General features: G+C 73.6%; 444 protein-coding genes, 1 pseudogene and 1 riboswitch (2 of these 446 running past the window's edge). Of the genes and pseudogenes, 247 read left to right on the top strand and 198 right to left on the bottom strand.

All coding sequences use genetic code 11. The features are described from left to right. Positions 1-661: the 3' portion of a heme o synthase gene (locus L3X23_RS09890; protein ID WP_237197978.1), read on the top strand. It extends 266 nt beyond the left edge of the window; the window shows 661 of its 927 coding nt (coding positions 267-927); its start codon lies off the left edge, out of view; it ends in the stop codon at positions 659-661. A gap of 47 nt (positions 662-708) precedes the next feature. Here the strand turns inward: L3X23_RS09890 and L3X23_RS09885 are convergent, their stop codons facing one another. Further along, entirely contained in the window at positions 709-2,691 is a 1,983-nt protein-coding gene (locus L3X23_RS09885; RefSeq protein WP_237191945.1) for a S9 family peptidase, read from the bottom strand. A gap of 75 nt (positions 2,692-2,766) precedes the next feature. On the opposite strand from L3X23_RS09885, the gene L3X23_RS09880 reads away from it, so the two are divergent. Continuing rightward, entirely contained in the window at positions 2,767-3,957 is a 1,191-nt protein-coding gene (locus tag L3X23_RS09880) for an MFS transporter (RefSeq protein ID WP_237191944.1), read from the top strand. 29 nt (positions 3,958-3,986) lie between these two features. On the opposite strand, the gene L3X23_RS09875 is transcribed toward L3X23_RS09880, so the two are convergent. The 4 genes from L3X23_RS09875 to mptB are packed head-to-tail and all read right to left on the bottom strand — an operon-like array spanning position 3,987 to position 8,318. Next, complete coding sequence (locus L3X23_RS09875) at positions 3,987-4,925, bottom strand: heme A synthase (protein WP_237191943.1); 939 nt, start codon at positions 4,923-4,925, stop codon at positions 3,987-3,989. 47 nt (positions 4,926-4,972) lie between these two features. After that, positions 4,973-5,749: an ABC transporter permease gene (locus tag L3X23_RS09870; RefSeq protein ID WP_093077843.1), complete on the bottom strand. Its 777-nt coding sequence runs from the start codon at positions 5,747-5,749 to the stop codon at positions 4,973-4,975. Beyond that, entirely contained in the window at positions 5,746-6,657 is a 912-nt protein-coding gene (locus tag L3X23_RS09865; RefSeq protein WP_237197977.1) for an ABC transporter ATP-binding protein, read from the bottom strand. Before L3X23_RS09865 ends, L3X23_RS09870 begins: the two co-directional genes overlap by 4 nt. A gap of 20 nt (positions 6,658-6,677) precedes the next feature. Further along, positions 6,678-8,318 carry a polyprenol phosphomannose-dependent alpha 1,6 mannosyltransferase MptB gene (gene mptB / locus L3X23_RS09860; protein WP_237191942.1) on the bottom strand — a complete coding sequence of 547 codons (1,641 nt, stop codon included), beginning with the start codon at positions 8,316-8,318 and terminating at the stop codon, positions 6,678-6,680. A gap of 94 nt (positions 8,319-8,412) precedes the next feature. Here mptB and L3X23_RS09855 point away from each other — a divergent pair, with 94 nt between their 5' ends. Genes L3X23_RS09855 through L3X23_RS09825 form a run of 7 tightly spaced genes read left to right on the top strand, consistent with a single transcriptional unit; the run spans position 8,413 to position 14,647 of the window. Then, positions 8,413-9,168: a metalloregulator ArsR/SmtB family transcription factor gene (locus tag L3X23_RS09855; RefSeq protein WP_237191941.1), complete on the top strand. Its 756-nt coding sequence runs from the start codon at positions 8,413-8,415 to the stop codon at positions 9,166-9,168. Then, a complete protein-coding gene (gene sufB / locus L3X23_RS09850) occupies positions 9,152-10,588 on the top strand; it encodes a Fe-S cluster assembly protein SufB (RefSeq protein ID WP_237191940.1) in 1,437 nt (478 codons plus the stop codon). The genes L3X23_RS09855 and sufB overlap by 17 nt, the downstream gene beginning before the upstream one ends. Next, a complete protein-coding gene (sufD, locus tag L3X23_RS09845) occupies positions 10,585-11,763 on the top strand; it encodes a Fe-S cluster assembly protein SufD (protein WP_093077837.1) in 1,179 nt (392 codons plus the stop codon). The genes sufB and sufD overlap by 4 nt, the downstream gene beginning before the upstream one ends. A 23-nt stretch (positions 11,764-11,786) precedes the next feature. Beyond that, complete coding sequence (sufC, locus tag L3X23_RS09840; RefSeq protein ID WP_237191939.1) at positions 11,787-12,542, top strand: Fe-S cluster assembly ATPase SufC; 756 nt, start codon at positions 11,787-11,789, stop codon at positions 12,540-12,542. Beyond that, complete coding sequence (locus L3X23_RS09835) at positions 12,539-13,822, top strand: cysteine desulfurase (RefSeq protein WP_237191938.1); 1,284 nt, start codon at positions 12,539-12,541, stop codon at positions 13,820-13,822. The genes sufC and L3X23_RS09835 overlap by 4 nt, the downstream gene beginning before the upstream one ends. A gap of 1 nt (position 13,823) precedes the next feature. Next, entirely contained in the window at positions 13,824-14,270 is a 447-nt protein-coding gene (sufU, locus tag L3X23_RS09830) for a Fe-S cluster assembly sulfur transfer protein SufU (RefSeq protein ID WP_093077828.1), read from the top strand. Continuing rightward, positions 14,267-14,647 (top strand): metal-sulfur cluster assembly factor, encoded by a 381-nt coding sequence (locus tag L3X23_RS09825; RefSeq protein ID WP_093077825.1) that lies wholly within the window; start codon positions 14,267-14,269, stop codon positions 14,645-14,647. The genes sufU and L3X23_RS09825 overlap by 4 nt, the downstream gene beginning before the upstream one ends. 70 nt (positions 14,648-14,717) lie before the next feature. Here the strand turns inward: L3X23_RS09825 and L3X23_RS09820 are convergent, their stop codons facing one another. The 4 genes from L3X23_RS09820 to L3X23_RS09805 form a co-directional block, all read right to left on the bottom strand. Then, the gene (locus L3X23_RS09820) at positions 14,718-15,749 is read right to left on the bottom strand and encodes an adenylate/guanylate cyclase domain-containing protein (RefSeq protein WP_237191937.1); all 1,032 of its coding nucleotides are present in this window, start codon (positions 15,747-15,749) and stop codon (positions 14,718-14,720) included. Positions 15,750-15,759: 10 nt separating this feature from the next. Continuing rightward, entirely contained in the window at positions 15,760-16,209 is a 450-nt protein-coding gene (locus L3X23_RS09815; RefSeq protein ID WP_237191936.1) for a universal stress protein, read from the bottom strand. 86 nt (positions 16,210-16,295) lie between these two features. Beyond that, on the bottom strand, positions 16,296-17,432 hold the full coding sequence (locus tag L3X23_RS09810; protein WP_237191935.1) for a lycopene cyclase family protein: 1,137 nt from the start codon (positions 17,430-17,432) through the stop codon (positions 16,296-16,298). Positions 17,433-17,440: 8 nt separating this feature from the next. Continuing rightward, the gene (locus L3X23_RS09805; RefSeq protein ID WP_237191934.1) at positions 17,441-18,208 is read right to left on the bottom strand and encodes an SDR family oxidoreductase; all 768 of its coding nucleotides are present in this window, start codon (positions 18,206-18,208) and stop codon (positions 17,441-17,443) included. Between the two features lie 129 nt (positions 18,209-18,337). Here L3X23_RS09805 and L3X23_RS09800 point away from each other — a divergent pair, with 129 nt between their 5' ends. From L3X23_RS09800 to L3X23_RS09785, 4 genes are all read left to right on the top strand, one after another. Beyond that, on the top strand, positions 18,338-19,960 hold the full coding sequence (locus tag L3X23_RS09800; protein ID WP_308116887.1) for an ABC-F family ATP-binding cassette domain-containing protein: 1,623 nt from the start codon (positions 18,338-18,340) through the stop codon (positions 19,958-19,960). 190 nt (positions 19,961-20,150) lie between these two features. Continuing rightward, on the top strand, positions 20,151-20,360 hold the full coding sequence (locus L3X23_RS09795; RefSeq protein WP_028932228.1) for a helix-turn-helix domain-containing protein: 210 nt from the start codon (positions 20,151-20,153) through the stop codon (positions 20,358-20,360). A 125-nt stretch (positions 20,361-20,485) separates the two neighbouring features. Beyond that, positions 20,486-22,405: an ABC transporter ATP-binding protein gene (locus tag L3X23_RS09790; protein ID WP_237191933.1), complete on the top strand. Its 1,920-nt coding sequence runs from the start codon at positions 20,486-20,488 to the stop codon at positions 22,403-22,405. Positions 22,406-22,428: 23 nt separating this feature from the next. After that, positions 22,429-23,844, top strand: coding sequence for an MFS transporter (locus tag L3X23_RS09785; RefSeq protein WP_237191932.1), 1,416 nt, complete (start codon positions 22,429-22,431; stop codon positions 23,842-23,844). Here L3X23_RS09785 and L3X23_RS09780 read toward each other — a convergent pair. Next, entirely contained in the window at positions 23,834-24,412 is a 579-nt protein-coding gene (locus L3X23_RS09780; protein WP_237191931.1) for a TetR/AcrR family transcriptional regulator, read from the bottom strand. The two genes, L3X23_RS09785 and L3X23_RS09780, sit on opposite strands and share 11 nt — an antisense overlap. Before the next feature lie 154 nt (positions 24,413-24,566). Here L3X23_RS09780 and egtA point away from each other — a divergent pair, with 154 nt between their 5' ends. From egtA to L3X23_RS09730, 10 genes are all read left to right on the top strand, one after another. Further along, complete coding sequence (gene egtA, locus L3X23_RS09775) at positions 24,567-25,907, top strand: ergothioneine biosynthesis glutamate--cysteine ligase EgtA (RefSeq protein ID WP_237191930.1); 1,341 nt, start codon at positions 24,567-24,569, stop codon at positions 25,905-25,907. Then, the gene (gene egtB / locus L3X23_RS09770; protein ID WP_237191929.1) at positions 25,894-27,186 is read left to right on the top strand and encodes an ergothioneine biosynthesis protein EgtB; all 1,293 of its coding nucleotides are present in this window, start codon (positions 25,894-25,896) and stop codon (positions 27,184-27,186) included. The genes egtA and egtB overlap by 14 nt, the downstream gene beginning before the upstream one ends. Then, a complete protein-coding gene (egtC, locus tag L3X23_RS09765; RefSeq protein WP_237191928.1) occupies positions 27,179-27,919 on the top strand; it encodes an ergothioneine biosynthesis protein EgtC in 741 nt (246 codons plus the stop codon). Before egtB ends, egtC begins: the two co-directional genes overlap by 8 nt. Before the next feature lie 92 nt (positions 27,920-28,011). Beyond that, the gene (gene egtD, locus L3X23_RS09760; RefSeq protein ID WP_237191927.1) at positions 28,012-28,992 is read left to right on the top strand and encodes an L-histidine N(alpha)-methyltransferase; all 981 of its coding nucleotides are present in this window, start codon (positions 28,012-28,014) and stop codon (positions 28,990-28,992) included. A 68-nt stretch (positions 28,993-29,060) separates the two neighbouring features. After that, complete coding sequence (locus L3X23_RS09755) at positions 29,061-29,720, top strand: ABC transporter substrate-binding protein (RefSeq protein WP_237191925.1); 660 nt, start codon at positions 29,061-29,063, stop codon at positions 29,718-29,720. Further along, the gene (locus L3X23_RS09750; protein ID WP_237191923.1) at positions 29,717-30,385 is read left to right on the top strand and encodes a hypothetical protein; all 669 of its coding nucleotides are present in this window, start codon (positions 29,717-29,719) and stop codon (positions 30,383-30,385) included. Before L3X23_RS09755 ends, L3X23_RS09750 begins: the two co-directional genes overlap by 4 nt. Continuing rightward, positions 30,375-31,241, top strand: a complete 867-nt coding sequence (locus tag L3X23_RS09745) for a carbohydrate ABC transporter permease (RefSeq protein ID WP_237191922.1) — start codon at positions 30,375-30,377, stop codon at positions 31,239-31,241. Before L3X23_RS09750 ends, L3X23_RS09745 begins: the two co-directional genes overlap by 11 nt. Then, positions 31,238-32,032: a carbohydrate ABC transporter permease gene (locus L3X23_RS09740; protein WP_237191920.1), complete on the top strand. Its 795-nt coding sequence runs from the start codon at positions 31,238-31,240 to the stop codon at positions 32,030-32,032. Before L3X23_RS09745 ends, L3X23_RS09740 begins: the two co-directional genes overlap by 4 nt. A 10-nt stretch (positions 32,033-32,042) precedes the next feature. Continuing rightward, complete coding sequence (locus L3X23_RS09735) at positions 32,043-33,053, top strand: ABC transporter ATP-binding protein (protein ID WP_237191918.1); 1,011 nt, start codon at positions 32,043-32,045, stop codon at positions 33,051-33,053. A gap of 247 nt (positions 33,054-33,300) precedes the next feature. Beyond that, positions 33,301-34,659: a glycogen debranching protein gene (locus tag L3X23_RS09730; RefSeq protein WP_237191916.1), complete on the top strand. Its 1,359-nt coding sequence runs from the start codon at positions 33,301-33,303 to the stop codon at positions 34,657-34,659. Between the two features lie 960 nt (positions 34,660-35,619). Here L3X23_RS09730 and L3X23_RS09725 read toward each other — a convergent pair. Both L3X23_RS09725 and L3X23_RS09720 read right to left on the bottom strand, forming a co-directional pair. Continuing rightward, positions 35,620-36,504 carry a DUF559 domain-containing protein gene (locus L3X23_RS09725; RefSeq protein ID WP_237191914.1) on the bottom strand — a complete coding sequence of 295 codons (885 nt, stop codon included), beginning with the start codon at positions 36,502-36,504 and terminating at the stop codon, positions 35,620-35,622. Between the two features lie 1,007 nt (positions 36,505-37,511). Beyond that, positions 37,512-37,898 carry a VOC family protein gene (locus L3X23_RS09720; protein ID WP_237191913.1) on the bottom strand — a complete coding sequence of 129 codons (387 nt, stop codon included), beginning with the start codon at positions 37,896-37,898 and terminating at the stop codon, positions 37,512-37,514. Between the two features lie 294 nt (positions 37,899-38,192). Between L3X23_RS09720 and L3X23_RS09715 the strand changes: the two genes are divergently transcribed. Continuing rightward, positions 38,193-38,381: a hypothetical protein gene (locus L3X23_RS09715; RefSeq protein ID WP_237191911.1), complete on the top strand. Its 189-nt coding sequence runs from the start codon at positions 38,193-38,195 to the stop codon at positions 38,379-38,381. A 184-nt stretch (positions 38,382-38,565) separates the two neighbouring features. Here the strand turns inward: L3X23_RS09715 and acnA are convergent, their stop codons facing one another. After that, a complete protein-coding gene (gene acnA / locus L3X23_RS09710) occupies positions 38,566-41,367 on the bottom strand; it encodes an aconitate hydratase AcnA (protein WP_237191909.1) in 2,802 nt (933 codons plus the stop codon). Between the two features lie 189 nt (positions 41,368-41,556). Next, on the bottom strand, positions 41,557-43,074 hold the full coding sequence (locus L3X23_RS09705; RefSeq protein ID WP_237191907.1) for a flagellar basal body protein FliL: 1,518 nt from the start codon (positions 43,072-43,074) through the stop codon (positions 41,557-41,559). 256 nt (positions 43,075-43,330) lie between these two features. Between L3X23_RS09705 and L3X23_RS09700 the strand changes: the two genes are divergently transcribed. The 7 genes from L3X23_RS09700 to L3X23_RS09670 all read left to right on the top strand — a co-directional run bounded on the left by L3X23_RS09700 (position 43,331) and on the right by L3X23_RS09670 (position 50,379). Next, positions 43,331-44,635, top strand: a complete 1,305-nt coding sequence (locus tag L3X23_RS09700) for an NlpC/P60 family protein (RefSeq protein ID WP_237191905.1) — start codon at positions 43,331-43,333, stop codon at positions 44,633-44,635. Between the two features lie 97 nt (positions 44,636-44,732). After that, complete coding sequence (locus L3X23_RS09695; protein ID WP_237191902.1) at positions 44,733-45,800, top strand: MoxR family ATPase; 1,068 nt, start codon at positions 44,733-44,735, stop codon at positions 45,798-45,800. Then, on the top strand, positions 45,797-46,735 hold the full coding sequence (locus L3X23_RS09690; protein ID WP_237191900.1) for a DUF58 domain-containing protein: 939 nt from the start codon (positions 45,797-45,799) through the stop codon (positions 46,733-46,735). The genes L3X23_RS09695 and L3X23_RS09690 overlap by 4 nt, the downstream gene beginning before the upstream one ends. 57 nt (positions 46,736-46,792) lie before the next feature. Further along, positions 46,793-47,782 (top strand): VWA domain-containing protein, encoded by a 990-nt coding sequence (locus L3X23_RS09685; RefSeq protein WP_237191898.1) that lies wholly within the window; start codon positions 46,793-46,795, stop codon positions 47,780-47,782. A 69-nt stretch (positions 47,783-47,851) separates the two neighbouring features. After that, positions 47,852-48,562, top strand: a complete 711-nt coding sequence (gene fabG, locus L3X23_RS09680) for a 3-oxoacyl-ACP reductase FabG (protein WP_237191896.1) — start codon at positions 47,852-47,854, stop codon at positions 48,560-48,562. A gap of 24 nt (positions 48,563-48,586) precedes the next feature. Further along, the gene (gene fabI / locus L3X23_RS09675) at positions 48,587-49,363 is read left to right on the top strand and encodes an enoyl-ACP reductase FabI (RefSeq protein WP_093077734.1); all 777 of its coding nucleotides are present in this window, start codon (positions 48,587-48,589) and stop codon (positions 49,361-49,363) included. A gap of 8 nt (positions 49,364-49,371) precedes the next feature. Beyond that, positions 49,372-50,379, top strand: coding sequence for a ferrochelatase (locus tag L3X23_RS09670; protein ID WP_237191894.1), 1,008 nt, complete (start codon positions 49,372-49,374; stop codon positions 50,377-50,379). A 39-nt stretch (positions 50,380-50,418) separates the two neighbouring features. Here L3X23_RS09670 and L3X23_RS36580 read toward each other — a convergent pair whose 3' ends face one another. After that, positions 50,419-51,504: an FAD-binding oxidoreductase gene (locus L3X23_RS36580; RefSeq protein ID WP_374204829.1), complete on the bottom strand. Its 1,086-nt coding sequence runs from the start codon at positions 51,502-51,504 to the stop codon at positions 50,419-50,421. 70 nt (positions 51,505-51,574) lie between these two features. Between L3X23_RS36580 and L3X23_RS09655 the strand changes: the two genes are divergently transcribed. Further along, positions 51,575-52,426 carry a LysR family transcriptional regulator gene (locus L3X23_RS09655; protein WP_237191892.1) on the top strand — a complete coding sequence of 284 codons (852 nt, stop codon included), beginning with the start codon at positions 51,575-51,577 and terminating at the stop codon, positions 52,424-52,426. Positions 52,427-52,526: 100 nt separating this feature from the next. Here L3X23_RS09655 and L3X23_RS09650 read toward each other — a convergent pair whose 3' ends face one another. Further along, positions 52,527-53,312 carry a hypothetical protein gene (locus L3X23_RS09650; protein ID WP_237191890.1) on the bottom strand — a complete coding sequence of 262 codons (786 nt, stop codon included), beginning with the start codon at positions 53,310-53,312 and terminating at the stop codon, positions 52,527-52,529. A 194-nt stretch (positions 53,313-53,506) separates the two neighbouring features. Here L3X23_RS09650 and L3X23_RS09645 point away from each other — a divergent pair, with 194 nt between their 5' ends. From L3X23_RS09645 to L3X23_RS09635, 3 genes are all read left to right on the top strand, one after another. Beyond that, positions 53,507-54,322, top strand: a complete 816-nt coding sequence (locus L3X23_RS09645; RefSeq protein ID WP_093077721.1) for a DUF3097 domain-containing protein — start codon at positions 53,507-53,509, stop codon at positions 54,320-54,322. 79 nt (positions 54,323-54,401) lie between these two features. Next, positions 54,402-54,830 (top strand): NfeD family protein, encoded by a 429-nt coding sequence (locus L3X23_RS09640; RefSeq protein ID WP_093077719.1) that lies wholly within the window; start codon positions 54,402-54,404, stop codon positions 54,828-54,830. 12 nt (positions 54,831-54,842) lie between these two features. Further along, a complete protein-coding gene (locus tag L3X23_RS09635) occupies positions 54,843-56,063 on the top strand; it encodes an SPFH domain-containing protein (protein ID WP_237191887.1) in 1,221 nt (406 codons plus the stop codon). A 54-nt stretch (positions 56,064-56,117) separates the two neighbouring features. On the opposite strand, the gene L3X23_RS09630 is transcribed toward L3X23_RS09635, so the two are convergent. From L3X23_RS09630 to L3X23_RS09610, 5 genes are all read right to left on the bottom strand, one after another. Further along, a complete protein-coding gene (locus L3X23_RS09630) occupies positions 56,118-56,840 on the bottom strand; it encodes an energy-coupling factor ABC transporter ATP-binding protein (protein WP_237197975.1) in 723 nt (240 codons plus the stop codon). Between the two features lie 2 nt (positions 56,841-56,842). Further along, a complete protein-coding gene (gene cbiQ / locus L3X23_RS09625; RefSeq protein ID WP_237191885.1) occupies positions 56,843-57,607 on the bottom strand; it encodes a cobalt ECF transporter T component CbiQ in 765 nt (254 codons plus the stop codon). Continuing rightward, positions 57,604-57,921, bottom strand: a complete 318-nt coding sequence (locus L3X23_RS09620; protein ID WP_237191883.1) for a PDGLE domain-containing protein — start codon at positions 57,919-57,921, stop codon at positions 57,604-57,606. Before L3X23_RS09620 ends, cbiQ begins: the two co-directional genes overlap by 4 nt. Then, entirely contained in the window at positions 57,918-58,592 is a 675-nt protein-coding gene (locus tag L3X23_RS09615) for an energy-coupling factor ABC transporter permease (protein ID WP_237191881.1), read from the bottom strand. Before L3X23_RS09615 ends, L3X23_RS09620 begins: the two co-directional genes overlap by 4 nt. A 216-nt stretch (positions 58,593-58,808) precedes the next feature. Next, positions 58,809-59,711, bottom strand: a complete 903-nt coding sequence (locus L3X23_RS09610; RefSeq protein ID WP_237191879.1) for a glycosyltransferase family A protein — start codon at positions 59,709-59,711, stop codon at positions 58,809-58,811. Positions 59,712-60,073: 362 nt separating this feature from the next. Here L3X23_RS09610 and L3X23_RS09605 point away from each other — a divergent pair, with 362 nt between their 5' ends. From L3X23_RS09605 to L3X23_RS36095, 7 genes are all read left to right on the top strand, one after another. Further along, entirely contained in the window at positions 60,074-61,321 is a 1,248-nt protein-coding gene (locus L3X23_RS09605; RefSeq protein WP_237191877.1) for a glycosyltransferase family 2 protein, read from the top strand. A gap of 160 nt (positions 61,322-61,481) precedes the next feature. After that, the gene (locus L3X23_RS09600) at positions 61,482-61,853 is read left to right on the top strand and encodes a hypothetical protein (protein ID WP_093077706.1); all 372 of its coding nucleotides are present in this window, start codon (positions 61,482-61,484) and stop codon (positions 61,851-61,853) included. After that, the gene (locus L3X23_RS09595; protein ID WP_237191875.1) at positions 61,850-63,844 is read left to right on the top strand and encodes a hypothetical protein; all 1,995 of its coding nucleotides are present in this window, start codon (positions 61,850-61,852) and stop codon (positions 63,842-63,844) included. The genes L3X23_RS09600 and L3X23_RS09595 overlap by 4 nt, the downstream gene beginning before the upstream one ends. Then, positions 63,841-64,221, top strand: coding sequence for a hypothetical protein (locus L3X23_RS09590; protein ID WP_093077700.1), 381 nt, complete (start codon positions 63,841-63,843; stop codon positions 64,219-64,221). Before L3X23_RS09595 ends, L3X23_RS09590 begins: the two co-directional genes overlap by 4 nt. 233 nt (positions 64,222-64,454) lie before the next feature. Then, positions 64,455-66,155, top strand: coding sequence for a choline dehydrogenase (locus tag L3X23_RS09585; RefSeq protein WP_237191867.1), 1,701 nt, complete (start codon positions 64,455-64,457; stop codon positions 66,153-66,155). Between the two features lie 32 nt (positions 66,156-66,187). After that, on the top strand, positions 66,188-67,429 hold the full coding sequence (locus L3X23_RS09580; protein ID WP_237191866.1) for a glycosyltransferase family 2 protein: 1,242 nt from the start codon (positions 66,188-66,190) through the stop codon (positions 67,427-67,429). Then, positions 67,426-68,421: a glycoside hydrolase family 16 protein gene (locus L3X23_RS36095; RefSeq protein ID WP_237191865.1), complete on the top strand. Its 996-nt coding sequence runs from the start codon at positions 67,426-67,428 to the stop codon at positions 68,419-68,421. The genes L3X23_RS09580 and L3X23_RS36095 overlap by 4 nt, the downstream gene beginning before the upstream one ends. A 28-nt stretch (positions 68,422-68,449) precedes the next feature. On the opposite strand, the gene L3X23_RS36090 is transcribed toward L3X23_RS36095, so the two are convergent. Then, a complete protein-coding gene (locus L3X23_RS36090) occupies positions 68,450-69,832 on the bottom strand; it encodes a glycosyltransferase family 4 protein (RefSeq protein WP_093077693.1) in 1,383 nt (460 codons plus the stop codon). Between the two features lie 35 nt (positions 69,833-69,867). Next, a complete protein-coding gene (locus L3X23_RS09565) occupies positions 69,868-71,436 on the bottom strand; it encodes a lipopolysaccharide biosynthesis protein (RefSeq protein WP_237191864.1) in 1,569 nt (522 codons plus the stop codon). Positions 71,437-71,548: 112 nt separating this feature from the next. Between L3X23_RS09565 and L3X23_RS09560 the strand changes: the two genes are divergently transcribed. Next, on the top strand, positions 71,549-72,112 hold the full coding sequence (locus L3X23_RS09560) for an acyltransferase (protein WP_237191863.1): 564 nt from the start codon (positions 71,549-71,551) through the stop codon (positions 72,110-72,112). A 52-nt stretch (positions 72,113-72,164) separates the two neighbouring features. Beyond that, positions 72,165-72,587, top strand: coding sequence for a hypothetical protein (locus tag L3X23_RS09555; protein WP_237191862.1), 423 nt, complete (start codon positions 72,165-72,167; stop codon positions 72,585-72,587). Here L3X23_RS09555 and L3X23_RS09550 read toward each other — a convergent pair. Further along, the gene (locus tag L3X23_RS09550; protein WP_237191860.1) at positions 72,584-73,489 is read right to left on the bottom strand and encodes a hypothetical protein; all 906 of its coding nucleotides are present in this window, start codon (positions 73,487-73,489) and stop codon (positions 72,584-72,586) included. The genes L3X23_RS09555 and L3X23_RS09550 overlap by 4 nt on opposite strands. 78 nt (positions 73,490-73,567) lie before the next feature. On the opposite strand from L3X23_RS09550, the gene L3X23_RS09545 reads away from it, so the two are divergent. Beyond that, positions 73,568-74,413 (top strand): polysaccharide deacetylase family protein, encoded by an 846-nt coding sequence (locus L3X23_RS09545; protein ID WP_237191858.1) that lies wholly within the window; start codon positions 73,568-73,570, stop codon positions 74,411-74,413. 75 nt (positions 74,414-74,488) lie between these two features. On the opposite strand, the gene L3X23_RS09540 is transcribed toward L3X23_RS09545, so the two are convergent. From L3X23_RS09540 to L3X23_RS09520, 5 genes are all read right to left on the bottom strand, one after another. Further along, the gene (locus L3X23_RS09540) at positions 74,489-75,028 is read right to left on the bottom strand and encodes a MarR family winged helix-turn-helix transcriptional regulator (protein ID WP_237191856.1); all 540 of its coding nucleotides are present in this window, start codon (positions 75,026-75,028) and stop codon (positions 74,489-74,491) included. An 803-nt stretch (positions 75,029-75,831) separates the two neighbouring features. Then, entirely contained in the window at positions 75,832-76,941 is a 1,110-nt protein-coding gene (locus L3X23_RS09535; RefSeq protein ID WP_237191854.1) for a DegT/DnrJ/EryC1/StrS aminotransferase family protein, read from the bottom strand. After that, the gene (locus L3X23_RS09530) at positions 76,938-78,053 is read right to left on the bottom strand and encodes a DegT/DnrJ/EryC1/StrS aminotransferase family protein (protein WP_237191851.1); all 1,116 of its coding nucleotides are present in this window, start codon (positions 78,051-78,053) and stop codon (positions 76,938-76,940) included. The genes L3X23_RS09535 and L3X23_RS09530 overlap by 4 nt, the downstream gene beginning before the upstream one ends. Before the next feature lie 11 nt (positions 78,054-78,064). After that, positions 78,065-79,063 carry an NAD-dependent epimerase/dehydratase family protein gene (locus L3X23_RS09525; protein WP_237191849.1) on the bottom strand — a complete coding sequence of 333 codons (999 nt, stop codon included), beginning with the start codon at positions 79,061-79,063 and terminating at the stop codon, positions 78,065-78,067. After that, on the bottom strand, positions 79,060-80,187 hold the full coding sequence (locus L3X23_RS09520) for a Gfo/Idh/MocA family protein (RefSeq protein WP_237191847.1): 1,128 nt from the start codon (positions 80,185-80,187) through the stop codon (positions 79,060-79,062). The genes L3X23_RS09525 and L3X23_RS09520 overlap by 4 nt, the downstream gene beginning before the upstream one ends. Before the next feature lie 178 nt (positions 80,188-80,365). Between L3X23_RS09520 and L3X23_RS09515 the strand changes: the two genes are divergently transcribed. Beyond that, positions 80,366-81,892, top strand: a complete 1,527-nt coding sequence (locus tag L3X23_RS09515) for a lipopolysaccharide biosynthesis protein (RefSeq protein ID WP_237191845.1) — start codon at positions 80,366-80,368, stop codon at positions 81,890-81,892. 81 nt (positions 81,893-81,973) lie between these two features. Here the strand turns inward: L3X23_RS09515 and L3X23_RS09510 are convergent, their stop codons facing one another. Next, positions 81,974-83,446 (bottom strand): NAD-dependent succinate-semialdehyde dehydrogenase, encoded by a 1,473-nt coding sequence (locus tag L3X23_RS09510; protein ID WP_237191843.1) that lies wholly within the window; start codon positions 83,444-83,446, stop codon positions 81,974-81,976. Between the two features lie 96 nt (positions 83,447-83,542). On the opposite strand from L3X23_RS09510, the gene L3X23_RS09505 reads away from it, so the two are divergent. Further along, a complete protein-coding gene (locus L3X23_RS09505) occupies positions 83,543-84,703 on the top strand; it encodes an acyl-CoA dehydrogenase family protein (protein WP_308116886.1) in 1,161 nt (386 codons plus the stop codon). A gap of 19 nt (positions 84,704-84,722) precedes the next feature. Beyond that, positions 84,723-85,697 (top strand): acyl-CoA dehydrogenase family protein, encoded by a 975-nt coding sequence (locus L3X23_RS09500; RefSeq protein ID WP_305080925.1) that lies wholly within the window; start codon positions 84,723-84,725, stop codon positions 85,695-85,697. Between the two features lie 21 nt (positions 85,698-85,718). Here the strand turns inward: L3X23_RS09500 and L3X23_RS09495 are convergent, their stop codons facing one another. Continuing rightward, a complete protein-coding gene (locus tag L3X23_RS09495; protein ID WP_237191841.1) occupies positions 85,719-86,177 on the bottom strand; it encodes a pyridoxamine 5'-phosphate oxidase family protein in 459 nt (152 codons plus the stop codon). Between the two features lie 102 nt (positions 86,178-86,279). Between L3X23_RS09495 and L3X23_RS09490 the strand changes: the two genes are divergently transcribed. Then, a complete protein-coding gene (locus L3X23_RS09490; protein WP_237191839.1) occupies positions 86,280-87,143 on the top strand; it encodes an SGNH/GDSL hydrolase family protein in 864 nt (287 codons plus the stop codon). Here L3X23_RS09490 and L3X23_RS09485 read toward each other — a convergent pair. Next, complete coding sequence (locus tag L3X23_RS09485; RefSeq protein WP_237191837.1) at positions 87,128-88,717, bottom strand: bifunctional 3'-5' exonuclease/DNA polymerase; 1,590 nt, start codon at positions 88,715-88,717, stop codon at positions 87,128-87,130. The two genes, L3X23_RS09490 and L3X23_RS09485, sit on opposite strands and share 16 nt — an antisense overlap. A gap of 7 nt (positions 88,718-88,724) precedes the next feature. Further along, complete coding sequence (locus L3X23_RS09480; protein ID WP_237191835.1) at positions 88,725-90,266, bottom strand: FAD-dependent oxidoreductase; 1,542 nt, start codon at positions 90,264-90,266, stop codon at positions 88,725-88,727. Between the two features lie 65 nt (positions 90,267-90,331). Between L3X23_RS09480 and L3X23_RS09475 the strand changes: the two genes are divergently transcribed. Beyond that, the gene (locus L3X23_RS09475) at positions 90,332-92,476 is read left to right on the top strand and encodes an FUSC family protein (protein WP_237191832.1); all 2,145 of its coding nucleotides are present in this window, start codon (positions 90,332-90,334) and stop codon (positions 92,474-92,476) included. On the opposite strand, the gene L3X23_RS09470 is transcribed toward L3X23_RS09475, so the two are convergent. Beyond that, entirely contained in the window at positions 92,464-93,900 is a 1,437-nt protein-coding gene (locus L3X23_RS09470) for an MFS transporter (RefSeq protein ID WP_237191830.1), read from the bottom strand. The genes L3X23_RS09475 and L3X23_RS09470 overlap by 13 nt on opposite strands. 115 nt (positions 93,901-94,015) lie before the next feature. Here L3X23_RS09470 and L3X23_RS09465 point away from each other — a divergent pair, with 115 nt between their 5' ends. The 6 genes from L3X23_RS09465 (at position 94,016) to L3X23_RS09440 (ending at position 100,209) form a co-directional block, all read left to right on the top strand. Continuing rightward, entirely contained in the window at positions 94,016-94,747 is a 732-nt protein-coding gene (locus L3X23_RS09465; RefSeq protein ID WP_237191828.1) for an enoyl-CoA hydratase, read from the top strand. A gap of 220 nt (positions 94,748-94,967) precedes the next feature. Further along, on the top strand, positions 94,968-95,411 hold the full coding sequence (locus tag L3X23_RS09460) for a L,D-transpeptidase (protein ID WP_237191819.1): 444 nt from the start codon (positions 94,968-94,970) through the stop codon (positions 95,409-95,411). A 54-nt stretch (positions 95,412-95,465) separates the two neighbouring features. Continuing rightward, the gene (locus L3X23_RS09455) at positions 95,466-95,807 is read left to right on the top strand and encodes a BlaI/MecI/CopY family transcriptional regulator (protein WP_093077648.1); all 342 of its coding nucleotides are present in this window, start codon (positions 95,466-95,468) and stop codon (positions 95,805-95,807) included. Positions 95,808-95,836: 29 nt separating this feature from the next. Then, complete coding sequence (locus L3X23_RS09450) at positions 95,837-96,739, top strand: M56 family metallopeptidase (protein ID WP_237191814.1); 903 nt, start codon at positions 95,837-95,839, stop codon at positions 96,737-96,739. Positions 96,740-96,860: 121 nt separating this feature from the next. Next, positions 96,861-98,261 carry an ATP-binding protein gene (locus L3X23_RS09445; RefSeq protein ID WP_237191812.1) on the top strand — a complete coding sequence of 467 codons (1,401 nt, stop codon included), beginning with the start codon at positions 96,861-96,863 and terminating at the stop codon, positions 98,259-98,261. Continuing rightward, positions 98,254-100,209, top strand: coding sequence for a VWA domain-containing protein (locus L3X23_RS09440; RefSeq protein WP_237191810.1), 1,956 nt, complete (start codon positions 98,254-98,256; stop codon positions 100,207-100,209). The genes L3X23_RS09445 and L3X23_RS09440 overlap by 8 nt, the downstream gene beginning before the upstream one ends. Before the next feature lie 55 nt (positions 100,210-100,264). On the opposite strand, the gene L3X23_RS09435 is transcribed toward L3X23_RS09440, so the two are convergent. Then, positions 100,265-101,338: a tyrosine-type recombinase/integrase gene (locus L3X23_RS09435; protein ID WP_237191808.1), complete on the bottom strand. Its 1,074-nt coding sequence runs from the start codon at positions 101,336-101,338 to the stop codon at positions 100,265-100,267. A 752-nt stretch (positions 101,339-102,090) separates the two neighbouring features. Here L3X23_RS09435 and L3X23_RS09430 point away from each other — a divergent pair. Continuing rightward, on the top strand, positions 102,091-103,233 hold the full coding sequence (locus L3X23_RS09430) for a hypothetical protein (protein ID WP_237191803.1): 1,143 nt from the start codon (positions 102,091-102,093) through the stop codon (positions 103,231-103,233). 428 nt (positions 103,234-103,661) lie between these two features. Here L3X23_RS09430 and L3X23_RS09425 read toward each other — a convergent pair whose 3' ends face one another. Continuing rightward, positions 103,662-105,605: a biotin carboxylase N-terminal domain-containing protein gene (locus L3X23_RS09425; protein ID WP_237191801.1), complete on the bottom strand. Its 1,944-nt coding sequence runs from the start codon at positions 105,603-105,605 to the stop codon at positions 103,662-103,664. A gap of 35 nt (positions 105,606-105,640) precedes the next feature. Continuing rightward, positions 105,641-107,203: a carboxyl transferase domain-containing protein gene (locus tag L3X23_RS09420; protein ID WP_237191799.1), complete on the bottom strand. Its 1,563-nt coding sequence runs from the start codon at positions 107,201-107,203 to the stop codon at positions 105,641-105,643. 53 nt (positions 107,204-107,256) lie between these two features. Here L3X23_RS09420 and L3X23_RS09415 point away from each other — a divergent pair, with 53 nt between their 5' ends. Next, positions 107,257-107,904 (top strand): TetR/AcrR family transcriptional regulator, encoded by a 648-nt coding sequence (locus tag L3X23_RS09415; protein WP_237191798.1) that lies wholly within the window; start codon positions 107,257-107,259, stop codon positions 107,902-107,904. A 127-nt stretch (positions 107,905-108,031) separates the two neighbouring features. Here L3X23_RS09415 and L3X23_RS09410 read toward each other — a convergent pair whose 3' ends face one another. Further along, entirely contained in the window at positions 108,032-108,859 is an 828-nt protein-coding gene (locus L3X23_RS09410; RefSeq protein ID WP_237191796.1) for a LysR family transcriptional regulator, read from the bottom strand. 70 nt (positions 108,860-108,929) lie between these two features. On the opposite strand from L3X23_RS09410, the gene L3X23_RS09405 reads away from it, so the two are divergent. Then, positions 108,930-109,892, top strand: a complete 963-nt coding sequence (locus L3X23_RS09405) for a bile acid:sodium symporter family protein (RefSeq protein WP_308116885.1) — start codon at positions 108,930-108,932, stop codon at positions 109,890-109,892. A 7-nt stretch (positions 109,893-109,899) separates the two neighbouring features. Here the strand turns inward: L3X23_RS09405 and L3X23_RS09400 are convergent, their stop codons facing one another. From L3X23_RS09400 to L3X23_RS09385, 4 genes are read right to left on the bottom strand one after another with little or no spacing between them, the layout of a single operon-like run. Then, positions 109,900-111,081 (bottom strand): N-acetylglucosamine-6-phosphate deacetylase, encoded by a 1,182-nt coding sequence (locus L3X23_RS09400; protein WP_237191795.1) that lies wholly within the window; start codon positions 111,079-111,081, stop codon positions 109,900-109,902. After that, positions 111,078-112,070 carry an SIS domain-containing protein gene (locus L3X23_RS09395; protein WP_237197971.1) on the bottom strand — a complete coding sequence of 331 codons (993 nt, stop codon included), beginning with the start codon at positions 112,068-112,070 and terminating at the stop codon, positions 111,078-111,080. The genes L3X23_RS09400 and L3X23_RS09395 overlap by 4 nt, the downstream gene beginning before the upstream one ends. A gap of 26 nt (positions 112,071-112,096) precedes the next feature. Then, on the bottom strand, positions 112,097-113,053 hold the full coding sequence (locus L3X23_RS09390) for a BadF/BadG/BcrA/BcrD ATPase family protein (protein WP_237191793.1): 957 nt from the start codon (positions 113,051-113,053) through the stop codon (positions 112,097-112,099). Then, positions 113,050-114,426, bottom strand: coding sequence for a sugar porter family MFS transporter (locus tag L3X23_RS09385; RefSeq protein WP_237191792.1), 1,377 nt, complete (start codon positions 114,424-114,426; stop codon positions 113,050-113,052). Before L3X23_RS09385 ends, L3X23_RS09390 begins: the two co-directional genes overlap by 4 nt. A gap of 69 nt (positions 114,427-114,495) precedes the next feature. Here L3X23_RS09385 and L3X23_RS09380 point away from each other — a divergent pair, with 69 nt between their 5' ends. Next, entirely contained in the window at positions 114,496-115,185 is a 690-nt protein-coding gene (locus tag L3X23_RS09380; RefSeq protein WP_237191790.1) for a GntR family transcriptional regulator, read from the top strand. A 36-nt stretch (positions 115,186-115,221) separates the two neighbouring features. Continuing rightward, entirely contained in the window at positions 115,222-116,460 is a 1,239-nt protein-coding gene (gene mshC, locus L3X23_RS09375; RefSeq protein WP_237191788.1) for a cysteine--1-D-myo-inosityl 2-amino-2-deoxy-alpha-D-glucopyranoside ligase, read from the top strand. Between the two features lie 39 nt (positions 116,461-116,499). Here mshC and L3X23_RS09370 read toward each other — a convergent pair whose 3' ends face one another. Next, positions 116,500-117,582: an MFS transporter gene (locus L3X23_RS09370; RefSeq protein ID WP_255734514.1), complete on the bottom strand. Its 1,083-nt coding sequence runs from the start codon at positions 117,580-117,582 to the stop codon at positions 116,500-116,502. A 23-nt stretch (positions 117,583-117,605) separates the two neighbouring features. Further along, complete coding sequence (locus L3X23_RS09365) at positions 117,606-118,493, bottom strand: PAC2 family protein (protein WP_237191785.1); 888 nt, start codon at positions 118,491-118,493, stop codon at positions 117,606-117,608. 106 nt (positions 118,494-118,599) lie between these two features. On the opposite strand from L3X23_RS09365, the gene metH reads away from it, so the two are divergent. The 4 genes from metH to hisG all read left to right on the top strand — a co-directional run bounded on the left by metH (position 118,600) and on the right by hisG (position 124,164). Further along, a complete protein-coding gene (gene metH / locus L3X23_RS09360) occupies positions 118,600-122,106 on the top strand; it encodes a methionine synthase (protein WP_255734513.1) in 3,507 nt (1,168 codons plus the stop codon). After that, positions 122,096-122,794 carry an HAD family phosphatase gene (locus L3X23_RS09355; RefSeq protein WP_237191783.1) on the top strand — a complete coding sequence of 233 codons (699 nt, stop codon included), beginning with the start codon at positions 122,096-122,098 and terminating at the stop codon, positions 122,792-122,794. Before metH ends, L3X23_RS09355 begins: the two co-directional genes overlap by 11 nt. A gap of 206 nt (positions 122,795-123,000) precedes the next feature. Continuing rightward, on the top strand, positions 123,001-123,264 hold the full coding sequence (locus tag L3X23_RS09350) for a phosphoribosyl-ATP diphosphatase (protein ID WP_218129716.1): 264 nt from the start codon (positions 123,001-123,003) through the stop codon (positions 123,262-123,264). Between the two features lie 15 nt (positions 123,265-123,279). Then, positions 123,280-124,164, top strand: coding sequence for an ATP phosphoribosyltransferase (gene hisG, locus L3X23_RS09345; RefSeq protein ID WP_093077599.1), 885 nt, complete (start codon positions 123,280-123,282; stop codon positions 124,162-124,164). 62 nt (positions 124,165-124,226) lie between these two features. On the opposite strand, the gene L3X23_RS09340 is transcribed toward hisG, so the two are convergent. Together L3X23_RS09340 and L3X23_RS09335 are read right to left on the bottom strand one after the other, a co-directional pair. Beyond that, positions 124,227-125,030: a thioesterase family protein gene (locus L3X23_RS09340; protein WP_237191780.1), complete on the bottom strand. Its 804-nt coding sequence runs from the start codon at positions 125,028-125,030 to the stop codon at positions 124,227-124,229. After that, a complete protein-coding gene (locus L3X23_RS09335) occupies positions 125,027-125,911 on the bottom strand; it encodes a RecB family exonuclease (RefSeq protein WP_237191778.1) in 885 nt (294 codons plus the stop codon). Before L3X23_RS09335 ends, L3X23_RS09340 begins: the two co-directional genes overlap by 4 nt. Before the next feature lie 108 nt (positions 125,912-126,019). Here L3X23_RS09335 and L3X23_RS09330 point away from each other — a divergent pair, with 108 nt between their 5' ends. The 3 genes from L3X23_RS09330 (at position 126,020) to L3X23_RS09320 (ending at position 129,374) form a co-directional block, all read left to right on the top strand. Continuing rightward, positions 126,020-126,886, top strand: coding sequence for a tRNA (adenine-N1)-methyltransferase (locus L3X23_RS09330; protein WP_093078466.1), 867 nt, complete (start codon positions 126,020-126,022; stop codon positions 126,884-126,886). Positions 126,887-127,074: 188 nt separating this feature from the next. Continuing rightward, the gene (gene arc, locus L3X23_RS09325; RefSeq protein WP_093078463.1) at positions 127,075-128,859 is read left to right on the top strand and encodes a proteasome ATPase; all 1,785 of its coding nucleotides are present in this window, start codon (positions 127,075-127,077) and stop codon (positions 128,857-128,859) included. A gap of 110 nt (positions 128,860-128,969) precedes the next feature. Next, a complete protein-coding gene (locus L3X23_RS09320; RefSeq protein ID WP_237191776.1) occupies positions 128,970-129,374 on the top strand; it encodes a VOC family protein in 405 nt (134 codons plus the stop codon). A gap of 143 nt (positions 129,375-129,517) precedes the next feature. On the opposite strand, the gene L3X23_RS09315 is transcribed toward L3X23_RS09320, so the two are convergent. Both L3X23_RS09315 and L3X23_RS09310 read right to left on the bottom strand, forming a co-directional pair. Beyond that, entirely contained in the window at positions 129,518-130,234 is a 717-nt protein-coding gene (locus L3X23_RS09315; protein WP_237191774.1) for an AraC family transcriptional regulator, read from the bottom strand. 138 nt (positions 130,235-130,372) lie between these two features. Beyond that, positions 130,373-130,930 (bottom strand): YceI family protein, encoded by a 558-nt coding sequence (locus tag L3X23_RS09310; RefSeq protein ID WP_237191772.1) that lies wholly within the window; start codon positions 130,928-130,930, stop codon positions 130,373-130,375. Between the two features lie 86 nt (positions 130,931-131,016). Here L3X23_RS09310 and L3X23_RS09305 point away from each other — a divergent pair, with 86 nt between their 5' ends. Together L3X23_RS09305 and lpdA are read left to right on the top strand one after the other, a co-directional pair. Then, positions 131,017-131,520 carry a MarR family winged helix-turn-helix transcriptional regulator gene (locus L3X23_RS09305; RefSeq protein WP_237191770.1) on the top strand — a complete coding sequence of 168 codons (504 nt, stop codon included), beginning with the start codon at positions 131,017-131,019 and terminating at the stop codon, positions 131,518-131,520. A 59-nt stretch (positions 131,521-131,579) separates the two neighbouring features. Further along, complete coding sequence (gene lpdA, locus L3X23_RS09300; RefSeq protein WP_093077583.1) at positions 131,580-132,992, top strand: dihydrolipoyl dehydrogenase; 1,413 nt, start codon at positions 131,580-131,582, stop codon at positions 132,990-132,992. A gap of 51 nt (positions 132,993-133,043) precedes the next feature. Here the strand turns inward: lpdA and L3X23_RS09295 are convergent, their stop codons facing one another. Further along, positions 133,044-133,562, bottom strand: a complete 519-nt coding sequence (locus L3X23_RS09295) for an NUDIX domain-containing protein (RefSeq protein WP_237191768.1) — start codon at positions 133,560-133,562, stop codon at positions 133,044-133,046. Positions 133,563-133,613: 51 nt separating this feature from the next. Here L3X23_RS09295 and fdhA point away from each other — a divergent pair, with 51 nt between their 5' ends. The 6 genes from fdhA to L3X23_RS09265 all read left to right on the top strand — a co-directional run bounded on the left by fdhA (position 133,614) and on the right by L3X23_RS09265 (position 139,942). Next, positions 133,614-134,828, top strand: coding sequence for a formaldehyde dehydrogenase, glutathione-independent (fdhA, locus tag L3X23_RS09290; protein WP_237191766.1), 1,215 nt, complete (start codon positions 133,614-133,616; stop codon positions 134,826-134,828). Positions 134,829-134,943: 115 nt separating this feature from the next. Continuing rightward, complete coding sequence (dop, locus tag L3X23_RS09285; RefSeq protein WP_237197969.1) at positions 134,944-136,446, top strand: depupylase/deamidase Dop; 1,503 nt, start codon at positions 134,944-134,946, stop codon at positions 136,444-136,446. 140 nt (positions 136,447-136,586) lie between these two features. Continuing rightward, a complete protein-coding gene (locus L3X23_RS09280; protein WP_093077575.1) occupies positions 136,587-136,784 on the top strand; it encodes a ubiquitin-like protein Pup in 198 nt (65 codons plus the stop codon). Positions 136,785-136,870: 86 nt separating this feature from the next. Then, positions 136,871-137,767 carry a proteasome subunit beta gene (gene prcB / locus L3X23_RS09275; protein ID WP_093077572.1) on the top strand — a complete coding sequence of 299 codons (897 nt, stop codon included), beginning with the start codon at positions 136,871-136,873 and terminating at the stop codon, positions 137,765-137,767. Between the two features lie 23 nt (positions 137,768-137,790). Continuing rightward, positions 137,791-138,582, top strand: a complete 792-nt coding sequence (gene prcA, locus L3X23_RS09270) for a proteasome subunit alpha (RefSeq protein ID WP_093077569.1) — start codon at positions 137,791-137,793, stop codon at positions 138,580-138,582. A gap of 7 nt (positions 138,583-138,589) precedes the next feature. Continuing rightward, entirely contained in the window at positions 138,590-139,942 is a 1,353-nt protein-coding gene (locus L3X23_RS09265) for a DUF2252 domain-containing protein (RefSeq protein ID WP_237191764.1), read from the top strand. A 32-nt stretch (positions 139,943-139,974) separates the two neighbouring features. Here L3X23_RS09265 and L3X23_RS09260 read toward each other — a convergent pair whose 3' ends face one another. Beyond that, positions 139,975-140,346: a VOC family protein gene (locus L3X23_RS09260; RefSeq protein ID WP_237191762.1), complete on the bottom strand. Its 372-nt coding sequence runs from the start codon at positions 140,344-140,346 to the stop codon at positions 139,975-139,977. A gap of 17 nt (positions 140,347-140,363) precedes the next feature. Between L3X23_RS09260 and L3X23_RS09255 the strand changes: the two genes are divergently transcribed. After that, positions 140,364-140,963 (top strand): alpha/beta hydrolase, encoded by a 600-nt coding sequence (locus L3X23_RS09255; RefSeq protein ID WP_237191760.1) that lies wholly within the window; start codon positions 140,364-140,366, stop codon positions 140,961-140,963. Here the strand turns inward: L3X23_RS09255 and fdhD are convergent. Further along, positions 140,933-141,754, bottom strand: a complete 822-nt coding sequence (gene fdhD, locus L3X23_RS09250; RefSeq protein WP_237191759.1) for a formate dehydrogenase accessory sulfurtransferase FdhD — start codon at positions 141,752-141,754, stop codon at positions 140,933-140,935. The two genes, L3X23_RS09255 and fdhD, sit on opposite strands and share 31 nt — an antisense overlap. An 81-nt stretch (positions 141,755-141,835) precedes the next feature. Between fdhD and L3X23_RS09245 the strand changes: the two genes are divergently transcribed. Next, the gene (locus L3X23_RS09245; protein ID WP_237191757.1) at positions 141,836-142,843 is read left to right on the top strand and encodes an ABC transporter substrate-binding protein; all 1,008 of its coding nucleotides are present in this window, start codon (positions 141,836-141,838) and stop codon (positions 142,841-142,843) included. Between the two features lie 39 nt (positions 142,844-142,882). On the opposite strand, the gene L3X23_RS09240 is transcribed toward L3X23_RS09245, so the two are convergent. Continuing rightward, a complete protein-coding gene (locus tag L3X23_RS09240; protein WP_237191754.1) occupies positions 142,883-143,821 on the bottom strand; it encodes a LacI family DNA-binding transcriptional regulator in 939 nt (312 codons plus the stop codon). 62 nt (positions 143,822-143,883) lie between these two features. On the opposite strand from L3X23_RS09240, the gene L3X23_RS09235 reads away from it, so the two are divergent. After that, positions 143,884-144,690 (top strand): siderophore-interacting protein, encoded by an 807-nt coding sequence (locus L3X23_RS09235; RefSeq protein ID WP_237191752.1) that lies wholly within the window; start codon positions 143,884-143,886, stop codon positions 144,688-144,690. Positions 144,691-144,741: 51 nt separating this feature from the next. Further along, positions 144,742-145,779 (top strand): LLM class flavin-dependent oxidoreductase, encoded by a 1,038-nt coding sequence (locus L3X23_RS09230; protein WP_374204828.1) that lies wholly within the window; start codon positions 144,742-144,744, stop codon positions 145,777-145,779. A gap of 67 nt (positions 145,780-145,846) precedes the next feature. On the opposite strand, the gene L3X23_RS09225 is transcribed toward L3X23_RS09230, so the two are convergent. Beyond that, entirely contained in the window at positions 145,847-147,382 is a 1,536-nt protein-coding gene (locus L3X23_RS09225) for a phosphatase PAP2 family protein (protein ID WP_237191751.1), read from the bottom strand. 96 nt (positions 147,383-147,478) lie between these two features. Between L3X23_RS09225 and pafA the strand changes: the two genes are divergently transcribed. Then, on the top strand, positions 147,479-148,840 hold the full coding sequence (gene pafA, locus L3X23_RS09220; RefSeq protein WP_093077546.1) for a Pup--protein ligase: 1,362 nt from the start codon (positions 147,479-147,481) through the stop codon (positions 148,838-148,840). 86 nt (positions 148,841-148,926) lie between these two features. Here pafA and L3X23_RS09215 read toward each other — a convergent pair whose 3' ends face one another. Next, entirely contained in the window at positions 148,927-149,166 is a 240-nt protein-coding gene (locus tag L3X23_RS09215; RefSeq protein WP_093077543.1) for a hypothetical protein, read from the bottom strand. 115 nt (positions 149,167-149,281) lie between these two features. Between L3X23_RS09215 and L3X23_RS09210 the strand changes: the two genes are divergently transcribed. The 8 genes from L3X23_RS09210 (at position 149,282) to L3X23_RS09175 (ending at position 158,333) form a co-directional block, all read left to right on the top strand. Beyond that, positions 149,282-150,244: a YafY family protein gene (locus tag L3X23_RS09210; protein WP_237191749.1), complete on the top strand. Its 963-nt coding sequence runs from the start codon at positions 149,282-149,284 to the stop codon at positions 150,242-150,244. Continuing rightward, positions 150,241-151,197, top strand: a complete 957-nt coding sequence (locus L3X23_RS09205; protein WP_237191747.1) for a YafY family protein — start codon at positions 150,241-150,243, stop codon at positions 151,195-151,197. Before L3X23_RS09210 ends, L3X23_RS09205 begins: the two co-directional genes overlap by 4 nt. Next, positions 151,197-151,391, top strand: a complete 195-nt coding sequence (locus L3X23_RS09200; RefSeq protein ID WP_237191745.1) for a hypothetical protein — start codon at positions 151,197-151,199, stop codon at positions 151,389-151,391. The genes L3X23_RS09205 and L3X23_RS09200 overlap by 1 nt, the downstream gene beginning before the upstream one ends. 37 nt (positions 151,392-151,428) lie before the next feature. After that, the gene (gene tatA / locus L3X23_RS09195) at positions 151,429-151,683 is read left to right on the top strand and encodes a Sec-independent protein translocase subunit TatA (RefSeq protein ID WP_093077536.1); all 255 of its coding nucleotides are present in this window, start codon (positions 151,429-151,431) and stop codon (positions 151,681-151,683) included. Positions 151,684-151,737: 54 nt separating this feature from the next. Beyond that, entirely contained in the window at positions 151,738-152,637 is a 900-nt protein-coding gene (tatC, locus tag L3X23_RS09190; protein ID WP_255734500.1) for a twin-arginine translocase subunit TatC, read from the top strand. 43 nt (positions 152,638-152,680) lie between these two features. Beyond that, on the top strand, positions 152,681-155,464 hold the full coding sequence (locus L3X23_RS09185) for an RNA helicase (RefSeq protein WP_237191741.1): 2,784 nt from the start codon (positions 152,681-152,683) through the stop codon (positions 155,462-155,464). Positions 155,465-155,854: 390 nt separating this feature from the next. Then, the gene (locus L3X23_RS09180; protein ID WP_237191740.1) at positions 155,855-156,895 is read left to right on the top strand and encodes a DUF4333 domain-containing protein; all 1,041 of its coding nucleotides are present in this window, start codon (positions 155,855-155,857) and stop codon (positions 156,893-156,895) included. Positions 156,896-157,106: 211 nt separating this feature from the next. Further along, positions 157,107-158,333 carry a GNAT family N-acetyltransferase gene (locus L3X23_RS09175; protein WP_237191738.1) on the top strand — a complete coding sequence of 409 codons (1,227 nt, stop codon included), beginning with the start codon at positions 157,107-157,109 and terminating at the stop codon, positions 158,331-158,333. Positions 158,334-158,343: 10 nt separating this feature from the next. Here the strand turns inward: L3X23_RS09175 and L3X23_RS09170 are convergent, their stop codons facing one another. Beyond that, on the bottom strand, positions 158,344-159,291 hold the full coding sequence (locus L3X23_RS09170; RefSeq protein ID WP_374204982.1) for a 5'-3' exonuclease H3TH domain-containing protein: 948 nt from the start codon (positions 159,289-159,291) through the stop codon (positions 158,344-158,346). 271 nt (positions 159,292-159,562) lie between these two features. Here L3X23_RS09170 and L3X23_RS09165 point away from each other — a divergent pair, with 271 nt between their 5' ends. Next, the gene (locus L3X23_RS09165; RefSeq protein WP_237191736.1) at positions 159,563-160,690 is read left to right on the top strand and encodes a Xaa-Pro peptidase family protein; all 1,128 of its coding nucleotides are present in this window, start codon (positions 159,563-159,565) and stop codon (positions 160,688-160,690) included. A 5-nt stretch (positions 160,691-160,695) separates the two neighbouring features. Here L3X23_RS09165 and L3X23_RS09160 read toward each other — a convergent pair whose 3' ends face one another. Next, entirely contained in the window at positions 160,696-161,772 is a 1,077-nt protein-coding gene (locus L3X23_RS09160; protein WP_237191734.1) for a GDSL-type esterase/lipase family protein, read from the bottom strand. A 192-nt stretch (positions 161,773-161,964) separates the two neighbouring features. Next, positions 161,965-162,675: a YoaK family protein gene (locus L3X23_RS09155; RefSeq protein WP_237191732.1), complete on the bottom strand. Its 711-nt coding sequence runs from the start codon at positions 162,673-162,675 to the stop codon at positions 161,965-161,967. Positions 162,676-162,924: 249 nt separating this feature from the next. On the opposite strand from L3X23_RS09155, the gene L3X23_RS09150 reads away from it, so the two are divergent. The 6 genes from L3X23_RS09150 to L3X23_RS09125 all read left to right on the top strand — a co-directional run bounded on the left by L3X23_RS09150 (position 162,925) and on the right by L3X23_RS09125 (position 167,692). Further along, on the top strand, positions 162,925-163,113 hold the full coding sequence (locus L3X23_RS09150) for a PspC domain-containing protein (RefSeq protein ID WP_237191730.1): 189 nt from the start codon (positions 162,925-162,927) through the stop codon (positions 163,111-163,113). Positions 163,114-163,303: 190 nt separating this feature from the next. Then, positions 163,304-164,116, top strand: coding sequence for a PIG-L deacetylase family protein (locus L3X23_RS09145; protein WP_237191729.1), 813 nt, complete (start codon positions 163,304-163,306; stop codon positions 164,114-164,116). A 2-nt stretch (positions 164,117-164,118) separates the two neighbouring features. Then, positions 164,119-164,664: a maleylpyruvate isomerase family mycothiol-dependent enzyme gene (locus L3X23_RS09140; RefSeq protein ID WP_237191727.1), complete on the top strand. Its 546-nt coding sequence runs from the start codon at positions 164,119-164,121 to the stop codon at positions 164,662-164,664. A 175-nt stretch (positions 164,665-164,839) separates the two neighbouring features. Continuing rightward, positions 164,840-166,432 carry an apolipoprotein N-acyltransferase gene (gene lnt, locus L3X23_RS09135; RefSeq protein ID WP_237191725.1) on the top strand — a complete coding sequence of 531 codons (1,593 nt, stop codon included), beginning with the start codon at positions 164,840-164,842 and terminating at the stop codon, positions 166,430-166,432. After that, positions 166,425-167,195, top strand: coding sequence for a polyprenol monophosphomannose synthase (locus tag L3X23_RS09130; RefSeq protein WP_237191723.1), 771 nt, complete (start codon positions 166,425-166,427; stop codon positions 167,193-167,195). Before lnt ends, L3X23_RS09130 begins: the two co-directional genes overlap by 8 nt. Continuing rightward, on the top strand, positions 167,192-167,692 hold the full coding sequence (locus L3X23_RS09125) for a phosphoribosyltransferase (RefSeq protein WP_237191722.1): 501 nt from the start codon (positions 167,192-167,194) through the stop codon (positions 167,690-167,692). The genes L3X23_RS09130 and L3X23_RS09125 overlap by 4 nt, the downstream gene beginning before the upstream one ends. A 6-nt stretch (positions 167,693-167,698) precedes the next feature. Here the strand turns inward: L3X23_RS09125 and L3X23_RS09120 are convergent, their stop codons facing one another. After that, entirely contained in the window at positions 167,699-168,238 is a 540-nt protein-coding gene (locus L3X23_RS09120; RefSeq protein WP_255734494.1) for a DUF885 domain-containing protein, read from the bottom strand. A gap of 125 nt (positions 168,239-168,363) precedes the next feature. Here L3X23_RS09120 and L3X23_RS09115 point away from each other — a divergent pair, with 125 nt between their 5' ends. From L3X23_RS09115 to L3X23_RS09080, 8 genes are all read left to right on the top strand, one after another. Next, entirely contained in the window at positions 168,364-168,747 is a 384-nt protein-coding gene (locus tag L3X23_RS09115) for a hypothetical protein (protein ID WP_237191718.1), read from the top strand. Continuing rightward, on the top strand, positions 168,744-168,890 hold the full coding sequence (locus L3X23_RS09110; RefSeq protein ID WP_237191716.1) for a hypothetical protein: 147 nt from the start codon (positions 168,744-168,746) through the stop codon (positions 168,888-168,890). The genes L3X23_RS09115 and L3X23_RS09110 overlap by 4 nt, the downstream gene beginning before the upstream one ends. Then, complete coding sequence (locus L3X23_RS09105; RefSeq protein WP_237191714.1) at positions 168,887-169,090, top strand: hypothetical protein; 204 nt, start codon at positions 168,887-168,889, stop codon at positions 169,088-169,090. Before L3X23_RS09110 ends, L3X23_RS09105 begins: the two co-directional genes overlap by 4 nt. Before the next feature lie 185 nt (positions 169,091-169,275). After that, positions 169,276-169,464, top strand: a complete 189-nt coding sequence (locus tag L3X23_RS09100) for a hypothetical protein (RefSeq protein ID WP_237191712.1) — start codon at positions 169,276-169,278, stop codon at positions 169,462-169,464. After that, positions 169,452-169,667, top strand: a complete 216-nt coding sequence (locus L3X23_RS09095; RefSeq protein WP_237191711.1) for a hypothetical protein — start codon at positions 169,452-169,454, stop codon at positions 169,665-169,667. Before L3X23_RS09100 ends, L3X23_RS09095 begins: the two co-directional genes overlap by 13 nt. A gap of 23 nt (positions 169,668-169,690) precedes the next feature. Beyond that, positions 169,691-170,440: a DUF2637 domain-containing protein gene (locus L3X23_RS09090; RefSeq protein ID WP_237191709.1), complete on the top strand. Its 750-nt coding sequence runs from the start codon at positions 169,691-169,693 to the stop codon at positions 170,438-170,440. Further along, positions 170,437-170,721 carry a hypothetical protein gene (locus L3X23_RS09085; protein ID WP_237191707.1) on the top strand — a complete coding sequence of 95 codons (285 nt, stop codon included), beginning with the start codon at positions 170,437-170,439 and terminating at the stop codon, positions 170,719-170,721. Before L3X23_RS09090 ends, L3X23_RS09085 begins: the two co-directional genes overlap by 4 nt. After that, positions 170,718-172,880: a cell division protein FtsK gene (locus L3X23_RS09080; RefSeq protein WP_237191705.1), complete on the top strand. Its 2,163-nt coding sequence runs from the start codon at positions 170,718-170,720 to the stop codon at positions 172,878-172,880. The genes L3X23_RS09085 and L3X23_RS09080 overlap by 4 nt, the downstream gene beginning before the upstream one ends. A 152-nt stretch (positions 172,881-173,032) precedes the next feature. Here L3X23_RS09080 and L3X23_RS09075 read toward each other — a convergent pair whose 3' ends face one another. Beyond that, a complete protein-coding gene (locus L3X23_RS09075) occupies positions 173,033-173,677 on the bottom strand; it encodes a hypothetical protein (RefSeq protein WP_237191703.1) in 645 nt (214 codons plus the stop codon). A gap of 121 nt (positions 173,678-173,798) precedes the next feature. Here L3X23_RS09075 and L3X23_RS09070 point away from each other — a divergent pair, with 121 nt between their 5' ends. From L3X23_RS09070 to L3X23_RS36575, 27 genes are all read left to right on the top strand, one after another. After that, entirely contained in the window at positions 173,799-174,119 is a 321-nt protein-coding gene (locus L3X23_RS09070) for an excisionase family DNA-binding protein (RefSeq protein ID WP_237191700.1), read from the top strand. Further along, positions 174,119-174,283 carry a hypothetical protein gene (locus L3X23_RS09065; RefSeq protein ID WP_237191699.1) on the top strand — a complete coding sequence of 55 codons (165 nt, stop codon included), beginning with the start codon at positions 174,119-174,121 and terminating at the stop codon, positions 174,281-174,283. The genes L3X23_RS09070 and L3X23_RS09065 overlap by 1 nt, the downstream gene beginning before the upstream one ends. 76 nt (positions 174,284-174,359) lie before the next feature. Further along, positions 174,360-174,749: a hypothetical protein gene (locus tag L3X23_RS09060; protein ID WP_237191697.1), complete on the top strand. Its 390-nt coding sequence runs from the start codon at positions 174,360-174,362 to the stop codon at positions 174,747-174,749. After that, complete coding sequence (locus L3X23_RS09055) at positions 174,749-175,063, top strand: hypothetical protein (protein ID WP_237191695.1); 315 nt, start codon at positions 174,749-174,751, stop codon at positions 175,061-175,063. The genes L3X23_RS09060 and L3X23_RS09055 overlap by 1 nt, the downstream gene beginning before the upstream one ends. A gap of 121 nt (positions 175,064-175,184) precedes the next feature. Continuing rightward, a complete protein-coding gene (locus tag L3X23_RS09050) occupies positions 175,185-175,967 on the top strand; it encodes a bifunctional DNA primase/polymerase (protein ID WP_237191690.1) in 783 nt (260 codons plus the stop codon). A gap of 47 nt (positions 175,968-176,014) precedes the next feature. Further along, positions 176,015-177,484 carry a phage/plasmid primase, P4 family gene (locus tag L3X23_RS09045; RefSeq protein ID WP_237191688.1) on the top strand — a complete coding sequence of 490 codons (1,470 nt, stop codon included), beginning with the start codon at positions 176,015-176,017 and terminating at the stop codon, positions 177,482-177,484. A 455-nt stretch (positions 177,485-177,939) separates the two neighbouring features. Then, a complete protein-coding gene (locus tag L3X23_RS09040) occupies positions 177,940-178,527 on the top strand; it encodes a hypothetical protein (protein ID WP_237191686.1) in 588 nt (195 codons plus the stop codon). 414 nt (positions 178,528-178,941) lie between these two features. Further along, the gene (locus tag L3X23_RS09035) at positions 178,942-179,322 is read left to right on the top strand and encodes a hypothetical protein (protein ID WP_237191684.1); all 381 of its coding nucleotides are present in this window, start codon (positions 178,942-178,944) and stop codon (positions 179,320-179,322) included. Next, positions 179,322-179,615, top strand: coding sequence for a hypothetical protein (locus tag L3X23_RS09030; RefSeq protein WP_237191683.1), 294 nt, complete (start codon positions 179,322-179,324; stop codon positions 179,613-179,615). Before L3X23_RS09035 ends, L3X23_RS09030 begins: the two co-directional genes overlap by 1 nt. Next, positions 179,615-181,084: a terminase large subunit gene (locus L3X23_RS09025; protein WP_237191681.1), complete on the top strand. Its 1,470-nt coding sequence runs from the start codon at positions 179,615-179,617 to the stop codon at positions 181,082-181,084. The genes L3X23_RS09030 and L3X23_RS09025 overlap by 1 nt, the downstream gene beginning before the upstream one ends. Before the next feature lie 11 nt (positions 181,085-181,095). Beyond that, positions 181,096-181,269: a hypothetical protein gene (locus tag L3X23_RS09020; RefSeq protein WP_237191679.1), complete on the top strand. Its 174-nt coding sequence runs from the start codon at positions 181,096-181,098 to the stop codon at positions 181,267-181,269. Beyond that, complete coding sequence (locus L3X23_RS09015) at positions 181,269-182,480, top strand: phage portal protein (RefSeq protein ID WP_237191678.1); 1,212 nt, start codon at positions 181,269-181,271, stop codon at positions 182,478-182,480. The genes L3X23_RS09020 and L3X23_RS09015 overlap by 1 nt, the downstream gene beginning before the upstream one ends. Beyond that, a complete protein-coding gene (locus L3X23_RS09010) occupies positions 182,480-183,079 on the top strand; it encodes an HK97 family phage prohead protease (RefSeq protein ID WP_237191675.1) in 600 nt (199 codons plus the stop codon). The genes L3X23_RS09015 and L3X23_RS09010 overlap by 1 nt, the downstream gene beginning before the upstream one ends. 165 nt (positions 183,080-183,244) lie before the next feature. Then, positions 183,245-184,537 (top strand): phage major capsid protein, encoded by a 1,293-nt coding sequence (locus tag L3X23_RS09005; protein ID WP_237191673.1) that lies wholly within the window; start codon positions 183,245-183,247, stop codon positions 184,535-184,537. A gap of 275 nt (positions 184,538-184,812) precedes the next feature. Beyond that, entirely contained in the window at positions 184,813-185,163 is a 351-nt protein-coding gene (locus L3X23_RS09000) for a hypothetical protein (RefSeq protein WP_237191671.1), read from the top strand. Then, the gene (locus L3X23_RS08995; protein WP_237191670.1) at positions 185,160-185,519 is read left to right on the top strand and encodes a hypothetical protein; all 360 of its coding nucleotides are present in this window, start codon (positions 185,160-185,162) and stop codon (positions 185,517-185,519) included. Before L3X23_RS09000 ends, L3X23_RS08995 begins: the two co-directional genes overlap by 4 nt. Positions 185,520-185,532: 13 nt before the next feature. Next, positions 185,533-185,949: a hypothetical protein gene (locus L3X23_RS08990; protein ID WP_237191668.1), complete on the top strand. Its 417-nt coding sequence runs from the start codon at positions 185,533-185,535 to the stop codon at positions 185,947-185,949. After that, positions 185,949-186,293 (top strand): hypothetical protein, encoded by a 345-nt coding sequence (locus L3X23_RS08985; protein WP_237191666.1) that lies wholly within the window; start codon positions 185,949-185,951, stop codon positions 186,291-186,293. Before L3X23_RS08990 ends, L3X23_RS08985 begins: the two co-directional genes overlap by 1 nt. Before the next feature lies 1 nt (position 186,294). Beyond that, positions 186,295-186,570: a hypothetical protein gene (locus L3X23_RS08980; protein WP_237191664.1), complete on the top strand. Its 276-nt coding sequence runs from the start codon at positions 186,295-186,297 to the stop codon at positions 186,568-186,570. A gap of 11 nt (positions 186,571-186,581) precedes the next feature. Continuing rightward, positions 186,582-186,731 (top strand): hypothetical protein, encoded by a 150-nt coding sequence (locus L3X23_RS08975; protein ID WP_237191662.1) that lies wholly within the window; start codon positions 186,582-186,584, stop codon positions 186,729-186,731. Next, entirely contained in the window at positions 186,732-187,193 is a 462-nt protein-coding gene (locus tag L3X23_RS08970; protein WP_237191661.1) for a hypothetical protein, read from the top strand. It abuts the gene before it with no gap. Between the two features lie 260 nt (positions 187,194-187,453). Continuing rightward, entirely contained in the window at positions 187,454-189,706 is a 2,253-nt protein-coding gene (locus L3X23_RS08965) for a hypothetical protein (protein ID WP_237191659.1), read from the top strand. Then, the gene (locus tag L3X23_RS08960) at positions 189,706-190,509 is read left to right on the top strand and encodes a hypothetical protein (protein WP_237191657.1); all 804 of its coding nucleotides are present in this window, start codon (positions 189,706-189,708) and stop codon (positions 190,507-190,509) included. The genes L3X23_RS08965 and L3X23_RS08960 overlap by 1 nt, the downstream gene beginning before the upstream one ends. After that, positions 190,509-191,750: a DUF5047 domain-containing protein gene (locus tag L3X23_RS08955; RefSeq protein ID WP_237191656.1), complete on the top strand. Its 1,242-nt coding sequence runs from the start codon at positions 190,509-190,511 to the stop codon at positions 191,748-191,750. Before L3X23_RS08960 ends, L3X23_RS08955 begins: the two co-directional genes overlap by 1 nt. Beyond that, positions 191,747-192,004 carry a hypothetical protein gene (locus L3X23_RS08950; protein ID WP_237191654.1) on the top strand — a complete coding sequence of 86 codons (258 nt, stop codon included), beginning with the start codon at positions 191,747-191,749 and terminating at the stop codon, positions 192,002-192,004. Before L3X23_RS08955 ends, L3X23_RS08950 begins: the two co-directional genes overlap by 4 nt. A gap of 9 nt (positions 192,005-192,013) precedes the next feature. After that, on the top strand, positions 192,014-192,565 hold the full coding sequence (locus L3X23_RS08945; RefSeq protein ID WP_237191653.1) for a hypothetical protein: 552 nt from the start codon (positions 192,014-192,016) through the stop codon (positions 192,563-192,565). Next, positions 192,544-192,729 carry a helix-turn-helix domain-containing protein gene (locus L3X23_RS36575; RefSeq protein ID WP_374204827.1) on the top strand — a complete coding sequence of 62 codons (186 nt, stop codon included), beginning with the start codon at positions 192,544-192,546 and terminating at the stop codon, positions 192,727-192,729. Before L3X23_RS08945 ends, L3X23_RS36575 begins: the two co-directional genes overlap by 22 nt. Here L3X23_RS36575 and L3X23_RS08940 read toward each other — a convergent pair. Then, complete coding sequence (locus L3X23_RS08940; RefSeq protein WP_237191651.1) at positions 192,683-193,279, bottom strand: tyrosine-type recombinase/integrase; 597 nt, start codon at positions 193,277-193,279, stop codon at positions 192,683-192,685. The two genes, L3X23_RS36575 and L3X23_RS08940, sit on opposite strands and share 47 nt — an antisense overlap. A gap of 115 nt (positions 193,280-193,394) precedes the next feature. Between L3X23_RS08940 and L3X23_RS08935 the strand changes: the two genes are divergently transcribed. Next, entirely contained in the window at positions 193,395-194,660 is a 1,266-nt protein-coding gene (locus L3X23_RS08935) for an IS256 family transposase (protein WP_237191315.1), read from the top strand. Here L3X23_RS08935 and L3X23_RS08930 read toward each other — a convergent pair. After that, positions 194,657-195,079, bottom strand: a complete 423-nt coding sequence (locus L3X23_RS08930; protein ID WP_237191649.1) for a site-specific integrase — start codon at positions 195,077-195,079, stop codon at positions 194,657-194,659. The genes L3X23_RS08935 and L3X23_RS08930 overlap by 4 nt on opposite strands. Positions 195,080-195,121: 42 nt before the next feature. Further along, a complete protein-coding gene (locus L3X23_RS08925) occupies positions 195,122-195,505 on the bottom strand; it encodes a helix-turn-helix domain-containing protein (protein WP_237191648.1) in 384 nt (127 codons plus the stop codon). A 76-nt stretch (positions 195,506-195,581) separates the two neighbouring features. Between L3X23_RS08925 and L3X23_RS08920 the strand changes: the two genes are divergently transcribed. Together L3X23_RS08920 and L3X23_RS08915 are read left to right on the top strand one after the other, a co-directional pair. Next, on the top strand, positions 195,582-196,007 hold the full coding sequence (locus tag L3X23_RS08920; RefSeq protein ID WP_237191645.1) for a hypothetical protein: 426 nt from the start codon (positions 195,582-195,584) through the stop codon (positions 196,005-196,007). Between the two features lie 99 nt (positions 196,008-196,106). Then, positions 196,107-196,304: an excisionase family DNA-binding protein gene (locus L3X23_RS08915; protein ID WP_237191644.1), complete on the top strand. Its 198-nt coding sequence runs from the start codon at positions 196,107-196,109 to the stop codon at positions 196,302-196,304. A 15-nt stretch (positions 196,305-196,319) separates the two neighbouring features. Here the strand turns inward: L3X23_RS08915 and L3X23_RS08910 are convergent, their stop codons facing one another. From L3X23_RS08910 to ligD, 6 genes are all read right to left on the bottom strand, one after another. Continuing rightward, positions 196,320-197,705, bottom strand: coding sequence for a recombinase family protein (locus L3X23_RS08910; protein WP_237191642.1), 1,386 nt, complete (start codon positions 197,703-197,705; stop codon positions 196,320-196,322). Positions 197,706-197,710: 5 nt separating this feature from the next. After that, a complete protein-coding gene (locus L3X23_RS08905; RefSeq protein ID WP_237191640.1) occupies positions 197,711-198,808 on the bottom strand; it encodes a DUF885 domain-containing protein in 1,098 nt (365 codons plus the stop codon). A gap of 121 nt (positions 198,809-198,929) precedes the next feature. Beyond that, on the bottom strand, positions 198,930-199,271 hold the full coding sequence (locus tag L3X23_RS08900; RefSeq protein WP_093074608.1) for an RNA polymerase-binding protein RbpA: 342 nt from the start codon (positions 199,269-199,271) through the stop codon (positions 198,930-198,932). 330 nt (positions 199,272-199,601) lie between these two features. Beyond that, positions 199,602-200,867, bottom strand: coding sequence for an MFS transporter (locus L3X23_RS08895; RefSeq protein ID WP_237191638.1), 1,266 nt, complete (start codon positions 200,865-200,867; stop codon positions 199,602-199,604). Positions 200,868-200,877: 10 nt separating this feature from the next. Next, entirely contained in the window at positions 200,878-201,618 is a 741-nt protein-coding gene (locus tag L3X23_RS08890; RefSeq protein WP_237191636.1) for a glycerophosphodiester phosphodiesterase family protein, read from the bottom strand. Continuing rightward, a complete protein-coding gene (ligD, locus tag L3X23_RS36085; protein WP_308116883.1) occupies positions 201,615-203,507 on the bottom strand; it encodes a non-homologous end-joining DNA ligase in 1,893 nt (630 codons plus the stop codon). Before ligD ends, L3X23_RS08890 begins: the two co-directional genes overlap by 4 nt. An 86-nt stretch (positions 203,508-203,593) precedes the next feature. Between ligD and L3X23_RS08875 the strand changes: the two genes are divergently transcribed. The 6 genes from L3X23_RS08875 (at position 203,594) to L3X23_RS08850 (ending at position 208,885) form a co-directional block, all read left to right on the top strand. Continuing rightward, positions 203,594-203,791 (top strand): bacterioferritin-associated ferredoxin, encoded by a 198-nt coding sequence (locus L3X23_RS08875; RefSeq protein ID WP_237191631.1) that lies wholly within the window; start codon positions 203,594-203,596, stop codon positions 203,789-203,791. Between the two features lie 69 nt (positions 203,792-203,860). Next, entirely contained in the window at positions 203,861-204,346 is a 486-nt protein-coding gene (bfr, locus tag L3X23_RS08870) for a bacterioferritin (RefSeq protein WP_237191629.1), read from the top strand. A gap of 17 nt (positions 204,347-204,363) precedes the next feature. After that, positions 204,364-204,795 carry a helix-turn-helix transcriptional regulator gene (locus L3X23_RS08865; RefSeq protein WP_237191628.1) on the top strand — a complete coding sequence of 144 codons (432 nt, stop codon included), beginning with the start codon at positions 204,364-204,366 and terminating at the stop codon, positions 204,793-204,795. Continuing rightward, on the top strand, positions 204,792-205,220 hold the full coding sequence (locus L3X23_RS08860; RefSeq protein WP_237191626.1) for a VOC family protein: 429 nt from the start codon (positions 204,792-204,794) through the stop codon (positions 205,218-205,220). The genes L3X23_RS08865 and L3X23_RS08860 overlap by 4 nt, the downstream gene beginning before the upstream one ends. A 71-nt stretch (positions 205,221-205,291) precedes the next feature. Continuing rightward, entirely contained in the window at positions 205,292-207,616 is a 2,325-nt protein-coding gene (locus L3X23_RS08855; RefSeq protein WP_237197966.1) for an excinuclease ABC subunit UvrA, read from the top strand. Between the two features lie 69 nt (positions 207,617-207,685). Next, positions 207,686-208,885, top strand: a complete 1,200-nt coding sequence (locus L3X23_RS08850) for a trans-acting enoyl reductase family protein (RefSeq protein ID WP_237191623.1) — start codon at positions 207,686-207,688, stop codon at positions 208,883-208,885. A gap of 86 nt (positions 208,886-208,971) precedes the next feature. Here L3X23_RS08850 and L3X23_RS08845 read toward each other — a convergent pair whose 3' ends face one another. After that, on the bottom strand, positions 208,972-209,535 hold the full coding sequence (locus L3X23_RS08845; RefSeq protein ID WP_237191622.1) for a CGNR zinc finger domain-containing protein: 564 nt from the start codon (positions 209,533-209,535) through the stop codon (positions 208,972-208,974). 71 nt (positions 209,536-209,606) lie between these two features. On the opposite strand from L3X23_RS08845, the gene L3X23_RS08840 reads away from it, so the two are divergent. Continuing rightward, the gene (locus tag L3X23_RS08840) at positions 209,607-210,716 is read left to right on the top strand and encodes an epoxide hydrolase family protein (protein ID WP_237191620.1); all 1,110 of its coding nucleotides are present in this window, start codon (positions 209,607-209,609) and stop codon (positions 210,714-210,716) included. Positions 210,717-211,140: 424 nt separating this feature from the next. Here L3X23_RS08840 and L3X23_RS08835 read toward each other — a convergent pair whose 3' ends face one another. Genes L3X23_RS08835 through L3X23_RS08820 form a run of 4 tightly spaced genes read right to left on the bottom strand, consistent with a single transcriptional unit; the run spans position 211,141 to position 212,847 of the window. Further along, positions 211,141-211,713: a Fic family protein gene (locus L3X23_RS08835; protein WP_237191618.1), complete on the bottom strand. Its 573-nt coding sequence runs from the start codon at positions 211,711-211,713 to the stop codon at positions 211,141-211,143. After that, entirely contained in the window at positions 211,714-211,902 is a 189-nt protein-coding gene (locus tag L3X23_RS08830; protein WP_237191617.1) for an antitoxin VbhA family protein, read from the bottom strand. A 17-nt stretch (positions 211,903-211,919) separates the two neighbouring features. Next, the gene (locus L3X23_RS08825) at positions 211,920-212,501 is read right to left on the bottom strand and encodes an RNase H family protein (protein WP_237197965.1); all 582 of its coding nucleotides are present in this window, start codon (positions 212,499-212,501) and stop codon (positions 211,920-211,922) included. Positions 212,502-212,538: 37 nt separating this feature from the next. Then, complete coding sequence (locus L3X23_RS08820) at positions 212,539-212,847, bottom strand: hypothetical protein (RefSeq protein ID WP_237191615.1); 309 nt, start codon at positions 212,845-212,847, stop codon at positions 212,539-212,541. A 93-nt stretch (positions 212,848-212,940) separates the two neighbouring features. On the opposite strand from L3X23_RS08820, the gene L3X23_RS08815 reads away from it, so the two are divergent. Continuing rightward, positions 212,941-213,561, top strand: a complete 621-nt coding sequence (locus tag L3X23_RS08815) for a malonic semialdehyde reductase (protein ID WP_374204826.1) — start codon at positions 212,941-212,943, stop codon at positions 213,559-213,561. Positions 213,562-213,625: 64 nt separating this feature from the next. Further along, positions 213,626-213,820: a hypothetical protein gene (locus L3X23_RS08810; protein WP_237191611.1), complete on the top strand. Its 195-nt coding sequence runs from the start codon at positions 213,626-213,628 to the stop codon at positions 213,818-213,820. Here the strand turns inward: L3X23_RS08810 and pepE are convergent. The 4 genes from pepE to L3X23_RS08790 form a co-directional block, all read right to left on the bottom strand. Further along, positions 213,795-214,484, bottom strand: coding sequence for a dipeptidase PepE (pepE, locus tag L3X23_RS08805; RefSeq protein WP_237191610.1), 690 nt, complete (start codon positions 214,482-214,484; stop codon positions 213,795-213,797). The two genes, L3X23_RS08810 and pepE, sit on opposite strands and share 26 nt — an antisense overlap. Then, entirely contained in the window at positions 214,481-215,596 is a 1,116-nt protein-coding gene (locus L3X23_RS08800) for a heparan-alpha-glucosaminide N-acetyltransferase domain-containing protein (protein ID WP_237191608.1), read from the bottom strand. The genes pepE and L3X23_RS08800 overlap by 4 nt, the downstream gene beginning before the upstream one ends. Next, entirely contained in the window at positions 215,593-217,539 is a 1,947-nt protein-coding gene (locus tag L3X23_RS35845; RefSeq protein ID WP_308116882.1) for a protein kinase, read from the bottom strand. Before L3X23_RS35845 ends, L3X23_RS08800 begins: the two co-directional genes overlap by 4 nt. Positions 217,540-217,730: 191 nt before the next feature. After that, the gene (locus tag L3X23_RS08790; protein WP_237191606.1) at positions 217,731-218,216 is read right to left on the bottom strand and encodes a MarR family winged helix-turn-helix transcriptional regulator; all 486 of its coding nucleotides are present in this window, start codon (positions 218,214-218,216) and stop codon (positions 217,731-217,733) included. Between the two features lie 122 nt (positions 218,217-218,338). Here L3X23_RS08790 and L3X23_RS08785 point away from each other — a divergent pair, with 122 nt between their 5' ends. Then, positions 218,339-219,130, top strand: coding sequence for a DUF427 domain-containing protein (locus tag L3X23_RS08785; protein WP_237191605.1), 792 nt, complete (start codon positions 218,339-218,341; stop codon positions 219,128-219,130). Between the two features lie 13 nt (positions 219,131-219,143). Here the strand turns inward: L3X23_RS08785 and L3X23_RS08780 are convergent, their stop codons facing one another. Both L3X23_RS08780 and coaA read right to left on the bottom strand, forming a co-directional pair. Beyond that, positions 219,144-219,584, bottom strand: a complete 441-nt coding sequence (locus L3X23_RS08780) for a MarR family winged helix-turn-helix transcriptional regulator (RefSeq protein WP_237191603.1) — start codon at positions 219,582-219,584, stop codon at positions 219,144-219,146. 53 nt (positions 219,585-219,637) lie between these two features. Beyond that, a complete protein-coding gene (gene coaA / locus L3X23_RS08775; RefSeq protein WP_237197963.1) occupies positions 219,638-220,597 on the bottom strand; it encodes a type I pantothenate kinase in 960 nt (319 codons plus the stop codon). Positions 220,598-220,880: 283 nt separating this feature from the next. On the opposite strand from coaA, the gene L3X23_RS08770 reads away from it, so the two are divergent. The 3 genes from L3X23_RS08770 to L3X23_RS08760 are packed head-to-tail and all read left to right on the top strand — an operon-like array spanning position 220,881 to position 224,090. Continuing rightward, positions 220,881-222,188 (top strand): hemolysin family protein, encoded by a 1,308-nt coding sequence (locus tag L3X23_RS08770; protein ID WP_237191602.1) that lies wholly within the window; start codon positions 220,881-220,883, stop codon positions 222,186-222,188. After that, positions 222,181-223,224: a hemolysin family protein gene (locus L3X23_RS08765; RefSeq protein ID WP_237191600.1), complete on the top strand. Its 1,044-nt coding sequence runs from the start codon at positions 222,181-222,183 to the stop codon at positions 223,222-223,224. The genes L3X23_RS08770 and L3X23_RS08765 overlap by 8 nt, the downstream gene beginning before the upstream one ends. Continuing rightward, complete coding sequence (locus tag L3X23_RS08760; protein ID WP_237191599.1) at positions 223,221-224,090, top strand: 3-methyladenine DNA glycosylase; 870 nt, start codon at positions 223,221-223,223, stop codon at positions 224,088-224,090. Before L3X23_RS08765 ends, L3X23_RS08760 begins: the two co-directional genes overlap by 4 nt. 20 nt (positions 224,091-224,110) lie before the next feature. Here L3X23_RS08760 and gcvP read toward each other — a convergent pair whose 3' ends face one another. Further along, entirely contained in the window at positions 224,111-226,948 is a 2,838-nt protein-coding gene (gcvP, locus tag L3X23_RS08755; protein ID WP_237191597.1) for an aminomethyl-transferring glycine dehydrogenase, read from the bottom strand. 139 nt (positions 226,949-227,087) lie between these two features. Beyond that, a riboswitch (glycine riboswitch) is annotated at positions 227,088-227,197 on the bottom strand. Between the two features lie 79 nt (positions 227,198-227,276). Here gcvP and L3X23_RS08750 point away from each other — a divergent pair. Then, positions 227,277-227,570 (top strand): YiaA/YiaB family inner membrane protein, encoded by a 294-nt coding sequence (locus tag L3X23_RS08750; RefSeq protein WP_093074681.1) that lies wholly within the window; start codon positions 227,277-227,279, stop codon positions 227,568-227,570. 114 nt (positions 227,571-227,684) lie between these two features. After that, positions 227,685-228,569 (top strand): endonuclease domain-containing protein, encoded by an 885-nt coding sequence (locus L3X23_RS08745; protein ID WP_237191596.1) that lies wholly within the window; start codon positions 227,685-227,687, stop codon positions 228,567-228,569. 76 nt (positions 228,570-228,645) lie between these two features. On the opposite strand, the gene L3X23_RS08740 is transcribed toward L3X23_RS08745, so the two are convergent. The 5 genes from L3X23_RS08740 to L3X23_RS08720 form a co-directional block, all read right to left on the bottom strand. Then, positions 228,646-229,224, bottom strand: a complete 579-nt coding sequence (locus tag L3X23_RS08740) for a MerR family transcriptional regulator (protein ID WP_093074688.1) — start codon at positions 229,222-229,224, stop codon at positions 228,646-228,648. A gap of 166 nt (positions 229,225-229,390) precedes the next feature. Then, positions 229,391-229,867, bottom strand: a complete 477-nt coding sequence (locus tag L3X23_RS08735) for a bifunctional nuclease family protein (protein WP_093074691.1) — start codon at positions 229,865-229,867, stop codon at positions 229,391-229,393. Positions 229,868-229,985: 118 nt separating this feature from the next. Continuing rightward, positions 229,986-230,438 (bottom strand): glycogen accumulation regulator GarA, encoded by a 453-nt coding sequence (gene garA / locus L3X23_RS08730; protein ID WP_093074695.1) that lies wholly within the window; start codon positions 230,436-230,438, stop codon positions 229,986-229,988. A 79-nt stretch (positions 230,439-230,517) separates the two neighbouring features. Beyond that, positions 230,518-230,916 (bottom strand): glycine cleavage system protein GcvH, encoded by a 399-nt coding sequence (gene gcvH / locus L3X23_RS08725; protein ID WP_237191594.1) that lies wholly within the window; start codon positions 230,914-230,916, stop codon positions 230,518-230,520. Between the two features lie 10 nt (positions 230,917-230,926). Beyond that, a complete protein-coding gene (locus tag L3X23_RS08720; protein WP_093074701.1) occupies positions 230,927-231,505 on the bottom strand; it encodes a CDP-alcohol phosphatidyltransferase family protein in 579 nt (192 codons plus the stop codon). 34 nt (positions 231,506-231,539) lie between these two features. Between L3X23_RS08720 and L3X23_RS08715 the strand changes: the two genes are divergently transcribed. From L3X23_RS08715 to L3X23_RS08695, 5 genes are all read left to right on the top strand, one after another. Continuing rightward, on the top strand, positions 231,540-232,046 hold the full coding sequence (locus L3X23_RS08715) for an OsmC family protein (RefSeq protein WP_237191593.1): 507 nt from the start codon (positions 231,540-231,542) through the stop codon (positions 232,044-232,046). Continuing rightward, the gene (locus tag L3X23_RS08710; protein WP_237191591.1) at positions 232,039-233,628 is read left to right on the top strand and encodes an acetolactate synthase large subunit; all 1,590 of its coding nucleotides are present in this window, start codon (positions 232,039-232,041) and stop codon (positions 233,626-233,628) included. The genes L3X23_RS08715 and L3X23_RS08710 overlap by 8 nt, the downstream gene beginning before the upstream one ends. A gap of 139 nt (positions 233,629-233,767) precedes the next feature. Further along, positions 233,768-234,664, top strand: a complete 897-nt coding sequence (locus tag L3X23_RS08705) for an MEDS domain-containing protein (protein ID WP_237191589.1) — start codon at positions 233,768-233,770, stop codon at positions 234,662-234,664. A gap of 10 nt (positions 234,665-234,674) precedes the next feature. Then, the gene (locus L3X23_RS08700; RefSeq protein WP_237191587.1) at positions 234,675-235,631 is read left to right on the top strand and encodes an ATP-binding protein; all 957 of its coding nucleotides are present in this window, start codon (positions 234,675-234,677) and stop codon (positions 235,629-235,631) included. 213 nt (positions 235,632-235,844) lie between these two features. Continuing rightward, positions 235,845-236,714, top strand: coding sequence for a bacterial transcriptional activator domain-containing protein (locus L3X23_RS08695; RefSeq protein ID WP_237191586.1), 870 nt, complete (start codon positions 235,845-235,847; stop codon positions 236,712-236,714). A 284-nt stretch (positions 236,715-236,998) separates the two neighbouring features. Here L3X23_RS08695 and L3X23_RS08690 read toward each other — a convergent pair whose 3' ends face one another. The 3 genes from L3X23_RS08690 to fgd form a co-directional block, all read right to left on the bottom strand. Then, positions 236,999-237,478, bottom strand: coding sequence for an ATP-binding protein (locus L3X23_RS08690; protein ID WP_237191585.1), 480 nt, complete (start codon positions 237,476-237,478; stop codon positions 236,999-237,001). A 109-nt stretch (positions 237,479-237,587) separates the two neighbouring features. After that, positions 237,588-238,376, bottom strand: a complete 789-nt coding sequence (locus L3X23_RS08685) for an enoyl-CoA hydratase/isomerase family protein (RefSeq protein WP_237191584.1) — start codon at positions 238,374-238,376, stop codon at positions 237,588-237,590. 94 nt (positions 238,377-238,470) lie between these two features. Then, positions 238,471-239,475: a glucose-6-phosphate dehydrogenase (coenzyme-F420) gene (fgd, locus tag L3X23_RS08680; RefSeq protein WP_237191583.1), complete on the bottom strand. Its 1,005-nt coding sequence runs from the start codon at positions 239,473-239,475 to the stop codon at positions 238,471-238,473. A 103-nt stretch (positions 239,476-239,578) separates the two neighbouring features. Between fgd and L3X23_RS08675 the strand changes: the two genes are divergently transcribed. From L3X23_RS08675 to recQ, 3 genes are all read left to right on the top strand, one after another. Then, positions 239,579-241,372: an ABC transporter ATP-binding protein gene (locus tag L3X23_RS08675; protein WP_237191582.1), complete on the top strand. Its 1,794-nt coding sequence runs from the start codon at positions 239,579-239,581 to the stop codon at positions 241,370-241,372. Then, positions 241,369-243,291: an ABC transporter ATP-binding protein gene (locus L3X23_RS08670; RefSeq protein ID WP_237191581.1), complete on the top strand. Its 1,923-nt coding sequence runs from the start codon at positions 241,369-241,371 to the stop codon at positions 243,289-243,291. Before L3X23_RS08675 ends, L3X23_RS08670 begins: the two co-directional genes overlap by 4 nt. 128 nt (positions 243,292-243,419) lie before the next feature. After that, the gene (recQ, locus tag L3X23_RS08665) at positions 243,420-245,375 is read left to right on the top strand and encodes a DNA helicase RecQ (protein ID WP_237191580.1); all 1,956 of its coding nucleotides are present in this window, start codon (positions 243,420-243,422) and stop codon (positions 245,373-245,375) included. Between the two features lie 24 nt (positions 245,376-245,399). Here recQ and L3X23_RS08660 read toward each other — a convergent pair whose 3' ends face one another. From L3X23_RS08660 to L3X23_RS08635, 6 genes are read right to left on the bottom strand one after another with little or no spacing between them, the layout of a single operon-like run. Beyond that, positions 245,400-246,161, bottom strand: coding sequence for a creatininase family protein (locus tag L3X23_RS08660; RefSeq protein WP_237191579.1), 762 nt, complete (start codon positions 246,159-246,161; stop codon positions 245,400-245,402). Then, positions 246,158-247,465 (bottom strand): FAD-binding oxidoreductase, encoded by a 1,308-nt coding sequence (locus tag L3X23_RS08655; RefSeq protein ID WP_237191578.1) that lies wholly within the window; start codon positions 247,463-247,465, stop codon positions 246,158-246,160. Before L3X23_RS08655 ends, L3X23_RS08660 begins: the two co-directional genes overlap by 4 nt. Next, positions 247,462-248,625: a hypothetical protein gene (locus L3X23_RS08650; protein ID WP_093074730.1), complete on the bottom strand. Its 1,164-nt coding sequence runs from the start codon at positions 248,623-248,625 to the stop codon at positions 247,462-247,464. The genes L3X23_RS08655 and L3X23_RS08650 overlap by 4 nt, the downstream gene beginning before the upstream one ends. Positions 248,626-248,639: 14 nt before the next feature. Continuing rightward, positions 248,640-249,494 (bottom strand): ABC transporter permease, encoded by an 855-nt coding sequence (locus tag L3X23_RS08645; RefSeq protein ID WP_237191577.1) that lies wholly within the window; start codon positions 249,492-249,494, stop codon positions 248,640-248,642. Continuing rightward, positions 249,491-250,222, bottom strand: coding sequence for an ABC transporter ATP-binding protein (locus tag L3X23_RS08640; RefSeq protein ID WP_093074738.1), 732 nt, complete (start codon positions 250,220-250,222; stop codon positions 249,491-249,493). Before L3X23_RS08640 ends, L3X23_RS08645 begins: the two co-directional genes overlap by 4 nt. Further along, the gene (locus L3X23_RS08635) at positions 250,219-251,484 is read right to left on the bottom strand and encodes an amidohydrolase family protein (protein ID WP_237191576.1); all 1,266 of its coding nucleotides are present in this window, start codon (positions 251,482-251,484) and stop codon (positions 250,219-250,221) included. Before L3X23_RS08635 ends, L3X23_RS08640 begins: the two co-directional genes overlap by 4 nt. Positions 251,485-251,578: 94 nt before the next feature. Here L3X23_RS08635 and L3X23_RS08630 point away from each other — a divergent pair, with 94 nt between their 5' ends. Next, complete coding sequence (locus tag L3X23_RS08630; protein WP_237191575.1) at positions 251,579-252,136, top strand: helix-turn-helix domain-containing protein; 558 nt, start codon at positions 251,579-251,581, stop codon at positions 252,134-252,136. Continuing rightward, entirely contained in the window at positions 252,129-252,719 is a 591-nt protein-coding gene (locus tag L3X23_RS08625) for a pyridoxamine 5'-phosphate oxidase family protein (RefSeq protein WP_237191574.1), read from the top strand. The genes L3X23_RS08630 and L3X23_RS08625 overlap by 8 nt, the downstream gene beginning before the upstream one ends. A gap of 22 nt (positions 252,720-252,741) precedes the next feature. Here the strand turns inward: L3X23_RS08625 and L3X23_RS08620 are convergent, their stop codons facing one another. After that, positions 252,742-254,031: an amidohydrolase family protein gene (locus tag L3X23_RS08620; protein ID WP_237191573.1), complete on the bottom strand. Its 1,290-nt coding sequence runs from the start codon at positions 254,029-254,031 to the stop codon at positions 252,742-252,744. Beyond that, entirely contained in the window at positions 254,031-256,331 is a 2,301-nt protein-coding gene (locus tag L3X23_RS08615) for an ATP-binding domain-containing protein (protein WP_374204825.1), read from the bottom strand. Before L3X23_RS08615 ends, L3X23_RS08620 begins: the two co-directional genes overlap by 1 nt. A 116-nt stretch (positions 256,332-256,447) precedes the next feature. On the opposite strand from L3X23_RS08615, the gene L3X23_RS08610 reads away from it, so the two are divergent. Beyond that, positions 256,448-257,236 (top strand): RNA polymerase sigma factor SigF, encoded by a 789-nt coding sequence (locus L3X23_RS08610; RefSeq protein WP_093074755.1) that lies wholly within the window; start codon positions 256,448-256,450, stop codon positions 257,234-257,236. A gap of 76 nt (positions 257,237-257,312) precedes the next feature. Here the strand turns inward: L3X23_RS08610 and L3X23_RS08605 are convergent, their stop codons facing one another. The 3 genes from L3X23_RS08605 to L3X23_RS08595 form a co-directional block, all read right to left on the bottom strand. Next, a complete protein-coding gene (locus L3X23_RS08605) occupies positions 257,313-259,673 on the bottom strand; it encodes a glycoside hydrolase family 65 protein (protein WP_093074761.1) in 2,361 nt (786 codons plus the stop codon). After that, on the bottom strand, positions 259,670-260,404 hold the full coding sequence (locus L3X23_RS08600; protein WP_237191572.1) for a beta-phosphoglucomutase family hydrolase: 735 nt from the start codon (positions 260,402-260,404) through the stop codon (positions 259,670-259,672). Before L3X23_RS08600 ends, L3X23_RS08605 begins: the two co-directional genes overlap by 4 nt. Before the next feature lie 74 nt (positions 260,405-260,478). Beyond that, positions 260,479-262,098 (bottom strand): histidine kinase, encoded by a 1,620-nt coding sequence (locus L3X23_RS08595; protein WP_237191571.1) that lies wholly within the window; start codon positions 262,096-262,098, stop codon positions 260,479-260,481. A gap of 112 nt (positions 262,099-262,210) precedes the next feature. Between L3X23_RS08595 and L3X23_RS08590 the strand changes: the two genes are divergently transcribed. From L3X23_RS08590 to L3X23_RS08575, 4 genes are all read left to right on the top strand, one after another. After that, the gene (locus tag L3X23_RS08590; RefSeq protein ID WP_237191570.1) at positions 262,211-264,736 is read left to right on the top strand and encodes an RNA helicase; all 2,526 of its coding nucleotides are present in this window, start codon (positions 262,211-262,213) and stop codon (positions 264,734-264,736) included. An 86-nt stretch (positions 264,737-264,822) separates the two neighbouring features. Further along, positions 264,823-265,986 carry a DUF418 domain-containing protein gene (locus tag L3X23_RS08585; RefSeq protein ID WP_237191569.1) on the top strand — a complete coding sequence of 388 codons (1,164 nt, stop codon included), beginning with the start codon at positions 264,823-264,825 and terminating at the stop codon, positions 265,984-265,986. Next, entirely contained in the window at positions 265,983-267,137 is a 1,155-nt protein-coding gene (locus tag L3X23_RS36080) for a sensor histidine kinase (RefSeq protein ID WP_237191568.1), read from the top strand. The genes L3X23_RS08585 and L3X23_RS36080 overlap by 4 nt, the downstream gene beginning before the upstream one ends. Next, on the top strand, positions 267,134-267,778 hold the full coding sequence (locus L3X23_RS08575) for a response regulator transcription factor (RefSeq protein WP_237191567.1): 645 nt from the start codon (positions 267,134-267,136) through the stop codon (positions 267,776-267,778). Before L3X23_RS36080 ends, L3X23_RS08575 begins: the two co-directional genes overlap by 4 nt. Before the next feature lie 25 nt (positions 267,779-267,803). Here L3X23_RS08575 and L3X23_RS08570 read toward each other — a convergent pair whose 3' ends face one another. Continuing rightward, positions 267,804-269,000, bottom strand: a complete 1,197-nt coding sequence (locus L3X23_RS08570) for an acyl-CoA dehydrogenase family protein (RefSeq protein ID WP_093074780.1) — start codon at positions 268,998-269,000, stop codon at positions 267,804-267,806. Between the two features lie 56 nt (positions 269,001-269,056). After that, the gene (locus L3X23_RS08565; protein WP_237191566.1) at positions 269,057-269,731 is read right to left on the bottom strand and encodes a DUF742 domain-containing protein; all 675 of its coding nucleotides are present in this window, start codon (positions 269,729-269,731) and stop codon (positions 269,057-269,059) included. 258 nt (positions 269,732-269,989) lie between these two features. Between L3X23_RS08565 and L3X23_RS08560 the strand changes: the two genes are divergently transcribed. Genes L3X23_RS08560 through L3X23_RS36075 form a run of 3 tightly spaced genes read left to right on the top strand, consistent with a single transcriptional unit; the run spans position 269,990 to position 271,944 of the window. Next, the gene (locus L3X23_RS08560; protein WP_237191565.1) at positions 269,990-270,646 is read left to right on the top strand and encodes a Pr6Pr family membrane protein; all 657 of its coding nucleotides are present in this window, start codon (positions 269,990-269,992) and stop codon (positions 270,644-270,646) included. Positions 270,647-270,653: 7 nt separating this feature from the next. Next, complete coding sequence (locus L3X23_RS08555; protein ID WP_093074786.1) at positions 270,654-271,259, top strand: sulfite oxidase-like oxidoreductase; 606 nt, start codon at positions 270,654-270,656, stop codon at positions 271,257-271,259. A gap of 1 nt (position 271,260) precedes the next feature. Next, positions 271,261-271,944: a ferredoxin reductase gene (locus L3X23_RS36075; RefSeq protein ID WP_237191564.1), complete on the top strand. Its 684-nt coding sequence runs from the start codon at positions 271,261-271,263 to the stop codon at positions 271,942-271,944. A gap of 42 nt (positions 271,945-271,986) precedes the next feature. Here the strand turns inward: L3X23_RS36075 and L3X23_RS08545 are convergent, their stop codons facing one another. Both L3X23_RS08545 and L3X23_RS08540 read right to left on the bottom strand, forming a co-directional pair. Further along, positions 271,987-272,787, bottom strand: a complete 801-nt coding sequence (locus L3X23_RS08545) for an NAD(P)-dependent oxidoreductase (protein ID WP_237191563.1) — start codon at positions 272,785-272,787, stop codon at positions 271,987-271,989. Positions 272,788-272,794: 7 nt separating this feature from the next. Then, positions 272,795-273,622, bottom strand: coding sequence for a metal-dependent hydrolase (locus L3X23_RS08540; protein WP_237191562.1), 828 nt, complete (start codon positions 273,620-273,622; stop codon positions 272,795-272,797). A 342-nt stretch (positions 273,623-273,964) separates the two neighbouring features. Between L3X23_RS08540 and L3X23_RS08535 the strand changes: the two genes are divergently transcribed. Continuing rightward, the gene (locus L3X23_RS08535; RefSeq protein WP_237191561.1) at positions 273,965-274,660 is read left to right on the top strand and encodes an HpcH/HpaI aldolase/citrate lyase family protein; all 696 of its coding nucleotides are present in this window, start codon (positions 273,965-273,967) and stop codon (positions 274,658-274,660) included. On the opposite strand, the gene L3X23_RS08530 is transcribed toward L3X23_RS08535, so the two are convergent. From L3X23_RS08530 to L3X23_RS08495, 8 genes are all read right to left on the bottom strand, one after another. Then, entirely contained in the window at positions 274,581-276,737 is a 2,157-nt protein-coding gene (locus L3X23_RS08530; RefSeq protein WP_237191560.1) for an FUSC family protein, read from the bottom strand. The two genes, L3X23_RS08535 and L3X23_RS08530, sit on opposite strands and share 80 nt — an antisense overlap. Positions 276,738-276,793: 56 nt before the next feature. Continuing rightward, positions 276,794-277,816 (bottom strand): YihY/virulence factor BrkB family protein, encoded by a 1,023-nt coding sequence (locus L3X23_RS08525; RefSeq protein WP_093074804.1) that lies wholly within the window; start codon positions 277,814-277,816, stop codon positions 276,794-276,796. 108 nt (positions 277,817-277,924) lie between these two features. After that, positions 277,925-278,902, bottom strand: a complete 978-nt coding sequence (gene meaB, locus L3X23_RS08520) for a methylmalonyl Co-A mutase-associated GTPase MeaB (RefSeq protein WP_237191559.1) — start codon at positions 278,900-278,902, stop codon at positions 277,925-277,927. Next, complete coding sequence (scpA, locus tag L3X23_RS08515; RefSeq protein WP_237191558.1) at positions 278,892-281,063, bottom strand: methylmalonyl-CoA mutase; 2,172 nt, start codon at positions 281,061-281,063, stop codon at positions 278,892-278,894. The genes meaB and scpA overlap by 11 nt, the downstream gene beginning before the upstream one ends. Next, positions 281,060-282,928 carry a methylmalonyl-CoA mutase family protein gene (locus L3X23_RS08510; protein ID WP_237191557.1) on the bottom strand — a complete coding sequence of 623 codons (1,869 nt, stop codon included), beginning with the start codon at positions 282,926-282,928 and terminating at the stop codon, positions 281,060-281,062. The genes scpA and L3X23_RS08510 overlap by 4 nt, the downstream gene beginning before the upstream one ends. Before the next feature lie 132 nt (positions 282,929-283,060). Then, positions 283,061-283,519 (bottom strand): Rieske (2Fe-2S) protein, encoded by a 459-nt coding sequence (locus tag L3X23_RS08505; protein WP_237191556.1) that lies wholly within the window; start codon positions 283,517-283,519, stop codon positions 283,061-283,063. An 11-nt stretch (positions 283,520-283,530) separates the two neighbouring features. Further along, on the bottom strand, positions 283,531-284,472 hold the full coding sequence (locus L3X23_RS08500; RefSeq protein WP_237191555.1) for a DUF6529 family protein: 942 nt from the start codon (positions 284,470-284,472) through the stop codon (positions 283,531-283,533). A 17-nt stretch (positions 284,473-284,489) separates the two neighbouring features. Beyond that, entirely contained in the window at positions 284,490-285,062 is a 573-nt protein-coding gene (locus L3X23_RS08495; protein WP_237191554.1) for a hypothetical protein, read from the bottom strand. Between the two features lie 211 nt (positions 285,063-285,273). On the opposite strand from L3X23_RS08495, the gene L3X23_RS08490 reads away from it, so the two are divergent. Then, positions 285,274-285,849 (top strand): sigma-70 family RNA polymerase sigma factor, encoded by a 576-nt coding sequence (locus L3X23_RS08490; protein ID WP_093074825.1) that lies wholly within the window; start codon positions 285,274-285,276, stop codon positions 285,847-285,849. Then, a complete protein-coding gene (locus L3X23_RS08485; protein ID WP_237191553.1) occupies positions 285,846-286,526 on the top strand; it encodes an anti-sigma factor in 681 nt (226 codons plus the stop codon). Before L3X23_RS08490 ends, L3X23_RS08485 begins: the two co-directional genes overlap by 4 nt. Positions 286,527-286,530: 4 nt before the next feature. Here L3X23_RS08485 and L3X23_RS08480 read toward each other — a convergent pair whose 3' ends face one another. After that, positions 286,531-287,313 carry a carbon-nitrogen hydrolase family protein gene (locus L3X23_RS08480; protein WP_237191552.1) on the bottom strand — a complete coding sequence of 261 codons (783 nt, stop codon included), beginning with the start codon at positions 287,311-287,313 and terminating at the stop codon, positions 286,531-286,533. Between the two features lie 47 nt (positions 287,314-287,360). Between L3X23_RS08480 and L3X23_RS08475 the strand changes: the two genes are divergently transcribed. Further along, positions 287,361-287,993 carry a GntR family transcriptional regulator gene (locus tag L3X23_RS08475; protein ID WP_237191551.1) on the top strand — a complete coding sequence of 211 codons (633 nt, stop codon included), beginning with the start codon at positions 287,361-287,363 and terminating at the stop codon, positions 287,991-287,993. Here the strand turns inward: L3X23_RS08475 and L3X23_RS08470 are convergent. Further along, positions 287,965-289,278, bottom strand: coding sequence for an MFS transporter (locus L3X23_RS08470; protein ID WP_237191550.1), 1,314 nt, complete (start codon positions 289,276-289,278; stop codon positions 287,965-287,967). The genes L3X23_RS08475 and L3X23_RS08470 overlap by 29 nt on opposite strands. An 87-nt stretch (positions 289,279-289,365) precedes the next feature. Here L3X23_RS08470 and L3X23_RS08465 point away from each other — a divergent pair, with 87 nt between their 5' ends. After that, a complete protein-coding gene (locus L3X23_RS08465) occupies positions 289,366-290,046 on the top strand; it encodes a DUF2848 domain-containing protein (protein WP_237191549.1) in 681 nt (226 codons plus the stop codon). Then, positions 290,046-290,399, top strand: coding sequence for a cupin domain-containing protein (locus L3X23_RS08460; RefSeq protein WP_237191548.1), 354 nt, complete (start codon positions 290,046-290,048; stop codon positions 290,397-290,399). Before L3X23_RS08465 ends, L3X23_RS08460 begins: the two co-directional genes overlap by 1 nt. Before the next feature lie 42 nt (positions 290,400-290,441). On the opposite strand, the gene L3X23_RS08455 is transcribed toward L3X23_RS08460, so the two are convergent. Further along, entirely contained in the window at positions 290,442-291,059 is a 618-nt protein-coding gene (locus tag L3X23_RS08455; RefSeq protein WP_237191547.1) for a TetR/AcrR family transcriptional regulator, read from the bottom strand. 46 nt (positions 291,060-291,105) lie between these two features. On the opposite strand from L3X23_RS08455, the gene L3X23_RS08450 reads away from it, so the two are divergent. Further along, positions 291,106-292,794 (top strand): acyl-CoA dehydrogenase, encoded by a 1,689-nt coding sequence (locus tag L3X23_RS08450; RefSeq protein WP_237191546.1) that lies wholly within the window; start codon positions 291,106-291,108, stop codon positions 292,792-292,794. A gap of 69 nt (positions 292,795-292,863) precedes the next feature. On the opposite strand, the gene L3X23_RS08445 is transcribed toward L3X23_RS08450, so the two are convergent. The 4 genes from L3X23_RS08445 to L3X23_RS08430 form a co-directional block, all read right to left on the bottom strand. After that, a complete protein-coding gene (locus L3X23_RS08445; RefSeq protein WP_237191545.1) occupies positions 292,864-293,628 on the bottom strand; it encodes an acetoin reductase in 765 nt (254 codons plus the stop codon). After that, the gene (locus L3X23_RS08440) at positions 293,625-294,692 is read right to left on the bottom strand and encodes a 2,3-butanediol dehydrogenase (RefSeq protein ID WP_237191544.1); all 1,068 of its coding nucleotides are present in this window, start codon (positions 294,690-294,692) and stop codon (positions 293,625-293,627) included. The genes L3X23_RS08445 and L3X23_RS08440 overlap by 4 nt, the downstream gene beginning before the upstream one ends. A 133-nt stretch (positions 294,693-294,825) precedes the next feature. Beyond that, positions 294,826-295,839, bottom strand: coding sequence for an LLM class flavin-dependent oxidoreductase (locus L3X23_RS08435; protein WP_237191543.1), 1,014 nt, complete (start codon positions 295,837-295,839; stop codon positions 294,826-294,828). Beyond that, the gene (locus tag L3X23_RS08430; RefSeq protein WP_237191542.1) at positions 295,836-296,339 is read right to left on the bottom strand and encodes an SRPBCC family protein; all 504 of its coding nucleotides are present in this window, start codon (positions 296,337-296,339) and stop codon (positions 295,836-295,838) included. The genes L3X23_RS08435 and L3X23_RS08430 overlap by 4 nt, the downstream gene beginning before the upstream one ends. Positions 296,340-296,487: 148 nt before the next feature. Between L3X23_RS08430 and L3X23_RS08425 the strand changes: the two genes are divergently transcribed. The 8 genes from L3X23_RS08425 (at position 296,488) to L3X23_RS08390 (ending at position 305,477) form a co-directional block, all read left to right on the top strand. Then, entirely contained in the window at positions 296,488-297,468 is a 981-nt protein-coding gene (locus L3X23_RS08425) for a beta-ketoacyl-ACP synthase III (RefSeq protein ID WP_237191541.1), read from the top strand. Positions 297,469-297,521: 53 nt separating this feature from the next. Then, on the top strand, positions 297,522-297,947 hold the full coding sequence (locus tag L3X23_RS36070; RefSeq protein WP_237191540.1) for a dimethylamine monooxygenase subunit DmmA family protein: 426 nt from the start codon (positions 297,522-297,524) through the stop codon (positions 297,945-297,947). Next, positions 297,944-298,825, top strand: coding sequence for a 2Fe-2S iron-sulfur cluster-binding protein (locus L3X23_RS08415; protein WP_237191539.1), 882 nt, complete (start codon positions 297,944-297,946; stop codon positions 298,823-298,825). The genes L3X23_RS36070 and L3X23_RS08415 overlap by 4 nt, the downstream gene beginning before the upstream one ends. Further along, positions 298,822-299,784, top strand: a complete 963-nt coding sequence (locus tag L3X23_RS08410; protein ID WP_237191538.1) for a DUF3445 domain-containing protein — start codon at positions 298,822-298,824, stop codon at positions 299,782-299,784. The genes L3X23_RS08415 and L3X23_RS08410 overlap by 4 nt, the downstream gene beginning before the upstream one ends. A gap of 19 nt (positions 299,785-299,803) precedes the next feature. Next, positions 299,804-300,073 (top strand): hypothetical protein, encoded by a 270-nt coding sequence (locus L3X23_RS08405; RefSeq protein WP_237191537.1) that lies wholly within the window; start codon positions 299,804-299,806, stop codon positions 300,071-300,073. A gap of 80 nt (positions 300,074-300,153) precedes the next feature. Then, positions 300,154-301,431 carry an alpha/beta hydrolase family protein gene (locus L3X23_RS08400; RefSeq protein ID WP_237191536.1) on the top strand — a complete coding sequence of 426 codons (1,278 nt, stop codon included), beginning with the start codon at positions 300,154-300,156 and terminating at the stop codon, positions 301,429-301,431. Continuing rightward, positions 301,428-303,755: a bifunctional lysylphosphatidylglycerol flippase/synthetase MprF gene (locus tag L3X23_RS08395; RefSeq protein WP_237191535.1), complete on the top strand. Its 2,328-nt coding sequence runs from the start codon at positions 301,428-301,430 to the stop codon at positions 303,753-303,755. The genes L3X23_RS08400 and L3X23_RS08395 overlap by 4 nt, the downstream gene beginning before the upstream one ends. A 63-nt stretch (positions 303,756-303,818) precedes the next feature. After that, positions 303,819-305,477: a bifunctional aspartate transaminase/aspartate 4-decarboxylase gene (locus L3X23_RS08390; protein WP_255733924.1), complete on the top strand. Its 1,659-nt coding sequence runs from the start codon at positions 303,819-303,821 to the stop codon at positions 305,475-305,477. 37 nt (positions 305,478-305,514) lie between these two features. Here L3X23_RS08390 and L3X23_RS08385 read toward each other — a convergent pair whose 3' ends face one another. The 5 genes from L3X23_RS08385 to L3X23_RS08365 all read right to left on the bottom strand — a co-directional run bounded on the left by L3X23_RS08385 (position 305,515) and on the right by L3X23_RS08365 (position 310,929). After that, positions 305,515-306,909 carry an alanine--tRNA ligase-related protein gene (locus L3X23_RS08385; RefSeq protein ID WP_237191533.1) on the bottom strand — a complete coding sequence of 465 codons (1,395 nt, stop codon included), beginning with the start codon at positions 306,907-306,909 and terminating at the stop codon, positions 305,515-305,517. A gap of 120 nt (positions 306,910-307,029) precedes the next feature. Then, a complete protein-coding gene (locus L3X23_RS08380) occupies positions 307,030-308,235 on the bottom strand; it encodes an MFS transporter (protein ID WP_237191532.1) in 1,206 nt (401 codons plus the stop codon). Beyond that, complete coding sequence (locus tag L3X23_RS08375; protein WP_237191531.1) at positions 308,232-308,717, bottom strand: MarR family winged helix-turn-helix transcriptional regulator; 486 nt, start codon at positions 308,715-308,717, stop codon at positions 308,232-308,234. Before L3X23_RS08375 ends, L3X23_RS08380 begins: the two co-directional genes overlap by 4 nt. Positions 308,718-308,758: 41 nt before the next feature. Continuing rightward, positions 308,759-309,496 carry an IclR family transcriptional regulator gene (locus L3X23_RS08370; RefSeq protein ID WP_093074896.1) on the bottom strand — a complete coding sequence of 246 codons (738 nt, stop codon included), beginning with the start codon at positions 309,494-309,496 and terminating at the stop codon, positions 308,759-308,761. Further along, positions 309,493-310,929 (bottom strand): APC family permease, encoded by a 1,437-nt coding sequence (locus L3X23_RS08365; RefSeq protein ID WP_237197959.1) that lies wholly within the window; start codon positions 310,927-310,929, stop codon positions 309,493-309,495. Before L3X23_RS08365 ends, L3X23_RS08370 begins: the two co-directional genes overlap by 4 nt. 208 nt (positions 310,930-311,137) lie before the next feature. Between L3X23_RS08365 and L3X23_RS08360 the strand changes: the two genes are divergently transcribed. Next, positions 311,138-312,526, top strand: a complete 1,389-nt coding sequence (locus L3X23_RS08360; RefSeq protein ID WP_237191530.1) for an APC family permease — start codon at positions 311,138-311,140, stop codon at positions 312,524-312,526. 8 nt (positions 312,527-312,534) lie between these two features. Continuing rightward, the gene (locus L3X23_RS08355) at positions 312,535-314,418 is read left to right on the top strand and encodes a primary-amine oxidase (protein ID WP_237191529.1); all 1,884 of its coding nucleotides are present in this window, start codon (positions 312,535-312,537) and stop codon (positions 314,416-314,418) included. Positions 314,419-314,506: 88 nt separating this feature from the next. On the opposite strand, the gene L3X23_RS08350 is transcribed toward L3X23_RS08355, so the two are convergent. Beyond that, complete coding sequence (locus L3X23_RS08350; protein ID WP_237191528.1) at positions 314,507-315,718, bottom strand: MFS transporter; 1,212 nt, start codon at positions 315,716-315,718, stop codon at positions 314,507-314,509. A gap of 100 nt (positions 315,719-315,818) precedes the next feature. Between L3X23_RS08350 and L3X23_RS08345 the strand changes: the two genes are divergently transcribed. From L3X23_RS08345 to L3X23_RS08325, 5 genes are all read left to right on the top strand, one after another. Continuing rightward, positions 315,819-316,376, top strand: a complete 558-nt coding sequence (locus L3X23_RS08345) for a TetR-like C-terminal domain-containing protein (RefSeq protein WP_093074908.1) — start codon at positions 315,819-315,821, stop codon at positions 316,374-316,376. 342 nt (positions 316,377-316,718) lie between these two features. Beyond that, positions 316,719-318,077: an FAD-binding oxidoreductase gene (locus tag L3X23_RS08340; protein ID WP_237191527.1), complete on the top strand. Its 1,359-nt coding sequence runs from the start codon at positions 316,719-316,721 to the stop codon at positions 318,075-318,077. A 66-nt stretch (positions 318,078-318,143) separates the two neighbouring features. Next, positions 318,144-318,434 (top strand): hypothetical protein, encoded by a 291-nt coding sequence (locus L3X23_RS08335; protein ID WP_237191526.1) that lies wholly within the window; start codon positions 318,144-318,146, stop codon positions 318,432-318,434. A 100-nt stretch (positions 318,435-318,534) separates the two neighbouring features. Beyond that, the gene (locus L3X23_RS08330; RefSeq protein ID WP_237191525.1) at positions 318,535-319,656 is read left to right on the top strand and encodes an MFS transporter; all 1,122 of its coding nucleotides are present in this window, start codon (positions 318,535-318,537) and stop codon (positions 319,654-319,656) included. After that, positions 319,653-320,891 (top strand): geranylgeranyl reductase family protein, encoded by a 1,239-nt coding sequence (locus tag L3X23_RS08325; protein WP_237191524.1) that lies wholly within the window; start codon positions 319,653-319,655, stop codon positions 320,889-320,891. The genes L3X23_RS08330 and L3X23_RS08325 overlap by 4 nt, the downstream gene beginning before the upstream one ends. A 90-nt stretch (positions 320,892-320,981) precedes the next feature. Here the strand turns inward: L3X23_RS08325 and L3X23_RS08320 are convergent, their stop codons facing one another. The 4 genes from L3X23_RS08320 to L3X23_RS08305 form a co-directional block, all read right to left on the bottom strand. After that, positions 320,982-321,719 carry a dienelactone hydrolase family protein gene (locus L3X23_RS08320; RefSeq protein WP_237191523.1) on the bottom strand — a complete coding sequence of 246 codons (738 nt, stop codon included), beginning with the start codon at positions 321,717-321,719 and terminating at the stop codon, positions 320,982-320,984. A gap of 32 nt (positions 321,720-321,751) precedes the next feature. Continuing rightward, positions 321,752-322,288, bottom strand: coding sequence for a MarR family winged helix-turn-helix transcriptional regulator (locus L3X23_RS08315; protein ID WP_237191522.1), 537 nt, complete (start codon positions 322,286-322,288; stop codon positions 321,752-321,754). A 689-nt stretch (positions 322,289-322,977) separates the two neighbouring features. Next, a complete protein-coding gene (locus L3X23_RS08310; protein WP_237191521.1) occupies positions 322,978-325,371 on the bottom strand; it encodes an HAD-IC family P-type ATPase in 2,394 nt (797 codons plus the stop codon). A 71-nt stretch (positions 325,372-325,442) separates the two neighbouring features. Further along, entirely contained in the window at positions 325,443-326,822 is a 1,380-nt protein-coding gene (locus L3X23_RS08305; protein ID WP_237191520.1) for an ammonium transporter, read from the bottom strand. Between the two features lie 222 nt (positions 326,823-327,044). Between L3X23_RS08305 and L3X23_RS08300 the strand changes: the two genes are divergently transcribed. Continuing rightward, positions 327,045-327,431 (top strand): VOC family protein, encoded by a 387-nt coding sequence (locus L3X23_RS08300; RefSeq protein WP_237191519.1) that lies wholly within the window; start codon positions 327,045-327,047, stop codon positions 327,429-327,431. 1 nt (position 327,432) lies between these two features. Here the strand turns inward: L3X23_RS08300 and L3X23_RS08295 are convergent, their stop codons facing one another. Further along, a complete protein-coding gene (locus L3X23_RS08295) occupies positions 327,433-328,206 on the bottom strand; it encodes an enoyl-CoA hydratase (RefSeq protein ID WP_237191518.1) in 774 nt (257 codons plus the stop codon). Positions 328,207-328,331: 125 nt separating this feature from the next. Between L3X23_RS08295 and L3X23_RS08290 the strand changes: the two genes are divergently transcribed. Beyond that, positions 328,332-328,970 carry a PaaI family thioesterase gene (locus L3X23_RS08290; protein ID WP_237191517.1) on the top strand — a complete coding sequence of 213 codons (639 nt, stop codon included), beginning with the start codon at positions 328,332-328,334 and terminating at the stop codon, positions 328,968-328,970. Positions 328,971-328,984: 14 nt separating this feature from the next. Here L3X23_RS08290 and L3X23_RS08285 read toward each other — a convergent pair whose 3' ends face one another. After that, positions 328,985-330,466: a class I adenylate-forming enzyme family protein gene (locus L3X23_RS08285; RefSeq protein ID WP_237191516.1), complete on the bottom strand. Its 1,482-nt coding sequence runs from the start codon at positions 330,464-330,466 to the stop codon at positions 328,985-328,987. 12 nt (positions 330,467-330,478) lie between these two features. After that, positions 330,479-330,790 (bottom strand): hypothetical protein, encoded by a 312-nt coding sequence (locus L3X23_RS08280; protein ID WP_237191515.1) that lies wholly within the window; start codon positions 330,788-330,790, stop codon positions 330,479-330,481. Positions 330,791-331,115: 325 nt separating this feature from the next. Here L3X23_RS08280 and L3X23_RS08275 point away from each other — a divergent pair, with 325 nt between their 5' ends. Next, on the top strand, positions 331,116-331,604 hold the full coding sequence (locus tag L3X23_RS08275) for a carbonic anhydrase (protein WP_237191514.1): 489 nt from the start codon (positions 331,116-331,118) through the stop codon (positions 331,602-331,604). 24 nt (positions 331,605-331,628) lie between these two features. Here L3X23_RS08275 and L3X23_RS08270 read toward each other — a convergent pair whose 3' ends face one another. Next, the gene (locus L3X23_RS08270; protein WP_237191513.1) at positions 331,629-331,949 is read right to left on the bottom strand and encodes a DUF4235 domain-containing protein; all 321 of its coding nucleotides are present in this window, start codon (positions 331,947-331,949) and stop codon (positions 331,629-331,631) included. Positions 331,950-332,085: 136 nt separating this feature from the next. Continuing rightward, complete coding sequence (locus tag L3X23_RS08265; protein WP_237191512.1) at positions 332,086-332,487, bottom strand: hypothetical protein; 402 nt, start codon at positions 332,485-332,487, stop codon at positions 332,086-332,088. 84 nt (positions 332,488-332,571) lie between these two features. On the opposite strand from L3X23_RS08265, the gene L3X23_RS08260 reads away from it, so the two are divergent. Then, positions 332,572-333,513 (top strand): DNA polymerase domain-containing protein, encoded by a 942-nt coding sequence (locus tag L3X23_RS08260; protein ID WP_237191511.1) that lies wholly within the window; start codon positions 332,572-332,574, stop codon positions 333,511-333,513. 73 nt (positions 333,514-333,586) lie between these two features. Here the strand turns inward: L3X23_RS08260 and L3X23_RS08255 are convergent, their stop codons facing one another. From L3X23_RS08255 to L3X23_RS36065, 3 genes are all read right to left on the bottom strand, one after another. Continuing rightward, positions 333,587-334,432 carry a choice-of-anchor P family protein gene (locus tag L3X23_RS08255; protein ID WP_093074959.1) on the bottom strand — a complete coding sequence of 282 codons (846 nt, stop codon included), beginning with the start codon at positions 334,430-334,432 and terminating at the stop codon, positions 333,587-333,589. A gap of 13 nt (positions 334,433-334,445) precedes the next feature. Then, positions 334,446-335,321, bottom strand: a complete 876-nt coding sequence (locus L3X23_RS08250) for a L,D-transpeptidase (RefSeq protein WP_237191510.1) — start codon at positions 335,319-335,321, stop codon at positions 334,446-334,448. Positions 335,322-335,622: 301 nt separating this feature from the next. Further along, entirely contained in the window at positions 335,623-336,042 is a 420-nt protein-coding gene (locus L3X23_RS36065) for a DUF1707 domain-containing protein (protein WP_237191509.1), read from the bottom strand. Between the two features lie 187 nt (positions 336,043-336,229). Here L3X23_RS36065 and L3X23_RS08240 point away from each other — a divergent pair, with 187 nt between their 5' ends. Continuing rightward, positions 336,230-337,360: a sensor histidine kinase gene (locus L3X23_RS08240; RefSeq protein WP_237191508.1), complete on the top strand. Its 1,131-nt coding sequence runs from the start codon at positions 336,230-336,232 to the stop codon at positions 337,358-337,360. Next, the gene (locus L3X23_RS08235) at positions 337,357-338,019 is read left to right on the top strand and encodes a response regulator transcription factor (protein ID WP_237191507.1); all 663 of its coding nucleotides are present in this window, start codon (positions 337,357-337,359) and stop codon (positions 338,017-338,019) included. The genes L3X23_RS08240 and L3X23_RS08235 overlap by 4 nt, the downstream gene beginning before the upstream one ends. A 13-nt stretch (positions 338,020-338,032) precedes the next feature. On the opposite strand, the gene L3X23_RS08230 is transcribed toward L3X23_RS08235, so the two are convergent. The 5 genes from L3X23_RS08230 to L3X23_RS08210 form a co-directional block, all read right to left on the bottom strand. Continuing rightward, complete coding sequence (locus L3X23_RS08230) at positions 338,033-338,782, bottom strand: molybdenum storage protein subunit alpha (protein WP_237191506.1); 750 nt, start codon at positions 338,780-338,782, stop codon at positions 338,033-338,035. Then, positions 338,779-339,591, bottom strand: a complete 813-nt coding sequence (locus L3X23_RS08225) for a uridine kinase (protein WP_237191505.1) — start codon at positions 339,589-339,591, stop codon at positions 338,779-338,781. Before L3X23_RS08225 ends, L3X23_RS08230 begins: the two co-directional genes overlap by 4 nt. Positions 339,592-339,818: 227 nt before the next feature. Next, positions 339,819-341,009 carry a cysteine desulfurase-like protein gene (locus tag L3X23_RS08220; RefSeq protein ID WP_237191504.1) on the bottom strand — a complete coding sequence of 397 codons (1,191 nt, stop codon included), beginning with the start codon at positions 341,007-341,009 and terminating at the stop codon, positions 339,819-339,821. A 4-nt stretch (positions 341,010-341,013) separates the two neighbouring features. After that, positions 341,014-342,285 (bottom strand): MFS transporter, encoded by a 1,272-nt coding sequence (locus L3X23_RS08215; protein ID WP_237191503.1) that lies wholly within the window; start codon positions 342,283-342,285, stop codon positions 341,014-341,016. 42 nt (positions 342,286-342,327) lie between these two features. Beyond that, positions 342,328-344,271, bottom strand: a complete 1,944-nt coding sequence (locus L3X23_RS08210) for a chorismate-binding protein (RefSeq protein ID WP_237191502.1) — start codon at positions 344,269-344,271, stop codon at positions 342,328-342,330. A gap of 229 nt (positions 344,272-344,500) precedes the next feature. Here L3X23_RS08210 and L3X23_RS08205 point away from each other — a divergent pair, with 229 nt between their 5' ends. Beyond that, positions 344,501-345,736: an Ig-like domain-containing protein gene (locus L3X23_RS08205; protein WP_237191501.1), complete on the top strand. Its 1,236-nt coding sequence runs from the start codon at positions 344,501-344,503 to the stop codon at positions 345,734-345,736. On the opposite strand, the gene L3X23_RS08200 is transcribed toward L3X23_RS08205, so the two are convergent. Beyond that, positions 345,737-347,299 (bottom strand): AMP-binding protein, encoded by a 1,563-nt coding sequence (locus tag L3X23_RS08200; protein WP_237191500.1) that lies wholly within the window; start codon positions 347,297-347,299, stop codon positions 345,737-345,739. A 10-nt stretch (positions 347,300-347,309) separates the two neighbouring features. Further along, the gene (locus L3X23_RS08195; protein WP_237191499.1) at positions 347,310-347,489 is read right to left on the bottom strand and encodes a hypothetical protein; all 180 of its coding nucleotides are present in this window, start codon (positions 347,487-347,489) and stop codon (positions 347,310-347,312) included. Between the two features lie 18 nt (positions 347,490-347,507). Here L3X23_RS08195 and L3X23_RS08190 point away from each other — a divergent pair, with 18 nt between their 5' ends. Continuing rightward, a complete protein-coding gene (locus L3X23_RS08190; protein ID WP_237191498.1) occupies positions 347,508-348,287 on the top strand; it encodes a hypothetical protein in 780 nt (259 codons plus the stop codon). On the opposite strand, the gene L3X23_RS08185 is transcribed toward L3X23_RS08190, so the two are convergent. Next, entirely contained in the window at positions 348,251-348,733 is a 483-nt protein-coding gene (locus L3X23_RS08185; RefSeq protein WP_237191497.1) for a MarR family winged helix-turn-helix transcriptional regulator, read from the bottom strand. The genes L3X23_RS08190 and L3X23_RS08185 overlap by 37 nt on opposite strands. 10 nt (positions 348,734-348,743) lie before the next feature. Beyond that, the gene (locus tag L3X23_RS08180; RefSeq protein WP_237191496.1) at positions 348,744-349,496 is read right to left on the bottom strand and encodes an enoyl-CoA hydratase-related protein; all 753 of its coding nucleotides are present in this window, start codon (positions 349,494-349,496) and stop codon (positions 348,744-348,746) included. Between the two features lie 22 nt (positions 349,497-349,518). Here L3X23_RS08180 and L3X23_RS08175 point away from each other — a divergent pair, with 22 nt between their 5' ends. The 6 genes from L3X23_RS08175 (at position 349,519) to L3X23_RS08150 (ending at position 357,033) form a co-directional block, all read left to right on the top strand. Continuing rightward, the gene (locus tag L3X23_RS08175) at positions 349,519-350,424 is read left to right on the top strand and encodes an LLM class F420-dependent oxidoreductase (protein ID WP_237191495.1); all 906 of its coding nucleotides are present in this window, start codon (positions 349,519-349,521) and stop codon (positions 350,422-350,424) included. A gap of 117 nt (positions 350,425-350,541) precedes the next feature. Then, a complete protein-coding gene (locus L3X23_RS08170; RefSeq protein WP_237191494.1) occupies positions 350,542-351,648 on the top strand; it encodes an MBL fold metallo-hydrolase in 1,107 nt (368 codons plus the stop codon). Between the two features lie 219 nt (positions 351,649-351,867). Further along, positions 351,868-352,206, top strand: a complete 339-nt coding sequence (locus L3X23_RS08165) for an Lsr2 family protein (protein ID WP_237191493.1) — start codon at positions 351,868-351,870, stop codon at positions 352,204-352,206. Positions 352,207-352,443: 237 nt separating this feature from the next. After that, entirely contained in the window at positions 352,444-353,985 is a 1,542-nt protein-coding gene (locus tag L3X23_RS08160) for an acyl-CoA synthetase (RefSeq protein ID WP_237191492.1), read from the top strand. A gap of 73 nt (positions 353,986-354,058) precedes the next feature. After that, positions 354,059-355,597, top strand: coding sequence for a long-chain-fatty-acid--CoA ligase (locus tag L3X23_RS08155; RefSeq protein ID WP_237191491.1), 1,539 nt, complete (start codon positions 354,059-354,061; stop codon positions 355,595-355,597). 65 nt (positions 355,598-355,662) lie between these two features. Further along, positions 355,663-357,033 carry a pyridoxal-dependent decarboxylase gene (locus L3X23_RS08150; protein ID WP_237197958.1) on the top strand — a complete coding sequence of 457 codons (1,371 nt, stop codon included), beginning with the start codon at positions 355,663-355,665 and terminating at the stop codon, positions 357,031-357,033. 101 nt (positions 357,034-357,134) lie between these two features. On the opposite strand, the gene L3X23_RS08145 is transcribed toward L3X23_RS08150, so the two are convergent. The 5 genes from L3X23_RS08145 to L3X23_RS08125 form a co-directional block, all read right to left on the bottom strand. Continuing rightward, positions 357,135-357,551 carry a hypothetical protein gene (locus tag L3X23_RS08145; protein ID WP_143029906.1) on the bottom strand — a complete coding sequence of 139 codons (417 nt, stop codon included), beginning with the start codon at positions 357,549-357,551 and terminating at the stop codon, positions 357,135-357,137. A gap of 360 nt (positions 357,552-357,911) precedes the next feature. Next, on the bottom strand, positions 357,912-359,063 hold the full coding sequence (locus L3X23_RS08140) for an acyl-CoA dehydrogenase family protein (protein ID WP_237191490.1): 1,152 nt from the start codon (positions 359,061-359,063) through the stop codon (positions 357,912-357,914). 19 nt (positions 359,064-359,082) lie between these two features. Then, the gene (locus L3X23_RS08135) at positions 359,083-359,844 is read right to left on the bottom strand and encodes a 3-hydroxyacyl-CoA dehydrogenase (RefSeq protein ID WP_237191489.1); all 762 of its coding nucleotides are present in this window, start codon (positions 359,842-359,844) and stop codon (positions 359,083-359,085) included. Continuing rightward, positions 359,841-360,971, bottom strand: a complete 1,131-nt coding sequence (locus tag L3X23_RS08130) for an acetyl-CoA C-acyltransferase (protein WP_237191488.1) — start codon at positions 360,969-360,971, stop codon at positions 359,841-359,843. Before L3X23_RS08130 ends, L3X23_RS08135 begins: the two co-directional genes overlap by 4 nt. Before the next feature lie 137 nt (positions 360,972-361,108). Continuing rightward, positions 361,109-361,687 (bottom strand): TetR/AcrR family transcriptional regulator, encoded by a 579-nt coding sequence (locus L3X23_RS08125; RefSeq protein ID WP_237191487.1) that lies wholly within the window; start codon positions 361,685-361,687, stop codon positions 361,109-361,111. 81 nt (positions 361,688-361,768) lie between these two features. Between L3X23_RS08125 and L3X23_RS08120 the strand changes: the two genes are divergently transcribed. Continuing rightward, positions 361,769-362,224, top strand: coding sequence for a hypothetical protein (locus tag L3X23_RS08120; RefSeq protein WP_237191486.1), 456 nt, complete (start codon positions 361,769-361,771; stop codon positions 362,222-362,224). Positions 362,225-362,240: 16 nt separating this feature from the next. Here the strand turns inward: L3X23_RS08120 and L3X23_RS08115 are convergent, their stop codons facing one another. The 3 genes from L3X23_RS08115 to L3X23_RS08105 form a co-directional block, all read right to left on the bottom strand. Next, positions 362,241-362,729, bottom strand: a complete 489-nt coding sequence (locus L3X23_RS08115) for a DUF1059 domain-containing protein (RefSeq protein WP_237191485.1) — start codon at positions 362,727-362,729, stop codon at positions 362,241-362,243. Positions 362,730-362,842: 113 nt separating this feature from the next. Continuing rightward, positions 362,843-364,000, bottom strand: a complete 1,158-nt coding sequence (locus L3X23_RS36060; RefSeq protein ID WP_237191484.1) for an acyl-CoA dehydrogenase family protein — start codon at positions 363,998-364,000, stop codon at positions 362,843-362,845. Then, positions 363,993-365,186 carry an acyl-CoA dehydrogenase family protein gene (locus L3X23_RS08105; RefSeq protein ID WP_237191483.1) on the bottom strand — a complete coding sequence of 398 codons (1,194 nt, stop codon included), beginning with the start codon at positions 365,184-365,186 and terminating at the stop codon, positions 363,993-363,995. The genes L3X23_RS36060 and L3X23_RS08105 overlap by 8 nt, the downstream gene beginning before the upstream one ends. 138 nt (positions 365,187-365,324) lie before the next feature. On the opposite strand from L3X23_RS08105, the gene L3X23_RS08100 reads away from it, so the two are divergent. Beyond that, entirely contained in the window at positions 365,325-365,690 is a 366-nt protein-coding gene (locus L3X23_RS08100; RefSeq protein ID WP_176921116.1) for a DUF3040 domain-containing protein, read from the top strand. 55 nt (positions 365,691-365,745) lie between these two features. Beyond that, positions 365,746-368,439, top strand: coding sequence for an ATP-dependent RNA helicase (locus L3X23_RS08095; protein WP_237191482.1), 2,694 nt, complete (start codon positions 365,746-365,748; stop codon positions 368,437-368,439). Between the two features lie 4 nt (positions 368,440-368,443). Here L3X23_RS08095 and L3X23_RS08090 read toward each other — a convergent pair whose 3' ends face one another. Further along, complete coding sequence (locus L3X23_RS08090) at positions 368,444-368,689, bottom strand: DUF3039 domain-containing protein (protein ID WP_093076037.1); 246 nt, start codon at positions 368,687-368,689, stop codon at positions 368,444-368,446. A gap of 10 nt (positions 368,690-368,699) precedes the next feature. Between L3X23_RS08090 and L3X23_RS08085 the strand changes: the two genes are divergently transcribed. Then, complete coding sequence (locus tag L3X23_RS08085) at positions 368,700-369,626, top strand: pseudouridine-5'-phosphate glycosidase (protein ID WP_237197957.1); 927 nt, start codon at positions 368,700-368,702, stop codon at positions 369,624-369,626. Here the strand turns inward: L3X23_RS08085 and L3X23_RS08080 are convergent. The 3 genes from L3X23_RS08080 to L3X23_RS08070 are packed head-to-tail and all read right to left on the bottom strand — an operon-like array spanning position 369,604 to position 370,990. Next, a complete protein-coding gene (locus L3X23_RS08080) occupies positions 369,604-369,930 on the bottom strand; it encodes a DUF3099 domain-containing protein (RefSeq protein WP_237197956.1) in 327 nt (108 codons plus the stop codon). The two genes, L3X23_RS08085 and L3X23_RS08080, sit on opposite strands and share 23 nt — an antisense overlap. Before the next feature lie 46 nt (positions 369,931-369,976). Then, positions 369,977-370,387, bottom strand: a complete 411-nt coding sequence (locus tag L3X23_RS08075) for a helix-turn-helix transcriptional regulator (protein ID WP_237191481.1) — start codon at positions 370,385-370,387, stop codon at positions 369,977-369,979. Positions 370,388-370,405: 18 nt separating this feature from the next. Next, on the bottom strand, positions 370,406-370,990 hold the full coding sequence (locus tag L3X23_RS08070; RefSeq protein WP_237191480.1) for an HhH-GPD-type base excision DNA repair protein: 585 nt from the start codon (positions 370,988-370,990) through the stop codon (positions 370,406-370,408). A 23-nt stretch (positions 370,991-371,013) separates the two neighbouring features. Here L3X23_RS08070 and L3X23_RS08065 point away from each other — a divergent pair, with 23 nt between their 5' ends. After that, on the top strand, positions 371,014-372,474 hold the full coding sequence (locus L3X23_RS08065) for a methyltransferase (protein ID WP_237191479.1): 1,461 nt from the start codon (positions 371,014-371,016) through the stop codon (positions 372,472-372,474). Continuing rightward, positions 372,471-372,896, top strand: coding sequence for a D-aminoacyl-tRNA deacylase (gene dtd, locus L3X23_RS08060; RefSeq protein WP_093075044.1), 426 nt, complete (start codon positions 372,471-372,473; stop codon positions 372,894-372,896). The genes L3X23_RS08065 and dtd overlap by 4 nt, the downstream gene beginning before the upstream one ends. Here dtd and L3X23_RS08055 read toward each other — a convergent pair whose 3' ends face one another. From L3X23_RS08055 to L3X23_RS08045, 3 genes are all read right to left on the bottom strand, one after another. After that, entirely contained in the window at positions 372,897-373,124 is a 228-nt protein-coding gene (locus tag L3X23_RS08055; RefSeq protein WP_237191478.1) for a hypothetical protein, read from the bottom strand. A 73-nt stretch (positions 373,125-373,197) separates the two neighbouring features. Next, on the bottom strand, positions 373,198-373,596 hold the full coding sequence (locus tag L3X23_RS08050) for a helix-turn-helix domain-containing protein (RefSeq protein ID WP_093075049.1): 399 nt from the start codon (positions 373,594-373,596) through the stop codon (positions 373,198-373,200). Between the two features lie 12 nt (positions 373,597-373,608). After that, positions 373,609-375,360 carry an alpha/beta hydrolase gene (locus L3X23_RS08045; RefSeq protein WP_237191477.1) on the bottom strand — a complete coding sequence of 584 codons (1,752 nt, stop codon included), beginning with the start codon at positions 375,358-375,360 and terminating at the stop codon, positions 373,609-373,611. Between the two features lie 281 nt (positions 375,361-375,641). Between L3X23_RS08045 and L3X23_RS08040 the strand changes: the two genes are divergently transcribed. The 3 genes from L3X23_RS08040 (at position 375,642) to L3X23_RS08030 (ending at position 378,986) form a co-directional block, all read left to right on the top strand. Further along, positions 375,642-376,904, top strand: a complete 1,263-nt coding sequence (locus tag L3X23_RS08040) for an alpha/beta fold hydrolase (RefSeq protein ID WP_237191476.1) — start codon at positions 375,642-375,644, stop codon at positions 376,902-376,904. A 141-nt stretch (positions 376,905-377,045) separates the two neighbouring features. Beyond that, the gene (locus tag L3X23_RS08035; protein ID WP_237191475.1) at positions 377,046-378,215 is read left to right on the top strand and encodes a sigma-70 family RNA polymerase sigma factor; all 1,170 of its coding nucleotides are present in this window, start codon (positions 377,046-377,048) and stop codon (positions 378,213-378,215) included. A 240-nt stretch (positions 378,216-378,455) separates the two neighbouring features. After that, positions 378,456-378,986 (top strand): flavin reductase family protein, encoded by a 531-nt coding sequence (locus tag L3X23_RS08030; protein ID WP_237191474.1) that lies wholly within the window; start codon positions 378,456-378,458, stop codon positions 378,984-378,986. Here L3X23_RS08030 and L3X23_RS08025 read toward each other — a convergent pair. The 4 genes from L3X23_RS08025 to L3X23_RS08010 form a co-directional block, all read right to left on the bottom strand. After that, a complete protein-coding gene (locus tag L3X23_RS08025) occupies positions 378,938-379,666 on the bottom strand; it encodes an HAD family hydrolase (protein ID WP_237191473.1) in 729 nt (242 codons plus the stop codon). The two genes, L3X23_RS08030 and L3X23_RS08025, sit on opposite strands and share 49 nt — an antisense overlap. A gap of 79 nt (positions 379,667-379,745) precedes the next feature. Continuing rightward, positions 379,746-380,477 carry a DUF3152 domain-containing protein gene (locus L3X23_RS08020; RefSeq protein WP_237191472.1) on the bottom strand — a complete coding sequence of 244 codons (732 nt, stop codon included), beginning with the start codon at positions 380,475-380,477 and terminating at the stop codon, positions 379,746-379,748. A gap of 65 nt (positions 380,478-380,542) precedes the next feature. Further along, positions 380,543-381,238 carry a GntR family transcriptional regulator gene (locus L3X23_RS08015; protein WP_237191471.1) on the bottom strand — a complete coding sequence of 232 codons (696 nt, stop codon included), beginning with the start codon at positions 381,236-381,238 and terminating at the stop codon, positions 380,543-380,545. Positions 381,239-381,388: 150 nt separating this feature from the next. Then, on the bottom strand, positions 381,389-382,408 hold the full coding sequence (locus L3X23_RS08010; RefSeq protein ID WP_237191470.1) for a LacI family DNA-binding transcriptional regulator: 1,020 nt from the start codon (positions 382,406-382,408) through the stop codon (positions 381,389-381,391). A gap of 108 nt (positions 382,409-382,516) precedes the next feature. Between L3X23_RS08010 and L3X23_RS08005 the strand changes: the two genes are divergently transcribed. After that, positions 382,517-385,789 carry an AfsR/SARP family transcriptional regulator gene (locus L3X23_RS08005; RefSeq protein ID WP_237191469.1) on the top strand — a complete coding sequence of 1,091 codons (3,273 nt, stop codon included), beginning with the start codon at positions 382,517-382,519 and terminating at the stop codon, positions 385,787-385,789. A 52-nt stretch (positions 385,790-385,841) separates the two neighbouring features. Beyond that, positions 385,842-386,444 (top strand): hypothetical protein, encoded by a 603-nt coding sequence (locus tag L3X23_RS08000; protein WP_237191468.1) that lies wholly within the window; start codon positions 385,842-385,844, stop codon positions 386,442-386,444. Between the two features lie 101 nt (positions 386,445-386,545). Here L3X23_RS08000 and L3X23_RS07995 read toward each other — a convergent pair whose 3' ends face one another. Next, positions 386,546-387,568, bottom strand: coding sequence for a class I SAM-dependent methyltransferase (locus L3X23_RS07995; protein WP_237191467.1), 1,023 nt, complete (start codon positions 387,566-387,568; stop codon positions 386,546-386,548). Between the two features lie 166 nt (positions 387,569-387,734). On the opposite strand from L3X23_RS07995, the gene L3X23_RS07990 reads away from it, so the two are divergent. Beyond that, positions 387,735-389,564 carry an acyltransferase family protein gene (locus L3X23_RS07990; protein ID WP_237191466.1) on the top strand — a complete coding sequence of 610 codons (1,830 nt, stop codon included), beginning with the start codon at positions 387,735-387,737 and terminating at the stop codon, positions 389,562-389,564. A gap of 114 nt (positions 389,565-389,678) precedes the next feature. On the opposite strand, the gene L3X23_RS07985 is transcribed toward L3X23_RS07990, so the two are convergent. Further along, positions 389,679-390,209, bottom strand: a complete 531-nt coding sequence (locus L3X23_RS07985) for a DUF6069 family protein (RefSeq protein WP_237191465.1) — start codon at positions 390,207-390,209, stop codon at positions 389,679-389,681. 116 nt (positions 390,210-390,325) lie between these two features. Here L3X23_RS07985 and L3X23_RS07980 point away from each other — a divergent pair, with 116 nt between their 5' ends. Together L3X23_RS07980 and L3X23_RS07975 are read left to right on the top strand one after the other, a co-directional pair. Further along, positions 390,326-390,703, top strand: coding sequence for a hypothetical protein (locus tag L3X23_RS07980; RefSeq protein ID WP_237191464.1), 378 nt, complete (start codon positions 390,326-390,328; stop codon positions 390,701-390,703). 1 nt (position 390,704) lies between these two features. Continuing rightward, positions 390,705-391,679, top strand: coding sequence for a zinc-dependent alcohol dehydrogenase family protein (locus L3X23_RS07975; RefSeq protein WP_237191463.1), 975 nt, complete (start codon positions 390,705-390,707; stop codon positions 391,677-391,679). A gap of 59 nt (positions 391,680-391,738) precedes the next feature. Here L3X23_RS07975 and L3X23_RS07970 read toward each other — a convergent pair whose 3' ends face one another. Further along, positions 391,739-392,695 (bottom strand): aldo/keto reductase, encoded by a 957-nt coding sequence (locus L3X23_RS07970; RefSeq protein ID WP_308116880.1) that lies wholly within the window; start codon positions 392,693-392,695, stop codon positions 391,739-391,741. Between the two features lie 104 nt (positions 392,696-392,799). On the opposite strand from L3X23_RS07970, the gene L3X23_RS07965 reads away from it, so the two are divergent. Beyond that, positions 392,800-394,617, top strand: a complete 1,818-nt coding sequence (locus L3X23_RS07965; RefSeq protein ID WP_237191462.1) for an NAD(P)/FAD-dependent oxidoreductase — start codon at positions 392,800-392,802, stop codon at positions 394,615-394,617. A 159-nt stretch (positions 394,618-394,776) separates the two neighbouring features. Further along, a complete protein-coding gene (locus L3X23_RS07960) occupies positions 394,777-395,163 on the top strand; it encodes a hypothetical protein (protein WP_237191461.1) in 387 nt (128 codons plus the stop codon). On the opposite strand, the gene zwf (L3X23_RS07955) is transcribed toward L3X23_RS07960, so the two are convergent. The 3 genes from zwf (L3X23_RS07955) to L3X23_RS07945 all read right to left on the bottom strand — a co-directional run bounded on the left by zwf (L3X23_RS07955) (position 395,164) and on the right by L3X23_RS07945 (position 398,727). Further along, on the bottom strand, positions 395,164-396,660 hold the full coding sequence (gene zwf / locus L3X23_RS07955) for a glucose-6-phosphate dehydrogenase (protein ID WP_237191460.1): 1,497 nt from the start codon (positions 396,658-396,660) through the stop codon (positions 395,164-395,166). A 114-nt stretch (positions 396,661-396,774) separates the two neighbouring features. Then, positions 396,775-397,893 carry an LLM class flavin-dependent oxidoreductase gene (locus tag L3X23_RS07950; RefSeq protein WP_237191459.1) on the bottom strand — a complete coding sequence of 373 codons (1,119 nt, stop codon included), beginning with the start codon at positions 397,891-397,893 and terminating at the stop codon, positions 396,775-396,777. Next, the gene (locus L3X23_RS07945; protein ID WP_237191458.1) at positions 397,894-398,727 is read right to left on the bottom strand and encodes an alpha/beta fold hydrolase; all 834 of its coding nucleotides are present in this window, start codon (positions 398,725-398,727) and stop codon (positions 397,894-397,896) included. It lies immediately after the preceding gene. A 189-nt stretch (positions 398,728-398,916) separates the two neighbouring features. Between L3X23_RS07945 and L3X23_RS07940 the strand changes: the two genes are divergently transcribed. From L3X23_RS07940 to L3X23_RS07930, 3 genes are read left to right on the top strand one after another with little or no spacing between them, the layout of a single operon-like run. Further along, a complete protein-coding gene (locus L3X23_RS07940) occupies positions 398,917-400,056 on the top strand; it encodes an LLM class flavin-dependent oxidoreductase (protein ID WP_237191457.1) in 1,140 nt (379 codons plus the stop codon). A 12-nt stretch (positions 400,057-400,068) separates the two neighbouring features. Further along, the gene (locus L3X23_RS07935) at positions 400,069-401,427 is read left to right on the top strand and encodes an NtaA/DmoA family FMN-dependent monooxygenase (RefSeq protein ID WP_237191456.1); all 1,359 of its coding nucleotides are present in this window, start codon (positions 400,069-400,071) and stop codon (positions 401,425-401,427) included. Between the two features lie 18 nt (positions 401,428-401,445). Then, on the top strand, positions 401,446-402,264 hold the full coding sequence (locus tag L3X23_RS07930; protein ID WP_237191455.1) for a CBS domain-containing protein: 819 nt from the start codon (positions 401,446-401,448) through the stop codon (positions 402,262-402,264). Here the strand turns inward: L3X23_RS07930 and L3X23_RS07925 are convergent. Beyond that, the gene (locus L3X23_RS07925; protein WP_237191454.1) at positions 402,261-403,022 is read right to left on the bottom strand and encodes an SDR family NAD(P)-dependent oxidoreductase; all 762 of its coding nucleotides are present in this window, start codon (positions 403,020-403,022) and stop codon (positions 402,261-402,263) included. The genes L3X23_RS07930 and L3X23_RS07925 overlap by 4 nt on opposite strands. Before the next feature lie 74 nt (positions 403,023-403,096). Beyond that, complete coding sequence (deoC, locus tag L3X23_RS07920; protein ID WP_237191453.1) at positions 403,097-403,786, bottom strand: deoxyribose-phosphate aldolase; 690 nt, start codon at positions 403,784-403,786, stop codon at positions 403,097-403,099. Between the two features lie 133 nt (positions 403,787-403,919). Here deoC and L3X23_RS07915 point away from each other — a divergent pair, with 133 nt between their 5' ends. The 9 genes from L3X23_RS07915 to L3X23_RS07875 all read left to right on the top strand — a co-directional run bounded on the left by L3X23_RS07915 (position 403,920) and on the right by L3X23_RS07875 (position 416,662). Beyond that, on the top strand, positions 403,920-405,227 hold the full coding sequence (locus L3X23_RS07915) for a BTAD domain-containing putative transcriptional regulator (RefSeq protein WP_237191452.1): 1,308 nt from the start codon (positions 403,920-403,922) through the stop codon (positions 405,225-405,227). Beyond that, entirely contained in the window at positions 405,227-408,220 is a 2,994-nt protein-coding gene (locus L3X23_RS07910; protein ID WP_237191451.1) for an ATP-binding protein, read from the top strand. Before L3X23_RS07915 ends, L3X23_RS07910 begins: the two co-directional genes overlap by 1 nt. 22 nt (positions 408,221-408,242) lie before the next feature. Beyond that, positions 408,243-409,895, top strand: coding sequence for a cytosine permease (locus tag L3X23_RS07905; RefSeq protein WP_237191450.1), 1,653 nt, complete (start codon positions 408,243-408,245; stop codon positions 409,893-409,895). A 153-nt stretch (positions 409,896-410,048) separates the two neighbouring features. After that, the gene (locus tag L3X23_RS07900) at positions 410,049-410,828 is read left to right on the top strand and encodes an isocitrate lyase/phosphoenolpyruvate mutase family protein (RefSeq protein WP_237191449.1); all 780 of its coding nucleotides are present in this window, start codon (positions 410,049-410,051) and stop codon (positions 410,826-410,828) included. A 101-nt stretch (positions 410,829-410,929) separates the two neighbouring features. Beyond that, positions 410,930-411,946 (top strand): phosphogluconate dehydrogenase (NAD(+)-dependent, decarboxylating), encoded by a 1,017-nt coding sequence (gene gnd, locus L3X23_RS07895; RefSeq protein WP_237191448.1) that lies wholly within the window; start codon positions 410,930-410,932, stop codon positions 411,944-411,946. Then, a complete protein-coding gene (gene zwf / locus L3X23_RS07890) occupies positions 411,943-413,283 on the top strand; it encodes a glucose-6-phosphate dehydrogenase (protein ID WP_237191447.1) in 1,341 nt (446 codons plus the stop codon). The genes gnd and zwf (L3X23_RS07890) overlap by 4 nt, the downstream gene beginning before the upstream one ends. A gap of 49 nt (positions 413,284-413,332) precedes the next feature. Beyond that, positions 413,333-413,905 (top strand): QsdR family transcriptional regulator, encoded by a 573-nt coding sequence (locus L3X23_RS07885; protein ID WP_237191446.1) that lies wholly within the window; start codon positions 413,333-413,335, stop codon positions 413,903-413,905. 40 nt (positions 413,906-413,945) lie between these two features. Beyond that, entirely contained in the window at positions 413,946-415,079 is a 1,134-nt protein-coding gene (locus L3X23_RS07880) for a serine hydrolase (RefSeq protein ID WP_237191445.1), read from the top strand. A 5-nt stretch (positions 415,080-415,084) separates the two neighbouring features. Continuing rightward, positions 415,085-416,662, top strand: coding sequence for an AMP-binding protein (locus L3X23_RS07875; RefSeq protein WP_237197954.1), 1,578 nt, complete (start codon positions 415,085-415,087; stop codon positions 416,660-416,662). Positions 416,663-416,668: 6 nt separating this feature from the next. Here L3X23_RS07875 and L3X23_RS07870 read toward each other — a convergent pair whose 3' ends face one another. Further along, positions 416,669-417,250: a hypothetical protein gene (locus tag L3X23_RS07870; RefSeq protein WP_237191444.1), complete on the bottom strand. Its 582-nt coding sequence runs from the start codon at positions 417,248-417,250 to the stop codon at positions 416,669-416,671. A 241-nt stretch (positions 417,251-417,491) separates the two neighbouring features. Here L3X23_RS07870 and L3X23_RS07865 point away from each other — a divergent pair, with 241 nt between their 5' ends. Next, entirely contained in the window at positions 417,492-417,773 is a 282-nt protein-coding gene (locus L3X23_RS07865) for a hypothetical protein (RefSeq protein ID WP_237191443.1), read from the top strand. Positions 417,774-417,805: 32 nt separating this feature from the next. Here L3X23_RS07865 and L3X23_RS07860 read toward each other — a convergent pair whose 3' ends face one another. From L3X23_RS07860 to L3X23_RS07850, 3 genes are all read right to left on the bottom strand, one after another. After that, positions 417,806-418,981 carry a PP2C family protein-serine/threonine phosphatase gene (locus tag L3X23_RS07860; protein ID WP_237191442.1) on the bottom strand — a complete coding sequence of 392 codons (1,176 nt, stop codon included), beginning with the start codon at positions 418,979-418,981 and terminating at the stop codon, positions 417,806-417,808. A gap of 203 nt (positions 418,982-419,184) precedes the next feature. Beyond that, positions 419,185-420,486, bottom strand: a complete 1,302-nt coding sequence (locus L3X23_RS07855) for an SLC13 family permease (protein ID WP_237191441.1) — start codon at positions 420,484-420,486, stop codon at positions 419,185-419,187. Positions 420,487-420,565: 79 nt separating this feature from the next. Then, the gene (locus L3X23_RS07850) at positions 420,566-421,681 is read right to left on the bottom strand and encodes a PrpF domain-containing protein (protein WP_237191440.1); all 1,116 of its coding nucleotides are present in this window, start codon (positions 421,679-421,681) and stop codon (positions 420,566-420,568) included. 248 nt (positions 421,682-421,929) lie between these two features. Between L3X23_RS07850 and L3X23_RS07845 the strand changes: the two genes are divergently transcribed. Further along, positions 421,930-422,841, top strand: coding sequence for a LysR family transcriptional regulator (locus tag L3X23_RS07845; RefSeq protein WP_237191439.1), 912 nt, complete (start codon positions 421,930-421,932; stop codon positions 422,839-422,841). A gap of 175 nt (positions 422,842-423,016) precedes the next feature. On the opposite strand, the gene L3X23_RS07840 is transcribed toward L3X23_RS07845, so the two are convergent. Then, the gene (locus tag L3X23_RS07840) at positions 423,017-423,490 is read right to left on the bottom strand and encodes a carboxymuconolactone decarboxylase family protein (protein ID WP_237191438.1); all 474 of its coding nucleotides are present in this window, start codon (positions 423,488-423,490) and stop codon (positions 423,017-423,019) included. Positions 423,491-423,634: 144 nt separating this feature from the next. Here L3X23_RS07840 and L3X23_RS07835 point away from each other — a divergent pair, with 144 nt between their 5' ends. After that, a complete protein-coding gene (locus L3X23_RS07835; RefSeq protein ID WP_237191437.1) occupies positions 423,635-424,597 on the top strand; it encodes a DUF5996 family protein in 963 nt (320 codons plus the stop codon). An 86-nt stretch (positions 424,598-424,683) separates the two neighbouring features. On the opposite strand, the gene L3X23_RS07830 is transcribed toward L3X23_RS07835, so the two are convergent. Further along, positions 424,684-425,856 carry an HNH endonuclease signature motif containing protein gene (locus L3X23_RS07830; protein ID WP_237191436.1) on the bottom strand — a complete coding sequence of 391 codons (1,173 nt, stop codon included), beginning with the start codon at positions 425,854-425,856 and terminating at the stop codon, positions 424,684-424,686. A 144-nt stretch (positions 425,857-426,000) separates the two neighbouring features. Between L3X23_RS07830 and L3X23_RS07825 the strand changes: the two genes are divergently transcribed. Beyond that, the gene (locus L3X23_RS07825; RefSeq protein ID WP_237191435.1) at positions 426,001-426,375 is read left to right on the top strand and encodes a DDE-type integrase/transposase/recombinase; all 375 of its coding nucleotides are present in this window, start codon (positions 426,001-426,003) and stop codon (positions 426,373-426,375) included. A 20-nt stretch (positions 426,376-426,395) separates the two neighbouring features. Here L3X23_RS07825 and L3X23_RS07820 read toward each other — a convergent pair whose 3' ends face one another. Beyond that, positions 426,396-427,172, bottom strand: coding sequence for an alpha/beta fold hydrolase (locus tag L3X23_RS07820; protein WP_237191434.1), 777 nt, complete (start codon positions 427,170-427,172; stop codon positions 426,396-426,398). A gap of 64 nt (positions 427,173-427,236) precedes the next feature. Here L3X23_RS07820 and L3X23_RS07815 point away from each other — a divergent pair, with 64 nt between their 5' ends. Then, positions 427,237-427,638: a helix-turn-helix domain-containing protein gene (locus tag L3X23_RS07815; protein ID WP_237191433.1), complete on the top strand. Its 402-nt coding sequence runs from the start codon at positions 427,237-427,239 to the stop codon at positions 427,636-427,638. After that, entirely contained in the window at positions 427,635-428,600 is a 966-nt protein-coding gene (locus L3X23_RS07810) for an amidohydrolase family protein (protein WP_237191432.1), read from the top strand. The genes L3X23_RS07815 and L3X23_RS07810 overlap by 4 nt, the downstream gene beginning before the upstream one ends. Positions 428,601-428,777: 177 nt before the next feature. Here the strand turns inward: L3X23_RS07810 and L3X23_RS07805 are convergent, their stop codons facing one another. From L3X23_RS07805 to L3X23_RS07765, 10 genes and pseudogenes are all read right to left on the bottom strand, one after another. Next, the gene (locus L3X23_RS07805; protein WP_237191431.1) at positions 428,778-429,830 is read right to left on the bottom strand and encodes a TIGR03857 family LLM class F420-dependent oxidoreductase; all 1,053 of its coding nucleotides are present in this window, start codon (positions 429,828-429,830) and stop codon (positions 428,778-428,780) included. A gap of 9 nt (positions 429,831-429,839) precedes the next feature. Next, positions 429,840-430,937 carry a phosphotransferase family protein gene (locus L3X23_RS07800; protein ID WP_237191430.1) on the bottom strand — a complete coding sequence of 366 codons (1,098 nt, stop codon included), beginning with the start codon at positions 430,935-430,937 and terminating at the stop codon, positions 429,840-429,842. A gap of 28 nt (positions 430,938-430,965) precedes the next feature. Beyond that, positions 430,966-431,364, bottom strand: coding sequence for a nuclear transport factor 2 family protein (locus L3X23_RS07795; RefSeq protein WP_237191429.1), 399 nt, complete (start codon positions 431,362-431,364; stop codon positions 430,966-430,968). Positions 431,365-431,426: 62 nt separating this feature from the next. Next, positions 431,427-433,166: a PEP-utilizing enzyme gene (locus L3X23_RS07790; RefSeq protein ID WP_237191428.1), complete on the bottom strand. Its 1,740-nt coding sequence runs from the start codon at positions 433,164-433,166 to the stop codon at positions 431,427-431,429. Positions 433,167-433,425: 259 nt separating this feature from the next. Continuing rightward, positions 433,426-434,127: a TetR/AcrR family transcriptional regulator gene (locus L3X23_RS07785; protein ID WP_237191427.1), complete on the bottom strand. Its 702-nt coding sequence runs from the start codon at positions 434,125-434,127 to the stop codon at positions 433,426-433,428. 77 nt (positions 434,128-434,204) lie between these two features. Next, complete coding sequence (locus L3X23_RS07780) at positions 434,205-435,431, bottom strand: NAD(P)/FAD-dependent oxidoreductase (protein ID WP_237191426.1); 1,227 nt, start codon at positions 435,429-435,431, stop codon at positions 434,205-434,207. Continuing rightward, positions 435,428-435,619, bottom strand: coding sequence for a ferredoxin (locus tag L3X23_RS07775; RefSeq protein ID WP_237191425.1), 192 nt, complete (start codon positions 435,617-435,619; stop codon positions 435,428-435,430). The genes L3X23_RS07780 and L3X23_RS07775 overlap by 4 nt, the downstream gene beginning before the upstream one ends. 43 nt (positions 435,620-435,662) lie before the next feature. Then, positions 435,663-436,145: an aldehyde dehydrogenase family protein gene (locus tag L3X23_RS07770; RefSeq protein WP_237191424.1), complete on the bottom strand. Its 483-nt coding sequence runs from the start codon at positions 436,143-436,145 to the stop codon at positions 435,663-435,665. Then, a pseudogene (locus L3X23_RS36570) lies at positions 436,068-436,231 on the bottom strand (hypothetical protein); the annotation flags it as partial. The gene L3X23_RS07770 and the pseudogene L3X23_RS36570, both read right to left, overlap by 78 nt. After that, entirely contained in the window at positions 436,228-437,457 is a 1,230-nt protein-coding gene (locus L3X23_RS07765) for a cytochrome P450 (protein ID WP_237191423.1), read from the bottom strand. The pseudogene L3X23_RS36570 and the gene L3X23_RS07765, both read right to left, overlap by 4 nt. 172 nt (positions 437,458-437,629) lie before the next feature. On the opposite strand from L3X23_RS07765, the gene L3X23_RS07760 reads away from it, so the two are divergent. From L3X23_RS07760 to L3X23_RS07740, 5 genes are all read left to right on the top strand, one after another. Next, positions 437,630-438,445: an SDR family oxidoreductase gene (locus L3X23_RS07760; protein WP_237191422.1), complete on the top strand. Its 816-nt coding sequence runs from the start codon at positions 437,630-437,632 to the stop codon at positions 438,443-438,445. Positions 438,446-438,501: 56 nt separating this feature from the next. After that, positions 438,502-440,037 (top strand): AMP-binding protein, encoded by a 1,536-nt coding sequence (locus L3X23_RS07755; protein WP_237191421.1) that lies wholly within the window; start codon positions 438,502-438,504, stop codon positions 440,035-440,037. 37 nt (positions 440,038-440,074) lie between these two features. After that, a complete protein-coding gene (locus L3X23_RS07750) occupies positions 440,075-440,740 on the top strand; it encodes a histidine phosphatase family protein (RefSeq protein ID WP_237191420.1) in 666 nt (221 codons plus the stop codon). Between the two features lie 25 nt (positions 440,741-440,765). Beyond that, a complete protein-coding gene (locus L3X23_RS07745; RefSeq protein ID WP_237191419.1) occupies positions 440,766-441,413 on the top strand; it encodes a MarR family transcriptional regulator in 648 nt (215 codons plus the stop codon). Between the two features lie 84 nt (positions 441,414-441,497). Next, complete coding sequence (locus tag L3X23_RS07740) at positions 441,498-443,093, top strand: pyruvate, phosphate dikinase (protein WP_237191418.1); 1,596 nt, start codon at positions 441,498-441,500, stop codon at positions 443,091-443,093. A gap of 118 nt (positions 443,094-443,211) precedes the next feature. Here the strand turns inward: L3X23_RS07740 and L3X23_RS07735 are convergent, their stop codons facing one another. The 4 genes from L3X23_RS07735 to L3X23_RS07720 form a co-directional block, all read right to left on the bottom strand. Then, a complete protein-coding gene (locus tag L3X23_RS07735; RefSeq protein WP_237191417.1) occupies positions 443,212-444,219 on the bottom strand; it encodes an NADP-dependent oxidoreductase in 1,008 nt (335 codons plus the stop codon). Then, positions 444,216-445,154, bottom strand: coding sequence for a polysaccharide deacetylase family protein (locus L3X23_RS07730; RefSeq protein WP_237191416.1), 939 nt, complete (start codon positions 445,152-445,154; stop codon positions 444,216-444,218). Before L3X23_RS07730 ends, L3X23_RS07735 begins: the two co-directional genes overlap by 4 nt. A gap of 61 nt (positions 445,155-445,215) precedes the next feature. Beyond that, positions 445,216-446,148 carry an AraC family transcriptional regulator gene (locus L3X23_RS07725; protein ID WP_237191415.1) on the bottom strand — a complete coding sequence of 311 codons (933 nt, stop codon included), beginning with the start codon at positions 446,146-446,148 and terminating at the stop codon, positions 445,216-445,218. A gap of 5 nt (positions 446,149-446,153) precedes the next feature. Continuing rightward, positions 446,154-446,855, bottom strand: a complete 702-nt coding sequence (locus L3X23_RS07720) for a TetR family transcriptional regulator (protein WP_237191414.1) — start codon at positions 446,853-446,855, stop codon at positions 446,154-446,156. Positions 446,856-446,937: 82 nt separating this feature from the next. Here L3X23_RS07720 and L3X23_RS07715 point away from each other — a divergent pair, with 82 nt between their 5' ends. Then, positions 446,938-447,423: an SRPBCC domain-containing protein gene (locus tag L3X23_RS07715; protein WP_237191413.1), complete on the top strand. Its 486-nt coding sequence runs from the start codon at positions 446,938-446,940 to the stop codon at positions 447,421-447,423. 8 nt (positions 447,424-447,431) lie between these two features. Here L3X23_RS07715 and L3X23_RS07710 read toward each other — a convergent pair whose 3' ends face one another. Continuing rightward, complete coding sequence (locus tag L3X23_RS07710; RefSeq protein WP_237191412.1) at positions 447,432-447,872, bottom strand: MarR family winged helix-turn-helix transcriptional regulator; 441 nt, start codon at positions 447,870-447,872, stop codon at positions 447,432-447,434. Positions 447,873-447,996: 124 nt separating this feature from the next. Here L3X23_RS07710 and L3X23_RS07705 point away from each other — a divergent pair, with 124 nt between their 5' ends. The 3 genes from L3X23_RS07705 to L3X23_RS07695 all read left to right on the top strand — a co-directional run bounded on the left by L3X23_RS07705 (position 447,997) and on the right by L3X23_RS07695 (position 450,982). Continuing rightward, positions 447,997-448,860: an amidohydrolase family protein gene (locus L3X23_RS07705; RefSeq protein WP_237197953.1), complete on the top strand. Its 864-nt coding sequence runs from the start codon at positions 447,997-447,999 to the stop codon at positions 448,858-448,860. Continuing rightward, the gene (locus tag L3X23_RS07700) at positions 448,857-450,404 is read left to right on the top strand and encodes a long-chain fatty acid--CoA ligase (protein ID WP_237191411.1); all 1,548 of its coding nucleotides are present in this window, start codon (positions 448,857-448,859) and stop codon (positions 450,402-450,404) included. The genes L3X23_RS07705 and L3X23_RS07700 overlap by 4 nt, the downstream gene beginning before the upstream one ends. Positions 450,405-450,466: 62 nt before the next feature. Continuing rightward, positions 450,467-450,982 carry a helix-turn-helix domain-containing protein gene (locus tag L3X23_RS07695; protein WP_237191410.1) on the top strand — a complete coding sequence of 172 codons (516 nt, stop codon included), beginning with the start codon at positions 450,467-450,469 and terminating at the stop codon, positions 450,980-450,982. Between the two features lie 47 nt (positions 450,983-451,029). On the opposite strand, the gene L3X23_RS07690 is transcribed toward L3X23_RS07695, so the two are convergent. The 4 genes from L3X23_RS07690 to L3X23_RS07675 all read right to left on the bottom strand — a co-directional run bounded on the left by L3X23_RS07690 (position 451,030) and on the right by L3X23_RS07675 (position 455,393). Further along, positions 451,030-452,664 carry a methane monooxygenase gene (locus L3X23_RS07690; protein WP_176921135.1) on the bottom strand — a complete coding sequence of 545 codons (1,635 nt, stop codon included), beginning with the start codon at positions 452,662-452,664 and terminating at the stop codon, positions 451,030-451,032. A 307-nt stretch (positions 452,665-452,971) separates the two neighbouring features. Beyond that, positions 452,972-453,484, bottom strand: coding sequence for a DUF2231 domain-containing protein (locus tag L3X23_RS07685; RefSeq protein ID WP_237191409.1), 513 nt, complete (start codon positions 453,482-453,484; stop codon positions 452,972-452,974). Between the two features lie 62 nt (positions 453,485-453,546). Next, positions 453,547-454,731 (bottom strand): sensor histidine kinase KdpD, encoded by a 1,185-nt coding sequence (locus L3X23_RS36055; protein ID WP_237191408.1) that lies wholly within the window; start codon positions 454,729-454,731, stop codon positions 453,547-453,549. Then, on the bottom strand, positions 454,728-455,393 hold the full coding sequence (locus L3X23_RS07675; protein WP_237191407.1) for a response regulator transcription factor: 666 nt from the start codon (positions 455,391-455,393) through the stop codon (positions 454,728-454,730). The genes L3X23_RS36055 and L3X23_RS07675 overlap by 4 nt, the downstream gene beginning before the upstream one ends. Positions 455,394-455,458: 65 nt before the next feature. Between L3X23_RS07675 and L3X23_RS07670 the strand changes: the two genes are divergently transcribed. After that, positions 455,459-455,497, top strand: the start of a protein-coding gene (locus L3X23_RS07670) for a hypothetical protein (RefSeq protein WP_237191406.1). 279 nt of this gene lie beyond the right edge of the window; 39 of the gene's 318 nt are visible here — the first part of the coding sequence; it begins with the start codon at positions 455,459-455,461; its stop codon lies off the right edge, out of view.

Raw genomic sequence — 455,497 nt, 5'->3', positions numbered from 1 at the left:
GCGCCGGCCCACGGCGAAGGGCGAGGTGCCGCCGCGGAACGCGCTGATCTTCGGCCTGGCCCTCGGCGTGTTGTCCGCGGCCTGGCTGTGGCTGACCACCAACCTGCTCTCGGCGATCCTGTCGGTCGCCGCGATCGCCTTCTACGTGCTGGTCTACACGCTGCTGCTCAAGCGGCGGACCTCGCAGAACATCGTCTGGGGCGGCGCCGCGGGCTGCATGCCGGTCGTCATCGGCTGGTCGGCGGTCACCGGCACGGTCGAGTGGCCCGCGCTCGTCATGTTCGGGGTGATCTTCTTCTGGACGCCGCCGCACTTCTGGGCGCTGGCCATGAAGTACAAGGACGACTACGCGGCCGCCGAGGTCCCGATGCTGCCGGTCGTGGCCACCCCGCGGCAGGTGTCGGTGCGGATCGTGGCCTACGCCTGGGTGATGGTCGCCTGGACGCTGCTGCTGGCCCCGGTCACGTCCTGGATCTACGTCGGGTTCGCGCTGGCAGGCGGCCTCTACTTCGTCGTCATGGCGCACCGCCTGCACGCCGGGGTGAAGGCGGGCGAGAACGTCTCCCCGATGAGGCTGTTCCACCTGTCGAACATCTACCTCTGCGGCCTCTTCCTGGCCATCGCGGTCGACGCGGCCATCGGCCTGCCCACCGTCCTCTGACCGTGCGCGGCGATGGTCGCTCCAGCGACCATCGCCGCGCACGAGGGTCATCTCAGCAGGTCGGGGACCTGCCACTCCTCGCCCAGGACGTGGGTCGCGAGGAAGGCGTGGACGGTCTCGTACCAGAGCGCCGCGTGCTGCGGCGTCAGGATCCAGTGGTTCTCGCTGGGGAAGTACAGGAAGCGGTGCGGGTTCGCGTCGGGGTCGGCGACCCGTGACTGCAGGTCCCACCACAGCCGCAGCGCCTCGCCGATCGGGACCCGGTAGTCCTTGTCGCCGTGGACGACCAGCATCGGCGTCCGGATGGCGTCGGCGTGCCGGTCGGGGCTGTTGGCCAGGGCCCGCTCCGGGCTCATCTCCACGCGCCAGTAGTAGGAGAGGTCCGTCGTCGGGCCGAACTGGTCGAGCGACCACAGGCTCGCGTGCGTGACGATCGCCCGGAAGCGGTCCGTGTGGCCCGCGATCCAGTTGGCCATGTAGCCGCCGAAGGAGCCGCCCATCGCGGCCGTGCGGGTGGCGTCGATCTCCGGGAGGGCCTCCGCCGCGTCCTGCAGCGCCATCAGGTCGGTGTAGGGCGCCTCGCCCCACGCGCCCCAGCCGCGCTGCACGAAGTCCTGTCCGTAACCCGTGGACAGCGCCGGGTCGGGGAGCAGGACCGCGTATCCGCGGGCGGCCATCAGCCACGGGTTCCAGCGCCACTGCCAGGTGTTCCAGCTGCCCAGCGGACCGCCGTGCACCCACAGCAGGAGCGGCACGGGTCCCTGCCGTTCGGGGAGCACGAGCCACGCCCGCAGCGGGGCGCCGTCCACCGCGGTCGCGGTGACCTCGGTGAGCGTGCCCGGGAGCACGGGGGGTTCGACCGGCCCGGGCAGCAGGGTCGGCTGCTGGTCGGGGGCCTGGGCGTCGAGCCGGACGGGGGTGGGCGGGCAGTCCACGGCGTTGCGCAGCGCGTAGACCGTGCTCCCGTCCGGCGACACGACGGCGTTCGAGTAGGCCCCGTGGTCCCCGGTCAGCCGGGTCACCCGGTCGGACTCGAGGTCGATGCGGAACAACGGGGCCCGGCCCCGGTCGTCGGCGGCGACGACCAGGGCGCGGGAGTCCGGCGTCCACGCGACGTCCGCGGGCCAGCGGTCCCACTCCGGCGCCACCGGGCGCGCCTCCCCACCGGTCAGGGGCAGGAGCACCAGGTCGGTCCGCGGGGCCAGCTCGGTGGTGGTCCGCCGGGTCCGCAGCACGACGACGGCGACGCCGTCCGGGCTGACCCACGCCGGCCCGTAGTCGTGGTCCGGGTCCCCGAGGAGCGTGCGGCGGTCCCCGGTCGCGGTGTCGATCGCCTCGACGACGGTCCGCCGGTCACCACGCGGCAACGCCACGCTCCACGTGGTGAGCACGGTGCGGCCGTCCGGGCTGAGCGTGGCGGCGGCCTCGTCGAGGGCCCGGCCGGGAGCGGGCGTGAGGTCCCGCCAGCCGTCGTCGGTGTGGATCAGCAGGCGGGGCTCGTCCGGCCCGAGGTCGTGGTCCCAGTACCGGATCGGGTAGCCCTCGTGCAGGATCGCCGTGACCGCGCCGTCCTTGCGGGCCTTGCGGCGCGCGGCGTCGTCGGCGTCGGTCACCGCGGCGGGCAGCGTCGGGCTCGTGACCAGCACCGTCCCCGCGTCCCGGGCCACCGCGACGGCCGACACCCCACCCGCCCGGGTGGCCACGCTGCGGGCCTCGCCGCGCGGGGGGAGCGCCCACAGGGAGGACGACTCGGGCGCGTCCTTCGTGTCCGGGTCCTGTCTGCCGGACACGAACAGCAGGTCACCGTCGGGGGTGAAGACCGGCTGCGACTCGCCCTTCTCGCCGCGCGTGAGCCGACGGGCGGGCTCGCGCCCCGCGGGGTCGACCTCCCACAGCGCGGGCCGCCAGGCGGTGCGGTCGGCCGTCAGGGCGGCCGCGGTGGTGACGAGTCGGCGACCGTCCGGGGACAGGGCGAGGCCTGCGACGCGGGGGAGCTCGACGTAGGACTGGAGATCGGTGAAGTCGGGCACGTGACCATGCCTACACCCTCCGTCCGGAGGGGACGGATTCGCCGCGCAACCGTGTTCCGGGAGACCATGGGCATCGTGCGTACCGAGCAGGAGACCGGGGGACGGGTGTCGTGGGTGGCGACCGCCGCCGTCGCCGCCGCCTTCCTCGTCACGATGATCGGCACCACGATGCCGACACCCCTCTACCCGCTCTACGAGCAGCGGTTCGGGTTCGGCAGTCTCGTGGTCACGGTGGTGTTCGCGACGTACGCGGTGGGCGTCGGGACCGCGCTGGTGGTGCTGGGCGGGCTGTCCGACCGCATCGGGCGCCGACCCGTGCTGCTGCTCGGCCTGGTCTTCGCGCTGCTCAGCTCGCTGGTGTTCCTGATCCCGGCCGAGCCCGCGCTGTTCGTCGGGCGGCTGCTCTCCGGGCTGTCCGCGGGGATCTTCACCGGGACCGCCACCGCGACGATCATCGACCTCGCCCCGCCCACGGGCAAGCGCCGCGCGGGCCTGGTCGCCGCGGTGGTCAACATGCTCGGGCTCGGGTTGGGCCCGGTGCTCGCCGGGCTGTTGGCCCAGGTCGCGCCGCTGCCGCTGGTGCTGACCTACGTCGTGCACGCCGTGCTCGTGGTCCTCGCGGCGGCCGCGCTGGCCGTGGTGCCGGAGACCGTGCGGTCGCGGGGCTTCCGGATCGAGCCCCTGCGCGTCGGCGGGATCCCGCCCGAGGTGCGCGGCGTGTTCGGGTCCGCCGCGGTCGGCGGGTTCGCGGGCTTCGCGGTCCTCGGCCTGTTCACGGCGGTCTCGCCCGCGGTGTTGGCGCAGGTCATGGGGGTGTCCGGGCACCTCGCCGTCGGGGCGACGGTGTTCGCGATGCTCGGCGCGTCGGCGCTCGGCCAGCTCTCCTCCGCGCGGGTCCCGCCGCGGGTGGCGCTGCCGGTCGGCTGCGTGGGGTTGGCCGTCGGGGTGCTGCTGATCGGGACGGGTGTGGCGGTGGCGTCGCTCGTCGTGTTCTGCGTGGGCGCCGTCGTGGCGGGCCTGGGGCAGGGGATGAGCTTCCGCGCCGGCCTCGCCGCGGTCGGGGAGGCGGCGCCGCAGGAGGTGCGCGGGGCCGTGGTGGCCACGTTCTTCCTCGTGCTCTACATCGCCATCTCGGTACCGGTGATCGCGGTCGGGGCCGCCACCCAGATCGTCGGTCTGGTCCCGACGACGCTCGTCTTCAGTCTCGTCGTCGCGCTGATGGCCGCGGTGGCGGCCGTCCTGACCCGCCGCGCCGTCCACGACTGACCCCGATCCGGGACTCGCGGGGCCGCGGCTCAGGCGTGGGCGGGGGTGCGGGGTTCGACGGGGGTGGTCTGCGGGGCCGGGGCGCGCTCGCTGGTGGCCGCCCAGACACCCGCGGCGGCCGCGGTGGTCAGGGCCGCGCCGAGGACGTGGAGGGCCACCAGCAGCTCCGGGACGCCCAAGGCGTACTGGATCCCTCCGAGTGCGCCCTGGGCCAAGACGATCGCGACCAGCAGCGCGAACCGGCGCTTGAGCCGTGCGGGGGCGTGCACCGCCCACAGCGCGAAGCCCAGCCCGACGACCAGCCCGAGGTAGGCGAACAGCAGGTCCGCGTGCAGCTGGGCGAGCAGGGTGACCGGGACGTCCAGCCGGGGGGTGTTCGCGTCCCCCGCGTGCGGGCCCGCCGCGGTGACCAGCGTCCCCGCCACGAGCAGACCCCCGAGCACGACGGTGGAGACGGCGCCCAGGGCCCGCACCGGCCGGGGCACGACGCGGGTCACGGCCCCACCCGCACGCGCCTCGTCGACCAGCTCGACGGCCAGCCACACCAGCACCGTCGAGGCCAGGAAGTGCGGCATGACGCTCCACCAGGCCAGCCCGGCGAGCACGGTGAACCCGCCGATCACGGCCTGGGCGACCACGCCCAGCGGCATGGCCAGGGCGAGCAGGGTCAGGCGCGTCCGGCGGGGCCGGGAGTTCAGCGCGGCCAGGAAGGTGATCCCCGCGACGATCACCAGGAAGATCGACAGCAGCCGGTTGCCGAACTCGATCCACTGCACGAGCGGGGCGATCTCGGGGTGCGGCTCCGGGACGAGCGAGCCGGGGAAGCAGTTCGGCCAGGTCGGGCAGCCGAGCCCGGAGCCCGTGACCCGCACGACCGCCCCGGTCACCATGATCCCCGCCTGGCCGATCAGCGACAGGATCGCGAGCCGCCGCATCCACAGCGGCGAGGTGGCGGGGATTCGCGTCATACTACGCATCGTAGAAGCAGGAGCCCACCGGCGACACCGCCGGGTTCCTACCGGAGCTTCACCGCGCGGACCGCCACCCCACCGGCCACGACGGCCCAGGCGAGCAGCACCAGCACGGGGCCCGCCCCGGGGCCGGTGCCGTCGACCAGCGAGCCCCGCAGCCCCTCGGCCAACGCCCCGGACGGCAGCAGGGCGGCGACCGCGGCGAGGCCCGCGGGCAGCTGGGCCAGGGGGATCACGATCCCGCCGCCGAGCAGCAGCACGAACCAGACGAGATTGGCCACCGCCAGCACGATGTCCGCGCGCAGGGTGCCCCCCAGCAGGATCCCCAGCGCCCCGAACGCCGCACAGCCGAGCAGCACCGTGACCAGCGCCCACAGCACCCCGCCGAACGTCGGCGTCCAGCCCAGCAGCGCCGCGATCACGCCGAGGACGACCAGCTGCACCGCGACCACGGCCAGCATCGCCGCGAGCCGCCCGGCGACCAGCAGCCAGCGGGGCAGGGCGGTGGCCGCGAGCCTGCGGATCACGCCGTAGCGGCGGTCGAACCCGAGCGCGATGGCCTGGCTGGTGAACGCCGTGGACATCACGGCGAGCGCCAGGATCGAGGGGACCACGGAGTTCACCCGCGGCTCGGGCAGCGGGAACACCCGCAGCACCGACAGGCCGACGAGCAGCACGATCGGGATCAGCAGGGTGAGCAGCACGTGTTCGCCGTGCCGCAGCGCCATCCGGGTCTCGGTGCCCGCCTGGACGCGGAGCATCCGGCCGAGGGAGCCGCGGCCGGGGGCCGGGGTGAACGTGCCCGCGGGGAACGGGGTCATGAGCGCAGCTCCCGCCCGGTGAGATCGAGGAAGACGTCCTCGAGGCTGCGCCGGGCGACCTGGACGTCGTCGGCGAGGGCGCCCTGGCCCGCGCACCAGCCGGTGATCGCGGAGAGCACGTGGGGGTCGATCCGGCCGCGGACGACGTAGCGGCCCGCGACGGTCTCCGCCGCCCGGTAGCCGGGCGGGAGCGCCGCGGCCAGAGCCGTGACGTCCATCCCGGTGCGGGCCCGGAACCGGAGCTCCTGCTCGTCGCCGGTGGAGGTGGTGAGCTCGGCGGGCGTGCCCGCGGCGACGACCGCGCCGTGGTCGACGATCACGACCTGGTCGGCGAGCGCCTCCGCCTCCTCCATCAGGTGCGTGGTGAGCAGCACCGCCACCCCGTCCCGGCGCAGCGCGGCGACGAGGTCCCACACCAGCCGCCGGGCCTGGGGGTCCATGCCCGCGGTCGGCTCGTCGAGGAACACCAGCTCGGGACGGCCCACCAACGCGCAGGCGAGCGCGAGCCGCTGCTGCTGGCCGCCGGAGAGCCGCTTGTACGGGGTGCGCGCGGCGGAGTCGAGGCCGAGCACGCCGATCAGCCAGTCCGGGTCCAGCGGGTGCGCCGCGCAGGCCGCGACCAGCCGCAGCATCTCGCCCGCCTTCACCCCGGGGTAGGCCCCGCCGCCCTGGGGCATCACGCCGATGCGGGCGCGCAGGCTGTCCGGCCCGCCGGACGGGTCCTCGCCCAGCACCCGGACCTCGCCCGCGTCCGCGTCCTGGAAGCCGGTGCAGATCTCGACGGTGGTGGTCTTGCCCGCGCCGTTGGGCCCGAGCAGGGCGAGCACCGCACCCCGGTCCAGGGTCAGGTCGAGGCCTGCCACGGCGGTGGTGGCGCCGAACCGCTTCACCAGGCCTCGCACCGACAACGCATGCACAACGGGTGAGTCTACGAAGGCGCGCGGATCTCCGCGTCGGGACCCGACTCCCGGCGGACGAGCTCGCGCAGGACCACGAGCGCCACCAGCAACATCACCGCGCCGGCCAGGATGGCGAAGGGCAGCTGGTAGGCGCGGAAGTTGAAGTCCGCGCCGGTCGGCGGGACCATCAGCGCGATCACGGCGGACGCCGCGAGGGCGAACCGGCGGTAGCGCGGCATCCCGCGGGTGGCGGCCAGCGGGATCGCCGCCCACAGCAGGTACCACGGGTGCACCACGGGCCCGAGCAGGACGACCGCGCCCAGCCCCACCCCGACGCCCGTGACCGGCTCCACGCGGCCCTTCAGACACAGCCACAGCAGCCACGCGACGACGGCGGCGATCGCGATCCCGCCGATCCCGCGCGTGATCGCCAGCGTCGTGTCGGTGTGGTCGCCGAGGCCCGCCAGGATCCCGACCTGCCCCGAGAGCTGGCCGAGGTCGGTGGACAGCGACATCCAGCTGCGGATCTCGTTGGCCGTGCCCTGGGTGTGGATCCAGCCGAAGCCCAGCCCCGTGCCGAACCCGATGACCAGGTACACCCCGACGGCGACGGCGCCGAGCAGCCCCGAGGCGCGCGCGACGTCCCGGAACCGGCCGCCCCACTGCCGGGCCAGGTCCATCCCGACGAACCCGAGCGCCAGCAGCGCGGGCAGCTTCACCGACCCGCCCAGCGTGATCAACGCCGCCCCCGCGACCCACCGCGCCCACGGCACCGGCGCATCCCCCGGACCGCTCCGACGGTCGACTCCGCGAGCTCCGTCGCGGGTACGACGGTCGACTCCGCGAGCTCCGTCGCGGGTACGAGGGTCGACTCCGCGAGCTCCGTCTCCGAGCGCCAGATGCAGCCCGGCCAGCAGCAGGCCGATCATCAGGGCCTCGTTGTGGATGCCGCTGACCAGGTGGAACAGCACGAGCGGGTTCGCCGCGCCCAGCCAGAGCGCCAGCCCGGGCTCCATCCCGCAGCGGCGGGCGAGCTTGGGCAGCGCCCACACGATCAGGCCCACGCCGACGAGCGCGAGGGCCCGGTGGGCCAGCACACCGAACACGACGTCGTTGCCGGTGAGCGCGGTGATGCCACGCCCCACCGCGATGAACAGCGGCCCGTACGGCGCCGGCGTGTCCCGCCAGATCGTGGGGATGGTGCGGGTCAGCGGATCGTCGACGCCGAGGGCCTGGGCCGGGCCGAGGACGTACGGGTCCAGGCCGCGGGCCATGATCGCGGACTGCGCGAGGTAGCTGTAGACGTCCTTGGAGAACATCGGCGGCGCCATCGCCAGCGGGATCGCCCACAGGATCCCGGTGCGCCCCAGCGAGACCCGGTCCGGCGCGGGCGGGATCGCGCCGCGCGCGGAGAGCATCCGCCCGATCCAGAGCCACGCCAGCACCAGCATGCCCATGCCCGCGTAGGTCAGCGCGATGGCGAGGGTGGCGTTCCGCGCGGGCAGGCCGATCAGGCGCAGCCCGTTGAGCGGGTTCGGGACCGGGAGCGCGCCCGCCCCCAGCGACCCGACGGCCATGAGCAGCGCCCCGGTCAGCCCCAGCCTGCGGGCGAGCCGGGCGGGATCGCGCCGCGCCGCCACGGCAGGATCCTGCAGGACGGGCGAGGCCATGCCGTGAGCGTACGGAGCCCGGGTCCAGTGAGCCCGCTCACCCCATGGCGGGGGTGCCTTTGCCGTCCGCGCGGATATAAGCAACACTGGTGTTGTGAAAACAGCCGGACCGACCGAGACCGGGGCGCCGCAGGTGCCCGGGCTCGACCTGTCCGGAGGAACCCGGCGCGCGGTCGCGCGCCTGCTCATGGAGCAGGGGCCGATCACCGCGGCCGAGGTCGCCGCCGAGCTGCACCTGTCCGCCCCCGCGGTGCGCAGGCACCTCGACGCGCTGCTGGCGGACGGCGAGGCCGAGGTCCGGGAGGCCCCGCGCCGCGGCCGCCGCACCCGCGGTCGTCCGGCCAAGCACTTCCTGCTGACGGACGCCGGCCGGGTCCGGTTCGGCCACGGCTACGACGATCTCGCCACCTCGGCGCTGCGCTTCCTCGCCCAGCACGCGGGGGAGCAGGCGGTGGGCGAGTTCGCCCGCACCCGGGTGCGGGACCTGCTCGGCGCCGCCGTCGAGGAGATCCACGCCGCGGGCGGACCGGGGGAGCGGGCCGAGGCCCTCGCCCGGGTCCTCAGCTCCCGCGGCTACGCCGCCGCCGCCCGCGAGGCGGGCGCCGGTGTGCAGCTGTGCCAGCACCACTGCCCGGTGGCCCACGTGGCCGCCGAGTTCCCCGAGCTCTGCGAGGCGGAGACCGAGGCGTTCGCCGAGGTCCTGGGCACGCACGTGCAGCGGCTGGCGACGATCGCACGCGGCGACACCGCGTGCACCACCCACGTACCCCTGATCGCACCCGAACGCGGCCAGGGGCGGCAAGTGACCACCACGTCCCCGAGAGGGAGGCAGCATGACGACCACTCCTGAGGCTCAGCAGGCGCTGACACAGGAGGAGACGCTCGCGACGCTCGGCCGGTACGACTTCGGTTGGGCCGACTCGGACGTCGCCGGGTCCACCGCGCGCCGCGGACTCTCCGCGGACGTGGTGGCGGACATCTCCCGCCTGAAGAACGAGCCCCAGTGGATGCTCGACTTCCGGCTCAAGGCCCTGGACCTCTTCGAGCGCAAGCCCATGCCGCGCTGGGGTTCGGACCTGTCGGGCATCGACTTCGACAACATCAAGTACTTCGTGCGGTCCACGGAGAAGCAGGCCTCCAGCTGGGAGGACCTGCCCGAGGACATCAAGAACACCTACGACAAGCTGGGCATCCCGGAGGCCGAGAAGGCCCGCCTGGTCGCCGGTGTCGCCGCGCAGTACGAGTCCGAGGTCGTCTACCACCAGATCCGCGAGGACCTGGAGGAGCAGGGCGTGATCTTCCTGGACACCGACTCGGGGCTGCGCGAGCACCCGGAGCTGTTCCGGGAGTACTTCGGCTCGGTCATCCCGTCCGGGGACAACAAGTTCTCCGCGCTCAACTCGGCCGTGTGGTCGGGCGGCTCGTTCATCTACGTGCCGAAGGGCGTGCACGTGGAGATCCCGCTGCAGGCCTACTTCCGGATCAACACCGAGAACATGGGCCAGTTCGAGCGCACGCTGATCATCGCGGACGAGGGCTCGTACGTGCACTACGTCGAGGGCTGTACCGCGCCGATCTACAAGTCGGACTCGCTGCACTCGGCCGTCGTCGAGATCGTCGTGAAGAAGAACGCCCGGGTGCGGTACACGACCATCCAGAACTGGTCGAACAACGTCTACAACCTGGTCACCAAGCGCGCCAAGGCCGAGGAGGGCGCGACCATGGAGTGGGTCGACGGCAACCTCGGCTCCAAGGTGACCATGAAGTACCCGGCCGTGATGCTGATGGGCGAGCACGCCAAGGGCGAGGTCCTGTCCATCGCGTTCGCGGGCGAGGGGCAGCACCAGGACGCCGGCGCGAAGATGACCCACCTGGCGCCGAACACGTCGTCGACGATCATCTCGAAGTCGGTGGCGCGCGGCGGCGGGCGGACCTCCTACCGCGGCCTGATCCGGGTCAACCCCCGGGCCAAGAACTCGAAGAGCACGGTGAAGTGCGACGCGCTGCTGGTCGACACGATCAGCCGCTCGGACACCTACCCGTACGTCGACATCCGCACGGACGACGTGCAGATGGGCCACGAGGCCACCGTCTCCAAGGTGTCGGACGACCAGCTCTTCTACCTGATGAGCCGCGGGCTCACCGAGGACGAGGCCATGGCGATGGTCGTGCGCGGGTTCGTCGAGCCCATCGCGCGCGAGCTCCCCATGGAGTACGCCCTCGAGCTGAACCGCCTGATCGAGCTGCAGATGGAGGGTTCGGTCGGATGACCTCGCAGGAAGTCGCCGGTCTGGCGCCCGAGCTCAAGGGCGCCAAGAAGGGCCAGGGCGAGACCCCCGTCCTGTCGGCGGGCGAGCGTTTCACCTCCTACGACGTCGAGGCCTTCGAGGTCCCGAGCGGTCGCGAGGAGAACTGGCGGTTCACCCCGCTCAAGCGCCTCAAGGGCCTGCACGACGGCACCGCCGCGCTCGACGGGCGCGCCACGGTCACCGTCACGGGCGCGTCGGCCGAGACCGTGGGCCGGGACGACCCGCGGATCGGCGAGGCGGGCACCCCGGCCGACCGGGTGGCCGCGCAGGCCTGGTCCGCGTTCGCCGAGGCCACGATCGTCACCCTCGACGGCACCCCCGACCCGGTCACGGTCACGGTCGAGGGCCCCGGCGCGGGGTCGACGGCGGCCGCGCACCTGCAGCTGCGCACCACGACCCACGCCGAGGCCACGGTCGTGCTCGAGCACCGCGGGTCCGGCGTGCTGGCGGACAACCTGGAGATCGTCCTGGCCGATGCGTCGCGCCTCACGGTGGTCGTCACCGAGGAGTGGGCGGACGACGCGGTGCACGTCTCGGCGCAGCACCTGTCGATCGGGCGGGACGCCGTGCTCAAGGTCGTCTCGGTCGCGCTGGGCGGCGACCTCGTCCGGGTCAGCCCGACGGTCACCTACCGCGGCCCCGGCGGGGACGTGGACCTGGTCGGCCTGGGCTACGCGGACGCGGGACAGCACCTGGAGCAGCGGCTCCTCGTGGACCACGCGGTGCCGCAGTGCCGCAGCAACGTGCTCTACAAGAACGCCCTGCAGGGCGAGGGCGCGCACACCGTCTGGATCGGGGACGTGCTGATCCAGGCCGCGGCGGAGAACACCGAGACCTACGAGTTCAACCGCAACCTGGTCCTCACCGAGGGCGCGCGGGCGGACTCGGTGCCGAACCTCGAGATCGAGACCGGCGAGATCATCTCCGCCGGGCACGCCTCGGCCACCGGCCGCTTCGACGACGAGCAGCTGTTCTACCTGCAGAGCCGCGGCATCGACCTGGAGTCGGCCCGCAGGCTCGTCGTGCGGGCGTTCTTCGGCGAGATCCTGCTGCGCATCCCGACCACCACCCTCCCCGAGCTGCGGGCGCGGTTGGAGCAGGCCATCGAGGCCGAGCTCGCCGCGACCGGCGTCTAGTCGACCCACCACTGGAGTACGAAGTGTCCACCCTGGAGATCAAGGACCTGCACGCGTCGGTGACCACCGACGAGGGTCCCAAGCCCATCCTCAAGGGCGTCGACCTCACCGTGAAGGCGGGGGAGACCCACGCGATCATGGGGCCGAACGGCTCCGGCAAGTCCACCCTGGCCTACGCGATCGCGGGCCACCCCAAGTACCAGATCACCTCCGGCGAGGTGCTGCTCGACGGCGAGTCCGTACTGGACATGACCGTCGACGAGCGGGCCCGGGCGGGCCTGTTCCTCGCCATGCAGTACCCGGTCGAGGTGCCCGGCGTGTCGATGGCGAACTTCCTGCGCTCGGCGGCCACCGCCGTCCGCGGCGAGGCGCCGAAGCTGCGCACCTGGGTCAAGGAGGTCAAGTCCGCGATGTCCGACCTGGACATCTCGGACGAGTTCGCGGACCGCTCCGTGAACGAGGGCTTCTCCGGCGGGGAGAAGAAGCGCCACGAGGTGCTGCAGCTCGCCCTGCTGAACCCGAAGATCGCGATCCTGGACGAGACCGACTCCGGCCTGGACGTCGACGCCCTGCGCGTCGTCTCCGAGGGCGTGAACCGGTACCGCAACGAGTCCAACGGCGTCCTGCTGATCACGCACTACACGCGGATCCTGCAGCACATCACCCCGGACTTCGTGCACGTCTTCGCCGGTGGCCGGGTCGTCGAGTCCGGCGGCCCGGAGCTGGCGAACGACCTGGAGAAGAACGGCTATGAGCGCTTTGTGAAGGCGCCGGCATGACCGCGGTCCAGGCCCCCTCGGGTCTGGACCTCGCCGCCATCCGCGGCGACTTCCCGATCCTGTCGCGCACCGTCCGCGAGGGTCGTCCGCTCGTCTACCTGGACTCCGGGGCCACCTCCCAGCGGCCCCGGCAGGTGCTCGACGCCGAGCGCACGTTCCTCGAGACGCACAACGCCGCCGTCCACCGCGGCGCCCACCAGCTCGCCGAGGAGGCCACGGACGACTACGAGGCGGCGCGGGCGAAGATCGCGCTGCTCGTGGGGGCCGAGCCCGAGGAGCTGGTGTTCACCAAGAACGCCACCGAGGGCATCAACCTGGTCGCGTACGCGTTCTCCAACGCCTCCATCCGGACCGGCCTGTCGGCGGACTCGGAGCGGTTCGCGCTGGGCCCGGGGGACGAGATCGTCGTCACCGAGCTGGAGCACCACGCCAACCTGGTGCCGTGGCAGGAGCTGTGCCGGCGCACGGGGGCGACCCTGCGCTGGTACGGGATCACCGACGACGGCCGGATCGACCTCGACTCGCTGGAGCTCTCCGAGCGCACGCGGGTCGTGGCGTTCGCGCACCAGTCGAACGTCACCGCCGCGATCGCGCCGGTGGCCGAGCTGGTCCGCCGAGCCCGCGAGGTCGGTGCGCTCGTGGTACTGGACGCCTGCCAGTCCGTACCGCACATGCCGGTGAACCTCACCGAGCTGGGTGTGGACTTCGCGGCGTTCTCCGGGCACAAGATGCTCGGCCCGTCCGGGGTCGGGGTGCTCTACGGGCGCACCGAGCTGCTCGACGCGATGCCCCCGTTCATCACGGGTGGCTCGATGATCGAGATGGTGCGGATGGAGGGTTCGACCTACGCGCCGCCGCCGCAGAAGTTCGAGGCAGGCGTGCCGATGACCTCCCAGGCCGTGGGCCTGGGTGCGGCCGTGGACTATCTGTCGGCGATCGGCATGGACCGGGTCTTCGCGCACGAGCAGGAGCTCGCCCGCGTCGCCCTGGACACGCTGGGGCAGGTCGAGGGCGTGCGCATCGTCGGGCCGACCGACCTGACCGACCGCGGCGGCGCCGTGGCGTTCGTGGTGGACGGGGTGCACGCCCACGACGTCGGGCAGGTGCTGGACGACCGGGGCATCGCCGTGCGGGTGGGCCACCACTGCGCGTGGCCGCTGCACCGGCGGTTCGGAATCGCCGCGACCGTCCGAGCGTCCTTCCACGTGTACACCACGGTGGAGGAGGTGGCCCAGCTCGCCGACGGCGTCCGGGCCGCCCAGAAGTTCTTCGGGGTCTGACATGCAGCTCGAACAGATGTACCAGGAGATCATCCTGGACCACTACCGGCAGCCGCACGGCGCCGGTCTGCGGGACCCGTACGACGCGGAGACCCATCACATCAACCCCACCTGCGGGGACGAGGTGACGCTGCGCGTCAAGCTGGACGGGGACTCCGTGCAGGACGTGTCGTACGAGTCGCTCGGCTGCTCGATCAGCCAGGCGTCCACGTCGGTGCTGACCGACCTGGTCGTCGGCAAGAGCGTCGAGGAGGCGTTCCGGATCCTGGAGTCCTTCCAGGAGATGGCGCAGAGCCGCGGCAAGGTGCCTGGGGACGAGGACGTCATCGGAGACGGGATCGCCTTCGCGGGCGTCTCCAAGTACCCGGCGCGGGTCAAGTGTGCTCTGCTGGGCTGGATGGCGTTCAAGGACGCCGTGGTGCGGGTGAAGGAGGAGGAGACGTCATGACCGAAGAGGTGGTGCGGGGTGCCGCCGGCATGCCGGAGCCCGCTGCGTCGAGCGAGGGTCCCTCGATCGACGACATCGAAGAGGCCATGCGGGACGTCGTTGACCCCGAGCTGGGGATCAACGTCGTCGACCTGGGTCTGGTCTACGGCCTGAAGGTCGAGGACAAGAAGGCGATCATCGACATGACGCTCACGTCCGCGGCCTGCCCGCTGACGGACGTCATCGAGGAGCAGGCCCGCAGCGCCCTCACCGGCCCGAGCAACGGCAGCCTGGTCGAGGACATCGCGATCAACTGGGTCTGGATGCCGCCGTGGGGCCCGGAGAAGATCACCGAGGACGGCCGCGAGCAGCTGCGCGCCCTCGGGTTCCGCGTCTAGCAGCGCAGTGTGGAGCCACCACTGTCGTGCCGGACGCCGACAACGGCAGTGGTGGCTCCCCGCCGCACCGTCAGCGGGGGTTGAGGGCGTACGGCTGGAGGTGGCGGTAGCCCTTGACCTGCAGCGGGCGTAGGCGGCGGACGGTGTAGCGGTGGTCCGCGCGCAGCGCCTCGCGCACCTCGCGGTCGACCAGGATGGTGTCCGGCCGGGCGTGGGTGGTGAGCCGGGCGGCGATGTTGACGGTCTCGCCGTAGACGTCTCCGAAGCGGGTGAGCACCTCGCCCGCGGCGAGCCCGATCCGCAGCGGGGGCAGCACCGGCTCGGCGCGCACCCGCTCGTGCAGGGCGACCGCGATCTCGGCGGCCGCCGCCACCGTGTCGGTCACGAACAGCACCTCGTCGCCGACGGTCTTGACGATCCGCCCGCCGCCCCCACCGATGACGTCGGTGGTCACGGCCTCGAACTGGGCGATCATCTCGGCCAGCTCGGCGGGGGAGCGGCGCCGGGTGGTCCGGGTGAAGCCGACCATGTCGGCGAACCCGACGGTCAGCTCGCGCGTGTCGTTCTCGTCGTCGAGCGGGCCGACGACGAACCGGGACACCGCCGCGGCGACGTGGCGGCGCCAGATGTAGCTCTGGGCCCGTTCGAGCAGCGGGAGCAGGTCGCGGGCGGCCGCCAGTGCGTTCTCGGGCTCGGCGCCCTCGGCCCGGTCCGCCACCATCCGCGCCAGCATCCCGACCTGCCAGTCCGCGAGCCGGGACATGGACTGGGCGATCGCCCGGATCACGGTCTCGCGGACGTCGGTGGGCAGCGCCCGGGCGGCCGGGTCGGTCGCCAGCAGGCTCGCGGCCTCGACGTCCCGGTCGGTGAAGTACACGAGATCGTCCGGCACGTCCGGGAAGCCGAGGGACCGCCACAGCCGCAGGGCCTCGTCCTCGGTGACCCCGGCGCGCGCCACCACCTCGCCGCGGGTGTAGCGGCGCGGCCCGTCCAGCACCCGCTCCTCCAGGGCGGTGACCAGCGCGGACGACTCGTCGAGGCGCCGCCGCTCGCCGCGGGCCGCGGCCTCGAGGAACTCCCCGAAGTCCTGCTCCCAGGTCATGAGCGCTCGGTCAGGTGGTGTGCACGATCAGCACGTCGACCCCGGAGCGGCGGGCCACGTCCGACGGCACCGACCCGAGGATGCGGCCGCTGAGCGTGTTCAGGCCCTTGTTGCCGACGACGAGGAGGTCCGCCCGGTGGTTCTCGACGGCCTTGCGCAGCACGTCGGCCGGGGCCCCGTCCTCGGCGACCTTGGTGATCTTGCGGGCGCCGATCGCGGCGGCCTTGTCCTCCGCGGTGCGGAGCACCTCCTCGGCGGGGGTCCAGCCGCGGACCTGGTAGGCCTCGTCGCCGAGCACGTCCTCGGCGTCCGCGGTGTCCTCCCGGGAGGCGGGGGTGTAGGCCGAGACGATCACGAGCTGGGCCTCCGCGTCCCGGGCGACCGCGGCGGCGCGCTCGACGGCGACGTACGAGGTGGACGATCCGTCGGTGCCGACGACGACGGTGGTGTAGGCGGACATCTGCCCTCCGGGGATCGGGTGTGTCGGCAGGTTACCCGGGGGTAGGCGTCGAGCAGCGTCCGGACCGGCCGTGACCTGCGTGGGGTTCACCCGGTGGGGTGGGCGGCGACCCCCAGCGCGGGGCCGACGAGCCGGGCCCGCAGCGGCCAGCTCGCGTGCCGGTAGAGCGCCCCCATCGCGGCGAGCGTGCCGGGCAGGTCGGCACGCGCGGTGAGGTAGGCCCAGCGGTGGCGCTCGGGGAGCCCGAAGAAGACGTCGAAGAAGCCCGGGACCTGGGCCGGCGGCATCCGCAGCAGGGACTCCAGTCCGCGGCGCCGCAGCGCGTGCACGGCGAGCGCCGGGGCGGGCCAGAGCACCCGCCGGGCGGCCGCGACGGCGTCGGGGCGGGTCAGCGCCTCGGCCAGCCGCGGGGCGAGGGTGAGCGCGGTGGCGACGGAGAACCCGGTGGCGGGGTGGACCAGGGGGGTCGCGGCGCCGAAGGCCGGCTCGGAGGGCCGGGTCGGGCCGACGAGCCGGCGGGGGGACGGGCTGAGCGGGCCGTCGACCGGGAAGCGGACGCGTTCCGTGCGGGCGTCCGCGGGCGCCGCGATCCCGTGGTGGGCGAGCCGCGCGTGCAGTCGCTCCCGCAGCTCGGGCAGGGGGAGCCCCGGCCGGCGGGCCAGGGACGTCTCCTCCAGCAGCACGGCGCCGCCGCCGAGCGGGACGGCGTAGAGGAACGTCGGCCACCCCGGGCGGCCGTGGTCGGGGCGCCAGTCCATGAACAGCGCCTCGCCGGGGGCGACGAACGGTGCGGCGAGGTCCTCGTCCACCACGACGCCGTAGGCCGTCTGCTCCGCGGCGACGCGGCGCGTGGCGGGCCGGTGGCCGGTCGCGTCGATGACGATCCGGGCGCCGAGGCGGGCCTCCACCTCGCCGAGCCGGGCCCGGTGCAGCGCGACGCCCGCGAGGCCCTCGTCGAGCGCGGCCCGCAGCCCCGCCGTGTCCAGGACGGTGTAGTCCCACCCCAGCGCGTGCTCGCGCCCGGCGACCGCCCGGCCGCGGGAGCGGGAGGCGATCGCGGAGTCGGGGAGCGGGGGGAGCTCGCCGGACCAGGCCGCGAACGTGGACCGCCAGGGGCGCTCCGGCGCGGGATCGGCCAGTGCGGTGCGCAGCCCGACCTTCGCGCACGCCCCCGCCAGCGCCCGGCCCGCGGGTCCCCCGCCCGCCACGAGCACGTCGAGCATCGGGTGCCTCAGCGCCCCGACGCCAGTGCTCCGCCGTCGAGCCGGACGGTCTCGCCGGTGATCCAGCCGGACTCGGCGTCGGAGACCAGGAAACCGACCGCCCGCGCCACGTCCTCGGGCCTGCCGAGGCGCTGCATCGGGTAGCGCTTCGCCACGCCCTCCTCGTCGTGGGCGTAGAGGGCCTCGGCGAACCGCGTCCTGACCACCGCCGGGGCCACCGCGTTCACCCGGATCGCGGGCGCCAGCTGCCCGGCCAGCTCCTGGGTCAGCATGATCAGCGCCGCCTTCGACGCGGCGTACGCGCCGATCGCGCCCGTGGCGCGCAGCCCGGCCATGGACGCGACGTTGACGATCGCGCCGCCGGACTCGGCCATCCCCGCCCGGTACGCGAGCTGCGCGAACCCGAGCGCGGCGACCACGTTGACGTCGAACGTCTTGGTCACGGCGGCCAGGTCGGCGTCGATCAGCGACCCGAACTGGGGGTTGATCCCCGCGTTGTTGACCAGGATCGACAGGTCGCCGAACTCGGCCACCGTCCGCTCGACGGCCTCGGCGCGGGAGTCCGGGTCACCCGCGTTGCCTGCGACGGTCAGCACCCGGCCGCCGAGCGCCGCCGCGGCCGCGGCGAGCTCGGGCTCCTTGCGCCCGGTGATCGTGACGGCGGCGCCGCGCCGCAGCAGCTCCTCGGCGATCGCGTAGCCGATCCCGCGGCTCCCGCCGGTGACGAGGGCGGCCCGGCCTGCCAGCTCGGCGCCTGCTCCGGTGACATCGGTCATGACCGGCACCCTACGGCGCAATCCGGTCGCCCCGGCCCGGTAGCCTGGAGGCGTGATCCAGATCGAGTAGGTCAGACGCGCCCCGTCGTGCGTCCCTGCTCGTGTGCCCACCCTCCTTGGAGTACTGCTGTGATCACCGCCTCCGACCTGGAGCTGCGTGCCGGTTCCCGCATCCTGCTGGCCGGCGCGAACCTGCGCGTGCAGCCCGGCGACCGGATCGGTCTCGTCGGGCGCAACGGCGCGGGCAAGACCACCTCGATGCGCGTGCTGGCGGGCGAGGGCGAGCCCTACGGCGGCCGCGTCATGAGCAACGCGCCGATCGGCTACCTCCCGCAGGACCCGCGCGAGGGCGACCTGTCCGTCACCGCGAAGGACCGGGTGCTCTCCGCCCGCGGGCTGGACGAGCTGCTCCGCAAGCTGGAGAAGGTGCAGCTGCGGATGGCCGAGGTCCTCGACGGGCCGGAGAACGACAAGGCCGTCCGCGAGTACGGGCGCCTGGAGGAGCGGTTCTCCTCGCTCGGCGGGTACGCCGCGGAGTCCGAGGCCGCGCGGATCTGCACGAACCTCGGCCTGCCCGAGCGGGTGCTGCACCAGCAGATGCGGACCCTGTCGGGTGGTCAGCGGCGCCGCGTGGAGCTCGCCCGGATCCTGTTCGCGGCCAGCGACGGCGGCTCCCAGTCCGCCACCACGCTGCTGATCGACGAGCCCACCAACCACCTCGACGCCGACTCGATCACGTGGCTGCGCGGTTTCCTCAAGTCCCACGAGGGCGGGCTCGTGGTCATCAGCCACGACACCGACCTGCTGGCGGACGTGGTGAACAAGGTCTGGTTCCTCGACGCCACCCGCGGCGAGGTCGACCAGTACAACATGGACTGGAAGCGCTACCTCGAGGCGCGCGCCACGGACGAGAAGCGCCGCCGCCGCGAGCGGGCCAACGCGGAGAAGAAGGCCTCGGCCCTGCACGCCCAGGCGGCCAAGATGGGCGCCAAGGCCACCAAGGCGGTCGCGGCCAAGAACATGGCCCGCCGCGCGGACGAGCTGCTGGCCGGGCTGGAGCCCGAGCGGCAGGCGGACCGCGTCGCGAAGATCCGCTTCCCCACGCCCGCCCCGTGCGGCCGCACCCCGCTCACGGCGGAGAACCTGTCCAAGGCCTACGGGTCCCTGGAGGTGTTCACCGGCGTCGACCTGGCGATCGACCGCGGCACGAAGGTCGTGGTGCTGGGCCTCAACGGCGCGGGCAAGACCACGCTGCTGCGCATGCTCGCCGGCACCGAGACCTCGGACTCCGGCGAGGTCGTGGCCGGGCACGGGCTGCGCACCGGCTACTTCGCCCAGGAGCACGACACGCTCGACATGAGCGCCAGCGTCTGGGAGAACATCCGGCACGCCTCGCCGGACTCGCCGGAGCAGCAGCTGCGCACCGTGCTCGGCACGTTCATGTTCTCCGGCGAGCAGCTGGAACAGCCCGCGGGCACGCTGTCCGGCGGCGAGCGCACCCGGCTCGCCATGGCGGGTCTGGTGTCCAGTGCCGCCAACGTGCTGCTGCTCGACGAGCCGACGAACAACCTCGACCCGGCCAGCCGCGAGCAGGTGCTGGACGCGCTGCGCCGCTTCGAGGGCGCCGTCGTGCTCGTCACCCACGACCCCGGCGCCGTCGAGGCCCTGGAGCCGGACAAGGTCATCGTGTTGCCGGACGGGACCGAGGACCACTGGTCCGCCGATTATCTCGAGCTCGTCCAATTGGCCTGAATCGTCACGATTCGCACGCCTCGTGCTGTGGTCCAGTTCACGTGGATCACCCGTACGCGTGATCCGTTCGGGGGAACCGCTCACCGATCATGCGTGATGTTGCGCTGGCCACATCCCGGCGGTTGGATCATCATGACCTGCACCGACGAGCCGATGGGCGGCTCCGGTGGGGCCGAGGAGGTCAAGAGTCGTGGCCGACCTGAAGAAGGGCGCCCGGATCACGGGGACCCAGCGTGACAAACTCGCCACCGACCTGAAGAAGAAGTACGAGAAGGGGGCGAGCATCCGCGCACTGGCCGAGCAGACGGGCCGGTCGTACGGATTCGTGCACCGCGTGCTGAGCGAGACCGGGGTGACGCTGCGCGGTCGCGGCGGCGCCACCCGCACCAAGAAGAAGTAGCCCTCCGCCGAGGTGCGCCCGCCGGCGTCAGCAGCGTACGGCGGCGGGCTGCGCTACCCGTACCTCCGCCACGGATTCCCGGTGCCTGTCGCGCCGCGGCGAGCGGGACGGCGCACCATGGTCGAATGGATCGGCCCTTCACCATCATGCGCGCGACGATGCGCGCGGCGGACACCCCGCGGTCCGTGGCCCCCGGGACCGTGCGGCGTATCTGGGGGTTCGCCCGTCCCTACCGCGGTCGGCTGCTGGCGTTCCTGCTGCTCACGACCGGGACCGCGGTCATCGGCGTGGTCACCCCGCTGCTCGCCGGCCGGGTGGTGGACACCATCGTCGGCCGGGCGGACGGGGCCGCCCGCCAGGTCGTCGTCCTCGCGCTGACCATCGCCGCCCTGGCCGTGTGCGAGGCGCTCATCGGGCTCGCCGCGCGCTGGTTCTCCTCCCGGATCGGTGAGGGTCTCATCGTGGACCTGCGCACCGCCGTGTTCGGGCACGTCCAGCGGATGCCGGTCGCCTTCTTCACCCGCACCCGCACCGGTGCGCTGGTCAGCAGGCTCAACAGCGACGTCATCGGGGCCCAGTCGGCGATCACGACGACGCTGGCGAGCGTCCTGTCGAACGTCATCCAGCTGACCCTCGCGCTGGCCGTGATGATCGGGCTCGCCTGGCAGGTCACCGTGCTCGCGCTGGTGCTGCTGCCGATCTTCGTGCTGCCCGCCCGCCGGATGGGCAGGCGGATCGCGGACCTGCGCCGGGAGGCGGCCGACCTCAACGCCGGCATGAGCACCCAGATGACCGAGCGGTTCTCGGCGGCGGGCGCCACGCTGGTCAAGCTGTTCGGCCGCCCGCGCGAGGAGGCGGCGGAGTTCACCGCGCGGGCCGAGCAGGTGCGGGACATCGGGGTCCGGACGGCGATGGTGTCCCGGGTCTTCGTCACGTCGTTGTCGCTGGTCTCGGCCCTGGCGCAGGCGCTGGTCTACGGCCTGGGCGGCTGGCTGGCGGTGACGGGGCGGATCGAGCCCGGCACCGTCGTCACGCTGGCGCTGCTGTTGACCCGGCTCTACACGCCGATGACCGCGCTCGCCAACGCCCGCGTGGACGTGATGTCCGCGCTCGTGGCGTTCGAGCGGGTCTTCGAGGTCCTCGACCTCCCGCCGATGATCACCGAGGGCACCCGGGAGCTGCCGCCGGGCCCGGTGTCCGTGCGGCTGCGGGACGTGCACTTCTCCTACCCCACGGCGGAGCAGGTGTCGCTGGCCTCGCTGGAGGACGTCGCCGTCCTCGACCGCCGGGCGCCCGGCGAGGTGCTGCACGGGATCTCCCTGGAGGCGCCCGCCGGGTCGCTCGTCGCGCTCGTCGGGCCGTCCGGGGCCGGGAAGTCGACGATCGCCGCGCTGCTCCCGCGGCTCTACGACGTCGACTCCGGCGCGGTCGAGCTGGCCGGGACGGACGTGCGGGAGCTGACGTTCGCGTCGCTGCGCCGCACGGTCGGCGTCGTCACCCAGGACGGTCACCTCTTCCACGACACCATCGCCGCCAACCTGCGCTACGCCGCGCCGGAGGCCACGGACGCCGAGCTGCGGGAGGCCGTCGAGCGGGCGCGGCTCGGGGAGGTGCTGGCCCAGCTGCCGGACGGGCTCGACACGGTGGTCGGCGAACGGGGCTACCGGCTCTCCGGCGGGGAGCGCCAGCGGCTGACGATCGCCCGGTTGCTGCTGGCCAGGCCGCCCGTCGTCGTGCTGGACGAGGCGACGGCCCACCTGGACTCGGAGTCCGAGGTCGCCGTCCAGGAGGCCTTGGCGGAGGCCCTCGCCGGTCGCACCGCCATCGTCATCGCCCACCGGCTCTCGACGATCCGGGCGGCTGACCGGATCGCGGTCGTCGAGGCGGGCCGGATCGTGGAGCAGGGGACCCACGAGCAGCTCCTGGCCGCGGGCGGCCGCTACGCCGCCCTCTACCGGACCCAGTTCGCCGCCCCGGTCACCGACGCCTCCTGCGGCCTCCCGGGCTGCGACCACGCTCACACGGTCGGGACGGGGTCGCCCTGACCCGGTCGGCCTACGTTGGGAGCGTGCCCGAACTCGACCGTCGGCACCGCCTCGTCGTCCTGGTGATCTGCTGCTCGAGCCTGTTCGTGGTCAGCATGGACGCCACGATCGTCAACCTGGCGCTGCCCAGCATCCAGACCGACCTCGAGGCGTCGGTGACCGCGCTGCAGTGGACCGTGGACGCCTACACCCTCACGTTGGCTTCGCTGCTGCTGCTCGCGGGCTCGACGGCGGACCGCGTCGGGCGGCGGCGGGTCTTCCGGATCGGGCTGCTGCTCTTCGGCGTGGGCTCGCTGCTCTGCAGCATCGCGCCGACCGCGGGGGCGCTCGTCGCCTTCCGGGTGGTCCAGGCGCTGGGTGGGGCCATGCTCAACCCGGTCGCGATGTCGATCATCGTCACCGTGTTCACCGACCCCCGGGAGCGGGCGCGGGCGATCGGGGCGTGGGCGAGCGTGATCGGGCTCAGCATGGCGCTCGGCCCCCTCGTCGGCGGGGCGCTGGTGGACACGGTCGGCTGGCGCTCGATCTTCTGGCTGAACGTCCCGGTCGTGCTGGCGGCCACGGCGGCCGCGACCCGGTGGGTACCCGAGTCCCGGGCCGCGCACCCGCGCCGCCTGGACCCGGTCGGTCAGCTGCTGGTCACGGTGCTGCTCGGGGGCGCCGTCTTCGCGATCATCGAGGGTCCCGCGCGGGGCTGGACCTCGCCGTGGGTGCTCGGCGCGGCGGTGCTCGCGGCGGCGGCGCTCGGCGCCCTGGTGCCATGGGAGCTGCGGCGTGTCGAGCCGCTGATCGACCCGCGCTTCTTCCGCAGCGTCCCGTTCGCGGGCGCGACCGTCGTGGCCGTCTGCGCGTTCGTCTGCCTGTCGGGGTTCCTGTTCGTCAACGCGCTGTACCTGCAGGTCGCCCGCGGGTACTCGCCACTGCACGCCGGGCTGCTCACGCTCCCGATGGCGGCGATGATGGCCGTGCTGCCGAGCGTGTCCGGGCGGCTGGTCGGCAGCCGCGGGACCCGGATCCCGCTGGTCGTGGGCGGGGCCGCGCTGGCGCTGTCCGGGGCGGTGCTGCTGTTCCTGCGCACGGACTCCCCGCTCTGGCTGCCGATCACCGCGTACGTGGTGTTCGGCGTCGGGTTCGGGATGATCAACCCGCCCATCACCACGACGGCCGTGTCCGGCATGCCCGCCGCGCAGGCCGGGGTGGCCTCGGCGGTCGCGTCGACGAGCCGCCAGGTCGGGGCCGCGCTCGGCGTGGCGGTGATCGGGTCGCTGGTCACCTCGTCCGTGGTGGGCCCGCTGGGGCCGGGGCTCGCCGCGGCGAGCCACGCGGGGTGGGGCGTGGTCATCGGCTGCGGCCTGGCCGTGCTCGCCCTCGGCGTCCTGACGACGGGGGAGTGGGCGCGCGGCACCGCGCGCCGCTCGGCCGAGCTGATCAGCGCCTGACCGACTGCTCCACCACGTCCAGCACCCCGTCGAGCGCGTCCGCGGGCAGTCCCATCGCCAGGTGGCTGACCAGGCCTTCGAGGACCAGCTCGAGGTACTGGGCGACGACGGCGACCGGCACGTCGTCCCGCAGCGTGCCGTTGGCGGCCTGGCGTTCCAGGCGGTCACGGGTGGCGGCGGTCAGCTCCGCCGAGTGCGCCTGCCAGCGCTCGCGGAAGTCCGGGTCGGTGCGCAGCCGCCGCGAGACCTCGAGCCGGGTGCCCAGCCAGCTGGACTCGTCTCCCGGGTCGGGCTTGCGGGCGGTGGCGAGCAGGTCGCGCATGACCTGGACCAGGCCCTGCTCGGCGACGACGTCCGCCATCCGGGCCGCGTCCTGTTCGGCGAGGGCGAGGAACAGCGCGTCCTTGTCACGGAAGTAGTGGAAGATCGCGCCGCGGGACAGCCCGGTGCTCTGCTCGAGCCTGCGCACCGTCGCCCCCTCGTAGCCGTAGGCCGCGAAGCAGCGCCGCGCACCGTCGAGGATGTGCTGGCGCCGGGCGGCGAGCTGGTCGGTACTCACGCGGGGCACGGGGCCAGTATCCCGTACGTACGTCTTGTGGCGCACGACATGCCGACGTGGGGTGCGTCGCGCTCGGGCGGACACCCGTTATGCCCGGTTCGCGCGCCTCCGGTGGCTCTCGGCGACGAGAAATTGTCGGACCCCGCGGGTAGCGTTCTCGGGCGTGGCACCGGAACCGGGTCAGGCGCTCGACGCCGCACTGTCCGCCCAGGGCACCGAGCCGGGAGAGGCGGATCTCCCGCTCCGCACCCGCGCGGAGGCCGAGGCGTTCGTGGCGTCCGTCTGCTTCAAGCACGGGCCCCCGCGGCTCGTCGGCGTCGAGCTCGAGTGGCTGCTGCGCGCCGCAGACCCACCCGAGCTGACCGCGATCCTCGCCGGTCTCGGTCCCCATGCCCCCGCCTCCCTCGCCCCGGGCTCGCCCGCCGCGCCGCTGCCCCACGGCTCGCTCGTCACGGTCGAGCCGGGCGGCCAGGTCGAGCTGGCCAGCCCGCCGCTCGCCTCGCTCCGCGCGTTGACCGCCGCGGTCGAGGAGGACACCCGGTCCCTGCACGCAGGCCTCGCCGCGTACGGGTTGACCCCCGAGCCCCGGGCCGCGGATCCCGACCGTCCCGCCCGGCGCCTGCTCGACCTGCCCCGCTACGCGGCCATGGAGCGCGTGTTCGACCGGCAGGGCCCCTACGGCCGCTCCGGCATGTGCTCGACGTCCGCGGTGCAGGTCGCGCTGGACGCGGGGGAACGCGCCCACATCGCGGCCCGGTGGGCCGCGGTCCACGAGCTCGGGCCGGTGCTGCTCGCCGCGTTCGCCAACTCGCCGGTCCTGCACGGCAGGCGCACCGGGTGGAAGTCGAGCCGGTTCGCGGCGTGGCTGGCGTCGGACCCGGCGCGCACGGCCCCGCCCACCGACCTGGACCGGCCGGACCCGGCGCAGGCCTGGGCGGAGCGCGTGGTCGCGACCCCGCTGCTGTGCGTGCGCGGGGAGGGCGAGTGGATCACACCCGTGGGGGTCACGTTCGCGGACTGGATCGCGGGGGCGCTGCCGGGCACCCCGACCACCGCGGACCTGGAGTACCACGTCTCCACCCTCTTCCCGCCGGTCCGCCCGCGCGGGTTCCTCGAGGTCCGCTACGTCGACGGACAGCAGGGCGCCGACTGGGCGCTGCCCGTGGCGGTGCTCGCGGCGCTGACCGCGCGACCCGCCACGGTCGACCGGGTGCGGGAGCTCTGCGAGCCCGTCCGGGACCGGTGGGTGCAGGCGTGCCGCGTCGGGCTCGAGGACCCCGCGCTCGCCGCGGCGGCGCGCGAGGTGTTCGCGCTGGCCGGGGCCGCCCTGCCCGCGCTCGACCCGCCGCCCGCGCTGGCCGCCCGGCTCGCCGCGGTCACCGAGGGGCGGATCGCCGCGGGCCGGTCCCCGGCGGACGAGCCGCTGCCCGGTGAACCCACCGTGCCCGAACTGGTCGAGATCATCCCGTCCCGGACCGAGGGAGCCCGTCGTGAACCTGCGTGACCGTCTCGTGGCGCAGCTGGAGACCGCCCGCCACCGCAGCACCGTCCTGACCGCGATCGACGACACCGAGCTGGTCGCGCAGCACTCGCCACTGATGTCCCCGCTGGTCTGGGACCTGGCCCACATCGGGAGCCAGGAGGAGCTCTGGCTGGTGCGAGACGTCGGGGGCCGCGAGGCCCTGCGCCCCGAGATCGACGGGCTGTACGACGCGTTCCAGCACTCGCGGGCCAGCCGCGTCGCGCTGCCGCTGCTCACCCCGGAGGAGGCGCGCGCCTACGTCGCGGAGGTGCGGGAGAAGTCGCTGGACGTGCTGGAGCGGCACCCGCTGACCGGGCGCAGGCTGGAGGAGGCGGGCTTCGCCTTCGGCATGATCGTGCAGCACGAGCAGCAGCACGACGAGACCATGCTCGCCACCCACCAGCTGCGCGTCGGCGGCCCGCTGCTGTCCGCCCCGCCGCCGCCCCCGGGCCGGGCGCTGCCCGCGCGCGAGGTGTACGTCCCGGCGGGGGAGTCGGTGCAGGGCACGTCCACCGAGCCGTGGGCGCTGGACAACGAACGCCCCGCCCACACCGTCAGCCTGCCCGCGTACTGGATCGACACCCACCCGGTCACGAACGCCGAGTTCACCGCGTTCGTCGAGGCGGGCGGGTACGGGGACCCGCGCTGGTGGAGCGTCGTCGGTTTCCAGCACGTCCTGGACGAGGGCCTGGTGGCGCCGCGGTTCTGGTCGCGGGACTCGGGGGGCACGTGGTTCCGGCGGCGGTTCGGCGTGGTCGAGCCCGTGCCGGGGGACGAGCCGGTGATGCACGTGAGCTTCCACGAGGCCGAGGCGTACGCCCGCTGGGTCGGCAAGCGCCTGCCCACCGAGGCCGAGTGGGAGAAGGCGGCCCGCTGGGACCCGGAGGCGGGCCGGTCCCGCCGGTTCCCGTGGGGAGACGGCGACCCCACCCCCGAGCACGCCAACCTGGGGCAGCGGCACCTGCAGCCGGCCCCGGTCGGCGCCTACCCGGCCGGGGCGTCGCCACTCGGGGTGGAACAGCTGATCGGAGACGTCTGGGAGTGGTGCTCGTCGGGATGGGAGCCCTACCCGGGGTTCGAGGCCTTCCCGTACCGCGAGTACAGCGAGGTGTTCTTCGGCGGCGACTACAAGGTGCTGCGCGGGGGCTCGTTCGGCACGGACGCCGCGGCCGTCCGCGGCACCTTCCGCAACTGGGACCACCCGATCCGCAGACAGATCTTCTCGGGCTTCCGCTGCGCGCGGGACGCGTCCGGTGTGTAGGCACCACGCGTGGATCGGGCCGCCGCGCCCGGTGTCCGCGCTGGTCCTGGACCCGCCGCACGGGCTGCTGCACCAGTCGTACGCGCCCGCGGACATGCGCGGGGGCGGCACCGTGAACGCGGACGGGTTCGGGGTCGGCTGGTACGCCGAGGCCGCAGGCCCCCCGGTGCGCTACCGCTCGGCGCAGCCGATCTGGTCGGACACGGCGTTCGCCTCGGTCGCGGCGGCGTCCTGCCGGGCGATGCTCGGCGCGGTCCGGTCGGCGACGACCGGCATGCCGGTGACCGACACGGCGGCGGCGCCGTTCGCGGCGGACCGCTGGCTGTTCAGCCACAACGGCGTCGTCCGCGGGTGGCCGGACGCGGTGGCGAAGCTCGCCGAGCGGCTCCCGGTCGTCGACCTGCTCACCCTCGACGCCCCGACGGACGCGGCCCTGCTCTGGGTACTCGTCCGGGATCGGCTGCGCGCGGGGGAGGAGCCCGGCGCGGCGCTCGCGGACACGGTGGCGGGGGTCGCGGCCGCCGCCCCGGGCTCGCGGCTGAACCTGCTGCTCACCGACGGGGAGACGGTCTGGGGCACGGCCTGGGACCACGCCCTGTCGGTGCGCGTCACCGACGAGGAGGCGGAGGTCGCCAGCGAGCCCGTCACCTCCGACGAGCGCTGGCGCCCGGTGCCGGAGGGCCACCTGGTCACCGCAGGCCCCGGCACCCACCACCTCACCCGCATCCGCTGACCGCACCGCACCGCACCGCACCGAGTCGTCCGCCGCGGTGTTCGCCACCACCGGTGCCGTTGGCGCCGGTCGGTCTACGCAAGGAGCACGTGATGAACCGCCTGTCCGCGCAGTCGCCCGTCCTCGACGTCCACCTGACCCCCGACCACGCCGAACGCGCGCTGCGGGAGGACGCCCGTGCGGGGCTCACGGCCAGGCCGAAGGAGCTGCCGCCCAAGTACTTCTACGACGCGCGCGGCAGCGAGCTCTTCGAGCGGATCACCGCCCTGCCGGAGTACTACCCGACCCGCACGGAGCGGGCCCTGCTCGAGGAGTCGGTCGCCGCCATTGCGGAGGCATCCGGGGCGGACACCATCGTCGAGCTCGGGTCGGGGTCGTCGGCCAAGACGCGGCTGCTGCTCGACGCGTTCCGCCCGACCCTGCGCCGCTACGTCCCGCAGGACGTGTCCGAGGCGGCGCTGCGCAGCGCCCTGGACGCGCTCGCGGCCGAGTACCCGGACCTCGAGCTGCACGGCGTCGTCGGCGACTTCACGAAGGACCTCGGGTTCCTGCCCGAGCGCGGCACGCGGCTGATCGCCTTCCTGGGCGGGACCATCGGCAACCTGCGCCCCGCCGAGCGCGCGGCGTTCCTCGCGCACGTCCGGTCGGTCCTCCGGCCGGGCGAGCAGCTGCTGCTGGGCACCGGCCTGGTGATCGACGAGCCCACCCTCGTCGCGGCCTACGACGACGCCGAGGGGGTCACCGCCGAGTTCAACCGGAACGTGCTGCACGTGCTCAACCGCGCGCTGGGTGCGGACTTCGACCCGGACGCGTTCGCCCACGTCGCGCTGTGGGACGCGGAGAACTCCTGGATCGAGATGCGGCTGCGGGCCGAGCGCGCCATGCGGGTGCGCGTTGCGGAGCTGGACCTGGAGGTGGACTTCGCGGAGGGCGAGGAGCTGCGCACGGAGATCTCGGCGAAGTTCGAGCCCGAGACCGTCCGCGCGATGCTCACGGACGCGGGGTTCGACCTGGTCCGCTGGTGGGCGGACGAGGACCGCCGCTTCGCCCTGAGCCTCGCCACCGCGGTCTGACCCGCCACCCGACCCGCCCCGCCGACTCTCGCTCTGCGTGATCCATCCACTCCGGATAGCGTTCGCGCATGGGGGTCTCGCGGCGGGATGCGCTCCGGCTCGGGATCGGCACGGCGGCCCTCGGAGTGCTCTCCGGGTGCGCCCTCGACACCAGCGGGGCACCGGGCGGGACCGGGTCCGGCGCGCTCGTCTTCTACTCGACCCAGCTCTCGACGACCGCGGAGGCCGAGTCCGTCCGCCGTCAGATCCTCACGGGGTTCGACCGGGAGGTGCAGTTCGTCGCCGACTCGTCGGTCACCAAGCTGCTGGACCGGGTCCGGGCCGAGGCGCAGGCCGGGACGTCGAACCTCGGACTGGTCGGCGCGCTGCAGGGCGAGCTCGCGACCCTGCACGCGGAGGGGCTGCTCCGCGACATGACGGACGTCGTGGAGTCCCTCGCCGACCGCGGGTTCACCGCCCGGTACCTCGACCTCGCCCGCGTCGACGGCCGCTACGCCTTCGTCCCGTGGATCTCCGCGAGCTACATCATGGCCGCCCGCCGCGAGGCGCTGCCGTTCCTGCCGCCCGGCGCCGACCTGCAGAACCTCACCTACGACCAGGTCCTGGAGTGGTCGCGCGCGGTGCAGCGGGCCACCGGCTCGCCGCGGTTCGGGCTGCCCGCGGGCGAGAGCGGCCTGCTGAAGCGGTTCCTGCAGGGGTACGCTACCCGAGCTTCACCGGAGGGGTGAACACCACGTTCGCCGGCCCGGACGCCGTCCCGATGTGGGAGTGGCTGCGCGAGATCTGGGCGACCACCAACCCGCAGTCGGTGACCTACGGCTTCATGCAGGAACCGCTGCTCACCGGCGAGGTCTGGATCGCCTGGGACCACGCCGTCCGGCTGGTCGACGCGCTGCAGACCCGGCCGGAGGACATCGTCTCGTTCCCCGCGCCCACCGGCCCGCGCGGCCTCGGCTACCTCCCCGTGCTCGGCGGGCTGGCGATCCCCGCGAGCGTCCCCGACCCGCAGCCGTCGATCGACCTCATCCGGCACCTGACGGACCCGGCCCGCGTCTCGACGACGGTGCGGACCGTCGCCTGGTTCCCGCCGCAGAGCCTGGACTCGATCCCCGGCGGCCTGCCCCCGGGCATCGGGCAGGAGGCGCAGACGCTGCAGCGCATGGTCGAGGCGCCCGGGGCGCTGGCGTCCTCGCTGGCCGTCGGCCTGGGCGGGCAGAGCGGGGCCTACGACAAGGTCTTCACCGACACCTTCCGCGCGATCGCGCTCGACGGCGCCGACATCCGCGACACGCTGGCGAACCAGGCGGTGGCGCTGCAGGGTGTGCTGGACACCGCGGGCGCTGCGTGCTGGGCACCCGACCCGCTCGGCCAGGGGGTCTGCCGTGTCGGTTAGCTCGCCGCGGCCGTCGGCGGCCCTGCCCTACCTGCTGCTCCTGCCGAGCGTCGCGTACCTGGTGATCTTCTTCGCCTCCCCGATGGTGCAGGCGTTCGGGCTGGCCTTCACCAGCACCACGGGGGAGTGGGGCCTCACGTCGCTGTCCGCCATGGTGTCCGACGACCGGTTCTGGCCCGCCGTCTGGACGACCCTGATCCTGCTCGTGGTCCTGCTCCCGATCCAGCTCGCGCTGGCCCTGGCGATGTCGATGATCATCACGGGGCGGCTGCGCGGCCGGGGGTTCTGGCTCTACGTCTTCCTGCTGCCGCTGGGCGTCTCCGAGCTCGGCGCGGGCATCCTGTGGTACTCGATCTTCGTGGAGCAGGGCTGGCTGAACACCGTCCTGCAGGGCGTCGGGCTGATCGACCGGCCGGTGATCTGGCTGGACTACCGGGAGCCGTGGCGGGTGATCGGGACGATCGTGGTCGCGGAGGCCTGGCGGTCGACGTCGTTGCTGGTGATCATCCTCGTCGGCGGGCTCCGGCAGATCCCGAAGGACTACCTGGAGGCCGCGGACGTCTTCCACGCCGGGCCCTGGCAGCGGATGCGCCACGTCGTCCTCCCGCTGCTGCGCCCGACGATCCGCACCGCGCTGATCGTGCGCGTGGTGCTGGCGTTCGAGGTGTTCGCGACCGTGATCGCGTTGGGAGGCACCGCGACCGACACGCTCGCCACCCAGGCCAACCGCGCCTACACCGAGTTCCAGGACGCCCATCTGGCCTCCGCCTACGGGCTCGTCATCCTCGTCGTCTCGCTGGTGGCGGTGGGGCTGGTCCTCGCCGCCCTCCCCGCGCGCAAGGAGCGCGGCGAATGAGGCGGGTGCTCGGGTACGGCGGCGCCACCCTGCTGGCCGGGTGGATCCTGGTGCCGATCTGGTTCGTGGTCGTCGGCGCGTTCTCCACGGCGGACTCGGTCTACACCTATCCGCTCGCGCCCTGGCCGGACTGGTCGCTGGAGTCGATGCGGTTCTTCGTGACGTCCGCCGGGGTGCCGCAGGCACTGCTGTCCAGTGTGGTCGTCGCACTGATCACCGGGATGCTCACGCTGCTCCTGGCCGCGCCCGCCGGATACGCCTTGGCGCGCTTCGTGTTCCCGGGCGCCTCGGCCTACCGCCTGACCGTCCTGGCCACCCGCGCGTTCCCTGTCGTCGTGCTGTCGATCCCGCTCGCGGTGTTCTTCCTGCAGTGGGGGATCTACGACTCGGTGTGGGGCGTCGCGTTCATGCACACCGCGCTGGCGCTGCCGTTCGTGGTGCTGATGGTGGCGGGGGTGTTCGCGGGCGTCCCCGTGGACATCGAGGAGGCCGCGCAGATCTTCGGCTGCTCCCGGTTCGGCGCGTTCCGCCGGGCGGTGGTCCCCAACGCCGCCCCCGGCCTGGCCGCGGCGGGCACGTTCGCGGTACTGCTGTCCTACAACGAGGTGTTCGCCGCCTCGATCCTCACCCTCCAGGAGCCGACGCTGCCGGTGTTCGTCCTCACCGGACTCACCCAGGCGCCGCTGCCGTTCCGCTACGCGGGCGCGCTGTTCCTGCTGGCGCCCGCCTTCCTGTTCATCCTGCTGATCCGCAGGCGCCTCGTCGGCGTCGGCGGACCCACCTTGCGGTAAGGGGAACCCGTTGTCGGACATCAGGATCTCCGGGCTGAGCAAGCGCTATGCGCGCGGCGCCGCACCGGCGGTGAAGGACGTGAGCGTCACCGTCGAGGACGGCGAGTTCTTCGTCCTGCTCGGACCGTCCGGCTGCGGGAAGACCACCCTGCTCCGCGCGATCGCGGGCCTGGAGACCCCGGACGCGGGCACCGTCCACCTCGGGGACCGGGACGTCACGGCGCTGCCGCCGCGCCGCCGCGACCTCGCCATGGTCTTCCAGGGCTACGCCGTGTTCCCGCACCTCACGGTGGCCGAGAACATCGGGTTCGGGCTGCGGATGCGCAAGGAGTCCCGCGCCGACGTCGACGCGGCGGTGCGCCACGCCGCCGGGCTCGTCCAGCTCGGCGACTACCTCGACCGCTACCCGAGCGCCCTGTCCGGCGGGCAGCGCCAACGCGTCGCGGTGGCCAGGGCGGTCGCCGTCCGGCCGTCGGTCCTGCTCATGGACGAGCCGCTGTCCAACCTGGACGCCCTGCTGCGGCTGTCCTTCCGGTCCGAGCTCAAGGCGTTGGCCAAGGAGCTGCACACCACGATCGTCTACGTGACCCACGACCAGGTGGAGGCGCTGTCGCTGGGGGACCGCGTCGCCGTCATGCGGGCGGGGGAGATCGTGCAGTGCGGCACGCCCATGGAGGTCTACGACCGCCCGGTCGACCGCTTCGTCGGCGGCTTCCTCGGCACGCCGCCGATGAACATGCTGCCCGGTGAGGTCTTCGGCGGCCACGGCGTGGCCGGGATCCGGGCCGAGAACATCGAGGCCTCCACGACGGAGCGGGCGGGGGCGCTGGCCGGCCGGGTCCGGCTCGTCGAGCCGCTGGGGTCGCAGCTGCTGGTCACCGTCGCGGCGGGGGAGCAGGACGTGAAGATCCTCACGCCCACGGACTTCCCGGCGGCCGACGGGGCGGACGTGTGGCTGTCCGTCGCGCCCGAGCGGATCCGCTGGTTCGACGCCGACACGGAGCGTGCACTCGCGCGCTGATCTGCGTGATCGCTCTGTCTGCTGTGGAGCGCGGTCGGCCGGGCGGCGGATCCATCCCGCCGTGCCGACCCCGGTCCGGTCGGTCCCGGTCCGTCCGGTGGCTCGGCTGTCCGGCGTAACGGGCCTTCGTCGATCCCGATGAAGCTCGCAGCGGGTGGTTGAGATCGAACTCACTCGTTGTTACTGTGGAGTTAAGTACCTCGTGAACCGATAGGGCGTTGACAAACGTCGGAAGGAAGCGCATCCCGTGAGTACGGAGACCGGCCACCCCACGTCGCACGGAACCACCCTCACGGACACCGCCCTCGGCGACCTCGCCGCGGACGTGTTGCGCGCCAACGACATGGGCGGCTGGACCAAGGCCGCCCCGCTGCTGTACCCGCACCAGTGGAGCTGGGACAGCGCCTTCGTCGCGATCGGGTGGGCGCAGGTCGACGTGCGCCGGGCGATGACCGAGCAGCAGCGGCTGTTCGAGGCCCAGTGGGCGAACGGCATGGTCCCGCAGATCGTGTTCAACCCGCTCGCGGGCCCGGACTCGTACTTCCCGGACCCCGCCCGGTGGGCGGTCGAGGTGTCCCCGGACGCGCCGGTCGGCGTCGCCGAGACCAGCGGGATCTGCCAGCCGCCCGTGCACGCGATCGCCGTGGCGCGGATCTGGGAGGTCGCCGCCGGGACCGAGGCCGAAGCGGACGTCCGCGCGGAGATCCGCACCCTGTTCCCGAAGCTGATGGCCTGGCACCGCTACCTGGCCGAGCACCGCGACCCCTCCGGCTCCGGGCTCGTCACGACCTACCACCCGTGGGAGGGCATCGACAACTCCCCGCGGTGGGACGCGGTGCTGGAGCGGCTCGAGGTCGGGGACGTGCCCGCCTACGTCCGCCGGGACCTGTCCCACGTGGCGGACGCGGGCCAGCGCCCGTCGAACGACGCCTACGACCGCTTCCTCTGGCTGCTCGAACTGCTCAAGCGGCACCGCTACGACGACGCCGCGATCCACCGCTCCTACCCTTTCCTGGTCAAGGACGTGTTCCTGACGTCCGTGCTCGTCATGGCCAACCAGGCGCTGCTCGGGCTGGCGGACGCGGTGGGTGCCACCTCCTCGGCCCGCGCCGAGATCGAGTCCTGGATCGCCCGCGGGCGGGCGGGCATCGCGTCCACCGTGGACACCGAGACCGGCCTGGCCTACGACCTGGACCTGGGCACCGGCACCCCGGTCGAGATCCGCACCTTCGCGGGCCTCTGCCCGCTGCTCGACGCCGAGAGCGGCGACCGCGACCGGGCCCTGAAGAACCTCGACTCCGAGGCCTTCGCCGGCCACCCGGACCTGCGCTGGGCCATGGTCCCGAGCACCAGCCCGCTGGAGGAGTGCTTCGATCCGCGCAACTACTGGCGCGGCCCGATCTGGCCGATCGTCAACTGGCTCTACTGGCGCGGCCTGCGAGACGGCGGCGACCTCGTCCGCGCGGACGCCCTGCGTGAGGCGAGCCTGGACTCGTTGCGGCACGTCGGCTTCGCGGAGTACTTCCACCCCGTCACCGGCGAAGCCCTCGGCTCGGCGATGCAGTCCTGGACCGCCGCCGTGGCCCTCGACTGGCTGGCCTCCTGAACAACGGGCCCGCCTGCAGCGGCTCGCCCGCCGGGTGACGGTTCGCCCGGCAGCAGCTTGCGGGGTGATGGTTTGCCGGGCGGCGGTTTGTCAGGCGGCGGCTTGCCCGGTGACGACTCGTCAGGCGGCGGCTCGCCCGGCGGCGGTTCGCCGGGTGATGGTTTGCCCGGCGGCGGCTTGCCCGACGACGGCTGGTCAGGCGATGGCTTGCCCGGCAGCGGTTCGCCGGCAGAGCACCGCGGGGCCGCTGCGCGACCCGCCCGCAGCTGGTGGCGCTCTCGCCAGGCAGCCGTGTGCCCGGCGAGAGCCTGTCCGGCAACGGTTCGCTCAGCGATGATCCGCGGCTGGGAAGCGAAGCGGTCGGCGCTCGACCGCTCTGCTCCTCGTTCGCGGATCATGCGCGTCGGGGCGGCAGCGAGCTGGCTGGTGATCCACTTGTGGGGAGTGGGGCGGTCGCCGATCGACCTCCTCGCTCCCCGACCATGGATCAGTGAGTGCGCCTGCACAGCCGGGTTTAGTGATCCACTCGTCTGGAGCCGCCCGGTCGCTGACAGACCGCTCGGCTCCTCGATGGTGGATCACGCGCTGGTCGCGGCCTGCGGGGTCGGCAGCCGGTGATGATCCACTCGTGAGGGCTGGGACGGTCATCTACCGACCGCCCTGCTCCCCGGTCACCCATCACCGGGCTGGCCCGCTCGGCCCGACTCCATGATCCACCTGTGAGGAGTGGCGCGGTCGTGTGGCGACCGCTGTGCTCCGGGCTCGCGGATCATGCCTCGGTTCGGCTCCGAGTGCCCGGCAACTGTGATGATCCACTTGTGGGGAGCTGAGCGGTCGCCTGGCGACCTCCCTGCTCCCCGATCATGGATCAGCGGGCGGGTTTGCACGGCCGGGGTTAGGTGATCCACTCTTCGGGAGGAGCGCGGTCGAACCACGACCGCGTTGCGCCCGGACGGTGGGTCATCCAGCGGCCTGCGTGGGGGGTGTGGCGAGGGCACGGCGGATCCGAGCGACGACCATGCCGGGCTCGGTGGTGACGTCCTTCCAGGTGAAGCGCAGGATCCGCCAGCCCGCGTCGACCAGGGCGTTCTGCTTGCGGCGGTCCTCCTGGAAGCGCTCGGGCTCGACGTGCCACGCCCAGCCGTCGGTCTCGATCACGAGCCGCGCCTCGAGGAACGCGATGTCGAGGAACCAGCCGCGGAAGGGGACGTTGCGGGTCCATCCGCCGATGCCCGCCGCACGCATCAGCTGGAACAGCATGCGCTCCAGCCGCGAGTCTGCGCGGTCGGCCGCGGCGACCACGAGCTCGCGCATCCGGGCCGACCCGGTCGACCCCATCGCGCGTCGGTACGCGGAGAGCAGGTCGTCGAAGCGGACCCGACGCCGCAGCGCGCTGTCCAGCAACGTGTCGCCGTCCGGGAGGGCGGTCGCGACCTCCAGCACCGCGAGCGGGACGGCCAGCACGGCCATGCCCCGGCGCCGCGTGACGTCGAGCGGATCGAGGTCCCGGCGCCGCACCCGCACGCCCTCGACCTGGCCGGGGCGACGCCGCCGGGGCACGGTCACGTCGACGAGTGGGCCGGGACGGTCGGCGAGATCGTGGACCCACGCCGCCGCCATTCCGGAGACCACGCCGTCGCTCCAGAGCGAGGCGGTCCGGACACGGACCGCGGGAGCCGAGCGGTCCCCGTGCACGAGATGGACGCGCGGCGCGACCCGGGTCCACACCCCCGCCTCGACGCGCCGTCCGACGGACCGGCGTGACAGCCCGAGCTCGGCCGCCTGCGCGAGGGTGATCAGTCCGTCTTGACGGGCGAGGAGACGGGCGAGTGGGGTGGAGGCCATGTGGGGCAGCCTCGCCGCCCCACCGTCACCCCCGTGCCGTTTCCGCGGATCCCGTTCGCGATCGCGAACTCACGAGATCCGCGAGGGGGAGCACGACGGTCGCATCCCGACCGGGGCCCTCCCGGAGCGTGGATCACGGCACGAGCCTTCTCCGCCCCGCTCCGTGATCCACGGATCGGGAGCGTCCAGGTCGACTGGCGACCCTTCGACTCCCGAACGGCGGATCACGTGGCGGGCGGGTTGGCGATGTCCGCGGAGGGTGATCCACATCTGAGGAGTGGAGCGGCCGGAAGTCGACCGTCCCGCTCCCGAGCGACGGATCATGTGACGGGCGGTCCGCGGCTCGCCCAGCGACCGCGATCCACCACTCAGGAGCGAGACGGTCGACAGTCGCCCGCCGCGCTCCCGGGCAGTGGATCATGCGACGGGCGGGACGGTGCCAGGTCCGCAGAGCATGATCGACGTCGGAGGAGCGGGGCGGTCGGATGTCGACCGTCCCGCTCCCGAGCTGCGGATCATGTGACTGGCGGTCCGCGGCTCGCCCAGCGACCGCGATCCACCACTCAGGAGCGAGACGGACGGCAGTCGCCCGCCGCGCTCCCGGGCAATGGGTCATGTGACGGGCGGGACGGTGCCAGGTCCGCAGAGCATGATCCACGTCTGAGGAGCGGGGCGGTCGGATGTCGACCGCCCTACGCCCGAGTTGTGGATCATGTGGCGGGCGGTCCATGCCGGGCCCGTGGAGGGTGATCCAGGTCTGAGGAGCGGGGCGGTCGGACGTCGACCGTCCCGCTCCCGAGAAGCGGATCATGTGGCGGGCGGGTCAGCGGGACGTCCGCGGAGGGTGATCCACAACTGAGGAGTGAGGCGGCCGGGAGACGACCGCCTTGCTCCCGAGCTGCGGATCACCTGGCCGGCGGGACCGCGGGCATGGGCGTGATCCACGTTCGAGGAGCGGGGCGGTCGGGAGTCGACCGCCTCGCTCCCCGTTCGTGGATCGAGGAGGCTCAGAGGTACGGCGTGGTGATCATCTCGAGGAAGTGGCCCGCCGGGTCGCGGAAGTAGACGCCGCGGCCGCCGTGTCCGGTGTTGGTCTCGCCCGGACGTCGCATCTGCGGGTCCGCCCAGTGCTCGACTCCCTTGTCGCGCAGTCGCCGGTAGGCGCGGTCGAAGAGGGCGTCGTCGACCAGGAAGGCGTAGTGCTGGTTCTGGATCTCGGGGTAGGCCTCGACCGGGAGGTCGGCGAACTGGATCAACACGCCGCCGTCGAGCAGGACGTTGGTGAACGGGCCCCAGGAGGGGGCGCTCGCGGCCTCGAAGATCTCCTGGAAGAAGCGGGCGGACTCGGTGCGGTCGCGCGCGGCGACGATGGTGTGGTTGAACGTGACGGGCATGAGGTGTCCTCTCGGTCGTACCGGGAGGGCGCCCGCGCAGACCGGTGAGCACGTCGAACCGGTGGGCGCGCCCGGGCCTGTTCGGGGTGCTCGGCCCGACGTCACGTCGGTGCCGGCCGGTACAGCCGCTCCTTCCCGATAGGCCCATTGGGGGCGCGAGACCGACTCTAGGACACCAGGTTCACCGGGGACACCGTGTGGTGCGATCCGAGTGCGGATGAGCCGTCCGGGCCTTCGTCGATTACTCCCGCCGGCCCTCCGACGCCGGGGCTCGCCGAGGGACGATCGGGGGAGATGTCCGGGGACGGGGGAGTCATGGCGAACTGTCTGGTGTGCCGCGGGAAGCGGGGGGTCTGTCCGACCTGCCAGGGACGGCGTGACGGGCGGGTCGGCCGCAAGGGCAGCCTGTGGCTGTACGACTGCCCGACCTGCAAGCGGCTCAAGGTGTGTCCCGGCTGCAAGGGCACCGGCAAGGTGAAGTGACGGCCCGGTCCCGGTCCCGGGCGGCGCAGCCGGGCTGGGCGTGCACGAGAGGGCGGCACCGCCTGGTCGGACCGGGTGCCCGCCTCTCCGTGCCGAAGACCGGTATCGCGGGGCCGGGGACCCGCGGGACGGAACGGGCCCCGCACCTCGTCGAGGTGCGGGGCCCGGCCGAGCGGTGTGGGGGTCAGCTCGCGAGCATGCCCCGGAGCACGTACTGGAGGATGCCGCCGTTGCGGTAGTAGTCCGCCTCGCCGGGGGTGTCGATGCGGACGACCGCGTCGAACTCCACCTTCTCGCCGGACTCCTTGGTCGCCGTCACGTGCACCGTGCGGGGGGTCGTGCCCGAGTTGAGCTCGGTGATCCCCGCGATGTCGAAGGTCTCGGTGCCGTCGAGGCCGAGCGAGGCGGCCGACTCACCCTGCGGGAACTGCAGCGGGATGACGCCCATGCCGATCAGGTTGGAGCGGTGGATGCGCTCGAAGGACTCGACGATCACGGCCTTGACGCCCAGCAGCGCGGTGCCCTTGGCCGCCCAGTCGCGCGACGACCCGGAGCCGTACTCCTTGCCGCCCAGCACGACCAGCGGGATGCCCGCGGCCGCGTAGTTCTGCGCGGCGTCGTAGATGAACGCCTGCGGGCCGCCCTCGACGGTGAAGTCACGGGTGTAGCCACCCGAGACGTCGTCCAGCAGCTGGTTGCGCAGCCGGATGTTGGCGAACGTGCCGCGGATCATGACCTCGTGGTTGCCGCGCCGCGAGCCGAAGGAGTTGTAGTCCTTCTTGTCCACCCCGTGCGAGTCCAGGTAGACCGCGGCCGGGGTGCCCGGCTTGATCGCACCGGCGGGGGAGATGTGGTCGGTGGTGACCGAGTCGCCCAGCAGCGCCATCACGCGTGCGCCGGAGATGTCGGTGACCGGCGCGGGCTCCGACGCCATGCCCTCGAAGTACGGGGGCTTGCGCACGTAGGTGGACTGGGGGTCCCACTCGAAGGTCTTGCCCTCCGGGGTGGGCAGCGCGCGCCAGCGCTCGTCGCCGCGGAAGACGTCCGAGTAGGACTTGGCGAACATGTCCTCGTCGATCGCGCCGTCCATGACGGTGTTGATGTCCTCGGTGGAGGGCCAGATGTCGCGCAGGAACACGTCGTTCCCGTCGGTGTCCTTGCCCAGCGGCTGCGACTCGAAGTCGAAGTCCATGGTCCCGGCCAGCGCGTACGCGACGACCAGGGGCGGGGACGCCAGGTAGTTCATCTTGACGTCCGGGTTGATCCGGCCCTCGAAGTTCCGGTTCCCGGACAGCACCGAGACGACCGAGAGGTCGGCCTCGTTCACGGCGGCGGAGATCTCCTCGGGCAGCGGGCCCGAGTTGCCGATGCAGGTCGTGCAGCCGTAGCCGACGAGGTTGTAGCCCAGCTTGTCGAGGTAGGGCCAGAGACCGGCCTTCTCGTAGTAGTCGGTGACGACCTGCGAGCCCGGCGCCATCGACGTCTTGACCCACGGCTTGACCGTGAGGCCCTTCTCGACGGCGTTCTTGGCCAGCAGGGCCGCACCCAGCATGACCGACGGGTTCGAGGTGTTGGTGCAGGAGGTGATCGAGGCGATCACCACGGCGCCGTGGTCCAGCACGAACTCGCCGCGCTCGCCCTTGACCGTGGTGGGCTTCGACGGGCGGCCCGCGCAGCCCTCGGCGGCCGAGAACACGACCGGGGCGGCCTCGTGGCCGTCGGTCGAGGTGGCGGGGGCGTCGCTGGCGGGGAAGGACTCGTCCGAGGACTCGTCGACGCCGCTGAGCTCCTCGGCGACCGCGTCCGTCGTGTAGTTCTGCACCGCGGTGCGGAACGCGGCCTTGGCCGACGCCAGCTCGATGCGGTCCTGCGGGCGCTTCGGGCCGGAGATCGACGGGACGACCGTCGACAGGTCCAGCTCCAGCGTCTCGGAGAAGGTCGGCTCGGCGTCGGGGTCCAGCCACAGCCCCTGCTCCTTGGCGTACGCCTCGACGAGCGCGATCTGCTCGGCGGAACGGCCGGTGAGCTTGAGGTAGCGGACGGTCTCGTCGTCGATCGGGAAGATCGCGGCGGTGGAGCCGAATTCGGGGCTCATGTTGCCGATGGTGGCGCGGTTGGCCAGCGGGACCGCGGACACGCCCGCGCCGTAGAACTCGACGAACTTGCCGACGACGCCCTGCTTGCGCAGCATCTCGGTGATCGTGAGCACCACGTCGGTGGCGGTGACGCCCGCGGGGATCTCGCCGCTGAGCTTGAAGCCCAGGACCTTCGGGATGAGCATCGACACGGGCTGGCCGAGCATGGCCGCCTCGGCCTCGATGCCGCCGACGCCCCAGCCCAGCACGCCCAGGCCGTTGACCATCGTGGTGTGCGAGTCCGTGCCGACGAGGGTGTCGGGGTAGGCCTGGCCGTTGCGGGCCATGACCGTGCGGGCCAGGTGCTCGATGTTGACCTGGTGCACGATGCCGGTGCCCGGCGGGACGACCTTGAACTCGTCGAACGCGCCCTGACCCCAGCGCAGGAACTGGTAGCGCTCCTTGTTGCGGCCGTACTCGAACTCGATGTTCTTCTCGAACGCGTCGCTCGTGCCGAAGAAGTCGATCATCACCGAGTGGTCGATGACCAGCTCGGCGGGGGCGAGCGGGTTGACCTTCGCGGGGTCGCCGCCCATCTCGGTCACGGCCTCGCGCATGGTCGCCAGGTCGACGACGCACGGGACGCCGGTGAAGTCCTGCATGATCACCCGGGCGGGGGTGAACTGGATCTCGGTGTCCGGCTCGGCGGCGGGGTCCCAGTTCGCCAGGGCGCGGACGTGGTCGGCCGTGACGTTGGCGCCGTCCTCCGTGCGCAGCAGGTTCTCGAGCAGGACCTTGAGGCTGTACGGGAGCTTCTCGGCGCCCTCGACGGCGGACAGTCGGAAGATCTCGTACGAGTTGTCACCGACCTCGAGGTTTCCCTTGGCTCCGAAGCTGTCGGTACTGGCCACTTCCGGCTCTCCTCTGCGATCGCTCAAGTGGTGGGCGCGTCGTGCGGGAGTCTCGCGCATCGAGTCGGTCGCGGCATCGTGACCCCCGTCCTGACTCAAACAGTACGCCTGTCCTATTTCGGGGTCCAGGCGACCCCCGACACAGCGGAACGGCCGGTCGCGGGGTGCGACCGGCCGTTCCGTCCCTCGTCAGTTGCCTGCGGCGATGAGCGCGTCGATGTCACCGGGCTGCAGGGCGCCCAGGACGTCGGCGTAGAGCTGCACGACGGTCTGGCCGGGGGAGACGTACCACTGGCCGTCGACCTCGGTGGTCAGCACCTTGACGTTGAGCAGGGCGGTGACCAGGCGCGGGGCCAGGTCGTTCAGGGCGGGGGAGTTCCCGACCTCCGACAGGCCCGCGGCGGCGAGGTCGGCCGTGCAGAGCCGCTGCTGGCCGCCGCCCTGGGGGGACGACATCAGGAGGCAGTCGCCGTCCCGCTTGACGTCGAGCCGGACGCCGTCGGGCGTCTGGATGCTGACGCTCGCGAGCGAGAGGCCGGTGTGGCCGCGGACGTCCGTCTCGGTCGTCTGGAGGTCGAGCAGCTTCGCCCCGGACGGCTGCGACCCGGCGGCGGCCGCGACGAGCGCGGGGCCCGCGTCGTGCAGGGCGCCCATCTCCTCGGGGTCGGTCAGCGCGATCACCCGCTGGACGTCCGAGTCCAGCGCCGCGGTGATCACGTCCTTCAGCGCGTCCTGCGCGGTGGGGGCGCCCGCGGCGGGCACCGACGTCGTCGGCCAGGGCTCGTTCTCCGACTTCAGCGCGTAGTCCGCGGCGGTGTAGAGGCCGCTGACGTACCAGCTGCCGTCGACCTGGACGGTGGCGATCCGGATGGGCTCGCCCTCCTGCTGCACGACCTGCGCGATGTCGATCGTCTCGGGCGTGCCCGCGGGGGGCTCGCCGTTCGGGAACAGCTTCTGCTTGAAGGAGTCCGTGAACGGCAGGTCGCCCGCCTGCGGGTTGGTGGTGATGGTGCCCGCGACCAGCTTGGTGATCGTCACGTTGGGGCGCACCGACTCCGCGGCCGCCTCGTCGAACCGCAGGCCGGTGAACGTGACCGTGTCGAGGCTCTGGTTCGCCGCGGCGTCCGGCTTGAGGATCTCCAGCCGCACCAGCTCGCGGGTGAGCACGTCGCCCAGGTCGGTGAGCAGCGCGGTCTCGTTGGGGGCGATGCGGCTCGCGGCCCGCAGGTAGTCCTTGCCCTCGAGGTCCCCGGCCAGCGCCGTGACGACCTCGGTCGGGGAGCTCGCACCGCCGGAGTTCCCGAGCAGGGCGTACGCGGTGTAGCCACCGCCGCCGAGCACCGCCACGATCGCGATGATCGCCGCGATCAGCGGCCACCGCTTCTTCTTGCGCGGGGGCTCGCCGCCGCCCTCGCCGCCGTAGCCGGGAGGGGGCCCGAAGTTCGGGGGCGGGCCGCCGTAGCCCTGCTGGGGCGGGTACTGCTGGGGCGGGTACTGCTGGGGCGGGTACTGCTGGGTCGGGTACTGCTGGGTCGGGTACTGCTGCGGCGGGTACTGCTGGGGGTACTGCGGCTGCTGGGGATGGGGGGCGGTCTGGCCCCACCCGGGCGCGGGGGGCGCGCCGGCGCCCGGGCCCTGCGCCCACTGCTGCTCTCCGGGCTGGGGGCCGTTCGGTGGCGGCCATCCCCCCTGCTGCGGTCCGGTCACGGCCTGCGTCCCCTCGTCATGCGCCCCGGGCTGGGAACGCTGGTGTCTCGCTCGGAAGCACTATCGCGGATGATCTTCGGTCTGAAACAGGGTGGAAGTACTGAGATCGGGTGGTGTCAGCACCGTGATCCGAATGGTCCGAGTGGAGCAACGGGTCCTTCGACCGGAGGAACGCCCGCGGTCGTGTCGGCGTGGCGCCGGGGCCGGGCGCCCGCGCGATGTCAAGGTTCCCCGCGTCTGATCTTGGAGGGGAAGCGTGCGGGTCCTGCGTGGCGTCCTGGTGGTCGTTCTGGCCGCGGCGCTCTCGACGACGGGTGTGGCGGTCGCCCAGCCGTCCCCGCCGCCGAACCCCACCAACGACGACCTGCAGCGCAGCCGCGACCAGGTCGACCAGCGGGCGTCCTCGGTCGCCCAGCTCACCCAGCGGCTGGCCGACCTGCAGGCGGAGGCGGACGACCTGCAGATCCAGGTCGCCGTCGAGCACGAGTCGGCGAACCAGGCGCTCGACGTCCTGACCGGCGCCGAGGCCGCGGCCGACGCGGCGACGGCGCGGGCCGAGTCCGCCCGCGCGCAGACGGAGGCGGCAGGCAAGGCGATCGACGCCGCCCGCACCCGGCTCGACGACTTCGTGGCGGGCACCTACTCCCAGGGGCTCGATCTCGGGCCGATCGGCCTGCTCACCACCGCGAGCGGCCCGGACGACCTCGTCGACCGCGCGCAGCTCACGGACGCCCTGGCCCAGCAGCAGGCCGCCGCGCTCGACGGGCTGCAGCGCGCCCGCGTCCAGAAGGCCAACGCCGACTCCGCCGCCCGCGCGGCGCAGGAGGAGGCCGAGCGCAGGCGGCAGGCCGCGGCGGACGCGAAGACCGCCGCCGACCAGGCCCTGGCGGGCGCGCAGGCGAACGCGGCCGCGCAGGCGCAGCGGCTCTCGGCCGTCGCGACCGAGCAGCAGCAGGTCCAGGCCCAGCTCGACGCCGCCGAGAACGCCGACGCCGGCCTGCGCGCCCAACGCCAGCGGTTCCTCGACTGGCAGTCGGCCCAGCGTGCGGCCGAGCTCGCCGAGCAGCGCCGCGCCCAGGAGGAGGCCGCCGGACGTGCGGCCGCCGCACCCCCGGCGACGTCCCGGCAGACCGGTTCCGGCGCCGTGCAGACCGTGATCGACCGCGCCATGGCCCAGCTCGGCGTGCGGTACTCGTGGGGCGGCGGCAACTCCCGCGGCCCGACGGTCGGCGTGCGCGACGGCGGCGTCGCGGACTCCTTCGGCGACTACCGCAAGGTCGGGTTCGACTGCTCCGGGCTGATGCTCTACGCCTTCGCGGGCGCCGGGGTGAACCTGCCGCGCTGGAGCGGCAACCAGGCCACCTTCGGGCTGCAGGTCCCGCGGTCGCAGATGCAGCCCGGCGACATGCTGTCCTGGGCGCGCAACGGGCGGACCTACCACATCGCGCTGTACATCGGGAACGGCCGGATGATCGAGGCGCCGTACTCCGGGGCGTCGGTCCAGATCTCCCCGGTCCGCTACACCGGCGGGCTCGCCCCGACGGTCTCCCGCGTCCTCTAGGTCCTGCGGCTTCGCCACTCGTGCGCGGTAAGTGGTGCTCTGGCACCACTTACCGCGCACGGGCGCCGTAGGCGCATTTCACGTCCGGTGGTGTCTCATGAGCGGCGTGCAGCCGTCTTCCTCGCCCGAGCCGACGCCCAAGTCCGACGCCGAGCTCCTGGAGCGGGCGGTCTTCGAGATCAAGCGGGTCATCGTCGGGCAGGACGTGCTCGTCGAGCGGATGCTCGTCGGGCTGCTCGCCAAGGGACACCTGCTGCTCGAGGGCGTCCCCGGCGTCGCGAAGACCCTGGCCGTGGAGACCGTCGCGAAGGTCGTCGGCGGCTCGTTCGCGCGCCTGCAGTTCACCCCCGACCTCGTCCCGGCGGACATCCTGGGCACCCGGATCTACCGGCAGGGCCGGGAGGAGTTCGACGTCGAGCTGGGCCCGGTCGTCGCGAACTTCGTCCTGGCGGACGAGATCAACCGCGCCCCGGCGAAGGTCCAGTCGGCGATGCTCGAGGTGATGGCCGAGCGGCACCTGTCCATCGGCGGCCGCACCTTCCCGATGCCCGACCCGTTCCTGGTGCTCGCCACCCAGAACCCCATCGAGAACGAGGGCGTCTACCCGCTGCCCGAGGCGCAGCGGGACCGCTTCCTGTTCAAGATCGTCGTGGAGTACCCGGGGATCGAGGAGGAGCGGGAGATCGTCTACCGGATGGGCGCCACGCCGCCGGTGGCCGAGCAGGTGATGAGCCCCGCCGAGCTCGTCCGGCTGCAGAACACGGCCGCCGAGGTCTTCGTGCACCACGCGCTCGTCGACTACGTGGTGCGGCTGGTGGTCGCCACGCGGACGCCCGCCGAGCACGGCCTCGGGGACATCGCGGGCTGGGTGTCCTACGGCGCGTCGCCGCGCGCCACGCTCGGCATCGTCGCGGGCGCCCGGACGCTCGCGCTGGTCCGCGGCCGGGACTACGTGCTGCCCCAGGACGTCCTCGACGTCGCGCCGGACGTCCTGCGCCACCGCCTCGTCCTGTCCTACGACGCGATCGCCGACCAGGTCCCCGTGGACCACATCCTGCAGCGGGTGCTCGCCACCGTGCCGTTGCCGCAGGTCACGGCGCGTCCGCAGGCCGCAGCACCCGGCCCGCCCGCCGCCGCGTCCGTCCCGCAGGCGCCGCCCGCATGACGGTGCCGACCGGCGGATCCGCGTCCTCGGGAACGCACCCGCCGTCGCTGGGGGAGGGGCGCCTGGAGGCCGGGCTGCGGACGCTCGAGCTGACCGTCCGCCGTCGGCTCGACGGGCTGTTGCAGGGCAACCACATCGGCCTGCTGCCCGGGCCCGGGTCCGAGCCCGCCGAGGCGCGCCTGTACCGCGCGGGCGACGACGTCCGGCGGATGGACTGGGCCGTCACCGCGCGGACGACCGAGCCGCACGTCCGCGAGACCGTCGCGGACCGCGAGCTGGAGACCTGGGTCGTGCTCGACCTGTCGCCGAGCCTGGACTTCGGCACGGCCGACTGCGAGAAGCGGGACCTGGCGATCGCCGCACTGGCAGCGGTGGCGCACCTGACCCGCGGGGGCGGCAACCGGATCGGGGCGATCGTCTCGACGGGCGCGGAGACGGTCCGCATCCCGGCGCGCGGGGGAGTGGGGCACGTCCGGACCCTGATGCGGCGGGTGGCGTCGATCCCGTCCGCGGCGGAGGGCACCCGCGGGGACCTGACGGCCGCGCTCGACCAGCTCCGTCGCCCGCCGCGGCGGCGCGGGCTGGCCGTGGTGATCTCGGACTTCCTCGGCGAGCCCGTCTGGGAGCGGTCGCTGCGCGCCCTGTCCGCCCGGCATGAGCTGCTGGCCGTCGAGGTGGTGGACCCGCGCGAGCTGGACCTGCCGGACGTCGGGACGGTCGTGCTGGCCGACCCCGAGACCGGCAGGCAGCGCGAGGTCGAGACCACGCCCCTGCTGCGCCGGGAGTTCGCCGCGGCGGCCGCGGAGCACCGGGACCGGGTGGCGGAGGCGTTGCGCCGCTGCGGGGCCGGGCACCTTCGGCTGAGCACGGACTCGGACTGGGTGGCCGACATCGTGCGCTTCGCCCTCGCCCGCAAACGGGTGGGATCGCGATGAGCGCCGCGCGGGTGCGCCGTTCGCCGGGGGGTGCGCGATGAGCCCGGGGAGGGTGCGATGAGCTTCGCCTCGCCGTGGTGGTTGCTCGGGCTGCTGGTCGTCGCGGCGCTCGTCGTGGGTTACCTCGTGCTGCTGCGCCGCCGCCGCCGGGACGTCGTGCGGTTCACCAACCTGGAGCTGCTGGAGAAGGTCGCGCCGGAGCGGCCCGGCTGGTACCGGCACGTACCCGCCGCGGCGCTGCTGACCGCGCTCGCCGTGCTGACGGTCGCGCTGGCCGGGCCCGAGGCCGAGGCGCGGGTGCCGCGCAACCGGGCGACGGTCGTGCTGGTGATCGACGTGTCGCTGTCGATGCAGGCCACGGACGTCGAGCCGACCCGGCTCGCGGCCGCCCAGGCCGCGGCGAAGTCGTTCGCCGACCAGCTCACGCCGGGGGTCAACCTCGGCCTGGTGGCCTTCGCCGGGACCGCGGCGGTGCTCGTGTCGCCGACCACCGACCGGACGTCGGTGAAACGGGCCGTCGACGGGCTGAAGCTCTCCGAGTCGACGGCGACGGGTGAGGCGATCTTCGCCTCCCTGCAGTCGATCGAGTCGTTCTCCCAGTCCGTCGCGGCGGCCGGGAACGGCGACGACGGCCCGCCGCCCGCCCGGATCGTGCTGATGTCCGACGGCAAGCAGACCGTCCCCGGGCCCGACGGCGAGAACGAGCCGCGCGGTGCGTTCACCGCGGCCCGACAGGCGGCCGAGTCCCGGATCCCGGTGTCCACCATCTCCTTCGGCACCGAGTACGGGACCATCGACATCGAGGGCGGCCGCACCCGCGTGGCCGTGGACGACGCGTCCATGCAGACCATCGCCGAGCTCTCCGGCGGACAGTTCTTCACCGCGGCCAGCGAGGACGAGCTCCGGCGCGTCTACGCGGACCTCTCCGAACAGATCGGCTACGAGATCCGCCGCGTGGACGCCAGCCGCCCCTGGCTCGTGGGTGGGGCGCTGCTGCTGGTCGTCGGACTGGGCGTGGGGCTGGTGCTGGGCCGCAGGCTGCCCTGAGCCCCTCGTGAGTGGCAATCGTCGCCGGGGCGACTATCGCCGCTCACGGGTGCACTAGGTTCGGTGCCCGTGAGTAGGAGTGTGCTCGTCACCGGAGGAAACCGCGGAATCGGCCTGGCGATCGCGGAGGCGTTCGCGGCGCAGGGGGACCAGGTGGCGGTGACCTACCGCAGCTCCGCGGACGGGCTGCCGGACACGCTGTTCCCCGTGCAGTGCGACGTCACCGACGCCGCCGCCGTCGACGCCGCGTTCACCGCGGTCGAGGAGAAGAACGGGCCGGTCCAGGTCCTGGTGTCCAACGCGGGCATCACCGACGACGGCCTGCTGATGCGGATGAGCGAGGACTCCTTCACCTCGGTCGTCGACGCCAACCTCACCGCCGCCTACCGGGTCGCGAAGCGCGCCTCGCGCGGCATGCTCAAGGCCCGCGGCGGTCGGATGATCTTCATCTCGTCCGTCGTCGGGCTGCTGGGCAGCGCCGGCCAGGTCAACTACGCGGCGTCCAAGAGCGGCCTCGTCGGACTCTCCCGCTCGATCGCGCGCGAGCTGGGCTCGCGGGGGATCACGGCGAACGTGGTCGCCCCCGGGTTCGTCGACACCGACATGACGCGCGCGCTGTCCGACGAGCGCCGCGCCGAGATCACCAAGCAGGTCCCGCTGGGCCGCTACGCCTCCGTCGAGGAGGTCGCCGCCGCCGTCACCTGGCTCGGGTCCGACCAGGCGGGCTACGTCACCGGGGCGGTCATCCCGGTCGACGGCGGCCTCGGCATGGGCCACTAGTTCCCCGCACAGAAAGGCTCGACGATGGGGCTGCTGGAAGGCAAGAAGCTGCTGGTCACGGGTGTGATCACCGATGCGTCGCTGGCGTTTCACGCCGCGAAGATCGCGCAGGAGCAGGGTGCGGAGGTCGTGCTCACCGGGTTCGGCCGGATGCGGCTGGTGGAGCGGATCGCGCAGCGGCTGCCCAAGCCCGCGCCGGTCGTCGAGCTGGACGTGTCCGACCAGGAGCAGCTGGACTCCCTGGTCGAGCGGGTGTCGCCGCACCTCGGGGACTCCCCGCGGCTGGACGGGGTGCTGCACTCCATCGGCTTCGCCCCCGCCTCCTGCCTCGGGGAGGGCGCGTTCCTGAACGCGCCGTGGGAGGACGTGGCCACGACCATCCAGGTGAGCGCCTACTCGTTCAAGTCGCTCTCGGTGGCGCTGCTGCCGCTGCTGGGCGAGGGCGCCTCGATCGTCGGGATGGACTTCGACAACCGGCAGGCCTGGCCCGCCTACGACTGGATGGGCGTCGCGAAGTCCACGCTGGAGTCCGTCACCCGCTACCTCGCGCGGGACCTGGGGCCGAAGGGGATCCGGGTGAACCTGGTGGCCGCGGGCCCGGTGAAGACCATGGCCGCCAAGTCCATCCCGGGGTTCTCGGCGTTCGAGGACAACTGGGACGGCCGCGCGCCGCTGGGCTGGGACGTCACCGACCCGGTGCCCGTCGCCAAGACCGTGTGCGCGGTGCTGTCGGACTGGCTGCCCACCACCACCGGCTCGATGGTGATGGCGGACGGCGGCTTCCACGCCGTGGGGGTCTAATAAGGGGCGTGTATGACGCCCTGCTCTTCCTCTCCTTCGGTGGGCCCGAGGGCCTCGACGAGGTGCGTCCGTTCCTCGAGAACGTGGTGCGCGGCCGCGGGGTCCCCCCGGAGCGTCTGGACGCCGTCGAAGAGCACTACAAGCACTTCGACGGCGTCTCGCCGATCAACGCCCGCAACCGGGAGCTGATCGCGGCGCTGCGGGAGCGGACGGACCTGCCGGTCTACTTCGGCAACCGCAACTGGCACCCCCTGGTCGAGGACACCGTCGCGGAGATGACCCGGGACGGGATCCGGAACGCGCTGGTGTTCGCCACCAGCGCGTACGGCGGGTACTCGGCCTGCCGCCAGTACGACGACGACATCGCGAGAGCGCGCGCCGCGGTGGCGGGCGCGCCCACCCTGACGAAGCTGCGCCACTTCTTCGACCACCCGCTGTTCGTGCAGGTCAACGCCGACGCGATCCGCGCCGTCATGATCGACGGCGCGCGGGTGGTGTTCACCGCCCACTCCGTGCCGACGGCGGCGGACGCGGCCGCGGGGGTGCCTGCGGAGGGCGGGCACCGCTACTCCCGGCAGGTCGCGGAGGCCGCCCGGCTCGTGGCGGGGGAGCTGGGCCTGGCGGAGTACGACGTCGTGTGGCAGTCGCGGTCCGGGCCGCCGCAGGTCCCGTGGCTCGAGCCGGACGTCGTGGACCACATCGAGGCGCTGCACGAGAAGGGCGTCGAGGCGGTGGTGGTCTCGCCGATCGGCTTCGTCTCCGACCACGTCGAGGTCGTGTGGGACCTGGACAACGAGGCCGCGGAGAAGGCGGCCGAGCTCGGCATGGGCTTCGCCCGCGCCGCCACGGCGGGTCCGGACCCGCGCTTCGCCGACATGGTCGTGGAGCTGATGGCCGAACACCTCGCCGAGGCCCCGCCCCGAGCACTGGGTGGGGTGCCGAGCGCGGGCTGCACCGTGGACGGGGCCCCCTGCGCGGTCGACTGCTGCCTGCCCGCGAAACGCCCCGCCCGCTGACCCGTGAGCGGCGATGGTCGCCAGAGCGACCATCGCCGCTCACGGGGTGGGGCGGCCGTAGCAGAAGGTGCGGACCGGGCCCTCGTCGACGCCGGCGAAGGGGGCGAAGAGCGTCTCGTGCGCGGCGCGGGCCCGGGGCTCGGTGACGGGGTCCAGGGCGGTGACCGCGCGGAGGATCCAGCCGTCCGCGAGCTTCCCGCCGAGCGGACGCAGCTCGATCACGCTCGGGACCCCCGCCGTGGGGCTCGTGGCCGCCACGACGCCGTCGAGCGCCGGGGTGGTGGTCCGCAGCAGGCGGGCCTCACCGGCGTAGGCGTGCGGGGTCGGCGGATCGGCGTGGATGGTGTGTGCCTCGGCGTAGGGCAGCCACCGGAGCGTGCCCTCGCCGCCGAGGTCGGGCAGCGTGATCTCCCGCGTCCCGACGACCCGGACCTGCCCGAGGTGCGTGCCGCGCAGGTGCGGCGGCAGGCCGGGCGAGTCCGGGAACGGGACGAGCGTGAGGGACGCCGTGACCTCCGGCGGGAGCCCGGCGGTCGCCTCGGCGAAGCGCGCGGGCAGGTCGTCGGTGACGGGGACGGTCAGGGCGCCGCCCCAGACCCGCGGCAGCTCCACCAGGCCGATCTCGACGGCGGTGACCACGGTGGCGTCCGTCGGCATCCGGTCGGTCCGCACCGCCCGGCCGTCCGGCGTCACGCCCTCGACGGCGCGCAGGTGGTCCGCGCCCGTGCCGAACGCGCGGCTCAGGATGCCGAACCCGCCGCCGCGCAGATAGCCGACCACGCCGACGCCCGGTGAGCTGCCGTTGACCGGCGCGAGGCCGTGCGGGGTGGTCGCGGCGACGACGTCGCCCCAGGTGGAGCCCGCCGCGATCCGCGCGGTGCGCGCCCGCGGGTCGACGGTCACACCGGTGAGCCGGGTCGTGGAGAGGAGCACGCCGCCGTCGAGCGCGGCGACCCGCCCGTGACCGGAGGACTGGACGGCGTGCGGCCCGTCGAGGGCGAGCGCCTCGCGCACCTCGTCGACGGTCCGCGGGACGGCGACGACGTCCGGTCGGTGCGGCCGGTTCGTCTGATAGCCGGTGGTCAGGGTGGCGTACTCGGCGGTGTCGGGTCCGTAGGTGTCCATGGGTCCACCGTGGGGGTCCGCCGGTCAGAAGTCCAAGAGATGGTCCGACTAGAGGCTAGCATTATCAGTTATGGAGCTGCGTCACCTGCGCTATCTCGTGGCCGTCGCGGAGGAGGGGACGGTGACGGCGGCGGCTGCGCGGCTGCACGTCGCCCAGCCCGGGGTCAGCGCACAGCTGCGGCAGCTGGAGCGGGAGCTGGGGGAGCCGCTGCTGGTCCGGTCGGCGCAGGGGGTGGCGCTGACCGAGGCCGGCACGGCGGTGCTCCCCTTCGCGCACGCCGCGCTGGCCGCGGTCGAGGGGGCACGGCTCGCGGTCGACGAGCTCAAGGGACTCGTTCGCGGGCGGGTGGTGGTCGGGATGGCGCCCTCGCTCGCCGCGACCGACCTGCCCGAGCTGCTCGCCGAGTTCCGGGCGGCGCACCCGCGCGTCGAGGTGGTGCTGCGCGAGGGGACGTCCGCGGAGCTGCTGTCCGGGCTGGTCGGCGGCACGGTGGACCTCGCCTGGGTGGGGGTGGCCGAGGAGCTGCCCGCGGGGATCGAGAGCCGCACGGTCACCGACCAGGTGCTCGTCGCCGTCGGCCGCGCGGGCCCGGTCGAGCTCGCCGACCTCGTCCGAGGGCCCGTGATGTGCATGGCCGCGGGCAGCGGCCCGCGCGCGGCGTTCGACCTCGCCTGTGCGCGCGCCGGGCTCCGCCCGACGGTCGCGTTCGAGGCGGGTGACCCGCTGCTGCTGGCGCGGCTGGCCGCCCGCGGGCTGGGTGTCGCGGTGCTGCCCGCCGGTGCGGTGCGCGCCGCGGGCCTGGAGCTCGAGCCCGCGCCGATCGTGCCGGAGATGCGCAGCCGGATCCTGCTGGCCTGGCGCGGGGCGGGCCCGAACGGCCCGGCGGCCCGCGCGCTGATCGCCCGCGCCGCGCGTTCCTGATGGCTGATGGTGTGCAGCCACTGCGGTCGTCACCGCGCTGAGCGCACGGAGCCGGTGATCATGCAGCACTCAGCGCACGAAAGGGGCAACCCCCGGGTGGTCAGGCGGGCGCGTAGGTCCGCACGGCCTCGGCGACCGCGGCCCGACGAGCGACACGGACCGCGGTCTCCAACGGGCGCAACGCCTCCCGCCTGGCGGTGGCCGCGCTCGCCGTCACCGCGCCGCCGGGCTCGTCGACCAGGGCGGCGGCCAGGATCGCCTCGACCTCGTCCGCCTGCTGCAGGACGCGCAGGGCGCGCGGGGGCATCCCGGCGGGCCAGTGGGTGGCGGGCCGGGCGCGCAGCGCGGCCGCGATCTCCTCCCGGACACCGGGCCGGTGCCGTGCGACCCCGAGCTCGGTGAGCAGGGAGGTCGACTCGCGGACCTGGCGCCGCAGCTCGTTCTCCGCCTCGGCGAGCGGGACGTACTCGGCGGGCGCGACCGGCGTCGGCACGGAGTACACGGTCCAGCGGACGACCCCGTCGGCCACGGCGGACGGCACCACGCCGAGCCCGGCCTCGCCGAACAGGACGCCCTCCTCGGCTGCGATCACGGCCGAGGCGAAGGGGCCCGGCCCAGGGAGCCCGCGGACGTCCCCGGGGGCCGTCAGGACCAGGCGCGCGGGCCCGCGGGGGGCGCGGCGCAGGGCGGCGAACAGGAAGGTCAACGACGTGACGGGCGCGCCGGGGGCGGGGAGGCCCGTGGCGGCCGCGGTGGCGTCGTCGGCGGCGAGGACGTCGTGGGCGTCCGCCCAGGGGGCGAGGGCGTCGAGCACGTCGTCCGGGGCGGCGGACCCGGCCAACCAGGCCGAGGACCAGACCGCGAAGGTGGCGGAGGAGCGGGGCACCGAATCAGGCTAACCACCGCGCGGGCCGGGCCGGCCCCTGCCGTGCGGGTGACAGCGCGTGACGGTCGGTGAGCGGTCGGGCGGCGCGCCGACGACGGCCCGGGGTGCCCGGAGCGGGGGACCCGCGTGGTCGGAGCGGGGGACTCGCGCGTGTCGGCGGGGATCGGGCGCGGTGGGCCGGGTAGAACCGACGCATGCCTCGCACCCACGACTACCGCGGTCTGTTCGGCACGGACGGGACCCGTGTGCAGCAACGGAAGGCGATCCCCGAGGTGCCCGCCGAGCGGGGCCTGGTCGTCGAGGACCCGGCGAGCGGCTTCTGCGGCGCGGTGGTGGCGGTCGACATCCGCGAGGTCACGCTGGAGGACCGCGCCGGCAGGCGCCGGGTGTTCCCGCTGCGCCCGGCGGCCTTCCTGTACGAGGGGAAGCCGGCCACGCTCGTCAAGCCCGCGGTGCAGGCTCAGCCGAGGCGGTCGGCGTCGGGCTCCACGAGGGTCGCGAACGTCAAGGCGCGCACCGCCCGCGCGTCCCGGATCTGGGTCGAGGGCATCCACGATGCCGCCCTGCTGGAGACGGTCTGGGGCCACGACCTGCGGGTCGAGGGGATCGTCGTCGAGCCGCTGCACGGCGTGCACGACCTCGCCGCCGCGGTCCGCGAGTTCGGGCCCGCGCCGCACCGCAAGCTCGGCATCCTCGTCGACCACCTCGTCTCGGGGACCATGGAGACCCGGCAGGCCGCGTCGGTCGCCGGGCCGCACGTCCTGGTCACCGGGCACCCGTTCGTCGACGTCTGGGAGGCGGTCAAGCCCGCCGCCGTCGGCATCCGGGCCTGGCCGACGATCCCCCGCGGCACCGACTGGAAGACCGGCGTGTGCGAGGCGCTGCGCTGGGGCGAGCCCGCGGACGGCGCGCGTCGGGTGATGGGCGCGGTGAAGTCCTTCCGGGACCTGGACTCGAGCCTGATCGGCGCCGTCGAGCAGCTGATCGACTTCGTGACCGTCGAGCACTGATCGACGGCGCAACGGAACGAGACCGACCCGAAATGATCATCGCGGACCCGGACCGCTGAACTCTGACAGACTGGGCGCCATGGTGCCGCTGATCTGGGTGATCGCGGGAATCCTGCTGCTCGTCGGTGAGGTCCTCGCGGGGGAGTTCGTGCTCGCGATGCTCGGCGTCGCGGCGCTGGCCGCGGGCGGGAGCGCCGCCCTGGGGCTCGGCTGGGTCGGCAGCGCGCTGGTGTTCGCGCTCGCCTCGGTCGTGCTGTTGCTGACCGCGCGCCCGGCACTGAAGCGCAGGACGCAGCAGTCGATCGAGGGCTACCGGCAGCACTCGGAACGGATGGCGGGGAGATCGGCGGTGGTCTCCCAGCGCGTCGACGGCCACGGCGGGCGGGTCCGGATCGGGCCCGACGAGTGGTCCGCGCGGGCGTTCGTCGACGGAGAGGTCATGGAGCCGGACGAGCGGGTGACGGTGGTGCGCATCGAGGGCGCCACCGCGCTCGTCATGGCGGAGTAGAGGGAGGCTCAGGTGGACGTCGCGGTACTCGTCGTCGTCGTGCTGATCGTGCTGTTCGCGATCATCACGGTGGTCAAGTCCGTGCAGATCATCCCGCAGGCCACGTCCGCGGTGATCGAACGGCTCGGGAAGTACAAGAACACGGCGGACCCGGGGCTCGCGTTCCTGGTGCCGTTCGTGGACCGGATCCGGGAGCGGATCGACCTGCGCGAGCAGGTCGTGTCCTTCCCGCCGCAGCCGGTCATCACGCAGGACAACCTCACGGTGAACATCGACACCGTCGTCTACTTCCGGGTCACCGACCCGAAGTCCGCGGTGTACGAGATCTCCAACTACATCACGGGCGTGGAGCAGATCACCACCACGACGCTGCGCAACGTCGTGGGCGGCATGACCCTGGAGGAGACGCTGACCTCCCGGGACCAGATCAACACCAAGCTGCGCGGCGAGCTCGACGACGCCACCGGCCGCTGGGGCATCCGCGTCGAGCGGGTGGAGATCAAGGCCATCGACCCGCCGCCGTCGATCCAGGAGTCCATGGAGCGGCAGATGAAGGCGGACCGCGAGAAGCGGGCCACCATCCTGACGGCCGAGGGGCAGCGGGAGTCGGCGATCCGCAGCGCGGAGGGGCAGAAGCAGGCCCAGATCCTCACCGCGGAGGGCGCGAAGCAGGCGGCGATCCTCAACGCCGAGGCGGAGCGGCAGTCCCGGATCCTGCGGGCGCAGGGTGAGCGGGCGGCGTCGTACCTGAAGGCGCAGGGTGAGGCGAAGGCGATCGAGAAGACCTTCGCCGCGATCAAGGCGGGCCGCCCGACGCCCGAGCTCCTCGCCTACCAGTACCTCCAGACCCTGCCGGAGATGGCGAAGGGCGAGGCGAACAAGGTCTGGCTGGTGCCCTCGGACTTCGGGAAGGCCCTGGAGGGCTTCACGAAGATGCTGGGCGCGCCGGGGGAGGACGGGGTGTTCAAGTACACCCCCACTCCGGACGACGGCGTCCGCAGCGCCCCCGAGGAGGACGAGGACTCGGTCGCGAGCTGGTTCGACACCTCCGGGGACCCGGAGATCGCCCGCCAGGTCGCGGCCGCCACGGCGCAGGCGAACCATCCGGTGGAGGAGCCGGGCGCGCCCGCGATCGCCCGGCAGGCCCCGCGTCCGGAGCTCGGCGCGAACGACCTCACCCCGCCCAACGGCCTCCCGACCGGCGACTGGTCCGAGGAGGCCCCACCCCGCTGACCTGCGCCTCCGGCGCTCGTGAGTGGTCAGTGGTGCTCCAGCACCACTGACCACTCACAGGGCGAAGCCGTAGGGGAGTTCGAGGCGGTGTCTCGCCAGGAGGGCCGTGTCGCTCAGCAGCTCGCGGGTCGGGCCGTCCGCCACGACCACACCGTCGTCGAGGATCACGCTGCGCGGGCAGAGCTGCAGGGCGTAGGGCAGGTCGTGGGTGACCATCAGCATGGTCCGACCCAGGCCGAGCAGGACCTCGGCGAGCTCGCGGCGGGCCACCGGGTCGAGGTTCGACGACGGCTCGTCGAGCACCAGGATCTCGGGGTCGCAGGCCAGGACCGTGGCCAGGGCGACGCGGCGGCGTTGCCCGCCCGACAGGTGCAGGGGCGAGCGGTCCGCGTGCTCCGCCATCCCCACCGCCGCGAGGGCCTCGGCGACCCGCCCCGGGACGTCCGGGACCCCGAAGTTCGCGGGCCCGAACGCCACGTCCTCGCGGACGGTCGGCATGAACAGCTGGTCGTCGGGGTCCTGGAAGACGATCCCGACCCGGCGGCGGATCTCCTGCACGGTGTCCTTGCGCACCGCCATCCCGGCGACCTCGACGGTCCCGGCACCGGGCGCCAGGATGCCGTTGAGGTGCAGGACCAGCGTGGTCTTCCCGGCGCCGTTGGGGCCGAGCAGGGCGACCCGCTCGCCCGGCTCGATCCGCAGGTCCACGCCGTGCAACGCCTGGTGGCCGTCGGGGTAGGCGAAGAGCAGGTCCTTGACCAGCAGCGACGGGTGCACGCTCACAGGATCACCCACCCGGTCACCGCCAGCGCGGCCGCGACGCCCACCGGGGCGAGGCCGCGGGCCCAGTCCGCGCGCGTGGTCCGGTCCTCGACGAGCACCGGCATGGCACCCGTCCAGCCCCGGGACAGCATGGCCAGGTGCACGCGCTCGCCCCGCTCGTAGGACCGCAGGAACAACGCGCCGACGCCGCGCGCCGTCGCACCGGCCTGCCACAGGAAGCGCGGGTCGTGGCCGCGGGAGACCCGGGCGAGGTGCATCCGCCGCGCCTCGCCCGCGATGACGTCGAGGTAGCGCAGCATCAGGGTCGCGATGGTGGTCACCAGGGCCGGGGCATGCAGCCGCTGCAGGCCGACGAGCAGGTCCCGCATCGGCGTCGTCGCGGCGAGGGTCAGCGAGATCAGGACGCCGAGGGTGCCCTTGACCAGGATGTTCCAGGCGCCCAGCAGACCCGGCTCGGACAGCGACAGCCCGAGCAGGTCGATCCGCGGGTCGGGGCCGGTGAACGGCAGCAGGACCGCGAGCACCACGAACGGCAGCTCGATGACGGAGCGGCGGAGGATCCAGCCGACCGGGATCCGGGCCGCCATCCACACCGCGACGAGCAGCACGGCGAACCCGGCGAAGACGGCGAAGGCCTCCCGGGGCGTCGCCACCACGCAGACGACGCCGAGGAACGCGGCGACGATCTTGACCTGTGGCGGGAGCCGGTGGACCACCGAGTCCCGCGGCAGGTGGAGCGGGTGCGCGTGGCCGGCGCTCATCCGCGGGGTGCGCGCCTGCGCAGCAGCCGGAACAGCCCGCCCGCGAGGACGAGCACCACCAGGACGCCGATGATCCCGGCCAGCCCGACGGTGCCGTGCCCGCCGAACACCGAGTAGTCCGCCAGGGGAGAGGCCGAGGTGTGGTGCTCGGTGGCGTGCTGGGCGATGCAGGTCCCCTGCAGGCCGGCGTCCGTCTCGGTGCAGCCGTTCAACGCGACCGTGTCCAGACCGTCCGGGTCCGGGCTGGCGAAGTAGGACAGCCCGCCCGCGACGAGCAGGGCGACCAGGGCGAAGCCGATCCAGAACCGCCTCACGCCGCGGCCTCCTTGCGGACCAGCGTCGGACCCGTGCCGCGCAGCAGGTGCACCAGGTCCGGTCGCACGGCCGCCACGGCTCCCACCGTCGCGGCGGTGATCACGCCCTCGCCGATGCCGATCAGCGCGTGCAGGCCCACCATCAGCGTGAACACCGTGCCGAGCGAGGCGCCGCCCGCACCACCGATCGCGTACTCGAGCACGAACCCGAGCGAGGCGATGACGGTGTTGGCGAACGCCGCCGTGAAGGCGACCACGAGCAGCCCGCCCCGGCCGCGCCGGGCGAGGCCGCGGAGCAGCACGGCCACCCCGTACCCGACGAACGTGCCGATCAGCGCCATGTTCGTGACGTTCATGCCGAGCGCGGTCAGCCCGCCGTCGGCGAACAGCAGCGCCTGCACCAGCAGCACGATCCCGATGCAGACCGCCCCCACGTACGGGCCGACCAGGATCGCGACCAGGGCGCCGCCGAGCAGGTGGCCGCTCGCCCCGGGCAGGATCGGGAAATTGATCATCTGGACGGCGAACACGAACGCCGTGACCAGGCCCGCCATCGGGGCCGTGCGGTCGTCGAGGTCGGTGCGCGCCCGCCAGAGGCACAGCGCCATTCCGACGATCGCGATCGCGCCGAACAGGAGAGAGGTCGGGGCGTTCACGAGCCCGTCGCTCATGTGCATCGCGCTGACCACGCGGGGCCTCCCGGGTGAGCCGAGGTCGCGGCGCCGGGGCCGGCGCCGCGCTCCAGCTCACCACCTTCTGTTCGCTGATGCAAAGCTCTGGCGAGAACCCAGGCCTGGCAACCGTCCGGTCGGAGGGGGCGGTGACGCCGGTCACGAACGGGTGGAGTGTGCCGCCGCGGCCGGGTGTCTGCTCGCCACGTGCACCGATCAGGCGTCCGCGAGCTCGCGCTCCCGTTCCTTCTCCGCCCGCTTGGCCGACCGGCCCGCGACGATCCCCAGCCCGGCGCGGCGCAGCGCGCCGAGCGGGGCGGTGACCGCGCCGATCGCGCGGTCCGCGACGCGGACCTGGTAGGCGGAGGACCCCGAGAGCTCGGCGACGATCGCGTGGTGCTCGCCCGCGACCCGGTCGGCGTAGCCGGGCTGGCCGGACACGCCGTTCATCCGGACGGCGGCGAGCGGCTCCGGCCTGCCGAGGAAGTCCCCGTGGTGGAGCAGGCGCAACCAGCAGTCCAGGTCGAGCAGCTCGTCCCGACGGCCGCGCCAGCCGCCCGCCGCGTCGATGCTCTCCCGGCGGAACAGCACGTTGCACGCGTCCCCGATGAGGTTCGCCCGGCCCCGCACGATCTTGCGGGCCACCTCGTCCCCGCTGCGCGTGCCGATCAGCCCGTTGAGCCCGCGCCGGGGGACCAGGACCCGGCTGCGGTCGTCGACGACGTGCCTGCGCGCCGCGACGAGCGCGAGGCCCGGGTCGTCGAGCAGCGGTTGGCTCTGCAGCTCCAGGCAGCGGGGGTGCAGGAGGTCACCGTCGACGATCGTCTTGACCAGCTCTCCGGAGCTGAACCGCAGTGCCCGGTTGCGGGCCTCGCTGCGCGGCAGGCGCTCCCCGCTGCGGGTGATCCGGATGCGGGGGTCGGAGAAGCTGCGCATGACCTCGAACGTGCGGTCCCGGCTGGCGTTGTCGAACAGCACCAGCTCGAAGTCCCGTTCGGTCTGGTCGAGCACGGAACCGATGGTCTCGCCGAGGTGCTCGTCGCCGTCCGTGATGGCCGCGACCACCGACACCGCGGGGGCCAGGCCCGGAACCGGCCCGACCGGTCCGCCCGCCGTCACTGCGGGCTCACCGTGTGCGCAGGTCGGGGCGGGGGCACGGGCGCTGCGATCGCATGGTCCGACACTCTACCGAGCGGTCCCGGCGGGCCCCCGGGTCGGTGTGACGGGCGCACTGTCCGTAAGGTTCGGGTCGTGCATCCGGACCAGGCCCACCATCGGGGAGTCACGGTCGGGTGGCCGGCGTCGGTCCGATCGGGTGACAGCGCGGACGTGTCGCACAGCACAGGTCACGTAACGCTTTCCGGTGGTCGTCAGATAACCCGTTCGATGACGAGGAAACGGGTGACAGCACGACCTGCAGTAGTCGGACGCCAAGACGTCAGTACAGACGCACCCGACGTGCGATGAGGGGGACAACTGCGATGCAGCGCAGTCAGCAACCGACGGTGTCCGTGGTGGTGCCGACGCGGAACGAGGCGCGCAACCTCCAGGTGGTGCTGCCGGCGATCGCGGCCGTGCGACCCGCGGTCCACGAGATCATCGTGGTCGACGGCAACTCCGTGGACGGCACGATCGAGACCGCCCGGCGGGTGCTCCCGTGGGTGCGGATCGTCGAGCAGACCCGCAAGGGCAAGGGCAACGCGATGGCGTGCGGCTTCGCGGCCGCCACGGGGGACATCATCGTGATGTTCGACGCCGACGGCTCGGCCGACCCGGCGGAGATCCCGGCGTTCGTGCAGGCGCTGGTCGACGGCGCGGACTTCGCGAAGGGCACGCGCTTCGCTCGCGGCGGCGGGAGCGACGACATCACCCTGCTGCGGCGCAGCGGGAACGCCGGGCTCAACGGCGTGGCCAACATGCTGTTCGGCACGCGCCACTCGGACCTCTGCTACGGGTACAACGCCTTCTGGGCGGACCTGTTGCCGCTCCTGGAGCTGCCGGCGGTGGACGCTCCAGCACCGGGGGACGGGTCGATGCTGTGGGGGGACGGCTTCGAGATCGAGACCGTGCTCGCCTGCCGCGTCGCGGCCGCGGACCTGCGGGTGACCGAGGTGCCGTCCTACGAGCGCGAGCGGATGTTCGGCGACACCAACCTGCGGACCTTCGCCGACGGCACCCGGGTGCTGCGCACCCTGGCCGCCGAGCGTCGCCGGGCCTCGAAGAAGACCGAGCAGAAGGCCGAGCAGCCCGCCGCCCGGATGGCTCCGGCCCCGCGCCCCACGCAGCCCCCGGTCCGCGACGGACACCCCGCCCGCAACGGGCACGCGGTCCAGAACGGACACGCCGCCCCGAACGGGCACGCGGTGTCGAACGGGCACGCCGTGTCGAACGGGCACAGCGTCTCGAACGGCCACGCCGTGGCGAACGGCTTCGCCCCGCAGAACGGCTTCGCGCCGCAGGACGGGCTGGGCGCACCGCGCCCGCACCACCGGCCGGAGCGGGACACGCTGCCCGTCCCGCCCACCACCGAGCCGGTGACCGCGCACTTCACCGCGGTCAGCCCCACCGAGGACGTCACCCCGGTCGCCGGGCCGCGTCCGGCGCAGCGCCCCTCGCCGCGCCCGGTCAACCGCCCGGCCGTCGGATCCGACCGCCCCGCGCCCGACCGCGCGGCGGCGCAGCGCGAGGCCGTCGACGCGCGTTACGCCCTCGAGGAGGAGGCCTCCTGACGGGGGCCTCCCCTCCGGCGGCGGCGGGCCGCCCGTCATACTCGTGGCGGGCGGTCGAACGATCGTGGACCCCGGCGGGGACGCCGGGGCCCACGCCCTACCGCCGGGGCGGAGAACACTGGAACGACCGGCTCGGGCCGGCCAGGAACGGAGTCACGCGGTGAGCATGCCAACCGCTGCGGAGCTGACACGCGCCCGCACGGCGCGGCGCGGCGTCGCGGTCATGCTCGTCCTCGCGGGCGTCACGGCCTGCCTGCTGGCCCTGTTCGACGTGGCAGGCGGTTCCGGTCTCCGGCTGGCCGTGACGATCGGGTTCCTGCTGCTGGGCCCGGGTTGGGCGGCGGCGGGCTTCCTGCGCCGCGCCCCGGCGGCCCACATGTGGCTGCTGACGCTCGGCGTCGGCATCGCCACCACCCTGCTCGCCGCCCAGATCATGGTCAGCGCGACCTGGTGGCACCCCGACCTGATGCTCTACATCGTGACCGGACTCAGCGTGCCCTTCCTGCTGCGCCACGCGGTGGTCGCCCAGTGACGACACAGGACACCCGCAAGGGAGCAGGGAACGGCTCCCCGAGCGCGGAGGAGACCCAGATCCTCGGCCCGCTCCGGCCGCCGCGGGACGTGGCGGACCCGCCGACGACCGCACTGCCGGTCATCCCGGCGCCGCCCGCCGAGGACCCGCCGACCCCCACCTGGGTCGAGCGGAACCGGCCGCTGCTGGACCGCTGGCTCTCCCCGGTCCTCGCCGTGCTCGCGCTCGCCATGCTGCCGCTGGCCACCGCGACCACCGACCTCGACGCGCTGGACGGCTGGGGCCTGGCCAAGGTCCTCGGCCCGGCGGCCTGGGCGGCACTGCTGTTCGCCATCGGCGCCTGCCTCTCCGAGCTCTACGCCCGCAGGCCGCGCATCCCGATGCTCGGCGCCGCCACCGGCGTGCTGATCCTGTGCTCGACGGGTCTGCCGTCGGTGATCCAGCCCGCCGCGCGCTTCGGCACCGCCTGGACCATCACCGGCTTCGTCGACGCGGTCGCGGTCGCCAACGGCGTGCCGCCCCAGGGTCTCGACGCCCGGTTCTCCTGGCCCGCGTTCTTCGCCCAGTGGGCGTGGTTCCGCGAGGCCGCGGGCGCCGACCAGCTGGACGTGGTGCTGCGCTGGTTCCCGCCCGCCGTCGTCACGGTGTGGGCGATCGGGATCTACGCGCTGGCCCGCTCGATGCTCGGGGGCACCCGCGCCCCGTGGGCCGCGGCCTGGCTGTTCGTCGGCCTCAACTGGATCGAGCAGGACTACTTCTCGCCGCAGGCCACGGGCATCTGCCTGCTGCTCACGGTGCTGACCTTCGCGCTCGGCCCGCTGGCCACCCGCCGGACGGACCCCAGCGGCGCCCCGGGCTGGCCCGCGCCCCACCTGGGCGCGAAACGGCTGCCGCTGTGGCACCGGTGGCTGGTGTCGGCGGGGACCCCGCCGAACCGGCCGACGCTGCCGCCGCGCCAGCTGCTGCTCGTGTACTTCTGCGCCGCGCTGTGCATCCTCGCGGTCATCCCGGCCCACCAGCTCACGCCGTTCGCGATCCTGGGCCAGCTGGCCCTGCTCGCGATCGTCGGCCGCTACCGGGGCCGCGGTCTGGTGCTGATCGGGATCATCGGCGTCGTCCTGTTCATCCTGATCGCCGCGCGGGACATCTGGATGAACCAGATCACCCTGTTCATCGGCGACGGCAACACCGGCGCCGCGCTGGAGTCCGGCGTGGGCGACCGGCTGACCGGCGACTTCGGGCAGCAGGTGGTCAAGTACGGCCGGTTCCTCATCGCCGCGCTGTCCTACGGCCTGGGCTTCCTCGGCGCGATCATCTACTGGCGCCGCAGGCGGGACCTGGTGCCGATCGGCCTCGCGGTCGTCCCGATGGGCTTCGCCGCGCAGGGCTACGGCGGCGAGGGCTTCCTCCGGATCCTGCTGTTCGGCCTGCCGATCCTCACCATCCTGGGCGCGGACCTGCTGCGCTTCCTGGTGCGGTGGCGGGGCTGGATGCGCCCGGTGCTCGCGGTGGGCATGGTCGCGCTCTTCGCGATCCTGATCTTCCTCCGCGGCGGCAACGACTCCTACCAGGTCGTCTACCCGCGGGACGCGGAGATGTACCGGCAGGTGGTGGCCACCACGCCGCCCGGGCAGAACGTCATGCCGCTGTCCGACCCCGGGCCGTTCGCCATCGAGGGGCTCACCAGCTTCGGCCGCGGCGGCGGCATCGAGGGCTGCGGCCGGATCGCGGCGGCGGGCACCCAGGAGCAGATGCTGTCCTGCATCGCCCAGATCAACCCCGACGTGATCGTGAACTTCCGGGACATCGAGGCCCAGGGCGTGCACCTGTTCCTCAACAAGCCCGGCTGGTCGCTGGACCTCGCGAACGCGCTGACCGCGAGCGGCCAGTACTACATGTGGTTCCAGCACCCGGACGACCCGTACGACTTCGTGCTCCGCAAGACGGGCGCACCGGTGATCGACGCGACCACGCAGGGGAGGCCGGGATGACCCTGGACCCCTCCTTCGACCGCTGGGTGTGGCTGTCGTTCTTCGGCCTGCTGGTCGTGCTCGGCGTCCGGGCCTGGGTGGTGGAGAGCAGCCGCGGGAGGCTGACCCGCACCCCGGGCCGCATCCGCGCGCTCACCGGCGCCTCGGTCGTCATGGTCTGCCTGGTGGCCGGGATGCTCTGGATCCAGGGCGGCCAGCAGGTGTTCGACGCCGTGGTGCACCGGACGGACCCCGTCACGGGCCTGCCGCTGGACCAGCCGCGACCGGTCGTCGCCCCGAACGCGCCTCCGGCCGACCCGAACGCGCCCGTCGACGAGCACGGCAACCCCGCCCAGGCCCCCGCGGTCCCGCCCGCGGGCACGGCCGCGGGCCCCTGACGAACGCCGGGAAACCGGCGCCCACCAGCACCGACGCCCCACCCGGGGCGGTAACAAGGCTCTCGACGAGGATGTCGGTCAGCAGTGGCACGTCCCGCCGCGGGACGTCGATCGCCGCGCGATATCGTGACGCCGCTGCCGATTCGGCGGTTCGGGTGAACCGCAACCGCCGAACCGCGGGGGGCATCGATCGCAGCAGCTGCAGTTCTTGTCCAGGGAGGGCTTCCAACCCCATGTCGGATCAGGTCTACGACTTCGTCGTCGTCGGTGGCGGGGCCGCCGGGTGCGTCCTGGCGAACCGTCTCAGCGCCGACCCGGCGAACCGGGTACTCCTCCTGGAGGCGGGCAAGTCGGATCCCTTCTGGGACGTCTTCACCCACATGCCCGCCGCGATGGGCCTCGCCATCGCGAGCGAGTCGCACAACTGGCACTTCCAGTCCGAGCCCGAGCCGTTCATGAACAACCGGCGCATGGACCAGCCCCGCGGCAAGCTGCTCGGCGGCTCCGGCTCCATCAACGCCATGACGTTCGTGCGCGGCCACCCGGCGAACTTCGACGAGTGGGCCCGGGTCACCGGGGACGAGGCGTGGGACTACGAGCACGTCCTCCCGTACTTCAAGCGCATCGAGGACTCGCTGAGCTTCGGCGGGAACGAGTACCGCGGCCGGGGCGGGCTGCAGACCGTCGAGAAGGCCCCCGCCGACCACCCGCTGTTCTCGCTGTTCTTCGAGGCCGCCCAGCAGGCCGGCTACAACCTCACCGCCGACCTCAACGGCGCGGTGCAGGAGGGGTTCGCGGCGTTCGACCGCAACATCCGCCGCGGCCGCCGCCAGTCGTCGTCGCAGGCCTACCTGCACCCGGTGATGGGCCGCCCCAACCTCGAGGTGCGCACCCACGCCCTGGCCACCCAGGTGATCTTCTCCGGGAACCGCGCCGTCGGCGTGACCTACCGGACCTCGGACGGCGAGCGGATCGTCCGGGCGAAGGAGATCGTCCTGTCCGGCGGGGCCTTCAACACCCCGCAGCTGCTGCAGCTCTCCGGCGTCGGCAGGCCGGACGAGCTGGCCGCCGTGGGTGTCGCGCCGCTGCACGAGCTGCGCGGCGTCGGCTACAACCTCGAGGACCACCTCGCGGTCCAGGTCCAGCACTCGTGTACCCAGCCCATCTCGATGGTGCACATGAAGGACAAGAAGAACTGGCCGAAGATGGGCCTGCAGTGGCTCGCCGGCCGCGGGCCCGCCACCAGCAACATGTTCGAGGCCGCCGGGTTCATCCGCAGCAACGACGACATGGCCTTCCCGGACGTGATCATCGGCTTCGCCGCCATGGCGATGAAGTTCGACGAGAAGCGCATCGTGGACGGGCACGGGTACCAGGTGCACGTGGGCACCATGGCGGCGCGCTCGCGCGGCAGCGTCACGCTGAAGTCCGCCGACCCCACCCAGCACCCGCGGATCGTGTTCAACTACCTGGACAACCAGCGGGACCGGGACGACTGGGTCAAGGCGATCCGGATCGCGCGGGACATCATGTCGCAGCCTGCGTTCGCGGGCGTCGACGGCGGGGAGGTCGTCCCCGGCCCGGCGGTGCAGACGGACGAGGAGCTGATCGCCTGGGTCGCGGAGGCGGCGCAGACGGGTCTGCACCCCACCGGCAGCGTCCGGATGGGGACCACGGCGGACGACGTCGTCGACCCCTCGTCGATGCGGGTGCACGGGCTGGAGGGCCTGCGGGTCGTCGACGCGTCGGTCTTCCCGACCGTCACCAACACCCAGACCTACGCGCCGACCCTCATGGTGGCCGAGAAGGCCTCCGACATGATCCTCGGCAACACCCCGCTGGAAGCGGTGCGGCTCGCCCGGCCCGAGGTCGTGTCGCAGGCGCGGCCGTCCGCGGCCCCGGACGCGGTCGTGAGCCCGGTCGGCTCGGCCTGACAACACCCACCCCCACCTCGGAGGACTGCTCGATGGAACTGCCCCAGCGGGCACCGGCCTGGGTGGGCCGGGTGGACCGACGGGCCCTGGGCCCTGACGCGCTCGACCTCGCGGTCGACCCGCGCTACTCGGCCGCCCGGCTGCTCGTGACCGCCGGGGACGTGCCCGTCGGGCTGATCACCGTCGGGCTCGTCGGTGGCCGCGCGACGACGTCGACGGTGCGGGCGGCGATCGACGCGCAGATCGGCGAGGACTCGGGGGAGGAGACGGCGCTGCCGGACTCCGCCGAGCCGCTGACCGTCGTGATCGCGACCCGGGGGCGGGCGGAGAGCCTCCGGAAGAGCCTCGCCGCGGTCGTCGCCGGGGACCACCCGGCTGTCACGGTGGTCGTCGTGGACAACGACCCCGTCGACGACGCCACGCAGCGCGTCGCCGAGGAGTTCGCGGACCGCGGCGTGGTGTACGTCCGCGAGGCGCGACGGGGCCTGTCCGTGGGGCGCAACCGGGGCCTGCGCGAGGCGGCCACCGCGCTCGTCTCCTTCACCGACGACGACACCGAGGTGGACGGCCGCTGGGCCTCGCGGATCGCCGCGGTGTTCGCGGCCGAGCCCGGGCTGGCCTGCGTGAGCGGCCCGGTCGTCGGGGCGCGGCTGGAGACCGAGGAGGAGCTCGCGGCGGAGCGGGCCCTCGTCTGGAACCGCGGGTTCGAGTCGCGCCGCTACTCGCTGGCGGACCCGCCCGAGGACTCCGCGATCTTCCCGTTCTCGCCGGGCCTGTTCGGCATCGGCGCGAACTTCGCCGTCCGGGCGGACATCGCGCGGGCGGTCGGCGGGTTCGACGAGGCGCTCGGCGCGGGCGCCCCGACCCGCGGCGGCGAGGACTGCGAGTTCATGGTCCGGCTCGTGCTCGCGGGCCACCAGGTCGGCTACGACCCGGGCGCCTACGTGTGGCACCACCACCGCTCCTCGCCCGAGGAGCTGCGCAGCCAGCTGCGGGGCTACTCGATGGGCCTGGGCGGGTTCCTCACCAAGATCGCGCTGGACCCGAAGGCGGGCCTGATGGCGGCGAAGCGGCTCCCCGCCGCCGTCGCGCAGTTCCGCCAGATCGGCGACCGCGAGGCCACCGCCGGAGACGGCATGGCGGCGGGCAGCCTGCGCGAGCGCATCACCTGGATCGCGGACGGTAGCACCGCCTACGTCCGTGGCAGGCGCGCCGCCCGCCGGTCCGGCGGGCGGATCCCCCGACTCTCTCCGATGGGGACTGAGAACCAGTGACGACCCCGCCCGAGCCGCCGGAGCAGCCGACCGGGCCCCTCGAGCACCAGAAACCCGACCCGCAGACGTCCGACCCGGGGGAGCGCACCACGCCGGTGCCGCCCGCCGAGCCGACGTCGACGGACTGGACCGGCCCCGGCACCACGCCGCAGCCGGTCGTCGACGAGGCGCCGCCGCGAACGGTGTCCCGCAGGACGCTCTACGTCGTCAGCGGCGTCGCCCTGGTCGCGATCGTGGCGCTGATCGCCGTGCTGCTCTCCCGGCCGGGGTCGGAGCAGGCGCGGCCGCAGCCCGCCGAGCCGCCGGGCCCGACGTCGACCACGGAGACCCCGAGCGCGGGCACCGAGACCAGCGCGGCGACGCTGCTGGGCTGGGGTGAGCCGAGCCGGGTCGACGAGTTCGACGGCCCGCGCCCGCAGGGCTGGAACCTGTACAACGGCCAGGGCCACGACGGCAACGGCCGCCGCACCCCGGACGCGATCAGCGTGCGGGACGGCATCCTGACCATCACGGGCGACTCCGACGGCAACACCGGCGGCATGGCGCTGTACCCGGGGCAGATGTACGGGCGCTGGGAGGGCCGGGTCCGGCTGCCGGAGAGCGACCCGACCTACCACGCGTTGCTCCTGCTGTGGCCGGACGCGGAGGACTGGCCGCGCGGCGGCGAGGTGGACTTCATGGAGGCCACCGACTCGTCGCGGCAGAGCGTCGAGTTCTTCCTGCACTACGGGCGCAACAACAACCAGGACCACGGCGAGGTCGCCGTCGACGCCACCCAGTGGCACAACTGGGCCGTCGAGTGGACCCCCGACCACATCGTGGCCTACCTCGACGGCCAGGAGTGGTACCGCAACGAGGACAAGAGCCACCTCCCGCCGCGGCCGATGCACCTGACGATCCAGCTGGACTGGTTCCCGGAGAACGGCGACCCCGACAACGTGCGGGAGTCCGAGATGCAGGTGGACTGGATCAAGGAGTACCCGCTCCGCTGATCCGCCCCACTGCGGGGTTACTGCGGGGTTACTGCGGGCGGCGGGCCGCGGGCATCTTCAGGGTTCTGGCGTTGGCGATGTCGATGCTGCCCGTGTCGGTGTCCAGGTCCGGGTCGAACCAGGCCGGGACGGGTGCCGCGATGCCGGGGCCGATGCGCTCGGAGCTGTTGAACGTGTCCGGGCGGATCCGCCCGGCCGCCCGGCCCGCGAAGTAGCTGCCGACGCCCGCGATCGTGCGCGCGATCTCGGCCCGGGAGGGCTTCACGTGCTCGGCGAGGGCCTTGCGGTACCAGGCCAGCTGGACGTCGAGGGCGTGCTGCAGGCTGTAGTGCCGCCGGACCAGCTCCAGGGCGAAGGCGGCGTTCGTCCGCCGCCGCACCGGGTCCGCCAGCAGCGACTCGAACTCGCGGACGAGGACGTCCTCGCCGGTGCCGCCGTCCCCGATGCCGTAGAACCCGTGCCACCGGAACTCGCGCGCCGAGCGGCGGTCCAGGACCTTGAAGAACCCGTGCTCACCCTGCACGATGCACGGCTTGCCGAAGGCCATGGCCCGCAGCACGGAGCCGCCCATGCCGAGCGCGATGTCCGCCGACTCGTAGGCCGGGCGCGGGTCCACCCGCAGCCCGGGCAGCGTGACGACCTCGCGGCCCGCGCGGGCGTTCACCGCCGCGGCCAGGGCCTGCAGCTCGGGCATCGCGGGGCCGTCGCCGACCAGCACGAGCCGGACCGGGTAGCGCGCCGCGAGGCGCCCGGCCGCGCGGATCGCCGTCTCCAGGCCCTCCTGCTTGAGGGCGCGGGCGAACCGGCTGACCGCGACGACCATGATCTCGTCCGGCTTCACGCCCATCTCGGCGCGGAAGTCGTCTCCCCCGGGGTAGCCCGGGTACTGCCCGACGACGTCCGTGGGGATCTCCAGGATCCCGATCGAGCCGCTGCGCTCGCGGGTCTCCATGGCGATGAGCGGGCCGCAGACCTGCAGCGGGATCGAGCCGGGCATGAAGTCCGGCACCGACATGCTGTTGATCGTCATGGTCATCGGCACGTCGTCGGAGCGGTGCGGGCCGAGGAACATCAGGATCGACGGGGTGAGCTCGTAGGTGTGCACGAGGTCGGGCTGCACCCGGCGCACCACGTCCCGCATGCGGCGGTAGGCGCTGCGCGCGGTGGGCGCGATGTTGTCCGGGCTCAGCTCCTCGATGGCCTCGAAGGGCAGGCCCTGCTCGGCGATGACGTCCTCGAGCACGCCGGGCGGGCCGGCCATGTGGACCTCGTGGCCGAGGTCGCGGGCGCCCGCGGCGAGGTCGACGGAGTTGCGTTGGCTGCCGCCGATGCCGAGGTTGTGCAGCACGACGAGCAGGCGCAGGCGCCGCTCTCCGGTCGGAAGCCGGAGCGCACCGTTCGGCCAGGTCACGTCGTGGTCTCCCGTCTGTCTCTCCGCGCCGGCTCTCAGCGCTCGACCGGCTGTCGGTCGGAACGCTCGGCGCCCGGTTCGTCGAGGTCGGCCTCCGCCCCGTCGGGGGCGGCCTCCTCCTCGGCGCGCGCCTGGCGGCGCAGGGTGGCGATGTACCGCAGCAGCGGCACCGCGACGACGGCCGCGGTGAGCGCCTGGGCGAGCAGGAACGCCAGCCCGGCGCCCCCGACCCCCATGCGGTCCATCAGCACGATCGCGAGCCCGATGACGAGCGCCGCGGTGAACACCTCCAGGACGACCACGCGCCCCATCTGGTTGCGCAGCCGGGAGGTGTTGATGAAGTTCATGTTGACGATGGTGAAGGGGATCGCGAGCACCGCATAGCGCAGCACCCAGGTCCCCTCGTCGGAGTAGGCGTCCCCCAGGATCGACAACAGCCACGGCGCCAGGAAGAACAGCGCGGGCACGCCGAGGACGCCGATCGCGTAGCTCAGCCGGAACGTCCGCCGCATCAGCGCCCACTGCTGGCGCCGGTCGTGGCTGGCCTCGACGACGTAGGACGAGCTGATGTTCCAGATCAGCAGGCTGAACGACTCGGCGACGAGCCAGGGGAGCGCGTAGTAGGCGTTCGCCTCGGTCCCGAGCCGGGCCACGACCAGCAGCGGCAGCACCAGGGGGATCACCACGGTGACGGCGCCGGTCGCGTACTCCGCGAGGAAGATCGTCAGCAGCCCGCGGCGGTCGGGCATGGGGGGAGTGCCCGGGCCGGGCGGCGGGATGCGCGGCAGCAGCCGCAGGAACAGGATGGGCGCGATCACCAGCTGCAACACGATGATCGGGATCGCCCAGGCGACCAGGATGCCCTTCTCGAACGCCAGCGAGGCGAACAGGATCAGCAGCCCCATCTTCCCGAGCGCGAACAGCAGCTGTTCCAGCGGGATCCAGGTGGACCTGCGCAGGCCGGTGAGCACCCAGTCCTGCAGCGTGGACAGCGCCAGCAGCACGACGAGCAGCGGGAAACCGAGCCGGTCCCAGGTCGTCGGGAACAGCTCGGGGTGCGGGAAGAACAGCAGGAACCCGAAGCCGAGCAGCAGCGCGATCACGGTCGCGATGCCGTAGCCCGCGAGCACCAGTCGCCTGCCGCGTCCGTGGGCCGAGGCGAGCACACGGCCGAACAGCAGCCCGACGTTCGAGGCCGCGATCTGCGAGAACATCGTGGCCGTGGAGAGGATGGCCGAGGACCGGCCGACCTCCGCCGCGGGCAGGCGGGCCGCGATCGCCCAGAAACCCAGCCCGACCACGGCCGTGATACCGGTGGCCGCCATCAGCGAGAAGGCGTTCAGCTCCAGGCTGGGCAGCAGGCCCTTCCGCTTCGGCTGCTCCGACCCGGCTGCCGGCTCGACGATCGGCACGGGCGCGGTCGCCGCGGCCGCGCCGGGCGCCGGGACGACGGCGGCGAACCGCTCGGTCGCAGGGTCCGCGTACGGGTCGGCGCCGGGACCCGTGTCGCGGTGGGCGGTGTTGCGGCCGGTCACCCACGAGACGGCGGTACGCCGGAGCTTCTGCGTCCGCTCGTTGTCGGAGTCCACTACCGCGCTACCCACCCGATGTGATCGTGCCTGTGCTGGTGCCTCCACCGTGGCCTGACGAGCGTAGTGGGCACCCCCTCGGGGGCCTCTGCCGGGTGCACCGACCGGGTTACCTAGTGTCCCCGCCATGAGCGAGCAGGTGCGGGTGCATCCGCAGGGTCTGTGCGAGAGCGACGACGTCGGTGCCGGGACCCGGGTCTGGGCGTTCGCGCACGTCCTGCCGGGTGCACGCGTCGGGCGGGACTGCAACATCTGCGACGGCGCGTTCGTCGAGGGCGGCGCCGTGCTCGGTGACAACGTCACCGTGAAGAACGGCACGCTCGTGTTCGAACGGGTGACTTGTGAGGACGATGTGTTCCTCGGCCCGAACGTCCTGTTCACCAACGATCTCCGGCCGCGGGCGGCGATCAAGCGCGGCGGAGATGCCCTCCTGCCGACCACGGTCCGCCGCGGCGCGACGCTCGGCGCGGGCACCGTCGTCGTCTGCGGGACGGAGATCGGGGAGCACGCCTTCGCCGCCGCCGGTTCCGTCGTGACCCGCTCGGTGCCCGCGCACGCGTTCGTGGCGGGCAACCCGGCACGGGTGAAGGGCTGGGTGTGCGCGTGCGGGGAACGACTCGGGGACTCGCTGGTGTGCGCGGACTGCGGCACCGCGCACGAGCGGTCGGGTGAGGGCCTCCGGGTCCGCTGAGCGCCCGTCGCTACGGTACGTCCGCACCGTTCCCCGCTCCCCGAGGAGAGACATGGCCCGCACCTCATCCGACCGGACCACCGCCTTCGGCGCCGCGACCAGGGCCTTGCGTGACGTCGGGGCGGCGGCCTGGTTCGGCGGCTCCCTGATGGGCGCCTCCGGACTCAACGCCGCCGCGGACGCCGCGGGCACCCCCGCCGACCGCGAGCGCGTGGTCAGCGCGGGCTGGGCGAAGTGGACCCCGATCTCGCGCGCCGCCCTGGCCGCCACGTTCCTGGGCGGCGTGGCGCAGCTGGCCACCCGCCGGAGCACCGCGAACGTCGTCGGCGTGGGCCTGACGACCGCCGCCGCCGGGCTCACCGCGGGCACCGCAGTCATGGGGTCCAAGGAGGTGCCGGAGACCACGATCCACGCCGTCGAGTGGACGATCCCGGCCCTGCTGGCCGGCGTCATCCTGGCCGGGGCCAAGCGCTAACGCAGGCCGATCGCGAAGGCGCCCCACGGCAGGGTCTGCAGGCGGGCCCGGAAGCCGAGCTTCTCGAGCATCGGGACGGCCTCGTCGGCGACCGCGACGGTGCGGGCGTCGGAGATCTCGACCTTGATGCAGCGGACGTCTCGCGCCCAGTCGCCGTGGGCGAGCAGCTCCTGCCACGCGCTCTCCACGTTGACCAGCAGGTAGTCGACGGGCGCGCCGCCGGTCCAGTCCGCGAGGATCCGGCCCGCGTCCGCCGCTTCGATCCGCGGCTGCAGGCTGTCGTCGCTCGCCGCCGGGGGCTGCTCGGGGGCGGTGTCGGTGATGTTCACGCCCCAGGCGTCCCGGTCCCAGCCGACCTGCAGCGTGGCGTCCCGGTGCCAGACCGCGGTCTCGACGATCCGCCCGCGCCCGCCGAGGTGTTCGAGGTTGCGGCGGGCGAGCACCGCGTTGTCCGTGTCCGGCTCGACGCCCAGGACGCGGGCCTCCGGGTACTCGTCGGCCAGGTCGGCGAGCAGCAGCCCGATGTTGGCGCCGAACACCGCGATGTGGCGGACCGGGCCCGGCATGTCCGCGGGCGGCATGTGGTGGCCCTCGGCGAGGAACTGGAAGGCGCGCAGGTCGCGCGAGCGCGGGCGCAGCCAGACGATGCGGTCGCCGAGCTCCGGCACCCGGAACGGTCGGGCGGACGAGGCGGGCCGCTGGTCCTCCTCGCGCCCGAGGGCGGACTCGGCGAGCAGGCGCACCATCCGCGCCCGGCCCGCCGCGTCTCCCACCCGGACCACGGACCGGACACCCCGCGCGGCCTGCCGCGCCGCGCCGGTCGCGAGCACGACACCCTCGCCGTGGCGCAGGTGCTCGACGAGACGGTGCAGGCGGTTGCCGTGGGGGATCTGCTCGGCCATCGTGTCCTCTCGGCTCACCCGCCCGCGTGTCGGTGGGGCGGGTCCAGGGTACCGGCGGCACTCGTTAGGGTTGCTCGGGTGGACATCCAGTCGCTGCGCAGCAAGGTCGGCGAGCTCCCCGCGGCGCAGCTCGCGTACCGCTGCGCGGTCGCCGGTCGGATGCGCGCCGAACGCTGGGGCCTCGCCCTCGACGAGTCGGTCCGCACCCGCACCCGCACCGAGAAGCCGCGTTCCGCGGGCGTCGGTCGGATCCTGGCCTACCACTCCATCGGCACGGACTCCTGGGGCGTGAACGACGTCCGCCCCGCGGACTTCGAGAAGCACCTGCAGCTGGCGATCGACGACGGCTGGACCTTCGCCACGCCCGCCGAGGTCCTCGCCGACCCGGCGCGCCGACAGCTCGCGATCACCTTCGACGACGGCGCCACCAGCGTGCTGGACAACGCCGTCCCGGTCCTGCGGCACCACGGCGTCCCCTCCACGATGTTCGTCGTCAGCGGGTGGGCGGACGGCGGTCACTCCGCGGGATACGAGCACGTCCTGGACTGGGACGGCCTGGCCCGGCTCGAACAGGCGGGGGTCACGCTGGCCAGCCACTCGGCGTCGCACCCGGACTTCGGCCGCCTCGACCCGGCCGCCGCGGAGCGCGAGCTGGTCGAGTCGCGGGAGCGGCTGGAGAAGATGCTCGGCCACGAGATCGACGAGTTCGCCATCCCCTTCGGCCAGTCCGCCAACTGGACCCCCGCCGCCGGGGAGATCGCCGCCCGCGTCTACCGCACCGTGTACGCCCAGGCCGTCGACACCCGACCCGCCCACACCGTCCCGCGCACGTTCATCACCCGGATCGACCGCCCGCTCGTCTTCCGCGCCGCCCTGAACGGCGCGTTCGACGACTGGGAGGAGTGGTTCCTCGGCCCGCGCTGAGGGCGCTCGATCGCGGTCGCTCGGCTCGTGCCGAGGACGAGTGGCCGCGGCTTCTCGGCCACCCTCGAGCGACGCTCAGCCTGAGTGCTCGTCGTCGAGATCCGGGTCCGCGGCGCGGCGGCGGGCGAGGAGCTCGTCGAGGCGCCGGTTGTCCAGGGCCTCGCGACGCTCGGCGCGGTAGGTGCTCTCCTCCGCGTCCAGACGTTCGACGAGCCGCGCGAGCCTCGTGCTGATCCTGAGGACCTCGGCGGGGTCGAAGTAGGCGAGCAGCATCCGCTCGTGCTCGTCGCTCACCGCCTGCAGTTCGGCCGCGACCCGCCGGCCGTGCTCGGTGATCTCGATGATGTGGCTGCGCCGGTCGTACGGATCCGGGTACTTCTGGATGGTCTCGGCGATCTCGAGCCGACGGACATGGTCGGACGCGGTCTGCGCCGTGATGCCGAGCAGCCGCCCGAGATCCGCCTGCGTCTCCTGCTTGCGCACCGCGAGGTGCGAGAGGATCCGCCACGTGGTGCGCGTGGACCCGTGCCGCACGAGCCGCCGGTCCAAGGCCCGGTCCGAGGCTCCGGCCGCCATCGCGAGCCAGTGGCTGAAGGTGATGTGGTCGTACCGCATGGTCTGCTCCCGTCGGTTCCGCTGCGCCGATCCGGAGTCTGACCGGCGGCACCGGTCCGCGAGAGGTTTTCGGAGATTCGGGTGCGAAACCGTCCGCCTCCACTCGTTCTCGCGGCACAGGACGCTGAGCAGGGCGGACGGCACTTGCTCAGGTTCCGGATGGTCCGGCGCCGTGGCTTTCCTGGTGGCGCTGGACCGGGTGGGGGTGTTGCGGCGCGTTGCTCAGGTTTCTGATGGTTCGGCATCACGGCTTTCCGGGCGGCGCAGGACCGGTCAAGGGTGTCACGCCGCGCTGCTCAGGTCCCGGATGATTCCGAATTCCTGTCGTTCCAGGTCGGACCATCCGACCACCGGGTCATGAGGTTCCTGGGCCACGCTGCTTCCCTGGCGTGGTCCAGGAACCTGCTGAATCGGGCACCGGACGGCCCCCGTTCTGGAGCATCAGGAACCTGGGCTTCGTGTGCCGCTGCCCGCGTCGGGTCCGAGGTGGGCTGGATCGTCAGGGTGCTGGATGGTCCGGAACCTGGGCTTCGTGAGGGGAAGCCCCGGTCGGATCCGGGGCGCGCTGGATGGCCACGGCGCCGGACCGTCAGGAACCTGGGCTTCGCGGGCCGGTGCCCCTGTCGGGTCGGAGGCGGGCCGGATGGTCGGGGTGGTGGACCGTCAGGAACCTGGGCTTCGCGTGGCGGAGCCCCCGTCGGGTCCGAGGCGCGGCGGACGGGCTGGGCGACGGACGATCAGGAACCTGAGCGCCCCGCCATCCCGCCATCCCGCCGCCCCCGCCGGGGTCCCGCGGTCCGCGGTCAGCCGGCGGACAGGGCGGAGCGGAGGACCTCGACGACCCACGCCTGCTGCTCCGCGGTGATCTGCGGGTACAGCGGGAGGCTGAGGATGCGGTCGGCCATGGCCTCGGCGACCGGGAATTCGCCCGCCTTGCCCAGGGTCGCGAAGGCCTCGGTGAGGTGGACCGGGGTGGGGTAGTGGATGCCCGCGCCCACGCCGTTGGCGTTCAGGTGGGCCAGGACCTCGGCGCGGCGGTCGACCTCGATCACGTAGAGGTGCCAGACGGGCTCGTTGCCGGGGGTGACCGTCGGGGTCACCACGGGCAGGTCGGCGAGCAGGGCGTCGTAGCGGGCGGCGGCCTCGCGGCGCAGCGCGTTCCACGCATCGAGGCGCGTGAGCTTCGCGCTGAGCACCACGGCCTGGAGGGTGTCCAGGCGGCTGTTCACCCCGACGACCGTGTGCTCGTACTTGCGCGGGGAGCCGTGCGCCCCGATCAGCCGGACCCGGTCGGCGAGCTCGGCCGAGTTCGTCAGCACCGCGCCCGCGTCCCCGTAGGCGCCCAGGTTCTTGCCCGGGTAGAAGCTGGTCCCCGCGATGTCGCCGATCGCGCCCGCGCGGCGCCCGTCGCGGCGGGCACCCTGCGACTGGGCGGCGTCCTCGACGATCCGGACCTCGGCCGGGAGCTCGGCGCGCAGCCGGGCCACGTCCGCGACCTGGCCGTACAGGTGCACCGGCAGGACCGCGCGGGTCCGCTCGGTCACCGCGGCGAGGGCGGCGTCGACGTCGATCAGGGCGGTGCCGGGCTCGCAGTCGACGAGGACGATCTCCGCACCGGCGCGCGCGACGGCCTCGGCCGTCGCGATGAAGGTGTTGGCGGGCACGATGCACTCGTCGCCGGGGCCGATGCCGAGCGCGCGCAGGGCGAGCTCGAGCGCGTCGGTGCCGTTCGCGACCCCGACGACGTGCTCGACACCCGAGTACGCGGCGTACTCGGCCTCGAACGCCGCGACCGCGGGACCGCCGACGAACGCGGTGCGGGCCAGGACCTGCTCCCAGCCCGCGGCGACCTCGGCGGCCACCTCGGCGTGCTGGGCCGCCAGGTCGACCAGGGGCACGGGTCCGGCGTTCATGCCGCTCCCTGCAGGTTCAGCGCCGAGGCGAGCGCGTCGACGACGAGCTTCTGCTCGGCCTCGCCGACCTCGTGGTGCACCGGCAGGATGATCGTGTTCCGGGTCAGGTGCTCGGTGACGGGCAGCGGCCCGTGCGGGTGCCCCGCGTACGCGGGCTCCAGGTGCGCGGCCATGATCCCGCGCCGCGCGGACACCCCCGCCCCGGCGAGCGACTCCAGGACGGCGAGCTGGTCGGCGCCCTCGGGCAGCTCGACCCAGAACGACTGGTAGTTGCCCGTGCCGTGCGCCGGATCGGTGACCGCGCGCAGGCCCAGCGGCTCGAGCAGCTCGCGATAGCGTGCGGCGATCGCGCGGCGCTGCGCCACGATCCTCGGCAGCCTGCCGAGCTGGACGAGGCCCATCGCGGCCTGCATGTCCGTCATCCGGTAGTTGAACGCCGTCTCGGCGTACCCCTCCAGGACCACCGTCGACCCGGCGGCGTGCCGGTCCGCGGCGGACACGGTCATCCCGTGCTCGCGCAGCCGACGGATCCGGGCGGCCCACTCGGCGTCGTCCGTGGTCACCATGCCGCCCTCGCCCGTGGTGAGCAGCTTGCGGGGGTGGAAGGACCACGCCGCGAGCAGGGCTCCGGCGCCGACGGGTGCCCCGTGGAGGGTCGCGCCCGCGGCGCAGGCGGCGTCCTCGACGAGCGGGATGTCGCGGCACACCTCGCGCAGCGCGGGGACGTCCGCGGGCTGGCCGCCCTGGTGCACGACGAGGACGGCCTTGGTGCGGTCGGTGAGCACCGCGGCGACCGACGCGGGCGTCAGGTTGCCGGTCTCTGGCGAGACGTCCGCGAAGACCGGGGTCGCGCCGCAGTAGCGGATCGCGTTCGCCGTGGCGATGAAGGAGAACGACGGGCAGACCACCTCGTCCCCGGGGCCGACGCCCAGCACGTAGAGGGACAGGTGCAGCGCCGTGGTGCAGTTCGAGGTCGCGATCGCGTGCGCCGCACCCACGTGGGCCGCGAACGCCTTCTCGAACTCCGCGACCCGTGGCCCCTGAGCGACCCAGCCCGACGTGACGGCGGCCGCGACGGCCTGGGCCTCCTCCTCGCCGAGGAGCGGCTTCATCACCGGGATCATCAGGCGGTCACCCCCGTCTCCTGCTTCCACCAGGCGACGAGGCCGCGCAGGCCCTCGTCCATGCCGATGGTGGGCTTCCAGCCGAGGTCGCGGGCGGCGGCGGAGATGTCCGCGAGTCGCCGCGTGACGCCGTTGACCTGGCGCGCCGGGCCGAACTCGGGGGTGAGATCGGAGTCCATGGCCTTCAGCAGCGCGTCGGCCAGGCCCGCGAGGGAGATCTCCTGGGCGGTGGCGATGTTGTAGACGTCGTCGGTGACCGGGGCCTGCGCGGCGAGCACGTTCGCCCGCGCGATGTCGTGGACGTGCACGAAGTCCATGGTCTGCAGTCCGTCGCCGAAGATCAGCGGACGCTCGCCGCGCTGGATGCGCTCCATCCAGCGGATCAGCACCTCGGTGTACACACCGTAGGCGTCCATCCGCGGGCCGTAGACGTTGAAGTAGCGCAGCGCGACGTAGTCCAGGCCCTTCATGGCGTGGAAGCTGCGCAGCATGCCCTCGTTGAACGCCTTCGCGGCACCGTAGAAGGTGTCGTTGTTGTACGGGTGGTGGCGCTCGGTGGTCGGGAACTCCTCCGCCAGCCCGTAGACCGACGCCGACGAGCTCGCCACGACCTTCTTGACGCCCGCCTCGGCGGCCTGCTCGATGATCGAGAACGTGCCGTCCACCAGCGACTCGAGCGCGGTCCGCGGCTGCTCGGCGCACTGGGTGATGCGCAGCGCGGCGAGGTGGAACACCAGGTCCTTGCCCGCCGTCAGCTCCCGCACGACGCCGAGGTCGTTGATGTCGCCCTCGACCAGGGTGAGCCGGTCCCCGGCCCGCTCCCGGGCGGCGGCGATGTTCTCGCGACGCCCACGCACCAGGTTGTCCAGGACCACGACCTCGGCGGCCCCGGCCTCGACGAGCTGGTCCACCAGCGTCGAGCCGATGGTGCCCGCACCGCCCGTGACCAGGATCTTCTGGCCGGAAACCGGCTGGGCTGCCTTCTCGCTGGCGGTCACACCGTCACCTCTCCACGGCCGCGCTGGGCCATCGTGGTCGCCACGTTCTCGATGACCCCGGCGGTCTCGCGCGGGGTCTGCTGGACCGCCCGGATCGGGACGGACTGGCCGTCCTTCGCCAGGCTCTCGGAGGCCGCCTCGAGGATCGCGAGGACCCGCAGGCCCGCGAAACCGTCGGTGAGCGGGCGCCGGTTCTCCGCGATGGCCGCGGCGAACTCGACCATGACCGACCGCAGGGCCTCCAGGTTGGCCAGCGCGGGGGCGACGGTGTCCCCGGTGCGGTAGGACACGAGCCTGCGGCCGCGCACGTCGGCATCGGAGTCCGCGAGCTCGTCGTTGCGCTCCACGCCGCGGTCGTGCTCCGACAGCCGCTGGGTGGGGTTGAGGTCGTCCCAGATGATCGTGCGCTTGGACCCGCCGACCACGAACGTCCGGATCTTGGTGGGGGACAGCCAGTTCACGTGCACGTGCGCGAGAGCGTTGTTGGACAGCCGCAGGGTGAGGTGCGCGACGCAGGCGTGCCCGGCCCCCACCGGGTCGGAGCCGTGCGCGGCGACCGAGACCGGGACCACGTCGTCCGGGAGGATCGCGTCGAAGATCGAGAGGTCGTGCGGGGCGAGGTCCCAGAGGACGTCGACGTCCGGCTGCACGATGCCCAGGTTGATCCGCACCGAGTCGAGGTACTGCAGGTCCCCGAGCCGTCCGCTGCGCACGGTCTCGCGGATGTGGCGGACCTCGGAGGTGTAGCAGAACGTGTGGTCGACCATCAGCACCCGGCCGAGCCGCTCGGCGGCCTCGACGAGCTGCCTGCCCTGGTCGTAGGAGGGCGCGAGGGGCTTCTCGATCAGGACGTGCTTGCCCGCCTCGAGCGCCTGCATGCCCACCGAGAAGTGGGTCGCGGCAGGGGTGGCGATCGCCACGGCCTGCACGGCGGGGTCGGCCAGCACGTCGTCCAGCGACGTGGCGATCTGCACCGTGGAGTAGTCGCCCAGCACGGCGCGGGCCCGGTCGGCGTCCAGGTCGCACAGGTACTGCAGACGCAGACCCGGCGTCTGCTGGGCGTTGCGGACCAGGTTCGGCCCCCAGTAGCCGCCGCCGACGACCGCGATCCCGATCGGACTCACTGACTCCACCGTGGTGGCCCCCCTCGGATCCGTTGACGTGGCGCAACGAAGCGACCCTACAAAAGAGCCGGATGATCACTCGGGCCGGTCCCCGCGGGCGCTCAGCGGGCGTTCAGGACGCCTCGTTAGACTGCGGCGCCATGACATCGGCCAGGTACGCCCCCCGCCGCGGGCCGCAGTGAGACGACAGGACGCCGAGACGGGCTCCGCATTCTCCGGCTGGTTCGCGACCCGCAACGGGGCCCAGTCCGACGACCCCCCGACCGGTCCGATCCGGCTCCCGAGCGGCCCCGCCCCGCTGCGCGACGACGACGGTGGACGTCGCGCGGACCGGCCGGGTGGCGCCGCCGGAGACGATGCCGTGCCGCCCGCCGAGATGGGCAAGGACCTGGGCTCGTCGTCGGGTGGCTCGGGTCGACGGGCGCTGAACGACGGCCTGTCGCTCACCATCTCCGGAGCGGTCGGCTCGGTCGCCGGGCTGATCAGCTGGCTGATCGCGGCGCGGATCATGCCGCAGGAGGCGGTCGGGTACGCGTCGGCGTTCGTCTCGGCGTTCCTGCTGGTCGCAGGCGTGGCGCAGCTGAACCTCGACTCGGCGATGATGCTGTGGATGCCCCGCTCGGGGAAGAAGGCGTCGACGCTGTTCTGGCGCAGCCACCTCGTCATCATCCCGTCCTGCGCGCTGGTCGGGTTGATCTACGTCCTGCTCGAGCCGCTGATGGCGCAGACCGGTGCGGGCGAGTACCTGCCGATGTGGGCGGGCGGGCTGATGTTCCTGGCCGCGGCCATCGGCTGGGGACTGTGGGGCGTGCACGACTTCAGCCTCATCGCCGTCGGCAAGACGTGGTGGGCCTCGTGGCGCAACATCGCGTTCGCGGTGGCGCGGATCGGGCTGCTCGTCGCGCTCGGCGCCTCGCTCGGCCCGTTCGGCGTCGTGGTGTCCTGGGTGGTCCCGATCGTGCTGTGGACGGTGGGCAGCGCCGTCGTGGGCGGCGTCTACACCCGCAAGTTCGCGCGGATGTCCGACCAGGAGTGGCTGCCGACCCGCCGGGAGGCGGCGCGGTTCCTCGGACCCACCACGCTGGCCCACTGGGGCACCGTGCTGCTGTTCAACCAGGTCACGGTCATCGTCACGCAGCGGTTCGGCGGGGCCACGGGGGCCGCGTTCTTCATCGCCTGGCAGGCCGTGATGGTCATCGACATCGCCTGCCAGCGGTTCATGCAGTCTCTCTCGGCGCAGCTCGCCCGCGACCCCGAGAACGCGAAGGACCACATCCGCGCGTCCCGGCGCAGGCTGTACGTGATCTTCCTGCCGATGATCGTGATCGGGATCGCCGGAGCGAGCCTGGGTCTGTCGCTGTTCGGTCCGGGCTACGCCGAGGCCGCCGACGTGCTGCGCGTGCTGCTGGTCGGCATGGTGGCCCGCCTGATCATCAGCCACGAGCTGGGCGTCCGGCAGGCGCTGCACGACGGGTTCGGCTTCGCCCGGCTGCAGCTGATCAGCACGGCGTTCGTGATCGCCGTCGCGCTGTTCACCCCCATCGGACCGGCGAACGCCGACGGCAGCCACCCGGTGGACCAGCTGCTCCCCGTCGCCATCGGCTACGCGGTGAGCCAGGCCCTCTGCGCGATCGCGGTGCTCGTCTGGCCGCGTATCCGCCCGGGCGGCCCCAAACCCCGGGTCATCAAGATCGAAGAGGCCTGACCTCCAGGCCCCGGCTCGCACTGTGGAGCCACGACTGTCGAATCGGCCCCCCGACACGACAGTCGTGGCTCCACAGTGCGGCTACTGCAGGCCGCCGATCGCCACGTACTTGAGCTCCAGGAACTCGTCGATGCCGACGGTGCCGCCCTCCCGGCCCAGGCCGGACTCCTTGGTCCCGCCGAACGGCGCCGCGGGGTTGGACACCAGGCCGGTGTTCAGCCCGACCATCCCGCACTCGAGCTTCTCCGCCACCCGCAGCGCGCGGTTCAGGTTCTCGGTGAACACGTAGTTGACCAGCCCGAACTCCGTCGCGTTGGCGGCGGTGAGCGCCTCCTCCTCCGTGTCGAACACCGAGATGGGCGCGACCGGGCCGAAGATCTCCTCGTGGTTGAGCCGCGAGCTCTGCGGCACGTCGGTGATCACCGTGGGCGGGTAGAAGTAGCCCGGCCCGTCGACCCGCTCGCCGCCGACGGTGATCCGCGCCCCGTGCGCGACGGCGTCCCCGACGAGGTCGACCACCTTGTCCAGGCCCTTCCGGTCGATCAGCGGCCCGACCTGCACGCCGTCCTCGGTGCCGCGCCCGACCTTCAGCGCACCCATCCGCTCGCCGAGCTTCGCGGCGAACTCGTCGGCCACCGAACGCTGCACGTAGAGGCGGTTGGCCGCGGTGCAGGCCTCGCCCATGTTGCGCATCTTCGCCAGCATCGCCCCCTCGACGGCCTTGTCCAGGTCCGCGTCCTCGAACACGAGGAACGAGGCGTTGCCGCCCAGCTCCATCGAGGTCCGCAGCACCTTGTCGGCGCACTGTTCGAGGAGGATCTTCCCGACGCCCGTCGAGCCGGTGAAGGAGAGCTTGCGCGCCCGGCCGTCCCGGATCACCGGCTCCATCACCCCGCCCGCGTCGGTGGCGGTGACGATGTTGAGCACGCCCGCCGGGAGTCCCGCATCGAGCAGGATCCGGCCGAGCGCGAGCATGGACAGCGGGGTCTGCGGCGCGGGCTTGATCACCACGGTGCAGCCCGCGGCGAGCGCGGGACCGATCTTGCGGGTGCCCATGGCCAGCGGGAAGTTCCACGGCGTGATGAACACGCACGGCCCGACGGGCTGCTTCATCACGAGGAACCGGCTGCCGCCCGCGGGGGCGGTGGCGAACCCGCCGTCGATCCGCACGGCCTCCTCGGCGAACCAGCGGAAGAACTCCGCGGCGTAGGCGACCTCACCGCGCGCCTCGGCCAGCGGCTTGCCCATCTCCAGGGTCATCAGCAGGGCCAGCTCCTCCTGCCGGGCCAGCATCGCCTCGAAGGCGCGGCGCAGGATGTCGCTGCGCTCCCGCGGGGCCAGCGCGGCGAAGTCGGCCTGCGCCTCGTGCGCGGCGGTCAGCGCCGCCAGCCCGTCCTCGGGGGCGGCGTCCGCGACCTCGGCCAAGACCGCGCCGGTCGACGGGTCCTCCACCTTCACGGTGGCCCCGGACGACGACGGTCGCCACCGCCCCCCGATGAGCAGGCCGGTGGGGACGGAGTCGAGCACCTTGCGTTCCAGATCGGCGTTACCCATGACGCCGATGCTGCCATCCGAGACCCGGAGCCGCAGGAACGGTGCTCCAGGGAACACGGTGCTGCGCGGCACCGATCGTTCGTCTAGGAAGAGGGGGTGACGGACACGATGGCGAAGGTCCCCCCGCTCGTCCCACCCCCCGTGGAGCTGCCGGAGCGGGTGGCGGCGCTGCGCGCCGAGGTGCGGGCGTTCCTGGCCGAGGAGCTGGCGGCGGACCGGTGGCGCCCCCGGGCGGACACCTGGCTGTCCGGGTGGGACGAGCGGTTCAGCAAGGAGCTGGCCGCGCGCGGCTGGCTCGGGATGACGATCCCCCCGGAGTACGGCGGGCACGGCCGCGGCGCGCTGGAGCGGTACGTCGTGACCGAGGAGCTGCTGGCCGCGGGCGCGCCGGTGGCGGCGCACTGGATCGCCGACCGGCAGATCGGGCCCTCGCTGCTGCGGTTCGGCACCGAGGAGCAGCGGCAGGCGTTCCTGCCGGGCATCGCGCGCGGCGAGGTGTACTTCGGCATCGGCATGTCGGAACCGGACTCGGGATCGGACCTCGCGTCCGTGCGCTCTCGGGCCGACAAGGTCGACGGCGGCTGGGAGCTGACCGGCACGAAGGTCTGGACGTCCGGGGCGCACCGCGCGCACGCCTTCTTCGCGCTGGTCAGGACGTCGCCGAAGGACGAGAAGAACCGGCACGCGGGGCTGTCGCAGCTGATCGTGGAGCTGGACTCGCCGGGCGTCACCATCCGGCCGATCCCGCTGCTGACGGGGGCGCACCACTTCAACGAGGTCGTGTTCGACAAGGTCTTCATCCCGGACGACCGGGTGCTGGGGGAGATCGGGCAGGGCTGGCACCAGGTCACCTCCGAGCTGGCCTTCGAGCGGTCCGGCCCGGAGCGCTACCTGTCGACGTTCCCGCTGCTCACCGCCCTGCTGCGGGAGGCGCACCAGGTCGACGAGGAGCGGCTGGGCGGGCTCGTGTCGCGGTACTGGACGCTGCGGCGCATGTCGCTCGCGATCGCGGGCGCGCTGGAGGCGGGGCAGGCGCCGGAGCTGGCGGCCGCGGTGGTGAAGGACCTCGGCACCCGCTTCGAGAACGAGGTGATCGACGCCGCCCGGACGCTGCTGCCGACGGCGCCCGATCCCGGCGGGACGGGCTACGCCCGCCTGCTGGCCGAGGCAGTGCTGCACGCGCCCGGCTTCACACTGCGGGGCGGGACGAACGAGGTCCTGCGGGGGATCACGGCGCGAGGGTTGGGGCTGCGATGAGTGCAAGCGAGGGAGTGCGATGAGCGAGGTCCGGGAGATGGCGGAGCAGGTCTTCGCCGACGCGTGGGACGTCGAGGCCACCGGGCTCGACGCGGGCCTCTGGAAGACCCTGGAGCAGACCGGGCTCGCCCGGTTGACCCTGCCCGAGGAGGCGGGGGGATCCGGCGGCACGCTCGCCGACTGGGTCGCGGTCGCCACCGCGGCGGGGCAGTACGCGGCGCGGGTGCCGCTCGTCGAGACCGAGCTCGCCGCGTGGCTGCTGCACGCCGCCGCGCTGGAGGTGCCGACCGGGCCGCTGTCCGTCGCCGTCGACGAGGGCTCCGACACGCTGCACCGCGTCCCGTGGGGGCGGGCGGTCGGCGGGGTGGTCGTGCTGGCGGGGGACCAGGTCTCGCTGGTCGACCCCGCATCCGCGCAGGTCACCGAGGGGACGAACGTCGCCGAGGAGCCGCGGGACACCCTCGTCGGCGCGCGGGTGGTCGCGGAGGGCACCGCGCCGTCGACCGTGGCCGTGGAGTTCCCGCTGCGGGCGGCGCTGGGCCGGTCGCTGCTGCTCGCGGGGGCGGCCCGCGCGGCGCTCGCGATGTCGGTCCGCTACGCGACCGAGCGCGTGCAGTTCGGCCGCCCCATCGCGAAGCTGCAGGCCATCCAGCAGACCCTCGCGCTCGCCGGCGCCGAGGTGGCGGCGGCCGAGGCCGCGTCGGCCGCGGCGGCGGGGGAGGCGCAGCGGCTCGGCTTCCCCGAGGCCGCGCTCGCGGTCGCCGCGGCCAAGGCGCGCTGCGGCGAGGCGGCGGGCGAGGTCGCGCGCATCTCCCACCAGGTGCACGGCGCGATCGGCTTCACCCGTGAGCACGCGCTCCGCCTGGCCACTACGCGGCTGTGGGCGTGGCGGGACGAGGACGGGAGCGAGTCCCGGTGGAACGGGCTCGTCGGGGCGCGGGCGGTCGAGGCGGGCCCCGACGGGCTCTGGGCCCTGCTCACCGGCACCCCGTAGCCCAGCGGATCCCCGCCTCCGTCAGGAGGCGGGGATCTTGCGGAAGTCCCAGCTGGTGATCTTCTCGGGGACCAGGCGCAGCCACGCGTGCTTGCCGTCTCGGACGACCTGGCCGCCCGAGTACTTGTCCGCGAACGCCTGCTCGACGGCCTCCAGCGCGGGGTTCGGCTCGCCGGTCCGCGGGATCTCGCCCACCGGCTCCACCCGCCCGCGGATCTCGACGCCGCGCAGCTCGGTGTAGGCCTCGCCCGCGTCGACGACCGCGCCGATCCGCGGGTCCGCCTGCAGGTCCTTCCAGCGCTGCGCGCGGGTCAGCGAGGTCAGCCACATCGCCGCGCCGTCCCAGTGGAACCAGAGCGGGGTCGCGTGCGGGCCGTGGGTGCCGTTGGTCGCCACCCGGACGGTGCGTTCGGCCGCGAGGAAGGCGTCCCGCTCGTCGTCGGACATGGCGATGGCGCGGCCCCGGCGCTGGGTCTTCATGTTCCCGACCCTAGGCCAGTGGACCCGTTGGGGTGGAAGTGCAACCCAGGGTGATCGGGCGTCGTTAGCCTCCGACTGCTCCCCGAAGTCGAAAGGCCCCGCATGCGTCGTGTCGCCCTGGTCCTCGCCGTGCTGCTCACCGGATCCGCGCTGGTCGCGGGCGTCGCGCAGGCGGACACGCCGGGCCGCTACGTGGCACTGGGGGACTCCTACAGCGCCGGGCCGCTCATCCCGCCGCAGGGCGGCCTCCCGCCGGGCTGCCTGCGGTCGGGGCAGAACTTCCCCTCCGTGGTCGCGGCCGGGATCGGCGCGGCGGAGTTCGTCGACGTCTCCTGCAGCGGCGCCACCACCGACGACTTCACCGCACCCCAGAACGTGGTGCTGGGCCAGGCCCCGCCCCAGTTCGACGCCCTCACCGGCGACGAGGACCTGGTCACCCTGACGATCGGCGGCAACGACATCGGGTTCGCCGACATCATCCAGCGCTGTGCCCTGACCTCGCCGCTGAACCCGCTGGGCGCCGGCTGCAAGGACTCCTACGGCACCACCCTGGACGAGCGCATCTCCGTCGCGGGGGAGAAGGTCGCGACCGCGCTCGCGGCGATCGTGTCGCGCGCGCCGGACGCGACGGTCGCGCTGGTCGGCTACCCCGCCCTGCTGCCGGACGAGGGCCCCGGGTGCTTCCCGGTCGTCCCGTTCAGCCCCGGGGACGTCGCCTGGCTGCGCGGGGTCGAGAAGTCCCTCAACGCCACCCTCGAGGCGCAGGCCGACGCCGCGGGCGTGACGTTCGTGGACACCTACACCCCGACGATCGGCCACGACATGTGCCAGGTCCCGGGCGTGAAGTGGATCGAGGGCCTGCTCCCGACCGCCCCCGCGGCCCCGGCCCACCCCAACGCCCAGGGCATGCAGGCGATGGGCGCCGCGGTGCTCGACACCCTCACGCGCGCTCACTTGTCGGCGTAGGAGTCCACCAGGTTCGCCTCCAGCGGGACCCGGACCTCGGTCTCGCCGAACAGCGTGCGGGTCGCGGTGTCCGACGCCTGCTGGATCAGCCCGGCGGCCTCCTCGGCCGCGTCCACCGGGGCGTGCAGCAGCACCTCGTCGTGCTGGAAGAACACCAGCCGAGCGGGGTTGCCCGCGCGGTGCAGGGCGTTGCGCAGCTCGGCGAGCAGGATCAGCGCCCACTCCGCGGCCGTGCCCTGCACGACGAAGTTGCGGGTGAAGCGGCCGCGGGCCCGGGCCCGGGCGGGCTCCTCGTCCCCCGGCCGCGCGGCGGGGCAGGTGCGGCCCAGCCAGGACCGCACGAGCCTGCCCTCCTCGCCCGCCCGGGCGGCGTCCTCGACCACGGCGATCGCGGCGGGGAACCGACGGCGCAGCAGGGCGAGGTGGGTGGCGGCGTCCCCCGAGGTCTGGCCGTAGATCACCCCCAGGACGGCGAGCTTGACCCGCCCCCGGGCGGTCTCCGCGCCGAACAGCTCGGTGGCCAGGCCGGTGTAGAGGTCGGTCGCCGCGGCGGTCTGCGCGAGCGCCCGGTCGCCCGCCATCGCGGCGAGGATCCGCGGCTCCAGCTGGGCCGCGTCCGCCGCGATCAGCACGTGCCCGGGGTCCGCCCGCACGGCCGCCCGGACGGTCTTGGGGATCTGCAGCGCCCCGCCGCCCCGGGAGGCCCAGCGCCCCGACACGACCCCGCCCACGACGTACTCCGGCCGGAACCGCCCGTCCTTCACCCAGGTGTCGAGCCAGGCCCAGCCGTGGGCGGCGTGCAGGCGCGCCAGGTCCTTGTAGGCCAGCAAGGGGGCGACGGCGGGATGGTCCACCTTCTTGATCACCCAGGACCGGGTGTTGGGCAGCTCGACCCCGACGCGCGCGAACGCCGCGAGCACCTCGGCGGGGGAGTCGGGATTGACCGGGCGGCCGAACGCGGCGTCGACCTCGGCGGCGAGCGCGGCCAGCCGCGGCGGCCGCGCCCAGCCGAAGGGGCGGGGGCCGAGGGCCTCGGTGAGCAGGGCGTCGTGCACGTCCCGGCGCCAGGGCAGGCCCGCGGCACGCATCTCCTCGGCGACGATCCCGCCCGCCGACTCGGCCGCGGCGAGCATCCGGAACCGCGGGTCGGTGAGCCGGGCCCGCTGGGCGGCGTGCACCTCGACCACGTCCCGCAGCGTGGCGAACGGGTCGGGCTCCTCGCGGCCGAACAGGGCGGGCCGCTCGTCGGCCTCCGCGGGCTCCGGATCGGCGGTGACGGGTTCGCCGCGCAGCCGGGCCACCGCCGCGGCGAGCCCGTGCGGCGCGCCGAACCCCCCGTCCGCACCCACGAGCAGGCCCTCCACCAGCTCGACGTCGTGGGCCCGCCCGATCCGCACCCCGTGCGCGAGCAGCGTGCGGTAGGTGCGGTGGTGTCGCCACACCCAGCGGTCCACCCGCAGCTCCGCGAGCTGCGCGAACGGGAGATGGCGCGGCGGGCCCGCGGCCTCTCCGCTCGGCCCGAGCTCCTGCACCAGCGCCCCGCCCTCGGTCGCCTCCACCGCCGCGCGGGTCATGTGACCCTCAGCGCCGGCGCTGGAGGCGGTGCACCGGGAGGCCCGCGAGGAGGCCGCGCTCGGCGATGCCCCGGATCTCCTCGGGTGCGGCGCCGACCGCGCCGAGGACGTCGTTCGCCGCGAGCACCCCGGTCATCGCGGCGCGCTCCATCAGGCCGGACGGGTGCGGGCACTCCACGTAGTCCCCGGCGACCCGGATGCCGGGGGCGTCCGTGCGCACGCCGGGGCGGGTGCCCGCACTGCCCGGGGGGAAGGCGGGCGCCGTCGCCTCGGAGCGTTCGACCAGGTCGACGACCTGCGCCTGCGCCGTCTCCGGCCAGAGCGCGGCGAGCTCGGCGCGCATCCGGCGGGTCGCCTCGCCCGCCGTGGGCGCGGTGCAGGCGTAGGAGTGCAGCTCCAGGATCTCCCCGCCGGTGCGGGCGGCCCAACGCGCGGACTCGCCCTCCAGCCGGGAGTAGATCGTGACCGAGTCCAGCGTCGGCTCGCCGGAGACCGCGCTGAACACCGCCCGGTCCGGCCGGACCGGGCGGTCCAGCCACAGCCGGGTGACCGCGAAGGGGGGCGCGAGCTGCAGCGCCGCCGCCCGCCGGGCCAGGTCCGGGGCGACCGGCGACCGGGCCAGCAGGGTGCGCAGACCGCCGGGATCGAGTGCGAGCACCACGTGCTCCGCGTCCACGGTCTCCGACTCCGACTCCGACTCCGGCTCCGACCCGGACCGCACCCGCCAGCCCGACCCGACGCGCTCGAGCCCGTCCACCCGCACCCCGAGCCGCAGGTCCGCGCCCCGTTCGCGCAGGTAGCCTGCCAGCGGATCCCAGATCGCGGTGCGGTGGTCCTCGGCGGGCGCGTCGAAGCCGATGCCCGCGGGGTTGCCCAGGAAGTAGTAGTGGAACATCGCGACGAGCTCGGCGGCGGACAGGCCGGACTGGTCGCAGAAGAAGGACCGGGCGAACGCCTCGAACAGCATCTCCCGGGCCCGGTCGGACACCCCGAGCCCGCGGAGGAACTCGGCGGCGGACAGGTCGTCGAACCGGGCGGCGGTGTCCGCGGGGGAGTGGGCGAGCAGGGCCAGGCCGAGGCCCGCGTCCGCCCCCGCGATCTCGCGCAGCCGCAGGCTGGGTGAGCGGGCGAACAGCGCCAGCAGGTTGAGCGGCGGGGCCGCCGGGAGCGACCCGAGGTCCTCCGCCGGCCAGCGGCGGGAGATCACCGGGTAGCCCACCACCGGGCGCAGCGGCGTGCCGACCCGGGCCAGGATCGCCCGCCAGGTGTCGTAGTGGCGGAAGAAGGCGTGGAAACCGTGCTCGACGACCTGCGCCGACCCGTCCGGCAGCGTGTGCGACCAGGCCCCGAGCCGCCCGCCGAGGAACTCGGCCGCCTCCAGCACGGTGACCCGCGCGCCGCGCTCGGCGAGCACCACCGCGGCCGAGATCCCCGCGATCCCGCCACCGACGACCACCGCACGGGTCCCCTCCGGCACCCGCCGCGGCAGGTGCGGCCGACCGGGGACCAGGACGAGGGGCGCGCGGCGCCAGGGGAGGGTGCGGGGCACGGGTCCACCCTAGGAAGCCCCACCGACAGAACCTCCGCGCACCCGCCTGCTGCGATACTCCCGCGGTGCGGGGGCGGGCGTGGGTCGGGGAGCTGCGGACCTGGGCGACGGGCGTGGACCCCGGGTGGGGGCGGCTGCGGTTCGCGGGGGTCGCGACGGCGGCGATGGCCCTCGCCGTCCTGCTGATGTCCGGGGTGCGGGCGCTGTCCGGCCAGCCGATCACGGTGGTGCTGTTCGCCGCCGTGCTGGCGATGGTCAGCAACCTGTCGGTCACCGAGCCGGAGCTGGGGCGCCGCCGCGTCACGACGGCGCTGATGGTGCTGCCCGCGGCGGCCTCGACGGTCGTCGGGACGCTGCTGGTGGAGCACCGCACGGTGTCCGACGTGGTGTTCGTGCTGGTCATGATGGTCGCGGTGGTCGTCCGCCGGTTCGGCGCGCGCGGCACCGCGCTCGGCATGGCGCTGTTCATGCCCTACTTCTTCACGCAGTTCCTGCAGGCCCGCCCGGAGCAGCTGCCGTGGTTGCTGGCGGCGGTGGGTGTCGGGATCGGGTCGACGCTGCTGCTGCGCGGCTTCGTGTTCGCCGACGACCCGGAGAAGATCCTGGACCGCCTGACGGTGGCGCTGCGGGCGCACGTGCACGCGCTCGCCCTCGCGGTCGTCGACGTCCTGGAGGCCCCCGCGCAGGACCGCGCGAAGATCGACGACGCGTTGCGGGACGTCGCCCGCCGCCGCACCCGGCTCAACGACACGATGCTGCAGGTCGCCGACCAGTTCGACCGGCTCGACCGGCCCGCGGACGAGTCCCGCGAGCTGCAGCTCGCCGATCTCGAGCTGGCGGCCGAGCGCCTCGCCGTGTCCACCCGCAGGCTGGCGGACGATCCCGCCCGCCCGGGCGCCCTGGAACCGGAGGTGCGGCGGGCGCTGATCGCCGGGGCGCGCGGGATCGCGGCCGGGACCGCGACCGGGATCCCGGACGACAGCCGCGCCATCGCGCTGGCGGGTGCCCGGCGCAGCGTCGACCCGCTGGCCGCCGAGCACGGCGGCGCCCGGCCCCGCGAGCAGCGCCTCGCGTTCGCCGTGGTCCGCCTCGCCGACGCCCTGGAGGGCGGCGGCGACCATCCGCCGCCCGCCCCGGTCGAGGTGGACCAGGACGCCGAGCCGGAGGAGGAGACCACCGACGGGCCGAAGGGGCTCGCGCTCTCCACCCGGCAGGCGGTGCAGGTCGGGGTCGCGACGAGCCTGGCGATCGTCGCGGGGGAGCTGGTCTCGCCCGCCCGGTGGTACTGGGCGGTGATCGCGGCGTTCGTGGTGTTCGCCGGGACCGCGAGCCGCGGCGACGTCCTGACCCGAGGGTGGCAGCGGCTCGTCGGCACGGTCGGCGGCGTGGTCGCGGGGATGGGCCTGGCGCTGTTGGTCGGCGGCCACGTCGTCGTCTCGCTGGTGCTGCTGGCCTGTTGTGTGTTCCTGGCGCTGTACCTGGTCCGGATCTCCACCGGCCTGCTCGCCTTCTGGATCACCGCCGTCCTCGCGCTGCTCTACGGCGTGATCGGCCAGTTCTCCGTCGAGACGCTGGTCCTGCGGGTGGTCGAGACGGCCGTCGGCGGGGCCCTCGGGGCGCTCGCCGGGTTCCTCGTGCTGCCCAAGCACACGCGGGAGGCCTTCCGCGAGGCGCTCGACGAGACCGTCGACGCCCTGGACGACACCCTGGCCGCGACCACCGACCGCCTCCTCGGCCGACCCGCCGCCGGTGTCCCGGTCGAGCTGGCCCGGGTCGCCGACGAGAAGCTCAAGGTGCTGCGCGAGCGGGCGAGACCGCTGGACAGCCCGCTGCCGCGGCGCCGCGGACGGGGCAGCTACCAGCGGGCGCTGCGGGTGCTGACGGCCGTGGACCACTACGCGCGGTCGTTCGCACGGCTGTCCGACGGGCTCGTCGCGCCGGAGTGGACGGCGCTCGACCCGGCCGTCGCGGCGGTCCGGGCGAACCTCGCGGCCCTCGGTGAGGTGCTCGCCGAGCAGACGCCCGAGGTGCGCTCCGCCGAGCAGCTGGTCGACGAGGCCGAGGCCGCCGCCGCGACCACCGAGGATCCCGCGCGGCGGACCGCGATGCTGACCGCCGCCCGGCTGGTCCGCCGCATCGACCAGGTCGTCGTGCGCCTCGTCGACGACCTCGCGGGCGTGCCCGCGGGGACGAGCGGTCAGCGGGGATAGCTCTGGGGTGACGAGACGCCGCAGTGGGCGCAGGTCTCCAACGGGATGCGGTCGGGGTCCCCGACGGCGGTGCGCACGGTCAGGGCGGCGAGCACGCCCGCGGCGGCCAGCAGCCCGGCGGTGATCAGCAGCGCCGTGCGGAAGCCGGCGTCGAAGGTCGCCGGGTCGGTGTAGTCGGCCCCGGCGATCCCCGCCAGCCCCGGGATCACCGCGACGGCGAGCAGCCCCGCCGACCGCGCGACCGCGTTGTTGACCCCGGACGCCGCGCCCGCGTACCGGTCGGGTGCGGCGTCGAGGACCGTGGCGGTCAGCGGCGCGACCGTGAGCGTGAGCCCGACGGCGAAGACCAGGACCCCCGGCAGCACGTCGAGCAGCCAGGACGCGCCCGGCCCGATCCGCAGCAGCAACAGCACTCCGACCGCCGCGACCAGCGGCCCGACGGTCATGGGCAGGCGCGGCCCGATCCGCTGCGCCAGCGCCCCGGACCGGGCCGAGAACAGCAGCATCAACACCGTGACCGGCAGCAGCGCGGCACCGGCGAGCACGGGCGGGAACCCCGCGACCACCTGCAGCTGCAGCACCAGCAGCAGGAACAGGGTGCCGAGGGCGGCGTAGAGCAGCAGTGTGACGACGTTGGCGGCGGTGAACACCCGGCTCGCGAACAGCGTCGGGGGGACCAGCGGGTGCCGCGACCGCCGCTCCACCAGCACGAACACCACGAGGGCCAGCACCCCGACCAGGGTGACGGGCCACCTCCCCTCGGTGAGCCCCCACGTGAGCCCGCCGAGGCCGACGACCGCCGCGACGGTCCCGGTGAGATCGAGTCCCGGCGCGGCGGCCGGGTCCCGGGACTCGGGGACGTGCCGCAGCGCCACCCACACCACCAGCACCGCCAGCGGCAGGTTGATCAGGAACACCGCCCGCCACGTCCACTCGACGAGCCAGCCGCCGAGGAACGGGCCCACCGCACCGGCGATGCCGCCGAGCCCCGACCAGGCCCCGACCGCCGCGGCGCGGTCCGTGCCGTGGAAGGACGCGGAGATGATCGCCAGGCTGCCCGGGGCGAGCAGCGCCCCGCCCACCCCCTGCAGCGCCCGGGCCGCCACCAGCGTCTCGATCGTCGGGGCGAACGCGCAGAGCGCCGAGGCGACGGCGAACCACACGACGCCGATCACGAACACCCGCCTGCGCCCGAACCGGTCGCCGAGCGACCCGCCGAGCAGGATCAGCGCGGCGAGCCCCAGCGTGTACGCGTTCACCGTCCACTGCAGCCCGGAGAACCCGGCGTCCAGCTCCTCGCCGATGTGCGCGAGCGCCACGTTGACGACGGTGCCGTCGAGCATCGCGAGGCTGGAGCCCAGCACGGTGCCGAACACCACCCAGCGCCCCGCGGGTGTGCCGAGGCGGAGCCCGGTGTCGGCCATGTCGCGCACAGTACGCTCGGCCGTCGATCATCGGTGAGGCCCGCAGCGGCACCGTCGTGCCCGTGGGCGCGGTGGCGGCAGGCCGGGACGGGCGAGCAGAGGGCGAGGAGTGGCCGTGGCCGTGCACGTGCGGGTCGGGGACGACCGGGTCGGGACGATCGAGCTGGACCGCCCCGAGCGGCGCAACGCGCTGAACGTCGAGACCTGCGAGGGCATCGTCGCGGCCGTCGAGCAGGTGCGGGCCGAGCGGGCGCGGGCGGTCGTCGTCACCGGTAGCGGCACGAGCTTCTGCTCCGGCGCGGACTTCGGCGAGGTCTACGGCGACCACTTCACCACGGCGCTCTACGCCGCCCTGCAGGCCGTGTTCACGCTCCCGGTGCCGGTCGTCGCGGCCGTGAACGGGCCCGCCATCGGCGGCGGCACCCAGCTCGCGATCGCCTGCGACCTGCGCGTCGCCGCGGAGGGAGCCCGCTTCGCGGTGCCGACGGCCCGGCTCGGCGTGGCCGTGGACCCGTGGACGATCCGGCGGCTGGAGCAGCTCGCCGGGGGAGCGTTGGCCCGGTCGGTCCTGATCGGCTGCGAGACCGTCGGGCCCGAGCTCGCGCACGCCCGCGGTCTGGTCGACCGCCTCGGCAGCCCGGCGGAGGCCCACGCCTGGGCCGCGGAGCTCGCCGGCCTCGCTCCGCTCACCCTGGCCTACAACAAGCAGGTGCTGGACCGGGTCGACCTGGCCGCGTCCGACCCCGTCCTGACCGGGGCGTTCGCGGCGTGCTGGTCCAGCGCGGACCTGGCCGAGGGTCGGGCGGCCCGGGCCGAGAAGCGGGCGCCGGCGTTCGAGGGCCGCTGAGTCGATCGGCGGCTCGGCCGCTAGGCCGTTCGGAGGGTGACGGTGACGGTGCGTCGCCACTCTGTGGTCCGTACCTCACTCGAAGGTCTCGACCTGCACCCACGGTGACCGGACGAGGCCACCTCCCGACATCCCGCGCGTCTACCGGTCGTTGCCCCGTGAAGCACGGGGGTGAGAGGCGGTGGAGATGCGCAGGGCGCGCGGATGGACGGTCGGTGCGGTGACGGGTGCTGCGGTGGCCCTGGTCGCCTCGCTCGGGATCGGCGTGGCCGGTGCGGCGCCCACCTCGGCACCCCGCACGTACCCGACCGGTGCCACCCCCTGCACCGCGACGGCGAAGGCCTGCGTGGACGTCGACGGCCGGACCGCCTGGCTGATGGACGGCCACGGCGCGATCGTCCGCGGACCGGTCTCCGTGCAGACCGGAGACGACGAGGACCCCACCCCGCGCGGCACCTTCCACGTGCAGTGGAAGGCCGAGCAGTACACCAGCCGCGAGTACCTGACCCAGATGCCGTACTCGGTCTTCTTCGCCGACGGCGGCGTCGCCTTCCACGAGGGTCGCCAGGACACGCCGTCGGCGGGCTGTGTGAAGCTCGACGAGGCGGACGCGAAGGCCTGGTTCGCCTACCTCCAGGTGGGCGACGAGGTACAGGTCACCTGAGGTCACCCTCAGTTCGTCCGTCGTAGGGGTTCTACCGGTAGTAGAATCGCAGGCGTGCCGAGCTTGGGTGAGTTGGAACGTGCTGTCATGGAGGTCCTGTGGGCCGGGGCGGGTGAGCTGACCGCGCGCGAGGTCCAGGAGGCGCTGGCCGACCGCGAGCTGGCCACGACGACCGTGCTCACCGTGCTCGGCAGGCTCGAGCGCAAGCAGCTGGTCGTCCGCACGCGGGACGGCCGGGCGCATCACTACCGTCCCACCGCCTCGCGGGAGGACCACGTGGCCGAGCTGATGAACGACGCGCTCGACGGCGCCCCCGACCGCGGCGCCGCCCTCGCGCGCTTCCTCGGCTCGATCCCGCGCGAGGAGCGTCGCAAGCTGCGGGACCTGCTGGACTGAGCACGGTCCCCGTCCGGGATGATGGAGCGATGGCGCTCGCTGCGCTCGGTCTCCTGGTGCTCGGCGTCGTGCTCGCCGAGCCGGTCAGCCGTGCGTTCGCGCGGGCCCGCTGGACCCGTCGGGACCCGGTCGGCGCGCTCCTCGTCTGGCAGGCCATCGGCCTCGCGGGTGGGCTCTCGCTCGTCGGCTGCGGCATCGTCTACGGCCTCTCGCCCCTCGGTTCCTCCCTCCCCGACGCCGTCGGCACGCTGGTGCGGGAGTGGAACGACGGCCGGTGGCCGGACCGGTTCGACGCGCTGCACGTGATCGCCTTCGCCGCCTCCGTGGTGGTGGGCGGTCGGCTGCTCTGGGTGCTCAGCACCATGTACTGGCGCACCGTGCGGGCCCGGCGCAGGCACCGCGACCTGCTCGACGTGCTGGCCACCCCGTGGCCGGACTCGCCCGGTACCCGCGTGCTCGACCATCCCCAGCCGGTCGCGTACTGCCTGCCGGGGCGCAGCTCGCGGCTGGTCGTCTCGGCGGGCGTGCTGGAGGCGCTGGAGCCCGAGGAGGTGTGGGCCGTGCTCGCGCACGAGCGGTCCCACCTGCGGGAACGGCACGATCTGGTGGTCCTGCCCTTCGTCGCGTGGGGCGCCACGGCGCCGTTCGTGCGCGGCATGGAGTGCGCGCAGGTCGCCGTGGCGGAGCTGATCGAGATGCGGGCGGACGACGTCGCGGCCTGCAAGTCCGAGCCGCACGAGCTCGTCGGCGCCCTGAAGACCGTCGGGGGCAGCGCTCCCGCCGCGGCGCTGTCGTCCTTCACCGACGCCCTCGAAGCCCGGATCGAGCGGATCTCCGCGCACCCCTCACCCCTGCCGCTCGCGGCCCGCGCCGGCGTCCGGCTCGTCGCGGTCGCGCTGGTCGCGGTCCCGACGGTCCTGCTGCTCTTGTGACCCGCGCCTGCGGCGCCCGTGCGTGGTAAGTGGTGCCTGAGCACCACTTACCACGCACGAGCGCCGGAGGCGCCGCAGAAGTGTTGCGCGGTAATCACCTCGCGGGCGTAGCGTGGATCGGGTGCCGCTTACCGCACCTTCCGATCTCCCCCGCACCCTCGGCGCGCTCCGCAGCTCGGGACACGAGCTCAAGGGCGTCAAGACCGAGATCCGTGACAACCTGCTGACCGCCCTGCGCACGGGGACCGACCCGTGGCCCGGCATCGTCGGCTTCGAGAACACCGTGCTCCCCCAGCTGGAACGGGCCCTGATCGCGGGGCACGACGTCGTCCTGCTGGGCGAGCGCGGTCAGGGCAAGACCCGGCTGCTGCGCTCCCTGGTCGGACTACTCGACGAGTGGACCCCCGTCATCGAGGGCTCCGAGCTGGGCGAGCACCCCTACGACCCGATCGCCCCGCTGTCGATCGCGCGGGCCGCCGAGCTGGGCGACGACCTGCCGGTGACCTGGGTGCACCGCTCGGAGCGCTACACCGAGAAGCTCGCCACCCCGGACACCGCCGTCGCCGACCTGATCGGCGACGTCGACCCCGTCAAGGTCGCCGAGGGCCGTTCCCTCGGTGACCCCGAGACCATCCACTTCGGGCTCGTCCCGCGCGCGCACCGCGGCGTCGTCGCGATCAACGAGCTCCCCGACCTGGCCGAACGGATCCAGGTCGCGCTGCTCAACGTGATGGAGGAGCGGGACATCCAGGTCCGTGGCTACACGCTGCGGCTGCCCCTGGACATCCTGCTGGTCGCCTCCGCGAACCCCGAGGACTACACCAACCGCGGCCGGATCATCACCCCGCTGAAGGACCGCTTCGGCGCCGAGGTGCGCACGCACTACCCCCTGGAGGTGGCCGACGAGGTCGCCATGGTCGTCCAGGAGGCGGACCTGGCCGCGGAGGTCCCGCGGCACCTGATCGAGGTCGTCGCCCGGTTCACCCGGCACCTGCGCGAGTCGAGCGCCGTGGACCAGGCGTCCGGCGTGTCCGCCCGGTTCGCGGTCGCCGCCGCGGAGACGGTGGCGGCGGCGGCCCTGCGCCGCGCCGCGCTCGTCGGCGAGACGCGGGCCTACGCCCGGCCCGTCGACCTGGAGGCCGTGCCCGCCGTGCTGCGCGGCAAGATCGAGTTCGAGTCCGGCGAGGAGGGGCGCGAGGAGGAGATCCTCGAGCACCTGCTGCGCCGCGCCGTCGCCGACACCGCGCGGTTCGCGCTGCGCGGGGTCGACCTGGGCGGGCTCGCCGACGCGGTGGCGACCCACCCGGTCCGCACCGGCGAGCGGGTGCCCGCCGCCGAGGTCGTCGCCAAGCTGCCGACGGTCCCGGTGCTGACCGAGGTCGCGACCCGGCTCGGGGCCGAGGGGACCGAGGACCCGGGCCCGATGGCGTCGGCCGCGGAGCTGGCCCTGGAATACCTCTTCCTCACCCGCAAGCTGGCGAAGGACGAGACCGACGACGGCGACACGGTGGAATATGGCTGATCCCAGGCGCAGACGACGTCGGTACGCCTACGGGCCCTACGCGGGCGGGCCGGACCCGTTGGCCCCTCCGTTCGACATCCGGTCGGCGATGGACCAGATCGGCCGGGACGTCATGGAGGGGTCCTCGCCCCGCCAGGCGCTGCAGGAGCTCCTGCGCCGGGGACTCGACGGCAACCGCGGGCTGGACGAGCTGTCCCGGCAGGTCTGGGAGCGGCGCCGCAACCTGCAGCGGGACAACCGGATCGACGGCACGCTGCAGGAGGTCCGCGAGCTGCTGCAGCGCGCCATGGACGCCGAGCGGGAGGCGTTGGGGAACGAGGACTCCGACGACGCCCGCTTCCGGGAGATGCAGCTCGACGCGCTGCCGTCCGACACCGGTGGCGCCGTGCGGGAGCTGGGGTCCTACGACTGGAGGTCCTCGGAGGCCCGCCAGGCCTACGAGGACATCCGGGACCTGCTCGGACGCGAGCTGATGGACCAGCGGTTCGAGGGCATGAAGCAGGCGCTCGAGGGGGCCACCCCGGAGGACGTCGAGCGGATCAACTCGATGTTGGAGGACCTCAACTCCCTGCTGGAGAACCACGCGAACGGGCAGGACACCACCGAGCAGTTCCAGGAGTTCATGCGCGAGCACGGGGACTTCTTCCCCGAGAACCCGCAGAACACCGACGAGCTGATCGACACCCTGGCGCAGCGGTCCGCCGCCGCCCAGCGGATGCTCAACTCGATGTCCGCCGAGCAGCGGGCCGAGCTGATGGAGCTTTCGCAGCAGGCCTTCGGCGACCCCCGCCTCGCGCAGCAGATGTCCCGGCTGGACTCGATGCTGCAGGGGCTGCGGCCGGGCGAGGACTGGGACGGCTCGGGGCGCTTCCGCGGCGACAACCCGATGGGGATGGGCGAGGCGACCCGGGCGCTGGAGGAGCTGGGGCAGCTCGACGCGTTGGCCGAACAGCTCGCGCAGAGCTACCCGGGCGCGCGGCTGGACGACATCGACCTGGACGCGCTCACCGAGATGCTCGGCGAGCAGGCGGACGTCGACGCGCGCACGCTGGCCCAGCTCGAGCGCGAGCTGCAGCGCCAGGGCCTGTTCGAGCGGGCGGCGGACGGCACGTTGTTGCTGTCGCCCAAGGCGTTGCGCAGGTTGGGGCAGTCGATCCTGCGGGACGTCGCGGAGCAGCTGTCCGGTCGCAACGGCCAACGGGACACCCGTCGGGCCGGTGCGGCCGGGGACGCGACCGGGGCGACCCGGCCGTGGGCCTTCGGCGACACCGAGAGCTGGTCGGTGCCGCGGACGCTGCTCAACGCCCAGCTGCGCAAGGCGTCCGGGGACACCCGGGACCTCGACGTGACGGACGTGGAGATCGTCGAGACCGAGCAGCGGACCCGCGCGGCGGTCGCCCTGCTCGTCGACACCTCGTGGTCGATGGTGGCCGAGGGCCGCTGGGTGCCGATGAAGCGCACCGCACTGGCCCTGCACCAGCTGATCTCCACCCGGTTCCGCGGGGACGCGCTCCAGCTCGTGACGTTCGGGCGGCACGCCCAGTCCGTCGAGCTCGGGGAGCTGGTGGGTCTGGAGGGCGCGTACGCGCAGGGCACCAACCTGCACCACGCGTTGCTGCTGGCCGGGCAGCACCTGCGGAAGAACTCGGACGCCACCCCGGTGGTCCTCGTCGTGACCGACGGCGAGCCCACCGCGCACCTGGAGCCGGACGGCGAGGCGTACTTCGACTACCCGCCCAGCCCGTACACGCTGCGGGCCACCATCGGCGAGCTCGACAAGCTCTCCGGTCTGCGGGCGAAGTTCACCTTCTTCGTCCTGGGCGACGACCCGCGGCTGGCGGTGTTCATGGACGGCCTCGCGAAGCGGGTCGGCGGTCGCGTGGTCAACCCGACCGTCGACGGCCTGGGCGCCGAGGTCGTGGCGGACTATCTGAAACGCCGCAGCTAGCAGGCATTATGGAGCCATCACGGTCGTCTGGGGGCGGGATGGCTCCATATGCCGCTCACGGCGGGAGGTCGAGCGGGTCTGCCGCGTTCGTGCGCCACTGGTCGACGGTCCTGATGTAGCGGAAGAGCTCCTGGCTGCCCGGCGCCCAGCGGCCCTGCCGCGCGATGTCCAGCAGGGCGGCGCCCGCCCGGTAGGACTCGGTGGCGAACCCCGCCCGCAGCGAGTGGCAGGTGACCGGGTGGCTCAGCCCGGCCCGCTCCCCGGCGCGGCTGATCACCGCGGTGACGGCGTCGGGGGACAACGGCCGGTCGCTGACCACGTCGTGGCGGTCGACCCGCCGGAACGCGGGACCCGACCCGGCGCAGACCCGCCGCCAGGCGAGCCACGCGGTGCGCGGGCACAACAGCGGGTGCCGACGGCGGGGGAGCGCGCTGCGCCCTGTCGTCTTCCCGACCCGGACGTCGAGGACCAGGCCGTTCTGCTCGACCGTCACGTCCCCGGCGCGCAGGTGGGCCTGGTCGCTCGCCCGGGTGGCGCCGTAGAAGCCGATGGTCAGCATGGCGCGGTCGCGCCGACCCGCGTTCGTGTCCGGGCACGCCTTCGACATGGCGAGCACCGCGGCCAGGTCGACGGCCACGGCCTGGCCCCGCCCGCGCCGGATCCCGTCCTCGGCGAGCCGCCGCCGATACACCGCCAGAGCCTCGCGGGCGGCCTCCGGCCCGCGGGGGTCGAGGTCCGCGCCGAAACGACGCAGGCCGTGCAGCGCCCCGGCGATCCGCCTGCGGATGGTCGCCGGGGCCGCCGGTGTGCCCGCGGGACGGTCGAGCCGCGGCGCGCCGTTCTCCAACCAGAGCACGAACCCGACGAGAGCGCCGCGCCCGCCCGACAGCAGCGGGATCCCGGCCCACCGGGTGTAGTCGGTCCACGCCGCCCAGTCCTGGGCGTACGCCTCCCGGGTCCCCGCGACCCGCCCGTCCTCGAGGTAGCGGTCGGCCGCCGCGTCGAGCGCCTGCAGACGTGCGCGCAGGTCGTCGTGGTCGGTGACGAGGTCGGTCGTGTGAGTCGGGTCGGAGGGGGCGGTCGGGTCGGGCGTTGAGCGGAGCGCGAGGTGCGCGTGATCGTCGCTCACGGGGTGAGTATCGGGCGCGTGACGGTGCGGCGGGTGGAGGCGCGCGGTGGGGGCTGGCCCGCTCGTGATCCACACGTCGGGTGAGCGGCGGTCGCAGAGCGACCTTCCTGCTCCCGGGCCGTGGATCAGTGCCCGGGCGCACCGGGCGCATCGGGCGCATCGGGCGGACCAGCAGAGATCCCAGGCCTTGCCGCGGCCATGATCCACGGCTGGGGCGCGGGCGGGTCGTGAGGCGACCGTTCTGCTCCCGGCGTGTGGATCGCGACCGGTCCGAGCCGCGCGAGAACCATGATCCACACGTGGGGCGCGTGGGGGTCGCTGAGCGACCCCCGCGCTCCTCGGGCGTGGATCAACGGTTCGAGTGGATCCGGCCCTGGCCGTGATCCACGGGTGGGGCGCGGGCGGGTCGTGAGGCGACCGTTCTGCTCCTGGAGTGTGGATCAGAGCCGGTCCGAGCCGCGCGAAAACCATGATCCACACGAGGGGCGCGTGGGGGTCGCTGAGTGACCCCTGCGCTCCTCGGGCGTGGATCAACGGTTCGAGTGGATCCGGCCGTGGCCATGATCCACCGCTGGGGCGGGCGGAGGTCGCTCAGCGACCGTCCCGCGCCCGAAGCGCAGATCACCCGTCTTCGGCGGCGCTCGCTCGGCCCGATCCGGCTTCTGACCGGGGAGAAGAAGGTTTCTCCCGAGCCAGGCAGGAGCAGACGATCTGAATTACGACAACTCAAGTCGATATGGAAAAATGTAAGTGTGGAAGACGAGACCCGGCTGTGTGCGTTCCGGCAGTGCCGCGCGGCGTTGCCGCAGCTCAGCGGGCGGGGCAACCGCCCGCGCTACTGCCAGGACGGCAGGACCTGGGGGCCGAACGGGCTCAGCTGCAAGTCGGCCGAGGCCGCGTTCGTCGCGGTCGAGTCGCTGACGGAGGCGGACTCGGTGCTCACCTCGGCGGCGCTCGACGCGCTCGGGGACAGGCTGGCCGTGGCCCGCGCGCCGCTGGCGGACCTGCTGGCGGCGGTCGACGTCGTCGGGCGGCAGGTCGCGGAGGAGACCGCGGGCGCGCTCGCCGAGCGGGACCGGGCGCGGGAGGCCGCGGCCGAGGACCGCGGGGCTCGCGAGCGGGCCGAGGGGGACGCCGCCCGGCAGCGGGCGGAGGCCGACGCCGCGGGGGCACGGGCGGCGGAGGCGGTGGAGCTGGCGTCGGCGGCGGACCGGGCGCGGGTGAAGGCCGAGCAGGCCGCCGCGGCCGCGCTGCGGGAGCAGCTGCGCGCCGAGGGCAGGGTCGACGCGCTGACCGACCGCCTCCGGCGCGCCGAGGAGCTCGCCGAGGCGGCGGCCGCGCAGGTCGCGGAGCTGCGTACCCAACTGAGCACGCTGCAGGCCACGGCGCGCGCCACCGACGCCACCCTCGCCGAGGAGCGGTCCCGCGCCGCGCGGGACGCCGACGCCCACCGTGCCGAGCTCGCCGCCCGCGACGAGGCCGCGGCCGGTCTACGCGCCGAGCACGACGACGCCGTCGCCCGGCTGCGGGAGGAGCACCACGCCGACCTCGCCCGGCTGCGTGCCGACCATGAGAGCGCCGTCGCCCACCTCCGCGCCGAGCTCGACGAGGATCGGCGCCTCCACACGACCGACGTCGAGCGGCTGCGCACCGAACACGCGACCCTCGTCGAGCGGCTGCGCGCCGAGCACGCCGCAGCCACCGAGCAGAGCCTGGCCCGGGAGCGCACCGAGGCCACCGAGCGTCGGGAGGCCGCGCTCGACCGTCTCCGCGCCGAGCACTCCGCGGTGCGCGAGGAGCACTCCCGACTGGTCGCCGACCTGCACCGACAGCTCGGCGCGGCCGATCACGAGATCATGAGCCTGCGTCGGGACCTGGAGCGCGCCGGCTCCTGACGACGCGCTGGGTGAGCAGCCTGTTCACCACCGCACTGACCTCACCCGATCGCGGGATCAGCCCGTGCGCCTGGGCGTGGGGCGCGCGGGCTCCTGCGCGGCCTGATCACGCTGTCACGGTGCGCCCGATCGCCAGATCACGACCTGGCGGCGGGCTCGGGGCGCGCCCGCTCCTGAGCATGCGGGGAGCGGGCAGACTCTTCACCACCGCCACGACGCCCTCCGATCGCGGGATCACGACCCTGCGCCGGGGCCTGCATCGCCCCGGCTCGTGACGACGCGCTGGGACAACGCCCGATCACGCCGCCCAATCACGACCTGGCGCCGGGACATGGAGCGCGCCGGCCCCTGACCGCGCTGGGCGGGCAACCTGGTCACCCCCGGGACCCCGGCGCCCGCGCCGGCGTTCGGCCCGACAGGCCCGGTGCTCACGCCGACGGCTCGACCACGAGCAGCTGGGCGTCCTTCGCCACGGTGCCGCCGACCCGGGCCCGCAGCTCGCGGACGGTGCCGTCCACCGGGGCCGTCAGGACGTGCTCCATCTTCATGGCCTCGACCACCACGAGGGTCTGGCCCGCGGTGACCTCCTGGCCCTCGCCGACCTCGACGACGGTCACCGTGCCCGGCATGGGGGAGAGGACGGGGCCGCCGCTGCCCGCGGCGTCCTCGGCGGCGGCGTCCAGCGCGGTGTGCTCGCGGACCGCCCAGGTCTGTCCGCCGCCGGCCAGCCACAGCGTGCCCGCCGCGTCCCGCGCCGCGGTCCAGGTGCGGGTGACGCCGGCCTGGGTGTGCCGGTAGCCGCCGGGGATCGCGACGGTGGACGTGGGGACGGGGTCCCCGCCGTCGAGCATCAGCTCCGCGGCTCCGGCGCGGCCTCGCGTGCGGACCTCGACCGGTTCGTGGCCGTCGACCTCGAACCGCCCGACGGTCCAGGCGTGCTCGCCGAGCCGCCAGCCGCCGGGCAGGTCGAACGGGTCGACGACCGCGCCGTGGGGCTCCAGCTCGAGCAGCCCGATCCCCGCGGCGGCGCCCAGGACGTCCGCGGGCAGCTCGGTCCGGGTCAGCGACTCGAGCCTGCGGCCGACCAGGCCCGTGTCCAGGTCGCCTGCGCGGACGTCCGGGTCCGCGAGCAGGGCCCGCAGGAAGCCGACGTTCGTGCCGAGGCCCAGCAGGACGGTGTCGGCGAGCGCGGCGTCGAGCCGGCGCAGCGCCTCGGCCCGGTCGGCGCCCCAGGCGATCACCTTGGACAGCATGGGGTCGTAGTCCGACCCGACGGTGCCCCCCTCGACGACGCCGGAGTCGACGCGCACCGTCGTCGGCTCGCGCAGGGCGAGGATCCGGCCGCCGGTGGGGAGGAACCCGTTCGCCGGGTCCTCGGCGTAGACCCGCACCTCGACGGCGTGGCCGCGCGGCTCCAGGACCTCCGGCCAGGGGGCGGCCGCGCCGGCGGCGACCTGCAGCTGCAGCGCCACCAGGTCGACGCCGTAGACCTCCTCGGTCACCGGGTGTTCCACCTGCAGGCGGGTGTTCATCTCCATGAAGAACCAGTCGTCCGGGTTCTTCCCGTCGACGATGAACTCGACCGTGCCCGCGCCGACGTACCCGCAGGCCCGGGCCGCGTCGCAGGCCGCGGCCCCCATGGCCGCCCGCTGCGCGGGGGTGAGCAGCGGCGACGGCGCCTCCTCGACGATCTTCTGGTGGCGCCGCTGCAGCGAGCACTCGCGCTCGCCGAGGTGGACGACGCCGCCGTGGGCGTCCGCGAGGACCTGGATCTCGATGTGGCGGGGCGCGGTGATCAGCCGCTCGACGAGCAGGGTGTCGTCCCCGAACGAGCCGCGGGCCTCGCGCTGTGCCGACGCGATCGCCCCGGACAGCTCCTCGGCCGCGTACACCTCCCGCATCCCCTTGCCGCCGCCGCCCGCGGAGGGCTTGAGCAGGACCGGGTACCCGATCCGGGCGACGGCCACCTCGACGTCCTCGACGCCCTCCGACCCGGGCACCACCGGCACCCCGGCCTTCGCGACCGTCTGCTTGGCCCGGATCTTGTCGCCCATCGCGTCGATCGCCGCCGCGGGCGGACCCACGAAGACCAGCCCGGCCTCGGCGCACGCCGCGGCGAACGCCGTGTTCTCCGACAGGAACCCGTAGCCGGGGTGGATCGCCTCGGCGCCGGTGGCGCGCGCGGCGGCGAGCACGGCGTCGATGTCGAGGTAGCTGCCGATCCGCACGGCGGTGTCCGCGGCGGTGACGTGCGGGGCGGCGGCGTCGGGATCGGTGTGCACGGCCACGGAGCGGATGCCGAGCGTGCGCAGCGTGCGGATCACCCGCACCGCGATCTCGCCGCGATTGGCCACGAGGACGGTCGAGAACATCAGCGGACCTCCAGAGCTCACGGGACGCACGGGGCTCACATCCGGAAGACGCCGAACGCGGGATCCCCGAGGGGCGCGTTGGCGGCGACGGACAGGGACAGCCCAAGGACGGTGCGAGTGTCGGCGGGGTCGATCACGCCGTCGTCCCACAGCCGGGCGGTGGAGTAGTAGGGGTGGCCCTGCGACTCGTACTGGGCGCGGATCGCCTCCGGGTCCGCGTTCCCGACGGTCCCCAGCACGGTCGCGGCCTGCTCGCCGCCCATGACCGAGATGCGGGCGTTCGGCCACATGAACAGGAAGCGGGGGGAGTAGGCGCGCCCGCACATGGCGTAGTTCCCGGCGCCGAACGACCCGCCGATGACGACGGTCAGCTTCGGGACCCGGGTGGAGGCGACGGCGGTGACGAGCTTGGCCCCGTTCTTCGCGATGCCGCCCGCCTCGTACTCGCGGCCGACCATGAACCCGGAGATGTTCTGCAGGAACACCAGCGGGATGCCGCGCTGGTCGCACAGCTCGATGAAGTGGGCGCCCTTGAGCGCGGACTCGGAGAACAGGATCCCGTTGTTGGCCAGGATGCCGACGGGGTGGCCGTGGATGTGCGCGAACCCGGTGACCAGGGTGGTGCCGTACTCGGACTTGAACTCGCCGAACTCCGAGCCGTCGACGATGCGGGAGATCACCTCGCGCACGTCGTAGGGGGTGCGCGAGTCGGTGGGGACGACGCCGTAGAGCTCGGCCGGGTCGACGACGGGCGCGACGGTCGGGCGGCGCTCCCAGGGCGGCGCGACCCGCGGCCCGAGGGTGGCGACGATCGACCGCACCTTCCGCAGGGCGTCCGCGTCGTCGTTCGCGAGGTGGTCGGTGACGCCGGAGACCTTGGCGTGCAGGTCGCCGCCGCCGAGCTCCTCGGCGGTGACGACCTCGCCGGTCGCGGCCTTCACCAGCGGCGGGCCACCGAGGAAGATCGTCCCCTGGTTGCGGACGATGACGGCCTCGTCGGACATCGCCGGGACGTAGGCGCCGCCCGCGGTGCAGGAGCCGAGGACCGCCGCGATCTGCGGGATCCCGAGCCCGGACATGGTGGCCTGGTTGTAGAAGATCCGGCCGAAGTGCTCGCGGTCGGGGAAGACCTCGTCCTGGCGGGGGAGGAACGCGCCGCCGGAGTCGACCAGGTAGACGCACGGCAGCCGGTTGTGCAGGGCCACCTCCTGCGCGCGCAGGTGCTTCTTGACCGTCATCGGGTAGTAGGTGCCGCCCTTGACCGTCGCGTCGTTGGCGACGATCACGCACTCCCGCCCCGACACCCGCCCGACGCCGGTGATCATGCCCGCGCCGGGGGCGTCCCCGTCGTAGAGGCCGTGCGCGGCGAGCGGGGACAGCTCCAGGAACGGCGAGCCCGGGTCGACGAGGGAGTCCACCCGGTCGCGGGGGAGCAGCTTCCCGCGCTCGACGTGGCGGGCCCGCGACCTCTCGGGGCCGCCGAGCCGGGCCGTGGCCAGCTGGGCGGCCAAGTCCGCGACCAGGTTCCGGTGGGACTCCGCGTTGCGGGCGAACGCGTCCGAGCCGGGATCGGCGGTGGACCGCAGCGTCGTGGTCATGGGGCCACGGTAACTGACCGCCCGTTCAGTCAGCAATGGGCTAGGGTGTGTCGATGGTCAGGCCCAGTTCGCGGGACGCGATCCTGCGCGTGTTCGCCGAGCACGTCGCCGAGCGCGGGTACGCGGAGACCGCGCTCGCGGACGTCGCGGTGGCGCTGGGGCTGTCGAAGGGCACGATCCTGCACCACTTCGGGAGCAAGGAGGCGCTGCTCGGGGAGGTGCACGTCGCCTACTTCGGGCGGCGGCTGGCCGAGGCGGACTACGTGCGGGCGCACCTCGAGAGCCCCGTCGAGCGCCTGGTCGCGATGATCTACGCCTTGCTCGCCGCCCACCGGGACGACCGGGCCGCGAGCCTCACCTGCCTGCGTGAGCTGGTCCGATACTCCGGTGACGAACTCGGGGGGACCCTGGCCGAGCACATCCGCGGCCAGCGCACGCGGTACACCGACCTCGTGGTGGACATCGTCCGGGCGGGCGCGGCGGCGGGGGAGCTGCACACCGCGGACCCGCGGATGACGGCGCTGCACGTGTTCGGCATGTGCAACTACGCGTGGACGTGGTACCGGCCGGACGGCCCCGAGTCCGTCGAGCACATCGCGGGGGTGTTCGTGCGGGACCTGCTGGGCGAGGCGCGGGACGCCGAGCTGGCGAAGGCGATCGCCGTCGTCCGCCGGGCGCCCGGCCGCGTGCCGGCCGGCTGACCGGAGGGTCACCCACCCTCTGGCGCATTATGGAACCATAATGCTGTTTTCCGGCCTCAGAAAAGCCGTTATGGAACCATAATGCTGCGTGTGGGCCTCGAAACAGCCATTATGGTTCCATAATGCGCTAGCCGAAGGCGGTGGTGATCGCCGTCGCCAGGGCCTCGGCGGGGGTCGAGAGGGTGCGGCGGCCGGTCTGCAGGGTGAACTCGAAGCTGCCGAGCGGCGGGAGCCCGGCCACCGGGACCAGCCCCGGCGGCACCAGCGTCTCGGCGTGCGCGACCACCCCGAGCCCCGCCAGCGCCGCGGCCCGCAGACCGGACAGCGAGCCGCTGGTGCAGGCGAGCCGCCAGGGGCGGCCCACCGCCTCCAGGGCCGCGATCGCGGCGGCCCGCGACAGCGCGGGCGGGGGATAGGTCACGAGCGGGACGGGCCCCTCGGCGAGTCGGAACCCGGGGGAGGCGACCCACACGAAGCGGTCCGGCCAGACCGGGGTGCCGCCGGTCCGGCCGGGTGAGCGCTTGGCGAAGAGCAGGTCCAGCTCGTTGCGGTCGAGCGCGGCCTCGAGGGTCTCGCTCAGCCCCACGGTCAGCTCGACGTCCACGCCGGGGTGCCGCCGTCGGAAGTCGGCCAGGATCGTCGGCACCCGGGTGAGCACGAGGTCCTCCGAGACCCCGAACCGCAGCCGCCCGCGCACCTGAACACCGCGGAAGTGGGCCAGCGCGCGGTCGGCGGTGTCGAGGATCGCGACCGCGTACTCGAGCATCGTCTCGCCGTCCGGGGTGAGGGTGACGCTGTGGGTGTCCCGCAGCAGCAGCGTGCGCCCGACCGCCTCCTCCAGCCGCCGGACGTGCTGGCTCACCGTCGACTGCCGCAGGTCCAACCCGGCGGCGGCCCGGGTGAACGACAGCGTGCGCGCGACGGCGACGAACGAGCGGAGCAGGACCGGATCCATCGCGAACCATGATGACAGACAGAGCGGTGTGCGTGTTTCCGAATGACCGGAGGGCGGCGACGATGTCCGGGTGAAGCGCGTCGACCCGTTCCTGCTGATGATCCTCGCGACCGTGGGGGTCGCGGCCCTGCTGCCTGCGAGCGGGTCGGTCGCCACCGGGTTCTCCTACGCCACGAGTGTCGCGATCGCCCTGCTCTTCTTCCTCTACGGCGCCCGGCTCTCCACCCGCGAGGCGATCGAGGGGCTCAAGCACTGGCGGCTGCACGGCACGGTCGTGGCGGCGACGTTCGTCCTGTTCCCGCTGCTCGGCCTGCTGATCCAGCTGATCCCCGCGGCGATCCTGCCCACCGAGCTCAAGCTCGGGATGCTCTTCCTCTGCTGCCTGCCGTCGACGGTGCAGTCGTCCATCGCGTTCACCTCGGTGGCCCGCGGCAACGTGCCCGCGGCGATCTGCGCGGCCTCCCTGTCGAACCTGCTGGGCATCGTGCTCACGCCGCTGCTGACCGGACTGCTGCTGTCCGCGCAGGGCGGGTTCTCGGCCCGCGCGCTGCTGGACGTCGCGCTGCAGCTCCTCGCCCCCTTCGTGCTCGGGCAGCTGCTGCGGCGCTGGATCGGCGACTGGGTGGCGCGCAACAAGAACTGGCTCAAGATCGTGGACCGCGGCTCCATCCTGCTGGTGGTGTACGTCGCGTTCAGCGAGGGCATGACGCAGGGCATCTGGGGCAGGCTCTCGCTCGGCGCCCTCGCCGCGCTCGTCGGCACGTGCGTGGTGTTGCTGGCGGTGGTCCTGGCGATCACCTGGTTCGTGCCGCGCCGCTTCGCCCGCGCGGACCGGATCACGATCCTGTTCTGCGGGTCGAAGAAGAGCCTGGCCAGCGGCCTGCCGATGGCCGGGGTGCTGTTCTCGGCCGGGCAGGTCGGCCTGCTCGTGCTGCCCCTGATGCTGTTCCACCAGATCCAGCTCATGGCGTGCGCGGTCATCGCCGGGCGCCTGGCTCGGCAGGCCGAGGAGCCGGTGGCCGTCCCGGCCTGACCGGGCCTCACACGGGTGCGCCGCCGCGCCAGACCTCGCGCACGGTCAGCTCCGGCGAGAGCACCACGAGATCGGCGCGGCGGCCCGGTTCGAGGACGCCGACGTCGAGCCCGAGTGTCGCGGCGGGGGTCCCGGCGGTCATCGCGACCGCCCGGACCAGCCCCGACCTGCGGTCCGGCGCGGCGGCGACGATGGCCCGGAACAGGGTGTCTCCGGTGGCGGTGCTGCCCGCGATGGACCCGCGCCGCTCCAGCCGGGCGACGCCCTCGCGGACCCGCACGTCCAGCCCGCCGAGCCGGTAGCGGCCGTCCGGCATGCCCGCGGCGACCATCGCGTCGGTGACCGCGGCGACCCGGGTGGGGCCCGCGCTCGCGAGGACGAGGTCCCACAGCGCGGGGTGGACGTGCAGCCCGTCGGTGACGAGCTCGACGGTCACCCGCGGGTCCCCGAGCAGCGCCGCGGCCGGGCCGGGCTCGCGGTGGTGCAGCGGGGCCATCGCGTTGAACAGATGGGTGCCGACCCGGACGCCCGCCTCGATCGCGGACCCGACCAGCTCGTACCCCGCGTCCGTGTGCCCGACGGCGGCGAGCGCGCCCGCGCCGGCGACCCGCCGGATCGCGTCGAGGGCGCCCCGACGTTCCGGGGCGAGGGTCACCATCCGCACCACGCCGGTGGCGAGCAGGGCGTCCAGCTCGGCCGGGTCGGGGTCCCGCAGCAGCGCGGGATCGTGGGCGCCGCAGCGGGCCTCGGCGAGCCAGGGGCCCTCCAGGTGGACGCCGGCGAGCTCGCCGTCCGCGACCAGCTCGGCGAGGGCGTCGACGGCCCGGCGGAGCTCCGCGGGACCGGCGGTGACCAGCGAGGCGAGGGTCGTCGTGGTGCCGTGCGCCCGGTGGAACCGCAGCGCGCGGCGGGCCTCCGCGGGATCGCCGGTGGTGTAGGCGGCGCCGCCCCCGCCGTGCACGTGCAGGTCCACGAACCCGGGCACGACGACCGCGGCCCCCAGCTCGTGCTCCGCGGGCCTCGGGGGGCGGCCGATCCCGGTGGCGACGATCCGTTCACCCTCGACGCCCACCCACCCGGGGCCGCAGTGGCCGGGGAGGACGACGGTCTCCGCAGCCAGCACGATCGCCCGTTCGCCGGGGGCGGTGCGTCGGCGTTCTCCGTGCCCCGGGTCGTGCAGGCCGTTCACAGCGTCTCCGTGACCTTCCGCAGGCCCCGCGGGGCGTCCGGGTCGCCGCCCCGGTCGACGGCGACGTGCCGGGCGAGCAGCTGGAACGGCAGGATCTCCAGCAGCGGGGCGAGCGGCTCGGCGGTCTCGGGCAGCACCACGTCCCGCGCCGCGCTGCCCACGGTGACCACGTCCGCCCGCCGTTCGGCCAGCGCGTCGAGCACCGGCGCGAAGGCCCGCCCGCCCGCGCCCGCGGAGGTCACGGCGAGCACCGGCACCCGTGGCTCGACGAGCGCGAGCGGTCCGTGCAGCAGGTCCGCCCCGGAGAAGGCCTGCGCGGACACGTACGCGGTCTCCATCAGCTTCAACGCCGCCTCCCGGGCCGTCGGGTAGGAGTAGCCGCGGCCGGTGGTGATCATGCGTTCGGCGAACCGGTAGCGGATCGCCAGGGCGGCGAGCTCGGCGTCCCGGGCCAGGACCGCGTCGCCGAGGTCCGGCAGCGCGTCCGCCCCGGCGCCGCCGAACAGCAGGTTCAGGGCGAGCAGCTGCGCGGTGTAGGACTTGGTCGCGGCCACCGCGCGTTCCGGGCCCGCGAGGACGTCGACGTGCGCGTCCGCCGTCGTGGCCAGCGCGGACGCCGCGTTGTTGGTCACCGAGACCGTGAGCGCCCCGCCCGCCTTCGCCACCTCGAGGGTGCGCAGCAGGTCGGGGGATCCGCCGGACTGGCTGACCGCGACCATCAGGACGTCCCGGAGGTCGGGCCTGCGGCCGTAGGCGGTGTAGGTCGAGGGCGACACCAGCCCGACGGGCAGCCCGAGCGTGATCTCGACCAGGTACTTCGCGTACAGGGCGGCGTGGTCGCTGGTGCCCCGGGCGACGAGCAGGACGAACCGTGGTGCCCGGCGTCGGACCAGCTCGGCGGCCTCCGCGACGCCGGACGCCCCGCCGGGCCCGGCCTCCGCGAGCTGACGCCGCCACACGGCGGGCTGCTCGGCGATCTCGGCGGCCATCAGGGCGCCGGGGGAGAGCGTGTGGGTCACGGGTGGTCCTCCGAGTCGGTCGGGGTGGGGTCGTGGGCGTGGGCGGGGTCGTGCACGAGGTCCTGGGCGAGCCGCAGCGCACCGAGGACGGGATCGGTGCGCAGGACCGTCAGCGGCACCCCGGGCAGCCGCGCGCGCAGCAGGTCCTGCAGGACGGGTCGGTGGACGGCGAACCCGCCGCCGAGCACCACCGGCCCGGGGATCTCGAGCCGGTCGAGGACGCACCGCGCCAGACCGGCGAGGGCGTCGGCGGCGCGGCCGAGGAGGTCGGCGGCCACCGGGTCGGGCCCGGGAGCGAGCCCGGGACCCGCTCCGACATCCGCTCTGGTGTCGGCGAGCCGGGCGACCGCGTCGGCGCGGGCCGCCCAGTACTGCCGCTCCGGGCGGCCGTAGACGTGGTCGAGGAGTGCGTCGCAGTGGGGCAGGCCGCAGTCCTGCAGCAGGGCCGCGGTGACGGCGTCGGGCGGGAGGCCGCGGTCGTGGCGGCCCAGCGCGTGCCGGACGGCCTCGCGGGCCACCCACCACCCGCTGCCCTCGTCGCCGAGGAGGTAGCCCCAGCCGCCCGCGCGGACCTGCGTGCCGTCCGCGCGGCGGCCCCAGGCCACCGAACCGGTCCCGGAGATCAGGGCGACGCCCTCCGCGAGCCCGGCCAGCATCAGCTCCGTGTCGTGCACGACCGCGACCCGCGCGCGCGGCACCCGGGCCGCCAGCATCGCCGTCAGCCGGGCGACGGTGGCGGGGGAGTCCGCGCCCGCGGCCCCCGCGCACACCGCCTGGACGCCGGACAGGTCGCCGAGGCCCGCCAGGGCCGCGTCGAGGGCCGCGCCCGCGCGCGCGTCGCCGACCGAGGCGAGGTTGGCGGAGCCGGTCCGGGTCTCGCGGCGCACGCCGTCGGTGCAGCGCAGGGCCCGCGTCGTGGAGCCGCCGATGTCGAGGCCGAGCAGATCGCTCACACCGACTCCCGGGACGAGGGGGCGGGCCAGCGGCCGTCGTTCTCCCAGTACCGGCGGATGTCCTCCAGCTCGCGCCCCTTCGTCTCGGGGGCGAAGCGGTGCACGAAGACCATCGCGAGCAGGGCGAGCACCCCGAACACCACGAACGTGCCGACGCCGCCGACCCCGTTGAGCAGGGTCAGGAACACGGCGGCGACGACGGCGTTGGCCACCAGGTCCGCGGTGAGCATCGCCGACGCGCCGAGCGAGCGCAGCCGCGCCGGGAAGGCCTCACCGGCGTAGACCCACACCAGCGAGCCGAAGCCGAACGTGAACCCGACGGTGAACAGCACCAGCCCGATGAACCCGAACAGCGTGCCGCCGCCGGTCGCGAACACCGCGATGAGCAGCGCGTTCGCCACGACCATGATCCCGATCCCGCCGAGCAGCACCGGACGGCGGCCGAAGCGGTCCACCGTCAGCAGCGACCCGACGACGGCGACCAGGCCGAACACCTGCACCAGCGCGGGCAGGCCGAGCAGTGCGGCGTCGCCGCGGAAGCCCATCGCCTCGAAGATCCGCGGGGAGTAGTAGACGATCGCGTTGATGCCGGTGATCTGGATGAAGAACCCCAGCCCGACGACGAACAGGGTCGCCCGCAGGTAGGGCCTGCGCAGCATCTCCCGCCAGGCCCCCCGGCGGGTCGGCGAGGCGGTCATCTCGGCCAGCGCGGCGTCCGCGTCCGCGCCCGGGTCGAGCCGCTGCAGCACGGCGCGGGCCTCCTCGTGCCGTCCGCGCAGCGAGTACCAGCGCGCGGTGTCCGGCAGCCGCGCGATCAGCAGGGTGACCAGCAGGGCGGGGACCGCCGCGAGACCGAGCATCCAGCGCCAGCTGCCCGTCCCGGCCAGCGCCCAGGCGACGAGGTACCCGGCGATGATCCCGACGACCGTCGCCACCTGGTAGAGCACCAGGAGTGCGCCGCGGATCCGCGCGGGCGAGGACTCGGCGACGAACACCGGCGCGACGACGATCGAGACGCCGATCGTCAGGCCCAGCAGGACGCGGGAGGCGAGCAGCGTCGGCACGTTCACCGCCAGCGCCGAGAACAGCGAGAAGACCCCGAAGGTCGCCGCCACGGCGAGCATGGCCGGCTTGCGGCCGACCCGGTTGGCCAGCGCGCCCCCGCCGAGCGCGCCGAGGATCTGGCCGATCACCACGGCGGTGGTCACGAGCTCCTGCTGGCGCGTGGTCAGGCCGAACTCGTCGGTCATGAACAGCAGCGCGCCCGCGATGTTGGACTGGTCGTACCCGTAGATCACTCCGACCGTGGCCGCCGAGGCCGCGACGAGCAGCCCCAGTCTCGACGATCCACGCAACTCCGCGACGAACCCCATGGCGCTCCCCGATTGGTCTAGACCAAATAGTGGAGGTAGGTTGGCATAGACCAATCTGAGGAGTCAAGGGTGACGAGGGTTCCGCGCTACTGGGCGGTGAAGCAGGAGCTGCTCGCGATGATCGCTGCGGGCACCCCGGGGACGGCCCTGCCCACCGAGCGTGAGCTGGCCGATCGACTGGCCACCTCGCGGACCACGGTGCGCCAGGCGCTCGCCGAGCTCGTCACCGAGGGCAGGCTCGACCGCACCCAGGGCAGCGGCACCTACATCGCCGAGCCGCTGCTCGTCGAGGTGCAGCAGCTGACCTCCTTCACCGACGACCTGGGGCCGGGACGCGTCGCGAACCGGGTGCTCGACGTCCGGCGGGCCCCCGCGTCGGACGCCGCCGCGGAGGCCCTGGGCCAGGACGAGGTGTGGTGGGTCGAGCGGGTCCGGCTGGTGGACGGGGTGCCGCTGGCCGTCGAGACCGCGCAGCTGGCCGGTGAGCTGCCGGGGCTCGCCGAGCAGCTCGCCACCCGCGGGTCGATGTACGAGACGCTGCGCGAGGTCTACGGCCGCGGCGTCGACGAGGTGCGAGACGCCGTGCAGAGCAGGCTGGCGGACCCGCGCGAGGCGGAGCTGCTCGCCGTCGAGACGGGGCACCCGCTGCTGGTGGTGCGCAGGCACAGCCACACCGCGGACGGGCGGCCGGTGGAGTGGACGCACTCGGTCTACCGGGGGGACCGGTTCACCTTCGTGGCCGCCGCCCGGCGTACGTGACCCTGGGCACCCCGGGCGGGCGATTACTGTGGACGCATGCAGACCTGGGCCCCCGTCGCGCTCCCCGCTCTCGAGGGGAGCGGCCCGCCGCTTCGCCTGTACGACACCTCGACCGCGCGGGTGCGGCCCACGGCCCCCGGCGACGTCGCGACCATGTACGTCTGCGGGATCACCCCGTACGACGCGACACACCTCGGCCACGCCGCCACCTACCTGGCGTTCGACCTGGTCAACCGGTACTGGCGCGATCTCGGGCACGACGTGCACTACGTCCAGAACGTCACCGACATCGACGAGCCCCTGCTCGAGCGGGCGGACCGGGACCAGGACGACTGGGTGGTCCTGGGCATGCGCGAGACGGCGCTGTTCCGCGAGGACATGGCGGCCCTGCGGGTCGTGCCGCCGCGGGACTACATCGGCGCGGTGGAGGCGATCCCGGAGATCGCGGAGCTGGTGGCGAAGCTGCTGGTCGACGGCGCGGCCTACCGCATCGACGACCCCGAGTACCCGGACGTGTACTTCGACTCGGCCGCCACCGGCCACTTCGGCTACGAGTCGCGCTACGACGAGGAGACCATGCTCCGGCTCTCCCGGGAGCGCGGCGGCGACCCCGACCGGCCCGGCAAGCGCAACCCGGTGGACGCGCTGCTCTGGCGCATGGAGCGCCCGGGGGAGCCCGCGTGGGACTCCGACCTCGGGCGGGGGCGCCCGGGGTGGCACGTGGAGTGCGCGGCCATCGCGCTGAACCGGCTCGGCACCCAGATCGACCTCAACGGCGGCGGCTCCGACCTGATCTTCCCGCACCACGAGTGCGGCGCGGCCCACGCCGAGGCGCTGACCGGCGACCATCCCTTCGCCCGGCACTACACGCACACCGGGATGATCGGGCTCGACGGCGAGAAGATGTCCAAGTCCCGCGGCAACCTGGTGTTCGTCTCCAAGCTGCGCAACGCGGGCGTCGACCCGAACGCCATCCGCGCCGCGCTCATCTCCGGGCACTACCGGCAGGACCGGCCGTGGACCGACTCGCTGCTTTCCGAGGCGCAGGAGCGCCTGGCGCGGTGGCGTGCGGCCCTGGCGCTGGAGGCCGCGCCGTCCGCGGACGACATGATCGCGTCCCTGCGACAGCACCTCGCCGACGACCTCGACACCCCCCGCGCCCTCGCCGCGGTCGACGCGTGGGCCGCGGAGGCGGTGGAGCGCCGCGGCACGGACCGCGAGGCCCCGGCCGAGGCCCGCGCCGCCATCGACGCACTCCTCGGCATCACCCTCTAACCCGTGAGTGGCGATAGTCGCTCCAGCGACCATCGCCACTCACGGCTTTCTCGGGACCAGGGCCGGGACCGCCGCGACCAGGAGCGCCGCGGGTGCGAGGAAGGCCGCGGCCGGGTCCGCGTGGTAGACCGGGGGTAGGGCGATGGGGCTCGCCGCCGCGCCGAAGAAGCGCAGCGACTGCACCACCGAGATCGGGCCGCCGCCGCGAGTGCCCGCGCCGCCCAGCACCAGGGAGTTCACGCCGACCACCAGCAGCTGGCTCGGGAACCCCGCCAGCGCCCACAGGACGGCGACCAGCCCGACCAGCGGCACCAGGCCCACACCCGCCAGCAGCGCGCCGCCGAGCGCGGCGCCCGCGATCACGCAGCCGCGTCCCCCGAACCGGCCGACGGCGGACCCGGCGACCCGGGCCGTCAGGATCCCGACGACGCCCAGGCCCGTCAGGACCAGGCCGCGCGGCCCGGCGTCGAGGTCGAAGACGTCCGCGAGGCGCAGGGCGACGAGGAACCCCGCACCGCCCAGGCAGCCCCAGCCCAGCCCGGCGACCAGGCCCAGGCGCAGCACCTCGGGCCGCAGCGCGCTGCGCAGCGTGGCCGGGCTCCGGGTCGCGGCACCGTCGTCGTTCGGGAGCCCGACCACGGCCAGCCCGAGCGCCACCACCGCCACGCCGACGAACGCCAGGTGCCACTCCACCTCGGCGGCGAGCCCGCCCACCAGCGGCGCGGACGTCTGGCCCGCCGCCTGCAACGAGCCGTACCAGCCCAGCGCACGACCCAGCGCCTCCGGCGCCACGGACGCGGCGAGGGCCGCCATGACCAGCGGTGTGGTGAACGCGTTGGCCAGGCCCTGCAGCACCCGCGCGCCGAGGAACACCCCCCAGCTCGTGGCCACCACCGCCACCACGCAGGACACCGCGTAGACGACGTAGGCGGTGCGGACCGTCCGGACCCGGCCCCACCGCTCGCCGAGTGTCCCGGAGAGCAGCATCGCCGCGGCGAACGGGAGCAGGAAGGCCGTCAACGACGACGACGCGGCCGCGGGGGAGATCCCGAACGAGCCGCCCAGCTCCGGCAGCATCGCCGTGGTGATGCCCCCGCCGAACGGGCCCAGGAAACCGCCCAGGTAGAGCCCGGCCCGGCGGAGCCTCAGCTGGACCCGCCGCGGCGGCGGAGGTAGCGCTCGAAGTCCGCCGCGATCTCGTCACCGCTGGTCTCGGCGAGGTCGACGGGCTTCTCCTCCTCCTCGTCCTCGGCCTGCTGCTCGAGCTGGCGGACGTACTCGCGCACCTCGTCATCCGCCTCGGCCATCTCGTTGACCGTGCGCTCCCACTCCTCGGCCTGGTCGGGCAGCCCGCCGAGGGGGACCTCGACGTCCAGCGCCTCCTCGATGCGCATGAGCAGCGCGATCGCCGCCTTGGGCACCCGCGCCTGCGACACGTAGTGCGGCACCTCGGCCCAGTACGAGACCGACGGGACGCCGTGCTCGATCAGCTGCGACTGCAGCACCCCGACGATCCCGGTCGGGCCCTGGTAGGTCGACGGCTCGACGCCGAGCTTCTTCGCCGACTCGGTGTCGTACCCGCTGCCGCGCACCGGCGTCGGCCGGGTGTGCGGCACGTCGGTGAGCATCGCGCCGAGGTTGATGACCTTCGTCACGCCCAGCTTCTCGACGTACTCCATGATCTCGCCGCAGAAGGAGCGCCACCGCAGGTTCGGCTCGATGCCGTTGACGAGCACGACGTGCCGCTCGCTGCCCGGCAGCTTCGCCACGGACAGCCGAGTGGTCTGCCACTCGATGCGCCGGGTGACCCCCTGGGCCATCCGGACGAGCGGGCGCGTGACCTGGAAGTCGTAGTAGTCCTCGGGATCGATGGAGCCCAGGGGCTCGGCGTCCCAGCTCAGCTCGAGGTGTTCCAGTGCGGAGCTGGCGGCCTCGCCCGCGTCGTTCCAGCCCTCGAAAGCCGTGATCATCACCGGATCGACGAGGTCCGGCAGCTCCGCGGGCACCCCCGCCCCCTGCTCGCGCTCGGTCATCCGTCCACCCTACGGCGCGCGCGGATAACACGAGTGGGACCCGTACTCTTGTGGAGTGTCAGCCGTGAACGCAGCCGCGTCAGATCACAGCTTCGACACCACGCTCCTGGACACGCTGTCCGAGCGCGTGGTGATCGCCGACGGTGCGATGGGCACCATGCTCCAGAGCCACGACCTCACGCTCGACGACTTCGCCGGGCTGGAGGGGTGCAACGAGATCCTCAACGCCACCCGGCCGGACGTCGTGCGGGGCATCCACCGCGCGTACTTCGAGGCGGGCGCGGACGCCGTCGAGACCAACACCTTCGGCGCCAACCTGCCCAACCTCGCCGACTACGACATCGCGGACCGCATCCGCGAGCTGTCCGAGCGGGGGGCCCGGCTGGCCCGCGAGGCCGCGGACGAGGTGGGCGGGCAGCGCTACGTCCTCGGCTCGATCGGCCCCGGCACCAAGCTGCCGACGCTCGGCCACGAGACCTTCGCCACCCTGCGGGACGCCTACACCGAGACCGGCCGCGGCCTGCTCGCGGGCGGGGCGGACGCGTTCCTCGTCGAGACCTGCCAGGACCTGCTGCAGGTGAAGTCGGCGGTGCTCGGCGTGCAGGAGGCCATGCGCCTCGAGGGCCGCCGCATCCCGATCATCACCAGCGTCACCGTCGAGACCACCGGCACCATGCTGCTGGGCTCGGAGATCGGCGCCGCGCTGACCGCGCTGGAGCCCCTGGGCATCGACGTCATCGGGCTGAACTGCGCCACCGGCCCCGCCGAGATGAGCGAGCACCTGCGCACGCTGTCGAAGCAGGCCCGCATCCCGCTGTCGGTCATGCCGAACGCGGGCCTGCCGGTCCTGGGCAAGAACGGCGCCGAGTACCCGCTGACCGCCGAGGAGCTCGCCGAGGCGCTGAGCGTGTTCGTGCGGGACTACGGGCTGCGGCTGGTCGGCGGCTGCTGCGGCACCACGCCCGCCCACGTCCGCGCCGTCGCCGACGCGATCCCGTCCGTGACCCCCGCGGTCCGCAGGCCGCGTCCGGAGCCGGGGGTGTCCTCGCTGTACGCGCCCGTCCCGTTCCGGCAGGACACCTCGGTCCTGATGGTGGGGGAGCGGACGAACGCCAACGGCTCCAAGAAGTTCCGCGAGGCCATGCTGGAGGAGCGCTGGGAGGACTGCGTCGCGATCGCCCGCGAGCAGACCCGCGAGGGCGCCCACCTGATCGACCTGTGCATCGACTACGTCGGCCGCGACGGGGTCGCGGACATGCAGGAGCTGGCCGGGCGCCTCGCCACGGCGTCGACCCTGCCCGTGATGCTGGACTCCACCGAGCCGGAGGTCCTCAAGGCCGGTCTGGAGCTGCTCGGCGGCCGCTCGATCGTCAACTCCGTGAACTTCGAGGACGGCGACGGGCCCGGGTCCCGGTACCAGCGCACGATGGAGCTGGTCCGCGCGCACGGCTGCGCGGTCGTCGCGCTGTGCATCGACGAGGAGGGCCAGGCCCGCGACCGGGACTGGAAGGTCCGCGTCGCCGCCCGCCTCATCGAGGACCTGACCACGCACCACGGCATGCGGGTCGGGGACATCGTCGTCGACACCCTGACCTTCCCGATCACCACCGGGCAGGAGGAGGTGCGCCGGGACGGCCTGGAGACCATCGAGGCGATCCGCGAGCTCAAGCGGCGCTACCCGGACGTCCAGACCACCCTGGGCATCTCCAACATCTCCTTCGGCCTCAACGCGGCCGCCCGCCAGGTGCTCAACTCGGTGTTCCTGCACGAGTGCGTCGAGGCGGGGCTGGACACCGCGATCGTGTCCGCGGCGAAGATCCTGCCGATGGCGAAGATCCCGGACGAGCAGCGGGCCGTCGCGCTCGACCTGGTCTACGACCGCCGCCGCGAGGGCTACGACCCGCTGAACCGGTTCATGGAGCTGTTCGAGGGGGTCACGGCGTCGTCGGCGCGTGCGGGTAGGGCCGAGGAGCTGGCCGCGCTGCCGCTGTTCGAGCGCCTGGAGCGGCGGATCGTCGACGGCGAGCGCAACGGCCTGGAGGCCGACCTCGACGAGGCCATGCAGACCCGGCCGCCGCTGGAGATCGTCAACGACACGCTGCTGTCCGGCATGAAGACCGTCGGCGAGCTGTTCGGCTCCGGGCAGATGCAGCTGCCGTTCGTGCTCGCCTCGGCGGAGGTCATGAAGACCGCCGTGGCGTACCTCGAGCCGCACATGGAGAAGACGGACGACGACGGCAAGGGCACGATCGTGCTGGCCACCGTCAAGGGGGACGTCCACGACATCGGCAAGAACCTCGTGGACATCATCCTGTCCAACAACGGCTACACGGTCGTGAACCTGGGGATCAAGCAGCCGATCGCCACCATCCTGCAGGCCGCGGACGAGCACCGGGCCCACGCCGTCGGGATGTCGGGGCTGCTGGTCAAGTCCACGGTGATCATGAAGGAGAACCTGCAGGAGATGAACTCCCGCGGGAAGAAGCTCCCCGTGCTGCTGGGCGGGGCCGCCCTGACCCGCTCCTACGTCGAGAACGACCTCACCGAGGTCTACGAGGGCCGGGTCTCGTACGCCCGGGACGCGTTCGAGGGCCTGCGGCTGATGGACGCCACCATGGCCCGGCTGCGCGGCGCGCTGCCCGAGGTGGACCCGGAGGAGGAGCGCAGGGCGGCCGAGCGCAAGGAGCGCCACGAGCGCTCCAAGCGCGTCGCCGCGAAGCGCAAGGCCGCCGAGGTCGAGGCGGCGGGTCCGCTGCCCGAGCGCTCGGACGTCGCGGTGGACAACCCCGTCCCCACCCCGCCGTTCTGGGGCACCCGGGTGGTCAAGGGCGTCGCGCTGGCCGAGTACAGCGGCATGGTGGACGAGCGCGCGCTGTTCCTGGGCCAGTGGGGCCTGCGGGGCACCAAGGGCGGCGACGGCCCCTCCTACGAGGAGCTCGTGGAGACCGAGGGCAGGCCGCGGCTGCGGTACTGGCTGGAGCGGCTGACCGCCGAGGGCGTGCTGGCGCACGCGTCCCTGGTCTACGGGTACTTCCCGGCGGTGTCGGAGAAGGACTCGCTGCTGGTGCTGACCGAGCCCCGGGCGGACGCCCCGGAGCGGTACCGCTTCGAGTTCCCGCGCCAGCGCCGGGACCGGCACCTGTGCCTGGCGGACTTCTGGCGCCCGCGCGGCTCCGGCGAGGTCGACGTGCTGCCGCTGCACCTGGTGACGATGGGCCAGCCGATCGCGGACTACGCCAACGAACTGTTCGCCAAGGACGCCTACCGGGACTACCTGGAGGTCCACGGGCTGTCGGTGCAGCTCACCGAGGCCCTCGCCGAGTACTGGCACAAGCGGATCCGCGAGGAGCTGACCTGGTCCTCGGGGCGCACGCTGGCCGAGGAGGACCCGGCGGACGTCGAGGACTTCTTCAAGCTCGGCTACCGCGGCGCCCGGTACTCGCTGGGCTACGGCGCCTGCCCGAACCTCGAGGACCGCACCAAGATCGTGGAGCTGCTGGAGCCGGGCCGGATCGGGGTGTCGCTGTCCGAGGAGCTGCAGCTGCACCCGGAGCAGTCCACGGACGCGCTGGTCGCCCACCACCCGGAGGCGAAGTACTTCAATGCCGGCTGAACGCGCCGTTCGTCCCCCCGCGGCGGTGCTGTTCGACATGGACGGCACGCTGATCGACTCCGAGAAGGTGTGGGACCGCTCGCTCGTCGAGGTGCTCCGATGGCTCGGCGGGACCGACCTGTCCGCCGCGGCCCGCCGGGAGACCCTCGGCGGCAACCTGCAGAGCTCGCTGCGGATCGTGTTCCGCGAGGCGGGGGTCGAGCCGGAGCCCGAGCTGTTCGACAAGGCCGCCCGGATGCTCGTCGAGAAGACGGCCGAGTTCTTCGCCGACGGCCTGCCGTGGCGGCCCGGGGCGCCCGAGGCGCTGCGCACGGTACGCGCCGCGGGCATCCCGGTCGCGCTGGTCACCAACACCGGTCGCCACCTCACCGACAAGGCGCTGGACGGGATCGGCCGCGCGCACTTCGACGTCACGGTGTGTGGCGACGAGGTGCCGCACGGCAAGCCCGCCCCGGACCCGTACCTGCGGGCCGCCGCGCTGCTCGACGTGCCGGTCGGAGACTGCGTCGCCGTGGAGGACTCGCCGACCGGCATCCGGGCCGCCGAGACCGCGGGCGCCGCCGTCCTCGCCGTGCCGTGCGAGGTGTCGATCCCCGACGCGCCCGGACGGGTGGTGCGGGAGTCCCTGGTCGGCCTGCGTGTCGAGGACCTGTCCGAGGTGCTCGCCGCGGTCCGGAGGGGCCGCTGACCGCCCTCCTCAGGGGAGGTACCGTCGGGCGCGGCCTACTTGCGCCGGACGGAGCGTCCGACCGGGTGAACCACCCGGTCGGGCGGGCCGCCCGGCGCAGCTTTTCCCCCGGCGATCTCTCCTGCCCGATTTCGGGCGGTGACGGCGGGGCACACATCCGACACTGGATGTGCAGGCGCTTCGTTGCGAGAGGAAGAACCGGACCCGTGAAGACATTCGACGCACTGTTCGACGAGCTCAGCGAGAAGGCGGCCACCCGGCCCGCCGGCTCCGGCACCGTCGCCGCGCTCGAGGCCGGAGTCCATGCGCAGGGCAAGAAGCTCCTCGAGGAGGCGGGCGAGGTCTGGATCGCGGCCGAGCACGAGTCGGACGCCGCGCTCGCCGAGGAGATCTCGCAGTTGCTCTACCGCACCCAGGTGATCATGCTCGGCCGCGGGCTGACCCTCGCCGACGTCTACAAGTACCTCTAGAAACGGATCCGCCCCATGCTTCGCGTCGCCCTCCCGAACAAGGGGACCCTGGCCGAGCCCGCCGCCACGATGATGAAGGAGGCGGGCTACCGGCAGCGGTCGGACTCCCGCGACCTCTCCATGGTCGACGAGGAGAACGGCATCGAGTTCTTCTACCTGCGGCCCAAGGACATCGCCACCTACGTCGGCTCCGGCGACCTGCACCTGGGCGTCACCGGGCACGACCTCATGGAGGAGTCCGGCAGCCAGGTGCAGAAGGTGCTCAAGCTCGGCTTCGGCGCCTCCAAGTTCCGCTTCGCCGCGCCCGAGGGCCGGGACTGGAAGCTCGAGGACCTCGACGGCAAGACGATCGCCACCTCGTACCCGCGGCTCGTCCGCTCGCACCTGTCCGGCAAGCGTATCGGCGCCACGATCATCAAGCTGGACGGCGCCGTCGAGATCTCCGTGCAGCTGGGCCTGGCGGACGCGATCGCGGACGTCGTGTCGTCCGGCCGCACCCTGCGCCAGCACGGGCTCAAGGTCATCGGCGACCCGATCGCCGAGTCCGAGGCCATGCTCATCGAGCGCGAGCCGCGCAACGACCGGATCGAGCCGCAGGAGATCGTCGAGTTCAAGAAGATCTTCTCGGAGCGCATCCGCGGCGTCGTCTACGCCCGCCAGTACCTGATGCTGGACTACGACTGCCCGAAGGTGAAGCTCGAGGCGGCCAAGGAGATCACCCCCGGCCTGCAGTCGCCCACCATCGCGCCGCTGTCGGACCCGGACTGGGTCGCGGTGCGGTCGATGGTGCGCAAGGCGGAGTCGAACAACGTGATGGACAAGCTCGCCGCCGTCGGCGCCCGGGCGATCCTGACCTCGGAGATCCGCAGCTGCCGCGCCGTCGACGGCGGCATGCACTGAACGGGGCTCCGGTGAACGGCGCGGTCGCTCACCAGGTGTGAGCGAGCGCGCCGTTCGCCGGCTCAGCGGCGGCGGACCGTGAGCTCCTGGGCGATGTGGCCCGCGTGGCCGACCTCGTCGAACAGGCGGGCCGTGACGGTGCCGGTGCCCGTGGGGCCGATCACGGTGTGGGCGTCGATGCCGATCCACTCGCCGGTGGGCGGGCGGTGCACGTGCACGCTGAGCTCGGTGTTCACGAAGATCCACTCGCTGACCGGCAGGCTCGCCGCCACACCGTTCGCCGAGTCGGCGACGGCCGCGAGGCGCTGCAGCGGCGTCGGCTCCTCGCCCTCGACCACGGGTGCCCGCAGCCGACCCCACGCCGCGCCGGGCCCGGGCTCGTCCCAGCGACCGGAGATCCAGCGCCACTCGACGGCGTCGAGGTAGCCGGGCAGCCAGCCGTCGGGCCGCCCGACCTGCGGCGCGGCCGTCTCCGGCTCCAGGAGCGGCGCCGCCTCGCCGACCGCGGCCGCCTCGGTGTCGGTGACCGCGAGGCGCCAGGCCCGGGCCTTCAGGACGGCCCGCCCGCCCGCCGTCATCTCGGCGGCCAGCAGCTCGATCGTGCGCCCCGGCCGCTCCACCCGGGCCCGCACCTCGACCTCGCCCGTCGGCACCACGCCGAGGATCTCGACGGTGTAGCGCGACAGCTGCAGCGGGTGCGCCGCGGGCACGCGTTCGAAGGCCCGCACGAGCAGCGCGCTCGGCGGCCCGAGGTGCTGGGCGTCGGCGAACCACGGGCCCGCCGTCGAGGCGGTCGCGTGGAAGCGCGCCGCGGCGGGATCGTCGGGGGACTGCTCGAGCAGACGGTAGAAGGGCTCCTCGCTCACGACCCCATCATGCCGCCGGGAGTGCCGAACGGGGCGGTCGGCGCCTCGCCGCGCAGCTCGGGCCACCCGGGGTACGGCGGGGGAGTGCCCTCCCAGGCGGGGCAGAGGGCCTTGTGCGCGCACCACTCGCACGCGGCGCTGCGGCTCGGCCGGAACTCGCCCGTGCGGTCCGCCTCGACGATGGCCGCCCAGATCGCCTCCAGGATGCGCCCGTAGCGTTGCAGCTCCTCGGCGTCCGGCCGGTAGCTGAGCTGCTCGCCGCCGCGGCCCAGGTAGACCAGCCGCAGCTGGGCGGGCACCCGCCCGCGCAGCCGGAGCAGCGCCAGCGCGTAGAACTTCATCTGGAACAGGGCGCGGGACTCCCCGGACTCCCGCGGCGCCGCCCCGGACTTGTAGTCGACGATGCGCAGCCCGCCGTCCCCGTCGACGTCCAGCCGGTCGAGGTAGCCCCGCAACGGGACGCCGGACGGCAGCACCGTCTCCACCAGCAGCTCCCGCTCGCCCGGCTCGACCGCGCGAGGGTCCTCCAGGGCGAAGTAGGTCTCCAGCAGCTCCTCGGCACTCGTGAGCCAGGCGCCGATGCGGTCGGTGCCGCCCTCCGCCGGTTCCGGGATCACCGCGGCCAGCTCGGGCGCCTCGGTGAGGAGCTCCGCCCACACCCGCGGGAGCAGCGACCGCGCCGCCGCGGGGACCCGCTCCGCGGCGGGCAGGTCGAACAGCCGCTCCAGCACGGCGTGGACCACCGTGCCGCGCAGCGCCGCCGGGCTCGGCGCCTCGGGCAGCCGGTCGACGGCACGGAAGCGGTAGAGCAGCGGGCACTGCTTGAAGTCCGCGGCCCGGGACGGCGACAGCGCGGGGCGCCTGCGCTCGTCCTCGTTCACGGCTCGAACCCTAGGTGAGAACACCGACAGTCCCGGTGGGTAGCGTTGCGCCCCGTGCCCGACTCCGACCTGCAGACCGCCGACCCCGACCTCGACACGCCCGAGACGATCGCGGGGTCCGACGATGCGCCGAGCGGTGGCCGGGCCCGCGGCGGGCCCTTCCGGGAGGGCGACCGCGTCCAGCTGACCGACCCCAAGGGCCGCAAGTACACCGTCGTGCTCGAGGCGGGCGCCAGCTACCACACCCACCGGGGCGCCCTCGCCCACGACGACCTCATCGGCAAGCCGGAGGGCTCGGTCGTCCACTCGGCCGCCAACACCCCCTACCTGGCGCTGCGGCCGCTGCTGGCCGACTACGTGCTGTCGATGCCGCGCGGCGCCGCCGTGATCTACCCCAAGGACGCGGCCCAGATCCTCGTGTGGGGAGACATCTTCCCCGGCGCCCGCGTGCTGGAGGCGGGCGCGGGCTCCGGCGCCCTGACCTGTTCGCTGGTCCAGGCCGTGGGCCCCGCCGGGACGGTCGTCTCGTACGAGATCCGGGAGGACCACGCCGAGCACGCCGATCGCAACGTGCGACGGTTCTTCGGCGACGCGCCACCCAACTGGAGCTTGCGGGTCGGCGACCTTAATACTCACGATTCTCAGGCCGAGCCCTTCGACCGCGTCATCCTGGACATGCTGGCGCCCTGGGAGTGCCTGGAGACGGTGCGGGACACGCTGATCCCGGGCGGCGTGCTCGTCGCGTACGTGGCCACCACCACCCAGCTGTCGACGGTCGTCGAGAAGCTGCGCGAGATGCAGTGCTGGACCGAGCCGCAGGCGTGGGAGTCGCTGGTCAGGCCGTGGCACGTCGTCGGGCTGGCGGTGCGCCCGGAGCACCGCATGATCGGTCACACAGCGTTCCTGGTGACGGCCCGCCGACTGGCCGACGGCGTCGTCCCCCCGCGGCCGCAGCGCAGACCGACCAGTCGCTGAGAGCGTTCGGCCGAGAGGGTGGAACCCTCCGATTACGGGAACCAGACAACGCGATGGCGTCAAGGTGCCGTCCGCGTGAGTGACGGATCACCGAATCGCCTCACCGACGTGGGCCACGCTTACGGGTACCGTATGGAAACGGAACACGGAGGGAGGATGCCGTGAACCCCTACGACGACGGTCCCGGCATGCACCAGCCAGGCGAAGGCGGGGCCCTGTCCCCGGCGGAGGCGGCGGCACAGATCCGCTACCTCGAAGAAGAAGTCGCGATGCTGCGGCGCAAGCTGACCGAGTCCCCCCGACACGCGCGTCTGCTCGAGCAGCGGCTGGCCGAGTCCGCCAGCAGGCTGTCCCAGCTCAGTGCGCGCAACGAGAAGCTCACCGAGACCCTCAAGGAAGCGCGCTCCCAGCTCGTCGCGCTCCGCGAGGAGGTCGACCGCCTCGCCCAGCCGCCCAGCGGCTACGGCGTGTTCCTCACCGCGTTCGAGGACAGCACGGTCGACGTGTTCACCTCCGGCCGCCGGATGCGTGTGGCGGTCTCCCCGGCGGTGGAGATCGATACCCTGCGCAGCGGACAGTCCGTGCGGCTGAACGAGGCGCTCACCGTCGTCGAGGCGGGTGACTGGGAGAAGATCGGCGAGGTCTGCGGGCTGCGCGAGGTCCTCTCCGAGCCGACCGAGACCACGGCCGGGCGCGCGCTCGTGGTCGGCAACGCCGACGAGGAGCGGGTCGTCTGGCTCGCGGCCCCGCTCGTGGACGACACCCAGCCGGACTTCGTGGCGCTCAAGCCGGGTGACTCGCTGCTCGTGGACACCAAGGCGGGCTACGCCTACGAGCGGGTCCCGAAGGCCGAGGTCGAGGACCTCGTGCTGGAGGAGGTCCCGGACGTCGGCTACGAGGACATCGGCGGTCTGTTCCGGCAGATCGAGCAGATCCGGGACGCCGTGGAGCTCCCGTTCCTGCACGCCGAGCTGTTCACCGAGTACGAGCTGCGTCCGCCCAAGGGCGTGCTGCTCTACGGCCCGCCCGGCTGCGGCAAGACCCTGATCGCGAAGGCGGTCGCCAACTCGCTGGCCAAGAAGATCGCGGCCCAGCGCGGGGACGACCCCAACGAGGGTCGGGCGTTCTTCCTCAACATCAAGGGCCCGGAGCTGCTCAACAAGTTCGTCGGCGAGACCGAGCGGCACATCCGCCTGATCTTCCAGCGAGCTCGGGAGAAGGCGAGCGCCGGTACGCCGGTGATCGTGTTCTTCGACGAGATGGACTCGATCTTCCGCACCCGTGGCTCGGGTGTGTCCTCGGACGTCGAGACGACGATCGTGCCCCAGCTCCTCGCCGAGATCGACGGCGTCGAGGGCCTGGAGAACGTCATCGTCATCGGCGCCTCCAACCGCGAGGACATGATCGACCCGGCCATCCTGCGGCCCGGCCGGCTCGACGTGAAGATCAAGATCGAGCGTCCGGACGCCGAGGCGGCGCAGGACATCTTCTCGAAGTACATCACCGACACGCTGCCCATCAGCGAGGACGACCTCGCCGAGTTCGGCGGCAACCGCAAGGCGTGCGTGGACGCGCTCATCCAGCGGATCGTCGAGCGGATGTACGACGAGACGGAGGAGAACAGGTTCCTCGAGGTCACCTACGCCAACGGTGACAAGGAGACCCTGTACTTCAAGGACTTCAACTCCGGCGCGATGATCCAGAACATCGTCGACCGCGGGAAGAAGTCCGCGATCAAGTCCGTGCTCGAGACGGGGCAGAAGGGCCTGCGGGTCCAGCACCTGCTCGACGCGATCGTGGACGAGTTCGCCGAGAACGAGGACCTGCCGAACACCACCAACCCGGACGACTGGGCGCGGATCTCCGGCAAGAAGGGCGAGCGGATCGTCTACATCCGCACGCTCGTCACCGGCAAGAACGACGCCACCGGCCGTGCGATCGACACCGCGTCGAACACCGGTCAGTACCTGTAGGTCTCCACTCACCTCAGCCCCGCTCCGGTCTCCGGGCGGGGCTGCGGTGTGTGCGGGGCCGGCCGATCCGTTCAAGCCCGGCCCCCGGCGGCGGCGCTAGCGTCCCGGCCATGGGTTTCCGCAGCACCGCCACCGTGATCGAGATCGTGACCGCCGACCTGGGTGCGGCGCTGGCCTTCTACCGGGCGCTGGGGCTCGACGTGCCCCCCGACTCCGACGACGCCCCCCACGTCGAGGTCCCGCTGCCCGGCGGCAACCGGCTGGCGTTCGACACGGAGTCCACGATCGCGAGCTACACCGAGGGCTACACCCCGCCCGCCGGTGAGGGCCGGGTCGCCCTCGCCTTCGGCTTCGACACCCCGACCGAGGTGGACGACGCGCACGCCGCCCTGGTCGGAGCGGGTGCCCCGAGCGTCCACGCCCCCTTCGACGCCTTCTGGGGCCAGCGCTACGCCACCGTCACCGACCCCGACGGCACCCACGTCGACCTGTTCGCGGCCCTGCCGCAGCCGTGATCGCGGCGGCCGACCCTCAGCGCCTGCTGATCATGCAGCGTGGTGATCAACAGGGGGTGAGGGTCGAGTGGGGAGCCTGAGGCAGCCGTCAGCCCCTGATGATCACCCTGCGGCATGATCACCAGGGGCTGAGGGCGCGCTGATCAGGTGCGGAGCGCGGCGGGGGTGAGGCCGGCGAGGGCGCGGAACTCGCGGGTGAGGTGCGGTTGGTCCGCATACCCGGTTCGTGCGGCGACCTCCGCCGGGGCGACACCCGCGTGCACCAGGCCGCTCGCGGCGCGGAAGCGCAGGACGCGGCGCAGCATCGCCGGGCCGTACCCGTAGACCGCCGTGCACTGGCGGGTCAGGGACCGCGCCGACCACCCGAGCTCGTCGGCGAGGGTGTCGACGCGGGTGCCCGCGGGCAGGCGGGCCGTGACGTGCGCAAGCGCGGGCAGTGCCCACGGGGTGGTGTCGCGGGAGGCGCGGTGGGGCCGGTCCAGTCGGAGGACGGCGGCGAGCAGGGCGTCGGGGGCGGAACCGCGGCCGCGATCGAGGGTGGCGCCGAGGGTGGCCGCGACGCCGGGCGCCACCGCGTCGAGCGGCTCGCGACGGTCGCGGAGCGCGGACGCGGGCACACCGAGCAGCCGGGGGAGGACGCCGGGTCGGAAGCGGACGCCCGCGGTCCACTCCGGCGCACCGGTCGTCAGGAACGCGGTCGTGTCGGGGCCCGCCACCGAGAGCGTTCCGGCGGACCACAGCAGGTCCATGCAGCCGTCCGGCAGCACGCGCGCGCCCGGCCCGCCGGTGGAGAGCCACGCGCACTCGATCAGACCGCCCAGCGCGGCGGGCGGCGCGACCTCCCGGTACCGACCGTCCATCGGGCCCCACCGTAGCCGGGTCCGTCCGAGTGCGGGACGCGGAGAACTCGTGTGGGACTCGCGGGGCTGCGGTGGGGGACTCGCGGAACGGCGAGGGCCCGCCCACCGTGTGGTGGACGGGCCCCGCAGGTGTGCGGATCAGGCGGTGCGGAGCACGGCCTCGATCTCGAGGGTGAGCTGCACCTTCTCGCCCACGACCACGCCGCCGCCGTCCATCGGCATCGAGATGTCGACGCCGAAGTCGCTGCGGTTGATGGTGGTGGTGGCGGTGAAGCCGGCGCGGGTGCCGCCGTAGGCGTCCGGGCCGAAGCCGCCGATCTCCAGGTAGAGGGAGACGGGCTTGGTGACGCCCTTGATCGTCAGGTCACCGTTGAGCTTGTAGTCCGAGCCGTCGGTGGTGATGCCGGTCGAGACGAACGTCCACTCCGGGTACTTCTCGGTCTCGAAGAAGTCCGCGGACTTGATGTGCCCGTCCCGCTGCTCGTTGTTGGTGTCGATGGAGGTGGCGTCCAGCGTCGCGGTGACGGTGGAGGACTCGAAGGTCTCACCGGTCACGATGGTGCCGCTGAACTGCGAAATGCGACCCTTGACCTTGCTGACCATCATGTGGCGCACGGAGAAGGAGACGTCCGAGTGGACCGGGTCGATGTCCCACGTGCCGACGACGTATCCGGGGATCTGGGTGGCGGCGGTCATGCTGACTCCTGTAGTACTTGAACTCTCAGCTGTTGAAAGCGACCCTAGACCTCTGATCTTGAGTGCTCAACTATAGTGAGGGTGATGTGGACCACACACGGTGGCTGGACGATCACGAGCAGGAGACGTGGCGTGCCTTCCTGACGGCGAACCGGTTGCTGTTCGAGCGGGTCGAGCGGCAGCTGCAGAACGAAGCGCGGATGCCGCACGCGTACTACGAGATCCTGGTCCGACTCTCGGAGGCGCCCGATCGTACGCTCCGGATGAGCCGGCTGGCCGACACGTCGCTGTCGAGCCGCAGCAGGCTGAGCCACGCGGTGGCCCGGCTGGAGAAGGCGGGCTGGGTCGAGCGCACCGCGTGCGAGACCGACCGGCGCGGCGCCTGGGCCCGGCTGACCGACGCGGGCCTGGCGGCCCTGGAGGCGGCCGCGCCCGGACACGTCGAGACCGTCCGGTCCGTCCTGTTCGACGCGCTGACCCCGGCGCAGGTCACGGCGCTGAACGAGATCTCGGCGGCGCTCGTCGACCACCTCGTCGACGCGCCGGTCTGGCCTGCGGAGAACGACCGCGACTGCCCGGAGGCGGGCTGAGAGTGTGCATCGGGCCACCGGCCCCGACGTGCAGCGGAACACAGTCCTAGGCTGGTGGCATGTCTCGTTTCGACGTCGTCGTACTCGGTGCCGGTCCTGGTGGTTACGTGGCAGCGATCCGCGCTGCACAGCTCGGCAAGAGCGTGGCGATCATCGAGCAGAAGTACTGGGGCGGGGTCTGCCTGAACGTCGGCTGCATCCCGTCGAAGGCGCTGCTGCGCAACGCGGAGATCGCGCACATCGTCCAGAAGGAGCAGAAGACCTTCGGCATCACCGGGGAGGTCTCCTTCGACTACGGGGTGGCGTTCGACCGCAGCCGGTCCGTCGCGGACGGCCGGGTCAAGGGCGTCCACTTCCTGATGAAGAAGAACAAGATCACCGAGTTCGACGGCAAGGGCACGTTCACCGACCCGCACACCATCGAGGTGGAGCTGTCGAAGGGCGGCACCGAGACGATCGAGTTCGAGAACGCCATCATCGCCACCGGCGCCACCACCCGGCTGCTCCCCGGCACGAGCCTCTCCGAGCGCGTCGTCACCTACGAGGAGCAGATCACCACGCGTGAGCTGCCCGGCAGCGTGATCATCGCGGGTGCGGGCGCGATCGGGGTCGAGTTCGCCTACGTGCTCAGCAACTACGGCGTGAAGGTCACGATCGTCGAGTTCCTGGACCGCCTGCTGCCGCTCGAGGACGCGGACGTGTCCAAGGAGCTGGCCAAGCAGTACAAGAAGCTGGGTGTCGAGGTCCTCACCAAGACCAGGGTCGAGAAGATCGACGACTCCGGCGACCAGGTCACCGTCACCGTGTCCGACGCCAAGGGCACCCGGGACCTGCACGCGGACAAGGTGGTGCAGGCGATCGGCTTCGTGCCGCGGGTCGAGGGCTACGGCCTGGAGAAGACCGGCGTCGAGCTGACCGAGCGCAAGGCCATCAAGATCGACGAGACCATGCGCACGTCGGTGCCGCACATCTTCGCGATCGGGGACGTCACCGCGAAGCTGATGCTGGCCCACGTCGGCGAGGCCCAGGGCGTCGTCGCGGCCGAGACCATCGCGGGCGCGGAGACGATGGGCTTCGGTGCGCAGGAGTACGCGATGATGCCGCGCGCCACCTTCTGTCAGCCGCAGGTCGCGAGCTTCGGCTACACCGAGGCGCAGGCCCAGGAGCTCGCGGCGGAGAAGGGCTGGAAGGTCAAGACCGTCTCCTTCCCGTTCACCGCGAACGGCAAGGCCCACGGCCTGGCCGAGCCCTACGGGTTCGTGAAGCTGATCGCGGACGAGACCTACGGCGAGCTGCTGGGCGGACACCTGATCGGCCCGGAGGTGACCGAGCTGCTGCCCGAGCTCACCCTCGCCCAGAAGTGGGACCTCACCGCCGCCGAGCTGGGGCGCAACGTCCACGCGCACCCGACGCTGTCGGAGGCCCTGCAGGAGTGCTTCCACGGCCTCGGCGGCCACATGATCAACTTCTGAGTCTCTCCGCAGCTCGGACCTCGTGAGCGGCGATCGTCGCCAGAGCGACGATCACCGCTCACGGGTGGTGAGCAGGGCCTCGGCGAGCAGGCGGCTGTCCGGAGCGAACGGTCCGGCGAGCAGCGTCCGCAGCTCCGCGCGGGACACCCACCGGCCCTCCGCCACCTCCGACGGCTGGTGGACGACCGGGCCGTGCCACTGCGCGGTCCAGGCGAACAGGTGACAGCGCAGGCCCTCGGGTCCACCCAGGCCCGGGCCCGGGCCGGACTCCCACGCCGCGGAGTGCAGGAACTCCAGGGCGACCCCGTGCACGCCCAGCTCCTCGCCGAGCTCGCGGACGGCGGTGTCGTAGGGGTCCTCGCCCGCGTCGACCACCCCGCCCGCGACGCAGTCCCACAGCCCGGGCATGACCTGCTTGGTGTCCGCGCGCCGGTGCGCGTAGACGAGGTCGCCGTCGCAGAGGATCACTCCGGCGGAGCCGTGCCACAGCGAACGGGCGTACACCTCCGTCCGAGTGGCGGAGCCGACCACCTCCCCGAAAGGGGAGTAGACCGCGAGGATCTCGTCCATCCGGTCATCCTGCCGATGTGTCCCCCGCCACGGGCGCGTAGGGATGGAGGCATGGGTGGAAACAGGATCGTCGTCTACAAGGAGCCAGGGGTCGTCGCGGTCGAGGACCACGACATGCCGAAGCTGGAGGTACCCGCCGACGTGGCGTCGGCGATGGGGATGAGCCGCGAGGCGCCCCACGCCGTGATCCTCAAGTGCGTCTCGACGAACATCTGCGGCTCCGACCAGCACATGGTCCGCGGCCGCACCACCGCCCCGCCCGGGCAGACCCTCGGGCACGAGATCACCGGCGAGGTGGTCGAGAAGGGGTCCGACGTGCAGTTCCTCCAGATCGGCGACATCGTGACGGTGCCGTTCAACATCGCCTGCGGGCGCTGTCGGAACTGCCGCGCCGGTGACACCGGGGTCTGCCTGAACGTGAACCCGGGCCGCGCGGGATCGGCCTACGGCTACGTCGACATGGGCGGCTGGGAGGGTGGCCAGGCGGACTTCGTGATGGTGCCCTTCGCCGACTTCAACCTGCTGAGGTTCCCGGACCGGGACGCGGCGCTGGCCAAGATCCGCGACCTCACGATGCTGTCGGACATCTTCCCGACGGGCTACCACGGCGCCTACACCGCGGGCGTGACGACCGGCTCCACGGTGTACGTGGCCGGCGCCGGACCCGTCGGGCTCGCCGCGGCCTACTCCGCGCAGCTGCTCGGGGCCGCGGTCGTGATCGTCGGGGACCTGAACGCGGAGCGGCTCGCGCAGGCGCGCTCGTTCGGCTGCGAGACCGTGGACGTCGGGCAGGACGCCACGCTCGAGGACCAGGTCGCGCAGATCCTCGACACCAACGAGGTGGACTGCGCGGTCGACGCCGTGGGGTTCGAGGCGAGCGGCCACGGCGGCGGCGAGGAGCGGCCCGCCCAGGTGCTCAACGACATCATGACGATCACCCGGGCCGCCGGTCGGCTCGGCATCCCGGGCCTCTACGTCACGGGCGACCCCGGGGCGTCGGACCCGGACGCCAAGGAGGGCACGCTCAAGGTCCGGCTGGGTCTGGGCTGGGCGAAGAGCCACAGCCTCACCACGGGACAGTGCCCGGTGCTCACGTACAACCGCGGCCTGATGATGTCGATCCTGCACGACAAGGCGCACATCGCGGACGCCGTGAACGCCACGGTGATCGGCCTGGAGGACGCCCCGCGCGGCTACCAGGAGTTCGACCGGGGCGCGGCAAGGAAGTACGTCCTCGACCCGCACGGCATGGTGCCCGCCGCCTAGCCTCCCCGCCTCGTGACGGCGAGGACGTGGTGACCCGCCCGGGAAGCCCGCGGGCGGGTTAGGCTCGGCGGATGCCGCACTGCACAGGGGGAACCGCGTGACCGCACGCCGCATCATGGGCACCGAGGTCGAGTACGGCATCTCCGTGCCGGGCGACCCGACCGCCAACCCGGTCATCACCTCCACCCAGATCGTGCTCGCCTACGCCGCCGCGCAGGACATCCCGCGCAGCAGGCGGGCGCGTTGGGACTACGAGGTCGAGTCCCCGCTGCGGGACGCGCGCGGTTTCGACCTGTCCGCGCCGTCGGTGTCGAGCCACGGGAACGAGTCGGAGCTGGACGACCTCGGCGCGGCCAACGTCATCCTCACCAACGGCGCCCGGCTCTACGTCGACCACGCCCACCCCGAGTTCTCCACGCCCGAGGTGCTCACGCCGCGCGCCGTCGTCGCCTGGGACAAGGCGGGGGAGCGGGTGATGGAGGAGGCCGCCGAGCGCGCCGCCACCGTCCCCGGCGCCCCGCGCATCCAGCTCTACAAGAACAACGTCGACGGCAAGGGCGCGAGCTACGGCTCGCACGAGAACTACCTGATGGCCCGCCAGACCACGTTCCCGGCGATCGTCGGCGGCCTCACCCCGTTCTTCACCTCCCGCCAGGTCGTGACGGGTGCGGGGCGGGTCGGCATCGGCGCCCAGGGCGACGGGGACGGCTACCAGCTCTCCCAGCGCGCCGACTACATCGAGGTCGAGGTCGGCCTGGAGACCACCCTCAAGCGCGGGATCATCAACACCCGGGACGAGCCGCACGCGGACGCGGACAAGTACCGCCGGCTGCACGTCATCATCGGCGACGCCAACATGAGCGAGTACTCCACGCTGCTCAAGGTCGGCACCACCGCGCTGGTCCTCGACATGATCGAGAACGGCGTGCGGTTCGACGAGCTGCGCCTCGCCGAGCCCGTCCGCGCGGTGCACCAGATCAGCCACGACCCGTCGCTGCGGCAGAAGGTCGAGCTGACCGACGGCCGCAAGCTGACCGGCGTCGAGCTGCAGTGGCTCTACCACGAGAAGGCCGCCAAGCACGTCGAGAACACCCAGGGTGCGGACGTCGACGCGGACACCGCGGAGGTCCTGCAGCTGTGGGGCGAGGTCCTGGAGGACCTGGGCGACGACCCGATGAAGACGGCGGACCGGCTGGACTGGACGGCCAAGCTCCAGCTGCTGGAGGGCTACCGCCGCCGGGACGACCTGGAGTGGGGCGCCGGGCGGCTGCACCTGGTCGACCTGCAGTACACCGACGTGCGGATGGCGAAGGGCCTGTACAACCGGCTCGTCACCCGCGGGTCGATGAAGCGGCTGGTCACCGAGGACGAGATCGAGAACGCCATCCAGAACCCGCCGGAGGACACCCGCGCCTACTTCCGCGGCCGGTGCCTGGAGCGGTACCCGGCCGCGGTGGCCGCGGCGAGCTGGGACTCGGTCATCTTCGACCTGGGCCGCGAGTCGCTCGTCCGGATCCCCACGCTGGAGCCCCTGCGGGGCACGCGCCGCCACGTCGGGGAGCTCATCGACCGCAGCACCACCGCGGAGGAGCTGGTCACCGCCCTCACGAAGGGCTAGCCGGGCGAGTCATCTGTTCGCAACCGGCGAACCATGGGCGGGGGAGCCCCCCGCCAAGTAGGCTGAATCCATCGGACCACGGCGTCCACCTGGCACGACGGTGCCCGGGGGCGCCGCGGACTCGGTGACGAGGGAGGGTCATGTCCCAGGAGCAGACCAAGCGCCAGGGCGGCGGCGGCGGAGACGACGACGAGGGCGCGGACGCGTCCGCGGCGGGCCAGGAGCGCCGCGAGAAGCTCGGCGAGGACGTGGACACGATCCTCGACGAGATCGACGACGTGCTCGAGGAGAACGCGGAGGACTTCGTCCGCGCCTACGTGCAGAAGGGCGGCGAGTAGCCGTCCCGTGGCGGGCCGGTCCTGCGGGACCGGCCCGTTCCCCTATCCACCCAGCTGCACCGATGAGGAGAGGCACGCACTTCACCATGGAGTTCCGCGAGGGCATCCCCGGGCCCGCGGTCGGTCGTACGACCCCCGAGCTGGGGCACCACGCCGCTTTCGCCGCGCTCGGCGAGACGTCGTTCCGCAACTACCTGGCCGCGTCCCGGCCGGACCTGCTCCCCACCCCGCCCCAGTTCGACGCACCCCGGGTCTCCGGCGGCGCGAGCCCCGAGGCGCTGGGGGTGCCGCACGGGACCACGATCGTCGCGCTGCAGTTCGCCGACGGCGTCGTGATCGCCGGTGACCGCCGCGCGACCAGCGGGAACGTCATCGCGCAGCGGGACATCGAGAAGATCTTCATCACCGACTCGCACTCCGCGGTGGGTATCGCGGGCTCCGCGGGCATCGCGATCGAGATGGTCCGGCTCTACACCGTCGAGCTGGAGCACTACGAGAAGATCGAGGGCGTCCAGATGTCCCTCGACGGCAAGGCCAACCGCCTCGCCGGCTTCGTGCGGAACAACCTGGGCGCGGCCATGCAGGGCTTCGTCGTGGTGCCGCTGTTCGCCGGCTACGACACCGACGAGCCGGACCCGGCCAAGGCCGGCCGCATCGTCACCTACGACCCCACGGGCGGTCGGTACGACGAGTGGCTCGGCTACCACGCCGTCGGCTCCGGCTCGGTGTTCGCCAAGTCGTCGCTGAAGAAGCTGCACAAGACCTCGGCGGACCTCGCCACCACCGTGCGCACCGCCGTGGAGGCGCTCTACGACGCGGCGGACGACGACACGGCGACCGGCGGGCCGGACGTCGTGCGCAAGATCTGGCCGGTGGTCGTGTCGATCACCGGTGCCGAGGGCGCGGTGCGCCGCTCGGAGGAGGAGATCGCGGGCGTCGTGCAGCAGATCATCACGGACCGGGCCGAGAACCCGGGCGGCTGAGTCACTCGTAAGGAGCACTTGTCATGACGATGCCGTTCTACTCCTCCGTCGACCAGCTGCTGCGGGACCGCTCGGAGATCGCCCGCAAGGGCATCTCCCGCGGCCGCAGCGTGGTCATCTCCTCGTTCTCCGGCGGCGTGCTGTTCGTCGCGGAGAACCACTCCAGCGCCCTGAACAAGGTCTCGGAGATCTACGACCGGATCGGGTTCGCCGCCGTCGGCCGGTACAACGAGCTGGAGGGCCTGCGCACCGCGGGCATCCGGCTCGCGGACTCCCGCGGCTTCTCCTACGACCGCCGGGACGTGACCGGGCGGTGGCTCGCGAACACCTACGCCCAGTTCATCGGCGCGGCGTTCATCGAGCAGCAGAAGCCCTACGAGGTTGAGATCTGTGTGGCCGAGGTGGGCGCCACCCAGGAGCACGACCAGCTCTACCGCATCACCTACGACGGCTCGATCCTCGACGAGCCGCACTACGTGGTGATGGGCGGGCAGACCGAGCCGATCTCCACCAAGCTCAAGGACACCTACGACCCCGGGCTGGACCTGAACGGCGCGCTGGCCGCCGCGCTGGAGGGCCTGCAGGTCCCCGGCGCCGCCCCCGGGAACGGGAACAGCGGCGAGGCCCGGGTGCTGGGGGAGAGCGCGCTGGAGGTGGCGGTGCTGGACCGCGGCCGCCCGGGGCGCTCGTTCCGGCGCATCCAGGGCGCGGTCCTGCGGGGCCTGCTGCCCGCCGCGAACCGCGGCGAGCAGTCCGAGGACCTCGACGTCCGCGGCGGGGACGACGCCCCGGCGGGCGGGGTCCCCGCTGAGTGACGCACGCGTGAGCGAGGCGCGGGCCCGCCTGCCGCGGCGGCGGCAGGCGGACCTGCACCTCCCCGCCGACCGGGACCCGCTGGCCGTGCTGGAGAGCCAGCACAGCAGGCGGCTCGCCGATCTCGTGCCGGTGCGGATCGGCCGGATGCTGCAGTCGCCGTTCGCCTTCTACCGGGGTTCGGCCGCCGTGATGGCGGCGGACCTGCGGGCCGCGCCCTCGACCGGTGTCGACGTGGTGCTCTGCGGGGACGCGCACATCTCGAACTTCGGGTTCTACGCCTCTCCCGAACGCGAGCTGGTCTTCGACCTCAACGACTTCGACGAGGCCGGGATCGGCCCGTGGGAGTGGGACGTCCGCAGGCTGGCGGCGAGCGTGCACGTCGGCGGCCGGGACCTGGGGCTGTCCGAGGAGCGCTGCACGGAGGCCGTCGTGGCGGCGGTCGAGTCGTACCGCACCACGCTGCGGGAGTTCGTGCAGCTCTCGGCGGTGGAGCGGTACTTCTTCCGGGTGGACACCTCCACGGTGGCCGAGCGGTTCGGCGAGGTGGGGCGGCGGACGCTGCGCAAGGTCACCGAGAAGGCCCGCACCCGGACGTCGGAGCAGGTGCTGCGCAAGCTGGCCTGCCGGGTCGGCGAGGGTGGCCTGCGGATCGTCGACCAGCCGCCGGTGCTGCGCCACGTCGACCACGCGGACCTGCGGTCCCTCGCCGGGCTGTTCGACCAGTACCGCAGCACCCTGCGCGAGGACACCGCGCACCTGCTCGCGCAGTTCCGGCCCGTGGACTTCGCGCTGCGGGTGGTCGGGGTGGGCAGCGTCGGCACGCGGTGCTACCTGATCGCGTTCGAGGGACCGACGGGTGAGGTGCTGTTCCTGCAGGCCAAGGAGGCGCCGCCGTCGGTGCTCACCAGCCACGGCGGGCAGCCGTGCGTCGTGCCCGGGTACGAGGGCGAGCGGGCGCACACCGAGGGCCACCGGGTGGTCGCGGCGCAGCGGATCCTGCAGGCCACGTCGGACCCGTTCCTCGGATGGATCACCGGCTGGGCGGGCGACACGCCGGGCCGACCCCGGGTCGACTACTACTGGCGGCAGTTCCGGGACATGAAGGGCTCGATCGACCCGGCCTCGCTCAGCCCGTCCGGGTTCTCCGCGTACGGGGCGCTGTGCGCGGCCCTGCTCGCCCGGGCCCACGGCCAGTCCCACCGGGCGGCCGAGGTGGCGGCCTACCTCGGGGCGTCGGAGCGGTTCTCCGTGGCGACCGCGAGGTGGGCGGCGGCGTACGCGGACGTGGCCGAGCAGGACTTCGACGCGGTCGGCAAGGCGGTCGCGTCGGGCAGGCTGCCGGTCGAGGTGGGTGTGTAGGTCGTGCGTGGTAAGTGGTGCTCTGGCACCACTTACCGCGCACGGGCGCCGTAGGTGCGGAGCTCGACGCCGGTGCCGTCGGGATCGCGCAGCACGATGCCGCGTCCGATGCCGCGGGCGCCGAAGAGGTCCCGCGGGCCGGGGACGCCGTGCTCGGCCGCCAGCGCGTCCAGGTCCGTGTCGACCACCAGCGCGACGTGGTCGACGTTCACGCCGGACCGCTCGCCCCGCTGCACGTCGATGATCGTGTCCGCCGAGACCCGCAGCGACGCGAACGGGACCTCGCCGCGCCGCCACTCCTCCAGGCGCAGCGGTTCGAGGCCGAGCACCTCCCGGTACCAGGTGATCAGCCGCTCGGGATCGGCGCTGACCAGCACGATGTGATCGAGTCCCAGGACACGCATTCCTCTAGTGTCACCCGATGCGCTTCACCGCGACGGACGGGACCGTGCTCGACGGGGAGCTCGCCGTCCCCGCGGGGGCGCGGGCCGGGATGGTCGTCTGCCACCCTCACCCGCACTACGGCGGCTCGATGCACACCCCGGTCGTCGAGGCGCTGTTCGAGGGTCTGCCCGCGCACGGCGTCGCGGTGCTGCGCTTCGACTTCCGCGGGGTGGGCGCCTCCGGCGGGACCCACGACGGCGGGGACGCCGAACGGCTCGACGCCGCGGCCGCCGTCTCCCGGCTGGCGGCGGAGGTCGACGGGCCGATCGTGCTGGCCGGCTGGTCGTTCGGGGCGGACGTGGCGCTCTCGACGGGGCCGGCCCGGATCGCCGGGTGGTTCGCCGTGGCACCGCCCCTGCGGTTCGCGGTGTCCCCGCAGTCCGCGGATCCGCGACCGGCGCTGCTGGTCGCGGGCGGCCGGGACCCGGTCGCCCCGCCCGACCACGTCCGCGCCGCGACCGCGGGCTGGGCCGCGACGAGCGTCGTCGAGCTCCCGACGGCCGACCACCTGTTCCTCGCCGAACGCGCGCAGCTGGTCGAGCTGGCTCAGACGGCGATCCGCTCGGGGTGCGAGTAGACGTTCCCCGCGCCGTCCCGCAGGAAGCCGACGAGCGTGATCCCCACCTCGTCGGCGAGCTCCACGGCGAGCGAGCTGGGCGCCGAGACGGCGGCCAGCACCGGCACCCCGGCCATCGCCGCCTTCTGCACCAGCTCGAACGACGCCCGCCCGGACACCTGCAGCACCGTGTCCGCCGCGGGCACCCCGCCCGCCAGCAGCGCGTGGCCCAGGACCTTGTCGACCGCGTTGTGCCTGCCGACGTCCTCCCGGACGACCACCGGGGTGCCGTCGGGGGCGAAGAGCCCGGCGGCGTGGAGACCCCCGGTCGAGGCGAAGACCTTCTGCGCCTCGCGCAGCCGGTCCGGGAGGGTGGCCAGCACCGACCAGGCGACCGGACCGCCGGTGGGGGTGAAGCGCGTCTTGAGTCGCACCGCGTCGAGTGAGGCCTTGCCGCACACCCCGCAGGACGAGGTCGTGTAGAAGTTCCGCTCCACCGAGGTGTCCGGCGGCTCGACGCCCGGGGCGAGGGCGACGTCGAGCACGTTGTAGGTGTTGCGGCCGTCCGCGTCCACCGAGTCGCAGTAGCGGGCGGTCGCGAGGTCGGCGGCGCTCCCGATCACCCCCTCGGTGAGCAGGAAGCCGTGGGCGAGCTCGACGTCGTGTCCGGGGGTGCGCATCGTCACCGACAGCGCGCGCCCGTCGACCCGCAGCTCGAGGGGCTCCTCGACGGCGAGGGAGTCGGGCCTGCGGCGGGTCGTGCCGTCGGCCCCGATGCGCAGCACCGAACGTCGGGCGGTGAGCCTTCCCATGTCGCCGACCCTACGCGCCCCTTCGTGCTGGAACGTTCCACCACTATGGTGAGGCTTCCCTTATTCGAGAGAGGCTCCCTGGTGGCGATCTCCCCCTTCGGCAGGCGTGCGTTCCTCGCGGCCGGTCTGACCCTCGTCGCGGCCGGCTGCGCCGCGCCCACTCCGGCTTCGGCGCCGTCGCCGGCCGCGTCCCCGATCTCCGTGCCCCACGCCTTCGGCGTCACGACGCTGCCCGCCCCGCCCGCCCGGGTCGTGCTGGTCGGGTTCAAGGAACAGGACGCCTTCCTCGCGCTCGGAACGGCACCCGTCGGGATCCGGGAGTGGTTCGGCGGCAAGCCGAACGCGGTGTGGCCGTGGGCCACGTCGTACCTGAACGGGGCGCAGCCGACCGTGCTGCCGCGCGCGGACATCGCGTACGAGCAGGTCGCGGCCCTGCGACCGGACGTCATCGTGGGACTGACCGCGGGCCTGACCCGGGAGCAGTACGACCGGCTCTCCGGCATCGCGCCCACCGTCGCCCAGCCGACCGAGGCGGGCGACTACACGATCACCTGGCAGGAGATCACCCGCACCGCGGGTCGCATCCTGGGCAAGGACGCCGAGGCCGAACGCCTCGTCGCCGACCTGGAGGCACGGATCGTGCAGACCCGGACCGCGCACCCCGAGTTCGCGGGCGCCTCGATGGTCCTCGCCTCGGCCACCGGCGGGCAGCACTACCTGTTCGGGCCCGGCGCCACGGGCGCGCAGCTGCTCGGGCAGCTCGGCCTGACCGTGCCGGACGAGGTCGCCCGGCTCGCCGACAACGCCGACGCCTACTACATCCTGAGCCCGGAGCGCTTCGACCTGCTCGACGTCGACCTCGCGGTCTGGTCGGAGGCCGCCACCGACGAGGGGCCGGCGGCGCTGCTCGTCGACCCGCTCTACACCCGCCTACCGGTCCACGCGGAGGGCCGGGACGTGTTCCTCGGGCTGGACCGCGACAACGGCGCCCTCATGTTCGCCTCGGTGCTGAGCATCCCGATGGTGCTCGACGAGATCGTGCCGCGGCTGTCGAGAGCGATCGACGGCGACCCGGCCACCGCGGCGTGAGCCGCCGTGCGGCGCACGAGTCGCCGGTGTCCCGGGGCACTAGTGCCGCGCGGTGGAGGCCCGGTGCACGAGGCGCAGGGGGACCTCCACCCGCGTGCCGGGCTCGGCGGTGCCCGCCAGCAGGCCGTCGAGCAGCTCGGCACAGCGCCGCCCGGCCAGCCGCGGGTTCTGGTCGATCGCGGTGATCGGCGGGTCGGTCAGCGCGCAGGCCGTGGAGTCGGTGGCGCACGCCAGCAGCAGACCCTCGGCGAGGCGGGGCCGCAGGGCGGGCAGCAGCATGGCCGCGCTGTCGACCGGGCCGCAGACCAGGGCGTCGAACCCGTCGAGGGAGCGCACGGCCGCCTCCAGTCCGGGCACGGTGGGGATCCAGTCGATGCGGGCGAGGAGCTCGGGGGCGCCGTGCGCGGCACACCACGCGCGGTACGCCGAGCTCAGGCGGGCCGCCCAGTCGGTCGTCTCGGCGGGGACGAGCAGGGCGGGGCGGGCGGCGCCGAGTTCGTCGAGCAGGGTCGTGAGCGCGGCGCCGTGGTCGGCCCAGACCACGCCGTCGGGGCGGTGCCCGGCCACGTCCTCGCAGGTCACGACGGGGATGTCGCCGTTGGTCCGCGGGTCGAGCAGCGGCTCGGCGGGGTGGGCGTCGCTGAGGATCAGGCCGTCGACGCGCGGCCGTCGGGTCCCGGTCAGGACGGTGACGTCACGGTCGTGGCGGACCGCGTGGTCGAGCACCCCGAACAGGAACTCCATGTAGTACGCGGACACCGACGGGTTCTCCGGCAGGTGCACCCCGATCGTGCCGGTCGCCGCGCCCCGCAGCCTGCGCGCGGCGGCGTTCGGCACGTACTCCAGCTCGTGCGCCGCGGCAAGCACCCGCGCGCGGGTCGCCTCGGACACCCGGCCGGTGCCGCGCAGGACGTTCGACACGGTGGAGCGGCCCACCCCGGCCCGGCGCGCGACGTCCACCACCGTGGGTCGGATCACGCGTGAATCCTAGGCCGTCCACCCAGTATGGTAAGCCTGCCCTCATATCCAAGGAGACTGTCGTGCCGGTCCAGACCGAGAACGTCGACCTCGAGGTCGTCGCCGTCCGGCGGCTCTCGCCGAGCCTGGTCCGTGTGGACCTGCGGGGTGCCGTGCCCTCCGCGGGGGTCCCGGACGAGGCCTGCGTGCTGGAGTTCCCGGACCCCGCGACCAACGAGCCGGTCGAGGGGAGCGGGCGCTGGTACACGGTCCGCCGGATCGACGCGGCAGGCCTGACCGTCGACATCGTCCTGCACCCCGGCGGCACGGGTGGGGAGTGGGCGGCCGTCGCCCGGGTGGGGGACCGGTTGCGCCGCACCCACGGCAACAGCTGGTTCCGCAGGCCGGAGGGGGTCGCGTGGCAGGTGCTGGCGGGCGACGTCACGGCGCTGCCCGCGATCGGGCGGATCGTCGAGGAGAGCCCGGGGCTGCGCACCGTGGTGCACGTCGAGGTCCCGGACCCCGCGGACGCGCAGGACCTGCCGGGCGCCGAGGTCGTCTGGCACCACACGCCGGACCTCGCGCACGGGAGCAGGCTGGGCGAGATCGTCGAGGGGGTCACGCTGCCGGAGGGCGCCGGGTACGTGTACGTGGCGGGTGAGGCCGCCGCGACCCGCGCCGCCCGCACCCACCTGCGCTCGCTCGGTCTGCCGCGCGGCGGCTACGGCGTCGTCGGGTACTGGCGCGCGGAGATCGAGGAGTGGAACGCGCGCCTCGAGCGGTCCGGCCTCGACACCGCCGCGCTCTACCAGCGGGCGCTGGCCGAGGGTCGAGACGACGAGGAGGTCCGCGCGCTCTACGAGAAGGGTCTCGCCGACGCCGGGCTCTAGACTTCGGGGCATAATGTTGAGTACTCAATCGTTGGCGGTAGCATGAGCGACATGGTGCAGCTGGGGTTGGACACCTTCGGTGACGTGACGGGGGACGGCGAGGGCGGTCGGACGCCGTACGCCCAGGTCATCCGGGACGTGGTGGAACAGGGCGTGCTCGCCGACTCGCTGGGGATCGACGCGTTCGGCATCGGTGAGCACCACCGGGACGACTACGCGGTCTCCGCGCCGGACGTCGTGCTCGCGGCGATCGCGGCCCGGACGTCGCGGATCACGCTCGGCACCGCGGTCACGGTGCTGAGCTCGGACGACCCGGTGCGCGTGTTCGAGCGCTTCGCGACCCTGGACGCGATCTCGAACGGCCGGGCGGAGATCACGCTGGGCCGCGGCTCGTTCACCGAGTCCTTCCCGCTCTTCGGCTACGACCTCGGCGACTACGAGACGCTGTTCAGCGAGAAGCTCGACCTGATGACCCACCTGCTCGAGGAGGGCCCGGTCACCTGGGAGGGCACCCTGCGCGCGGCCCTGAAGGACCAGCAGGTCTACCCGAAGACCGAGTCCGGGCGCATCCAGACGTGGGTGGGCGTGGGCGGGAGCCCGCAGTCCGTGGTCCGCGCGGCGAACTACGGCCTGCCGCTGGTGCTCGCCGTGATCGGCGGCGACCCGGCCCGCTTCGCGCCGTACGCCGACCTGTACCGCCGTGCGCTCACCGAGCTCGGCCGCGAGCAGCTGCCGATCGCCGTGCACGCGCCCGGCTTCGTCGCCGAGACCGACGACGAGGCGATCGAGACCGTGTGGCCGCACGCCCGGGTCATGATGGACCGGATCGGGCGGGAGCGCGGCTGGCCGCCGCTGACCAAGGACCGGTTCGTGGCGGACGTCCGCGGCGGGGCGTGGCACCTCGGCTCCCCGGAGACGGTGGCCCGCAAGATCGCGCGCACGGTCTCGACGCTGGAGCTGGACCGCTTCGACCTCAAGTACGCCGTGGGCACCCTGCCGCACCGCGACCTGATGAAGACCATCGAGCTCTACGGCAGCGAGGTCGCCCCGCGCGTCCGCACGATCCTCGCCGAGGAGCAGGCCGCCTGACCCCTCCGCATCATGGAGCCACGACTGTCGTTCCGCAGCCCCGATTCGACAGTCGTGGCTCCGAGGGTCAGCCCTGGAACGGGCGGTCTCGGCCCGTCCAGCGCTCCTCGTCCCGGCGGTAGACCGGGACCGGGTCCTTCGCGACGCGGAAGGTGTAGCGGCCCGCCTCCTCGACCACCTCGCCGTCGGTCGCCAGCATGCTCGGCACGGCCAGCTCCACGTCGAGCTCGGTGACCTCGGCCTGGTGGTACACGCGGCTGTGTCCGAGCGCGCCCAGGATCAGGGCGGCGACCACCCGGAGCCGGGAGAACCGCACGTCGGCGCGCAGCCACCGGACGTCGAGCAGCCCGGAGTCCAGGGTCGGCCGCCAGGCGGGGACCATGCCGCGCGGGTGGTAGGGCCCGTTGCCGACGAAGATGAACCAGACGTCCTTCCACTCGTCGTGGAACCGGACCCGCACCCGCTCGGAGCGCCGCAGCACGGTGACCAGCGCGGCGGCGAAGGCGGGCCACTTGCCCCACCGCGGCTGCCACTTCTCGCGCAGCCGGACCAGCTCCGGGTAGGAGCCGACGCTCGCGGTGTTGAGGAAGTACCGGGTGCGGATGACCTCCGGGTTCTCGGGGTCGTCGCCGGAGCCGGGGTGTGCCTCGACGAGGCCGAGGTCCACCGCGACCGCCTCGCCCGCCTGTGAGGCGTCGACGGCCTCCTGCAGGTCGTAGACGCCGACGTCCCGGGCGAAGTGGTTCAGCGTCCCCGCCGGGACCACGACCAGCGGCAGGTGCAGCTCGTCGGCCACGCTCGCCGCGCTGGCGACCGTGCCGTCCCCGCCCGCGACGCCCACGGCCCGCACCCAGCCGCCCAGCTCGGCGATCGTCTCCCGGAGCTGGTCGTCCACCCGGGAGTCCTCGGTGACCCGCAGCAGCCGCGCGGCGGGCAGCGCCTCGGCGATCTCGTCGGACACGTCGTAGTCCGGCGGGCCCGAGAACGGGTTGGCGATGATCACCAGACCGTCGCCCTGCGGCAGCTCCGGGACGGTGTCGACCGGGCGGGCCCGGGCCTCGTCGCTGGTCCGGACCGGCCACCAGCGCTGCGTGGCGAGCGCGACCCCGGACCCGATGGCCGCGCCGGCCAGCACGTCCGAGGCCCAGTGCACCCCCACGTGCACCCGCGAGTAGGCGACGGCCGCGGCCAGCGGCACCACCGCGGGCGCCACCCGCGGGTTCTCCAGCGCCACGGCGGTCGCGAACGCCGCCGCGGAGGCCGCGTGCCCGCTCGGGAAGGACGACGACGTCGGCGGGTCGGTGATGCTCCGGTACGCGGGCAGCTCCGCCGCGGCCGGACGCCTGCGGGGCAGCAGCGGCTTGAGGATCCCGTTGGCCGTGGCGCTGGACAGCGCGATCGCGAGCAGCCCGCGCGCCGCCGCCTTGCGCCCGGCCCCCCGCCGCACCGCGAGGATCCCGGCGACCACCACCCACAGCGCGGAGTGGTCCGCGGCCCGGGTCAGCCTGCAGATCGCCGCGTCGAGCCGGTTGCGCGGCTGCGCGGCGATCCAGCCGGTGATCGCCTCGTCGGTCGCGGACACGGCGGTGAGGCCACGGTCCACGCCGAGTCGTCTCCAGGGGGATTTCCCGGCGACGCGCCGGAACCAGTCGGTCACAGGGGGGACCTTATGGGGCCTCCTGCGCTTACGCTGGGGGACATGCAGCGTCGGATCTTCGGGGTCGAGACCGAGTTCGGGGTCACGTGCACCTTCCACGGCCAGCGTCGGCTCTCGCCGGACGAGGTCGCCCGCTACCTGTTCCGCCGGGTCGTGTCGTGGGGTCGTTCGTCGAACGTCTTCCTCCGCAACGGCGCGCGCCTCTACCTCGACGTGGGCTCGCACCCCGAGTACGCCACCGCCGAGTGCGACACCCTCGCGGGCCTGGTCGCCCACGACAAGGCCGGGGAACGCATCCTCGAGGACCTGCTGGTGGACGCCGAGCGCAGGCTCGTCGACGAGGGCATCGGCGGGGACATCTACCTGTTCAAGAACAACACCGACTCGGCGGGCAACTCCTACGGCTGCCACGAGAACTACCTGGTCGCGCGCCAGGGGGAGTTCGCCCGGATCGCGGACGTCCTGCTGCCGTTCCTGGTCACCCGCCAGCTGATCTGCGGCGCGGGGAAGGTGCTGCAGACCCCGCGCGGCGCCGTGTACTGCCTGTCCCAGCGTGCCGAGCACATCTGGGAGGGCGTCTCGTCGGCGACCACCCGTTCCCGGCCGATCATCAACACCCGGGACGAGCCGCACGCGGACGCGGAGCGCTACCGCCGCCTGCACGTGATCGTCGGCGACTCGAACATGTCCGAGACCACGACCCTGCTCAAGGTCGGCGCCACCCACCTGGTGCTGGAGATGATCGAGGCGGGCGTCCAGTTCCGGGACTTCACCCTGGACAACCCGATCCGGGCCATCCGCGAGATCAGCCACGACCTCACCGGCCGCCGCACCGTGCGGCTCGCCGGGGGGCGCGAGGCCAGCGCCCTGGACATCCAGCGCGAGTACCACGCCCGCGCCGTCGAGCACCTGCAGGCGCGGGGGAGCGCGGACAAGTCCCTCGAGCGCGTGGTCGAGCTGTGGGGCCGCACGCTGGACGCCGTCGAGTCCCAGAACCTCTCGCTGATCGACCGCGAGGTGGACTGGGCGATCAAGCACCGGCTCGTCGAGCGCTACCGCGCCCGCAACGACCTGGACCTCTCCAGCGCCCGCGTCGCGCAGCTCGACCTCGCCTACCACGACATCCGCCGCGGCCGCGGCCTGTTCGACATGCTGCAGCGCAAGGGGCTCGTCGAGCGCGTCACGGACGACGGCGAGATCGAGGTGGCCAAGGACACCCCGCCGCAGACCACCCGGGCCAAGCTGCGCGGCGACTTCATCGCCGCCGCCCAGGCCGCGGGCCGGGACTTCACCGTCGACTGGGTGCACCTGAAGCTGAACGACCAGGCCCAGCGCACCGTGCTGTGCAAGGACCCGTTCCGCAGCGTCGACGAGCGGGTGGACCGGCTGATCCAGTCCCTCTGAGGGTCTCGGTCCCGTGGTTCCGGCGAACGGCGCGTCCGCTCACGTCTGGTGAGCGAACGCGCCGTTCGCGTCGAGGGGGGCGGGCGCTACTCGATGCCGGGCATCATCTTCCGGCGCAGGTCGGCGAGGGTCTGCTGGACGCCGTCGTCCGCCGGGCCCGCGTAGTCCGCGGCCGGGGCGATGCCCAGGGCCTGGAGCAGCGCGGCGGCGGCCTGTTTGGGATCGCCCGTCTCGCCGAGCACCGGGTGCAGGCCCTCGTCGGCGAGATGGTGGAACACCAGGTTGACGACGGTCCACGGGTTGTAAGTCTCTGTGCTCCCGGTCACAGAGCAAGGCTCCGCCCGTGGTGATCTCGGGTCAAGGCCGCGGGGTGTCGCAGCCTGAGACACGCGTTCCGCGGGGCGCCCGCGGGATTCGAACGGTTGGTCGTATGCTGCCCCCGTGTCCGCCGCCCGCGCCGAGCGCCTGGTCAACCTGGTGCTCTGCCTGCTGTCGACGCGCCAGTACCTGCCCGCCGAACGGATCCGCGGGATCGTGCCCGGCTATGCGGACGCGCCGTCGGACGAGGCCTTCTTCCGGATGTTCGAGCGGGACAAGACCGAGCTGCGCGAGCTGGGCGTGCCGCTGGAGACCGGCAGGCAGTCGGCCTTCGACACCGTGGAGGGCTACCGGATCGCACGGGGCGACTACGAGCTCGGCGAGATCGACCTGGACACCGAGGAGGCCGCCGCCGTCGCCCTCGCGGGCTCGCTGTGGGACTCCCCGGAGCTCTCCGGTGCCGCCCACGGCGCGCTGCGCAAGCTGCGGGCCGCCGGTGTGGAGGTGGACGAGACCCGGGGGTCGGTGCAGCCGCGGGTCCGCGCCACCGAGCCGGTGTTCGGGCCACTGCTGGCCGCGGTGCAGGCCGGGCAGGCCGTCTCGTTCGACCACCGGCGCGGCGGCCCGACCGGCGAGGTCGTCCGCCGCACCGTCGAGCCGTGGGGCGTGGTGTCCTGGCGCGGCCGCTGGTACCTCGTGGGCCACGACCGCGACCGCGCGGACGTCCGCTCCTTCCGGCTCTCCCGCATCCTCGAGCCGATCACCACGGTGGGCCGCCCCGGCGAGGTCACCGTCCCGCCGGGCACGGACCTGATGGCGTCGGTCCGGCGGAACTTCGACTACGGCCCGGTCACCGGCACCGCCCGGGTCTGGGTGCCCGAGGGGCAGGCCCACGGGCTGCGCAGGCTGGGCACGGTCGTCGAGTCCCGCGCCGGGGGAGACGTGCTGGAGATCGAGCTGCGCAGCGAGCGCACCGTGGCGCGGTGGCTGGCCGGGGCGGGGCCGGACGTCGTGGTGCTCTCGCCCCCGTCGCTGGTCGAGCACGTGCGCGGGCTGTGGGCGGGCGCGCTGGCGGCGCACTCGTGAGCGCGGTGACCGACCGGCTGCCGCGGCTGCTGTCGCTGGTCCCGTACCTGCTGGCCCGGCCCGGCGTGCTCGTCGAGGAGGCGGCGGCGGACTTCGGGATCACCCCGCGGCAGCTGCGCCGCGACCTCGAGCTGCTCTGGATGTGCGGCCTGCCCGGCTACGGCCCCGGCGACCTCGTCGACCTGTCCTTCTCCGGGGACACCGTGACCGTCACCGAGGACGCGGGCATGCGCCGCCCACTGCGGCTGACCACCGCGGAGGCGACCGCCCTGCTCGTGGCCCTGCGGACGCTGGGGGAACAGCCGGGCGTCGTCGACACCGCGGCCGTGCAGCGGGCCACCGCGAAGATCGAGCAGGCGGTGGGGGACGCCGGCGTCGCTGCCGTGGCGGTCGACCTCAGCCGCGAGGAGGAGGCCACCGCCAAGGCGGTGCGCGGCGCGCTCGACCACGGCCGGGCGCTGCAGATCCTGTACTACACCGCGGGGCGGGACGCGGTGTCCCGGCGCACCGTCGACCCGATGCGGCTGCTGCTCGTCGAGGGGCACGGCTACCTCGAGGCGTGGTGTCGCGAGCGGGAGGGCGTGCGGCTGTTCCGGTTGGACCGCGTCGAGGAGGTGACCGAGCTCGACGAGCCCTCGGCGCCGCCGTCGGACGCCGAGCCCACCGACGTCTCGGCCGGGCTGTTCGCGCCGAGCGAGGAGCACCGCTCGGCGGTCCTGGAGGTCACCCGCGAGGCGCGGTGGATCGCGGAGTACTACCCGGTGGACGAGGTCGTCGAGCACCCGGACGACTCCGGCGGGGCGCGGGTCCTGCTCCGCTACGCCGACCCGGCGTGGCTGGTCCGCCTCGTGCTGGGGCTCGGCGGAGCGGCGCGGGTGGTCGAGCCGCCCGAGCTCGCGGCGGCCGTGGCGGAGCGGGCGCGGGCGGCGCTGGCGTTAAAGATGGAGGACTGATGGGTTTCTACTGGGTGCCGATCCTGCTGGTCGCGCTGGCGGTCGTGTTGCTGCTCGGCCTGGCCGTGGTCGTCTTCTCCCACGTCCGGCGGCTGACCCACACCCTCGAACGGGGACGCACCCGCACCTCGGCGGCCTTGCGGCCGTTGTCACAGCAGGCGACGGCGCTGAAGGCGCGCCGTCGAGCCGCGTAGTATCGGCGGCGAATCGCTCTCGACGGAAGGACCGCCCATGCCGAGTCTCGGTGGGTGGGAGATCGTGATCCTCGTGGTCGTGGTGCTCCTGCTGTTCGGTGCCAAGAAGCTGCCCGACATGGCCCGCTCCGTCGGCCAGTCCGCCCGGATCTTCAAGGGCGAGATGAAGGGCATGAAGAAGGACGGCGAGGAGGAGAAGCCCGCCGCGCAGGCCCCGCCCGCGCCGCTGCCGCCCGTCCAGGCCCAGGAGACGCCGACCGCGAAGGTCGAGCAGCCCGAGCCGCGTCAGTAGCCTCGGGTCGTGGTGAAGCTCCCCGGTCGTCGGAAGAAGAACCCCGACGGCACGATGACGCTCGTCGAGCACCTCTACGAGCTGCGCAACCGCCTGGGCGTCTCGCTGATCGCGATCGCCCTCACCACGATCATCGGCTACATCTGGTTCGAGGTCGGCTTCTTCGGCGGGCCCAGCCTCGGCGGGCTGCTCAAGGAGCCGTACTGCTCGCTGCCCGCGTCCTCGCGGGCGGTGTTCACCGCGGACGGGTCCTGCACGCTGCTCGGCACCGGGCCCTTCGACCAGTTCATGCTGCGGCTCAAGGTCGGCGCGGTGGCGGGCGTGATCCTGGCCTGCCCGATCTGGTTCTACCAGCTGTGGGCGTTCATCGTGCCCGGGCTGTACGCGAAGGAGCGCAAGTTCGCGCGGATCTTCGTGGCCACCGCGGCGATCCTGTTCGTCGCGGGCGCGGTGCTGGCCTACTTCGTGGTGGCCGAGGGCCTCGGGTTCCTGCTCACCATCGGCTCCGAGGTCCAGACCACGGCGCTGACCGGCGAGAGCTACTTCAGCTTCGTCATCGCGCTGCTGCTGATCTTCGGGGTGAGCTTCGAGATCCCGCTGCTGGTCGTGATGCTCAACCAGGTCGGCATCCTGTCCTACGAGCGGCTGCGCAAGTCGCGGCGCGGGATCATCTTCGGGCTGTTCGTGTTCGCCGCCGTGGCCACCCCCGGCCAGGACCCGATCTCGATGACGGCGCTGGCCGGCGCGTTGACGCTGCTGTTCGAGCTGGCCATCCAGATCGCCCGGGTGCACGACGGGCGGGCGGCGAAGAAGCGCGCCGCCGAAGGCTGGGACGACTGGGACCCGGACGCCCCGAGCCCCATCGACACCACGCCGAGCAGGATCGACGACGCACCGAGCTCCCTCCCGCCGCCGGCACCCGTCCACACCCGCGACATGGACGACGTCACGTAGCCACTCCCGGCGAAGTGTCGGGGTGGTGTGACAGCCTGGGTCGGTGGCCAGTACCGACGGTCGACTCCGCGAGCTCCGTCTCCGCAGCACACCGGCCCCGGCCGACGCCTATGCGGCGGCCCGGGCCCGAGCCGTCCGCCCGCAGCTCGCGGACTTCGCGGGCGCGCTCCCGTTCGGGCTCGACGGATTCCAGCGCGAGGCCTGCGAGGCCTTGGAGGACGGGCACGGCGTGCTCGTCTGCGCCCCCACCGGGGCGGGCAAGACGGTGGTCGGCGAGTTCGCCGTGCACCTCGCGCTCGCCCAGGGCCTGAAATGCTTCTACACCACGCCCATCAAGGCGCTGTCGAACCAGAAGTACGCCGATCTCGTCGAGCGGTACGGGGCGTCCGCGGTCGGGCTGCTCACCGGGGACTCGTCGGTGAACGGAGACGCGCAGGTGGTCGTGATGACCACCGAGGTGCTCCGCAACATGATCTACGCGGGGTCCAGCGCCCTCGAGCACCTCGGCTACGTGGTGATGGACGAGGTCCACTACCTCGCGGACCGCTTCCGCGGCGCGGTGTGGGAGGAGGTCATCCTCCAGCTCCCCGAGCACGTCTCCCTGGTCAGCCTGTCGGCCACGGTGTCGAACGCCGAGGAGTTCGGCGACTGGCTCGTCGCGGTCCGCGGGGACACCTCGGTCGTGGTGGACGAGGTGCGCCCGGTGCCGCTGTGGCAGCACATGTTCGTCGGCACCCGGTTGTTCGACCTGTTCGCCGAGAAGGCCGGTGAGCTGAAGGTCGATCCCGAGCTGCTGCGCCAGACGCGGGAGCTGTCCCGGCAGGACCAGATGGCATCGTGGACCTCGGGGCGCGGCCGCGGTCGCGGCGCCCCGCGCGGGCGGGGCGGCATGCGTCCGCCGTCCCGGGTCACCGTGATCGACCGGCTGGACCGGGCCGGGCTGCTGCCCGCGATCACCTTCGTCTTCTCTCGCGCGGGGTGCGACGCCGCCGTCGGGCAGTGCGTGCGCGCGGGCCTGCGGCTGACCAGCGAGGCGGACGTCGGCGAGATCCGCCGGATCGTCGAGAAGCACACCGGCGACCTGCCCCAGGCAGACCTCGGCGTGCTGCGGTACTGGGAGTGGCGCGAGGCCCTGGAACGCGGGATCGCGGCGCACCACGCCGGCATGCTCCCCGCGTTCAAGGAGACCGTCGAGGAGCTGTTCGTCCGCGGGCTGGTCCGCTGCGTCTTCGCGACCGAGACGCTCGCGCTCGGGATCAACATGCCCGCCCGCACGGTCGTGCTGGAGAAGCTGGTCAAGTACAACGGCGAGGCGCACGTCGACCTCACCCCGGGCGAGTACACGCAGCTGACCGGGCGCGCCGGGCGGCGAGGGATCGACGTCGAGGGGCACGCCGTCGTCGTCTGGGCGCCCGGGGTGGACCCCGAGCACGTCGCCGGGCTGGCGTCGACCCGGACGTACCCGCTGCGCAGCTCCTTCCGCGCCGACTACAACATGACGATCAACCTGGTCGAGCGGCTCGGCATCGAGCGGGGCCGAGAGCTGCTCGAACAGTCCTTCGGGCAGTTCCAGGCGGACCGGTCGGTCGTCGGGCTGGCCCGGCGGATCGAGAAGAACACCGAGGCGCTGGCCGGGTACGCCGAGGCGATGGAGTGCCACCTCGGGGACTTCTCCGAGTACGCCCGGCTGCGCCGGCAGGTCTCGGACCGGGAGCGGTCGCTGCGCAGGCTGGGCTCGGCGGAGCGGCGGCAGGAGGTCACGGAGTCGCTGCTGGAGCTGCGGCCCGGGGACGTGATCGCCGTGCCCGGGGGCAAGCGTGCCGGGCTCGCCGTCGTCCTGGAGCCCCCGGGGCACGCGGACGACCCGCGGCCCCTGGTCCTCACCGAGGAGCGGTGGGCGGGTCGGCTGTCCGCGGCGGACTTCCCGGCCGCGGTGAAGGTGCTGGGCCGGATGCGCCTGCCGAAGCGGGTCGACCACCGCACGCCGCGGGTGCGGCGCGATCTCGCCTCGTCGCTGCGGAACACCGGGATCGTCGCGCCGGCGCCGCCCCGCAAGCGGGACCGCGGGGGAGCGGGGGACGACGCCGAGCTCCTGGCCCTGCGTCGCGCCCTGCGCAACCACCCCTGCCACGGCTGTGACGACCGCGAGGCCCACGCCCGCTGGGGCGAGCGGTACGCGCGGCTCGAGCGCGACACCGCCCAGCTCCGCGAGAAGGTGCGGGCGACCACGCACTCGCTGGCCCGCGGCTTCGACCGGATCCGGGCGCTGCTCGGCGAACGCGGGTACCTGGCGGGCCCGGACGGCGCGGAGGTCACCGAGCACGGCAAGCGCCTGTCGCGGCTGTGGGGCGAGTCGGACCTGTTGGCCGCGGAGTGCCTGCGCCACGGTCTCTGGGACGCGCTGACCCCCGAGGAGCTGGCCGCCGTGGCCTCCGCGCTGGTCTACGAGTCGCGCCGCGACAACGCGCCGGTGCCGCGGGTCCCGGCGGGCGCGGTGACCGAGGCGCTCGGCGAGACCGTCCGGCTCTGGTCCGGCCTCGTCGAGGACGAGCGCCGGCACAAGATCGACCGGACCCGCGAGCCCGACCTCGGGTTCGCCTGGCCGATCCACCGCTGGGCCCGCGGGGAGAGCCTCGCGCAGGTGCTCGAGGCCGCGGACCGCAACGGTCAGGAGCTCTCCGCGGGCGACTTCGTCCGCTGGGCCCGCATGGTCCTCGACCTGCTCGAACAGATCGCCTCGGTGGGCCGGGGCACCCCGGTCGGCCGCACCGCGGCCCAGGCCGCCGGCGCGGTCCGCCGCGGAGTCGTGGCGGCGGGGGTGGGCTGAGCGGGCGCCCTCGCGGTCGGAGGGCAGCCCGAGTGTCCGCCGGCCCGGTCGGTGCCTGCGGCCGGGCCGGCGGCGGGTGCGCGGCTGTGCGGTCTGTTCGCCGGCGGTGCCCGGGAGGGTGAGGTCTGTCGGGTGGCGCTGCGCGGCTGTGCGGTCTGTCCGGCGGCGCTGCGCGGGAGTCTTCCGTCTGTCGGGCGGCGGTGCCCCGAGTCGGCGCCCGCAGCGGGCTCGGTGACCGAGGGTGAGTGGACGGGTGCGGCGGGTCCACGGCGACGTGAGCCGGGGCTCGCTCGCGGACGACCGGCCCCCGCGGCGGGCGGTGGTGTGCTTGGATCGACGGCCGATGCCGCCGCAGGCGGCGCCGGCTCCGCACGCGACAGGAAGGCTCCGATGAGCACCCCACAGGACCCGCACGGCGGCGACAGGGACTGGGGCCGCCCGCCCGCGGGCGGCTGGGGGGCCGTGGGCCCCTCCGATCCCACCGCGGACCCGCCGACGCCCGCCTTCGGCACCCCGGCGGTGGAGCCGCAGGCGGACCCGGCAGGCGCGGAGTCGTCCCGGTACGGCTGGGACACCCCGCCCTCGGGCTCGGCCCCGGGTGCCGGCGGGGCTGGTGCGTCCGCCCCCGCGTGGGCGGACGACGGCGCCGCCGGGTGGGCCGCGGGCGGGGCGTCGGACTGGGACCGGCGGGGCTCCGCGAGCGGGTGGGACCAGGAGATCGCCCCGAGCGCGTGGACCGGTGACACCGGGAGCGGGGCGGGCGGCCAGGTCGGCTGGAACCCCGAGACGGGCCGCGCCGGGGCCACCCCTGCCGGCTGGAGCCCGGAGACCGGCCAGGGCGGCCAGGGCGGCGGTCAGAATGCCGGACCGGCCGGCTGGGACCCGCAGACCGGCGCGCAGGGCGCTGTGCCCGACGGCCGGGACCCGCGGGGCGGCCGGGCGCAGCAGCCGGGGCAGCCGGGGGGTGCGAGCCCGGCCGGCGGGTGGGACCCGCAGCGGCCGGGCGGTGGGGACCCGCGTGACGGTTCACCCGAGTCCGCCGCCGCAGCCACCGCGGCGCTGAGCGCGACCGCGCCGCGCGGTCGCAGCCGCCCCTCGGAGGAGGGCGGTCGGCGCGGCGGGCGCAGGCTCCCGCTGCTCATCGGCGCGATCGTCGGGGTGCTGGTCGTGGCGGCGGTCCTCGTCCTCGGGTTCTGGCGGCCCGGCTTCTTCGTGACCGAGGAGTTCGACCGACAGGCCCTCCAGACCGGGGTCACGCAGGTCCTCACCCAGGACTACGGCCTCGAGGTCACCGCGCTGACCTGCCCCGACGGCCAGCGGGTCACGGCCGGGTCGAGCTTCACCTGCGCCGCGACGGTCGACGGCGAGAACGTCACCGTGCCCGTCACCGTGCTCGACGACCAGGGCACCTACCAGGTCGGCCGGGTCTGACAGCCCGGCACGGCGATCTGACACGGCGATCTGACACGGCGACCTGACACGGACGCCCGGGCACGACGGCCGGCCACGACGGGCAGGCACGACGGGCAGGCACGGCGGGCAGGCACGGCGGGCAGGCACGGCGGGCAGGCACGGCGGGCGAGCAGGGCGTGCGGGACGGAATCGGGATGACAGGGTGCGGCCGCCGGGCGAGGATCGCCCCGTGAGCCCGCACGTCCGCATCCTCCGGCCCGACGAGTACCGCACCGCCCACACCCTCTTCGGGCAGGCCCTGCACGCGGCGCCCGCCGACGACGAACGCTGGGCGCGCTCGTCCGCCCTGTACGTCGACGGCCGCACGCTCGGCGTGGACGGCGACCCGGCCGCAGACGGCACGCCCGTCCTCGCCGGGACCGCGATGAGCTTCCCGACCCGGCTGACGGTGCCCGGCGGCGCGTCGGTACCGATGGCGGCGGTGACCCGGGTCGGCGTGCGCGCCGACCACACCCGCCGCGGGATCCTCAGCTCCCTGATGCGGGCGCAGCTCGAGGACGTCGCCCGTCGCGGAGAGGTCGTCGCGTCCCTGCGCGCCAGCGAGGCCCGGATCTACGGGCGTTTCGGCTACGGCGTGGCCACCCGGGGCCGCGACGTGGAGGTGCGGTCGCACGCCGCGCTCCGTGCGGGGGCGCCCCGGTCCGGTGCCGTCCGGATGATCACCGCGGAGGAGGCGCGGGCCGACCTGCCCGCCCTCTACGAACGCATCCACGCCGCCTCCGCCGGACCGGGCGCGATGACGCGCGCCGCGGGCTGGTGGGAGCTGATGCTCCACCGCTCCGCGTCGACGACCACGGCGAGCGGGTACGCCGTCCACCGTGGCCTCGACGGCGACGACGGCTACGTCGTGTGGAGCGTCGAGAACAAGGGGGACGCGTTCGGGGCGAACGCGCTCCGCGTCGGAGACCTGCAGGCCGCGAACCCGGCCGCACTCACCGGGCTCTGGCGCTTCCTGCTCGGGGTCGATCTCGCCGAGAGCGTGACCGCGCACCTGCGGCCGCTCACCGAGCCGGTCGAGCTGCTGCTCGAGGACCCCCGGGCATGTGCGGTGACCGGGGTCGGCGACGAGACCTGGCTGCGCCTGGTCGACGTGGCGGCCGCCCTGGCGGCCCGCTCCTGGGGCGACGCCGAACCGGTGCGGATCCGCGTCCACGACCGCCTGCTGCCCGCCAACGACACGGTCCACGTCGTGGGGGAGAAGGGGGTCGTGGACCCGGAGGGCTCCGCGGAGCTGGAATGCGACGTCGCGGGGCTCGCCATGGCCTACCTCGGCGACCGGACCCCGTCCGAGCTGGCGGCCGCGGGCTGGTGGACCGCGCACGACCCCACTGCCGTGGCCCGGGCCGACGCGCTGTTCGCCGCCTCGACCGTCCCGTGGTGCGGCACGTTCTTCTGAGCCCCCGGGCCTACCCCGCCAGCGCCTTGACGAGCCGCTCCACCGACCCGCCCAACCCCCAGCGCTCGGCGAGCGCGTCCAGCGCCGCCGGGTCGGCGGGTGCGGACGGCAGGATGTCGGGCCGCGAGAGATCCACGGTCGCGTCCTGGCGCACGCGGACGACCGGCTCCACCACGGACAGGTACTCCGACGCCTTGGCCAGTTTCTGGCGCGCCGAGGCGTCCATCCGGGTGTCCGACGGGTCCTGGACGGCCGCGAGCAGCTCGGCCCATGACCCGAACCGGCCCACCAGGGTCGCCGCCGTCTTGGCCCCGACCCCGGGTACGCCCGGCAGACCGTCCGAGGGGTCCCCGCGCAGCATGGCCATCTCCGCGTACGCCTCGCCCGCGCGGTCGCGGGGGACGCCGTACTTCTCGGCCACCTCCGCGGGCCCCAGCAGCTCGGCCTTCGCCAGGCCGCGGCCCACGTACAGCAGCCGCACCGGGACGGGTTCCTCGCGCACGATCTGCATCAGGTCCCGGTCCCCGGACACCCCGAGCACCGGGTCCGTGCCCTCCCGGTGGGCGAGCGTGCCGATCACGTCGTCCGCCTCGCAGCCCTCGGCGCCGCCGGTCGCGATGCCCGCCGCCGCGAGCACCTCGAGGATGATCGGGACCTGCGGGGCCAGCGTGTCCGGCACCTCCTCCGGAACCCCGGCCGGGGCCGTCGCGGGACCCGTTCCGCCCGCGCCCTCGATGCGGTGTGCCTTGTAGGAGGGCAGCGCCTCCACCCGGAACGCCGGCCGCCAGTCGAGGTCCAGGCAGGCCACGAGCCGCGCGGGGCGGTGCTCGGCGACGAGCCGCGAGATCATGTCGGTGAAGCCGCGCACCGCGTTGACCGGGGTCCCGTCCGGCGCGGTGATCGACTCCGGCACCCCGTAGTAGGCGCGGAAGTACATGCTGGCCGCGTCGAGCAGCATGAGCGATCCGGGCAGCGCTTTCGGGGACTGGGCCGTCTCGGGAGCCGTCACGGGGGATGAGCATGCCAGGCCCGGCCGACCGGGAGGGTGCGCGGCCACGGCCCGGCGTCCGGCGCCCACGAACGTTCGCCGGGTGATCGCGGGATCCGGGTGGTTCCTCGCAGGACGCCCCCGCGCCGCCTGTCGTGGGGTGCGGGGGCAACGCCGCGAGGGGTCGCCCGGGCCCGCGAGGACCGGTGATCGCTCGTGGCCACCGCACTAGGCTGCACGCATGAGCCATGCCGTCCCCACCGAGCTGCTCGCCGACCGGCTGCGCCGGGCCGGTGAGGTGGCCGCCGAGCAGGGCCAGGACGTCCTGCTGATCACACCGGGCACCGACCTGCGCTACCTGGTCGACCACTCCGGGGAGTCCCACGAGCGGCTGACCTGCCTCGTCCTGCCCGCGGCGGGGCACCGCGCCCCGCCGGCGCTCGTGGTCCCGCGCCTGGAGGCGCCCGGCTTCGACACCGCCACGCTGGAGGCGCTGGGGATCGAGATCCTCACCTGGACCGACGGCGAGGACCCCTACCTGCTGGTCAGCGACCTCGCGGGCGGCCCGACCCGGATGGCCGTGGCGGACGGCATGCCCGCCCACCACGTGTTCGGCCTGCGGGACGCGTTCCCGGACGTGCCGCAGTCCCTCGCCGGGCCGGTGGTCCGGGAGCTGCGCATGCGCAAGGACGCGGCCGAGATCGCCGAGCTGCGCGCGGCGGGCGCGGCCATCGACCGAGTGCACGCCCGGATGGCCGAGCTGCTCAAGCCGGGGCGCACCGAGGCGCAGGTCGGGGCGGACATCGCGGCCGCGATCGTGGCCGAGGGCCACACCGCGGCCGCGTTCGTGATCGTGGGCTCGGGGCCGAACGGCGCCAGCCCGCACCACGACGTGTCCGACCGGGTGATCGAGCCCGGGGACATCGTGGTCATCGACATCGGCGGGCCGCTGCCCAGCGGTTACCACTCCGACTGCACACGGACCTACGCGGTCGGCGGTGAGCCGAGCGCGGAGATCGCCGCGACCTACGCGGTGCTGCAGGAGGCGCAGGAGCGCTCGGTGCAGTCGGTGCGCCCGGGTGTGTCGGCACAGAGCGTCGACGACGCGGCGCGCGAGCCGATCACGGAGGCGGGCCACGGGTCGCGCTTCGTGCACCGCACCGGGCACGGCATCGGGCTGGACGTGCACGAGGAGCCCTACATCGTCGGCGGCAACGCGCTCACCCTCGAGCCGGGGATGGCGTTCTCGGTGGAGCCGGGCATCTACACCGACGGCGCCTGGGGTGCCCGGATCGAGGACATCGTCGTGGTGACCGAGTCCGGTGTGGAGCGCCTGAACAACGGGCCCCGTGACCTCGTGGTGCTGTAACCGGCTCACGCCGCCACCTCCGGGTGGACCCGACCGTCCCGGGCGGGCACGCAGGCCGCCCGGGACCCGCCCGCCCGCACGAACTCCGACAGGCAACCCGCGATGGCGGTGTGGGCCGCCGCGGTCGGGTGGAAGGACTCCTGGAACAGCCGCATGCCCGCGGCACCGAGCGTGCCGGCGACCAGCGCCGCCGGGTCGACGGACAGCCTGCGCTGCCACTCGTCCCGCAGCGCGCCGGTGCACGCCTCGCGGCCCTCGGCGACGCGGGTGAGGTCGAGGAAGCGGGCTCCGGTGTGCGCGGCGGCGGCACCGATCGTGGCGGCGAGCGCGGGGAAGGCCTCGGTGCGCGCCCACCGCGCGTCCGGGCGCGAGTAGGGGCAGCCCTGCACGCCGTGCCAGGCGGGCATCGCCTCGCTGCCCGGGGCGGCGTAGGAGAGCAGCACGAGGGCGTAGTCCGGGTCCGCGTAGCCGGCCGCCGCCATCGCCGCCCGGACGTCTCGCACCACCCCCTCGATCCGCGGGCCCACCGCCGCCAGCCGCGCCGCCCACGTCGGCCCCACCGAGGTGCGGCACCCCGGCTCGAGCGGGTGCACGAATGCCCGGATGCAGGCGACCGCCGTGCCGGACAGGTCGGGTTCGTCGTTCGCCCCGACCTGGACCGTCACCGCCACCACCCGGTCCCGCCGGGCGACGTCGGTCAACCGGGCGGTCTGCGAGCGCTCGGTGTACCGGACGCCGCCACCGGCTCCCACCTGCGCGGTGTCCGCGCCGGAGCAGGCGAGGTTCACCCCGCGGCCGGCCAGCGTGGTCCGGTGCACGTAGGCGGCGGGGGAGCGGTGACAGTGGTTGCCGCCCTCGCCGCGGGTCCCGGGTTCGTAGTCACCGGCGCCCTCGCCGGACGCGGCGCTGTCGCCCAGGGCGACCACGACGGGTGGTCGTGGATCGTCCGGTGGTACGGCGGCCTGCGCGCGCCCCGTGAGGGGTGGGGCGGCGAGCACCGCACCGACCGCGACGACGGTGAGCGCTGCGGCGCCGACGAACAGGAGCGGGATCCGCACGAGGCGGGGGAGCGAGAGGTTCACGCGGCGGACGCTAGGCAGGCCGACCCGCGGCCGACAGGCCCGGACTCGCAGGCTGGGGACAGACCGGCCCGCTCACCGAGACGGAGGCGCCGGCGCTGCGCCGGACGGCCTACGGACTGCCACCGTGTGGAGCTGACCTGGGGATGAACGAGACCGGGGCGGCGGAACCGTCGGGGGCGCCTGCTAGGGCCGTCAGCCCTCCCAGTCCGGGCCGCGGCGCAGGAGCACGTGGGCGGTGACGCCTGCGACGGCGAGCAGGGCGAGGATCAGTGCGAGCGCCGGGGCGGGGCCTGCGGTCCGCACGATGAGCGCGCCGACCGTCGCCCCGACCAGCAACGACAGCACCGCCGCGGCCCGGCGGTACACCGTCTGGCGACGCAGGTGCCGGTAGTCGGCGGCGAGCCCGACCATGCTCATCGAGATCACGCTGGTGTTGAGGTCGGGTACCGCGATGCGGCGGGCCACGGCGTTCTGCAGACCCATGGCCAGGGCCGCGACCGCCGCGGCGCTCACCGTCGAGGCTCGCACGCTCGCGCCGGGGCCGGGCGGCCACACCAGCACGATCGCCAGGCAGAGGGCGAGCAGCACGATCTCGGCGCCGATGGCGAGCCGTAGGAGCTCCCCGCGGGACGGGAGGCGCTCGACCAGCGTTCCGGCCGCCGCCGCGCCGATGAGGAAGGCCGCGAGTGCGACACACGAGGTGAGCAGCGAGAACTCCGGCACGCCCGCGACCGCGAAGCCCATGATCACCACGTTGCCGGTCATGTTCGCGACGAACACCCGGCCGAGCGCGAGCAGGCTGACCGCGTCGATCACGCCGGTGACCAGCGTGAGCAGCAGCAGGAGGAGGGGGAGGGAACCGTGGCGCGGGTCCGCGAGGTGCCACCAGTGCCGTTGCGGCATGCGCGAAGTCAAGCAGCGGCCACCCCGTCGGCGACAGGGCTGCGCGGTCGAATCTCGCGGCGTGGGTGTCGCGGCCCGGTCGAGCGAGCGGCGCGTTCGCCCACACCTGGTGAGCGGGCTTGCCGGCGCGCTCAGGGGGAACCCTGACCCGGATGGGGACGTTCTCCGGATGTCCCGGCCCGAGATCACGGGCAGGGTGGACGTGTGGCGGCGAGACCCGCCGCCCGCCGACGAAGGAGACTGACCCTGATGGCCTCGACGCTCACCCGCCCCCGCAACGGCACCGTGATCGCCGGTGTCTGCGCCGGACTGGCCCGCCGCTTCGGCCTGTCGCCGTTCCTGGTGCGGCTGCTGTTCCTGCTGTCGTGCCTGCTGCCGGGTCCGCAGTTCGTGATCTACATCGTGCTGTGGATCATCATGCCCAAGGCGGACTACTGAACGCGTCCGAGTGACCTCGGCGGGGCGGCCGTCCGCCCCGCCCGCACCTGTGGCATGCTGTCCGCCGTGATGGACCGGACGAGCCGCCGCCCCCTCGCGGGCCGCTGCTGTCCGGGGTGTTGTCGCTTCTCCCGCTGACCACCCCGTCCATCCCGCCGTCCCCGCACGGCACCGCACAGTCTGCGAGCTCATGGCCGTCACCGCGCCTTTCCCGTCCGTTCCCGCTCACGCTCCACTTCGGACCGAGCCCGACCTGCGCGGACAGACCGTGGTCGCGCTGCACCCGCACCCGGACGACGAGGCGATCTTCACCGGCATCACGTTGCGCAGGCTGGCCGACGCGGGCGCCCGCACCGTGCTGGTGATGGCCACCGGCGGCGAGCTCGGCGGCTCCCGGATCCCGCTGTCGGACGGCGAGACCGTGCGGCGCAGGCGGCTGCGCGAGCTGGAGCGCTCCGCCGAGCTCCTCGGCGTGTCGCGGCTGGTCCTGCTGAACCGGCGGGACTCGGGGCTGCCGGGCGGCCCCGACAACAGCCACGCCCGGGCCCTGGCGGGCGCCGAGCCGCTGTCGCTGGCCACCCGGGTGGCGGAGGTCGTCGACGAGGAGGGCGCGGGCACCCTGCTCGCCGACGACGAGCAGGGCGTCTACGGCCACCCGGACCATCGGATGGCGGGCGTCGTGGGCACCATCGCCGCCGAGCTCACCGGGGCGCAGGCCTACCTCGCGACGGTGGATCGCACCGGTCTCGCCGAGGGCGGCCACCTCGTCCACGGCGCGGCCCGCGCCGCCGCCGTCGAGTTCGGGAGGGCCTCGGACGAGATCGCCCTGACGGTCACCGGCGACGCCCGCCACCTCACCGTCAAGCGCGCCGCGATCCTGGCCCACGCGAGCCAGGTCGACCCGGCGGCGCTCCCCGAGCAGGACTTCGCCGCGGCGTACGGCCGGGAGTGGTTCCGCCGCACGGGCGGCGCCGACGCCCCGGGCGTCCTGGACCTGCTCTGACCGTGACCGTCACCGCGCTGGCCACGGCCCTGTCCGCGTTGGGCGGGGTCCCCGTCGGTCCGGCCGATCTCGACCGGCCGACCCCGTGTGCGGAGTTCGACGTCCGAGGCCTGCTGACCCACGTCGTCGGCTGGCACCACGTCTTCGCCGCCTGCCTGACCGGGACGGCGGCACCGGGCGATCCCACGCACGTCCTGCTGGACCCGGTCGCGGACCTCCGCGTCTCGTCGCGACTCCTGCTGGACGCCTTCGACACCGCTCCCGAGGAGGCCGAGCTCCCCTACCGCGGGCGCACCCCGGTCCCGGTGCTCGTGACCGAGCTGGTCGCCGAGACCGTGCTGCACGGCTGGGACCTCGCGACCGCGCTCGGCGCCCCGTTCGCCGTGGACGACCTGGTCCTGGCCGAGGCCGAGCGCGGGCTGGCGCTGCTGCGCGGCGAGGTGTTCGCCGCCGAGGCCTTCCAGCCCGCCACCGGGACGGGGGTCGGGGCGGGCGGGTTGCCCGGCCTCGTCGCCCGCAGCGGCCGCGACCCGGGCTGGAGCCCGTAGGCCGCCTCGACGAAGTCCCCTGATCGCGGTCTCCGCGCCCGGCTCGTGCCCGGCGGCGTCGCCGCCCCCGGCCGAGTGCGCTCGGTCCGAGGCCGGGACGGCGCCTCGCCGACCACGACCCGGATCACGACGCCCATCGATCGCGACGTCGCCGAAACGGCTTAGGCTCACTCTCGTGGCCGCCCCCGCCCTCGATCCCACGCCGCCGCCCGCCCGGACCCGGGTCGCCCGGCTCGGCGGGCGGCTGCTGCTCGCCGCCGCGGCGGGCGTGCTCCTCTACGTGAGCTTCCCGCCCCGCGACCTGTGGTGGCTCGCCCCACTGGTCTTCGCGGTCCTCGGGCCCACCCTGCGCGGCGTCCGCGCCCGCCGCGGGTTCCTGCTCGGCTGGGTGTTCGCCCTCGGGTTCCTCGTTCCCCTCCTGTCCTGGACGGGCGGGTTCGTCGGGGCGCTGCCGTGGCTGGCGCTGTGTCTGTTCGAGGCGTTGTTCTTCGGGCTCGCGGGTGCCGGGATGGCCGTGACCGCCCGCCTGCCCGCCGCGCCGCTGTGGGGCGCCGCGGTGTGGGTCGGCATGGAGGCCGTCCGCAGCCGGGTGCCCTTCGGCGGGCTGCCGTGGGGGCGGGTGGGGTTCGGGCAGGCGGAGGGCCTGTTCCTCCCGGCGGCCTCGGTGGGCGGCGTGCCGTTCCTGTCGTTCGTGACCGTGCTGGCCGGGCTCGCCCTGGGCGAGCTGGCCCGACGGCTGGTCCGCCGCGAGATCGGGGGCGCCGCCGTGCCCGCCGTGCTGCTCGTCCTGGCGCTGGTCGCGGGTCCGCTCGCCGCGCTGGTCCCGGTCACCGTCAACGCACCGGACCGACAGCTCACCGTCGCGGCGATCCAGGGCAACGTGCCGCGACTGGGCCTGGACTTCAACGCCCAGCGCCGCGCCGTGCTGGACAACCACGTCCGGGTCACCGAGCAGCTCGCCGCGGACGTCGCGGCGGGCAGGCAGCCGCAACCCGACGTCGTGCTCTGGCCGGAGAACTCCTCGGACATCGACCCGTTCCGCAACCCGGACGCCGCGGCGGAGATCTCCCAGGCCGCGGCGGCGGTGCGCGCCCCGATCCTGGTGGGCACGGTGCTGGTCAACAGCGACCGCACCACGAGCAACTCGGTCCTCGTCTGGGACCCCGTGCAGGGTCCGGTGGCCCGCAACGACAAGCGCCGCATCCAACCCTTCGGCGAGTACATGCCGTGGCGGTCCTTCTTCCGGCTGTTCTCGTCCTACGTGGACCGGGCGGGCAACTTCGTGCCCGGCCCCGGGCCCGGGGTGCTGCAGGCGGGCGGCGCCGAGATCGGCATCACGATCTGCTGGGAGGTCGCGTTCGACGACCTCGTCGCCGACAGCGTCGACGCCGGCGCCACCCTGCTGGCCGTACCCAGCAACAACGCCACGTTCGGCCTGTCCGAGATGACCTACCAGCAGCTCGCCATGTCCCGGGTGCGGGCCGTCGAGCACGACCGGCCCACGGTCGTCGCCACGACGTCCGGCGTCTCGGCGCTCATCGACACTCAGGGCACAGTGACCGGACGAACCGGACAGTTCGTGCCCGGGACCCTGGTCGGTGTCGAGACGCTGCGGGACACGACTACGCTGGCCACTCGGTTGCGGTCCGGCCCCGAGTGGGTGCTGACCGCAGTGGGGGTCGCGGCGATCGCCGCCGCGGTCGTCGGTCGGCGTCGCGGTCGCGCGGGGTCGCACCCGGCGGGGACAGGAGAGGACATCGATGGCTGAGCCTCCGGGACCGGTCCTGGTGGTCATCCCGACGTACGAGGAGCGGGAGAACCTGGGGCGCGTCGTCGCGCGGCTCAACGCGGCGGTCCCCGCCGCGGACATCCTCGTCGTCGACGACGCCAGCCCGGACGGCACGGGCGAGCTCGCCGAGGAGATGGCGGCGGCCGACCCGCGGGTGCGGGTGCTGCACCGCGAGGGCAAGAACGGTCTCGGCGCCGCCTACCTCGCGGGCTTCCGGCACGCCCTCTCCGGCGAGCACCAGGTGGTCGTGGAGATGGACGCGGACGGCTCGCACGCCCCCGAGGACCTGCCGGCCCTGCTCGCCGCGCTGGACGACGAGGGCGACGACGGGGCGGGCGGCGCCGACCTCGTGATCGGGTCCCGGTACGTGCCCGGCGGGCAGGTCGTGAACTGGCCGCTGCACCGCCAGTGGCTCTCCCGCGGCGCGAACCTCTACGCCAAGCTCGCCCTGGGCGCGCCGGTGCAGGACATCACCGCCGGGTACCGCGTGTACCGCCGCGAGGTCCTGGAGGAGCTGGACCTGGACTCGGTGATCTCGCAGGGCTACTGCTTCCAGATCGACCTGGCCTGGCGGGCGCTGCAGGCGGGGTTCCGCATCCGGGAGGTGCCGATCACCTTCACCGAACGGGAGAAGGGCTCCTCCAAGATGGACGCCTCGGTGATGGCGGAGGCGTTCGTGAACGTCGCCCGCTGGGGCCTGGAGCACCGCACGTCGTGGCTGCGTCCGAAGGCGCGCGTGTGACGGACCCGGACGAGCGCGAGGTCCTGACCTGGGAGCTGTTCGGACTCGCGGCCCGCGAGCTGGCCCAGGAGGTCGCCGACAGCGGTTACCGCCCGGACATCATCCTGTCCATCGCCCGCGGCGGGCTGTTCGTGGCGGGCGCGCTGGGCTACGCCCTCGACGTGAAGAACCTGCACGTGATGAACGTCGAGTTCTACACGGGCGTCGGCGAGCGGCTGGCGTTGCCGGTCATGCTGCCGCCGGTGCCGAACGTCATCGACCTGTCGGGGCAGAAGGTCCTCGTCGCCGACGACGTCGCCGACACCGGCGCCACGCTGAAGCTCGTCCGGGACTTCTGCGGCGAGCACGTCGCGGACGTCCGCTGCGCGGTGGTCTACGAGAAGCCGCAGAGCGAGGTGCAGTGCGAGTACGTGTGGCGCCGCACCCCGCTCTGGATCAACTTCCCCTGGTCGACGCAGCCGCCGGTGGTGCCGAACGCGTCGGTCCTCGACGCGTAGGGCGCACTAGAGCGCGGCCAGCTCGGCCTCCAGGTCGTCCAGCCCCAGCGAGCCCTGGGACAGGGCGGCCATGTGCCAGGCCTTCAGGTCGAACCCCGGCTTGCGGGAGGCCGCCGCCCGACCCGCGAGCCAGGCCCGCTCGCCGAGCTTGTAGCTGATCGCCTGGCCGGGCCCGCCGAGGTAGCGCAGCAGCTCGGAGTCCAGGAAGGCGGCGTCTCGTCCGCAGTGGGCGCCGAAGAACTCCCGGGCCCGTTCGGGCGTCCACGGGGCGCCCTCGTACTCGAGCTCCAGGTGCATGCCGATGTCGATGATCACCCGGACGATCCGCATCATCTGCGCGTCCAGGTAGCCCATGCGCTCGCCGGGGTCGACGAGGAATCCCAGCTCGTCCATCAGCCGCTCGGCGTAGAGCGCCCAGCCCTCGATGTTCGCGCTGACCATCCCCGCGGACGCCTGGAACGACGAGAGCCGGTCGCTGCACAGCGCCCACTGCGCCAGCTGCAGGTGATGCCCCGGCACCCCCTCGTGGTACCAGGTGCTGACCAGTACCGCTTCTTAGCGGGTTTGAGGCGACACCTGACCGGGCCCTCAAACGAGGGCGGCCCGAACCCTGGACGGCAATCCGGGGCCGGGCCTGACCGAACCACCTGACGTAACCAGGAGGTGCGGCTGTGCCGCATTCTGCCGTGCACGAGGTCCTTGAGACCATCCCGGCCCACACTCACGCCGTCTGGTGCCGTGCACACGAAGAAGAGTCGGATTACGACCAGACGTGCCGGACCCAGCCCGTCAAGTTTCAGTCGACGACAACGAGCGGCATGCCGCTTGGGCACATCGGAGCCGTGGTCGAACAAAGCTCCGTCTTTGACGCTCTCAGCGGCCCGCCTGACGCCTGGGACATCCGCCCAGCGCAGATCGAACTGACCACGTACCACCGGAGTGGCAACGAGGACGGCCATGTCTGGCTGACGCCGGGCATGGCCCGCCGCCTCGCGGCGGCGCTGATCGATCTCGCCGACCTCGCCGACGACGAGACCGGGCGGGCTGCTCGATGACGACCATCGAACGCGTCCGCCGCGGCGCCGACACCGCACTCATCCGCTTCGTCATCCTCGGCGAGAAGGCGCGCGTTCCCGCCGCTGCCCTCGCCGCGGTCGCCCTCATCGGCGAGGCCGTCGGCTGGTGGGTGATCCCGTGAGCCAGCTCCACGTGGCCGTGTCGCTGCCGATCGAGGCCGGCGGCGAACCAGTACAACCGGTCGACGTCCGGCCGTACGCGAACCAGATACTGCTCGAACTCGGCTCGCTGAGCATCGCCGTCACACCCGGCCAGGCCGAGCGGCTCCGCGACAAGCTCACCGAGGCGCTCAACCTGCGGGCGACGGGGTGGAAGCAGTGAAGTACCGCGCCCGCAAGACGCTCCGCTTCGGCCCGTTCTACGCCACCGTCACCCAGGCCGGGCGCTGGTCATTCGGGATCAAGGTCGGGCCGTTCACCCACAACCTTCACCCGCCGCACCACGTCGATCGACACCCCCGGTCCCGGCGGGTTCCACCACCAGCACAAGCGGCGGGGTGATCGGTGATGGGACGTCTCTTCCTCGCCCTCGCGGCGGTCGTCCTGATCGCCGTCGCGTGGCTCACCCACGACCCGGCCCCGGTCCTGCTCCCGCCCACCCCTGCCGCACTGTGCCGCGCCGAGGACCGCGAGACCGCCACGGTCATTCGCGTAGACGACGAGGGCCGGACGGAGGTGACCCCGTGCAGCGACTGATCGCCGCCATACTTCTCGGGCTCACCGCCGTCATGGCTGTCGCGCTGGGCTCCGCGCTTGGGGTCTACCTCTGGCTGCCCAGTCCAGAGGAGATCGGGCGGGCCATGATTCCCACCGCCGTAGGGGAGCCGAGCCGCACCGTCGACACGTTCCTCGCCGAGCTCGAACAGCTCGGGCGGGACCTCGCCGGGGGCGAGCGGTGAGCCGCCGGGACTGGATCACCGACGTGGGCATCGCAGTCGTCGGGACGGCAGCCGCGATCCTCACGTTCGTCACCCTGAGGGACCTCGGCAACGCCGTCGGCATCACCGGCTGGCTCGCCTGGTTGGTCCCCGTCACCATCGACGTCGCCGGGATCGTCGCCGCCCGCGTCTGGCTACGTGGGCAGGCCCCACCCGACGCCGTCAAGTTCGCCCGCCTCCTCGCCTGGTCCTGCATCGGGGCATCCATCTCGGGCAACGCCGGACAGCACTACATGGAGTCGGTCGGACTGGCCGCCCCGTGGTGGACCGTCGTCCTCGTCTCCGCTGTCCCAGCCGCCACCCTCGGCGCGACCGTCCACCTCGGGCACCTCGCCCACCGGGCCGCCGCACCTGACCGGTCAGACCGACACTCGCCCACCGGTCAGCCCGCGTGGGCGGACGTCTCCGCCGAACGACTCGACCGCCAGGACGAGTGGCGCGACCCCTGGGAGGACGGTCGCTGGCCGTGCGACGGTCGTCCGGACGAACTGACCGCCGGACCGAACTCGGGAAGCAGGGTTTCGCGTCGCGAAGACCTACTCGCCGGGACAGCCTCAGACGACACATCGCACCCGGACTCGACCTGGACCGACGCCGACATCACCGCCGACTGCGGGGCCTGGTTCGCCGCCGCCGGAGATCAGTCCCGGGAGGCAGTCCGCCGCCGCTACGGCATCGGGTCCGGCCGGGCTGACCGCATCCGGACCGCGGTCCTGACCAGGGAGACGGTGTGACCGCCAAGCGCCGCCGCAAGGCCCGACCGGAGTTCAACTTCGGGGTGTTCCTCCACCGCATCGTCCGGGCGGCCCGCGCCTTCCTGACCGCAGTCCGGACCGCCGGACCGAACCCCGGACCGGCACCCACCCCCACCCGCTCGCCGTGGCCACGGTGCCCGTCCTGCCACCGCACCGTCGCCTCGCTCTGCGACGACTGCGAGACCTGCCCGCCCTGCTGCCCGGGCCACGACACCGACGCCGACACCGACGACACCCCGACCCTCGGGAGCCGACCGTGACCGCCACCGACCCCACCACTCCTGCCCGCAAGACCGCGCTGGAGAAGCTGACCGCCGAACGGGAGGTCGCCCCACTCGACCTGTCCCAGCCCATCCGGCCCGCCGTCCTGAGGGACAAGGCGGCTGCCAAGTCCGCGGCTTCGAACGCGGTCAAGCGGAACGCCTACATCGCCGGGAAGTTCCTGCTCCACCTGCCCGTGCTGTGCTGCCTGCTGGTCGGGTACGCCCCGCGCGGCCTCGCCCGCCTGGTCGCAGCCCTGGCGAAGTATCTGTACGACCACGACAGCGCGCAGGTCCGGCACCAGCACGCCGAGAAGACCGAGACCGCCGAGTACTTGCGCGCCCAGAACATCCGCCGCGCCAACCTCAAGGCCCGCTGGTTGGTCGCCTCCACGGTCGCGCTCGTGGTGCTGTTCCCGGTCCTGGCGTGGACGTTCCCGCGCATCCTCGCGTGGGTCGTCGGGGCCGCCACCGCGGTGTGGATCGTCAAGCTGATCCCCGGCCGAGGGCTCGCCGAGCTGGCCGTCGCCGCGATCGCCTGCGCTGCCGTCGGCTTCGGCCTGCCCTACCTGCTCGTGTACATCCCCGCCCCGCCCCTGTGGGCTGTCATCGTCGTGCTCGCCGCCGCGGTGGTCGCGCTCGGATGGGTGGGTCGCCCCCGTGGGAAGACCCTCGTGAAGCGCGCCGACGTGGCCGCAGCCGGTCTCGTGGAGAAGCTCACCGCCCCGTACGTCATCGACGCCCTGCTCCGCCTCGGGATCGGCGGCATGGGGGAGAAGCAGCGCGACGACATCAAGTTGCTCATGGACGTCGCCCGCGTGGGCGCCGGATACCAGGTCGACCTCGAACTCCCGGCCGGCGTCGAGGCCGCAGCCGTGATGGAGAAGCGCGGGAAGCTGTCCGCCGCCCTTCGGCGCGAGCTCGGCTGCGTCTGGCCTTCCGTCGGCGCCCGCCACGAGGGCCACCTGTCCCTGTTCGTTTCTGACCAGCCGATGAACCGGACCGCGCAGAAGCCGTGGCCGCTGATGAAGGACGGCCTGGTCGACGTCTTCCAACCGGTCCCGTTCGGTACCGACCAGCAGGGCCAGTGGGTCACGATCACCATGGCGTACGCCAACGGCGTCATCGGCGCGGTGCCCAGAATGGGCAAGACGTTCGGGCTTCGGCAGATCCTGCTCACCGCCGGTCTGGACCCACGCGCGAAGGTGTACGCCGTCGACAACAAGGGCACCGGTGACCTCGCGCCTTGCGGACTCTACGCCCACTTCTACGGTGTCGGAGAAGAGGAGGAGGACGTCGAAGCGCAGCTCGCCGCCATGCGCGAGGTGCGGGAGGAGATGCGCAAGCGGGCTCGGATCATCCGCGGGCTGCCCCGGGAGAAGTGCCCGGAATCGAAGGTGACCAGCGTCCTCGCGAACCGCCGCGACCTGTGCCCCATCGTGATCGGAGTGGACGAGACGCAAGTCTGGTTCGAGCACGAGGACAAGGCGGTGCGCGAGGAGTTCACCCGCATCATGACGGACCTGGTCAAGAGGGGTCCCGCCCTGGGCATCATCGTCTTCCTGGCGACGCAGAACGTGAACGCCAACACCATCCCGACCGCCATCTCGAACAACGCCGTCATTCGGTTCTGCTTGAAGGTGTTCGGCTGGCAGGCGGGTGACCAGATCCTCGGGACCGGGGCCTACAAGTCAGGCCTCGACGCGCAGATGTTCGCGGCCGAGGACAAGGGCATCGGCTACCTCCGGGCGGACGGCACAGTGACCCGCATCGTTCGCACGGTGTTCGGCCTGGACGCGGTCGCCGCTGAGAAGGTCGCCGAGCGGGCCCGGGCCGCCAGGGTCGAACGGGACCTACTCACCGGCATGGCGGCAGGGGAGGAGCCGGAACCCGACGAGCCGACCGCCGACCTCCTCGCCGACTGCCGCGACGTGCTCGACCACCCCGCCGTCAAGGCCATGCACCTGGCGGCGCTCCGGGAGCGGCTCGAACTCCTGCGGCCCGGGATCTGGGGTCACCTCGACACGGAGGCCCTGGGCTCGATGCTCCGGGCGGCTGGGGTGCGCGTCGGCCAGGTCAAGGCGGAGGGACGGAACACCTCCGGGGTGCGGCGGGAGTGGCTCGACGAGGGCGCCGACACGGTAGGTGAGGCCGGGTAGGTGACCGCTGCCGGGTAGGTCGTCACCTACCCGGCGCGGCTACCCGCCTGACCTGCGGAAACCGCGATAGGTAGGCGAGATGCGTGACTCCGTGCTGGGGACGAAATCGCAGGTCGCACCTCCTGCGTTGCCGCCAGCACAACGCAGGTCACCTACCGGTTCGCGGCGCGCTTCTCCTGCAACGCCACGAGGTCGTCCCGCAGGGCAAGCGCACGGCGGTAGAGGGCCTCGGTCTCGGCGTCGGGCTGCTCGATCAGGTCGATCATGTGGGCCAGCGTCTTTGCCTGCCGGACGACCTGCTCGGCGGTCATCGTCGACCAGGCGGCGAACGGGTTATCACCTTGCTCGACCGTCACTGCGCCCCCTGCAACCCCTGTGCCGGTCGCCGCACCCGCGCGGGCGGTCGTCCCAGTCACAGACGCCGACAGGCCACCAAGAGCGGCGGAGGCGGTGGGCACCTGATGGCGCCAGCGGTACCCGTGGCCGAACCGCAGAGTGTTGATCTCGCCGGGATCGGTGGCGACGTACTCCCGACCATCGGGGTGGATAAGCACCTGGGGGAGCCGGGCGAGGTCGGTGAGTTCGCCGTGGAGGATCTTCTCGGCGGTACCGGGCTCCCACGACAGCGCGGCGTCGAGCTGAGCGAACGTGCGGCGTGAGTAGTTTCCCCGCGCCTGCTCCACGTTCTGGGTTGTACCGAGGCTGGGTCCGCCGTGAGACGACAGGTCGCGCTGACGCAGACCGAGTTCCTCTCGGCGAGTACGCACTGCCTCAGCGAGCCGCTCGTTCTCATCCACACCTAAAGAGTGCCACACCGGACAACGAACGAGAACCAACGAGGACGGCAGTTAGGCTGAACAGGTGACTTTGAGTCCGGTTCGTTGTCCAACGGCAAGGCATACAACTAATCTCGGTGCCATGCCCACCGACTCCGTCATCGAGCCTCTGGCGTACTCCCGCCGCGAGGCGGCGTCGGCGCTCAACGTACCGGTCTCTCAAGTCGATGCGGCCATCGCCCGAGGCGAGCTGCCGCACTTTCGGATCGGCAAGCACGTCCGCGTTCCAGCCCACGCCGTGGACCGCCTTGTCGGCCGCACACCCAGCGCAGGGCTAGCGGACGACCTCTTCGCCCTCGTCCGCGTCCTTGCCGAGCAGGCGCCGCCCCTCAGTGAGGGACAGCGCCTCAGGATCCTGTCGATCCTCGGCGAAGCGGGCGCTCAGCAGAAGGATGCCGCCTGATGGCACTCACCGATCCGCCCACGCCCGAGATGCAGGCGTGGTTAGACGACCTCGTGAGGGACTGGCCGCCGCCCACCGACGCGCAGGTTGCCCTCGTGAACCGCGCGCTCGCCCGCGCCACCAAGACCACCGTCTCCGCTGCCGAGACGGACGCCGCGGCCTGATCCAGGCGCGGAACGCAGTCGGGGCGGGCCCCGGTAGCCGCCGGGAACCGCCCCACAACCAGGAGGAGTGAACTCCATGGCCGTTGAGGCCGAGCGTAGCGGGGGAGACCCCGCGGACGCCATCCCGCGCTGTGCGCGCTGCGCGCAGCCGGACATGTTCATCACCGAGGCCAACGGCCTCTGCACGACCTGTGAGGCCCGCGCGGAGATCATCGCCGCCGACGGAAAGGCCGCGTGGGACCTGTGGGTTTCCTCGCAGGCCACCCGCACGGCGCCCGTGATCCCGATCCGGCGCCCTCGACGCGGGAAGGCCGACCTCGCTCTCGTTGCGGGTGACGTCGGGGTCTACCAGGTGGCCGACCGGCCGCTCCGCGAGGAGGAGCAGGCCAACGCGATCTTCTCCACGGCGGTGTGCACCAACGCCGAGCACGAGTTCCACTGCGACGCAATGTGCGAGGCCGGCTGATGACACACGACCCGGCCCTCGACACTGCCGTCCTCGCGCACCAGGCCCTCGACCGCGCACCCGAGAACCACCGGACCGCGCTCGCCGCGCTGATCGCCATGCCCGTCGACTACCCGATCTGCTCCATCGGCGGGGCCTGCGGCGACCCCATCTGCGACGGCGAAGACTGCGACCACGACCGCGAGATCGTCGGCAGGCTCACCGTCGGGCAGCTCACCCGGGACCTCCGCGAGGGCGTCGCGACACCCGAGCTGGTCATCCACGTTCTCGGCAGCAACCGGATGCTGCTACCCGGCCTGGCGGGTGCCCAATGACCGCCACATGGACCGAGGCCGATCTGTGGGCCTGCGACTGTGGCGGGGTCCACGTCGGCGGCGGACCTCACCGTCGGATCCGGCGGTGGATCCGACGACAGTGGCTCAAGGTCATCGGCCGGTGAACGTTGCCGAGCTGATCCCCGCCTACGCGCGGGCCGGGATGGCGGTCCTTCCGCTCCACGGCATCCGCAACGGGGTCTGCACCTGCGGTTGGCGGGACTGCCATTCGCCCGGGAAGCACCCGCGCACCGCGCACGGGAAGGACGACGCAACCACCGACCTCGGAACCATCGCCGAGTGGCTTGCCGCCTACCCGGACGGGAACTGGGGCGTCAGACCGACCCTCGGGTACCTCGTCCTCGACGTTGACGTTCGCTCCGGAGGTCCCCCCGAACTGGCCAAGCTCGATGCCGAGCGTGGTGGCAGGCCGCCCACCTTGACCGCCCGCACCGGGAGCGGCGGCTACCACTACTGGTACCGCTACTCCGGCCCGGCCCGTGGCCGCCTGTGCAGGGGAGTGGACGTCAAGACCAACACCGGCTACCTGGTCGTCCCGCCGTCACTCCACGCCTGCGGAGAGCGGTACGAGTGGACCGACTGGCGTGAACCCGCTGGCGCGCCGGGGTGGGTCAAGGCCATCGTGAACCCACCCGTCCGCTGCCACGTTCTCGTTGAGCGGCACGCTCAGCGCGGGCTCGACCCGCTCGTCCGGTTCGTCTCCGAGTCACAGCCGGGGGAGCGGTCGAACCGCCTGTACTGGGCCGCGATCCGGGCTCACCGGGAGGGGCTCGACCTGGCCGCGCTGCACGACGCAGCCGTCGCCACCGGCCTCGCACCGTCCGAGGCGCAGGCCACCATCCGCTCCGCCGCCAACGCGGCACCCCGCAGGAAGGCGGCGTAGTCGTGGCCGCGCCCGTGTTCGAGCTCCGTCCCGTCCCCGAGCCTGAGGTGACGACCACCCTGTACCCGCCGCCGTCGGAGCCCCTCACCGTCGCCCGCCAGCTCGTCCACGAGCGCACCGCCCAGGGCGTCCCCCTCATCGGGTACTGGCGCGGCGCGTGGATGGACTACACGGGCCCGGCGTGGCGAGAGGCCGAGGCCACCGCCATGCGCAAGTGGCTCTACCTCCGCCTCGACGAGGTTGTCTACGAGGAATGGGACGGCCGCAAGGAAGCCATGGTCACCAAGCCATGGAAGCCCAACTCCAAGTCGGTGTCCGGGGTACTCGACGCCATGGCCGCGCTCGTCCACATCCCCGAGACCGTCGACACACCGTCGTGGCTCGACCCGACCAACGACTACCCCGCGGCGACCGAGTACATCGCCTGCCGCAACGGTCTCCTCGACGTCACCACCCTCACCCTGCGGGAAGCGACGCCCCGCTACTTCGGCACCGTGTCCGTCCCGTTCGACTGGGACGCGGACGCCCCCGAGCCCGTCGAGTGGATGAAGTTCCTGCGGACCGTGTGGCCGCCCAACGAGGACGGCACCGACCGCGAGGAGATCAAGCTGCTCGCGGAGTGGTTCGGCTACGTCCTGAGCGGGTCCACGGCGCGACAGAAGATGTTCATGCTCGTCGGGCCTCCGCGGTCCGGCAAGGGCACGATCACGCGGACGCTGGAGGCCCTCGTCGGCCGCGGCAACAGCGCGTCACCCACCCTCGCGGGGCTCGCCACGAACTTCGGCCTGGCGCCCCTCGTCGGGAAGACGCTGGGCACCATCGCGGACGCCCGGCTCGGCAAGGACAATGTCAACGTCGTCATCGAGCGGCTGCTGTCGATCTCGGGGGAGGACTCCCTTACGGTCGACCGGAAGAACCGGGACGCCTGGACCGGCAAGATCGCCGCCCGCCTCATGCTGTGCTCGAACGGTCTCCCACAGTTCGGGGACGCTTCCGGGGCCATCGCCAGCAGGTTCCTCGTCGCCACCATGGAGCGGTCCTTCCTCGGCCAGGAGGACACCGAGCTACAGGCTCGGATCGAAGCCGAGCTACCCGGCATCCTGCGTTGGGCACTCGCCGGGCTCGTTCGGCTGAACAAGACCGGCAAGTTCACCACCCCCGCCGAGTCGGCCGAGGCAGTCGACGCGCTCGCCGACCTCGTGTCCCCGATCTCCGCGTTCGTCCGCGAGGTCGGCGTGACCGGTCCCGAGGAGTCCGTCACGGTCCAGGACCTCTACGAGGAGTGGCGGTCGTGGTGCAAGGCCAACGGGCACGGCATCAGTTCGGCGCAGAAGTTCTCGACCGACCTGCGATCCACCCTCCCGCAGCTCAAGATCGTGCGGCCCAAGGTCGACGGCAGGGCAGGGCCCCGGCAGTTCCGCGGGGTCGGGATCTCCCACGAGTGGACCAAGCAGAAGGCCGAAGAGCGCGCCGCAGCGGTCGAGCTGTGGGCGTCGGAGCGGCGGTACGGGGCATGACAACCCTCGCAGGCTCCACAGGATCCACTACAGGATCCACATGGGCTCCACTGCTTCAAGATCACTCGCAGGGCTCTGACCTGCGGGGATCCAGAGGGCTCCACAGGATCCACACGATTCAGGAAACTCAGGCCCACGCGTGCGCGCGCCCGCGATCCGGTCAGAGCGAAAAACCTGAAAGCAGCGGATCCTCTGGAGCCTTGCGGATCCTTGCAGGTCATCGCGCCGTAAACGATCACTGGCATGTGGATCCCATCTGGATCCTCATGTGGATCCCCCGAACCTGGCCCGTTCGCGTCAACCCCACCCGACTCGGCTGGTCCTTGCCGAGCACCCGGGACGGAAGGACCCCGCCGAGGCCTAGCCCCGGCTGCTGGCTCCTAGCGCCAGCTCGACGGCTCCTGCGCGGCCGGGCCAACCCCACGCTCCCCACCAGCACGACCCCGGAGGACCCCGTGCCCATCCGACACCACGCGGTCAACGGCAAGAGCCAAGCCCACAGGCCCCACGCCGCCCAGGCGATGCGCCGCCCCCCGAAGACCGACCCTCCACCCGCCCCACCCATCCAGCCCGTCGAAGACCAGGCCGTCACCGACTGGGCCGACATCCGCGTGGAACGCCTCAAGTCCGGACGCTGGCGCATCTCACTCCTCGACGCACCCACCTGGGTGCAGGCCGCAGCCGACCCGCCTGCACTCGCCCGCGTCATGTGGGCCGCGTTCCGCGAGACCCGAGAGCTCGCCGCCGCAGCCAAGCGCAACCGCGTAAGCAGCCTCGCCCTACTCGGATCCGTACGCATCACCGACCCCGTGTCCCGCGGCGGCCGACGAGGCGACGTCTACCACTGCCTCAGCTGGCGCATGACCGAAGACGGCATGTGGCTCTCACCCCGCGGGCTCAAGTACAAGCCCACCGCCCAGGTCGTCGCACGAGTCCAGAAGCGCCGCGTCGAACTCGGATACGAACCCGAACCCCAGCCGGGTGAACCCATCCCCGACGGGCCACCAGTCAACCGACACCGTCCTCTCCGGGACACGGCGTGAGCCGGGCCTGGGCAGCCGGGTCCACCCGGCAGTGGCGCAAGGTTCGAGCCGCTGTGCTCGAACGTGACGGCCACCGATGCCGCCTCCAGATCGAGGGGACATGCACCACGCGCGCCACCTGCGTGCATCACCTCGTCGCAAGAGAGATCGCAGGCGATGACCCAGACCACCTCGTCGCATCTTGCACGCCCTGCAACCTCGCGATCGGTGACCCGCGCCGACACGATCCAGCCCCACGACCCGCCGGGTGGTGGTGACCATGCCCAGCCCGGTCGATTTTTCCCAGGTCGGACCCGGGGCGTACACCCCAATCCCTGTGAATCTCTCCCTCCGAGCTCGTGTCTCGGACTCTAGATCGGATTCTCATATGTTGATACGCTGGTCTTGCATCGTGAGACGAAGGATGGTAGGCGCGTGACTGGTCGGATGGCGGCGCGGTCTGAGGGTGAGCAGGGCGGGTTGGCCGCGGAAGTGCGGGCCACGCTGGAGCACCTGGACTTGCAGCCGCAGGATCAGGCTCTCGCCGCTGTCGCCGTGAGGTACGGCGAGACGATCGACCGGGCTGCGGCGATCGCGGCGCAGGCGGCTCGCATCCCGTACGACCCCGACACCGCGGAGGAAGTGAAGAAGCTGGCCTCGCGGGTGTCGGGGCAGGTCACGATGGCCGATCTCGGGCCGAAGCTGCTTGCGGCGCTGGATGCGTTGGGGGCCACACCGAAGGCTCGTGCTGCGGTCGGGCAAACGCCCGCCCCGTCGGGCCCGTCCAAGCTGTCGCAGTTGAGGAGCGCGTCCTGATGGCTAGTCACACGATCGCCGCGGGTGATGTCGGGGTCTGGGAGGTCGCCCTATCCGCCAACGTCGCGGACACGGTGACGTTCGAGACCGGGCCTGACCACTGCTGGGTGGCGTGGCACCCGGGGGCGACACAGCCGCTCTACCTGGTGTCCGGCTCGGCGAACGCGACGGTGAAGGGCGGGCACTGCCAGATGCTCTTGCCGGGCACCTCGGGCGAGATCGAGACGTGGGGGACGGCGCGGGTGTCGCTCATCTCGGCTGGTGCGGGGACCTACTCGGTGTCGCGCTCCTGATGACGGCGACGCTGGACGCTCCCTCGCTACTTGGGTACACGGAGCCACGGATCTCGACCGCGCCGCTCGTGACGGGCGCTGCCGGCCCGTGCGGCTGCGGCTGCGCACTCACTGAGGCAACGAGCCTTGGGTTCCAGGCGGCGACGTTCGCGGAGCACGTCGCCGACCTCAAGCTGTTGCCGTGGCAGCGCTGGCTGCTGATCCACTCGCTTGAGCTGTCAGAGCCGGGGAAGTTCCGGTACCGCACCGTGCTGACGGTGGTGGCCCGCCAGAACGGCAAGAGCTGGCTCCTGCGGGTGCTCGCTTTGTGGATGCTCTACCTGGGTCACGCCCAGCTTGTCCTCGGCGCGGCCCAGTCTTTGGACATCGCCCGCGAAGCGTGGACGGGCGCGGTCGAGCTCGCAGAGGAGGTGCCCGACCTGCTCGCCGAGGTAGCGACGGTCCGGAAGACCAACGGCGAGCAGTGCCTGACCTTGACCGGCGGGGCTCGCTACCGGATCACCGCCGCGACCCGCTCGGCCGGCCGCGGCCTCAGCGTCGATCTGTTGATCCTCGACGAGTTGCGTGAGCACCGTTCGTGGGACGCCTGGTCGGCGCTGTCGAAGACGACGACTGCCAGGCCGAACGCGCTGACGTTCTGCATCTCGAACGCGGGCGACGACGAGTCGATCGTGTTGAACGCGCTGCGGTCGCGGGCGATGGCGAAGGAGGACCCGCAGCTCGGGCTGTTCGAGTGGTCGGCCGAGGAGGAAGCGCAGATCGACGACCCGCAGGCGTGGGCCGCCGCGAACCCCGGGCTCGGGCGGACGGTGTCGATCGGGGCGATCCGGTCGGCCCTGTCGACGGACCCGGCCGCCACGTTCAGGACAGAGACGCTGTGTCAGCGGGTCGACGCGATGGACTCGGCCGTGGACCTTGCGGCGTGGAAGGACTCGGCTGATCCGCAGCTGACGCTCGCGGGTGTCCGGTCCCGGGTCGTCGCGTGCGTGGACGTCGCCCCCGACGGCGGCCACGTGACGGTCGTGGGTGCGGCAATGCTCGACGAGTTCCGCGTCGGGGTCGAGGTGCTCGCCGCCTGGCAGTCCTCGGAACAGGCACGCCGGGAGCTTCCCGCCTTCCTTGCGAGGGGCAACCCGGCAGCGGTGGCCTGGTTCCCGGGCGGCCCTGCTGCCGCGTTCGCCGCGGACATGCGGGGGATAGGCGCGGTCGAGATCAAGGGCGCCGAGGTCAACGAGACCTGCCTGGAGTTCGCGGACCTGGTGCTCGCTCGCAGGGTTCCGCACCCCGGGGATGCCCTGTTGAACGCCCACGTCGCGGGGGCATCGAAGCTCCGTAGCGGCGACGGGTGGAGGTTCGCCCGGCGCGGCGTCGGACACGTCGATGCCGTGTACGCCGCCGCGGGCGCTGTCCATGTGGCCCGGACACTTCCGGAGCCAGAGGTTAAGCCGAGGCCGAGGATTTTCCTTTGAAGCTGTCGTATGTGGCGGTGTTCGCCCAGGCGGTCGCCGTGTTCGCCGTCCTTGTCGGATTGTGGCTGTTGCTGCCGCTCGGCTGGTTCCTCGTGTCCGGGGGCGTGCTCGTGATCGCGGCCGGGACGGTCGTAGAGATCGAGCAGAACCGGCGCGATGCTGCCGCTCGGGCGGGTGATCGGTGATGGGCCTCGGCTCTCTGTTCACGAGAAACACCCAGTACGTCGCAACGAACCTCGACACCGGGGCGAGCTCGACGTTCACGGTCATCGACAACATCGCGCCCGACTGGGACAACGGTGCGTACCGGGGCGGGATGTCGATCCCAGGTGCGTGGCGTGCGGCGACACTGCTCGCCGACCTCCTCGGTGGTGTTCCTTGGCACGCCTACGAGGAACGGCCCGACGGGCCGGCTGTCCGGGTCAGCCCTCGGCCTCCGCTGTTGGAGCAGCCGGCGCCCCCAGACACCCGCGTGACGACGTTCTCGTCCCAGGCCCTGGACCTGATCTGGGAGGGCAACGCGATCGGGGTGGTAGCTGCCCGCGATCCCGTCGGGTGGCCCACTGCGATGGTGCCTGTCCCGGCCCGCCTGGTACAGGTTAAGCGCGTCGAGCAGTGGGACAACATTCCGCTGCCCGTTGGGGAGATCGCCTATCAGATCGGAAACCGCACATTCTCGGCGGCCGACGTGATCCACGTGAAGGGCCCGTGCGAGCCCGGGGCGCTCCGCGGCATGGGGGTGTTGGAGGCCCACCTGAACGGCGCGCTGGCGCTGAACCGGGAGTTGCAGCGGCAGGCGGCCGGAGTGGGCGCGTCGGGGGTGCCTACGGGCGTCCTGAACGTAGATGTCCCCGACGTGACGCAGGCCGAGGTGACGGACCTCAAGGGCAAGTGGATGCAGGCGCAGCGCACCCGCACGGTCGCAGTGCTGAACTCCACCACGGCGTGGCAGTCGGTCGGCTGGAACCCGTCGGAAACCCAGCTCCTCGACGCCCGCAAGTTCGGGCTGCACGAGCTGGCACTGATCTTCGGGGTGCCGCTGTCGTTCCTCGGTGTCGAGCAGTCCAGCCGTACGTACACGAACCAGGAGCAGGAGGGGTTGAACCTGCTCAAGTTCTCCCTCGGTGGCCCGCTCGCTCGGTTCGAGCAGGCCCTGACGCAGCACTTCCCGCGCGGCACGTTCGCCAAGGCGAACCTCGACGCAATCCTGCGCGCAGACACTCTTACCCGCTACCAGGCCCACGAGGTGGGTATCCGGGCCGGCTTCCTCACCGATGACGAGGCCCGCGAACTGGAAGAGCGCCCCCCACTCACCCCGGAGCAGCGGGCACAGCTCGCATCCCGCCGGACGCTCCCCGCTTCCCCGGCAACCCCCGAGTCCGCCGAGGAGGCGTGATGACCGACCTGCACCGCACGTTCGTCCCAGACCTCGAGGTCCGGTCCGCGGCCAAGGGCGGTGACGGCCGCACCATCGTCGGCATCGCCGTCCCGTACGGCCGCCCGCAGCGCATCGACGCCTCGCTGGTCGAGCAGTTCAACCGTGGCGCGTTCAACCGGCAGCTTGGTGCAGCGCACCGGGTGCCGTTCGCCCGGGAGCACATGTCGTTGGGTGGAACGCTCATCGGGAAGACGATGCTCCTCCGGGACGACGCCGCCGGGCTCTACGGCGAGTGGCGCGTCTCCAAGACCCCGGCGGGGGAGGAGACGTTGGAGCTCGTGAAGGACGGGGTGCTCACCGAGCTGTCCGTCGGTTTCCGTGAGGGCCAGAGCCGACGCGGTAAGGGCGGTGTGGTGGAGCGGGTCACCGCGCATCTGTCGGAGGTCTCTGTCGTCCTGGCGGGCGCCTACGGGGAGGCCGCGATGGTCGCCGGTGTGCGGGCTTTGCAGGACCACGACCAGGTCGGATTCTGCCCGAACTGCTCGGCGACCACGGCCCGGCTCGACGAGGCTCGGCAGATCCTGGCGAAGCTCCCGACGCTCCCCGCCGCCTCATAGCCAGAGAGCATCGATCTGTTACGATCGATGCAGCAATGCGATACCGGCACCCCGGTACCGCGGTCCGACACCTCGACCTCTCGATGACGTCGACACCCCGGACCCGCAGGTAGGCGGCACCCCGGTCCCTCGGAAGAAACCATTCCGATGACCTGGGAGTTTGGCGTGAACGCCTACCTCACTTCTCTGCGTACCAAGTACGACAGCATCCGTACCGGCATCGAGGGTCTTCAGACCCGCGCGGCGGACGAGAACCGCGACCTGACCGAGGACGAGCTCCGCTCCGTCCAGGGCCAGGGGGAGCAGGCCGCGAAGATCGCGGCCGAGATCGAGCAGCTCACCGAGATCGAGACCCGCAACGCGAAGGTCGCCGGGCTCGCCGCCCAGCTTTCCGACGCCCAGCCTGAGGAGACCCGCTCCGCGGTCCGTGTCGGTGGCGCACAGACCCGCGACAGGGACCCCGGTCACTACAGGAGCGACGGCGGACGGTCCTTCTTCTCCGACATGTTCCACGCCCGCGCCCTGCACGACGAGGAGGCCACCCGCCGCCTCATTGAGCACAACCGGGCGCTCGACATGGGCACCGAGGGTCCGGGTGTCATCCCGCCGGTGTGGATGAGCAGCGAGTTCCAAACTCTGGCCCGGCAGCAGCGCCGCGTTGCCAGCGCGGTCCGAAACATCCCGCTGTCCTCGGCCGCCCCGATCAGCATGCCTAAGCAGACCGCGGGCACGGATGCGATCGTCGCGACCCAGGCGAACGAGAACGACCCGATCACGTGGACCGACGCTTGGGACTCCGACGTCGACACTGTCACCCCGAAGGCGATCGCCGGCGGGCAGAAGGTGTCCCGCCAGATGCTGGACTCCGGCAACCCGGCCGTGGACGCGCTGATCTTCGGTGACCTCGTCTCCGTCTACAACGTGCGGATCGAGTCGCTGGTCGTGGCGACGATGCTGGCCTCGGCCGGTGCGGCGGTGGTCACTCACGCCACCAACGCCGGTTTTGCCGACCCGGAGGACGGCCCGGACTCGATCCTCACCGCGGCCCTTGCAGTGCGGTCGGCGCGGAAGCTGCCCGCCGACATCTCCGTGGTGAACGTGAACCGGCTCGGTTCGGTCCTGAAGTGGAAGGACAGCACCGGCCGACCGCTGGTCCCGGCTGGTTCTGCTGGTCCGCAGAACGTGCTGGGCCGTGGCGACGTCGCGACCGACGGGTTCCTGGACAGCGCAGCGGTGGCGGTCCTGGCGACCGACGGTGTGGCATCCACGTTCCCGGAGTCCATCCTGGTGGCCCGCAGCCTCGACGTGATCTTGTTCGAGAGCCCCACGACCCGATTCTCGTTTGAGCAGCCGGAGGGCCCGGAGATCGTTCGTCTGGGCATCTGGGCGTACGCCGCCTCCTACGTGCAGCACGCGGGCAAGTCGGTCAAGCGCGTGGCGATCACGGCGGCGAGCTGACCCATGGGACAGGCGCAATGGCGTCTCGTGCGGACGGCCCGCTTCGGCGTGGGCGTGGACCCGCAGAGCACCCTGCCTGCGGTTCCCGCCCCGTCGGGCGGTTCGACCGTCGACACCGAGGCGCGAGTAGCCATCGCTGAGCTGATCGCCCGGCTGGTCGAGTTCGGTCTGGTCGAGGCCACTCCAGTTGAGGTCCCCAGGGCCACAACTGGGGCGGCGGCCGCCGACAAGCCGGCACCGGCTCGCAGGCCACGTCCGCGGAAGGACGTCGCCTGATGATCTGGCCGCCCTCCTTGAACGACCTCAAGGACGAGATGGGAGTCAGGTGGGACGACCACCGCGACGACGACCCGCTCTACTGGGCGCTCCGAGCGGCGTGCACGTACGTCGAGCGGGTCCGCGACGACCTCGACTTCACGATGGACACGACGATCGTTGAAGACGTCGTCTACCGCGATCTGTGGGTCGGGACCCTACGCCTGGCGCAGCGGTGGTACGAGCGCCGGAAGTCGCCGGCGGGACTCACGTCCATGGCCGACATGGGCGGGGTCCGGGTCCCGTCTGTCGACCCCGACATCGACCGCATGCTGCGCATCGGGCGGTACCGCAGGCCGGTGATCGCGTGAGCACCGTCGCCGAGGCTGCCGTCTTGATTCGGGATGCCCTCAAGGTGATCTCCACTTTGCGGATCTACACGGACACGGCGCAGCCGGCTGACCCGCCCGCAGTGATCATCGGTCCACCCAACCTCCGTTGGGAGGCTGCCTGCTCAGACCCCTCGCACGCCACGTTCCCGCTGTACCTGGTGCTGCCGTGGCGGGACCGGGTCATGGAGCAGATGTGGGACCTGGTCCCCGAGGTCGCCGCCGCTGTCGAGGCCGTGCGTGGCGTGGTCGTCACCGGGGCGAACCCCGGCATCTACAGCTCCCCGTCGGGAGAGCTGCCCTCGTACACCGTGACCTGCCAGGTCGCGCTCTCCTGAACCGGAGCTCCCCATGGCGATCCACAGCCGCAAGATCAAGAACCTGGAACTCGACATCGACGGCAACTCGGTCGAGTGCCAGGTCACCAACTTCCAGATCACCAACAACGCGGGTGACCCCGAGAAGATCTACACGATGTGCCCCAGCGGGGTCGACGAGGAGGAGCAGGACCCGGACTGGTCCCTCCAGATCACGTTCTTCGCCGACTGGCGCGACGGCGGGTTCAGCGACTTCCTGTTCCAGAACCAGGGCGAGGTCGCCGACTTCACCGCGGACTGGCACCCGGATATCCCCGAGGAGCACGTCCGGTTCACCGGGCAGGTTCGCCTGCGGGTGCCGTCGGTCGGTGGCGAGGTGCGCACCACCGAGACGCAGGAGCTGACTCTGACGATCCTCGGTGTCCCCGCCTACACCCGGGTCGGTGCCTGATGGCGCGCACGTCGGTCACCACTCAGGTCGTCACCCGCGCCGGGCTTGCTCCGTCGTTCACCGCCCCCGTGGCGGACGGCGACATCATCGACCCGGGCCGGGTGGTGCTGCACGTCAAGACGGCGGGCTCCCCGGTCACGGTCACGGTGGTCACCCCGTCGACCCAGTCCGGGCTGGCGGTCGAGGACCTCACGGTCACCGTTCCGGCGTCGTCGGAGCGGGAGATCGGCCCGTTCCCGAAGTCGACGTTCGCGCAGCCGTCAGACGCGGCCGTCGGCCCGACCCGCGTCCTCGTCGACTACTCCACCGTCACCGGGGTCACCCGCGCAGTGAAGGGCCTCTGACATGGCGATGTTCAAAGCGCAGGTCACGCAGGACGGCAAGGACCCGTACACGGTCGAGATCGGAGCCCGGGACGTCGCTGCGTGGGAACGCAAGGGCAGGGACCGAGCGTTCTCCGACTTCATGGCCCGCCCGCGGGTGACCGACATGTTCGAGCTGGCCTACCTCTCCTCTCGGCGACAGGGCCTCTTCGCCGGAACGGAGCAGGAGTTCCTGGAGCTGGTCGACGTCGAGGGCGCCACGGACGAGGCGGAGGGCCCTACCCAGCCGGCTCCCTGAGCCGGGGCCTGGTGGCGCTCGCGATCCGCACCGGCATCCCCCCGTCGGTGTGGGCCCGTGAGGGGGAGGCGGCGATCGCGACCGCCTTCGAGCTACTGGACGAGACGGACAGCGGCGGGCACGACGGCCCACCGATCGTGGACGGAATGCGGGAGGCATAGGTGGCTGGCGGGCTGACCGTCAAGGTCAACATCGACGGCGTGCGGGACACGCTCGCCGCCTTCCGCAACCTGCCCAAGGACGCCTCCGACGAGCTGCGTGACCGCTCGCAGGAGCTGGCCGAAACCCTCGCGGTAAAGGTGCGAGCTGCGGGCAACGCGATGGGCCGCCAGGACGCCGTCGTGGCCCGGTCCGTGAGGGCTCGCCGCGACCGCGTACCTGTCATAACGGCAGGCGGTCGGGGTAAGGCCGGGCTGCTGGTGTTCGGGTCTGAGTTCGGAATGAACAAGCGCTCCGGCTGGTACGCCGCCCGCCGTTTCGACGGCTCGGAGGGCCGCCAGTTCCGGGAGCACGTCGGGCAGTCGTCCTGGTGGTTCTTCCGCACGGTCGAGGAGAACGAAGCGCAGATCGGCCGGGAGTGGACCGAGGCCGCCGACACCATCGTCCGGAAGTGGGCTAGCTGATGGCGGGCACTACACGCACCGTCCGGGTCCGGTTCGACGGGTCCGCCGCCGGACTGACTCGCGCAGCGAAGCAGGCGGAGAAGGACCTCGAACGGTTCTCTGCGCAGTCCGAGGCGGCGAACACGAAGATCCTCAAGTCTTTCGGATCCGCCACCAAGGGCATCCTTTCGATCGGTGGCGCAGTCAACACGGCATCCGGCGTGGCAGCGTTCGGACAGTCGATCGCGACCATGTCCGGGATCATGGCCGCTCTACCCGCCGTGGCTCTGACCGGCGCTGCCGCACTGGGTACGTTCAAGCTGGCCACGCAGGGTGTCGGGGACGCGTTCTCCGCCGCAGCCTCTGGTGACGCGGAGGCCTACAGCGAGGCCGTCGCGAAGCTCGCGCCATCGGCTAAGGCTGCCGCGGCCGAGGTGAACCGACTCGGCCCGCGCCTCCGGGCGATGCAGCAGGACGTCCAGGACAACTTCTTCCGCGGCTACGACGAGGCCATCCGCGGTCTCGGAGAGACCGTGCTACCGGTCCTGGAGAAGCAGCTCGGCTCCATCGCCACCCAGATGGGTCAGATGGGCACGATCGCCGCCGACGCCCTGATGCAGCCCGCCGCCGTGGACGACCTCAACAAGGTCCTCGGTGGGACCGCCACGCTGTTCGACGGGTTGAAGACCGCCCCCGCCGATGTGCTCGACGGCATCCTCGCCCTCGCTGGGGCCGGGTCGTCAGAGATGGAAGGGCTGGGGAACTCGGTCGGGAACGCAGCCCAGAGGTTCCGTGAATGGGCCCGGGAGGCAGCCGCGACCGGCCAGGTCAACAAGTGGATCACCAACGCGAAGGAAGAGTTCGCGAAGCTCGGAGGGGTCCTCCGCAACGTCGGGTCGATCGTCGGCACCGTGTACCGGGGGCTGTCGTCGGGCGGTGCGGACTTCCTCGGGTCCCTTGAGGAGACCACCGCACAGCTCGATCGCTTCCTCAAGACCGCCGAGGGTCAGGACCTGCTCCGTGAGCTAGGGGAGACCCTCTCAACGGTGGCGGATGTGTCCCGAGAAGTGCTGATGACCGCCCTGCGAGAATTGGCTCCGGTCATAGTCGAGCTCGCCCCGCTCGCCCGCGAGGTCGCGCGGGCCATCGGGGACTTCCTCGTGTCTGCTCTGGAGACGTTGGGCCCGCTCCTCCGGGACGCCGCCACGTTCCTGTCCGCGAACAAGGACACCATCGCCGACCTCGTCCCGATCGTGGTGTCCCTGGCCGCCGCGTACAAGGGCCTGTCGATCCTCAAGGATGTGAAGGGGTGGGCAGACACCGCCCTCGGCGCGCTTCGCCTGCTCGGTGGCGCCCCGACCGCGGCGGCAGGTTCGGCGGCTGGGAAGGGCTTCGCATCCAACCTGCTCGGCGGGCTCAAGGGTGGTCTCGGGGTCGCCGCTGTCGGCACCATCGGGCTACAGCTCGCCGACAACCTCATCCCCCCGGACGCGGGGGAGGGGATCGGGGTCGGCTTCGCGCGAGACATGCTCGGCGAGATGGCCGAGACCTTCCGCGGGGAAGGCGACATCTTCCAAGCTTGGGACGTCGGCCGGTGGATCTCGAACCCGCTGAACATGGCGGTCGAGATGGGCAAGCGAAAGCTGATGGAGCTGTTCGACGTCGCCCCCGACTCGGGTATCGAACTGAACTTCGCCGCGAACACCTTCCCTGCGCAGGAGCAGGTCGCGTCGTTCATGAACTCGATGAAGGGCAAGGCCGGAACGATCAACATCAACGGCCGGGACGACGACGCCACCCAGGTGCTCGCCGAGCTGGTGCAGCGCGTCAACAACGGTAACGGCACGGTCACGATCAACGGTGAGGACATGCCCGCCGACCAGGCCCTCGCCATGGTCATTGACCAGATCAACCGAGGCGTCGGCACAGTCACGGTCAACGGACAGACCATCCCGGCGGGTCAGGCACTCGCCGATATCCTCAACCGGACGAACCGCTCGACCGCGAACATCGGGGTCGGCGCCGACACCTCTCGGGCCCAGGGCGTCATCGACGGGTTCATTCAGATGAACAACGGCCGCCGCATCAACATCATGACGTCCGTGACCGGGTCCGGCGGTATCGCCTCCGCGGGGCGCCTCGCCACTGGTGGCCCCGTCCGTGGCCCGGGAACCGGCACATCCGACACCGCCGGCTTGTTCGCGCTGTCCAACGGTGAGTGGGTGCTGAAGGCGTCCGATGTGAAGCGGTTCGGCGGTTTCGCCGGTGTCGCCCGGTTCCTCGCACTGCTGCGGTCCGGGTCGATCGGGCGTATGGCGACGGGAGGTCCCGTCGGTGGGCCGTCCTACCTGGGCGACTCGTCTCGCATCATCCGTTCCGCCCAAGCCGCTTCCCCGTCGGTCACCGTGGGCGGCACGAGCGTGAGGGTGGAGATCGACGGGCAGGAGTTCCGCGGCATGATCCGGGCCGAGATCGACCGGGACAACCGCACCACCCGGCGCCTCGTCGGCTCCGGTGCAGGGCGGGGACGCTGATGGCGCTCACTGCGACTTGGGACCCCACGAACGCCCGCGTCCAGCTACAAGCCACCGGGCTCTCCGCCTCCGCCACCTCGACCTGGCTGGAGTACCGGGTCACCGGGACCACTCAGTGGACGGTGGTCAGGGGAGCTGGGCAGGTCACGGTGACCAGCTCGGCCACCCCCGTGCTGTTCCAGCACGACCCGCCCGTGGGGTCCAGCGGGGTCGCCACCATCGAGTACCGCCACAACCCCAACGTCGGCTCCCAAGAGACCACCACGGTCGGCATCTCCGTGGCCGACCAGGCGTGGCTCAAGTGGCTCGGCTACCCGTTCCTCAACCGGCGGCTCACCGTGACGGGCTACTCCGAGATCACCCGGTCGGGGCGAGGGCAGATCAACCAGGTCATCAACTCCCGCCTCGGGGTCTCGGTCGGCGAGTTCATGGGCGCCCGCGAGTTCGAGTTCACCGTGCGTACCGACACCTGGGACCAGTGGCGGGAGCTCGACGCCGCCCTGTCCGTCGGGGGGGTCGTGTACCTGCTCGCCGACGAACGGGCCCTGGGGCTGCCAGTCGTGAACGCCGTGGTCCGCTCGATCACCACACCACCCGGCCCGCGCCACTACATCGAGCGCCGCTATACCACGATTGGGATCACCGAGGTCACCGCGCCCGGCTGGGGCTACGCCGGTTCGGTCGGCACCTGGCAGACCGTCGTCAACCAGTACGCCACATGGGCGGCCGTGCAGGCGGCGCAGCCGACCTGGGCCGACCTCGCCACCCTGGCCGGCTCCACCGGCGACGTGGTGGTGGGCTGATGGCCCGCCCGACCAGCGACCTGCTGCGCAACATCGTCAAGGGCAGCCACACTGCCCGAGCCCGCGTCACCCATGTCAACGACTCCGTCGCCTCGTTCTCGCAGTCACTAACCCCGCCCGGGCTGCAGCTCACCGTGCTCGACGGCGACGTCCGCATGGACTCCTCGGCCACTGTGCGCGCCACGCTGGACTGCACCGTCCAAGCCCGGTGGGGGACGCTCAAACCCAATGGCGGTGAGCTGTTCGTGGAGTACGGAGTCGAGATCGCGGGCGGCCGCACCGAGTGGGTCAGCCTCGGCTATTTCGGCATCGACGAGGTCACCCAGGACGAGGTGAACGGACCGCTCCACATTCAGGCGTCAGACCGAATGAAGCAGGTCGAGCGCACCGAAGCCGTATACAACTGGGTCGCCCCCGCGGGTACCACCCACTCCGACTTCTTCCGCTCGCTGATCTGGGGACAGAACCCGACCACGTGGTTCCACCCGAACGCGGGGGCCCTGTACTACGGCGCCCCGGAGAAGGACCTGATCGCGGACTACGACATGACCACCGCGACGATCCCGTACGCAGTCCAGCTAGAGAAGACGTTCTCCGAGCACCTCGCCGAGATCGCGGACACCATCGGCAAGCGCTTCTTCTTCGACTACCGGGGCCGCCCCACCGTCATCGACGCCGACGTGAACACCTCCGTCGCCCCAGTCACCACGATCGAGGCCGGACCCGGGGGAGTCCTCGGCGGGATGCGGCGCAGGCTGACCCGCGACGGCGTCTACAACTCCGCCGTCTCAACCGGGTCGCAGCCCACCGAAGACGTGCCCCCGTCAGGCTGGGCGTTGTTCACCGAGTCCCCGTCGAACTCCCAGTACGTCACCACCCCACGCGGGCTGTCCTGGTACGGGCCGTTCGGCAGGGTCCTCAAGCGGTACAGCTCCCCACTCCTCACCAACAGCGGGCAGTGCATCAGCTCGTCTCGCACCTGGCTGGAGAAGGTCAAGGGCCTGCCTTACAGCTTGTCGTTCGACATGATCGCCGACCCCACGTTGGAGCCGCTCGACGTCGTCCGGGTCCGCTTCCCCGGCCTCGGCCCGTCGAACACCCCACCGCCTCCCGGCATGGGCATCGACCCGGCCGAGGAAATCCACGTCATCGATTCCATGGTGTTCCCGCTGACCGGGGGCGCGATGACGGTCACCACCCGCGACTCGTGGACAGACGGATGGGCGGACTCGATCGCATGAGCAGCTACGTCGACCCCGCCTCCCTCGTACCGCTGTTCGACCCGAGCAGCGGCGGAGCCGGTCAGTTCCAGATGGGACGGCTCACCGCCTGGAACGGGACGACCCGCGCGAACACCGTCAACGTCCTCACTCAGAACCGCACCAACCTGCCGGTCCTCTCCTCCGCCGAGGCAACCCTGGCAGCACCGTGCACGGTGCTGCTCGTCCCGGTCGGACCCACCTACGTCATCGTCGGCCGCATCCGCGTCCCCTAGGAGAACTCGATGCCCACCACTCCCCGGTACGCGCTTCGCTACCCCGCCTCCAGCGACGCCCCGAACGGGCCGACCCAGCTCCAGAACCTCGCCACCGACGTCGAGGGCTGGCTATCCCCGCCGGTCGCCGAGCTGTACACCAACGCAGTCCAGTCCGTGCCGAACGCCACCTGGACGTCGATGACCCTCAACGCGGAGGGCATCGACACGCACAACGCCCACTCGACCGCGAGCAACACCAGCCGGTTCGTCGCACCTACAGGGTGGGGCGGCATCTACCAGGTGTCCGGGCAGTCGTACCTGGTGCAGATCGGCGACGGCGTCATGGCAGTCCGGCTCGCGAAAAACGGCGTCCCGGTGCGGGGATCGATCGTGCGCGTCAGGGGTGCTGGGTCCGGCGACACCGACCGCGGTCTATCGACGGCCGCGCATTTCATCCAGCTCAACGCGGGGGACTACGTGGAGGTGCAGAGCTTCCACACCCGTGGCGTCGCGGCGGACACCTTCACCAACGACGAGTACGGGCCGTCCCTGTCGGTGTGCTGGGTTCGGGCCGCGTGACCACCCTGTCGACCACGGAGCTGTCGGAGCTGTCCGGCATCCCCGAGTCGTCGCTACGGGAGCGAGCACGCGAAGGTGAGATCGTCGCCGCGAAGGACGAGGAAGGACACTGGCGGTTCAGGCCGCAGGACGTGGCCGCTCTGATCCGGCGCGCGTCACCCTAGCTGCACCGTCCACGAGCTCACCGAGAGCCCGCGCCGCTGCGTTGTCCAGATCCCGGCGGGCGCGGTCGTACCTCGCCGTGGTGTCGGGCCGGGCGTGGCCGAGCTGGACCTGGACGTCTCGCAGGGGGGCTCCCTCGTCGAGAGCCAGTGTCGCGGCCGTGTGGCGGAGGACGTGGGGGGACACCTCGACGTCGAGGCCCGCAGCCTTCGACAGCTTCCGCAGGTAGTAGTCCGCCTGCTGCCTGGTCATCCGTGCTCGGCCGTCGGTGTCCATGAACAGCGGGCCCTGCCGCCCACCCACGTACGCGCGGATCGCGGAGTCGACCGCCGCGGGCAACCCGATCCGCTGACGCTTCCCACCCTTGCGGGTCACGAGCAGGACCCGGCGCCCCTTCTCGACTGACAGGTCCCCGGTGTCCGCGCGGATCGCCTCCGACACCCGGAGCCCGGTGCCGAGGAGGAGCAGCACCAACGCCCTGAGCCGGGCACCTGTCTCAGTAGCTGCGGCGAGCAAACGCTCCGCCTCGTCCCGGGACAGCCCCGCGGTCATCGACTCGTTCGCCACCTCAGGCCGGGCGGCGAACTCGGCGGGGTTCGCGGGGACTGTCCGACAAACGGTGTAACTGGTCCGACACGCCGAGCTGTGCTCGGGGGAAGGATCAACGATGACCGAGACGATCGAGCCTGTGCCGGATCGGATTGATCAGCAACAGCTCGCTCAGCAGCTGGTGGAGGCGGCCCGTGCCGAGGGCGTGGAGCTCGTCGGCCCGGGCGGGCTACTCACCGGCCTGACGAAGACGGTGCTCGAGACCGCCCTGGAGGCGGAGATGACCGAGCACCTGGGCTATGACCGCCACGACCCCGCCGGGCGGGAGAACCCCAACTCCCGCAACGGGACGCGGGTCAAGACGGTGCTCACCGAGATCGGCCCGGTGCAGATCGAGGTGCCCCGCGACCGGGACGCGAGCTTCGACCCGGTGATCGTCCGCAAGCGCCAACGCCGCCTGGACGGCATCGATGAGATCGTGCTGTCGCTGACCGCCCGCGGCCTGACCACCGGTGAGGTCGCGGCGCATTTCGACGAGGTCTACGGGGCGAAGGTCTCCAAGGACACCATCTCAAGGATCACCGACAAGGTCCTCGACGAGATGACCGAGTGGGCCCAGCGCCCGCTCGACGCGGTCTACCCGGTGCTGTTCATCGATGCCATCCACATCAAGGTCCGCGACGGCCAGGTCACCAACCGGCCCTTCTACGTCGTCATCGGCGTGACCGTCGACGGACACCGCGACATCCTCGGGATCTGGGCCGGCGAGGGCGGAGAGGGCGCGAAGTACTGGCTCCACGTCCTGACCGAGATCAAGAACCGCGGCGTCACCGACGCCTGCATCGTGGTCTGCGACGGCCTGAAGGGCCTCCCGGAGTCGATCACCACCGTCTGGCCGCAAGCGCTGGTTCAGGCCTGTGTGCTGCACCTGATCCGCAACACCTTCCGCTATGCCTCCCGCAAGTACTGGGAGCAGATGGCGAAGGACCTGCGTCCGGTCTACACCGCGGCCACCGAGGCGGCCGCCCAAGCCCGGTTCGACGAGTTCGCCGCGACCTGGGGCGGGCAGTACCCGGCGGTCCTCGTGCTCTGGCGCTCGGCGTGGTCGGAGTTCGTGCCGTTCCTCGACTACGACGTCGAGATCCGCAAGGTCATCTGCTCGACCAACGCCATCGAGTCGATCAATGCCCGCTACCGCCGTGCAGTCAAGGCTCGCGGCCACTTCCCGACCGAGCAGGCCGCGCTCAAGTGCCTCTACCTGGTCACCCGATCACTTGACCCCACCGGGAAGGGCCGGGCCCGGTGGGCGATGCGCTGGAAACCAGCCCTGAACGCCTTCGCGATCACCTTCGCCGGCCGTATCGTTCCCAGCAACGGAAGCTAGCCATCACAACCGGTTACACCGTTCATCTGACACTCCCGGTTCGCGGGCACGAGCCCATTGGAGTTGCGGATGGCGTACCGGTAGAACGACGACACGACCACGAGCTTCCGCGCGATCGTCGAGGGGCTGTAGGACTGGCGGCTCCGGTACCGGCCGACATGGTCGGGGGATTCCAGCCAGCGCCGGTAGGCGTCGACGTGGACTTGTAGCGCAGCGAGGACTTCGACCCCGAACTGGTCGGCCCAGTCGAAGTAGGTCGTGATGTCCCGGCGATAGGCAGCCTCGGTGTTGACGCTTCGTTGCGCGAGAAGCCACATGGTGGCGAGCTGTGTGCGGATCTGAGAGCCGCGAACCGCTGGGACCTGTCCCTCTGGGGTCGGAAAGACGATCTCCCCAGAAGCCGTTTCAGGCGTCTGCATACTGCCTATTATGCCAGGAGGTGTACCGTCTGGACGGTGTAGTCAGCGCTTCCGTTTGTCGAACCGCGGGCACCCGCACGCGGTTCGCTGCTGCTCGAAGGTGGCGTTCTGCAGGAACGCGTCAACCGCGTCGCCCTTCGCTCGCCACTGCCCCTGACGGATCGCCTGGTGGCCGTGCATCCGCCCCTCGCGCAGGAGCCGGGTCACGGTCAAAGGAGACAGCCGCGCCCGCGCGGCCACCTCCTTGACGTCCAACCAGGTGCGCCACTGGTCGCTGTGGCCGAGGCGATGCTCCAGTATGTCCGCGACGGTGAGCGCGATCCGGTCCAGTTCGTGGTCACTCAGGCTCTCCCCGCCACGAGGAGCCGAGGCCGGGGACATGGTGCCGCGGAGGATGTCGTCGAGAGGGCACGAGTTCGTGGTCATGACGGACAGCATCCCGTCGCCGTCTACTACTCGGCGGCCCGTAACGTCGACCACGGCTCGTCACGACCTTGCTCCTGTGAGCGACGACCTTGACCACCTGTTCGACCTTCTCGACCTCATGCCGGACATGGAGGCGGACTACTTCTGGCCCGCGTTCAACAACAGCACCGGCGACCCCTACCTGTTGGAGAAGCTGTACGTCTGGACCCGGAACGCGAGGGAGCGCCTCGACGAACTCCCCGACTCGGGCCGTCGGCTGGCCGAGTACTGCCTGATGTTCTTCGGGGACCCGACCAAGGCGGCCGAGCAGTGGCCGCTCGACGCGATGTTCCACAACATCCAGCCGAGCTCGAAGCCAGGCTTGCGGTGGGCCGAGGACGTCGCCGCCACCGCGTGGCGAATCTTCGTGCCGGGCGAGGCCGAGGCAGGCCGTCAACATCACGGCGGGATGGGAACCGGTGTCGACATGAAGGACTGGCCGCCCCCTGCCGTCCGTCGCTAGCCTGCGGTCCCGCTGAACAAGTGGATCGGCCCCGGCCACTCCGCGCAGGAGCCGCCGGGGCCAAGTCACGCTCTGCGGCCGTCAGTCGACAAAGCACACATGAGCCACACACCACTGCCGCGGCGGACATGGACCGTCCGCGAAGTCGCCGAGATGCTGGGAATCCCCTACGAGACCACCCTCGACACGGTCAAGCGGGACATGCGGTGGGTGCGGGCCGGCCGCCACTACCTGGTCCCCGTCGAAGAGTTCGAGCGGTTCCTGGCGGGAGACCAACACGACGGGAACCCCACGTGAAAGTCGTCTGGATACTTAGCCTTTCGGGGTGACCTGCACTGTGGAGGGCGGGGGAGTACGGACACCCTTGCCGCCCGAGTACACCCGCACGTCGAACAGGGCTGCGATGATCGAGCGCCGCTGATCCGCGTCCACTGCCAGCCACGTCTCGGCGGTCACCTCGCTAGCCAGCAACTTCGTGAGGACCGGGGACGAGTTCGCCACCGTCATGCGGGACTCGACGTCCACGAGCTGCGCCTGCAACTCGGTGTTCATCACGTCGAACTGTTCGCGGGTGATCTTCCGCTGCGCCCGCTCCTGCGCGATCACCGCTAACTCCGCGCGGATCTCCTCGGCCTGCTCGGCGAGGTCGCCGTGGTCGTCCCCGCCAACCTGCTCGGCACGGCGCTTCCGCCACTCCTTGTTGTTCAGGATGGCGATCACCGCGCGCTGCACCTGCTCGTCGACCAGCTCGCCGCGCCGGTACAGGTGTCGACCCGACGGGCACCGGTACACGGGGCCGTACCCCTTCGGTGCGCCGCCCGCGTGGACCGGCTCGCTGCACACCCCGCACAGGGCCACCCCGGTCAGCAGACGGCGCCCGGCCCGCGGTTTCTGCGCGGACGCCGCCGAGTCCAGCAGGGCGCCGACCCGGCGGAACGTCACCTCGTCCACGATCGCAGGCCACTCCGCATCCCCGGTGATCTCGCCCTTGTGGACCCGCTTGCCCGCGTACCGGGCGTTCTTCAACAACTTCCGCACCGCGGTGTGGTCCCACACGCCGGGCTCGCCCGTCTTCCACGACGTCTGTCCCGACAGCAGGCCAGCCTCGTTCCACTGGCGGGCGATCGACTTGATCGGGGTGCCAGCGAGGTAGTCGGCGAACGCGGTCCGGATGGCGTCGGCCTCCACGTCGCGGATCGTGACCCCGTCAGCCTCGTACCCGAATGGTTTCCGGCCCCCAACCCGGCGGCCCGCGGCGGCGGCCTGCCGATGCGCGCGGAGCTGTCGGTCCGACTTGGCGTCCACCTCGTGCTGGGCGACCTCGCCGAGCACCCCGGCGGTGAGCCTCCCGGCCGGGGTGGACAGGTCGATGTCGGAGCCTCGGACCAGGGCGATGAGGACGTCGTGTGCGCGGCAGGCGTCGATCAGGTCGAGCCTGTCCCGCGCGGTGCGTGCGAGCCGGTCGAGGGACCAGGCCACCACGACGTCGTACTTCCCGGCGGTGATGTCGGCGAGAAGTTCCCGGAACACGGGGCGGGCTTTGCGGCCGGCCGCGGAGGTGTCGTTCTCCATGTACTCGCGGGCGTTGATCCAGCCGCGACGTTCGAGGAGGGCTTCGGCGTCGATGCGCTGCCGGGTCACACCGAGTTCCTCCCCGGTCCGGTCCTGGCTTATACGCAGATGCACGGCGGCTCTCACATCTGCTATGGTACACACCAGGTGCTGACCAGGTCCCACATCGGGAACCGGTCGCGGCCCAGGGTGGGCAGCCAGGTGCGGCCCGGTCGCGCGAAGTCCAGCGAGGGCTGGGTGTAGTACGGCGCCGCGGCGCTGCCCTCCGGGGCGATCATCGCCTCGACCCGCAGCAGCGGGGGAGCGAGGTCCACGTGTGTGCCCTGCAGCGCCGCGATCGTCGAGTCCATGATCCCCTGCAGGCGCTCCCGCACGGCCGCCACGCCCTCGACGACCTCCCCGTGCGTCTCGAGGTGGGTCATCGCCTCGCGCGGGGTCGAGCCGGGGAGGATCTGCTCGGCCAGGACGGTCTGTTCCGCGTACACGCGGTGGAACTCCGTCCAGGCCCAGTCGTAGGCCTCGTGCGGGTCCAGGTCGGCACCGTTCCACCGGCGCACCGCCGCCCGGTACCGCTCCTCGCCGACGCCGTCTCGCACCCCGTCGGTGTGCGGGCGGTAGTCCCGGGCCAGGAAGTCCCGCAGCTCCACCACCGCGGCGGCCGCGGCGTCCGCGGACCCGTCCGGCAGGCCCGCCTCGGCGGCGAAGTCGCCGAACCACCCCGCCCACGGCCCCAGCTGGTCGACCACCGCGTCGACCTGGCGCGGCGCCGCGAGCAGCCCGCGCGCGATCCCCTCCCGGAGGGTCGCGGTGTACCCGGCGAAGGCCTGCGGGACGGCGGCGAGCCGAGCGGTGAGGTCCGCGCGCTGCGCGGGGGTGTCGGTCGGCATGAGGGTGAGGACCGTGCGCAGGTCCTGGACCGGCCCGAAGAGGATCTGCACGTTGCGCAGGTGCTCACCGAGGGCGCGGGTGCCCTGGGCGCTGATCAGCCGCTCGCGCAGCAGGCGGGCGCAGCGGCGCTCGTCGCCGTCCTCGTCGTCAGGGGTGCCCGCGGCGTCGAGGGCGCGCAGGGTGTCCTGCTCGAGGGCGGCGAGGGCCTCCTCGCCCGCGGGGGAGAGATCGGGGAGCCGGTCCTGGCCGGTGGGCAGCCCCAGCGAGGTCGCCAGCAGCGGGTCGAGCTCGGCGTGGGCGGCGACGTGGGTGTCGGCCAGGTCCCGGAACGTTCGTGCCATGCAGGCACCATAAGGGGGCGGCAGTCCGCAGGCCGCCCCCCTCGGACACGACGAAGCCGGGCCCCACGGGAGGTGGCCCGGCTTCGTGGTTCGCGCGACGCGACCCGTTCGGGAGGGTCGGTCAGGCGATCTCGGCGCGACGCTCGCGCAGGAGGTCGAGGCGCTCGTCGAGCAGCTCCTCGAGCTCCTTGATGGAACGACGCTCCAGGAGCATGTCCCAATGGGTGCGCGGCGGCTTGGTCTTCTTCTGCTCCGGCTCGATACCGTCCATACGGCGGCCGATGCCGCCCTGCGGCGACTCCCACGTGGCGGGAGCCTCGGCGTCGTTCGCGAACGGGACCTCGAACTCGAAGCCGTTCGCCGACACATAGCGGACCAGCTGCCGCGGTGCGAGGTCGTGGTTGCGGTCCGTCTCGTAGCTGACAGCCCCGAGCCGGCTGCCACGGAGCACGCGGTCGGCCATGTGTCTTCCTCCCGTTCTGCCGAGGGGCGAACCCCTCGACTGTCGCATCACCACCGGGTGTAACGTCTGAGGAGCAGACGTACATTCCCCGGCGGGAGAATCTCCCGGGCTGCGTCGGTGGCGTGCGGCCACCGACAGCCCTCTCGTGTCCGAGGTCAGAGTCTCCCCGAAATCGCGCTTTGCCACACGCGATTGTGACGTGTCAGCCTTCTGTGACTTAGCTCACTACGCTCGGGCCGAGAGTTAACACAGCCGTCGGTCCGCGTTACCCGGGTGACCGCCCGGCCCGGGTTTCCGCAGGTGGGAGTGGTGGCACGTGGCAGCGCCCGCTCAGCCCGGGGCGGGCGAGCGCACCCGCCAGAGCGCGGCGAGGCCCGCCGCCAGCACCACGAGGATGCCCAGGATCCCGAGCTTCGGGGAGACCAGCGCGAACACCCCGAACAGTGTCGGGGCGAGGAAGGACACCGCGCGGCCCGTCGTGGCGTAGAGCCCGAAGAGCTGGCCCTCGTGTCCCGGTGGGCAGAGCCTGCCGAGAAAGGTGCGCGAGGAGGACTGGGCGGGGCCGACGAACAGGCACAGGAACAGGCCGAAGATCCAGAACATCGTGGGTCCGGACACGAACAGCAGGATCGTGCCCGCGGCCAGCAGTCCGACCAGGGAACCGACGATCACCGGCTTGGGTCCGATCCGGTCGTCGAGCCAGCCCCCGCTCAGCGCGCCGAGGGCGGACACCACGTTCGCCGCCACCCCGAAGATCAGCACGTCGGCCGCGCCGATGCCGTACACCGTCACCGCCAGGACCGCGCCGAAGGTGAACACCGCGGCCAGCCCGTCCCGGAACAGTGCGCTCGCCCCGAGGAAGTAGACGGTGTGCGGCGAGGTCCGGTACAGCTCCCGCAGGTCGCGGACGAGCTTCCGGTAGGCGGCCGCGGCGGACAGCCGCTCCCCGGGGGCGATCGGCGGACGCTCCGGGACCAGCACGAACAGCGGGATCGCCGCGAGGACGAACCAGGCCGCGGCGACGAGCGCGACCACCCGGATGTTCCAGCCGTTCTCGGTGGCGAGCCCGAGCGCCCCGCCCTCCCCGGCGATGAGCAGCACGTACACGAGCAGCAGGAGCACGATGCCGCCGAAGTACCCCATGGACCAGCCGAAGCCGGAGACCCGGCCGATGGTCGCCGGCGTCGAGACGCGGGCCAACAGCGCGTTGTAGGAGACCTCGGCGATCTCGAACGTGACCGAGCCCAGGGCGAGCAGCAGGACGCCGAGCCACAGCCAGCGCCAGTCGTCCTGCACGAAGAAGCCGAGGGCGGTGGCGACGATCGTCAGCGCCGTCCACACCGCCGTGGACCGGACGACGTGCCCGCCCCGGTCGGCGGCCTGCCCCATGACGGGCGCGAGCACCGCGATCACGAACCCCGCGGCGCCGATCGCCCACGCGAGCCAGGTCTCGGCGCCGACCGTGCCCGGCAGGTCCGCACCCACGGAGTCCGTGACGTACACCGAGAACACGAACGTCAGGAAGATCGTGGTGTAGGCCGAGGAACCCCAGTCCCACAGCCCCCAGGCCACCACCTGCCTGCGCGGGATGCTCACGCCGGAGACCCTAGGGGGTGGTGAGGTCCGGGCGGTCCGTCAGCAGCCCGTCGACGCCCAGGTCGAGCAGCGCGCGCATCTCGGCGGGGTCGTTCACCGTCCACACGTGCACCTCGACGCCCAGCTCGCGGGCGCGGCGGAGCACGGCGGCGTCGGTGACCGTGAGCGGGCCGACGCGGTGCGGGAGCTGGGCCAGCCCCCCTGCGATCGGCAGCAGGCGGCGGCCGGTCCACGCCCAGGTCCGCAGGCCGAGCACCGAACCGGTGCCCATCGACGTCAGCAGGCGGGGGCCCGCGGCGCGGGCGCGGCGCAGGCGGGCCTCGCTCGCGGAGCCGAGGCAGACCCGGTCCCAGGCGTCGAGGCGTTCGAGGACGGCCAGGGTCGGCGCGACGACGTCGTCGGACTTCAGCTCGACGGTGACCCGGGTGTCCGGCAGGGCGGCCAGCACGGTCTCCAGCCGCGGGACCGGCTCGCGACCCCCGACGCGCACCTCGGCCAGTTCGTCGGCCTGTCGGGCGACCAGCGGCCCGGACGCGTCCGTGGTGCGGTCGAGGGTGCGGTCGTGGTGGACCATCGGCACGCCGTCGGCGGACGCGTGCACGTCGAGCTCGAGGTAGGCGTACCCGCGCTCGACGGCGTGCGCGAACCCGGCGAGGGTGTTCTCCAGGCCTGCGAGCTCCCCGACGTGCCAGCCGCGGTGGGCGTAGATCCGGGGATGAGGTCCGTCGAGGTAGGGGTGGTGATCGCTCACGACGGGGACCCTCCCATCCCACGGCGAGGAAGCCGTTGCCGCTCGGTGAACAGCAAGGGTTCCAGCAGGTCACCGTGCTCGTCCAGGCGCGCGGGCAGCGCGTCGGCGGTGAACACCAGATCGCTCGCCCGCCGGCACGCCCGCACCTCCTCCCAGGTCACCGGGGTGGCCACCGTGGGCCGGGCGCGCCCGCGCAGCGAGTAGCTGGCGATGGTGGTCTTGGCGGTGTTGTTCTGGCTCCAGTCCACGAAGACCTTGCCGCGCCTGCGTTGTTTCGCCATCACCGACGTGACCGTGCGCGGGGACTCCTCGGCCAACCGCTCGGCCAGGGCCTTGGCGAACTCGATCGTCTGCTCCGCGCGGGTCACGGTGACCGGCAGGTAGAGCTGCAGCCCCTTCCCGCCCGACGTCCGCGGATAGGCGACGAGGGAGTCCTCCGCCAGCACGTCGAAGATCGACTCCGCGACCCGGCAGCACTCCACGACCGTGGTGCCCTCCCCGGGATCGAGGTCGAAGACGACCAGGTCCGGAGCCTGCCTGCCGCCTCGGGGGCCCACCTTCCACTGCGGCACGTGCAGCTCCAGCGCGGCGAGGTTCGCCGCCCAGGCCAGCCCCTCCTCGCTCTCGATCAGGGGGAAGTCCGCGGACTCCGAGCGGCCGCCGGGGGTGCCCACGCGCTCGGTGCGGATCCACGGCGGTGCGTGGCGCGAGACGTCCTTCTCGAAGAACGAGGGCTTCTCGACGCCGTCCGGCCAGCGGACCATCGTCACCGGCCGGTCGGCCAGGTGCGGCAGCATCACCGGCGCGACGGCCCGGTAGTGGGCGAGGACGTCCGCCTTCGTGGTGCCGGTCAGGGGGTAGAGCACCTTGCGCGGGTTGGTCAGCCCGGCACGGCCGACGCCCCGGGTGGGTGCCGCCGCGGCGCGGGCTCCCGCCTCGACCCAGTCCGCGGACTCCGCCGCGGGCACGTAGGGCGAGTCCGCCCGCTTCGCGACCACGTCGAGGCCCTGCGCCCGGACCGCCTCCAGCACCGCGGGATCGGCCGGGTAGACGGGCGCGAGCCGCCGGTGCGGTCCGGCGAGCGGGAGCTCCTCGAGCAGCGCGTACCGGTCGGTGAAGGGCAGCGCGCAGGTGTCCCGCCCGTCGAGGAAGAGCAGGTCCCCGATCCACAGCTCGCCCGCGGTGGTCAGCTCGGCGTCGAGCAGCATCGTCGTGGCGCCGACGGACGGGCCGAAGTCCGCGAGGGACCGCACGGTGATCTCGTCACCGTCGGCCAGCACCCGGACGCGGCCGCCGTCGAGCTCGACGAGCACCCGGCGGCCGCCGAACCGGACCTGCAGCCGCCACCCGTCCCCGGTCGGCGCCGCCCCGGACACCCCCCGCATGGGCGCGGTGTCCCGGGGGAGGGGGGTGGCGCCGGGTCGGGCGGGGTTCGGCTCCGTGCGCTTGAGCAGCCAGCCGTCCCGCCGGTCCCGTTCGCTCTTGATCAGCACGTAGCGGCCTGCGGCACGGTCGCCGTGGAGTCGGAACGCCACCTCGCGCTCGGACCACTTCTCGGTCTCGTACCGGCCGGTGTCCCAGATGCTCATCGTGCCGCCGCCGTACTCGCCGCGCGGGATCTCGCCGGAGAACTCCAGGTACTCCAGGGGGTGGTCCTCGGTGCGCACCGCGAGCCGCAGCGTCTCGGTGTCCACCGGCAGGCCCTTCGGGACCGCCCAGGAGACCAGCACGCCGTCCCGTTCGAGCCGCAGGTCCCAGTGCAGCGCGCGGGCGTGGTGCTCCTGGATCACGAACCGGTCGCCGGCGCCTGTGACCTGGGGATCCTCCGCCGGGACGGGCTCCGGCGTGCGCGACCGGTCGCGCTTGCGGCGGTACTCGTCGAGCGGCACCCGGTCACTGTAGGCGGGGCGCTCTTGCCAGGGTCGATGATCGAATGTCAGCATAGGCATACCTCACCGATGGAAAGGGCGCCCTCGTGTACGTGTGCATCTGCTACGCGGTCACCGACGTCGAGCTGAGGAACCACATCGGCCAGGGCGCGCGGACCGTCGACGAGATCGGGGACGCCTGCGGCGCGGGCACCGGCTGCGGCACCTGCCTCGACCGCCTCGACGTGCTCCTCGCCGCGCAGCTCGCCCCCTCGGTGCTCTCCGAGCTGCCGATGCCCGCCTGAGGGCAGCCTGCCCGATCGTCAGTCCGTCCTTCGTGGATGCGGTGTGACCGGGGGCACTAGCCTGCGGGCATGCGCGGCGACCCGGAGATCATCAGCCTGCTCAACGAGCAGCTCACCAGCGAGCTCACGGCGATCAACCAGTACTTCCTGCACGCCAAGATGCAGCAGAACTGGGGCCTGACCAAGCTCGCGAGCTACACCAGGTCCGAGTCCATCGACGAGATGCGGCACGCCGAGAAGATCACCGACCGGATCCTGTTCCTGGAGGGCCTGCCGAACTACCAGCGGCTCTTCCAGCTGCGCATCGGCACGAACGTGCGCGAGCAGCTGCAGTCCGACCTCGCGATCGAGCTCGAGGTGGTGCAGCGGCTGCGCCCGGGCATCGCGCTGTGCCGGTCCAAGGGCGACATCACCACGGCGAACCTGTTCGAGGAGATCCTCGCCGACGAGGAGCACCACATCGACTACATCGAGACCAACCTCGAGCTGATGGACCGCCTCGGCGAGCAGCTCTACCTGGCCCAGCTGGTGGACCAGCCGCCCACTCCGGGCTGAGTCATTAGCATGGGCGCATGGCCGATCTCGACGACCTGCGGCGGCTGCGGCGCGTCCGCGACCGGATCGACCGCGAGTACGCCCAGCCGCTGGACGTCGAGGCCCTCGCCCGCGGGGCGCACATGTCCGCCGGGCATCTGAGCCGGGAGTTCAAGCGCGCGTACGGGGAGTCGCCGTACTCCTACCTGATGACCCGCCGCATCGAACGCGCCATGGCGCTGCTGCGCCGCGGGGACCTGAGCGTCACCGAGGTCTGCTTCGCCGTGGGGAGCTCCTCGCTGGGGACCTTCAGCACCCGGTTCACCGAGCTGGTGGGGATCTCGCCGGGGGCGTACCGGAAGCAGCACGAGACGCTGGACGTCCCGTCCTGTGTGGCCCGCGTGGCCACGAGACCGGTCAGGAATCGAGAAGCCCCCGGTCCCGCGGCGCCGCTAGCGTCGGCGCCATGAGTTCCGACGCCATCACCTCAGACATCGTCATCGCCCAGACCTACCTCCCGCACAACGGCAAGGACGCGGCCATCGCGTTCTACCGGGACGTCCTCGGCTTCGAGGTCCAGCAGGAGGTCGGCTACAACGACCTGTACTGGATCACCGTCGCGCCTCCCGCGCAGCCGGAGATCGGCATCGTGCTGACCCCGCCCGCCGTCGACCCCGGGGTCACCGACGAGGAGCGCCGGACGGTCACCGAGATGATGGCCAAGGGCACCTACGCCGCCATCAACCTGGCGACCAAGGACCTGGACGCGACGTTCGCACGCATCCAGGCCGCGGACGCGGACGTCGTGCAGGAGCCGATGGACCAGCCCTACGGGGTCCGCGACTGCGCGTTCCGGGACCCGGCGGGCAACACCATCCGTATCAAGCAGGCCTGAACCGTTCCGACCCGGGGGGACCTCTCGTGAGCACGGCACAGCGCACCGCACACGCCGCGGACAGCCACGACATGATCCGGGTGACCGGGGCGCGGGTGAACAACCTGAAGAACGTCAGCGTCGAGCTGCCCAAGCGCAGGTTGACGGTCTTCACCGGCGTGTCCGGCTCGGGCAAGAGCTCGCTGGTCTTCCACACGATCGCCGCCGAGTCGCAGCGGATGATCAACGAGACCTACAGCACCTTCGTCCAGGGCTTCATGCCCACGCTGGCCCGCCCGGACGTCGACGTGCTCGACGGGCTGACCACGGCGATCATCGTGGACCAGCAGCGGCTCGGGGCGGACCCCCGGTCCACGGTCGGCACCGCGACGGACGCCCACGCGATGCTGCGCATCCTGTACTCGCGCCTCGGCGAGCCGAACCTCGGGTCGGCGCAGGCCTTCTCGTTCAACGTCGCGTCCATCAGCGGCGCGGGCGCGGTGACGATCGAGAAGGACGGCCGCACCGTCAAGGAGCGGCGCACCTTCTCGATCACCGGCGGCATGTGCCCGAGGTGCGAGGGCCGCGGCTCGGTCAACGACATCGACCTGGCCGCGCTCTACGACGAGACCAAGTCCATCAACGAGGGCGCCATCCGGATCCCCGGCTACAGCATGGACGGCTGGTACGGCCGGATCTTCCGGGGCTCGGGCTACTTCGACTGCGACAAGCCCATCGCGCGCTTCACGAAGCGGGAGCTCGACGACCTGCTCTACCGCGAGCCCACCAAGCTCAAGGTCGAGGGCATCAACCTCACCTACTCGGGGCTCGTCCCCTCGATCCAGAAGTCCATGCTGTCCAAGGACATCGACTCGCTGCAGCCGCACATCCGGGCGTTCGTGGAGCGGGTCGCCACCTTCACCACGTGCCCCGAGTGCCACGGCACCCGGCTCAACGAGGGCGCCCGCTCCTCGACGATCGAGGGCAAGTCCATCGCGGACCTGTGCGAGATGCAGATCAGCGACCTGGCCGAGTGGGTGCAGGACCTGGAGGAGCCGTCCGTCGCGCCCCTGCTCACCACGCTCCGGCACACGCTGAGCTCGTTCGTCGAGATCGGGCTCGGCTACCTGTCGCTGAACCGTCCGTCGGGCACCCTGTCCGGCGGCGAGGCGCAGCGCACCAAGATGATCCGGCACCTGGGCTCGGCGCTCACCGACGTGACCTACGTGTTCGACGAGCCCACCATCGGGCTGCACCCGCACGACATCGCGCGGATGAACGAGCTGCTGAAGGCGTTGCGGGACAAGGGCAACACCGTGCTGGTGGTGGAGCACAAGCCCGAGGCCATCGCCATCGCCGACCACGTCGTGGACATCGGGCCGCGGGCGGGCAGCGCGGGCGGCGAGGTGGTCTTCGAGGGCACCGTCGAGGGGCTGCGCGCGAGCGACACCCTCACGGGGCGGCACCTCGACGACACCACCGCGGTCAAGGCCGAGGTCCGGACGCCGACCGGGGCCATCGAGGTGCGCGGCGCGGACACGCACAACCTGCGCAAGGTGGACGTCGACATCCCCACCGGCGTGCTGGTCGTCGTCACCGGGGTCGCGGGGTCGGGCAAGTCCTCGCTGATCCACGGCTCGGTGGCCACCCGGGAGGACGTCGTCGCCATCGACCAGGGAGCCATCCGCGGCTCCCGGCGCAGCAACCCCGCCACCTACACCGGGCTGCTGGACCCGATCCGCAAGGCGTTCGCCAAGGCCAACGGCGTGAAGCCCGCGCTGTTCTCGGCGAACTCCGAGGGCGCCTGCCCGAGCTGCAACGGCGCGGGCGTGATCTACACCGACCTGGCGATCATGGCCGGGGTGTCGACCCCCTGCGAGCTGTGCGAGGGCCGCCGGTTCGACGGGTCCGTGCTCGAGTACCTGTTCGGCGGCAAGGACATCAGCCAGGTCCTGGCCATGTCGGTGGCCGAGGCGGAGGAGTTCTTCCGGGACGGCGCGGCGAAGCTCCCGGCCGCGCACAAGATCCTGGAGCGGCTCGTCGCCGTCGGGTTGGGGTACCTGACGATCGGCCAGCCGCTGACCACGCTGTCCGGCGGCGAGCGCCAGCGGCTCAAGCTGGCCACGCACATGGGGGAGAAGGGCGGCACGTACGTCCTCGACGAGCCCACGACGGGCCTGCACCTCGCGGACGTCGCGCAGCTGCTCGGCCTGCTCGACCACCTCGTGGACTCCGGCAAGTCCGTGATCGTCATCGAGCACCACCAGGCCGTCATGGCGCACGCGGACTGGATCATCGACATGGGCCCGGGCGCGGGCCACGACGGCGGCGCCGTGGTCTTCGAAGGCACCCCGGCGGACCTCGTCGCCGACGGGAGCACCCTCACCGGCCGGCACCTGGCGGAGTACGTGCGCTGACGCGCCCGTGCGTGGTAAGTGGTGCCAGAGCACCACTTACCACGCACGAGCGGCCGTAGGCTGCCGGCCATGAGCACGGAACGGCAGTTCGACCTGGTCCTGTTCGGTGGCACGGGGTTCGTCGGGACGTTGACCGCCGAGTACCTCGCCGGGGCCGCGCCGGACGGGCTGCGGATCGCTCTGGCGGGGCGGTCGCGGGACAAGCTCGAGCGGCTGCGGGCCACGCTGCCCGAGCGCGCGCAGGGCTGGGGGATCGTCGTCGCCGACGCCACCGAGCCGCGGGCGCTCGCGGAGTCCGCCCGCGTCGTCGTCACGACCGTCGGGCCGTACGCGCGGTACGGGATGCCGCTGGTCGAGGCCTGCGCCCGGGCGGGCACCCACTACGCCGACCTCACGGGCGAGGTCCTGTTCGTGCGGGCCGCGATCGACCGGTGCGACGCGCTCGCCCGCGAGTCCGGGGCCCGGCTCGTGCACTCGTGCGGCTACGACTCCATCCCGTCGGATCTCGGCCTGCTGCTGCTCCGCGAGGCGGCGGGTGCCGACCTGACGGACGTCACGGCCGTCGCGACGCTGCGCGGCGGCTTCAGCGGCGGCACCCTCGCCTCACTGCTCGGCCACGTCGAGGCGGTCGCCGGCGACGCGGACGCCCGCCGGATCGCGGGCCGCCCCCACTCGCTGAGCCCCGACCCGACCGCCGAACCCACCCCGCGACAGCCCCGGGACACGAGCCCGCCGCGCCGCGAGCCCGACGGCGGCTGGACGGCCCCGTTCGTCATGGCGCCCTACAACACCCGGATCGTGCGGCGCAGCAACGCCCTCACCGGCTGGTCCTACGGGCGAGGCCTGCGCTACGCGGAGCGGATGGCGGCCGGGCGCGGCATCGGCGGGGCGGCCACCGCCGTCGGGATCACCGGCGGGCTGGGCGCCCTCGTCGGGGCCGCGGCGCTGCGCCCCACCCGCGCCCTGCTGGAGCGGGTCCTGCCCGCGCCCGGCACCGGACCCGACGAACGCGCCCGGGCCCGCGGGTTCTTCCGGCACGCGTTCACCGGGACCACCGAGGACGGCCGCACGGTCACCGCGCGGGTCGCGGGCCCCGGCGATCCGGGGTACGCCGCCACGGCGGTCATGCTGGGGGAGAGCGCCCTCTGCCTCGCCCTCGACGGCGCGGGGCTGCCCGACCGCGCCGGCTCCCTCACCCCCGCGACGGCGATAGGGCACGCCCTGGTCGACCGGCTGCGGGCCGCGGGGCACACCTACGAGGCGGGCTGATCCGGCTCAGGCGAGCAGCGCGCGAGCCTCCGCCCACATCCGGGTGACGATCTCGCCCGCCGGGTCGGTCGTGGCGAGCGCCGGGGTCAGTCCGAGCGTCGGCGGCTCCGGTAGGCGGCGACGCCGGCGCGGTGGGCGCAGGTCCGCGTGCAGTACTGCTTCGACCCGTTGCGGGAGAGGTCGGCGAAGGTGGCCCGACAGTCCTGCCCGGCGCAGACCCCCAGGCGGTCCGGGCCGAGCGTGGTGATCACCGCGGCGAGCGCCCCGAGGGTGAGGGCGGCCAGGTGGGCCGCCGGGCGGTCGGGGTCGGCGGCGGTGACGTCGGCCGCCCATCCGTCCTCGTCCCGCCGGATCGTCGGGGTGACGCGGTGGTGGCGCAGCCCGGCGTTGAGGATCTCCGCGGCGCCTGCGGCGTCGGTCCCGGCCCGCTCCAGCACGGCCCGCACCGCCTCGCGCACCGCCCGGACCTCCGCGAGATCGTCGTCGGTGAGCGCCCACGACTCGCGGCCACCGCCAGGCAGCCGGCCGTCCAGGAAGGTCCGCAGCTGCGGCAGGCTCGCGAGATCGTCCTCACCCCGGATCGGTCGCCAGGTGTTGGCCAGGTCGACGGCGGTGGCCACGCGGTCCCGGCTGCCACGCGCGTTCAGCATTTGACGGACACCCCACTCGTTCCTAACGTGACACGCATAAGGAGCTTAGCGTGTCACCGAAAGGTCACCTCATGACCGTCGAACAGTTCGAGGTCACGGTCTCCGACGCCGAGATCGCCGACCTCCGTGACCGGCTGCGTCGGACCCGGTGGCCCGAGCGCGAGCCGGTGGCGGACCGGTCGCAGGGCCTGCCGCTCGACGAGGCGCAGGAGCTGTGTCGCAGCTGGGCGGAGGACTACGACTTCGGGTTCGCCGCGCGGGTGAACGCCTTCCCGCAGTTCCGCGCCACGATCGACGGGCTCGGCGTCCACTTCCTGCACGTCCGCTCGCCCGAGCCGGACGCCTTCCCGCTGGTCCTCACGCACGGCTGGCCGGGCTCGGTGCTCGAGTTCCTCGAGGTGCTCGGCCCGCTGACCGACCCGCGCGCCCACGGTGGGGACCCGGCCGACGCGTTCCACGTCGTCGCCCCGTCGCTGCCCGGCTACGGATGGAGCGACAAGCCCTCGGAGACCGGCTGGGGTGTCGAGCGCACGGCCCGCGCCTGGGACGCGTTGATGGTCTCGCTGGGCTATCCCCGCTACGGGGCCCAAGGTGGCGACTGGGGCTCGGCGGTGTCCGGCGCACTGGGCGAGGTGGCCCCCGACCGGGTCGCCGGCGTCCACGTGAACCTCGGATCGGTCGCGCTGGGCGGGTTCGACGACCCGACGCAGGCGGAGCGCGCCGCCGCGCAGGCCGAGCAGGAGTTCGCCCGCACCGGCCGGGGCTACTCCGCCCTGCAGGCGACGCGCCCGCAGACGCTCGGCTACGCCCTGACCGACTCCGCCGCCGGTCAGGCCGCCTGGATCGCCGAGAAGTACCTGGCCTGGAGCGACGAGGCGAGCGCGGTGACGCGACAGGCGATCCTCGACGAGATCTCGGTCTACTGGTTCACCGCCTCGGCCACCTCCTCGGCCCGCCTGTACTGGGAGAGCTTCACCCACTTCCGCGACCCGGTGCACGCACCGTCCGGGCTGTCGGTCTACCCCCACGACCTCACTCGACCCTCCCGACGCGAGGCCGAACGGCGCTTCACCGACCTGCGCTGGTACGCCGAGCTCCCGCACGGTGGCCACTTCGCGGCACTGGAACAGCCGGTGTCGTTCGTCGAGCAGGTGCGCGGCTTCTTCCGTCTCGTCCGGTGAGCGGTCCCGCGGGCCGGCGGGGACGGGTGTCGGCGGGTCGGGGCCGGCGCCCTCGGATCAGGTGGCGGGGACCGGCTGCTCGGCGGCGATCTTGATCCGCTCCAGCGTCCGACGCATTCCGGCGCGCAGGATCCGGGTGAAGGTGCACGACATCATCGCATCGAGCCGATAATCGACGTTATGACAAAAGAGGCGAAGGTCGACCCTCCCCGGTGTCCGACGCTCTGGGCCGCCGGACACCTCTCGTCCCCGTCTCACGGCGTGAAGCGGCGGGCGACGGCCTCCTCCTCCTGCGTCGTCGCCTCCACTCGTGTGGACGGAGGTGCCGATGAAGCACCCCCCGGCGGCGATCGGCGGCGCGCCGTCGACCGGCGCGGATTATGACAGGTCTACGACTCCGGCCGGTTCCCTCGCACGGCCGCGCCTACACCGTCAGGCGGTCCAGCAGCGTCCGGAGCGGGTCGAGGTCGCCGTGCAGCGCAGCGCGGGAGGCGCTGATGTTCTCGCCGGGATCCAGTGCCTCCCAGCGGATCCGGTGGCCGCACTCCTCCGCGAGCTGGCGCAGGAAGGTCCGTTGGGTGCGGCCGTTGCCCTCGCGGAAGGGGTGCAGCTCGTTGATGCCGGCGAGGAGTGCCGCGAGGCCCGCGACCGTGGCGGCGCGGTCGAGCCCGCGCAGATGGTCCACCGCCGCGAGTCCGTCGAACAGGGCGGTGGCCCGGACCCGGATCTGCTCCGGCGGACAGAAGGCGTGGCCGCCCTTGCCCATCCGCACGGTGCGCAGCTGCCCGGCCCAGGGGTAGACGTCTCCGAACAGGTGCCAGTGGAAGGCCTGCAGATGACCCAGGTCGTAGCCGCCCGGAATCGGGGACCGCTGCAGTCCGAAGATCCGCGCCGTCGTGTACTCGGCCTCGGCGGCGGCGAGCGCCACCGCGTCGGTCAGGCCGAGGCGGTTGCGCAGGACGCCGGACTCGAGATCGAGGTAGGGGTCCCAGCTCATTCAGCCGCGGTAGTGCGCCGTGAGGCGGGCGCAGGCCTCCTCGGCGTCGATCTCGCCGCGCGCCAGGGCCGCCAGGACCGTGTGCCCGAACGCGCTCGGCTCGAGGCCCTCCGCGCGGACCGATCCGAGCGCGTCCGCCATGGACTCCGCGCACGTCGGCGGAGCCAGCGGCTTCCGGGTCGTCGGCACGAGCGGAGAATACCCCATCAGGCGGTCGCGACGGCCTTCGACTGCTCGACGGCGAGTCGGTCCACCAGGTCGTTCATCTCGTCCCCGGAGTGCCCCTTCACCCAGCGGAAGGATACGTCACCGCGCTCGTTCACCAGGTCGACGAGCGGCTCCCACAGGTCCCGGCTCACCACGGGCTTGCGGGCGCTGGTCTGCCAGCCGCGGGCGATCCAGCCCTTCCACCAGCCGTCGCGGAAGCAGTTCACGACGTAGGTGGAGTCGGAGACCACGACCAGCGGCCCCTCGAGTGCCCGCACGGCCTCGAGCGCGGCCTTGATCTCCATGCGCTGGTTCGTGGTGCGGGCCTCCCCGCCGGAGGCCTGCCTGCCGTCCCGGGTGGCCCAGGCCCAGCCGCCGGGGCCGGGGTTGCCCGAGCACGCGCCGTCCGTCCAGACCTCCAGGGCGCCCTCGACCGAGGGCATCTCCGCCCGCGGAGCCTTCGCCGGCGGGTTCGCGGCGCACTCCACGTGCCCGTACCGCGATCCGGCCTTGGCGATCTCGTCGCCGGGGCTGATGGGCTTGGAGCAGACGCCGCAGGTGGTGGCGTACTTCGCGGTCATCGGCACGGCGACGACTCTACGACGACCGCCCGGGCCGCTACGGGCGGACCCGGACGACCACCTCGCTGTCGGTGACCCGTTCGACGCCGACGGTGAACCCGGCCGCCTCGGTCTCGCCGCCGACCGGCACCCGGACCGTCTGCCCGGCGACGACGAGCTCCGCGGTCCGGTCCTGCACACCCACCAGGCGCGCCTCCACCCCGAGGACGGAGACGGCCGCCTCGCCGGAGCGGGGGAAGGCGACGGTGCAGCCGTCGAGCCCGCAGTCGGTCGTCGAGCCCCCTCCCCCACACCCGGCGAGGGTCATGGTCAGGGCAGCGGCGACGACGGCGAGGCGGATGCGCACCGCGCGAGCGTATCGTCCCGTTCGCGAAGATCCACTTCGTGATGCGCGCCACGGCCGGGAAGCCGCGCGCACGGTTGAGCGCTCTACTGTGTCGTGACGACTACGACCAGTGCCCAGAGTCTGCCCGTGCTCGACGAGGCGGGCCGCGCCGCGTTGTTCACCGAGGCCCGGACGTCCAACACCTTCTCCGCCGAGCCCGTGACCGACGAGACGCTGCGCGCGGTGTGGGACCTGGCCAAGTGGCCGCCGACGGCCGCCAACACCCAGCCGCTGCGCGTGGTGTTCGTCCGCACCGAGGAGGGCAAGCGCCGGCTGCTCCCCCTGCTCAGCGAGGGCAACCGGGCCAAGACCGAGGCCGCGCCCGCGGTCGCGATCCTGGCGGCGGACCTCGACTTCCACGAGTTCGTGCCGCGGACCTTCCCCGCCCGCGCGGAGATGAAGGACTCCTTCGAGGCCTCCGGCCGCGAGGGCCGCGCGCCGATGGCGAAGTTCAACTCCTCGCTGCAGGCGGGCTACTTCCTGCTGGCCGCCCGCGCCGAGGGCCTGGCCACCGGCCCGATGGCCGGGTTCGACGCCGACGCGGTCACCGCCGAGTTCTTCCCCGGCGGCCGTGAGCAGGCCATCCTCGTCGTGAACCTCGGCCACCCCGGCGAGAACCCCTGGTTCCCGCGGCTGCCGCGGCTCGAGGAGGAGGACGTCGTCCGCTGGGCGTGAACGGGCTTCACGGTCGGTGAAAACCGGTCGTGGCGGCGCGGCGGGGCGAGTACGACTGACCGGCATGACCGGTCTCCTGCACCCCCACCTCGTCGACCGCCTCGCCCGTGACCACCACGCCGACCTGCTCCGCGAGGCACGGGCCGCGGCGCTGCGCAGACAGGCGAGACGCTCCCGGCAACGGGCGGGCCCGCTACGGACCCGGGTGGGCTGGATGCTGGTCGAGGTGGGGCTCAGGCTGGCGGTCCCCACGGCCTGAGCGGCCCGTCCGCGACCTCCTCGGGCTGCGCGCCGCGCCGGAAGACGCGGGCGCGGCCCGTGAGCGTCACCGACTCCCCCGACACCCGCAGCAGGCCACCCTCGCGCAGCCCGACGACGGGGGTCTCGTTCTCCTCGTGGAACTCCCGGATCCGCTCGGCGCGGGTCTCCCCCATGTGCGTGGAGCCCGGGAGCGGGTCGAGGTAGTGGGCGTTGACCTGGAAGTCGACCAGGCCGAGCGCGGCGAACCCGGCGGGCTCGACGATGGGCATGTCGTTCGTGGTGCGGATCGTCGGGCAGGCCAGGTTGGTGCCCGCGCTGGCGCCGCCGTAGTGCGCACCCGCGGCCACCGCGGTGCCGATCGCGAGCAGCCCGTCGATCCGCTGCAGCGTGGCGAGGAGCCGGAACGTGTTGCCGCCGCCGACCCACACCGCCTCCGCCGCGGCCAGCGCCGCCGCCGGGTCGGGTTCGGTGTGCACGCTGCGCAGGGCCACCCCCGCCCGGGCGAACGCCTCGCCGATGCGGGTGGCGTACCCCGCGTGGTCGGCGAGCGCGTAGGGCACGAACAGGACCGTGCGTCCGCCGTAGAACTCGGCCAGCGGGGCGTGGTCCAGCGGCTGCGCGCCGTGGTTCGTCGAGTTCGAGAGCAGCAGCAGTTCGCTCATGACGCGATCATCGCGCGCCGGGTCGCCCGCGCCGCGCCCGACACCATCGCCTCCAGCGGCCCGCGCACCCGCAGCAGCCGCACGGCCGTCCCGATCGCCAGGCACCAGGCGACGTGCTCCAGGTAGACGGCGGGGCCCTCGCCGCCGACGAGCGCCAGCGACACGACGTGCAACGCGTAGAGCGTCAGCGGCACCGCGCCGATCACCGCGAACGGGACGACGAGCCACGGCAGCGCCCGCGCCACGAGCAGACACAGGCCCAGGACCGCGAGCGCCGCGCCGGTGGTCTGCAGCAGGTCCAGGGGGGTGCCGGTGTGCGGCAGCTCGGTGGCGAACCACCACCACGTGTCGGTCGGGAGGGTGCCGTAGCGCTGCACGTCCAGCTGCCGGGCACCGCCGATCGCCGCGAGTCCCTCGGGGGTCAGGAGCAGGTGCGACGCCACCGTGGCGGCCGCGGACAGGGCGGCCCCGCCCCCGAGCAGCCACCAGGCCGTGCGCACCGACCGCAGGTCCAGCCGTCCGACGGCCATGCCCGCGAGCAGGTACGTCGTCCAGGTCAGGACCGGGTAGTACCCGGTCACCAGCAGCGTGACGAGCGCGGGCCCGGGGTCGCCGAGCGCGGCGAACCCGACCTGCGCCCCCGGTCCCGCGGGCAGCCCGACCCGCAGCAGCGCGCTGAGCACCGGGGTGCCGACCGCCGCGACCACCGCGCCCGCGGCGAGCAGCGGGGTCGGCGCCCACAGCAGCGGGATCGCGACCAGGATCAGCAGCGCGTAGTAGGTGAGGATCACCGCCACGGGCGGGTCGAAGCCCACCAGCACCAGGCCGACGACGCCGGTCAGGACCGCCCGCACCACCAGGCCGGCCGCGGCGGCCCCCCGCGGCGCCCGGGCGCCCAGCGAGATCCCGACCCCGAGGAGCACCGCGAACAGGGCCGACGCCCGACCCGCCGCGACCGCGCCGACGACCGTCTCCCCCGCCGCCGTGTGCAGCGGCAGGAGATGGGTGGCCATCATGCCCAGCAGGGCCAGGCCGCGCGCGGCGTCGACGCCCGCCAGCCGCGGGGCGGCGGTCGCCGCCGCGTCGATCCCCGCGGCGGGGCCGCCGCTCACGGCCGCGGCGACCCCGCGCCCACGGTCGTGCCGGCCGCCGGGACCCCGTTGCGCCGCAGCCACTCGTCGAGCTGCTGCTGGGTCGCGGCGAGGTCCGGCCTGCGGTTGGGGTCGCTGCGCAGCGCCTGCTTGAGCAGCGACAGGTGGGCGGTGCGCCGGGGCAGGTGCGTGAGCCGCGCGCCCGACGCCGCCGCCCGCAGCCCCGACAACGCGTCCGCGTGGCCGCCGCGCGGCGGGTACCCGGTCAACGCGAAGGACACGGTGGCCGCGAGCTGCCAGACGTCCGAGCGGACGCTCGCCTTGGCGCCGCCCGCCACCTCCGGGGCCAGGTAGTCCGGCGTGCCGAGCACGAACCCGGTCATGGTGAGCGTGGAGTCGCCCGCGCGCCGGGCGATGCCGAAGTCGATCAGGTGCGGGTGGCCCGCCGGGTCGACGATGACGTTGCCGGGCTTGAGGTCTCGGTGCAGCACGCCCCGCTGGTGGGCCGCGTCGAGCGCGCCGGCGACCCCCGCCCAGATCCGGGCGGCGGCCACGTCGTCCACCGGGCCGCGCTCGCGGACGAGCGTGGACAGGGGCACGCCCTGGACGTGCTCCATCACGATGACCAGGCCCTCGAGCTGCGCGAGTCCGGCGTCCGACCGGGCGTGGACGAGATCGTGGATGCGGACGCACAGCGGGTGCCGGACCGCGGCCAGTGCGGCGGCCTCGCGGCGGATCCGCTCCTCGGTCTCCGCGTCGGGGGCGTGGGCGGACTTGAGGGCGACCGTGCGGCCGAGCTTGGCGTCGTGGGCCAGCCACACCCGGCCGAACCCGCCCGCGCCGATGCGCTCGATGAGCCGGAAGCGCTGCCCGCGGGGCGCGGGCGGCGGGACGGCCCCGGCGAAGGCCGGCGACGGGCCGGCTGCGACGGGACCCACCGGGCCTCCGGCGACCGGACCGGCCGTGCCGCCCCCGGCGACCGGCGCGACCCGGGTCCCGGTCGGTCCGACCGGTCCGCCGGGGCGGCGGCCCGGGACGGGCGGGAGCGCGCCCGGCTCGGCGGCCAGGGGCGCGGAGGCGCGCTGCTCGGGGACCGGCGGTGTCGGCGGGGCGCTCGGCAGCCGGGCGCTGTCGAAGGTGGCGTAGGTCGGCTTGGGGCCGGTCGCGGCGGGCGGCGGGGTCCGCTGCACGATCGGCTGCATCCGCTCGCGCAGGTCCGCGCGGGGTTGCGGCGGGACGCCCCGGGAGGCCGCGCCCGTCGCGCCCTGCAGGGACCGGCGGACGGTCTCCCGCGAGGGCGGCGGAACCGCGATCAGCAGCAGCATCCCCGCGAACGCGCCGATGAGGGCCCCCGCCCAGAGGTGCTCGGCGGCCCCGGCCGGGACCCGCGCGGTCAGCACCGCGAGCGCCAGCGCGGGGATCCAGAAGAACTTCGCGGGCCAGGCCGGGCCCCGGCGCAGCACCAGGCGCGCCTGCGCGGCGACGAAGAGCGCGGTCAGTACCGGCACGATCCCCAGCAGCAGGACAGCGACCCCGAGGCCCACCGGGTCGTTCGGGTCGAAGGCCGCGCGGACCGACCCTCCTCCCAGGTAGGCGCTCTGCGGCCCGACGAAGCAGGCGCTGGTCTCGAGCGAGCGGGCGGCGGCGCTGCCGAGGCCCGGTACCGGGCGGCCCGCCGCCGCGGCGGCGAACACCCGACCGGTCGCGACGAACAGCAGCAGCGGCAGCACGCCGGCGAACACCACGCCCACGGCGCCGAGGACCAGCCCGCGGCCACCGCCGTAGCCGGACCCCATCCGCCTGCGCAGGAGCGCCACGACGAAGGCCCCGACCGCGGGCAGCAGGCCGACCCCGAGGCCGAGCAGTGAGGTCGCCCAGGCCCAGACGCCGGGACAGAAGTCCGGCGCGGCGGCCGAGCGCAGGCCGGACAACAGCTGCCCGACCAGGGCGACCAGCGAGTCCACCGGCGCTCCCCTCCCGTCCCGACGGTCGTGTGGCGCACCGCGCCCCGTCCCGTCCCGCTGCCCCCACTATGGCATCCCGGCGGGGTGGCCCGGCGCCCGCTCCAGGCGGCGGGCGTGTCTCGGGCCCGAGATCGGCTCGGCGCCGGCTCGGCGTCGGCTCAGCGTCGGTTCGGAGTCGGCTCGGAGTCGGCTCAGCGGCCCCCGTGCGCCCGGTACTCGTCGAGGTCGGTGTTGAAGCGGGCCAACAGCGACCCCAGCAGGTCCCGGTCCTCCTGCGGCCAGCCCTCCAGCACCGCGTGCAGCGGCCCCAGCCGGGCGTGTCGCACCAGCTCGCGCTGGGCGGCGCCCTCGGGGGTCAGCGAGATGACCACCGAACGGGAGTCCCGCGAGTCCGGCCGGACGGCGACGAGCCCGGCGCGCGACAGCCGCGAGACCTGCCTGCTCGCCGTCGGCTTGCTCACCCCGAGCCTGCCGGTCAGCACGGTCAGGGACTGCTCACCGTTCTCGTCCAGCGCGGCCAGCACCGGGTAGGTGTAGCGGTCCACCGCCTCGTGGGCACCGTAGCCGCCGGACCACACGGGCTCCACGGTCCGGCGGATCAGCACGGTGATCTCGTGCTCCAAGCGGTGCAGGGAGTCCGGTCCGGTCTCCACCGGCGCGACGCTGCTCGGGCTCACGGGCCTCACCTCTCGCAAATCGGGACATACTGCACGAATCATACACTTCGATTCCCGCCACAACGTTGCGCTGAACAACAGTCTCCCGGAACAGGACGCCGCCCGCCGCGGTTGGGGGTGACATGGGACTCACCCGCGCCGACGGACCGCTCGCGCCGAACCCGCCGCACACCGTCAACTACCGACTGGACGGCCCCGCCCACAAGCTGTTCGCCCAGCCCTTCCCGCGCCGCGTGCGCGCCGAGCTGGGCGGTCGCACGATCCTCGACACCACCGCAGGCGTGCTGGTGCACGAGACGGCCCTGCTGCCGGTGCTCTACGTGCCCTTCGAGGACCTCGCCGCGGACGTCCTGGTCCCGACCGACCACAGCACCCACTGCCCGTTCAAGGGAGACGCGAGCTACCACTCCCTCGTCGTCGGCGACCGGACCGTGGAGAACGCCGTCTGGTCCTACCCGGAACCCAAGCCCGAGGCGCCGTGGCTCAAGGGCTACGCGGCGCTCTACTGGTCCGCCGCGGACGCCTGGTACGACGAGGACGAGGAGGTCTTCGCCCACCTCACCGACCCCTACACCCGGGTCGACGTGCGCCCCACCAGCCGCCACGTCGAGGTGCGCCACCGCGGCGAGGTGATCGCCTCCTCGGACGCGCCGTTCGTGCTGAGCGAGACCGGCCTGCCCAACCGCTGGTACCTGCCGCGGGACGCGGTGCGGGTCCCGCTGCGGGCGTCGGAGACCCGGTCGCGCTGCCCGTACAAGGGCGAGGCCCGGTACTGGACCGCCACGCTGCCCGACGGCACCGAGCTCGCGGACGTCGCCTGGGAGTACCCGGACCCGCTGCCCGAGTCCGCCCGGATCGCGGGGCTGCTCAGCTTCTGGGGGGACGACGTGGAGGTCGTCGAGCAGCGGGGCTAGCCGAGCAGCAGGGTCAGTCGTCGTCCTCGAGCAGGGCCTCGATCGCCGGCAGCGCGGCCCGGATCACCTCGCGCTGTCGGGGATCGAGCTTGCTCAGCCGCCGGGCGACGAGCGCGGTGCGGTGGGTCTTGATCTCGTCGAGCCGGGCCCGCCCGGAGTCGGACAGGGTGATCAGCACGCCGCGGGCGTCCTGAGGGTCCGGGGTGCGCACGACGAGCCCCTGGTCGTCCAGGGCGCCCAGCACCCGGGACATGGTGGGTGCGGTGACCGCCTCGCGCTTGGCGAGCTCGGAGAGCCGCAGCGGCGCGTGCAGGGCGATCGTGCTGAGCGCGGAGAGCTGCAGGGGCGGCAGGGAGTCGCCGCCGTCGATGCGGATGCGCCGGTTCAGCCTCCCGACCGCGAGCCGCAGCCGGGTGGCCTCCTCGGTCAGCAGCGCGTCGTTCTCCGCGGACATGCGGACATCCTTGCAGGATGCGGGGGGCGCCCCGGTAGGGGGCACTAGTGCCCCTAGACCTTGCGGAGCCGGATCCGGGTCACGTCGTGGCGGGGGCCCTTCGTCAGCACGAGGCTGGCCCGGCCGCGGGTGGGCAGGATGTTCTCCTCCAGGTTGGGCCCGTTGATCGTGGCCCAGATGTTCTCGGCGTGCTTCACCGCGTCCTCGTGGTCGAGCTCGGCGTAGCGGCGGAAGTAGGACGCGGGGTCCCGGAACGCCGTCTCGCGCAGCCGGAGGAACCGCTCGACGTACCAGCGCCGCAGGTCCGCGGGGGCGGCGTCGACGTAGACCGAGAAGTCGATGAAGTCGCTGACCGTCAGCGCCGAGTTCGCGCCCGCGGGCTGCAACACGTTCAGGCCCTCGATCAGCAGGATGTCCGGGCGGCGGACGACGAGCCGTTCGTCCGGCACGATGTCGTAGACGAGGTGGGAGTAGACCGGCGCCGTCACCTCGGCGCGCCCCGCCTTGACGTCGGTGATGAACCGCAGCAGCTTGCGCCGGTCGTAGGACTCCGGGAAGCCCTTGCGCTGCATCAGGCCGCGCGCCTCGAGCACCGCGTTCGGGTACAGGAAGCCGTCGGTGGTGACCAGCTCGACCCGGGGGTGCTGGGGCCAGCGGGCGAGGAGCAGCCGCAGCAGCCGGGCGGTCGTCGACTTGCCCGCGGACACCGAGCCCGCGACGCCGATCACGAACGGCGTCCGCGCCGCCGTGCCGCCGAGGAAGGTGCGGTAGGCGCGGTAGAGCCGCCCGCCCTCCTGGACGTGCAGGTTCAGCAGCCGCGACAGCGGGAGGTAGACCTCGCGGACCTCGTCGAGGTCGATGTCGTCACCGAGGGACCGGACGCGCTCCAGCTCGCCTGCGGTCAGCGGCAGCGGGCTGGTCTCCCCCAGCCGGGCCCAGGACGCCCGGTCGAAGTCGATGAAGGGCGAGTGCCCCGGACCCCGGTGATGGTGCTGGAGGTGCTCCGGGAGCATGGTCGAGCCGTGCACCTGCGCCGTCGCGGGCATCCTGACCTCGGTCCTGTCTGAGGGCCGGTCCGGGCCACTGCGCTCCGGACCGGACGGGTCGTCGATCTCTCCTCCGATGGTGGTCCAACCTAGACCGCCGGTCCGCCGTTCGCGGCCCGGACGTGCTGCGGACCACTCCGCGCCATCTCGCGGGGTGTCGGGTTCGTCGGTGATGTTCCCCCGGTCCGCGTCGGGGGTATCCGGCCGCGGGCCTACGCTGACCCCGACCCCCTTTCCGCTGAGGAGCCTCGTGACGGTCCTGCTCTCCCTCCTCGGGCTGCTGGCCGTCGTCGCCCTCACGCTCGGCACGGCGATCTCCGTCGCGTCGGAGTTCTCGCTGACCGCGCTGGAACGCAGCCAGGTGGACGCGCACGTCGCCGCGGTGGACGACCGCCGCGCCCGCGCCGTGCAGCGGGCCCACCGGACCTTGTCGTTCCAGCTCTCCGGCAGCCAGCTGGGCATCACGGTGACCACGCTCGCCACCGGCTACATCGCCGAACCCGCCATCGCCGAGCTGATCCGGCCCGCCCTGTCGGGGCTGAGCGAGAGCGTGGCCGCGGGCGTCGCCACGATCGTGTCGCTGGTGATCGCCACCACGTTGTCCATGGTGTTCGGCGAGCTCGTGCCGAAGAACATCGCGATCGCCAAGCCGCTGGAGACCGCGCGGGCCGTGGTGTGGCTGCAGAGCGGGTTCGCACGCGCCTTCCGCTGGCTGATCGACCTGCTCAACCGCAGCGCGAACGCGATCGTGCGCAGGCTCGGCGTCGAGCCCGCCGAGGAGCTGCGGTCGGCCCGCTCCCCGCACGAGCTCAGCTCGCTGGTCCGCTCCAGCGCCGAGCACGGCACCCTCGACGAGGGCACCGCCACCCTGCTGGACCGCTCCCTGCGGTTCACCGACCGCGTCGCGGAGGACCTGATGACGCCGCGGGTGCGGGTCGACACGCTCGACGCCGCGGACTCCGTCGCCGACCTGATCGGGCTCGCCCGCCGCAGCGGGCACTCCCGGTTCCCCGTGCACGACGGCGACCCGGACACCGTGCTGGGCCTCGTGCACGTCAAGCAGGCCTTCGGGGTGGCGCCCGAGGACCGCGAGTCCACGCCGGTGCGCACGCTGTGCCTGCCCGCCGAGACCGTCCCCGCCTCGCTCGACGGTGACGAGCTGCTCTCCCGGCTGCGCGAGACGGGCCTGCAGACCGCCGTCGTCGTCGACGAGTACGGCGGCACCGCGGGGCTGGTGACCCTGGAGGACCTGATCGAGGAGATCGTCGGTGAGGTGCTGGACGAGCACGACCGCGCCGAGCAGGCGGACGTCCGACCGCTCGGGCGGGACTCCTGGCTGGTCAGCGGCCTGATGCGGGCGGACGAGATCGCCGAGGTGACCGGCTTCCGGATGCCCGAGGGCGACTACGAGACCATCGCGGGGCTGGTCCTGGAGCGCCTGGGCCGGATCCCCGCCGTCGGGGACGACGTCACGGTCGACGGCTGGCGGCTCACCGTGATGCGCCGGGACCGCAACCGGATCGCCGAGCTGCGCGTCGCCAGGATGGCCCATGTCTGACGTCTGGGCGGTCCTCGCCGCGATCGCCCTGCTCGGGGCGAACGCGTTCTTCGTCTCCGCCGAGTTCGCGCTGATCAGCGCGCGCAAGGACCGGCTCGAGGCGATGGCCGACCAGGGCGTGGGCGGGGCCCGCACCGTCCTGAACGCGACCGCCCACCTGTCCCGGATGCTGGCCGCGTCCCAGCTCGGCATCACGATCTGCTCGCTCCTGCTCGGGCGGCTCGGCGAACCCGCCGTCGCCCACTTCGTCGAGGCGCCGCTGGAGTGGGTGGGCGCGCCGACCGCCGTGGTCCACCCGATCGCGTTCGCCCTGTCCCTCGCGCTGGTGTCGGTGGCGCACATCCTGCTCGGCGAGATGGTCCCGAAGAACATCTCCATCGCGGGGCCCGAACGCGCGGCGATCCTGCTCGTGCCGCCGTTCCTGCTGTTCACGAACGTCATGCGGCCGTTCATCTCGCTGTTCAACGCCATGGCCAACGGCACGCTGCGGCTGCTGCGGATCGAGCCGAAGGACGAGCTGGAGAGCGCGTTCACCTCCGGGGAGCTGTCCGAGATGATCGCGGACTCCCGCCGCGAGGGCCTGCTCGACGACGAGGAGTCCACCCGCATCTCGCGGACCCTGCGATCGGCCGAGGCCACCGTCGCGGACGTGGTGGTGCGCTCGTCGGACCTCGTGTCGCTGCCGGTGAACCCGCGGGTCGAGGACGTCCAGCGGGCCGTCGCCGCCACCGGCTTCTCCCGCTTCCCGCTGCGCGCGCCGGACGGCCGGTTCACCGGATACCTGCACGTCAAGGACGTGCTGGACGTCATGGACGACCCCGGCGCCGCCATCCCCGCCGGCCGGGTCCGGGGTCTGCCGGAGATCCCCGCCGACGCCCGCCTCGACGAGGCCGTCGCCGCCCTGCGCACCACCCGGGCCCACCTGGCCCGCGCCGTTGACCGCACCGGCGCGACGGTCGGCATGGTCGCGATGGAGGACCTGATCGAGCGCTACGTCGGCACCGTGCGAGACGCCACGCACACCGGGGCGGAGTGAGCCCCGTGCCGGAGCTGTCCGAGACCGAGTGGCGGGCCAGGGCCGCGGCGCACCGCGCCCGGATGGAGCGCTGGACTGTCCCGTATCGCGCGCGTCGACAGCGCGGCGAGGCGCACCCCGTGGAGGACTTCCTCTTCACCTACTACTCGCTGCGCCCGCAGCACCTGGAGCAGTGGCAGCCCGGGCCCGGGGTCCGGGCGGTCGGGTTCGCGCGGGCCGGGTACCGGGACGGGATGCTCGACGGCGTGTCCGACCGCGTCCGGCGCACGGCCGGGTTCGTGCACGGCCTGGTCGGCGCCACGGCGGCGCGCCCCGGCCGGTACGGCTGCTTCGGCCTGCACGAGTGGGCGATGGTGTACCGCACCGCGGACCCCCGCCACCCCGTCCCGCTGCGGCTGGGTGCGGCGGGCACGGACGCCGTCGTCGAGTCGTTGCCGGTCACCTGCACCCACCACGACGCCTTCCGGTTCTTCACCGCGGCCGCCCGCCCGCTGAACACGCTGCAGCCCCGCCGGGAGGACCAGGCGGCGCTGGAGCAGCCCGGATGCCTGCACGCCACCATGGACCTCTACAAGTGGGCGTACAAGCTCCTGCCCGCCACCCCGGCCGAGCTGCTCGGGGACTGTTTCGCGCTCGCCGCCGAGGTCCGGGAGCTGGACATGCGCGCCAGCCCCTACGACCTGCGGGCGCACGGCTACGCACCGGTCCGCATCGAGACCGCGGAGGGGCGCGCCGAGTACGCGGCCGCCCAACGCGGGTTCGCCGACCGCGCGGCGCCGCTGCGCACCCGCCTCCTCGCCCTCTGCAGCACCCTCACCGGGGCCCCGGCCGATTCCCCGGCGAACGGCGCGCTCGCTCATTCCTAGCGAGCGAACGCGCCGTTCGCTCAGCTGGAGTACGCGTCGATCGGGGGGCAGCTGCAGACGAGGTTGCGGTCGCCGTGGGCGCCGTCGATGCGGCGCACCGGCGGCCAGACCTTGCGGTCGTGGACGCCGGGTGTCACCGCCATCGGGTACGCGGCCAGGTCGCGGGAGTACGGGTGGTCCCACTTGTCGACCAGGCAGGCCGCGGTGTGCGGCGCGCCGCGCAGCGGGTTGTCCTCCACCGGCCACTCCCCCGCCTGCACCCGCGCGATCTCGGCGCGGATGCCGATCATGGCGTCGACGAAGCGGTCGATCTCCGCGAGGTCCTCGCTCTCGGTCGGCTCGACCATCAGCGTGCCCGCGACGGGGAAGGACATCGTCGGTGCGTGGAGTCCGTAGTCGGCGAGCCGCTTGGCGACGTCGTCGACCGTCACCCCGGACTCCTTGGTGATCCCCCGCAGGTCGAGGATGCACTCGTGGGCCACGCCACCGTCCGCGCCCGCGTAGAGCACCGGGTAGTGCTCGCGCAGCCGCACCGCGACGTAGTTGGCCGCGGCCACCGCGGTGAGCGTCGCCCGGCGCAGGCCGGGCACCCCCATCATCCGGATGTACGCCCACGGGATCGGCAGCACGCCGGGGCTGCCGAACGGCGCCGCCGACACCGCGCCGACGACCCCGCGGCCGGGCAGGAACTCCGCCAGATGCTCCGCGACGGCCACCGGTCCGACCCCCGGCCCGCCGCCGCCGTGCGGGATGCAGAAGGTCTTGTGCAGGTTGAGGTGCGAGACGTCGCCGCCGAACGCCCCCGGCCGCGCCAGCCCCACCAGCGCGTTGAGGTTGGCCCCGTCCACGTAGACCTGCCCGCCCGCCTCGTGCACGGCGGCGCAGACCTCCCGGACGTCGGTCTCGTAGACCCCGTGCGTCGACGGGTAGGTGATCATCAACGCGGCCAGGGTGTCCCGGTGCGCGGCGATCTTGGCGCGCAGGTCCGCGAGGTCCACGTTGCCGAGCGCGTCCGTCGCCACCACGACGACCCGCATGCCCGCCATCACCGCGGACGCCGCGTTCGTGCCGTGCGCGCTCGACGGGATCAGGCAGACGTCACGCTGCTCGCCGCGGGACCGGTGGTACGCCGCGATGGCCAGCAGCCCGGCCAGCTCGCCCTGCGAACCGGCGTTGGGCTGCACGGAGACCGCGGCGTAGCCGGTCAGCTCGGCGAGCCAGCGCTCGAGCTGGGTGATCATCTCCCGGGTGCCCGCGCTGTCCGCGGTGGGCGCGAACGGGTGCAGGTCGGCGAACTCCGGCCAGGTGATGGGCTCCATCTCGGCGGTGGCGTTCAGCTTCATGGTGCACGAGCCGAGCGGGATCATCGTGCGGTCCAGCGCCAGGTCCGCGTCCGCCAGGCGGCGCAGCCAGCGCATGAGCGCGGTCTCGGAGCGGTGCTCCGAGAAGGTCGGGTGGGTCAGGAACTCCGAGGTCCGGTGCAGATCCGCGGGCAGGGCGTCGTCGGTGTCGGTCGGGACGGCGTCGATCCCGAAGGCGGTGAACAGCGCCTGCAGGTGCGCCGTCGTGGTCAGCTCGGAGCACGCGAGGCCGAGCTCGGTGTCCGAGACCCGGTGGACGGAGATCCCGAGGTCGTGGGCCTTGTCCGCGACCGCCCCGGCGTCCGCCACCCGGACCCGGACGGTGTCGAAGAACTCCCCGTGCACGACGTCGACCCCGCCCTGCCGCAGCCCGGCCGCGAGGATGGCGGCCATGCGGTGGGTGCGGCGCGCGATCCGGGTGAGCCCCTCGGCGCCGTGGTAGACCGCGTAGCACGCGGCGACGACGGCGAGCAGCACCTGCGCGGTGCAGATGTTCGAGGTCGCCTTCTCCCGGCGGATGTGCTGCTCGCGGGTCTGCAGCGCCAGCCGCAGCGCGGGGTTGCCGTCCGCGTCCCGCGAGACGCCGACGAGCCTGCCCGGCAGCTGCCGGGCGTAGGCCTGCTTGACCGACAGGTAGCCCGCGTGCGGGCCGCCGAAGCCGAGCGGCACCCCGAAGCGCTGCGTGGTCCCGACGACCGCGTCCGCCCCCAGCTCGCCGGGCGGGGTGAGCAGGGTGAGCGCCAGCAGGTCGGCCGCGACCGCGACCAGTCCGCCGCGCTCGTGCACCGCCTCGATCAGCGCGGAGGGGTCGACCACGCGTCCAGAGGCGCCCGGGTACGACAGCAGCGCGCCGAACAGCTCGCCCTCGGGCAGCCCCGCGTCGAGGTCGGCGACCACCAGCTCGATGCCGAGCGGCTCGGCGCGGGTGCGCAGCACGTCCAGCGTCTGGGGCAGGGTGTCGGCGTCGACGACGAACCGGGCGGACTTCGCGCGCCCGGCCCGACGCAGCAGGGTCATGGCCTCGGCGGCCGCGGTGGCCTCGTCGAGCAGGGAGGCGCCTGCGACCGGCAGCCCGGACAGGTCGGCGACCATGGTCTGGAAGGCGAGCAGCGCCTCGAGCCTGCCCTGGCTGATCTCCGGCTGGTACGGCGTGTAGGCCGTGTACCAGGCCGGGTTCTCCAGCACGTGCCTGCGGATCACGGGCGGGGTGACGGTGCCGGAGTAGCCGAGCCCGATCATCGGGACGGTCACGGTGTTGCGGGCGGCCAGGGCGCGCAGCTCGGCCAGCATCTCCGTCTCCGACGCGGCGGCCGGGATGGTCGTCGGCACGTCCGCGCCGTCTCGGATGGACGGGGGCAGCGCCCGGTCCGCCAGCTCGTCCAGGGAGCCGACGCCGATCGCGTCGAGCATCCGTGCCAGCTCGGCGGGCCGGGGCCCGACGTGCCGGTCCGCGAACGGCGGGTCGACGAGCTCGGCAAGAGTGGGACGGTCGCTCACGGGGCCTCCGGTGGGCAGACGGATCTCGGCGCGTACTGCCCTCCCCCTCTGTCGATGCCCCGGAGGGCGCCTGAGAGATTCACCCCGGTGGTGCAGGGCTTTCCCCGTCGGCGGGCGCGCGGCCGCTTTCCAGAGGCGTCTCGCCCACGCGGTCTCGGGTGCCTGAGAGGTTCCGGGGAGGAGTTGCTCCTTCGGCGCCCGGCCTGTGGTGCCTGCAGTGCTCGGCCGGGTCTCTCCCGCGTGGGATCGGCGACTACGGACGACAGCGTAGTCCCGTTCCGGTAGTTCCACCGAGGACCGGGGCGTGGATCACGCCCAGAATCACCCCATGAGCAGCGACGACCGCGCCACCTCCAGCCCGACGACGGCCGCCTTCCACCTGCAGGCCGTCCTCTCCTTCGGGATCGCGCTCGCCGCGGTCGTCGTCGGAGTGCTGTACCTGCCCGCCGATCCCTGGGTGCGGGCCTTCCTCGCGGTCAGCGTGCTCTACGTGACCACCAGCGCGTTCACCCTCGCCAAGACGGTGCGGGACAAGCAGGAGCGCAACACGGTCCTCTCCCGCGTCGACCAGGCCAGGCTCGAACGCCTCCTCGCCGAGCACGACCCCTTCCGCCCCACCTGACCGAGATGAACCTGAGGGCGATTCGGGGCCACCCGGAATCGCCCTCACGTTCATCTCGGCGGTGGATTTGGTCGTTCCGCCCACGGGCGACGGCCGATGCCGCACTGTGAGCGCATGCTGAGGACCGACGTGCCGGGATGGCCGACCGTGTTCCGCGGGTCGTGGGCGGTGCGTGCGGGGCTGCTGTCACCGGCACAGGTGAAGGGGGCGCGCTTCCTGCGTGTCTACCCCGACGTGTATGTGCCCGCCGGCACGGTGCTCAGCCTGCGAGTCCGCGCGCAGGCCGCCTACCTGCACATGCAGCATCGGGGAGTCCTCTCGGGGTACGCCGCGGCGGAGCTGCACGGCGCGGGGTGCGCGCCGGGCGCCGACACCGTGCCGGACGTCACCGTGCCCGGCGGAGGGATCCGGGTCCCGTCCGGCCTCCGGCTGCACCGCGACACCCTCCGCGAGGACGAGATCACGGCCGTCGACGGGATGGCGGTGACGACGCCGCGACGAACGGCCTTCGACCTCGCGAGGTGGGCCCCGAGTCGGAACGAGGCGGTCGCCGCCGTGGACCGGCTCGCGAACCACTGCGCCTTCGGCCCCGCGGAGATCCTCCAGCTCGACTGGGTCCATCCCGCGCTGCGCGGCTGCGCGCGGCTGCCCGAGGTCGTGGACCTCGCCGATTACCGCTCGGGTTCCCGACCCGAGACGCTGCTCCGCCTCCTGCTGCACGATTCCGGCCTGCCGCCGCCCGAGGTGCAGTGGGTGGTGCAGGACGTCGTCGCGAAAGAGGCGGTGTGGATCGACCTCGCCTACCCGCGGCGGCAGGTCGGCATCGAGTACGAGGGTGCGCCCCATGTCGAGGCCGACCAGGTGCTCCGCGACATCGCCCGCACGACCATGCTCACCGACCGGGGGTGGCGCATGCTCCGCTTCACCAAGAACGACGTCTTCCGGCGCCCGGAGTACGTCGTCGCCACGGTCGGCCGCGCCCTCCGAGCGCCGAGATGAACGTCAGGGCGATTCGGGGTGGCCCCGAACCGCCCTCATGTTCATCTCGGCCGGCTGGGGGGTGTCCCGCCGACGGTCAGCTGATGGCGCGGCGGGCGCGGCGCTTGCTGAGCTCGTCCTCGGGGGACTCGTCCACCGTGCCGCCGTCCGCACGCTCGACGGGGAAGTCCTTGATGCTGCCGGTGATCTCGCGCATGGCGCCGGAGACCGCGATGCCGAAGACGCCCTGGCCGCCCTGGAGCAGGTCGACGACCTCTTCGGGGCTGGTGCACTCGTAGACCGTGGTGCCGTCCGAGAACAGCGTGATGCCGGCCAGGTCCCTGATCCCGCGGCGGCGCAGGTGCTCGACCGCCACCCGGATGTTCTGCAGGGAGACCCCGGCGTCGAGCAGGCGCTTGACGACCTTCAGGACCAGGACGTCCTTGAACGAGTACAGCCGCTGCGAGCCGGAGCCCGCCGCGCCGCGGATCGACGGGACGACCAGGCCGGTGCGCGCCCAGTAGTCCAGCTGCCGGTACGTGATGCCCACGACCTGGCAGGCGGTCGGACCACGGAACCCGACGAGCTGGTCCGGGAGACCGTCGAGGCCCTCACCCACCAGCGGGTCCGGGAAGAGCTCGCCCTGCGAGGGCCCGTCGGACGACGACCCGTCCACGGCTCTCCTTCCCGCCTACCGAGACCGACCGGGCCCCGACGACCGCTGCAGCAACTTGACGGAACCGACCGTAAGCGTGCCGACGCTCCCGGTCAACGCGGCGCGCCGCCGCATGACCGGCTCACCCGGGCGTGTCGGCGACAGGCCCGTCACTTCACGGCTGTACCTAGCCCGGCTGGGCGCCCCGGAAGTCCTCGGGCGAGACGTTGTCGAGGAACTCGCGGAACTTCTCGACCTCGTCCTCCTGCTCGTCCGGGATCACCAGGCCCGCCTCGGCGAGCACGCTCTCGTCCGCGTGGATCGGCACGCCGATCCGCAGCGCGAGCGCCACCGAGTCGCTGGGCCGCGCCGACACCGTGATCCCGCCGTCGAAGATCAGCTCGGCGTAGAAGGTGCCCTCCTGCAGGTCGGTGATCCGCACCTGCTCCAGCCGCCGCCCCAGCGCGCCGATCACGTCCTTGAGCAGGTCGTGGGTCAGCGGGCGGGCGGGCTTGACGCCCTGCTGCTCGAGCGCGATGGCGGTGGCCTCCACCGAACCGATCCAGATCGGCAGGTAGCGGTCGCCCTGGGTCTCCCGCAACAGGAGGATCGGCTGGTTGGCGGGCAGTTCGACCCTGACACCCACGACACGCATCTCACTCATGCGGCCCGCCTCCTCATCCTGGGGTCCTGACCCTGGAGTCCGACCCTGTCGACGCTACACGCGCCGTCCGACATCCGCGCGCCTCCGGACGGGCGTGTGTTCCCGCCCGGCGACCCGCTCAGGCCCCCGCACCGGGCTCGACCGGCCCGGTGAGGAAGACCAGCCGGAACTTGCCGATCTGGACCTCGTCGCCGTTCGCGAGCACGGCGGTGTCCACCGGCTCCCGGTTGACGTAGGTGCCGTTGAGGCTGCCCACGTCCACCACGACGAACTCGCCGGAGTCCCGGCGGAACTCCGCGTGCCGCCGGGAGACGGTCACGTCGTCCAGGAAGATGTCGCTGTCCGGGTGCCGGCCCGCGCTCGTGGTGGGCCGGTCCAGCAGGAAGCGCGAGCCCGCGTTCGGGCCCCGCCGCACCACCAGCAGCGCGGAACCGGGCGGCAGCCCGTCGACGCCCGAGACGGGCTGCTCCTGGGCCGGGGGCTCGACGTCGGCCAGGAAGTCCGCGCGGAAGACCGACGTGGTCTCCGGGGAACGCTCCGGCGGGACGCCGGGCCCGTCGTTCGTGGTCACCTCGGGGTCTCCTCCTGCGATTGCGTCGTACAGGTCGAACCTAGCGTGCGCGGCCCGCCGGTGCGGGCCCGACCGGGGCTCAGGCGCCGGCCGTCAGCTCGCGGTAGCCGGCCGCGTCGAGCAGGGCGGCGACGGCGGCCGCGCCGTCCTCGGTGGGCTCCAGCTCGAGGAGCCACCCCTCCCCGTACGCCGACGAGTTGATCAGCTCGGGGGTGCCCTCGAGCGCGGTGTTCACCTCGACGACGGTGCCGCCGACCGGGGCGTAGATGTCCGAGACCGACTTGGTCGACTCGACCTCGCCGAGCGCGTCCCCCGCCGCGAACACGGCTCCCACGTCGGGGAGCTGGACGAACACGACGTCCCCGAGCTGGGACTGGGCGTGGTCGGTGATCCCGACCCGGACCCGGCCGGACTCCAGGATGCGGACCCACTCGTGGGCCTCGGTGTAGCGCAGGTCCTCGGGCGTCTGCTCCGTCACGCGGCGGAGCCTAGCGCGACCCGCCGACACGAACGGGACCCGCCCGCAGTGCCAGCCCGAACTGCGTCAGGTAGAGCAGCCCCGACCACAGGTAGAGGGCCACCCCCCAGGCCGCGAAGGCGTAACCGAACGGCTGGGCGAGCGCGCCCCAGAACCCGCCCTGGGTGCCCAGCAGCAGGATCGGGAAGGCGTAGAGCAGCAGGAAGGTCGCCGCCTTGCCCAGGTAGGTCACCGGGAACGGGCCGTATCCCAGCCGGCGCAGCACCGCCACGCAGACGCCGAGGACGAGGTCCCGCGCGACCAGCACGACCACCACCCACCAGGGCACGATCTCGCGCACTCCGAGCGCCACCAGGGCCGCGAGGATGTAGAGCCGGTCGACCGCGGGGTCGAGCAGCTCGCCGAGCCGCGAGTACTGGTCCAGCAGGCGGGCGAGCTTGCCGTCCGCCCAGTCGGTGAACCCGCCGACCGCCAGCACCAGGATCGCCCAGCCGTCCGCCTCCGGGCCGAGCAGCAGCCACAGGAACAGCGGCACCCCCGCCAGCCGCAGCAGGCTCAGCAGGTTGGGGACGGTCAGCACCCCTTTCACGGCGCGAAGGCTATACGTGGGTCACGATGGGGCCATGGACGCCACTCAGCTCAAGGACGTGCAGGCTCCCCTCAAGAAGCGCTACGCCGAGGACGCGGACTCCGCGCTGGTCACGTTGCGGGCCTCCGGAGAGCTCGACGGCAGCGGCGTGGCCTGCAAGGTGCAGACCTCGACCGCGCTGGTCGAGGCCGGGCTGCACCCGGCCACCGGCGGGGACGGCACCCAGCTCTGCTCCGGCGACATGCTCCTGGAGGCGCTGGTCGCGTGCGCCGGGGTCACCCTGCGGGCGGTGGCCACGAGCCTGGGGCTGGACGTCGAGGGGGCCGTGCGGGCCGAGGGCGACCTCGACTTCCGCGGCACCCTCGGGGTCGACAAGCAGGCTCCGGTCGGCTTCCGGGACATCCGGCTCACCTTCGACCTGCGGACCTCGGCGGACGAGGAGCAGGTCGCGTTGTTGATGAAGCTCACGGAGCGGTACTGCGTGGTGCTGCAGACGATCGCGGGCAACCCGGGGATCGACGTGTCGGTGACCCGTGGCTGAGCGTGCGCCCGACCCCACCGGTGCCGCCGTGCTGCTCGGCACCCTCGCGGACACGGGCGTCACGGCCTGCTTCGCCAACCCCGGCACCTCCGAGATGCACCTCGTCGCGGCGCTCGACGGCGAGCCCCGGATGCGGGCGGTGCTCACCCTGTTCGAGGGGGTCGCCACCGGCGCGGCGGACGGGTACGCCCGGATGGCCGACCGCCCCGCGGCGACGCTGCTGCACCTCGGGCCGGGCCTGGCCAACGGCACCGCGAACCTGCACAACGCCCGTCGCGCCGGCACCCCGGTGGTCAACGTCGTGGGCGACCACGCCCGGGACCACAAGCCGCTCGACGCCCCACTCGAGTCGGACGTCGACTCCCTCGCCGGCGTGGTGTCCGCCCGCGTGCACCGCACCACCGATCCCGAGCGCCTCGGGCCGGACGTGGCCGACGCGGTCGCCGCCGCCTGCGGGCCGCCGCCCGCGATCTCGACGCTGCTCGTCCCCGCCGACGTGGCCTGGGGCCCCGGGTACGCGCGCGGTGTCCCGCGCCCGGTGAGCCCGCTCGGTCGCGGCGCCCTCGACGCCGACGGGCTCGAGTCGGCCGCCAAGGCGCTGTGGTCGGGCGAGCGCTGCACCCTGCTGATCGGCGGGACCGGGCTGCGCGCCGCGGGGCTGCGGGCCGCGCAGCGGATCGCGGCGGCCACCGGCACCGCCCTGCTGGCGGAGTGCTTCCCCACCCGCATGGAGCGCGGGGCGGGCCTGCCGGACCTCCCGCGTCTGGCCTACCCCGGAGACGTCGCCAGGGAGCAGCTCGCGGGCACCGCCCACCTGGTCCTGGTGGGCGCCCACTCCCCCGTCACCTTCTTCGGCTACCCCGGCAAGTCCGGCGACCTGGTCCCCGAGGGCTGCACGGTGCACCGGGTCGCGGAGACGGGCGCCGCGGGCGAGACCGCGCTCCTGGCGCTCGCCGACCTCGTCGCGGCGGACACCCCGGACCCGACGCTCGCCACGGCCGCACGGCCCGAGCTGCCCACGGGCGCACTGACCGCTCCGCTCGCGGCGGCCGTGGTGGGCGCGCTGCTGCCGGAGGGCGCGATCGTCGTCGACGAGTCGCTGACCAGCGGCGCGGGGCTGCCCCAGGCCACCGCGGGCGCGCCGCGGCACGACTGGCTCACGCTCACCGGCGGCGCGATCGGCTTCGGCATGCCCGCCGCGATCGGCGCCGCGGTCGCGTGCCCCGACCGCCCGGTCTGGAGCCTGCAGGCGGACGGCAGCGCGATGTACACCGTGCAGGCGCTCTGGACGCAGGCCCGCGAGGGGCTGGACGTCACGACGGTCCTCTACGACAACGGGGCCTACGCGATCCTGCGCGGCGAGCTCCTCGGCGTGGGGGCGACCCTGGCCGAGGACTCCCCCGCCCGGTCGCTGCTGGACCTCGGCTCGCCGCGGCTGGACTTCGCGGCGATCGGCGCGGGCCTCGGCGTCCCGACGGCCGTGGCGACGACCGCGGAGGAGCTGGCCGACGGGTTGCGGCGGGCGACCGCCGAACCGGGACCCCACCTCGTCGTCGCCCGCGTACCACCGCTGGTCCCGTAGAACCGACCGCTCGCCGGACCGCTCGCCGCCGTGTTCTCGCTGTTCGGCGCGGCGTGCACCATTCGCGGGACGGCTCACCCCGCCGGGGCCCGTAGCGTGTCGCCTTGATCACGGACGGCAGCAGAGGGACTCCGGAAGCGTGGACGTGCGAACGGCGGAGGACATGCGCGCGGGTGACCACGCGTGCGCGGTCCCGGTGAGCGACGAGGGGCTGTGGGAGCTCACCTCCCGGTTCCTCGCCCGCGGCCTGTCCGGCGGGGAGAAGGTCGTCTACTTCGACGACGGCACGTCCGAGCGCGTCCTGGACCGGCTGACCGAGGACCGGATGCCGGTCGCCGGGGCGCTGCGCAGCGGGCAGCTGCAGGTGGTCCCCGCGGACGTCACCCGCGGTGCGTTCCGGTCGCCGGTCGCGGACGTCCGCTCGCTGCTGCACTCCTATGTCGACGGGTCGGTCGCGCAGGGCTGGTCGGGCCTGCGGATGACCGGGCAGCTGAGCTACGGCGCGGACTCCCCGGGCGGGGTCCCGCTGTCGGACTACGACCGGGCGCTGGACGAGGTGGTCGTCGAGCGTGGGCTCACCGCCCTGTGCCTCTACGACCACACCCGCTACACCGACGCCCAGATCGAACACATGCGCGGCGTGCACCGCGAGGAGCTCGACGCCCCCGCCGCCTACGACGACGGGCTGCTGCGGATCACCCAGACCGGCCGCAACTCCGCGCGGCTGGCGGGCGAGGCCGACCACAGCAACCGGCCGATGATCCACCGCATCATCGGCGAGGCGCTCGACCGGGCGTTGCGGGCGGCCGACTCGGACACCGACATCGAGCTCAACCTGGCGTCGCTGCGGTTCCTCGACGTCGCCGGCGCGGTCGCGCTGGTGCACGCGGCCGAGGAGTTCCCCAGCATGCACCGGCTGGTGCTCAGCGACGTGCGGCCCGCGGTGCTGCGCGTCCTGGACCGCTGCGGGGCGCCGTTCGCGGCGCAGCTCGTGGTGCGGGAGGCCCGCGCCCACGGCGCGGGCGGCGGATCGTGAGGAGGACCGCGTGAAGGTCGAGTCCCGGGTCCCCGAGACCCACCGGCTGCGCCACGCCGTCGCCTTCCACGACGGGACCGAGGACCAGGTCCGGCGGGCTGTGGCGCTCGCCCGTGCCGCCGTCGGGCGGGGTGAGCGGCTCGCGCTCGCGGTGCCGCCCGCGGTCGAGTCGGCGGTCCGGGAAGCGTTGGGGGACAAGGACTTTGTCGCCCTCACAGTGCCGCACGGGGCGAACGGCGGCTCGGGGCAGACCACCGCGGCGCTGCGGGCGCGGGAGCTGCGCGCGCTCGTGCAGGGCGGCGGGACGCACGCGGGGGTGACGGTGCTGTCCGCGCACGACCCCGGGCTCGACGGCGTCGACGGCGGCTACTGGACCGAGCTCGACGCCGCGCTGAACGTCGCCCTCGGCGACCTGCCCGTCGACCTGGTGTGCCTCTACCCCGGCTTCCCGCTGCACCTCGAGGTGTTGGAGGGGGCCCGGGCCAACCATCCGCTGCTGGTCGAGGGGGACGGGTTCCGCGACAACCCGAGCCACCGCTGCCCGGTCGAGGTGCTGCGCGACCGCGATCCCAGCACACCGCTGGTCCTCGGCCCGCCGGACGTCGTCCACCGCTACAACTCCTGGCAGCTGCACGAGGTCCGGGCGATGGTCGCGCAGCTCGCCCCCGCCCTGGGCTTCGACCCGGTCCGGTCGGAGGACCTGGTCCTGGCCGTCAACGAGGTCGCCACGAACGCCGTCGAGCACGGGTCGCCGCAGGCCGAGATCCACCTGTGGGCGACCTCCGGCGGGCTGGTGTGCGAGGTGCACGACTCGGGCGACCTGCACGAGCCGCTGCCGGGGCTCGTGGCCCCGCACCCGGCGGACCCGCGCGGGCGCGGGGTGTGGATCGCGCGGCAGCTGTGCGACCTGCTGCACGTGTGGCGGGACGGCCGCGGCACGCACGTCCGCCTGCACGCCACCCCGTAGGCACCCGTCCACGGAGCGTGGTCTATGATCACCGTAGGATCGTCACACCGCGGCTGTACCTGCGACTCGTCATATAGGTACGCACAGATCGTAACTGTGACGAAACAGCCCCTTGGCAAGCGGCGCGCGCCGGAGAACACTGTTGCGCGGGCCGGGCCCAAGAGGCCGCCCTCACAGGTCACACAGCAGCGTTCCATCACATTTGGGATCACCATGCCTGACGGTCACCGCCGATCCTTCGCCGAGTGTCCGAGCCACCGCATCGCGGTGCTCGGCTCGTTCGGCCTCACCTCCGACGGCGCGAGCGTGCCGCTGAGCGTCGACGCCCGCCGCGTCGTCGCCTACCTGGCGGTGCACCGCCGCCCGCAGCCGCGGGCGGGTCTGGCCGCAGACCTGTGGCCCGGTGTCCCGGCCGAGGCCGCCGCCCGGCTGCTCGCCGAGGCGGTCGACGCCATCGACGTCCCGGGGCTGCTCGTCGGCGACCCGTCGGACGCGGCGGCCCCCCTCGCGCTGGCCGACGAGGTCGAGGTCGACCTGTCGGACGCGATGCTGCTGGTACGCGCCTTCTCCGGCGGTGGCCGACTCGACGAGCGCCCCGCCACCGACCTGCTGTCCCAGGACATCCTCCCGGCCTGGACCTCGCCGTGGATCGCCGTCGAGCGTGAGCGCTTCCGCCAGCTCCGGCTCGCCTCCCTCGAGGAGGTCTCCGGCAAGCTCTCCGCCGCGGGTCTGCACGCGGACGCCGTGGACGTCGCCGAGATCGCCGTGGCCGCCGCCCCCAGCCGGGAGAGCGCGCGCCGGGCCCTGATCGAGGCGCTGCTCGCCAAGGGGGACGTGGTCGAAGCCGTCGCCCAGTACGACGCGTTCCAGGAGCTGCTGCGCACCTCCGTCGGCCCGGTCTCCGCAGGCCTCGAGGGGCTGTTCGCCCCCGCGGGCGGGTTCCCGATGCGACCCGCCCTCGGCGGCTACCGCCCGGTCCCGTCCCGGTCCGCGGTCGTGCTGCCCGGTCTGCGCGCCGCCCGCCCGGCCACCCTTGGCGGTCCGCGCCGGCTGGTCGCGGGCGGTTCCGTCCCCGGCCGCTAGTCCCGGCTCGCTCGCCTGCCTGTGTGACGCTTGGGCGTCCCAAGCATCAACGCCCGCACGCTTGTGTGACGCTTGGGCGTCCCAAGCGTCGCCGAGTGGTGCTTGGGCGTCCCGAGCGTCAACGCCCGCGCCCGCGCCGCTGACGCTTGGGCGTCCCAAGCGTCGCCGAGTGGTGCTTGGGCGTCCCGAGCGTCAACGCCCGCGCCCGCACCGCTGACGCTTGGGCGTCCCAAGCGTCGCCGAGTGGTGCTTGGGCGTCCCAAGCGTCAACCGTCAGCGTTCGCTCACGAGACCGCGAGCTCCAAACAGACCTGCGTGCCGGTCGGCGTGGCCGCGACGTCCAGGTACTGGGCCAGGGCGCGGATCATCGGCAGTCCTCGCCCCCGATCCCCCGCGTCGGCGAGGCTCGGGCGCCAGCGGCCGCGGTCGGAGATGCGCGCGGTGACCACCCGACCGGCGCGGTCCGCGCGCAGGCCCAGCTCGACCTCGACGGGGCCGGGCGGGCCGCCGCGGTAGGCGTGGTCGACGACGTTCGCCGCCGCCTCCCCCACCGCCAGCAGCAGGTCGACCAGGCCGTCCGCGGACAGGCCCACGCCGCGCGCCCAGGTGGACACGACGGCGCGGATGCCCGCGAGTGCGTCGGGGGTCGCGGTCCGCACCACGCGCAGTTCCTCGGCCGCCGAGTCGGTCGGGTCGGCGGTGTCGGCCGATACGGGCGTGCCGGTCGGGCGGGTCCCGCCCCCCGTCAGACCCTGGACGTTCACGCGCGCACCGCTCCCGGCGATCGGAGGTCCGGCGCCGGATCCGGCGCCCGTCCGGGAGTCCCCCGCCGGCGACGGACCCAAACCGTGTCGGAGGCCTCCCGCGACCCGCTCAGGGATGGAAGCGGGGAGCCCGCTTCTCCCCGAAGGCGCGCAGGCCCTCCGCCCCCTCCTCGCCCGCGGCGCTGGCGGAGATCGCCTCGGCCTCGGCGTCGAGGTGGGCGCGCAGCGGACGGTCGTACGCGGCGGCCAGCAGCGCGGTGATCCGGCCGAGCGCGGCCGTGGGCCCCTGGGCGAGCCGGTAGGCGGTGGCGTCCGCCTCGGCGGCGAGGTCGGCGTCGTCGACCAGCGCGGAGGCGATGCCGAGCCCGAGCATGTCCTCGGCGCCGAGCACCTGGTCGCTGAGCAGGATGTGGCGCGCCCGCGCCAGGCCGACGATCCGGGGCAGCGTCCAGCTCATCCCGCCGTCCGGCGAGAAGCCGATGCCCGGGTAGGCCGGGCGGATCTTGGTGGACCCGCCCACCACCACGATGTCGGTGGCGAGCACGATGCTCATCCCCGCGCCCGCGGCCCAGCCCTGCACCCCGGCGACCGTCGGCACGGCGGCGCCGACGTAGGCCTCGAGGAAGTCGTGGAACACGTCCGCGACACCCTTGACGAAGGTCCCCCGGTCCTCGGCGGCGGCGAACGAGCGGACGTCCCCGCCCGCGCAGAAGTTCCCGCCGGGGTGGACCAGCTGCACCGCCCCGATCCCCTGCGCCGCAGCCTGCTCGACGGTCGCGAGCTCCCGCAGCGCCTGCGCGGCCTCGGTCATCGCCGCCTCGTCCAGCGCGTTCGCCCGCCCGGCGGCGACGCGGACCTTCAGGACCCGCCCCTCCTGCACGATCACCGGGTCACCCATGGTCGTCTCCTCCTCGTCCGCCGCCGGGTCGCACACTAACAATCAGCACTGACCGCGCAGATCACCGCGCAGATCACCGCGCGGATCACACTGCTCAGCCCAGCGCCCGCAGCTTCGGCAGGACGTCCTCGGCGAACTGGGACAGGAAACGCTCCTGGTCGTGGCCCGGGCCGTGGAAGACCAGGTGGTTCAGGCCCGCGTCCAGGTAGGGCTTGATCTGCGCGACCGCCTCGTCCGGGTCCGACGCCACGATCCACCGCTTGGCCACCTGCTCGATGGGCAGCTCGTCGGCCAGGCGCTCCATCTCCTGGGAGCTGTTCACCGAGTGCTTCTGCTCCGCGGTCAACGACAACGGCGCCCAGAACCGGCAGTTCTCCAACGCCACGTCCGCGTCCCGGTCGTAGGACATCTTGATCTCGATGGTGCGGTCGATCGAGGCCGGGTCACGGTCCTCCTTCTCCGCCCCCTCGGTCACCGCGGGCATCAGCTTGTCGGTGTAGAGCTCCATGCCCTTGCCCGACGTGCAGATCATCCCGTCACCCGACCGGCCCGCGTAACGGGCCACCTGCGGGCCACCCGCGGCGATGTACACCGGCACCGGCTTGGCCGGGCGGTCGTAGATCGAGGCGCCCACCAGCGTGTAGTACTCGCCGTCGAAGTCCACCTCGTCCTCGGTCCACAGCGCGCGCATCAGCCGCACCGCCTCGCGCAGCCGCGCGTAGCGCTCCTTGAACTCCGGCCACTGCATGCCGGACACCGCGACCTCGTTGAGCGCCTCACCCGTACCCGCGCCCAGGATCACCCGGTCCCCGGTCAGCAGCGCCATCGTGGCGAACGTCTGGGCCATCACCGCCGGGTTGTACCGGAACGTCGGCGTGGTCACCGACGTGCCGATCAGCACCCGCTCGGTGCGCTCCCCCACCGCCGCCATCCAGGTCAACGCCGACGGCGCGTGCCCGCCCTCGTGCCGCCACGGCAGGAAGTGGTCCGACACCCACACGCTGTCCAGGCCCACCTCCTCGGCCCGCACCGCGTACTCCACCAGGTCACGGGGCCCGAACTGCTCCGCCGAGGCCTTGTACCCGATCTTCAGTTCCACGCTCGTCCTTCCGGCGTCCGGTGTCTGCCCCGTGTCTACCACCTGCCGGCGGCCGGTAACTGGGGTGCGGCATACCACGCGGCTTCGTAGGCTTGAACCCACCATGAGCGCCCCTCCCGATCCGGAGCAGGCGACCCCCACGACGACCGCCGCGACGCGGGACCTCCCGCCCGTCGCGACCCTCGCCGCGCTGCGCCGGCTCGCTCCCTACATCCGTCCCCACCGGGCCGTCCTGCTCGGCTCCGCCGCCGCCGCGCTCCTCGGGAACCTCGCCGCGCTCGCCGTGCCGCTGGTCACCCGCCGCATCGTCGACGGCCCGATCACCGCCGGGGACCTCTCGCTGCTGCCCTGGCTGGTCGCGGGCGTGCTCGCCCTCGGCGTCGGCGAGGCCCTGCTGCTGTTCCTGCGTCGCAGGCTGGTCGCCCGGCCCACGACGCTCATCGAGGCGACGATGCGCGCCGACCTCTACGCCCACCTCCAGCGGCTGCCGCTCGCCTTCCACGACCGTCGGCCGTCGGGGCAGCTGCTGTCCCGGGCGATCCAGGACCTGTCCACCCTGCGCCGCTTCCTCGCGTTCGCCGGGGTGTTCCTGGTGGTGAACACGATCACCGCGATCGTGGGCATCGTGGTGCTCGGCGCGCTGTCGTGGATGCTCGGGCTCGCGCTGCTGGTCCTGGCGGTGCCGATGGTGGCCGTCACGCTGCGCATCGAGAGCCGCTTCTCCGCCGTCGCGCGCCGGGCCCAGGACCAGGGGGGCGACCTCGCGACCGTGGTCGAGGAGTCCGCGCTCGGGGTGCGGGTGCTGCGGTCCCTGGGGCGCCGCCGCGAGATCACCGCACGCTTCCTCGCCGACGCCCGCAGGCTGCGCGGCACCGAGCTGCGCAAGGTGCGGCTCCGCGCGGCGCTGTGGTGCGTGCTCGTGCTGCTGCCCGAGGCCGCGATCACCGTGATCCTCGCGCTCGGCACGTACGGGGTGTCCACCGGCGCGCTGACGGTCGGCACCCTGGTCGCCGCCGTCACGATCATGACCTATCTGTACTGGCCGATCGCGTCGCTGGGCTGGCTGCTCACCGAGGCCGGGAACGCGGGGGCCGCGAGCAGGCGGTTCTGGGAGGTCATGGACGTCCAGCCCACGATCACCGACCCGGAGGTCCCCGAGTCCCCCGCCGACGGGGACCTGCGCGGGCGGATCGAGTTCCGGGACGTGCACGTCGGCACGGTCCTGCGCGGGGTCGACCTGACCGTCGAGCCCGGCGAGACCCTGGCGCTGGTGGGGGCCACCGGCTCCGGCAAGACGCTGCTCACGTCGCTGGTCGGCAGGCTGGTGGACGTCACCGACGGGTCCGTGCTGGTCGACGGCGTGGACGTGCGGCGCTGGCGGCTCGCCGACCTGCGCCGGGTGGTCGCCACGGCGTTCGAGGAGCCGGTGCTGATCTCCGCGAGCGTGCGGGAGAACGTGGCCCTCGGCGTCCCGGACGCGCCGGACGACGCCGTGTGGGAGGCCCTGGAGGTCGCGGGCGCCCGCGGCTTCGTCGAGGCCCTGCCGTGGGGGATCGACACCCGGATCGGCGAGCAGGGGATGTCCCTGTCCGGCGGCCAACGGCAGCGGCTCGCGCTGGCCCGCGCCGTGATCGGCCGCCCGCCCGTCCTGGTGCTCGACGACCCGCTCTCGGCCCTCGACGTCCACACCGAGGCCGAGGTGGAGGCCGCCCTGCGCCGGGTGCTGGGCGGGGTGACCGCGCTGGTCGTGGCGCACCGCCCGTCGACGGTGCAGCTCGCGGACCGGGTGGCGGTGCTGGCGGACGGCCGCATCACGGCCGTGGGGCGGCACTCGGACCTGCTGGCGCAGGACGCGACCTACCGGGACCTCCTGTCGGCGGAGCTGGTGCGGTCGTGAGCGAGCGTGCGAGCGAACCATCAGCACAGCGCCATCAGCGCAGCGCCGAGCCCGCGCAGCGGGCGAGAGCGATGAGCGCGGACCTGGAGTGGCAGGGGGTCGGGGACGACGACCAGGAGGTCACCCGGGCCGCCGGGCTGCGGCTCGCCCGCAGCGCCCGGGGGCTGGTGGGCTCGCTGCTGCGGCCGCACCGCGGCGGCGTGGCGCTCGCGCTGCTGATCCTGGTGCTGGAGAACGCGGTCATGCTGACCGGGCCGCTGCTCGTCGCGCTGGCCATCGACACCGGCGTGCCCGCGGCGCTCGACGGGCGGCCGGGCGAGCTGGCCTGGGCGATCGTCGGGTACGCGGCGTGCGGGCTGGCCTCGGCCGGGCTGCGTGCCGGGTTCCTGCTGCTCTCCGGCCGGATCGGCCAGGACGTGCTCCTGGAGCTGCGCCGCCGGGTCTTCACCCACGCCCAGCGGCTGGCCCTGGAATGGCACGAGTCCTACACCTCCGGGCGGCTGATCTCGCGGTTGACCAGCGACCTGGAGTCCATCGACGACCTGCTGGAGACCGGGCTCGACGGCCTGCTCGGCGCCCTGCTCTCGCTCGGCGGGATCACCGTGCTCCTGCTGCTGATCGACCCGGTGCTGGCGGGGGTGGTGCTGGCCGGGTTCGTGCCGCTGGTGCTGCTCACCCGCTGGTTCCAGCGCTCCTCGCGGGCGAGCTACCGGCTCACCCGCACCTGGGTGGCGCGGGTGATCGTGCACTTCGTCGAGTCGATGAACGGGATCCGGGCGGTCCAGGCCTACCGCCGCGAGGCCCGCAACGAGTCGATCATGGATCAGCTCAACGGGCGGTACCGGGACGCGAACGCCGCGGCCCTGCTCACACTGTCCTGGTTCGTCGCGTCGGTGCGCGCGGTCGGCAACGTGACCCTCGCGCTCGTCCTGCTGATCGGTGCGCTGCGGGTGACCGGCGGGGCGCTGGAGCTCGGCGCGCTGACCGCGTTCCTGCTGTACCTGCGCCGGTTCTACGATCCGCTCGACCAGCTCGCCCAGTTCCTCAACGCCTACCAGTCCGCCGCGGCGGCCCTGGAGAAGCTCGCGTCGGTGCTGGACACGCCCGAGACGGTGCCGGAACCGGAGCACCCGCAGCCGCTGCGGGCCCGCGGCGAGCTGGAGTTCGACGAGGTCACCTTCGCCTACCCGCGCCGATGGTCGTCTCCGCAGGCTCCGTCTCCGCGAGCGCCCGAACGCCCGGTGCTGCCCGAGCTGTCGCTGCACGTGCCCGCAGGTCAGACGGTCGCACTCGTCGGCGCCACCGGCGCCGGCAAGACCACGATCGCCAAGCTGGCGGCCCGCTTCCACGACCCCACGTCCGGCCGGGTGTTGCTCGACGGCGTGGACCTGCGGTCCCTGGCGGACGACGACCTCCGCCGCGCGCTGGTGATGGTCACCCAGGACCCCTTCCTGTTCTCCGGCTCGGTGGCGGACAACGTGGCCCTCGGCCGCCCGTCCGCGACCCGCGCCGAGATCGAGGCGGCCCTGGCGGCGGTGGGTGCGGACTTCGTGCAGGACCTGCCCGAGGGCGTGGACACCGACGTCCGCAAGCGCGGCGGGCGCCTCTCCGCGGGCCAGCGCCAGCTCGTCTCGCTGGCCCGGGTGGTGCTCGCGGACCCGGCCGTCGTCCTGCTGGACGAGGCCACTTCGAGCCTGGACATCCCCAGTGAACGCGCCGTCCAGGCCGCGCTGGAGACGGTGCTGGCCGACCGCACGGCGCTGATCATCGCCCACCGCCTCTCGACGGTCGCGATCGCCGACCGCGTCCTGGTCCTGGAGCGGGGCCGGATCGTCCAGGACGGCACCCCGCGGGAGCTGCTGGCCACCGACGGCGACTTCGCCCGCCTCCACGCGGCCTGGGAGTCGAGCCTGCGCTGACGCGCCCGTGCGTGGGCCGGGGGACGGCAGCGGCGGAGCCGCGGGGCGGGTGGACCCAGTGGTGCCAGAGCACCACTTACCACGCACGAGCGGTCGGGGGCCGCCGCCGCTCCCCTACGATCGGTGGCGTGACTGCTCCCCCCGCGTCCGCCGCCCTCGACGTCCTGCACCGGGTCTTCGGCTACGACGCCTTCCGCGGGCCCCAGGCGGAGGTCGTGGAGCACGTCGTCGCGGGCGGGGACGCGTTGGTCCTGATGCCCACCGGCGGCGGCAAGTCGCTGTGCTACCAGGTGCCCGCGCTGGTCCGCGAGGGCACGGGCGTGGTGGTCTCGCCGCTGATCGCGCTCATGCAGGACCAGGTGGACGCGCTGCACGCGCTCGGCGTCCGCGCCGGGTTCCTCAACTCCACCCAGACGCCCGACGAGCGCCGCGAGACCGAACGCGCGCTGCTCGCGGGCGAGCTGGACCTGCTGTACCTGGCCCCGGAGCGGTTGCGGCTGGGCTCGACGGTGAACCTGCTGGACCGCAGCACGATCGCCCTGTTCGCCATCGACGAGGCGCACTGTGTCGCGCAGTGGGGCCACGACTTCCGCCCCGACTACCTCATGCTCTCCGAGCTGCACGAGCGCTGGCCGAGCATCCCGCGGATCGCCCTCACGGCCACCGCCACCGAGCACACCCGCACCGAGATCGCCGAGCGGCTGGACCTGACGACGGCCAAGCAGGTCGTGGCGAGCTTCGACCGGCCCAACATCCAGTACCGGATCGTGCCGAAGGCGGAGCCCCGCAAGCAGCTGCTGGAGCTCTTGCGCACCGAGCACGCGGGAGACGCCGGGATCGTCTACTGCCTGTCCCGCAAGTCGGTGGAGCAGACCGCGGAGTTCCTGACGGCCCAGGGCGTCAAGGCGCTGCCCTACCACGCGGGGCTCGACGCCGCGGTCCGCCGCGAGCACCAGGCCCGCTTCCTCCGCGAGGAGGGCCTGGTCATGTGCGCGACCATCGCGTTCGGGATGGGGATCGACAAGCCGGACGTCCGGTTCGTCGCGCACCTGGACCTGCCCAAGTCCGTCGAGGGGTACTACCAGGAGACCGGGCGTGCGGGCCGGGACGGGCTGCCGTCCACCGCGTGGCTCGCCTACGGGCTCGCGGACGTCGTGCAGCAGCGCAAGATGATCGACGACTCCGAGGGCGACCGGGCCCACAAGCAGCGCCTGTCCCAGCACCTCGACGCGATGCTCGCGCTCTGCGAGACCGTGGAGTGCAGGCGGGTGCAGCTGCTCGCCTACTTCGGGCAGCGCGGCGAGCCGTGCGGCAACTGCGACACCTGTCTGACCCCCGCCGAGACCTGGGACGGCACGGTTCCCGCGCAGAAGCTGCTGTCCACGATCTGGCGGCTGAAGAAGGAGCGCAACCAGTCCTTCGGCGCCCAGCAGACCGTGGACATCCTGCTGGGCAAGAAGACGCCCAAGGTCGAGCAGTTCCGCCACGACGAGCTGTCCACCTTCGGCATCGGCACCGAGCTGGCGGACGGCGAGTGGCGCGGCGTGGTCCGCCAGCTGCTCGCCCGGGAGCTGCTCGCCGTGGGCGGCGCGTACAACACCCTGCAGCTCACCGACGGCAGCCGCGAGGTGCTCGGCGGGAGCCGGAAGGTGATGCTGCGCAAGGACCCCGAGCGGACCCGGACGCGGCGCAGCACGTCGAAGCCCGCCCCCGCCGACCTCCCCGCCGCGGCCGCGCCGATCTTCGAGCGGCTGCGGGCCTGGCGCGGGGCCACGGCGAAGGAGCAGGGCGTCCCCGCCTACGTGATCTTCCACGACGCGACCCTGCGCGCGATCGCCACGCTCGCCCCGGCGTCGTTGGCGGCGCTGGGCACCGTGAACGGGGTGGGCGAGAACAAGCTGGCGAAGTACGGCCAGGGCGTGCTCGACGCCGTGCGCGGCAGCGGGGAGGGCAGTGGGCAGGGCAGTGGGCAGGGCAGTGGGCAGGACGGCGGGGCCGCTCCCGCGCGCGAGGAGCCGCGGGACGAGTGGCCGGTCGAGGAGCCCCCGGAGCCGGACCACCCGGACGAGGATCCCTGGGGCTGAGCCCCGAGGGCCCGGCCGCACGGCTCAGGTGTGGAACCGGTGGGCCTCGTCGAGCACCCGGACCAGCTGCCCGACGCCCGCCTCGAACACCGCCTTCCCGTGCTCGGCCGTGGCACCGGTGGGGTCGCCGACGTGCCCGTCCGGGCCGAAGTCCTCGGACAGCCAGCCGAACGAGACCGGCTTGCCGAACCCGATGAGGGAGAACTCCCGCAGCCCCTCCGGCACCCGCCGCACGGCGAGGTTCATCTGCACGAGGTCGGGGCGCAGGTGCAGCATCAGCGAGGTCTCGCCGTGCCCGCCGTGGATCCCCATCCCGTACTCGGACTCCGCCGAGGACCTCCCGCCCTGGTCCGCGGGCACCGACAGGTGCGCGAAGAAGGTCCGCAGACCGAACTCGCGCCGCAGCTGCCGGCACGCCACCTGTCCCAGTGCCGAGTTGCCGCCGTGGCCGTTGACGAACAGCAGCCGGGTGATCCCGGACGCGGCCAGCGAGCGGCCGAGGTCGACCAGGGTGCGCATGAGGGTGTCCCAGGACAGCCACAGCGAGCCGGGGAAGGCGTGGTGCTCGTCGGACTTGGTGTAGGCCAGGCCGGGGAGCAGCACGCAGGGCACGCCCGCGGTCGTCGCGGCCGCGACGGCGGCCTCCGCCGCGGCCGTGGCGGTCACGTGGTCGGTGGAGACCGGCAGGTGCGGGCCGTGCTGCTCGATCGCCCCCAGCGGCAGGACGGCGACGGTGTCCGCGGGCAGCGCCGCCACCTGCGGGCCGGTCAGGTCGGTGAACCTCATCGGACCACCCCGATGTTGACCCGCGAGTCCACCGGCGGCGCGTCGACCAGCTTGCCCGGGTTGAGCAGCCCCTTCGGGTCCGTCCGTCGCGCGGTCTCGCGGGCGAGCTCGACGTTGCGGTCCACGTACCACTGGTGCGGCGAGTGCACGCCCACCCCGATCGCCTCCAGCCGGTCCATCCCGGCGAGCAGGTCCGCCTCCCCGGTGTACTTCGCGACGATCATGGCGCCGGGCCCGTGCTGGAACAGCTCCAGGTGCAGGTGCACCGGGCCCGGGTAGCAGGCGCGCACCGCGTCCGGGTCGTCCCAGAGCGGGGTCCCGGAGCTCTCGATGTGGAACAGCCGCGGCTGCGGCGCCGCCTGCTGCAGGAAGTAGACGGGGTGGTTGTAGGACATCCCGGAGAGCACGTCGGTCTCGGCGTAGTCGCGGGCGACCCGGACCATCTCCCCGTGCGTCCGGATCCGCGCCGTGACCTCGTCGACCGTGGAGGCCTCGGCGATCACCCGCAGGCTCCACCGCGCCGGGTCGAGGTCGACCGGCAGCGTCGGGACCAGCGCGGGCTCGTCCCCCGACGCCAGCCGGGGCACCACCGACAGGGTGGTCAGGGTCCGGTGCACGGCGACCAGATCGGCGTAGGAGCCGAAGGACCCGTACACCGCAGCCCACTCCCGCGCCGGGTCCGTGCGGATCTCCACCTCGACCAGCACCCCGGTCACGCCGTAGGTGTGCACGAAGGGCTCCAGCTCCGCGCCGGAGACCGTGAACAGGGACCCGCTGCCGTCCATCGGCGCGACCACGGCGGACACGACGAACCCGTCCGACGTCGTGCGGTGCTCGATCGTGCCCGTGCCCGCCGAGCCGCCGCCGACGAACCCGCCGACCGTGGACCCCTTGGTGCTCGGGAAGATCCAGACGTCCCGGCCCGCCGCCCGGGCGACCTCGTCGACGGTGGTGAGCTTGGCGCCCGCGCCGGCCCGCACGGTCTCGCCGGTCACCTCGACCGTGTCGAGCCCGCGCAGGTCCAGGACGATCCCGCCGTCGAACGGCGTGGCCTGGCCGTAGTTCCCGGTCCCCGCGCCGCGCGGGGTGACCGGGACGTCGTGCCGGTAGGCCACCGCCAGGACGTCCGCCACCTGCTGCGCCGATGTCGGCCGCACCACGAGGTCCGCGACGTACCGCCCGGGCGGCAGCTTGTCCTGCAGCACCGGCGACATGCGCGACCAGTCCGAGGAGACCTTCAGCAGCAGCTCACGGTCGGTCGAGACGTCGACGCCCAGGTCCGCCAGCTCGGACTCGAGGGTCACGACGTCCCCATCGAGATCGACGGGTCGATGAACTCGTTGGTGTACAACGACTCCGGGGTGGGTGCGGGGCCGGGGAGCGAGCCCTGCGCCTGCAGGATCGGCACGAAGGTGTTCACGATCTCCTGCATCCGCGCCGGGTCGAACCGCCCGAACACACCCGATGCCGGGTCGTTGGTCACGAAGCCCTGCTCGAGCTGGGCCTTGGCCGAGAACGCCGCGACGCCCGCCGAGTAGGTCCAGCCGGTCTGGTACTCGTTCACCAGCTCGACGATCAGGTCGTTCGTGGGGCCGGGGTTCGCCAGGTAGTCGAGCTGCGCCCGCTGCATGATCGGCACGAGCTTCTGCAGGCAGGGACGCAGCGCGTCGAGCTTGTCGGCGCGCACCGCGAGCGGCTCGGGGTAGATCGAGTAGCCGACGTCCGCCGCCTTCTGGAAGGCGATCGGCTTGTTCCACTGCGGGATCTCGTTCTCGTAGATGTAGGGCTCGGCCGTGGCGAAGCCCTGCTGCAGGATCGTCGGGTCGGCGACGAACCGGGCGGGCGTGCCCTCGTAGGAGGTGTCCGACTGGGAGGGGGCCATCACGCCCTTGGCGGCGAGCAGCGCGGGCAGGACGTCACCCGAGGTCACCACGGGCGCGCCGCCCGCGGCGGCCTGCTGGATCGTGGTGGCGCCGGGGTGGCTCGCCGGGTCCCACATGATGATCTGCGGCGACACCGTGAGCTGGGAGGCCACCGCGACCACGGCCTGGTTCCCGGTCGCGGTGAGCGCGACGTCCGTGTTGACCGCGCCGAGGGTGATCGAGTCGTCCAGCGCCATCAGGGCGGGCACCGGCTGGAAGCCGACGTTCGGCCCGCCCGGCCGCACCTCGACGTCCACCCCGGTGTCCACCCCCTGCGCCACGAGCGAGCCGGTGACCGACTTGTTCGCGGCGTCGATGGTGCGGTCCGGGCCGACGACCGAGTACATCGCGCCGTGCTCGGCCTCCGGCTGCCAGTCCTGCTGGAAGACGATCTTCGCCGGGCAGCCCGCGGCGGCGAGGTCGAGCGGGCCGCCCGCGGGGGCGGCGGGCGCGGCGGGGCCCGAGGAGGCGGCCTGGGTGCCGCCGCCGCACCCCGCCAGCACCAGGGCGGTGATCACGAGCAGACCTGTCCTGCGCAGCATGGGACCTCCGAGAGTCATCTGGTGTGCCCGCCGTACCAGCGGCCGACCACGGCCTTGTCCAGCGCGGCGAAGATCGAGAACACGACCACCCCGAACAGCGCGGTGAGGGTGACCGCCGTGAGCAGCGCCTCCATCTGCAGGCGCAGCGTGTAGGTGCGCAGCAGGCCGCCGATGCCCGGCGCCCCCTGCTGGAAGTAGAAGTCCGCGACGATCACGCCGATCACCGACAGACCCGCGGCGTTCCGCAGCCCGGTGAAGATCGACGGGACGGCGGCCGGGAACTGCAGCTTGACCAGCCGCTGCCACCGGCTCGCCTTGTTCAGGGTGAGCAGGTCGTGTGCGGCGGCGCTCGCGGACTGCAGCCCGAACAGGGTGTTGGAGATCATCGGGAACAGCGCGATGATCACGCACACGACCACCCGGGCGGTGAACGCGTACCCCAGCCAGATGCCGATCAGCGGCACCAGGGCGAGGATCGGGATGGTCTGCAGGATCACCGCGTACGGGTAGAGGACCCGCTCGGCCCACCCGGACTGCGACATCACGGTGGCGTAGCCGATCCCGAGCACCACCGCGATCACCAGGCCGACCAGCGCCACCACCGCGCTGCGCCCCAGCGCCTCCAGCATCGGACCCATCAGCGCGGCGTTGCCCAGCGCGCTGCCGTAGGCCTCGTGCGGCGGGGGCAGCAGGAAGCGCTGGTCCGCGGGCAGCACGAGGTAGGTCACGGCGTACCAGAGGACCGCGATGCCGCCCAGCGCGGCGAGGATCGGCAGCGACCGGGCGAGTGCGGTGCGCCACCAGGGCCGCCCCGGCACGGCCCGCGCCTCGACCGGCAGCCCGGTGGTCAGTGCCTCGACGGTGGTCATGAGTGCTCTCCCAGGGCTTCGCTGACCCGGCCGGTCAGCTCGGCGAACTCGGGTGCGTACCGCAGCTCGGGCGGTCGCGGGTAGGCGAAGGGCACCGGGATCTCCGCGACGATCCGGCCCGGACGACCGCTCATCACGACCACCCGGGTGGAGAGGTAGACCGCCTCGGACACCGAGTGCGTGATGAACAGCCCCGCGAAGCCCTTCAGCTGGAACAGCTTCTGCAGCTCGGTCTGCATCTGCAGGCGGGTGATCTCGTCGAGCGCGCCGAACGGCTCGTCGAACAGCGCGAGGTCCGGGTCGGCGACCAGGGCGCGGGCGAGCGAGACCCGCATCCGCATGCCGCCGGAGAGCTTGCGCGGGTGCTGCGCCTCGAACCCGGTGAGTCCCACCAGCTCCAGCGCCTCCAGGGCCCGGCGGCGGCGCTCCTCGCGCGGCACCCGGCGCAGCTCGCCGACGAGCTCGACGTTGCGCAGCGCGCTGCGCCACTCCAGCAGCGTCGGGTCCTGGAAGACGTAGCTCGTCGACGCGGCCTCGACGGCCACCGTGCCCCGGGTGACCGTCTCCAGGCCGGACGCCAGCCGCAGCAGCGTGGACTTCCCGCAGCCCGACGGCCCGACGACCGTGACGAAGTCCCCCGGCGCCAGATCGAGGCTGACCTCGCGCACGGCCACCGTGCCGGTGTCGAACTGTTTGGTGACGCCCTCGAGCGTCAGGGTTCCGGTCATGCGACCACCTCGGGGAGCTCGGACGGGGACAGGTGGACCTGCCGGGCGACGCGGGAGTCGGCGACCACGCGTCCGCCCGCGAGCACGATCCGGGCCTCGGGGGCGCCGGCGAGCAGGTCCCCGGGCTCGGTGTCCGGGACCAGGAGCAGGTCCGCCCGCTCCCCCGGCCCGACACCCGCGGCCGGGAGGCCGAGCACCGCGCGGGCGCCTCCGGTGACCGCGTGCAGGGCCTCGCCCGCCCGCAGGTGCCCGGCGGTCTGCAGCAGGGACGTCGTCTCGAACGGATCGGCGCGACCGGCCGGGTTGAACGGGTCCCGCAGGTTGTCCGCGCCCGCGGCGAGCGGCACGCCCGCCGCGAGGATCGCGGGCAGCGGGGCGAGCCCGCGCGGGTTGCCCGGGATGCCGCGGCCCTGCAGGTAGAGGTTGGTGATCGGGAGCGTGACGATGCCGATCCCGGCCCGCGCGGTCAGGTCCAGGACCTGGGCGAGCCGGTCCGGCGGGAGCATCCCGAGGCGCACGCAGTGGCTCGCGGTGACCCGCTGCCGCATGCCGCGGGCCAGCACCTGGCGGGCCATCTCCTCCAGGTCCAACGCGTGCCCGACGTCCGTCTGCTCGTCCGCGTGCAGGTCGACGGGCAGGTCGTGGGCCTGCGCGACGTCCAGCATGCGGGTGATCTCGTGCCGCGGGTCCGGCGCCAGGTGCGGGCAGCCGCCGACCACGTCCACCCCGCGGGCCACGGCCTCGGCCACCACCCCGTCGTCCGCCTCGGAGCCGGCGAGCAGGCAGACCTGCAGGTCGACGGTGCCGCGCAGGCGCTCCCGCAGCCCGACCAGCGCGTCCACCCCGCGGAAGCGGTCGCCCTCCAGCGGGACGTCGACGTGGCTGCGGATCGCGGTGATGCCGTTGGCGAGGTAGCGGCCGACGGCGGCCAGTGCGCGGGACTCGATGTCCGCCCGGTCGATCCCGGGCAGGATCGAGCGCCACTGGGCGATCGCCGTCGGCAGGTCGTTGCCCGCGCCCGGGTCCATCCGCGGCGCGGTGAGGGCCTTGTCGAGGTGGGCGTGCGGCTCGCAGGCGGCGGGCAGCACCCGCCAGCCGGACGCGTCCAGCGACAGGCCCGGACCCGGGGTGGCCGCGACGGAACCGCCGGAGAACCGCACCTCGCCGAGGGTCCCGTCCGGCAGCCGCACACCGCGCAGCGCCGCGACCTCGACCCCCGCCAGGCAGGGGGCGGCCGACGGCGCCCCGACCGACGCACTCACTCTGACCTGCAAAATATTGATGGAGTCACAACACGGGGCACGCTAGGCTCCTCGTGTTTCGTCCCGATGTCCCCCGTTACCGGACGTGTGAAGGATGCCCATCCGAAACCCCCAGAAGGCAGCCGACGTCCGACTCGGCCAGGCCATCCGCTCCCGCCGCCGCGCGCTCGGCCGCACCCTCGCCCAGGTCGCCGCCGCGTCCGGGCTGTCCCAGCCGTTCCTGTCCCAGCTCGAGCTGGGCCGCACCCGGCCGTCGATGCGGTCGCTGTTCCGGATCGCCGAGGCGCTCGGCACGACCCAGCAGGCCCTGCTCGCCGAGGCCGGGGACGACGGAGCGGTCGAGGTCTCCGGCGGCGCGGGCCCCGGGGCCCGCCTGCTGCACCACGATCCGGACCTCACCGAGTTCGTGGGGCTGCCGCGGGACTTCCAGGAGTTCTTCAGCCACGCCCGTCGGGAGGCGCTGTACGTGGTGCGCGGCACGATCGAGGTGGAGCTGGGCGCCACATCGGCCGAGCCCGGGGCTACCCGGGTGCTCGGGGAGCGGGACACGCTCGCCTACCCGGGCGAGACGCCACACCGCTACCGGCAGCTCGGCGCGGAACAGGCGATCGTGCTGGTCGTGCACTCGTCGGGGGGAGCCGGACATGCCTGAGGCCCTCCCACCGGGCGGCGGCATGGAGGTGCTCGCCTCCTGGCTGCAGGACGCCCGCGAGCTCGGCTGGACCATGACGCTGGCGACCGCGGGCCCCGCCGGACCCTCCGCCCGCACCGTGGTCGTCACCGCCGTCGACGCGGAGTCGGTCCGGTTCCACACCTCGGCCCCCACCGGCAAGACGGTCGACCGCGCCGCGGACGACCGCGCCGCCGGGGTGTTCCACTGGCCCGCGCTGGGCCGCCAGGCGGTGCTGACCGGGCGCCTGGTCGAGCTCCCCCGCGAGGTCACCGAGGCCGCCTACCGCACCCGCCCGCGGCAGCTGCAGCTCGTCGGCTGGGTGTACGACGACCTGCTGCCGCAGCTGCACGGCCCCGACCACGAGGTGCCCGCCGGCGCGGTCGAGGAGCGCTTCGCCGCCCACGCCGCCGGCGCGGCGACGGCCCCGCCCAGCTGGACCACCCTCGCCCTGGTCCCGAGCAGGCTGGACCTCTGGCGCGCGGGCACCGCCGACACCCCACCCGCCCGCACCCGCTACGTCCGCGAGGCCGACACCTGGCGGACATGCCACGTGCTCCCGTGAGCGGCGATAGTCGCCCTGGCGACTATCGCCGCTCACGACGGTGGTGGAGCAGGCGGCCGAGCGCGAACACGATCTCCGGCTCGGGCCGGGTGACCAGCACGTAGTCCTCGACCACCACCCGCCCGCCCACCACGACGTGCCGGGGGCGGCGGCCGGGCGCGGCCCACAGCAGGCCCGCCAGGGGGTCGGCGACGCCGGCGTCCGCCACCCCGGTGACGTCCCAGCAGACCAGGTCGGCGGCGAACCCCGGGTCCAGGCGGCCGAGCATCGGGAAGGCGCCGGGGGTGGTCCGGCCGAGCCCGGCGGCGGAGCCGGCGGTCGCCCAGGTCAGCACCTCGCGGGCCGCCACCGGACGCCCGACGAGCGGGGCGACCTGCATCGCCAGCCGGGCGTCCGCGAGGAGGTGCCCGGCGTCGTTGCTGCCCCCGCCGGAGGTGCCGAGCCCGACCGCCACCCCGGCGTCCGCGAGCGCGGCGGCGGGCGCCACACCCCAGCCCATCGGCAGGTCGCAGCCCGGTGCGTGGGTCGCTGAGACCCCCGCGTCCGCGACCCGGGTCAGCTCGGCCTCGGTGATGCCGCAGAGGTGCGCGAGGGTGACGTCGGGGGCGAGCCAGCCCCACTCGTCGAGCAGGTCGAGGGGGCGGCGCCCGTACCGCGCGGCGGCGATCTCGACGTCCACCTGCTCGTTCGCCTGGGTGCGACGGCGCAGCCCGTGGCGCGCGGCGACCTCGCCGAGCAGCGCGAACGTCTCCGGCGCGTCGCTGTGCACGCCCGCGGGCCCCACCGCGACCTGCACGTCCGTGCCGGCGAGGGCCCCCACGACCGCCTCGGCCGAGGCGGCGGCCTGTTCCGGGTCGTCCCGCGCCGAGCCTCGCACGAACACCAGCCGGGCACCCAGCTCGCCCGCCGCCCGGGCCACCGCCGACGCCACGGCGACCCCGTCGCCGGGCGGCCAGTTGAGCTGGTGGTCGGCCACCGTCGTGACCCCGCAGAGCAGCGCCTCCGCCAGGCCCACCGACGCCGCGGCGTGTGCGGACTCGGCGTCGATCCCGACGGCGGCGTAGGCGGCCGCCATCGCGGGCAGCCACTCCCGCATCGGGACGCCGCGGGTGCCGGGCAGGGTCCGGAACGCGCTCTGCAGGAGATGGTGGTGGGCGTTGACCAGGCCGGGGGTGACCACGCAGCCCGAGGCGTCCAGCACCCGTCCCGGCACGGGGTCCGCGACGACGAGCCCGTCCCGGCAGGACACCGCCCCGCCCGGGACCTCCGCCGAACCCGTCCACACGAGGTCGGCGCCGCGGACGGTGAGCATCAGTGGCGCCGCAACCGCTTCAGCGGCTCGGGCAGGTCGGCGGCGTGGACCACCGTGAGGCGCTGGGTGGCGCGGGTCAGCGCGACGTAGAGGTCGTTGAGGCCGCGCGGGCTCTCGGCGAGCACCTCCGCGGGCTCCACGAGCACCACGGAGTCGAACTCCAGACCCTTCGAGGCCCCCACCGGCAACACGACGACCGGGGTCTCCAGGTCGTCCTCGGGTGCGTCCGGGCCGAGGAGCACCCCGCGCAGGGTCGCCGCGCGGGCGGACGGGACCAGCACCGCGGTGCGGCCCTCCCCCACCGCGGCCCGCTCCTCGTCGACGATCCCGGTGAGCACGCCGTCCGACCCCTCCAGGGACCCGGGCGCCACCGGGACCGCCCGCGGCGGGACGCCGGTGCTGCGGACCGAGCTGGGCGGGCTCAGCGACGGGTCGATGGCGGCGAGCACGTCGTCCGCCACGTCCGCGATCTCGGCGGGCGTGCGGTAGTTGACGGTGAGCTGCTCGAGCCGCCAGCGGTTCTGCACGAAGGGACCGAGCGCGTCCCCCCACGACGTGGTGCCGCCGATGTCCCCGGTCTGCGCGACGTCCCCCACGACCGTCATCGAGCGGCTCGGCACGCGGCGCATCACGGTGCGCCACGCCATCGCGGACAGCTCCTGCGCCTCGTCCACGATCACGTGCCCGTAGGTCCACTCCCGGTCCGCGGCCGCGCGGTCGGCCGTGGACTCGTACGTGCGCACCTGCATGCGCTCGGCGAGCCGGTCGGCGTCGACGATGTCGGTGGCGCGCAGCAGCTCCGGGTCGAGGTCCTCCTCCAGGTCCAGCACGTCGAGCACCCCCTGGGCGTACTCGACCTCCTCTCGCAGGGCGGCCTGGGCGGCGGCCCGGGCGGCCGAGCCGTCGTCACCCAGCAGCTCGGCGGCCTCGTCCAGCAGCGGGACGTCCGCGGCGCTCCAGCGCAGCTCCTCGGGGCCCTCGGGCGGGCGGCGCTCCAGCAGGGCGCGGTCCTCCGCCGGGATCCGGCGGGCGATCGAGTTGAGCCTGCGCCGGTCCGCGAACAGGTCGGTGAGCAGCTGCTCGGGGGTCAGCGTGGGCCAGAGCAGGTCCAGCTCGCGGTTCACGGCCGCGTCCTCGGCGAGCTCCTCGCGGATGTCCTCGACGTCCAGCCTGCCGAGCAGGTTGCGGCCGCCGAGCGTGCGGGCGACCTGTTGGGCGAGCAGCTGCAACGCCTCCCGGCGGAAGATCCGCTTGGCCTCGTTGTGCGGCTTGCGGGAGCGGCGGGCGCGCGAGCGGGCCTGGTTGACCAGGTCCCGGTCGATCCGCGCGGGCTGCTGCTCCACGACGAGCTCGATCGGCCGCCGCGGCAGCTGCTGGCGGTCCCGCACGGCCGCCGCGATCACCGCGGCCATGTCCACCCGGCCCTTGACCTCGGCCGTCCGGGCGTCCTCGGGCCTGCGCGCGTGCAGGCCCGGGTACAGCTCCCCGGGCGTGGCGAGGACCACGGCCGTCTCCCCCAGGGAGGGCAGCACCTGTCCGATATAGCGCAGGAACGTGGGGTTCGGGCCGATCACCAGCACGCCGCTGCGGGCCAGCCGGTCGCGGTGGGTGTAGAGCAGGTACGCCGCCCGGTGCAGCGCGACCGCCGTCTTGCCCGTACCGGGGCCGCCCTGCACCACCAGCACGCCCGACGGCTTCGACCGGATGATCCGGTCCTGCTCGGCCTGGATCGTGGCCACGATGTCGCCCATGCGGCCGGTGCGCGCCTCGCTCACCGCGGCCATGAGCGCGGCCTCACCCGCCAGGCCGGACGAGGACGTCCGGGCGGCCGCGTCGGTGAGGTCCAGCACCTCGTCGTCCACCGCGACGACGGTGCGCCCGCGGGTGCGCAGGTGCCTGCGGCGGCGCATGCCCTCGGGGCTGGCCGCGGTCGCCGTGTAGAAGGGCTGCGCGGCGGGCGCGCGCCAGTCCATCAGCAGCGGCTCGTACTCGTTCTCCTCGTCGAGCAGGCCCAGCCTGCCGACGTAGCGCACCTCGCCGGACTCCGCGTCCAGCCGCCCGAACGCCAGCCCGTGCTCGGCGGCGCGCAGGGCGGCCAGCCGGTCGGTGTACATGGCGGCCGCCGCGTCCCGCTCGGTGAGGGCCTGCGGCGTGCCGACGGTCTCGCCGTGCAGCACCTCGTCCAGCCTGCGGGCGGTCTCCCGGCGGCGGTCGTCCAACCGGCCGTAGAGCATCTCGACGTACGCACGCTCGTGCGCGAGCGGCGTCTCGCCATCCGAGGCAGGGTCCGAGACAGACACGGTGGGGGGATCCTCCGGGACGGGAGAGCGAGCGGACCGCAGCGTGCGGCGCGGCTGACCAACCTACCAGCGCCGCCGCCGCGTTTCCTGGTCGGCGCCCCCGGGTAGACGACCCCGTGACCGCAGGCGAACCCGCGCCCGCCCCCGACCGGGGCTCGTCCGAGTACGCGCACCTCGCTCCGCTATTCGACAAGCTCGCCGCCCTGCCCGCGGGCCATGCCGAGCGGGAGGCCCTGCGCGACGAGCTGGTGACCGGGCACCTGCCGGTCGTGCGGCACATCGCGCGCCGCTTCGCCAACCGCGGCGAGCCCGTCGACGACCTGGAGCAGGCGGGCACCGTCGGGCTGATCAACGCGGTGGACCGGTTCAGCCCGGACCGGGGCGTCGACTTCCTGTCCTACGCCGTCCCGACGATCACCGGCGAGGTGCGCAGGCACTTCCGGGACCGGACCTGGGCCATGCGGGTGCCGCGCAGGCTCAAGGAGATGCAGTCCGCCATCACCTCTGCGGTCGGGCCGCTGTCCCAGGAGCTGGGCCGGGCCCCGAAGCCGTCGGAGATCGCCGAGCGGCTGGGGATGCCGACCGAGGAGGTCCTGGAGGGTCTCGACGCCCAGCAGGCCTACCGCGGCCCCTCGCTCGACGAGCTGGTGTCGGGGGCCGACGCGCCGCTGTCGGACACCCTGGGCAGCGCGGACGCCGAGCTGGACAAGGTCGAGTACCGCCAGACCCTCGCGCCGCTGCTCGACGAGCTCCCCGCCCGCGAGCGCACGATCCTGGTCCTGCGGTTCTTCGGCAACAAGACGCAGACCCAGATCGCGGACGAGATCGGCATCTCCCAGATGCACGTCTCCCGGCTCCTCGCCCGCACCCTCGCCCGCCTGCGCGAGCAGCTGAGCGAGGACTAGACCCCCCGATCCCGCCGAGATGAACCTCAGGGCGATTCCGGGGCCGCCTGGATCGCCCTGAGGTTCATCTCGGCGGTCAGGCGGTGTGCTGGCGCTGGCGCGGGGCCCGGCCGTAGGGCTGCTCCACCGGGTCCACGGTCGGCGGGGCGGGCATGGGCCGGATCTCGGGCTCCTCCGCCAGCGCGACGGGCTCACCGTGGTGGCGCAGCCGCATGGGCGGCCCACTGACCAGCTTGTACTCCACCTCGTCCTGCGTGACGGTGACCCGCAGGTGCCTGCCCTGCCACCGCAGCCCGAAGGACAGCCGCGACAACGCCGACGGCAGCACGGGCGCGAACGCCAGCCCGGTGGCGTCGCACGTCATGCCGCCCAGCCCGGTGGTGATCGACACCCAGGTGCCCGCCATGGACGCGATGTGCATGCCGTGGTCGGTGTTGCCCGCCAGGTTGTTCAGGTCGATCAGCGCGGCCTCGGCCAGGTAGTCGTACGCCAGGTCGAGGTGCCCGGTGCGGGCGGCGACCATCGACTGCGTGCACGCCGACAGCGACGAGTCCCGCACGGTGATCGCCTCGTAGTAGGCGAAGTTGCGGCGCATCTGCTCGGCGGTGAAGGCGTCCGGCCGCAGCTGCATCGCGAGCACGAGATCGGCCTGCTTGATCACCTGCTTGCGGTACAGGTCGAAGTAGGGGTAGTGCAGCAGCAGCGGGTAGGTGTCCGCCGGGGTGTGCTCGAAGTCCCAGATCTTGTGCTTGGTGAAGCCCTCGGACTGCGGGTGGACCTTCAGCTCCTCGTCGAACGGGATGCGCATCGAGGACGCGGCGTCCCGCCAGGAGGCCATCTCCTCGCTGTTCACCCCGAGCTTGGCCGCGCTGCGCGGGTGCTTGGCGGCCACCTCGGCGGCGTAGCGCAGGTTCAGCTGCGCCATGAGGTTGGTGTAGACGTTGTTGTCCACGATCGCGGAGTACTCGTCCGGCCCGGTCACCCCGTCGATCCGGAACTCCCCCGCCGAGTCGTGGTGGCCCAGCGAGCGCCACAGCCGGGCGGTGGCGACCAGGATCTCCAGGCCCACCTCCAGCTCGAACTGGGTGTCCCCGGTGGCCGCGACGTGCCGGCGCACCGCGTCCGCGATGTCGGCGTTGATGTGGAAGGCCGCCGTGCCGGCGGGCCAGTACCCGGAGCACTCCTCGCCGCGGATCGTGCGCCACGGGAACGCGGCGCCCTTGAGCCCCAGCTGCTCGGCCCGCTCGAAGGCCGACGGCAGGATCGACTGCCGCCAGCGCAGCGCGTCCGCCGCGGCGTCCGGGGCCAGGAACGACAGCACCTGCAGGCAGAAGGTCTCGGTGTCCCAGAAGGTGTGGCCGTCGTAGCCGTCCGCGGTGAGGCCCTTGGCCGAGATGCAGCGGCGCTCGGCGCGGGCGCCCGCCTGCAGCACGTGGAAGGTCGCGAGCCGGACGGCCTGCTGCAGCTCGGCGTCCCCGTCGATCTCGACGTCCGCGGTCTCCCAGAAGTCGTCCAGGTACTCCTGCTGCTCGCGCAGCAGGCCGTCCCAGCCGGTGTACCGGGCGGCGGCGGACGCGGCCCGGACCTGGTCGTAGACCGCGGGCAGGCTGCGCCGCGAGGACCAGCCGTAGGACAGGTACTTCACGACCTTGAGCGTCTGCCCCGGCTCGACCCGGCCGATGATCGTGGTGCTGCCCGCGTCCTCGGTGGCGTCCGAGGTGATCTTGATCCCCTCCGGCCCGTGGACCTCGTGGTCCATGGCCGCGGCGACCCGCAGCTCGGACTTGCGGGTGCTGTGCACCAGCGTCGCCCCGGCCTCGTCGGCGCGGAACATCTCCGACTGCAGCGCGTTCGTCAGCGCGGCCTCGAGCCGGGGGTCGTCGCCGCCGCGGGTCGGCAGCTGCTCGTTCGCGACCAGCTCGGACTGCACGACGAGCAGCGCGGGCTCGTCGAGCACCTCGACCTCGTAGCAGATCGCGGCGATGGCGCGCTGGGTCATCGAGACCAGGCGCTTGCTGCGCACCCGCACCACGCGCCCGGCCGGGGACTCCCACTCGACCTCGCGGGTGAGCGTGCCCGCCCGCAGGTCCAGCACCCGCTCGTGGCGGCGGAGCTTGCCGTACCGCAGGTCGAACGGCTCGTCGTCGACCAGCAGCCGGATGAGCTTGCCGTTGGTCACGTTGATGATCGTCTGCCCCGACTCCGGGTAGCCGTAGCCGCCCTCGGCGTACGGCAGCGGCCGGACCTCGTAGAACGAGTTCAGGTACGTGCCGGGCAGGTGGTGCGGGTCCCCCTCGTCGAGGTTCCCGCGCAGCCCGATGTGTCCGTTCGACAGCGCGAAGACGGACTCCGTCTGGCCCATCGCGGCGATGTCGAGGGTCTGCTCCCGCACGACCCAGGGCTCGACCGCGAACGTACGGCCCGAGTCCGGCTTCACTCGTCCTCCAACAGCTCAGAGAGATCCTTGACCACGACGTCCGCGCCGTGGTCGCGCAGCGCGTCGGCGTGCCCGAGCCGGTCGACCCCGATCACCCGGCCGAACCCACCCGCCCGACCCGCCTCGACGCCCGCCAGGGCGTCCTCGTACACGACCGCCACCTGGCGGTCCACCCCCAGCTCCTCCGCGGCCAGCAGGAAGGTGTCCGGCCGCGGCTTGCCGGGCAGGCCGCGCTCCCGCGCGGTCACCCCGTCGACCCGGTGGTCGATCAGGTCGGTCAGGCCCGCGACCTGCAGCACCTGCTCGGCGTTCGCGCTGGAGGACACCACCGCCGTCTTCATCCCCGCCGCGCGCACGGCCTCGAGATAGGGCTTGGTGGCCGCGTAGACGTCCACGCCCTTCTCCCGGATCACGACCTGGACCAGGTCGTTCTTGCGGGTCGAGAGCCCCCACAGCGTCTCGGTGTCCGGGGAGTCGTCCGGCGTGCCCTCCGGCAGCGTGATGCCGCGCGAGGCGAAGAAGCTGCGGGTGCCCTCCAGCCGGGGCTTGCCGTCGACGTACGGGCCGTAGTCCTTCGCCACGTCGAACGGGCGGTACCCGGGTCCCTCGTGCTTCTCCAGGTACTCGTCGAACATCGTCTTCCACGCCGTGGCGTGCACGCTCGCCGTGTCCGTCAGGACGCCGTCGAGGTCGAACAGGCAGGCACGTGCGCCCGCGGGGAGGCCCAACATGCGCCGAACCGTAGCGTTTCGGAGATCGCGCTCGGAGACCCCCGGTGCGATCCGGACCGTGTTTCACACGCCGTTCACACAGTCGTGGCGCTGGGTGCCGGGAGCACCACGCGGGTCGACGTGTGCCCCTCGTCCACCACCTCGACCACGGCCCCGCCCCCCGCCGGGACCACCGTGACCAGGAGCCTGCCGCCCTCCGGGCGCTGCTCGATCGACCGCTGCACCGTCTCCCGGACGACGGCGAGGATCTGCAGCGGCGCCACCTCGACCTCGGCCACGCCGGGGGCGACCTCCAGGACCGCGTCGAGCCTGCGCCCGAAACGCGCCTTCTCGATGTCGAGGTAGGCGCGGACCGCGGCCAGCTCCTCGGACAGCGGGATCGCGGGGCTGCCGACCCGGTCCGCCGTCCGCGAGAGGTCGGCGAACCCGAGCAGCAGCTCGCGGGCCTTCCCCGCGTCCGTCCGCATGATCGAGGCGATGGTGTTGAACGTGTTGTAGACGAAGTGCTGCTCGAGGCTGCGGTTCAGCGAGCTCGCCGCGAACGGGGCGGGCGGCGGGGTGGGCGCGGTGGGTGCTGTGGGTCCGGTGGGTCCGGTGGGGGCGGCCGGGGCCGCGGGCGGGGGGTCGAGCCCGGGCCCGAAGACCTCGCGCTCCTCGGCGGCGGGGGCCTGCTCCTGGTGCCAGGGGGTGCCGTCCCACTCGTCCGGCTCGATCTCGTCCGGCTCGACGAGCCCGCCCCAGACCGGCAGCCGGAGGTGGGCACCGCGCGTCCAGCCCTGGTACTCCGCCCGGCCGACGAGCTCGGGCCGCAGCCAACGGGCGCCCGCGGCGACCGGGCCCGGCACCGCACCGGGCCCCTCGGCCGCGAACGGCGAGGTCCGGGCGTTCATGGTGCGGATCAGGCCGGCGATCTCCCGGCGCGCCTGGTTCGAGCCGACCCCGACCCGCCCGACGTAGCGCAGCGGCCCGCCGGGGGACTCCGGGATGCCGAGCAGCAGCGCCGCGATCCGCCCCCGGCCGTCCGCGGGCAGCCACCCGCCGACGACGACGGGGCGGCTGCGTCGCAGCGGGACCCGCAGCCAGTCCTTCGTGCGGCGGCCGGACTTGTAGGACGCGTCGACCCGCTTGAGGTGCAGCCCGTCGAGCCCGTAGCGCTCGGCGGCCTCCATCACGAACTCGGCCTCGTCCGCCGGGTGGCTCGGCGGCACGAGCACGGGCGGCCCACCGATCTCCAGCTCCTCCAGCAGCGCGCGGCGCTGGTGGTAGGGGCTGCGGAGCAGCGAGCGGCCGTCGAGCCAGAGCAGGTCGGTGACCACGAACCCGATCGGCACCCGGTCCAGCAGGCCCTCGCTGGGGGCGATGGTGGCGGTGCGGCGCATCAGGGGCAGCCGGGAGGGGCGGCCCGCGTCGTCCAGGGCGACGACCACGCCGTCCAGCACCATCCCGGCGCCGGGCGCCCGCTCGCGGAGCACCGCCAGCTCCGGGAAACTGGGGGTGACGTTGCGGGCGGTGGAGGACAGCAGCCGCACGCGGTCCGGCTCGGCGTAGGCGACGCAGCGGAACCCGGCCCACGCGAACTCCACCGCCCAGTCCGCGCGGCCGCGCTCGGGCAGGTCGCCCTGGGACGGGAGCATCGGCGAGACGACGGAGGGAATGGCGGAGGGCATGCCGCTGCCCGCACCCCGCCTGGTCACGTCCTCACGGTAACCCGCCTGACCTCCGGTCTGTCACCCTTTCGGCCGTACGGTGGCGCTCACGCGCCCAGCCGGCCGTCGGATGCGGCGGGTGGTGGACAATCGGTGCATCATGACCTCCTCCCTGCTCACGGACCGCCTGCCCCCCGGTGACGACCCCGACGCCCTGGTCGAGACGTTCGCGGACTGGGCCTTCGAGGAACGGGGCCTGTCGCTGTACCCGGCGCAGGAGGAGGCGCTGCTGGAGATCGCGACCGGCGGGAACGTCATCCTGTCCACGCCGACCGGCTCCGGGAAGTCGCTCGTCGCCATCGCGGCCCACGCCGCCGCGCTCGCCCGCGGCGCCCGCACCTTCTACACCGCGCCGATCAAGGCGCTGGTCAGCGAGAAGTTCTTCGCGCTGATCGACGTGTTCGGCCCGGAGAAGGTCGGCATGCTCACCGGGGACGCCGCGGTCAACGAGGGCGCGGAGATCATCTGCTGCACCGCGGAGATCCTGGCCAACATCGCGCTGCGTCAGGGCGCGCGGGCGGACGTCGGGTCCGTGGTGATGGACGAGTTCCACTTCTACGCCGACCCGTCGCGCGGGTGGGCGTGGCAGGTGCCGCTGGTCGAGCTGCCGCAGGCGCAGTTCCTGCTGATGAGCGCCACGCTCGGGGACACGACCTTCTTCAAGGAGGATCTGACCCGGCGCACCGGGCGGGACACCGTGGAGATCACCTCGGTGGAGCGGCCGGTGCCGCTGTTCTACGAGTACGTCGTCACGCCGATGCACGAGACGATCGACGACCTGCTGAAGGGGCAGCAGGCGCCGGTGTACATCGTGCACTTCACGCAGCAGTCCGCCGTCGAGCGCGCCCAGTCCCTGATGTCGGTCAACGTGACGACGAAGGAGGAGAAGGCGGCGATCGCCGAGCTGATCGGGAACTTCCGGTTCACCGCGGGCTTCGGCAAGACCCTGTCGCGGCTGGTGCGCCACGGCATCGGGGTGCACCACGCCGGCATGCTCCCCCGCTACCGACGGCTGGTGGAGACCCTGGCCCAGGCCGGACTGCTCAAGATCATCTGCGGGACGGACACCCTCGGCGTCGGGATCAACGTGCCGATCCGGACGGTGCTGTTCACGGCGTTGTCGAAGTACGACGGCACGCGCACGCGGCCGCTCAAGGCGCGCGAGTTCCACCAGATCGCGGGGCGGGCGGGCCGCGCCGGGTACGACACCATCGGCACGGTCGTCGCGGAGGCGCCGGAGCACGAGATCGAGAACGCCCGGCGGCTGGCCAAGGCGGGCGACGACGTCAAGAAGCGGCGCCGGGTGGTCCGGGTGCAGGCGCCGGAGGGGTTCGTCGGCTGGTCGCAGACCTCGTACGAGAAGCTGCAGACCGCCCAGCCCGAGCCGCTGACCAGCCACTTCCAGGTCACGTTCGCCATGCTGCTGAACGTGATCTCCCGGCCGGGGGACGCGTTCGCGGCGATGCGGCACCTGCTCGAGGACAACCACGAGCCGCGGCCGCGACAGCGCAGGCACATCCTGCGCGCCATCCAGATCTACCGGGCGCTGCTGAAGGCGGGCATCGTCGAGAAGCTCGACGAGCCGGACGCGGAGGGCCGCACCATCCGGGTCGTCGGCGACCTGCAGCTCGACTTCGCGCTGAACCAGCCCCTCTCCCCCTTCGCGCTGGCGGCGTTCGACCTGCTGGACAAGGAGTCCCCGGACTACGCCCTGGACGTCGTCTCGGTGGTCGAGGCGACGCTGGACGACCCGCGCCAGGTCCTGCACGCCCAGCTCAACAAGGCCAAGGGCGAGGCGGTCGCCGCGATGAAGGCCGAGGGCATCGAGTACGAGGAGCGGATGGCGCTCCTGGAGGACGTCACCTACCCGAAGCCGCTCGACGAGCTGTTGACCGCGGCGCTGGAGACCTACCGGCAGGGCTCGCCGTGGGTCGAGGACGCCCAGCTCTCGCCGAAGTCCGTGGTCCGGGACATGTCCGAGCGGGCGATGACCTTCCACGAGTACGTCGGCTTCTACCAGCTGGCCCGCTCGGAGGGGTTGGTGCTGCGCTACCTGGCGGACTGCTACCGGGCGCTGCGCCAGACCGTGCCCGCCGCCGCGCACACCGAGGAGCTCACCGACCTGATCGAGTGGCTCGGCGAGCTGGTGCGGCAGGTGGACTCCTCCCTGCTCGACGAGTGGTCGGAGCTCGCCGCGGGTGGCGGGGTGTCCGACGAGACGGCACCCCCGACCGTCGACGCCACGCCTCGGGGGGTCACGGGCAACGCGCGGGCCTTCCGGGTGCTGGTGCGGAACGCGCTGTTCCGGCGCGTGGAGCTGGCCTCGCTCAACCGCTGGGACCTGCTCGGCGAGCTCGACGGCGCCGCGGGCTGGCCCGCCGACCGCTGGCGCGCGGCGTTCGCGCCCTTCTTCGAGCTGCACGGCTACGGCGGCATCGGGATCGGCCCGGACGCCCGCGGCCCCAAGATGATCGACATCGTCGAGGAGCCGGAGCGCTGGCTCGTCCGGCAGGTCATCGACGACCCCGAGGACGACCATGACTGGGCGATCACCGCCGAGGTGGACCTCGCCGCGTCCGACGAGGCGGGCGAGGCGGTCGTGTGGATCACGGGGTTCGGGGACTAGCGCCCCCGGGCTGCGACCGCGGGTGGAGGACGATCTCCACCCGCGGCCCGATGTGGGGGCCCGGGCGGTCCGCCAGGGTCGAGGGCATGGCGGAACGGGTGAACGGGGTCGACGCCGCGCGGGGGCTCGCCGTGCTGGGCATGGTGCTGACGCACGTCGCGGTCGCGGCGGCGGGGACCGTGCCGTTCACGGTGGCCGCCGGGCGGTCGGCGATCCTGTTCGGGGTGCTGGCCGGGGTGTCGCTCGCGCTGGCGACCGGCGGGCCGGACGCGCGGGTCACCCCGCGGGCCCGCGGCCGGATCGCGGTGCGGTCGGCGCTCCTGTTCGCGCTCGGCCTCGGGCTGGCGGCCGTCTCGACCGGCCCGATGGTGATCCTCTGCACCTACGCGCTGCTGTTCGTGCTGGCCCTGCCCGCGCTGCGGTGGCGGCCGCGGAGCCTGCTGCTCACGGCACTGGCCTGGGCGGTCGTCGCGCCTGCGGCGTCGTTCCTGCTGCGCAGCACGTTCCCGAGCGACACCGCAGGAGGGTCGGTCTCCCCCGGGGACCTGACGTCCTGGGGTGCGGCCGGGGACGCCGCCGTCCGGTTGCTGCTGACCGGCGCCTACCCGGTCCTGACCTGGGTGCCGTTCGTGCTGGCCGGGCTCGCGATCGGGCGGCTGGACCTGCGGTCCGCGGCGGTCCGCATCCGGGTCGCGGTGGCCGGGCTGGGCGCCGCCGTCGCGGGGTACGGCGGCTCCCGGCTCGCGCTCGACGTCCTGGGCGGGCGCGCCGCGATCCGCGCCGCCCTCGCGCCGATCGCGGCGCAGACCGGGGTGCCCGTCGACCAGCTCACCGCGGTGCTGGAGCAGGGCGCGCTGGGCACGACCGGCACGATCACCCCGGCTTTCCTGCTGGTCGCGACCCCGCACAGCGGGACGACCTTCGAGATCCTAGGCTCGGCGGGTGTGGCGGCGATGATCATCGCGGGGGCGTGCGCGCTCCCGTCCCGGGTGCTCGTCCCGCTGTCCGCGGTCGGGCGCCTCGCCGCCTCGGTGTACGTGCTGCACATCGTCGCGATCGCGCTGCTCGACGGCCTGGCCCCCGGCTGGAACGGCCGGCCCTCGACCGGCTTCGTCGCCACCGTCGTCTTCGCCGCCGTGATCCTGGTGGCCGCTCTGCTGTGGCGGCACCGGCGCGGGCCGGTCGAGTGGGTGCTGCACACCCTCCCGGAGGCGGTCGTCCGCCCGCGGCGGGCCGCGGTGACGGCGTGACGGCGGCCGAGCGGGCGGCGGACTGGCTCCGCGCCCACCCGCTGGTGCCCGATGCGGTGATCGCCGCCGCCGTGATCGCGGTGGGGCTGCTCTCGACCCGCGGCCTGGGGCCCGCGGAGATCGTGGTGGCGTCGGTGGGCGGTGCGTCGCTCGTGCTCCGCCGGACCAGGCCGATGGTGGGCGCGCTCGTCGTGCTGGCCTGTGGGCTCGCGACGATCGGGTTCGGCCTGGTCGCCATCGCGATCACCCCGGCGGTGGTCGCGACGATCTACTCGCTCGCGGCGTGGGGGCCGCGGCGCTCCGGGCTGCTCGCGGCGGGGATCGCGGTGCTGGGCGGGGCGGGAGTCGGCGTGACCTGGCTGCTCCGCGGGCTCGGGGACCAGCGGTGGGGGGTCTTCCTCCTGCTGGTCGTCGGGGCGGCCCTCGCGTCGGCGACGGCGTGGCTCGGCGGGGCGCTGCGTCGGCTGGGTCGCCGCGAGGTCGTGCACCTGCAGGAACGGGCGATGCTGCTGGAGACCGAGCAGGAGCAGCGCGAACGGCTCGCCGTCCTCGCCGAGCGGGCCCGGATCTCGCGGGAGATGCACGACATCATCGCCCACTCGCTCTCGGTGATCGTCGTGCAGGCGGACGGCGGCCGGATCGCCGCGGGCGCGGGCCGGACCGCGCAGGCCACCCGGGTGCTCGAGACGATCGCGCAGACGGGGCGCGGCGCGCTCGCGGACGTCCGGGCGCTCCTGGGCCTGCTGCACGACCGGCAGGCCGAGGGGGCACCGCCACAGCCCGGGCTGGACGCCGTCCCCGGCCTGGTCGAGGACGCGGGCGCGCGGCTGCGGACGACCGGGACCGCCCGGGCCGTCCCGGCGGGCCTCGGGCTCACCGTGTACCGCGCCGTGCAGGAGGCGCTCACGAACACCGTCAAGCACGCGGGCCGCGAGGCGCGGGCCACCGTCGCGCTGACCTGGCAGCCCGACCACCTGGAGGTGGAGGTGACCGACGACGGGCCCGCGGGGCCCGTGCTGGGGACCGAGGGCACCCTGGGCGGGCACGGGCTGGCCGGGATGCGGGAGCGGGTCGCGGCCCACGGCGGTGAGGTCGAGGCCGGTCCGCGGCCCGAGGGCGGGTTCCGCGTGCACGTGCGGCTGCCCGCATGATCAGGATCTGCCTGGCCGACGACCAGGACCTCGTCCGCGCCGGGTTCGGCATGGTGCTCGGGGCGCAGCCGGACATCGAGGTCGTCGCCGAGGCGTCCGACGGCGACGAGGTGCTGCCCGCGCTCGCCCGCACCCCCGCCGACCTGGTGCTGATGGACGTCCGGATGCCCCGCGTCGACGGCATCGAGGCGACCCGGCGCGTGGTGGCCGCGCACCCCGAGGTGAAGGTCGTCGTGCTCACCACCTACGACCTCGACAGCGCCGTGACGGCCGCGATCGCCGCCGGGGCCAGCGGGTTCCTGCTCAAGGACGTCACGCCGGAGTACCTGGTGGAGGCGGTGCGGACCGTCCACCGCGGTGACGCCGTCGTGGATCCCGCCTCCACCCGGCGGCTGCTCCGCCAGGCCGCGCCCCTGCTCGACCGCACGGCCGAGCCCGCCCGACTCGCCGACCTGACGCCCCGCGAACGGGACGTGCTGACCCTCATCGGGCAGGGCCTCACCAACGCCGAGATCGCCGCCGAGCACGTGGTCTCCGAGGCCACGGTCAAGACGCACGTCGGCCACATCCTCGCCAAGACCGGCTCCCGAGACCGCGTGCAGGCGGTGGTCCTGGCGTTCCGCACGGGCCTGGTCCGATGACCGCCCGGGTGCGCGGCGCCTTCGCTCAGCCCAGGGGGCTGCGGGGCAGCAGCCGGTCGGCGATGATCTTCTGCTGGATCTCGCTGGTGCCTTCGAAGATCGTGGTCAGGCGGGCGTCCCGCCAGTAGCGCTCCACCCGGTGCTCGGTGGTGTAGCCGTTCCCGCCGTGCAGCTGGATGCCGTCGCCGGTCACCTCCGCGGCCATCTCGGTGGCCAGCAGCTTCACCATCGCCGCCTCCCGTTCGCACGGTTCGCCCTGGTCCAGGCGGTGCGCGACGTGCTGGTAGAACGACCGCGCCTGCTCCACGCGGGCCGCCATCGCGGCCAGCTTGAAGCGCACGGCCTGGAAGTCTCCGATCGGGTGGTCGAACTGTTCGCGCTGCTGCAGGTAGACGATGCAGTCCTCGACGGCGCCGCGCGCGAGACCCACGGCGCGCGCGGCGGTGTGCACGCGGGCGATGTTCAGCCACCGCTGCGCGTCGGAGAACCCCTGCTCCCCCAGCAGGTTCGCCGCCGGGACGCGCACCCCGTCGAACTCCAGGTCCCAGGTGACGAAGCCGTGGTAGCCGATCTTGTCGATCGGTCTGCCGGTGAGCCCGTCCGGGAAGGTCCCCCGCTCCTTCTCCACGACGAGCGTCGCCAGCCCCGCGGAGCGCTTCTCCCCCGGCTCCGGGTCGGCCGTGCGGACGAGCACCTGGAGGAAGTCCGCCGCCTTGGCGTTGCCGATCCAGCGCTTGCGGCCGGTGATCACGAAGTCGTCGCCGTCCCGCTCCGCCCGGGTGGCGACGGCGGCGAGGTCGGACCCGGCGTCCGGTTCGGAGAGGGCGATGGCCCCGATCCAGGTGCCCGCGGCGCTGCGGCGCAACAGCTCCGCACGCCGGTCCGGGTCGGCCACCCCGGTGCCCGCGCCCTGGGCGCGGGCGATGATGCTCCCGACGCTCATCCAGCCGCGCGCCAGCTCCTCGGCGATCAGGCAGTACTCGAAGGCGCCGAGGCCCAGGCCGCCGAACTCGCGGTCCACGGTGATGCCGAAGTAGCCGAGGGCGCCCATCTCGTCGAGCAGGTCGCGCGGGATCTCGCCCTTGACCTTGTCCAGCTCGTCGGCCACCGGCAGCACCCGCTCGGTCGCGAACGCCCTGGCCTGCTCCTGCAGCTTCGCGCGCTCCGGGGTGTGGAAGGGGGCCGCGACGGTCGGGACGGGCGGGGGCAGGAACTCGCTCATGCACGAGTTGTGCCACAGATCGGCCGGGCCCGCCGCCCGAGGGCCCGGCCGTTCGGTCAGAGCCTGCGCAGCCCCGCCAGCACCCGCTCCATCAGCGCCACGTCCGGGCCCTCGGCCGCCACGGTGCTGTGCACCTCGAGCGCACCCGTCACCGCCAGGTCGCCGACGACGACCCGGGCGACGCCGAGGGGGATCCCCAGCAGCGCCCCCACCTCGGCGACCGACTTCGGCTCGCGGCACAGGTCGAGGACCACCCGGTGCTCGACGAGCTCGGGTCGGGTCAGCGCCCCGGCCTGTGTGGACACCAGCGTCTCGATCGCCAGCTCGTAGCGCGACCGGGTGCGGCCCTTGGTGTAGAAGTACGGGCGCACGGCCAGGGAGCGGCCGGAGTCGTCGAACTCCTCGTAGACCGGTTCCTCCACGACGGCCGCGGCCGGCTCGGGGAGCACCCGGATCGGCTCCGGGTGGGCCTCCTTGTCCCGGCGCCGCCGCGACGACCCGCCGAACCGGGCGCCGGTGTAGCCGACGTCCGGGACCTCGTGGAAGCCCGCGGGCTCCTGCGGCACGGCGGGCTCGGCAGCGGCCGCGGGCTCGGCGTCCACGACGGGGATGGCGGCCGTGTCCACCTCGGCGACGGCCTGGTCGTCCTTCTTCTTCTTGCGGCGCTTGCGTGGCGCACCGCCGAATCGCGCACCGGTGAATCCGATGTCGTAGTCGTCGGCCGGGGTCATTGCTCTCCCTCTGCGGGGCGCCGGGGTGTCCGGGGGGCGTTTTCGAGTCGCACGGTCCCCACGTCTCGTTACGAACCTGTGTCGCAGCGGTTCCACCGGGATGACGTTCGCGCTCCGTGTCCGGCTTCCGGCGATCGGGTGACCCGGCCGTGACGCTGCGTCCGCCCAGACCGACCGAAAGGGGACGAGCCGGACCGTCACCTGATCGCGCAGTGATCGTTATCGCCGCGCGCGCAGCCCGCGCACTACGTTTCGCAGGTGGCTCGGTATCTCCCCCTGGCGCGGCCCTGGTTCGGGCTCGTCGCCGCCGTCGCGCTGCTCGGCGTGCTCGTCCAGCTGATCGGCACCGCCACGGCGGGGCCCGCGCTGACCCCCACGTTCCCGACGCGCGGCGCCCAGGTGGCCAACGTCTTCGCCTACTTCACGATCCTGTCGAACCTGCTCGTGGGAGTCGTGCACGTCGCGCTCGCCATCCGGCCCGAGCGGACCTCCACGCTCTGGCGGGTGCTCGTGCTCGACGCCGCGGTCGCGATCGCCGTGACCGGGATCGTCTACAACCTGGTGCTGGCCCCCCTCGTGCACCTGACCGGCATCCACGAGGTCGCCACGGTGCTGTGTCACATGGTCACCCCGGTGCTGGCGGTGCTCGGGTGGCTGTTGTTCGGGCCGCGCGGGCTGACGAGCGTGCGCGTCGTGCTGCTCACCGCCGTCTATCCCGTCGCGTGGCTCGCGTTCACCCTGGTGCGGGGTGCCGTCATCGCCTGGTACCCGTATCCGTTCGTGGACGTCGTCGCCCTCGGGTACGGCCGGGTCGCGATCAACTGCGTGGTGGTGGCGGTGCTGTTCCTCGGGTTGGGCTTCGGCGCGCTCGCCCTGGACCGCAGGCTCCCCGGCGTCCGCACCGACCCGGCATGATGGAGCCATGGCCATCACCCGTGGTTTCACCGGTCGGCGCAAGGACCGGGATCCCCGCCTGCCCCCGGGGCAGTACGACTCCGGCCGGGACTGGCCGGTGCTGAACGCCGAGCCCACCCCTCGGCTGCACACCGACCGCTGGACGTTCACGATCGAGGGCCTCGTCGCCGAGCCCGCGACATGGACGTGGGACCAGATCCAGGCCCTGCCGCGCTCCCGCTACGAGGGCGCGATCCACTGCGTCACCACCTGGTCGCGCTTCGACACGACCTTCGACGGCGTCTCCGTGGACACCCTCCTCGAGTCGGTCGAGCTCGACCCGGACGCCGCCTACGTGATGGCGACCTCGCACACCGGCTACACCACCAACCTGCCGCTGGAGGACGTCACCGACGGGAAGGCGTGGGTGGTCTGGGACGCCGACGGGGCGCCGCTCACCCCCGAACACGGCGGCCCGGCGCGGCTGCTGGTGCCGCACCTGTACTTCTGGAAGTCCGCCAAGTGGGTCTCGGGCCTGCGGATCATGGCCGAGGACGAGCAGGGGTTCTGGGAGCGCAACGGCTACCACGACCGCGGCGACCCCTGGCTCGAGCAGCGCTACCAGGGGGACTGAGGTGCCGAGCTGGCAGACCGCGACCGTGGTCGACGTCCGTCGGGAGACCCCGTCCGCCAAGACGCTGCGCCTGCGGCTGCCGACGGTCTCCGCGCACGTCGCCGGGCAGTACTACGTGCTGCGCCTGACCGCGGACGACGGCTACACCGCCTCCCGGGACTACTCGGTCGCCTCGGTACCCGGGTCGGACACGATCGACCTCACCGTGGAGCTGCTGCCGGGCGGCGAGGTCTCGGGCTTCCTGCACGACGTCGTCGAGGTCGGCGACGAGCTGGAGGTCCGGGGGCCGATCGGCGGCTGGTTCGCGTGGGACGGGTCGACGCCCGCGCTCGGTGTCGCGGGCGGGTCGGGCGTGGTGCCGCTGATGTCGATGCTGCGCCTGTCCCGGGAGCAGACGACCGCGCCGTTCCGGCTGCTGGTCTCCGCCCGCCGCCCCGCGGACCTCTACTACGCGGACGAGCTCAGCGGCCCCGAGGTCACCGTCGCCTACACGCGCCAGACCCCGCCGGGCTACGGCCGCGCCGCGGGCCGCCTGGTCGCCGAGGACCTCGCGGGCCTGCTGACCCCGGACCAGACGGTCTACGTCTGCGGCACCCCGCCCTTCTGCGACCACGCGACGGACCTCCTCCAGTCCGCAGGCGTGGACGCGAGCCGCATCCGCGTCGAACGCTTCGGCCCCAGCTGACCCGCGAGTCCCCCGTTCCGGACCCGCGAGTCCGCGCTCCGCTCACGCCCGGCGGTACATCTCCGCCGCCGCTCGTGAGAAGCCGTCGGGGACGCCCGCGGCGAGCAGGGTGTCGGCCGCCTCCTCCATCTCCGCGACCCAGCGCCAGCCCTTCTCCTTGGCGACCCGCGACGCGGCCCCGAGCCGGGCGGGGTAGTCCACCCCGGTCCGGGCGAGCTCCTCGCGCAGCGCCTCGTCCACGTCGAGGGCGCGGGCGGCCTCGTCCAGCGCCAGCCAGATCGCCGACAGCGCCTTGCTCTGCAACGCGAAGCACGCCTTGAGCGCGCTCGCCCGGCCCAGCTCCGGCCCCAGGTGGCGGGCCCCGAACGGGGTCCCCGCGAACAGGGCCTCGACCAGGGGCGCGTGCGGCCCGGACAGCCAGAGCACGGTCGTCCCCCGCTCCCAGGCGGGCGGGCCGATGACGGCGCCGTCGACCAGGCCGTCGTCCGGGAAGAGCTCGGCCATCCCGGAGACGGTGGCGGGCGACACGGCGTTGGCGTCGACGTAGAGCGGGCGCCGCGGCTGCCCCTCGACGGCGGCCGCGACCTGCTCCGCGACCTCGCGTGCCGCGCCGGGCGGGCAGATCGAGATGACGACGTGGGCGCGGCGGGCGAGCTCGGCGACGTCCGGGACGGCGACCAGGTCGGCCAGCTCGGCGCGCTTCGACGTGGCCTGCGAACGGTCGGCCGCGGCCCAGATCACCGCGCCGGCGCGGGGTTTGAGCGCCGAACCGATCGCGGCGCCCATCGCGCCCGGGTGCAGGATCCCGATGACGGGCCGGTCCGGCAGCTCCCACTCGCTCACGGCTCCATCATGCCCCTCCGGCCGGGGGCGTGCCGATCATGGATCCGAGTGCGGTGAGCCGGTCGCGCAGGTCGAGCAGCACCTCCAGCGCGCCCGGGACCACCCACACGGTCAGCGCGAGGGTGGCGGCGGTCAGCACCGGGGCCACCAGCAGCGTCTCGACGCGACCGCCCGCGCGGAACCGGAGTGAGCGCGGGCTCCCGACCGGGTACCAGTGCCTGCCGCGGATCGGCAGCGGCCAGAGCAGCGGTGCGCCGGACTCGGTCACCGCGTCGCCGAGTGAGTGCACGAGCATCCCCAGCCCGACCGCGAGACCGAGCCAGCCCGCCGTCCCGGCCGTCCCGCCCGCGAGGGCGGTCTCCGCGGCCCAGGTCAGACCCGCGGCGATGACCAGCGACGGCGGACCGGGGACGAGGCCGTCGAGCCCCTTGATCGCGAGCGCCAGGCAGACGAACAGCACCCCGACCGTGACCGGGGTCCCCCACCGCGCGCTCGCCGCGGCCACTGCGCCGCCCAGCAGGAGCGCGCCGGCGAGGGTGTGGGTGAGGCCGCGGTGCGTGCCGCGGCCGCTGTCGCGGGGCCCGCGCGTCAGCCGGAAGACCAGCGCGGACAGCGGGCGCACGGCGTGGGCCGCGAGCCAGGAGGCCCACGAGAACCGGCGGGTCGCGGTCGAGCTGGGATGGTCGAGGTCCGGCAGGAGCGCGGCACCCGCCGTGACCCCGGCGAACGTGAGGATGCCGCCCGCCGTCGGCGTCATCCCGACGGTCTGCGGCGCCAGCCCCGCGATCACCAGCCCGAGGGCCGCTCCGGACGTGGCGTGACTGACCCCGAGCACCGGGTGACCCTATGCCGCCGCGGCTCCACATCCGGGCCACCACGCCGTGCCCGGCGACTCGCGCGTCCGGGCTCGCCGACGCTTGGGCGTCCCAAGCGTCGCTCAGCGGTGCTTGGGCGTCCCAAGCGTCAGCCGCCGACGCTCGGGCGGCCCAAGCGTCACTCACCGGCGCTTGGGCGTCCCAAGCGTCACTTACCGGCGCTTGGGCGTCCCAAGCGTCAGCCGCCGACGCTCGGGCGTCCCAAGCGTCACTCAGCGGTGCTTGGGCCGCCCACGCGTCAGACCTCGCGCGCACGGAGCCGAGGACTCGCGAGGCCGGGCCGCGCGGGGTAGGACTCGGGGGTGGAGATTGGCGCCGGGGCGATCGTCGGGTGGTGTGCGGTCGGAGCGGCCGCGACGGTGGAGATGGTGGCGCGATCGGGGGTGGACCTCGTCTGTCTCGACGCCCAGCACGGCGTGCTCGGTGATCTCCTACCCCTGCTCCAGGCGTGCGGCGAGACGCCCGCGCTGGTCCGGGTGTCGCACAACGCTCCGCAGCCCATCGCCCAGGCGCTCGACCGGGGCGCGGCCGGGGTGATCGTGCCGCTGGTGGACTCGGCCACGGAGGCGGCCGCCGCGGCCGCGGCGTGTGCCTACCCGCCCGCGGGCACCCGCAGCTTCGGGCCGTCCCGCGTGGGGTGGACCGGCCGGGACGTGCTCGCCCCCGGCGGCTGCGTGATCATGATCGAGACCATGGCGGCCGTCGCCGACCTGGACGCGATCGCCGCGGTCCCCGGCGTCGACGCCCTGTTCGTCGGGCCCTCGGACCTGTCGTTGAGCTCGGGACGCGGCGCGGTGCCGCCCCTGGACGACCCCGGGTACCGCGACCTGCTGCGCGGGATCACCGGCGCGACCGACCTCCCCGTCGGGGTGTTCTGCGGCGATCCCGAGTGGGCGCCGCGCTACCGGGAGCTCGGGTTCACGTGGCTGACGGTGCCCGCGGAGGCGACGCTGTTGCAGCAGGCGCTCCGAGCGGCGGTGCGTCGGTCACGCGGCTGAGGTCGCCGCGCAGGCCGTCGAGCCAGACCCGCAGGTCGGAGAGGTGGAACAGGTCCGGTCCGAGGTCGGTCGGCCAGTCCAGCACCGGCGGGGGCAGCGTGGGGGCCGTGAGCGCGGTGCGGTCTCGACGCGCCAGGCCGAGCGCGACGTGCTCGAAGCGGGCCGCGACGTCCGCCGCCGCCTGGTCGAGCGGGCCCACGCAGCTGAGCAACCGGCCCGTCGGGCAGTCCCGGACCAGCGTCTCCGCGCCGCGCACGGCGTGGTGGCCCGCGGAGAGCGTCGCCTGCCAGTCGACGATCCCCTGCTTGGGGTGCCTCTCGGCGGCGTAGAGGGCGTAGGTCGTCTCGGCGAGCAGGCCGGTCCGGCGGGCGCGCGGCAGCGCGTCCCCGGGCCGCGCCCCCTCGGCCACCACCCGCACGGTCTCCCGCACGACGCCCGCCGCGTCCGCCAGGAACTCCGCCACCGACCGGTGCAGCTCCCCCGATCCGCCGCGCGGCCAGGCCACGAGCCCGGCGGCGATGCCGACGACCGCACCGACGGCGACGTCCAGCAGCCGGGCCTCGGCCAGGTGCCAGTCGGCGGGACTGAGCTGGGCGAACACCATCGAGATGACCAGGGTGAACAGCGCCTGGGCCGCTCCCGCGCCGAGCAGCGGCCCCGCCGAGAACCCGACGACCATTACGACCGGCAGCACCACGGCGTAGACCAGCGGCGGGAACCCCACCACGAGGATCGCGGCCGCGAGCAGCGCCCCGCACGTGGTGCCGATGATGGCCGGGCGCAGCGTCGAGCGGGTCTCGGCGGCCGTGGTGCGCAGCACGGTGAGGATCGTGAGCAGCACCCAGAACCCGTGGGACAGGTCGAAGAACCCGGCGAGGAACCGGGCCGCGGCGAGCGCCAGCGCGAGCCGCAGCGCGCCCTGGAAGAACACCGACCGTGGGGTGAGGTGCCCGCGCACCCGCCGCCAGTAGAGCGCCGGTTCGCTCTCGTGGGCGAACCAGAACAGCCCGGGCCGGGCCTCGGGGGGCGTGCGGTCCGGCGGGACGGGGGCGCCCGCCGCGATCCGCAGGGCCGTGACCAGCGAGGTCGCCCACTCCGCGAGCATCAGCGCGGTCGAGCCCAGCCGGAGGTTCTCGACTGGGAGGCCGTCGGGCGAGGTGGCCGACCGGACCGCCCGGAACCCGGTGAGCGCGGCGGTCATCCGGTCGGTGTCCGGCAGTGGCCCGGTGCCGCCGAGCCAGGCGCCCGCGGCCGCGACACAGCCCGCGACCTCGCGCAGCAGTGCGGTCGCCGCGGGCAGGTCGGGCCCGGTCCGCTCGTCGCGGCGGGTGAGGTCCGCGGCCCGCCCGATGAGCAGGCGGGTGGTGGCGGCGGCGATGGTGAGCGCCCGGTCGCGTCGGCTCGCCGAGGCGGGTGTCTGTCCCGGCGGGAGCCGCGACGGCCGCAGCTCCTCCGACGCGTCCAGCGCGGCGGGCAGCGCCGCGGCCAGCCGGTCCCGCCCGCCGCCCGCCCAGTCGTCCGCCACGGCGTCCAGGCACACGGCGAGGGACGCGACCGCCGCCCGCAGCCGGTCCCGGTAGGGCCGGGGATCGGGCTCCGGCCACAGCAGCACCTCGGCGAGGGCCAGCAGCGCCACCGCCAGCACGAACCCGAGGAGCCGCCAGCCCAGCGACCCGGGATCGTAGGGCGGGAAGGACGGCAGGATGTAGAGCAGCTGGCTGCCCGCCGCGATCCCGACCAGCCGTGACCCGCCGACCCCCACGAAGCTCACGGCGAACCCGAGCACGAGCATCCCGAGGGTGGCCGTGGCGAGGTGCACGGACAGCAGCGTGCCGAGGGTGATGAGCACCGAGCCGACGGGCAGCATCAGGGCCAGGGTCCGCAGGCGCCGCGCCCGGTCGCCGGTGATCTGGGACAGGATCCCGAGGGCGACCGCGCCGAACAGCGCGTACGTGGCCATCACGGCGTTGTCGAGGACGTAGCGGCTCAGGTAGAAGCCGAGGCACGCGACGATCGTGACGCGCGCGGCCCGCCGCACCGCGACCAGACCCGGGTCGTGCCGGCGCAACCAGCCCACCGGCGGAGCCTACTGCGGCGAGGCCCCGCCGCGGCACGTCCGCGCGGCGGACACCCTCACCCCAGGTGCGGCTGGGGGACGGTGCCCCGGCGGTCCTTGAGCCGTTTGGGCCAGAAGTGCTGGATGGACGCGTTGAAGTGCGCACCGACCACGATCGCCATGCCGATGAAGAAGGTGGCCAGCAGGAAGGCGATGGGCGCGGCGAGCGCGCCGTAGGTGTACCCGGTCCCGAGCAGCCAGTTGATGTAGACGCGCAGCCCGGTGGCCCCGACCAGGAACACGACGGCGGCGAGCACCGCGCCGGGCAGCCCCCGGTACCACGGCGGCTTGGCGGGCAGCGCGAGCTTGTAGAGCGTGGTCAGCGCGAGGATCAGCCCGACCCCGAGCACCGGGTAGTACAGCCAGCCGATCAGCTGGATCGCCGTGTCCTGCCAGGACGCGGGCAGCAGCTTCGGCAGCCGGTCGGGGCCCAGCGCGAGCAGCGGCAGCGACACGATCCCGCCGACCAGCCCCACGATGTACATCAGCAGCGCGAGGATCCGCTGCCACACGGGGTTGCGGACGCCGTACTGGTCGTGCGCGCGGGTGATCGCGTCGACGAACGAGGACATCGCGGACGAGCCGGACCACAGCGAGATGACGAAGCCGAGCGAGACGAGCTCCCCGCGGCCGGTGGTGAGCAGCTGCTCGATGGTGGGCGCGATGATCTCGTCGACCGCGTTGTCGCTGAACACGATGGAGGCGCCTGCGACGAGCTGGCGTTGGGCGAGGTTGATCGTGTCCGGCCCGAACCAGTCCCCGATGTAGCCGAGGGCGCCGAGCAGCCCCAGCAGCAGCGGCGGGAGGGAGAGGGTCTGCCAGAACGCCGCGGAGGCGGACTCGCTGAAGATGTTGTCGTCCCAGGCCCGCACGGCGGTCCGCTTGAGCAGCAGCCAGACCCCGCGCAGGCCGCTCGGGCGGGGCCGCCCGTCGGCGGTCAGCTTCACCGTGGGCGCGTCCGGGCCGGGGTCGAGCTGCGGCTCGGGCGCGTCCGGGCGCGCCTCCGCGCGCTCGGTCTCCCGCCCGGCCACATCCGTCATGGGACCAGCATGCGCCCTGGCGCAGCCGCTGTCAGTCCGGGCGCGCGGGCACGACCAGGGAGTTATCAACCCGTGAGTGGCGATAGTCGCCAGAGCGACTATCGCCACTCACAGGAGGTCGAGGATCTCCAGGGCGGCCGTCGTGGGGGTCTGGGTGCCCTCGCGGACCTCCGCCGTGAGCTCGGGGAGGCGCTGTCGCACCTTCGGGTCGGAGGTCAGCCGGTCCAGGAGCTGCTCGCGGATCATCGCCCACATCCACTCGACTTGCTGGTCCGCGCGTCGCGAGGCCAGCTCGCCGTGCTTGTCCAGGGTCGCCCGGTGGTCGAGGATCTTGCCCCACACCTTGTCGAGCCCCATGCCGGTCTGGGCGGAGCAGGACAGGACCGGGGTGCGCCAGTGCTCCGACAGCGGGGTCATCATGTGCAGCGCGCCTGCCAGGTCGCGGGCGGCGGCGCGGGCGTCCTGCTCGTGCGGCCCGTCCGCCTTGTTCACCGCGACGACGTCCGCCAGCTCCAGGATCCCCTTCTTGATCCCCTGCAGCTGGTCGCCGGTGCGGGCGATGGTGAGGAACAGGAACGTGTCCACCATCCCGGCGACCGTGACCTCGGACTGGCCGACGCCGACGGTCTCGACCAGCACGACGTCGTACCCCGCGGCCTCCATCAGCACCATGGTCTCGCGGGTCCGCCGGGCGACCCCGCCGAGCGTCCCCGCGGACGGCGACGGCCGGATGAACGCGTTGTCGTCCACGGCCAGCGCGGCCATCCGGGTCTTGTCACCCAGGATCGACCCGCCCGTCCGGGTGGACGACGGGTCGACCGCGAGCACCGCGACCCGATGGCCCTGCCCGGTCAGCCGGGTGCCCAGGGCCTCGATGAACGTCGACTTCCCGACGCCCGGCACCCCGGAGATGCCGACCCGCACCGCTCCCCCGGCGTGCGGCTGCAGCTCCCGCAACAGCTCCTGGGCCTGGGCCCGGTGCGCCGGCTTGGCCGACTCGACGAGCGTGATCGCCCTGGCCAGCAACGTCCGGTTGCCGTCGAGGACCCCCTCGGCGAGGGTCTCGACGTCGACCTCACGAGGCATTTTGCCCAGGATCTTGCGCAGCGCGCAGCTTCTCCAGCAGCGAGATCGCCGCCTCGGAGATGACCGTGCCGGGCGGGAACACCGCGGCCGCCCCCATCTCGATCAGCTCGGGGACGTCCGCGGGCGGGATCACCCCACCCACGACGATCATGATGTCCTCGCGGTCCAGCTTCTTCAGCTCCTCCCGCAGCTCGGGCACCAGGGTGAGGTGCCCGGCGGCGAGCGAGCTGGCCCCGACGACGTGCACGTCCGCCTCGACGGCCTGCCGCGCGACCTCGGCCGGGGTCTGGAACAGCGGGCCCACGTCGACGTCGAAGCCCAGGTCGGCGAACGCCGTGGCGATCACCTTCTGGCCGCGGTCGTGCCCGTCCTGCCCCATCTTGGCGACGAGGATGCGGGGCTGGCGGCCCTCCTCCTCGGCGAACTCGCCCACGAGCTCGCGGGCCCTGGCGATCGCCGGGCTGGCCCCGGCCTCCTCGGAGTACACGCCTGAGATGATCCTGATCTGCCCGGAGTGTCGCCCGAAGACCTTCTCCAGGGCGTCGGAGATCTCGCCGACGGTGGCCTTGGCGCGCGCCGCGTCCACCGCGAGGGCGAGCAGGTTCTGGTCGAACTCCCGCGCCGAGCCCTCCGCGATGGCCGCGGCCGAGTTCGTGAGCTTCTCCAGCGCCGAGTCCACCGCGCGGGCGTCCCGCTCCGCGCGCAGCCGCTCGAGCTTCTCGATCTGCTCGCGCCGCACCTGTGCGTTGTCGACCTTGAGGACGTCGATGACCTCGTCGGAGTCCACCACGTACTTGTTCACGCCGATGACCGGCTGGCGGCCGGAGTCGATGCGGGCCTGGGTGCGGGCCGCCGCCTCCTCGACGCGCAGCTTCGGGATGCCGGCGTCGATGGCCTGTGCCATCCCGCCCGCCTTCTCGACCTCCTGGATGTGGCCCCAGGCCCGGCGCGCGAGGTCGTAGGTCAGCTTCTCGACGTAGTAGGAGCCGCCCCACGGGTCGATGACCTTGGTGGTGCCGGACTCCTGCTGCAGCAGCAGCTGGGTGTTGCGGGCGATGCGCGCGGAGAAGTCCGTGGGCAGCGCGAGCGCCTCGTCCAGGGCGTTGGTGTGCAGCGACTGCGTGTGTCCCTGGGTCGCGGCCATGGCCTCGACGCAGGTGCGGACCACGTTGTTGTAGACGTCCTGCGCGGTCAGCGACCAGCCCGAGGTCTGCGAGTGCGTGCGCAGGCTCAGCGACTTCGGGTTCTTCGGCCCGAACTCGTTCACCAGCTTCGACCAGAGCAGGCGCGCGGCCCGCATCTTGGCGACCTCCATGAAGAAGTTCATGCCGATCGCCCAGAAGAAGCTCAGCCGCGGCGCGAACCTGTCGACGTCCAGGCCGGCGTCGATGCCGGAGCGCAGGTACTCCACGCCGTCCGCCAAGGTGTAGGCGAGCTCCAGGTCGTTGGTCGCCCCCGCCTCCTGGATGTGGTAACCGGAGATGGAGATCGAGTTGAACTTCGGCATCTTCTGCGAGGTGTAGGTGAAGATGTCCGAGATGATCTTCATGCTCGGCTGCGGCGGGTAGATGTAGGTGTTGCGGACCATGAACTCCTTGAGGATGTCGTTCTGGATGGTCCCCGCGAGCTGCTCCGGCGCCACCCCCTGCTCCTCGGCCGCGACGACGTAGAGCGCGAGCACCGGGAGCACCGCGCCGTTCATGGTCATCGACACCGACATCTTGTCCAGCGGGATGCCGTCGAACAGCTGGCGCATGTCGTAGATCGAGTCGATCGCGACGCCCGCCATGCCGACGTCCCCGCCGACCCGCGGGTGGTCGGAGTCGTAGCCGCGGTGCGTGGCCAGGTCGAACGCGATGGACAGGCCCTTCTGCCCGGCCGCGAGGTTGCGGCGGTAGAAGGCGTTCGACTCCGTCGCGGTGGAGAAGCCCGCGTACTGGCGGATGGTCCACGGCTGGCTGGCGTACATCGTGGGGTACGGCCCGCGCAGGTAGGGCGTGATGCCCGGGTAGGTGCGCAGGAAGTCGACGCCCTCCAGGTCCGCGCCGGTGTAGAGGCGCTGCACCGGGATGCCCTCGGGGGACTCCCACGGCTCGCCCGACGCGCGGACCTCCCCCGCGCCGGAGCCGAGGTCGACCTTCGTGAAGTCGGGGATGCTCATGCGAACGCCTTCCACACGTCGTCGATCACGGCCAGGGCGTCGCACCCGGCGTAGAGGTAGCCGTCCACACCGTCGACGTCTCCCCGGCCCGCCAGCAGGATGCGCGTCGCCCCCGCCTTCCGCAGCGCGGCCGCGGTGTCCGCGGCGCGCTCGGCGTAGAGCCTGTCGGTGGAGCACAGCACGACGACGGGCTGGCCGCCGTAGGCCGCCACGACGTCCTCGGCGGACTCGGTCGGTCCGGCCTCGACGTCCGCGATCCCCCCGGCCTGCAACAGGTTCCGGGCGAACCCCGCCCGCGCGGTGTACGCGGCGAGCGGGCCCAGGGTGGCCAGGAAGGCCGTCGGGCGCTCCCCCGCCGCGTCCGAGCGGTCGCGGTACTCCTCGTAGGCCTCGGCGGGCCGGTACAGCGGGAGTCCGCCGCGCTTCACGGGCGCCGGCAGCGGGGTCCGCACGACCGGCTTCTCGTCCAGGTTCGGGAACTCGGAGACGCCGGTGAGCGGGGTCCGCCGGGTCGCGATCCCCTTCTCCCGCGTGGTGCGCACGGCCTCGACGGCGGAGGCGACGAACCCGGAGTCCAGCGCCGCGACGGCGCCGCCCGCGGCCTCGATCTCCTGGAAGAAGGCCCACCCGGCCTGCGCGAGGTCCGCGGTCAGGTGCTCGACGTACCAGGAGCCGCCCGCCGGGTCGAGCACCCGCGCGAGGTGCGACTCCTCGATCAGCAGCGACTGGGTGTTGCGCGCGATCCGCCGGGAGAACGGCTCGGCGGCGCCGAGGGCGATGTCGAAGGGCGGCACGGTGACCGCGTCCGCTCCCCCGATGCCCGCGGCGAAGCCCGCGACGGTGCCGCGCAGCATGTTCACCCAGGGGTCGCGCTTGGTGAACAGGGTCGGGCTGACGACGGCGTGCTGCGTCTGGACCCCGGACGTACCCGAACCGATCCCGGAGGCCTCCAGCACCCGGGCCCACAGCCGACGCGCCGCACGGAGCTTCGCGATGGTGGGGAACTGCTCGGCGGTGGCGGCGAAGCGGAACTCGAGCACCCGGGCGGCCTGCTCGACGGTGAGCCCGCCGTCGGTCAGCGCCCGCAGGTACGCGACGCCCGAGGCGAGCGCGAAGCCCAGCTCCTGCGCCTCGGAGCCGCCGGCCTCCTGGACCGGTGTCGCGTCCACGACCACGGCCTTGACCAGGGGGTACTCGGCCGCGACCCGCGCGGCGAGCGGGACCACCGAGGAGACGTCCGGGCCGGTGCCCGCGCGGGCCCGCAGCCCGATCGGGTCGAGGCCCAGCGTGCCGAGCAGGGTGTCGGCGGGGACCTCGCGGTCGGCGGCGAGCGCCAGGAACGCCTCGCCCGCCTCGAGGGCCGAGGACCCGCCGTCGAGCACGACCGGGGCGAGGTCGAGGTACACCTCGTCGAGCACGGCGGGGAGCTCGGCGACGGGCACCCCGCCCGCCCCGACGGCCAGCCAGATCGAGGTGACGCCGTTCTCCAGGTCCGCCAGGATCGCGGCGCGCGCGGCCGAGCCGGACTCGCCCGCGTGGTGCTGGCGGACGTCCCACCGCTCGCCCTCGCGGGCGAACCGGGGGGCCTCGGCCCCGTCGTTCGCCACGTCGTCCGCGGTGTAGAGCGGCTGCACGTGCAGGCCGTCCGCGGTGTCCCAGGCCAGCTTCTCGACGCCGGCGCCGAGCGGGGCGTCCTCGCCGATCCGACCGGACTTGCGGACCACGGCGTCCACCGCGGCCGCCCACTGGTCCCGGGTGGGCTCGGGGAAGGCCGCGGCGAGGACGAGGTGCTCCGGGGGCTCCGGGGCGTTCTCTCCGAGCTCCGCCTCGTCGACCTGGTCGGTCGGCGACTCGCTCCCACCCATTCGCTACTCCTCACCGGCCCCGGCGAGCGAGCGCGCCGTGGTGCGTCGTCGCCACCCGGGGTTTCGTCGGAGTCTAGTGAGGCCCGGCGACAACGGTCAGCCGTGACCGTCGTGACGTCGGTCCCAGGGCTCCTAGGCGAGCGTGATGGAGTCCCCGCTCACCGTGATGGCCTTCTCCGGCAGCGGCGAGCGCGCCGGGCCGTCGGTGACCGCGCCGTCGGCGATCGCGAAGTAGCTGCCGTGGCAGGGGCAGATCATCTGGCCGTCGGTCACCTCGTTGACGTTGCAGCCCTGGTGGGTGCACACCGACGAGAAGGCCTTGTACTGCCCGGCCGTGGGCTGGGTGACCACGATCTCCTGCGCGGCGATCACCACGCCGCCGCCGACCGGCACGTCGGCGGTGCGGACGAGCGGGGCGGCCGCGGCGCCCGGCTGCGGCGCGGCGGTGCCCGGGTTCTGCGGCGGGTTCTGGGGCTGGGGCGCGGGCGCGGTCTGGGGTGTCGAGCTGTAGGTGGCGCAGCCGGCGAGCGCGGCACAGCCTGCGGCGCAGGTCCCGACGAGCGCGGCGCGGCGGGTCAGCGGGGAGGTCATGGGGTGGTCCTCTAGAACGTCAGGCCCCGGGTGCTGAAGAACCACACCGAGGACGTCAGGAACAGGGCGGTGAACAGCACGAACACCAGTCCGCCGAGCACCGGCAGCGCCCAGCGGGGCGCGTCGCGCCGGGGTAAGACCAGCATCTTCGCGGTGAAGGCGCCGTAGAAGAAGCAGCCCGCGAGCGAGTGCAGCAGCACCCGCAGGCTCGAGTCCTCGTAGCCGAGGGCGTAGAGGCAGTGGACCGCCACGGGGATGGTCAGCAGCACCGCGGCGCGGCCCGCCCAGCGGTGCACGAAGGCGGTCCGCGGGCCCGCCGGGCCGCGGCGCGAGAGCCGCCCGTACATCCGCATCGAGGTCCACAGCTGGACCAGGACCAAGACGAACGCCGCCGTGGTCAGCCAGGTCTTGGCCGCGAGGCCCGAGGAGAAGCCGGCGATGTTCAGCGCCGACCCGGTGCCCTCGTGCAGCCTGCCGTACACCCCGAGGCCGACCGAGACCGCGATCCCGACGGCGACCGGGACCAGCAGGGCGGCGAGCCGCCGGGGTGTGGGTCCCGGGGTCTTGTCGGGAGCCTGGGTCAGCTCGTCGGACTCGTCGTCATGGTCCTGGTACTCGTCGTCGTAGTCCTCGCGATCCCAGCTGCGGGCACCCCAGCCGGGGTCGTCCCAGGCCTCCTGCTCCCGGGCCCAGCCGTGCGCGACGTCCGGGCTGGCGAGCGGATCGGCGAGCAGCTCGGCGGGCGGGTCGGCGGGCGGGTCGGCGTCGGCGGGCCCGTGTTGGCGCGGGATCACGGTCGTCGCCTGCAGGTCCGGCTCGCCGTAGGCGCCCGGGTCGTAGGTGGGGCCGTACGGCTGCACCGGCCGCAGCGCGGGGTGCGTCGGCGGGTCGTAGGGGGACGCGGCGAGGAGATCCTCGGCGCGGTGGGACGGCGGGGTCGGCGGGGGCGTCATCGGGGGTGTCCTCTCCCTCAGGCGGAGCCGAGCTCGGACAGGGTGGCGCGGTCGGTGGGGGCGGCGACGCCCTTCTTCAGCTGGGCCGAGAAGGGCCAGCTCTTCCCCCCGACAGCCACGGTGCCGAGCACCGCGGTGTCGGTGGTGTCGGCGGCCAGCTCACCGTCCGTGCCGCTGAGCTGCAGCTTCCCGTCGGTGGTGGTGCCCTGGAACCAGGACTCGATCTTCTTGCCGTCGCAGACGTAGGCGACGACCCGGTCGCCGTCCCTCCCGATGGCGAGGGTGACCTCGTTGCCGGCCGACCGCCCGGCGAAGGCGCCGGTCACCGGGGCGGCCTGCGCCGCGGGCGCCTGAGCCGCCTGCGCGGGCTGCGGGGCCTGCTCGGGAGCGGGTGCGGGTGCGGGTGCTGCGCCGTAGGGATCGGCGGCGGGGGCCGCGCCGTAGCCGTCGGACGCCCCGTAGGGGTCCTGCTGGGCGGCGGGGGTGACGACCTGCGCGGGGACCTGCGCGGCGGGGCCGGGGCCGACGAGCACCGCGTTCACGGTGAACACGGCGGCGCCGACGGCCAGCACGGCCAGCAGAGTCAGCAAGGGACCACGTGCCCTCATGGGGAGACCTCTTCTTCGCGGGGAGCGATTCACCTACCCACACGGGTCCGCGGCCGGAACGGTTCACCCCGGTTCCCGACCGAGATCTCCGGCTGAGATCTCGGCCGAACCGTTCCCCGCCGCCGTCCGTGTCGGAGACGTGGACTTCGCTACCCTCACCGGGCCTGAGGCCCATCCTGAGCCGGGAGCGTGCATGGTCGAGTCAGCTCACCGGGCGCGCGGGCGCACCCGGCAGCGGTCGGGGCCACGTGACCCCGACGAGGCGCTCATCCGCGCCGTCTACGCCGAGCACGGGCGGGCGCTGTTGGCGTACACCACCCGGCTGCTCGGTGACCGGGCGGCCGCGGAGGACGTCGTGCAGGAGGTCCTGGTGCGGGCCTGGCAGCACTCGGACGTCCTGACCAACGGCCGCGGCTCCGTCCGCAGCTGGCTGCTCACCGTGGCCCGCAACCTGGTCACCGACCGGGTCCGCGCCCAGCGGGCCCGGCCCGCGGAGGTCGAGGAGGACGCGGCGCCGCCGGCGGCCACCCGCGACCACGCGGACTCGGTGGTGGACGCGCTGACCGTGCTGCCCGCCCTGGAGAAGCTCTCCCCCGACCACCGGGACGTCCTCGCGGAGGTCTACTTCCGCGGCCGGACGCTGCCGGAGGCGGCCCGGGTCCTCGGCGTCCCGCCGGGGACGGTGAAGTCCCGCTCGTACTACGCGCTGCGTGCCCTGCGCAGCGCGCTCGGCCCGACCGCCAACGAGCCCGAGGGGGTGCTCGGATGACCACCTGTGGAAGCGTCGCCGGCGGCGAGCTGTCCGCGCACGTCCTCGGCCTGCTCGACCCCGACGAGCAGGCGGAGGTCGAACGCCATCTCGAGCAGTGCGCGCAGTGCCGCGCCGAGTGGGAGGACCTGCGCGCCATGACGCAGACCCTGGACGAGCTCCCCGACGAGGCCCTGCTGGAGGGCCCGCCCGACTCCGACCTGGTGCTCCACCGCGCCCTGCGCGAGATCCGGTCCGAACGGGCCGCGGAGCACCGCCGCCGGCTCTGGACCCGCGGGATCGCGGCGGCCGTGGTGGGCGCCGCGCTCCTCGGCGGCGGCGTCGTGGCCGGTCAGGCCCTGGCCCCGCAGTCACCGCCCGCCGTCACCCAGGCCGCGGGCGCCCGCACGATGGAGACGACGCAGGGGGCCGTCACCGCGGCCGTGACGGTCACCCCGGCGAACGGCTGGGTCCGGCTCGCCGCGAACGTCAAGGGCGTCCCCGCGGGCGAGCACTGCCGGATGGTGGTGGTGGCCAAGGACGGCACCGAGGAGATCGCGGGCGGCTGGGTGGTGCCGGCGCAGGGCGAGACGAACGGCGTGCACCTCGACGGCAGCGCGGGCGTCGCGCCCGACCAGGTCCAGTCGGTCGTCGTGGAGAACACCGCGGGCGAGCGCTACGCCACCCTGACCCTCTGACCGGTCAGAAGCGGCGGTTGGCCAGCACCGGGATGGCGGCCCGTGCCTGCTCGACGACGGCGAGGTCCAGGTCCTGGACCAGCAGGTCCGGCTGCGCGTCGAGCTGGGCCACGATCTCGCCGAACGGGCTCGCCACCAGGCTCGCCCCGATCCCGGTCGGCGCCTTGCCCGCCGCGCGGCCCACGGTCGTCGGGTCGGCCTGGTCGCACGCCGCGACCAGGCACGTCGAGTCCAGCGCGCGGGCGCGGACCAGCAGGTCCCACTGCGCACGCTTGCCCGGGCCCGCCCCCCAGGACGCCGGCATCAGCACGACCTGCGCGCCGAGGTCGCCCAGCTTCTGGAACAGGCCGGGGAAGCGCACGTCGTAGCAGGTGGCGAGGCCGACGGTCACCCCGTCGACCTCGATGGTGACCGGGGCGGCGCCGGGGGCGACGGTGTCCGACTCGGCGAACCCGAACGCGTCGAACAGGTGGATCTTGTCGTAGTGCGCCTCGACCCCGCCGCCGGTGGCGAGCAGGGTGTTGCGCACGCGACCGTCGGGGTCCGGGGTGAACATCCCGGCGACCACGGTGACGCCGTGCTCCGCCGCGACCTTCCGGACGCCCGTGGCCCACGCGCCGTCGAGCGGCTCGGCGGGCAGCCGCACCCCGAAGCAGCACATGGTGGCCTCGGGGAACACGACGACCCGGGCTCCCGCCTCGGCGGCCCGGGCGGTCTCGGCGGCCACCAGCTCGAGGTTCTCCGCGGGCGACGGGGTCGACACGATCTGGGCCAGGGCGATCCGCACCGGGCTGCCTCCTCAATTCGGAACCGACTGTGCTGTATACCTACTGTATGCCGATCTCGGGCCGCGACAAGGCGCTCCATCACCTGCGCGAGGCCGTCCTCGTCGACCCGGAGGTCGAGGGGACGTTCCTCAACGAGGGCGAGCTCGCCACCCGCATCGGGGTCAGCCGCACCCCGGTCCGCGAGGCGCTGCTGCTCCTCGTCGCGGACGGGCTGGTCGAGATGATCCCCGGTCGCGGCGCCTACGTGCCACCGCTGACCGGGCGGCAGATCCGCGAGCTGATGGAGCTGCGCGGGGTCCTGGAGCGGCACTGCGCCGAGCGCGCCCTGGCCGAGGGCACCGTCCCGTTCGCGACCCTGCGCCGCGTCCTCGCCGAGCAGGACGAGCTGGCCGAGACCGGCGCGGACGCCACCGCCTTCATCGACCGGGACATGGTGTTCCACCAGGCGCTGGTGGACGCGGGCGGCAACACCATGCTCTCCCGCACCTACGCGGGCCTGCGGGTCCGCCAGCGCAGGCTCGGCGTGGCCGCGGTCCACGCGAGCAGCCCCCGCCAGCGCGCGGTGTGCACCGAGCACGAGCGGATCGTGCGGGCGCTGGCCGAGGGGGACGTCGTCGAGGCCAGGGCCGCGATCGACGACCACCTCGCCCTCACTCAGCGGGTACTTCTCGAGGCCTGAGGTAGGCCTCGTCCTCGGCGTGGTCGGGGTTGCGGCCCAGCAGCAGCCCGACGAGCGTCAGCACGCACGCGACCAGCACGTACAGCGCGACGGCCACCCAGCCGAACCCGCCGTTGAGCGCGGTGAACGCCAGCGGGGCGATCGCCCCGCCGAACACGCCCGCGATCGTGTAGCCGAGCGAGCTGCCGGTGTAGCGCAGCCGGGGGCTGAACTGCTCGGTCACGAACGCCGCCTGCGGCCCGTACATGAACGAGTGGCACAGCAGCCCGAGCACGACGCCGAGGATCAGCGGCACCATCGCCCCGTCGCCGACCATCCCGAAGAACACGAAGGGCCACACCGCACCCGCCACCGCGGCGACCGCGTAGACCAGCCTGCGGTTGACCCGGTCGGTCAGTGCGCCCGCGAGCGGGATGCAGAACAGCTGCAGCGCCGCGCCGACGAGCGTGGCGCTGAGCACCTGCGCGCGGCTGTAGCCGTGCGTCGTGCCGTAGGACAGGACGAACACGGTGAACAACGCGTACAGCACGTCCGGCCCGATCCGGCTCAGCACGGCGGCGAGGAGCCCGCGCCACTCGTCCCGGAACACCTCGGTGACCGGCGCGGTCGGCCGGTCGCCGGACTCCTCGATCGCCTTGAACACGGGCGTGTCCTCCAGCTTCAGCCGGATCCACAGCCCGAACGCGACCAGCACCGCCGAGAGCAGGAAGGCCACCCGCCAGCCCCACGAGAGGAAGGCCTCCTCGGACAGCACCGCGGTGAGCACGGCGAGCACGCCGTTGGACAGCAGGTTGCCCGCGGGCGGGCCGACCTGGGCGGCGGAGGACCAGAAGCCGCGCTTGCGCGGGTCGCCGAACTCGCTGGAGAGCAGCACCGCGCCGCCCCACTCACCGCCGACGCCGACACCCTGGGCGAACCGCAGCAGCACCAGGAGCACGGGGGCCGCGACGCCGATGCTCGCGTAGCTCGGCAGCGCACCGATCAGGAAGGTGGCCACGCCGATCAGCAACAGCGTGACGACGAGGACCTGCTTGCGGCCGATCCGGTCCCCGAGCCTGCCGAACACGATCCCGCCCAGCGGCCGCGACACGTACCCGACGGCGTAGGTCGAGAAGGCCAGCAGCGTGCCGGTCAGCGGGTCGGACGACGGGAAGAACAGCTGCGGGAAGACGAGCGCCGCGGCGGCCGAGTAGACCGCGAAGTCGTACCACTCCAGCGAGGTACCGGACAGGCTCGCGGCGAACGCCTTCCTCAGCGACCGTCGGTCGACGGGAGGTGTGGTCATGGGAGCTCCTCTCCTGGACGGGCCCCATACTTGCTGTATACAGTCGGCATGCGCAAGGTATGAAACAGGATCGACACAGGAGGCCCCGTGCTCAGCTTCGCCCTGCCGGACGGCAGCACCCGTTCCGTCGCCGTCACCCGCGTGTTCAACGCCGGGTACGCGGGCCGCGCCCAGGAGGAGGTGGCCGCGCACGTGGCGGAGCTGGCCGAGCTGGGCGTTCCGGCACCGGAGGTCACCCCTGCCCTGTACCCCGTTTCGCCCTATCTGGCCGCACAGTCCGAGACCGTGCCCGCCCAGCACGGCCGCACCTCGGGCGAGGCGGAGTGGGCGCTCGTCCTCGGCGAGGACGTCTCCGACCCCCTGCTCACCGTCGCCTGCGACCACACCGACCGCGACCTCGAGGTCCACGGGGTGGCCTGGAGCAAGAACGCGGGGCTGGACGTGCTGGGCACCCGGGCCTGGCGACTGTCGGAGATCGCGGACGTCGACGCCGTCTCGCTGCGCGCGTGGGTCCGCCACGGCGAGCACGAGCAGCTGATCCAGGACGCGAAGCTCGGCGCCCTGCTCGCCCCGGCCTACTGGCTCGACGTGCTGCGCGAGCGCGGCTGGCTCGCGCCCGGCACGGTCCTGCTCTCCGGCACGGTGGCGATGGTCGCGGGCGTCGACCAGTTCGCCGACGGCTGGCGGGTCGAGCTCGCCGACCCCGCCACCGGGGACGTCCTACCCCTGGCGTACGCGGTGGACCGGCTGCCCGACCCCATCGGCTGATGAGCCGGCCGATCCGCTCCGAGCACGAGTTCTTCCCCGTCTCCTCCGTCCCGTGGACGCCCGCGGGCGAGGGGGTCGAGGAGCGGGTACTCAGCCGCGGGGACGACGGCGCGCTCACCCGGATCACCCGCTGGGCGCCCGGCCTGGACACGAGTCCGGCCGGGGTGATCCGGCACGACTTCCACGAGGAGGTCTACGTGCTGGCGGGCAGCCTGACCGACCTCACGCTGGGCCGGACGTTCGGGCCGGGCCACTACGCGTCCCGCCGCCCCGGGATGCCGCACGGCCCGTACCGCACGGTCGACGGCTGCACGATGCTGGAGATCCGCGGCTGCGCCGCCCGTGCGTGGTAAGTGGTGCCAGAGCACCACTTACCACTCACGACCGAAGGCGGATCACGGCACGCCGAGCATGCGCGCGGCGAGGTCCGCGTAGAGCGCGGCCAGCTCGTGGGGGCTCCAGCGCCCGCCCGGGCCGTACCAGCGGGCGACGTCGATCCCGAGGGACAGGACGGCGGCGGCCGCGCCGGGGACGTCGGACACGGCGAAGACCCCCGCGTCGACGCCGCGGCCGAGCAGGTCGCGGACGATGCGCTCGGTGTCCCGCCGCAGGGCGGCGATCTCGAGCGCGTGCCCGTGCTCCAGCGCGCTCTGCTCGTACTGCACCACGCGGGCGATGGTCCGGTGCTCGGCGTGCCAGTGCGTGAACGCCCCGACCAGCACCGACAGCGCCCGGGCGGGCTCGCCCTCCGCGGCCTGGGCGACGAGGTCGCGGGCCAGCGCGTGTCCGCGGCGGGACAGCGCGAACAGCAGCTCCTCCTTGGACGCGAAGTGCACGTAGAGGGCGGCGGTCGACAGGCCCGACCCGGCCGCGATGTGCTTGAGCGAGGTGCCGTGGAAGCCGCGCTCGGCGAAGGACTCCAACGCGGCCCCGACGATCCGGCGCTGGGTGGGCGAGGGCCACTCAGCCCAGAGGTCGAGCCCCGCGAGAATGGCCTTGACCCGATCCTGCATGACGCCCATCCTAGGTTACTGATCGATCAGTAACCTAGGGGTGGGCATGCACGAGCGCGACCTGATCCTGTCGCGGCGAGACCTGGAGTTCCTGCTCCACGACTGGCTGCGGGTGGAGGAGCTGACGGCGCTGCCGCGCTTCGCGGAGCACTCGCGGGAGACGTTCGACGCGGTGCTGGAGCTGGCCGCGGACCTGGCGACCGAGCGGTTCGCCCCGCACAACAAGCGCAACGACGCCGAGGAGCCCCGGTTCGAGGAGGGCCGCGTCGTGCTGCACGACGAGGTCGCACCCGCCCTGCGGGCCGCGGCGGAGGCCGGGCTGCTCAGCGCGACCATGGACGAGTCCGCGGGTGGTCTGCAGCTCCCCCACGTCGTCGGGACGGCGGTGCAGGCCTGGTTCCACGCGGCCAACGTGGGCACCTGGGCGTACGCGATGCTGACCGTGGCCAACGCGAACCTGCTGCTCGCCCACGCCGCACCCGAGCTCGTCGAGCGGTACGTGCCGGACATGCTGGCCGGCCGGGTGCACGGCACGATGTGCCTCTCCGAGCCGCAGGCGGGCTCGTCCCTGGCCGACATCACGACCCGCGCGGAGCCGCGGTCCGACGGCACCCACGCCCTCACCGGCACCAAGATGTGGATCTCCGGGGGCGACCACGAGCTGGGCGAGAACATCGTCCACCTCGTGCTGGCCAAGGTTCCGGGCGGACCGCCCGGGGTGAAGGGCATCTCGCTGTTCCTGGTGCCCAAGGTGCTCCCGGACGGCACCCGCAACCCGGTGGTGCTCACCGGGATCAACCACAAGATGGGCTGGCGCGGCACCGTCAACACGGTGCTGAGCTTCGAGGGCGCGACCGGGTGGCTGGTCGGCGCCGAGGGCCGCGGCCTGGCCGCCATGTTCCACATGATGAACGAGGCCCGGGTCGGCGTCGGGGCGGGCGCGGCCGCGCTGGCCTACACCGGCTACCTCAAGTCGCTGAACTACGCGAAGAGCCGGCCGCAGGGGCGGCCCGCAGGCGCCAAGGACCCGTCGACGCCGATGGTGCCGATCATCGAGCACGCGGACGTCCGACGGATGCTGCTCGCGCAGAAGGCCTACGCCGAGGGGGCGCTGGCGCTCGTCCTCTACTGCGGCATGCTCGTCGACACCGGGGAGCGCGAGCTCCTGGAGGTGCTCACCCCGATCGCGAAGAGCTGGCCCTCCCAGTGGGGCCTGGAGGCGAACGCGCTCGCGATCCAGGTCCACGGCGGCTACGGCTACACCCGCGAGTACGACGTGGAGCAGCACTACCGGGACAACCGGCTCAACCCGATCCACGAGGGCACGCACGGCATCCAGGGCGCGGACCTGTTGGGGCGCAAGGTGCGCACCCCCGGGTTCGGGCAGCTGTGCGCCCGGATCGCGGACACCGCAGCACGCGCCGGGTCGAAGGAGCTCCAGCAGGCGCTCGACCGGCTCGTCGAGGTCACCGAGATCCTGCACGCCCACCCGGACGCCGAGGAGCGGCTCGCGAACGCGAGCGTGTACCTGGAGGCGGCGGGACACATCGTGGTCGCGTGGTTGTGGGTGGACCAGGCGCTCGCCACCGGCGACCGGCAGGACGCCCTCGCCCGCGGCAAACGCGCCGCGGCGCAGTACTTCCTCCGCTTCGAGCTGCCCAAGGTCGGCCCGCAGCTCGACCTCCTCGCCACGCTCGACCGCACCACCCTGGAGACGGACCCGACCTGGCTGTGACCCGCGGCTCCGCCGCCCGTGCGTGGTAAGTGGTGCCAGAGCACCACTCACCACGCACGAGCGCGGCCGTCAGACCATCACGATGCCGCCGTCGATCATCACCGACTGGCCGGTCATGTAGTCGGCGTCGGGGCCGGCGAGGTAAGACACGAACCCGGCCACCTCCTCGGGGGTCTGCACCCGCTTGAGGGTGATCAGCTCGGTGTAGGCCTTGAGCGTCTCGCCGCGCTCCTTGCCCAAGTAGGGGCCGAGCTTCTCGTCGATCAGGTCCCACATGTCCGTGCCGACGATGCCCGGGCAGTACGAGTTCACCGTGATGCCGTGCGGTCCCAGCTCCTTCGCCGCCGCCTGGGTCAGCGCCCGCACCGCGAACTTGCTCGCCGAGTAGTGCCCGAGGAAGTCGAATCCCGAGTGCCCGGCGATCGACGAGGCGTTGACGATCTTCCCGCCGCCGTGGTCGCGCATGTGCTCGGCGGCGGCCTGGATGCCCCACAGCACCCCGCCGACGTTGATCCCGAGCATCCGCTGCAGGTCCTCGGGAGTGACCTCGAGGAGCGTCTTGACCTGGGCGATCCCGGCGTTGTTGACCATCACGTCCAGCCCGCCGAGCTGGGCGACGGTGTCGGCGACCAGCCCGAACACCGCCTCGCGGTCCCCGACGTCACCGCCGAGGGCGAGCGCACGGCCGCCCGCCGCGGTGATCTCGGCCGCGACGTCCTCGGCGCCCGCCTTGTTCACGTCGTTCACCGCGACGGCGTGGCCGTCCGTCGCGAGCCGGAGCGCGATCGCGCGGCCGATGCCGCGGCCGGCTCCGGTCACCAGGGCGACGGTCATGCCAGGACCTCCTTGGGCGACACCAGGATCTTCACGTTCTCCTCCTTGTTGTCGATCAGCTCGCGGAACCCGCCGGTCACCAGGTCGTCGAGCCCGATGCGGCCGGAGATGAACTGCGCGGCGTCCACGCGGCCGCTCTGCAGCAGCTCGATCACGGACGGGTGGTCGTCGCAGTAGGCGAGCGAGCCGATCAGGTTCACCTCGCTCATGACCAGGTCGTTCACCGCGACCGACGGCACGTGGCCCCAGATCGCGACGTTGCAGACCGTGCCGCCGGGACGCACCGACCCGATCGCCGAGGCCAGCACGGCGTCGATCCCGGCGCACTCGAACGCGACGTCCGCGCCGCCGCCGGTCAGGTCCAGCACGGCGGCCGGGGCGTCGTCCGTGACGGGGTCGATCACGACGTCCGCGCCCGCGGGCCCGGCCTTCGCCTTCCGCGCCGCCGCCGGCTCGACGACGATCACCCGCCCCGCGCCCGCGGCCTTCAGCGCCGCGGTGGTGACCAGGCCGATCGGTCCGGCGCCGTAGACGACGGCGGTGCCGCCCGGCCGCATCCCGGACAGCCGGACCGCGTGGTAGCCGACGGCGAGGGGCTCGACGAGCGCGCCCAGGTCCGTCGGGAGGTCGCCGAGCGGGTGCACCCAGCGCTGGTCGACCACACACCGTTCGGCGAACCCGCCCTGGTCCCCGGCGAGGCCGACGAACCCGAGGCTGCGACAGACGTTGTAGCGCCCGGACCGGCAGGCCACGCACGTCCCGCACACCCAGTACGGCTCGACGGCCACCCGGTCGCCCTCCGACACCCCGCTCACCCCGGCCCCGACCGCCGCCACCACCCCGGCGAACTCGTGCCCCAGCACCACCGGGAGCTCGACGCCGGTGAGCGGGTGCGGCTCGCCCTTCGGGGGGATGAAGATGGGGCCCTCGAGGTACTCGTGCAGGTCCGTGCCGCAGATCCCGCACCAGTCGACCGCGATCTCGACCTGGCCGGGGCCGACCTGCGGGTCGGGCATCTCGTCGATGCGGATGTCGCCGGGCCCGTGGAACCGCGCTGCTCTCATGTGTCCACAGTCACGCCGGCGCGGCAACCGCGGCAACCGTTGCACTCAGGTTGCAGAGCTGCGGCTTCGCCGCTCGTGCGTGGTAAGTGGTGCTCTGGCACCACTTACCACGCACGGGCGCCGTAGGCGCAGATCACGGGACCAAGTCGAGGGCGCGGCCGAGGGTGGTCAGCTTCTCGTCGAGGGTCTCGCCTGCCGGGTAGAGGCGGACGGTGTCCACGCCCGCGGCCTGCCACACCCGCAGGCGCTCCCGGACCCCCTCCTCGGTGCCGAGCAAGGTCGTGGCCAGCACCATCTCGTCCGTCACGAGGTCGGCGGCGCCGATGCGGTCACCCGCCTGCCACCGCTCCCGGACGGCGGCAGCGACGTCCGCCCAGCCCTGACGGGAGTACGCGGCGGTGTAGAAGTTCGTGCGGGCCGACCCCATGCCGCCGAGGCTGAACGCGAGGCCGGGCTTGCGCGCGGCGACCATCTCGGCGAGCTCCGCCTCGTCCCGGGCGAAGCCGACCTCCGCCCCCTGGCAGACGTCCAGGTCCGCCCGGGTGCGACCGGCTGCGGCCAGGCCCTCGTCGAGCGGCCCGAAGTAGGCGGCCGCGCCCTCGGGCACGAAGCTCGTGCCCAGCCAGCCGTCCGCCGTCTCGCCGGTGAGCCGCAGCATCGCCGGGGACAGCGCCGCCAGGTAGACCGGGATCTCCCGCGGGGCGACCGACACCCGCATCGGACGGGACTCCCCGGGCAGCGGGATCCGGACCGTGGACCCGTGCAGCTCCACCTTCTCCCCCGCGCACACCTGCCGGACCACGTCCAGGGTCTCGCGCAGCCGGGTCAGGGGGCGGGCGAACGACACCCCGTGCAGGCCCTCGACCACCTGCGGCCCGGAGGGGCCGAGCCCGAGGACGAACCGGTCTCCCGACAGCTCGGCCAGCGAGAGCGCGGCCTGCGCGATCGCGACGGGCGAACGGGTGCCGACCTGCAGGACCCCGGACCCGAGGCGGATCCGGGAAGTGCGGGCGGCGAGATGGCCGAGGACGGACACGGCGTCCGGCCCCCACGCCTCGGCGACGTACACGTCGTCCAGACCCAGCTTCTCCGCCTCGACGACGAACTCGACCGACCCGGCCCCCTCGACGGTGGTGGCGGTCCTCATGCCCCCTCGACGCGCTTCTTGATCGCCTCGACGGTGCCGGTCATGTTCCGCTCGAACTCGCGGAGCCGGACGAACACGATCTTCTGTTCCTTGTCCGGCATCGCCTCGATGGCCAGGCTCAGCCCCGACGGCGCGGGCCCCATCCGCACCGACTGGCGCAGCCGGGTGCCGCCGTCGACCGTGTCGAGGGTGAAGCGCCAGGTGGCGGTGGGTTCGTCGGGATCGGCGACGGCCCAGGCGAACACCCGCGGCTCCTCGCACTCGACGACGTGGGACACGGTCTCCCACTCCCCCAGCGACGCGTGGGAGCTACGGCCGCGGAACCGGGAGCCGACCTCCGGCCCGCCGTCGAGCCACTCGACGTGGACGATCTCCGGGCTCTGGTCGGGCATCGCGGTCACGTCCACCACCGCGGGCCAGACCCGCTCCGGGGGCGCGTCGACCCAGGTCTCGACCTGCACCGTCGGGCCGTCGGCGTACCGCGCGCCGGTCCACTCCATCGCGCCTCCTCCTCGAGTGCGGCCAGGGTTTCCGAGGAAGACCCAGTTGTCAACTCCGGACAGCCCCGTCACACCCCAGTTGTGCGAACCCCACGACGTGGAAGACTGGTCCCGGTCCGCCGTCGCCGACCGAAGCCAGGTGTCCCGCATGCAGGACCGCCTCCCCCGGATCACCGGGATCGGGCACGCGCTCCCCCCGCGGGTGGTGACGAACCACGACCTCGTGGCCCGTCTGGACACCTCGGACGACTGGATCCGCAGCCGCAGCGGCATCGCCACCCGCCACCACGTGGACCCCGGCACGGCCACGTCCGACCTGGCCGCCGAGGCCGGCGCCCGGGCGCTCAAGCACGACCTGCGCACCGGCGGCACCGGCGAGGTGGGGCTGCTCGTGCTGGCCACGACCACGCCGGACCGCACCTGTCCGGGCACGGCGCCGCTGGTCGCGGCGAAGCTCGGCCTGGGCACGATCCCGGCGTTCGACGTCAACGCCGTCTGCTCCGGCTTCCTCTACGGCCTCTCCACCGCGACCGGCATGATCGCGGGCGGCGTCACGGACTCCGTGCTCCTGGTCGCCGCGGACACGTTCTCCACGATCGTCGACCCGGAGGACCGCCGCACGGCGTTCCTGTTCGGCGACGGCGCGGGCGCCGTGGTGCTGCGCGCGGGCGGCGGCGGGGTGCACGCCATCACCCTCGGCGCGGACGGCGGCCAGGAGGACCTGATCATCACCCCCGGCGGGGGCTCCCGGGACCCGGAGGGCGACGAACGCTGGTTCGCCATGCAGGGCCAGGCGGTCTACCGGCAGGCCGTGGAGCGGATGACCGGCTCGACCCGCGAGGTGCTCGAGACCGTCGGCTGGGGGGTGGCGGACGTGGACCGGTTCGTCGGGCACCAGGCCAACAGCCGCATCCTCGCGGCGGTGGCCCAGCGCCTCGGGCTGCCCGCCGACCGCGTGGTGATGAACCTGGACCGGGTCGGCAACACCGCCGCCGCCTCCATCCCCGTCGCCCTGTCGGACGCCCACGACCGGGGCCTGCTGCAGCGCGGCGACAAGGTGGCCCTCGCCGCGTTCGGTGGCGGGGCGACCTGGGGTGCGGCCGCCCTCACCTGGCCCGAGCTGGGCTGAGGGCGGAACCCCGCGTTCACGCCCGGTTCACCGGCGTCGGGGAGGGTGGGCGCGTGGCGGTCGACGAGAGTGGGCGGACCTTCGGGATCGTCGCCGTCGACGCCGCCGCCCGGCCCGTGGCCGAGGCGTGGCGGACGCGGCTGCGGGAGCTGGGCAGGCCGGTCCAGACCTGGTTCGGTCCCGCGCCCCCGCTCGACGCGTGGTTGACCGCGGCCCGGGTCGGCTACCGGTTGCTGCTGGCCGGGCCGGAGGCGGACCTGCTCGCGCTGCGGGCGCGGGCGGGGGTGCTGCTCGACGCGGAGATCACCCTGCACGTGACCGACTCCCGGGAGCGGGTCGTGCGCTGCGCCCGCTGCCGCACCGCGACCCGCACCGCGGCGGCCGTCCTGGACTGCGCGGGATGCGGGCTCCGGCTGGCCGTGCACGACCACGTCTCGACCGTCCACGGCGCCCACCTCGGATCCTGGTCGGGCGCGTGACCGAGCTCGTCGTGGCGCGCACGGCGGATCCCGCGCCGGGGATCCGCGAGCTCACCCTGGCCGACCCGCGCGGGGGCCCGCCGCCCGCGGCCCCGCCCGGCGCGCACGTCGTCCTGACCTGCGGGGACCGGCGGAATGCGTACTCGCTGGTCGACACCGACCCGTACGTCGTGGCCGTTCGCAGGCAGGGTGCGGGCTCGTCGTGGCTGCACCGGCTCGCTCCGGGTGACCGGGTGGAGGTGAGCGGCCCGCGCAGCACCTTCGCGCCGGTCCGGACCGCGCGGCGGCACCTGCTCGTCGCCGGGGGGATCGGCGTGACCCCGCTGCTGTCGCACGCGCGGGAGGCCGTCCGCTGGGGGCAGGACGTGCGCATGGTCTACGTGCACCGCCGCGGTGCGTACGCCGCCGAGCTGCGCTCGCTGCTCGGCGACCGGCTGCGGGAGGCCGGCCGGGCCGATCTCGAGCGCGCACTCGACCTCACCGACCAGCCCCTCGGCACCCACCTCTACGTCTGCGGACCGCCCGGCCTGCAGGACCGGGTGGTCGACGCGGCCGCCCGCGCGGGCTGGCCCGGCGCCCGCATCCACCGGGAACGCTTCACCGCCGCGCCGGAGCCGGGCGTGGCGTTCACCGCGCGGCTCCGACGCACCGGCCGCGACCTCGCCGTGCCCGAGGGCACCACCCTGCTCGGCGCGCTCGAGGCCGCCGGACTCGCCGTGCCGTCCCAGTGCAGGCAGGGGGTGTGCGGCGAGTGCAGGCTGCCCCTGCTCGGCGGGCGCCCGCTGCACCGCGACCACTACCTCGCCCCCGACGAGCGCGCCGTCGCGATCATGCCCTGCGTCTCCCGCGCCGAGACCCTCGTGGAGCTCGACCTGTGACCCGCCTGTCCCGCTTCCCCTTCCCGCTCGCGGCCGACACCTTCACCTACACCACGAACGTCGAACCCGCCCGGGTGCCGGTGGCGACCGCCGCGGGCGAGTGGGGCGCCGGCATCGTCGAGCCCGACGACGAGTACCGCACCGAGGTGGCCGAGCGCGCCGCGGTGGTCGCCCGGGACCCGTCACGGGTGCAGCTGCTCCCCCACATGCGCCCCGCCGCCTGGGACGCCCTGCTCACCCTGCTGCGCGAGCTCGCCGCGCAGTGCCCCGCGCACATGGCGCTCGTCGAGGGCCCGCAGTGCGTGTGGCGCAACGACCTCCTCGGCGTCGAGCAGCGGTTCACGGTCGGGGACGACGAGTCGCTGCCCGGTGGGCCGCTGGGGTTCCTGAACGGTCAGCTGCAGGAGGACGTGGTCCTGCTCGACCAGCGCGAGGACGCCCTGTGGGTGGACGCGGGCGCCGTCGCGTTCGCGGCGGACTGGTCGCTCGCCTTCGTGACCGGCATGCGGTTCGCGGAGGTCCACCGGCCCGTGGTGGCCCGCGTCCACGAGGCCGGCGTCCTGACCAGGGCGGAACAGTTCCTGCTGCGGCTGCCGCCGGGGGCCGAGTACCGCAGGCTGAACTGGACCCTCTCCGTGGATCGCAGGCTGGACCTCTCCACCGAGGTCCGCGAGGAGTGGGAGCCGCAGCGCGCGGCCCTCGCCGCGGCACCGCCCGCCGAGCTCGGACGGCGCGTGCACCTGCGGGTGGAGCTGCAGCACCTGATCCGGCTGGGTGCCTCGGGCGCGGTCCTGTTCCTGATCCGCACCCACCTGCTCTCCCTCGACGAGCTCGCGGCCGTCCCCCTCTGGCGGCGGCGGGTCGGGCGGGTCCTCGCCGCCCTGCCCGACGACGTGGCGGACTACAAGGGGCTCACCGGGGTGCGCCCCGGCGTGGTCCGCTGGTGTCTCGGACCATGATCGTGGGTACACCGGCCCCATGGCGGACGGGGACCCGGCGTGGACGCTGCTGGAGTCGCGCGGCAGGCGGGAGCTGCAGCAGGGGCTGGACCGGGCCGGGCTGGACGCGGACGCGGTGTGGGTCGACTACCTGACCCTCGGCGGCGCGCTGTCCGCCGACGAGCTCGTGGCGGCGGTCGCGGGGCGGCGGACCCTGGCCCGGCGGGACCACGACCTGCTCGCGCACGCGGTCAACGAGCGCCTGCCCGCGGACGGGTCCCGCGTCCCCTATTCCGACCAACTGGGCTGAAACACCGGACCTGGATCCCTACCGCCGGACCGATCATGCTCGCTACCCTCGCGCGGTCGGGCTAGCCGTAGAGGGGCGGAATGGGCGTCTCGTTGGTCGACGGGTGGGTCCCACTCGCGGTGCTCGGGATCGGTGCGCTCGCGATGGTGGGCCTGCTCGCCCGGCGGGGGCGCGGCGCCGTGGTGTCCCTGCTGCTGGCGGTGCTGCTCGCGGCGCTGACCTACGCGCTGCTCAACCGCCTCGTCGTCGACGCGCTGCAGCTGGTGCCGGAGCCGCTGCCCACCACCGTGCTCGTGTGGAGCGCGGTCGCGGTCCTCGCCGTGGTGCTCGCGGTCGGCGCGCTCGTCCGCACGGGCGTGGGCCGCAGCGTCGCCGCCGTCCTGTGCGGCGTGGTGGTGCTGGTCGCCTGCGCGTCCCAGGTCAACGTGTACTTCTCGCAGTACCCCACGCTCGGTGCCCTGCTCTCCAGCACCGAGGACGAGCGTCACTTCTCGGGCGGGACCGGGGCGCCCTCCCGGTCGATGACCACCCCGGTCGTCTCCCGGTGGCGGGGGCCTGCGACGGGGGCCTCGAGCATCGTGACGGCGCCGATCCCGGGCACGAGGTCCGGCTTCACGGGCAGGCCCGCGCAGATCTACCTCCCGGCGGCCTACAACTCCCCGAACCCGCCGCTGCTGCCGGTGCTGGTGCTGGTGGCGGGGCAGCCCGGCGGCCCGGAGGACTGGGTCGTCGGCGGGCAGCTGCAGGAGCTGATGGACGGCGTCGCCGCGGCGCACGGCGGGCTCGCGCCGGTCGCCGTGGTCGTCGACCCGAACGGCGCCGACTCCGCGGACTCGATGTGCATGGACTCGAACATCGCCAAGGCCGACACCTACCTGTCCCAGGACGTGCCGGCCTGGATCGAGGGCAACCTCGGGATCGACTCCAACAAGGCGCACTGGGCCTTCGGCGGCTGGTCCTACGGAGGCACGTGCGCGCTGCAGATGGCCACGATGCACCCGCAGACCTACCCGAACTTCATCGACGTGGCGGGTGAGCTGCAGCCCGCCATCAGCGCGGACCACGCCCAGGACGTCCAGCAGGCGTTCGGGGGGAACGAGGCGGCCTTCGACGCGGTCGCCCCCCTGACGCTGCTGCGGCAGAACCGCTACCCGGACGTCTGGGGCTACTTCGCGAACGGCAGCGAGGAGCAGGAGGTGGGGCAGTGGACGACCCAGCTGTCGACGGCGGCCCGGCAGGCCGGGATGACCGTGCAGACGCAGGTGGTCCCGGACCAGGGGCACTCGTGGGCGGTGCCGCACGCGGCCCTGCCACCGGCGCTGGACTGGTTGGGGCAGCGGATCGGGATCCGACAGTGACCACGGCCGCCACCCCCGAGCCCGCGAGCCCGCCCGCGGCACCGGCTCCGCCGCCCGGTCCGGCGGAGACTCCATCGCCGACTCCACCAACGACTCCGCCGCCGACTCCGCCGCCGACGAAGGCACCCGGGCCCCGCTCGTCCGCGCCGGTCACGGCCGCGGACGCACCCTCGGCGTCCGCCCCGCTGCCCACCCGCACGGTCACCTTCGAGGCGTGGGCCTCGCGGCTGACCGGGATGCTGCCCCAGGCGTGGTCGCGGATCCCGTTCACGCTCACCGTCGTCGCGCTGCTGCTGCTGGCGGGCCTCGTGGGCCGCACGATCTGGCGCCCGCTGTGGCGGGAGGGCTGGTTCCCGGAGGTCGCCTACGGCGTGCCCGCGCTGCGCGAGGGAAGGGTGTGGACCTTCCTCACCGGCCCGTTCTTCGCGATCACCCCCGGCCAGTTCCTCAGCGGCCTGCTGCTGTTCGCGCTGATCGTCGGCGCCTGCGAGATCCGGATGGGCACCCGGGTCGTGGCCGTGACCGCCGTGCTCGGGCAGATCGGCGGAGTGCTGGCGGCGTCGTTGCTGGTCTGGGCCCTGTCCGGGTTCCCGTGGCCGTGGGCCCAGCACCTCGCGACGATCCGGGACGCCGGGTTCACCACCGGCACCCTCACCGTCCTCGCCGTGACGACCGCGGCGCTGCGCTCGCCCTGGCGGCTGCGGGTGCGGGCGGCGCTGGGCTTCTACGTGCTCGTCGCGGTGCTGTTCGAGGGCACCCTGTCGGACGTCTCGCACCTGCTCGCGGTGAGCGTCGGGCTCGTGGTGGGCCAGCGGCTGTTCGGCGTCGAGCCCGGGTTCGGGCCGCGGACCCGGCGCGAGACCCGGCTGCTGGCGTTCGCCCTCCTGCTCGCCATCGGGCTGACGGAGCTCGTGGTGCTGCTGTTCCCCGGCCGCGGCCCGTTCGGCCCCACAGGAGGCAGCGACACCCTGCTCGACGTCGCCGTCGACGTGGTGATCATCGCCGTGATCGCCAACGCCCTGCGCCTGGGCAAGCGGTGGGCGTGGTGGGCGGCCGTGGTGCTCGGCGTGATCAACGCGTTGACGCTGGTCGCGGCCGTGGTCGGGCTGAGCGTGCAGGCCGCGCGGCCGGATCTGGAGATCGACATCTCCTCCCCGAGCGTCACCATCGGCACCGGCCTGCTCTGGCTCGGCCTGCTGCTGACGCTGCTGTTCAACCGGCGCTCGTTCCGGGTCCCGATCCGGCGGCGGATCGTGGGCTCCCAGGTGGGCGAGGACGCGGAGACCCGCGCCCGCGCCCTCCTGACCACCGTCGGCGGCTCCACGATGTCCTGGATGACGCTGTGGCCGGAGATGCGCTACTACTTCACCCGGGACGGCCGCGGCTACGTCGGCTACCAGCGCCACGCCGGCATCGCGCTGGCCCTGGCCGATCCGGTGGTCCCCGCGGGCACGATCGCGGACGCCGTCTCCGAGTTCACCGCGGAGGCCGAGCGCGGCGGGCTCACCCCGTGCCTGTTCTCGGTCACCGACGCCGCCGCCGAGGCCGCCCGCGCGGCCGGGTGGCGGACCGTGCAGATCGCCGAGGACACCCTCATCGACCTGCCCGGCATCGCGTTCAAGGGCAAGAAGTGGCAGGACATCCGCACCGCGCTGAACAAGGCCAAGCGCGAGGGCATCGAGTTCCGGCTGGTCACCCTGGCCGAGGAGTCCTTCGCGATCCTCGCCCAGGTCCGGGCGATCTCCGAGCAGTGGGTCGGGGACAAGGGCCTGCCCGAGATGGGCTTCACCCTCGGCGGGGTGGACGAGGCGCTCGACCCGCTGGTCAAGGTCGGCCTGGCGATCGACGAGACCGGCAGCGTCCACGGCGTGACGTCCTGGATGCCCGTCTACGGGCCGGACGGGACGGTGCACGGCTGGACCCTCGACGTCATGCGGCGGCGCACCGACGGGTTCCGGTCGGTCATGGAGTTCATGATCGCGTCGGCCTGCCTGGCGTTCGGCAAGGAGGGCTATGCGTTCATCTCGCTCTCCGGGGCGCCGCTGGCCCGCGGGGACGTGCCCGCCGAGCTCGACCGCACCGACCGGCTGCTCGACAAGCTGGGCGGGGCGCTGGAGCCGTTCTACGGTTTCCGGTCGCTGCACGCGTTCAAGGCGAAGTTCTCGCCGCGCTACGAACCCGTCCATCTCGCGTTCCGTGACGAGGCGGATCTGCCGCGCATCGGGATCGCCCTGACCAGGGCGTATCTCCCCGACGCGACTCCTCGGCAGCTGCTCGCGGCGGGGTTCTCGGGCGGCGGCGGATCCGAAGATCATCGAATCTGACGAGTGTCCTTGCGGTGACGAAACGGTGTGCGCTAGGTTTCGTTCCGCACGGGGGATGCGCACTTGGGGCGCCCTGTCAGGTTCAATTCCTGTGTCCTCCACCAAACGTGGACCGAGGGTCGGCCGCCGTCATCGGCGGCCGACCCTCCGTCGTTTCCACCCCTGTGTCCGCTGGTTGTCCGAGGAGACCGCGATGGCCGCCCCGACCGCCGACACCGCCCCGCGCGAGCCGGACCGTGGCCGGCCGCCCAGCCCGCGCTCACGGCGCAGGCCCGTCGGTCCGGCCTCCCGGTGCTCGACGCCGGCCGCGGCCAGCCGAACTGGATCGCGACCGCACCGCGCGCCGCGTTCTTCCGCCTCGGCACGTTCGCGGTGGAGGAGGCGGTGGCCGCGGGCTCCCCGGTCGCCGGGGACCCGTACTGGGGCCGCACACCCGCCGCGGAGGGGATCGCGGACCGGCTGGTCGCCGGGCTGGACCCGGCGGACTTCCTGCGCGCCGCCGTCGACTGGGTGGTCGCCGAGCTCGGCGCCGACCCGGACGAGCTGGTGTCGGAGTGGGTGCGCGCGATCCTCGGGGACGGCTACCCCTCCCCCACCCGGATGCTGCGCCACTGCGAGTCCGTCATGGAGCGGTACCTGCAGGAGGTGACCGGGGCCCGGGTCCCGTTGCGTGTCTTCGGCACCGAGGGCGGGGCCGCGGCGATGGCGTACACCTTCCGGTCGTTGAAGGAGAACGGCATCCCCGGGCCCGGGGACAAGGTCGCGATCGCCGCTCCGGTGTTCACCCCGTACCTGCAGATCCCGGCGCTGGCGGACTTCGGGCTCGACATCGTCGAGGTGCGGGCGGCCCCGAACGCGGCCTACCGGTTCGAGCCGGGGCAGCTCACCGCGGCCCTGCGGGACCCCGCGATCAAGGCGTTCATGGTGATCAACCCGGGCAACCCGGACACCCGCGCGATGCGGCCCGAGCGGCTCGCCGAGATCGCCGCGCTGGTCGCCACGGAGCGGCCGGACCTGGTGGTGGTCGCGGACACCGTCTACGCGACGTTCGTCGAGGGCTTCCGCGGGCTGCTCGCCGAGATCCCGCGGAACGTGATCTGCCTGCACAGCTTCTCCAAGAACGCCGGGGCCACGGGCAACCGGCTCGGGTTCGTGGCGCTCGCCGCGGACTCCCTGCTCGACGACCTGCTGACCCCCGCCACCGCGGCTCGCTACGAGTCGGTCACCGCGGACCCCGCGGCGCTGCCGTTCGTGGCCCGCATGGTCGCGGACAGCCGCGAGGTGGCGCTGCACAACATCGCGGGGCTGGCCACGCCGGACCAGGTGCAGATGGCCTTCTTCGCGCTGTCGCACCTGCTGCCGTCCGGAGCCGCGCCCACCGCGTCGCTGCGGGAGGAGCTCGCCGCCCGCGCCGCCGCGCTCCTCGGGCCGCTCGGCGTCGACGCCCCCGGCGGGCAGGACACGCTGTACTACGCGCTGGTCGATCTCGAGGCGGTCGCGCGGGTGCGGCACGGCGAGGCGGGCGTCGCGCGGCTGCGGGCCCAGGACCCCACCCGGGTCCCGGTGCGCCTGGCCCACGACCACGGCGTCGTCGTGCTGCCCGGTGCGGGGTTCGGCGCCCCGACCTGGGACGTCCGCGTCTGTCTGGCCGCTCTGCCCGCGGATGCGCTCCACCGGGTCGCGGAGTCCCTCACGCAGGTCGTGGACGCCCTCACCACCTGACCCGGCATTGTGGCTCCAGAATGCACACGGTCCGGCCTCAGACGGCGGCTCTCGACCTCGTCTGCTGTGCCTGCATGAGGGTGTCGAAGGACTCGCGCCAGTCCTCGGCCAGGGGGTACTCCTTGCGGGCCGCCTCCTCCAGGCTCAGCTCCAGGGGCATGCCGAAGGTGTCGTGCAGCTCGAAGAGGTGGGCGCCGGTGACCGTCTCGCCCTGACGGTTCAGCCGCCGCAGCAGCGACAGACCCTTGCGCAGGGTCCGCGCGAACTGCTTCTCCTCCTTCTGCAGCACCGCGACGATCGCGGCCTCCTGCGCGGCGACCTCGGGATAGACGTCCGCGTACAGCCGCCCGACGACCGGCACCAGGTCCGCCGCCACCCCGGCCGTCAGCTCCAGGTCCAGGCCGAAGCGCAACGCGCGCCGGACCAGCCTGCGCATCACGTAGCCCTGCTTGCTGTTGCCCGGCTTCACCCCGTCCGCCGCCAGGAAGGCCGCGCCGCGGACGTGGTCGGCGACCACGCGCATGCTCTCGGTGTAGTCGTCGTAGGACTTGCCGGAGACCTCCTCCAACGCCTGCACGATGGGCCAGACCAGGGAGATGCGGTAGACGTCCGGGCTGTCGATCGAGGCCGCGGCGATCCGTTCGAGGCCCCCGCCGAAGTCCACGTTGTGGCGGGGCAGCTCGGCGAACCCGCCGTCCTCGGTCTTGCGGTAGGTCATGAAGACGGAGTTGCCGATCTCCAGGTACTGGCCGCCGTCGGAGTTCTGGTGCGGGTAGCGGCCGAACGCCGGGTCGTGCTCGACCTGCGGGAAGTAGTAGAAGACCTCCGAGTCGGGGCCGCCGGGGTCCCCCGCGGGCATCTCGTCGGGCCCGCCGAAGCGGCTCCACCAGTTCTTGTGCCCGTAGAACGCGATCCGGGCGCCCTGCGAGCCGTGCTCGTTGCCGTACTCCTCGGTGTCGAGGTCGATGCGGTCGGCGCTGACCCCGCGCTCGGTGAACAGCCGCTCCCAGATGGCGGCGCTCTCCTCGTCCCGCGGGATGCCGTGCTCCGGATCGCCGATGAAGCACGACACGTAGATCCGGTTCGGGTCCAGCCCGACCGTGTCGACCAGGAACCGGAAGAGCCGCGGGATCTGCTCGGCCTTCTCGTAGTCGCCGAGGCTCCAGTTGCCGAGCATCTCGAAGAACGTGGTGTGCCGGTTGTCGCCCACCTCGTCCATGTCCTGGGCGCGCAGACACGGCTGGACGTCCGCGAGCCGGGCCCCGTCCGGGTGGTCCGCCCCGAGCAGGTACGGCAGCAACGGCTGCATGCCGGAACCGGTGAACAGGGTCGTCGGGTCGTCCCGCAGGACGATCGGCGCGCGCGCGACGATGGCGTGCCCGTCGGCGGCGAGCAGGTCGAGGAAGGCGCGACGGATGTCCTGGGCGTCCATGCGGTGACCCTGCCAGTGAGATCCACAGCCACGACAGGTCCGAACGAACGATGTCGCGGGGGTCCAGACCTCGCATCATGGAGCCGCACCTGCCGTTTCGGGGGCTCCACACTGCGACGGTCAGGACCGCCAGTGCCGGAGTGCGGGGTGCGTGACCGCCGTCAGTGCCACCGCCACCACGCACGCCGCTCCCCCGGTCAGCGCCGCGACCTCGGGTCCGGCGAACCCGGCCACGAACCCGGCGCGGGCGTTCCCGAGACCCGGGCCACCCGCCCCGACCACGTACTCCACCGAGGTGACGCGCCCCCGCACACCGTCGGGCGTCGCGAGCTGGACCAGGGTGCCGCGGGCGATCACCGAGACCGAGTCGGCCGCCCCGGCGACGGCCAGCCACACCAGCGTCGGCCACAGGCCGTCGGCCAGCCCGAACCCGGCCAGCGCCGCACCCCAGACGGCCGCGGCCACCACCGACAGGCTGCCCGGTCGGCGCGCCCGCGCGACCGGTCCGGACAGCGACCCCGCGACCATGCCGCCGACGGCGATGGCCGAGAGCAGGAACCCGAGCGTGCGCGGGTCCCCGTCGAACCGGGCCTCGTTGATCGCCGGGAAGAGGGCGATCGGCATTGCGAGGAGGGTCTGCGCCAGGTCGACCAGCAACGCCCCGCGCAGCACCGGGGTGCGCACCGCGACGCCGAAGCCCGCGAGCAGGGACCGCGGGGAGCCGTCGACGTCCGGACGCATGCGGGGCAGCCGCACCACGCCGTAGAGCGCGGCGACGGTGACCGCCGCGTCGACGGCGAACGCCCCCTGCGCACCCCACCCCGCCACGAGGATCCCGCCCAGCGCAGGGCCGCCCAGCATGGCGATCTGGAACGCCAGGTGGTCCAGCGCCAGACCCGCCCCGACCTGGTCGCGGGGCAGCAGCCGGGGCACGAACGTCCGCCGGGCGGACGACCCGAGGGCGGCGCATGCGGTCTGGACCGTGACCAGCCCCAGGAGCAGCCCCACCGACTCGACGCCCGCCGCGGCCTGGAGCGCGAGCAGCGCCGCGGCCACCGCGGAGCCCGTCCGCGTGCCGAGGACGAGCGCGCGCCGGTCCACCCGGTCGGCGAGCGCACCGCCCAGGAGCCCCGCCACACCGGTCGCCACGCCGGTGCCCAACCCGATCGCGCCCACCCAGACGCTGCTCCCGGTGAGCTCCCACACCCGCACGAGCACCGCCACCACGGCGATCTGGGTGCTGATCTGCGAGGCGGCCCCGGTGAGCCACAGCCGTCGGAAGTCGGCGGACCCGCGCAGCGGACGGAGGTCGACGGCCGCCCTCACCGGTCCGCGTCCGGCAGGTGCGCCTCGATCCGGTCCGCGAAGGGCCGTGCGGCCAGCGCCGCGGCCATGTCCTCGATCACCTGCGTGACCCGGTACGGGAGCTCCCCGTCCAGCTGCGCGACAGCGGCCTCGGTCGCGCGCCACTCCGCCTCCAGGAACGGCACCAGCCCCGCGCCGCGCGGGGTCAGGGCGACGAGCCGGGTGCGGGCGTCCGGCCCCGGCGCGGACTCGACGAGCCCCTCCCGCCGCATCGCGGCGACGGTCTGGCTCATCGCCGAGTGCGTGACGTCGACCTGTCCGGCCAGCTCCTTCACCGACAGCGGGCCCAGGTGGTGCAGGCGGATGAGCGCCATGGAGAACCGCGGCCGCACCCCGGTGATCCCCCGCCGCGCATACACCTCGCCGATCGCGGCGTCCATGTCCGCGAGCAGCGCCTTGAGTGGGACGAGCCAGCTCTCACAGGTGGGGTCGGGAGATGTCACAGCACTACTATAACAGCGCTGTCAGAAAACGGGGGCGGGGCTCAGGCCAGCAGCGGGGCCAGCCGGTCGGCGTGGTCCCGCAGGAGGGCGACGATCTCGTCGTTGGGTTCGGCGATCCGGTGCGGCGGCCCCGCGATCGCGAGCCCCGCGGCCAACGTGCCGTCGGACGGCGCCCGGACGGGCACGGCGAGGCACCCGCGGTCCGCGCGCAGCTCGCCGCACTGGCGGGCGAGGCCCGCCGCGGCCACCGCCGCCAGGTCGAGGTCCGCCGCCCGCGTCGTGTGCGCGGTGAAGGCCCGTTCCTCCCGGACCAGGGCGTGCCAGTCCGGTTGCTCGGCGAGCAGCAGCCGCCCGAGCGCGCTGACCTGCGGATACCGGGCCAACAGGGCGCCGTCGCTCGGCGGGTGGTCCGGATCCGGGTCGACGATCACCACCTGCCCGGTCCGGAACGAGGCCAGGTGCACGCCCCACCGGACCAGCCCGCGCAGGTGCTCGACGACGGCGCGGGCGGCCGTCGGCGGCGCCGTCACCACGGGGACGGCGAGGCGGGCCGCGCGCCGACCGAGCTCGAACCCCTTCAGGTCGGGCAGCCGGACCAGGTACTCCTCGGCGACCAGGAGGTTGAGCAGCCGGTACGTGGTGGCCTGGGGCAGCTTGAGGGCCGCCGAGATCTCCTTCGCGGTCACGCCCGGCCCGGCCGCGACGACCTCCTCGAGCACCGCGAGCGCGCTGCGGACCGCCTTCGGCTGGCGACCGGACAGCGGGGCGGGGCCGGTCACGGGCGGGCCCGCGGCTCGGTCGCGCCGATGCGCCCGCCGACGACGTCCGCCGCCACGGTCTCGTCGTACACCCCGATGCCGCCGAGCGCGGCGGGACGGCGCCACCGCAGCCACGCCCACCAGCCGACGCCGAGCACCACGATCGCACCCAGGACGGCCACCAGGATCGGGCGCTGGGCCACGAACGCCACCAGCACCACGACGAGGATCGGCGCGATCACCGCCGTGGCGGCGACGGCCGTCCAGGTCAGCTCGCCGATCCGGTGCAGGAACACCGGGGCCGCGACGCAGACCAGCAGGTAGGCCACGAGGAAGCCGGAGGTGGCGAGCGTCAGGAGGGTCACGAGCACCGCGCCGAGCGGGACGCCGAGCGCCACGGGCACGGCGAGCGCGGCCACCACCACCGGCATCGCCACCGCGAGCGCGACGTGGGGGGTGCGGAACCGGCGGTGCGTGCGACCGAGCGCGGCGGGCCCGACCCCGTCCCGGGACAGCGAGAACAGGACCCGGACCAGCGCCGTGGTCGTCGCGAGGGCGCAGGCGAGGAAGGACATGATGAGCCCGAGGTCGAGCACGACGGGCACCCAGGCCCAGCCGCGGGCGGTCGCGAGCACGAGCACCGGCTCGGCCTCCCCCGCCAGCCCGCCCGGGGTGTCGGCGAACCCGACGACCTGCACGTGCGCCGCGAACAGGTACAGCACGCCGGCGACCGCGGCGGTGATCCCGACCGCGCGCGGGACCGTCCGGAAGGGACGCCGGGCCTCCGCGCCGAGGGTCGTGGCGATCTCGAAGCCGATGAACGCCGCCAGGGCGGGCAGCACCCCCGCGGCGACCCCGCCGAGTCCCGGTGAGGCCACCCCGGACCCGGGCCCCGGGATGGGCCCGCCGACCAGCAGCAGCGCGAACACCACCACGAGCACCGTGATCGCCACGGACTCGACCAGCAGCACCACGCGGGCCGCCAGCCGCACCCCGCGCAGCGCCAACAGCGCCACCACCCCGCCGACCAGCACGGCGACCCCGAACGGCACCCACCGGCCGTCGGTCAGGCCCAGCCGCCCGAGCAGGGCGTCGACGTAGGCCGAGACCCCGGCCAACGCCGCCGCGGCGAGCAGCCCGTACCCCGTCAACAGCGCGATCCCGCAGGCCAGCGCGGCACCGGGCGCCAGGCCCTTGGCGGTCAACGCGTAGAGCCCGCCGGGCGCGGCCATCCGCCGGGTGAAGCGCGCGATGCACCCGGCGATCAGCAGTGCCAGCACCGTCGCGACCACGAACGACCACAGCGTGGCCCCCGCGGCGGACGCCGCGACGATCACGGGGACCGCGGCCATCGCGGCGCTCGGCGCGGCACCGGACACCGACGCGGCGAGCACGTCCACGGCGCCGAGCCGCCTGCGCTCGAGACCGTGCACCGGCGAGCGGTCCCGCAACATGGCCACCTCCTGATCCTGGCCCGCGCACGTTAGCCGGTGATCGCGTCGCCGTGACCTGCCGCGACGGGTCGAATGAGAATTCGCGTCCGCCGATTCCCGCAGCCCGGGAACGGCGGGAGCGGTGATTCGCAGCACAGGGGAACGGCGGTTGCCCGGCCCGGGCGCCGCGGGCACGGTCCTGCGCATCCGCCACTCCCCTGGAGCCTTGATGAGCACAGGCACGCGCACACTCACCGGACGTCTCGGTGTCGGATCCATCGTCTTCATGGTCGTCGCGGCGGCCGCGCCGCTGACCGTCATCGCCGGCACCGTCCCGCTCGGCCTCGCCGCGGGCAACGGTGCGGCCTTCCCCACGACCTTCGCCCTGTGCATGGCCGTCCTGCTGTTGTTCGCGGTCGGGTTCTGCGCGATGAGCAGGCACGTCCCGAACGCCGGCGCGTTCTACTCCTACGTCGCGCGCGGCCTCGGGCGCGCCCCCGGCCTCGGCGCCGCGTTCCTGGCGCTCGTCACCTACACCGCCGTCCAGCTCGCCGTGTTCGGCTACATCGGCGCGGTGATCGACGGCCTGGTGCAGCACTGGGGCGGCCCCGCGCTGCCGTGGTGGCTGTGGTCGGTCGTGGTGCTCGGGATCGTCGGCGTGCTCGGGTACCGGCACATCGAGCTGTCCGGCAAGGTCCTCGGGGTCCTGCTCGTCGCCGAGGTGGCCATCGTGCTGGTGTTCGACGCGGTGGTCGTGGCGCGCGGCGAGACCCTCTCGACCGCGTTCCTGCAGCCGTCGCAGTTCGTCTCCGGCTCGCTGGGCATCGCGATCATGTTCGCGATCGCGAGCTTCATCGGGTTCGAGGCCACCGCGGTGTTCCGCGACGAGGCCCGGGACCCCGAGCGCACGATCCCGCGGGCGACCTACACGGCCCTCCTCGTGATCGGGGTGTTCTACACGCTCTCCGCGTGGGCCGTGGTGTCCGCCTGGGGAGACGACGCCGCCGTCGAGGCCGCGGGCGCCGACCCGGGGAACATGATCGTCACGACGATCACGACCATCCTGGGGCCGGTCGGCGGGGACATCGCGCAGGTGCTGCTGATGACCAGCCTGTTCGCGGCGATCCTGTCCTTCCACAACGTCCTGGCCCGCTACTGGTTCGCCCTCGGCAACGCCCGCTCGGTGCCCGCCGCGTGCGGCCGCAGCCATCCCCGACACGGCTCGCCGCACGTCGCGTCGCTGACCCAGTCCGGCATCGCGCTGGTCCTCCTCGCGGTCTTCGCCCTCGCCGGGATGGACCCGGTGGCGCAGGTCTTCGCCTGGATGGCGGGCACCGCGACGCTCGGGGTGCTCGCGCTCATGGCGCTGACCTGCGCCGCCGTGCTGGTGTTCTTCCGCCGCGACCGCCCGGACACCCGCCCCTGGAACACCCTGATCGCCCCCGCCCTCGGCCTGGCGGGCCTGCTCGCCTGCCTCTGGCTGACCGTCTCCAACTTCCCGACCCTGATCGGCGGCTCGCCTGCGCTGGCCGCGGGGATCGGCGCCGTCCTGGTGCTGGCCTTCGCGGTCGGGGCGCTCTGGAGCCGCAGGCCCGCCACCGCCCCCGTCGCCGCCTGAGGAGAGACATGACGACGCTCGAGAACCGCACGCACGCCCTCGCCATGACCTCCGCGGAGGAGGTCGCCGCGGTCCGGCGGGTCCTCCTGGACGAGGGCCTGCTCACCGAGACCGTGCGCTACACGTTCTTCACGCCCGAGGAGCCGCCGAAGGCCGACGTCCTCGCGGGCTCGGGATGGTCGGCGGCCGAACGCCGGTTCCGGGTGATCCTGCTGGACATCGCGACGGGCCGGTCGTGGGACGTCGTGGCCTCGACCACCGCCGTCGTCTCCCGCCGGGAGATCGAGCCCGCCGTCGACGGCCAGCCCCCGATCATCGACACCGAGTTCGAGATGATCGAGGACATCCTGAACGGCGCCCCGGACTGGCTCGCGGCGCTGGAGAGCCGCGGTCTGGACCCGGCCGCGGTCCGCGCGGTGCCGCTGTCCGCGGGCGTCTACGACTACCCCGACGAGGTGGGCAGGCGGATCGTCCGTGCCTTCGGGTTCCACCAGGACCACGAGCAGGACCACCCCTGGGCGCACCCGATCGACGGGCTCGTGGCCTACGTCGACCTCACGGCGCGCCGGGTCGACCGGGTGATCGACACCGGCGTGGTGTCCGTGCCCGCCACCACCGGGAACTTCGACGACCCGGCCGTCCAGGGCCCGCCGCTGGACCTCAAGCCGATCGAGATCACCCAGCCCGAGGGGCGGTCCTTCACCGTGGAGGACGGCCGCGTGCGGTGGGGCAAGTGGGACCTGCGCATCGGCTTCAACGAGCGCGAGGGCCTGACCCTGCACCAGATCGCCTTCGACTCCCGGCCCATCTGCTACCGCGCGTCCGTCGCCGAGATGGTGGTCCCGTACGCCGACCCGGCCCCGGTCCGCTTCTGGCAGAACTACTTCGACTGCGGCGAGTACATGTTCGCCCGCTACGCCGACTCGCTGCAGATGGGCTGCGACTGCCTCGGCGACATCCTCTACACCGACGCCGTCGTCGCCGACGACCTCGGCAACCCGCGGGTGATCCCGAACGCGATCTGCATGCACGAGGAGGACTACGGCGTCCTCTGGAAGCACTCGGACATGTTCACCGGCTCCCGCGAGACCCGCCGCCAGCGCAGGCTCGTGATCAGCTTCTTCACCCCGATCGGCAACTACGACTACGGCTTCTACTGGTACCTCTACCTCGACGGCACGATCGAGCTCGAGTGCAAGGCCACCGGCATCGTGTTCACCAGCGGCACGCCCGGCGAGTACGCCACGGAGATCGCACCGGGCCTCGGGGCGCCGTTTCACCAGCACCTGTTCTCCGCGCGGCTGGACATGACGGTCGACGGCCCGCGCAACGCCGTCGAGGAGGTCGAGGCGCGACGGGTCCCGATGGGCGAGGGGAACCGGTACGGCAACGCCTTCCGCCGCTCCGTCACCCGCCTGAGCCGGGAGTCCGACGCCCAGCGGGACGCCGACGCCGCCCGCGCGCGCGTCTGGCACATCGTCAACCCGGAGAAGACGAACGCGCTGGGTCAGGAGGTCGGGTACGTGCTGCACCCGACGGGCCAGCCGACCCTGCTCGCCGACGCCGACTCCTCGATCGCGGGCCGGGCGGCCTTCGCGACGAAGGCGCTGTGGGTCACGCAGTACACGCCGGATCAGCGCTATCCGGCCGGTGACCTGGTGAACCAGAACCCCGGCGGGGCGGGGCTGCCCGCGTGGGTGCAGGCGGACCGTTCGGTCGACGGGGAGGACATCGTCGTCTGGCACACGTTCGGCCTGACCCACTTCCCGCGCCCGGAGGACTGGCCGGTCATGCCGGTGGACTACACCGGTTTCGTCCTCAAGCCCGCGGGCTTCTTCGACCGCAACCCCGCCCTCGACGTCCCCCCGACGGCGGCGAAGCACTGCCACTGACGCACTGCCACCGACGCACTCCACCGACGCACGAACGGCGCGTCGGCTCACGAGGTGTGAGCCGACGCGCCGTTCGTCGGGAGGGTCTTCAGGCGGAGGCCGGGGCTGTGCGGCGGGACTGGACCGTGCGCAGGACCAGGGCGAGGGCGGTGACCGCCACGATCACCACCGCGTAGACCTCGGCTGTGATCCGCAGCCCGAAGGCCGTGCTCGCGAACCCCGCCGCCACCGCGGGGAGCGAGAAGGCCAGGTAGGACAGCACGAACGCGACGGCGAACAGGGCGCCCCGCTCGTGGGGCGCGGCGATGCGGGCGAACGTGCCGAAGGTCGCGAGCGCCGCCGCCCCGAACCCGACGCCCGCGACGAGCGTCCCGAGCACGCCGAGCGCGACCTGCCCGCTCCAGATCCCGACCAGCGTCACGAGCGTGCCGCCGCCCAGCAGCGCCGCCGCCGGGCCGAGCAGCCGCACCGCGGACGTCCGCCGCAGCACGAACGCGGTCACCGCGCCGGTACCGCACAGCAACGTCACGACCACGCCGCCGATCAGGTGGCTGGACATCCCGAAGATCTGCGCGGCCAGCGACGGGCCGAGCGAGAGGTACAGGCCACCGAGCATCCAGCTGGCGAGCATCACCGGGATCACCGGCGCGACGTCCGCGCGCAGCCGGGCGGGCACGCCGACCACCGGCCGCAGCGACGCCACCGCCCCCGGCCGCCGCTCGGACGTCTCGGGCATCAGCGCGACGAGGATCGCGGCCACGCCCATCCCGGCCAGCAGCAGCGCGTAGACGAACCGGGTGGGCGACGGCCCGAACTGCACGAGGGCCCCGGTGCCGAGCGCCCCCAGCGCGAGGCCCGCCGTGGGGGCCACCGAGTTGACGACCCCGGCCCGGCCGCGGGCGTGCGGCGCCTCGAAGTCCACCAGGGCGGCGCCGAGCGTGGAGATCGCGGCCCCCGTGGCGATGCCCTGCAGGAACCGGGCCGTGGACAGCACCACCACGTCTCCCGCCAGCAGGAACAGCACCAGCGCGACGCTCTCCAGCAGGATCGCGCCGAACAGGACCGGCCGCCGCCCGACGTGGTCGGACAACCCGCCCACCACCAGCAGCGAGCCGAGCAGGCCCGCCACGTAGATCGCGAACACGACCGTCAGCACGGTCGGCGTGAAGTGCCACATCTGCTGGTAGACCACGTACAGCGGGGAGGGCGCGCTGGACGCCGCCAGGAAGAGCATCACGATGGCGCCCACCGCCGTGAAGAACAGAGCGCGGGAGCGGATCTCCGAGGACGGAGACGTCATAGCTGTAGTCATGGCTGTCCCATTCGCAATGATCCGTGCGTTAACGGAGAGGACGCTACCACGCTCGCAATGATCGTTGCGTTAGTGCCATACTCGTCTCATGAGCGCACCGGCGGGAACACAGCAGGGAACACGCCCCGGCGGCCGGTCGGCGCAGAAGCGGGCCGCGGTGCACCGGGCCGTCGCGGAGCTGCTCGCCGAACAGGCGGACCTGACCCTCCCGGTCGTCGCCGCGCGCGCCGGCGTGCACCCGACCACCCTCTACCGGCGGTGGGGGTCGGTCGGGGACCTGCTCGCGGACGTCGCGACCAGCAGGTTCACCGGAGAGGTCGTGGTGCCGGACACCGGGTCGCTGCGCGCGGACCTGGAGCGCTGGGCGGCGGACGTGGCGACGGACGTCTCCGACCCGGACGTGCTGATGCTCATGCGCGCCGCGGTCGGCGCAGGCGAGAGCGGTGCCTGCGCGTGCCGCGGGGACCGGGAGGAACAGCTCGCCGCGCTCCTCGACCGCGAGCGGGCGCGGGGCGGCAGGCCCCCGACCGTCGCGCGGGCGGCCGAGGTGCTGCTGGGCGCGATCTACTACCGCGCGATCTTCACCGAGACCCCCGGCACCCCGGAGTGGGCCCGCGGCCTGGTCGAGGTCCTACTCCCGAGCTGACGCGTGGGCCTGCGGGGCCGTGACGCGGGGCCCTGATGCGTGGGCCTGACGCGTGGGACGCCCAAGCACCGCTGAGCGACGCTTGGGCGTCCCAAGCATCAGCGGCGCCCGGCGACCCGGTGACACTTGGGCGTCCCAAGCACCACTCAGCGACGCTTGGGCGTCCCAAGCGTCACGGCCCCCGCCCCCGCCCCAGCGCCCCCCAGCGTCACCACGACCGGCGCTCGGGAGGCTGGCCACACCCCCACTCACCCGGTGGCGCGGTCGTCCGCGACCCGCCCCCGGCGGGACGCTTCTCCCAGCGAACGGCCGCCCCCGCGGCCCCGGACCAGGGAGAGACCCATGACCGCCGTGTACCCCACCGACAGCCTGCTCCTCGCGGTGCAGGGACCCGTCTTCGCGCCCGGCGACGCCGGGTACGCCGAGGAGGTCGCCGGCTTCAACGTCGCGCACCGCCCCGCCGCCGCGCTCGTCGTCGGCGCCACGAGCAGCGCGGACGTCGCCGCCGCCGTGCGGTACGCCCGCGCGACCGGCAGGCGGGTCGCCGTGCAGGCCACCGGCCACGGGCTGACCGAGGAGCTGTTCGACACCGTGCTGGTCAGCACCCGTCGGATGGACCGGGTCTCGATCGACCCGCTCAACCGGCGTGCGACCGTCGGGGCGGGTGTGCGGTGGAACGCGGTGATCGAGGCCGCCGCGCCGCACGGGCTGGCCCCGCTGAACGGCTCGTCCTCGCACGTCGGGGTGGTCGGCTACACGACCGGCGGCGGGCTGGGCCCGATGGCGCGCCGCTACGGGTTCGCCGCCGACCACGTGCGCCGGTTCACGATCGTCACGGCCGACGGCCGGGTCCGCGACATCGACGAGAACGCCACCGGCGAGGACGGCGACCTGTTCTGGGCGGTCCGCGGCGGCAAGGGCAACTTCGGGATCGTCACCGAGCTGGAGTTCGACCTGGTCCCGGTCGCCGGGTTCTTCGGCGGCGCCGTGATCTTCCCGGGCGAGACCGCGGGCGCCGTGCTGCACGCCTGGCGTGCGTGGGCGCCGACGCTGCCCGAGGAGACGACAACCTCGGTCGCGCTGCTGAACCTGCCGCCGGACCCGCGGCTCCCGGAGCCGCTGCGCGGCCGTTCGGTGGTCGCGCTGCGGTTCACCCACCTCGGCGCGGGCGGTGCCGACCTGCTCGCCCCGATGCGCGCCGTCGCCGAGCCGCTGATGGACACGGTCACCGACCTGCCGTACGCGGCGATCGACGCCGTCCACATGGACCCGACCGACCCGATGCCGGGCTGGGACCGGGGCTGCGCACTCGCCGAGCTCACCGCCGAGACCACGGACACGGTGCTCGCGCACGCGGTCGACTCGCCCCTGGCGATGATCGAGATCCGGCTGCTGGGTGGGGCGATCGCCCGCCGTCCCGAGGTGCCGAACGCGGTCTCCGGCCGCGACGCCGCGTTCGGGGTGTTCACCGTGGGCGTCCTCGCGGGCCCGCAGCCCCATCTCGTCCCCGCCGCGAGTGCGGCGCTGGTCGAGGCGCTGCGCCCCTGGGCCGCCGCGGGCGGGCTGGTCAACTTCCTGGGCCAGGCCTCCCCCGACCGCGTCGGCAGCCTGTGGTCGGCGGCCGACCGCGCCCGGCTGCGGACGATCGCGGCGACCGTCGACCCGGACCGGACCTTCGCGACCAACGTCATCCTCGGGTGACTGCTGTGGACGGACGCTGACCGACACGGAACCATGGGACTCCCAGCCGACGAGGTGAGGAGTCCCATGACCGTCTCCGGTGACGACCCGCGCGAGGCCCGGACCAGGGCTACCGAGGTCCGGGGTCGGCGGGTGTGGGGCTTCGGCGGCCCCACCTCCGGCTCCGGCTCGCACGACGGGCAGAGCGCCTTGAAGCTGCACCGGGGGATCTCGGTGCTCGCCTTCCTGCTCTGCGTGCTGGTCGTGGTGGTGTTCATCCTGGACGGGGCGTTGGTCCCCGCGATCGTGTTCGCGGTCGTCGCGCTGGGCTGCGTCGGGATCTTCGTCTGGACCTCCGCCCAGCTGCGGCACACCTAGCCTCATACCCAGCGTCACCGAGGCGCTACTCTCCGCTTCCGTAGGGCGGCATCGGGACGCGGCGCACCTCCGCCCCCGGGCGGCGATCGCGCTCGTCCAGGTGCTGGGCCTGGCCGTGTGGTTCTCCGCCTCGGCGGTGGCGCCCGCGCTCCAGCGGGAATGGGCCGTCGGCGCGGTCCTGCTGACGGTCGCGGTGCAGCTGGGGTTCGTGGCGGGGGCCGTCGGGTCGGCCGTGCTCACCCTGGCCGACCGTCTCCCGCCCCACCGCCTGGTGGCCTGCTCGGCCCTGGGCGCCGCGGCCTGCACCGCGCTGCTCACCCTCGTCGACTCCGCGGGACCCGCGCTGGTGCTCCGCGGCCTGACCGGGCTGTTCCTCGCCGGCGTCTACCCGGTCGGCATGAAGCTGACGACGTCCTGGTCGGGCCCCTACACCCGGGGGCGGGACCTCGGCCTGCTCCTCGCCGCCCTGACGCTCGGCTCGGCCCTCCCCCACCTCCTCCGCGGCCTCGCCCTCCCGTGGCGCGGGGTGCTGCTGGGTGCCGCGGCCGCCGGAGTCCTGGCGGCGGTGATCGCCGCGGTCGCGGTCCGGCCGGGGCCGGGCCACGCCCCCTCGCCCCCGCCGAACCCGCGGTACGCCCTCGCGCTGCTGCGCGACCGCACCGCCCGGCTGGTCGTGTTCGGCTACCTCGGACACATGTGGGAGCTCTACGCCTTCTGGACCTGGCTGCCGACCTACCTCGCCGCCGCGACGACGGTCCCGGCGGAGTCCGCGCACCTCGTCGCCTTCGCCGCGGCCGGGGTCGCCGGCGCGGCGGGCTGCGTGGTCGCAGGCCGCGCGGCCGACCGGGTCGGGCCGGTGCCGGTCGCCCTCGGGGCCCTCGCCGTGTCCGGGACCTGCTGTCTGCTGGCGCCGGTGGTGGCGGACGGGACGCCCGCGGCCGTCGTCGGGTTCGTGCTGGTCTGGGGGGCCGCCGTGATCGCGGACTCCGCCCTGTTCACCGCCGCGCTGTCGGACGTCGTGGACCGCCGCTACGTCGGCACCGCGCTGACGGCCCAGACCGCGCTGGGCTTCCTGCTCACCAGCGCGGCCATCCCGACGGTCGCCGCCGCGGCGGCGCTCACCGACTGGCGGCTGGCGGCGGTGGCCCTGCTGCCGGGCCCGCTGCTCGGCGTCCGGGCCCTGCGCGCGCTCCTCGCGCGACGAGTCACACTGGAGGCATGACGCTCCCGGGCTCCACCGACCTGCTCGTGATCGGCGCGGGCCCGGCCGGGTCGGCGGCCGCCGCCTGGGCCGCCCGCCAGGGCATCGACACCGTCCTCGCGGACGCCGCGGCGTTCCCCCGGGACAAGACCTGCGGCGACGGTCTGACCCCGCGCGCGATCGCCGAGCTCGACCGGCTGGGCCTCGGTCCGTGGGTGCGCGGGCACGGCGCCAACCGCGGCCTGCGGGCCGCCGGGTTCGGCCGCACGCTGGAGCTCCTGTGGCCGGGCGGGTCACTGCCGTCGGAGGGCAGCGCGGTCGCGCGCACCGAGCTCGACTCCCGCATCCGGGCGGTCGCCCTCGAGGCGGGCGCGGTCGGCGTCGTCGGCAAGGCCGTGGACGTCGAGCGCGACGGGGAGCGGATCTCCGGCGTGACGTTCGCGGACGGCCAGACCGTGGCCTGCCAGCGCGTGGTGGTCGCCGACGGGGTGCGCTCGACCCTGGGCCGGGTGCTGGGTCGGGAGTGGCACCAGGACACCGCGTACGGCGTGGCGGCCCGCGGGTACATCCGCTCCGCCCGCCACGACGACCCGTGGATCTCCTCGCACCTGGAGCTGCGGGGCACCGCGAACGAGGTCCTGGCGGGCTACGGCTGGGTCTTCCCGCTGCACACCGGCGAGGTGAACATCGGCGTCGGCACGCTGGCCACCGAGAAGCGACCCGCGAACGTGCAGCTCCGGGCGTTGATCCAGCACTACACGAACCTGCGCCGCGAGGACTGGGGGCTCGACGGCGACGTCCGGCTGGTGCGGTCCGCGCTGCTCCCGATGGGTGGGGCCGTGTCCGGGGTCGCCGGGCCGAACTGGGCGCTGATCGGCGACGCGGCGGGCTGCGTCAACCCGCTCAACGGCGAGGGCATCGACTACGGCCTGGAGACCGGGCGGCTGGTCGCCGAGCTGGCGGTCGCCGAGAAGGACCTCGCCCGCGCGTGGCCCGCCACCCTGCGCGGGCACTACGGCAGCGCGTTCTCGATCGCGCGGCGGCTGGCGGGCCTGCTCACCGTCCCGAACCTGCTTCGGGCCGCGGGCCCGGTCGGGATGCGGTGGACCGGGTTGATGCGCGTCGCACTGCGGGTCATGGGCAACCTCGTCACCGAGGAGGACCGGGACCTGACCGCCCGCGCCTGGCGGGCGGCGGGGGCGCTGTCCCTGCGGCTCGACGACCGCCGCCCCTTCCCCGCCGCCGACCTGCGCTGATCCCGTCGTGAGTGGCGATGGTCGCCAGAGCGACTCCGTTCACCCGCCCCGTCGCTCCGCTCCTGCCGACCCCCGGCCGCCACTCACGGGTTAGAGGGCGGCGCGGTACAGGTCGACCAGGGCCGCCCAGTGCCGGTCCTCGGACTCCTGGTCGTGCGTGGGGTTGTCCGGGACCGCGAAGCCGTGCGCGGCGGGGTAGGTCTCGATCGTGTGCCGGACGCCCGCGTCCGTCAGCGTCTCGTCGAGCAGCGCGAACTGCTCGGGGCCGAAGGAACCGTCGTCCTTCGCGCCGGCCACGTAGACCGCGGCGGCGATGCCGCCGGCCCGGTGGTGCGGGCTGCCGGGGTCGTCCGCGACCGCGAGCCCGCCGCCGTGGAAGGACGCCGCCGCCCCGACCGTCGCCCCGAGCGCACCGGCCGCGGTGAGCGAGGCCTTGCCGCCCATGCAGTACCCGGTGGTGCCGACCGCTGGCCCGGCCACCTCGGGCCGCGCGAGCAGCGCCTGTGCGTAGGCGGCGGCGTCCGCGGCGACGAAGTCCGAGGTCAGGCTCTTGACCATGCCCATCAACCGGGCCCGCTCCTCGGGGTCGGCGAAGACGGTGTCCATGTCGAAGGGCGCGAAGCCGCCGTGCCGGTAGTAGACGTCCGGCAGCAGCACCGCGTACCCGAGGCTCGCGAGGTGGTCCGCCATCGCCAGGAAGGTGTCCCGCACCCCGCCCGCGTCCACGAACATCACCACGCCCGGCCAGGGCCCCGCGCCGTCGGGGGTGTGCAGGGTGGCCGAGCAGGCGCCGTCGGGGGCGTCGATCGTGAGCGGCGTGCGGGGCATGCGTCCTCCGTCGGATCAGTCGGACCGGGTCCTCAGCGGACCCTACTGTCCTGCGCGTGCAGGAAGGCGGACGTCGAGAACCCGACCTCGGCGAGGAACCGGTCCACGACGTGGCGCTCCTCCACCGACAACCCCAGCAGGACCGCGCTGGCCCGGTCCGCGAGCGTGCGCAACAGCTCTCCCGCCACCGCGTGCCCCGACTCCTCACACAGCAGCCGGACCCGCCGCCGGTCCGCCGCGTCGGGCTCGCGCTGCACGTGCCCGGAGCGCACCAGCCGGTCGACCAGACCCGTGATCGCCCCCGTGGTCAGCCGCAGGGTCTGCGCGAGGTCGCCCGGTGTCGCGGGCGCCCCCATGCGCTCCGCGCCGGCGATGGCGACCAGGGCGTGCACCTCGGTGGGGCGCAGCGCCCGCGTCCGCGCCACGACCTCGACGACCCGCTCCGCCCCCGCCGCCAGGACGTGCAGTCGTTCGCCGATGCGCGGCACCGTCTCCTCCGACGACGACGACGATGACGGCGCCGCCGCCGCCCGGCCCGGCGAGCGAACGCTCTCCTGCTGCCCCGTCACCCGCTGTCACCCTCCGGCACCGGCCGTCCGCCGATCACATCGCCTCCAGACGAATGGCGGCGCCCGCGGATCCGGCCGCCCCTTGCGGATTCAAACACAGCTGCCGCGGGCGCGCGCGCGAACGATTCCGCGCTCCGACCCGGACCGCCCGCAATGGCGACGCTGGGCAATGGATCACCTACGTGGCGTCAATTCGGACATTCTCCCTGCGTGTGGTCGACCCGCCACCGTACGTGCCTCACCTGCGACGACGTGTGCTGTGACACAGTCGGGCAACCCTCCTCGGACACCGCCGAACCGCAGCATCCGCATTGCGGCGGAGAATGCGCAATCACCCGCAGCTGAGAGCTCTCGGTCGACCCCTCAGACAATCCGGAGTGGACCGAGAATTCCAGGATGTCCCAGGTGAGTGGTCGACATCGGGGCCAGGGAATGGCGCCGAGAGCGCCGCGGGCCGGTGTGGGAAAGGCGTCGAGGCGCGGCGCCGAAAGCGCTGCGTGACCCCCGGTGCGGACCCGAGACCGCGCGATCCGCGCGGCGCCCTCCGGGGCGGCCACCGGGTGCCGCCCCGCGGCCGAGCGCGGCATCGTCCCGCCGTGGTCGGGCGCCGCCGAGCCCTTCCGAAGGTGAGGATCACCTGACGTGAGAGTGGTCACGTCCGCGTGGCGGGGTCCGGTGGGCGGACGGCGCTACGCGGTCTCCCGGCGGCGCATCACGCGCCCCACGACCTCGATCAGCACACCGGCCGCCAGCCCCAGCGCGAGCGCGACACCGAGCCGTTCGAGGGTCACGTCGAGCAGGAAGATCCCCCCACCGAGCGCGGGGACCGCCAGGATGATCGCGGCGACCCCCGCGAGCCCGCCGACCAGCGCGAGCTTCCAGGCGTTGAAGGGCCGCGCGAACAGCGTCAGCGCCCACAGCGACGCGGTGAGGACCGTGATCGTCGCGACGGTCTGGCTCGCGGTCAGCCCGCCCGCGGGCTGCAGCCACCGGATGGTCCGGTCGCCCGCGTAGGCGGCGGCGCCGATCAGGACCCCGACCGGGATCGCGAGCCGCAGCACGCGACGCAGGAAGCCGGGGACGTAGCGGCGGCGGTTCGGGGCCAGCGCCAGTACGAAGCCCGGGATGCCGATCGTGAGCGCCGAGATCAGCGAGAGCTGGATCGGCGCGAGCGGGTACGCCGCGGCCGTGAAGATCACGACGAGCGCGACGAGCAGCGAGTACACGTTCTTGACCAGGAACAGGTTCGCGGCCCGCTCGATGTTCGCGATCACCCGACGGCCCTCGGCCACGACGTCCGGCAGGTGGGCGAACTTGCCGTCGAGCAGCACGAGCTGGGCCACCGCCCGGGTCGCGGCGGCGCCGTTGCCCATCGCGACGCCGATGTCCGCGTCCTTGAGCGCCATCGCGTCGTTCACCCCGTCGCCGGTCATGGCGACGACGTGGCCGCGCTGCTGCAGCGCCCCCACGATCGCGCGCTTCTGCTGCGGGGTGACCCGACCGAAGACGACCTTCTCCTCGAGGACCGCGCCGAGCTCGTCGGGGTCCTCCGGCAGCGTCCGGGCGTCGACGGCCTCGTGGGCGTGGGTGATCCCCGGCAGCCCGACGGCGGTGGCCACCGCGCCGACCGTGCGCGGGTTGTCCCCGGAGATGACCCGCAGGGACACCCCCTGCTCGGCGAAGTAGGCCAAGGTGTCCGCGGCGTCCTCGCGGACCCGCTCGGCCAGCACGACGAGCGCGCGGGGCTCCAGGTCCTCGGGCAGGCAGTCCTCGACCGGGCAGGCCTCGCACGAGGCCAGCACCAGCACCCGGCGGCCCTCCCCGGCGATCTCCCCGGCCTGGACCAGCAGCGGGTCGGCGGCCGGACCCGGGAACACCATCTCGGGCGCACCCAGCACCCAGGTGCCGTGCTCCCCCGCGACGACCGCCGACCACTTGCGGGCCGAGGAGAACGGCACCCCGCCGGTGCGTTCCCAGGCGCCGCCGGAGAAGACCGAGCCCAGGGCCTGCGCGGTGGCGTTCGAGTCCGGCCCGGACGCGCTGAGCACGAGCGCCTCGCGGACCTCCGCGTCGTCCAGCGCGTCCGCACCGGCGGGCATCACGAGCCGGTCGAACACGATGTCGCCGTGGGTCAGCGTGCCCGTCTTGTCCAGGCACACCACGTCCACCCGCGCGAGACCCTCCACCGCGGGCAGCTCCTGCACCAGGGTCTGGCGCCGGGCCAGGGTGACCGCGCCGAGCATGAACGCGAGGCTGGTCAGCAGGACCAGCCCCTCGGGCACCATCCCGACCAGCGCGGCGACGGTGCCGGTGACCGCGTCCTGCCACTGGTGGGTGTCCGGGGTGCGGAACTGGCTCCACACCAGCAGCGGGGCCACCACCAGCATCATCAGCGAGATGTAGCGCAGGAGCGTGTTGGTGCCGCCGACCAGCTCGGACCCGACCTTGGTGAACTTCTTCGCCTCGGCGGTGAGCCGGGTGGCGTAGGCGTCCGCGCCGATCGCGGTGGCCCGGAACCGCCCCCGGCCCGCGACGACGATGGAGCCGGAGCGGACCTCGTCCCCCGGTTCCTTGTGGATCGGGTCCGACTCCCCGGTCAGCAGGGACTCGTCGACCTCCAGCCCCGCGGACGTCGTCACCACGCCGTCCGCGGCCACCTGGTCGCCGGAGCGCAGCTCCATCACCTCGTCCGCCACGACGTCCGCGACGTCGATCTCGGACAGGGCCCCGTCCCGGACCACGCGGGCGTGCGGCGCGTTGAGCACGGCGAGCTTGTCCAGGGTGCGCTTGGCGCGCACCTCCTGGATCACCCCGATGGCCGTGTTCGCCACGATGACCAGCCCGAACAGGCCGTTCTGCCAGCGCCCGGTGGCCACGATGACCAGGAACAACACGAACAGCAGCCCGTTGAAGGGCGTGAGCACGTTGGACCGGACGATCGCGAGGGTGCTGCGGCTGGTCCGGGTGTCGACGGCGTTCGTGCGGCCCGCGGCCACCCGCTCCGCGACCTCGGCCGCCGTGAGCCCGGTGGCGGGTGTACCGGGTGCATGCAGCAGGGGTGCCCCGCCGATCACGTCCGCCATCGTCCCCCCGCCTCGCCGATCCCCGGCGCCACTCTAGGGCCGACGATCGGACGGCTGATCCCGGCCCGCTCCTACGGGTGCTCGTTCCGGGGCACCGGGACGCTACGCCGGTCGAGGTACTCGGGTGCCCGGCGCGGCATCGGCAGGCCCGCGGGCGGGGTCGTCTCCGGCCCGGTCCCGCCGCGGCCCGCCGTGATGTCGTAGCCCGTCTCGGCGTGCTCGGACAGGTCCAGGCCGCCGTGCTCGGCCTCCCGGCCCGCGCGGAAGCCGATGGTCGCCCGGATCAGGTAGCCGAGCACGAGTGTCACGACGAACGAGTAGCAGGCGACGACGCCCGCCGCGACGGCCTGCCTGCCCAGCTGGGTCCAGCCGCCGCCGTAGAGCAGCCCCTCGGACGGGATCCCCGGGTTGACGGCGCTGGTGGCGAACACCCCCACCAGGAGCGTGCCGACCAGCCCGCCGACGAGGTGGATGGCCACGACGTCCAGCGAGTCGTCCAGCCGCAGCCGCCACTTCAGCGCGCAGGCGAGCGGGCAGATCACCCCCGCGGCGACCCCGATCGCGATCGCGCCCCACAGCCCGACGTACCCGCAGGCCGGGGTGATGGCCACCAGCCCCGCGACGGCCCCGGAGGCCGCGCCCAGCGTGGTGGGGCTGCCGGTCCGCAGCTGCTCGACGACCAGCCAGGCCAGCACGGCCGCGCACGTCGCGACCGTGGTGTTGGCGAACGCCATGGCCGCCAGCCCGTTGGCCGACAACGCCGACCCGGCGTTGAACCCGTACCAGCCGAACCACAGCAGCGCGGCGCCGAGCACGGTGAACGGGAGGTTGTGCGGGCGTGCGATGGCCTCCGGCCAGCCGGTGCGCCGCCCGAGCACGATCGCGAGGGCGAGCGCGGCGGCGCCGGCGTTCATGTGGACGGCGGTGCCGCCCGCGAAGTCCAGGGCGTGCAGCCGGTTCGCGATCCAGCCGCCGATCGCGTCCGGTGCGACGAAGCCGTCGACGGCGAAGACCCAGTGCGCGACCGGTGCGTAGACCAGCACGCTCCAGAGCGCGACGAACACCAGCCACGGCCAGAACCGGGTGCGCTCGGCGACGGCGCCGGAGATCAGCGCCGGGGTGATCACCGCGAACATCAGCTGGAACATGGCGAACGCGAGCAGCGGCACGGTGTGCTCCCCCGACCCCGCGAGCGCGCCCACCGACCAGTGCGCGCCCGGGGCCGACACCCCGCCGATCAGCCCGTGGAACCCGTCGCTGCCGAACGCCAGGTCGAACCCGACGACCGCCCAGACGAGACCCACCACCACCAGGCAGATCACGTTCATCATCAGCATGGTCAGGACGCTCTTCGCCCGCACCATTCCGGCGTAGAAGAACGCGAGCCCCGGAGTCATCAGCATGACCAGCGCGGCGCACGCGAGCAGCCACGCGGTGTCACCGGTGTTCATCGTGCCCGCCTCTTCACCGCCGTCAGGGCCCTGTCCCCGGATACGGACCGTAGGCCCCGGGCCGCTGACGTTCAGCGGCCGCGGAGAAGGTTAACCAACCGGTAACCGGTTATGCGACGGATTCCAGGAGCGATTCCGCTCGCATTCTCGGACATTCCGTCGCCGTTCCGTCACCCTCCGAAATCGCCGAGATCGGCGGGGGCGAGCGGTAGGGTCCGGCGCATGGTCGTCCGCCTCAGCGTCACCGCCCTGGACACGCGCGATCCGGTGGGCCTGGCCCGCTTCTACTCCGCTCTGACGGGCTGGCCGATCCGACCGGACGACGATGCGGAGGCCGGGGAGGCGGACCCGCCGGACTGGGTCGAGCTGGACGCCGGTGGGGCGGCCACGATCGCGTGCCAGCTCTCCCGCGGCCACGTCCCGCCCGTCTGGCCCGGGGACGAGCACCCGCAGCAGGTGCACCTGGACTTCGCGGTCGCCGACCTCGACGAGGGCGAGGCCTTCGTCCTGGGTCTGGGTGCCCGCAAGCACCACATCCAGCCGGACGCAGGCTGGCGGGTCTTCCTCGACCCCGCGGGCCACCCCTTCTGCCTGGTCCCGGAGAAGTGAGTCAGAGCTGAGCGCGGTTGCGCGCCATCACGGCCCGGCGCCGCTCGTCGAGCGCGGCGATGTCCGTCCGCCCGGAGCGGGCGATCGCGGTCTCGGTCGCGAGCGCCGCGAGCACCGGCGCCCCCGAGCCCTCGACGTACATCCGCTTGACGTCCGCCACGACGTCCGCGGGCGGCTCGGCGGCCGCGGTGGCCAGCTCGACGGCCCGGTCGAGCAACCGCCCGTGGGCCACGACCTCGGTGACCAGGCCGATCCGGGCGGCCTCGGCGGCGTCGAGCACCTCACCGGTCAGCGACATCCGCCGGGCCCGGCCCATCCCCACCAGGGACGGCAGCCGCGCCGTCATCCCGCCGCCGGGCCGCACGCCGACCCGGGTGTGGGTGTCGGCGAACACGGCCCGCTCGGAGGCGACCAGGAAGTCGCAGCCCAGCGCCAGCTCGAGGCCGCCGGTGAACGCGGCGCCGTTGACGGCGCCGACGATCGGCGTGCGCATCAGACCGGTCTGCTCGATCACCGGGCTGTCGCGGTGTCGGCGGAAGTAGGCCTCGCCCTCGGCCGCGGCCTGCTTGAGGTCGACCCCCGCGCAGAAGGCCGGGTCCGCCCCGGTCAGCACGACGGCGCGCACCGGCTCGGCCGCGTCCGCCGCGACCAACGCGGCGTACAGCGCGACGATCAGGTCCCCGCTCAACGCGTTGCGGGCCGCGGGCCGGTTCATCGTGAGGATCCGCACCGCACCCCGGTCCTCGACCAGCACCACGTCGTTCGGCTCGCTCACCCGTCGTCCCCCTCGGTTCGGTCGGCGTCGTCTCGGCCGGCGTCGTCTCGGTCGGCGGCCGACTGCACTGTGACGTGTCCGGGCCGGATGTCGTGGTGTCGGGGCGGGCGGGGTAGAACCGACCGGTGAGTACTCCCGACACCGATCTCGACGCGCAGTCCGGTCTCAGCCTGTTGTGGGCGGACCGGGACGCCGCACCGCCCGAGGTGCCGGCGGGCTTCCTGACCATGGTCGAGACCATGCGTGAGCTGCAGGACCGGCTCACCGCCGCCGCCCCGCCCGCCGAGGTGGTGGCGGAGATGACCGAGGCGCTGCGCGGCGTGGCGGACCGCCTGGGCGAGTACGAGGTCGACGAGCGGAAGCAGCTCGCCGGACACCTGCGCCACCTGCCGGGCCGCGGCCAGGCCCTGATCCCGCCGCTGGTCCTCACCCACGAGGACACGCTGACCTCCCGCGGCCACGTGCGCTTCGGGCGCTTCTACCTGGGCGCCAACGGCGCGGTGCACGGTGGGGCCCTGCCGCTGATGTTCGACGACCTGCTCGGCAGGCTCGCCAACACGGGCGACCGCGTCCCGGCCCGCACGGCCTACCTGCGCGTGGACTACCGCTCGATCACGCCGATCGACCGGGAGCTGCAGGTGCGCGGGTGGTTCGACCGCGAGGAGGGCCGCAAGCGGTACCTGCGGGGCACGATCCACGCCGGTGACGTGCTGTGCGCGGAGGCCGACGCCCTCTTCGTCGCCCTGCGCCCCGGCCAGCCGTAGCGCCCGGGTCCCGGTCACCGGGCGAGCCCGGCGACCACGTCCCGGCGCACCAGCTTGCCCGTCGGGGTGCGCGGCAGCTCGGCCCAGGCGACGATCCGGTCGGGGGTCTTCGCGCCGCGCAGCGACCCGCGGACGGTGGCCCGCAGGGCCTCCAGCGCCTCCGCGTCCAGGTCGACGCCGCGCCGCGGCACCACGACCGCCTCGATCCGCTGGCCCCACTCCTCGTCCGGCACGCCGACGACGACGGCGTCCGCCACGTCCGGGTGGCGCAGCAGGACGTCCTCGATCTCGGCCGGGGCGATGTTCTCCGCGCCGCGGATGATCGTGTCGTCCACCCGGCCCTCGAGGAACAGGTAGCCCTCGGGGTCCAGCCTGCCGCGGTCGCGGGTGTGGAACCAGCCGTCGGCGTCGAGCGAGGAACCGGACCCGCCGCCCGCGTACGCCGCGGACACCTGCTCCCCGCGGACCCAGACGTGGCCCGAGGTGCCCGCGGGCAGCGGGGTGCCGTCGTCCGACCGGACCTGGATCTCGACGCCCGGCACCGCCCGGCCCGCCGAGGACAGCCGCTCACCCCCGGCGCGGTGGTCCTCCGGGCCGAGCACGGTGATCGTCGAGCTGGTCTCGGTGAGGCCGTAGGCGTTCACGAAGTCGACCGTGGGCCACTCGCGCAGCGCCTGCTCGACGACCCGCCGCGGCATGGCGGCGCCGCCGTAGGCCAACGACCGCAGCGAGGGTACGGACCGGTCGAGTCCCGGCTCGTCCATGATCCGGGCGAGCATGGTGGGGACGACCATCGCGTTCGTGACGCCCTGGTCCCGCACCGTCTCGACCCAGTCCCGCGGCGTGAACGCCTCCAGGACGATCACCCGGCGGCCCGCGTAGAGGTTCGTGAGCGCGTTGGAGACCGCCGCGATGTGGTAGGGCGGCACGCTCATCAGCGCCGCATCGTCCTCGGCGGCGGCGCCGTACTCGACCGTGCCGAGCACGTAGGACACGAGGTTGGCGTGCGTCAGGACCACGCCCTTCGGCGCGCTCGTGGTGCCGCTGGTGTAGATGACGACCGCGGCCGAGTCGGGGTCGACCTCGCCCGCCTCGACCGCGTGGGAGGCGGGCGTCCGCGTCTGCTGCAGGAACTCCTCCGGGGTGCGTGCGGTCAGGCCCGCGCGCTCGATCGCCGCCCGCTGCCCCTCGTCCGCCACGACCAGCGCCCGCGGGTGGTTGCCGAGGAGGTGGTCGAGCTGCTCGGCGCCCAGCCGGTAGTTCACCGGGACCAGCGGCACACCCGCGAGGCCCGCGGCGAACAGCGCGACGGGGAACGCGGGGCCGTTCACCGCGAGGTGGAGGATCGCCTCCGCGCCCTCGGCCTCGACCAGCGCGGCCCCCGCACCCGCCCTGGCACGCAGCGCCTGCGCCGTCAGGCCCGCCTCCCGGGTCCCGACGACGACCCGGTCGCCGAACCCGTCGGCGGCCATGTCCAGCAGCACGGTGATGTTCACGGGTGCCTCCGCTCAGTCGGAGGCCGGGAGCGGCTTGGCGTCCTTGAGGGGCACCGGGACGCCGCCGATCGCGAGCGTCCCGCTGCCCGGCTTCGTGCAGAGCAGCTCCACCCCGTGCTCCTCCGAGGCGTACCGCTTGCCCATCACCGTGCCCGCCTGCTGCGCGGGATCGGCGGGGTGAGACGTCCCGGCCTCGGGCCCCTTGGCGTCCACCATCGGCGCCCCGCCGCAGGTCACGTCCAGATCCTCGGCTCCCCACCGCACCACGATCACCGTGGTCTGGTCGGTGGTGCTGGCCAGGGTGGCCCCTACACGCGGCTTCATCGCGGCGCCTCTCCGTCCGGTCCCGGCTGGGTGCCGTCACTATAGATCTAACGTTCGTTCAGTTGGGAAGGGGCGAGCCGGCGGCGAGCGCTTGCCGCCGAACGGCGGAGTGCGGTTCACTGATGCCGTGATGCGCATGCGGCTCCAGTTCTTCTGGCCGAGCCGCCGCGTGTGCGAGTTCGACGAGTTCTGTCTCCCGGCCGCGTAGCCGCCGCGCCCTCCCCGGGCCGATCCCGCGTCTGCGCGGCCGTCCCGACACGCATCCCCGTTTCGAGGACCTCGTTCGACCACGTTCGACCTCGTTCGACCATGCCAGGAGACACCCATGTCCGTCACGGACGACCTGCTCGCGAACAACGCCCGCTACGCCGAGTCCTTCTCCGGCCCGTTGCCCCTGCCGCCCGCCCGGAAGGTCGCCGTGGTGGCCTGCATGGACGCCCGGCTCGACGTCTACCGCATCCTCGGCCTCCAGGAGGGGGACGCGCACGTCATCCGCAACGCGGGCGGCGTCGTCACCGAGGACGAGATCCGCTCGCTGGCCATCAGCCAGCGGCTGCTGGGCACCGAGGAGATCATCCTCATCCACCACACCGACTGCGGCATGGTGACCTTCACCGACGACGAGTTCAAGACGTCCATCCTCGAGGACACCGGCCTGCGGCCCGCCTGGGCGGCCGAGGCGTTCCCCGACGCGGACGAGGACGTCCGGCAGTCCCTCGCCCGCATCCGGGCCAACCCGTTCGTCCCCCGGAAGGACTCGGTGCGCGGCTTCGTGTTCGACGTCGCCACCGGGAAGCTCAACGAGGTCGTCTGACCGCCCGTCGACTCCCCCGCGCGGTCAGCGGCCGCCCGCGCGGGGCTTGTCGACGAACCGGTGGTAGGCCTTCATCCCGTACCGGTCCACGGCCGTGCGGATGAGGCCGAAGAGGGCGCCCTGGATCGTGGCCGCCAGCAGCACCTCGCGGGTGCCATAGGCGCGCGAGAGCGCCTGCGGGGTGTGCGGCTCCTTGGAGATCTGCTTCCAGACCAGCCCGAAGACCTGGCTCGCCACGGCGCCGCCGACGATCCCGGAGACGATCCCGACGGGCTTGTAGGCCAGCTTCAACGCACCCGGCAGGTCGTCGCCGATCTCGGGGTCCTTGTCCTGCTTGTCGCTCATGCCCTCACCTACCCGGCGCGCGGAACCGTCAATCGCACGGCAGGACCGCGCTGCGCTCCGGGTGATCCACGCTTCGGGAGGGCGGGGGTCGAGACGCGACCGTCCCGCTCCCCGACCGGGGATCACCGACCGGGGATCACCGACGGCGGATCGACGACAGGGCGGCCGGGGAGGCGAGCAGACCCCGGTGCGGGGTGCCCCGGACCGAGCACCAGAGGGTGGGCAGCTCCCCGGCCTCGGCGGTGCGGGCCCGAGCGGAGCACTTCTCCCCGTACAACTTCCGTACCGCCCGCTTCGCCGAGCGCTGGGCCGCGCGGACCAGCTCGCTCGCCTCGCCTGCACCCTGGAGCACCGCGACGTAGGCGTAGCGCCGCCGCCTGCCCCGGCCCTCCCGCCAGGCGGGCAGCCACTCCAGCTCGGCCACGACCGGGCGGGTCGGGTCGCCGTTCAGCGCCCGGGTCAGCGTCGCCTCCAGAACGTGCGGGTCGATCCCCGACGGCGCCTTCACCTGCAGCAACGCGAGACAGGGCACGTGCATGTCTTCCTCCCCAGGACCGGTGTCCCCGACGCTGCCTGCTCAACGCCCGCTCCGACAGTCGCACAGTCCGGGCATGATGCCCACATGAGCGGCACGCACGAACGGGCGGGGGTGGCGCTGTCGAGCCTCGACTCCCCCGTGCTCGACGGCGACCCGGCGACGAAGGGCGATCTCGTCGACTACCTCGACGCCGTCGCGGACCGGATGCTCCCGGTGCTGGCCAGACGACCGCTGACCGTCACGAGGGTGCGCCCCGGGCAGGAGCCCTTCGTCCAGAAGAACCTCCCGAAGTACACCCCGGACTGGGTGGACTCGACCACCATCCGCTCGCAGACCGGCCGCGAGGTCCGCTACGCCCTCTGCGACGACCGGCGCACCCTGCTGTGGTTCGCCAACCAGCGGGCCGTCGAGTACCACCCGGGTCTGTTCACCGTGGACGACCACGCCGCGACCCAGCTCGTCCTCGACCTCGATCCGCCCGAGGGCGCGGGCTTCGACGCGGTGGTCGCGGTGGCGCACCTGGTGCGCGAGGCCCTCGGCGCGCTGCACGCAGCGGTGAAGACCAGCGGCTCCAAGGGCGTGCACATCGTGGTCCCGCTGGTGCCCACCGGGTGGGAGGACGCCGCGGCCGCCACCCGGGCCCTCGCCGCCCGCGCGGCCGCGCTCGACCCGACGATCGCGACGACGGCGTTCGTGAAGGAGGAGCGGGAGGGCAAGGTCTTCGTCGACTCCACCCGGTCGGGGGGCGCGACGGTCGTCGCCGCCTACAGCCCGCGGGTGCGGCCCGGTCTGCCGGTGTCCTTCCCCCTGGAGTGGTCCGAGCTGGACTCGGCGTCCCCCGGCGACTTCACCATCGCGACGGCCCCGGCCCTGCTCGCCGACCGTCCGACGTGGACGGAGCTGCTGCCGGAGCCGCAGACCCTGCCGGCGGACGTCGTCGCCGAGGGGCACGAGATCCCTGTCGCCCGGGTGCAGGCGATGCACGAGGGCAAACGCCGCAAGCGGGAGGCCCGACAGCAGCGCTGACGGGCACCGGGTGAACGTGCACTGAACGGGGCCGGGACCGCCCCCCACGCGGTCCCGGCCCCGAGCCGGGGGCTCAGCCGGTGACGGGCAGGCTGTGCTCGACGATCACCGGCGCGGGCGCCTCCTCGCGGTGCGCGGCGGGCACGGCGGGGGCCTCCTCGTGCTCCTCGTGGTCGTCCGCGGCGGGCTGCTCCGGCGCGGGCGCGTCGAAGGAGCAGATCGCGGTCCCGATCGTCACGGTGAGCACGCCGCCGCTGCCGCCGCCCAGGGCGTCCACCAGGTCGCCGACGGTCGAGATCAGCGGCACCTTGGCCAGGTCGACGCCGAACGCCTTCAGCAGGTCCGGCACCGCGGCGAGCTCGGCGCCGTCGAGCTTCTCGGCCTTCGGCTTCGCCGACGGCAGCACCGTGATCTTCAGCCCCTCGACCTTGAGCGCCCCGTCGGCCACGGTGTGCTTGTTCAGCTCGAGCTTGAGCAGGGGCGACACGTCGAGCGTGGTGGGCGGCTGGTCGGCGGAGAACGGCACCCCGAGGATCCGGCCGTTGACGATGCTCAGGCCGCCCTCGTCGCCGTCGCACCAGGTGGTCACGGCGTCCGCGGTGACGAGCTTGAGCACGTCCAGCTTCGCGACGGTCGCCTCGGCCTTGTTCCCCTCGGCCTCGGCGGTGACCAGTGCGGACCGGATGCCGCCGCCGAGCCCGGGCAGTACGCCGAGCGAGGCCAGCTCCTGGTAGTCGTGCTTGCCGTCCCGGGACTCGGCGTACGGCGTGGGGCTGATGCTCACGACCCCGCCGACGGTCAGCAGCGAGGCCGAGGACCGCTCGTCGGTGCCCGCGGCCGCGACGGCGGAACCGAGCACGAACACCGTGGCGGCGGTGGCGGCACCCACGGCCACCGCGCCGAACTTGTGGGTCTTCACGTGGGGGTCCCTCTCAGGAGTTGTCGATCATGACGAGCGTGCCAAGGGGCACCGTGGACAGCTGCCGGAGCGCGTCCGCGGGCACCCGGATGCAGCCGTCGCTGGAGGCCTGGCCGAACACGTCGGCCGTGGGCCAGGTGTGGATCGCGACGGTCCCCGGACCGCCGCCGAAGGTGTCGTGCGTGGGGCTGTGCGTGCCCAGCGGCAGGATCACCGGGGAGAACTTCTGCTTCGCGTCGGTGAACGCGCCCAGCAGGAAGGTGCGGCCGGTCGGGGTGGGCGCGGACTCCTTGCCGATGCCGACCGTCCACTGTGCCTGCTGGACGCCGTCCCGGAAGAGCGCCAGCGTGCGCGAGCCGAGGTGCACCTCGATGCGGTACGGCGTGGTCTTGATGTCGAGGTCCGCCGTGGACAGCCAGCCGGTCGAGGACTCCGGCCGGGACGGCAGCAGCACCCGCACCCAGTCGCCCTGCTGCTCGACCACGGGCAGCCAGGTGTCGCCGATCTGCGTCACCGGCATGCGCGCGATCGGGGTGCCGTTCGGGGCGTCGTGCACGACGGTCTCGCGGACCGGGTGCGCGACGCGGCCGTCGGTCGCCCGGTCGGGGGCCGGGTCGGGCGCGGCTCCCGGGAGGGCGGTGTAGGTCGTGCTCTCCGGCAGCGTCGCGGGGTCGACGGCGACGGGGGCCGCGGCACCGGGCGCGGCGGCGGCGACCGGCGCGGCCCCGCCGTCGGCGGCGGGCGACGGCGCGCCGCCGACCAGCATCCCCACGCCCAGGACCAGCGCGAGGACGGCGACGACACCGATCACGGCCCAGCCGACGAGGCCGGTCCGGGACGGCCGTCGGGCGGCCCGACGGGTGCGGGGCGGGAGGATGTGGTTGGCCATCAGGCCCACCACGACCGGTTGCGGACGGGGGCCGTGCGGCGGGGGGCGACCGACTCTGCGTGCACGTTCACCAGAACGAGGGGTCCCCGATGAGGTGACGGTGCGTTCCGCCCCGATCGCGGTCGGTCGCGACCAGTGGCGCGACTCACGCGCTGGACGGCGGTGTCTCACCGCCCGTCGGACCGCACGCCCATTCGGCGCAGTCACGCAGCGCAGTCACACACCCGAAAGCAGTCACCCCCAGTACACGACGAAACGGCGCGCTCGCTCAGACCCGGTGAGCGAACGCGCCGTTCGCCGGTCAGGGACGGGCGGGGCGGGGCCCGGAGTCCTGGGGGCTCCGGCGGGTGGCCCACCAGTAGTGCCCGACGAGGCTCGCCGCGATCCAGAACACCGGCCCCGCGGGCCAGAAGAACGGGACCGGCCCGACGATCCACCGCAGCAGCAGGAGCAGCGCGAACGCGGCCCCGATCCCGGCGTGGATCAGCAGCCTGCGCCGGGCCTGCGGGCTCGGCGTCCCGCGGCGCGGCACCGCGGGCGGGGGCGGCTCGGGCAGGTCCACGGTCAGCGGCGCGAGGTCCGCCCCCACCCTGGCCTCGTACACGGCCCGCTGGCGCTCGTCGGCCTCCTCCAGGGTGAGGCGGCCCTCGGCGGCGGCGTCCCGGATGCGGACGGCGACGGTCTCCCGCTCGGCGTCGGAGATGCGGATGTGGTCGTTCACGGTGTCCCCCTTCGGCGATGTGCCACCACGATGGCGCGCCGCCGGGCGGGCCGCGTCGGACCAGGGGAGCGAGCCGGCCTGCCCCGTCGGGACGCCCCCGGACGTCCGCCGTACTCCCCCGGGAGTACGGCGCCGGTCCCCCGCGAGCCGACGCGGCGGGGTCCGCCGCCGCTCTAGGGTTGCCGCCGTGGACTGGTTCCGGGAACACGCCTGGCGCGGGGTGGGGCACACGCTGCTGCTCCCCCTGGTGTGGATCCCGGTCGCGCTGGTCGCGGCCCGCAACATCCCGCAGTGGGTGCCGCTGCAGCGCCCGCTCGACGCCCTCGGGGTCGTCCTGATCGTCCTGGGCCCGCTGTTCCTGCTGGTCAGGGGTGCGCTGCCGCGGGAGGTGCTGGTCGGGTGCGCGGTCGTGCTGCTCACCTACCTCGGTCTCGGGTACGCCTTCGGACCGGTGGTGGTGCCGTCGCTGATCGCGCTGGCGGCGGCGATCCAGGCGGGGCACCGGCGGTTCGCCTACGGCGTGACCGTCGCGACGGTCGGGCTGGGTCTGCTCCTGCAGGCGACGACCCGCGGCGGGGTGGTCTCGTGGGAGGGCTCGGCCCTGCTGCTCGCGTGGCTCGCCGCCTACGTCGCCGGGTGCGAGCTGTGGCGGGCCCGCACCGAGCGGCTGGCCCAGGCCCGGGCCGCGCGCGAGGAGACGGCGCGCAGGCAGGCGGGCGAGGAGCGGCTGCGGATCGCCCGCGAGCTGCACGACCTGCTCGGCCACCACGTCTCGCTGATCAACGTGCAGGCGGGCGTCGCGCTGTACCTGATGGACTCCGACCCGGAGCAGGCGCGCGGGGCGCTCGCCACGATCAAGCAGTCGAGCGGGGAGCTGCTGCGCGAGATGCGCGCCACGCTCGGCGTGCTGCGCGGGGTGGACGAGGAGCCGCCGCGGGCGCCGACCGCCGGGCTGGCCGTGCTGGGCGGGCTGGTCGCGGACAACGAGGCCGCGGGGCTGTCCGTCGAGTCCGTCGTGGACGACGTCGACCTCCCGGCGGGCGTCGACCTGGCGGCGTACCGCATCGTGCAGGAGTCCCTGACGAACGTCCGCAAGCACGCGGGCGCCACCCGCGCCACCGTGCGGATCACCGCCGAGCCGGGCGCACTGCGCATCGTCGTCGAGGACGACGGGCGCGGCGCCGCGGGCGGGCCCCCCGGCAACGGGCTCGCGGGGATGCGGGAACGGGCCGCCGCCCTGGGTGGGACGCTGGTCCACGGCCCCGCCCCCGGCGGCGGATTCCGCGTCGAGGCGCGGTTACCCCTGGAGGACGCATGATCCGCGTGGTACTCGCCGACGACCAGGCGCTGGTCCGGGCGGGGTTCCGGGCGCTGCTCGGCTCGGCGGCCGACCTGGAGGTCGTCGGCGAGGCCGAGGACGGGGACGCCGCGGTGCGGGTCTGCCGCGAGACCGCGCCGGACGTCGTGCTGATGGACATCCGGATGCCCGGGCGCGACGGGCTGGCCGCGACCCGGGACATCACCGCGGACCCGCGGCTGGCAGGCACCCGGGTCGTGGTCCTGACGACCTTCGCCGAGGACGCCTACATCTTCGACGCCCTGCGCGCCGGGGCCAGCGGGTTCCTGGTGAAGGACACCGACCCGGCCGAGCTGCTGCACGCCGTCCGGGTGGTGCACGGCGGCGAGGCCCTGCTCTCCCCCACCGTGACCAGACGCCTGGTGGCCGAGTTCGCCCAGCGGTCCCGCCCCGCCGCCCCGGACGCCCGCCTCGACCTGCTCACCGACCGCGAGCGCGAGGTCCTGGCCCTGGTCGCGAGGGGGCTGTCCAACGACGAGATCGCCCGCCGGCTGGTGGTCAGCCCGGCGACGGCGAAGACCCACGTGAGCCGCTCGATGATCAAGCTGGGGGCGCGGGACCGCGCCCAGATCGTCGTCCTGGCCTACGAGACCGGCCTCGTCCAGCCCGGCTGGCGCTAGCGTCCCGAGCCGGTCAAGCGTGGACGAGGGTGCCGGTGTCCTTGTCCGCCAACGCGTCGGTGAGCGCCCCGCGGGACAGCCCGTCGACGATCCGGAACTCCCGCACGTGCTTCGCGGTGCCGAGCAGCTCGCGGGCCAGGTCGTCGACCGGCAGCCCGGTGGTGGACGCCGGGACCCGACCGCCCGGCCCGGCGCCGTCCTTCACGAACACCAGCCGCCGCGCGCCGAAGGCGTCCGCGAGCAGGACCGCGCCCGCGTCCGTCCGGTGCTGCGGGAGCCTGCCGACGGCGGGCGGGAACTCGCTGGTGCCGTAGGGCGGGTAGCCGTTGGACACCACGGCGGGCCCGGCCACGAGGTGCGCGGCCAGCTGCCGGGCCACGGTGCCGTGGGGCACGTAGGACACCCCGTCCTCGGCCAGCAGCGCCGCGATCAGGTGCCCGTTCTGCTCCGCCTCGGTGGCGGCCAGCTCCGATAGCGCGCCCGTGGGCAGCCCCAGGTCCAGCCCGACACCCATCGCGTGCCGCGCCCGGATGCCCGCCCCGGTCAGAATCAGCATCTTGCGGTCGCCGAACCGGGCCCGCAGCTCGTCGACGACCGGCAGGACGGCCTCCCGCCCGCGGTCGATGATCGCGGTCCCGCCCAGCACGACGACGTCGAGCCACGGCAGCAGCCTGCGCACCGGCTGCGCCGCGGCGGGCCGGACGAGCTCGCGGTCCAGCAGCGTCTGCCGGGCCAACAGCGAGGGGATGTCCTTACTGCTCATCGCGCACCTGCCGTGATGATCGTGCCGACGTGCTCGCCGTTGACCGCGCGGGTGAGCAGGCCGGGCTTGAGCCCGTTGACGATCTGGATCTCCCGGACGAACCGGGCGTGGCGCATGAGGTCCAGCACCGGCCGCTCGACGACGAGGTCCGGCAGGTCCCGCGCGATCAGCTCGTCGACGGTGATCTCCGGGATGAACTCGGCCGTCGGGTCGGTCTTGGGGTTCGCGGTGTACAGGCCGTCCTCGTCCTTGACGAAGATCATCGACTTGCAGCCGTAGGTCTCCGCGACGAGGTAGCAGCCCGCGTCCGTGCGGTAGGGCGGGATGACGCCCTCGGCCGGGACGCGCTGCCACATGTCGTAGGGCGGCATGCCGGCGAACACCGCGGCACCCACCTCGGCGACCTTGAGCGGCAGCGAGGCCATCGCGCCGCCCGCGACGACCGGGATGCCGTACTTGGCGAGCAGGTGCCCGAGCATGGTCGCGTTCTGCCCCGCGACCGCGGACCCGATGTCCGACAGCACACCCGTCGGCATGCCGAGCTCGGCGGCGAGGGCGTAGGCGTGCCGGGCGCGGGTGCCGCCGCCGGTGCCGATCAGCAGCTGGTGCTGCTCGCGCGCCGCCAGGAGCTCGGTGATCAGCGGGTGGACGGCCGCGCGCCCGCGGTCGATGAAGCTCTGCCCGCCGATCTTGAGGACGTGCGCGTCGGGCAGGATCCGGGTCTGCGGTGCGGCCTCGCTCGCCGCGAGCAGCTTCGGGTCGTCGAGGCTGCGGCTGAGCAGGAGCTCGCCGAGCGCCGCGGTGGTCATACGTACCCCCAGGTCGGCGGCCCGTCCGAGGTGACGTGCCGACGGCGAACCTAGCGACCCCGCCCACCCGCGCGCCAACCGCCACCGACCCCGCCCGCCGCGCTCGCGCCGTGATCGCGGACTCCGCCCGGCCCGCCCGTCCGCACCCGCGCGCCCGGCCCCGGTGTTGTGTTCCCCGTCACCGTGCGCGGCGATGGTCGCTCCCGCGACCGTCGCCGCGCACGAGGTCAGAGCTGCAGGAAGTCGCGCAGGCCCGCGAGCAGCCGTTCGACGTCCTCGGCGCAGGTGTAGGGCGACAGGCCGACACGCAGCCCGCCGGTGTCCCCCAGGCCCAGCCGCCTGCTCGCCTCCAGGGCGTAGAACGAGCTGGCCGGGGCGTTGACCCGGCGGTCGGCCAGGTAGCGGTAGGCGTCCGCGGGGCGGTCGAGCTGCAGCAGCAGGGTCGGGGTGCGGTGGGCGGCGCGCGAGCGGACCACCACGCCGGGCAGCTCCGCCAGGCCCGCCTCCAGCCGCGCCCGCAGCGGGTCCTCGTGCGCCTCGATCGCGCCCATGGTCTCGACCAGCGCGGCGCGCCGGTCGGCCGTCGAGCCGCAGATCCCGGCGAGGAAGTCGACGGCCGCGGTGGTGCCCGCGAGCAGCTCGTACGGCAGGGTGCCCAGTTCGAACCGCTCCGGCACCGCGTCCGAGCTGGGCAGCAGCTTGGCCGGGCGCAGCTCCTCGAGCAGCTCGGGGCGGGCCGCGAGCACGCCCAGGTGCGGCCCGCAGAACTTGTACGGCGAGCAGGCGTAGACGTCCGCGCCGAGCTCGGCCACGGAGATCGCCGCGTGCGAGGTGAGGTGCACGCCGTCGACCACCGTCACCGCGCCGACGGCGTGCGCGGCGTCGGTGATCGTCCGGACCGGCGGCCGCGTGCCCACCAGGTTGGACGCGCCCGTCACGGCGACGAGCCGGGTCCGCGGGGACAGCACCGTGGCGACGTCGTCGAGCTCCGTGGTGTCCGGGTCGAAGTCCAGCCACCGGACCGTCGCGCCGACCGACTCGGCGGCCAGCACCCAGGGTCGGATGTTGGCGTCGTGGTCCAGCCGGGTCACGACGACCTCGTCCCCCGGCCCCCACGTCCCGGCCAGCGTGCGGGCCAGGTCGAACAGCAGCGCGGTGGTGCTGCGCCCGAACACGATCCCGCGCGGGTCGGCGTCGAGCAGGTCCGCCATGGCCGCCCGCGCCCGCAGCACGATCCCGTCGGCGTGCTTCTCCGCCTCGGTGACGCTCCCGCGGTTGGCGATCGGGCTGGTCATCGCGTCGGCGACCGCCTGCGCGACGACGGCCGGGGTCTGCGAACCGCCCGGTCCGTCGAAGTGGGCGGTCCCGGCGGCGAGGGCGGGGAACTGCGCTCGGAGGGCGGCGACGTCGTAGCTCACCGGTTCACCGTAGGACGGACCCCTTCGTCTCGGGCAGGGTGAGGATGGTCAGGAACGCCACGACCGCACCCGCGGCGACGTACCAGAAGAAGGCGCCGCCCAACCACTGGATCATCAGCGGGGCGGTGCCGCCGAACACCGCGACGGTGAGGTTGTACCAGGCGCCGATCCCCAGCCCGCGGACCTCGGTGGGGAACAGCTCGCTCATGATCGCCGGGGCCAGCGAGGTCATCATCGTGTAGAGCCCCAGGCCCACGCCGAACACCACGAGCAGCCCCCAGAAGGCGGGCCCGACGAGGGTGGACAGCGGCACCACCAGGATCGCGGTGGCCCCCGACCAGAACAGCAGCTGCGGCTTGCGGCCGATCCGGTCCGAGAGCGCGCCCATCGGGTACTGCAGCAGGACGAACAGCAGCGTCGCGATGCTCAGCGCCAGGAACACGTCGAACGGGTCGGCGCCACGCGAGCGCGTCGCGTACGGGGTGAGCGCGGAGAAGAAGGTGTAGTAGCAGAGCGTCGAGAGCAGGGTGAACCCGAACAGCTGCCCGACGGCCCTCGGGTGCTCCCGCAGCGTGACGAGCAGCGGGTTCCGGATCTTCTGCGCGGCGGACTTGTTCGCCTCGAACTGGTCGGTCTCCGGCATCGCGCGGCGCAGCCACAGCCCCAGCAGCCCGAGGATCCCGCCGAGCACGAACGGGACCCGCCAGCCCCAGCTCGCCAGCGCGTCGTCGGACAGCGTCCCGGCGAGCACCACCCCCAGCACCGACGCGATCAGCACGGCGGTCCCGGTGGAGATGTAGAAGAAGGACGAGTAGCGCCCGCGGTGGCGCGGCGGCGCGATCTCGCCGAGGTAGGCGCTGGCGTTGGACACCTCGCCGCCCAGCGACATGCCCTGCGCGATCCGGGCGAGCAGCAGCAGGACCGGGGCGAGCCAGCCGACCATCGAGAACGTGGGCAGGGCGGCGATCACGAGCGAGCCGCCCGCCATCAGCAGGATGGTGACCATCATGGCCGTCCGGCGGCCCCGCAGGTCGGCGAAGCGGCCGAGCAGGAACCCGCCGAGCGGGCGGAAGAAGAAGGCCAGCGCGTAGGTGGCGAGGGTGCTGATCAGCGCCAGGGCGGCGTTCTCGGGCGGGAAGATCTGGGTCGCGAAGTAGATGCTGAACGTCGCGTAGATCGTCCAGTCGTACCACTCGATGGCGTTCCCGATGGACGCCGCGACGAGCGTCCGGACGGGGAGCCGGTGTCGGGTCGTGACCTCGGTGTCCTGCGCCATCACGCGAGGGTAGATCGCCCGGACGGGTGACGCAGGGTGAGCTCAGCGGGCCGGCCAGGCGGCGACCCGGGCACCGGTCTCGTCGCGCAGGGCGCGGACCGGCAGGGCGTCCCAGAGCGCGTTGGTCAGGACGACGGCCTCGGCGCGCGCGAGGGTGCCCAGCGTCAGGACCGCCGGGTGGGCGTCCGGACGCTCGTCGAGGAAGGCGGTGCGGGCGGTGCCCGCCAGGATGCGCCCGTCGAGCGGCGGGGTGATCCACACGCCGTCGACCAGGGCGAAGATCGAGTGCCGGGTCGTCTCGAGCACCCGGCCGTCCGCGTCGACGAGCAGCGGGACCTCCCCCGGCCCGACCTGCGCCTCGTGCGCCTCCAGCCAGGCCCGGTCGGCCGCCTTGTGCGGGTAGGTGTGGGTGCTGCGGCGGACCCGCAGCACGGGTGCGGGCGGCGGGGCGCCCAGCGGCGCGCTCGTGATCCGGAGTGCTCCGGCCTCGACGTCCCCGACCTCGGTGCCGTCGGTGCCGTCGGTGCCCTCGGTGACCTCCGTGACGTCGATGCGCAGCCGGTGCCTCCCGATCAGCGGGGCCGCCGCCTTGAGCACGGCGCCCGCCACGTCCGCCTCCAGGGTGGTGCCGGTCAGCTCGAACCAGGACCGCCGCACCCGTCCCACGTGCTCCGCCAGCCGCCGCGGCCGTCCGTCCACCACGAGGATCGTCTCGAAGAGCGCGACCGGACGGCCCGCGGTGTCGGACTCGCGGGGCTGCGGCGTGCGGGCGAGGGTGCGCAGGAGCGGGCCCGCCTTCGTCAGGCACTCCGCGTACTCCTCGGCCGGGGTGGAGTCCACGGTGACGCCGCCGCCCACGCCGAGGCGGGTCGCGCCGGACGGGGCGATCTCCAGGGTGCGGATCGCGACCGCCAGCTCGAGGCCCGCGAGCGGGCTCGCGTAGCCGAGGGCGCCGGTGAACAGGCCGCGGCGGGTCGGTTCGAGCCGCTCGATCAGCTCCACCGCGCGGATCTTCGGGGTGCCGGTCACCGAGCCGGGCGGGAGGGTGGCGGCGAGGAGGTCGGCGTCGTCGTACCCGGGGGCGAGGGTGCCCTCGACCTCGGACACCAGGTGCCAGACGCCGGCGTGCGGCTCGATCGCGCGCAGCCGCGGGACCGTGACGCCGGTGCAGACCCGGGACAGGTCGTTGCGCATCAGGTCGACGATCATCACGTTCTCGGCCGCGTCCTTCGCGGACGCCGCGAGCCGGGCGCGGTCGCCCGCGTCGTCGGCCCCGGTGCGCGGCCGGGTGCCCTTGATCGGCGCGGTCCGGACCCGGCGGCCCGCACGGTGCAGAAACAGCTCGGGGCTCGCGCTCACCGCCGCGCCCGCCGCCCCGACGACGAGCCCCGCGCGGGCGGGGGCGTGTGCCTCGACCAGCCGCGCCCACGCCTCGACGGGGCTGCCGTGCAGGTGCAGGTCGAGGTGGACGGCGATGTTCGCCTGGTAGATCTCACCGCGGCGGACGGCCCGGACGCACTCCTCGACCGCGATGCAGTGCGCCGTGCGGTCCGGCAGGCCCAGGACCTCCAGCTCGGCCCGGCCGGGTGCCTGCGCGCGCCCGAGGTCCGCCACCAGCGCGGCGCAGCGGGCTTCCGGGTCCGGGAGCCCGGGGCCGACGAGCGCCTCGTAGTGCCACTCGCCGTCGTACCGCAGGACGTCCGGGTAGAAGGCCATGTCCGGCAGGCCGTGGAAGGACACGGTGCCGAACCATCCGCCCCCGACCCGCGCGTCCCCACCCCCGAGGACCGGCGTCGCGGGCCAGACCAGGTCGGTCGGGACCGGGTCGCAGGTCAGCAGGGCGCCCGCGGACCAGGCCCCCGACCAGGCCGTCAGACGCTCGCGGTGGCCGAGGCACCGGGCCGCCGCGGCGGGCGTGAGGTCCGGCGGGACGGCCCCGCGCAGGGACCACGCCACCGCACGGACGGGTCCGGCCGGTCGGGTCACCGAAGGAGCATGCCCGGCGGGCCGCGCGGGAGGAAGCGGAGGGGGCACACCTCACGCGGTCACCCGCGGAGCCCGTCCGCCACGCTCCGAATCGGACACGCCGGGCACACCACCTGCGCCGACCGGGTGATTCCCACGATCGCGACGCAATCGCAATCCGCTTCGGGTTCACGTCGTCACCCTGCGTCGGCATGATGATCGTGGGGTTGGTGTGACGCGAGGGGGAATCGTGAAGTCCGTGCAGTGGCGTACCGCGCGGCGGTTGCTGGCCGGTGCGGTGACCGTCGGGCTGGCGGGCGCGCTGGTCGCGGCGGGGGTCACCGCCACGAAGGGCACCCCGGCCACCGCCGGGACCACGCACGAGGAGGCCGCCGCCGCACCCGCGGCCCCGGCCCCGGTCGTCGCGGTGGCGACCCTGCAGCCACAGCCGGGCACGGCGGACGTCCACCCGCTCGGCGCCGCCCGGGCGAGCGCGTCCGCGGGCACCCTGTCGGACGTCGCGCTCACCGACTCCGACGGCGGCGCCCTCCCCGGCGGCTACTCCCCCGACCGGACACAGTGGACGGCCACTGCCCCGCTGGCCTACGGCGAGACCTACACCTGGTCCGGCGCGCTCACCGCGCCCGACGGCGCCGTCACCCCGCTGACCGGCTCGTTCGGCACCGTGCGGCCCACCAAGTACGTCAAGGGCACCCTGAACATCGACGACGGCGCGACCGTCGGCGTGGCGGCGCCGGTGATCGTCCGGTTCGACCGGGACCTCCCGCCCGCGGCGAAGGCCGAGATCGAACGCGGCCTGAGCGTGCAGACCTCCACCCCCGTCGAGGGCGCCTGGGCCTGGCTGCCGGACGACTGGGGCGGCTCCCGCGTGCACTGGCGGCCGAAGGAGTACTGGCCGGTCGGCACCCAGGTCACGGTGAGCATCCCGCTGTACGGCAAGGACCTCGGCGTCGGGTACGGGCGCGCGGACCTCACCACGCACTTCACCATCGGCCGCAGCCAGATCGTGAAGGCGGACGAGGACAGCCACCGGATCGTCGTGATCCGGGACGGCCAGCAGGTCATGGACCTGCCCGCGAGCTACGGCCTGGAGACCGACCCGCGCCGGGTCACCCGCAACGGCACGCACATCGTGATGGCCAAGTCGGAGAAGGTGCTCATGTCCAACCCGGACTACGGCTACGTGAACCAGCCGGAGTACTGGGCGGTGCGGATCTCCAACAACGGCGAGTTCATCCACGCCAACCCCGCGTCCGTCGGGTCGCAGGGCAGGCGGAACGTCTCGCACGGCTGCATCAACCTGTCCACCGCGAACGCGAAGGCCTACTTCGACACCGCGATGTACGGGGACCCGGTCGAGGTCACCGGCAGCAGCGTCCCGCTCTCCGCCGCCGACGGGGACGTCTACGACTGGGCGGTCCCGTGGGACCAGTGGAAGGCCATGAGCGCGCTCTCGGTCTCGTAGCTAGATCCGCTTCTCCCTGCCCGCCCAGGCCTGCTCGCGCAGCACGAACTTCTGGATCTTGCCGGTCGAGGTCTTGGGCAGCTCCCCGAACGTGACGGTCTTCGGGGCCTTGAACCGGGCCAGCCGGCCCCGGACGTGCTCGCGGATCTCCTCCTCGGTGGCCGTCGCGCCCTCCTGCAGCGTCACGTACGCCGCGGGGACCTCGCCCCAGCGGTCGTCCGGCACCGCGATGACGGCCGCCTCCAGCACCGCGGGATGGTCCATGATCGCCTGCTCCACCTCGACCGACGCGATGTTCTCTCCGCCGGAGATGATCACGTCCTTGGACCGGTCCCGGAGCTCCACGTACCCGTCCGGGTGCACGACGCCGATGTCCCCGGTCCGGAACCAGCCGTCCGGCACGGCGGCCGCGGTGGCCTCCGGGTCGTCGAGGTAGCCGAGCATGAGGTTGTTGCCGCGCAACGCGATCTGGCCCGTGGTGACGCCGTCGGCGGGCACGTCGCCACCGTCCTCGGCCACCACCCGCGGCACCACGGAGATCATGTTCCCGACGCCCTGGCGGGCCTTGAGCCGCGCCTGCGCCTCCCCGTCCGCGGAGTCCCACTCGGGGCGCCAGTCGCAGATCATCGCCGGCCCGTAGGTCTCGGTCAGCCCGTAGAGATGGGTGACGTCGAACCCCAGCTCCGCCATCCGCCGCAGGATGGCGGGCGACGGCGGCGCCCCGCCCGTCGCGATCCGGACGGTGTGCTCCAGCGGGGCGGCGCCGGCCGCGTAGGCGATCATCGAGAGCACCGTGGGCGCCCCGTTCAGGTGCGTGACGCCCTCCTCGCGCAGCAGCCGCCAGATCTCCGGCGGGTCCACCTTGGGCAGGCAGACGTGCGTCGCGGCGGCCGCGGTGACCGCCCACGGGAACGTCCAGCCGTTGCAGTGGAACATCGGCAGCGTCCACAGGTGCACGCTCGAGGGCGTCAGCCCGGTGTGTCCCACCATCGCGACGGCCTGCAGGAACGCGCCCCGGTGGTGGTACATCACGCCCTTCGGGCGGCCCGTCGTCCCGGAGGTGTAGTTGATCGACAGCAGTGCCCGCTCGTCCGCCGGGGTCAGGTGCAGCGGCTCGGCCCCGGCCAGCAGCGCCTCGTACTGCTCCCCCGCCCGGATCCGGTGCGGCGGGGAGTCCAGCTGCGCGAGCACCTCCTCGACCAGGGCGTCGAACGACGGGTCGTGGATCAGCACCGAGGACTTCGAGTGCTCCAGGATGTAGGCCACCTCGCCGACGGAGAGCCGGGTGTTCACCGCGACCAGCGGCACCCCCGCCCACGGCACCCCGAAGTTCGCCTCGAGCAGCACGTGGGTGTTCGGCGCGAGCACGGCCACGGGCCTGCCCCCGGCCAGCGGCGCGAGCCCGCCCGCGAGGCGGGTGCAGCGCTCGTGCAGCTCGGCGTAGGTCCAGCGCCGGTCCCCGTCCACGACCCCGACCCGGTCCCCGTGCGAGGCCGCGGCACGGTCCAGGTACGACGTCGGGGTCAGGGGCTCGTAGGAGAACGAGTCGGGTGCATCGATCACCTGCTCAGCCTCACCCGGGGGGCGGCTCCGCGCAACGACCCGAGTCCGCGACCCGCGCGTGCAGGCGGGAGCGGATCTCCTCCGGGGTGTAGGAGCGGCGCTGCCGCTCGCCGCGGGCCACCACGATCCCGCCCGCCGCGACGCCCGCGAGCCCGGCCAGTCCGCACGCCTTCCAGACGGTCCACCGCACCTCGGTAGGTTAGGGGGTGTGTCGAGCGGGATGCTGAGCCTGGACCGGGCCGTCGAGCTGACCCGCACCGGGGACGTCTGGTTGTTCCGGGGGCGCAGCGCCGCCGACCGGGCGATCCGCGGCGTCACGAACGCGCCGGTCAACCACGTCGGGATGGCGCTGGTGGTGGACGACCTGCCCCCGCTGATGTGGCACGCCGAGCTCGGGAAGGCGCTGCCGGACCTGTGGTCGGGCACCCACCACCGCGGGGTGCAGCTGCACGACCTGCGCGCGGCCGTCGAGCAGTGGGCGCACCGCTACGGGCAGCGGGCCTGGCTGCGCCAGCTCACCCCGGAGGTGTCGCGGGAGGCCGAGGACGCCGCACTGCGCACGGTCGCCCGGCTGGACGGGACCCCGTTCCCGTCGACGCTGCGGCTCGCGGGCCGCTGGCTGCGCGGGCGGGCCCCGGCGGTGCAGGACACCGCGTGGCAGGCGGTGGAGGGCGTGCGGTACGTGTCGCGGACGTCGGATGCGGTGCTGGACAAGGCGATCGACACCGTGAAGGACGGCGCCCGCAGGCTGCTCGGCCGACCGGTCGTCGAGCGGGAGCCCGCCCCCCGGCCCCCGGAGCCCGAGGACGCGCCCGCCCTGGAGACGGCCTACTGCGCCGAGGTCGTCGCCGTGACGTTCGAGGAGATGGGGATCCTGCCCGTCGACCGCCGGGCGAACTGGTACGACCCCGGCCGGTTCTGGAGCGGGGACGATCTCGCGCTGCTGCCGCCCTACTCGCTGGGCCGGGAGATCGCCGTCGAGGTGTGAGCCGCGCGCCGCGCCGCGACCATCTCGACGACCCCGGCGAGGAAGCGCTGCACCGCGGCCAGCTCGGCGTCGGAGAACCCGCCCACGAGCGCGTCCATGTCGGCCCCCAGGGGACCGAAGAAGGCCCGGCCCACCCGCGCGGCCTCGTCGCCGTAGGTGAGCACGACGCGGCGGCGGTCCGCCGGGTCCCGCACACGCTCGACGTACCCGTGCCGCTCCATCCGGTCCACCAGCGCCGTGGTGGCGCCGGAGGACAGACCCAGGTGCGCGGCGAGCCTGCCCGCGGTGAGCGGCACACCGCGACCCTCGGCCGCCAGCACGGCGATCAGCGCGTGCAGGTCGGTGGTGTGCAGGCCGTGCCGGGTGGCGAACTCGTCCGCCAGCCGGGCGGACTCGGTGGTGTAGGCCTGCAGCAGCCGGATCAGCTCGTCCCGGCGCTCGGTCATGCGGCGCAGGTTACCGGCCGGTCCACTGCGGCTCGCGCTTCTCCAGGAACGCGGCGATCCCCTCGGCGCGGTCCGCGCTGGCGTCGATCACCGCGGAGCCGTCCACGGTGGCCGCCCAGCCGAGCTCGTCGTCCGCCGCCGCGACCCGGTCGACGGCTCGGAGCGTGACCCCCACGGCGAGCGGCGAGTTGCGGCAGATCTGCGCGGCGATCTCCAGCGCCCCCGCCAGGGCCTCCCCGTCCTCGACCAGCTCCGCCACCAGGCCCAACGCGTACGCCCGCTCCGCGGACAGCGGCGCACCGGTGAGCAGCATCTGCTTGGCGACGGTGAGCGGGAGCGGGCGGGGCGCCCGGAACAGCGCCCCGCAGTTCGCGATCACCCCGCGGGAGACCTCCGGCAGCCCGAACCGGGCCGATCGGCCCGCCACGACGACGTCGCAGGCCAGCACGATCTCGAACCCGCCGCCGTAGGCGATCCCGTCCACCGCCGCGACGAGCGGGGTGCTCCGCTCCCGCCGCACGACCCCGTAGTTCCCGCCCCGCTCGGTGGGCGTGCCCGCCCCGTTCGCGAGATCCGTTCCGGCACAGAACATCTGCGGGCCGCCGGTGAGCACCCCGCACCACAGCTCCGGATCGTCCTCGAGCTCGTTCAGCGCGGCGTCGAGGCCCGCGGTCATCGCGGCGTCGACCGCGTTCCGCTTGTCCGGCCGGTCCATCCGGATCACCAGCACCCGGCCCCGGCGTTCGGTCGTGACGCGATTCATGCAGTCACCTTAAGCTGCCGAGGTGACCCAGACGAGATTCGCGCTCCCGCCCGTCGGCCTCTGGACCGGAGCCCTGGACTGCGTGCCGGCCACCCGCGTGCGAGAGCTCGCCGCCGAGCTCGAGGAGCTCGGCTACGGCGCGCTGTGGGTGCCCGAGGTCGCGGGCCGAGACCCCTTCGTCCAGCTGGCGCTGCTGTTGTCGGCCACCGAGCGGCTGATCGGCGCGACCGGGATCGCGAACATCTGGGCCCGGGACGCCGTGGCCACCTCCTGCGCCACGAAAGCGCTCACCGAGGCGTTCCCCGAGCGCGTCCTGATCGGGCTCGGGGTCAGCCACGCCAACCTCGTCGGCGGGCTGCGCGGGCACACCTACGACAAGCCGCTGACCGCGATGCGCGAGTACCTCGACGGCATCGACGCCGCCCCCTACACGGCCGAGCGGCCCACCACCCCCGTCCGGTACGTGCTCGCGGCCCTGCGGCCGAAGATGCTGGGGCTCGCCGGGGAGCGCACCGACGGGGCGCACCCCTACTTCACCACGCCGGAGCACACGGCCCGGGCTCGCGAGACCCTCGGCGCGGGCCCGCTGCTCTGCCCGGAGCAGGCCGTCCTGCTCGAGACGGACCCGGCGAAGGCCCGCGCGATCGGCCGCGTCTACACCACCGTGTACCTGAACCAGCCGAACTACGTGAACAACATCAAGACCCTCGGGTTCGCCGAGGAGGACCTCGCCGACGGCGGATCGGACGCGTTCGTCGACGCGCTGGTGGCGTGGGGGGACGAGGACACGGTGCTCGCCCGCGTGCAGGCGCACCTCGACGCGGGCGCCGACCACGTGGCGGTCCAGGCGCTGCCGACCACGAAGCGGGGCGTGCCCGAGGACCAGTGGCGCGCGCTCGCCGCCCCCCTCGCCACCCTGACCCGCTGACCCCGTGAGTGGCGATGGTCGCCAGGGCGACCATCGCCACTCACGAGCCGATCGGTCCCGCTGAGGCGGTGCTGAGGTGCGGCGACGGGCCGCCGCCGCGGCTCGTAGGCTCGGGGCGTGGCCCGTCGCCTGCTCCGTCCCGTCCTCCGCTCCGCACTGTTCACCGCAGGCCTCGCGCTGGCCGGTGGGGTCGCCGCGGCGGGCTGGGGCCTGCCCCGCGCCCTGGGCGGCTCGCCCGCCGCCCTGCGGGCGTCGGCGCCCGATGGCTTCCGCAACACGGAGCCGCCCACCCCGCTGCCGCCCGGCACCGTGAGCCGGGCCCTGCGGGACGTCCGGCGGCGTGCGGTCGGCCGACCGGTGCGCCCGATCCCGTTGGCGCGCAGCGAGTTCGGTCCGGCCGGTGAGCTGGCCGCGACCTGGTTCGGGCACGCGAGCGTGCTCCTGGAGGTCGACGGGCGGCGGGTCCTCGCCGATCCCGTGTGGGGTGAGCGGGCGTCCCCGTCGCGGCTGATCGGGCCGCGCCGCCTGCATCCCGCCCCGGTGCCGCTGGCCGACCTGCCCGCGCTCGACGCCGTCGTCATCTCCCACGACCACTACGACCACCTCGACCTGCCCACGGTCCGCGCGCTGCGGGACGATCCGCGCCACCGCGACGCCCCCTTCGTCGTGCCGCGGGGGATCGGCGCGCACCTGCGGGCCTGGGGCGTGCCCGAGGACCGGATCGTCGAGCTCGGGTGGGGCGGGTCCGTCGAGGTGGCCGGGCTGACCCTGACCTGCGCCGAGGCCCGGCACTTCTCCGGGCGCGGGCTCGCCCGCGACACCACCCTCTGGTCGTCCTGGGTCGTGGCGGGCCCGCGGCACCGGGTCTACGTCGGCGGCGACACCGGGTACACCGCCGCATTCGCCCGCGCGGGCGAGCGGCACGGGCCCTTCGACCTCACCGTCCTGCCGATCGGCGCCTACGCGGATCTGTGGCCGGACATCCACATGAATCCCGAGGAAAGCGTGCGCGCCCACCGTGATCTGCGCGGCGGTGCACTCCTGCCCGTGCACTGGGCGACGTTCAATCTGGGCTTCCACCCCTGGTCGGAGCCGATCACCCGGTTGCGGGCCGCCGCGGAAACCGCCGGAATCCCACTCCTGCTGCCCGTTCCGGGCGGACGAATCGACGTCCTCGACCCGCCCGGCGCGGACGACTGGTGGTCCGCACCGGCCGGGAACTGATTCCTCCGGAAGGGTGACCGCACGCTGCAGCGCGCGTCACACCCGACCCCCTATTCGACATTCTCGACCCCTTCCCCTTATTGTGTCGGCAACGCTTTATCCCGTTCTCGCACCCCTTCCCGGCGACACCCCGCGCGCGGCCGCTCCGCAGGCCGCGCGGCTCGCCGCACGCGGATGCCGGGCGGGCGGCCGACTTTCAGACAAGAGGGGCGAGAGCACGTGGCGAAGCAGACGACGGTCACCCTGATCGACGATCTCGACGGTGGCGAGGCTGCCGAGCAGGTGGAGTTCTCGGTCGACGGGAAGTCCTACGAGATCGACCTGTCGGCGAAGAATTCCGAGAAGCTGCGTGAGGCCCTGGCCCCGTACATCGCGGCCGCCCGGCGCACCGGTGGGCGCCGTTCCTCGGCGGCGGCCGCCGCCCCCGCCGCGCGCCCCGTTTCCGACCGCCAGCAGAACCAGGCGATTCGGGAATGGGCCGTCGCCCAGGGCATGAAGATCTCCGAGCGCGGGCGTATCCCGTCCAATGTCCTCGAGGCCTACCACGCCGCGCACTGACCCGCGCCGGCGCCGGCGCAACGGCCGAGGAACCCGCTCCCGGTAACCGTGCGGAAGCGGGTCCCTCACCATTCGTGACCGGCGGGTCCCATTCCGGATGTCCGTTTCGCTCGGCCTTTCGGTGGAACCCGCCGTCGTCCACCCCTGGGACCCTCCTCACCCGACCGGACACCGCGAGACCGATCTCTGCCAGGATCGGGAGCCGGCCACGTCGATCGAGGAAGAGGACGGACGACCATGTACCCCGGCACCCATGCCGCCACCACGCCCGACAAGCCCGCGGTGGTGATGGCCGGCAGCGGGGACGCACTCACCTTCCGCGAGCTCGACGAGGGCTCGGCGCGACTGGCCCGCTACCTGCACGACCGGGGGCTCCGCCGCGGCGACGTGGTGGCGCTGGTCAGCGAGAACACTCCGCGGGTGTTCGAGGTCTACTGGGCGGCCCGGCGCTCCGGGCTCTACATCACCCTGGTCAACCACCACCTGTCGGCGCCCGAGGCCGCGTACATCGTGACCGACTGCGGGGCGAAGGCGCTGATCGTGTCGGCGGGCGTCGCCGGGCTGGCCGCCGCGATCGGCGACCAGGTGCAGGTCCCGATCAAGATCGCCTTCGGCGGGGAGATCCCCGGGTCCACGGCGTACGCGGACTACGACACCGAGCTGGCGGGTGTCTCGGCGGAGCCGCTGCCCGAGCAGCCCCGCGGCGCCGACATGCTCTACTCCTCCGGCACCACCGGCCGTCCCAAGGGCATCAAGCCGACCCTGCCGGACTCCGCCGTGGACGAGCCCGGGGACACCTACATCGACATCTTCGGTCCGATGTACGGGTTCGACGCCGACACCGTGTACCTGTCCCCCGCCCCGCTCTACCACGCCGCGCCGCTGCGCTTCTCCGCCACGGTGCAGGCGCTCGGCGGCACCGCGGTGATCCTGGAGCGGTTCGACCCGGAGGGCGCGCTCGCGGCGATCGAGCGGTTCGCCGTCACGCACAGCCAGTGGGTCCCCACCATGTTCGTGCGGATGCTCAAGCTGCCCGACGAGGTCCGGCTCCGCTACGACCACTCCTCGCTGCGCGTCGCCATCCACGCGGCGGCCCCGTGCCCGCCCGAGGTCAAGCAGGCGATGATCGACTGGTGGGGCCCGGTGCTCTACGAGTACTACGCCGCCACCGAGGCCAACGGGATCACGTTCGTGAACTCGGCGGAGTGGCTGGAGCGGCGGGGCACGGTCGGCCGGGCCGGGCTGGGTGTGGTGCGGATCGTCGGCGAGGGCGGCGAGGTCCTCGCGCCCTTCGAGGTCGGCACCATCTACTTCGAGCGGGACGAGCGGCCCTTCGAGTACCACAACGACCCGGAGAAGACCGCGGCGGCGACGCACCCGGACCACCCGACCTGGACCACCACCGGGGACCTCGGCTTCCTCGACGACGACGGCTACCTGTTCCTCACCGACCGCAAGGCCTTCATGATCATCTCGGGTGGGGTGAACATCTACCCCCGCGAGATCGAGGACGTGCTGGTCACCCACCCCGCGGTGCTCGACGTCGCGGTCATCGGCGTGCCGGACGAGGAGATGGGCGAGTCGGTCAAGGCGGTCGTGCAGCCCGCCCCGGGGGTGACCGGGGACGCGGCGCTGGAGAAGGACCTCATCGAGTTCGTCCGTGAGCGGATCGCGCACTACAAGGCGCCGCGCACGATCGACTTCACCGACTTCCTTCCCCGCACGCCCACCGGGAAGCTCGTCAAGCAGGAGCTGCGGGACCGCTACCCGCACCAGTAGCCGGCCCGTCCGGTCCGGGCTCGGCCCCCCGCGGGACTTGCTGAACGGGCGATCAGTTCGGCAGGCTGGCGGCATGACATCGCAGTCGGGCCCCGTCGTGGGTCGGGGGATGAGCTTCAGCGACATCGTGGCCCGCTGGGCGCGGGTCACCCCCGAGGTCTCGTTCCTGGTGGACGCGGGCGCCGGACTCCGCCGCACCTACGCGGAGTCCGACGCCCGGATCACCCGGCTGGCCAACGCACTGGAGATCGAGCCGGGTGACCGCGTGGCCGTCCTCGGCCTGAACAGTGCGGACCTGCTGGAGGCCTACCTCGCCCCGCTGCGGGCGGGCGGGATCTGCGTCCCGATCAACTTCCGGCTGGTCGCGGACGAGATCGCCCACGCACTCACCGACTCCGGAGCGGTGTCCGTGATCGTCGACGCCGGGCTGCGCCCCACCCTGGACAAGGCCCTCGCGCAGGTGCCCGGGGTGCGGCAGGTCATCACGATCGGCGGCGACCTGGAGGAGGTGCTCGCGGCGGCGTCCGCGGAGTACGTCGAGCTGCCGAACTCCGACGACGACACCGCGTTCATCATGTACACCTCGGGCACGACCGGCAGGCCCAAGGGCGCCATGCTCAGCCACCGCAACCTCTACCTGCACTCCTTCTCCAACATCACCCACCTCGGTGGCACCGGAGAACACGTCGTGTCGATGTCCGGCGCTCCCCTGTTCCACATCGCCGGGGTCGCCGGGTCGCACATCGCGATCACCGCGGGCGGCACGGTCGTCATCCCGAGGTCGGGCAGCTTCGACCCGGTCGAGACGCTGGACATCCTGGAGCGCGAGCGGGTCACGACCTGCTTCTGCGTGCCGGCGCAGTGGGCGGCGATCTGCGCGGTGCCCGGCATCGCGGACCGCGACCTGTCCGCGCTCACGCGGATCTCGTGGGGCGCCGCCCCCGCCACGACCACCCTGCTGCAGACCATGATCGACACGTTCCCGCAGGCCGAGGTCACGACGTCGTTCGGGCAGACCGAGTGCAGCCCGGTCACCACCCTGCTGCGCGGCCAGGACTCGATCCGCAAGATCGGGTCCGTGGGCGCGCCGATGGCGAACGTCGAGGTCCGGGTCGTGGACGACGAGATGAACGACGTCGCCCGGGGTGAGGTCGGCGAGATCGTCTATCGCGGCCCGCTGGTCATGAGCGGGTACTGGAACAAGCCGGAGGAGACCGCGGAGGCCTTCCGCGGCGGGTGGTTCCATTCCGGCGACATGGTGCGCCAGGACGAGGACGGCTACTACTACGTCGTCGACCGCAAGAAGGACATGATCATCTCCGGTGGCGAGAACATCTACTGCGCCGAGGTGGAGAACGTCCTCGCGGCGCACCCCGGGATCGGGGACGTGGCGCTGATCGGGGTGCCGGACCCGAAGTGGGGCGAGACGCCGCTGGCCGTCGTCGTCCCCGCGGACCCGGCCGACCCGCCGACGCTGGAGTCCATCGAGGCCTACTGCAAGGAGCACCTCGCGGGCTACAAGCGCCCGCGCCTGATCCAGATCGTGGAGGAGCTGCCGCGCAACCCCTCCGGGAAGGTCCTCAAGACAGCGCTGCGCGCCCGTGCGCGGTAAGTGGTGCTCTGGCACCACTTACCACTCACGACCTCATCGGGGGTTAGGTTTCCGCGGTGAGTGATCTGGATCCGGAGGAGTTCCGGCGGCTCGGGTACCAGCTGGTCGACTGGGTGGCCGGCTATCGGGCGGGGCTGCGCGAGCTGCCCGTCCGGCCTGCGGTCGAGCCCGGCGAGATCCGGGCGGCGCTGCCGCTGGACCTCCCCGAAGACCCCGCACCCGACCTGGGGGCCGCCCTCACGGGCCTGCTGGACGACGTCGTCGTGCCGGGGTCGCTGCACTGGCAGCACCCGCGGTACTTCGGCTACTTCCCCGCCCAGGCCTCGCTGTTCTCGCTGCTCGGCGACCTCGCGTCCGGCGGGCTCGGCGCGCAGGGGATGCTCTGGTCCACCGGCCCCGCGGCCACGGAGGTGGAGCAGGTCGTCGTGGACGGCGCCGCCCGGGCGCTGGGGCTGGACACTGCGTTCACCTTCGACGGGGGCGGGGGCGGGTCGCTGCAGGACTCGGCCTCCTCCGCCGCCCTCGTGGCCCTGCTCGCCGCGCTGCACCGGGCCGACCCGGGCTGGCGGGAGGACGGGGTCCGCGGCGACGAACGGGTCTACGTCACCGCCGAGACCCACTCGTCGCTGGCCAAGGCCGTGCGGATCGCGGGGCTGGGCGCCGGGGCGCTGCGGATCGTCCCGTCCTGGGCGGGGTTCGCGGACATGCTGGCCGCGGACCGGGCCGCCGGGCTGCGGCCGATCCTGGTGTGCCCCACCGTCGGGACGACCGGCACGGGCACGGTCGATCCCGTGGCCGCGGTGTGTGCCGCCGCGGACGGGATGTGGGTGCACGTCGACGCGGCCTGGGCGGGCGTCGCGGCGGTGTGCCCGGAGTTCCGGGGCGTCCTCGACGGGGTCGAGCGGGCGGACTCCCTCTGCACCGACGCGCACAAGTGGTTCGGCACCGCGTTCGACGCCTCGTTCCTCTGGGTCCGGGACGGCGCCGCACTGCCCGCGGCCCTCTCGATCACCCCGGAGTACCTGCGCAACAGCGCGTCGGAGTCCGGCGAGGTCGTGGACTACCGGGACTGGCAGGTCCCGCTCGGCCGTCGCTTCCGCGCCCTCAAGGTGTGGGCCGTGCTCCACGGGATGGGGCTCGCCGGGCTGCGGGCGATGATCCGGGAGCACGTCCGGTTGGCGCAGGCCCTGGCCGCGCGCGTCGAGGCGGACCCCCGGTTCGTCCTCGCCGCCCCGCCGTCCCTGGCGCTGGTGTGTCTCCGCGACGCGTCCGGCGACGCCGCGACGAAGGCCCTGCTGGAGCGGGTCAACGCCACCGGTCGCGCCTTCCTGACCCACACCGTGGTCGACGGCCACTACGTGATCCGGGTGGCCGTGGGCTCCCTGACCACCACGCAGGACGATCTGGACGCCCTCTGGCAGATCCTGTCGAGCTGAGGGGTCGTGCGTGGTAAGTGGTGCTCTGGCACCACTTACCACGCACGGGCGCCGTAGGCGCGAGGCCGAGAACCCACCGCCTGAGTCCTCGGACGTCTGGCTCAGCTCTGGACGATCCCCGAGTTCGACGAGTCGAGCGTCGACACCGACTGCTGGGTCGCGCCGCCGAGGAGGCCGCCCAGGTTGATGGTCGGGCTGACGTCCAGGGCCACCCCGATCAGGTCGGCCGCCTGGAACGCGGACCCGCAGTCCCCGGACTGCAGGATCCCCGAGTTGGACCGGTCGGCCTTGACGACCTGCTGGCTGGTCGGGCCGCCGAGGATCGAGCCGACGTTCAGCGTCGGGTCGATCGCGGCATCGAGGTCGGCGAGCCCGCCGTCCTGGCTCGCGACCGGTCCGACGCAGTAGCCGCCCCCGTGCCCGCCCTCGCTCGCGGACGCCATCCCGCTCGCCGCGAGCGCGAGCGGCGCCGCCACCAGACCGACCGTCGCCACCCGCGCCATCGTGCGCACCTGCATGGTCACTCCCTGCTCTCAGGTTTCTCATGGACACCCGACCACTTCGCGCCAGAGGCAACTGTGCGTGACTGATCGGGATGGGGAGAACCTAGCGAGGGACAGGGTCGTTGGTCACCGAGGGGTGGCCGGTCGGTCACGGAAACCAACCATAACAGCGTCATAGTCGGGTTGAACCGTGAAATACATCAACACTCGGTCATGGAGTGAGCGCCCGCTGACCACAGAGCGTCATTATCGAGCGCGTTACGGGTCGACCGCGAAGAGTCGGATTGCCCACGAAAGAGCAACCCGCCCGGGTGACGAGACGTCGTCTCCGGGGCGGGTTGCAGCCGGCACCGAATCTGTGCTGGTCAGTGCTGGTCACAGGCCGAGCGAGCGGCCGATGACCTCCTTCATGATCTCGGTGGTGCCGCCGTAGATCCGGGTGATCCGGGCGTCCGCGTACGCCCGGGCGATCGGGTACTCGTTCATGTACCCGTACCCGCCGTGCAGCTGCAGGCAGCGGTCCACGACCCGGCCCTGCAGCTCCGTGCACCAGTACTTCGCCTTGCTCGCGTCGACCGCGTCGAGCTCGCCCGCGTTGAGCGCACGGATGCAGTCGTCCACGTAGTGCTGGGCGATGTCCACCTCGGTGGCGATCTCGGCGAGGACGAACTTGGAGTTCTGGAACGAGCCGATCGGCTGCCCGAAGGCCCTGCGCTCCTTCACGTACTCCAGGGTCCAGTCCAGCGCCGCCCGCGCGGCCGCCACGCCGGCGACCGCGATGGACAGCCGCTCCTGCGGCAGCTTGGTGACGAGCTGGGTGAACCCCTGCCCCTCCGCCGTGCCGAGCAGGTTCGCCACCGGCACCCGGACGTCGGTGAAGCTCAGCTCGGCCGTGTCCTGCGCGTGCTGGCCGAGCTTGTCCAGGTTGCGGCCGCGCTCGAAGCCCGCCATCCCGCGCTCGAGCACCAGCAGGGACATGCCCTTGTGCTTCTGCGTGGGATCGGTCTTCACCGCCGTGATCACCAGGTCGGAGTTGATCCCGTTGGTGATGAAGGTCTTCGCGCCGTTGACGACGTAGTGGTCACCGTCGCGGCGGGCCGTGGTCGACATCGACGCCAGGTCCGACCCGATGCCCGGCTCGGTCATGGCGATGGCGGTGATCAGCTCGCCCGACACGATGCCCGGCAGCCACCGCGCCTGCTGCTCCTCGTTCGCGAACGAGAGGTAGTAGGGCATGCAGATGTCGTTGTGCAGCGTGATCCCGAGCCCCGCGCCGCCGTTGCCGGTGCGCATCAGCTCCTCGATGATCACCGCGTTGAAGCGGAAGTCCCGCACCCCGCCGCCGCCGAACTCCTCGGGCACGTCCATGCCGAGGAAACCGTTGGCACCGGCCTTGGCGAAGACCTCCCGCGGCACGATGCCCTCCCGGGCCCACGCCTCGTCGTTCGGCGCGATCTCGGTCGCGACGAACTTCCGGAACGACTCCCGGAAGGCCTCGTGGTCGTCGTCGTAGAGCGTGCGCTTCACGGTGTCTCCTCGGGCCTGCTCAGCGGGGCGCCATGCGGATGGCGCCGTCCAGCCGGATGACCTCGCCGTTGAGCATCGGGTTGGCGATGATGTGGGCCGCCAGCGCGCCGTACTCGCTCGGCCTGCCGAGCCGGGCCGGGTGCGGGACCTGCTTGCCCAGCGACTCCTTGGCCTCCTCCGGGAGCCCGCCGAGCAGCGGGGTCTCGAACAGCCCGGGCGCGATGGTGACCACCCGGATCTGGGCGCTCGCCAGGTCGCGGGCGATCGGCAGCGTCATGCCCACGACGCCACCCTTCGACGCCGAGTAGGCCGCCTGGCCGATCTGCCCGTCGAACGCCGCCACGGACGCGGTGTTCACGATGACGCCGCGCTCGCCCTCGACCGGGTCGGTGGCCACCATGCGCTCGGCCGCCAGCCGGATCACGTTGAACGTGCCGACCAGGTTGATGTCGATGATCCGCGAGAAGTCGGCCAGCGGGAACGCGCCCTTCTTGCCGACGGTCTTGATCGCGTTGCCGGTGCCCGCGCAGTTGATGGCCGCGCGCAGGGTGCCCTGCTCGGCCGCCCGGTCCAGCGCGGCGGCGACCTCCGCCTCGTTGCGCACGTCCCCCGCCGCGAAGGCGACCTTGTCGCCCAGCTTCTCCGCGATCGCCGCGCCCTGCGAGGTGGGCAGGTCGAGGATCACGACCGACGCACCGGCGTCGAGCAGGGCCTCGGTCGTGGCCAGGCCGAGGCCCGACGCCCCGCCCGTGACGAGGGCCACCTGTCCGTCGATGTTCACAGCAGCTCCAGGATGGTCGCGTTGGCCTGTCCGCCGCCCTCGCACATGCTCTGCAGGCCGTAGCGGATGCCGTTGTCCTTCATGTGGTGGATCAGCGTGGTCATGATCCGGGCGCCGGAGCCGCCGAGGGGGTGCCCCAGGGCGATCGCGCCGCCGTTCGGGTTGAGCGCCTTGGCGTCCGCACCGATGTCCTTCAGCCACGCCAGCGGGACGGGGGCGAAGGCCTCGTTGATCTCGAAGGCGCCGATCTCGTCGATCTTCAGGCCGGACTTCGCCAGGGCCTTCTGGGTGGCCGGGATCGGGGCGGTGAGCATGATGATCGGGTCCGCGCCCGCGAGGACGGCGGTGTGCACCCGGGCGATCGGGGTCAGGCCCAGCGCCTTCGCCTTCTCCGACGTCATCATCAGCAGGGCCGCGGAGCCGTCCGAGATCTGCGAGGCGTTGCCCGCGTGGATGACCCCGTCCTCCTTGAACACCGTCTTGAGCTTCGCGAGGCCCTCCACCGTGCCACCGGGGCGGATGCCCTCGTCCTGGGCGACGTCGCCGACCGGGGTGATCTGGCCGTCGAAGCGGCCCTCGGCGCGGGCGGCGGCGGCCTTCTCGTGCGAGCCGATCGCGAACTCGTCGAGCTCGGTGCGCGAGAAGCCCCACTGCTCGGCGATCATCTCGGCGCCGATCCCCTGGTTGGGGAACACGCCGTCGTAGCGGGCGAGGAACTTCTCGCCGAACGGGTTCTGCCCGTTGCTCGAGGACCCCATGGGCACCCGGCTCATGGACTCGACACCGCCCGCGACCACGACGTCGTACTGGCCCGCGACCAGGCCGGCGGCGGCGAAGTGCACGGACTGCTGGGAGGACCCGCACTGTCGGTCGATCGTCACGCCGGTGACGGTCTCCGGGAAGCCGGCCGCCAGTGCCGCGGTGCGGCCGATGTCCATCGTCTGCTCGCCGACCTGGGACACACAGCCCCAGATGACGTCCTCGATCTCGGCCGGGTCCACACCCGCCCGCTCGACCAGCGAGGTCAGCACGTGCGCGGAGAGATCGGCCGGGTGGACGCCCGACAGTCCGCCGTTGCGCTTGCCGACCGGTGTCCGGACGGCCTCGACGATCACAGCATCTCGCACGGTGGAGCTCCTTCGGTTCACGGCGTACGGCCTGCCGGAAACGCTAGCAGCGAAACAGTCAGATGTGACCGCGTTGACCCTGTGGCCTACAGAACAATCGTTAAGATCCCCTGGTCGGGGGAGCCGGTGGACGGCGCTCAGCCGACGCCGCTCTCCCGGCGGGCGGGTGCGAGGCCCAGCGCGGGGACGAGTCTGCGGTGCAGGTAGCCGCGCAGGGCGTCCTCGTCCGCGCCCGCCGCGCCGTCGAACCAGACCAGGGACAGCAGGAAGCGGATGACAGTCTCCGCGATCTCGTCCATCTCGTCCGCCAGTTCCGGCCGGTGGTCCAGCAGCGGGGCGAGGAAGCGCTTGGTCATCGCGATCGCCTCGGTGGACATGCTGGCCCTGGCCAGGGCGAACGTGCTGCGCTCCGGGAACGCGACGGGCGCGAGCGCGGGCTGGGTGCGGAACTCGTAGCGGGCCCGCAGGGTCGCCTCGACGACCACCTCGGCGGGCGAGCCCGCGGCGTTCGCCGTGGCCCAGATCCGCTCCACGACCTCGCCCGAGAGGCGCAGCAGCGCCGCCGAGACCAGCTGCTCGCGGGTGCCGAAATGCCGGTAGACGGTCGGCCGGGACACCCCGGCTCGGGCCGCGACCTCGCTCAGCGAGGCCGCCTCGAACCCGGCGGCGGCCAAGACCTCGACCGCCGCGTCGAGGATCCGTCTCCGCACGTCCACGGCGCCATCTTCACAGGTGGGCGGCGCGGCCCACCAGCACGACGGCCGAAGCTGTCGGTCCCGCCCGCTAGCGTCCCGGCCATGACCGACACGGCCGACCCGGTGATGGACCGCATCACCACCCTGATCACGCTGTCGCACAGCGGCTCCCGGGCCGAGGCGGCCGCCGGGTTCGCCGCGCTGTGGCCCGACCTGTCCGACCCGTTCCATCGGTGCGTCCTGGCGCACTACGCGGCGGACGTCCAGGAGGACCCGGCGGCCGAGCTGGAGTGGGACCGCCGGGCGCTGGCCGCGGCGGAGGAGGTGGCCCCGGGCCGGGCGGAGTCGCACCACCCGGCCCTGCGCCTGTCCAGCTTCTACCCGTCCCTGCACCTGAACCTGGCCGAGTCCTACCGCCGGGTCGGCGCGCTCGCCGAAGCCGGCGAGCATCTCGCCGCCGCACGGGAGCGGCTCGGTGCGCTGGAGGGTGCGGAGGCGGGGTACGCCGCCACGATCCGCGGCGGGATCGAACGGCTCGCCGAGCGCCTCGGGGCCTGAGCCGGGACCGGGCGGGTCAGTACATCCGCACCCGCTGGATGTCGAGGTTGCGGAAGGTGGGCTGCGAGGCGATCTCGGCCATCCGTTCCGCGATGCGGTCGGTGGCCGGGTGCTTGGAGTTGCGCATGGCCGAGTCGTAGTCCGGGAACAGGACGAACTCGGCGAAGCGTCCCGGGTCGTCCCGGTCCGCGGCGACCACGGACCACACCGCCGTCCGGGCGTCCCCGATCGCGGCCAGCCACTCGTCCTCGGCCGCCTCGAACTCGGCCATGCGGTCCGTCCGGAACTCGATGACCTGCAGGAACTCCCCCGGGCCGAGGTCGAGGGAGGCGGGCTGCATCGCGCCGCGCAAACCGTCCCGCAGCTCCGGGCCGTCGACGTGCCCGTGGGAGGCCACCGCGTGGGCCGCCGCGGCCTCGACGAGGTCGTCCGGCTCGCCGGTCAGGGTCATCGAACAGTTCGCGTCGCTCGGCATGGTGCGACAGTCGATCGTCATCCTGGGCATGGCGGCCTCCTGGAGGTGGGGACCACAGCGCACTCCGCCAGCGCGGAGACCGCCATACGCAGTTCGGGACAGATCCGTTCGGGGGCCACGCTGCGCCCGAACGGACCTGTGGCTCACTCGGTGCCGGTGGCCACCCAGGGCGCCCCGTCCGCCGAGGCGGTGTCCAGGACCAGCCGCGCGATCCGGCCGCGGTGCTGCTCGGCGCTGCCCAGCAGGGCGGCGTCGGTGACGGCCCGCTTGTAGTACAGCTGCGCCTGGTACTCCCAGGTGAAGCCGATGCCGCCGTGCACCTGGATGGTGTCGGTGGCCACCCCGGCGAACGCGGGCGAGGCCGTCGCCTGCGCGATGCTCGCCGCGAGGGCCGGGTCGTCCGAGCCGTCGCCCAGCGCCCAGGCCGCGTGGTACGCCGCGGACCGCGCGTGCTCCACCTCGACCAGCATGTCGGCGAGGGTGTGCTTCACGGCCTGGAACGACCCGATGGGGCGGCCGAACTGCAGGCGGCCCTTGGCGTACTCGACGGACAGGTCCAGCAGGTGCTGTGCCCCACCGACCTGCTCGGCGGCGAGCAGCGCCGCCCCGACCTGCAGCGCGTGGGTGATCACGCGCTCCGCGGAGTCCGGTCCCGCGACGAGCCTGCCCACCGCGCCGTCGAGGGCCACGGTGGCCTGTCGGCGGGTGGAGTCCAGTGTGGTCAGCGGGGTGCGCCGGACCTGCGTCGCCGCGGCCGCCGCGTCCACCGCGTAGAGCCCGACGCCGTCCGGTCCGGTGGCGGCGACCAGCAGGTCGTCCGCCGCCGCGGCGTCGACCACCCGCTCGACGGTGCCCGACAGCGCCCCGTCCGCCGTGGCCCGCACGGTGACATCCGCCGGGTCGAACGCGCCGCCCCGGTCCCCCACCGCGAACGCCGCCGTGCGCGTGCCCTCGACGAGGGCGGGCAGCAGCTGCTCGTCGCCCGCCGCGACCAGCGCGGGGATCGCCAGCATGACGGTCCCGAACAGCGGCCCGCAGAACAGCGCCGCGCCGAGCTCCTCGACGGCCACGGCCTGGTCGACCAGGGTGCCGCCGACCCCGCCGAGCTCCTCGGGCACGGACAGCCCCAGCACGCCGAGCTCGCCGCCGAGGCGGGCCCACGCCTTCGGGTCGAAGCCCGGCTCGGACTCCATGAGCCTGCGGACGACCTGCTCGTCGGACTGGTCGGCCGCGAACCGACGCACCGCCGCGCGCAGCTCGCGCTGCTCGTCGGAGAACACGAACTCCGGAGAGTCAGCCACGGGGGATGTCCTTCCACGCCTTGCCGGAGTCGGCGCGCAGGTCGCCGGGCAGACCCAGCACCCGCTCGCCCAGGATGTTGCGCAGGACCTCCGAGGTCCCGCCCTCGATGGTGTTCGCCCGCGAGCGCAGGAAGCGCTGCTGCAGCGGGCCGCGGTAGTCCTCGCCGCGCTGGAGGTCTCGCATCGTGTAGTCGTGGTATGTCAGGCCCTCGGGCCCCAGCAGGTCCATGCAGAACTCGTAGACGTGCTGGTTGAGCTCGGCACCGACCAGCTTGCCCACCGAGCCCTCGGGGCCGGGGCCGCCGACGGTGGCCAGGGCGCGCGAGCGCTCCGAGGTCAGCCGCTGCGCCTCGCTGCGCAGCCACAGCCGCGTGAGGCGGTCCTCCAGGACGGGGGTGTGCAGGTCCGGGCGGGAGGCCCAGAGCGCGACCGCGTCCGCGATCGTGCCGCTGCCCCGGCGCGAGCCGGACGAGCCGATCGAGCTCCGCTCGTTCATGAGCGTGGTCATGGCGACCCGCCAGCCGTCTCCGACGGCGCCGAGCCGGTGGGCGTCCGGGATCCGGGCGTTCTCGAGGTAGACCTCGTTGAACTCCGCCTGCCCGGTCATCTGGCGCAGCGGGCGCGTCTCGACGCCCGGTCCCGTCATGTCGACGACGAAGTAGGTCAGCCCCTTGTGCTTGGGGGCGTCCGGGTCGGTGCGGGCCAGCAGCAGCGCCCAGCGGGCGCGGTGGGCGAGGCTCGTCCACACCTTCTGTCCGTTGACCACCCACTCGTCGCCGTCCCGGACCGCGCTCGTGGCGAGGCCCGCGAGGTCGGATCCCGCGCCCGGCTCGGAGAACAGCTGACACCAGATGTGCTCGGTCGACGCCAGCGGGCGCAGCCACTCCCGCTTGAGCTCGTCGGTCCCGGCGTGCTCGCGCAGCGTCGGTGCGGCCATGCCGTAGCCGATCGGGTTGAGCGAGAACGGCACCGGCCCGCCCGCGTCCTGGATGATCGTGTCCGCGACGGCCTGCAGGCCGCGCGGGACGCCCAGGCCGCCGAGGCCCTCGGGGAAGTGGACCCAGGCGAGTCCCGCGTCGAAGGTGGCGGCGAGGAACTCCTGGACCGGGACCTCGGTCGGGTCGTGGTCCCGGACGACCTGGTGGGCGGCCTCCGCCACCCGCGTCGAGTCGGCAACGGTGCTCATGCGCGGGACAGTACTTGATGAACGATCGTTCAGATAGGGGCGTCCGCTCGTCCCGTGACGCCGGCTGTTCACCGACCGAGCGTCGCCCGGGAGGACCATCATGTGTCGAGACCCCACGATCGGGGGTATGACGGAGGGGTGAGCGTCCCGGAGTCCCGTCCCCCGCGTCTGACCGATGCCGAGCGCCGCCAGCTCGATGATCTCGAGCAGCGCCTCCTCGGCCAGTTCCCCGACCTCGGCGGGCGCTTCGCCCGCACGGAGGCCGCGGAACCCACCCCGCGCGAAGTCCGCCTGGCCCGCCTGGTGTTCGCCGTCCTCGGCGCCCTGCTCGTGGTGTTCGCGGGCGTGGTCGGTGGGCTCGGCGCAGCCGCCGCGGTCCTCGTCGCCGTCGCGGGCACGTTCGGGCTGCTCGCCGTCGTCGGCCGCAACCTCGCCCGGGCTCGGGCCGCCGTCGAGGCGACCACGGCCCGCCGCACGAGCCCCACCGGGCCCGCCGAAGCCTGACCGACTCGCACCCCGAGTCGTCCACACCCGTTCGCGAGACCTCGATACTGCAGGCGTGCTCGCCGAACGGCTTCCCGACCTCCCCGTCCGCGGGGTGCTCTCGACCGTCACCCACACGCTCACCACTGCGGGTGCCGCGGTCCTCGTCGCACCGCCCGGGACCGGGAAGACCACGCTCGTGCCGCTCGCGCTCGCGGACGCCGTCGAGGGGACCGTGCTGGTCGCCGAACCGCGGCGGGTGGCCGCGCGCGCCGCGGCCGCGCGGATGGCGAGTCTGGTGGGCGAGCGGGTCGGGGAGCGCATCGGCTACGCCGTGCGCGGAGACGCCCGCCCCGGCAGCCGGGTCGAGGTCGTCACCGCCGGGTTGCTGCTGCGCAGGCTGATCGCCGATCCCGACCTCCCGGGCGTCGGTGCCGTCATGCTCGACGAGTGCCACGAACGCCACCTCGACGCCGACCTGCTGCTCAGCCTCCTGCTCGACGCGCGCGCGGGCCTGCGTCCCGATCTCCCGGTGCTCGCCGCGTCGGCGACCGTGGCGGCGGGGCGGCTCGCGGAGCTCCTGGGCGGGGCCCCGGTGGTCGAGGTCGAGGCCCGCACGCACCCGGTCGAGGTCCGGTACGCGCCCCCGCAGCGCGGTGAGCGGATCGAGGCCTGCGTGGCGCGCGGGGTGCGGGGCGTGCTGGGCGCCGGGTCGGTCCTCGCCTTCCTGCCGGGCGTCCCGGAGATCCGGCGCACGGCGGCGGCGCTCGGCGGGGTGGGGGTGCCGGTGCTGCCGTTGCACGGGCGGCTGTCCGCTGCCGAGCAGGACGCCGCCCTGCGGGACTCGGGGTCGCGCGTCGTGCTGGCGACCTCCGTGGCCGAGTCGAGCCTGACCGTGCCCGGGGTGCGTGCCGTCGTGGACGCCGGGTTGGCGCGCGTCCCGCGGGTCGATCATCGTCGCGGGATGTCCGGGCTGGTCACGGTGCCGGTCTCCGGGGCGGTCGCCGACCAGCGGGCCGGCCGCGCCGGGCGCGAGGCACCGGGGACCGTGGTGCGGTGCTGGCCCGAGGGGCAGCGGTTGGCGCCCTATCCCGAACCGGAGATCCGCACCGCCGACCTCACCCGCCTGGCGCTCGACCTGGCCGTGTGGGGCACCCCGGACGGGGCCGCCCTGAGCTGGTGGGACGCGCCGCCCCCCGGGCCGCTGGCCGCCGCCCGCGAGGTGCTGCGCGCGTTGGGTGCCGTGGGCGCGGACGGTTCGATCACGCCCCGCGGCCGCAGGCTCGCCACCCTCGGGCTGCACCCCCGCCTCGCCCGCGCCCTGCTCGACGGCGCGGACGCCGTCGGCGCCCGCACGGCCGCGGAGATCGTCGCGGTGCTCGACGACGACACCCTCACCCAGGGCGCCGACCTCACCGCGGAGCTCGGTCGCCTCCGCGCAGGCGCCCACCCCGCCACGCACCGCTGGCGGGCCGAGGTCGGCCGGCTCGCCGGCCTGGTCGGCCGAGGAGCGGCGGGGGCTCGGGACGGCCTCGGCCCCGCCCGTGTGCCTGCGGACGGCGCGCGCGCCGGGCGCGCACCCACGAGTAGCGGATCCGCGGGCAGTGCGTACAGGAGTAGCGGATCCGCAGGCAGCGCATCCACGAGCAGCGGATCCGCAGGCAGCGCATCCACGAGCAGCGGATCCGCAGGCAGCGCATCCACGAGCAGCGCATCCACGACCAGCGCATCCGCAGGCAGCGCAGCGGACAGCGCAGCCGAGAGAGCAGCGGTGCGCGGACCCGGGCGGGGTGCGGGCGCGGCGACGGCGCTGGTGGTCGGGTTGGCGCAGCCGGAGCGGGTGGCCCGGCGGCGCGCCGGGGATGCGCCGGTGTTCCTCCTGGCGGGCGGCACTGCGGTGGAGGTCGTCGGGGATCCGGCGCTGGGCGCGCAGGAGTGGCTCGCGGTGGCCGTGGCCGACCGCGTCCCCGGCGCGGTGCACGGGCGGGTCCGGCTCGCGGCCGCGGCGGACCGGGAGACCGCCGAACGCGCCGCCGCCGCGCTGCTCACCGAGACCGACGAGGTGACCTGGACCGACGGGGACGTGCGGGCCGTGCGGCTGCGCAGGCTGGGCGCGATCGTCCTCGAGGAGTCCCCGCTGCGCGATCCCGATCCGGAGCTCGTCCGAGCCGCGCTGCGCGCGGGTCTGCACGCCGAGGGCCCGGAGCTGCTGCGCTGGTCACGGGCCGACCGGGCGCTGCGGGAGCGGCTGGACTTCCTGCACCGTGCCGTGGGCGACCCGTGGCCGGACGTCTCCGACGACGGCCTGGTCGCCGCGGCCGAGGACCCCGCGGGCCCGTTGGCCGGCGCCCTCGCCACCGCCCGCCGGCGCGCGGACCTCGCCGCGGTCGATGCGGGCGACGCATTGCGCGCGCTCGTCGGCTGGCCGCTCGCCGGGCGGATCGACGAGCTGGCCCCGCCGCGGCTGACGGTCCCGACGGGCTCGGCGATCGCCGTCGACTACTCGGGCGAGCGCCCCACGCTCCCGGTCAGGGTCCAGGAGATGTTCGGCGCCACGGCGTCGCCGCGGATCGGCGGGGTGCCGGTGCTGCTGCACCTGCTCTCCCCCGCCGGGCGGCCCGCCGCGGTGACCGACGACCTGGAGTCCTTCTGGGACACCGGCTACCCGCAGGTCCGCGCCGAGCTGCGCGGGCGCTACCCCAAGCACCACTGGCCGGAGGACCCGCGCGCCGCCACGCCGACCCGGCGGACCGGGCGCAACCGGCCCTAGCTCCTCAGTCGTCGCCCTTGGGCAGGCCCTCGTAGATCTTCTTGCAGTCCGGGCAGACCGGCGAACCGGGCTTGGGCGACTTGGTGACCGGGAACCGCTCGCCGCAGAGCGCCTCCACCATGTTCCCCAGCACCGCGCTCTCGGCGATCTTCGCCTTCTTCACGTAGTGGAACATCTTCGGCTCGTCGGAGCCGGTGGAGTCGGTCGTCTCCGGCCGGGTCTCGGTGTCGGGCAGAACCTGGGTGGCCATGTGCTCCATGATGCCCCACGTGGCCCGTGTCGACAGCAGCCCCGTGTGTTCCCCCGCCGTGGCCGAGGCGCTCGCGGCCGGCACGGCCGTCGTGGCGTTGGAGAGCACGATCCTCGCGCACGGTCTGCCCGCGCCCCGCAACCGCGCCGCCGCGGACGAGCTGGAGGCCGAGGTGCGGGCGCTCGGGGCGGTGCCCGCCACGATCGCGGTGCTCGACGGCCGGGCCCACGTCGGGCTGGACGCGCGTGGACTCGACCGGGTCTGCACCGAGGAGATCGCCAAGCTGTCGGTCCGCGACCTCGGGGTCGCGGCGGGATTGGGACTCTCCGGCGCCACCACCGTGGCGGCGACCGCGCACCTGGCCGCGGCCGTCGGGATCGCGGTGTTCGCGACGGGCGGGCTCGGCGGGGTGCACCGCGGCGCCCGCGAGACCTGGGACGTCTCGGCCGACCTGGCCGCGCTGGCGACCACGCCGGTGCTGACGGTCTGCTCGGGGGTGAAGTCGATCCTCGACGTCGGCGCCACCCTGGAGGTCCTCGAGACGAGCTCGGTGCCGGTGCTCGGCTACCGCACCGACCGCTTCCCCGGCTTCTACCGGCGGGACTCCGGGTTCGCCGTGCCCTGGCGCGTCGAGAGCCCGGACGAGGCCGCCCGCGTGTGGGCGGCGCACACGACCGGATCGGGCATGGTGCTCGCCCGGCCCGTTCCCGAGCCCGACGAGCTGGACGCCGCCCTGCACGACCGACTGCTCGCCGAGGGGCTCGCGCTGGTCGAGGAACGCGGTGTCACGGGCAAGGACGTCACGCCCGCGCTGCTGGAGCACTTCCACGCCGCCAGCGGCGGGGCGAGCCTCGCCACGAACGTCTCGCTCGTGCGGGCCAACGCCCGCCTCGCCGCCCGGGTGGCGGTGGCCCTCAGCTGTTCGGACCCTCGATGACCGGGTGCTCCCGCGACTCGAGGGCGGGCCGCTCCGGCTGGTAGCGGTTCGGCTTCGACGCCTTGTTCGGCAGCCGGTCGTTCGCGATCAGCACCGCGATCCAGGGCAGTGGGATCGAGATGACCAGCAGCGTCACCGCCAGCCACGGGATCTGGTAGAAGACCGCCGCCAGGATCATGCACGGGATGCGCATGCCCATCGTGATCTTGTAGCGGCGCTTGCGGATCGCCAGCTCCTCCTCGTAGGAGAGCTGCGCGTCCGTGATGAGCACCGGCTCAGCCGGCCGCTCGGGTTGTTCGCTCACGGTCACCCCCGTCTCCTCGTGTGACCGCTGGCAACGGTACGCCGGTTCACCGATCCCGCGACTCGTCGTGCTCCCCGTGGGCGTGCAGCCGGACCGGGCCGACCGCCTCCTCCGACACGACCTCCAGCAACCGCCGCGCCAGCCCGCCCGCGATGCGGTAGCGGACCAGCCTGCCCTCCCGGTGCGCCGTGACCATGCCGTGTGCGCGCAGCAGCCGCAGGGCGTGCGACACCGCGGAGTCGCTCATCCCGACCGCGACGGCCAGGTCCGACACGCACAGGTCCCCCGCGTGTTGCAGGGCGAGCAGGATGGAGAGGCGGTTCACCTCGCCCAACGCGTCGAGCACGGTGGCGGCCTGCTGGACGCGTTCGACGTCGGCCAGCACGGCCGTCGCGTCGCACACCTGATCGGGATCGATGACCCGCAGGTCGCGGCGGTCGGTGGGGACCTTGTGCACGGGGTCAGCCTACGCCGATCACCCGGCCGCGTTCGTGCCCGCCTTCGCCGCCGCCTTCGCCGCCTGCTTGAACGCCCGCACCTTCTGCAGCGAGTCCGGGTCCACGACGTCCGCCACGGACCGGAACGCCCCCTCGTCGCCGTAGGCGCCCGCGGCCTCCCGCCAGCCCGCCGGCGTGACGCCGCGCTGCTTGCCCAGCAGCGCCACGAAGATCTGCGCCTTCTGCGTGCCGAACCCGGGCAGCGCCGAGAGCCGCCGCAGCAGCTCCGCGCCGTCCGCCGCGTCCGCCCAGAGGCCGGTGACGTCCCCGTCGTACTGCTCGACGATCGCCCGGTGCAGCGCCTGCACCCGGCCCGCCATGGACCGCGGGAACCGGTGCACGGCCGGGCGCTCGGCGAACAGGGCGAGGAAGGCCTCGGGGTCGTACTCGGCGATCTGCCGCGCGTCGAGCCGGTCGGTGCCCAACCGCTCGGCGAGGACGGCGGGGCCCGCGAAGGCCTTCTCCATCGGGATCTGCTGGTCGAGCAGCATGCCGGTGAGCAGGGCGAGGGGGTCGCGGTCGAGCAGCGCGTCCGCCGCCGCGTCCTGGGAGAGGCTCAGCACGGGTGCAACGGTAGCGTCCTCCCGTGCTCTCCCCCGCTCTGTGTGCCCGGCTCCGCGACGCCCTCCTGGACCACGGCTTCACGACGACCGGGGTGCGGGACCTGCTCGGCCACGGCGCCCACGCCGCGCTGACCCGCGGTGAGCTGGAGGCACCCGCCCGCGCCACCCGCGAGGCCGGCGAGCTCGGCGCGCTGGTCCGGCTCTTCCTGCTGGGCGCCGCCGAGGAGAAGCCCCCGCTCCCGGCGCTCGACGAGCTCGTCTCCGGCGGCCTGCTCACCGCCGGTCCGACGGGGTATCGCGCCGCGATGGACCTGCGCCCCTACGGGGAGGAGGAGACGGACTGGTACGTCCTCTCCGACCTCGACACCCCGGCCGCGCGGCAGGACCGCGACCACGTCACCGGGGTCGGCGGGGCCTCCCTCACCCTGGCGTCGTCGCTGGTCCGGACGCCGGTCGTCGACACCCTGGACCTCGGTACCGGCTGCGGGGTCCAGGCCCTGCACGCGAGCCGGTTCTCGGCGCGGGTCGTCGCGTCGGACGTCGCGCCCCGGGCCCTCGCGGTCGCCCGCGCCACCCTGGCGCTGTCCGGCGTCACCGGCGTCGAGCTCGTCGAGGGGCCGTGGCTCGCACCGGTGGCCGACCGGGAGTTCGACGCGATCGTCTCCAACCCGCCGTTCGTCCCCGGCCCCGGCCGGGTCGAGTACGTCTACCGGGACTCCGGCCGGGCGGGCGACGCGGCCCTCGCCGGGCTGCTCGCCGACCTGCCCGCCCGGCTGCGCGCGGGCGGTCGCGCCCAGCTGCTCGGTTCCTGGCTGCACGTGCGCGGCGAGGACTGGCCGGACCGGGTGCGGTCCTGGATCCCCGCGGGTTGCGACGCCTGGATCCTGCAGCGCGAGGTGACCGACCCGGCCCTGCACGTGGGCACCTGGCAACGGGACGCCGGGCTGGACCTGTCCGCGCCCGCCACCCGCGCGGCGGCCTCGGCGTGGCTGGACTGGCTCGAGGCCGAGCGCGTCGAGGGCGTCGGGTTCGGGTTCCTGCTGGTGCGCAAGCGGTCCGACGGCGGCCCCGGCGAGATCGTGGTCGAGGACCTGCAGGGCGAGCTCGCCGACCCGCTGAACCTCGAGATGGCGCAGTGGCTGGACCGCATGGACTGGCTGCGCGCGCACCGCTCGGACGACGCCCTGCTCGGCGCCCGCCTGCGCCTGGCCCCCACCGCCACGCTGGAGACCTACGCGACGGCGAGCGACGAGGGGTGGCGAGACGCCGGGTCCGCGGTCGTCCTGGCCGACGGGCCCCAGTGGCGCCACGAGGTGGACGCGCCCGCCGCCGCGCTGCTCGCCGGGTGCACCGGCGCCCTGGCGCTGGAGGAGCTGATCACGCTGCTCGCCTTCGCCCACGACCGGCCGACGGACGCGCTGGTGGCGGCCACGCTGCCCGCCGTGCGCGAGTTCGTGCGCCACGGCGTGCTCGTCTCGGCATGAGGGCGGTCGCGAGCCGGGTCCGCGGCGCGTCGGTCGAGGTGGACGGCCGCACCGTCGGGGCGATCGAGGGCGAGGGGCTGTTGGTGCTGCTCGGCATCACCCACGGAGACGGCCCGGAGTCCGTCGAGCGCATGGCCCGCAAGCTGTGGGAGCTGCGGATCCTCGCCGACGAACGGTCCTGCGCGGACGCGGGCGCCCCGTTGCTGGTCGTCAGCCAGTTCACGCTCTACGGCGACACGCGCAAGGGCCGCCGCCCCAGCTGGACGGCGGCCGCGCGACCCGAGGTCGCCGCACCCCTGGTCGACGCCGTGGTGGCCGCGCTGCGCGAGCGCGGCGCCCACGTGGAGACCGGGGTGTTCGGCGCGGACATGAGGGTGGCGTCGGTGAACGACGGCCCCTTCACGGTCCTCGTCGAGACCTGACTACTTCTTCGTCTGCACCTTCTCGACGACCTGCACGCCGGCGTCGAGGACGCCCTTGGCGAAGTCCCGCTGGACGGCGAGGACCTTCTCGGCCGCGCTGAACCCGGTGTCCAGCAGACCCCGCGCGTCCTCCGAGGACGGCAGCGCGGGGCGGAACGCGGACAGCGTGTCGGTCCAGGTGGCGAACGCGCCCTTGGCGAGATCGGTGAGGCGGTCGGTGGCTGCCATGGTGTTTCCTCCGTGTGTGGCTGCGGTGCTACCGAAACTACGCACGGCTGTTAAGTATGTCAACCACGGCTGGTCAGAGGTCCAGAAAGCTCCGGTAGACCCCGATGATCGCGGCCTTCTGCTCCTCGGTGAGGCGTGTCTCGGCCCGCACCGCCTCCTCGACGGAGCTCGGTGCCGACCGCGGCGGGGACTCGGGCTCGGCCGCCTCGCCGCCCCACCCGGCCTGCCGGAGCAGCTGCTCGGTGTTGAGGTGCAGCGCGTCCGCGATCGACTGCAGCACCTTCAGCGACGGCTGGTGCAGCCCGCGCTCCACCTGGCTGAGGTAGGCGTTAGAGACCCGGGTCATCGAGGCCATCTCGCGCAGCGAGAGCTTCGCCATCTGGCGCTGCGTGCGGATGAACCCGCCCAGCGCGTTGACCTGCTCTCCCCAACCCGTCCGGTCCTGCGTCGGACCGGCCTCACCCGTCGTCATGCGTCCAGTGTGTCAGCTTCCGCGCACGTACTCCCCGGGCGCGTCGCCCAGCACCGGCAGCTCGGCGCAGCCGAACGCCGGCGGCGTGCGCTGCTCGCCCCCGCGCTCGGCGATCCACGGCGTCCAGTCCTCCCACCAGCTGGCGCGGCGCTCGGTCGCGTCGTCCCGCCAGTCCGCGGAGCTGCGCGGCAGCTCGGCGGTCTCGGAGAACCAGTGCCGGGACTTGGGCGAGGGCGGGTTCACCACACCCGCGATGTGCCCGGAGTTGGACAGCACGAAGCGGACCGTTCCCCCGAGCTTGCGCGCGCCGGTGTAGACCGACTCCCAGGGCGCGATGTGGTCCCGCTCCGCGGTGATCACGTAGGCGTCCTGGGTGACGTCGCCGAGGTCCAGCCGCTCCCCCGCCAGCTCGAGCTTGCCCTCGGCCAGCTCGTTGCGCAGGTAGTGGGTCCGCAGGTACTCGGTCTGCATCTCGGCGGGCATCCGGGTGGAGTCGCCGTTCCAGGTCAGCATGTCGAAGGGCCGCGGGTCGTCGCCCTGGAACCAGTTCGTGCCGACGTAGTTCCACACGAGGTCGGTCGCGCGCAGCAGGTCGAACGTGCGCTTCATGCTGGCGGCGGGCAGGTACCCGTCCTTGCGCATGGTGCGCTCGAGCCGGTCCACGGTCGGCTCGTCGACGAAGACGCCGAGCATGCCGGGTCGGGTGTAGTCGAGCATCGTGTTCATCAGGGTCAGCGAGTTGACCCGGTCCTCGCCGCGCGCGGACAGCCAGGCCACCATCGAGGTGGCGATCGCGCCGCCGAGGCACAGCCCGGCCACGTTGACCTTGGGCGCACCGGTGATCCGCTGCACCGCGTCCAGCGCCGCGACCGGGCCCTCGCGCAGGTAGTCGCTCATCGAGAGCTCGCGCAGCGACGAGTCCGGGTTGCGGTAGCTGATCATGAAGACGGTGTGGCCGTGCTGCACCGCCCACTCCACGAGGCTGCGGCCCGGCGCCAGGTCCATGATGTAGTACTTGTTGATCCACGGCGGGCTCATCAGGAGCGGGACCGCGTGCACCTTGGGGGTCTGCGGGGCGTACTGGATCAGCTCGATGAGCCGGTTCCGGAACACGACCTTGCCCGGGGTGGCGCCCAGCTGCTCGCCGACCTTCAGCTCGCCCGGGGTGAACTGGCGCGGCATCCCGCCGTTCTGCACGAGGTCCCGCAGTGCGTTGCGCGCCCCGCGGACCAGGCTCTTCCCGCCCGTCTGGAAGGCCCGCTGCACCAGCGCCGGGCTCGAGATCGGCCAGTTCGGCGGCGCCGCGGCCTCGACGAGCTGCCCCACCAGGAAGTCGATCTTCCGGCGGGACACCGGGTCCACGGTCATCCCCGCCGTCAGCTCACGCAGCCGGTCCGCGAGCAGCCCGTGCTGCTGACGGCAGAGCCAGTACCAGGCGTTCTCCTCCCAGACCGGGTCCGCGTAGCGCGGGTCCCGCTCCGCCAGCACGGCCGGGCCGGAGGCGGTGCTCCCGACCGCCCGCAACGCGGAGACCACACCCGCGCGGCCCGCGTCGACCCCCCAGCCGAGCCCGGTGCGCGCCGCCGCGACCGGGCGCGTCAGCACCGAGCGGGCCGCCCCGGCGAGCGCGGGGGCGAAGCCCACCGGATCGAGCTTCGCCGCGACCGTCCGGGGGTCCAGCGCCTCGCGGACGGTCTCCACGACCCGCTGCGCCTGCTCCCGAACCTCGAGTGTCTCGTGCTCTCGACCCTGCATGGACGTCATCGGCCCTCCTGAGAACCTCACTGCCGACCTACCCCGGACACCCGCGCCGCGGGGCCCTGTCGTTCGGCCGCACCGCGAGCGGTCGCACCATGGTGGGGGGTACCAGCCGGTAGCGGGCGGTCACGGTTCCACGTCACTCTGTATGCCCCGTCACCAGCGCTGTCTCCGTGCTTGGGATAGCAAGCACTACTCGGGGGTAGGTCGGGTGTTGCTAGGGATCCCCACCACGACCTACTCTTCGGTAGTGATCGGTCGGACATCACCGGCGATGGGAGACGACCATGAGTAGCGCGATCAGTGCGGCCGGGGACCCCGGCTCCGTCGCGACGGAGGACACCGCGCCCGAGGCGACGCGGATCGGCGGCCCGGCCGCCGAGCACCCCTACCGCTTCCTGCTGCGGTACGGCGCCCACACGACCCGGCGCACGGTCGAGGCGGCGGCCCGCGCGACCGGTGCGGCCTGGTGGTCGACCGCGCGCAGGCCCTGGGCCGCGCCCACACGCACCGCGCTCTGGGTGTCGACGATGCTCGACCGCGCGGAGCCGCGCTGGCACCTGCAGAACCGGGTGGCCCTGGAGACGGACTTCGCCCGCCTGCGGGACTTCACCCTCGACGAGCACCGCGGCGACGACGTCGTGCCCACCCTGGTCCTGCCCCCGCAGGCGGGACACAGCTCCACCGTCGTGGACTTCGCGCCGGGGCAGAGCCAGCTCACCTCGATCCGCGAGACCGGGCTGACCCGCCTCTACGCGCTGGAGTGGCGCGCGGCCACGTCCGCGACCAAGCGGGTCACCATCACCGACTACCTCGAGGTCGTGGACCGCTCGATCCGCCGCATGGGCGGTCGGGCGAACCTCGTCGGGGACTGCCAGGGCGGCTGGCTCGCGGCGATCTACGCGACCCTGCACCCCGAGCGCGTCCACACCCTCACCCTCGCCGGGGCGCCGATCGACTTCCACGCGGGCGACTCGGTGATCGCCGCGTCCACCGCGGCGCTGTCCGGGCGGCTGGGCATGGCGCCGTACCGCGCGCTCGTGGCGGCCAACGGCGGCAACATGTCCGGCGCGGCGGTGCTGGGCAACTTCCTCATGATCCAGCCGCAGGCCGAGATCGCCCGCCAGCTGCAGCTGCTGGCCCACGTCGAGGACCCCGAGCACGTGCAGCGCTACCGGGTGTTCGAGGACTGGTTCAAACACACCCAGGACGTGCCCGGCGCGTTCTACCTGTGGCTGGTGGACAACCTGTTCCGACGCAACCTGCTGGTGCGCGGCGAGCTGGAGGTGGACGGGCGCCCCGCGCGCCTGTCGGCCATCGACTGCCCGCTGTTCCTGCTCGCGGGTGCCACGGATCACATCACGCCGCCGGAGCAGCTCTTCGCCATCGCCGACCACGTCTCCACACCCGCCGCGCAGATCACCCGGCGGACGGCGGCGGGCGGTCACTTGGGCCTGTTCACCGGGCACAAGGCGCTGCACGAGGACTGGCCCGCGCTCATGGCCCAGGTGTACCGACACTCCACCCGCGGGATCGTCGGCGTGGCCTGAGCGGACCCGGGGGGTTCACCCGCACGGCGGATGCGCTTTGGCCGGGAACGTTTATTCGACGCCCCGCGTTCAACCCTGTAGAACCCCGGCGGACCGCCGCTGCCACGGCGTCGCCCGGGTCGCGTTAGGGGAGGAACGTCCATGACACTGGCACCGAGCATGGAAGCCGCCGTCGCGCCGGCGACGCGCGTTCCCGGACAGCGTACCGCCTCCGGGCGGCGACGTGCCGCCACGCGGGCGGCACAGGAGACGACGGCACAGGACACGACCGAGAACACGGCCGAGGACACCCGGGCCGCGTTCTCCGAGCAGTCGGACGACGGCGAGGACTCGGCCACCGAGGGCCGCACCCGGCCCGAGCTCACCGCCGAGGACCTCGACGCGCAGAGCCCGGCGGCGGACCTGGTCCGCGTCTACCTGAACGGGATCGGCAAGACGGCGCTGCTCACCGCGGCGCAGGAGGTCGACCTGGCCAAGCGGATCGAGGCGGGCGTCTTCGCCAAGCACGTCCTCGACACCGCTGCGGCGGAGGGCACGCAGCTGGAGGTCGACTACGCGCGGGACCTGCGCGCCGTCGTCCGGGACGGCGAGCGGGCGCGCAACCACCTGCTGGAGGCCAACCTCCGGCTCGTGGTGAGCCTCGCGAAGCGCTACACCGGGCGCGGCATGCCGCTGCTCGACCTGATCCAGGAGGGGAACCTGGGCCTGATCCGCGCGGTCGAGAAGTTCGACTACGCGAAGGGCTTCAAGTTCTCGACCTACGCCACCTGGTGGATCCGGCAGGCGATCACCCGCGGGATGGCCGACCAGGCCCGCACGATCCGGCTGCCCGTCCACCTCGTGGAGCAGGTGAACAAGCTGGCGCGGATCAAGCGTGACCTGCACCAGAAGCTCGGCCGCGAGGCCACCCACGAGGAGCTCGCGGCGGAGTCCGGCATCGCCGAGGAGAAGATCGCCGACCTGCTCGACCACGCGCGGGACCCGGTGAGCCTCGACATGCCCGTCGGGTCGGACGAGGAGGCCCCGCTCGGGGACTTCATCGAGGACGACCAGGCGGCGGACGCCGAGAACACGGTGATCTCCCACCTGCTGCACGACGATCTCCGGCGGGTCCTCGGAACCCTGGAGGAACGCGAGCAGCTGGTGATCCGGATGCGGTACGGCCTCGACGACGGCCAGCCCCGCACCCTGGACCAGATCGGCCGCCGGTTCGGGCTGTCCCGCGAGCGGGTCCGCCAGATCGAGCGCGAGGTCATGGCCAAGCTGCGGGTCGGCGAGCGCGCCGACCGGCTGCGGGCCTACGCCAGCTAGGGCGTCCCGGCCCCGAACGCGGCAGAGGCGCGGCACCGTCGGTGCCGCGCCTCTCCCGTGGTGCGTGGAAGCCGACGCCGTCCACCGGGCTCCCCACGAGACGGGACGACGCCGACCACTGCACATTGTGTGGGCGGCCCGGGGGGAACGTCGCGCGACAGCCCGGCCCCGATCGGTGGACGGGGAGCGGGCCACGTCACAACCCGCGACAAGGCGGTCCCCGTTGCCTAGGCTCCCCCCATGTCGTCGAGCGCCACGGAGACACCGCAGCCCGTGACCCCCCAAGCGATGCGCGAGGTGCTCGGGCACTTCGTGTCCGGGGTCGTCGTCATCACCTCCGTGGGGCCGGACGGCCCGGTCGGCTTCACCTGTCAGTCGTTCTCCTCGCTGTCGCTGGACCCGCCGCTGATCTCCTTCTCCCCGGCCCGCACGTCGAGCACGTGGCCGAAGATCCGGGAGATCGGCCGGTTCTGCGTGAACGTCCTCGCCTCGGACCACAGCCAGTACAGCAACGGGTTCGCCCGCTCCGGCACGGACAAGTTCGCGGGGGTCAGCTGGACCCCGGCGCCCAGCGGCGCCCCGATCCTCGACGGGGTCAGCGCCTGGATCGACTGCACCCTCTGGAACGAGTACGACGGCGGGGACCACACGATCGTCGTCGGGCGGGTCGCGGACCTCGGCGCGGACGCCGAGCGCCTCCCGCTGCTGTTCTACCGGGGCAGCTACGGGATCACCGCTCCCCTCCCCCCGAGCGGCGCCGAGGAGTCCTGAGCCGGGATCCGCGGCTGCGGCAGGCCGAGTCGGGCCGGTAGCTCGCCGACCGCGGTGAGAACGTCGTGCGCGCCCGCCGCCCGCAGTGTGGGCCCGGGGTGGGCGCCGCCGAGCACGCCCAGCGCCAGTCCGGCGCCCGCCCGCGCGGCGGCCACCATGGCCGAGGTCGTGTCGGCGGCGACCACCACGTCGGCGGGGTCGACGTCCGCGCCCCGGGCGGCCGCCAGGACCAGATCGGGATCGGGGAGCCCGCGGCCCGCCACGTCGTCCGGCCCGAGCAGGACGTCCACGGGCAGCCCCGCCGCGGTGACGAGCCGGTCGCAGGCGTCCGCGCTCAGGTTCCCGACCAGCGCCACCGCCACGTCCGCCTCCCGCAGCGCGACGAGCGCCGCCGCCGCGCCCGGGGCGGCCCGCACCCGACCCGCGGCCGCCTCGGCGCAGATCCACGCCTCGTAGACCTCCGCGGCCAGCCGCGCCCGCCGCTGGTCGCCGTCGAGCAGGTCCGCGAAGATCCGCGGGACCGGACGGTCCATCGCCGCGCGCGCCTGCCGTTCGAGCGCCGGGACGCGGGGACCCGCCACCGGGACGCCCACGCTCACCAGGCCGCGCCGCACGGCGTCGAGGGCCAGGCCGCCGTCGGACACGACGGTTCCCACCAGGTCGATCACCGCCAGCCGCACCGACCCACCCCAGCGGGTGCGGATGGCGGGCGGGCCTACGGCGGGCGACGGCCGGGTGAACGGATGCCGACTCCGGATCTCAGGGATTCGGCCAGCCGTTCGGGGCGCAGCCGTCGAGGCCCAGGGTCTGCTGCTGCATCACGGGTGCGGGCCGCCCCGCACCGGGACACCGCTGGTGGCCGTGGCCGAGCGCGTGCCCGACCTCGTGGTTGACCACGTACTGCCGGTAGGCCGTGGGATCGCTCGCGTACTCCTCGGTGGCGTTCACCCAGCGGTAGTGGGTGAGCACCACCCGGTCGCCCGTGCGGCAGGAGAGCCGTCCGTAGGTCTCCAGCGGGCGGCACATCCGCCGCGACGTGTCCGGGGTGGCCAGGATGAGCCGGATCTCGGCGGCCGCGGAGTCGGTGCGCGCGAACGACATCGTGCCGCCCGCGCCCCAGGAGCGGGGGTCGTTCAGGACGGCGAGCACGAAGGCCGCGAACCGTGCGCCGTCGACCGGCACGCCCTCCTCGACCTCCACCCGCACGGTCCGCACCCGCCCCGGTCCCGGCGCCGGGACCGCACCGGGCACCGGCACGAGCGCGCCGGTGCCGCCCTGCGGCACGTCCCGGCTCAGCAGACCGGCCTCGACGTCGGCCCGGGTGAGCCCCGGCGGGAGCGTGGGCGTCGGGGTGGGGGTGGGGGTGGACACGGCGGGGGGCGGCGCGGTGACCGAGCCCTCCCCCACCGGCGGCGCGGGCGACGGCGCGCCCGCGCACCCCACGGCGAGCCCCGCCACCAGCAGGAACGCCCCCCACACCGACCCGCGCACAGCCGGAATCTGCCACCCCCGGCGGCACCGGTCACGCGACGCGCGCCGCCGTCACGAGAACGTCATCACGAGGTCAGGTGCAGCTCGAAGGAGTAGCGGCCCGCGCGGTAGAGGTGCGACCCGTACGCGACGGCCCGGCCCGCGGCGTCCCAGGCGGTGCGGGTCATGGTCAGCAGCGGGGCGCCCCGGGTCTCGCGGAGGATCCGGGCCTCGCCCGCCGTGGCCGCGCGGGCGCCCACGACCTGGTCGGCCGTGCGCGGCACGTGCCCGGCCGCCCGCAGCGCCGCGTAGAGCCCGCGGTGCTCCAGGTCCGCGCGGCGGATCCGCAGCAGGTCGACGGGCACCGCGTTGTGCATGAGCGCGAGGGGCTCGTCGTCCGCGAGACGCAGCCGCTCGATCCACAGCACGTCCGACCCGAGGGGCAGCCCCAGCGCCTGCGCCACCTGGTCCGGAGCGGGCCGCACCTCGAACTCCCGGACCTCCGAGCGCGGCGACCGCCCGTCCTTCACGAGCTCGTCGTGCAGGCTCGCGAGCTCGACGGGCCTGCGGACCTTCGGGTGCACGACCTGCGTGCCCACCCCGCGGCGGCGGACGAGCATGCCGCGCTCGACGAGGTAGGAGATCGCGCGGCGCATCGTCGGCCGGGACACCCCCAGCCGGTCGGCGAGCTCGACCTCGTTCTCCAGCCTGCCCCCGACGGGGATGTCGCCCGCCTCGATCTGCTGCTGCAGCCGGGTCGCGACCTGGAAGTACAGGGGCACGGGGCTGGTCCGGTCCAACACGACGTCCGGGACCGGGGCTCCGCGACCGTTTCGGCCCACCCGCGCCCCCGTCGTTGTCAGGACACACTGTCAACCTGCCCGCAGGACGAACCTACCCGCCGGGCGGCGCGTGCAGACACCGGATCTCGATCACCCGCTCCCTCCACGCGGCGCCGCCGTGGTCCGACGGATCGCGAGGTAGGGATCGAGCAGCACCTCCGGCCCCGGGGCGGCCCCGCGGTCGAGCCGGGCGACCACGGCGTCGAGGGCGTGGGCGGAGAGGGCCTCGACGTCCTGCCCGACCGTGGTCAGCTCGATGTGCGCCAGCCGGGCGAGGGGCAGGTCGTCGTAGCCCACCACCGACACGTCCGCCGGCACGGCGACGCCGCCGCGGGCCAGCGCGTCCATCAGGCCCACCGCGGTGCGGTCGTTGAACGCGACGACGGCGGTCGGGAGGTCCGCCAGCAGGATCGGCGCGGCCTCGATACCGGTCCGCTCCGTGCCCGTCCGGCCGTCCGAGGGGACCACCCGGGGCGCCAGCCCCCGGGCTCGCATGGCACGCAGGTACCCGTTGCGCCGGTCCTCGGCGATCCGGCCCACTCCCCCGTCGACGTAGGCGATCGCGGTGTGCCCCAGGCCCCAGAGGTGCTCCACCGCCAGCGCGGTGCCCGCGTCGTCGGCGGTCCGCACGACGTCCGGGCCGCCTCCGACGTCCACCCGGCGGCACAGCACCACCAGCGGCACCGTGGCGGCCAGCGTCGCGAGCTCGGCGGGCGCCGCCTCCGGGCCGACGAGGACGAGCGCCTCGCACCGGGAGTCCAGCAGCGTCTCGACCGCCCGGTCCTGGCCGCGGCGGCGGGTGATCGTGGAGAGCAGGACGTCGTAGCCCCGATCCTCCGCGGCGTCCTGCAGCTGCGCGGCCAGCTGGGCGTCGAAGGGATCGCCGACGTCGAGGAGCACGCCCACCAGGCGGCTGCGCCGGGAGGCGAGCAGGGAGGCCGCGCGGTCGGGCCGGTAACCCAGGCGCTGCGCCGCCTCCAACACCCGCGCCCGCGTGTCCGCGCTCGGGCCGGGGGCACCGCGCATCACCAGCGACACCGACGCGGGCGACACCCCGACCGCCGCGGCCACGTCGTCCAGCCGCACACGCCTGCCCGCCGTCGGAGCCATCCGAGTCCCTTGTGTGGCCGTTCGTCCGCCCGCACCGTATCGCGCGGCACACCGGCGGCGGCGTCTCGCCCGCACGCGAGGGTGATCGTCACGTCGTAGGCTGGCCGGGTGTCGACGGTCGCGGTCCGGGCGTTCGGACCGCTCGGTGCCCGGGTTGCCGGTGGCGAGGCCGAGCTCGGCGGGCCGCGCCAGCGCGCCGTGCTGGGCATGCTCGTGGCCGCGTCGGGACGGGTGGTGTCCGTCGACCGCTTCCTCGAGGACCTGTGGTCCGGCGAGCCGCCACCCAAGGCGCTCGGCGCGCTGCAGGCCTACGTCTCCCACCTGCGTCGGCTCCTCGAGCCGGACCGGGCACCCCGCACGCCGGCGTCCGTGCTGGTCAGCGCCCCTCCCGGGTACGCGCTCGCCCTACCTGTGCCGCAGGTCGACACCTGGGCGTTCGACGCGCTCGTCCGGGCCGCCGAGCAGGCGGCCGTCCCCGCCGAGGTGTGGGCGGCCTGCACCCGGGCGCTGGCCCTGTGGACGGACGAACCCTTCGCCGGCTACCCCGACCAGGAGTGGGCGGCCGCGGAGGCCGGGCGGCTGCGCGAGCGCCGGGCCACCGCCGTCGAGCTGCGGGCGGGGGCGGCGCTGGCGCTCGGCCGCCCGGAGGCCGTGCTGGGCGACCTCGCCGCCCTCCACGCGGGCGACCCGCTGCGCGAGCGGACCGCGGGCCTGCGCGCGCGGGCGCTGTACCGGGTCGGCAGGCAGGGCGAGGCGCTGACGGTGCTGCGGGAGACCCGCGCCCGCCTGGTCGACGAGCTCGGTGTGGACCCCGGCCCCGAGCTGCGCGCGCTCGAGTCGGACATCCTGGCCCAGGCCCCGCACCTGCTCCCCGCCCCGGCCCCCGCCGCCACACCCGCCCCGGCACCCGCCGGTGCGCATCCGCGGCCAGTGCAGGAGCCCACCGACCCACCGGCCACCGGCTCCACGCCACCCGGTCACCCCGGCTCCGTGCTGGTCGGTCGGGAGGCCGAGCTCGCCGCCCTGCACCGCGCCGCCGCCGCGACCGGGCGGCGGCCCAGCGTGGCCTGGGTCGAGGGCGAGCCGGGCGTCGGGAAGTCCGCCCTGGTCGAGCGGTTCGCCGCAGGCCTCGACGGCTGGACGGTCGCACGCGGCCGCTGCCCCGAGGTCAGCGGCGCCCCACCCGGCTGGGCCTGGTCGGAGATCCACACCGCGCTGACCGGGACCGCGGCCACCGGCCCCGCGTTCGACCTCGCCCGCGCCGTGGCGGGCGCGCTCACCGGGCCGGTCCTGCTGCTGCTGGAGGACCTGCACCGCGCGGACCAGGAGACCCTGCAGATCCTGCGGCAGCTCGCGACCGCCGACGGCCCGGCCGGGGTCCTCGTCGTCGGGACCTTCCGCGGGGACGAGGCGGGCCCCGACCTGCGGGCCACGCTCGCGGCCACGGTGGACCGCACCGCGGGCCGGATCGCCCTCACCGGCCTGGACGACGACGCCGCCCGCTCCCTGCTGCGCGGCGTCGTCGGGCGGGACCTGCCCGAGAGCGCCTGGGGTGCCCTCCTCGCCCGCGCGTCCGGCAACGCCCTGTTCCTCCGCCAGCTCGGCGGGCTCGTCGCGGCCGAGGGCGTCGGAGCCGCGGCCACCGGGCTGCCCGTGGCGATCCGCGAGCTCATCGGCCGCCGCCTGGACCGGCTCCCGGCCCGGACGGCGACGACGTTGAGCCGGGCCGCCGTACTCGGCCGAGACGTCGACGTCGACCTGCTGCTCGCCGTCACGAACACCCCGGAGGACGATCTCGTCGACGACCTCGACGCGGGCGTCGTCGCAGGCCTGCTCACCGCGCCCGACCCGGCCTCGGTGCGGTTCGTGCACGCCCTGGTCCGGGACACCTGCTACGACCGGATCCCGCCCATCCGCCGCGGCAGGCTGCACCTCGCGGTCGTCGAGGCCCTGGAGGGCAGACCGGACCAGGTCTTCGCTCTCGCCCACCACTCCGCGCAGTCGCTCACCGCGGGGTCCGCGGCCCGCGCCCTCCCCCACCTCGTCCGGGGCGCGGAACAGGCCCGCCGGGGCGGTGCGGCGGACGAGGCCGCGGGCTACTGGCGGGCCGCGCTCGCGGCCCACGATCTCGGGGCGGGCGACACCCCGGGACTGCTCCGCGCGCATCGCGGGCTCGTCGAGGCCGTGGCGGCCAGCGGCGACGCCCTGCGCGCCCGGGCCGAGCGCGAGGCCTCCCTCGCCGCGGCCGAGCGGCTCGGCGACACCGCGGACGTCGCCCGGGCGTGGATCATCGACTCGCCGACGCTGTGGACGGCACGACCCTTCGACCTCGCGGACAGCGACGCCGTCGCCGCGCGGATCACCGCCGTGCTCGACCGGCTGGATCCCGCCGACCGTGCGTTGCGGGCGGACCTGCTCGCCACCCGCTCGCAGGAGACGGAGGCCTGGCTGCTCGGGGTCTCGGCACCGAGTTCGGAGGAGGCCCTCGTCCTCGCCCGCGAGCTGGACGACCCGCGGCTGCTCTGTCGCGCCCTCAACAGTCGGTTCGCCCACGCCTTCGCCTCCGACGACGTCGACGAGCTCGCCGTCGTCGCCGACGAGCTCCTGGCCGCCGCGGACCGGGCCGGGCGGGTGGACTTCGAGGCGCTGGCCCACCTCCTGCACGCCTCGCACGCGATCGGGTGCGCCGACCTCGCCGCCGTCGACCGCCACCTGCACGCCGCAGTCCGGGCGGGCACCACGGGCCAGCTCGCGATGCTGCTGTTCGCGACCCAGGTGTACGGGGCGACGGAGCTGCTCCTCTCCGGCGACCTCGCGCAGGGGCGGGCCCGACACGCGGAGGTCCTCGCCCGCATCATCGAGGGCGGCGAACCCAACGCGGACATCGTGCGGGTCTGGGCCACCGGGGTCGTCGAGTTCACCGTCGGCTCCGTAGCCGGGATGGTCGACGACATCCGCGCCGTCGCCGCGCGGCACCCCGGCGCCGTCGACGACGTCCTCACCGTGGCCCTGCTCGACGCGGGCCTGGTCGACGAGGCCCGCGCGGGCTGGGACCGGCCGCCGTGGCCGCGGGACGCGACCTGGCTGGTCGCGACCTCGCTGCGCGCCCACTGCGCCGCGCGGCTGGGCGACCTCGCGGAGTGCCGCCGCACCCACGACGCGCTGCTGCCCTGGTCCGGGCGGCTGGCCCGCACGCTGAACGGCCTGGTCGTGCTCGGCCCCGTCGACCTGTTCCTCGCCGAGACCGCCGCCGCGCTCGGGGACACCGACGCCGCGGCCCGGCACGCCGACCGCGCGCTCGCGCTGGGCACCCGGTTCGCCGGGGACCCGTGGCGCCCGCGTGCAACTCGGCTACAAGTCGGGCGCAACGCCCCCGGGTGATCGTCACCGGCGACGGCGCACCGTGCGCCGCATCCGGTGAAAGGAACCTCCCGTGACCAGGACGCGCCTGCTGTCCCTCGGCGGGGCCGCGCTCGTCGGCGCCGCCGTGCTCAGCCTCGCCGGCGGACTCGCCCACCCCGTCGTCGACGGCCGGGCCCACTCCGTCGACGCCCTGTTGGCCCCCGGCTCGCCGTGGGGCCAGCTGTCGATCTACGCCGGGGCCCTGCTGCTCATGTTCGGCCTGCCCGCGGCCTACGCCTGGCTCGCCCCGCGCGTCGGTGTGCTCGGGTTCCTCGGGTTCAGCGGCTACTTCCTCGGCAACGCCGTCAGCGCCCAGGCCCACCTGGTCGTCGAGGCGCTCGTGGCGCCCGAGATCGCCCGCCGCGCGCCCGAGCTGATCCCCGACGACGAGGCCATCGTCGCGGCGGAGCCGTTCGCGCTGATCCAGGTCGTCGGCGGGTTGGTGCTGGTGATCGGCCTGATCGTGCTGGGCGTCGCGCTCGTGCGGCAGCCGGGGCCCTGCGCTGGGCGGGGGTGTTCGCGATCCTCGGCGGGCTGGCGACCTTCGTCCCGCTCCCGCAGGCGCCGATCGTCACCGGCCTGCAGATCGAGCTGTTCCGCGGCCTCGCCGTCGCGGTGCTCGGCGTGGTGCTGATCCGGGCCGCGGCGCGCACCGCGGCGCCCTCGGACGACCGGGCTCCCGTGCACGTGTGAGACCTCGTGAGCGGCGATGGTCGCCAGGGCGACCATCGCCGCTCACGGGGTGCGGCGGCGGACGAGCTTGCGGACGCGGGTCGCCAGCGGAGAGCGGGGATCGACCGGATGCGCGGCGCGCAGCTCCGCGATCTCGTCCCACGCGGCGTCGAGCTCCTGCAGGCAGCGGGTCAGCCGGTTCTGCTGGTCGGTGGCCTCGCGAGCGGCGGTGGTGGCGCCGTGCTCGAGCTCCAGCAGCCGGGAGAGCAGGGCGATGCGGTTGCGCTCCAGGCCCGCGAGCAGCTCCGAGGTCGTCCAGGGCAGGAGGGTCTCCCACAGGTCCTCGGCGAACGGCGCGTCGTCGCGCGCGATCACCCCGACCCCGGACAGCACCGGCACCAGGCCCATGGTCCAGGACTCCGCGGCGGTGTTGAGGACGTCCTCGACGGCCGTCAGGACCCCGTTCTCCTCCCCGCCCGCCTCGTCGGCGGCGTCCACCGTGCCCGCGCCGACCCCGGCGGGGGTCAGCCCGTCCCGCCACACCGACGGACCGGTCCGCCCGACGCCGGGCAGCACGTCCCGCCGCCCGGCGGGCCAGAGCACGTTCCCGACCAGCACGATCGCGTCGGGCGCCTCGGTCAGCACGCGGTCCAGCTCGCGGCGCACCCCGTGGTAGCCGGTGTCGCCGACCAGCACGTACAGCTCCGCCTCCGGCGGGTCGCCGTCCGTGACCAGGTGCAGCGCCGGGTGGGCGGCGATCGCGGCCCGCAGCTCGATGGTGGGCGACCCGGCGACGACGTGCACCGTGTGCGCGCCGAGCTCCGCCCAGAGCGCCGCGTGCAGGTCGGTCCCGATCACGGTCACCGTGCGGACGCCGCGCTCGCGCAGGATGGGCTCGAAGACCTCGCGCAGCAGGGCGTGCGACGGCGCGTGCAACGGCTCCAGGCGCGCCCGCCGGGGCTGGACGTGCGGGTCCTCCCGGGTGCCGCCCCACCGCGCACCGACGACCTCGTTCCCGGTACCGAGAAAGCCCGGGTGGCCCGAATCCCCCGGACCGCCTCCTCGGCCGTCGACGAGTGCCGTCATGTGTCGCCCCCTCAGGCTCGTCCAGCTGCGGTCCGCACAGCCCACCACGCGACACCGCCCGCGCCCGGCGGCGACTCGGACACGACACCCGATTCCACCCGACCGTGAATGCTCGCCCCGGACGATCTTTCGTGCCAGCATCACCCTTCCGAGCGAAAGGGGTCCGGTGGCCACACTGGAGGGTGCACTGGAGGCCGCACGGCCGATGCGGATCCGGCCCGTCCGCAACCCGTTCGCCGTCCCGCACGCGCCCGGTCTGGACGGGCTGCGGGCGATCGCGGTGCTCGCCGTCGTCGCCTACCACCTGGACCTCGGCTGGGCGGGCGGCGGCTTCCTGGGCGTCGAGGTGTTCTTCACCCTCTCCGGGTTCCTGATCACCCAGCTGCTGGTCGCCGAGCTGCGCCGACACGGCCGGGTGGGCGTGCGCGCCTTCGCCCTGGCCCGCGCCCGCAGGCTGGTCCCGGCCCTGGTCGCCGCGGTGCTGGGCACCCTGCTGGTGTTCGCCCTCGTCCGACCGGTCGCGGACCTGCGGGCGGACGCCCTGTTCTCGCTGCTGTACCTGCAGAACTGGCACCTGCTGATCGGCGGGGTGCCCTACGCCGAGTCGTTCAGCACGCCCTCGCCCTTCCTGCACATGTGGTCGCTCGCGGTCGAGGCGCAGCTCTACCTGCTGTGGCCGCTGCTGTTCTGCGGGGTGCTCGCGGTGCTCGGGCGCCGCCGGGTCGCGGCGGCCGCGCTGCTGCTCGCCGCGGTCTCGGCGGTGCTCTGCGCCTGGCAGTTCGACCCGGACACGACCGGCCCGGCCTACTACGCCACGGACTCCCGGGCGGCGGGCTTCCTGGTCGGTGCGGCGACGGCCCTGCTGTGGCTGCCCGGCGCGTGGCGGCGCGCCCGGCGGGGCGCCGTGGTGTTCGACGTCCTGGGGGTGGCCGCGCTCGTCTCGCTGCTGCTCGCGCTGGGGACCGCCTCGGAGTTCGCCGCGGACCTCTACCTGCACGGCGGGTTCCTCCGCACGGCCCTGGTCACGGCCGTGGTCCTGGTCGCGGCGACGGGTGCCGGTCCGGCGGTGAGCGGGCTGCTGTCCGTGGCCCCGCTCGCCGCGCTCGGCCGCCGGTCGTACGGGATCTACCTCTACCACTGGCCGATCATCGTCCTGACCAGGGACCTCCCCGCCTCGTCGTGGGCGGTGAACGCGGTGCGCGTGGCGGCCACCCTCGTCGTCACCGAGGCCTCCTACCGCTGGCTGGAGACCCCGATCCGGCGCGGGGCGCTGCGCCGGGCGCTGGCCCGGGCCCGGGTCGGCCGGGTCGGGGCGGGGATCGTCGCGGTGGTGGGCGCCGCGCTGGTCGCGTCGGCGGTGCTGGCCCTGACCGCGCCCGCGGGCCCGCTGCGACCGCCCGCCGCGCCCGTGGCGGCCGGGGAGCAGCAGCGGGACGAGCCGTCCGCCCCGACCCCCGCCCCCGCGCTGGACATCGGGGTCGCCTCGGGCGCCGCGGACGCCGCCGCGGCGGCGAGCCGGGTCGTCACGGCGGCACCGCTGGGCCCCGCCTACGTCCTCGGCGACTCCATCTCCCTGGGCAGCGCGGACGCACTCGTGGCCGCCCTCGGACCCGGGACCACGGTGGACGCGAAGGTGGGCAGGCAGTACGCCGGGGCGCCCGCGGCGGTCCGGGCGTGGGCGGCCGCGCACGACGGGCCGATCGTCGTCGCGCTGGGGGCGAACGGGACCGTCGAGCCCGAGGACGTCGAGTCCGTCGTCCGCTCCGCGGACGGCCGACCGCTCGTCCTGGTCGGGGTGTCGGTGCCGCGGCGCTGGCAGGACGGCAACAACGCGGTGCTGCGCGCGGCGGCCGCCCAGCACGGCCCGTCGGTGCGGTTCGTGGACTGGGCCGCGGTCGTGGCGGGCGATCCCGGGCTGCTCGGCCCGGACCACGTGCACCCCACGGCGCGCGGCCGCACCGCCCTCGCCGAGGCCGTCCGGGCTGCGCTGGGCTAGCCGACCGGGGCGCGGGTCCGGCCGGGTCGCGACGACCGGACCCGAGAACCCGGTCCACAGGAGGGACGGCCCGACCGCACGTCGGGAGGGCCGATCGTGCGCCGGATCACACCGTCAGCGGGGCCTGCGGGCCGCTCGTCCGGCGCCCGCGACGAGGCTCGTGATCACGAGCCCGATGATCAGGTGGATCACCGCGTTCGCCACCCGCTCCCCCAGCGGTGCGTTCCCGAGCAGCGGCAGCAGCGCGACGACGACCGTGACCAGCCCCGTGATCCACGACAGGTAGGTCATCGGCCGCGGCGTCGACAGCAGCAGCAGGTGCGCCAGCCCGGTGGCGGCCAGCGCGGCGACCGCCGAGAGCGTGCAGAGCAGGATCGTCCGCTCGTCCCCGAGCACACCGGAGGAGGCCGGGCCGTTGAAGGCGATCCGCAGGAAGGCCCGCACCACCAACGTGCCGACGACGGCCACGAGGGCCGCCACGATCGCCGTCGCGACGCCCGCGGCCCACAGCCGCCCCGCGTCCACCGTCGGCCCGACGGGCCGCTGCGGTGCGGGCGGCTCGTACTCCTCGCGGGCGAACTGCCTGGTCTGGTCCTCGCGGTCCCAGGAGCCGTACCCGCCGCCCTGTCCGTAGCCGCTCGACATCGGTCCCCCTCGTAGATGGTGGCGCTCCTGCCCCGTACGAGTCTGCTGCGCGCACGCCCGCGGGGGAAGCCGCCACGGCGGCACGACCGGGTGGGCCGGGCGCCTATCCTCCAGACGTGGACCCGCAGCCGCTGACCCCGCCGAAACTCCTCCTCGGCCTGGTGGCCGCCGCAGCCGTCGCGCACGCCGGGCTCGCCGTCGTCGGCGGCGCGCTCTGGGCGCAGGTGATGTCGGGGCAGTTCGCCGTCGCCGGAATCGCGCTCGCGGGCCTGCTGACCACCCGCCCGGTGCCGGCCGTCGTCCTCGGCACCGCGGTGGCCGGGATGCTCGGGGTGGCGAGCTTCCTGCTGGTCCTGGGCGTGGGCCTGGCGAGCTCGGCGGGGCCGGTGGCCGGGTGGATCGGACCGTGGGGCATCGCGGGCGTGCTCCTGGACTCCTCGGTCGTCCGGATCTCCGCCGCGGTCCTGCGCCGCGCCGAGCGCGAGCGGGCCTGAGATGGTGCGGGCGGTCCGTTTCCACGAGCTGGGCGGGCCGGAGGTCCTGCGGATCGAGGACGTGCCCGTCCGCGAACCCGGCCCCGGTGAGGTCCGGATCCGGGTCGACGCAGTGGGGCTCAACCGCGCCGAGGTGAACTTCCGCCGCGGCACGTACCTGGAGGACCCGCGGCTGCCCGCCGGGCTCGGCACGGAGGCCGCCGGTGAGATCCTCGCCGTCGGCGCGGGGGTGGACTGGGCGCCCGGGACCCCGGTCAGCGTGATCCCGGCCTTCTCCCAGAACGACTACCCGGTCTACGCCGAGGAGGCCGTGGTGCCGGCGTCCGCGCTGGTCCGACGCCCGGACGGGATGGACGCGGTGACCGGCGCCGCCGTCTGGATGCCCTACGTCACGGCCTACGGGATGGTCGCCGAGATCGTCCGGGTGCGGCCCGGGGACCGGGTGGTCGTCACCGCGGCGGCCAACAGCATCGGCGTCGCGGCGCTGCAGGTCCTGCGGTCCCTGGGCGCCGTCCCCGTGGCCACGGTCCCCGCCCCCGGCCACGAGGCGGCCCTGCGCGCGGCCGGAGCGGCGGAGGTCCTGGTCACCGGCCCCTACGACGGCCCCGTCACGGCCGACCTGGGCCGGGCCGACCTGGTCCTCGACGCGGTCGGCGGCCCCCAGGTGGAGCAGCTGGTGCGGGCCTGCGCGCCCGGCGGCAGCGTGATCGTCCACGGCGGCCTGTCCGGGCTGCCCACCCCGCTGCCCGGCGGCGGGTACGCGGCGGTGTGGCTGCGCCGCTACCGGGTCTTCGAGATCACCGGCGACCCGGCCGCGCTGCGCCGCGCGATCGCCTTCGTGACCGCGGGCCTGCGCACGGGGGCGCTCCAGCCCGTGATCGACCGCGTCTTCGCCTTCGACGAGGTCCGCGCCGCCCACGAGTACCTCGACTCGCCGACCCGGGCCCCCGGCAAACCCGTCCTGCTCACCCGCTGACCCCGTGAGCGACTCCGCTCACCCACCCCGCCGCCTCCGTCGGCTGCCGCTCACGGGTCTCAGGACCAGGCGCGGGCGGAGCGGGCGGTCCAGTACTGCTCGGGGGGCTCGGCGAGGTCGAGCAGCTCGTCGGACACCTCGTCGGGGATCTTGACCTCGACGGCGGCGACGTTGCTCGCCACCTGCGCCGGGTCGACCGCGCCGGAGAGCACCGTGTGCGCCCAGGGCTCCTCCAGCACGGCCGCGATGGCGAGCCGGTCCACCGACACGCCCATCCCGGCGGCCAGCGCGGCCACCCGCTCGTCCCCGGCGGTCACCGCGCCCCCGGGGGCCAGCCGCCCGTTCGCCACCGGTTCCTTGACGATCACGCGGGCGCCCGCGTCCGCGGCCTCGGCCAGCGCGGGTCCGGCCGAGGGCTCGAGGACGTTCCAGGTCGTCTCGAACGAGGTGAACAGCGGCTCCCCGTCCACCGCGACCTCCAGGGCCCGGCGGATCGCCGTCGCCTGCCGCGGCCCGGAGGTCGAGATCCCGACCCGGATCCCGTGCTCGCGCAGGTCGGCGAGCGCCCGGTGCAGCTCGGCGTCGTCGAGGGCGCCGGTGTCCAGGGTGGCGGAGTGCACGTGGTAGATCGCCAGCCGGTCCCCGAGCAGCGCCAGGGACTCGGCGGACTGGGCGGCGAACGCCTCCGCCGAGTGGTCCTTGACCTCGTGGACGGCGGCGTGCGGGTCCCAGTCGCCCACGTACCGGTAGCCCCACTTCGACCCGACCTCGACGTCCGTGTGCTCCGGACGCGCGGCCAACCAGCCGGCCAGGAACTCCTCGGCCCGGCCGTAGGAGCGGGCGACGTCCACGTAGCGCACCCCGGCGGCGTAGGCGGCGTCGAGCACCGCCCAGCTGCGGTGGCGCAGGGCGTCGACCGAGCGGTCCGCCGCGAGGTCCCGGTCCCGCCCGGCGTTGATGTAGGCGGGTCGGCCGACGGCAGCCAGCCCGATGCCGATGCGGCGCACGGAGGTCACGCGGTCGAGGCTAGTCCTGCAACCCGGCTGCAACCCTTGCGAGCCCGGTGGACGTCGGGTCGACTGTGTGGCAGGCACCACATCGGGACAGGGAGGTCCTCCGCATGACCCAGACCCTCGAGGCCACCACCGCGCAGCAGCGGGTCGACGCCTGGCTCGCGGACTTCGAGGCCGCGCTCGCCGCCCGGGACGCCGAGCGCGCCGCCGGGCTCTTCGCGACGACGTCGTTCTGGCGGGACCTGGTCGCCTTCACCTGGAACATCAAGACGGTCGAGAACCGGGACGGCGTCGCGGACCTGCTGCGCGCCACCATGGACACCACGGACGCCCGCGGCTTCCACACCACCGAGGAGCCCACCGAGGCGGGCGGCATCGTCGACGCCTGGATCGGCTTCGAGACGGCGGTGGGGCGCGGCCGCGGCCACCTCCGGCTCGGCGACGAGGGCGCGTGGACCCTGCTCACCACCCTCTACGAGCTCAAGGGCCACGAGGAACCGCAGGGTGAGAACCGGCCGATGGGCGCCGAGCACGGCGCGAACCGCGACCGGGTGACCTGGGCCGAGGCCCGCCAGGCCGAGGCGGAGGAGCTGGGTCGGACCCGTCAGCCCTACGTCCTGGTGGTGGGCGGCGGGCAGGGCGGGATCGCGTTGGGCGCCCGGCTGCGCCAGCTCGGCGTGTCCCACGTCGTCGTCGACCGGTACGCCCGGCCCGGCGACCAGTGGCGCAGCCGCTACAAGTCGCTCTGCCTGCACGACCCGGTCTGGTACGACCACCTGCCCTACATCGACTTCCCGAAGAACTGGCCGGTGTTCGCGCCGAAGGACAAGATCGCGGACTGGCTCGAGATGTACACGAAGGTCATGGAGATCAACTACTGGTCCTCCACGACCTGCCGCAGCGCCTCCTTCGACGAGTCCACCAAGGAGTGGACGGTCGTGCTGGACCGGGACCTCGGAGACCACACCGAGGAGATCACGCTCCACCCGACGCAGCTCGTGCTGGCCACGGGCATGTCCGGGAAGCCGAACGTCCCGGAGCTGCCCGGCCAGGACGTGTTCCGGGGCGAGCAGCACCACAGCTCGAAGCACCCCGGCCCGGACGCCTACAAGGACAAGAAGGTCGTGGTCGTCGGGTCCAACAACTCGGCGTTCGACATCTGCGGGGCGCTGTGGGAGGTGGGCGCGGACGTCACGATGGTGCAGCGGTCCAGCACGCACATCGTCAAGTCGGACTCGCTGATGGACCTGGGCCTCGGCGACCTCTACTCCGAGCGCGCCGTCGCCGCGGGGATGACCACGCAGAAGGCCGACATGACCTTCGCGTCCCTGCCGTACCGGATCATGCACACGTTCCAGCAGCCGGTGTACGCCGCGATCAGGGAGCGGGACCGGGACTTCTACGACCGGTTGGAGGCGAGCGGCTTCCGCCACGACTGGGGCGACGACGACTCCGGCCTGTTCATGAAGTACCTGCGCCGCGGCTCGGGCTACTACATCGACGTCGGCGCGGCGGAGCTGGTCGCCGACGGCGAGGTGAAACTCGTGCAGGGCCAGGTGGTGCGGCTGACCGAGCACACCGTCGTCCTGGAGGACGGGACGGAGCTGGAGGCGGACCTCGTCGTCTACGCGACGGGCTACGGCTCGATGAACGGCTGGGCCGCGGACCTGATCAGCCAGGAGGTCGCGGACAAGGTCGGGAAGGTGTGGGGTCTGGGCTCGGACACCACGAAGGACCCCGGCCCGTGGGAGGGCGAGCAGCGCAACATGTGGAAGCCCACCCAGCAGGAGGGGCTGTGGTTCCACGGCGGCAACCTGCACCAGAGCCGCCACTACTCCCTCTACCTCGCCCTGCAGCTCAAGGCCCGGCAGGAGGGCGTCCCGACCCCCGTCTACGCCCTGCAGGAGACCCACCACACCCGCTGACCCCCGCTGACCCCCGTGAGTGGCGGCCGGGGGACGGCAGCCGCCGAAGGCGGCGGGGTGGGTGAGCGGAGTCGCCAGGGCGACCATCGCCACTCACGAGGTGTCTCAGGATGGGCCATCCGGCCGTTCCCGAGGCCCCCGCGTGCTGAGATCGGGCGCATGCGAGCAGCAGAGTGGCTGATCGAGGCGGAGCGCGTCCTGGACGTCGTGCTCGAGAGCCTGTCCCGGGAGGACCGGCGCAAGTCGGTGCCCGCCGTCGGCGACATCCCCGCCGGGACGATCGACGTCCTGCTCAAGGCCCACGCCGAACGGGAACCCGACGGGACCTGGGCGGACGTCGCGCGCACCGCGCTGGTCGCCCACGAGGTCTCGATCCACCGCGGCTCGGTCAACCCGCTCACCGAGGACCTGGCCCGCGCCCTGTGCGACCACGCCGCACAGTGGCGCGAGCCCGGCCCGGAGCCGGAGCTGCCCGTCGACGTCAGCTGGCGGGACCGCTTCGTGCTGCTCGCGGGCCACGACCCCCACCCGCTGTGGGACCGCTGATCAGCGCTTCTCCCGCCAGGCCCGCTCGAAGGGCAGCCGCCAGGCGTTGGGCGCGATCAGCTGGTGGATCGCGTTGGGGCCCCACGAGCCCGGCGGGTAGTTGCGGACCGGCGGCGGGTCCAGGAGCAGCGGCGCGGACCGCTCCCACAGGGACTCGATGCCCTCCGCGGTGGTGAACAGGGTGTGGTCGCCGCGCATGGCGTCGAGGATGAGCCGCTCGTAGGCCTCCAGGACGTCCGAGGCGGACTCGGTCTCCTGGGTGGAGAACTGCATCGACAGCTTCTCCAGCCGGAAGCCGGGCCCGGGCCGCTTGCCGTAGAACGACAGCGACACCTTCGACGAGTCCGCGAGGTCGAACGTCAGGTGGTCCGGTCCCCCGGTGCCGACGCCGGACCCGGCCGGGAACATCGTCCGCGGCGCCTCCTTGAAGGCGATCGAGATGATGCGCTGCCCCTCGGCCATCCGCTTGCCGGTGCGCAGGTAGAACGGCGTGCCCGCCCACCGCCAGTTGTCCAGCCCGACCTTCAGGGCGATGAACGTCTCGGTGTCGGAGTCCCGCGCCACCCCCTCCTCGCCGCGGTAGCCGGTGTACTGCCCGCGCACGACGTCCGTCGGGTGCACCGGCAGCATCGAGCGGAAGACCTTGTTCTTCTCCTCCGAGATCGCCCGCGGCTCCAGCGCCGTGGGCGGCTCCATCGCCACGAACGCCATGACCTGCATCAGGTGCGTGACGACCATGTCCTTGAACGCGCCGGTCGACTCGTAGAAGTTGGCGCGCTGGTCCAGCCCCAGGGTCTCGGGGATGTCGATCTGGACGTGGTCGATGAAGTTGCGGTTCCAGATGGGCTCGAACAGCCCGTTGGCGAAGCGGAACGCGAGGATGTTCTGCGCCGCCTCCTTGCCCAGGAAGTGGTCGATCCGGAAGATCTGCGACTCGTCGAACACGGTGTGGACGTAGTCGTTGAGCTCGATGGAGCTCGGGAAGTCGTGCCCGAACGGCTTCTCCATGATCACGCGCGAGTCGGCGACGAGGTCGGCGTCTCGCAGCATCGAGATCACGGCCTTGGCGGCCTTGGGCGGGACGGAGAGGTAGTGCAGCCGCTTGACGCCGTCCCCGAGCAGCGTCTCGGCCTCCTTCACCGCGGCGGTGAGCGCCTCGGGCCCCGCCCCCTGCGGGACGTAGGTCAGCCGCTCGGAGAAGTCCCCCCAGTCCTCCTCGGCCAGGCGGTGGGTGCCGAAGTTCTGCACGGCGTTCTTGGCGATCTGGCGGAACTCGTCCGTGCTGAGGTCCTCCATCGCCGTCCCGACGATCCGGATCGACGGCGCCAGCTCGGACTCGGACAGGTAGGCCAGACCGGGCAGCAGCTTGCGCTTGGCCAGGTCGCCGGTGGCCCCGAACAGCACGATGACGTGCGGGGCGAGGGGCTCGAGATCGCGGCGGAAGGGCCGCGAGCCGGGTCCGGGGTAGGCGATGTTCTCGGGGTTTCTCTCGGCCACGGCTGAAGGCTCCTCGTCAGGACTGACCGCGCACGCTCGACGGGAGGTGACCCTAGCGGGTCCGGGGCGGCCCGGGCCGGTTCCGGGAGTGATCTCCGTCCGGGCGTCGCCCGCTCACCCCCAGGCCTCGGCGAGGAGCTCGTGGCTGCGGACGCGGTCGGTGTGCTCGGTGGTGATCGTGGTGACCAGCAGCTCGTCCGCCCCGACGACCCTGACCAGGGTCTCCAGGCCGCCGCGCACGGTCATCGGCGACCCGACGAACTGGCTGTCCACCCGGTCTGCGACGCCGGCGCGTTCCTCGGGGGTCCACGGGCGGGCGAGCGCCTCCTCCGGCGTCACGTACGGGCGTGCGCCGCGGCCGGAGCGGATGTCGAGCACCCACTGGCCGTAGGGGGCCGCCAGCTCGCGTGCCCGGTCGTCGGACTCGGCGACCACGACGTCCGCGGACACGATCACGTACGGCTCGGCGACCCGGCCGGGCCGGAAGGACGCGCGGTAGGCCTCGACGGCGTCGAGCACGAGGTGCGGGACGAGGTGGTAGCTCACCGCGAACGGCAGCCCACGCTGCCCGGCGACGCGCGCGCTGTCCCCCGGCGTGGACCCGAGCACGACGACCTCGACGTCCGCCCCGAGCGCGGGCGTGACCGTCAGCTGCTCGCCGCGCGGCCCGGGTGCCGTGCCCGCGAAGTAGGACAGCACCTCGTCGACCTCCGCCCCGTAGTCCGGCGGGGTCTGCTCGGCGTCGAAGCCCAGCAGGGCGGCGAGGCAGCCGTAGAGCGCGAGATCGGACTCGACCCGGCCGGGCTCGGGGAGCAGCAGGCCGTCCACCACCCGCGTCCGCACCGGCGTGCCGCCGCGCCGCCCCGACGAGCCCTTCTTCAGCAGCGTGAGGATCCGGTGCAGGTCGAACCGCCCCAGCCCCACGTCCACCCGCCCCGGGTGCACCGCGGCGACGGTGCCGAACTGCTCGGCCACCTGCAGCGGCCGGGTGTTGGGCAGCTGCACCGCGCCCGAGCCGACCCGGATCGTGGAGGTCGCGGACGCGATCAGCGCGACGAGCACCGGAGTGGACGCCGAGGCGACGCCCTCGTTCAGATGGTGCTCGGCCACCCAGTACCGGTGGTAGCCGGCCCGTTCGGCCACCTGCGCGAGGTCGATCGAGTTGCGCAGGGCGTCCCCCGCCGTGCCGTCCCGCGGCACCGGCGAGAGGTCGAGGATCGACAGCGGGACCATCTACAGCACCTCCGTGAGCGCCTCGGCCCAGGCGCCGGGCGCCTCGACCGGGGAGAAGTGGCCGACCCCGTCCAGCGGGCGCACGGTCGCGGCGCTGAACCACTCCCCCACCCGGTCCGCCCAGGCCCGCGGGAAGAGCGGGTCGAACTCGGGCCAGAGCACCACGGTCCAGGTGCCGATCCGACGGGCGGGCGGCTGCTCGGTCAGCGCCCGGCGCACCGTCCCCGACCCCGCCCGGTACCAGCCGATCGACGCGGTGAAGGCCCCCGGGCGGCCGTAGTGCGCCGCGAGCCGGTCGAGGTGCTCCTCGGGCACCGTGAAGTCCGGGCCGGACCAGTGCTCCCAGAAGTGCCGCAGGTAGGTGCGGGCGGCCGGGACGCTGCCGTCGACCAGCTCCTCGGCGAGCCGCAGCTGGTGGAAGGACTGGTACCAGAACTCCTCGACCGACGTGGGCTCCAGGACCCGCCTGCCGGCGCCGGGCAGCGGCGGGGCGAGCACCATCGCGGACACCCGGTCGGGATGGGTGGTGGCCAGCTGCTGGGCGACCCGGCTGCCGACGTCGTACCCGCCGACGACGACGCGGTCGAGGTCCAGCTCGTCGAGCAGGTGCACCAGCGAGGTCACCTGCCCGGCCGCGCTCGGGTCCCCGTGCAGGTCGGACTCGCCGAAACCGCGCAGGTCGGGCCGCAGGACGTCCGCGTGCAGCCGGTCCGCGACCGCCGCGAAGTCCTGCCGGTCCCCCGGCCAGCCGTGCAACAGCAGCACCGCGGGCCCGTCGCCCGCGCGGTCGTAGGTGAGGCGGACGCCGTCCGCGTCCGGTGTCGTGCTCGCCACAGTCTCGGACCTTACGGCGTCGATCCGGCCCCGGCGCGCGGTTAGGGTTCATGACGTGCTTCCCGGGGTGCTGACGCAGCGGCGGTGGATCGACTGCTGCCGCGTCACCACCACGGGTTGTCCCGTCGGCCGTCCCTGACCATCGAGTCGCACCGCAGCGAGCACCGCACCGAGCAGAGAGCCGCCGACATGACACTGCACCTGGCCGTCGCCCTCGAAGGGACGGGTTGGCACCCGGCATCCTGGCGCGAACCCGAGGCGCGGCCCACCGCGCTGTTCTCCGCCGACTACTGGGCCGGTCTGGTCCAGGAGGCGGAGCGCGGGCTGGTCGACCTCGTGACGTTCGAGGACACCTTCGCGGTCCAGTCCTCGCGCCCGTTCGAGCCGGACGACCGCACCGACCAGGTCCGCGGCAGGCTGGACGCCACGCTGGTCGCCGCCCGGGTCGCCCCGCTGACCCGCCACATCGGGCTCGTGCCCACCGCGGTCGCCACGCACACCGAGCCCTTCCACTTCTCCAAGGCCGTCGCCACGCTGGACTACGCGAGCCGGGGCCGGGCCGGGGTGCGGGTGCGCGTCTCCTCGCGCGCGGACGAGTTCGCGCTGGTCGGCCCGCACCGCCCGACCCCGGACCTGGGGACGGACGCCACGCGCGCGGAGCTGTTCGCCGAGGCCGCGGACTGGGTCGAGGTGATCCGGCGGCTCTGGGACTCCTGGGAGGACGACGCCGAGATCCGGGACGCCGCGACCGGGCGGTTCGTGGACCGGGACAAGCTGCACTACATCGACTTCGCGGGCCCGCGGTTCTCCGTCCGCGGCCCGTCGATCACCCCACGCCCGCCGCAGGGGCAGCCGCTGGTGGCCGCGCTCGCGCACCGCGAGGTGGCCTTCGAGCTCGTCGGGTCCTCGTGCGACCTCGGGTTCGTCACCCCCGGGTCCGCCACGGACGTCGCCGGGATCCGGGCGCAGATCCCGGGCTCCCCGCTGGTGTTCGGAGACGTCGTGGTGTTCCTGGCCGACACGGCGTCCGAGGCCCGGGAGCGCAAGGCGCGCATGGACGCGCACCTGGGTCGCGAGCTGGTGAGCGACGCCCACGTGTTCGTCGGGACCCCCGTGGAGCTCGCGGACCTGGTGCAGGAGTGGCACGCCGCGGGGCTCGAGGGCGTCCGGTTGCGCCCCGGTTCGGTCGACCACGACCTGCCGCAGGTCACCCGCGGGCTGGTCCCGGAGCTGCAGCGGCGCGGCGCCTTCCGCACCGCCTACGAGGCGGACACCCTGCGCGGGCTGCTCGGACTGCCCCGGCCCACCAACCGCTACGCCGCCGTCTGAGAGGGAGAGACCATGCCGCGCAAGCAGATCCATCTCGCCGCGCACTTCCCCGGCGTCAACAACACCACCGTGTGGAGCGACCCGGCCTCCGGCAGCCACATCGACTTCTCCTCCTTCCAGCACTTCGCCGAGACGGCCGAGCGCGCCCGGTTCGACTTCCTGTTCCTCGCCGAGGGCCTGCGGCTGCGCGAGCAGGGCGGCGAGATCTACGACCTCGACGTCATGGGGCGCCCGGACACGTTCACGATCCTGGCCGCGCTCGCCGCCGTCACGGATCGGCTCGGGCTCGCCGGGACGATCAACTCGACCTTCAACGAGCCCTACGAGGTGGCCCGCCAGTTCGCCTCGCTGGACCACCTGTCCGCGGGGCGCGCCGCCTGGAACGTGGTGACCAGCTGGGACGCGTTCACCGGCGAGAACTTCCGCCGCGGCGGCTTCCTCCCGCAGGAGAAGCGGTACTCCCGCGCCAAGGAGTTCCTCGCCGCCGCCTTCACCCTGTTCGACTCGTGGGCGCCGGACGCGGGCATCGTGGCGGACAAGGAGAGCGGCGAGTTCTGGCGGCCCACCGGCGAGTTCTCGATCCACACCGACCAGTTCGCGATCGACGGCCGCTTCCCGGTGCCGCGCAGCCCCCAGGGCCGCCCGGTGATCCTGCAGGCCGGGGACTCCGAGGAGGGCCGCGAGTTCGCCGCCTCCGGCGCGGACGCGATCTTCACCCGGCACGGCACCCTGGAGGCGGGCCAGGCCTTCTACGCCGACGTCAAGGGGCGCCTGGCGAAGTACGGTCGGGACCCCGAGGACCTCAAGATCCTCCCCGCCGCGACCTTCGTGCTCGGCGACACCGACGCCGAGGCCCAGGAGCGGGCCCGCCACGTCCGCTACCAGCAGGTCAGCCCGGCCACGGCGATCAAGTTCCTCGAGCAGCTGTGGAACCGCGACCTCTCCGACCACGACCCCGACGGCCCGCTGCCGACGGTCGACCCGGTCGTCGGCGAGAACACGATCTCCCGCGGGCGGGCCAGCGTGCGGATGTACAAGGACCCGATCGCCACGGCGAACGAGTGGCGCGCGCTCGCCGAGGCGAAGCAGCTGTCCACCCGCGAGGTGATCATCGAGGTGACCGGGCGGCAGAACTTCATCGGCACGCCCCAACGCATCGCCGAGGCCCTCGACGAGTTCGTCCAGGCGGACGCGAGCGACGGGTTCGTGCTGGTCCCGCACGTCACGCCCGGCGGGTTGGACGAGTTCGCCGACACGGTGGTGCCGCTGCTGCAGGAACGCGGTGTCTTCCGGACGGAGTACGAGGGCACCACCCTGCGGGAGCACCTCGGCCTCAAGCCCGCCCCGACGACCTCGGGCGCGGACTTCTGATCCTCTAACCTGGCGACGATGGCCGTACGTGCGCGTGACGTCATGACCCGGCGGGTGCTCACCGTGGATGCGGAGGACCCGATCGAGCGGGCCGAGAAACGCATGCTCACGACGGGCTTCTCGGCGTTGCCGGTGGTGCGGGACATCGACCGGCTCGTCGGGATCGTCAGCCTCGTGGACGTGCTGCGGGCGCGGGAGCAGGACTCGGACGGGACCGTCGGCGGGATCATGACCACCGAGGTCCTGGCCCTGTCCCCCACCACCAGCGCGGCCGTCGTCGCGCACCGGATGCGGACCTACGGCGAGCTGCGGGTGATGCCGATCGTCGAGCGTGGGCGCCTGGTCGGCATCGTGACCCGCAGCGACCTGCTCCGCGGGCCGCGCAGGGCACAGGGCAGGCTCGGGCGGCTGTTCCGGCCGACGCTGCCGGACCCCACCCCCGTCCGGCCGCCGAGGCCCGCGGTGGCGGGGGCGACGACCGTCGGCGAGGTCATGACCCGCACCGGGCTCGTGACCGTGGACCCGACCACGCCGTGCTCGCGCGCCGTGGAGCTGTTGCTGGCCCACCGGTTCAGCGCGCTGCCGGTGACCGAACCGGACGGCGCCGTCGTCGGGATCGTCAGCGAGGCCGACCTCCTGCGGGACCCGCTCGACGGCACCCGCGGCGTCCTGCCCCGCACCGTGGGCGCGGCGATGACGCGCGACCCGACGGTCGTGCACCCGGGCACCCCGCTGGACCAGGCCCGCGCGTTGGTCGTCGACCGCGGGTTCCGGGTCCTCCCGGTGGTGGAGGAGGGCGGGCTCGTGGGCGTGCTCAGCCGCAGCGACCTGATCTAGCGGCCGTGCTGGCCGTCGTCGATCTTGACGATCGTGCCGGTGACCGCGTCGGAGGCCGGGGACACCAGGTAGCGCAGCGTGGAGTCCATCAGCTCCGGGCTCGGGAACCGCCTGCGCGGCCAGCGCTCGGCCAGCTCCTGCTCGCTGGTCCCCAGGCGCCCGATCATGCCCTCCATCATCTCGGTGAGGAACGCACCCGGGGCGATGGCGTTGACGTTGATCCGGTACCGGGCCCACTCCACGGCGTGGACCTCGGTCATCCGTTCGATCGCGGCCTTGGACACCGAGTAGAGCCCGGCGGCGCCGTCGTGGCGGTAGTCGTGCGCGGCCATCGACGAGATGTTCACGATCCGCCCCGGCCGTCCGGCCGCGATGAGCCGCCGGGCGACCTCGGCGGAGAGCTGCCACGGCGCGCGGATGTTGGTGGCGAGCACCGCGTCGACGACCTCGAGCGGCATCCGGTGGGCCCGCTTGGCGTCCGGGATGCCCGCGTTGTTGACCAGGATGTCCACCGGGCCCAGGCCCGACTCCACGGCGTCCACCGCGCCCGCCAGCGCGGACGCGTCCGCCACGTCGAGCCGGACCGGCAGGGCGCGTCCGCCTGCGGCCTCGATCTCGGCCACCAGCTCGGTCAGCCGGTCCAGCCTGCGGCCCGCGACGGCGACCGCGGCACCCGCCCCGGCCAGCACCGTGGCGAAGCGGCGACCGAGCCCCGAGCTCGCGCCGGTGACCAGGGCGATCTGACCTTCGAGCTCCATCGAGCGATCCTCACGACGTCGGGACGGACGATCCGACCCTACGGCTTGAACGATCGTTCGGTAAGAGCGGGCGTTCAGTACGAGGACGCCTCGGCCCGGACGTCGAGCCCCGCGGCGGCGTCGAGCAGCGCCGCCGACCCGCTCGTGCCGAACCGGGTGGCCCCCAGGTCGTAGAGCTCCTGGAGAGTGGCCAGGTCCCGCACCCCACCCGAGGCCTTGACCTGCACCGACGGGCCGACCGAGGCGCGCATGAGGGCGATGTGCGCCGCCGTGGCCCCACCGCCCGCGAACCCCGTGGACGTCTTCACGAAGGACGCGCCGGCCCTCTCGGCAGCCCCGCAGGCGGCCACGATCTCGGCGTCGGACAGGAACACGGTCTCCAGGATGACCTTGACCACGAGCCCGCCCGCGGCCGCGACGACGGCCGCGATGTCCGCCTCGACCTCGGCGATCATCCCGCTGCGGAGCCACCCGATGTGCAGCACCATGTCCAGCTCGACGGCGCCGTCCGCGATCGCTTGCCGCGCCTCGGCGACCTTCGCCGCGGTCGACGTGGTGCCGTGCGGGAACCCGATCACCGTGCAGACCGCCACGCGGTCGAGGACCTGGGCGGCGTGCGCCACGTCTGAGGGCCGCACGCAGGCACTGAACACGCCGTACCGCTCCGCCGTCGCCAGCTCGGCGTCCACCTCGGCGCGGGTCAGCTCCGGCTTGAGCACGGCGTGGTCGATCATCGCGGCGATCTCGGACCCGGTCAGCGACATGCCCCGAGTATGCGGCTCCGCCGCCCGTGCGTGGTAAGTGGTGCTCTGGCACCACTTACCACTCACGAGCGGCGGAGCCGCATGGTCACGTGCGCGAAACACGGCCGGAACACGGCGTCCGCATGCTCGCGAGGTGGCCGACGCGATCGAGTTCCGCGTGCTCGGCCGGGTCGAGGCCTGGCGGGGCGGGACCCGCCTGGAGCTGGGCGGTCCCAAGCAGCGCGCCGTGCTCGCCTCGCTGCTGCTGCGCGCCGGTCGGGTCGTCTCGCAGGACCAGCTGGTGGACGACCTCTGGCCGGACGACCCACCCGCCCGCGCGACGGCCACGGTGCAGGTCTTCGTCTCCAACCTCCGTCGTGCACTCGAACCCGACCGGCCCCGCGGCACCCCGGCCCGGGTCCTGGTCACCGAGGCCCCGGGCTACCGGCTCGCGGTCGCGGCGGACGCCGTGGACGCGCACGTGTTCACCGACCTCCTCCGCCGCGCCCGCGAGTCCGACGAGCCGGACGAGGTCGCCCGCCTGCTGGGGGCGGCCGCGGCGCTCTGGCGCGGACCCGCGCTGTCGGGGCTGCCCGACGCCCCGTTCGCGCGGACCGAGGCCGCGCGGCTGGAGGAGCTGCGCCTCGGCGCCGCCGAGGACCATGCCGAGGCCGAGCTGGCCCTGGGCCACCACGCGGACCAGGTGGCGGGCCTCGAGCGCCGGGTCCGCACGCACCCGCTGCGGGAGCGGTCCCGGGCACAGCTGATGCTGGCGCTGCACCGCTGCGGGCGGGAGGCCGAGGCCCTGGAGGTCTACCGCGACGGACGCCGCGTGCTGGCCGACGAGCTCGGGCTGGAGCCGGGCGCGCGGCTGCGCGCGCTGGAGCAGGCGATCCTGCGCCAGGACCCGGCCCTGACCTGGGCGCCGCCGCGGGTCGTGCTGCCCGCGCCCGCGGCCGAGCCGACCGCGGACGAGCCGGGCCGGGTCCTCGTGGTGGACGACAGCGGGCTCAACCGCAGGCTGCTGGTCACGGCGCTGACCGAGCTGGGGCACACCGCGCACGCCGTCGCCGACGGGGAGCAGGCCCTCGAGGCGCTCGCCGGCGCCGAGTACGACGTCGTCCTGCTCGACCTGCTCATGCCGGTGCTCGACGGCTACACGACCCTCGCCGAGATCAAGGCCGACCCGGCGACCGCCCACCTGCCGGTGATCATGGTGTCGGCCGTGCAGGACATGGACAGTGTGGTGCGGTGCATCGAGCTCGGCGCCACCGACTACCTGCCCAAACCGTTCGGGGCCGCGATCCTGCGCGCGCGGCTGCGCTCGTCGCTCGCGGCCAAGCGGCTCCGGGACGCCGAGCGCGAGGGGCTGCGCAGGCTCGTCGAGGAGCGCGAGGCCGCGCTGCAGGCGGAGATCGACGCCCTGCGCCGCGAGGTCCAGCGGGGACGGATCGGCGCCTAGTGTCCCGACGCTCACTGAAACAGCTCCTCCCGGTCGGCATGGGCCTCGGGGCGGCGCTGCTCGCCGTCGTCCTGCTGGTCAGCCTGGCCGCCGAGCAGAGCATGCAGGCCGCCACCGAGGCCGAGCAGCGCCGGACGGAGTCGCTGCGGCTCGCCTACGAGCTGCGCCAGACCTCGGACGACCTGACCCGCATGGCCCGCTCCTACGTCGCCACCGGCGACCCCCGCTACCTCGACTGGTTCCGCGAGATCCTGGCGATCCGGGCGGGCACGGCGCCCCGGCCCGTGGACTACGACGGCATCTACTGGGACGTCGTCAGCGACACCGGGACGCGTCCCACCCCGTTCGAGCCCCCGGTCGCGTTCACCACCCTCGCGGCCCGGGCCGGGTTCACCCCGCAGGAGCAGGCGCTGCTCGCCACCGCCCGTGAGCGGTCCGACGCCCTGGCGCAGATCGAGGAACGCGCCTTCCGCGAGCGTGACCAGGCCCTGCTCTACGACAGCGCCTACCTGCACGCCAAGAACGAGATCATGGACCCGATCGGCCAGGTCATCGCGCTCGTCGACGCGCGGACGGCCCAGGAGACCGCGGCCGCGACCACCCAGGCGCGCGGCTGGTCGGCCGCCGCCATCACGGTGGCGCTGCTGCTCCTGGCGGGCATGGCGGTGCTGGTGCTGTGGACCCGGCGCGCGGTGCTGCGCCCCGTCGGTGCGCTCGACGCGGCCACCGAACGCATCGCCTCCGGGGAGCCGGACGTCCACGCGCCGGTCCAGGGAGTGGGCGAGATCAGCGCGCTGGCCCAGCGGTTCAACGCGATGGCCGAGCGCGTGCGGGCCCGTGAGGCGGACCTGCGGCTGCTGCACCGCGTGGCGGCCACCGCGCACCGCGCCACGGACCTGGACACCGCGACCCGGGAGGTGCTCGCCCTGGTCTGCGGGCACACCGGGTGGCCGCAGGGCCGGGCGACCCTCGACGGGCTGGTCGTCGAGCACGGCACCCTGGCCGTCGACCCCGCGCTGGTCGAGCGCGTGCGCGCCGCCGACGCGCCGGTGTGGGCGGGCTCGGCCGTCGGCATCCCGGTCCGGGCCGGGAGCGGGCCGGTGGGCGTGCTCGAGTTCGTCGCGGGCCGCCGCACCGAACGGGACCCGGCGCAGCTGGGCCTGCTCACCGACGTCGCGGCGCAGCTCGGACAGGTGGTCGACCGGGTCCGGACGGCGGACGCGCTGGTCGGCGCCGCCGAGGCGGCGGAGGCCGCGAACCGGGCCAAGAGCGCCTTCCTCGCCGCGATGAGCCACGAGATCCGCACCCCGATGAACGCGGTGATCGGCATGTCCGGGCTGCTGCTCGACACCGACCTGGCGGCCGAGCAGCGGCAGTTCGCCGAGATCGTCCGCGACAGCGCCCACGGCCTGCTGCTGCTGATCAACGACATCCTCGACTTCTCCAAGATCGAGGCGGGCAGGCTGGACCTGGAGCGGGCCCCCGTCCACGTCGGCGAGTGTGTGGAGGGCGCGCTGGACCTGGTCTCCGCCGACGCCGCCGCGAAGGGCCTCGACCTGCTGTGCGTGCTGGAGCCCGGAACCCCCGAGGCGTTGCTGGGAGACGTCACCCGCATCCGGCAGGTGCTGCTGAACCTGCTGAGCAACGCCGTGAAGTTCACCGCGGCGGGCGAGGTGGTGGTCACCGTCGGACGGCGGGACGGCGAGTGGCGCTTCACCGTGCGGGACACCGGGATCGGCATCCCGGCGGACCGCCTCGACGCGATCTTCGACGCGTTCACGCAGGTGGACGCCTCGACCGCGCGCCGCTACGGCGGCACCGGCCTCGGTCTGGCCATCTGTCGCAGGCTGTGCGAGCTGATGGGCGGCGCGGTCACCGCACAGAGCACGCCCGGGATCGGCACCACCGTGACCTTCACCGTGCGGGCGCCCGCCGCCACCGCGGCCCGCCGCGATCCCGTCCCCGACGACGGCGGCCTGCGCGGCCTGCGGGCACTGGTCGTCGACGACCATCCCGGCACCCTGCGCCAGCTCCGCAGGCGGCTCGGCGGGTGGGGCGTGGACGTGGTGGAGGCGGCGACCGCGGCCGCCGCCCTGCGCAGGCTCGACGAACGCCGGTTCGACGTCGCGGTGGTCGACGGGCCGCAGTGGGCGACCACGGTCCGGGACGCGCGCCCCGACATGCCGGTCGTGCTGCTCACCGCCCTCACCCGGCTGCCGACGGACCGGGGCTTCGCCGCCGTCGTCGCCAAGCCGGTGCGGCCCGCGCCGCTGTACCGCGCGCTCGCCGACGCCCCCGCCGAGCCGGTCCCGCCCGGCACCCCGCGGATCCTGGTCGCCGAGGACCACCCGGTGAACCAGCGGCTGGTCCTGTTGTTGCTGCACCGGCTCGGGCAACGGGCCGATCTCGCGGGCAACGGCCTGGAGGCGGTCGCGGCAGTGCGGGAGCGGCCCTACGACGTGGTGCTGATGGACGTCCGGATGCCCGAGCTCGACGGGCTCGCCGCGACCCGGCGGATCCGCGCCCTCCCCGGGCCGCAGCCGTGGATCGTCGCGGTCACCGCGGAACCGGGCGGTCGGGCCGCCTGTCTGGCGGCCGGGATGGACGACCACCTCACGAAGCCGCTGGTCGCGGCGGAGCTCGCGCAGGCGTTGTCCCGCAGCGCGGCGCGCCGGTCGCCGGGTCCCGCGACTCCCCCGGCGCCGCCGAGCGCCGCCCCGCTGGACCCGGCGGCACTCGAGCGGCTCCGCGCGCTGGCCGGGGCGGACCTGCACGGACTCGTCGAGGACTTCCTCGCCGAGGCCCCGGTGCTGGTCGCGGCGCTCGGCACCCCCGACTCCGCCGCCGCGGCCCGGGCCGCTCACACCCTCGCCGGACTCGCGGAGACCTTCGGCGCGACCGCGCTGGCGGCCCTCTGCCGCGCCGACACCCCCGAACAGGAGCGGGTCGCGGCGGCATTGCAGCAGGTCAGCGCGCACTTGGCGGACGTTTAGGGCCGCCGCGTTCCCTTGCCCCATGAGCATCGACGAGGCCCCGCCGACCGCCGGGGCGACAGCGGCACCCCGCACAGGGGCCGCCAAGGAGACCCTCGAGGACTACACCCTCCGGTTCGCCCCCCGCAGCTATCGCAAATGGGGCACCGGCACGGTGGCGGTGTCGGCGCTGGGCGGGATCGCCTACCTCGCCGACTTCGCCATCGGGGCCAACATCGGCATCTCCTACGGCACGGTCAACGCGCTGTGGGGCATCCTCGTGTTCGCCGTCGTGATCTTCCTGTCCGGCTTCCCGCTGGCCTACTACGCGGCGCGCTACAACCTCGACCTCGACCTGATCACCCGGGGCTCCGGGTTCGGCTACTACGGCTCGGTCGTCACGAACGTCATCTTCGCGACGTTCACGTTCATCTTCTTCGCCCTCGAGGGCTCGATCATGGCGCAGGGCCTGGAGCTGGGGCTGGGGATCCCGCCGTGGCTCGGCTACGCCCTGTCCACGATCATCATCTTCCCGCTCGTCATGTACGGCATGTCGCTGCTGTCCAAGCTGCAGCTGTGGACCACGCCGCTGTGGCTGGTGCTGATGGTCGCGCCGTTCGTCTACCTGCTCATCCAGCACCCGGACTCCATCGGCCAGTTCTTCGGCTACCAGGGCGAGACCGGCATGGGCGCGCCGAGCCTCGGGGCCGTGATGCTCGCCGCGGGCGTCTGCCTCTCGCTCATCGCCCAGATCGCCGAGCAGATCGACTACCTGCGGTTCATGCCGCCGAAGACCCCGGAGAACAAGCGCCGCTGGTGGACCGCGATGGTCCTCGCGGGGCCGGGCTGGGTGGTGTTCGGCGCGATCAAGCAGGTCGTCGGGCTGTTCCTCGCCGTGTACCTGATCGCGAACGTCGCGGGCGGGGCCGACGTGGCCAACGAGCCCGTCCACCAGTTCCTGGAGATCTACAACCAGTTCCTGCCGCCGTGGGCCGCCATCGCGCTGGCCGTGATCCTGGTCGTGATCAGCCAGATCAAGATCAACGTCACCAACGCCTACTCCGGCTCGCTGGCCTGGACGAACTCCTTCACCCGGGTCACCAAGCGCTACCCCGGCCGGCTGGTGTTCGTCGGCGTGAACCTGCTCATCGCGCTGGTGCTGATGGAAGCCAACATGTTCGACTTCCTCAACACCATCCTCGGCTTCTACGCCAACTGCGGCATGAGCTGGATCGTCGTGGTCGCCGTGGACATCGCGGTCAACAAGTACGTGCTCAAGCTGTCGCCCATCCAGCCCGAGTTCCGCCGCGGCATGCTCTACAACGTCAACCCGGTCGGCTTCGGCTCGATGCTCGTCTCGGCCGGCGTGTCGATCCTGGTGTTCTTCGGGGCCTTCGGGTCCGGCATCCAGCCGTACAGCCCGCTGGTGGCGATCGGCCTGGCCGTGGTGCTGCCCCCGCTGCTCGCGGTCGCGACGAAGGGCAAGTACTACCTGCGCCGCACCGACGACGGCATCGACCTGCCGATGTACGACGAGCACGGCAACCCGTCCGGCGAGGTCCTCGACTGCCATGTCTGCGGCGAGTCCATCGAGCGCCCGGACATGATGGCCTGCCACGAGCACGACGCCTACATCTGCTCGCTGTGCCTCTCCCAGGACAAGACCGGCGAGCACGTGCTGCCCGCCCAGGTCTGACGCCCCGTGAGTGGCGATGGTCGCTCTGGCGACCATCGCCACTCACGCGGTTCGGTGCGCCGGAGGGGTGCGCGCCGACCCGACCGTGTCCTCCGCCCCCGGGCCTATCGTGATCGAGGCGTACAGCCGGCCGCCCGTGGGGACAGGAGAGTCATGAGTACGACCACCGAGAAGGCCCAGCTCCTGCGCGACCTGCACGCGGCACCCGAGCTGCTGCTCGTGGTGAACGTGTGGGACGCGATCACCACGACCGTCGTCGCGAACACACCCGGCACCCGGGCCATCGCCACCGCCAGCCACGGCATCGCCGCGGCCCGGGGCTACGAGGACGGCGAGAACATCCCGCGGGACGAGATGATCGCCGAGGTCGGGTTGATCGCGCGCACCGCGGGCGACCTCCCCGTGACGGCGGACCTGGAGGGCGGGTACGGCGACCCGGGCGGCACCGTGGCGCGGGCCGTCGACGTCGGGATCGTCGGGGCCAACCTCGAGGACCAGATGAAGCCGCTCAGCGATTCGGTGAAGGCCGTCGAGGCCGCCGTCACCGCGGCGGAGCAGGCCGGGGTCCCGTTCGCGCTCAACGCCCGCACCGACGCCTTCCTGCGCGGCGCCGACCGCGACCCCGAGGACGTGCTGGCGGACGCGATCGAACGCGGCAGGGCCTACCTCGACGCGGGGGCCACCAACTTCTTCGCCCCCGGCAAGCTCGACGAGACCACCGTCGGCAGGCTCGTCGAGGCCCTCGGCGAGCGCAAGGTCAACATCATCGGCATCCCCGGCTCGATCAGCCTCGACGCCGCGCAGCGGCTCGGCGTCGCCCGCGTCTCCTACGGCCCGTGGAGCCAGAACGTCGCGCTGACGGCCCTGGCGAACCTCGCCGAGGACGTGTACTCGGGCGGTGGGCTGCCGGCGGACACCCGCAAGCTGAACTGACCCGATCGGGGCGCGCACGTAACGTCCCGCCCCGCCCTGCCGAGCGCGCCTGTGGCGGGAGCACCGCTCGGCTCCGCCCGGACCACACGCTGAGGAGAAGCATGCAGATCGCCATGGTCGGCCTGGGCCGGATGGGCGCCAACATGGTTCGCAGGCTGCTGCGGGCGGGCCACGAGTGCCACGTCTACGACGTCTCGGCGGACGCCGTCGCCGCGCTGGTCGCCGAGGGCGCCCGCGGCGCCGACTCGATGGAGGCGCTGGTCGCGGGCCTGGACGCGCCCCGTTCGGTGTGGCTGATGCTGCCCGCCGCGATCACCGGGGACACCGTGGGACGGCTGCTGTCCCTGCTCGCCGAGGGGGATGCCGTCGTCGACGGCGGCAACTCCTCCTACCGGGACGACATCGACCGCGCCGAGCTGGCCGCCGTGCACGGCATCGACTACGTCGACTGCGGGACCAGCGGCGGCGTGTGGGGCCTCGACCGGGGCTACTGCCTCATGATCGGCGGACCGGACCGCGCGGTCACCCGGCTCGAGCCGGTGTTCGCGACGCTCGCCCCGGGCGTCGGGACGGCACCGCGGACCCCCGGCCGCACCGGCGACCCGTCCGCCGCCGAGCAGGGGTGGCTGCACTGTGGACCGTCGGGCGCGGGGCACTTCGTGAAGATGGTCCACAACGGGATCGAGTACGCGCTGATGGCGGCGTACGCGGAGGGGCTCAACGTGATCCGCAACGCCGGGGTCGGCGCCCGCCCGGCCGCCGCGGACGCCGAGACCGCCCCGCTGCGCGAACCCCGCTACTACCCGTACGAGGACATCGACCTCGCCGAGGTCGCCGAGGTGTGGCGGCGCGGCAGCGTCGTCGGGTCGTGGCTGCTCGACCTCACCGCCGAGGCCCTGCACCAGGACCCGCGGCTCGACCAGTTCGCGGGCCGGGTCTCCGACTCCGGCGAGGGGCGCTGGACCTCCATCGCCGCGATCGAGGAGGGTGTCTCGGCGCCGCTGCTCACCGCCGCGCTGTACAGCCGGTTCGCCAGCCGCGGCAGCGAGCTGTTCGCGGACAAGGTCGAGTCGGCGCAGCGCTTCGAGTTCGGCGGCCACCTGGAGAAGAAGTCGTGACCGCTCGGACCGGTGACGTGCTGGTCCTCTTCGGCGTGACCGGGGACCTCGCGAAGAAGATGATCCTCCCCGCGCTGTACCGGCTGGTCGCGCGCGGGGTGCTCACCGTCCCCGTGGTCGGCGTGGCCCTCACCGACTGGGACGACGAGCGGCTGCGGGCGCACATCGCGGACTGCGTGCACGCCGTCGAGTCCGAGGTGGACGCCGATGCGCTGGCCCGGCTGCAGAAGTCGGTCACCCTGGTGGCCGGGGACTACGCGGACCCGGACACCTTCACCCGGCTCGCCACCGCGATCGGCCCCGCGGCGTTCGCGGTGCACTACCTGGCCGTGCCGCCCGCCCTGTTCGGCACGGTCGCGGACGGGTTGGCGGCGGTCGGGCTCGCGGACCGCTCCCGCCTCGTCGTCGAGAAGCCGTTCGGGCGCGACCTCGCCTCCGCCCGCGCGCTGCAGGCCCGGCTGGACGCGCACTTCCCGGAGGACCGGATCTTCCGGGTGGACCACTTCCTCGGCAAGGAGCCGGTGGAGGACCTGCTGGTCCTGCGCTTCGCGAACACGCTGCTCGAGCCGCTGTGGAGCCGGGAGTGGGTCGACCGGGTCGAGATCACCATGGCCGAGGACTTCGACGTCGCCGACCGCGGCTCCTTCTACGACGCCGTCGGCACGGTCCGGGACGTCGTGCAGAACCATCTGTTGCAGGTCATGGCCTACCTGCTGATGGACGCCCCGCTCTCCGACGCCGCCGACGACCAGCGGGACGCCAAGTCCAGGCTGCTCAAGGCCACCCGCGCGCTGGACCCGGCCGAGGTCGTCCGCGGCCGGTACGACGGCTACCTCGACACCGCGGGCGTGGCGCCGGACTCGACCACGGAGACGTTCGTCGCGGTCGTGCTGCACGTGGACGACTGGCGGTGGGCGGGGGTGCCGGTCCAGCTGCGGGCGGGCAAGTGCCTGCCGGAGACCTCGCTGGAGATCGTGGTGGTGCTGAAGCCGCCGCCGCGCACGCTCTTCGGCGCCTCGACCCCCAACCGGATCACGCTGCGCCTGCAGCCGGACGCCGGCGTCACGGTCACGCTGCTGGCGAAGCGACCCGGCCAGGACGACGTCCCGGTGGAGTTCCCCCTGGGCGCGGACTTCCGCCAGGTCCTGGGCCCGGTCCACGCGCCCTACGAGCGGATCTTCGCCGACGCGCTGGCGGGCGACCCGGCCCACTTCGCCCGGATGGACACCATCGAGGAGGCATGGCGGATCGTCGAGCCGATCCTCGACCCGGGCACCGCGCCCGAGCCGTACGCGCGGGGCACGTGGGGACCGCCGCCCCCGTGGAGCACCTCCTGACGCAACGTTCTTCTTGTCCGTTGCATCAGCGCAGCCCTATGCTGCATCGGTGAGTGTCACCGGTCACACCACCCACGAGGACGCGGTCCGGCTCGCCCGCCGCGCCTTCATGGCGGGTGAGCGGATCGACGCGCAGGGGATCGCGGCCGCGCTCGGGGTCGACCGCACCACGCTGTTCCGCTGGGTCGGCAACCGGGACCGGCTGCTGGTCGCCGTGCTCACCTCGCTCGCGGACCCGACCCTGCGCGCCGCGGCGCAGCGCGCTCCGGGCCGCGGCCCGGAGCGGGTCGGCCGGATCATGCAGGACTTCTCCCAGGCCCTGATCGACGCGCCCTACTACCGCTCGTTCCTGCGCCGCGAGACCGAGCGGGCGCTGCGCCTGATCACGACCAGGGCCAGCCCGCTGCAACAGCACGTCGTCGGCGAGGTGGAGCGGCTCCTCGCCGAGGAGTGCCGCGCCGGGCACCTGCCGACCGCCCTCCCCCTCGGCGACCTGGCCTACCTGGTGGTCCGGATCGCCGAGTCGTTCATCTACGCGGACCTGCTCACCGGCGAGGAGCCGGACGCGGAGAAGGTCCGCACCGCCGTGACCGCGCTGTTGCGCGGCGCGGCAGGCCCATAGTCCCCCGCACGATCACGCACTCGACGAGGAGAGCACGATCATGGCCGAACTCCAGGGCACCCACGACGACCGCTTCGACGGCCTGCGCCGACTGCTGCAGGCGAACCTCGACTCCGGGGAGGAGCTCGGCGCGTCGCTGGTCGTCGACCTCGACGGGGAGGTCCTCGTCGACGTCTGGGGCGGGTTCCGCGACCCGGCCCGCACCACGGCGTGGGACGAGCACACGATCGTCAACGTCTGGTCCACGACCAAGACGGTCACCGCGCTCGCCGCCCTGATGCTGGTCGACCGCGGCCTGCTCGACGTCGACGCCCCCGTCGCGCGCTACTGGCCGGACTTCGCCGCGGCGGGCAAGCAGGACGTGCCGGTCCGGGCCCTGCTGGCGCACACCTCGGGCGTCTCCGGCCTGGACCGGCCCGCGGTCCTCGAGGACCTGTACGACGCCGAGCGCGCCGCGGCCCGGATGGCCGCCCAGGCGCCGTGGTGGGAGCCGGGCACCGCGTCCGGCTACCACGCGCTGAACTTCGGGCACCTGCTCGGCGAGCTGATCCGCCGGGTGGACGGCCGGACGCTCACCGCGTTCGTCGCCGAGGAGATCGCAGGCCCGCTCGACGCGGACTTCACCATCGGCGCCCCGGAGAAGGACTGGGGCCGGATCGCCGAGGTCGTGCCGCCCCCGCCGCTGCCCTTCGACCTCGAGGCGGCCGGCCTGGAGAGCCCGATGGTGCGCACCCTGACGGGGCCGCCCGCCGAGGCCGCGGCGGCCAACACCGACGCCTGGCGGCGGGCCGAGATCGGCGGCGCGAACGGCCACGGCAACGCCCGGTCGGTCGCCCGGATCCTCTCGACGATCTCGCGCGGGGGCCGGGGGCTGCTCTCCCCCGCGACGATCGACCTGATCTTCCGCGAGCAGGCGCACGGCGTGGACCTGGTGCTCGGCGTGCCGCTGCGCTGGGGCATCGGGTTCGGTCTGCCGGAGGCCACGACGCTGCCCTACATCCCGGACCGCCGGATCTGCTTCTGGGGCGGCTGGGGCGGATCCATGATCGTCATGGATCTCGACCGCAGGCTGACGGTGTCCTACATGATGAACCGGATGGCGCCCGGGATCATCGGGTCGGACCGCAGCGCGGCCTACCTCACCGAGATCTACCGAGTGCTGGGGGCGTCGTGAGCACCATGAGGATCATCCCGAGCCCCTACGAGCCCGTCGAGGTCCCCGAGGTCTCGCTGCACGAGTTCCTGTTCGGGGCGGGCTTCGGCGACCGGGCGGACGCCGAGGCCTTCGTCGACGGCGCGACCGGCACCGCGGTCACGTTCGCCCAGCTCGACGGCATGGTCACCCGGGTCGCCGCCGCGCTGCACGAGCGGGGGCTGCGCAAGGGGGACGTCGTCGCGCTGTTCGCCCCCAACAGCCCGGCCTGGGTCGCGGTCTTCCACGGGGTGCTGCGCGCGAACGGGATCGTGACCAGCGCGAACTCGCTGTACTCCCCCACCGAGCTCGCCCACCAGCTCACCGACTCCGGGGCCACGACACTGGTCACGGTGTCCCCGTTCCTCGACCGGGCGTTGCCCGCGGCCGCGCAGGCGGGTCTGTCGGACGCGGACGTGCTCACCCTCGACCCGGTCGAGGGCCGCACATCGCTCGCCGACCTGCTCGCGAGCACCGCCGCGACACCCCCGAGTGAGGTCCTCCCGTCGGACACCGCGGTGCTGCCCTACTCGTCCGGCACCACCGGGCTGGCCAAGGGCGTGGTCCTCACCCACCGCAACCTCGTCGCGAACCTGCTGCAGTACACGCCGATGGGCCGCGTGGACGAGTCGAGCCGGGTCCTCGCCGTGCTGCCGTTCTTCCACATCTACGGCATGACGGTGATGATGAACCACGGCCTGCACCGGCGGGCCACGGTCGTCACGATGCCGCGCTTCGACCTGCGCGAGTTCCTCCGGGTGGTCTCCGAGTACCGGGTGAGCAGGCTGTACATCGCCCCGCCGGTCGCCGTCGCGCTCGCCAAGCACCCGATGGTCGACGAGTTCGACCTGTCCTGTGTGGAGGGGGTGTTCTCCGGGGCCGCGCCGCTGGACGCCGAGCTGGGCCACGCCGTCGGGCGCAGGCTGGACTGCGTCGTGCTGCAGGGCTACGGCATGACCGAGCTGTCTCCGGTCAGCCACTCGATGGACGAGCGCCGCCCGGACGACGACCTGGGCGGTGTCGGCTACGGGCTCCCGAACGTCGAGTCGCGGCTGGTCGACCCGGAGACCGGCCTGGACGTGGGGCCCGGCGAACGCGGCGAGCTGTGGGTCCGCGGGCCGAACGTCATGGCCGGCTACCTGAACAACCCCGCCGCGACCGCCGCGACGCTCGACGCGGACGGCTTCCTGCACACCGGGGACGTCGCGACCGTCGACGAGCGCGGCTACTTCCGGATCGTCGACCGGGTCAAGGAGCTGATCAAGTACAAGGGCTACCAGGTGCCACCCGCCGAGCTCGAGGCGCTGCTGCTCACCCACGCCGCCGTCGCGGACGTCGCCGTGATCGGGGTGCAGGACGCCGAGGGCGAGGAGGTGCCGAAGGCGTTCGTGGTGGTCCAGCCCGGCGCTGCGCTCACGGCGGAGGACGTCATGGACTACGTGGCGGAGCGGATCGCGCCCTACAAGAAGGTGCGGGTCGTGGAGTTCATCGACGCCATCCCCAAGTCCGCGTCCGGCAAGATCCTGCGCAAGGACCTGCGGGCCCGGGAGCAGACGCCGGTCTAGGGAGCACTAGGCGGCGCCCAGGGTCGTCCGCAGGTCCTGGCCGAGCTCGGACCACACGCGGTGGCAGGAGTCGCGGTCGAGCCCGGTGATCCACGCCTCCTGGGTGTCCGCCACGGCGAGGGCCGCGGCGAACCGGCGGTGGTAGCCGGCGAACCGGGGCAGCACGGCCACGAGCCGCGCCTCGAGCTCGGCCAACGCGTCCCCCGCGCGACGCAGGACGACGAGCGTCTCGGTCTGCCCGACCGCGGCCTCGCCGACGCCGAGCTGGCGCTGCTGCCACGCGGCGCAGGCCGCCTCGACCACGTCGTCGAGCGGGAGGAAGTCGCGGTGCGCAGCCGTGACCGCCTCCCGCGCGTCGGCGGCGTCCAGCTCGGCGGCGACCCGCCGCTCCCCCTCCGCCCGGCCGCGGTCGGTGGCCGACCAGCCGCCGTCGGCGTGCCGGACCCAGCCGTACGCCTCCGCGTCGAGCAGGGCCTCGGACACGGCGGGCTCCGGCAGCCCCAGCCGGTCCGCGATCCGCGCGGGCTCGGCGTACCCGAGCACCCGGACGGTGTGCAGGACGCGGGTCGTCGGCTCGTCGGGGCGCACCGCACCACGATAGGAGCGGGACGGCTCGCCGTCCGCGGGACCCGCCACGCCCCACCGCACGCCGGGACGACGGCTGCTCCACTCGGGCCACCGTCTCACCGCCACGCTCACCGAGAGCGACCGGGAACGGCCGACCCGGCGCGCTGGACTCCACGTCCGGGTGGACTTCCGCACGCTCCGAAGCGTCGTCGGCGGCGGCGGCGATAGCCCGGATGTCCCCCCGGCGAAAGGAACCGCCCCCATGAGGACCGAGCCCGACCGTCCGACCACCTCCACCCGCCCGCCGTCGATCCCCGTGCAGCGCACCGCGTCGCCGGAGACGCCGACGACGTCCGCCGCACCCGCTCCGGACGGCGGACCCGAGCAGGCGCCCTGCCACTGCACCCACGGCGCCTCCCTGCACGAACACTTCCGTGCGGGCTCGGACTGCGCGCAGTGCGACTGCGCCCGCTACCGCGCTGCCCCGAGCCCCACCGCGAACCTCGCCGAGCTGTTGATCGGCATCCTCCGGAAGGGTCGGTGAGGATCGCGGGCCCCTCTCGGTGACCTGCGCCGCTACTCCCGGCGGACGACCAGGAGCGCGACGTCGTCGTCCGCCGGACGGTCCCCGACCAGCGCGGCCATGATCCCGGCGCACAGCGCGTCCGGCGTGTCCGCGCCCGCGGCAACCACCTCGACGAGCCGTTCGAGCCCCACGTCCGGGCTCACCCCACGGCGTTCGACCAGGCCGTCGGTGAACGCGCAGAGCACACCGCCGGGCTCCAGGGTGATCTCCGACCCGCGCCGCGGCGCGTCGAACGCCACGCCGACCGGCACACCGGGCGTCAGCTCGACGGCGGCGGCGGCGCCCCCCGGGCGGGCCAGGACCGGCGGCGGGTGGCCTGCGGAGGACATCCGCATCCGCCCGTCGGTGGGATCGAGCACCGCACACCACAGGGTCGCCAGCTGGCCGGGATGGAAGGTGCGGACGTGGCGGTCCAGGCGGGTCAGCAGGTCGGCCGGGTCGTCGGTCTCCAACGCGTAGGCACGCAGCGCCGTCCGCACCTGGATCATGGTCTGCGCCGCACCGAGGCCGCGACCCAGCACGTCCCCGACGACGAGCAGCAGTCCCCCGGCGGGCAGCAGCACCGTGTCGTGCCAGTCACCGCCGACGATGCCCCGGCGATCACCCGCCACGTAGCGGGAGGCCAGCGTGAACCCGTCGACCTCGGTGGGCCGCTCGGGCAGGAAGGAGCGCTGCAGCATCGCCGCGCTCTCCTGCCGCGCGCGCATCAGCTCCCCGTGGATCGCCGGCGCGGCCCGGTCCGCCAACAGCTGCAGGTACTCCTCGTCGCCCACGGAGAAACGGCGCGGGGCCAGGCTGCCGACGTGCAGCACCCCGATCAGCTCGCCGTCGACGGACAACGGCGCCCCGAGCAGGGACTGGATGCCCGCCTGCCACAGCAACGGGTTGAGCACCGTGCCGGGGTCGACGCGGTCCACCGCGACCGGCCGCCGTTCCGCGGCGACCCGCCCGGCGAAGCCCGAGCCCACCGGGATCTGCACACCCTGCTGCACCTCACCGGCGATCCCGCGCGCCGCGGCGGCGACCAGCATCCGTCCGGACGGGTCGGCCAGCAGCAGGGCGGCGGTGTCCGCGGCCAGCAGCACGCGGGCCTGCTCCACCACGTCGGCGAGCACACCGTCGACCGTCGCCGAGGAGGACGCCGTGGTGGCGACGTCAGCCCTCATGTCCACTCTCGACGAGGACCGTCACGTCCGCCTCACTCCCACCTGGGACACCCGAAGACCGTGGAAGGGCTGGGAACTCAACCGTCCGCCGGGCGCCATCCTCGCATCGGACGTCCCCCGTCCGCCACCGGGGACGGGGGTCCCGAACGCGGCCGCCCCCGGCCCGCGGGCAGCGGGTCGGGGGCGGGACGCGTGCGGTCCGTCTAGAACACGCCCGGCAGGACCAACACGGCCCAGGCCGCGATCGGCCCGAGGCCGACGATGAAGCACGTGTAGGTGATGACCTGCTTGTAGAAGCGCTGCCGGTCGACGCCTCGGGCGTTGGCCAGCACGAGCGCGCCGTTGGTGGAGAACGGGGACACGTCGACGATGGTGGTGGAGATCGCCATCGCGGCGATGACGCCCGCGGCCGGCAGGGACCCGGTGAGCAGCAGCGGGATCGCCATCGGGATCACCGCGGTGAGGATGGCCGTGGACGAGGCGAACGCCGAGGTGATGCCGACGGTGAGGCAGAGCACGAGCGCCACCAGCAGCGGGGCGCCGATGCCGACGGCGGCGTGCGAGACCCACTCGATGGTGCCCGCGTGCTCCAGCACCCCGACGTAGGTGACCATGCCCGCGACCAGCAGGATCGTCGGCCAGCTGATCCCGTCGATCGCCTTGCCCAGGTTCTCCTTGTCCATCAGCCCGAGCAGCGCGCCCGCGGCGAGGGCGAGGAACCCGATCTGCAGGTGCAGGGCCAGCGCGCCGACGACCAGGCCGACCAGGGCCACCAGCGTCGCGGTCTGCTTGGCGTTCACCGCGACCCGCGGGGGCCGGACCATCGTCGCGGTGCCGCCGCCACCCGTGGGCAGGTCGGTCCCGTCGGTCGGGTCGGACGCCGGGGGCTGCTCGGCGAAGCTCTCCTCGCCGCGGCGCCGGAGCAGCACGTAGGTCACGGCCGCGAGCGCCATGTTGAAGGCCATGCTGGCGAAGAACAGCACCGCCGCGGACACCGACAGCCCGGACTCGGCGACGATGCCGAAGACCAGCGCACCGGAGACCGCCATCGGGGAGAAGGCGCCCGCGTGCGCGCCGCAGATCACCATCATGCCGATCATCAGCGGGCTGATCCGGTACTTGAAGGCGAAGTTCATGCCGATCGGGACGAGCAGCGCCACCGCGGCGGGGGTGAACGTGCCGAGCGCGGTGAGCACCGCGGCGAGGGCGAACAGCACCCACGGCACCAGGATGGCGCGGCCCCGCACCAGGCGGACGCCTGCGTCCACCAGGAGGTCGATGGTGCCGTTGAGCTTCGCCACCGAGAACAGATAGGTGACGCCGACGACGGTCACGAACAGCGAGACGGGGAAGCCCTCGAAGATCTCCTTCTCGTCCAGCCCGAGGACGAACGTCCCCACGATGAACGAGCCGACGAAGGCCAGGATCCCGATGTTGATCGGCAGGAGCGTGGCGACGACGAAGATGCCGCCGAGTATGAGGATGGAGAGCAGTTGCGGTGACATCGTTGTCCTTCGGGTGTCGAGGTCAGGCGGGTCCGGGCGGCGCCTCCCCCGTCGGACGGGTCGGGTGCCTGGTGGCGAGCTAGGCGGCGTGCGCGGCGCCGGCGGTCGGTCGTTCGGCGTGTGTCCTCGGCGCGCCCTCCGGGAGGGCGAGCAGAGCGTCGGCGAGCCGGCGGGCGGTGCGCCACACCCCGACGGCGGTGCGGCCCTCGCGGTCGGCGATCGCCGTGCTGACCACTCCGGCAGGCGTGTCCATGTCCAGGTTCACCGTGTCCCGGTCCCCGCTGACCAGGTCCGCGAGTACGGTACCCGGCTCGCGGGCGGCCAGGGTGAGCGCGATGCTGCCGGTCACGGCCAGCGCGGGGTGGGCGCGGCCCATGGACAGCATGCGGATGGTCAGGTCGGAGCGGCCCGGCACACCCGCCGCCGCGAGCGCGAGCTTGGGGGTGGCGCGGGCGGCCTGGTCGGGCGCCGCGGCGAGGCCCATCAGCACGGCCCCCCGCCGCCGGATGTCGTCGAGCCGGGCCAGGAGCGCGGGGTCGGCGTCGATCTCGGAGACCGACTCCTGCCCGGTCAGGCCCACGGCGCCCGCGGGCACGACGACGACCGGTGCGCCGGCGTCGACGAGGGTGACCGGCACCCCGTCGATCTCGTCGGTCCTGCGGCCGGAGGGCCACAGGGCGCCGGTCGTGCGGCCGCCCGGGTCCACGAACCACATGCGGACGCCGAGGCCGGGGGTCGCCACCCCGGGGATGACGACGTCGCCCTCCTCCTGCACCTCGCCGCCGGGGGTCGCGACCTCGAGGACGATCAGCTGGTCGGTGTTGGTGTTGTGCACCCGGACCTCGGTGACGTCGCCGGTGGGCGCGACCCAGCCCCGGCGCAGCGCGTAGGGGCCGACCACCGCCGAGCAGTTGCCGCAGTTGCTGGTCCAGTCGACCCGGCCGTCGCTGATGCCGACCTGCGCGAAGGTGTAGTCGACGTCCGCGTCCGGGCGGGCGCTCGGCGAGAGGAGCACCGCCTTGCTGGTGGTGGAGGTGGCGCCGCCGACGCCGTCGAGCTGACGGGGGTCGGGGCTGCCGTAGAGGCGCAACAGCACCTCGTCGACCCCGCGTCCGGGGACCGCGAGCGCGTCGTGCTCGAAGACCCAGCACTTGCTGGTCCCTCCGCGCATCAAGGTCGCGTGGATGTCTCGCACTGCCACTCCTGTCGAGGCGGTGGCGGCCGCCGTTGCCGAATGCGAACACGGTCACGGTGAGGCCGAAGGACGTGCAGCACAATCACGAGTCTGCGCAGGGGGCTGAAGCAGTACTTCACGATGGCGGGACGCCGAGAACCGGTCATCCGCCGCAGCGATCCGAAAGGATCAGCTCAGCGGTAGGGTCGAGCGTGAAGCGGAACTGAACCGGTTTCGCGACTGCTGCAGATGCGGATGAGGAGATTCTCGTGCTGGACGTGCGCCGTCTCGCGTTGTTGGCCGCGGTACTCGACTCCGGTTCGATGACGGCGGCGGCCGAGCAGCTCGGCTACTCGCCCTCCGCGGTCTCCCAGCAGCTGCGCAGGCTCGAGGCGGAGGCGGGTCAGCCCCTGCTGCACCGGCAGGCCCGCGGGGTGCGCCCGACCGAGGCGGGGGCGCTGCTCGCCGGGCACGCCCGCCACCTGGTGCGCAGGCTCGAAGCGGCCGAGGCCGACCTCGCCGAGCTCGCCGGGCTCCGCCGCGGCACCCTGGCCGTCGGCACCTTCCCGACGGTCGCGAGCGCACTCATGCCGCTCGTCGTCAGCCGGTTCCGCCGCCAGTACCCCGACATCCGGCTGGACGTGCGCAGCGCCCGCCTCGACGAGCTCCTGACGATGCTGGAGAACGGGACCGTCGGGCTCTCCCTGCTCTGGGACTACGACTGGCACCGCGTGGACGCGCAGGAGTTCTCGCTGACCCCGCTGCTGGACGACCCGACCGTCGTCGTCCTGGCCCAGGACCACCGCCTCGCCCGGCGCCGCCAGACGAGCATGGCCGAGCTCGCGGACGAGGACTGGATCGTGCGCGCCCACGACCACCCGGTCGCCGAGGTCCTCGAGCGCAGCTGCCGCGCGGCGGGCTTCACCCCGCGCATCTCGTTCCAGGCCAACGACTACCAGGAGGCCCAGGCGATGGTCAGCGTCGGTCTCGGGATCGCCCTCGCCCCGCGGACCGCGGTCACGACCCCCCACCCGGACGTGCGCGTGCTCAGCCTGGGGCGAGACGCCCCGTCCCGCCGGATCCTGCTGGCCCACCGCCAGGACCGCCTCCGCGCCCCGGCCGAGCTCGCCATGCACCAGCTGCTCGTGGACATCGCCCGGGAGTACCAGACGCGCGGCTGAGCGGCTCCCCTCCGTCCCGGTGATCCACTCGTCGGGAGCCGGGCGGTCGGAGATCGACCTCCCCGCTCCCCAGACGTGGATCATGTGGGCGGTTCGGCCTCGGTGCCCCTGGGCCTGCGCCGACCCGGCCGAGCCCGCCGCGGTGAGCGGATGGGGCCGAGGCCGCCCGCGGGCGTCACCGGACCAGCCTGCCCTCGCCGTCGCGCGGGCGGACGGGGTGCTCGCTGAGGATCGAGATGCGGTTGAAGGCGTTGATCGTGACCGCGACCCACTCGGCGGCGACGAAGGCCTCCTCGCCGAGCACCGCCCGGGCGCCGAGCAGGTCCGCCGCCGCCTCGTCGGTCACGGGCAGCGCGGTCGCGGCCTCGGCGACCGCGAGCACCGCCCGCTCCCGGTCGTCGAACAGCCCGGTCTCGCGCCAGGCGGGCAGCAGGTCCAGCTGTTGTTGCCCGACGCCCGCCTGACGGGCCTGGCGGGAGTGCAGGTCCAGGCAGAACGCACAGGCGTTGAGCTGGGAGGCTCGGACCTTGATCAGCTCCGCCTCCCGCGCCGAGAGTCCGCGGGCCGCCGCCGCGTCCCGGATCGCGGCGGAGAAGGCCTGCGCCGCCTGCCACGCCTCGGGCATCACCTTGTCGACCGCCGGCCGCATCGCCACTCCCTCGCCGTCCCACCCGTCGAACGACGGGCGCGTCGACCTCCTCGTCCTACCATTCCCCTGTTCCGTCGTCGCGACCGACCGACACACCCGAAGGGACCCCATGACCGGCTCCGCCCACGCCACACCCGAGCTCCGATGACCGGCCCCACGGCGGGCTGGCCGACCCTGCGGGTCGCGGACTGGACCGCCACGCGGGAGACCCTGCACATGTGGACCCAGATCGTGGGCAAGATCCGCATGGCCCACGCGCCGCTGCTCAACCACTGGTGGCAGGTCCCCCTCTACGTCAGCCCGCGCGGGCTGACGACCTCGTCGATCCCGTACCGCACGGGCGCCTTCGCGATCGAGTTCGACGTCGTCGAGCACCGGCTCGAGGTCCGCAGCAGCGACGCGGGCACGGAGAGCCTGCCGCTGGAGCCGATGTCGGTGGCGCAGTTCTACGCCCGCCTGCTCGACGTGCTGGGGCGGCTGGGGATCGAGGCGCCGATCCGGCCGGTCCCCACCGAGGTCGACCCGGCGGTCCCCTTCGCCGAGGACCACCAGCACGCCTCCTACGACGCCGAGGCCGCCACCCTGTTCTGGCGCCAGCTGCTGCAGGCCGACCGGGTGCTCGGCGAGTTCCGGTCGCACTTCGTCGGCAAGGTCAGCCCGGTGCACTTCTTCTGGGGGTCGTTCGACCTGGCCTGCACCCGTTTCTCCGGGCGCCCGGCCCCGCCCCACCCCGGCGGGGTGCCCAACTGCGGGGACTGGGTCATGGTCGAGGGGTACTCGCGCGAGCTCTCCAGCTGCGGGTTCTGGCCCGGCGGCGGGGAGGAGGGCGCGTTCTACTCCTACGCCTACCCCGCACCCGACGGGTTCGCCGACCGGCCCGTCGGTCCGGACGGCGCGTTCTTCAGCCCCGAGTTCCAGCAGTTCCTGTTCCCCTACGAGGCGGCCCGCGCCGCGGCCGACCCCGACCGCGCCGTCGCCGAGTTCCTCCGCACCACCTACGAGGCCGCGGCGGACCTCGGCCGCTGGGACCGCGCCGCCCTGGAGGACGACCCCCTCCGCTGGCGCCGCTCGACGGTCGACGCCCCGGGCCACGTCCGGGTGGGGTAGCCGCCGTCGCGCCGCGGTGGTAGGCGACATCGCAGGTGGAGCGAACGGCGCGTCGACTCAGTGGATGTGCGCGAGCGTTCGCCGGGCTAGGATCGCAGGGTGTAGCGGCGGCCGGTGGGGGTCGTGGTGGTGCGGTCGGTGAGGTGCCAGCCGGGTTGCTCACGGAGCTGGTTGTGGAACGCGCAGGTACCCCGGCCGTTGTCCAGACTCGTCGCACCGCCTTCGGACCACCGTCTGCGATGGTCGAGGTGTTCGATCGGAGCGTCGCAACCGGGTTCGGTGCACCGGCCACGGTCCCGGGCCCGGATCCAGTCAGCCAGCACACCGCCGAAGGCGCGGCGGCGGGAGTCGCCGCCGATCACGATGCCGTCCCGGGTGACCAGCCGCCGCCACCCCACACAGGTGGCCTCGTCCAGCAGAGCGGTGGGCCCGAACCCGGGGATCTCCGCGGGCAGCGGCGAGTCGGGGTCCAGCAGGGACTCCATCGGCACGAGGACCTGGATCTCCACCTGAGCGGGCGTGGTGGCGGTCTGTCCGGTGAGGCGTTCGACGAGGGTGTCGGCCATGATCTGACCGCGGGTGCGGGTGACCGGCTCGGCGCCGACCCAGTGTTCGGTGACCGCTTTGCGCAGCGCCGCGTAGCAGGTGATGGCCTGCTCCATCGGCAACAGCGCCCGCAACACCGCCATCCCGTCCTCGGCGGGAGAGATCGTGACGTGCCGGTCCCGGCGGGCGGCACGGGCGCGTTCGGCGAAGGTCTCCGGCGCCACCGCCGCCGCGACCGTCCGGGCCAGGTCGGCGATCCGCCGCACCCCGAGCAGCGGCAGATCGTGCGCGGCGAGGCGCTGATCCAGCTCGGCGCGTCGGGTGGGGTCGAGGTGTCTGGCAGCGGCGACGATCGCGGCGACTCGCCGCTCGTCCAGCTCCCCGGCCGCGAACGCTTCCCGGACCTTGTCCAGCCCGGCGTGCAGGTCCCGGGCGAGGCGCAGCTGGGTGCGGGCCCGGGTCGGGGAGACCCGCAGTGCGAGCCCGAGCTGCCCGACAATGCTCGCCTCGACCCGTTCGGGATCGACCAGCGCCTCCTGCAGGCGAGCCTCGACCTCCCGCTGCGCCGCCGCCCGAACCTCCTCGGCGATCTCCGCGTCGATCCGGTTCCGCAGCGCGACCAGCCGCTCGATCCGGGCGAACCCCGCGGCCCGCTCCTCCCGCGACGGCACGACACCCGCCACCGTCGGAGGGTCCGCGAGGGTCGTGGTCATGTAGCCATCATAGCAGCTCATCGCACATAAATCGAACAGCCGTTCGACCCCAGCAGACCAGGCCCACCGTGGGTGCATCTAGAACTGACAGACGTCGTTGACGGTTTGGGCTCCCAGATCGAAGAGCTCCACTAGAGCGAGCGTGTGTGGAGTGAGAAGGACTTGGTCCACCGGGCGAAGCGTCGCCTGGCGGTCCTCCAGCACGCAGAGGAGGTCAGCTGCAACGTCGCCACGACCTGCCGGTACACCGCCATCGACGACTGCACCCGCCTACGCGTGCTGAGGATCTACCCACGCTCCGACCAGAAAACCGCCATCCAGTTCCTGGACCACGTCCTGGCCCGACTGCCCTTCCAGGTCGAGAAGATCCATGCCGACAACGGCGCCGAGTTTCAGTCCAGCTTCCACCGGCACGTCCTTGATCACCGCCTCCTCGACGGCACCGTGATCGACGACGCCGGCGTGTTCAACACCAAGCTCAAAGAGTCCTGCGCCACGCTCAGGAACGGCGCCGGGTGAGAGGTGGCTTCCGTGCCGGGTCAGGGTGCGCCGGCCTCGAGGAGCAGGTCGGTGAGCGCGGACGGTGCGGTGATCATGCAGTCGTGGCCGGTGGGGAGCTCCCGGACCCGGGAGGGTGTCCCGTCAGGTCCGCGGGCGGGGACGGGTCGGCGCACCACGGGCTCGTCGGCGGTCTGGTCGGCGGCGGGCCCGGTGCCGACGCAGAGGATGTGGGTGCGCGGGATCGCGTCGGCTGCGGGGTCGTCCATGACGACCGGCTCGAGGAAGCAGCGGACCGACTCGTCGCCGAGGGTGGGGCGCAGCCAGGCGAGGTCCTCGGGAGCGGTGACGCCGAACAGGCCGCGGGGCGCGGGCATCTCCGGCAGGGGCGGGATGCGCCACGGGTGCGCGGTGCCCGCGGCGGCGTCGATCATCAGCCGGGTGACCGGCATGACGTCGAGGACGCTCTCGCCGTGGGTGGGGACCATCGCGTCGACGAAGACCAGGTGGGCGATGCGGTCGGGGATGCGATGGGCGACCGCCGAGACGACCATGCCTGCGTAGCTGTGGCCGACGAGCACCACGTCGGTCAGGTCGTGGTCGGCGATGGTGGTGAGGACGTCCTCGACGTGGGTGGACAGGCCCACGTCGGGGCCCAGCAGGTGGGCCCTGTCGCCGTGGCCGGTCAGCGAGGGGGCCAGGACGCGGTGGCCGCGGGCCTCGAGCAGCGGGACGACCCGTCGCCAGGCCCGCCCGTCGTGCCAGGCGCCGTGGACCAGGACGAACGTGCGGGTGGTGGGTGCGGTGCGTGGTGTCATGCTCCGGACACTAGGAAGCCGACGGGTACCCCCGGGTACCTCTCGCTGTGCCATGATCGGACCCGTGAGCCCCCGTCTCGGCACCGTGTTCCTCGCCGACTGCCCGACCCGCCTCACCCTGGAGGTCATCACCGGCAAGTGGGCCGTGATCGTGCTGTTCGCGCTGCGCCACGGCCCGGTCCGACACGGTGAGCTCGTCGATCGCGTGGGGGGTGTCTCCCGCAAGGTGCTGACGCAGACCCTGCGGCGTCTGCAGGACAACGGCCTGGTTGAGCGGCACGTCTACGCCGAGGCCCCACCGCGGGTGGAGTACGGTCTGACCGAGCTGGGCCGCACGCTCGAGGAGCCGATCAGGATGCTGACCGACTGGGCCGTGCGCCACGGCGAGGCCGTCGTCGACCGGCAGCAGGAGGCCGCCCGCCACCCCGGGCGGCACGGTCGCGCTCCCGAGGGCGCGGCGTCATGACCCTCGTCGCCATCGAGGAGCACTGGATGCTCCCCGACCTCGCGGCCGCCCTCGGCGCGACCCCGCAGCCGGACGAGAGCCTGCTGCTCAACGACCACGGCGACACCGCGGAGCGGCTCACCGACCTCGCCGAGGGCAGGCTCGCCGTGATGGACGCGCAGGGCGTGGACGTCGCGATCCTGTCCCTGACCCCGCCGGGGACCCAGGCGCTGGCCCCCGCGGCGGCGGTACGGCTGAGCCGGGCGGCGAACGACACGGCGGCCGAGGCCGTCCGCAGGCACCCGACCCGGTTCCGGTTCCTGTCCAGCCTCCCCCTCGCCTCCCCGGAGCACGCCGCGGACGAGCTGCGCCGGGCCGCGGACCTCGGAGCCGTCGGCGCCATGGTCTACGGCCGCTCCGGCGCACTCCCCCTCGACGACCCGGCGCTGGAGGACGTGCTCGCGACCGCCGCCGCCCTGCACCAGCCGGTGTTCCTGCACCCCCAGATCCCGCCGGACGCCCTGCGCGCGGCCGCCTACCGGGGCTTCGAACCGCTCGTCGAGCTCGGGCTCGCGACCTTCGGCTGGGGCTGGCACGTCGAGGCGGCGACGGCGGCGCTGCGGCTGATCCTGCGAGGCACCTTCGACCGCCATCCCGACCTGCGGGTGGTGCTCGGCCACTGGGGCGAGCTGCTGCTGTTCTGGCTGGACCGGGCGGACTCGCTGGCGCGGATCGCCGGGCTGCGCCGCTCGGTCTCCGAGTACGTGCGCGAGCACTTCTGGATCACGGCCTCCGGGATGCTGAACCCCGCCCTGCTCGACCACGTCCGGACGGTCACGACCCCGGACCGCCTGCTCTTCTCCACCGACTACCCCTTCCAGCAGCCGAGCCGCGAGGAGATCACCGCCTTCCTCCAGCACGTCGGCGACGGTGAGCGCGAGGCGTTCACCTCCGGCAACGCGAGCCGACTCTTCCGCCTCTGACGCGCAGGGGCGGCTCACCCGCTCGGGCGTGCAGTCCCGCCCGCTGTCCGAGGCGGAGCTCGCCGCGATCTCGCGGACCGCGGTCGACACCTTCCTGCGGGCCTTCGGGCCGGGCTGAGGAGCACACCCGGCCGCGCGCACCGTCGAGGACCACGGGGAGCGTCGCCACGGGCCTGTCTAGGCCAGGTACGCCTTGACTACGGGCTCCAGCTCCGCAGGCGTCGCGCAGTGCATGATCACCCCGTCGACGCCGAGGTCGAACTGGGCGCGGACCTGCGCGGCGCAGTGTTCGGCCGAGCCCGTCGCCGCCGGGGCGAGCCACTCCTCGGGCAGCACCGAGGCGATGTGCTCGATCTCCGCACGGGTGGCGACCACGTCGGCCCAGCCGTCCAGGCCCGCGACGACCGGGTCCGCGCGGAACCGTCGCAGCGCGGCGGGGTCCCACTCGTTGGTGGCCACCAGGAGGTCCCCGTAGACCTGCAGGTAGGTGGCGAGGCGGGCCACGGTCTTGCGGAGCCGCGCCTCCTCCCCCAGCGTGTCGGGCACGGTCGCGTAGCAGGACCACACCTGCACCGCGGCCGGGTCGCGGCCCGCCCGCTCGGCCGCGGTCCGGACCCGCTCGACGCACCGGGCGACCGTCTCGTCCGCGAAGTAGGTGTGCAGGATGACCATGTCGGCGGCCCGGCCCGCCAGGGCCAGCGTGGCGGGCCCGAAGGCGGTCAGCGCGACGGGGATGTCCTCGTCGAACTCCGGGTCCAGCTTCAGCGCGGGCCAGCTGCCCGCGGGCCCGTCGTGGCCGACCACCGTCTCGCCGTGCCAGAGCCTGCGCATCAGCCCGATGAAGTCCTCGAGCTGCGCGGTGGTCACCGGGGGCAGGCCGAACGCCTCAAGCTGGGGAGCGAGCCCGCGCCCCAGCCCGAGGGTGAACCGGCCGCCGGTGAGCCGGTGCACCGTCGTCGCCCACGCCGCGGTGACGGCCGGGTGCCGGGTGTGGTGGTTGGTGGCGCCCGTCGCGATGCGCAGCGTCTCGGTGACGGCCCCGGCCGCGCCGGTCAGCGAGGCCAGCTCCTTGACCGAGAACCGCTCGGACAGGAACGCGGTGCCGAGCCCGAGGTCCTCCGCCAGCCGCAGCTCGTCCAGCATGACCCGCGGATTCTCGACGTGTCCGCCGAGGGCGTAGAAGCCGAGCTCGGGTGCGGCCTGTGCGAACTGTGCGGACTGTGCTCTCATCGGGCCTCCTCAGCGCGCGACGCGCTGCTCGGTCGCCCGGATCGAGTCCCAGTCGTGCGCGGCGGCGCAGTTGCGCTCCAGCAGCGCGAGGATCAGCGTGTTGACGACGTCGTTGTCCGGCAGCACCGCGATCGCCGCGGTGGTGATCATCAGGCCGCTGAGCAGCTGGGTCCGGTAGTCCTCCACCGCCTCCTCCCGCGGGTAGCCGCCGGTGATCGCGGAGAAGGTGCGCAGGTAGCCGTCGAGCAGGTCGTGCTCGACGGCCCGGCGGTCCTCGGCGGACAGGCTCCCGGAGAGGAAGTACCCGACGTCGTACATGGGGTTGCGCAGGCCGGTGACCTGCCAGTCGATCAGCACGGCGCGGGTCCGGCCCTCGACCTGCTCGAAGAGCACGTTGTCCACGCGCGGATCGCCGTGGGACACGGTCAGCCGCGTCTGCGGCAGCAGGTACCAGCTCCGCACGAGCTCGCCCGCCGCGGCGATCAGGTCGAGGTCCGCGGTCGGGAGCCGGTCGCGGTAGCGCTCCACCGCCGTCTCGGCACCAGTGCGGGTGATGCCGGCCCAGTAGTCGGCCGCCTCGCTCATCCGGATCAGCCAGTCCGGGGCGGTGGCGGTGTCCATCGGGGTGAACGTGGCGTGCAGGGCGGCGAGCTCGGTCAGCACCGCGGCCGCGTCCGCGGGGGTCGCCCCCGCGACCTGGTTGCCGGGGACGGCGTGGGTCAGGTCCTCGAGGACCAGGTTGATGTTGGTCTCGTCGCCCGCCACGTGGAAGGCCTGCGGGATGCGGCAGGCGCCCCGCTCGCCGATGATCCGGTACGCCCCGATCTCGCGGTGGTAGGCGCCGCTGCCGAGGCCGTGGGCGTGCACCGCCGGGTCGCTGGGCTTGAACTTCGCGATCACCGAGGCGGGCGCGCCCTCGGGTCGGTTCGCGTAGTCGATCACGACCTTGACCGTGTCGGACACGTTGCCCGCGCCGATCGGTCCGGTGGTGACCCCGCGGACCGCGGCGGTCGGGTGGGAGGCGGCGAGGACCGACTCCATCCACGGGCCGTCGATCTCGTGCGTCGAGTCCAGCAGGGCGGGAGCGGTCGTGGCGGCGTTGCTCACGGGCGACCTCGAATCTCGGGAGGGGTGATCAGGTCCAGTGCTCGGTCGAGTAGGGGGTGTTCCAGACGTCGGTGATCCGGCCGTCGACGACGCGGAACACCTCGATCCCGCTCAGCGTACGTTCGGCGGTGCGGCCGGTGGCGTTCCAGACCAGCACGGCGTGGGTGTCGTCGCCCGCCAGCACGGCGGCCTCGAACCACGGGTTCCACTGCGGCAGGTCGGCCCGGATCCGGTCCATCTGCTCCCGGTGGGTCAGCGTGCGGATCGAACCGGGATCGTGGCGCACGACGGGGTCCGCGCAGATCTCGCGGACGACGTCGACGAGGCCCTCGTGGTAGATCTCGTCGAGGTAGCGGCGGACGACGGCCACCGGCGAGGCCGTCCGCGGCGGGGCGGTCGGGCCGGTCGCGGGAGTGACAGGTGTCAAGGGAGCCTCCGGGCGGCAGGGGGACCCGGGCGGGAGGGGCGCCCGCCCGGGTCCGGGTCGGGTCACACCTCGAGGACGGTGACCGTGGCGGCGGTGCCGTCGACCTCGATCAGGGCGCCGTCCGGGATGCGCCCGGTGGCGTCCGAGGCGGACACGACGCACGGGATGCCGAGCTCGCGGCTGACGATCGCGGCATGCGAGAAGGGCGCACCGACGTCCACCACCACCGCGGAGGCGGCGACGAACAGCGGCGTCCACGACGGGTCCGTGATGGGGGCGACCAGGATCTCGCCCGGCTCCAGGGCCGACGGGTCGTTCGGGTCGGTCAGCACGCGGGCGCGGCCCCGGGTCACCCCGGTGCAGCCGGAGACACCCTGGATCGTCTCGCCGACGACCGCCGTGGTGTGCGCCTTGTCGGAGCGGCGCTTCCACTCCGAGAGCGGTGGGGCCTCGCCGACGACGACGAACGGGGGCTCGTAGTCGAACAGCTCGACGTAGGACTTCTCCCGCGCACGCACGGTCTCGGTGAAGGACGCCGGGTCGTTCAGGTAGGCCGGGAGCTCGTCGGCGAACAGCATGAAGATCTGCTTCGCCTCGTCGAGGTGACCCGCCGCCGCGCCGCGGCGGCCCAGCTCGAGCGCGGGCAGCCGCAGCTCGTGCACCAGCATGGCCGAGGTGGTGCGGGACCGCTCGCGCCCGCGCAGCCACAGCGCGGCGGCGTTCAGGGCGACCTCGAACTGGCCGGACGCCTCCTCGTTGCCCGCCAGCAGCTCACGGACGGTCTTCGTCGCCGCCTCGCGGTCCTGGACGCGCTGGGCGCCCTTGACCGACGGCGCCTCGTCGTCCGAGACCCCGCGCATGCGGTCCACCGTAGACAGCGCCAGCTCGGGCTTGAGGCCCCAGGTCAGCGCGCGCAGCTCCCACTCGGCCGGGCCGCGGAAGTCCCAGGCGGCGAGGAACTCGTCGAGCTCCGCGCGGAAGGCGACGACCTCCGGATCGGTGCTCTCCGCGAGCCTGCCGTACAGCCCGCTCACGCCTCCGTCGAACAGGGCGGCCACCGGGCCGGTGCGGGCCTTGCGGCTCAGCGCCCACATGCCGTTCGAGGGACCCGCCGAGTCGACGTCCCCGATGCCGCTGACCAGGGTCAGGGCCAGCTCGGGCCTGCCGACGGCGGCAGCGAGCTGGGCGATGGCGCCGAGGCCGACGCCGGACTTCAGGCTCGACTCGATGTGGTGTTTGAAGAAGCGCCGCTGGATGTCGCCGAACGACAGCAGCCGGGCGACGAGGTCCTCGTCGGACAGCGCGGAGACCTCCGGCCTGCCCGCGCGGATCCCCTCGATCTCGGCGCGGTCGGCGTCGTAGGCGGCGAGGTCCTTCGCCAGCAGCACCTCCTCCATGAGCCACGCGCCCGCCGTCGCGGAGAAGGCGGGGTCCTCGTCGAAGTCCCGCTTCTCGCTCTCGTAGGAGGGGATGCCGGGCATGTCGCCGAAGTACTGCAGGTCGACCGCCTCGGCGCCCATGCCGGGCACCCGCACACCGAACAGCCGCATCAGCGACATGTTGATGTAAAGGTAGCTGCCGAAGGCGGGCAGCACGTTGCGGTCGACGGACTTGTCGTAGAGGTCGTGGTCCCACACCTTGCAGGCCACGAACGCGTCCTCCCAGCCGGGCTCCAGGTAGGCCTGGAAGCCCGCGGACGCGTTCAGCGGGGAGATCGGGTCGGGGAAGATCTCGCCCACGTTGGCCCGCGAGTACAGCGGGAACGTCTTCGAGGGCTTGTCGAAGATCGGCCAGTCGGTCACGGAAGCGGTCTCCCTCGTCACTGAGGCTCGGGTAAGGACGTCTGACATCGGCGGTCGGACCGGAGGCCCGCGACCCGGGGTGCCGGCACCCGCACTGAACACCGCAGCGTGTTCTGCGACGAACGAGTCACATCGTGGCCCGGGGGCCAGGCCGTGTCAAGGACGGTCGTCCCGCAGTCGGCGCCTGCTGCGGGCAGGCCGGAGCCCCGTCCGTGCCCGGGCGCGAACGGACGGTGACCCGGGTGCGGCGACCCGCGTGTCAGGCCTGCTCAGCAGCGGCCGGGGGCTCCAGGACGTTCAGCGACCGGTGCCAGACGCCGGCCACCGCCGCGGCCAGCTCGTGGACCCGTTCGGGTCGCGGCGCCTCCGCCGGGAGACCGATGTGCACGTAGGCCGTCTGCTCGATCGTCGACCCGAGCACGTCCGCGAGCAGGTCGAAGTCCGTGGCGGCGATCCGCCCCTGGGCGTGCAGCCGCCGCAGCCACCTGGCCGTGCGCTCCACGTAGCTGCCCCGCTGCTGCAGCCAGAGCTCGGCGAACCCGTCGTCCGCGCTGGTGGCCGCGGCCTCGCGCATGACCCGCAGGATGTGGCGGTTGCGGGTGTACGAGGTGAGGTACGAGGTGGTCAGCGCGACCATCGTGTCGAGGTCGACGCCGTCCCCCAGCTTGCCCCGACCGGTGGAGAGGGTCAGCTCGTCGAGGCTCGGCCGCAGGGACTCCAGGAAGATCTCGGTCTTGCTCTCGAAGTGCCGGTAGAAGTTGCCTTGGGAGACACCCGCCCGGAACACGATGTCGGAGATCCGGGTGCGGGCGTAGCCGTACTCGGAGAAGCAGCTCAACGCGGCGTCCAGCAGCTCCTGGCGCGTCCGCAGCCCCCGGACGTTCTTCCCGCGCCGCACCGGCTGCTTCGGGGCCGGTGCGGGCCCTTCGGCCGTCTCGGCGGTCGTCCCTCGCTCGGTCACCGGGCCCCTCTCCGCCGCGTGCTGGTTTGTGGAACAGCAGTCACCCTATCGCGGACGCGCCCGGCGGCGTCCCCTCGTCATCCGTGACGCGCCGCCGCGAAGGCCAGGGCATCGTCCCAGGAGGCGGCCTTCGCGACGAGCCCCCGGTACTTCATCGTGCTCGACGGGTGGTCGAGGGTCAGCGCGCCGACGAGCCGGTCGCCCTCGCGGTACAGCGCGACCAGGCGCCCCTCCTCCGCGGAGCCCGTGACGATGCGGTGCTCGTCGGCGCCGGGCACCCCGACGAACTGGATGCGGGAGCCGTACCAGTCCGACCAGAAGTACGGGACCGTCGAGTACGCCGCGGCGTGCGCGGGGTCCAGGGCGTTGCGGGCCGCGGCGGCGCCCTGCTCCGCGGCGCTGGTCCAGTGCTCGAGCCGCATCGAGCGCCCGAACAGCGGGTTCACCCAGCGCGCGACGTCCCCGGCCGCGTAGACGCCCGGCAGCGAGGACGCCAGGGTCTCGTCGCAGACGACCCCGTCGTCCAGGGCGATCCCCGAGCCCTCCAGCCAGTCCACCGCGGGCGTGGCGCCGATCCCGACGACGACCAGGTCCGCGTCGAGCACGGTGCCGTCCGCGAGGACCACCTTCTCCACCCGGGCGCCGCCCTCGATCCGGTCGACGCCGACGCCCGTGCGCAGCACGGTGCCGTTCCGGGCGTGCAGCGCCGAGCAGGCCACGCCGAGCTCGGGCCCCAGCGAGCGGGTCAGGGGCAGGCGGGCCGCCTCGACGATCGTGGTGGCGATGCCCCTCCCCCGGGCGGCGGAGGCCACCTCGGACCCGATGAACCCCGCCCCGATCACGACGACGTGGTCCGGCCGGGCGTCGAGGGCGGCCCGCAGCCGGACCGCGTCGTCCAAGGTGCGCAGGACGTGGACACCGTCCGGTGCCCCGCCGTCCGGTGCCCTGCCGTCCGGCAGCGTGCGGGCGGTCGCGCCGGTGGCCAGGACCAGCGCGTCGTAGCCGACCCGGTCCGCCCCGCCGACCACGACCTCGCGGGCGTCGGGGTCCAGGGCGGTGGCGGGCGCGCCGAGGCGCAGGTCCACGCCCAGCTCGGCGAGCTGCTCGGGCGTGCGGAACCCGACCCCGGGCGCCACCTCGGCCGACAGGTGCGCCTTCGACAGCGGGGGCCGGTCGTAGGGCGGGTGCGGCTCGGCCCCGATCAGGCTGATCCCACCCGCGAAGCCCGCCTTGCGCGCGGCCTCGACGGCGCGCAGACCGGCCAGGGACGCGCCGACGACCACCAGCCTCGGCGGCGCCGTCACGGCACGAGCCGCAGTGCCTCGGTGGGGCAGCCCTGGACCGCCTCCTCCAGCTCGGCGACCTTGTCCGCGGGGACGTCCTCGCGGAGCTGGGCGATGTCGCCGTCCTCGGTGATCTCGAAGAAGTCCGGGGCCACCGACTCGCAGATGCCCAGGACGGCGCACTTGGCCCGGTCGAGCTCGATCTTCATGGTGTCTCCTCGTGGTGGGGGCCGACCCTCCCGGTCGGCCCGGTCAGCCCAGCAGTGACGTGATCTCGACGAACTCGTCGATGCCGTGGCGGCCGAGCTCTCGGCCCAGGCCGGACCGGCCGTAGCCGCCGAACGGTGCGTCGAGGCTGTCCCGGGTCCGGACGCCGTTGATCTTCACCTGGCCCGCCCGGATCCGGGCGCCGACGGCCCTGGCCCGGTCCCGGTCGGCCGACCAGACCCCGGCCGCGAGACCGAACTCGGTGCTGTTGGCGAGCGCGACGGCGGCGTCGTCGCCGTCGTGGGTCTGGACCGCGAGCACCGGCCCGAAGACCTCCTCCTGCGCGAGCGCGGACGCGGGGTCGACGTCGGTGAAGACGGTCGGCCGGTGGCCCAGCGCGGCCAGGCCCGCGCCGCGGCGCCGACCGCGGCGGTCGCCTCGGCGGCCGTCCCCGCGGGGACGTGCGCCACGACGGCCTCCGTGGCCGGGTCGACGACCGGGATCGGCTCGCCCTCCGACCGCACCCACCGGCCGTCGACGACGTGGTCCGTGCGGTCGCGGACGAGTGCGGCGCCCGGGCGCGGGGAGAGCGCCGCGGCGACCGTCCTGGTCACGCGTTCCTCTGGGTGACCCGCACGGGCAGGTGCTTGACGCCCCGGAACCAGTTGGACAGCAGCCGGTCCGGCTCGCCGGTGAGCTCGATGTCGATGCGCCGCGCGAGCACCCGCTCGTAGAAGACCCGCGTCTCCATCCGGGCCAGGTGCGCGCCCAGGCAGAAGTGCGGGCCCGCGCCGAAGCCGAGGTGACGGTTGGGCTTGCGGTCCAGCACGAACTCGTCCGGGTCGGCGAAGGCGCGCTCGTCCCGGTTCGCCGAGGCGAACCACAGCACCACCTTCTCCCCCGCCTTGACCGTTCGCCCGTGCAGCTCGACGTCCGTGGTCGCGGTGCGCCGCATGTGCACGACCGGCGACACCCAGCGGACCATCTCCTCGATGGCGGGCCGCAGCAGCCCGTGCCCGCCCTCGCGCAGCTGCGGCCACAGCCCCTTCCGGCCCAGGACGTCCACCGAGCCGCTCAGCAGGTTCCGGGTGGTCTCGTTCCCGGCCACGGTGAGCACCATGTAGTAGGGGTTGAGCCAGTCCTGGGTCAGCGGCGCGCCGCGGAACTCGGCCTGCACCAGGGTGCTGACCACGTCCTCGCGCGGGCAGGCGCGGCGCTCGCGGGTGAGGTCGGCGTAGTAGGCGAACAGCTCGTCCCGCGCCTTGGCGGCGGTCTCGGGGCCCGCGGAGTACTCGGGGTCCTCGCTGCTGGACTCGTTCGTCCAGCGCAGCAGCAGGTCGGCGTCCTCGACCGGCACGCCCAGCATGGGGGCGAACACCAGCAGCGGCAGCCGCGACGCGACGACCTTGACGAAGTCCAGCTCACCGCGCTCCAGGGCCTCGTCCAGCAGCGCGTCCGTGACCTCCTCGACCCGCCCGACCAGCTTCTCCACCGAACGCGGGGCGAAGGTGCTGGTGAGGAGCCGACGCAGCGGGGCGTGGTCCGGGGCGTCCATGTTGTGGATCTGGCGCGGCCCGGTCCCCTCGGCGCGCCGGTTCGGGATCTGGGTGCCCTCCCCGTTGCCGAAGCGCTCCGCGTCCTTGGCCACCGCCTCGACGTCCGCGTAGCGGGTGACCGACCAGAAGCCGGTCTCCTCGCCGGGCCCGGCGTTCCAGAACAGCGGGGCGTGGTCCCGCAGGCTCCGGAACATCTCGCCGTCCCGGCCGTCCGCGAAGACCTGCGCGTCGAGCAGGTCGAACCCTGGCGGCTGCGAGACCGGGCAGGCACTCGTCGTGACCATCGGCAGCTCCATCCCTACGATGCACGGTTCCCGGCTCGCGCCGCCCCGCCGACGGCGGCGACCTCGCCCGGTTTTGCGACTGCGACTATACATCTTGAGGGCCGGATGGAAGAGTGGACAACCACGGGGCGGGTCGAACCGCCCCGTTGAGCCACCAGGACGGGGAGGTCCGATGCACACCCTGAGACGCCACGTCGTCACCGGGGCCGCCTCCGGGATCGGCGCCGCGCTGGCGGCGATCCTGGTCGCCGACGGGCACCGGGTGCTGGGCCTGGACCGCGTGGCGACCGGCGTCCCGGCGGGCGTCGAGCCCGTCGTCTGCGATCTCACCGATCCCGCCGCCGTGGCCGCCGCGGCGGCGACCGTCCGCTCGTGGTGTGGGCCCGACCCCCTCGACGGTCTCGCCGCCGTGGCGGGTGTCCCCGGCACCACCCCGCCCGCCGTGGTCTACGACGTGAACCTCCTCGGCCTGCGCCGACTCACCGAGGCGCTCGCGCCGCAGCTCGGGGACCCGGGAGCCGTCGTGCTGCTCTCGTCGATGGCGGGCTACCGCGGCACGGTGCCCGCGACCGAGCTCGACACCCTGCTCGACCTGTCGGACGTCGAGCTGCGCGACAGGCTGCTGGACCTCGGCCTGGCGGGGCCGGAGGCCTACCAGGTGTCCAAGCAGCTGGTCCACCGCTACGCGCTGGTGCTCGCGGCGAGACTCCATCCGCGCGGGGTGCGGGCGCTCAGCGTCAGCCCCGGGCCGGTGCAGACTCCGATCCTGGCGGACTTCCGAGCCACGATGCCCTCGCTGGACGTCGCGGGCGAGCTGGTGGGCAGGCACGCACTGCCGGAGGAGATCGCCCGGGTCGTGGCGTTCGCGCTCTCTCCCGCCGCGTCCTGGCTCAACGGCGTGGACCTGCGGCTGGACGGCGGCCTCACGGCTCTGCGCACCGTCCCACGATGTGACTCGTCAGTCGCTTCTGTGATTGAACACCACTGATCGATCGGATACGCTCCGGTCACGATGTGACTCGGTATCTCACTCTCGGAGGTTGCGTGTATCCCGGCAGCGTGGCCGCGACGGTCCCCGACCGCCCGGCCGTCATCCTCGCCGAGACCGGCGAGGCCCGCAGCTACGCGGAGCTCGACGACCGTAGCGCCCGGCTCGCCGCCCTGCTGCGCGCCCGCGGTGCCGCACCCGGGGACACCGTCCTGCTGCTGCTGGAGAACGACCTGCGCTGGGCCGAGGTGCCGTGGGCCTGCTGGCGCAGCGGACTCGTCCTCGGCGCCGCCAACCGACACCTGACCGCGGGCGAGCTGGCGCCCATCGTCGAGGACGCCACCCCGGCCGTCGTCGTGACGTCCGCGGCCCTGCTCGACACGGTGCGCGCGGCGATCCGCCTCGCCGCCCCCGCCCGGGAGCCCGCCCTGCTCGTCGTCGGCTCCCGGGACGGGCTCGACTACGAGGCGGCGCTGGCCGGCACGGCGCGGGATCCCGAGCTGCCCGAGACGGCGGGCGGGCGGCTGCTCTTCAGCTCCGGGACCACGGGCAGGCCCAAGCCCTTCCGGGTCCCGCCGCAGGCCGTCCACCCCGACGCGCTGCCCGTCCGGTCCGCGGGCCTGATGCGCTCCCTGGGCTTCGACGACACCGGCGACGTGCTTCTCGTCCCCGGCCCGGCGTACCACGCGGGCCCGCTGGGGTTCCTGCAGTCGGTGCACCAGCTCGGCGGCACCGTCGTGCTGATGGAGCGCTTCGACGCGGAGGGCGCGCTGGCGGCGATCGAGCGCTACGGCGTGACGCACAGCCAGTGGGTGCCCACGATGTTCGTCCGGCTGCTGCGGCTGCCCGCCGAGGTGCGCCGCCGCTACGACCTGTCCACCCACCGCGTCGCCGTGCACGCCGCCGCGCCGTGCCCGCCCGAGGTCAAGCGCGCGATGCTCGACTGGTGGGGTCCGATGATCCACGAGTACTACGGCGCGAGCGAGGGCTACGGGCGCACGACCATCGGCCCCGAGGAGTGGCTCGCCCACCCCGGCTCGGTCGGCCGCTCCGTGGAGAGCACCGTTCACATCGCGGACCCCGAGGGCAGGCCGCTGCCGCCGGGCGAGGTCGGTGAGGTCTGGTTCGCCAAGCCCGGCGCGGACCTCCCCCGCCGCGCGGACGACGGCACCGCGGACCTCGCGGCCACCCGCGGCTGGGGCGCCGTCGGCGACCTCGGCAGGCTGGACGAGGACGGCTACCTCTACCTGACGGGGCGCCGGGGCCAGACCATCGTCAGCGGCGGGGTCAACGTGTACCCGCGCGAGATCGAGGACCTGCTCGCGCTGCACCCCGCGGTGGCGGACGTCGCCGTGCTCGGCGTCCCCGATCCCGAGTTCGGTGAGCAGGTCAAAGCCGTGGTCGTGCCGGCACCGGGTGCCACCCCGGGGCCCGGGCTCGAGGCCGAGCTGATCGCCTACTGCCGCGACCGGCTGGCCCGGTTCAAGTGTCCGCGCTCGGTCGACTTCGTCGACCACCTGCCGCGCAGCGACGCCGGGAAGATCCGGCTGCAGCCCCTTCGTGACCGCTACTGGCCCGTGGAGACCGCATGACCGCCCCCCGCCCCCGGCGCCGCACCGCGGACGTCTGATGGAACTGCTGTTGATCAGACACGGGCGACCGCGGCCCCAGGAGGAGGCGGCGGCGGGCGCGGGCGCCGACCCGCGGCTGACCGAGCAGGGCCGCGGCGAGGCCGCCCTGCTCGGCGAGTTCCTGGCCGCGGGCTCGCTCGCGGCACCGACGACCGTGTACACCAGCCCGATGAGGCGGGCGACGGAGACGGCCGAGGCGATCGTGGCGCGGTCGGTCGTCCCGCTCCACGTCGACGACCGGCTCCGCGAGTTCGACCACGGTGCCCCGAGCTACACCCCGCCGGAGCTCGACACCGCCGGGCACGAGGTGAAGCGGCAGATGTGGCGGGCGCTGGAGACCGGCGTGTGGGGTGAGCACACCTTCGACCCGGACGAGTTCGAACGCCGGGTCGCCGCCTCGCTCGACGGCATCGTGGCCGCCCACGCCTCGAGCGTCGTGGCCGTGGTGTGCCACTCCGGTGTGATCAACTCCTATCTGTGCGCCGTCCTCGGCAGACCCCGCGGGATGTTCTTCCAGCCCGCGTACACCTCGATCTCCCGCGTCCGGGCGTCGGCGGACGGACGCAGGCAGGTGCTCAGCCTCAACGAGACGACCCACCTGCAGCTCGCCGCCCTCCCCGCCCTGAGCACGGCGTCCGCCGTCGCCGACCCGCGCCGATCCTGACCGGACGACCCGAGAGGCCCGCATCGTGACCACCGACAACGACACGACCCCGACCGCCACCGACCCGGCGCTGCTGGTGCTGCACGCGTTGCGGCTCAGCGGGTTCGCCGCCGTCGACCGCATCGCCCGCGGCGCCGGGCTGCCCGAGGAGACCGTGCGCGAGACCCTCGCCCACGCGCAGGAGAACGGTCACGTCGTCGAGCGGACCGGCCGGATCAGCGGCTGGATGCTCACCCCGGACGGGCGGACCGCCCACGCCTCGCTCCTCGCCCGCGAGCTCGAGACGCTGGGCGCGCGGGCGGCCGTCGAGTCCGCCGACGCCGCGTTCCTGCAGCTCAACGAGCCCTTCAAGGAGCTCTGCTCGCGCTGGCAGATGCGCGCCGACGGCTCGCTGAACGACCACGCGGACGCCGAGTACGACCGGGCCGTCATCAGCGACCTGGAGCCGGTGCACCAGCGCGTCACGGCCCTCACCACCGAGCTCGCGACCACCGTCCCGCGGTTCGAGCGCTACCCGCGGTCCTTCGCCGCCGCGTACGCGCGGCTCCTCGACGGGGACCGCAAGGCCTTCGCCGCGCCGCTGTCGGAGAGCTACCACGACGCGTGGATGGAGCTCCACCAGGACCTGCTCAGCACCCTCGGCCGCGAGCGCGCGGCCGCGGACGGTCACTGAGCGACCCCGATCGTCCCCCGTCACGTCACCGGCAAAGGAGCGACGACCGTGGCCCCCTCCCCCTCCACCTCGACGGAACGGCCCGTGAGCGCCGACGCGGCGGTCCGCGAGAACGTCTTCGCCTTCGACCACCCGCACGCCCTCCCCCCGCGCGAGCTCGCCGGGCTGCTCGGCGGGAAGGGCGCCGGGCTCGCCGAGATGACCTCGGTCCTCGGGCTGCCGGTACCCCCCGGATTCACCATCGCGCTGCCCGTCTGCAGGCGGTACCGGGCGGGCGGGTGGCCCGCGGACCTGGACGCCGTCGTCGCCGAACACTGCGCCGCCCTGGAGGCCCGGATGCACCGCAGGCTCGGGGACGCGGCGGACCCGCTGCTCGTCGCCGTGCGCAGCGGCGCCCCGCGCTCCATGCCCGGCATGCTGGACACCGTCCTGAACCTCGGCCTCGACGACGACACCGTCGAGGGCCTGGCCGCGAGCTCCGGGGACGAGGTGTTCGCCTGGGACAGCTACCGGCGCTTCCTCACGATGTACGCCACCACAGTGCTCGGTGTCCCCCACGAGCAGCTCGCCGCGGGCCCCGCGCCCACCGAGGCCGCCGCGCTCCGCGCGCGGGTCGCGGAGATCAGGCGGATCCTCGCGGAGGCGGGCGCCGTCGTCCCCGCCGACCCGGTGGCGCAGCTCCGCGGCGCGATCGAGGCCGTCTTCCGCAGCTGGGACAGCCCACGGGCCCGGGCCTACCGGCAGCGCGAGGGCATCGACGAGGACCTGGGCACCGCGGTCAACGTCCAGGCGATGGTCTTCGGCAACTACGACGACCGGTCCGGGACCGGCGTGGTGTTCACCCGGGACCCGTCGACCGGCGAGAACCGGCCGTACGGCGACTTCCTCCCCCGCGCCCAGGGCGAGGACGTGGTCGCGGGCACCGCGAGCACACTGACGCTCGACGACATGGCCGCGCGGCTGCCGGAGGCCCACGCCGAGCTCGTCGACAAACTCGGCAGGCTCGAGCGCCACTACCGTGACATGTGCGACGTCGAGTTCACCGTCGAGCGCGGCAGGCTCTACATCCTGCAGACCCGGGTCGGCAAGCGCGGCGCGGTCGCCGCCGTCCGGCTCGCGGCCCGGATGCGGCACGACCCGGCGATCGGGCTGAGCCTGGACGAGGCCCGCGCCCGGCTGGACGACGAGACGCTCGACCGGGCCCGCACCGAGATCCTCGCGGCCGCCCGACAGGGCGTCGGCGGCGCGGCCGTCGCGACCGGGCTGGGCGCGTCGCCGGGTCGGGCCTGCGGCGCCGTCGTGCTGACCGCGGACGCCGCCGCCGAGGCGGACGGCCCCGTCATCCTGGTCCGCCCCGAGACCAGCCCGGAGGACGTGCACGGCATGTCCGTGGCCGAGGGCATCCTGACCAGCACCGGAGGGCTCGTCAGCCACGCGGCCGTCGTCGCGCGCGGCTGGGGCATCCCCGCCGTCGTCGGCGCGAAGACCCTGGTGGTGGGCGCCGAGGACGTGCGGAACGCCGGCGGCGAGGTCCTGTTCGCCGCGGGCGACACCCTCACGATCGACGGCGCCACCGGCGAGGTCTGGCTCGGCAGTCCCACCGCGGGCGCGGCCGACGCCCTCAGCGACGACGAGATCCTCCGCAGGGACCTGCCGGAGCTCGAGGAGCTCACCGGCTGAGCACGCGCGAGTCGCGCTCGCCGGGACCGTGATCGGGGATCCGACGTCCGAGCCCGGTCCTGCGGCGACCACCTGCTCCCCCTGCTCCGGCAGCGGTGACCCGCGGGGCGGGAGCGGTTCAGTCGGTCGAACCGTGCCGCGGGCGCACGATCGTCTTGCCGAGGTTGCCGCCGCGCAGCAGTGACAGCAGGGCGGCCGGCGCCTGCTCGATGCCGTCGAACGTGGTGACCGGGACCCGGAGGCGGCCGCCGACCATCAGCTCGCGCAACTCGGCCTCGACGGCAGCCGCTCGGTCCAGGTGGTCGGTGACGAGGAAACCCTCCAGCCGGAGCCTCCGGACGATTACGTTGGCGATGTTCGCCGGTCCGGTCTGCCGCCTGCCGTAGCCGGAGATCATCCCGCAGGCGGCGATGCGGCCGCCGATCGTGAGCCGGTCGAGCGCGGCCTCGAGGTGGTCGCCGCCCACGTTGTCGAAGTAGACGTCGATCCCCTCGGGCGCTGCGGCGGCGAGCTGGTCCGCGATGGGGCCTGCGCGATGGTCCAGGACGGCGTCGAGCCCGACCTGCCGGCTCAGGTACGCGGTCTTCTCCGCGCCACCCGCCGAGCCGATCACGCGGGCCCCGCGGGCCTGCGCGAGCTGGGCGGCGACGAGCCCCACCGAGCCTGCCGCCGCCGAGACCCAGACGACGTCCCCGGGCCGCACCCGGGCGACGACGTCGATCCCGACCGCCGCGGTCAGCCCGGATGCGCCGAGGGCGTGCAGCCACGCCTCGGGCCCGATGTCCGCGGAGGGCTGGATCCGCCGGACGGTGGCGGCGTCGACGACCGCGAGCTCCCGCCAGCCGCCGCTGTGGACGACCCAGTCGCCCGCGGCCGTCCCGTCCGCGCGGCTCTCCACGACCTGCCCGACGGCGCGCGACTCGACGGCCCGGCCCAGCCCGAACGCGGGGGCGTAGGTGTCCACGCTCAGCCGCGGGATCATCGACGGGTCCGCGCTGAGCGCGACGGACCGCACCAGGAGCTCGCCCTCCCGCGGCGCGGGAACGTCGACCTCGACGACGCCGAACAGCGTCTCGTCGACGGCTCCGGTGGGGCGCCGCACGAGCTGCACCTCGCGAGAGTTCACGCCCAGCTCCAGTTCCAGGTGCCGTCGACCCGGTCGACGATGCGGCGCAGGATCGCATCGTACACGGCCATGGGGTCCTCGCCCTCCGCGAGCCCCGACGTGACCACCTGCGCGACGGCCTCGGGCGGCGGCGCGGGGACCTCGTCACCGGCGGCCAGCGCGATCCGTTCGAGGTGGTTGCGGAACAGCGGCGTGACCGGAGAGTGGACGCGGTGCACCGGGTGGCGCATGGCGTCGTCGAGCGGGATGAACTCCACCCCCTCGTCGGCGAACCGTCGGAGGATCTCGCCGAGGACGTCCTGCGCGAGCGCGGTGCCGTGCACCAGCCAGATGAGGGGCAGGTCCGCACCGAACAGGCGGCGACCGGCCTCGGCGTGGTCGTGCAACCGCGCCACGGCGGTCTCCACGAACGACGTGCGGAGCATGGCCGCCGCATCCCGGTCCCCGGCGTGGAGCGCCCGGGCGTAGGGAGCCGTCCAGGCGAAGTCGCCGAACCAGGCGGTGATCGGCGCGGTCGTGTACCGCTGCGCGCGGAGGAAGCCCTCCACCTCGCCGCGGCGGGCCTCGCTGGGGCCGGTCATGTCCATCGCGTGGCGGAAGTACCGCGTCGGCGCCGCCTCGAGCAGGTCGCCGAGGACGTCCTCGGCGAGGCGGACGTCGTCGCAGTAGCGCTGGGCACCGACCCAGTTCAGGCAGGCGTGGTGGTGCGTGTGGTTGCCGAGGTGATGGCCCGCCGCACACCATCGTTCGAGGATCTGCCGGTCGTCCGGCCGGTCCGCGACGGGGCTGGTGTGCGCGAACCCGTACACGCCCTCGACCCGGTGCTCCCGGAGTGCCCGAAGCATCCCGTCCATGACGGTGGCGGCCGTGTACCCCGGGGGCATCGGCGTTCCGTCCCAGAGGATCAGCTCATCGACGGTGATCGCGATCTTCATGGCTCGACGCTAGGCGGGACGGGCCGCGGCGGTTTGCGGCACCGCGCACGGTCCTTGCGGCTCAGCGCACGACGGTGGCGGCACGCGCGTCCCGAGGCGTCGTGCCGAAACGCGCGCGGAAGGCGGTCGAGAACATCGAGTGCGTGGAGAAGCCGCACTCGGCGGCGATGCGGGACAGCGACGTGCGCCGGTGCGGGTCGGTGACCATCGACCAGGCGCGGTCGAGGCGCTCCTCGCGGATGATCTCGCTCATCGTCGTGCCGGAACGGGCCAGCACCGCCTGCACGTGGCGCAGCGACCAGGACAGCGCGGCGGCGACGGAGGCGCCGTCGAGCGTGACGTCGGAGACGCGGCGGCGGACCTCCCGGCGGACGGCGGCGACGAGCTCGGCGTTCGGGGCCGCGGAGGAGCCGCCGTCGGCCCGCCCGGCGGCGAGCAGGACGAGGTCCAGCAGCCGGTCGCACGCCGCGTCGAACCCGGTCACGTCCAGCGCGGCGCGCTCGGCGACCAACGCCTCCAGCGCACTCCAGACGACGCTGCCGAGGCCACCGCGGCGATCGACGCGCAGGACGTCCTGCCCCGTCTCCTGGCGGCTGCGGACGCGCGGGGCCGGCGCGATGAGGCAGACGGCCTCGCAGGCGGTCTCGTGCGTGCAGACCATCGGCCGGTCCATCGGCAGGACGAGGAGCTCTCCCGGGGCCACGGTCAGCTCACGAGCGCCCGACTCGATCGTCACCGTGCCACGGACCGGGGCGAGCACCTCGAAGGTCGCCCGCGGGTCGTCCCGGAGGTCGGCGTCACCACGGCGGAGCTGCTCGGGCGCGCCGCGCCAGCGGACGACCGAGTAGGAGCGGCTCGCCTGCCACACGAGCCGGCCGGTGTAGGGGCCGTCTGCGGCGCTGCGGATCGACATCGCTCCGTGCAGCGACGCGACCGTCGACTGCCAGCCCAGCGAGACGCATTCCGAGCTCTCGAAGGCCCCGACCTGGTACACGCCGCTCAGCGTCGCACACGGCCGGGCCGGGACGGGAGGAGAGCCGCTGCGTGGCCGGAGCCACCGAGTCCCCGCTCCAGGACGCGGGCGGCCCGCTCGACGTCGGCGGTGACCGCGGGGCCCAGCCCGGCGGGATCGCCGCCGCGCTCGAGATGCCGTCGCAGGCTGCTGGCCTGGACCCGCCACAGACCGACCAGCGCCGCCGCGGTGATGAGCAGCTCCGGACTGTCCGGGGCACCGCCGGTGCGACTCGCGAGAGCCCGGCAGGCGACCGCGACGGACCGTTCCGTCATCGCGCTGCGGTAGGCGTTCAGCGCCGGGGTCTGGTCGATCAGGTCGCCGAAGCGGAGGTGGGCGGCGACGGCGCCCGCGCGATCCGGTCCGGCGACACTCCCGAGAGCGGAGGCGAGCTCGTCCGCGAGGACGCCGAGCGTCGCCTCCAGCGGCGTGACCTCCGTCCGCGCCAGCGCGGTCGAGAGCGCCTCCGGGGTCGCCTCCAGCCGGTCCAGGAGCAGCGCCTCCTTGCTCGGGAAGTAGTTGAAGACCGTCTTCTCCGAGACGCCGCAGGCCGCGGCGACGTCCGCGACACGCACGGCGTCGAAGCCGCGGGCGAGGAACATCTCTGCCGCCGTGTCGGAGAGCTGCTGCCGCATCAGCCGCTTCTTCCGTTCCCGGAGGCCCTCGCCCGGCTCGGTCGTCGTCCCCACGGAGCCAGCTTACTACCGCCGCTATATTTCTTCTGTTGCTGTACCTTTGGTGCGGCAGAGGTCATCGGGAGGATGAGGCTCCATGTCCGACATCACGATCGTGCGGGACTACCCCCACCCCGTCGAGCGGGCCTGGCAGGCGGTCACCGATCCCGACCTCGTCCCGTACCGGACCGCGACCGGACGGGGGGCCCGCCCCGTCGGTTTCGCACCCACCCGCGGCACGCACTTCCAGTTGGTGGCCGCACCCCTGCCCGGCTGGAGCGGGGTGGTCGAGTGCGAGGTGCTCGAGAGCCGTCCGCCCGCCCTGCTGCGCTTCAGCTGGGTGGACGGCGGGGGCGGCGAGACGACGCTGGTGTCCTACCGACTGGAGCCGCACTCCACCGGGACCCGGTTCACCTACCGACACACCGGGTTCACCGGGATCGGCGGGTTCGCCATGTCCCGGATCCTGGGCTCCGTCCGGCGCAGGATGCTGACCGACGGCCTACCCGCGGTCCTCGCCGACATGGACGAGCACGGTCGACTCCGGGCCGACAGCGTGCTGCGGACCGGGAGACCCTCCTGACCGCGCGGTCAGGGCTCCGGCTCGGCGGTGGCGACGACCCTTTCGAGGAGGGCGCGCAGCGTCTCCTGCTCCTCGTCGGAGAGTGCGCCCAGCTGTCGGCGGACGCCCTCGTGCGCGCCCTCGACCGCCGCCCGCCGGACCCGCCTGCCGCGCGCGGTGGCGGCGACGAGGCGGGTGCGCCGGTCGGCGGGCGCGGGGCGGCGTTCCACGAGCCCCGCCGCCTGCAGCTCGTCGACGAGCAGGACGATCTGGCTGGGGTCGAGCCCGAGGGTGATCGCCAGGTCCCGCTGGGACACGCCGTCCCCCGAGTCGGCGGCGAGGACCAGCACGGAGTACTGCCGCACACGGAGCCCGTGCCCCGCCAGGCCGGCGTTGACAGCGCGCACGACGAGCCCGCTGGTACGGGACAGCAGGAAGCCGACGTCTCCCGCCAGCGCACCCGGATCCATAGGCTCCTCAATCATTGACAATCTCAACGATATCGCCCTAGCGTGCGGGTGTCACGCCGCGCGGACCACCGGCCCGCCGTCCTCACCGTCGTCGTTCGAGGAGTTCTCCGAAGTGACCCTCCGACTGGACCTCGACAACCTGGTCGCGATCGACGTGCACACCCACGTGCACGCCGACCTGCACGGCCACAAGGCGCTGGACGACGAGCTGAACGAGGCGGCGTCGGCGTACTTCAAGGGCGATCCCTACGACCCGACGGTCCCGGACATCGCGGCGGACTACCGGGCGGGCAACATGGCCGCGGTCGTGTTCACCGTCGACGTCGAGCACGCCACCGGGCACCCCGCGCTGTCGAACGAGGAGATCGCCGACCTCGCCGCGCAGCACCCCGACGTGCTCATCCCGTTCGCCTCGGTCGACCCGGCCCGCGGCGCCGCCGGCGTCCGGCTGGCCCGCAGGCTGGTGGAGCAGCACGAGGTCCGCGGGTTCAAGTTCCACCCGTCCATCCAGGCCTTCGAGCCGAACGACCGCGCGGTCTACCCACTGTACGAGGAGCTGCAGGGCCTGGGCGTCCCGGCGCTGTTCCACACCGGGCAGACCGGCATCGGCGCGGGTCTGCCGGGCGGGCGCGGGATCAAGCTGCGCTACTCCGACCCCATGCTGCTCGACGACGTCGCGGCCGACTTCCCCGCTCTCACGATCATCATGGCCCACCCGTCGGTGCCGTGGCAGGACGAGGCGATCTCGGTGGCCACGCACAAGGCCAACGTCTACATCGACCTGTCCGGCTGGTCGCCGAAGTACTTCCCGCCGCAGCTGGTCAAGGCGGCGAACGGCCTGCTCAAGCACAAGGTCCTGTTCGGGTCGGACTACCCGCTCATCCGGCCCGAGCGGTGGATCCGCGACTTCGCCGCCCTCGACATCAAGGACGAGGTCCGGCCGCTGATCATGAAGGAGAACGCGATCCGCGCCCTGGGGTTGCGATGAGGAACGCGGGCCTGGGCAGCTGGCCGGAGCGCAGGCTGCGCCTGTCCCCCCACGAGCCCGCGATCTGGTTCGAGGGGGCCACGACCACCCACGGCGAGTTCGCGCACCGCGTCCGCCGGGCGGCCGCGGCCCTGGACGCCCTCGGCGTGCGGCGGGGCGACCGCGTCGCCTGGTTCGGCGCGAACCACCCGTCCGCGTTGGAGACGCTCTACGCCTGCGGTCAACTCGGCGCGATCTGGGTGCCGGTGAACGCCCGGTTCACCGCCCCCGAGGCGCGGTACGTGCTGGAGCACTCCGGCGCGAGCGTCGTCGTCCACGGCCGGGAGCACGGGACGACGGCGGACGTGCTCCGGCCACAGCTCCCGGCCGTGCGCCACTGGGCGGCCGTCGAGCCGCCGGTGGAGGGCGGCGCGCGGTCCCTCGACTGGCAGCGGCTGCTGTCCGGCGTGGAGCCGGTGCTCCGCGACGAGGCGGTCTCCCTCGACGACCCCTGCCTGATCATGTACACGTCCGGCACCACCGGGCGGCCCAAGGGCGCCACCCTCACCCACGCGAACATGACCTGGTCGTGCCTCAACCAGGTCATGGGCTTCGACTTCACCCCGGACGAACGCACGCTGGGCCTGGCGCCGCTGTTCCACATCGGCGGGCTCAACGGCACCCTCAACCCCACGCTGCTGCGCGGAGGGTGCGTCGTCCTGCTCCGCGGCTTCGACCCGCAGGCGGCGCTCCGGGTGATCGTCGAGCAGCGGGTGACGTCGTTCTTCGCGGTCCCGACCATGCTCGACGCCCTCAGCAGGCAGCCGGACTTCGACGCCGTCGACCTGTCCGCGCTGCGCACCGTCGGCGCGGCGGGCGCCCCGCTGCCGCTCCCCCTGCTGCGGACCTGGCTGGACCGCGGCATCACGGTCCAGCAGGCGTACGGGATGACGGAGTCCGCGCCGTCGGGCACCGTCCTCGACAGCGCCGACGCCGTGGCGAAGGTCGGCTCCGCGGGCCGCGCGCAGTTCTTCGTCGACGTCCGCGTCGTCCGCGGCGACGGGACCGAGTGCGCCCCGGGTGAGATCGGGGAGGTCGTGCTCTCCGGGCCGAACATCATGGCCGGCTACTGGAACGACCCCGAGGCGACGGCGGCCGCGGTCGTGGACGGCTGGTACCACTCCGGGGACGCGGGCACGATGGACGAGGACGGCTACCTCCACATCCGCGACCGCTACCAGGACATGATCATCTCCGGCGGGGAGAACGTGTACCCCGCCGAGGTCGAGTCCGCCCTGCTCGAGCTGCCGGAGGTGCTCGAGGCCGCCGTCATCGGGGTTCCGGACCCGCGGTGGGGCGAGGTCGGGCTGGCCGTGGTCGTCCCCGCACCGGGTTCCGCGGTGGACCCCGAGGGGATCCGGACCGCCCTGCGCGCGCGGCTGGCCGGCTTCAAGGTGCCCCACCGCGTCGAGTTCACCGCCGAGCTGCCCAAGACCGCCACCGGCAAGATCCGCAAGCCGGAGCTGCGCGCCCGCTACGCCACCGCCGGGGACACCCCCACGTGACCACCGTGAGCACCCGCGCCGAGCCGGCAGGCGGCGGTGGCCGAACGAACTACGATGAAGGCATGTCGCCGACGGAGTCCGGCTTCCCGTGCTCGATCGCGCGAGTCACCGAGCTGATCGGCGATCCCTGGACCCCGCTCGTCCTTCGGGACGCGGTGCTCGGCGTGCGCCGGTACGAGGACTTCCACCGCAACCAGCGGATCAGCCGCAACGCCCTGTCCCGGACGTTGCGGAAGCTGGTGGACGCCGGCGTGCTGACGACCCGGCTCTACCAGGACAACCCACCGCGCAAGGAGTACCTGCTCTCCCCGAGGGGCCGCGAGCTCTTCGGCGTGCTCTCCGCGATGATCGCGTGGGGAGACCGCTGGCTCGACGACGGCACGGGGCCGCCGGTCGTCCTGCACCACTCCGCCTGCGGCCTCGACGTCAGGGCGGACTCGGTGTGTTCGGGATGCGGCGAGCCCCTCGACGCCGCGCGGGTCGAGTTCCGGCTCGGCGACAACTTCCCCGCCGACCTGGCGGAGCGGCCGGACGTCGCCCTGCGGTTCGCGGGGAGGTCCTCCGCACCGCACGACTGACGGCCGGGCCCGGAGAGAGCCCGGCCGCCACCGGACGTCCTGACCGATCAGGAGGCGGGGGCGGGCCTCCCCGCCGGACCCTGGCGCCGGTAGTCCGCGACGTAGGCGGCCCGTCCGGCGTCGTCCATCTCGTTGAACAGCGTCAACGGGCTCTGGAAGTGCGGCATCCGCCGCATGTGGTCGAGCGTCCACATCTTCTTCGGGTCGAGGTCCAGGTGCGGCTGCGACACCATGGTCTTCCCGTCGTCCCGCACGTAGGCGAGGTCCGAGACGACGTCGGCCCAGTTCCAGCCGTGGTAGAGCGTCTCCCACTCGCGGGTGCCGACCAGCCGGCCCATGTTCGGGGTCTCCCGGCCCTGGTAGATCGGACGGAACGCCTCGACGTCGGTCCACTTGCACGTCTCGCTGCAGTAGGCCCGGTGCTGCCCGTCGACGTCCGCGGTCTGGATGTCCTCACGGATGAGGCAGGGGACCATGCAGGTCCAGCAGCGGATCGGGTACACGTAGTCGACGTTCTCGGCCACGATCGCGTTGTGCCCGTTCGGGACCGCGAGCCGGTTGTAGTTCTCCCACCAGGCGCCGTACTTGTCGTACCAGCCCGGGTACTTGTACTCGAACCACTCGAAGTCCTCGTCGGTCATCCCGTCGATCCGCCAGTAGTTCGCGACCCAACCCGCCGCCGCGAACTGGGCGAACTCGTGCACGTACCCCTTGTCCCAGATCCGGCTCCAGGCCTCCTCCACCAGATCGTGCGGGATGACCAGGCCGTACTTCTCCAGCGGGACGAGGTACGACCGGTAGTAGTCGTCGTAGATCCAGCGGCGCCACATCTCGGCGTAGGACTCGCGGTCCTTGCGCCGGTCCTTGGTGCCGTACTCGATGAACACGCCGATGGCGCCGTCGACCACGCAGTGGTTGTTCCACCACGCATACCGGATGTCCCGCTCCAGGAGCTGGCGGTTGTCCTCGTCCGAGAGCGCCATCAGCAGCGTGGCGTAGCCGTTGGAGATGTGGCGGGACTCGTCCGACTGCACCGAGTGGAACACGGTCGGCAACAGGTAGTCGCCGTTCGCCGCGGCCTCCGCGGGCATGGCCACGAACAGGACGTTGGTGAACGCGGTCTCGGCCACGACGGTGAGGTAGACGCTCGCGGCGGTGATCGCGTCCCCCGTGATGAACCCCTCCGCGAACTGGCGGCCGATGGTGCCCGCGTAGTCGCTCTGGAAGGCGCGCAGGCTGTTGTTGAAGCCCGCCGGGTCGATGTAGTTGTTCATGTACAGGCGCTTGAGGTTCTGCTGGATCGTCGAGTGCCGGACCTCGTCGATCATCTGGATCGCCTGACCGTTGTGCAGCTCCGGGTTCGGGACCACGTGGAACAGCATCGGCATCGAGCGCGCCGCGCTGATCTCGGGCAACGGGATGATCGACAGGAACAGCTTCTGCCACTCCATCCAGCGTTCCTGCACCTGGCGGAACATGTTGCCGCGGACCGCGCCGTCCGACGCTCCGTAGACGCGGTGGTCCTTCTCCTCCTGCATCGGGAAGTAGCTCCGGAGGACCTGCTTGAGCGGGTCCTTCTTCGCCGCCTTCCGGAAGGTGTAGTCGGTTCCGTACTTCATGTACGGCTCGTGGTACTGCGGTTCCCAGGCGAGTTCCTGGATCTTCTGATGAGCCCTGCCCAGACTCTGTCGACTCACGTCCACTCCTCACGGTCGCTGTGGGACCGGCCGCCGCGGCGTCGTCCCCTCACCCACGCTGGTCCGACGCCGGGCGGCCGGTACTCGACCCGCCCCGCCGCCGGACTCGATGCACGACCGGGTCGGACGAGGACGGGCCCGGGCCGCCGTACCGGGTGCGCGGCCTGGATCGGTGCCCGTGTCCAGAGTCACAGTAGCTCCACGCATACTCAGTCTCAGTTTGAGACTCAGTATCGATCGTCGATCCGCGCGGTGGCGTGGTGGGTCAGGGCCTCGCGGAGGGCACCGGCCCTCACCGCGATCGCGGCTGTGGGGTGTACTGGATGTCGCCCCAGGCCGCCCGCGCACCGCTGTCTCCGATCCGGACGACCTGCACCGCGGCCGCGCCGGCGAGCAGGACGGTGGCCACCGCGAGTCCGATGATCGCCACGCGCCGCACCGTGCCGCGCACGGCCACGGCGGAGCCGGGCCCCTCCGCCCGGCGGGACCGCTCCACGAGCACGAGCGCGAGCACGACCAGCAGCAGCGGGGCCACGACGACGAGGAGCTGGTCACCGAGCTCGGCGTGGGTCGCGATCGCGGCGGAGCGGGGCAGGTTGTGCTCGAGCCCCTCTCCGGTGCTGGTGGCGAGGGGGACCGACACCGTGGCGAGGGCGACCACGACGACCACCGCCCACCCCCACCGCCGCCGCGCCGCGGGCCAGAGCGCGACGGCCAGCGCGCCGAGCACCGCGACGGGGACCAGGACCACGACCGCGTGCACCACGAGGGGGTGCAGCGGCAGGCCGAACAGGAACGTGGGCACGGCGCCGATCGTCGTGGCCGATCCTCAGAAGATCCTTGGAGGCGGGGCGGGCCCGGTCGGGCTCAGGCGAGCGGCACGGTGAGACGGAACGTGGCACCGGTCGGGGTGGGCACGAGCTCGACACGCCCGTGGTGGGCCGCGGCGATCTCCGCGACCAGAGCGAGCCCGATGCCGTAGCGGCGGCGCCCGGCATCACCGGGCCGGGCCCCGGTGCTGAACCGCTCGAACAGCCGAGGGGCCGCGGCCGGGTCCACCCCGTCGCCGTCGTCGGTCACGTCGACCACGGCCCGACCCCCGTCGGCCTGCACGGCCACGGTCACCGCGCTGCGGGCGTGGCGGACCGCGTTGTCGACCAGCGCGGTCAACGCCCGGGTGAGCGCGACCGGGCTGCCGCGCACCACGGCCCGCGCGTCCGCCTCGACCCGCACGGCACCGCCCGCGGCTCGGCCGACCTCGTGGGCGACCGCGGCGAGGTCGACGGGCTCGGTGGCCCGCGCGGAGCGGGGGTCGGCGGCGAGCAGGAGGTCCTCGAGGATCGCCGTGAGCCGGGCGGCGTCGGCGACCACGCCGTCGGCCTCCCCGAGCGCCTCCTCGTCGGGGTCCGACGACCGGCGCAGCCTGCGGCGCAGGATCTGCGCGCGAGTGCCGAGCAGGGTCAACGGGGTGCGGAGCTCGTGGCCCGCGTCGGCGACGAACCGGTGCTGCAGGGCGAGCGCCGCCGACAGCGGGGCCAGGGCGCGGTACCCCAGCCAGGTCCCGGCGGCCCCGGCGCCGAGCAGCCCGAGGAGGCCGGTGACCAGCATCGTCGCCAGCAGCCGGTTGCGCTCGGCGTGGTTGGCGGTCAGATCGAGGATCGCCTGCACGGTCGTCCCGTCCGCCCGCCGCTGCGTCGCGATCTCGAACTGGACCTCGCCGACGTTCCGCTCCACGGCGGGCGGGTCACCCCCGGCGGCGGCCTCGGCGAGGGCCGCGGAGTCCGCGACGCCGTCGGGCAGCCCCGGTGAGGCCTCGACCGCACCGCCGGGTCCCCGTAGCAGGAGGAAGATCCCGGCGGGAGGGTCCTCGACGTCGTCCGCACGGGCGATCGCGCCGTCCAGCTGGGCGGTGACCTGGGCGCGCTGGGCCTCGACCAGGACGACGACCGCGACCGTCGTCAGCACCACCACGAGGACGGCGGCCAGCCCGGCGGCCTGCGCGCCCAGCCGCACGGCGGCCCGCCTGGCGAGGCCCCGCTCCCCCGTGGTCACAGCGCACCGAGCCGGTAGCCCCGCCCTCGGAGGGTGTCCACGACGGGCCTGCCCAGCTTGCGCCGCAGGTAGTGCACGTAGGTGTCGACGATGACCGGGTTCTCCGCCTCGGGGAAGCAGGTGACGAGCAGGTCCTCGCGGGTGAAGACCTGCCTCGGGCGGGCCGCCAGGGTCCCGAGCAGCTCCGCCTCGCGCTGCGACAGGGCGACCGGACCGGTATCCGTGTGGACCTCGCGGGCGTCGAGATCCAGACGACCGCCCGGGACGCGCAGCGTGCGGGCGGTGTCCAGGTGGCGGCGGCGCAGCGCCCGCAGTCGGGCCAGCAGCTCGTCGATGTCGAACGGCTTGGCCAGGTAGTCCTCGGCGCCCGCGTCCAGCCCGGCGACCCGGTCGGCGGGGTGGCCCAGCGCCGAGAGCACCAGCACCGGGGTCGTGATCCCGTTGCGGCGCAGGCGCCCCAGCAGGTCGAGCCCCTCGACCGCGGGGAGCCCACGGTCGAGGACGGCGACGTCGTAGCTCCGGCTGAGCCCGTAGTGCAGCCCGGTGTGCCCGTCCGGGGCCACGTCGACGGCGTAGCCCTCCTCGACGAGCAGCCCGGTGAGCAGGGCGGCGAGCTCGGCCTCGTCCTCGACGAGCAGCAGCCGCGGGAGCACCTCGGTCACGGCGCCATCATGCCCGCACACCGCGTTCCCACGAGGCTCCAAGAAATCTCCGGTCGACTGGCCCCATGCCTCCCTCCGACCCGGACCCGCGGGTGGTCGCGCGG

Origin of the sequence: Pseudonocardia sp. WMMC193 (assembly GCF_021728735.1) — a bacterium.
Classification (GTDB): domain Bacteria; phylum Actinomycetota; class Actinomycetes; order Mycobacteriales; family Pseudonocardiaceae; genus Pseudonocardia; species Pseudonocardia oroxyli.
Note: the sequence above shows the minus strand (reverse complement) of the source record. Positions and strands in the feature narration are given on the sequence as shown.

Coding starts and splice junctions, on each gene's coding strand:
- L3X23_RS09875 (WP_237191943.1), bottom strand. CDS start 4,925: ATGACGCGAATCCCCGCCACCTCGCCGCTGTGGATGCGGCGGCTCGCG.
- L3X23_RS09870 (WP_093077843.1), bottom strand. CDS start 5,749: ATGACCCCGTTCCCCGCGGGCACGTTCACCCCGGCCCCCGGCCGCGGC.
- mptB (WP_237191942.1), bottom strand. CDS start 8,318: ATGGCCTCGCCCGTCCTGCAGGATCCTGCCGTGGCGGCGCGGCGCGAT.
- sufB (WP_237191940.1), top strand. CDS start 9,152: ATGACGACCACTCCTGAGGCTCAGCAGGCGCTGACACAGGAGGAGACG.
- sufD (WP_093077837.1), top strand. CDS start 10,585: ATGACCTCGCAGGAAGTCGCCGGTCTGGCGCCCGAGCTCAAGGGCGCC.
- L3X23_RS09835 (WP_237191938.1), top strand. CDS start 12,539: ATGACCGCGGTCCAGGCCCCCTCGGGTCTGGACCTCGCCGCCATCCGC.
- sufU (WP_093077828.1), top strand. CDS start 13,824: ATGCAGCTCGAACAGATGTACCAGGAGATCATCCTGGACCACTACCGG.
- L3X23_RS09825 (WP_093077825.1), top strand. CDS start 14,267: ATGACCGAAGAGGTGGTGCGGGGTGCCGCCGGCATGCCGGAGCCCGCT.
- L3X23_RS09820 (WP_237191937.1), bottom strand. CDS start 15,749: ATGACCTGGGAGCAGGACTTCGGGGAGTTCCTCGAGGCCGCGGCCCGC.
- L3X23_RS09815 (WP_237191936.1), bottom strand. CDS start 16,209: ATGTCCGCCTACACCACCGTCGTCGTCGGCACCGACGGATCGTCCACC.
- L3X23_RS09810 (WP_237191935.1), bottom strand. CDS start 17,432: ATGCTCGACGTGCTCGTGGCGGGCGGGGGACCCGCGGGCCGGGCGCTG.
- L3X23_RS09805 (WP_237191934.1), bottom strand. CDS start 18,208: ATGACCGATGTCACCGGAGCAGGCGCCGAGCTGGCAGGCCGGGCCGCC.
- L3X23_RS09790 (WP_237191933.1), top strand. CDS start 20,486: ATGGATCGGCCCTTCACCATCATGCGCGCGACGATGCGCGCGGCGGAC.
- egtD (WP_237191927.1), top strand. CDS start 28,012: ATGAACCGCCTGTCCGCGCAGTCGCCCGTCCTCGACGTCCACCTGACC.
- L3X23_RS09755 (WP_237191925.1), top strand. CDS start 29,061: ATGGGGGTCTCGCGGCGGGATGCGCTCCGGCTCGGGATCGGCACGGCG.
- L3X23_RS09740 (WP_237191920.1), top strand. CDS start 31,238: ATGAGGCGGGTGCTCGGGTACGGCGGCGCCACCCTGCTGGCCGGGTGG.
- L3X23_RS09725 (WP_237191914.1), bottom strand. CDS start 36,504: ATGGCCTCCACCCCACTCGCCCGTCTCCTCGCCCGTCAAGACGGACTG.
- L3X23_RS09720 (WP_237191913.1), bottom strand. CDS start 37,898: ATGCCCGTCACGTTCAACCACACCATCGTCGCCGCGCGCGACCGCACC.
- L3X23_RS09715 (WP_237191911.1), top strand. CDS start 38,193: ATGTCCGGGGACGGGGGAGTCATGGCGAACTGTCTGGTGTGCCGCGGG.
- L3X23_RS09695 (WP_237191902.1), top strand. CDS start 44,733: ATGAGCGGCGTGCAGCCGTCTTCCTCGCCCGAGCCGACGCCCAAGTCC.
- L3X23_RS09690 (WP_237191900.1), top strand. CDS start 45,797: ATGACGGTGCCGACCGGCGGATCCGCGTCCTCGGGAACGCACCCGCCG.
- L3X23_RS09685 (WP_237191898.1), top strand. CDS start 46,793: ATGAGCTTCGCCTCGCCGTGGTGGTTGCTCGGGCTGCTGGTCGTCGCG.
- fabI (WP_093077734.1), top strand. CDS start 48,587: ATGGGGCTGCTGGAAGGCAAGAAGCTGCTGGTCACGGGTGTGATCACC.
- L3X23_RS36580 (WP_374204829.1), bottom strand. CDS start 51,504: ATGGACACCTACGGACCCGACACCGCCGAGTACGCCACCCTGACCACC.
- L3X23_RS09655 (WP_237191892.1), top strand. CDS start 51,575: ATGGAGCTGCGTCACCTGCGCTATCTCGTGGCCGTCGCGGAGGAGGGG.
- L3X23_RS09645 (WP_093077721.1), top strand. CDS start 53,507: ATGCCTCGCACCCACGACTACCGCGGTCTGTTCGGCACGGACGGGACC.
- L3X23_RS09640 (WP_093077719.1), top strand. CDS start 54,402: ATGGTGCCGCTGATCTGGGTGATCGCGGGAATCCTGCTGCTCGTCGGT.
- cbiQ (WP_237191885.1), bottom strand. CDS start 57,607: ATGAGCGCCGGCCACGCGCACCCGCTCCACCTGCCGCGGGACTCGGTG.
- L3X23_RS09615 (WP_237191881.1), bottom strand. CDS start 58,592: ATGAGCGACGGGCTCGTGAACGCCCCGACCTCTCTCCTGTTCGGCGCG.
- L3X23_RS09605 (WP_237191877.1), top strand. CDS start 60,074: ATGCAGCGCAGTCAGCAACCGACGGTGTCCGTGGTGGTGCCGACGCGG.
- L3X23_RS09590 (WP_093077700.1), top strand. CDS start 63,841: ATGACCCTGGACCCCTCCTTCGACCGCTGGGTGTGGCTGTCGTTCTTC.
- L3X23_RS09585 (WP_237191867.1), top strand. CDS start 64,455: ATGTCGGATCAGGTCTACGACTTCGTCGTCGTCGGTGGCGGGGCCGCC.
- L3X23_RS09580 (WP_237191866.1), top strand. CDS start 66,188: ATGGAACTGCCCCAGCGGGCACCGGCCTGGGTGGGCCGGGTGGACCGA.
- L3X23_RS09560 (WP_237191863.1), top strand. CDS start 71,549: ATGAGCGAGCAGGTGCGGGTGCATCCGCAGGGTCTGTGCGAGAGCGAC.
- L3X23_RS09555 (WP_237191862.1), top strand. CDS start 72,165: ATGGCCCGCACCTCATCCGACCGGACCACCGCCTTCGGCGCCGCGACC.
- L3X23_RS09550 (WP_237191860.1), bottom strand. CDS start 73,489: ATGGCCGAGCAGATCCCCCACGGCAACCGCCTGCACCGTCTCGTCGAG.
- L3X23_RS09540 (WP_237191856.1), bottom strand. CDS start 75,028: ATGCGGTACGACCACATCACCTTCAGCCACTGGCTCGCGATGGCGGCC.
- L3X23_RS09535 (WP_237191854.1), bottom strand. CDS start 76,941: ATGAACGCCGGACCCGTGCCCCTGGTCGACCTGGCGGCCCAGCACGCC.
- L3X23_RS09530 (WP_237191851.1), bottom strand. CDS start 78,053: ATGAAGCCGCTCCTCGGCGAGGAGGAGGCCCAGGCCGTCGCGGCCGCC.
- L3X23_RS09510 (WP_237191843.1), bottom strand. CDS start 83,446: ATGGGTAACGCCGATCTGGAACGCAAGGTGCTCGACTCCGTCCCCACC.
- L3X23_RS09500 (WP_305080925.1), top strand. CDS start 84,723: ATGAGCGAGGTCCGGGAGATGGCGGAGCAGGTCTTCGCCGACGCGTGG.
- L3X23_RS09495 (WP_237191841.1), bottom strand. CDS start 86,177: ATGAAGACCCAGCGCCGGGGCCGCGCCATCGCCATGTCCGACGACGAG.
- L3X23_RS09490 (WP_237191839.1), top strand. CDS start 86,280: ATGCGTCGTGTCGCCCTGGTCCTCGCCGTGCTGCTCACCGGATCCGCG.
- L3X23_RS09485 (WP_237191837.1), bottom strand. CDS start 88,717: ATGACCCGCGCGGCGGTGGAGGCGACCGAGGGCGGGGCGCTGGTGCAG.
- L3X23_RS09470 (WP_237191830.1), bottom strand. CDS start 93,900: ATGGCCGACACCGGGCTCCGCCTCGGCACACCCGCGGGGCGCTGGGTG.
- L3X23_RS09450 (WP_237191814.1), top strand. CDS start 95,837: ATGGCGCTCGCTGCGCTCGGTCTCCTGGTGCTCGGCGTCGTGCTCGCC.
- L3X23_RS09440 (WP_237191810.1), top strand. CDS start 98,254: ATGGCTGATCCCAGGCGCAGACGACGTCGGTACGCCTACGGGCCCTAC.
- L3X23_RS09425 (WP_237191801.1), bottom strand. CDS start 105,605: ATGTTCTCGACCGTCCTCGTGGCCAATCGCGGCGAGATCGCGGTGCGG.
- L3X23_RS09420 (WP_237191799.1), bottom strand. CDS start 107,203: ATGACCACGACGCTGCGGTCCACCGCCGATCCCGGCTCGGACGCGTTC.
- L3X23_RS09415 (WP_237191798.1), top strand. CDS start 107,257: ATGGTCAGGCCCAGTTCGCGGGACGCGATCCTGCGCGTGTTCGCCGAG.
- L3X23_RS09410 (WP_237191796.1), bottom strand. CDS start 108,859: ATGGATCCGGTCCTGCTCCGCTCGTTCGTCGCCGTCGCGCGCACGCTG.
- L3X23_RS09395 (WP_237197971.1), bottom strand. CDS start 112,070: ATGGCCGCCGAGATCGCCGAGCAGCCCGCCGTGTGGCGGCGTCAGCTC.
- L3X23_RS09385 (WP_237191792.1), bottom strand. CDS start 114,426: ATGGGGTTCGTCGCGGAGTTGCGTGGATCGTCGAGACTGGGGCTGCTC.
- mshC (WP_237191788.1), top strand. CDS start 115,222: ATGCAGACCTGGGCCCCCGTCGCGCTCCCCGCTCTCGAGGGGAGCGGC.
- L3X23_RS09365 (WP_237191785.1), bottom strand. CDS start 118,493: ATGACCGAGCGCGAGCAGGGGGCGGGGGTGCCCGCGGAGCTGCCGGAC.
- L3X23_RS09355 (WP_237191783.1), top strand. CDS start 122,096: ATGCCGGCTGAACGCGCCGTTCGTCCCCCCGCGGCGGTGCTGTTCGAC.
- hisG (WP_093077599.1), top strand. CDS start 123,280: ATGCTTCGCGTCGCCCTCCCGAACAAGGGGACCCTGGCCGAGCCCGCC.
- arc (WP_093078463.1), top strand. CDS start 127,075: ATGCACCAGCCAGGCGAAGGCGGGGCCCTGTCCCCGGCGGAGGCGGCG.
- L3X23_RS09320 (WP_237191776.1), top strand. CDS start 128,970: ATGGGTTTCCGCAGCACCGCCACCGTGATCGAGATCGTGACCGCCGAC.
- L3X23_RS09315 (WP_237191774.1), bottom strand. CDS start 130,234: ATGGACGGTCGGTACCGGGAGGTCGCGCCGCCCGCCGCGCTGGGCGGT.
- L3X23_RS09310 (WP_237191772.1), bottom strand. CDS start 130,930: ATGACCGCCGCCACCCAGATCCCCGGATACGTCGTCGGCACGTGGGAC.
- lpdA (WP_093077583.1), top strand. CDS start 131,580: ATGTCTCGTTTCGACGTCGTCGTACTCGGTGCCGGTCCTGGTGGTTAC.
- L3X23_RS09295 (WP_237191768.1), bottom strand. CDS start 133,562: ATGGACGAGATCCTCGCGGTCTACTCCCCTTTCGGGGAGGTGGTCGGC.
- fdhA (WP_237191766.1), top strand. CDS start 133,614: ATGGGTGGAAACAGGATCGTCGTCTACAAGGAGCCAGGGGTCGTCGCG.
- dop (WP_237197969.1), top strand. CDS start 134,944: ATGGGCACCGAGGTCGAGTACGGCATCTCCGTGCCGGGCGACCCGACC.
- L3X23_RS09280 (WP_093077575.1), top strand. CDS start 136,587: ATGTCCCAGGAGCAGACCAAGCGCCAGGGCGGCGGCGGCGGAGACGAC.
- prcB (WP_093077572.1), top strand. CDS start 136,871: ATGGAGTTCCGCGAGGGCATCCCCGGGCCCGCGGTCGGTCGTACGACC.
- prcA (WP_093077569.1), top strand. CDS start 137,791: ATGACGATGCCGTTCTACTCCTCCGTCGACCAGCTGCTGCGGGACCGC.
- L3X23_RS09260 (WP_237191762.1), bottom strand. CDS start 140,346: ATGCGTGTCCTGGGACTCGATCACATCGTGCTGGTCAGCGCCGATCCC.
- L3X23_RS09255 (WP_237191760.1), top strand. CDS start 140,364: ATGCGCTTCACCGCGACGGACGGGACCGTGCTCGACGGGGAGCTCGCC.
- fdhD (WP_237191759.1), bottom strand. CDS start 141,754: ATGGGAAGGCTCACCGCCCGACGTTCGGTGCTGCGCATCGGGGCCGAC.
- L3X23_RS09230 (WP_374204828.1), top strand. CDS start 144,742: ATGGTGCAGCTGGGGTTGGACACCTTCGGTGACGTGACGGGGGACGGC.
- pafA (WP_093077546.1), top strand. CDS start 147,479: ATGCAGCGTCGGATCTTCGGGGTCGAGACCGAGTTCGGGGTCACGTGC.
- L3X23_RS09200 (WP_237191745.1), top strand. CDS start 151,197: ATGGGTTTCTACTGGGTGCCGATCCTGCTGGTCGCGCTGGCGGTCGTG.
- tatA (WP_093077536.1), top strand. CDS start 151,429: ATGCCGAGTCTCGGTGGGTGGGAGATCGTGATCCTCGTGGTCGTGGTG.
- tatC (WP_255734500.1), top strand. CDS start 151,738: ATGACGCTCGTCGAGCACCTCTACGAGCTGCGCAACCGCCTGGGCGTC.
- L3X23_RS09180 (WP_237191740.1), top strand. CDS start 155,855: ATGAGCACCCCACAGGACCCGCACGGCGGCGACAGGGACTGGGGCCGC.
- L3X23_RS09170 (WP_374204982.1), bottom strand. CDS start 159,291: ATGCTGCTCGACGCGGCCAGCATGTACTTCCGCGCCTACTACGGGGTG.
- L3X23_RS09165 (WP_237191736.1), top strand. CDS start 159,563: ATGAGCCATGCCGTCCCCACCGAGCTGCTCGCCGACCGGCTGCGCCGG.
- L3X23_RS09155 (WP_237191732.1), bottom strand. CDS start 162,675: ATGCCGCAACGGCACTGGTGGCACCTCGCGGACCCGCGCCACGGTTCC.
- L3X23_RS09150 (WP_237191730.1), top strand. CDS start 162,925: ATGGCCTCGACGCTCACCCGCCCCCGCAACGGCACCGTGATCGCCGGT.
- L3X23_RS09145 (WP_237191729.1), top strand. CDS start 163,304: ATGGCCGTCACCGCGCCTTTCCCGTCCGTTCCCGCTCACGCTCCACTT.
- L3X23_RS09130 (WP_237191723.1), top strand. CDS start 166,425: ATGGCTGAGCCTCCGGGACCGGTCCTGGTGGTCATCCCGACGTACGAG.
- L3X23_RS09110 (WP_237191716.1), top strand. CDS start 168,744: ATGACGACCATCGAACGCGTCCGCCGCGGCGCCGACACCGCACTCATC.
- L3X23_RS09100 (WP_237191712.1), top strand. CDS start 169,276: ATGGGACGTCTCTTCCTCGCCCTCGCGGCGGTCGTCCTGATCGCCGTC.
- L3X23_RS09070 (WP_237191700.1), top strand. CDS start 173,799: ATGCCCACCGACTCCGTCATCGAGCCTCTGGCGTACTCCCGCCGCGAG.
- L3X23_RS09065 (WP_237191699.1), top strand. CDS start 174,119: ATGGCACTCACCGATCCGCCCACGCCCGAGATGCAGGCGTGGTTAGAC.
- L3X23_RS09060 (WP_237191697.1), top strand. CDS start 174,360: ATGGCCGTTGAGGCCGAGCGTAGCGGGGGAGACCCCGCGGACGCCATC.
- L3X23_RS09055 (WP_237191695.1), top strand. CDS start 174,749: ATGACACACGACCCGGCCCTCGACACTGCCGTCCTCGCGCACCAGGCC.
- L3X23_RS09030 (WP_237191683.1), top strand. CDS start 179,322: ATGGCTAGTCACACGATCGCCGCGGGTGATGTCGGGGTCTGGGAGGTC.
- L3X23_RS09025 (WP_237191681.1), top strand. CDS start 179,615: ATGACGGCGACGCTGGACGCTCCCTCGCTACTTGGGTACACGGAGCCA.
- L3X23_RS09015 (WP_237191678.1), top strand. CDS start 181,269: ATGGGCCTCGGCTCTCTGTTCACGAGAAACACCCAGTACGTCGCAACG.
- L3X23_RS09010 (WP_237191675.1), top strand. CDS start 182,480: ATGACCGACCTGCACCGCACGTTCGTCCCAGACCTCGAGGTCCGGTCC.
- L3X23_RS09000 (WP_237191671.1), top strand. CDS start 184,813: ATGATCTGGCCGCCCTCCTTGAACGACCTCAAGGACGAGATGGGAGTC.
- L3X23_RS08990 (WP_237191668.1), top strand. CDS start 185,533: ATGGCGATCCACAGCCGCAAGATCAAGAACCTGGAACTCGACATCGAC.
- L3X23_RS08985 (WP_237191666.1), top strand. CDS start 185,949: ATGGCGCGCACGTCGGTCACCACTCAGGTCGTCACCCGCGCCGGGCTT.
- L3X23_RS08980 (WP_237191664.1), top strand. CDS start 186,295: ATGGCGATGTTCAAAGCGCAGGTCACGCAGGACGGCAAGGACCCGTAC.
- L3X23_RS08960 (WP_237191657.1), top strand. CDS start 189,706: ATGGCGCTCACTGCGACTTGGGACCCCACGAACGCCCGCGTCCAGCTA.
- L3X23_RS08955 (WP_237191656.1), top strand. CDS start 190,509: ATGGCCCGCCCGACCAGCGACCTGCTGCGCAACATCGTCAAGGGCAGC.
- L3X23_RS08950 (WP_237191654.1), top strand. CDS start 191,747: ATGAGCAGCTACGTCGACCCCGCCTCCCTCGTACCGCTGTTCGACCCG.
- L3X23_RS08945 (WP_237191653.1), top strand. CDS start 192,014: ATGCCCACCACTCCCCGGTACGCGCTTCGCTACCCCGCCTCCAGCGAC.
- L3X23_RS08940 (WP_237191651.1), bottom strand. CDS start 193,279: ATGACCGCGGGGCTGTCCCGGGACGAGGCGGAGCGTTTGCTCGCCGCA.
- L3X23_RS08935 (WP_237191315.1), top strand. CDS start 193,395: ATGACCGAGACGATCGAGCCTGTGCCGGATCGGATTGATCAGCAACAG.
- L3X23_RS08930 (WP_237191649.1), bottom strand. CDS start 195,079: ATGCAGACGCCTGAAACGGCTTCTGGGGAGATCGTCTTTCCGACCCCA.
- L3X23_RS08925 (WP_237191648.1), bottom strand. CDS start 195,505: ATGACCACGAACTCGTGCCCTCTCGACGACATCCTCCGCGGCACCATG.
- L3X23_RS08915 (WP_237191644.1), top strand. CDS start 196,107: ATGAGCCACACACCACTGCCGCGGCGGACATGGACCGTCCGCGAAGTC.
- L3X23_RS08905 (WP_237191640.1), bottom strand. CDS start 198,808: ATGGCACGAACGTTCCGGGACCTGGCCGACACCCACGTCGCCGCCCAC.
- L3X23_RS08900 (WP_093074608.1), bottom strand. CDS start 199,271: ATGGCCGACCGCGTGCTCCGTGGCAGCCGGCTCGGGGCTGTCAGCTAC.
- bfr (WP_237191629.1), top strand. CDS start 203,861: ATGCGCGGCGACCCGGAGATCATCAGCCTGCTCAACGAGCAGCTCACC.
- L3X23_RS08865 (WP_237191628.1), top strand. CDS start 204,364: ATGGCCGATCTCGACGACCTGCGGCGGCTGCGGCGCGTCCGCGACCGG.
- L3X23_RS08860 (WP_237191626.1), top strand. CDS start 204,792: ATGAGTTCCGACGCCATCACCTCAGACATCGTCATCGCCCAGACCTAC.
- L3X23_RS08855 (WP_237197966.1), top strand. CDS start 205,292: ATGATCCGGGTGACCGGGGCGCGGGTGAACAACCTGAAGAACGTCAGC.
- L3X23_RS08850 (WP_237191623.1), top strand. CDS start 207,686: ATGAGCACGGAACGGCAGTTCGACCTGGTCCTGTTCGGTGGCACGGGG.
- L3X23_RS08845 (WP_237191622.1), bottom strand. CDS start 209,535: ATGCTGAACGCGCGTGGCAGCCGGGACCGCGTGGCCACCGCCGTCGAC.
- L3X23_RS08840 (WP_237191620.1), top strand. CDS start 209,607: ATGACCGTCGAACAGTTCGAGGTCACGGTCTCCGACGCCGAGATCGCC.
- L3X23_RS08835 (WP_237191618.1), bottom strand. CDS start 211,713: ATGAGCTGGGACCCCTACCTCGATCTCGAGTCCGGCGTCCTGCGCAAC.
- L3X23_RS08825 (WP_237197965.1), bottom strand. CDS start 212,501: ATGACCGCGAAGTACGCCACCACCTGCGGCGTCTGCTCCAAGCCCATC.
- L3X23_RS08810 (WP_237191611.1), top strand. CDS start 213,626: ATGACCGGTCTCCTGCACCCCCACCTCGTCGACCGCCTCGCCCGTGAC.
- pepE (WP_237191610.1), bottom strand. CDS start 214,484: ATGAGCGAACTGCTGCTGCTCTCGAACTCGACGAACCACGGCGCGCAG.
- L3X23_RS08785 (WP_237191605.1), top strand. CDS start 218,339: ATGGGACTCACCCGCGCCGACGGACCGCTCGCGCCGAACCCGCCGCAC.
- L3X23_RS08780 (WP_237191603.1), bottom strand. CDS start 219,584: ATGTCCGCGGAGAACGACGCGCTGCTGACCGAGGAGGCCACCCGGCTG.
- coaA (WP_237197963.1), bottom strand. CDS start 220,597: ATGCTCCCGGAGCACCTCCAGCACCATCACCGGGGTCCGGGGCACTCG.
- L3X23_RS08765 (WP_237191600.1), top strand. CDS start 222,181: ATGTCTGACGTCTGGGCGGTCCTCGCCGCGATCGCCCTGCTCGGGGCG.
- L3X23_RS08750 (WP_093074681.1), top strand. CDS start 227,277: ATGAGCAGCGACGACCGCGCCACCTCCAGCCCGACGACGGCCGCCTTC.
- L3X23_RS08745 (WP_237191596.1), top strand. CDS start 227,685: ATGCTGAGGACCGACGTGCCGGGATGGCCGACCGTGTTCCGCGGGTCG.
- L3X23_RS08735 (WP_093074691.1), bottom strand. CDS start 229,867: ATGAGTGAGATGCGTGTCGTGGGTGTCAGGGTCGAACTGCCCGCCAAC.
- L3X23_RS08715 (WP_237191593.1), top strand. CDS start 231,540: ATGGACGCCACTCAGCTCAAGGACGTGCAGGCTCCCCTCAAGAAGCGC.
- L3X23_RS08695 (WP_237191586.1), top strand. CDS start 235,845: ATGCCTGACGGTCACCGCCGATCCTTCGCCGAGTGTCCGAGCCACCGC.
- L3X23_RS08685 (WP_237191584.1), bottom strand. CDS start 238,376: ATGGGTGACCCGGTGATCGTGCAGGAGGGGCGGGTCCTGAAGGTCCGC.
- L3X23_RS08675 (WP_237191582.1), top strand. CDS start 239,579: ATGAGCGCCCCTCCCGATCCGGAGCAGGCGACCCCCACGACGACCGCC.
- L3X23_RS08660 (WP_237191579.1), bottom strand. CDS start 246,161: ATGAGGTTCACCGACCTGACCGGCCCGCAGGTGGCGGCGCTGCCCGCG.
- L3X23_RS08650 (WP_093074730.1), bottom strand. CDS start 248,625: ATGCTGCGCAGGACAGGTCTGCTCGTGATCACCGCCCTGGTGCTGGCG.
- L3X23_RS08645 (WP_237191577.1), bottom strand. CDS start 249,494: ATGACCACCGTCGAGGCACTGACCACCGGGCTGCCGGTCGAGGCGCGG.
- L3X23_RS08640 (WP_093074738.1), bottom strand. CDS start 250,222: ATGACCGGAACCCTGACGCTCGAGGGCGTCACCAAACAGTTCGACACC.
- L3X23_RS08630 (WP_237191575.1), top strand. CDS start 251,579: ATGCCCATCCGAAACCCCCAGAAGGCAGCCGACGTCCGACTCGGCCAG.
- L3X23_RS08625 (WP_237191574.1), top strand. CDS start 252,129: ATGCCTGAGGCCCTCCCACCGGGCGGCGGCATGGAGGTGCTCGCCTCC.
- L3X23_RS08620 (WP_237191573.1), bottom strand. CDS start 254,031: ATGCTCACCGTCCGCGGCGCCGACCTCGTGTGGACGGGTTCGGCGGAG.
- L3X23_RS08600 (WP_237191572.1), bottom strand. CDS start 260,404: ATGTTGGGCCTCCCCGCGGGCGCACGTGCCTGCCTGTTCGACCTCGAC.
- L3X23_RS08590 (WP_237191570.1), top strand. CDS start 262,211: ATGACCTCCTCCCTGCTCACGGACCGCCTGCCCCCCGGTGACGACCCC.
- L3X23_RS08585 (WP_237191569.1), top strand. CDS start 264,823: ATGGCGGAACGGGTGAACGGGGTCGACGCCGCGCGGGGGCTCGCCGTG.
- L3X23_RS08575 (WP_237191567.1), top strand. CDS start 267,134: ATGATCAGGATCTGCCTGGCCGACGACCAGGACCTCGTCCGCGCCGGG.
- L3X23_RS08570 (WP_093074780.1), bottom strand. CDS start 269,000: ATGAGCGAGTTCCTGCCCCCGCCCGTCCCGACCGTCGCGGCCCCCTTC.
- L3X23_RS08565 (WP_237191566.1), bottom strand. CDS start 269,731: ATGACCCCGGCCGACGACTACGACATCGGATTCACCGGTGCGCGATTC.
- L3X23_RS08555 (WP_093074786.1), top strand. CDS start 270,654: ATGGCCATCACCCGTGGTTTCACCGGTCGGCGCAAGGACCGGGATCCC.
- L3X23_RS08525 (WP_093074804.1), bottom strand. CDS start 277,816: ATGACGGATGTGGCCGGGCGGGAGACCGAGCGCGCGGAGGCGCGCCCG.
- meaB (WP_237191559.1), bottom strand. CDS start 278,902: ATGCCTCGTGAGGTCGACGTCGAGACCCTCGCCGAGGGGGTCCTCGAC.
- scpA (WP_237191558.1), bottom strand. CDS start 281,063: ATGAGCATCCCCGACTTCACGAAGGTCGACCTCGGCTCCGGCGCGGGG.
- L3X23_RS08510 (WP_237191557.1), bottom strand. CDS start 282,928: ATGGGTGGGAGCGAGTCGCCGACCGACCAGGTCGACGAGGCGGAGCTC.
- L3X23_RS08505 (WP_237191556.1), bottom strand. CDS start 283,519: ATGACCTCCCCGCTGACCCGCCGCGCCGCGCTCGTCGGGACCTGCGCC.
- L3X23_RS08500 (WP_237191555.1), bottom strand. CDS start 284,472: ATGACGCCCCCGCCGACCCCGCCGTCCCACCGCGCCGAGGATCTCCTC.
- L3X23_RS08490 (WP_093074825.1), top strand. CDS start 285,274: ATGGTCGAGTCAGCTCACCGGGCGCGCGGGCGCACCCGGCAGCGGTCG.
- L3X23_RS08485 (WP_237191553.1), top strand. CDS start 285,846: ATGACCACCTGTGGAAGCGTCGCCGGCGGCGAGCTGTCCGCGCACGTC.
- L3X23_RS08475 (WP_237191551.1), top strand. CDS start 287,361: ATGCCGATCTCGGGCCGCGACAAGGCGCTCCATCACCTGCGCGAGGCC.
- L3X23_RS08470 (WP_237191550.1), bottom strand. CDS start 289,278: ATGACCACACCTCCCGTCGACCGACGGTCGCTGAGGAAGGCGTTCGCC.
- L3X23_RS08460 (WP_237191548.1), top strand. CDS start 290,046: ATGAGCCGGCCGATCCGCTCCGAGCACGAGTTCTTCCCCGTCTCCTCC.
- L3X23_RS08455 (WP_237191547.1), bottom strand. CDS start 291,059: ATGCAGGATCGGGTCAAGGCCATTCTCGCGGGGCTCGACCTCTGGGCT.
- L3X23_RS08450 (WP_237191546.1), top strand. CDS start 291,106: ATGCACGAGCGCGACCTGATCCTGTCGCGGCGAGACCTGGAGTTCCTG.
- L3X23_RS08445 (WP_237191545.1), bottom strand. CDS start 293,628: ATGACCGTCGCCCTGGTGACCGGAGCCGGCCGCGGCATCGGCCGCGCG.
- L3X23_RS08440 (WP_237191544.1), bottom strand. CDS start 294,692: ATGAGAGCAGCGCGGTTCCACGGGCCCGGCGACATCCGCATCGACGAG.
- L3X23_RS08435 (WP_237191543.1), bottom strand. CDS start 295,839: ATGAGGACCGCCACCACCGTCGAGGGGGCCGGGTCGGTCGAGTTCGTC.
- L3X23_RS08430 (WP_237191542.1), bottom strand. CDS start 296,339: ATGGAGTGGACCGGCGCGCGGTACGCCGACGGCCCGACGGTGCAGGTC.
- L3X23_RS08425 (WP_237191541.1), top strand. CDS start 296,488: ATGCAGGACCGCCTCCCCCGGATCACCGGGATCGGGCACGCGCTCCCC.
- L3X23_RS08405 (WP_237191537.1), top strand. CDS start 299,804: ATGGCGGACGGGGACCCGGCGTGGACGCTGCTGGAGTCGCGCGGCAGG.
- L3X23_RS08400 (WP_237191536.1), top strand. CDS start 300,154: ATGGGCGTCTCGTTGGTCGACGGGTGGGTCCCACTCGCGGTGCTCGGG.
- L3X23_RS08385 (WP_237191533.1), bottom strand. CDS start 306,909: ATGGACGCCCAGGACATCCGTCGCGCCTTCCTCGACCTGCTCGCCGCC.
- L3X23_RS08365 (WP_237197959.1), bottom strand. CDS start 310,929: ATGTTGCGGGACCGCTCGCCGGTGCACGGTCTCGAGCGCAGGCGGCTC.
- L3X23_RS08360 (WP_237191530.1), top strand. CDS start 311,138: ATGAGCACAGGCACGCGCACACTCACCGGACGTCTCGGTGTCGGATCC.
- L3X23_RS08355 (WP_237191529.1), top strand. CDS start 312,535: ATGACGACGCTCGAGAACCGCACGCACGCCCTCGCCATGACCTCCGCG.
- L3X23_RS08350 (WP_237191528.1), bottom strand. CDS start 315,718: ATGACGTCTCCGTCCTCGGAGATCCGCTCCCGCGCTCTGTTCTTCACG.
- L3X23_RS08345 (WP_093074908.1), top strand. CDS start 315,819: ATGAGCGCACCGGCGGGAACACAGCAGGGAACACGCCCCGGCGGCCGG.
- L3X23_RS08340 (WP_237191527.1), top strand. CDS start 316,719: ATGACCGCCGTGTACCCCACCGACAGCCTGCTCCTCGCGGTGCAGGGA.
- L3X23_RS08335 (WP_237191526.1), top strand. CDS start 318,144: ATGACCGTCTCCGGTGACGACCCGCGCGAGGCCCGGACCAGGGCTACC.
- L3X23_RS08325 (WP_237191524.1), top strand. CDS start 319,653: ATGACGCTCCCGGGCTCCACCGACCTGCTCGTGATCGGCGCGGGCCCG.
- L3X23_RS08320 (WP_237191523.1), bottom strand. CDS start 321,719: ATGCCCCGCACGCCGCTCACGATCGACGCCCCCGACGGCGCCTGCTCG.
- L3X23_RS08310 (WP_237191521.1), bottom strand. CDS start 325,371: ATGGCGGACGTGATCGGCGGGGCACCCCTGCTGCATGCACCCGGTACA.
- L3X23_RS08305 (WP_237191520.1), bottom strand. CDS start 326,822: ATGAACACCGGTGACACCGCGTGGCTGCTCGCGTGCGCCGCGCTGGTC.
- L3X23_RS08300 (WP_237191519.1), top strand. CDS start 327,045: ATGGTCGTCCGCCTCAGCGTCACCGCCCTGGACACGCGCGATCCGGTG.
- L3X23_RS08280 (WP_237191515.1), bottom strand. CDS start 330,790: ATGAAGCCGCGTGTAGGGGCCACCCTGGCCAGCACCACCGACCAGACC.
- L3X23_RS08275 (WP_237191514.1), top strand. CDS start 331,116: ATGTCCGTCACGGACGACCTGCTCGCGAACAACGCCCGCTACGCCGAG.
- L3X23_RS08270 (WP_237191513.1), bottom strand. CDS start 331,949: ATGAGCGACAAGCAGGACAAGGACCCCGAGATCGGCGACGACCTGCCG.
- L3X23_RS08265 (WP_237191512.1), bottom strand. CDS start 332,487: ATGCACGTGCCCTGTCTCGCGTTGCTGCAGGTGAAGGCGCCGTCGGGG.
- L3X23_RS08260 (WP_237191511.1), top strand. CDS start 332,572: ATGAGCGGCACGCACGAACGGGCGGGGGTGGCGCTGTCGAGCCTCGAC.
- L3X23_RS08250 (WP_237191510.1), bottom strand. CDS start 335,321: ATGGCCAACCACATCCTCCCGCCCCGCACCCGTCGGGCCGCCCGACGG.
- L3X23_RS08235 (WP_237191507.1), top strand. CDS start 337,357: ATGATCCGCGTGGTACTCGCCGACGACCAGGCGCTGGTCCGGGCGGGG.
- L3X23_RS08230 (WP_237191506.1), bottom strand. CDS start 338,782: ATGAGCAGTAAGGACATCCCCTCGCTGTTGGCCCGGCAGACGCTGCTG.
- L3X23_RS08225 (WP_237191505.1), bottom strand. CDS start 339,591: ATGACCACCGCGGCGCTCGGCGAGCTCCTGCTCAGCCGCAGCCTCGAC.
- L3X23_RS08215 (WP_237191503.1), bottom strand. CDS start 342,285: ATGGCGCAGGACACCGAGGTCACGACCCGACACCGGCTCCCCGTCCGG.
- L3X23_RS08185 (WP_237191497.1), bottom strand. CDS start 348,733: ATGACCGAGCGCCGGGACGAGCTGATCCGGCTGCTGCAGGCCTACACC.
- L3X23_RS08180 (WP_237191496.1), bottom strand. CDS start 349,496: ATGAATCGCGTCACGACCGAACGCCGGGGCCGGGTGCTGGTGATCCGG.
- L3X23_RS08160 (WP_237191492.1), top strand. CDS start 352,444: ATGTACCCCGGCACCCATGCCGCCACCACGCCCGACAAGCCCGCGGTG.
- L3X23_RS08155 (WP_237191491.1), top strand. CDS start 354,059: ATGACATCGCAGTCGGGCCCCGTCGTGGGTCGGGGGATGAGCTTCAGC.
- L3X23_RS08145 (WP_143029906.1), bottom strand. CDS start 357,551: ATGCAGGTGCGCACGATGGCGCGGGTGGCGACGGTCGGTCTGGTGGCG.
- L3X23_RS08120 (WP_237191486.1), top strand. CDS start 361,769: ATGACCGACACGGCCGACCCGGTGATGGACCGCATCACCACCCTGATC.
- L3X23_RS08115 (WP_237191485.1), bottom strand. CDS start 362,729: ATGCCCAGGATGACGATCGACTGTCGCACCATGCCGAGCGACGCGAAC.
- L3X23_RS08105 (WP_237191483.1), bottom strand. CDS start 365,186: ATGAGCACCGTTGCCGACTCGACGCGGGTGGCGGAGGCCGCCCACCAG.
- L3X23_RS08090 (WP_093076037.1), bottom strand. CDS start 368,689: ATGGCCACCCAGGTTCTGCCCGACACCGAGACCCGGCCGGAGACGACC.
- L3X23_RS08085 (WP_237197957.1), top strand. CDS start 368,700: ATGCCCCACGTGGCCCGTGTCGACAGCAGCCCCGTGTGTTCCCCCGCC.
- dtd (WP_093075044.1), top strand. CDS start 372,471: ATGAGGGCGGTCGCGAGCCGGGTCCGCGGCGCGTCGGTCGAGGTGGAC.
- L3X23_RS08055 (WP_237191478.1), bottom strand. CDS start 373,124: ATGGCAGCCACCGACCGCCTCACCGATCTCGCCAAGGGCGCGTTCGCC.
- L3X23_RS08050 (WP_093075049.1), bottom strand. CDS start 373,596: ATGACGACGGGTGAGGCCGGTCCGACGCAGGACCGGACGGGTTGGGGA.
- L3X23_RS08045 (WP_237191477.1), bottom strand. CDS start 375,360: ATGACGTCCATGCAGGGTCGAGAGCACGAGACACTCGAGGTTCGGGAG.
- L3X23_RS08040 (WP_237191476.1), top strand. CDS start 375,642: ATGAGTAGCGCGATCAGTGCGGCCGGGGACCCCGGCTCCGTCGCGACG.
- L3X23_RS08035 (WP_237191475.1), top strand. CDS start 377,046: ATGACACTGGCACCGAGCATGGAAGCCGCCGTCGCGCCGGCGACGCGC.
- L3X23_RS08030 (WP_237191474.1), top strand. CDS start 378,456: ATGTCGTCGAGCGCCACGGAGACACCGCAGCCCGTGACCCCCCAAGCG.
- L3X23_RS08010 (WP_237191470.1), bottom strand. CDS start 382,408: ATGGCTCCGACGGCGGGCAGGCGTGTGCGGCTGGACGACGTGGCCGCG.
- L3X23_RS07995 (WP_237191467.1), bottom strand. CDS start 387,568: ATGACGGCACTCGTCGACGGCCGAGGAGGCGGTCCGGGGGATTCGGGC.
- L3X23_RS07985 (WP_237191465.1), bottom strand. CDS start 390,209: ATGTCGAGCGGCTACGGACAGGGCGGCGGGTACGGCTCCTGGGACCGC.
- L3X23_RS07975 (WP_237191463.1), top strand. CDS start 390,705: ATGGTGCGGGCGGTCCGTTTCCACGAGCTGGGCGGGCCGGAGGTCCTG.
- L3X23_RS07965 (WP_237191462.1), top strand. CDS start 392,800: ATGACCCAGACCCTCGAGGCCACCACCGCGCAGCAGCGGGTCGACGCC.
- L3X23_RS07960 (WP_237191461.1), top strand. CDS start 394,777: ATGCGAGCAGCAGAGTGGCTGATCGAGGCGGAGCGCGTCCTGGACGTC.
- L3X23_RS07950 (WP_237191459.1), bottom strand. CDS start 397,893: ATGGTCCCGCTGTCGATCCTCGACCTCTCGCCGGTGCCGCGGGACGGC.
- L3X23_RS07940 (WP_237191457.1), top strand. CDS start 398,917: ATGACACTGCACCTGGCCGTCGCCCTCGAAGGGACGGGTTGGCACCCG.
- L3X23_RS07935 (WP_237191456.1), top strand. CDS start 400,069: ATGCCGCGCAAGCAGATCCATCTCGCCGCGCACTTCCCCGGCGTCAAC.
- L3X23_RS07930 (WP_237191455.1), top strand. CDS start 401,446: ATGGCCGTACGTGCGCGTGACGTCATGACCCGGCGGGTGCTCACCGTG.
- L3X23_RS07925 (WP_237191454.1), bottom strand. CDS start 403,022: ATGGAGCTCGAAGGTCAGATCGCCCTGGTCACCGGCGCGAGCTCGGGG.
- deoC (WP_237191453.1), bottom strand. CDS start 403,786: ATGTCGCTGACCGGGTCCGAGATCGCCGCGATGATCGACCACGCCGTG.
- L3X23_RS07905 (WP_237191450.1), top strand. CDS start 408,243: ATGAGCATCGACGAGGCCCCGCCGACCGCCGGGGCGACAGCGGCACCC.
- L3X23_RS07900 (WP_237191449.1), top strand. CDS start 410,049: ATGAGTACGACCACCGAGAAGGCCCAGCTCCTGCGCGACCTGCACGCG.
- gnd (WP_237191448.1), top strand. CDS start 410,930: ATGCAGATCGCCATGGTCGGCCTGGGCCGGATGGGCGCCAACATGGTT.
- L3X23_RS07880 (WP_237191445.1), top strand. CDS start 413,946: ATGGCCGAACTCCAGGGCACCCACGACGACCGCTTCGACGGCCTGCGC.
- L3X23_RS07875 (WP_237197954.1), top strand. CDS start 415,085: ATGAGGATCATCCCGAGCCCCTACGAGCCCGTCGAGGTCCCCGAGGTC.
- L3X23_RS07865 (WP_237191443.1), top strand. CDS start 417,492: ATGAGGACCGAGCCCGACCGTCCGACCACCTCCACCCGCCCGCCGTCG.
- L3X23_RS07860 (WP_237191442.1), bottom strand. CDS start 418,981: ATGAGGGCTGACGTCGCCACCACGGCGTCCTCCTCGGCGACGGTCGAC.
- L3X23_RS07855 (WP_237191441.1), bottom strand. CDS start 420,486: ATGTCACCGCAACTGCTCTCCATCCTCATACTCGGCGGCATCTTCGTC.
- L3X23_RS07840 (WP_237191438.1), bottom strand. CDS start 423,490: ATGCGGCCGGCGGTCGACAAGGTGATGCCCGAGGCGTGGCAGGCGGCG.
- L3X23_RS07835 (WP_237191437.1), top strand. CDS start 423,635: ATGACCGGCCCCACGGCGGGCTGGCCGACCCTGCGGGTCGCGGACTGG.
- L3X23_RS07830 (WP_237191436.1), bottom strand. CDS start 425,856: ATGACCACGACCCTCGCGGACCCTCCGACGGTGGCGGGTGTCGTGCCG.
- L3X23_RS07820 (WP_237191434.1), bottom strand. CDS start 427,172: ATGACACCACGCACCGCACCCACCACCCGCACGTTCGTCCTGGTCCAC.
- L3X23_RS07810 (WP_237191432.1), top strand. CDS start 427,635: ATGACCCTCGTCGCCATCGAGGAGCACTGGATGCTCCCCGACCTCGCG.
- L3X23_RS07805 (WP_237191431.1), bottom strand. CDS start 429,830: ATGAGAGCACAGTCCGCACAGTTCGCACAGGCCGCACCCGAGCTCGGC.
- L3X23_RS07775 (WP_237191425.1), bottom strand. CDS start 435,619: ATGAAGATCGAGCTCGACCGGGCCAAGTGCGCCGTCCTGGGCATCTGC.
- L3X23_RS07765 (WP_237191423.1), bottom strand. CDS start 437,457: ATGGTCACGACGAGTGCCTGCCCGGTCTCGCAGCCGCCAGGGTTCGAC.
- L3X23_RS07760 (WP_237191422.1), top strand. CDS start 437,630: ATGCACACCCTGAGACGCCACGTCGTCACCGGGGCCGCCTCCGGGATC.
- L3X23_RS07750 (WP_237191420.1), top strand. CDS start 440,075: ATGGAACTGCTGTTGATCAGACACGGGCGACCGCGGCCCCAGGAGGAG.
- L3X23_RS07730 (WP_237191416.1), bottom strand. CDS start 445,154: ATGAAGATCGCGATCACCGTCGATGAGCTGATCCTCTGGGACGGAACG.
- L3X23_RS07715 (WP_237191413.1), top strand. CDS start 446,938: ATGTCCGACATCACGATCGTGCGGGACTACCCCCACCCCGTCGAGCGG.
- L3X23_RS07710 (WP_237191412.1), bottom strand. CDS start 447,872: ATGGATCCGGGTGCGCTGGCGGGAGACGTCGGCTTCCTGCTGTCCCGT.
- L3X23_RS07700 (WP_237191411.1), top strand. CDS start 448,857: ATGAGGAACGCGGGCCTGGGCAGCTGGCCGGAGCGCAGGCTGCGCCTG.
- L3X23_RS07695 (WP_237191410.1), top strand. CDS start 450,467: ATGTCGCCGACGGAGTCCGGCTTCCCGTGCTCGATCGCGCGAGTCACC.